The 385,911-nt window shown below is 71.7% G+C and carries 339 protein-coding genes, 4 tRNA genes, 1 rRNA gene, 6 pseudogenes and 2 riboswitches (1 of these 352 only partly in view); of the genes and pseudogenes, 188 read left to right on the plus strand and 162 right to left on the minus strand.

Features of this window, described 5'->3' with window-relative positions:
• A protein-coding gene (locus tag ACGFR9_RS13145; RefSeq protein WP_393206614.1) for a flavin reductase family protein crosses the window boundary here: on the minus strand, window positions 1-447 show its 5' portion. 135 nt of this gene lie to the left of the window's left edge; only the first 447 of its 582 coding nucleotides appear in the window; the start codon lies at window positions 445-447; its stop codon lies beyond the left edge, outside the window.
• A 316-nt stretch (window positions 448-763) separates the two neighbouring features.
• On the opposite strand from ACGFR9_RS13145, the gene cdgB reads away from it, so the two are divergent.
• Window positions 764-2,461: a diguanylate cyclase CdgB gene (cdgB, locus tag ACGFR9_RS13150; protein WP_393206617.1), complete on the plus strand. Its 1,698-nt coding sequence runs from the start codon at window positions 764-766 to the stop codon at window positions 2,459-2,461.
• A gap of 118 nt (window positions 2,462-2,579) precedes the next feature.
• Window positions 2,580-3,512, plus strand: a complete 933-nt coding sequence (locus tag ACGFR9_RS13155; protein WP_393206620.1) for a carbohydrate-binding protein — start codon at window positions 2,580-2,582, stop codon at window positions 3,510-3,512.
• A 6-nt stretch (window positions 3,513-3,518) separates the two neighbouring features.
• Here ACGFR9_RS13155 and ACGFR9_RS13160 read toward each other — a convergent pair whose 3' ends face one another.
• The 3 genes from ACGFR9_RS13160 to ACGFR9_RS13170 all read right to left on the minus strand — a co-directional run bounded on the left by ACGFR9_RS13160 (window position 3,519) and on the right by ACGFR9_RS13170 (window position 6,666).
• A complete protein-coding gene (locus ACGFR9_RS13160) occupies window positions 3,519-4,448 on the minus strand; it encodes a 1-phosphofructokinase family hexose kinase (RefSeq protein WP_393206624.1) in 930 nt (309 codons plus the stop codon).
• 119 nt (window positions 4,449-4,567) lie between these two features.
• Window positions 4,568-5,713, minus strand: coding sequence for an N-acetylglucosamine-6-phosphate deacetylase (nagA, locus tag ACGFR9_RS13165; protein ID WP_393206627.1), 1,146 nt, complete (start codon window positions 5,711-5,713; stop codon window positions 4,568-4,570).
• Window positions 5,713-6,666, minus strand: a complete 954-nt coding sequence (locus tag ACGFR9_RS13170) for an ROK family protein (RefSeq protein WP_393206630.1) — start codon at window positions 6,664-6,666, stop codon at window positions 5,713-5,715. Before ACGFR9_RS13170 ends, nagA begins: the two co-directional genes overlap by 1 nt.
• Window positions 6,667-6,818: 152 nt before the next feature.
• On the opposite strand from ACGFR9_RS13170, the gene ACGFR9_RS13175 reads away from it, so the two are divergent.
• Both ACGFR9_RS13175 and ACGFR9_RS13180 read left to right on the plus strand, forming a co-directional pair.
• The gene (locus ACGFR9_RS13175) at window positions 6,819-8,054 is read left to right on the plus strand and encodes an extracellular solute-binding protein (RefSeq protein WP_393206633.1); all 1,236 of its coding nucleotides are present in this window, start codon (window positions 6,819-6,821) and stop codon (window positions 8,052-8,054) included.
• A 10-nt stretch (window positions 8,055-8,064) separates the two neighbouring features.
• A complete protein-coding gene (locus tag ACGFR9_RS13180; protein ID WP_393206636.1) occupies window positions 8,065-8,304 on the plus strand; it encodes a DUF3263 domain-containing protein in 240 nt (79 codons plus the stop codon).
• 100 nt (window positions 8,305-8,404) lie between these two features.
• On the opposite strand, the gene otsB is transcribed toward ACGFR9_RS13180, so the two are convergent.
• The 3 genes from otsB to ACGFR9_RS13195 are packed head-to-tail and all read right to left on the minus strand — an operon-like array spanning window position 8,405 to window position 11,685.
• Window positions 8,405-9,244 carry a trehalose-phosphatase gene (gene otsB, locus ACGFR9_RS13185; protein WP_393206639.1) on the minus strand — a complete coding sequence of 280 codons (840 nt, stop codon included), beginning with the start codon at window positions 9,242-9,244 and terminating at the stop codon, window positions 8,405-8,407.
• A gap of 10 nt (window positions 9,245-9,254) precedes the next feature.
• Complete coding sequence (locus tag ACGFR9_RS13190) at window positions 9,255-10,655, minus strand: trehalose-6-phosphate synthase (protein WP_393206642.1); 1,401 nt, start codon at window positions 10,653-10,655, stop codon at window positions 9,255-9,257.
• Window positions 10,656-10,713: 58 nt separating this feature from the next.
• Complete coding sequence (locus tag ACGFR9_RS13195) at window positions 10,714-11,685, minus strand: glucosyl-3-phosphoglycerate synthase (RefSeq protein WP_393206645.1); 972 nt, start codon at window positions 11,683-11,685, stop codon at window positions 10,714-10,716.
• A 141-nt stretch (window positions 11,686-11,826) separates the two neighbouring features.
• A riboswitch (SAM riboswitch) is annotated at window positions 11,827-11,974 on the plus strand.
• Window positions 11,975-11,991: 17 nt separating this feature from the next.
• Between ACGFR9_RS13195 and thrC the strand changes: the two genes are divergently transcribed.
• From thrC to groL, 4 genes are all read left to right on the plus strand, one after another.
• Window positions 11,992-13,278 carry a threonine synthase gene (thrC, locus tag ACGFR9_RS13200; protein WP_393206648.1) on the plus strand — a complete coding sequence of 429 codons (1,287 nt, stop codon included), beginning with the start codon at window positions 11,992-11,994 and terminating at the stop codon, window positions 13,276-13,278.
• Between the two features lie 120 nt (window positions 13,279-13,398).
• Complete coding sequence (locus tag ACGFR9_RS13205) at window positions 13,399-13,674, plus strand: ubiquitin-like small modifier protein 1 (RefSeq protein WP_030864454.1); 276 nt, start codon at window positions 13,399-13,401, stop codon at window positions 13,672-13,674.
• Window positions 13,675-14,104: 430 nt separating this feature from the next.
• Window positions 14,105-14,308, plus strand: coding sequence for a cold-shock protein (locus ACGFR9_RS13210; RefSeq protein ID WP_004929928.1), 204 nt, complete (start codon window positions 14,105-14,107; stop codon window positions 14,306-14,308).
• A 392-nt stretch (window positions 14,309-14,700) separates the two neighbouring features.
• On the plus strand, window positions 14,701-16,323 hold the full coding sequence (gene groL / locus ACGFR9_RS13215; protein ID WP_311646408.1) for a chaperonin GroEL: 1,623 nt from the start codon (window positions 14,701-14,703) through the stop codon (window positions 16,321-16,323).
• An 89-nt stretch (window positions 16,324-16,412) separates the two neighbouring features.
• On the opposite strand, the gene ACGFR9_RS13220 is transcribed toward groL, so the two are convergent.
• Window positions 16,413-16,577, minus strand: coding sequence for a hypothetical protein (locus tag ACGFR9_RS13220; RefSeq protein ID WP_393206653.1), 165 nt, complete (start codon window positions 16,575-16,577; stop codon window positions 16,413-16,415).
• A gap of 16 nt (window positions 16,578-16,593) precedes the next feature.
• Window positions 16,594-16,779: pseudogene (locus ACGFR9_RS13225) on the minus strand (hypothetical protein); the annotation flags it as partial.
• A gap of 106 nt (window positions 16,780-16,885) precedes the next feature.
• Here ACGFR9_RS13225 and ACGFR9_RS13230 point away from each other — a divergent pair.
• Window positions 16,886-18,016, plus strand: coding sequence for an NADH:flavin oxidoreductase (locus ACGFR9_RS13230; protein ID WP_393206656.1), 1,131 nt, complete (start codon window positions 16,886-16,888; stop codon window positions 18,014-18,016).
• Window positions 18,017-18,155: 139 nt separating this feature from the next.
• Window positions 18,156-19,634 (plus strand): MFS transporter, encoded by a 1,479-nt coding sequence (locus ACGFR9_RS13235; RefSeq protein ID WP_393206659.1) that lies wholly within the window; start codon window positions 18,156-18,158, stop codon window positions 19,632-19,634.
• Window positions 19,635-19,753: 119 nt separating this feature from the next.
• Here ACGFR9_RS13235 and ACGFR9_RS13240 read toward each other — a convergent pair whose 3' ends face one another.
• From ACGFR9_RS13240 to ACGFR9_RS13250, 3 genes are all read right to left on the minus strand, one after another.
• On the minus strand, window positions 19,754-20,314 hold the full coding sequence (locus ACGFR9_RS13240; RefSeq protein WP_393206662.1) for a hypothetical protein: 561 nt from the start codon (window positions 20,312-20,314) through the stop codon (window positions 19,754-19,756).
• Window positions 20,315-20,363: 49 nt separating this feature from the next.
• Complete coding sequence (gene murQ / locus ACGFR9_RS13245) at window positions 20,364-21,293, minus strand: N-acetylmuramic acid 6-phosphate etherase (protein ID WP_393206665.1); 930 nt, start codon at window positions 21,291-21,293, stop codon at window positions 20,364-20,366.
• 125 nt (window positions 21,294-21,418) lie between these two features.
• Window positions 21,419-22,357 (minus strand): MurR/RpiR family transcriptional regulator, encoded by a 939-nt coding sequence (locus ACGFR9_RS13250; RefSeq protein ID WP_393206668.1) that lies wholly within the window; start codon window positions 22,355-22,357, stop codon window positions 21,419-21,421.
• A 56-nt stretch (window positions 22,358-22,413) separates the two neighbouring features.
• On the opposite strand from ACGFR9_RS13250, the gene ACGFR9_RS13255 reads away from it, so the two are divergent.
• Together ACGFR9_RS13255 and ACGFR9_RS13260 are read left to right on the plus strand one after the other, a co-directional pair.
• Window positions 22,414-22,818, plus strand: coding sequence for a hypothetical protein (locus ACGFR9_RS13255; protein ID WP_393206671.1), 405 nt, complete (start codon window positions 22,414-22,416; stop codon window positions 22,816-22,818).
• Window positions 22,815-23,093, plus strand: coding sequence for a DUF4031 domain-containing protein (locus tag ACGFR9_RS13260; RefSeq protein ID WP_393206675.1), 279 nt, complete (start codon window positions 22,815-22,817; stop codon window positions 23,091-23,093). Before ACGFR9_RS13255 ends, ACGFR9_RS13260 begins: the two co-directional genes overlap by 4 nt.
• Here ACGFR9_RS13260 and ACGFR9_RS13265 read toward each other — a convergent pair.
• On the minus strand, window positions 23,075-24,136 hold the full coding sequence (locus tag ACGFR9_RS13265) for a GNAT family N-acetyltransferase (RefSeq protein ID WP_393207512.1): 1,062 nt from the start codon (window positions 24,134-24,136) through the stop codon (window positions 23,075-23,077). The genes ACGFR9_RS13260 and ACGFR9_RS13265 overlap by 19 nt on opposite strands.
• Window positions 24,137-24,170: 34 nt before the next feature.
• Window positions 24,171-24,833, minus strand: coding sequence for a hypothetical protein (locus ACGFR9_RS13270; RefSeq protein WP_393206678.1), 663 nt, complete (start codon window positions 24,831-24,833; stop codon window positions 24,171-24,173).
• Window positions 24,834-24,880: 47 nt separating this feature from the next.
• On the opposite strand from ACGFR9_RS13270, the gene ACGFR9_RS13275 reads away from it, so the two are divergent.
• Together ACGFR9_RS13275 and ACGFR9_RS13280 are read left to right on the plus strand one after the other, a co-directional pair.
• Entirely contained in the window at window positions 24,881-25,561 is a 681-nt protein-coding gene (locus ACGFR9_RS13275) for a maleylpyruvate isomerase family mycothiol-dependent enzyme (protein ID WP_393206680.1), read from the plus strand.
• Window positions 25,562-25,677: 116 nt separating this feature from the next.
• Window positions 25,678-26,367 carry a copper homeostasis protein CutC gene (locus ACGFR9_RS13280; RefSeq protein WP_393206683.1) on the plus strand — a complete coding sequence of 230 codons (690 nt, stop codon included), beginning with the start codon at window positions 25,678-25,680 and terminating at the stop codon, window positions 26,365-26,367.
• A gap of 263 nt (window positions 26,368-26,630) precedes the next feature.
• On the opposite strand, the gene ACGFR9_RS13285 is transcribed toward ACGFR9_RS13280, so the two are convergent.
• Window positions 26,631-28,712: a HelD family protein gene (locus tag ACGFR9_RS13285; RefSeq protein WP_393206686.1), complete on the minus strand. Its 2,082-nt coding sequence runs from the start codon at window positions 28,710-28,712 to the stop codon at window positions 26,631-26,633.
• A gap of 448 nt (window positions 28,713-29,160) precedes the next feature.
• Between ACGFR9_RS13285 and ACGFR9_RS13290 the strand changes: the two genes are divergently transcribed.
• Window positions 29,161-29,343 carry a hypothetical protein gene (locus ACGFR9_RS13290; RefSeq protein ID WP_393206688.1) on the plus strand — a complete coding sequence of 61 codons (183 nt, stop codon included), beginning with the start codon at window positions 29,161-29,163 and terminating at the stop codon, window positions 29,341-29,343.
• 13 nt (window positions 29,344-29,356) lie between these two features.
• On the opposite strand, the gene ACGFR9_RS13295 is transcribed toward ACGFR9_RS13290, so the two are convergent.
• The gene (locus ACGFR9_RS13295; RefSeq protein WP_393207515.1) at window positions 29,357-30,103 is read right to left on the minus strand and encodes a helix-turn-helix domain-containing protein; all 747 of its coding nucleotides are present in this window, start codon (window positions 30,101-30,103) and stop codon (window positions 29,357-29,359) included.
• A gap of 223 nt (window positions 30,104-30,326) precedes the next feature.
• Between ACGFR9_RS13295 and ACGFR9_RS13300 the strand changes: the two genes are divergently transcribed.
• From ACGFR9_RS13300 to ACGFR9_RS13315, 4 genes are all read left to right on the plus strand, one after another.
• A complete protein-coding gene (locus ACGFR9_RS13300) occupies window positions 30,327-30,989 on the plus strand; it encodes a DUF4097 family beta strand repeat-containing protein (protein ID WP_393206691.1) in 663 nt (220 codons plus the stop codon).
• A gap of 20 nt (window positions 30,990-31,009) precedes the next feature.
• A complete protein-coding gene (locus tag ACGFR9_RS13305; RefSeq protein WP_393206694.1) occupies window positions 31,010-31,963 on the plus strand; it encodes an ATP-binding cassette domain-containing protein in 954 nt (317 codons plus the stop codon).
• Complete coding sequence (locus ACGFR9_RS13310; protein ID WP_393206697.1) at window positions 31,960-32,754, plus strand: ABC transporter permease; 795 nt, start codon at window positions 31,960-31,962, stop codon at window positions 32,752-32,754. Before ACGFR9_RS13305 ends, ACGFR9_RS13310 begins: the two co-directional genes overlap by 4 nt.
• Window positions 32,755-32,881: 127 nt before the next feature.
• Window positions 32,882-33,265, plus strand: coding sequence for a hypothetical protein (locus tag ACGFR9_RS13315; protein ID WP_393206700.1), 384 nt, complete (start codon window positions 32,882-32,884; stop codon window positions 33,263-33,265).
• Between the two features lie 7 nt (window positions 33,266-33,272).
• On the opposite strand, the gene ACGFR9_RS13320 is transcribed toward ACGFR9_RS13315, so the two are convergent.
• Both ACGFR9_RS13320 and ACGFR9_RS13325 read right to left on the minus strand, forming a co-directional pair.
• Window positions 33,273-34,916, minus strand: a complete 1,644-nt coding sequence (locus tag ACGFR9_RS13320; RefSeq protein ID WP_393206703.1) for a DNA repair helicase XPB — start codon at window positions 34,914-34,916, stop codon at window positions 33,273-33,275.
• Between the two features lie 151 nt (window positions 34,917-35,067).
• Window positions 35,068-37,593 (minus strand): helicase-associated domain-containing protein, encoded by a 2,526-nt coding sequence (locus ACGFR9_RS13325; protein ID WP_393206706.1) that lies wholly within the window; start codon window positions 37,591-37,593, stop codon window positions 35,068-35,070.
• A 96-nt stretch (window positions 37,594-37,689) separates the two neighbouring features.
• On the opposite strand from ACGFR9_RS13325, the gene ACGFR9_RS13330 reads away from it, so the two are divergent.
• Together ACGFR9_RS13330 and ACGFR9_RS13335 are read left to right on the plus strand one after the other, a co-directional pair.
• On the plus strand, window positions 37,690-38,586 hold the full coding sequence (locus tag ACGFR9_RS13330) for a hypothetical protein (protein ID WP_393206709.1): 897 nt from the start codon (window positions 37,690-37,692) through the stop codon (window positions 38,584-38,586).
• 277 nt (window positions 38,587-38,863) lie between these two features.
• Entirely contained in the window at window positions 38,864-39,487 is a 624-nt protein-coding gene (locus tag ACGFR9_RS13335; protein ID WP_393206712.1) for an HAD family hydrolase, read from the plus strand.
• On the opposite strand, the gene ACGFR9_RS13340 is transcribed toward ACGFR9_RS13335, so the two are convergent.
• Window positions 39,472-39,741: a hypothetical protein gene (locus tag ACGFR9_RS13340; protein WP_030223302.1), complete on the minus strand. Its 270-nt coding sequence runs from the start codon at window positions 39,739-39,741 to the stop codon at window positions 39,472-39,474. The two genes, ACGFR9_RS13335 and ACGFR9_RS13340, sit on opposite strands and share 16 nt — an antisense overlap.
• A gap of 164 nt (window positions 39,742-39,905) precedes the next feature.
• On the opposite strand from ACGFR9_RS13340, the gene ACGFR9_RS13345 reads away from it, so the two are divergent.
• Window positions 39,906-40,289 (plus strand): cold-shock protein, encoded by a 384-nt coding sequence (locus ACGFR9_RS13345; RefSeq protein ID WP_004929962.1) that lies wholly within the window; start codon window positions 39,906-39,908, stop codon window positions 40,287-40,289.
• Between the two features lie 4 nt (window positions 40,290-40,293).
• Here ACGFR9_RS13345 and ACGFR9_RS13350 read toward each other — a convergent pair whose 3' ends face one another.
• The 4 genes from ACGFR9_RS13350 to ACGFR9_RS13365 all read right to left on the minus strand — a co-directional run bounded on the left by ACGFR9_RS13350 (window position 40,294) and on the right by ACGFR9_RS13365 (window position 43,946).
• A complete protein-coding gene (locus tag ACGFR9_RS13350) occupies window positions 40,294-41,151 on the minus strand; it encodes a 1,4-dihydroxy-6-naphthoate synthase (RefSeq protein WP_393207518.1) in 858 nt (285 codons plus the stop codon).
• On the minus strand, window positions 41,138-41,848 hold the full coding sequence (locus ACGFR9_RS13355) for a futalosine hydrolase (RefSeq protein ID WP_393206716.1): 711 nt from the start codon (window positions 41,846-41,848) through the stop codon (window positions 41,138-41,140). Before ACGFR9_RS13355 ends, ACGFR9_RS13350 begins: the two co-directional genes overlap by 14 nt.
• A 23-nt stretch (window positions 41,849-41,871) precedes the next feature.
• A complete protein-coding gene (locus ACGFR9_RS13360; RefSeq protein WP_393206719.1) occupies window positions 41,872-42,372 on the minus strand; it encodes a DUF2771 domain-containing protein in 501 nt (166 codons plus the stop codon).
• Between the two features lie 137 nt (window positions 42,373-42,509).
• Window positions 42,510-43,946, minus strand: a complete 1,437-nt coding sequence (locus ACGFR9_RS13365) for an MFS transporter (RefSeq protein WP_393206722.1) — start codon at window positions 43,944-43,946, stop codon at window positions 42,510-42,512.
• A 354-nt stretch (window positions 43,947-44,300) separates the two neighbouring features.
• Between ACGFR9_RS13365 and ACGFR9_RS13370 the strand changes: the two genes are divergently transcribed.
• Both ACGFR9_RS13370 and ACGFR9_RS13375 read left to right on the plus strand, forming a co-directional pair.
• Entirely contained in the window at window positions 44,301-45,191 is an 891-nt protein-coding gene (locus tag ACGFR9_RS13370) for a DUF3027 domain-containing protein (RefSeq protein ID WP_393206725.1), read from the plus strand.
• A 66-nt stretch (window positions 45,192-45,257) separates the two neighbouring features.
• Window positions 45,258-45,509, plus strand: coding sequence for a hypothetical protein (locus ACGFR9_RS13375; RefSeq protein WP_393206728.1), 252 nt, complete (start codon window positions 45,258-45,260; stop codon window positions 45,507-45,509).
• A 15-nt stretch (window positions 45,510-45,524) separates the two neighbouring features.
• On the opposite strand, the gene ACGFR9_RS13380 is transcribed toward ACGFR9_RS13375, so the two are convergent.
• From ACGFR9_RS13380 to ACGFR9_RS13395, 4 genes are all read right to left on the minus strand, one after another.
• Window positions 45,525-46,091 (minus strand): hypothetical protein, encoded by a 567-nt coding sequence (locus ACGFR9_RS13380; protein WP_393206731.1) that lies wholly within the window; start codon window positions 46,089-46,091, stop codon window positions 45,525-45,527.
• Window positions 46,092-46,114: 23 nt separating this feature from the next.
• Window positions 46,115-46,561, minus strand: a complete 447-nt coding sequence (locus tag ACGFR9_RS13385; RefSeq protein WP_393206734.1) for a hypothetical protein — start codon at window positions 46,559-46,561, stop codon at window positions 46,115-46,117.
• Between the two features lie 90 nt (window positions 46,562-46,651).
• Window positions 46,652-47,533, minus strand: a complete 882-nt coding sequence (locus ACGFR9_RS13390; RefSeq protein ID WP_393206737.1) for a helix-turn-helix domain-containing protein — start codon at window positions 47,531-47,533, stop codon at window positions 46,652-46,654.
• 242 nt (window positions 47,534-47,775) lie between these two features.
• The gene (locus tag ACGFR9_RS13395; RefSeq protein ID WP_393207521.1) at window positions 47,776-48,216 is read right to left on the minus strand and encodes an ATP-binding protein; all 441 of its coding nucleotides are present in this window, start codon (window positions 48,214-48,216) and stop codon (window positions 47,776-47,778) included.
• Window positions 48,217-48,367: 151 nt separating this feature from the next.
• Between ACGFR9_RS13395 and ACGFR9_RS13400 the strand changes: the two genes are divergently transcribed.
• From ACGFR9_RS13400 to ACGFR9_RS13410, 3 genes are read left to right on the plus strand one after another with little or no spacing between them, the layout of a single operon-like run.
• Complete coding sequence (locus ACGFR9_RS13400; protein ID WP_311710275.1) at window positions 48,368-49,252, plus strand: helix-turn-helix transcriptional regulator; 885 nt, start codon at window positions 48,368-48,370, stop codon at window positions 49,250-49,252.
• Window positions 49,249-49,458 (plus strand): DUF397 domain-containing protein, encoded by a 210-nt coding sequence (locus tag ACGFR9_RS13405; protein ID WP_393206741.1) that lies wholly within the window; start codon window positions 49,249-49,251, stop codon window positions 49,456-49,458. Before ACGFR9_RS13400 ends, ACGFR9_RS13405 begins: the two co-directional genes overlap by 4 nt.
• Complete coding sequence (locus tag ACGFR9_RS13410) at window positions 49,455-49,664, plus strand: DUF397 domain-containing protein (protein ID WP_393206744.1); 210 nt, start codon at window positions 49,455-49,457, stop codon at window positions 49,662-49,664. The genes ACGFR9_RS13405 and ACGFR9_RS13410 overlap by 4 nt, the downstream gene beginning before the upstream one ends.
• Before the next feature lie 21 nt (window positions 49,665-49,685).
• Here the strand turns inward: ACGFR9_RS13410 and ACGFR9_RS13415 are convergent, their stop codons facing one another.
• The 5 genes from ACGFR9_RS13415 to ACGFR9_RS13435 form a co-directional block, all read right to left on the minus strand.
• Window positions 49,686-50,639 carry a fatty acid desaturase gene (locus tag ACGFR9_RS13415; protein WP_393206747.1) on the minus strand — a complete coding sequence of 318 codons (954 nt, stop codon included), beginning with the start codon at window positions 50,637-50,639 and terminating at the stop codon, window positions 49,686-49,688.
• A gap of 199 nt (window positions 50,640-50,838) precedes the next feature.
• Window positions 50,839-51,843 carry a diaminopimelate epimerase gene (gene dapF / locus ACGFR9_RS13420; RefSeq protein ID WP_393206750.1) on the minus strand — a complete coding sequence of 335 codons (1,005 nt, stop codon included), beginning with the start codon at window positions 51,841-51,843 and terminating at the stop codon, window positions 50,839-50,841.
• A 135-nt stretch (window positions 51,844-51,978) separates the two neighbouring features.
• On the minus strand, window positions 51,979-52,839 hold the full coding sequence (locus ACGFR9_RS13425) for a hypothetical protein (protein ID WP_393206753.1): 861 nt from the start codon (window positions 52,837-52,839) through the stop codon (window positions 51,979-51,981).
• 235 nt (window positions 52,840-53,074) lie between these two features.
• Complete coding sequence (locus tag ACGFR9_RS13430) at window positions 53,075-53,749, minus strand: M23 family metallopeptidase (protein WP_393206756.1); 675 nt, start codon at window positions 53,747-53,749, stop codon at window positions 53,075-53,077.
• 340 nt (window positions 53,750-54,089) lie between these two features.
• A complete protein-coding gene (locus ACGFR9_RS13435; protein WP_393207524.1) occupies window positions 54,090-55,352 on the minus strand; it encodes an SLC13 family permease in 1,263 nt (420 codons plus the stop codon).
• Window positions 55,353-55,450: 98 nt separating this feature from the next.
• Between ACGFR9_RS13435 and ACGFR9_RS13440 the strand changes: the two genes are divergently transcribed.
• On the plus strand, window positions 55,451-58,582 hold the full coding sequence (locus ACGFR9_RS13440) for a sacsin N-terminal ATP-binding-like domain-containing protein (RefSeq protein WP_393206759.1): 3,132 nt from the start codon (window positions 55,451-55,453) through the stop codon (window positions 58,580-58,582).
• A gap of 484 nt (window positions 58,583-59,066) precedes the next feature.
• On the opposite strand, the gene nhaA is transcribed toward ACGFR9_RS13440, so the two are convergent.
• The 3 genes from nhaA to ACGFR9_RS13455 form a co-directional block, all read right to left on the minus strand.
• Complete coding sequence (gene nhaA / locus ACGFR9_RS13445; protein ID WP_393206762.1) at window positions 59,067-60,875, minus strand: Na+/H+ antiporter NhaA; 1,809 nt, start codon at window positions 60,873-60,875, stop codon at window positions 59,067-59,069.
• Window positions 60,876-61,163: 288 nt separating this feature from the next.
• Window positions 61,164-63,572 (minus strand): HAD-IC family P-type ATPase, encoded by a 2,409-nt coding sequence (locus ACGFR9_RS13450; protein ID WP_393206765.1) that lies wholly within the window; start codon window positions 63,570-63,572, stop codon window positions 61,164-61,166.
• Window positions 63,573-63,759: 187 nt separating this feature from the next.
• Window positions 63,760-64,062, minus strand: a complete 303-nt coding sequence (locus ACGFR9_RS13455; RefSeq protein WP_393206768.1) for a DUF2530 domain-containing protein — start codon at window positions 64,060-64,062, stop codon at window positions 63,760-63,762.
• Window positions 64,063-64,253: 191 nt separating this feature from the next.
• Here ACGFR9_RS13455 and ACGFR9_RS13460 point away from each other — a divergent pair, with 191 nt between their 5' ends.
• Window positions 64,254-65,705 (plus strand): NCS2 family permease, encoded by a 1,452-nt coding sequence (locus tag ACGFR9_RS13460; RefSeq protein ID WP_393206771.1) that lies wholly within the window; start codon window positions 64,254-64,256, stop codon window positions 65,703-65,705.
• Window positions 65,706-65,720: 15 nt separating this feature from the next.
• Here ACGFR9_RS13460 and ACGFR9_RS13465 read toward each other — a convergent pair whose 3' ends face one another.
• On the minus strand, window positions 65,721-65,903 hold the full coding sequence (locus tag ACGFR9_RS13465; protein WP_037892877.1) for a ribbon-helix-helix protein, CopG family: 183 nt from the start codon (window positions 65,901-65,903) through the stop codon (window positions 65,721-65,723).
• Between the two features lie 155 nt (window positions 65,904-66,058).
• Between ACGFR9_RS13465 and ACGFR9_RS13470 the strand changes: the two genes are divergently transcribed.
• Together ACGFR9_RS13470 and ACGFR9_RS13475 are read left to right on the plus strand one after the other, a co-directional pair.
• Window positions 66,059-66,496, plus strand: coding sequence for a MarR family winged helix-turn-helix transcriptional regulator (locus tag ACGFR9_RS13470; protein WP_393206774.1), 438 nt, complete (start codon window positions 66,059-66,061; stop codon window positions 66,494-66,496).
• Between the two features lie 43 nt (window positions 66,497-66,539).
• Entirely contained in the window at window positions 66,540-67,904 is a 1,365-nt protein-coding gene (locus tag ACGFR9_RS13475) for an MFS transporter (protein WP_393206777.1), read from the plus strand.
• Here ACGFR9_RS13475 and ACGFR9_RS13480 read toward each other — a convergent pair.
• Window positions 67,877-68,434, minus strand: a complete 558-nt coding sequence (locus ACGFR9_RS13480) for a Uma2 family endonuclease (protein WP_393206780.1) — start codon at window positions 68,432-68,434, stop codon at window positions 67,877-67,879. The two genes, ACGFR9_RS13475 and ACGFR9_RS13480, sit on opposite strands and share 28 nt — an antisense overlap.
• Window positions 68,435-68,536: 102 nt before the next feature.
• On the opposite strand from ACGFR9_RS13480, the gene thpR reads away from it, so the two are divergent.
• Window positions 68,537-69,133: an RNA 2',3'-cyclic phosphodiesterase gene (gene thpR, locus ACGFR9_RS13485; protein ID WP_393206783.1), complete on the plus strand. Its 597-nt coding sequence runs from the start codon at window positions 68,537-68,539 to the stop codon at window positions 69,131-69,133.
• A 126-nt stretch (window positions 69,134-69,259) separates the two neighbouring features.
• On the opposite strand, the gene ACGFR9_RS13490 is transcribed toward thpR, so the two are convergent.
• From ACGFR9_RS13490 to ACGFR9_RS13500, 3 genes are all read right to left on the minus strand, one after another.
• Window positions 69,260-70,252, minus strand: coding sequence for an aldo/keto reductase (locus ACGFR9_RS13490; RefSeq protein WP_393206786.1), 993 nt, complete (start codon window positions 70,250-70,252; stop codon window positions 69,260-69,262).
• 30 nt (window positions 70,253-70,282) lie between these two features.
• On the minus strand, window positions 70,283-70,885 hold the full coding sequence (locus ACGFR9_RS13495) for a Uma2 family endonuclease (RefSeq protein WP_393206789.1): 603 nt from the start codon (window positions 70,883-70,885) through the stop codon (window positions 70,283-70,285).
• 111 nt (window positions 70,886-70,996) lie between these two features.
• The gene (locus ACGFR9_RS13500) at window positions 70,997-71,674 is read right to left on the minus strand and encodes a GDSL-type esterase/lipase family protein (protein ID WP_393206792.1); all 678 of its coding nucleotides are present in this window, start codon (window positions 71,672-71,674) and stop codon (window positions 70,997-70,999) included.
• An 88-nt stretch (window positions 71,675-71,762) separates the two neighbouring features.
• On the opposite strand from ACGFR9_RS13500, the gene ACGFR9_RS13505 reads away from it, so the two are divergent.
• Window positions 71,763-72,749, plus strand: coding sequence for a WD40 repeat domain-containing protein (locus ACGFR9_RS13505; RefSeq protein ID WP_393206795.1), 987 nt, complete (start codon window positions 71,763-71,765; stop codon window positions 72,747-72,749).
• Window positions 72,750-72,764: 15 nt separating this feature from the next.
• Here ACGFR9_RS13505 and ACGFR9_RS13510 read toward each other — a convergent pair whose 3' ends face one another.
• Window positions 72,765-73,535 (minus strand): TetR/AcrR family transcriptional regulator, encoded by a 771-nt coding sequence (locus ACGFR9_RS13510; RefSeq protein WP_393206798.1) that lies wholly within the window; start codon window positions 73,533-73,535, stop codon window positions 72,765-72,767.
• A gap of 87 nt (window positions 73,536-73,622) precedes the next feature.
• Between ACGFR9_RS13510 and ACGFR9_RS13515 the strand changes: the two genes are divergently transcribed.
• Together ACGFR9_RS13515 and ACGFR9_RS13520 are read left to right on the plus strand one after the other, a co-directional pair.
• Window positions 73,623-74,585, plus strand: coding sequence for an ATP-binding cassette domain-containing protein (locus tag ACGFR9_RS13515; protein ID WP_393206801.1), 963 nt, complete (start codon window positions 73,623-73,625; stop codon window positions 74,583-74,585).
• The gene (locus ACGFR9_RS13520; protein WP_393206804.1) at window positions 74,582-75,394 is read left to right on the plus strand and encodes an ABC transporter permease; all 813 of its coding nucleotides are present in this window, start codon (window positions 74,582-74,584) and stop codon (window positions 75,392-75,394) included. Before ACGFR9_RS13515 ends, ACGFR9_RS13520 begins: the two co-directional genes overlap by 4 nt.
• 466 nt (window positions 75,395-75,860) lie before the next feature.
• On the opposite strand, the gene serC is transcribed toward ACGFR9_RS13520, so the two are convergent.
• The 7 genes from serC to ACGFR9_RS13555 all read right to left on the minus strand — a co-directional run bounded on the left by serC (window position 75,861) and on the right by ACGFR9_RS13555 (window position 82,918).
• Complete coding sequence (serC, locus tag ACGFR9_RS13525) at window positions 75,861-76,979, minus strand: phosphoserine transaminase (RefSeq protein ID WP_393206807.1); 1,119 nt, start codon at window positions 76,977-76,979, stop codon at window positions 75,861-75,863.
• 149 nt (window positions 76,980-77,128) lie between these two features.
• On the minus strand, window positions 77,129-78,379 hold the full coding sequence (locus tag ACGFR9_RS13530; RefSeq protein ID WP_393206810.1) for a cytochrome P450: 1,251 nt from the start codon (window positions 78,377-78,379) through the stop codon (window positions 77,129-77,131).
• Window positions 78,376-79,611 (minus strand): cytochrome P450, encoded by a 1,236-nt coding sequence (locus ACGFR9_RS13535; protein ID WP_393206813.1) that lies wholly within the window; start codon window positions 79,609-79,611, stop codon window positions 78,376-78,378. Before ACGFR9_RS13535 ends, ACGFR9_RS13530 begins: the two co-directional genes overlap by 4 nt.
• On the minus strand, window positions 79,608-80,225 hold the full coding sequence (locus ACGFR9_RS13540; RefSeq protein ID WP_393206816.1) for an ATP/GTP-binding protein: 618 nt from the start codon (window positions 80,223-80,225) through the stop codon (window positions 79,608-79,610). Before ACGFR9_RS13540 ends, ACGFR9_RS13535 begins: the two co-directional genes overlap by 4 nt.
• The gene (locus ACGFR9_RS13545) at window positions 80,206-80,553 is read right to left on the minus strand and encodes a DUF742 domain-containing protein (RefSeq protein ID WP_393206819.1); all 348 of its coding nucleotides are present in this window, start codon (window positions 80,551-80,553) and stop codon (window positions 80,206-80,208) included. The genes ACGFR9_RS13540 and ACGFR9_RS13545 overlap by 20 nt, the downstream gene beginning before the upstream one ends.
• Window positions 80,550-80,957 (minus strand): roadblock/LC7 domain-containing protein, encoded by a 408-nt coding sequence (locus ACGFR9_RS13550; protein ID WP_030215939.1) that lies wholly within the window; start codon window positions 80,955-80,957, stop codon window positions 80,550-80,552. Before ACGFR9_RS13550 ends, ACGFR9_RS13545 begins: the two co-directional genes overlap by 4 nt.
• Window positions 80,954-82,918, minus strand: a complete 1,965-nt coding sequence (locus ACGFR9_RS13555) for an ATP-binding protein (protein WP_393206822.1) — start codon at window positions 82,916-82,918, stop codon at window positions 80,954-80,956. Before ACGFR9_RS13555 ends, ACGFR9_RS13550 begins: the two co-directional genes overlap by 4 nt.
• Before the next feature lie 307 nt (window positions 82,919-83,225).
• Here ACGFR9_RS13555 and ACGFR9_RS13560 point away from each other — a divergent pair, with 307 nt between their 5' ends.
• Window positions 83,226-86,099, plus strand: a complete 2,874-nt coding sequence (locus ACGFR9_RS13560; protein WP_393206825.1) for an FAD-binding and (Fe-S)-binding domain-containing protein — start codon at window positions 83,226-83,228, stop codon at window positions 86,097-86,099.
• A gap of 346 nt (window positions 86,100-86,445) precedes the next feature.
• Here ACGFR9_RS13560 and ACGFR9_RS13565 read toward each other — a convergent pair whose 3' ends face one another.
• On the minus strand, window positions 86,446-86,898 hold the full coding sequence (locus tag ACGFR9_RS13565; RefSeq protein ID WP_393206828.1) for an NUDIX hydrolase: 453 nt from the start codon (window positions 86,896-86,898) through the stop codon (window positions 86,446-86,448).
• A 162-nt stretch (window positions 86,899-87,060) separates the two neighbouring features.
• Between ACGFR9_RS13565 and ACGFR9_RS13570 the strand changes: the two genes are divergently transcribed.
• The 3 genes from ACGFR9_RS13570 to ACGFR9_RS13580 all read left to right on the plus strand — a co-directional run bounded on the left by ACGFR9_RS13570 (window position 87,061) and on the right by ACGFR9_RS13580 (window position 91,510).
• On the plus strand, window positions 87,061-88,047 hold the full coding sequence (locus ACGFR9_RS13570) for an STM4015 family protein (protein WP_393206831.1): 987 nt from the start codon (window positions 87,061-87,063) through the stop codon (window positions 88,045-88,047).
• Window positions 88,048-88,076: 29 nt separating this feature from the next.
• The gene (locus tag ACGFR9_RS13575; RefSeq protein WP_393206833.1) at window positions 88,077-90,413 is read left to right on the plus strand and encodes a hypothetical protein; all 2,337 of its coding nucleotides are present in this window, start codon (window positions 88,077-88,079) and stop codon (window positions 90,411-90,413) included.
• 164 nt (window positions 90,414-90,577) lie between these two features.
• Window positions 90,578-91,510 (plus strand): DMT family transporter, encoded by a 933-nt coding sequence (locus ACGFR9_RS13580; RefSeq protein ID WP_393206836.1) that lies wholly within the window; start codon window positions 90,578-90,580, stop codon window positions 91,508-91,510.
• A gap of 11 nt (window positions 91,511-91,521) precedes the next feature.
• Here ACGFR9_RS13580 and ACGFR9_RS13585 read toward each other — a convergent pair whose 3' ends face one another.
• Entirely contained in the window at window positions 91,522-91,812 is a 291-nt protein-coding gene (locus tag ACGFR9_RS13585) for a helix-turn-helix domain-containing protein (protein ID WP_393206839.1), read from the minus strand.
• 11 nt (window positions 91,813-91,823) lie between these two features.
• On the minus strand, window positions 91,824-92,222 hold the full coding sequence (locus ACGFR9_RS13590) for a type II toxin-antitoxin system RelE/ParE family toxin (RefSeq protein WP_393206842.1): 399 nt from the start codon (window positions 92,220-92,222) through the stop codon (window positions 91,824-91,826).
• Window positions 92,223-92,336: 114 nt separating this feature from the next.
• Here ACGFR9_RS13590 and ACGFR9_RS13595 point away from each other — a divergent pair, with 114 nt between their 5' ends.
• The 8 genes from ACGFR9_RS13595 (at window position 92,337) to ACGFR9_RS13630 (ending at window position 102,460) form a co-directional block, all read left to right on the plus strand.
• Window positions 92,337-93,131, plus strand: a complete 795-nt coding sequence (locus ACGFR9_RS13595; RefSeq protein WP_393206845.1) for a TIGR03084 family metal-binding protein — start codon at window positions 92,337-92,339, stop codon at window positions 93,129-93,131.
• On the plus strand, window positions 93,128-94,810 hold the full coding sequence (locus ACGFR9_RS13600) for an acyclic terpene utilization AtuA family protein (RefSeq protein WP_393206848.1): 1,683 nt from the start codon (window positions 93,128-93,130) through the stop codon (window positions 94,808-94,810). The genes ACGFR9_RS13595 and ACGFR9_RS13600 overlap by 4 nt, the downstream gene beginning before the upstream one ends.
• Window positions 94,807-96,405 carry an acyl-CoA carboxylase subunit beta gene (locus ACGFR9_RS13605; RefSeq protein ID WP_393206851.1) on the plus strand — a complete coding sequence of 533 codons (1,599 nt, stop codon included), beginning with the start codon at window positions 94,807-94,809 and terminating at the stop codon, window positions 96,403-96,405. The genes ACGFR9_RS13600 and ACGFR9_RS13605 overlap by 4 nt, the downstream gene beginning before the upstream one ends.
• Window positions 96,406-96,412: 7 nt before the next feature.
• Window positions 96,413-98,257: an acetyl/propionyl/methylcrotonyl-CoA carboxylase subunit alpha gene (locus tag ACGFR9_RS13610; RefSeq protein WP_393206854.1), complete on the plus strand. Its 1,845-nt coding sequence runs from the start codon at window positions 96,413-96,415 to the stop codon at window positions 98,255-98,257.
• A gap of 108 nt (window positions 98,258-98,365) precedes the next feature.
• The gene (locus ACGFR9_RS13615; RefSeq protein ID WP_393206857.1) at window positions 98,366-99,493 is read left to right on the plus strand and encodes an acyl-CoA dehydrogenase family protein; all 1,128 of its coding nucleotides are present in this window, start codon (window positions 98,366-98,368) and stop codon (window positions 99,491-99,493) included.
• A 35-nt stretch (window positions 99,494-99,528) separates the two neighbouring features.
• Window positions 99,529-101,109: a 4-coumarate--CoA ligase family protein gene (locus tag ACGFR9_RS13620; RefSeq protein ID WP_393206860.1), complete on the plus strand. Its 1,581-nt coding sequence runs from the start codon at window positions 99,529-99,531 to the stop codon at window positions 101,107-101,109.
• Window positions 101,106-101,840 (plus strand): enoyl-CoA hydratase family protein, encoded by a 735-nt coding sequence (locus ACGFR9_RS13625; protein ID WP_393206862.1) that lies wholly within the window; start codon window positions 101,106-101,108, stop codon window positions 101,838-101,840. Before ACGFR9_RS13620 ends, ACGFR9_RS13625 begins: the two co-directional genes overlap by 4 nt.
• A complete protein-coding gene (locus ACGFR9_RS13630) occupies window positions 101,828-102,460 on the plus strand; it encodes a TetR/AcrR family transcriptional regulator (RefSeq protein ID WP_393206865.1) in 633 nt (210 codons plus the stop codon). Before ACGFR9_RS13625 ends, ACGFR9_RS13630 begins: the two co-directional genes overlap by 13 nt.
• Here the strand turns inward: ACGFR9_RS13630 and ACGFR9_RS13635 are convergent.
• Genes ACGFR9_RS13635 through pdxH form a run of 3 tightly spaced genes read right to left on the minus strand, consistent with a single transcriptional unit; the run spans window position 102,453 to window position 103,800 of the window.
• On the minus strand, window positions 102,453-102,857 hold the full coding sequence (locus tag ACGFR9_RS13635) for a type II toxin-antitoxin system VapC family toxin (protein WP_393206868.1): 405 nt from the start codon (window positions 102,855-102,857) through the stop codon (window positions 102,453-102,455). The genes ACGFR9_RS13630 and ACGFR9_RS13635 overlap by 8 nt on opposite strands.
• Window positions 102,854-103,090 carry a hypothetical protein gene (locus ACGFR9_RS13640; protein WP_393206871.1) on the minus strand — a complete coding sequence of 79 codons (237 nt, stop codon included), beginning with the start codon at window positions 103,088-103,090 and terminating at the stop codon, window positions 102,854-102,856. The genes ACGFR9_RS13635 and ACGFR9_RS13640 overlap by 4 nt, the downstream gene beginning before the upstream one ends.
• 41 nt (window positions 103,091-103,131) lie before the next feature.
• Window positions 103,132-103,800, minus strand: a complete 669-nt coding sequence (pdxH, locus tag ACGFR9_RS13645; RefSeq protein WP_393206874.1) for a pyridoxamine 5'-phosphate oxidase — start codon at window positions 103,798-103,800, stop codon at window positions 103,132-103,134.
• A 290-nt stretch (window positions 103,801-104,090) separates the two neighbouring features.
• Between pdxH and ACGFR9_RS13650 the strand changes: the two genes are divergently transcribed.
• The 3 genes from ACGFR9_RS13650 (at window position 104,091) to ACGFR9_RS13660 (ending at window position 107,511) form a co-directional block, all read left to right on the plus strand.
• Window positions 104,091-105,191 carry a citrate synthase 2 gene (locus tag ACGFR9_RS13650; RefSeq protein ID WP_393206877.1) on the plus strand — a complete coding sequence of 367 codons (1,101 nt, stop codon included), beginning with the start codon at window positions 104,091-104,093 and terminating at the stop codon, window positions 105,189-105,191.
• A gap of 325 nt (window positions 105,192-105,516) precedes the next feature.
• Window positions 105,517-105,966, plus strand: a complete 450-nt coding sequence (locus tag ACGFR9_RS13655; RefSeq protein WP_393206880.1) for a GNAT family N-acetyltransferase — start codon at window positions 105,517-105,519, stop codon at window positions 105,964-105,966.
• Window positions 105,967-106,116: 150 nt separating this feature from the next.
• Window positions 106,117-107,511 carry a PAS domain-containing protein gene (locus ACGFR9_RS13660; RefSeq protein ID WP_393206883.1) on the plus strand — a complete coding sequence of 465 codons (1,395 nt, stop codon included), beginning with the start codon at window positions 106,117-106,119 and terminating at the stop codon, window positions 107,509-107,511.
• Between the two features lie 186 nt (window positions 107,512-107,697).
• Here the strand turns inward: ACGFR9_RS13660 and ACGFR9_RS13665 are convergent, their stop codons facing one another.
• Window positions 107,698-108,453 (minus strand): SIS domain-containing protein, encoded by a 756-nt coding sequence (locus ACGFR9_RS13665; RefSeq protein WP_393206886.1) that lies wholly within the window; start codon window positions 108,451-108,453, stop codon window positions 107,698-107,700.
• A 227-nt stretch (window positions 108,454-108,680) separates the two neighbouring features.
• On the opposite strand from ACGFR9_RS13665, the gene ACGFR9_RS13670 reads away from it, so the two are divergent.
• Complete coding sequence (locus tag ACGFR9_RS13670; protein ID WP_030215990.1) at window positions 108,681-109,373, plus strand: metal-dependent transcriptional regulator; 693 nt, start codon at window positions 108,681-108,683, stop codon at window positions 109,371-109,373.
• A gap of 516 nt (window positions 109,374-109,889) precedes the next feature.
• Complete coding sequence (locus ACGFR9_RS13675; protein WP_393206889.1) at window positions 109,890-110,768, plus strand: alpha/beta fold hydrolase; 879 nt, start codon at window positions 109,890-109,892, stop codon at window positions 110,766-110,768.
• 18 nt (window positions 110,769-110,786) lie between these two features.
• Here the strand turns inward: ACGFR9_RS13675 and ACGFR9_RS13680 are convergent, their stop codons facing one another.
• From ACGFR9_RS13680 to ACGFR9_RS13690, 3 genes are all read right to left on the minus strand, one after another.
• Window positions 110,787-112,388, minus strand: a complete 1,602-nt coding sequence (locus ACGFR9_RS13680; protein ID WP_393206892.1) for a transporter — start codon at window positions 112,386-112,388, stop codon at window positions 110,787-110,789.
• Window positions 112,385-113,158, minus strand: coding sequence for an ABC transporter ATP-binding protein (locus tag ACGFR9_RS13685; RefSeq protein WP_393206895.1), 774 nt, complete (start codon window positions 113,156-113,158; stop codon window positions 112,385-112,387). Before ACGFR9_RS13685 ends, ACGFR9_RS13680 begins: the two co-directional genes overlap by 4 nt.
• A 128-nt stretch (window positions 113,159-113,286) precedes the next feature.
• A complete protein-coding gene (locus ACGFR9_RS13690) occupies window positions 113,287-113,949 on the minus strand; it encodes a bifunctional DNA primase/polymerase (RefSeq protein ID WP_393207527.1) in 663 nt (220 codons plus the stop codon).
• A gap of 307 nt (window positions 113,950-114,256) precedes the next feature.
• Between ACGFR9_RS13690 and ACGFR9_RS13695 the strand changes: the two genes are divergently transcribed.
• Together ACGFR9_RS13695 and ACGFR9_RS13700 are read left to right on the plus strand one after the other, a co-directional pair.
• Window positions 114,257-115,642: a transcriptional regulator gene (locus ACGFR9_RS13695; protein WP_393206898.1), complete on the plus strand. Its 1,386-nt coding sequence runs from the start codon at window positions 114,257-114,259 to the stop codon at window positions 115,640-115,642.
• Between the two features lie 178 nt (window positions 115,643-115,820).
• Window positions 115,821-117,521 carry a hypothetical protein gene (locus ACGFR9_RS13700; protein WP_393206901.1) on the plus strand — a complete coding sequence of 567 codons (1,701 nt, stop codon included), beginning with the start codon at window positions 115,821-115,823 and terminating at the stop codon, window positions 117,519-117,521.
• 57 nt (window positions 117,522-117,578) lie between these two features.
• Here ACGFR9_RS13700 and ACGFR9_RS13705 read toward each other — a convergent pair whose 3' ends face one another.
• Entirely contained in the window at window positions 117,579-118,892 is a 1,314-nt protein-coding gene (locus tag ACGFR9_RS13705; RefSeq protein ID WP_393206904.1) for an ABC transporter substrate-binding protein, read from the minus strand.
• A gap of 172 nt (window positions 118,893-119,064) precedes the next feature.
• Here ACGFR9_RS13705 and ACGFR9_RS13710 point away from each other — a divergent pair, with 172 nt between their 5' ends.
• Window positions 119,065-119,511, plus strand: coding sequence for a hypothetical protein (locus ACGFR9_RS13710; RefSeq protein ID WP_393206907.1), 447 nt, complete (start codon window positions 119,065-119,067; stop codon window positions 119,509-119,511).
• Between the two features lie 46 nt (window positions 119,512-119,557).
• A complete protein-coding gene (gene purU, locus ACGFR9_RS13715; RefSeq protein ID WP_030216015.1) occupies window positions 119,558-120,439 on the plus strand; it encodes a formyltetrahydrofolate deformylase in 882 nt (293 codons plus the stop codon).
• Window positions 120,440-120,523: 84 nt separating this feature from the next.
• Here purU and ACGFR9_RS13720 read toward each other — a convergent pair whose 3' ends face one another.
• Both ACGFR9_RS13720 and ACGFR9_RS13725 read right to left on the minus strand, forming a co-directional pair.
• Window positions 120,524-121,687 (minus strand): maleylpyruvate isomerase N-terminal domain-containing protein, encoded by a 1,164-nt coding sequence (locus ACGFR9_RS13720; RefSeq protein ID WP_393206910.1) that lies wholly within the window; start codon window positions 121,685-121,687, stop codon window positions 120,524-120,526.
• Window positions 121,684-122,256 (minus strand): RNA polymerase sigma factor, encoded by a 573-nt coding sequence (locus ACGFR9_RS13725; RefSeq protein WP_393206913.1) that lies wholly within the window; start codon window positions 122,254-122,256, stop codon window positions 121,684-121,686. The genes ACGFR9_RS13720 and ACGFR9_RS13725 overlap by 4 nt, the downstream gene beginning before the upstream one ends.
• A gap of 358 nt (window positions 122,257-122,614) precedes the next feature.
• On the opposite strand from ACGFR9_RS13725, the gene ACGFR9_RS13730 reads away from it, so the two are divergent.
• From ACGFR9_RS13730 to ACGFR9_RS13740, 3 genes are all read left to right on the plus strand, one after another.
• Window positions 122,615-122,995, plus strand: a complete 381-nt coding sequence (locus ACGFR9_RS13730; protein ID WP_393206916.1) for an STAS domain-containing protein — start codon at window positions 122,615-122,617, stop codon at window positions 122,993-122,995.
• 147 nt (window positions 122,996-123,142) lie between these two features.
• Entirely contained in the window at window positions 123,143-123,655 is a 513-nt protein-coding gene (locus ACGFR9_RS13735; protein WP_030216027.1) for an EF-hand domain-containing protein, read from the plus strand.
• A 302-nt stretch (window positions 123,656-123,957) separates the two neighbouring features.
• The gene (locus ACGFR9_RS13740; protein WP_393207530.1) at window positions 123,958-124,443 is read left to right on the plus strand and encodes an ATP-binding protein; all 486 of its coding nucleotides are present in this window, start codon (window positions 123,958-123,960) and stop codon (window positions 124,441-124,443) included.
• 428 nt (window positions 124,444-124,871) lie between these two features.
• On the opposite strand, the gene ACGFR9_RS13745 is transcribed toward ACGFR9_RS13740, so the two are convergent.
• On the minus strand, window positions 124,872-125,894 hold the full coding sequence (locus tag ACGFR9_RS13745; RefSeq protein ID WP_393206919.1) for a GlxA family transcriptional regulator: 1,023 nt from the start codon (window positions 125,892-125,894) through the stop codon (window positions 124,872-124,874).
• A gap of 71 nt (window positions 125,895-125,965) precedes the next feature.
• On the opposite strand from ACGFR9_RS13745, the gene ACGFR9_RS13750 reads away from it, so the two are divergent.
• A complete protein-coding gene (locus ACGFR9_RS13750; protein ID WP_393206922.1) occupies window positions 125,966-127,288 on the plus strand; it encodes an MFS transporter in 1,323 nt (440 codons plus the stop codon).
• Between the two features lie 422 nt (window positions 127,289-127,710).
• Here the strand turns inward: ACGFR9_RS13750 and ACGFR9_RS13755 are convergent, their stop codons facing one another.
• The 4 genes from ACGFR9_RS13755 to ACGFR9_RS13770 all read right to left on the minus strand — a co-directional run bounded on the left by ACGFR9_RS13755 (window position 127,711) and on the right by ACGFR9_RS13770 (window position 130,917).
• Complete coding sequence (locus ACGFR9_RS13755; protein ID WP_393206925.1) at window positions 127,711-128,904, minus strand: flavin-containing monooxygenase; 1,194 nt, start codon at window positions 128,902-128,904, stop codon at window positions 127,711-127,713.
• A 103-nt stretch (window positions 128,905-129,007) separates the two neighbouring features.
• A complete protein-coding gene (locus ACGFR9_RS13760) occupies window positions 129,008-129,673 on the minus strand; it encodes a pyridoxal 5'-phosphate synthase (protein WP_393206928.1) in 666 nt (221 codons plus the stop codon).
• 27 nt (window positions 129,674-129,700) lie between these two features.
• Window positions 129,701-130,126: a pyridoxamine 5'-phosphate oxidase family protein gene (locus ACGFR9_RS13765; protein ID WP_393206931.1), complete on the minus strand. Its 426-nt coding sequence runs from the start codon at window positions 130,124-130,126 to the stop codon at window positions 129,701-129,703.
• Window positions 130,127-130,281: 155 nt separating this feature from the next.
• The gene (locus ACGFR9_RS13770; protein ID WP_393207532.1) at window positions 130,282-130,917 is read right to left on the minus strand and encodes a TetR family transcriptional regulator; all 636 of its coding nucleotides are present in this window, start codon (window positions 130,915-130,917) and stop codon (window positions 130,282-130,284) included.
• A 134-nt stretch (window positions 130,918-131,051) separates the two neighbouring features.
• Here ACGFR9_RS13770 and ACGFR9_RS13775 point away from each other — a divergent pair, with 134 nt between their 5' ends.
• From ACGFR9_RS13775 to ACGFR9_RS13785, 3 genes are all read left to right on the plus strand, one after another.
• Window positions 131,052-131,789 (plus strand): VOC family protein, encoded by a 738-nt coding sequence (locus ACGFR9_RS13775; protein ID WP_393206934.1) that lies wholly within the window; start codon window positions 131,052-131,054, stop codon window positions 131,787-131,789.
• 187 nt (window positions 131,790-131,976) lie between these two features.
• The gene (locus ACGFR9_RS13780; RefSeq protein WP_393206937.1) at window positions 131,977-134,352 is read left to right on the plus strand and encodes a PQQ-binding-like beta-propeller repeat protein; all 2,376 of its coding nucleotides are present in this window, start codon (window positions 131,977-131,979) and stop codon (window positions 134,350-134,352) included.
• A gap of 104 nt (window positions 134,353-134,456) precedes the next feature.
• On the plus strand, window positions 134,457-134,999 hold the full coding sequence (locus ACGFR9_RS13785) for a hypothetical protein (RefSeq protein WP_393206940.1): 543 nt from the start codon (window positions 134,457-134,459) through the stop codon (window positions 134,997-134,999).
• A 238-nt stretch (window positions 135,000-135,237) separates the two neighbouring features.
• Here the strand turns inward: ACGFR9_RS13785 and ACGFR9_RS13790 are convergent, their stop codons facing one another.
• The 3 genes from ACGFR9_RS13790 to ACGFR9_RS13800 all read right to left on the minus strand — a co-directional run bounded on the left by ACGFR9_RS13790 (window position 135,238) and on the right by ACGFR9_RS13800 (window position 139,099).
• Window positions 135,238-135,423, minus strand: a complete 186-nt coding sequence (locus ACGFR9_RS13790) for a hypothetical protein (protein WP_393206943.1) — start codon at window positions 135,421-135,423, stop codon at window positions 135,238-135,240.
• Window positions 135,424-135,611: 188 nt separating this feature from the next.
• The gene (locus ACGFR9_RS13795; RefSeq protein ID WP_393206946.1) at window positions 135,612-138,569 is read right to left on the minus strand and encodes a BTAD domain-containing putative transcriptional regulator; all 2,958 of its coding nucleotides are present in this window, start codon (window positions 138,567-138,569) and stop codon (window positions 135,612-135,614) included.
• 125 nt (window positions 138,570-138,694) lie between these two features.
• Complete coding sequence (locus ACGFR9_RS13800) at window positions 138,695-139,099, minus strand: nitroreductase/quinone reductase family protein (RefSeq protein WP_393206949.1); 405 nt, start codon at window positions 139,097-139,099, stop codon at window positions 138,695-138,697.
• Window positions 139,100-139,352: 253 nt separating this feature from the next.
• Here ACGFR9_RS13800 and ACGFR9_RS13805 point away from each other — a divergent pair, with 253 nt between their 5' ends.
• The 3 genes from ACGFR9_RS13805 to ACGFR9_RS13815 all read left to right on the plus strand — a co-directional run bounded on the left by ACGFR9_RS13805 (window position 139,353) and on the right by ACGFR9_RS13815 (window position 143,526).
• The gene (locus ACGFR9_RS13805) at window positions 139,353-140,213 is read left to right on the plus strand and encodes an LLM class F420-dependent oxidoreductase (RefSeq protein ID WP_393206952.1); all 861 of its coding nucleotides are present in this window, start codon (window positions 139,353-139,355) and stop codon (window positions 140,211-140,213) included.
• Window positions 140,214-140,259: 46 nt separating this feature from the next.
• Window positions 140,260-142,848, plus strand: a complete 2,589-nt coding sequence (locus ACGFR9_RS13810) for a bifunctional FO biosynthesis protein CofGH (RefSeq protein WP_393206955.1) — start codon at window positions 140,260-140,262, stop codon at window positions 142,846-142,848.
• 105 nt (window positions 142,849-142,953) lie between these two features.
• Window positions 142,954-143,526: a hypothetical protein gene (locus ACGFR9_RS13815; protein WP_311643650.1), complete on the plus strand. Its 573-nt coding sequence runs from the start codon at window positions 142,954-142,956 to the stop codon at window positions 143,524-143,526.
• 35 nt (window positions 143,527-143,561) lie between these two features.
• On the opposite strand, the gene ACGFR9_RS13820 is transcribed toward ACGFR9_RS13815, so the two are convergent.
• From ACGFR9_RS13820 to ACGFR9_RS13830, 3 genes are read right to left on the minus strand one after another with little or no spacing between them, the layout of a single operon-like run.
• A complete protein-coding gene (locus tag ACGFR9_RS13820; protein WP_393206959.1) occupies window positions 143,562-143,915 on the minus strand; it encodes a hypothetical protein in 354 nt (117 codons plus the stop codon).
• Entirely contained in the window at window positions 143,912-144,373 is a 462-nt protein-coding gene (locus ACGFR9_RS13825) for a prevent-host-death family protein (protein ID WP_393206962.1), read from the minus strand. The genes ACGFR9_RS13820 and ACGFR9_RS13825 overlap by 4 nt, the downstream gene beginning before the upstream one ends.
• 32 nt (window positions 144,374-144,405) lie before the next feature.
• Window positions 144,406-144,924, minus strand: a complete 519-nt coding sequence (locus tag ACGFR9_RS13830; protein WP_393206965.1) for a DUF2165 domain-containing protein — start codon at window positions 144,922-144,924, stop codon at window positions 144,406-144,408.
• An 86-nt stretch (window positions 144,925-145,010) separates the two neighbouring features.
• Here ACGFR9_RS13830 and ACGFR9_RS13835 point away from each other — a divergent pair, with 86 nt between their 5' ends.
• Window positions 145,011-147,527 carry a tetratricopeptide repeat protein gene (locus tag ACGFR9_RS13835; RefSeq protein WP_393206968.1) on the plus strand — a complete coding sequence of 839 codons (2,517 nt, stop codon included), beginning with the start codon at window positions 145,011-145,013 and terminating at the stop codon, window positions 147,525-147,527.
• Between the two features lie 140 nt (window positions 147,528-147,667).
• Entirely contained in the window at window positions 147,668-148,789 is a 1,122-nt protein-coding gene (locus ACGFR9_RS13840; RefSeq protein WP_393206971.1) for an ADP-ribosylglycohydrolase family protein, read from the plus strand.
• Window positions 148,790-148,896: 107 nt separating this feature from the next.
• Here the strand turns inward: ACGFR9_RS13840 and ACGFR9_RS13845 are convergent, their stop codons facing one another.
• The 3 genes from ACGFR9_RS13845 to ACGFR9_RS13855 form a co-directional block, all read right to left on the minus strand.
• Window positions 148,897-150,444, minus strand: a complete 1,548-nt coding sequence (locus ACGFR9_RS13845; protein ID WP_393206974.1) for a sodium:solute symporter family protein — start codon at window positions 150,442-150,444, stop codon at window positions 148,897-148,899.
• Between the two features lie 202 nt (window positions 150,445-150,646).
• Window positions 150,647-152,512 (minus strand): MFS transporter, encoded by a 1,866-nt coding sequence (locus ACGFR9_RS13850; RefSeq protein ID WP_393206977.1) that lies wholly within the window; start codon window positions 152,510-152,512, stop codon window positions 150,647-150,649.
• Between the two features lie 112 nt (window positions 152,513-152,624).
• Window positions 152,625-155,171, minus strand: a complete 2,547-nt coding sequence (locus ACGFR9_RS13855; RefSeq protein ID WP_393206980.1) for a D-alanyl-D-alanine carboxypeptidase — start codon at window positions 155,169-155,171, stop codon at window positions 152,625-152,627.
• Window positions 155,172-155,813: 642 nt separating this feature from the next.
• Between ACGFR9_RS13855 and ACGFR9_RS13860 the strand changes: the two genes are divergently transcribed.
• The 3 genes from ACGFR9_RS13860 to ACGFR9_RS13870 all read left to right on the plus strand — a co-directional run bounded on the left by ACGFR9_RS13860 (window position 155,814) and on the right by ACGFR9_RS13870 (window position 158,113).
• On the plus strand, window positions 155,814-156,569 hold the full coding sequence (locus ACGFR9_RS13860) for a GPP34 family phosphoprotein (RefSeq protein ID WP_030216080.1): 756 nt from the start codon (window positions 155,814-155,816) through the stop codon (window positions 156,567-156,569).
• Between the two features lie 269 nt (window positions 156,570-156,838).
• Complete coding sequence (locus ACGFR9_RS13865; protein WP_393206983.1) at window positions 156,839-157,696, plus strand: helix-turn-helix domain-containing protein; 858 nt, start codon at window positions 156,839-156,841, stop codon at window positions 157,694-157,696.
• Window positions 157,697-157,921: 225 nt separating this feature from the next.
• Window positions 157,922-158,113 carry a DUF397 domain-containing protein gene (locus tag ACGFR9_RS13870; RefSeq protein ID WP_030216084.1) on the plus strand — a complete coding sequence of 64 codons (192 nt, stop codon included), beginning with the start codon at window positions 157,922-157,924 and terminating at the stop codon, window positions 158,111-158,113.
• 128 nt (window positions 158,114-158,241) lie between these two features.
• On the opposite strand, the gene ACGFR9_RS13875 is transcribed toward ACGFR9_RS13870, so the two are convergent.
• The 9 genes and pseudogenes from ACGFR9_RS13875 to ACGFR9_RS13915 form a co-directional block, all read right to left on the minus strand.
• Window positions 158,242-159,105, minus strand: coding sequence for a MerR family transcriptional regulator (locus ACGFR9_RS13875; RefSeq protein WP_393206987.1), 864 nt, complete (start codon window positions 159,103-159,105; stop codon window positions 158,242-158,244).
• Between the two features lie 80 nt (window positions 159,106-159,185).
• Entirely contained in the window at window positions 159,186-159,695 is a 510-nt protein-coding gene (locus tag ACGFR9_RS13880; protein ID WP_393206990.1) for a glutathione peroxidase, read from the minus strand.
• A gap of 60 nt (window positions 159,696-159,755) precedes the next feature.
• Window positions 159,756-160,370: a nucleotidyl transferase AbiEii/AbiGii toxin family protein gene (locus ACGFR9_RS13885; protein WP_393206993.1), complete on the minus strand. Its 615-nt coding sequence runs from the start codon at window positions 160,368-160,370 to the stop codon at window positions 159,756-159,758.
• Window positions 160,318-161,952: an IS200/IS605 family accessory protein TnpB-related protein gene (locus ACGFR9_RS13890; RefSeq protein WP_393206996.1), complete on the minus strand. Its 1,635-nt coding sequence runs from the start codon at window positions 161,950-161,952 to the stop codon at window positions 160,318-160,320. The genes ACGFR9_RS13885 and ACGFR9_RS13890 overlap by 53 nt, the downstream gene beginning before the upstream one ends.
• Window positions 161,945-162,518, minus strand: a pseudogene (locus tag ACGFR9_RS13895) (IS607 family transposase). The gene ACGFR9_RS13890 and the pseudogene ACGFR9_RS13895 overlap by 8 nt, the downstream one beginning before the upstream one ends.
• 40 nt (window positions 162,519-162,558) lie before the next feature.
• Complete coding sequence (locus ACGFR9_RS13900; RefSeq protein WP_393206999.1) at window positions 162,559-162,735, minus strand: hypothetical protein; 177 nt, start codon at window positions 162,733-162,735, stop codon at window positions 162,559-162,561.
• Between the two features lie 33 nt (window positions 162,736-162,768).
• On the minus strand, window positions 162,769-164,145 hold the full coding sequence (locus tag ACGFR9_RS13905; RefSeq protein WP_393207002.1) for an MFS transporter: 1,377 nt from the start codon (window positions 164,143-164,145) through the stop codon (window positions 162,769-162,771).
• 2 nt (window positions 164,146-164,147) lie between these two features.
• A complete protein-coding gene (locus tag ACGFR9_RS13910; protein ID WP_393207005.1) occupies window positions 164,148-165,068 on the minus strand; it encodes an amidohydrolase family protein in 921 nt (306 codons plus the stop codon).
• Between the two features lie 52 nt (window positions 165,069-165,120).
• Window positions 165,121-166,146, minus strand: coding sequence for an amidohydrolase family protein (locus tag ACGFR9_RS13915; RefSeq protein ID WP_393207008.1), 1,026 nt, complete (start codon window positions 166,144-166,146; stop codon window positions 165,121-165,123).
• A gap of 208 nt (window positions 166,147-166,354) precedes the next feature.
• Here ACGFR9_RS13915 and ACGFR9_RS13920 point away from each other — a divergent pair, with 208 nt between their 5' ends.
• The 3 genes from ACGFR9_RS13920 to ACGFR9_RS13930 are packed head-to-tail and all read left to right on the plus strand — an operon-like array spanning window position 166,355 to window position 169,429.
• On the plus strand, window positions 166,355-167,017 hold the full coding sequence (locus tag ACGFR9_RS13920) for a response regulator transcription factor (protein WP_393207011.1): 663 nt from the start codon (window positions 166,355-166,357) through the stop codon (window positions 167,015-167,017).
• 10 nt (window positions 167,018-167,027) lie between these two features.
• Window positions 167,028-168,440: an ATP-binding protein gene (locus tag ACGFR9_RS13925; RefSeq protein WP_393207014.1), complete on the plus strand. Its 1,413-nt coding sequence runs from the start codon at window positions 167,028-167,030 to the stop codon at window positions 168,438-168,440.
• On the plus strand, window positions 168,437-169,429 hold the full coding sequence (locus tag ACGFR9_RS13930) for a TAXI family TRAP transporter solute-binding subunit (RefSeq protein ID WP_393207017.1): 993 nt from the start codon (window positions 168,437-168,439) through the stop codon (window positions 169,427-169,429). The genes ACGFR9_RS13925 and ACGFR9_RS13930 overlap by 4 nt, the downstream gene beginning before the upstream one ends.
• A 59-nt stretch (window positions 169,430-169,488) precedes the next feature.
• Here the strand turns inward: ACGFR9_RS13930 and ACGFR9_RS13935 are convergent, their stop codons facing one another.
• Together ACGFR9_RS13935 and ACGFR9_RS13940 are read right to left on the minus strand one after the other, a co-directional pair.
• A complete protein-coding gene (locus ACGFR9_RS13935; protein WP_393207020.1) occupies window positions 169,489-169,776 on the minus strand; it encodes a DUF4190 domain-containing protein in 288 nt (95 codons plus the stop codon).
• Window positions 169,777-169,898: 122 nt separating this feature from the next.
• Window positions 169,899-172,130, minus strand: a complete 2,232-nt coding sequence (locus tag ACGFR9_RS13940; protein ID WP_393207023.1) for an MMPL family transporter — start codon at window positions 172,128-172,130, stop codon at window positions 169,899-169,901.
• 227 nt (window positions 172,131-172,357) lie between these two features.
• Here ACGFR9_RS13940 and ACGFR9_RS13945 point away from each other — a divergent pair, with 227 nt between their 5' ends.
• From ACGFR9_RS13945 to ACGFR9_RS13960, 4 genes are all read left to right on the plus strand, one after another.
• Window positions 172,358-173,107 (plus strand): TetR/AcrR family transcriptional regulator, encoded by a 750-nt coding sequence (locus ACGFR9_RS13945; RefSeq protein ID WP_393207026.1) that lies wholly within the window; start codon window positions 172,358-172,360, stop codon window positions 173,105-173,107.
• A 4-nt stretch (window positions 173,108-173,111) separates the two neighbouring features.
• On the plus strand, window positions 173,112-173,462 hold the full coding sequence (locus ACGFR9_RS13950; protein WP_030216124.1) for a hypothetical protein: 351 nt from the start codon (window positions 173,112-173,114) through the stop codon (window positions 173,460-173,462).
• 166 nt (window positions 173,463-173,628) lie between these two features.
• On the plus strand, window positions 173,629-174,093 hold the full coding sequence (locus tag ACGFR9_RS13955) for a nuclear transport factor 2 family protein (protein ID WP_393207030.1): 465 nt from the start codon (window positions 173,629-173,631) through the stop codon (window positions 174,091-174,093).
• 504 nt (window positions 174,094-174,597) lie between these two features.
• Entirely contained in the window at window positions 174,598-174,936 is a 339-nt protein-coding gene (locus ACGFR9_RS13960; RefSeq protein ID WP_311643612.1) for a MerR family transcriptional regulator, read from the plus strand.
• A 181-nt stretch (window positions 174,937-175,117) separates the two neighbouring features.
• On the opposite strand, the gene ACGFR9_RS13965 is transcribed toward ACGFR9_RS13960, so the two are convergent.
• The 3 genes and pseudogenes from ACGFR9_RS13965 to ACGFR9_RS13975 all read right to left on the minus strand — a co-directional run.
• The gene (locus ACGFR9_RS13965; RefSeq protein ID WP_393207033.1) at window positions 175,118-176,605 is read right to left on the minus strand and encodes a DEAD/DEAH box helicase; all 1,488 of its coding nucleotides are present in this window, start codon (window positions 176,603-176,605) and stop codon (window positions 175,118-175,120) included.
• A 273-nt stretch (window positions 176,606-176,878) separates the two neighbouring features.
• Window positions 176,879-177,082 (minus strand): cold-shock protein, encoded by a 204-nt coding sequence (locus ACGFR9_RS13970; RefSeq protein WP_030342329.1) that lies wholly within the window; start codon window positions 177,080-177,082, stop codon window positions 176,879-176,881.
• A gap of 317 nt (window positions 177,083-177,399) precedes the next feature.
• Window positions 177,400-177,507, minus strand: a pseudogene (locus tag ACGFR9_RS13975) (DUF6584 family protein); the annotation flags it as partial.
• A gap of 155 nt (window positions 177,508-177,662) precedes the next feature.
• Between ACGFR9_RS13975 and ACGFR9_RS13980 the strand changes: the two are divergent.
• Window positions 177,663-178,472 carry a DUF1963 domain-containing protein gene (locus ACGFR9_RS13980; RefSeq protein ID WP_393207037.1) on the plus strand — a complete coding sequence of 270 codons (810 nt, stop codon included), beginning with the start codon at window positions 177,663-177,665 and terminating at the stop codon, window positions 178,470-178,472.
• Between the two features lie 346 nt (window positions 178,473-178,818).
• Here ACGFR9_RS13980 and ACGFR9_RS13985 read toward each other — a convergent pair whose 3' ends face one another.
• A complete protein-coding gene (locus tag ACGFR9_RS13985) occupies window positions 178,819-179,772 on the minus strand; it encodes an AraC family transcriptional regulator (protein WP_393207535.1) in 954 nt (317 codons plus the stop codon).
• 95 nt (window positions 179,773-179,867) lie between these two features.
• Between ACGFR9_RS13985 and ACGFR9_RS13990 the strand changes: the two genes are divergently transcribed.
• Together ACGFR9_RS13990 and ACGFR9_RS13995 are read left to right on the plus strand one after the other, a co-directional pair.
• Entirely contained in the window at window positions 179,868-180,800 is a 933-nt protein-coding gene (locus ACGFR9_RS13990) for an NAD(P)/FAD-dependent oxidoreductase (protein WP_393207040.1), read from the plus strand.
• Window positions 180,801-181,258: 458 nt separating this feature from the next.
• Window positions 181,259-181,921 carry a formylglycine-generating enzyme family protein gene (locus ACGFR9_RS13995; protein ID WP_393207043.1) on the plus strand — a complete coding sequence of 221 codons (663 nt, stop codon included), beginning with the start codon at window positions 181,259-181,261 and terminating at the stop codon, window positions 181,919-181,921.
• A gap of 64 nt (window positions 181,922-181,985) precedes the next feature.
• On the opposite strand, the gene ACGFR9_RS14000 is transcribed toward ACGFR9_RS13995, so the two are convergent.
• From ACGFR9_RS14000 to ACGFR9_RS14010, 3 genes are all read right to left on the minus strand, one after another.
• A tRNA-Arg gene (locus ACGFR9_RS14000) sits at window positions 181,986-182,061 on the minus strand.
• A gap of 69 nt (window positions 182,062-182,130) precedes the next feature.
• On the minus strand, window positions 182,131-182,262 hold the full coding sequence (locus tag ACGFR9_RS14005; protein ID WP_393207046.1) for a hypothetical protein: 132 nt from the start codon (window positions 182,260-182,262) through the stop codon (window positions 182,131-182,133).
• A 65-nt stretch (window positions 182,263-182,327) separates the two neighbouring features.
• The gene (locus ACGFR9_RS14010; protein ID WP_393207049.1) at window positions 182,328-183,602 is read right to left on the minus strand and encodes a M6 family metalloprotease domain-containing protein; all 1,275 of its coding nucleotides are present in this window, start codon (window positions 183,600-183,602) and stop codon (window positions 182,328-182,330) included.
• A 325-nt stretch (window positions 183,603-183,927) separates the two neighbouring features.
• Here ACGFR9_RS14010 and ACGFR9_RS14015 point away from each other — a divergent pair, with 325 nt between their 5' ends.
• Complete coding sequence (locus ACGFR9_RS14015) at window positions 183,928-184,569, plus strand: TetR/AcrR family transcriptional regulator (RefSeq protein ID WP_393207052.1); 642 nt, start codon at window positions 183,928-183,930, stop codon at window positions 184,567-184,569.
• Between the two features lie 157 nt (window positions 184,570-184,726).
• Entirely contained in the window at window positions 184,727-186,280 is a 1,554-nt protein-coding gene (locus ACGFR9_RS14020; RefSeq protein WP_393207055.1) for an MFS transporter, read from the plus strand.
• 87 nt (window positions 186,281-186,367) lie between these two features.
• Here ACGFR9_RS14020 and ACGFR9_RS14025 read toward each other — a convergent pair whose 3' ends face one another.
• Window positions 186,368-186,889, minus strand: coding sequence for a MarR family winged helix-turn-helix transcriptional regulator (locus ACGFR9_RS14025; protein WP_393207058.1), 522 nt, complete (start codon window positions 186,887-186,889; stop codon window positions 186,368-186,370).
• Window positions 186,890-187,021: 132 nt separating this feature from the next.
• On the opposite strand from ACGFR9_RS14025, the gene ACGFR9_RS14030 reads away from it, so the two are divergent.
• A complete protein-coding gene (locus tag ACGFR9_RS14030; protein WP_393207538.1) occupies window positions 187,022-187,783 on the plus strand; it encodes a dioxygenase in 762 nt (253 codons plus the stop codon).
• Between the two features lie 19 nt (window positions 187,784-187,802).
• Here ACGFR9_RS14030 and ACGFR9_RS14035 read toward each other — a convergent pair.
• Window positions 187,803-188,318, minus strand: a pseudogene (locus ACGFR9_RS14035) (GNAT family N-acetyltransferase); the annotation flags it as partial.
• A gap of 193 nt (window positions 188,319-188,511) precedes the next feature.
• Here ACGFR9_RS14035 and ACGFR9_RS14040 point away from each other — a divergent pair.
• Together ACGFR9_RS14040 and ACGFR9_RS14045 are read left to right on the plus strand one after the other, a co-directional pair.
• A complete protein-coding gene (locus ACGFR9_RS14040) occupies window positions 188,512-189,510 on the plus strand; it encodes an RNA polymerase sigma factor RpoD/SigA (protein WP_393207061.1) in 999 nt (332 codons plus the stop codon).
• A 564-nt stretch (window positions 189,511-190,074) separates the two neighbouring features.
• Window positions 190,075-190,770, plus strand: a complete 696-nt coding sequence (locus tag ACGFR9_RS14045) for a TetR/AcrR family transcriptional regulator (RefSeq protein ID WP_393207064.1) — start codon at window positions 190,075-190,077, stop codon at window positions 190,768-190,770.
• 76 nt (window positions 190,771-190,846) lie between these two features.
• Here ACGFR9_RS14045 and ACGFR9_RS14050 read toward each other — a convergent pair whose 3' ends face one another.
• Window positions 190,847-191,833, minus strand: a complete 987-nt coding sequence (locus tag ACGFR9_RS14050; RefSeq protein ID WP_393207067.1) for a helix-turn-helix transcriptional regulator — start codon at window positions 191,831-191,833, stop codon at window positions 190,847-190,849.
• 63 nt (window positions 191,834-191,896) lie between these two features.
• Between ACGFR9_RS14050 and ACGFR9_RS14055 the strand changes: the two genes are divergently transcribed.
• The 5 genes from ACGFR9_RS14055 (at window position 191,897) to ACGFR9_RS14075 (ending at window position 197,823) form a co-directional block, all read left to right on the plus strand.
• Window positions 191,897-193,411, plus strand: a complete 1,515-nt coding sequence (locus ACGFR9_RS14055; protein ID WP_393207070.1) for an MFS transporter — start codon at window positions 191,897-191,899, stop codon at window positions 193,409-193,411.
• A 201-nt stretch (window positions 193,412-193,612) separates the two neighbouring features.
• On the plus strand, window positions 193,613-194,374 hold the full coding sequence (locus ACGFR9_RS14060) for a DeoR/GlpR family DNA-binding transcription regulator (protein ID WP_393207073.1): 762 nt from the start codon (window positions 193,613-193,615) through the stop codon (window positions 194,372-194,374).
• On the plus strand, window positions 194,371-195,318 hold the full coding sequence (pfkB, locus tag ACGFR9_RS14065; RefSeq protein ID WP_393207076.1) for a 1-phosphofructokinase: 948 nt from the start codon (window positions 194,371-194,373) through the stop codon (window positions 195,316-195,318). The genes ACGFR9_RS14060 and pfkB overlap by 4 nt, the downstream gene beginning before the upstream one ends.
• An 82-nt stretch (window positions 195,319-195,400) precedes the next feature.
• Complete coding sequence (locus tag ACGFR9_RS14070) at window positions 195,401-197,425, plus strand: fructose-specific PTS transporter subunit EIIC (RefSeq protein WP_393207079.1); 2,025 nt, start codon at window positions 195,401-195,403, stop codon at window positions 197,423-197,425.
• 116 nt (window positions 197,426-197,541) lie between these two features.
• The gene (locus ACGFR9_RS14075; RefSeq protein WP_393207082.1) at window positions 197,542-197,823 is read left to right on the plus strand and encodes a hypothetical protein; all 282 of its coding nucleotides are present in this window, start codon (window positions 197,542-197,544) and stop codon (window positions 197,821-197,823) included.
• 16 nt (window positions 197,824-197,839) lie between these two features.
• Here the strand turns inward: ACGFR9_RS14075 and ACGFR9_RS14080 are convergent, their stop codons facing one another.
• Both ACGFR9_RS14080 and ACGFR9_RS14085 read right to left on the minus strand, forming a co-directional pair.
• Window positions 197,840-198,586, minus strand: a complete 747-nt coding sequence (locus ACGFR9_RS14080) for a DUF6227 family protein (RefSeq protein WP_393207085.1) — start codon at window positions 198,584-198,586, stop codon at window positions 197,840-197,842.
• A 207-nt stretch (window positions 198,587-198,793) separates the two neighbouring features.
• Window positions 198,794-199,822: a P1 family peptidase gene (locus ACGFR9_RS14085; RefSeq protein ID WP_393207088.1), complete on the minus strand. Its 1,029-nt coding sequence runs from the start codon at window positions 199,820-199,822 to the stop codon at window positions 198,794-198,796.
• A gap of 44 nt (window positions 199,823-199,866) precedes the next feature.
• On the opposite strand from ACGFR9_RS14085, the gene ACGFR9_RS14090 reads away from it, so the two are divergent.
• Window positions 199,867-200,043: a hypothetical protein gene (locus tag ACGFR9_RS14090; protein WP_311643556.1), complete on the plus strand. Its 177-nt coding sequence runs from the start codon at window positions 199,867-199,869 to the stop codon at window positions 200,041-200,043.
• A 22-nt stretch (window positions 200,044-200,065) separates the two neighbouring features.
• Here the strand turns inward: ACGFR9_RS14090 and mscL are convergent, their stop codons facing one another.
• From mscL to ACGFR9_RS14120, 6 genes are all read right to left on the minus strand, one after another.
• The gene (gene mscL / locus ACGFR9_RS14095) at window positions 200,066-200,536 is read right to left on the minus strand and encodes a large conductance mechanosensitive channel protein MscL (protein WP_393207092.1); all 471 of its coding nucleotides are present in this window, start codon (window positions 200,534-200,536) and stop codon (window positions 200,066-200,068) included.
• Window positions 200,537-200,665: 129 nt separating this feature from the next.
• A complete protein-coding gene (locus ACGFR9_RS14100) occupies window positions 200,666-201,238 on the minus strand; it encodes a hypothetical protein (RefSeq protein ID WP_393207095.1) in 573 nt (190 codons plus the stop codon).
• A gap of 144 nt (window positions 201,239-201,382) precedes the next feature.
• Window positions 201,383-202,225: an S-methyl-5'-thioadenosine phosphorylase gene (locus tag ACGFR9_RS14105; protein ID WP_393207098.1), complete on the minus strand. Its 843-nt coding sequence runs from the start codon at window positions 202,223-202,225 to the stop codon at window positions 201,383-201,385.
• A 77-nt stretch (window positions 202,226-202,302) separates the two neighbouring features.
• Complete coding sequence (locus tag ACGFR9_RS14110; RefSeq protein WP_393207101.1) at window positions 202,303-202,644, minus strand: FmdB family zinc ribbon protein; 342 nt, start codon at window positions 202,642-202,644, stop codon at window positions 202,303-202,305.
• Between the two features lie 67 nt (window positions 202,645-202,711).
• Window positions 202,712-203,998: an MFS transporter gene (locus ACGFR9_RS14115; protein ID WP_393207104.1), complete on the minus strand. Its 1,287-nt coding sequence runs from the start codon at window positions 203,996-203,998 to the stop codon at window positions 202,712-202,714.
• A gap of 219 nt (window positions 203,999-204,217) precedes the next feature.
• On the minus strand, window positions 204,218-205,750 hold the full coding sequence (locus ACGFR9_RS14120) for a potassium/proton antiporter (protein WP_393207107.1): 1,533 nt from the start codon (window positions 205,748-205,750) through the stop codon (window positions 204,218-204,220).
• A gap of 237 nt (window positions 205,751-205,987) precedes the next feature.
• Between ACGFR9_RS14120 and ACGFR9_RS14125 the strand changes: the two genes are divergently transcribed.
• Complete coding sequence (locus ACGFR9_RS14125; RefSeq protein ID WP_393207110.1) at window positions 205,988-208,816, plus strand: penicillin acylase family protein; 2,829 nt, start codon at window positions 205,988-205,990, stop codon at window positions 208,814-208,816.
• Window positions 208,817-208,904: 88 nt separating this feature from the next.
• Here ACGFR9_RS14125 and ACGFR9_RS14130 read toward each other — a convergent pair whose 3' ends face one another.
• On the minus strand, window positions 208,905-209,519 hold the full coding sequence (locus tag ACGFR9_RS14130) for a 5-formyltetrahydrofolate cyclo-ligase (protein ID WP_393207113.1): 615 nt from the start codon (window positions 209,517-209,519) through the stop codon (window positions 208,905-208,907).
• A gap of 92 nt (window positions 209,520-209,611) precedes the next feature.
• Here ACGFR9_RS14130 and galU point away from each other — a divergent pair, with 92 nt between their 5' ends.
• The 7 genes from galU to ACGFR9_RS14165 all read left to right on the plus strand — a co-directional run bounded on the left by galU (window position 209,612) and on the right by ACGFR9_RS14165 (window position 215,173).
• Window positions 209,612-210,523, plus strand: a complete 912-nt coding sequence (galU, locus tag ACGFR9_RS14135; protein ID WP_393207116.1) for a UTP--glucose-1-phosphate uridylyltransferase GalU — start codon at window positions 209,612-209,614, stop codon at window positions 210,521-210,523.
• Window positions 210,520-211,842, plus strand: coding sequence for a gephyrin-like molybdotransferase Glp (glp, locus tag ACGFR9_RS14140; protein WP_393207119.1), 1,323 nt, complete (start codon window positions 210,520-210,522; stop codon window positions 211,840-211,842). Before galU ends, glp begins: the two co-directional genes overlap by 4 nt.
• Window positions 211,843-211,928: 86 nt before the next feature.
• The gene (gene moaC, locus ACGFR9_RS14145; protein ID WP_393207122.1) at window positions 211,929-212,441 is read left to right on the plus strand and encodes a cyclic pyranopterin monophosphate synthase MoaC; all 513 of its coding nucleotides are present in this window, start codon (window positions 211,929-211,931) and stop codon (window positions 212,439-212,441) included.
• Window positions 212,438-212,980, plus strand: coding sequence for a molybdenum cofactor biosynthesis protein B (locus ACGFR9_RS14150; RefSeq protein ID WP_393207125.1), 543 nt, complete (start codon window positions 212,438-212,440; stop codon window positions 212,978-212,980). The genes moaC and ACGFR9_RS14150 overlap by 4 nt, the downstream gene beginning before the upstream one ends.
• A gap of 20 nt (window positions 212,981-213,000) precedes the next feature.
• Complete coding sequence (locus tag ACGFR9_RS14155; protein ID WP_393207128.1) at window positions 213,001-213,660, plus strand: GNAT family N-acetyltransferase; 660 nt, start codon at window positions 213,001-213,003, stop codon at window positions 213,658-213,660.
• Window positions 213,661-213,833: 173 nt separating this feature from the next.
• Entirely contained in the window at window positions 213,834-215,039 is a 1,206-nt protein-coding gene (gene glpR / locus ACGFR9_RS14160) for a gephyrin-like molybdotransferase receptor GlpR (RefSeq protein ID WP_393207131.1), read from the plus strand.
• A 60-nt stretch (window positions 215,040-215,099) separates the two neighbouring features.
• Window positions 215,100-215,173: transfer RNA gene (locus ACGFR9_RS14165), tRNA-Ala, on the plus strand.
• 128 nt (window positions 215,174-215,301) lie between these two features.
• On the opposite strand, the gene ACGFR9_RS14170 is transcribed toward ACGFR9_RS14165, so the two are convergent.
• From ACGFR9_RS14170 to ACGFR9_RS14180, 3 genes and pseudogenes are all read right to left on the minus strand, one after another.
• A complete protein-coding gene (locus ACGFR9_RS14170; RefSeq protein ID WP_393207134.1) occupies window positions 215,302-215,811 on the minus strand; it encodes a tetratricopeptide repeat protein in 510 nt (169 codons plus the stop codon).
• Between the two features lie 88 nt (window positions 215,812-215,899).
• A pseudogene (locus ACGFR9_RS14175) lies at window positions 215,900-216,043 on the minus strand (RICIN domain-containing protein); the annotation flags it as partial.
• Window positions 216,044-216,088: 45 nt separating this feature from the next.
• Complete coding sequence (locus ACGFR9_RS14180; RefSeq protein WP_393207137.1) at window positions 216,089-216,565, minus strand: GNAT family N-acetyltransferase; 477 nt, start codon at window positions 216,563-216,565, stop codon at window positions 216,089-216,091.
• Window positions 216,566-216,615: 50 nt separating this feature from the next.
• Between ACGFR9_RS14180 and ACGFR9_RS14185 the strand changes: the two genes are divergently transcribed.
• Together ACGFR9_RS14185 and ACGFR9_RS14190 are read left to right on the plus strand one after the other, a co-directional pair.
• Window positions 216,616-217,428, plus strand: coding sequence for an exodeoxyribonuclease III (locus ACGFR9_RS14185; RefSeq protein ID WP_393207140.1), 813 nt, complete (start codon window positions 216,616-216,618; stop codon window positions 217,426-217,428).
• Window positions 217,428-217,913: an NUDIX hydrolase gene (locus ACGFR9_RS14190; protein ID WP_393207143.1), complete on the plus strand. Its 486-nt coding sequence runs from the start codon at window positions 217,428-217,430 to the stop codon at window positions 217,911-217,913. The genes ACGFR9_RS14185 and ACGFR9_RS14190 overlap by 1 nt, the downstream gene beginning before the upstream one ends.
• Here ACGFR9_RS14190 and ACGFR9_RS14195 read toward each other — a convergent pair.
• Complete coding sequence (locus ACGFR9_RS14195) at window positions 217,910-218,530, minus strand: MerR family transcriptional regulator (RefSeq protein WP_393207541.1); 621 nt, start codon at window positions 218,528-218,530, stop codon at window positions 217,910-217,912. The genes ACGFR9_RS14190 and ACGFR9_RS14195 overlap by 4 nt on opposite strands.
• A 172-nt stretch (window positions 218,531-218,702) precedes the next feature.
• Between ACGFR9_RS14195 and ACGFR9_RS14200 the strand changes: the two genes are divergently transcribed.
• The 4 genes from ACGFR9_RS14200 (at window position 218,703) to ACGFR9_RS14215 (ending at window position 222,342) form a co-directional block, all read left to right on the plus strand.
• Window positions 218,703-220,280, plus strand: coding sequence for a flavin-containing monooxygenase (locus ACGFR9_RS14200; protein WP_393207146.1), 1,578 nt, complete (start codon window positions 218,703-218,705; stop codon window positions 220,278-220,280).
• On the plus strand, window positions 220,277-221,206 hold the full coding sequence (locus ACGFR9_RS14205; protein ID WP_393207149.1) for an alpha/beta fold hydrolase: 930 nt from the start codon (window positions 220,277-220,279) through the stop codon (window positions 221,204-221,206). The genes ACGFR9_RS14200 and ACGFR9_RS14205 overlap by 4 nt, the downstream gene beginning before the upstream one ends.
• Window positions 221,203-222,087: an SDR family oxidoreductase gene (locus ACGFR9_RS14210; RefSeq protein WP_393207152.1), complete on the plus strand. Its 885-nt coding sequence runs from the start codon at window positions 221,203-221,205 to the stop codon at window positions 222,085-222,087. Before ACGFR9_RS14205 ends, ACGFR9_RS14210 begins: the two co-directional genes overlap by 4 nt.
• A 78-nt stretch (window positions 222,088-222,165) precedes the next feature.
• Window positions 222,166-222,342: a hypothetical protein gene (locus tag ACGFR9_RS14215; RefSeq protein WP_199808968.1), complete on the plus strand. Its 177-nt coding sequence runs from the start codon at window positions 222,166-222,168 to the stop codon at window positions 222,340-222,342.
• A 99-nt stretch (window positions 222,343-222,441) separates the two neighbouring features.
• Here ACGFR9_RS14215 and ACGFR9_RS14220 read toward each other — a convergent pair whose 3' ends face one another.
• The gene (locus tag ACGFR9_RS14220) at window positions 222,442-225,747 is read right to left on the minus strand and encodes a S41 family peptidase (protein ID WP_393207155.1); all 3,306 of its coding nucleotides are present in this window, start codon (window positions 225,745-225,747) and stop codon (window positions 222,442-222,444) included.
• Window positions 225,748-225,918: 171 nt separating this feature from the next.
• On the opposite strand from ACGFR9_RS14220, the gene ACGFR9_RS14225 reads away from it, so the two are divergent.
• From ACGFR9_RS14225 to ACGFR9_RS14240, 4 genes are all read left to right on the plus strand, one after another.
• A complete protein-coding gene (locus tag ACGFR9_RS14225; protein WP_393207158.1) occupies window positions 225,919-226,518 on the plus strand; it encodes a TetR/AcrR family transcriptional regulator in 600 nt (199 codons plus the stop codon).
• Window positions 226,519-226,632: 114 nt separating this feature from the next.
• Window positions 226,633-228,840 carry an MMPL family transporter gene (locus ACGFR9_RS14230; protein WP_393207161.1) on the plus strand — a complete coding sequence of 736 codons (2,208 nt, stop codon included), beginning with the start codon at window positions 226,633-226,635 and terminating at the stop codon, window positions 228,838-228,840.
• Window positions 228,841-228,994: 154 nt separating this feature from the next.
• A complete protein-coding gene (locus ACGFR9_RS14235; RefSeq protein ID WP_393207164.1) occupies window positions 228,995-229,840 on the plus strand; it encodes an EamA family transporter in 846 nt (281 codons plus the stop codon).
• Between the two features lie 83 nt (window positions 229,841-229,923).
• Window positions 229,924-230,199 carry a DUF1876 domain-containing protein gene (locus tag ACGFR9_RS14240; RefSeq protein WP_393207167.1) on the plus strand — a complete coding sequence of 92 codons (276 nt, stop codon included), beginning with the start codon at window positions 229,924-229,926 and terminating at the stop codon, window positions 230,197-230,199.
• Between the two features lie 26 nt (window positions 230,200-230,225).
• On the opposite strand, the gene ACGFR9_RS14245 is transcribed toward ACGFR9_RS14240, so the two are convergent.
• The 4 genes from ACGFR9_RS14245 to ACGFR9_RS14260 all read right to left on the minus strand — a co-directional run bounded on the left by ACGFR9_RS14245 (window position 230,226) and on the right by ACGFR9_RS14260 (window position 234,129).
• The gene (locus ACGFR9_RS14245) at window positions 230,226-231,455 is read right to left on the minus strand and encodes a serine hydrolase domain-containing protein (protein WP_393207170.1); all 1,230 of its coding nucleotides are present in this window, start codon (window positions 231,453-231,455) and stop codon (window positions 230,226-230,228) included.
• A 94-nt stretch (window positions 231,456-231,549) separates the two neighbouring features.
• Window positions 231,550-232,311, minus strand: coding sequence for an energy-coupling factor ABC transporter ATP-binding protein (locus tag ACGFR9_RS14250; RefSeq protein WP_393207173.1), 762 nt, complete (start codon window positions 232,309-232,311; stop codon window positions 231,550-231,552).
• A complete protein-coding gene (gene cbiQ / locus ACGFR9_RS14255; protein ID WP_393207176.1) occupies window positions 232,299-233,060 on the minus strand; it encodes a cobalt ECF transporter T component CbiQ in 762 nt (253 codons plus the stop codon). The genes ACGFR9_RS14250 and cbiQ overlap by 13 nt, the downstream gene beginning before the upstream one ends.
• 1 nt (window position 233,061) lies before the next feature.
• Window positions 233,062-234,129, minus strand: a complete 1,068-nt coding sequence (locus ACGFR9_RS14260) for an energy-coupling factor ABC transporter permease (protein WP_393207179.1) — start codon at window positions 234,127-234,129, stop codon at window positions 233,062-233,064.
• Between the two features lie 189 nt (window positions 234,130-234,318).
• On the opposite strand from ACGFR9_RS14260, the gene ACGFR9_RS14265 reads away from it, so the two are divergent.
• Window positions 234,319-234,672, plus strand: coding sequence for an SsgA family sporulation/cell division regulator (locus tag ACGFR9_RS14265; RefSeq protein ID WP_393207182.1), 354 nt, complete (start codon window positions 234,319-234,321; stop codon window positions 234,670-234,672).
• A 4-nt stretch (window positions 234,673-234,676) separates the two neighbouring features.
• Here ACGFR9_RS14265 and ACGFR9_RS14270 read toward each other — a convergent pair whose 3' ends face one another.
• The 3 genes from ACGFR9_RS14270 to ACGFR9_RS14280 all read right to left on the minus strand — a co-directional run bounded on the left by ACGFR9_RS14270 (window position 234,677) and on the right by ACGFR9_RS14280 (window position 239,993).
• Entirely contained in the window at window positions 234,677-236,338 is a 1,662-nt protein-coding gene (locus ACGFR9_RS14270) for a penicillin-binding transpeptidase domain-containing protein (protein ID WP_393207185.1), read from the minus strand.
• 101 nt (window positions 236,339-236,439) lie between these two features.
• On the minus strand, window positions 236,440-238,077 hold the full coding sequence (locus ACGFR9_RS14275; RefSeq protein WP_393207188.1) for a penicillin-binding transpeptidase domain-containing protein: 1,638 nt from the start codon (window positions 238,075-238,077) through the stop codon (window positions 236,440-236,442).
• Between the two features lie 149 nt (window positions 238,078-238,226).
• Window positions 238,227-239,993 carry a dolichyl-phosphate-mannose--protein mannosyltransferase gene (locus ACGFR9_RS14280; protein WP_393207191.1) on the minus strand — a complete coding sequence of 589 codons (1,767 nt, stop codon included), beginning with the start codon at window positions 239,991-239,993 and terminating at the stop codon, window positions 238,227-238,229.
• An 85-nt stretch (window positions 239,994-240,078) separates the two neighbouring features.
• On the opposite strand from ACGFR9_RS14280, the gene rsmI reads away from it, so the two are divergent.
• From rsmI to ACGFR9_RS14305, 5 genes are all read left to right on the plus strand, one after another.
• Window positions 240,079-240,939, plus strand: a complete 861-nt coding sequence (gene rsmI / locus ACGFR9_RS14285; RefSeq protein ID WP_393207194.1) for a 16S rRNA (cytidine(1402)-2'-O)-methyltransferase — start codon at window positions 240,079-240,081, stop codon at window positions 240,937-240,939.
• 249 nt (window positions 240,940-241,188) lie between these two features.
• Window positions 241,189-241,542 carry a hypothetical protein gene (locus ACGFR9_RS14290; protein WP_393207197.1) on the plus strand — a complete coding sequence of 118 codons (354 nt, stop codon included), beginning with the start codon at window positions 241,189-241,191 and terminating at the stop codon, window positions 241,540-241,542.
• A gap of 10 nt (window positions 241,543-241,552) precedes the next feature.
• On the plus strand, window positions 241,553-242,443 hold the full coding sequence (locus tag ACGFR9_RS14295) for a TatD family hydrolase (RefSeq protein WP_393207200.1): 891 nt from the start codon (window positions 241,553-241,555) through the stop codon (window positions 242,441-242,443).
• Window positions 242,444-242,477: 34 nt separating this feature from the next.
• A complete protein-coding gene (rsmA, locus tag ACGFR9_RS14300) occupies window positions 242,478-243,359 on the plus strand; it encodes a 16S rRNA (adenine(1518)-N(6)/adenine(1519)-N(6))-dimethyltransferase RsmA (protein ID WP_393207203.1) in 882 nt (293 codons plus the stop codon).
• Window positions 243,356-244,249 carry a 4-(cytidine 5'-diphospho)-2-C-methyl-D-erythritol kinase gene (locus ACGFR9_RS14305; RefSeq protein WP_393207206.1) on the plus strand — a complete coding sequence of 298 codons (894 nt, stop codon included), beginning with the start codon at window positions 243,356-243,358 and terminating at the stop codon, window positions 244,247-244,249. Before rsmA ends, ACGFR9_RS14305 begins: the two co-directional genes overlap by 4 nt.
• Window positions 244,250-244,253: 4 nt before the next feature.
• Here the strand turns inward: ACGFR9_RS14305 and ACGFR9_RS14310 are convergent, their stop codons facing one another.
• A complete protein-coding gene (locus ACGFR9_RS14310; RefSeq protein WP_393207209.1) occupies window positions 244,254-244,850 on the minus strand; it encodes a Uma2 family endonuclease in 597 nt (198 codons plus the stop codon).
• A 157-nt stretch (window positions 244,851-245,007) separates the two neighbouring features.
• Here ACGFR9_RS14310 and ACGFR9_RS14315 point away from each other — a divergent pair, with 157 nt between their 5' ends.
• The 4 genes from ACGFR9_RS14315 to ACGFR9_RS14330 all read left to right on the plus strand — a co-directional run bounded on the left by ACGFR9_RS14315 (window position 245,008) and on the right by ACGFR9_RS14330 (window position 251,600).
• Window positions 245,008-246,822 (plus strand): ABC-F family ATP-binding cassette domain-containing protein, encoded by a 1,815-nt coding sequence (locus tag ACGFR9_RS14315; protein ID WP_393207212.1) that lies wholly within the window; start codon window positions 245,008-245,010, stop codon window positions 246,820-246,822.
• 232 nt (window positions 246,823-247,054) lie between these two features.
• On the plus strand, window positions 247,055-248,773 hold the full coding sequence (locus tag ACGFR9_RS14320) for a PQQ-binding-like beta-propeller repeat protein (protein WP_393207215.1): 1,719 nt from the start codon (window positions 247,055-247,057) through the stop codon (window positions 248,771-248,773).
• A gap of 83 nt (window positions 248,774-248,856) precedes the next feature.
• Complete coding sequence (locus ACGFR9_RS14325) at window positions 248,857-250,716, plus strand: PQQ-binding-like beta-propeller repeat protein (protein ID WP_393207218.1); 1,860 nt, start codon at window positions 248,857-248,859, stop codon at window positions 250,714-250,716.
• A 206-nt stretch (window positions 250,717-250,922) separates the two neighbouring features.
• Window positions 250,923-251,600, plus strand: a complete 678-nt coding sequence (locus ACGFR9_RS14330) for a LuxR C-terminal-related transcriptional regulator (protein ID WP_393207221.1) — start codon at window positions 250,923-250,925, stop codon at window positions 251,598-251,600.
• Window positions 251,601-251,974: 374 nt separating this feature from the next.
• On the opposite strand, the gene ACGFR9_RS14335 is transcribed toward ACGFR9_RS14330, so the two are convergent.
• Window positions 251,975-252,286 (minus strand): hypothetical protein, encoded by a 312-nt coding sequence (locus ACGFR9_RS14335; RefSeq protein ID WP_393207224.1) that lies wholly within the window; start codon window positions 252,284-252,286, stop codon window positions 251,975-251,977.
• A 21-nt stretch (window positions 252,287-252,307) separates the two neighbouring features.
• Window positions 252,308-253,987 carry a sodium:solute symporter family protein gene (locus tag ACGFR9_RS14340; RefSeq protein WP_393207227.1) on the minus strand — a complete coding sequence of 560 codons (1,680 nt, stop codon included), beginning with the start codon at window positions 253,985-253,987 and terminating at the stop codon, window positions 252,308-252,310.
• A gap of 176 nt (window positions 253,988-254,163) precedes the next feature.
• Between ACGFR9_RS14340 and galT the strand changes: the two genes are divergently transcribed.
• The 3 genes from galT to galK are packed head-to-tail and all read left to right on the plus strand — an operon-like array spanning window position 254,164 to window position 257,382.
• Complete coding sequence (gene galT, locus ACGFR9_RS14345; RefSeq protein ID WP_393207230.1) at window positions 254,164-255,225, plus strand: galactose-1-phosphate uridylyltransferase; 1,062 nt, start codon at window positions 254,164-254,166, stop codon at window positions 255,223-255,225.
• Window positions 255,222-256,193, plus strand: a complete 972-nt coding sequence (gene galE / locus ACGFR9_RS14350) for a UDP-glucose 4-epimerase GalE (RefSeq protein ID WP_393207233.1) — start codon at window positions 255,222-255,224, stop codon at window positions 256,191-256,193. The genes galT and galE overlap by 4 nt, the downstream gene beginning before the upstream one ends.
• Before the next feature lie 28 nt (window positions 256,194-256,221).
• Complete coding sequence (gene galK, locus ACGFR9_RS14355) at window positions 256,222-257,382, plus strand: galactokinase (RefSeq protein WP_393207236.1); 1,161 nt, start codon at window positions 256,222-256,224, stop codon at window positions 257,380-257,382.
• A 3-nt stretch (window positions 257,383-257,385) separates the two neighbouring features.
• Here the strand turns inward: galK and ACGFR9_RS14360 are convergent, their stop codons facing one another.
• Complete coding sequence (locus ACGFR9_RS14360) at window positions 257,386-257,841, minus strand: GNAT family N-acetyltransferase (RefSeq protein ID WP_393207544.1); 456 nt, start codon at window positions 257,839-257,841, stop codon at window positions 257,386-257,388.
• 277 nt (window positions 257,842-258,118) lie between these two features.
• Between ACGFR9_RS14360 and ACGFR9_RS14365 the strand changes: the two genes are divergently transcribed.
• On the plus strand, window positions 258,119-258,886 hold the full coding sequence (locus tag ACGFR9_RS14365; RefSeq protein ID WP_030216258.1) for a response regulator transcription factor: 768 nt from the start codon (window positions 258,119-258,121) through the stop codon (window positions 258,884-258,886).
• Here ACGFR9_RS14365 and ACGFR9_RS14370 read toward each other — a convergent pair.
• Window positions 258,845-259,342, minus strand: a complete 498-nt coding sequence (locus tag ACGFR9_RS14370) for a MarR family winged helix-turn-helix transcriptional regulator (protein WP_037933941.1) — start codon at window positions 259,340-259,342, stop codon at window positions 258,845-258,847. The genes ACGFR9_RS14365 and ACGFR9_RS14370 overlap by 42 nt on opposite strands.
• A 117-nt stretch (window positions 259,343-259,459) precedes the next feature.
• On the opposite strand from ACGFR9_RS14370, the gene ACGFR9_RS14375 reads away from it, so the two are divergent.
• The gene (locus tag ACGFR9_RS14375) at window positions 259,460-260,263 is read left to right on the plus strand and encodes a trans-aconitate 2-methyltransferase (RefSeq protein WP_393207240.1); all 804 of its coding nucleotides are present in this window, start codon (window positions 259,460-259,462) and stop codon (window positions 260,261-260,263) included.
• On the plus strand, window positions 260,263-260,622 hold the full coding sequence (locus tag ACGFR9_RS14380) for a VOC family protein (RefSeq protein WP_393207243.1): 360 nt from the start codon (window positions 260,263-260,265) through the stop codon (window positions 260,620-260,622). The genes ACGFR9_RS14375 and ACGFR9_RS14380 overlap by 1 nt, the downstream gene beginning before the upstream one ends.
• Here the strand turns inward: ACGFR9_RS14380 and ACGFR9_RS14385 are convergent.
• Window positions 260,619-261,296, minus strand: coding sequence for a TetR/AcrR family transcriptional regulator (locus ACGFR9_RS14385; RefSeq protein WP_393207246.1), 678 nt, complete (start codon window positions 261,294-261,296; stop codon window positions 260,619-260,621). The genes ACGFR9_RS14380 and ACGFR9_RS14385 overlap by 4 nt on opposite strands.
• Window positions 261,293-262,315 carry an acyl-CoA desaturase gene (locus tag ACGFR9_RS14390; protein WP_393207249.1) on the minus strand — a complete coding sequence of 341 codons (1,023 nt, stop codon included), beginning with the start codon at window positions 262,313-262,315 and terminating at the stop codon, window positions 261,293-261,295. The genes ACGFR9_RS14385 and ACGFR9_RS14390 overlap by 4 nt, the downstream gene beginning before the upstream one ends.
• A gap of 291 nt (window positions 262,316-262,606) precedes the next feature.
• Here ACGFR9_RS14390 and ppc point away from each other — a divergent pair, with 291 nt between their 5' ends.
• Entirely contained in the window at window positions 262,607-265,348 is a 2,742-nt protein-coding gene (ppc, locus tag ACGFR9_RS14395) for a phosphoenolpyruvate carboxylase (RefSeq protein WP_393207252.1), read from the plus strand.
• Between the two features lie 85 nt (window positions 265,349-265,433).
• On the opposite strand, the gene ACGFR9_RS14400 is transcribed toward ppc, so the two are convergent.
• The 6 genes from ACGFR9_RS14400 to ACGFR9_RS14425 all read right to left on the minus strand — a co-directional run bounded on the left by ACGFR9_RS14400 (window position 265,434) and on the right by ACGFR9_RS14425 (window position 270,238).
• Window positions 265,434-265,919 (minus strand): hypothetical protein, encoded by a 486-nt coding sequence (locus ACGFR9_RS14400; RefSeq protein WP_393207255.1) that lies wholly within the window; start codon window positions 265,917-265,919, stop codon window positions 265,434-265,436.
• 78 nt (window positions 265,920-265,997) lie between these two features.
• Window positions 265,998-266,612, minus strand: coding sequence for an aminoacyl-tRNA hydrolase (gene pth / locus ACGFR9_RS14405; RefSeq protein WP_030216269.1), 615 nt, complete (start codon window positions 266,610-266,612; stop codon window positions 265,998-266,000).
• 100 nt (window positions 266,613-266,712) lie between these two features.
• The gene (locus ACGFR9_RS14410; protein WP_393207259.1) at window positions 266,713-267,297 is read right to left on the minus strand and encodes a 50S ribosomal protein L25/general stress protein Ctc; all 585 of its coding nucleotides are present in this window, start codon (window positions 267,295-267,297) and stop codon (window positions 266,713-266,715) included.
• 222 nt (window positions 267,298-267,519) lie between these two features.
• The gene (locus ACGFR9_RS14415; RefSeq protein ID WP_030216271.1) at window positions 267,520-268,500 is read right to left on the minus strand and encodes a ribose-phosphate diphosphokinase; all 981 of its coding nucleotides are present in this window, start codon (window positions 268,498-268,500) and stop codon (window positions 267,520-267,522) included.
• Between the two features lie 88 nt (window positions 268,501-268,588).
• Window positions 268,589-270,034: a bifunctional UDP-N-acetylglucosamine diphosphorylase/glucosamine-1-phosphate N-acetyltransferase GlmU gene (gene glmU, locus ACGFR9_RS14420; RefSeq protein WP_393207262.1), complete on the minus strand. Its 1,446-nt coding sequence runs from the start codon at window positions 270,032-270,034 to the stop codon at window positions 268,589-268,591.
• A 131-nt stretch (window positions 270,035-270,165) separates the two neighbouring features.
• Window positions 270,166-270,238 (minus strand) — tRNA-Gln (locus ACGFR9_RS14425).
• A gap of 190 nt (window positions 270,239-270,428) precedes the next feature.
• Between ACGFR9_RS14425 and ACGFR9_RS14430 the strand changes: the two genes are divergently transcribed.
• On the plus strand, window positions 270,429-271,733 hold the full coding sequence (locus tag ACGFR9_RS14430; protein ID WP_393207265.1) for a sensor histidine kinase: 1,305 nt from the start codon (window positions 270,429-270,431) through the stop codon (window positions 271,731-271,733).
• Window positions 271,734-271,749: 16 nt separating this feature from the next.
• Here the strand turns inward: ACGFR9_RS14430 and ACGFR9_RS14435 are convergent, their stop codons facing one another.
• Complete coding sequence (locus ACGFR9_RS14435; RefSeq protein WP_393207268.1) at window positions 271,750-272,244, minus strand: SUKH-3 domain-containing protein; 495 nt, start codon at window positions 272,242-272,244, stop codon at window positions 271,750-271,752.
• Between the two features lie 41 nt (window positions 272,245-272,285).
• A complete protein-coding gene (locus ACGFR9_RS14440; protein WP_393207271.1) occupies window positions 272,286-272,810 on the minus strand; it encodes a YwqJ-related putative deaminase in 525 nt (174 codons plus the stop codon).
• Window positions 272,811-273,153: 343 nt separating this feature from the next.
• Between ACGFR9_RS14440 and ACGFR9_RS14445 the strand changes: the two genes are divergently transcribed.
• From ACGFR9_RS14445 to mfd, 6 genes are all read left to right on the plus strand, one after another.
• Window positions 273,154-274,137 (plus strand): SMI1/KNR4 family protein, encoded by a 984-nt coding sequence (locus ACGFR9_RS14445; RefSeq protein WP_393207274.1) that lies wholly within the window; start codon window positions 273,154-273,156, stop codon window positions 274,135-274,137.
• A gap of 9 nt (window positions 274,138-274,146) precedes the next feature.
• Window positions 274,147-276,624 (plus strand): SUKH-4 family immunity protein, encoded by a 2,478-nt coding sequence (locus ACGFR9_RS14450; protein ID WP_393207277.1) that lies wholly within the window; start codon window positions 274,147-274,149, stop codon window positions 276,622-276,624.
• Window positions 276,625-276,829: 205 nt separating this feature from the next.
• Window positions 276,830-277,714, plus strand: coding sequence for a cellulose-binding protein (locus ACGFR9_RS14455; RefSeq protein WP_393207280.1), 885 nt, complete (start codon window positions 276,830-276,832; stop codon window positions 277,712-277,714).
• 465 nt (window positions 277,715-278,179) lie between these two features.
• A complete protein-coding gene (locus ACGFR9_RS14460) occupies window positions 278,180-278,968 on the plus strand; it encodes an ABC transporter ATP-binding protein (RefSeq protein WP_030216281.1) in 789 nt (262 codons plus the stop codon).
• A complete protein-coding gene (locus tag ACGFR9_RS14465; protein ID WP_393207283.1) occupies window positions 278,965-281,544 on the plus strand; it encodes an ABC transporter permease in 2,580 nt (859 codons plus the stop codon). The genes ACGFR9_RS14460 and ACGFR9_RS14465 overlap by 4 nt, the downstream gene beginning before the upstream one ends.
• 420 nt (window positions 281,545-281,964) lie before the next feature.
• Complete coding sequence (mfd, locus tag ACGFR9_RS14470; protein ID WP_393207286.1) at window positions 281,965-285,498, plus strand: transcription-repair coupling factor; 3,534 nt, start codon at window positions 281,965-281,967, stop codon at window positions 285,496-285,498.
• A gap of 67 nt (window positions 285,499-285,565) precedes the next feature.
• On the opposite strand, the gene ACGFR9_RS14475 is transcribed toward mfd, so the two are convergent.
• A complete protein-coding gene (locus ACGFR9_RS14475) occupies window positions 285,566-285,751 on the minus strand; it encodes an antitoxin (RefSeq protein ID WP_393207289.1) in 186 nt (61 codons plus the stop codon).
• Between the two features lie 164 nt (window positions 285,752-285,915).
• Here ACGFR9_RS14475 and ACGFR9_RS14480 point away from each other — a divergent pair, with 164 nt between their 5' ends.
• On the plus strand, window positions 285,916-286,695 hold the full coding sequence (locus ACGFR9_RS14480; RefSeq protein WP_393207292.1) for an HNH endonuclease family protein: 780 nt from the start codon (window positions 285,916-285,918) through the stop codon (window positions 286,693-286,695).
• A 59-nt stretch (window positions 286,696-286,754) separates the two neighbouring features.
• Here the strand turns inward: ACGFR9_RS14480 and ACGFR9_RS14485 are convergent, their stop codons facing one another.
• Together ACGFR9_RS14485 and ACGFR9_RS14490 are read right to left on the minus strand one after the other, a co-directional pair.
• Window positions 286,755-287,555: a hypothetical protein gene (locus ACGFR9_RS14485; protein ID WP_393207295.1), complete on the minus strand. Its 801-nt coding sequence runs from the start codon at window positions 287,553-287,555 to the stop codon at window positions 286,755-286,757.
• A 33-nt stretch (window positions 287,556-287,588) separates the two neighbouring features.
• On the minus strand, window positions 287,589-288,068 hold the full coding sequence (locus tag ACGFR9_RS14490) for a hypothetical protein (RefSeq protein WP_393207298.1): 480 nt from the start codon (window positions 288,066-288,068) through the stop codon (window positions 287,589-287,591).
• Window positions 288,069-288,279: 211 nt separating this feature from the next.
• On the opposite strand from ACGFR9_RS14490, the gene ACGFR9_RS14495 reads away from it, so the two are divergent.
• From ACGFR9_RS14495 to ACGFR9_RS14560, 14 genes are all read left to right on the plus strand, one after another.
• The gene (locus ACGFR9_RS14495; protein ID WP_393207301.1) at window positions 288,280-290,463 is read left to right on the plus strand and encodes a class I SAM-dependent DNA methyltransferase; all 2,184 of its coding nucleotides are present in this window, start codon (window positions 288,280-288,282) and stop codon (window positions 290,461-290,463) included.
• A 200-nt stretch (window positions 290,464-290,663) separates the two neighbouring features.
• Window positions 290,664-291,287 carry a hypothetical protein gene (locus ACGFR9_RS14500; protein ID WP_393207304.1) on the plus strand — a complete coding sequence of 208 codons (624 nt, stop codon included), beginning with the start codon at window positions 290,664-290,666 and terminating at the stop codon, window positions 291,285-291,287.
• A gap of 38 nt (window positions 291,288-291,325) precedes the next feature.
• Complete coding sequence (locus ACGFR9_RS14505) at window positions 291,326-292,819, plus strand: protein kinase (RefSeq protein WP_393207546.1); 1,494 nt, start codon at window positions 291,326-291,328, stop codon at window positions 292,817-292,819.
• A 153-nt stretch (window positions 292,820-292,972) separates the two neighbouring features.
• On the plus strand, window positions 292,973-293,617 hold the full coding sequence (locus ACGFR9_RS14510) for a SurA N-terminal domain-containing protein (RefSeq protein WP_393207307.1): 645 nt from the start codon (window positions 292,973-292,975) through the stop codon (window positions 293,615-293,617).
• A 36-nt stretch (window positions 293,618-293,653) separates the two neighbouring features.
• Window positions 293,654-294,631, plus strand: a complete 978-nt coding sequence (locus ACGFR9_RS14515) for a nucleoside triphosphate pyrophosphohydrolase (protein ID WP_393207310.1) — start codon at window positions 293,654-293,656, stop codon at window positions 294,629-294,631.
• A gap of 117 nt (window positions 294,632-294,748) precedes the next feature.
• Window positions 294,749-296,011 (plus strand): cytochrome P450, encoded by a 1,263-nt coding sequence (locus tag ACGFR9_RS14520; protein ID WP_393207313.1) that lies wholly within the window; start codon window positions 294,749-294,751, stop codon window positions 296,009-296,011.
• A gap of 202 nt (window positions 296,012-296,213) precedes the next feature.
• On the plus strand, window positions 296,214-297,140 hold the full coding sequence (locus ACGFR9_RS14525; protein ID WP_393207316.1) for a transglycosylase family protein: 927 nt from the start codon (window positions 296,214-296,216) through the stop codon (window positions 297,138-297,140).
• 238 nt (window positions 297,141-297,378) lie between these two features.
• Window positions 297,379-297,548, plus strand: a riboswitch (cyclic di-AMP (ydaO/yuaA leader).
• A gap of 3 nt (window positions 297,549-297,551) precedes the next feature.
• The gene (locus ACGFR9_RS14530) at window positions 297,552-298,271 is read left to right on the plus strand and encodes a transglycosylase family protein (protein WP_393207319.1); all 720 of its coding nucleotides are present in this window, start codon (window positions 297,552-297,554) and stop codon (window positions 298,269-298,271) included.
• A 238-nt stretch (window positions 298,272-298,509) separates the two neighbouring features.
• Window positions 298,510-299,799, plus strand: coding sequence for a phosphopyruvate hydratase (eno, locus tag ACGFR9_RS14535; RefSeq protein ID WP_393207322.1), 1,290 nt, complete (start codon window positions 298,510-298,512; stop codon window positions 299,797-299,799).
• Between the two features lie 240 nt (window positions 299,800-300,039).
• Window positions 300,040-300,516 carry a septum formation initiator family protein gene (locus tag ACGFR9_RS14540; protein WP_393207325.1) on the plus strand — a complete coding sequence of 159 codons (477 nt, stop codon included), beginning with the start codon at window positions 300,040-300,042 and terminating at the stop codon, window positions 300,514-300,516.
• A 29-nt stretch (window positions 300,517-300,545) separates the two neighbouring features.
• Window positions 300,546-301,136, plus strand: a complete 591-nt coding sequence (locus tag ACGFR9_RS14545) for a DUF501 domain-containing protein (protein WP_393207328.1) — start codon at window positions 300,546-300,548, stop codon at window positions 301,134-301,136.
• Window positions 301,133-302,074, plus strand: coding sequence for an exopolyphosphatase (locus tag ACGFR9_RS14550; RefSeq protein ID WP_393207331.1), 942 nt, complete (start codon window positions 301,133-301,135; stop codon window positions 302,072-302,074). The genes ACGFR9_RS14545 and ACGFR9_RS14550 overlap by 4 nt, the downstream gene beginning before the upstream one ends.
• A 444-nt stretch (window positions 302,075-302,518) precedes the next feature.
• The gene (locus tag ACGFR9_RS14555) at window positions 302,519-303,910 is read left to right on the plus strand and encodes an NAD(P)/FAD-dependent oxidoreductase (RefSeq protein WP_393207334.1); all 1,392 of its coding nucleotides are present in this window, start codon (window positions 302,519-302,521) and stop codon (window positions 303,908-303,910) included.
• A gap of 376 nt (window positions 303,911-304,286) precedes the next feature.
• On the plus strand, window positions 304,287-305,585 hold the full coding sequence (locus ACGFR9_RS14560; RefSeq protein WP_393207337.1) for a class I SAM-dependent methyltransferase: 1,299 nt from the start codon (window positions 304,287-304,289) through the stop codon (window positions 305,583-305,585).
• Window positions 305,586-305,646: 61 nt separating this feature from the next.
• Here ACGFR9_RS14560 and ACGFR9_RS14565 read toward each other — a convergent pair whose 3' ends face one another.
• Together ACGFR9_RS14565 and ACGFR9_RS14570 are read right to left on the minus strand one after the other, a co-directional pair.
• Window positions 305,647-308,175, minus strand: a complete 2,529-nt coding sequence (locus ACGFR9_RS14565; RefSeq protein WP_393207340.1) for an ABC transporter permease — start codon at window positions 308,173-308,175, stop codon at window positions 305,647-305,649.
• Between the two features lie 84 nt (window positions 308,176-308,259).
• Entirely contained in the window at window positions 308,260-309,033 is a 774-nt protein-coding gene (locus ACGFR9_RS14570; protein ID WP_393207343.1) for an ABC transporter ATP-binding protein, read from the minus strand.
• Window positions 309,034-309,424: 391 nt separating this feature from the next.
• Here ACGFR9_RS14570 and ACGFR9_RS14575 point away from each other — a divergent pair.
• From ACGFR9_RS14575 to ACGFR9_RS14585, 3 genes are all read left to right on the plus strand, one after another.
• Window positions 309,425-309,511 (plus strand) — tRNA-Leu (locus ACGFR9_RS14575).
• Window positions 309,512-309,673: 162 nt separating this feature from the next.
• On the plus strand, window positions 309,674-310,855 hold the full coding sequence (locus ACGFR9_RS14580) for an RCC1 domain-containing protein (RefSeq protein ID WP_393207346.1): 1,182 nt from the start codon (window positions 309,674-309,676) through the stop codon (window positions 310,853-310,855).
• A gap of 198 nt (window positions 310,856-311,053) precedes the next feature.
• Window positions 311,054-311,947 carry a Bax inhibitor-1/YccA family protein gene (locus ACGFR9_RS14585; protein ID WP_030216324.1) on the plus strand — a complete coding sequence of 298 codons (894 nt, stop codon included), beginning with the start codon at window positions 311,054-311,056 and terminating at the stop codon, window positions 311,945-311,947.
• Between the two features lie 74 nt (window positions 311,948-312,021).
• On the opposite strand, the gene ACGFR9_RS14590 is transcribed toward ACGFR9_RS14585, so the two are convergent.
• Complete coding sequence (locus tag ACGFR9_RS14590; protein ID WP_085575247.1) at window positions 312,022-312,252, minus strand: DUF4287 domain-containing protein; 231 nt, start codon at window positions 312,250-312,252, stop codon at window positions 312,022-312,024.
• A 110-nt stretch (window positions 312,253-312,362) separates the two neighbouring features.
• On the opposite strand from ACGFR9_RS14590, the gene ACGFR9_RS14595 reads away from it, so the two are divergent.
• Window positions 312,363-312,674 (plus strand): hypothetical protein, encoded by a 312-nt coding sequence (locus ACGFR9_RS14595; protein WP_106982018.1) that lies wholly within the window; start codon window positions 312,363-312,365, stop codon window positions 312,672-312,674.
• A gap of 27 nt (window positions 312,675-312,701) precedes the next feature.
• Here the strand turns inward: ACGFR9_RS14595 and ACGFR9_RS14600 are convergent, their stop codons facing one another.
• The 3 genes from ACGFR9_RS14600 to ACGFR9_RS14610 all read right to left on the minus strand — a co-directional run bounded on the left by ACGFR9_RS14600 (window position 312,702) and on the right by ACGFR9_RS14610 (window position 316,336).
• Complete coding sequence (locus ACGFR9_RS14600) at window positions 312,702-313,481, minus strand: hypothetical protein (protein ID WP_393207351.1); 780 nt, start codon at window positions 313,479-313,481, stop codon at window positions 312,702-312,704.
• A 296-nt stretch (window positions 313,482-313,777) separates the two neighbouring features.
• On the minus strand, window positions 313,778-314,998 hold the full coding sequence (locus ACGFR9_RS14605; protein WP_030216329.1) for an acetyl-CoA C-acetyltransferase: 1,221 nt from the start codon (window positions 314,996-314,998) through the stop codon (window positions 313,778-313,780).
• A gap of 312 nt (window positions 314,999-315,310) precedes the next feature.
• Complete coding sequence (locus ACGFR9_RS14610; protein WP_393207355.1) at window positions 315,311-316,336, minus strand: SGNH/GDSL hydrolase family protein; 1,026 nt, start codon at window positions 316,334-316,336, stop codon at window positions 315,311-315,313.
• A 164-nt stretch (window positions 316,337-316,500) separates the two neighbouring features.
• Here ACGFR9_RS14610 and ACGFR9_RS14615 point away from each other — a divergent pair, with 164 nt between their 5' ends.
• On the plus strand, window positions 316,501-317,889 hold the full coding sequence (locus tag ACGFR9_RS14615; RefSeq protein ID WP_393207358.1) for a cystathionine beta-synthase: 1,389 nt from the start codon (window positions 316,501-316,503) through the stop codon (window positions 317,887-317,889).
• Window positions 317,890-318,209: 320 nt separating this feature from the next.
• Here the strand turns inward: ACGFR9_RS14615 and ACGFR9_RS14620 are convergent, their stop codons facing one another.
• Window positions 318,210-318,632 carry a hypothetical protein gene (locus ACGFR9_RS14620; protein ID WP_393207549.1) on the minus strand — a complete coding sequence of 141 codons (423 nt, stop codon included), beginning with the start codon at window positions 318,630-318,632 and terminating at the stop codon, window positions 318,210-318,212.
• A 100-nt stretch (window positions 318,633-318,732) separates the two neighbouring features.
• Window positions 318,733-320,415 carry an LCP family protein gene (locus ACGFR9_RS14625; RefSeq protein ID WP_393207361.1) on the minus strand — a complete coding sequence of 561 codons (1,683 nt, stop codon included), beginning with the start codon at window positions 320,413-320,415 and terminating at the stop codon, window positions 318,733-318,735.
• Between the two features lie 271 nt (window positions 320,416-320,686).
• Here ACGFR9_RS14625 and ACGFR9_RS14630 point away from each other — a divergent pair, with 271 nt between their 5' ends.
• Both ACGFR9_RS14630 and ACGFR9_RS14635 read left to right on the plus strand, forming a co-directional pair.
• Window positions 320,687-321,529, plus strand: a complete 843-nt coding sequence (locus tag ACGFR9_RS14630) for a MurR/RpiR family transcriptional regulator (RefSeq protein WP_393207364.1) — start codon at window positions 320,687-320,689, stop codon at window positions 321,527-321,529.
• A gap of 81 nt (window positions 321,530-321,610) precedes the next feature.
• Entirely contained in the window at window positions 321,611-322,195 is a 585-nt protein-coding gene (locus tag ACGFR9_RS14635; protein WP_393207367.1) for a hypothetical protein, read from the plus strand.
• Between the two features lie 11 nt (window positions 322,196-322,206).
• On the opposite strand, the gene ACGFR9_RS14640 is transcribed toward ACGFR9_RS14635, so the two are convergent.
• The gene (locus ACGFR9_RS14640) at window positions 322,207-323,619 is read right to left on the minus strand and encodes a diaminopimelate decarboxylase (protein ID WP_393207370.1); all 1,413 of its coding nucleotides are present in this window, start codon (window positions 323,617-323,619) and stop codon (window positions 322,207-322,209) included.
• A gap of 131 nt (window positions 323,620-323,750) precedes the next feature.
• On the opposite strand from ACGFR9_RS14640, the pseudogene hutU reads away from it, so the two are divergent.
• From hutU to hutI, 4 genes and pseudogenes are all read left to right on the plus strand, one after another.
• A pseudogene (gene hutU / locus ACGFR9_RS14645) lies at window positions 323,751-325,412 on the plus strand (urocanate hydratase); the annotation flags it as partial.
• A gap of 188 nt (window positions 325,413-325,600) precedes the next feature.
• Complete coding sequence (locus ACGFR9_RS14650) at window positions 325,601-326,803, plus strand: allantoate amidohydrolase (protein WP_393207552.1); 1,203 nt, start codon at window positions 325,601-325,603, stop codon at window positions 326,801-326,803.
• Window positions 326,800-328,182, plus strand: coding sequence for a formimidoylglutamate deiminase (locus ACGFR9_RS14655; RefSeq protein WP_393207373.1), 1,383 nt, complete (start codon window positions 326,800-326,802; stop codon window positions 328,180-328,182). Before ACGFR9_RS14650 ends, ACGFR9_RS14655 begins: the two co-directional genes overlap by 4 nt.
• Before the next feature lie 23 nt (window positions 328,183-328,205).
• Entirely contained in the window at window positions 328,206-329,375 is a 1,170-nt protein-coding gene (gene hutI, locus ACGFR9_RS14660) for an imidazolonepropionase (RefSeq protein ID WP_393207376.1), read from the plus strand.
• 121 nt (window positions 329,376-329,496) lie between these two features.
• Here hutI and ACGFR9_RS14665 read toward each other — a convergent pair whose 3' ends face one another.
• Window positions 329,497-330,411: an RNA polymerase sigma factor SigF gene (locus ACGFR9_RS14665; protein ID WP_030216349.1), complete on the minus strand. Its 915-nt coding sequence runs from the start codon at window positions 330,409-330,411 to the stop codon at window positions 329,497-329,499.
• Window positions 330,412-330,663: 252 nt separating this feature from the next.
• Between ACGFR9_RS14665 and ACGFR9_RS14670 the strand changes: the two genes are divergently transcribed.
• Both ACGFR9_RS14670 and ACGFR9_RS14675 read left to right on the plus strand, forming a co-directional pair.
• Window positions 330,664-331,041, plus strand: coding sequence for an STAS domain-containing protein (locus ACGFR9_RS14670; RefSeq protein ID WP_030216351.1), 378 nt, complete (start codon window positions 330,664-330,666; stop codon window positions 331,039-331,041).
• Between the two features lie 172 nt (window positions 331,042-331,213).
• Window positions 331,214-331,723 (plus strand): ATP-binding protein, encoded by a 510-nt coding sequence (locus tag ACGFR9_RS14675; protein ID WP_393207380.1) that lies wholly within the window; start codon window positions 331,214-331,216, stop codon window positions 331,721-331,723.
• Between the two features lie 169 nt (window positions 331,724-331,892).
• Here the strand turns inward: ACGFR9_RS14675 and ACGFR9_RS14680 are convergent, their stop codons facing one another.
• Window positions 331,893-333,389: an oligopeptide:H+ symporter gene (locus tag ACGFR9_RS14680; RefSeq protein ID WP_393207383.1), complete on the minus strand. Its 1,497-nt coding sequence runs from the start codon at window positions 333,387-333,389 to the stop codon at window positions 331,893-331,895.
• Window positions 333,390-333,914: 525 nt separating this feature from the next.
• On the opposite strand from ACGFR9_RS14680, the gene ACGFR9_RS14685 reads away from it, so the two are divergent.
• Window positions 333,915-334,592, plus strand: a complete 678-nt coding sequence (locus ACGFR9_RS14685; RefSeq protein WP_393207386.1) for a response regulator transcription factor — start codon at window positions 333,915-333,917, stop codon at window positions 334,590-334,592.
• Window positions 334,593-334,633: 41 nt separating this feature from the next.
• Entirely contained in the window at window positions 334,634-335,908 is a 1,275-nt protein-coding gene (locus tag ACGFR9_RS14690; RefSeq protein WP_393207389.1) for an ATP-binding protein, read from the plus strand.
• 3 nt (window positions 335,909-335,911) lie between these two features.
• Here ACGFR9_RS14690 and ACGFR9_RS14695 read toward each other — a convergent pair whose 3' ends face one another.
• Window positions 335,912-336,403 carry a GtrA family protein gene (locus ACGFR9_RS14695; protein WP_393207392.1) on the minus strand — a complete coding sequence of 164 codons (492 nt, stop codon included), beginning with the start codon at window positions 336,401-336,403 and terminating at the stop codon, window positions 335,912-335,914.
• Window positions 336,404-336,558: 155 nt separating this feature from the next.
• Between ACGFR9_RS14695 and ACGFR9_RS14700 the strand changes: the two genes are divergently transcribed.
• The 4 genes from ACGFR9_RS14700 (at window position 336,559) to ACGFR9_RS14715 (ending at window position 340,742) form a co-directional block, all read left to right on the plus strand.
• Entirely contained in the window at window positions 336,559-337,698 is a 1,140-nt protein-coding gene (locus tag ACGFR9_RS14700; RefSeq protein ID WP_393207395.1) for a 5-(carboxyamino)imidazole ribonucleotide synthase, read from the plus strand.
• Complete coding sequence (gene purE / locus ACGFR9_RS14705) at window positions 337,695-338,219, plus strand: 5-(carboxyamino)imidazole ribonucleotide mutase (RefSeq protein WP_393207398.1); 525 nt, start codon at window positions 337,695-337,697, stop codon at window positions 338,217-338,219. Before ACGFR9_RS14700 ends, purE begins: the two co-directional genes overlap by 4 nt.
• A 5-nt stretch (window positions 338,220-338,224) precedes the next feature.
• Complete coding sequence (locus tag ACGFR9_RS14710; RefSeq protein WP_393207401.1) at window positions 338,225-339,406, plus strand: dipeptidase; 1,182 nt, start codon at window positions 338,225-338,227, stop codon at window positions 339,404-339,406.
• A gap of 208 nt (window positions 339,407-339,614) precedes the next feature.
• The gene (locus ACGFR9_RS14715; RefSeq protein WP_393207404.1) at window positions 339,615-340,742 is read left to right on the plus strand and encodes a dipeptidase; all 1,128 of its coding nucleotides are present in this window, start codon (window positions 339,615-339,617) and stop codon (window positions 340,740-340,742) included.
• 155 nt (window positions 340,743-340,897) lie between these two features.
• On the opposite strand, the gene ACGFR9_RS14720 is transcribed toward ACGFR9_RS14715, so the two are convergent.
• Window positions 340,898-342,241 (minus strand): UDP-glucose dehydrogenase family protein, encoded by a 1,344-nt coding sequence (locus ACGFR9_RS14720; RefSeq protein WP_393207407.1) that lies wholly within the window; start codon window positions 342,239-342,241, stop codon window positions 340,898-340,900.
• 181 nt (window positions 342,242-342,422) lie between these two features.
• Here ACGFR9_RS14720 and ACGFR9_RS14725 point away from each other — a divergent pair, with 181 nt between their 5' ends.
• Complete coding sequence (locus tag ACGFR9_RS14725; RefSeq protein WP_030216376.1) at window positions 342,423-343,580, plus strand: acyl-CoA dehydrogenase; 1,158 nt, start codon at window positions 342,423-342,425, stop codon at window positions 343,578-343,580.
• Between the two features lie 64 nt (window positions 343,581-343,644).
• Here the strand turns inward: ACGFR9_RS14725 and ACGFR9_RS14730 are convergent, their stop codons facing one another.
• Window positions 343,645-344,808: a phosphatidylserine/phosphatidylglycerophosphate/cardiolipin synthase family protein gene (locus ACGFR9_RS14730; protein WP_393207410.1), complete on the minus strand. Its 1,164-nt coding sequence runs from the start codon at window positions 344,806-344,808 to the stop codon at window positions 343,645-343,647.
• Window positions 344,809-345,043: 235 nt separating this feature from the next.
• Here ACGFR9_RS14730 and ACGFR9_RS14735 point away from each other — a divergent pair, with 235 nt between their 5' ends.
• Window positions 345,044-345,412 (plus strand): four-helix bundle copper-binding protein, encoded by a 369-nt coding sequence (locus tag ACGFR9_RS14735; protein WP_393207413.1) that lies wholly within the window; start codon window positions 345,044-345,046, stop codon window positions 345,410-345,412.
• A 57-nt stretch (window positions 345,413-345,469) separates the two neighbouring features.
• On the opposite strand, the gene ACGFR9_RS14740 is transcribed toward ACGFR9_RS14735, so the two are convergent.
• Window positions 345,470-346,705: an LCP family protein gene (locus ACGFR9_RS14740; RefSeq protein ID WP_393207416.1), complete on the minus strand. Its 1,236-nt coding sequence runs from the start codon at window positions 346,703-346,705 to the stop codon at window positions 345,470-345,472.
• 119 nt (window positions 346,706-346,824) lie between these two features.
• Between ACGFR9_RS14740 and ACGFR9_RS14745 the strand changes: the two genes are divergently transcribed.
• On the plus strand, window positions 346,825-347,382 hold the full coding sequence (locus ACGFR9_RS14745) for an acyl-CoA thioesterase (protein WP_393207419.1): 558 nt from the start codon (window positions 346,825-346,827) through the stop codon (window positions 347,380-347,382).
• A gap of 162 nt (window positions 347,383-347,544) precedes the next feature.
• Here ACGFR9_RS14745 and ACGFR9_RS14750 read toward each other — a convergent pair whose 3' ends face one another.
• Complete coding sequence (locus tag ACGFR9_RS14750) at window positions 347,545-348,906, minus strand: LCP family protein (protein WP_393207422.1); 1,362 nt, start codon at window positions 348,904-348,906, stop codon at window positions 347,545-347,547.
• A 243-nt stretch (window positions 348,907-349,149) separates the two neighbouring features.
• On the opposite strand from ACGFR9_RS14750, the gene ACGFR9_RS14755 reads away from it, so the two are divergent.
• A complete protein-coding gene (locus ACGFR9_RS14755; RefSeq protein ID WP_393207425.1) occupies window positions 349,150-350,187 on the plus strand; it encodes a glycosyltransferase family 2 protein in 1,038 nt (345 codons plus the stop codon).
• Window positions 350,188-350,247: 60 nt separating this feature from the next.
• On the opposite strand, the gene ACGFR9_RS14760 is transcribed toward ACGFR9_RS14755, so the two are convergent.
• From ACGFR9_RS14760 to ACGFR9_RS14780, 5 genes are all read right to left on the minus strand, one after another.
• Entirely contained in the window at window positions 350,248-351,828 is a 1,581-nt protein-coding gene (locus tag ACGFR9_RS14760; protein WP_393207428.1) for an LCP family protein, read from the minus strand.
• A 152-nt stretch (window positions 351,829-351,980) separates the two neighbouring features.
• Window positions 351,981-353,621 carry an LCP family protein gene (locus tag ACGFR9_RS14765; RefSeq protein WP_393207555.1) on the minus strand — a complete coding sequence of 547 codons (1,641 nt, stop codon included), beginning with the start codon at window positions 353,619-353,621 and terminating at the stop codon, window positions 351,981-351,983.
• A gap of 74 nt (window positions 353,622-353,695) precedes the next feature.
• Complete coding sequence (locus ACGFR9_RS14770) at window positions 353,696-355,468, minus strand: LCP family protein (RefSeq protein ID WP_393207431.1); 1,773 nt, start codon at window positions 355,466-355,468, stop codon at window positions 353,696-353,698.
• Between the two features lie 244 nt (window positions 355,469-355,712).
• Entirely contained in the window at window positions 355,713-356,876 is a 1,164-nt protein-coding gene (locus ACGFR9_RS14775; RefSeq protein WP_393207434.1) for an LCP family protein, read from the minus strand.
• A 569-nt stretch (window positions 356,877-357,445) separates the two neighbouring features.
• Window positions 357,446-358,207, minus strand: coding sequence for a TIGR03089 family protein (locus tag ACGFR9_RS14780; RefSeq protein ID WP_393207437.1), 762 nt, complete (start codon window positions 358,205-358,207; stop codon window positions 357,446-357,448).
• A gap of 129 nt (window positions 358,208-358,336) precedes the next feature.
• Between ACGFR9_RS14780 and ACGFR9_RS14785 the strand changes: the two genes are divergently transcribed.
• The gene (locus ACGFR9_RS14785; protein ID WP_393207440.1) at window positions 358,337-359,707 is read left to right on the plus strand and encodes a peptidoglycan recognition protein; all 1,371 of its coding nucleotides are present in this window, start codon (window positions 358,337-358,339) and stop codon (window positions 359,705-359,707) included.
• Window positions 359,708-359,803: 96 nt separating this feature from the next.
• Window positions 359,804-360,886, plus strand: a complete 1,083-nt coding sequence (locus ACGFR9_RS14790) for a sugar phosphate nucleotidyltransferase (RefSeq protein ID WP_393207443.1) — start codon at window positions 359,804-359,806, stop codon at window positions 360,884-360,886.
• Window positions 360,887-361,322: 436 nt separating this feature from the next.
• Here the strand turns inward: ACGFR9_RS14790 and ACGFR9_RS14795 are convergent, their stop codons facing one another.
• The 4 genes from ACGFR9_RS14795 to ACGFR9_RS14810 form a co-directional block, all read right to left on the minus strand.
• Window positions 361,323-362,324: a DNA-3-methyladenine glycosylase family protein gene (locus ACGFR9_RS14795; protein ID WP_393207446.1), complete on the minus strand. Its 1,002-nt coding sequence runs from the start codon at window positions 362,322-362,324 to the stop codon at window positions 361,323-361,325.
• 70 nt (window positions 362,325-362,394) lie between these two features.
• Window positions 362,395-363,696, minus strand: coding sequence for a coenzyme F420-0:L-glutamate ligase (locus tag ACGFR9_RS14800; protein WP_393207449.1), 1,302 nt, complete (start codon window positions 363,694-363,696; stop codon window positions 362,395-362,397).
• Window positions 363,693-364,676, minus strand: a complete 984-nt coding sequence (gene cofD / locus ACGFR9_RS14805; RefSeq protein ID WP_393207452.1) for a 2-phospho-L-lactate transferase — start codon at window positions 364,674-364,676, stop codon at window positions 363,693-363,695. Before cofD ends, ACGFR9_RS14800 begins: the two co-directional genes overlap by 4 nt.
• Window positions 364,677-364,709: 33 nt before the next feature.
• Complete coding sequence (locus ACGFR9_RS14810) at window positions 364,710-365,252, minus strand: cysteine dioxygenase (RefSeq protein ID WP_393207455.1); 543 nt, start codon at window positions 365,250-365,252, stop codon at window positions 364,710-364,712.
• Between the two features lie 712 nt (window positions 365,253-365,964).
• Here ACGFR9_RS14810 and ACGFR9_RS14815 point away from each other — a divergent pair.
• From ACGFR9_RS14815 to ACGFR9_RS14825, 3 genes are all read left to right on the plus strand, one after another.
• The gene (locus ACGFR9_RS14815) at window positions 365,965-366,228 is read left to right on the plus strand and encodes a WhiB family transcriptional regulator (RefSeq protein WP_003975777.1); all 264 of its coding nucleotides are present in this window, start codon (window positions 365,965-365,967) and stop codon (window positions 366,226-366,228) included.
• 203 nt (window positions 366,229-366,431) lie between these two features.
• Window positions 366,432-370,091 (plus strand): glycosyltransferase, encoded by a 3,660-nt coding sequence (locus ACGFR9_RS14820; protein WP_393207457.1) that lies wholly within the window; start codon window positions 366,432-366,434, stop codon window positions 370,089-370,091.
• Window positions 370,088-371,596 (plus strand): DUF5719 family protein, encoded by a 1,509-nt coding sequence (locus ACGFR9_RS14825; protein WP_393207459.1) that lies wholly within the window; start codon window positions 370,088-370,090, stop codon window positions 371,594-371,596. The genes ACGFR9_RS14820 and ACGFR9_RS14825 overlap by 4 nt, the downstream gene beginning before the upstream one ends.
• A 241-nt stretch (window positions 371,597-371,837) precedes the next feature.
• Here ACGFR9_RS14825 and ACGFR9_RS14830 read toward each other — a convergent pair whose 3' ends face one another.
• Window positions 371,838-372,287, minus strand: coding sequence for a metallopeptidase family protein (locus tag ACGFR9_RS14830; RefSeq protein WP_393207462.1), 450 nt, complete (start codon window positions 372,285-372,287; stop codon window positions 371,838-371,840).
• Window positions 372,288-372,569: 282 nt separating this feature from the next.
• On the opposite strand from ACGFR9_RS14830, the gene ACGFR9_RS14835 reads away from it, so the two are divergent.
• The 9 genes from ACGFR9_RS14835 to ACGFR9_RS14875 all read left to right on the plus strand — a co-directional run bounded on the left by ACGFR9_RS14835 (window position 372,570) and on the right by ACGFR9_RS14875 (window position 383,029).
• A complete protein-coding gene (locus ACGFR9_RS14835) occupies window positions 372,570-372,992 on the plus strand; it encodes a DUF3499 domain-containing protein (protein ID WP_393207465.1) in 423 nt (140 codons plus the stop codon).
• Window positions 372,993-373,130: 138 nt separating this feature from the next.
• Window positions 373,131-374,747: an L-lactate permease gene (locus ACGFR9_RS14840; protein ID WP_393207468.1), complete on the plus strand. Its 1,617-nt coding sequence runs from the start codon at window positions 373,131-373,133 to the stop codon at window positions 374,745-374,747.
• Between the two features lie 72 nt (window positions 374,748-374,819).
• Window positions 374,820-376,199: a phosphomannomutase/phosphoglucomutase gene (locus ACGFR9_RS14845; protein WP_393207471.1), complete on the plus strand. Its 1,380-nt coding sequence runs from the start codon at window positions 374,820-374,822 to the stop codon at window positions 376,197-376,199.
• Window positions 376,200-376,691: 492 nt separating this feature from the next.
• Window positions 376,692-376,862: a Trm112 family protein gene (locus tag ACGFR9_RS14850; RefSeq protein ID WP_078620999.1), complete on the plus strand. Its 171-nt coding sequence runs from the start codon at window positions 376,692-376,694 to the stop codon at window positions 376,860-376,862.
• Window positions 376,863-376,951: 89 nt separating this feature from the next.
• Window positions 376,952-378,079, plus strand: coding sequence for an SIS domain-containing protein (locus ACGFR9_RS14855; RefSeq protein WP_393207475.1), 1,128 nt, complete (start codon window positions 376,952-376,954; stop codon window positions 378,077-378,079).
• Between the two features lie 138 nt (window positions 378,080-378,217).
• Complete coding sequence (gene manA / locus ACGFR9_RS14860; RefSeq protein WP_393207478.1) at window positions 378,218-379,369, plus strand: mannose-6-phosphate isomerase, class I; 1,152 nt, start codon at window positions 378,218-378,220, stop codon at window positions 379,367-379,369.
• A 144-nt stretch (window positions 379,370-379,513) separates the two neighbouring features.
• Window positions 379,514-380,494, plus strand: coding sequence for a cation diffusion facilitator family transporter (locus tag ACGFR9_RS14865; protein ID WP_393207481.1), 981 nt, complete (start codon window positions 379,514-379,516; stop codon window positions 380,492-380,494).
• Window positions 380,495-380,806: 312 nt separating this feature from the next.
• On the plus strand, window positions 380,807-382,264 hold the full coding sequence (ahcY, locus tag ACGFR9_RS14870; RefSeq protein ID WP_393207484.1) for an adenosylhomocysteinase: 1,458 nt from the start codon (window positions 380,807-380,809) through the stop codon (window positions 382,262-382,264).
• Window positions 382,265-382,414: 150 nt separating this feature from the next.
• Entirely contained in the window at window positions 382,415-383,029 is a 615-nt protein-coding gene (locus tag ACGFR9_RS14875; RefSeq protein ID WP_393207487.1) for a hypothetical protein, read from the plus strand.
• Window positions 383,030-383,051: 22 nt separating this feature from the next.
• On the opposite strand, the gene ACGFR9_RS14880 is transcribed toward ACGFR9_RS14875, so the two are convergent.
• Window positions 383,052-384,011 carry an RDD family protein gene (locus tag ACGFR9_RS14880; protein WP_393207558.1) on the minus strand — a complete coding sequence of 320 codons (960 nt, stop codon included), beginning with the start codon at window positions 384,009-384,011 and terminating at the stop codon, window positions 383,052-383,054.
• 149 nt (window positions 384,012-384,160) lie between these two features.
• Between ACGFR9_RS14880 and ACGFR9_RS14885 the strand changes: the two genes are divergently transcribed.
• Both ACGFR9_RS14885 and ACGFR9_RS14890 read left to right on the plus strand, forming a co-directional pair.
• A complete protein-coding gene (locus ACGFR9_RS14885) occupies window positions 384,161-385,168 on the plus strand; it encodes a stage II sporulation protein M (RefSeq protein WP_393207490.1) in 1,008 nt (335 codons plus the stop codon).
• Window positions 385,169-385,728: 560 nt separating this feature from the next.
• Window positions 385,729-385,911 (plus strand): 16S ribosomal RNA (locus ACGFR9_RS14890); the annotation flags it as partial.

Here is a 385,911-nt window from a genome sequence, read left to right on the forward strand (position 1 = left end):
CATCGTCGCCAGCGCCCCGCCGACCAGCGGTGAGCCGCTGTGTTCGCCGCGCCGGTACGGAATGTCCGCGAAGAGCAGCCGGTCGCTGACCCGCCCCTTCATCGCGAAACGACCCGCGACATGGCGCTGGCTCTCGGAGAGCACGGACACCGCCCACAGGGGCTGTTCGTCGAGGAGTTCGTCCATGCGGGAGCCGTTGCGCAGACTGACCAGCACCAGCGGCGGGTCCAGCGAGACCGACATGAACGCGGTGGCCGTCATGCCGACGTCCTCGCCGGCCGGCGCCGAGGGGTCGTCGGGGTCCAGCGGCGGCTCCTGCGCGGTCACCAGGACCACGCCGGCGGCCAGCCGGGACAGGGCGGCACGGAACTCGTCGTTGCTCACCCCCTCAGCATGACGGGCGGCGGGCACAACGGTGATCGTGGACGGGGCGGAAGTGTTCGGCACGCCGGAAACGCTAATGTCCGCTCCACAGGTTCCGCATCGGGCCCCGGCCCGAGACGGGACCTAGGACCAACGCCCGAGACGGGCACAGTCCATGCACAAGCACCACAAAAACTGCGTTCGGTAAGCACACCCGTAAAGCGCGGAAAGTCCACGCAACTGTTCACGTTTGGTTGTGACTTGAGTCACAAGGGGCAAGAATTGTTGACCCTGTGTACCGAGTGGGCAGCGCGCTGTGATTCAGTGGCGGGGAAACTGCTGGGACGATACGCCGAAGAGAACGCTTGATTCGCTGCGAGGTCTCGGGAGGAGGGCGAGGATGGAGACCGAGTCGGAACCCTACGTCCGCCTTGCGTCGCTGCGGCAACTCCACTCGGCCATGGCCGACATGAACACGGCCCGCAGCCTCGCGGACACCCTGCAGACCGTCGCCGACGGCGTCGTGGACGCCCTCAACTACGAACTCGCGTGTGTCAATCTCGTACGCCCCGACGGTGATCTCGTCGTCGCCGCCCTGGCCGGGAACTCCGCGGCCGAGGCCCTCATCACCGGCCGGACCGGCTCCCGCGAGTCCTGGGACCGCCGACTGCACATGGGCGAGCGCTGGGGCGACCTGGTGTTCATACCGCACACCGAGGGCTGGGTCCTCGACGACGACGACGTACCGCAGTGGTACACCGACGGGCCCGCGCCCCGCTTCGAGGACGAGTGGCACCCCTCGGACCGGCTCTTCGCGCCGATGTACGCCCCCGGCCCGCAGGGTGGCGGCACCTCCGGAGAGCTGGTCGGCATCCTGTCCGTGGACCGCCCGCGCAACGGCCGCCGGCCCGGCGCCTGGGGCCGCGAGGCCCTGCAGATGTACGCCTTCCAGGCCGCCATCGCGATCAGCAACGCGCGCCTGCGTGCCAACATGCAGCGCGCCCTGGTCCGTCTGGAGCGCGAGCAGCAGGCGCTGCGGGCCAGCGAGGAGAGCTTCCGGCAGGCCTTCGAGTACGCGCCCTCCGGCATGGCCATCGCCGAGATGGGCGGTGACCAGCACGGCCGCATCCTGCGCACCAACGACGCCCTGTGCCGCCTCCTCGGCCGCCCCGCCTCCGCGATGCGCCGCTACTCCTTCTCCGACCTGGTCCACCCCGAGGACATAGGCACCCTGCTCCGCACCTCCGCCGAGGGCGGCCGGGCCGAGCTGCGCCTGTGCCGCCGCGACAGCACCTACGTCTGGGTGTCCCTGCGCAACAGCGTGGTCGCCGACGCCGCCGACGGGCCGCGTTTCCTCCTCACCCACGTCGAGGACATAGAGGAGCGCAAGCGCCGCGAGCTCCAGCTCGCCCACCGCGCCTCCCACGACTCGCTCACCGGGCTGCCGAACTCCGCCGAGCTGCGCGCCCGGCTGTCGTCCCGGCTGTGCCGGCAGTCGCCGCAGCCCGTGCTGCCCGCCACCGTCGACTCCATGGAACCCTTCGAGTCCTTCGGCTCCGTGGACGGCTTCGACGCCGCCTACGGCCCGCCCGCCTTCGACCGGGGCCACGACTTCGACTTCCCGCCGGGCGCCGAGAAGTACGACGGCTTCGACCACCATGTGCACCTGGTCGCGCCCGCCGCCGAGTTCGACGACGGCGCCAAGGGTCTCGCGGTGCTCTTCTGCGACCTCGACGGCTTCAAGTCGATCAACGACCGGTTCGGGCACAACGCGGGCGACGCCGTGCTCATCGAGGTCGCCCGCCGGCTCGGCAACGGCGTACGGGACGGCGACACCGTCGCCCGGCTCGGCGGCGACGAGTTCGTGATCCTCGCCGACGGTCTCGGCCGGGCCGACGCCCAGGACCTCGCCGTGCGGCTGCGCAACGAGATCATCCAGCCCATCCGGGCCGAGGGACGGGCCGTCAGGGTCGGCGCCAGTTTCGGCATCGGGTGGGCGCACTGCGGGATGACGGCGGACGAAGTGTTGAAGTCCGCCGACGAGCGGATGTACGTCGAGAAACGATCTCGTCCCAAACAGCATCGCCGTGCCGGATGAATCGCAGGTCAGTCGAGCGATGCGGTCGGAGTCACCCGTTCGGGTCATGAGAAGCAGGTAGGCTCGCTAGCTCCACCCCCTCACTCTGCACCCGATCCGCAGCTAGGAGCACCAAGGGATGACGGCCGGCAACAACGGCGCGAGCACGCCGGAGGACGACGACCCGTTCGGCTACCTCTACGCCGACGGGCAGGCCAACGGCGCCCAGCCGCCGTCCGGGGGCTACGGCTACCCGAACTCGGTCAACCGGGTGCGGCCGGTCGGGACCCGCCAGTACGGCCAGCCGGGCGCCGCCCCGCAGGCTCCGCCGCCGCAGCAGGGTGTCTACGGCCAGCCGAGCGCCCACTACGCCGCTCCGGAGACGCTGCCCGGCGGGGCGCCCAGCGCCCATGCGTCGCACGGCGGCGGGGGCGGCCGGGGCCGCGGCCCGAACACCAAGGGCCTCCTGATCGGCGCGATCGCGGTCGTCGCCGCGGTCGTCATCGGCATCGGCATCGCCATGATCGGCGGCGATGACGACGACAAGGGTGACAACCAGGCGGACTCCACCCCGACCCAGTCCCAGGACACGGGCGAGCCGACACCGTCGGCGAGCAAGGGCGACGACGAGGAGACGGCGGAGCTGCCCACCATCGACGCGAAGGCGCTGCGGCTCGGCGGTACGGCCGCCACCGCGTCGGACGTCGCGGGCGCGCAGTCCGACGGCGGCGTCTACGTGGCCGGCCTCAACCAGCCGGGGAACTCGGTCACCTGGACCGTCGACGGCATCCCGGAGGACGGCGCCTACACCGTCTTCGTGCGCTACAGCACCGCCGACGAGGACCAGTCGATGACGCTCACCGTCAACGGCAAGGAGTTCGGCTCCAAGGTCAACATGGGCAACTTCGCCCACGCCAAGGACGGCGACTTCTCCAAGGGCTGGACCAAGACCTACTCCTGGCCCACCCTCAACAAGGGCACCAACACCATCTCGGTCTCCTGCGCCGACGGCGACAAGTGCAACGTCCTGCTGGACCAGATGTGGCTGAAGAAGGGCCAGGTCAAGGACTGACCTGGCCTAGGCCGCGCTGCTCTCCCGTGTCACCGTGACCCCCGTCAGCAGCTCCTCGTAGGCCGTCCGGTCGAAGTCGCCGGCCGTCGGGGACAGGACCGTCGCCGTCGACAGGGCTACCGCGCGGACCAGGCGGTCCGGCCAGGGGCGGTGTTCGACCAGGGCCGACAACAGGCCCGCGACCGCGGAGTCGCCGGCCCCCGTCGGGTTGCCGGCCAGCCGGGTCGGCGGGGTCGCGCGCCAGCGGCCCTCCGGGGTGACCGCGAGGAGGCCCTTCGGCCCCAGGGAGGCGACCACCGTGCCCGCGCCGCGCCGGCGGGCGTCCTGGATGGCGCGCAACGGCTCGTGGGAGCCGGTGAGTTCGGCCAGCTCGTCGGCGTTCGGCTTGAGGATGTCGGGACGGCCCGCCACCCCGCGCCGCAGCGCCGCACCGCTGGTGTCGAGCAGGGCCGGCACCCGCGCCGCGCGTGCCGTGCGGAGCAGGCCCGCGTACGCGCCCACGGGGACGCCCGGGGGCAGGCTGCCGCACAGGGCCACCGCCGAGGCGGAGGCGAGGAGATCCTCGTAGACCTCCTGGAAGGCGGCCCATTCGGCGTGGGTGATCGTCGGGCCGGGTTCGTTGAGCTGGGTGGTGTCGCCGGCGCGTCCGTCGACGACGGCGACGGTGCGGCGGGTCGTGCCGGAGACCGGGACGAGCGCGTCCGTCAGGCGCGGGACCTCGGTGAGCCGGTCGCGCAGGATCCGGCCCGTCGTGCCGCCCGAGAAGCCGGTGACCGTCACCTCGTGGCCGAGGGCGGCGAGCACCCTGGCGACGTTGACGCCCTTGCCGCCGGGGCTCTCCGTCACCTCGGAGACCCGGTGCGAGGCACCGGACCGCAGGGACGGTACGCGATAGGTGATGTCGAGAGCGGTGTTCAGCGTGACCGTGAGTATCACCGGGCCGACCTCCCCTTCCACCTGCGCACACTCGTAGCACTCGTGGTCACGATCATGCCAAAGGGACGGCGGTCGGCCCAGCCCCCGAACCGGCCGCCGTTCTCCGAGGGCGGGACGGATCAGCCCAGTTCGGGACGGACCACCCATGCGCCCCGGCGCATCACGCCCACCAGGTCGAACCCGGCGTCCAGCACCACCAGGTCGGCGTCCTTCCCGGGCTCCAGGGAGCCGATGCGGTCGTCCCGGCCGAGCAGCCGGGCCGGATTGGCGGAGATCGCCCGTACGACGTCCTCGACGGGCAGCCCGTCCACCGTGACCGCCCGCTTGAAGGCGCGGTCCAGGGTGAGCGTGGAGCCGGCGATCGAGCCGCCCTCCACCAGCCGGGCCACCCCGTCCGCGACCTCGACCTCCAGCGGGCCGAGCATGTAGCGGCCGTCGCCGAAGCCGGCCGCGTCCATCGCGTCGGTGATGAAGGCGACCCGGCCCGCGCCCGCGTGGTGGAAGGCCAACTGGAGGGCGGCGGGGTGCAGATGGGTGCCGTCGTTGATCAGCTCGACCGTGACCCGCTCGTCCTCCAGCAGCGCGGTGATCGGGCCGGGGGAGCGGTGGCCGAGCGGCGGCATCGCGTTGAACAGGTGCGTGGCGACCGTCGCCCCCGCGTCGATCGCCTGCAGCGTCTGCTCGTACGTGGCGTCCGTGTGCCCGACGGCGGCGATCACGCCGTGCTCCGCGAGCAGCCGTACGGAGTCCAGGCCGCCGGGCAGCTCGGTCGCCAGGGTCATCATCCGCGCGTGTCCGTGCGCCGCGTCGACCAGCTTGCGGACCTCGGCCGGGTCGGGGTCGCGCAGCAGACCCTCGTCGTGCGCGCCCTTGCGGCAGGGGGAGATGAACGGGCCCTCGAAGTGGATGCCGGCGATCTCGCCCTGCTGGGCCAGTTCGGCCAGCATCCCGGCATGCCGGGCGAGGAAGTCCAGGTCGCCGGTGACGGCGGAGGCGACCACCGTGGTGGTGCCGTGCAGACGGTGGGTGTGGACGCCCTTGAGGACGTCCTCGGCGGTGCCGCCGGCGAAGGAGGCGCCGCCGCCGCCGTGGTTGTGGAGGTCGACGAAGCCGGGGACCACCCAGTGGCCGCCGAGATCGACCGTCTCCGCACGCTCGGGCGCCGTGTCCGCGATCCGCGTGCCCTCGATGATCACGCGGCCGTCGTCCACGGTCCCGGTGGGAAGTACCACCCGGGCACCGGTCAGAACCTTGGTGGGGGCCATCAGGTGGTTACCTCCGAAGGAGACGAGGGGTCAGTGGTGTCGGCGAGCAGGTCCCAGGCGAGGAGCCCCGCGCCCAGGCATCCGGCGGTGTCCCCGAGGGCCGCGGGGACCAGGGACGGCAGCTTCTGGAAGGTGACCCGCCGCCGGACGGCCTCCCGCAGTGGTGTGAACAAGGTTTCCCCCGCCTCGGCGAGCCCGCCACCGATGATCAGCGTCCTGGGGTCCAGCAGGGTGAGCGCGGTGACCAGCCCGTCGGCGAGCGCGTCCACCGCGTCCTGCCACACCCGGCGGGCCTGTACGTCACCGGACTCGACGGCCTTGGCGCAGTCCGCGGCGTCCGCGCCCGGGTCGCCGCAGGCGGCGGCCCAGGCCTCTCCGACCGCGGCGGCGGACGCGTACCGCTCCAGACAGCCGCGCTGGCCGCAGGGACAGACGGCACCCTGCTGCCGTACGACGACATGGCCGATCTCGCCCGCGAAGCCGTGCGCGCCCGCCTCCACCCGGCCGTCGATGCCGATGGCGCCCGCGATGCCGGTGCCCAGCGGCACGAACAGGAACCGGTCCGCGCCCCGGCCCGCGCCGATCCGGCCCTCGGCGAGACCGCCGGTGCGGACGTCGTGGCCGAGGGCGACGGGGACGCCGAGCCGTTCGGTGAGCAGTGCGCGCAGCGGGACGTCGCGCCAGCCGAGGTTGGCCGCGTAGACGGCGACGCCTTCGGACTCGTCGACGATGCCGGGGACGGCGACGCCGGCGGCGGACGCGGGTTCGCCGTACCGCCGTACGCCGTCGGCGCGCAGGTCGGCGGCGAAGCCGAGGATGTCCGCGACGACCGCGTCCGGGCCGCGTTCGCGGCCGGTGGCCCGGCGGTCCTGGTGCAGCAGCTCGCCGTCCGCCCCGACCAGCGCGGCCTTCATCCCGGTGCCGCCCACATCGAGGGCGATGACGTGTCTCACGGGTGACAGTGTGGACCGGCTACCCTCAAGAGGTCTAGTCCACTCGCGTGGTGTAGACCTTATTCCGATTATCGAATGTTTTCCGATGGCGCGTCAGCGCCGGGGCAGGGGTAAGGCACGTGCAGCGGCGGGTCAGGACAAGGGTGATCGCGGTGGTGTCCGCACTGGGGCTGACGGGAGTCCTCGGCGGATGCGGTCTCGGTGGCGGATCATCCGACGTGACGCTGAAGCTGGTCGCCGCCGACTACGGCGACAGCGAGTCCAACAGCTCCGAGAAGTACTGGCAGGACCTGGCCGACCGGTACGAGTCCGAGCACCCCGATGTGAAGATCGACGTGGACGTCTACTCCTGGAACGACGTCGACCGCAAGGTCAAGGAGATGGTCGACGCGGGCGAGGCGCCCGACCTGGCGCAGATCGGCGCGTACGCCGACTACGCGGCCGAGGGGCGGCTCTACAAGGCCGGCGACCTGCTCTCCATCCCCGTCCAGGCGGACTTCCTCTCCCAGCTGACCACCGCGGGCGAGGTCAACAGCGTGCAGTACGGCATGCCGTTCGCCTCCTCCACGCGCGTGCTGTTCTACAACAAGACCCTGTTCGACGAGGCCGGCATCACCCCGCCGAAGACCTGGGACGAGCTCGCCGCGGACGCCGAGGCGCTCAAGGCGGACGGCGTGAAGTACCCGTACGCGCTGCCGCTCGGCCCGGAGGAGGCGCAGGCCGAGACCATGCAGTGGATGCTCGGCGGTGAAGGCGGCTACACCGACATCACGGGCACCTACAGCATCGACTCCGCGGCGAACGTCGAGACCTTCGGCTGGCTCAAGAGCGAACTGGTCGGCAAGGGCCTGACGGGCCCGGTCGCACCCGGCAAGCTCGACCGGGCCGACGCGTTCGAGGCGTTCGCCGCCGGGCAGGTCGGCATGCTCAACGGGCATCCCTCGCTGATGGAGACGGCGAAGGCGAAGGGCGTGAAGTTCGGCATGGTGCCGACGCCGGGCGCCGAGGGCGAGAGCAAGGCCACGCTCGGCGTCGCCGACTGGATGATGGCCTTCAAGGAGAACGGCCACCGCGACGAGATCGGCGACTTCCTCGACTTCGTCTACAGCGAGGACAACGTGCTCGCGTTCTCCCGCGAGTACAACCTGCTGCCGGTCACCGTCTCCGCGTCCCGGACGATGGCCGCGTCCGAGCAGGACAAGGACCTGAAGCCGTTCCTCGACCAGCTGGCGACCTCGGAGCTCTACCCGGTCGGCAACACCTCCTGGGCGGCGGTCAACGCGGCGGTGAAGAAGCAGATCGGCAAGGCGGTCACCCCGAACGGCAGCCCCGCGGGCGTCCTCGGCGGCCTCCAGGCGGCGGCGACGCGCGCGGAGGCGGCGGGGTAGCCTGCGGGGCATGGACACGGGAGACGGGGGACTCGCCCAGCGCGAGCAGGACATCCTGGCCCTGGAACGCCGGGGCTTCTCGGGCCCCGGCGTCAAGGAGCGCGCCATCCGAGAGGAACTGGGCCTGGCCCCCGTCCGCTACTACCAACTCCTCAACGCCCTCCTGGACAACCCCCGGGCCCTGGCCCACGACCCGATCACGGTCAACCGCCTCCGCCGAGTCCGCGAATCCCGCCGCGCCGAGCGCTGATCCGCCGCAAAACGCAGCCTCTCCGGCGTTTGAGGAGCGGGGGTCCGGGGGCAGCGCCCCCGGGGTCGGGAACGGGAAGGGGCGGCGGGGGCGAATCCCGTCAGGGCAGACGCCCCGCCAGCGCCCGCAGCAGCCCCACCACACCCGCCGGTCCGTCGACCACCAGGTCCGAGCGTTCCCTCAGTTCCGTGACCTCGTCGCTGCCGCTGCACACCAGCAGCCCTGGGACGCCGGAGGCACGGAGCCGCTCGACCGCCCCGTACGCCGGCAGGTCGCCCAGGTCGTCGCCCGCGTACAGCACCGACCCCGCGCCGATGGACCGCGCGTGGTCCAGAAGGGCGACGCCCTTGTCCATGCCGGGCGGGCGGAGTTCCAGGACCATGCGGCCGGGCTCGACGATCAGACCGTGCCGCGCCGCCAGCTCGGTGAGCGGCGGGCGCAGGGCGTCGAACGCGGCCTGCGGATCGGTGGCCCGGCGGGTGTGGACCGCCACCGCGCGGCCGCCCTTCTCCTCGACCCACGTGCCCCGCCACGCCCCGGCCCGGTCCAGCAGCTCCGCGCGGACCGCGGCGACCCCGGGGTGCGGGGCGGGCGCGGTGACGGTGTCCGTGACCGCGTCCCAGCGTTCGGCGCCGTAATGGCCGAGGACGACCAGGTGCTCCAGACCCGGCACGCCCGCGAAGCCGCCGTGACGGACCGCGACGTCCGCCGGCCGGCCGGTGACGACCGCGACCGAAGCCACCTTCGGCGCGAGCGCGGCGAGCGCCGGCACCGCGTCCGGGTGCGCGCGGGCCCGCTCCGGGTCGGCCACGATCGGCGCGAGCGTCCCGTCGAAGTCGAGCCCGATCAGCGCCTTGTCCGGCCGGGAGAGAAGTGCGTCCAGTCCGTCCCGTCCCGCCCGCGTGGCGGGCACCGGCGTGGAATCCGTAGGGCTGCCCATGCGTCCCAACCTATCCACGCCCGCCGGTCTCCCGCAGCGCCTCCAGCTGCTCCAGGAACCAGCGCGCCGGGGGCAGCGCGGTCGCCGCCGCCGTCAGGCGCTTGGCGCGCTCGGCCCGTTCCTCCGGGCCCATCGTCAGCGCCTCGTGCAGGGCGCCGGCGGTCTCGACGATGTCGTACGGATTGACCGTGAGCGCGTCCTCACCCAGCTCCTCGTGCGCGCCCGCCTCCCGTGACAGCACCAGCGCGCACCCCGCGTCGGAGACCACCGGGACCTCCTTGGCGACCAGGTTCATGCCGTCGCGCACGGGGTTGACCAGCGCCACGTCCGCCAGCCGGTACGCGGCCAGCGAGCGCGCGAAGTCGTCCTTGAGGTGCAGCAGGACCGGTCGCCAGCCCTCGGTGCCGTACCGCTCGTTGATCTCCTCCGCGACCCGTGCCACCTCCGCGGTGTAGTCGCGGTACACGGCAAGATCCTGCCGGGAGGGGTAGGCGAAGGCGATGTGCACCACACGTTCGCGCCACTCGGGGCGGTCGTCCAGAAGCTGCCGGTAGGCCAGCAGACCGCGCACGATGTTCTTCGAGAGCTCGGTCCGGTCGACCCGTACGATCGTCCGGCGCCCCTCGCCGATCTCCTCCCGGAGCGCCACGATCCGCTCCTCGACGTCCGCCTCGTGGGACCGGGCCCGCAGGAAGTCCGCGTCGGCGCCGAGGCCGTGCACCCCGATCCGGGTGTCCCCGAGCCCGCCCGCGAACTGCTCGCAGCACGCCGTGAACGCGTCCGCCCAGCGGTGGGTGAGGAAGCCGAGCCGGTCCGCGCCCAGCATGCCGCGCAGCAACTGCCCGGCGATGTCGTCGGGCAGCATGCGGAAGTACTCCGGCGGCGCCCACGGCGTGTGCGAGAAGTGCGCGATGCGCAGGTCCGGGCGGAGCTCACGGAGCATCCCGGGGACCAGCGTCAGGTGGTAGTCCTGGACCAGGACCGCCGCACCCGGCGCCGACTCCTCGGCCAGCGCCTCGGCGAACGCCCGGTTGTAGGCCTCGTACGACGCCCACTGCCTGCGGAACTCCGCGTCGAAGACCGGCTCCAGCGGCGTCTGGTACAGCATGTGGTGGACGAACCACAGCACCGAGTTCGCGATCCCGTTGTACGCGTCCGCGTGCACGTCCGCCGGGATGTCCAGCATCCGTACGCCGTCCTCGCCGGCCCCGCGCCGCACCGCCTCCCGGTCGCCGTCGGACAGCGCCGAGCACACCCACAGCGCCCCCGCGTCCGGCCCGATCGCCGAGAGCCCCGACACCAGCCCCCCGCCGCCCCGTTTGGCGCGCAGCGACCCGTCGTCCTCCACCGTGTACGAGACGGGCCCGCGATTCGACGCGACCAGCACCTGAGCACCCTGCGTGACAGCCATACGCCTCAACCTAGCCCGGCCCCAGGGGCCTCAAACGCACACTTCGGCCGTATACGGATCAGGCGACCCTGCGTGCCTGGTACTCCGCGACCTCCGTCATCGGCGGCCGTTCCTCCGTGTCGACCGAGTACGTACGGGGCTCGAAGTTGTCGCCCGCCCGCTCGAACTGGGTCAGGGACGGCCGGATCAGATGGCCGCGGGCCAGGCGCAGCTGGGCGGTGCGGTAGATCGCGGCGGCCATCCGGCCGAGGGCCTGGCCGTCCTGGTGGCGGTGCTTGCGGACGCCGACGTCGACCTGGGCCAGCGCGTCCAGGCCCACCAGGTGCAGCGCGTCGACCAGCATGCCCAGCTCGACGCCGTACCCGACCGGGAACGGCAGCTGCTCGAGGAGGCTCCGGCGGGCCGCGTACTCGCCGCCGAGCGGCTGGACGAAACCGGCCAGCTGGGGCCAGTGCATGTTCAGCAGCGGGCGCGCCATCAGCTCGGTGACCCGGCCGCCCTGACCGGCCGCCACCGTGCCGGAGGCGTGTCCGTCGGACACCGTGAGCGGACGGTCGTACATCGCCTTGACCAGGTGCACGTCGGGCTCGGTGAGCAGCGGGCCGACGATGCCGGAGACGAAGTCGGAGGAGAACTCCCGCAGGTCCGCGTCGACGAAGCACACGATGTCGCCCCGGGTGACGAGCAGCGACCGCCACAGCACCTCGCCCTTGCCGGGCACCGCGGGGATCCGGGGCAGGATCGCGTCCCGGTGCACCACGGTCGCGCCCGCCGCGGCCGCCGCCTCGGCCGTACGGTCCGTCGACCCCGAGTCGACCACCACGATCTCGTCGACCAGCGGAACCCGCAGTACCAGGTCGTGCCGGAGCACCGACACGATGTCGCCGACCGTCGCCTCCTCGTTGAGCGCGGGCAGCACCACGCTCACGGTCTGCCCCGTGGCGCGCTTCGCCGCCAGGATCCGGTGGAGCGGCCGGTCGCCCACGGACCAGGAGCGGTCGGTCAGCCAGCGTTCGACTTCTTCCAGCACGCTCCCGGGCTCCTCACTGGCCTGTGATCCGTCTCGCGGTTCGGACGGGCACTCTCCACCCCGCAGGCCGTCGGTTACAGTCTTGAACAACGCCCGTGACCACCGCATGCCGGGGTCACCGCGTGGACAACAACTGAACACCGCTCATCCAGAGGGGCAGAGGGATACGGCCCGATGAAGCCCCGGCAACCCTCCAGCCGGCTCTTGTCACACAGACGTGGCGAGGCTCCCGGCTAGGGAAGGTGCCAAATCCGTCTCACGGCGAGATGCGTCGTGAGGAAGATGAGGAGAAAGGGCCTCGCCTCCATGGCTGTGCAGACTGTTGCAAGCACCACCGATTCCGCGGTCGACCTCGGCCCCGCAGCGGCGCTCTCCTGCCGCGAGTGCGGCCACCGCGTCCCGCTCGGCCCCGTCTTCGCCTGCGAGGAGTGTTTCGGCCCGCTGGAGATCGCCTACGACTTCTCGGCCTACGACACCGAGGAACTGCGCAAGCGGATCGAAGCGGGACCCGCGAACATCTGGCGCTACGCGCCGCTGCTGCCCGTCCCGGCGGACGTGGCGGACAAGCCCAACATCAACCCCGGCTGGACCAAGCTCGTCCGGGCCGACAACCTCGCCCGTGAGCTGGGTGTCGACCCCGGCAAGCTGTTCGTCAAGGACGACTCCGGCAACCCGACGCACTCCTTCAAGGACCGCGTCGTCGCGCAGGCCATCGAGGCCGCCCGCGCCTTCGGCTTCACCACCCTGTCCTGCTCCTCCACCGGCAACCTCGCCGGCGCCGTCGGTGCCGCCGCGGCCCGCGCCGGCTTCCGGTCCTGTGTGTTCATCCCGCACGACCTGGAACAGGGCAAGGTCGTCATGGCCGCCGTCTACGGCGGTGAACTCGTCGGCATCGAGGGCAACTACGACGACGTGAACCGTTTCTGCTCCGAGCTGATCGGCGACCCGGCCGGCGAGGGCTGGGGGTTCGTCAACGTCAACCTGCGGCCGTACTACGCGGAGGGCTCCAAGACCCTCGCGTACGAGATCTGCGAGCAGCTGGGCTGGGAGCTGCCCGACCAGCTCGTCGTCCCGATCGCCTCCGGCTCGCAGCTCACGAAGATCGACAAGGGGCTGCAGGAGCTGATCAGGCTCGGTCTGGTCGAGGACAAGCCGTACCGGATCTTCGGCGCGCAGGCCGAGGGGTGCTCGCCGGTCTCCACCGCGTACAAGGCGGGGCACGACGTCGTACGTCCGCAGAAGCCGGACACGATCGCCAAGTCGCTGGCGATCGGCAACCCGGCGGACGGGCCGTACGTCCTGGACATCGCACGCCGTACCGGCGGGGCGGTGGAGGACGTCACGGACGAGCAGATCGTCGACGCGATCAAGTTGCTCGCCCGGAGCGAGGGGATCTTCGCGGAGACCGCGGGGGGTGTGACCGTGGGGGTCACCCGGAAGCTGCTGGAGAGCGGGGCGCTCGATCCTTCTCTGACCACCGTGGTGCTCAACACCGGCGATGGTCTGAAGACGCTGGACGCGGTCGCCGGCACGGGGATGACGGCGACGATTCGTCCCAGCCTCGAGTCGTTCCGTGAGGCCGGGCTGGCCTAGCGGCCGTTCTCTCGTCCTCGTCCGCGGGTCGGCGGGGGTTGATCGCGCCCACGCGGCGGCAGCCGCATGTCGATACAGCCCCGCGCCCCCTGGGTAAGTCACCTGACCGGAGGTTTTGTTGTGAGCGTTACCGTACGGATTCCTACCATTCTGCGTACCTACACCGGTGGGCAGGCCGAAGTGAGCGCCGAGGGGGCGACCCTCGGCGAGGTCATCTCGGATCTGGAGAAGAACCACACCGGGATCGCCGCCCGGGTACTGGACGACCAGGGCAAGCTGCGGCGGTTCGTGAACGTGTACGTCAACGACGACGACGTGCGGTTCGAGCAGGGGCTGGAGACGGCCACTCCGGACGGGGCCGGCGTCTCGATCATTCCGGCGGTGGCCGGAGGCTGATCATTACCGTCGGTAATGACGATGACCGAGCGTTTGGGACTTTGCCCCCTCCGTAAGAGAAGCGGAGGGGGCAATTCCATGGGATTGAGCGCGGTAGAGTTGGGGAACACGCCCCCGATCCACTGATCGGGAACCCTTGATTTCTGCCGCGAGCCCGACTGGATGTAGCCAAAGTGCGGGCCCCTTCCACGGCATTTGCGCTGATTGTCCGGTCCGGCTTGCCCTGAATTCAGGCGAATTCTCGCCACATTCCGGACCGGTGTCGTCCAGATTTCTCGTCCGATTGACCTGTTGCAGACGGCAGTTGGGCAGATACATTCAGCCGCGGTCGACGCGTTCCGGCGCACGCCCCCAACCGTTGGGGGGTGAGGTCTGACCCGGATCCGCGAAGTGCGGATCCGTGCAAGGGCCAGTAATAGGGGAGTTAGGCATGGCTCAGGGCACCGTCAAGTGGTTCAACGCGGAGAAGGGGTACGGCTTCATCGCGGTCGACGGTGGTGCGGATGTTTTCGTCCACTACAGCGCGATCCAGATGGACGGCTACCGCACCCTCGAAGAAGGCCAGCGGGTCGAGTTCGAGATCTCGCAGGGTCAGAAGGGCCCGCAGGCCGACATGGTTCGTCTCAGCGCCTGAACGCGCTATCAGCCGAAAGAATCTTCTGCCGGTGAAGGGCCCGCACCCCCCGGGGTGCGGGCCCTTCGCCGTGCCCGCGCCCTGCTCGCGCCGTGTCTGTGCCCTGCCCGCGGGGTGCCGCGCCGGGCCCGCCGCGTGCCCGCGCGGGGGGCGCGCCGTGTTCGCGGGCGGCTGAGCGCGTCCCTGTACTACCCATAGGCGCTTGCACTCGCATGGGTCGAGTGCTAATCATTGGCGTTAGCACTCTGAAGGTGAGAGTGACAACGTAAGGACCGGGTCGGTGAGGCCCGCAGGTCGTGTGGGGCAAGGAACCACAAGGCCGGCGAGCCGTCCGTCGCGGGCGCGGGCGCGGTCCGAAGGAATCACCCCCAGTCCTGGAGGGACCACTTCACATGGCCAAGATCATCGCGTTCGACGAGGAGGCGCGGCGCGGCCTCGAGCGCGGCATGAACCAGCTCGCGGACGCCGTCAAGGTGACGCTCGGCCCCAAGGGCCGCAACGTCGTCCTCGAGAAGAAGTGGGGCGCCCCCACGATCACCAACGATGGTGTGTCCATCGCCAAGGAGATCGAGCTCGAGGACCCGTACGAGAAGATCGGCGCCGAGCTGGTCAAGGAAGTCGCCAAGAAGACGGACGACGTCGCCGGTGACGGTACGACCACCGCGACCGTTCTCGCCCAGGCCCTGGTCAAGGAGGGCCTGCGCAACGTTGCCGCGGGTGCCAACCCGATGGCTCTGAAGCGCGGTATCGAGAAGGCCGTCGAGGCCGTCTCCGGTGCGCTCCTCGAGCAGGCGAAGGATGTCGAGACCAAGGAGCAGATCGCCTCCACGGCCTCCATCTCCGCCGCCGACACCCAGATCGGCGAGCTCATCGCCGAGGCCATGGACAAGGTCGGCAAGGAAGGCGTCATCACCGTCGAGGAGTCCCAGACCTTCGGTCTGGAGCTCGAGCTCACCGAGGGTATGCGCTTCGACAAGGGCTACATCTCGGCGTACTTCGCCACCGACATGGAGCGTATGGAGGCCGTCCTCGACGACCCGTACATCCTGATCGCGAACTCCAAGATCTCCAACGTCAAGGACCTGCTCCCGCTCCTGGAGAAGGTCATGCAGGGCGGCAAGCCGCTGCTGATCATCGCCGAGGACGTCGAGGGCGAGGCCCTGTCGACCCTGGTGGTCAACAAGATCCGCGGCACCTTCAAGTCCGTCGCCGTCAAGGCCCCGGGCTTCGGTGACCGCCGCAAGGCCATGCTCGGCGACATCGCCATCCTCACGGGCGGCGAGGTCATCTCCGAGGAGGTCGGCCTCAAGCTGGAGAACGCGACGCTCGACCTGCTGGGCAAGGCCCGCAAGGTCGTCATCACCAAGGACGAGACCACCATCGTCGACGGTGCCGGCTCGGCCGACCAGGTCCAGGGCCGCGTGAACCAGATTCGCGCCGAGATCGAGAACAGCGACTCGGACTACGACCGCGAGAAGCTGCAGGAGCGCCTGGCGAAGCTCGCCGGCGGTGTCGCGGTCATCAAGGCCGGTGCCGCCACCGAGGTGGAGCTCAAGGAGCGCAAGCACCGCATCGAGGACGCCGTGCGCAACGCCAAGGCGGCCGTCGAGGAGGGCATCGTCGCCGGTGGCGGCGTGGCCCTGCTGCAGGCCTCCCAGGTCTTCGAGAAGCTGGAGCTCGAGGGTGACGAGGCGACCGGCGCCCAGGCCGTGAAGCTGGCGCTCGAGGCCCCGCTGAAGCAGATCGCCGTGAACGCCGGCCTCGAGGGCGGTGTCGTGGTGGAGAAGGTGCGCAACCTGACCCCGGGCCACGGCCTGAACGCCGCGACCGGCGAGTACGTCGACCTGGTCAAGGAAGGCATCATCGACCCGGCGAAGGTGACCCGTTCCGCGCTGCAGAACGCCGCCTCCATCGCCGCGCTCTTCCTCACCACCGAGGCCGTCATCGCCGACAAGCCGGAGAAGTCCGCGGCCCCGGCCGGCGGCGGCATGCCGGGCGGTGACATGGACTTCTGATCCTCCCGAGGATCGGACCCGTCCGCCGTACGACCGAGGGCGGCACCCCCTGTTCCGACAGGGGGTGCCGCCCTCGGGCGTGGGCGGGGTCAGTCCGCGTACTCCTTGAGCTCCTCGGTGTCGAGGGTGATGTCCACGGGGGCAGGGAGTACGACGCCGGTCCCCCAGGGGTATGACGGCGACTGCTGATAGCGGCCGTTCTTGGGCTCGCTGTAGACCCTGACCGTGTAGTTGTCGCGGTCGACGTGTGCCACCGGCGGTCGCCCTCGCCGCCACGGTTTCCCGGCCGCGGCGCAAGTGGCCCGTGCGCTGACAGTTGTTGAGAGCGGTCCGCAGCGCGCACTGCCCGTACGGGAGCGTCCTGGCCAGCGTCTTCACGGAGATGTCGGCGCCGTCGGTGAGCCGGTCGATGAAGGCGGAGCCTCGGGCGCACGGTCGCTTCGTGAGCGGAGTCACGTCTGGGGAGTGAGGGAATGCCTCCCCCCGCCTTCCCGTTGGTGCCGTAGATGCATTTAATGCATGTACACATACTGACCGGTATTCGAAACAGAGGAGCCCCCACGTGACCGTCGCCTCCCCGGACGCCACCGCTCGAGCCGCCGGGATTCTGTCCCGGCCCGTCACCATCAACGGTCTGACCGTTCCCAACCGCATCGCCATGGCGCCGATGACCCGGATGTTCTCGCCGGGCGGGGTGCCCGGGGAGGACGTGGTGTCGTACTACGCGCGCCGGGCCGCCGCCGGTGTCGGGCTGATCGTCACCGAGGGCACGTACGTCGGACACGAGTCGGCCGGGCAGAGCGACCGGGTGCCGCGGTTCCACGGGGAGGAGCAGCTCGCGGGGTGGGTGAAGGTCGCCGAGGCGGTGCACGCGGCGGGCGGCAGGATCGTGCCGCAGCTCTGGCACATCGGCATGGTTCGCGAGCAGGGGCAGGAGCCGTACCCGCAGGCTCCGGCGGTCGGTCCGTCCGGGGTGCGCACGGACGGCACCGAGGGCAAGGGCCGGGTGATGACGCAGACCGACATCGACGATGTCATCGGCGCGTTCGCACAGGCCGCCGCCGACGCCGAGCGGATCGGCTTCGACGGCGTGGAGCTGCACGGCGCCCACGGCTACCTCGTCGACCAGTTCCTGTGGTCCGGCACCAACCGCCGTACCGACGCCTACGGCGGTGACCCGGTCGCGCGCGCCCGGTTCGCGGCGGAGATCGTGGCCGCGGTGCGCGACTCCGTGTCGCCGGAGTTCCCGGTCGTCCTCCGCTACTCGCAGTGGAAGCAGGACGCCTACGATGCCCGGCTCGCCGAGACGCCCCAGGAGCTGGAGGCCATCCTCGCCCCGCTCGCCGAGGCCGGTGTCGACGCCTTCCACGCGTCCACGCGCCGCTACTGGCTCCCGGAGTTCGAGGGCTCCGACCTCAACCTGGCCGGCTGGACGAAGAAGCTGACCGGGAGGCCGAGCATCACCGTCGGTTCCGTCGGACTGGACGGCGAGTTCCTCAAGGCCTTCCGGGGGGAGGGTGCCGCACTCGGCGGCATCGACAACCTGCTCGACCGGATGGAGCGCGACGAGTTCGACCTCGTCGCCGTGGGCCGTGCGCTGCTCCAGGACCCGAACTGGGCGGCCAAGGTGCTGGCCGGGCGCTTCGACGAACTGACGCCGTACGAGGGGTCGGCGCTCAAGACGCTGAGCTGAGCCGGCCAGTGGCGGGTGGCGCCTCCGGACGCGGGGGCGCCATCCGTTTGTCATCCCGTATTAATTTGCTTAAGTCAATCAATCGCCTTAAAGTTGCTTGAGTCAAGTATTGCCCCGAGTCCCGACGGAGACCTCCCTCATGCCCGACGCACTCGACCGTTCGCCCACGCCCGGCACCGCCGCGCCGCCCAGGACCGGCGCCGTGGTGCCCGTACTGGCCTTCGGCGGCATCGTCGTCTCGCTGATGCAGACCCTGGTCATCCCGATCGTGGGGCAACTGCCGCAGTATCTGAACGCCTCCGCCGCGGACGCCGCCTGGGCCATCACCGCCACCCTGCTCGCCGCCGCCGTCGCCACGCCCGTCATGGGCCGGCTCGGCGACATGTACGGCAAGCGCCGCATGCTGCTGGTCAGCATGAGCATGTTGGTCGTGGGCTCCGTCGTCGCCGGACTCAGCGACTCCCTCGTCCCGATGATCGTCGGGCGTGCCCTCCAGGGCCTGTCGTCCGGTGTGATCCCGCTCGGCATCAGCATCCTGCGCGACGAACTGCCCGCCGAGAAGCTGGGCTCCGCCACCGCGATGATCAGCGCCTCGCTCGGTGTCGGCGGAGCGCTCGGGCTGCCCATCGCCGCGCTCATCGCCGACAACTTCGACTGGCACATGCTGTTCTGGATCTCGGCCGGGCTGGGTGTCGTCGCGCTGGTCGCGGTGGCCTCCCTCGTCCCGGAGTCCAAGGTGCGGACCGGGGGGCGGTTCGATCTGCCCGGATCGGTGGGGATGGCGGCCGGGCTGATCTCTCTGCTGCTGGCGATCTCCAAGGGCGGTGACTGGGGGTGGTCCAGCGGGACCACGCTCGGTCTGTTCGCGGCGGCCGTCCTGATCCTGGTCGGCTGGGGCCTCTTCGAGCTGCGTACCGATCAGCCGCTGGTGGATCTGCGGACCACCGTCCGGCCGCAGGTGCTGATCACCAACCTCGCCTCGATCGCCATCGGGTTCGCGATGTTCTCCATGTCCCTGGTCATCCCGCAGGTGCTGCAGCTGCCGGAGGAGACCGGATACGGGCTGGGGCAGTCGCTGCTCATGGCGGGCCTCGTGATGGCGCCCTCCGGTCTGGTGATGATGGCGCTGGCGCCGGTGTCCGCGCTGGTGTCGCGGGCCAAGGGGCCCAAGGTGACGCTGATGATCGGCGCGCTGATCGTGGCCGCGGGGTACGGGCTGAACGTCGTGCTGATGAGCGAGGTCTGGCACTTCGTGCTGGCGTCGTGTGTCATCGGGGCGGGGATCGGGTTCACGTACGGGGCCATGCCTACGCTGATCATGGGGGCGGTGCCGGCGTCGGAGACGGGGGCGGCGAACGCGCTCAACACGCTGATGCGGTCCATCGGTACGTCTGTCGCCAGTGCGGTGGCCGGTGTGGTGCTGGCTCAGATGACCACCGCGTTCGGGGGCTTCGCGCTGCCGTCGGAGGATGCGTTCCGGACGGTGCTGGCGCTGGGGGCCGGGGCGGCGTTGCTCGGGTTTGTCATCGCCGCGTTCATTCCGCGGCGACGGGAGGAATCAGCGGCGGCCGCGGGTGCCGAGGGCGCGGGGGAGGCTGTGGGGGCGGTCAAGGCGTAAGGCGGCGGCGGGGTGGCGTGGATGGGTTCTTCGCCCCCGCCGCCCCTTCCCGTTCCCGTCCCTGGGGGCTGCGCCCCCAGACCCCTCTTTTTTGCGCAGTTCCCCGCGCCCCTCGGTGCTTACGGGGTTTCCAGGTCCGTGCTCATCGGGGTTCCCCAGACTCGTAGTACCTCGTAGTCCGTGAACTCGTGGACCAGGCGGTAGGCCATCGCCGCCCGGGGGGAGCGGCGTTGGGCCGCGATGAAGAGTTCCGCTTCCCGGCGGTCCCGGCGGGGGGTGCCGCAGAGCTGCCACGACTGGCCGTTCCAGAGTTCCGGGAGCCAGCGTTGCTGGGGCTGCGGGCGGTCCGCCCGTACTCCGTAGCGGGACGGGGCGGGGTCGGCCGGGCGGTGCTGCGGGGCGGGGCCGTTGAATTCGGCGCGGCGGGCCGTGCGGCGCCGGGTCTCGCAGAGCAGGCACAGGTCGGGGGCGCTCCTGTCGACCGGGCCCGTCGGGTGCTCGGCGCAACGCGTGGTGGGCGCCGCCGTGTTGACGCTCTCCTCCAGCAGGTCGAGCGCCCGCCGCAGATCGTCCTTCACCTCGTGCAGCCGGGCGTCCGGTGTATCGGGGGACAGCGCCTCGCCGTGCTCCCCGAGCACACGCAGGGCGCGGCCCAGGGCGGTGAGCTGCGCGTGGTTCATGGTTCGTCTCCGGGTCGGGTGCTCTCCAGTATCCGCCCACGGATCCCCTCTACTCCCGCGCCCTGGCGAGCGCCGCGCGCAGATGGCCGTCCGTCTCGGTGAGGAGGCGGGTGGCCGTGGGGCCGTCGACGTCCGCCAGGATGACCAGGATCGCGTGTTTGACCTCGCCGTCCGTCGCGGTCAGGGCCCGCTCGACGACGTCGTCGTCCGCGCCCGTCGCCTGGGCGACGATACGGCGGGAGCGGGCGCGCAGCTTCTCGTTGGAGGCCCGCACGTCGACCATGAGGTTCCCGTACGTCTTTCCCAGCCGGATCATCGTGATCGTCGACAGCATGTTCAGCACCAGCTTCTGTGCCGTACCGGCCTTCAGACGGGTGGAGCCGGTGAGGAACTCCGGCCCGACGACCACCTCGATGCCGTGCTCGGCCGCCGCCGCCAGCGCGCTGCCCCGGTTGCAGGCCAGGCCCACGGTGAGGGCGCCGCGCGCACGGGCGTACGAGACCGCGCCGACCGCGTACGGCGTACGGCCGGACGCCGAGACGCCGACCACCGTGTCGTCGGCGGTCAGCGCCAGCGCCGCCAGGTCGGACTCGGCCAGCTCCCGGGAGTCCTCGGCACCCTCCACCGACGTGACCATGGCGCTTGGGCCGCCCGCGATCAGCCCGACCACCCGCGCCGGGTCCGTGTTGAAGGTCGGCGGGCACTCCGAGGCGTCCAGCACCCCCAGCCGCCCGGCCGTTCCGGCACCGGCATAGATCAGCCGCCCGCCCCGCGCCATCCGTTCGGCCACGGCATCGACGGCGGCGGCGATCGCGGGTACCTGCTCGGCGACGGCCCCGGCCACCCCGGCGTCCTCGCCGTTCATCAGCCGGGCGATGTCGAGCGTGGGCAACCGGTCGACATCGGCCAGCTCGGGCCGGTACGCCTCGGTGGTCAGCGTCTCCAGCTGGGCGCGGAGGTCGTGGGGAGAAGTAGACATGAAGGTGACTTTCCAGCTCGGGGTGGGAAGGTGTCCCAGGGACGCGGGGGCTGTGGCACGTGCGGCTCCGCCGCGTGGGCGCGACCAGCCCCGGACCAGCCGCGGTCACAGCACGGGACCGAACCCTAGGGGCTTTTACGAGGCACGCGGTGCCTGTGCGCCAACGCCTCATAGGAGGCCGCGAGCGCCGGTGCCGCCGCCTCGTACGTCCTTTGCGCGACCCCCACGAACAGACAGTCCACCACCAGCAACTGCCCCGTACGGGACGACATCGCCGCCGGCCGCAGCTCGCTCTCGCGGGCCGTGGACGTGGTCAGCACATGGTCGGCGTACTGCGTGACGGGGCCGTCCGGGCGACCGGTGACCGCCACCGTCGTCGCCCCGCGCTCGAACGCCGCCCGGAGCGGTTCGATGACGTCGCCGGTCGAGCCGGAGTGCGTGATGGCGATCGCCACGTCACCCGGCCGCAGCTGCACCGCGTTGGTGACGGCGAGGTGCGGGTCGCTGTGTGCGTGCGCCAGCAGGCCTATCCGCAGCAGCTTCTGGGTGAGGTCCTGGGCGACCAGCCCGGACGCGCCGACGCCGTACACATCCGTGCGGCGGGCGCCGACCAGGGCCGTCACGGCCGCCGCGAGCTGCACGGTGTCCAGCCCGGCCGCCGTGTCCGCGAGGGTCTGCTGCTCGTCGTAGGCGAGCTTGGCCACCACGTCGGCTATGGGGTCGTCCACCGCGATGTCGGTGGTGATGGCGGGCGCGCGCCCCGACTGCTGCTGGGCGGCGAGCCCGGCCAGGGCCAGGCGCAGATCCCGGTAGCCGGGATAGCCGAGCAGCCGGGCGGTGCGTACGACGGTGGCCTCGCTGGTGCCGGTGAGCTCGGCGAGTCCGGTGACCGTGAGGGCCGCGCAGCCGGCCGGGTCGTCGGCGACGGCCTCGGCGACCCGCTGCATGGAACGGGTCATCGACGGAGCCAGCGTACGGACCTTGGCCGCCAGGGCGGCGGGCGCGGGAGGGGCGGGGGGCGCGGCCGGACCGCTCCCGAAAATTTCCTTCACATCACGGGTCACATCATGAAAGATATTTTCGTCACGGTCGTCCGGTCAAGAGTGCGCACAATAGGGGCATGGACCCCCACGGCGAACCCGGCGCCCCCGAATCTCACCCGGTCGGCCCCCTTGAACAGGCCTTGCACGCCGCGCGCGCCCTCGTGCTCGCGGATCTGGCCGCGCGCGAGGTCGTCGAGGCGGACGTGGTGTCCCTGGTCGAGGAATCCGTCACGCACCGGCGCTGGTGGGTGGAGCAGTGGCCGGACGGCGTGGCCTTCCTCGCCGGTCTGGTCGCCCAGGACGTACAGGACGCCCTGCTGGAGCGGTACGGGCGCTGGCCGCTGTGCCCGGTGTGCGGCACCGGCGACCCGCACGCACTGGAGGTCGAGCCGGAACTCGGCCCCGAGCCGCACTGGGCGTGCCACAAGGCGGGCGTGAAGGTCGCCGCCGTCGGCGGGCTGGGCGGGGCGGACGCCTCGTGACCGTGTACATCGACCCGCCCACCTGGCCGGGCCACGGACGGCTCTGGTCCCACCTCGTCAGCGACCTCTCCTACGACGAGCTGCACGCCTTCGCCGACCGCATGGGCGTCCCCCGCCGCGCCTTCGAACGCGACCACTACGACATCCCCCAGCTCCGCTACGCCGACGCGGTGAACGCCGGGGCGGTCGAGGTCAGCAGCCGCGAGGTGGTGCGGCTGCTGCACGGGGCGGGGCTGCGGCGCCGCAAGGGCGCGGCTCAGCCGCGGAGTTCGTAGGAGATCTGCCCCTCCTGCCGGGACACCTCGGTGAATCCGGCCCGGGTGACGACCTTCTGCGAGGGCACGTTCCCCTCGTCGACGACGGCGCCGACCTTCCGTACACCGTCCTGGGCGAGCGCCCACGCCGACAGGGTGCGCAGTGCCTCGGTGGCGTAGCCGTTGCCGCGGGCGTCCACGGAGAGGTCGTAGCCGATCTCCACGCCGCCGTCCCCGTCCGGGGCGCCGTGGAAGCCCATCGCGCCCACCGCGCGGTCGTCCTCGTGCCGGACCAGGACGTACATGGCCCACTCGGGGTCGAAGACGCCTTCCTCGTACTGCTTCACCAGCATCCCGGCGCCCTCGCGCGTCCCCTCGAACGGGCCCGAGTCCACCCAGTCGTGGCCGCCGTCGCCGGCGAGGGCCAGTTCGGCCGCGGCCGCGGGGGTGACGCCCTCCAGCAGGAGCCGCTCGGACCGCAGCACGGGGTTGTTGGTCCAGTGCCAGCGGGTGACGGGCTCCCGGCCCGGCAGCTCGCCGCGCCCGGTGGCCCACAGCAGGGTCTCCCACGGGGTGGGGCCCGGTTTGACCCGCGGGAAGATCCGGGTGAGCACGAAGGACGCCAGCTCGTCCCGGGGTGTGTGGGCGACGCCCATGCCCTCGGCGATGTCGTGCGTGTGCAGCAGCACCTCGGCGACGCCCATCGCGGCGAACCCCTCCCGGCTCGCGTGCCGGAAGGGGAACGGGTGGAAGGCGCGGACCGCGCGCGGGGTGGTGCGGACGGCGGCGGCGAGCAGGGCGCCGGTCGCGGTGACCACCTGGAGACAGCCGGCGTTGTCGGCGGGGTCCATGCCGCCCTCCCGGCCGTCGAGGTTGATCTCGAAGGGCGTGTACGCGTCCTGCGTGCGCCCGGCGATCTGTCCCGCGTACGCGATGAGATCGCTCGCGATGTGCGCCACCGTCCTGCGGCAGTCCCACTCCAGCCGCCCGGCCCTCACCTGCCTCCAGTCCCGGTCGGTGACCGCCCCCAGCACCGCCACGCAGTCCGCGACGGCTTCCTCCACCTGTACCGCTCCGAAGTCATGCATGCCCGGCAGGCTAGGCGGGCGGCACCGCCGGGGTCGACAGCATTTCCAGCTCGCCCCGCAGGTTGTGGCGGGCGGTGGCCTCCCAGTGCTCCCGCCCGTACGGCGTGCGGAACAGGCGGGGCAGGGCGAGGAGTTGGCGCAGAACGTCGGCGCGGCCCGCCCGGAACGCGTCGTTCGGCACGAAATGGTACTCCGCGCGGACGGCGGCGGTGTAGGCGGCGTACGACGACGGCGGCGCGGCGAGGACCGCCAGGTCGGCGTCGCACAGCACCTGACCGTCCCGGTCGTCGTCGGCCGGATCGTGCGTGACGGTGAGCCGCACCAGCCGGGCCACCTCGGCGGTCCGCTCCGCGGACACCCCGGCCTCGGGGAGGGCGCGCTCGGCGAGGCGGGCGGAGCGTTCCTCGTTCTCCGACCGGTCCGGCAGATACACGGCGTCGTGGAACCAGGCGGCCAGCCGTACGACGTCCGGGTCGTCCGCGTGTTCCGCGAGCGTGTCGACGTGGTCGAGGACGGCGGTGAGGTGGGTGAGCGTGTGGTAGTGGCGCTGGGGCTCCTGCCAGCGCCCGAGCAGGTCCCCGGCGTACGGCAGCGGATCCGGCCCGCCCCCGGGCCCGCGGGCCCCTTCCAGAGCACGGACGAAACGGGAACGCAGGGCGTCGGTGTCGGCCATGTTCCTATTCTCCTCACCCGGTGCCGTCCGCCACTAGCGTGGGCGGTATGACGACTCCTGCGGATGTGCGGAATGTACGAGACCCCGAGTTGCCCGGCCGGCTGCTGGCCGTGGAGCGGGACGCGCTGATCCCGCTGCTGCGGGGGAGGTCCGAGGCGGACTTCGGACTGCCGGTGGCGGCGTGTCCGGGGTGGAGCGTGCGGGATGTGCTGGCGCACTGCTCGGCGGCGTTCGCCCGGGTCCTGGAGCGGCGGTACGAGGACGGCGTGTTCTCGCCCGAGAGCAATGAGCGGGACATCGCCGAGCGCGCCGGGTGGACGAACGCCCGGGTCCTCGACGAGCTGGAGCACGGGATGACCGAGGCCGGGCCGCTGATCGCCGGGGCGGGCGGGGCGCTGGACGGGCTCGCGCTGGGTGAGTGGGTGCACGCCGGGGATGTACGGGACGCGCTCGGGGAGCCGGGGGCGTACGCGGGCGCGGGGCTGCCGTACGCGCTCGCCCTGCTGGGTCAGGTGACCGGCCGGAACGGGCGTCCGCCGCTGCACGCCGACCTCGACGACGCCGACGAACCGCTGCGGCTCGGCGACCACTCCGGGGAGCGGCCCCCGGCGCGCTACATCGGCGACGGGCCGACGCTCGTACGGCTGTACGCGGGCCGTTCGGTGGACGGAGCCGCGTACGAGCTGGCCGGGGTCGAGGCGGCGGAGCTGAACATCTTCGGGGGCTGACCGCGGGGTCGGGGAAGCCCCGGTGCGGTGGGCGGGCGTAGTCTGGGATTGGACTAGACCTGTAGTGGACAGACCTGTTCTGTCCGAAGCCGCCCGAGCCCGACGAATGGGGTCCCATGAGCAAGCGTGCAGTCCTGGAGGTGATCGCCCTCGACGTCGAGGACGCGGTCGCCGCCCAGGCCGGAGGTGCGGACCGCCTCGAGCTGGTCACCGACATGGCGGCGGACGGGCTGACGCCGGCCGTGTCCACGGTGGCGGGCATCCGAGCGGCCGTGGAGATTCCGGTACGGGTGATGCTGCGGCTGGCGGACGGGTTCGCGGCGGGCGACGTCGAACGGCTGGCCGGCGCGGCGCGCGCGATGCGTGAGGCCGGGGCGGAGGAGTTCGTGCTCGGGTTCCTCGGGCCGGACGGCGGGGTGGACCTGGGGGCGGTGGAGCGGGTCGTCTGGGAGCTTTCGGGGTGCCGGTGGACGTTCCACCGGGCGGTCGACCGGGCCGCCGACCGGGACGCCCTGCGCAAGCAGCTCGCGGACTTTCCGGGTCTTGACACGTATCTGACGGCCGGGGCGGCGGAGGGGGTGGACGCCGGGCTGCCGACGCTGCTTGCGGAGGCGGGGCGGCGGGGGGAGCCGGGGTATGAGCAGCAGCTGCTGGTGGGGGGTGGGCTGCGGTTGGAGCATGTGCCGGGGTTGTTGGGGGCGGGGATCGACGCGTTCCACATCGGTGGAGCGGCCCGGCCCGGGGGGTGGGGCGGGCCGGTGTCGGCGGACGCCGTCGCGCAGTGGCGGCGCGTGCTGGGGGGTTGAGCGGGGCTGCTGTTCTGGGCGGTGCTGGGGCTGGTCGGGGGGTGTTCGCGCGGCCCGGCGCTTGCGGGGTGCCGTCGCGCCCGCCCGTGCGGAGGGGGTCGGGCGGGTGCCCGGTGTCGGGGTGGTCGGGGGGTGTTCGCGCGGCCCGGCGCTTGCGGGGTGCCGTCGCGCCCACCCGTGCCGCCCTGCGGCACGATTGCCCGCGGATCGTGAGGGCGTCCGCGGATCGTGAGGGCGTCCGTGGAGCGTGAGGGTGGGCGTGGTTATGTCAGTTGCTCCGGCAGGGGCGCGTTGTGGGTGACGATCAGGCCGGAGACCGCTCGGGTCAGGGAGACGTAGAGGCGGCGTAGGCCGGTGTGTTCGTCGGGTTCGGCGTCGACCACGGCACGGGGTTCGTCCAGGACCACGTAGTCGTACTCCAGGCCCTTGGCCAGGGACGCCGGGACCAGGGTGAGGCGGTTCGCCAGGGTCGTCTCCTCGCCGGGGGCGATCCAGCCGATGCCCGCCGCCGTCAGCGCCTCCGACAGTTCCGGGACGCGGGCGTCCGCCGCGATCAGGCCCACCGAGCCCTCGTTGCGCAGGAGTTCCTCGCAGGCGGCGACCACGTCACCGGTCTCCGCGACGGGGCGGACCTCGAAGAAGCCCGGGTTCTCGCGGATCGACGCCACCGGCGTCAGGCCCGGCGCGATGTGCGGGAGGAGGCGGGAGGCGTACGTGATGACGTCCGTCGGAACGCGGAAACCGGCCGTCAACTCCTCGATCACCGCGTTCTGTTTGCCCAGGTGGGTCAGCGCTTCCTCCCAACTGCGGGTCGCCCACGGCGTGGTGCCCTGCGCCAGGTCGCCGAGGACGGTCGCCGAACCGGTCGTGCAGCGCCGGCCCACCGCCCGGTACTGCATGGGGGACAGGTCCTGCGCCTCGTCGAGCACCACATGCCCGAGGGAGTGCGTGCGCTGGATCAGGTCCGTCGCCTCGTCGATCAGCACCGCGTCCGCCGCCGACCACTTCACCGACTTCACCGAGCGGGCGGGCTTCGCCCACAGGATCGTCTTCTGCTCCTGCTCGTCGAGCAGCCCCTCCGCGTGCTCGGCCAGGAACTCCGGGTCGCCCAGCAGCCGCAGCACCAGTTTCGCCGGGTCGACGGCCGGCCAGACCGTCTTCACCGCCGCCTTCACCGCGCTGTTGCGGGCCACCGCGTCCTGCACCCGGTCGTCCGGCGCCTCCCCGGACCGCTCCATCTGCACCAGCACGGCATGCGCGACGCGCTGCGGGAGGGCCTCGCGGGCGGCGCCGTAGCGGATGCCCCGGTCGAGCAACTGGCGTACGAGTTCCTCGAGTTCGTACGCCGGGACGCGCCAGCGGCGTGATCCCCGTACGACGACGACCGGTTCGGCGGGCATCGTGACGTGGGAGTAGAGGGCCCGGCGCAGCACCTCCGCCATGCGGGCGTCGCCCTTGACGACCGCCGCCGGCGCGTCGTCCGTGCCGCGCACCTCCACGTGCGCCACCAGGTCGTCCACCGTGGCCTGCGCCACCGCCAGCTCGCCCAGCGCGGGCAGCACCTGCTCGATGTAGTGCAGGAACGAACGGTTCGGCCCGACGACCAGCGTGCCCGTGCGGGCCAGCCGGTCACGGTGGGCGTAGAGGAGGTAGGCGACCCGGTGCAGACCGACGGCCGTCTTCCCGGTCCCCGGACCTCCCTGCACGCACACGCTGCCGGACAGCCCGGACCGTACGATCTCGTCCTGCTCGGGCTGGATCGTGGCGACGATGTCCCGCATCGGGCCGACACGCGGACGCTCGATCTCCTGCTGGAGCAGCTTGCTCGTGGTCGCCGCCTCGGCCGGGTCGGAGAGGTGCTCGTCCTCGTACGCGGTGAGGTCGCCGCCCGTGTAGCCGAAGCGGCGGCGCAGCGCGATGTCCAGCGGGTCCTTCTTCGACGCCCGGTAGAACGGCTGCGACACCGGTGCACGCCAGTCGATCACCATCGGGTCGCCGTCCGCGTCGTGCACGTGCCGGCGCCCGATGTAGAAGCGTTCCCCTTCCGCACCCTCGGCCTGCTCGGCTCCCGGGGAGTGCAGGTAGTCGAGGCGGCCGAAGAACAGCGGGGTGTCGCTGAGGTCGGCCAGCGCCTTGATCCGCTCCTCGATCTGGTGCCCGAGTACGGCCGCGTTGACCCAGTTCGCGGTGACGTCGCTGATGTCGAGGGCTTCGACGTCCTCGCGCATGCCGCGCAGTGCGGAACGGGACGCGGCGAGGTGGGAGCGTTCGCGGGCCAGCGGGTCGTCCGCGAGGGTGTTCGCCGGACCGTCTACGGGCTCGTCTGCCGGGGTGGACGCGGACAAGGGGGTGCCTCCGGGGGAGCTGCGGCTGAGGATGCTGCGGACATACCGTCCGGTTTCCGTCCGGACGGCGGCGCTCCATGAGGGGAGGCGGGCAAGAGCGGAGATTCTAGGACGCGGGACCGGCGCGGTCCAAACGGTTTCCGCGCCGGACGGGATGGACCGGGCCCGTGGCCGGACCGGGCACGTCCGTGGCCGCGCCGCTCAGCCGCCGCGGGGGCGAACCGTCCGCCGTCCGCACGCCGGGCTCGTCGGCCGGCCGTCGCGCCGGTCCCGTGGTCGGCGAGGCGAGCAGGGCGAGCCGCTCGGCGTCCCCGGTCGGGCCGTTCCCCTAGGGGGCGGCCCGTCCTGCCTGAGGGCTACGGGTCGTTCCGGAGGCGTACCCGGGGGGACCGTGAATCGGTCCCCTGGACCGATGCCCGTACCGGGGCCGAAGCGCGACCATGGATACATGAGCGCAGCAACCATCCACCCCACACCGCGGGCCCGCCCGGCCGGCGCGACCCCGGTGCAGGGCAGCCATCCGCACCGCCTCGGTGACGCCCTGCGCGCCGTCAAGGTGTTCTTCGGCGCCGCCTTCGACGTGGTCCTGCTCGGCGAGTACGGCGAAGAGGCGGGCGTCCGCCGCAGGTAGGCGGCACCCCCCTCTAGAGCTGTTCCTGCTCCGGCTCGGCGTGCGGGGCCTCCGGCTTCGTGTACAGGACCTCGCGGGCCTGCTCGGCCGCGCGGGTGATCGCCTCCGAGATGAAGTCGAGGTAGCGGGCGACGTTCTCCAGCCGTGTCGCGGCCGGTGTGCCGCGCCCCATGACGTCGACGCCCTGCCGTGAGGTCTCGGCGACCTGGGCGGTGGACAGGGCGCTGGCCATCATCGACTGGTGCCAGATGTCGTCGTCGACGCCGTAGCGCTCACGGCGTCCTTCCTGGCGTTCCCGGCGGATGAGCCCCTGGCCCTCCAGGAACGCGACCGCCTTGGAGACCGACGCCGGGCTGACATCGAGGCGCTGGGCGAGTTCGGCGGCGGTGAGGCTCCCGCTGTCGGTGAGGGTCAGACAGGCCATGACCCTGGCCATCATCTTGGGCGTGCCCGACGCTATGAAGACGGTGGTGAGCGTCTCCTCGTACTCCCGCACGGCCTCCGGGTCACGTCCGTGCCGCTCCGCCGGCGCCTTCGCGCCACGGGGTGCCGCCTGCTTGCGCCGGTGCGCCCGGCGTTCGGTGGCGCGGTGGGCGAGGTCCGCCCGGTAGGCGGTGGGGCCGCCGTTGCGCATCACCTCCCGCGTGACCGTCGAGGTCGGGCGGTCGAGACGCCGGGCGATCTCCGCGTAGGCGAGCCCGTCGGCCAGCCCCAGGGCGATCTGCTGACGTTCCTGCTGAGTGAGCCTGCCTCCGGGCAACGCGGTCTCCTTCAGGGTGTGTGAGGCCGCCAGCATAGCGTTCATCTTCAATCCATTGCAACGGGCGTGAGATTCGCATTGCGTTGCCTTCTGAACCGTTGCAACGATATTGGCCCTATGAACTGCGGTAATGACTTTCCCATGCAATGAATGTGTTGCCGCAACCATGAACGCAACGTAGCGTTTCCGGTGTCAGAAACAACGGCACCCGAAGGAGCGCACCATGCGATTCGACACCCCCACCCCCGTCTCGGTCACCCTCGACATCCCCGCCGGCCGTATCCGCCTCATCGCCGCCGACCGGGCCGACACCGTCGTCGAGGTCCTGCCCGCGGACGCCACGAAGAGCCGCGACACCAAGGCGGCGGAGCGCATCAGGGTCGAGTACGGCGGAGGAGTCCTGCGGATCGGGGGGCCGCCCGCCAGGAACCAGATCCTCGGACCGTCCGGATCCGTCGAGATCACCGTCCGGCTGCCCACCGGCTCCCACGTCGAGGCGAAGACCGGCGGCGCCGAGTTCCGGGGCGTCGGCCGGCTCGGCGACATCGCCTTCGAGGGCGCGCTCGGCCCGGTCAAGGTCGACGAGGCGGCGAGCGCCCGCCTCACCGTCCTCGCCGGCGACGTCACGATCGGCCGGCTGGCCGGCCCGGCGGAGATCAGCACCCGGAAGGGCGACATCCGCGTCACCGAGGCCGTACGCGGCACGGTCACGCTGCGCACCGAGCACGGTGACATCTCCGTCGGCGCCGCCCGCGGAGTCTCCGCCGCCCTCGACACCGGCACCGGCCACGGCCGGGTCCACAACGCGCTCAAGAACGCCGGCACCGCCGACCTGACCGTCCACGCGACCACCGCCTACGGCGACATCACCGCCCGCAGCCTGTGACCCTCCGAAGGAGAACTCAAATGACCGGCTTGGCCATCGCGGCGAACGGGCTGCGCAAGTCCTACGGCGACAAGGCCGTGCTCGACGGCATCGACCTGGCCGTCCCCGAAGGCACGATCTTCTCCCTGCTCGGCCCGAACGGCGCGGGCAAGACCACCGTCGTCAAGATCCTCTCCACGCTCGTCACCGCGGACGCCGGTGAACTGCGGGTCGGCGGGCACGACCTCGCCGCCGACCCCCAGGCCGTACGCGCCACGATCGGCGTCACCGGCCAGTTCTCCGCCGTCGACGGACTGATCACCGGCGAGGAGAACATGCTCCTGATGGCGGACCTGCACCACCTCTCCCAGCGGGAGGGCAGGCGGGTGAGCGCCGAACTGCTGGAGCGGTTCGACCTGGCGGAGGCCGCGAGCAAGCCCGCCTCCACCTACTCCGGCGGTATGAAGCGCCGCCTCGACATCGCCATGACCCTGGTCGGCGGCCCGCGGATCATCTTCCTCGACGAGCCGACCACCGGCCTCGACCCCCGCTCCCGTCACACCATGTGGCAGATCATCCGGGAGCTGGTCACGGGCGGCGTCACCGTCTTCCTCACCACCCAGTACCTGGAGGAGGCCGACGAACTCGCCCACCGCATCGCCGTACTGCACGACGGCACGATCGCCGCCGAGGGCACCGCCGACGAGCTCAAGCGGATCGTCCCCGGCGGACACGTCCGGCTCCGCTTCACCGACCCGGCCGCGTACCGGAAGGCCGCCTCCGCCCTGCGCGAGGTCACGCGGGACGACGACGCCCTCACCCTGCGGATCCCCGGCGACGGCAGCCAGCGCGAACTGCGCGCCGTCCTCGACGCCCTCGACTCCGCCGGCGTGGAGGCGGACGAACTGACCGTGCACACCCCCGACCTCGACGACGTCTTCTTCGCCCTGACCGGCGCCGCCGTCCCCGCCCAGCCCAAGGAGGCCCTCCGATGAGCAACCTCGCCCTCGCCGTGCGCGACTCGTCCACGATGCTGCGCCGCAACCTCCTGCACGCCCGGCGCTACCCGTCGCTCACCCTGAACCTGCTGCTCACGCCGGTCATGCTGCTGCTGCTCTTCGTCTACATCTTCGGCGACGTGATGAGCGCCGGCCTCGGCGACGGGGCAGGCGGCCGGTCCGCGTACATCGCCTACATCGTGCCGGGCCTGCTGCTGATGACCATCGGCTCCACCACGATCGGCACCGCCGTCTCCGTCTCCATGGACATGAACGAGGGCATCATCGCCCGCTTCCGCACCATGGCGATCCACCGGGGCTCCGTGCTCGTCGGACACGTCATCGGCAGCGTGCTGCAGTCGGTCGCCAGTGTGGTCCTCGTCGGCGCCGTCGGCGTGGCCATCGGCTTCCGCTCCACGGACGCCACCGCCCTGGAGTGGCTCGCGGCGTTCGGACTGCTCGTCCTGTTCGCCCTGGCGCTCACCTGGATCGCCGTCGGCATGGGCCTGATCAGCCCGAACGCCGAGGCCGCCAGCAACAACGCGCTGCCGCTGATCCTGCTCCCGCTGCTGTCCAGCGCCTTCGTCCCGGTCGACGGGATGCCGGGCTGGTTCCGGCCCATCGCCGAGTACCAGCCCTTCACCCCGGCCATCGAGACCCTGCGCGGGCTGCTGCTCGGCACGGAGATCGGCCACAACGGCTGGCTGGCCGTGGCCTGGTGCGTGGGCCTCGCGGTCCTCGGCTACTTCTGGGCCACCGCCAGGTTCCAGCAGGACCCCAAGCGGTAACCCCCACGACGAGGGCGGCGCACTCCGACACGGAGTGCGCCGCCCTCATGTCTGAGTACCCGCACACGTCCCCGGTTGAGTACCCGCACCGGTGTGCCGGCCGCCGTCACACCGCTTCACTGACCGTATGAGCCATCACCACGTCACCGCCCCCGTGCCACCGGTCCGGCGGTACCGGGCCGACCGGGATCCCCGCGCCTGGGTGGCGCCGACCGTCGCCACCGCGCTGGGGGTGCTGCTCGCACCCGTGGCGTTCCTGCTCGGCGGGCTGTCCGTCATGGCGACCGACAGCTGCGGCCCCGACGACTGCTCGCAGGCGCTGACGACCACCCTGAGCGTGATCTTCGGGACCCTGTTCTTCGGCGGCATCCTCGCGGCGGGCGCCTGGCTCGCCTCCTGGCTGCTGCCCTGGACCCGCCGCTGGTCGGTGCCGCGGATCTGGCTCGCGGTCCTGTCCCTGCTGCCCTGGCTGTTCGTTCTGATGCTGGTGTTCACCCTGCCCGAGGGCTGAACGCGGATCAGCTGTCGGTCAGCAGCTCGTCCGCGTCCATGATCCGGTAGGCGTACCCCTGCTCCGCCAGGAACCGCTGGCGGTGCGCCGCGAAGTCCTGGTCGATGGTGTCCCGGGCGACCACGGAGTAGAAGTGGGCCTTGTGCCCGTCCGCCTTCGGCCGCAGCACCCGGCCGAGCCGCTGCGCCTCCTCCTGCCGGGACCCGAAGGTGCCCGACACCTGGACGGCCACCGTCGCCTCCGGCAGGTCGATGGAGAAGTTCGCGACCTTGGACACCACGAGCACGCTGATCTCGCCCTGCCGGAACGCGTCGAACAGCTTCTCCCGCTGGGCGTTCGACGTCTCGCCCTTGATCACCGGCGCGTCCAGATGCTCGCCCAGCTCGTCCAGCTGGTCGATGTACTGCCCGATGACGAGGATCTGCTGCCCCGCGAACCGCCGGACGATCGCCTCCGTCACCTTCTGCTTGGTCGCCGTCGTCGAACAGAACCGGTACTTCTCCTCCTGCTCGGCCGTCGCGTACGCCAGCCGCTCCGAGTCGGTGAGGCTGACCCGGACCTCCACACAGTCGGCCGGGGCGATATAGCCCTGCGCCTCGATCTCCTTCCACGGCGCGTCGAACCGCTTCGGGCCGATCAGCGAGAACACGTCCGACTCCCGCCCGTCCTCCCGTACGAGGGTCGCGGTCAGGCCGAGCCGCCGCCGGGCCTGGAGATCGGCGGTGAACTTGAAGACGGGCGCGGGCAGCAGATGCACCTCGTCGTAGAGGATCAGGCCCCAGTCCCGGGAGTCGAACAGCTCGAGGTGCGGGTAGACACCCTTCCGCTTCGTCGTCAGCACCTGGTAGGTGGCGATGGTGACGGGACGGATCTCCTTGCGCGTCCCGCTGTACTCGCCGATCTCGTCCTCGGTCAGCGACGTCCGCTTCACCAGCTCGTGCTTCCACTGCCGGGCCGAGACGGTGTTGGTGACCAGGATCAGCGTCGTCGACTTCGCCTGCGCCATCGAACCGGCGCCGACCAGCGTCTTGCCCGCGCCGCACGGCAGGACGACCACACCGGAGCCGCCGTGCCAGAAGTTCTCCACGGCCTGCTTCTGGTACGGGCGCAGTGCCCACCCGTCCTCGACCAGCTCGATGGGGTGCGCCTCACCGTCCACGTACCCGGCGAGGTCCTCGGCCGGCCAGCCCAGCTTCAGCAGCGTCTGCTTGATCTGCCCGCGCTCCGAGGGGTGCACGATCACCGTGTCCGGGTCGATCCGGGCGCCGACGAGCGGGGCGATCCGCTTGGAGCGCAGCACCTCCTCGAGGACGGGCCGGTCGGTGCTGGTGAGGACGAGTCCGTGGGCCGGGTGCTTGACCAGGCTGAGCCGGCCGTAGCGGTCCATGGTGTCGGCGATGTCGACGAGCAGCGCGTGCGGCACCGGGTAGCGGCTGTACTGCACCAGGGCGTCGACGACCTGCTCGGCGTCGTGTCCGGCCGCCCGCGCGTTCCACAGGCCGAGCGGGGTCACCCGGTAGGTGTGGATGTGCTCGGGCGCCCGCTCCAGCTCGGCGAACGGCGCGATGACACGACGGCAGTCGTCGGCCTGCTCGTGATCGACCTCAAGAAGCAGAGTTTTATCGGACTGGACGATGAGCGGACCATTCACGCGCGGCTGCCTTTCTGCGACGGGCTCGGCACGGCACTGCACGGCCAAACGTCCAGTTTGCCTGATCGCGCGCGCCGGCGGTCCCGAGCGGGCCGGACCGCTTCGGCGCGGGCGGCGTGAGGTTGTTCACCCGGCCGCCCGCCCGGACCGGTCAGCCCCCGTCGTCCGCCAGCTCCGCGACTCCCGTGATCCGGTGCAGCGGATACGTCCGTACCTCGTCCGCCGTGTGGTCGTACGCCGTGACGAAGCCGCCCTCGACCCGCACCGGGGCGATGACGCGCTGGCTGGCGCCGCCCTCGGCGTTGACATAGCCGATCCACAGCGCCTCGCCCGTGAGTACGGCGGCCTGCATGGTGGCCAGGGTCTCCGCCGCGGACGTACGGGGCAGCTCCCCGCCGGGGCCCTCCCCGCCGGACGGTTTGCGCGGCGCGGTCGAGGCGAGGTCACCGGCGCGGATGGCGCGCAGCGCCGCCGTGAGCAGGGTGTCGTCGGGCACCGGCGGCCCGTCCGGAACCGGCGCGGGAGGGGTGCGCGGCGGTGTGCGGTGGGCGTCGGCGCGGGCGATCACCACATCGCCCTCCGCCGACTCGGCGGCCGGCGCGAACCCCATCGCCCGCAGCCCCTCCAGCAGCCCCGCGGGATCGGCCCGCGCCGCCAGCACCGTCGGAGCCAGCCGCCGCAGCCCCAGCCCCGCCGCCCGCCTGTCGGCGAGGATCTCGCTGAGCACGGCGTCGTCGTCGCAGCGCACATACGTCGACGCGGCCCCCACCCGCAGATGCCCGTGCCTGCGGGCGACGTCGTCGATGAGATACGACAGCGGCTGCGGCACCGGCGTACGGGAGTGCGCGGCGAGGAAGGCATGCAGGTCGGAGGCGGTTTGGCCGGCGTCCAGGGCACGCCGTACCGAACCGGGCGTGAACCGGTAGACGGTCGCGCCACCCTTCGACTCCACATCCGCGAGAACCCCCAGCATGTCCGCGAGCGGCCGCTCCAGCGGGCCCGGCGCCACCGCCGTCAGATCGGCCTGCAGCAGCACATGGTCCAGCGGTTCGGGCAGCAGCGGCGCCAGCAGCCGGGCCGCGGCCGCACCGGCCGCGCCCCGCTCGGCGGGGGAGAGGACGTGCGCCGGTGGGGCCGGCCGGTGGTGCACGGGCAGCTTGTCGCCCGGCCCCTCGGGCGCCGCCTCCGTACGCCGGGCCGGGGGCGCCCCGATCAGCGCCCGCCCCTGCGCGGACAGCGCGCCCCGCCCGGTCACCCCGAGCATCTCCGCCTCGGTGAGCGTCCACCGCGCGATCCGCGCCCGCAGTTCGTCACCGTCCCTCGGCGGCCGTTCCCAGCGCAGCCGGGCCAGGACCGACCCGTCGGACGGGGCGGCCCCCTCCGGCAGCCCGGCCAGCAGCGTCAGCACCCGGTGCCGTACCTCCGGGGCCGCCGAACGGTCCAGGCCCGGACCCAGCGCCGACAGCGTGCGGTCCTTCGCGTCCCGCCCGCCCACCAGCCCCGCCGTCCGGGTCGCCGCCAGCCACGCCCCGGCCAGCCGCGCCCACCGCCCGGCCGCCGGCTCCTCGAGCCACTCGTCGTACGCCGGCGTCGCCGCGTACCGCTCGTCGGCCTCCCCGTCGGACGCCAGCAGCCCGGCCGCGTAGGCGAGTTCGACCCAGAACGCGGCCACCGGCTCCGACGTGTCCAGGGCGACCGCGGTCCGCTTCAGATCGCGCACGCTCAGCCCGCCCGCCCGCAGCACCGCCGGACCGCCCTCGTGCCAGTCCTTCAGCAGCTCCTCGATGGTCGCCAGCGCCGTGTACGCCTGCCCGGCCGCCGTCGCGTCCACCACCTGCGGACGGTGCGTGGCGGCGGCCTCCACCGGCGGCGGCGACGGCTCCGGCGTCCGGTGCGCCCGCCCCGCCCGCAGCCGCAGCGCCACCTCACGCGGCAGGACCACCGTCCCCGGTGCCGTCGGCAGCAGCAGCCCCCGGTCCAGCAGCCAGCGCAGCCGGGCCGCCGGTTCGGCCGTCACCTGCCCGTACGGCGGCCCCCACACCAGCCGCTCCAGCACCGCCACGGACTCGGCCGGCGCCTCGTCGAGCAGCGCGGACATCCGCTCCGGGTCACTGAACAGGGCGGACAGCGCCGTCACCGCGGACACCGAGTCGTGCGTGGAGGCCAGCCCCGCCGTCGCCACGAGCTCCTGGATCCGCCCCGGCGACATCCCCGCCGTAGCCTCCCGCACCGTCGGGCCCAGCCCGGTCGGCGACGGATGCTGCGGCGACGGCGACAGCAGCTCGCGGGCGGTGCGGACCAGTCGCAGCCGGTCGTCGCCGCCCCACACCAGCGCCTGCTCGCGCAGCACACCGAGCGCGTGCGGCAGCGCGGCGACGATCACCGGGTCGCCGTCGTCCCCCGCCAGCAGCCCGAGCAGCTCCTCGTACGACGCCGGCTCCCCGGCCACGGCCAGCGCCTGCGCCGTCTGCAGCGTGAACCGGTCCAGCCGCTCCAGCGCCCGGACGACCGAGGCGCGGGTGCCGGCGCGGGTGGCGAGCTGGGTGAGGTCGGTGGGCACGGGCGTGATGAGGTCCGGCCGGCTGCGCAGCAGCGCCGCCAGGGCCGCGTCGTCCCGCCCCCGGAGTGCCTCGGCGAGGGATCGGGGGGCCGCCGCTGGCTTCTCCTCGGTGCTCATCCGCCTCACGTTAGCGGGTGGATACGTCCGTGGCGTGCCGGGAGTTGGTAACGTCGGGCGACGGTGTCGAGGCGCATCCGTCCCGGAGGGGACTTCGTGGGAATCGAGAGCGACCAGGTCGTCTACGAGTATCTGGGCCGCGTCGGCGACGTGGCCCAGCAGCGGCAGTTGCCGTCGGCGGCGCGGATGCGGCTGGTCGCCGAACTGCGTGACGAGATCGACCGGCGCAGGGCGAAGGCGGTGGTCGACTCGCCCGCGGCGGTCCGCCGCATCATCACCCGCCTCGGCACGCCGACGGAGGTCGTGTCGGCGGTGGAGCCCACGCCGGGGGACGAGCCGGCGCCGCAGGCCGCCGCGGTGCCGGTGCAGCGGGAGAAGAGGGCGCCGCGCCCTCGCCCGGTCGACGTTCCGTCGTCGCCGCCGTCGCCGCCGCACCGGGCCGGGATGGACGAGCTCGGGGACAGTTCGGCACAGCCCGACTGGTGGCGGGTGGACAGCAGTCCGTTCGGGGCCGGCGACGAGGTGCCGGGTTTCGTCGGCGGTGTCGAGATCCCCGAACTCCTGAAACAGCCTCCGGCCGCGGAGCAGGAGTCGGCCCCTGCCGCCGAGGAGGAACCCACCGCCTCCCCACGCCGCCGCCTGCCGCGCCTCCCCTCCAGACGCTGGAGCAACCCGCTGCTGCTGCTCGCGGCCGTGCTGCTGATCGTCGGGATCGTGATCGACTGGCGGGCGCTGGTGCTGGGCTGGCTCATCGTCTACGCCTCCCGGCGCCTGACCCGGGCGGAGATCAAATGGGCGGTGGCCATCATCCCCGGTCTGGCCCTCGCGGGCGGCGGGGTGTGGCTCTGGGGACGGACACGGGGCCGCTGGGGCGCGGACATCCCCGAGGGCCAGATGAACGCGGCGATGGCGGAAACATGGCCGTGGGTCATCCGCGCGGCGGCCCTGGCGACGGCGGCATTCCTGATCTGGCGCTCCCAACGCGACCGCTGACCCCAGCCTCTTTCCCAGCCCGGCGGTCTTTCAGCCCCTCCGGTTTCTCAGCCCCTCCGGCGTTTGAGGAGCGGGGGTCCGGGGGCAGCGCCCCCGGGGGACGGGAACGGGAAGGGGCGGCGGGGGCGATCAACTCCCCGGGCCGGGCGAGCGCTCACGGCGCTGGCCAGGTGCCGCTGCGCCCACCCGTGCCGCCCCAGCGGCACGACTGCCCGCAGCTGCGGGGGAGGGGTCGGCTGCCCGCAGCTGCGGGAGGGGGTGGGTGACAATGGCCGGTATGGCCATCCGCACCCCGCCCACCGTCGGCTTCGACCTGGACATGACCCTCATCGACTCCCGCCCCGGCATCCGCGCCTGCTACCTCGCCCTGGCGGACCGCACCGGCGCGTACATCGACGCCGACCTCGCCGTCAGCCGCCTCGGCCCCCCGCTCGCGGACGAGCTGATCAACTGGTTCCCGGCCGAGCGGATCGACGAGATGGCGGACCTGTACCGGGAGCTCTACCCGGCGTACGCCATCACCCCCACCCCCGCCCTCCCCGGCGCCCGCGACGCGATAGCCGCCGTACGCGACGCCGGCGGGCGGGCGATCGTCGTCACCGCCAAGTACGAGCCCAACGCCAAACTGCACCTCGCCCACCTCGGTATCGAGCCGGACGCGGTCATCGGCGACCTGTGGGCCGAGCAGAAGGCGCTGGCGCTGCGCGAGCACGGCGCCACCGTCTACGTCGGCGACCACCTGGGCGACATCCGCGGCGCGCGGACCGCCGACGCGCTGTCCGTCGCCGTCGCGACGGGCCCGTACGGCACGGAAGCGCTCCGTGAGGCCGGCGCGGATGTGGTCCTCACCGGCCTGACGGAATTCCCGCAGTGGTTTTCGGCCCGTTACCGCGGCGACTGACCGGAAATCTGTCCCGCCCGGGCCCGCCGCCGTCCCTCCGCGACGGAACGCAGTACTCCCGCCCCCGCCACCACGAATCCGACGGCCATGAGCATGCTCAGTCCGAACATGTACGTCGGAAAGGGCGTCGTACCGAGGAACAACGGGGCCACTGTGACCAGTGTGGCCACGGCACCGACGAAGAAGACGATGGCACCCGCACGGACCAGACCGTCACCGGGCGCGCTGGAATTCACTTGGGTTTTGTCACGCACCGGACCAGGGTAGTTCCCTGCGCGAAGGAACAACCGGGTGACGTCTTGTCACCTGCCTGAAGACCATTAGCCTTGGTACCGGCGGGTCATCGGGCCCGCCCGAGTGCTATCACGAGCCGTTTTCCCGAGCAGTTTTCCCGACGAGTACGAGGACGAGGACAGACGTGCCCACCGGCAAGGTCAAGTGGTTCAACAGTGAGAAGGGCTTCGGCTTTCTCTCCCGTGACGACGGCGGCGACGTCTTCGTGCATTCCTCGGTCCTCCCCGCCGGAGTCGAGGCCCTCAAGCCGGGCCAGCGCGTCGAGTTCGGCGTGGTCGCCGGACAGCGCGGCGACCAGGCCCTCTCCCTGACCATCCTCGACCCGACCCCGTCGGTCGCGGCGGCCCAGCGCAAGAAGCCCGACGAGCTGGCCTCCATCGTCCAGGACCTGACGACCCTGCTGGAGAACATCACCCCGTCCCTGGAGCGGGGCCGCTACCCCGAGCGGGCGGCCGGCAAGAAGATCGCCGGCCTGCTCCGCGCGGTGGCCGACCAGCTGGACGTGTGAGAGGTCAGGGAAACCGCAGCGCGTCCGGGCCGAGGGCCGGCACCAGTCCCTCGGCCGCCGCACGGGTCAGCAGCCCCCGTACGGCCGCGTAGCCGTCCTCGCCGAGACCGGCCGTGAACTCGTTGACGTACAGCCCGATGTGCTGGTCGGCGACGGCCGGGTCCATCTCCTGGGCGTGCTCCATGACGTACGGACGCGACACCTCGGGCTCGTCCCACGCCATCCGTACCGATGTGCGGATGGCGTCGGCGAGCCCGGTCAGGGTCTTCTCGCCCAGCGACCGCTTCGCGATGATCGCGCCCAGCGGGATCGGCAGCCCCGTGGTCCGCTCCCAGTGCTCACCCATGTCGGCGAGCCTGTGCAGCCCGTACTCCCGGTAGGTGAAGCGCGCCTCGTGGATCACGAGCCCCGCGTCCACCTTGCCGTCCCGCACGGCGGGCATGATCTCGTGGAACGGCATCACCACGATCTCGCCCACCCCGCCGGGTACGACGTCGGCCGCCCACAGCCGGAACAGCAGATACGCCGTCGACCGCTCGCTCGGCACGGCGACCGTACGGCCGGTGAGGTCCACCCCGGCCTCGCGGGTCAGCACCAGCGGCCCGCAGCCCCGCCCCAGCGCGCCCCCGCAGGGCAGCAGCGCGTACTCGTCGAGGACGTACGGCAGCACCGCGTACGACACCTTCAGCACATCCAGCTCGCCGCGCTCGGCCATGCCGTTGGTGAGGTCGATGTCGGCGAAGGTGACGTCGACGGCGGGCGCGCCGGGGACGCGGCCGTGGGCGAGGGCGTCGAAGACGAAGGTGTCGTTCGGGCAGGGGGAGTAGGCGAGCCGCAGCCGCTGCTGCTCAGGCGTGGTCATCGGGGTGGTCATGCTGAATCCAACTCTCCAGGACGGGTGCGAGCTTCCCGAAGCCCGCGGTGAGGGCGCTCAGGGCGTCGCCGATGCGCCAGGCGGCGCGGTCGCGCGGGCCGACGGGGTTCGACACCGCCCGCACCTCCAGTACGGGAAGGCCCTGTGCGACGGCCGCCTCCGCCACACCGAAGCCCTCCATGCCCTCCGCGAGGGCGTCCGGGTGCCGGGCGCGCAGCTCGGCGGCGCGGGCGGCGGTGCCGGTCACGGTGGAGACGGTCAGGACGGTGCCCCGGCGGGCGCCCGTCACCCGGGCGGCCTCCCGCACGAGGGACTTCGGCGGGTGGTGTGCGACGTGCCCGAAGCCCAGCTCGGTGACCGGGAGGAAGCCGTCCGCCGTCTCGGCGCCGAGGTCGGCCACGGCGATCGTGCCGGAGACGACGAGCGAGCCGACCGGCGCCCCGGGAAGGAAGCCGCCGCCGATACCGGCGCAGACGACGAGACCGTAGGAGGTGCCGCCGAGCGCGGCGGCGGTCAGCGCGGCGGCGGTCGAGGCGGCGGCCGCGGCGGGGCCGACACCGGCGGCCAGCAGATCGCACCCGCCGTCCGTGCGGACCAGGATCGCCCCGGGAAGGCGCACCTGTTCGGTGTCCCCGGGGAACGCCTCGGCCACCGCGTCCCGCTCGACGGGGACCGCGGTGGCCACGAGAACGCGTGCCGGTGACGTGATCAGTCGTCCGACTTCTTCAGCCGGAAGGACCACAGACCGGTGGCGGACTCCTCGCCCTCCTTGATCGACACGAGGGTCGAGTCGCCCTGGGCGCCGTACTGGGCGTTGAAGAAGACGCTTCCCGGGATCTCCTGGTAGGTCTTCTTGCTGGACTCGACCAGCGGCTGACCGTTCATCAGGATGGTCCAGCCGTTGTCGGCGATGTCCGGGTCGACGCCGAAGCGGACGGTCTTGGTGGGGTCGACGCCGATCTCGTCGATGTCCTTGTCCTGCAGGCACTTGTTCAGCGACGCGGTGTTCAGGGCCTTGCCCTCGCCACCGCAGGTGGCCTCCGCGCTCACCGAGTCGCTGCCCACCGTGATGGTGGCGATCGGCGTCGGCTTGTCACAGGCGGCCAGGACGAGAAGTCCGGCGGATACGGCGCCGGCGACGGCGACGGCCCGGCGGCGTCGCACAGCTCGGTGACTCGAGGCGGCTGCGCCGCGGGGCAACGTGGTCATGGCGAAAGGTTATCGGGCAGCCCCGCCCCTCTCCCCACGTGGGGGTACGGCGTGGCCGGAGCGTTACGCCACTCGCGCCGGTTCCGCGCGCGAGGCCACGGCCCCGGCCCCACGCGGGTCACGGCCGTGGCAGGGGGCTACGCCACCCGCGCCCGCCCCGCGTTCCCCTGGCGGGCCGAGCGGATCAGGCCCCGCACCGTGGTCAGCCACCCCGTGGCCACGATCGCCGCGCCCACGGCCAGGCCCAGCGGGCCGATGAGGGGCATCGCGATGCCGACCGCGCCGCCCAGCACCCACGACATCTGCAGCAGCGTCTCCGAGCGCGCGAACGCCGACGTCCGGACCTGCTCGGGCACGTCCCGCTGGATCAGCGCGTCCAGCGACAGCTTGGCCAGCGCCTGCGCGAACCCGGCGATCGCGGCGAGACACGCCACCAGGACCGCCCCGAAGAACGCGGCGGCGATGATCGCCGCGCTCACGACACACGCCACCACCGTCACGATGATGATCTCCGGGGCGCGGGACCTCAGCCACGCCCCGACGGCCGTACCGAGCGCGTTGCCCGCGCCCGCCGCCACGCCCACTATGCCGAGCGACACCGCCGCGCTCTGACCGGTCATCGGGTGCTCGCGCAGCAGGAAGGCGAGGAAGAAGATCAGGAAGCCGGTGAGGCAGCGGATGGAGGCGTTGGCGCCGAGCGCGTGGGTGACGGCCGGGCCGACCGTACGCAGACCGGGGCGTTTGTCCTGGGACTTGCGGTGCGGGCCGTGCAGATGCCGTTCGTCGGCGGCGAGCAGGGCCACGTCCTCGCCCTTGGCGGAGTCCACCTTCGGCGGCAGCCGGAACGACAGCAGCATCCCCGCCACGAAGATCGTGAACGCCCCGTAGAGCGGCCAGCGCGGCCCGATCTGCTGTAGTCCCGCGCCGATCGGCGCGGCGATCCCGGTCGCCAGGAGCCCGCCGAGGGTGACCCGGGAGTTCGCCTTCACCAGGGAGAACGCGGGTGGCAGCAGCCGTGGCACGACCGCGCTGCGGACCACCCCGTACGCCTTCGACGCGACCAGTACGCCCAAGGCGGCCGGATACAGCTCCAGTCCGCCGGTGACGACCGCGCCGGACAGCACCAGCGCGAGCAGCGCCCGGGCCAGCATCGCGCCGGCCATGGCGGCGCGGCGGCCGTGCGGCAGGCGGTCGAGGAGCGGGCCGACGACCGGGGCGAGCAGGGTGAAGGGGGCCATCGTGATGGCGAGGTAGAGGGCGACACGGCCGCGCGCCTCGTCCGTCGGCACGGAGAAGAACACGGTGGACGCCAGCGCGACCGTGATCATGACATCGCCGGCGCCGTTCACGCCGTGCAGCTCGATCAGTTTGCCGAGCCCGGACTCCCCGGCGCCGTGCGCGTGCGTCGCCCGGCGGATGCCCCGCGCGGTGCCGGTCACCGGCAGGTGCAGGGCCCGCCCGAGCGCGCGGAAACGGCCGCGCGCCCGGTTCGTACCGAAGCGTCGGCCGCTGCCCCTGACCCCTTTCGGCCCACCGGTCCCGGTGGCGCCCTGGGGTGTCCTCGCGGTAGCCACGACGTCATAGTGCCCCGACAAGCCGGTGTGTAGTGCCGTATCGCCGGGGACGGTGCCGCGGTTCCCGCTGTACGGCGCAACGCCCCGGGGGTGTCGTCCGGATCGGGCCGGCTCCCGGACGGCGCCCCCGGAGGCCCCGAAACCGGCGCGCGGGAGCGGTGGAACAACCGTCGGTGTAGGCCCAGCGCACGGGAACAGGTAGCGTGCGTATCTCAGCCATCCCGCAGAATGGATGGAGGCGCGCCCGAGCACGTCGCGGCGCGGACGTCGACGCGGTCACACTGTCCGCTCCGTCCGCCCCCCGCGCTGGGGAGTGGCGCACTCGTGAGACGGCGTAGGAGAGAAGCGATACCTGTGAGCGCAGCGACAACGCGAAGCCGCACCCCCGACCGTCTGTGCGCCGAGGCAGTCGACCTCGCGCGCACCGCAGCCGAGGAGGCTGCCGCGCCCGGGGTCGTGGGCGAGCACGAGGGGCTGATCTCCGAGGGCGACCGCGTCGTCACCCACTTCTTCGGCTGCCGCGAGCCCGGCTACCGAGGCTGGCGCTGGGCCGTCACCGTCGCCCGCGCCTCCCGCGCCAAGATCGTCACGATCGACGAGGCGGTGCTGCTGCCCGGCCCGGACGCGGTCCTGGCACCCGAGTGGGTGCCGTGGAGCGAGCGGCTGCGCCCCGGCGACATGGGACCCGGAGACCTCCTGCCCACCGACGCCGAGGACCTGCGCCTGGAGCCCGGCTTCACCGGCGAGGAGGAGCCGCCGCCGAGCTCCGCCGTGTCCCACGAGATGGCCGACCTGGTGGAGGCGGAGGACGCCGAACTCACGCTCGGCACCCCGGCCCATCTGGCGATGGCCCCGGCCCGCGGCACGATCGCGGCGGTCGCCGAGGAACTCGGCATGCGCCGCGCCCGCGTCCTGTCCCGCTACGGCCTGCACACCGCCGCCGACCGCTGGGAGGACGACTTCGGCGCGAAGACCCCCATGGCGCAGGCGGCCCCCGCCTCCTGCGTGTCGTGCGGCTTCCTCACCCCGATCGGCGGCTCCCTGGGCCAGGCGTTCGGTGTGTGCGCCAACGAGTTCTCCCCGGCCGACGGCCGTGTCGTCTCCCTGGCGTACGGCTGCGGCGGCCACTCGGAGGCCGCGGTCATGCCGAAGCCCCCGCAGCCGTCCCCGCCGGTCGTCGACGAGACCCGCGTCGACCCCTTCCCCCTCCACCCGGCCTCCGACACGGCGCCGGGAGACTCGTAGCGCGGGGGCCGCACGGTGATACGGGACCTCCATAACGTCCGCCCGCTGCCCGCCGAGGAGCCGGGGGTGACGCCCCTGACCGACGAGGAGGAGCGGCGCTTCCGGGCGGTCCTGTTCAGCGAGCTCGGCAACGAGATCGCGGACCGGGGCCGGGCGCGCTACCCGGCGTACACCCCGGAGGACCGCCGGAGGCTGGTCGACGTCGCGAACCGGCTCACCGCGTACTGGGGCAGGCGGGTGCTGGTGGAGGCCGAGGACGAGTGCCGCCTCCGCCTCCGCCTCGCCGGCCACGGCGGGACGGACCACGTCACGCCGTGACGGGCGGGGCGGGGCTCAGCGGCGCTCTTCGACGTCCTTCACCGAGGTCGGGCCCATCTGCTCGGCGCCGGCGTACTCCGGCATCGTCATGGGCTTGTCGAAGAGGAAGAACGACTGGTTCGTGCCGACGGTGAACTCCATGTACGCGCCGGTTGTGGCGTCGAAGCCGTAGTACGCGTGGCACATGGAGCCCGCCGAGTACGTGCCGTCCATGCCGGGCTGCGGCAGGACCGCCACGCCGTTGGACGTGCTCTCCATCCGCTCGGTCGGGGTGAGCATCTTGCAGCGGGGCACGGGCAGGCCCTTCATGATGAAGTACCCGTACTCGCCCTTGGCGTTCTGGATGTAGACGTACGACAGTTTGCCGGGCTTGCCCCAGGTCTCGACCCACTGGTTGATGGCCTCACGGGTCGGCGAGTACTCCATGCGGCCGGCGGGCTGCCGCGCCACGAGCTGGTCGTAGCCGTCCTGCTTGGCCCGGTTCTCCTTGTCCTGGCTGGAGTCGCCGGTGCAGGAGGCCAGGCCGAGGCCCAGGGCGAGCACCGGGGCGGCCGTCAGACAGATGCGTGCGATCCTGCGCATGGTCGGTTGTCCCCTTCCCGGGATCAGTCGGTGCAGGTCGTCTTCTCGGCGGCGGCGTCGAGCCGGTACGGCAGGTCCTTGTCACGGAAGGGCGCGCGGTGCTCCTGGGCGGCCTTCGTGTTGTAGTCGTTGACGGATTCGATCCGTGTCGCCCTGAGCGCGGTGATCGACTCGTCGATCCGGTCCCTGCGGGCCTCCGACGCCGACCCCCGCTCCTGCTGGAGCACCTGGATCGTTCCTTCGGCGTTCTGTACGGCCTCGCAGAGGTCGAAGAACTCCTCGTAGGTCGTCAGCCGGAACGCGCCGGACGCGACGGTCCGCTCCCGCTCGTCGACCTCGCCCCGGAACGGCGCGGTGATCCACCCGGCGCCTCCGAAGGCGAACGCGCCGACCATGTACAGGACCGCCAGTCCGACGACCCCGCACACGAGCCATGTGCCGATTCGTGCCCCTTCGCGTAATTCCCCCATCACGTCTCCCCTCTCGGTAACGCGCCCTTTCTGTAGGATCGTTGAACAATCCTCGCAGAGTGGCAACCCCTCGCGCGACGTGAATTTCTGTCAGCCGGGCATCGTGAGGCGGGAGATGCCGGGTGAGCGGCAGGCGTGACAGTGGGTTTCGGTCTCGGGGGCGCGGAAGGCGCGGTCGCAGCCGTCGCAGTTGCGCAGAGGGTGGCGGATCGGCGGGGGTGAGGTCGGTGCGCGGTACGGCGGTGGGGGTGGGAGCTGGTCCGTGAGGCGGTGGGCGAGGAGGGCTGCGGGGCGGTGGAGGGGGGTGTCGGGGAGGTTGGTGGTGAGGGCGTGGCGTACGGCGGTGGGGGTGACCTCGCGTTCCAGCCAGGCGGCGACTCCCGGGGCCAGGTGTTCGGTGTCCGTCGCGGAGAGCAGGAGGCGGGGGTCGTGGCGGCGGAGGCCGGTGAGGAGGTCGGTGGCCTGCTGGAGGAGCGCGGGGGCGGCGTAGCCGGGCCGGGGGACGGCGGGCAGGGCCTTGCGGGGGCGTTCCGCCGTCGGCCGGGGGCGTGGGGCGGGGCAGTCGGCGGGGGTCGTCTCACGCCGGTGGCCGGGCTGGTTGCAGGAGGTGGTGCGGGTGATGATGCGGCCGGTGGGGGTGCGGACGCGTTCGCGGCGGAGGTAGCCGTGGGTCTCCAGCTCGCGCAGGGCGTCGCTGATGCGCTTGGTGCCTTCCTTGAAGCGGGCGGCGAGGCTCTTGATGTCCACGGGGGCGCCGGCGGGCAGCGACTGGATGTGGCAGCCGAGGCCGATCGCGAGCAGCGACAACTCGGTGTGCTGGGTGAGGTGGTTGCCGATCACGACGAAGCGGGTGGTGTGGCGCCTGTTCTCGTGGATGACGCCACCGGTGGTGGTGCGGTGACGCGATCGGGGCGGGTTGCCGCCGGGGGCTGACTGGGAGCGCGGGGGAGCGCTAGGGTTTTGGGTACCCATTTGGGAAGCTCCTCTTCCTGGGTGGTCAGGCCCTCGCACCGGGATGCCAGTCCCGGCGGGGGCCGAAGTCTTTTCGGGGGGTGTGCGCTGAGCGTAAGGGTGCTGGGGGATCGAAAATCCAGCTGAGCCGGTGATGTTCACCCGCCCGAGTGACGACACGCCTCGGGCGGGAAAGGGTGGGGCTTGGTGGGGTGCTTTCCCCCAGAGTTCTTGTTCTGGAAGGCGCCGACGGCACCGGAGCCTCAGAACTCGGGTTCCGGTGTCGTAAGCCGCAGTTCGGCCCAGACGGTCTTGCGCGGGAAGCGCCCCTCGGATACCCCCCAACGGTCCGCGAGCGCCTCCACCAGGAGCAGCCCACGCCCGGACTCGGAGTCGGTGGGGGCTTGTTGCGGCTGCGGCAGGAGCTCACCGAGCGTGTCGGTCACCTCGATACGGAGGGTGTCGGCCACGACGTAGAGCGTGAGCCGGAAGTCCCGCCCCGGCACGCGACCGTGCGTCACCGCGTTGACGGCCAGCTCCGCGATGACCTGACGGGCGGGATCCATCGGCAGCCCCCAGGAGCGGAGTTGTTCCGCCCCGAGCAGCCGGGCGAGACGAGCTCCGCGTGGTGTGGGGGAGAGCTGCACGGTGAAGTTGCGGATGGGGGTCGTGGGTTCGGCGATTTGCTGATTCACATCACCCAGCGTGGTGGCGTCTGCGTACCGTAGATAGTCACTCAGCGCGTACGTACGGTCACTGTCCGATGGTTGTCCGGTGCTGTCGTGGCTGTTCCGACGGTTGGTACGGGCAGGACGCCGGGTGCGTCACGAACCCACGACGAGGGAGAGGTGCGGCATGACGGCGGTCGAGACGGAGACGGAGACGGGGCAACTCAAGACCGAGGCGGACGAGCCGGGTTGGGAGGTCGACCCGGACGACGAGTGGGGCGTCGCGGTCATCACGACCGTCGGACGCCAGCTGAAACTTCGCCGTGAGGCGATGGGGATGCGGGCCGCCGAGTTCGGCCGGATCGTCGGCTACGGCGAGGACATGGTGTACAAGATCGAGGGCGGCAAGCGCATCCCCCGCGAGGAGTTCCTGGACAAGGCGGACGAGGTCCTGGACGCGGGCGGGCTGATCGCGGCGGCCTGGGAGGACGTGAAGAAGGTCCGGTACCCGAAGAGGGTGCGGGCGCTGGGGAAGTTGGAGGCGAGGGCGGTCGAGATCGGGCTGTACGAGTGCAACATCGTTGCCGGGCTGTTGCAGACGCCAGAACACGCGAGGGCGGTGATCGGGGCGGCACAGCCGCCGTACTCGCCCGACGACGTGGAGCGCATGGTGGCCGCACGTCTGGATCGGCAAGCGATCTTCGAGCGCGACCCGGCTCCGGCGCTCAGTTTCGTCCTGGAAGAGGGGGCTCTGCGCCGACCCATCGGGGGGAAAATGGTTCGGCGTCAGCAACTCGAACGTTTGTTGGAGGTGGGGCGGTTGCACAACGTCGTGCTCCAGGTGATGCCGATGAATTGCGAGACCCACTCCGGGATGGACGGCAGGATCGAGCTGCTGAAGTTCGCGGACGGCACGGCAGTGGGGCGTTCTGACGGTGCGTTCAACGGCCGGCCGACCTCCGATCCGAGACAACTGCGCGTTCTTGAGCTGCGGTATGGCACGATCCGGGCTCAGGCACTCTCTCCATGCGAGTCAATGGCCTTCGTCGAGCAACTGCTGGGAGAAACATGATCCGCAAGACCACCGTCGGGGACGCCTCTGAGCTGGCGTGGTTCAAGAGCAGCTACAGCGGTGGCAACGACGGCAACTCCTGCGTCGAACTCGCCCTCACCCTCGGCACCGTCCACGTCCGTGACTCCAAGACCCTCGACGGGCCGAGGCTGGCCCTCGCTCCCGGAGCCTGGACACAGTTCGTGGCGTTTGCCTCGGGCTCATGAGCCGCGGCGATGCGGTTGCGGCCGCCTCGGGGCTGGTGTGGTTCAAGAGCAGCTACAGCAGCGGCAATAACGGCGAGTCGTGCGTCGAACTCGCCGTTACCCCCGGCACCGTCCACGTCCGTGACTCCAAGGACACCGCGGGCCCCCGTCTCGCCTTCGCCCCCGGCACGTGGGCGCGTTTCGTCCCGTACGCCTGCGAAGGCTGAGCACACTGCGCGGTCTGCCCGCTACTTCGGCAGCGGGCGGACCAGCTGGCGGGCACGAGCGGCCCCGGAGACCGGGGCCAGCGCCCGGCGGTGACGGCGGAGCACCGCCGACTTGCCCAGGAGCAGGGCGTGCGGTCGGTATGCGGGGCCGCACAGGGCGCGCTCCAGCGCCGGGAGGTAGTTCCAGCGCACCGAAGGATGCGCGGAGTGCGCGAAGTGGTACAGGTCGCCGTAGGGCAGCCAGGTGCCGCGGGCCAGCAGGGCGAGGAGCGCGTTGCGCGGATACAGGCGCAGGCAGCGGCCCGCCTCCACGGCGACGGGCGGCCTGGTGACCGGCTCCGGGTCGAACCAGCGGTGTTCGACGAGCAGCGACATCCAGGCGAGCTGCGGATACAGCAGCAGCCGGGGCAGCGCGTAGGCGAACACCGCCGCCTCCCAGCCGAAGGCCACGGCGAGTGCCGCCGTCACCGCCATCGGACCGGCCGCCCGCAGCCGCCCGGCACCCGCTTCCCGCCACAGGCCGGTCAGGCTGCGCACGGTGCCGTGGACACCAGTCGGGGTGAGCGGGTGGATCAGGGCGAACGCGTACCGCACCGCCGTGGCTCCCGGGCGCAGTCCCGCCGCGTGAAGTTCGGCCAGGTTCGGATCGGCACCGGCGACCGTCGCGTTCGGATGGTGCTCGCGTACGTGCCGACGTCGGCGTACGGACACGGGGACGAAACCGAGCGGGATGTGCACGGCCACCTCGGCGAGCAGTGTGTTCAGCCGGCCCTCGCGTACCAGCACGCCGTGTACCGCGAAGTGGCTGACCTCCTGGAGGTGGCGAAATTTCACCGCTCCCGCGAGGGCCGCGACCACGCACCCCCAAGGGCCGCCGGGCACGGCCACCGCACACCATCCGGCGAACTCCAGCCAGTGACCCAGCAGCAGAAGCACGGGCGTGACGTCGTTCAGCCGCTCACGCTGGAGCCGCATCACCGGACGGAGCGAGTCCGGTGTGTGCCGTCCCCGCGCCGGACTGAACCACCACCGGTCCACTTGTCGCAGCGCGATCCCTACTGTGACGGCTACCAGGCCGATCGACAGCACCCCCAACGTCGTCCCCTCCCCTTTGTCCCCCCACTGGAAGCAGCACGGGGCGGGGCCGACCGTCGGGACAGAGCCGGGCCGGCGGTCAGACCTCGGTCGGGTGGACGCCCGCCTCGTGCAGCACCTTCATGTTTTCCCGGCTGAGCTCCGCGAACGCGCTGATTTCCGCCATGTGCGCGGCACCGTCGTAGGACACCGGACCGTCCCCCAGGAGCACCGCGGGGTCGAGTTCCGCGTCGTACACGAGGGTGGCGTTGCCCTCCAGCACCGGCTGCCACACGTCACCGACCGTTCGGAGGAAGCTGCGAGCGACACCGCCGGGGTTCCGCACGGTCACCGGCCGCTCCGGGTCGACCAGCCCGAGCCGGGACAGGGTGGCGCGGGAGGCCGCGATGCCGGAACCGCACGACGGGGTCAGTCCGGCGCCCCGCTCGTAGGTGTGGATGAACACCTCGTCGTCCGACAGCGGCAGCACGAAGGAGAGATTGGCGCCGATCGGGAACACCCCGGGTGAACCTGCGACGCGCTGCCCGGTCTCGATCAGCTCCGTCTCGTCGTACGCGTCGATCACCGTGATCAGGTGCGAGTTCGGGACCGCGACCGCCGTCACATGCCGCGACGGGTGGAAGGCCGGAAGGAGTCGGTCCACATACTCGCCGTGCGGTCCCGCCTCCGCCACGATCGGCTCGCCCGGCGCGAAATCGACGGCGGGCAGCTCCACCGACACCTGCCGTACACCGTGGGACGTGCGGCCCCGGTCGCGCACGGTGAAGGAGTACGGCCCCTGCTCCACGACGACCGAGTCCGCCTGGTGCCGGTCCAGCAGTATCCGGCCCGCGCACCGCATCCCGTTGCCGCAGAGCAGCGCCTCGGACCCGTCCGGGTTGTAGAACCAGGCCCGCGCGGTGCCGTCGCCGTGATCGGCCACGAAGTACACGCCGTCACCGCCCAGTCCCCGCTTGCGGTCGCACAGCAGCCCGACAGCCCGGGTCAGCTCGTCCGCCGTGGTGAAGTGGTCGAGCGGCGCACCGTCCACGACGAAGATGTCGTTCCGGGAGCCGTGGGCCTTGGTGAGCGAGAGAGTGGACATCACGTACTTTCCGTCGCGCTGCGAGTTCGCGCCGTCCCGCCAGGTCCGGACCGGCCGTCGTTCCATGCTAGCGAAGGCCGTTCGATATCACGGAACGTGATGGATCAGGGGGAGGGGCTGCGTGACGAGTGGGCCTCAGAGGCGGGCTGCCGCGTCACGGACGGCCGACTCGTCCCACGTCCCGGCGTCCAGCATGGGACGCACGGCCGACTCATAGGACTGGAGGACGAACGGCGCCGAGTCCGAGCCGTGTCCCCAGATCGACTCGAAACGCCCGGCCCAACGCTCGACGTGCTTGAAGTACACGGAGCTGCGGCCACGGCGGTAGTCGGCGTCTCCCTGCTCCTCTTCAAGGAGCACGGCGGCCTTCGACATCACGACGAAGTCCACGGCCTGGTCGGCCCGCAACCGGTCCCGCACGGCGAGTGCGCACTGCACGCCCAGTGAACGATGGTGATCGACGAGCGCGAGGAAGGAGCGGGCGAAGTCCTCCCTGACGAGATCCTCCTGCCAGCAGATGAAGAGCCGCTGAACGGTCCCACCCGCCTCGATCAGACGCCGGTTGACGGCCAGATACTCTCGCCGCTGCGTCAACAGGCTGGGGTTGGTGGTGAGGTCGGCCGCCAGGACTCGCTTGGGCTCGGTGCCGGAGTCGACGATGGCCTGGAAGAGCAGTACGGACAACCGGGGCACCTCGGACGCGTACACCTGGAGGTGTCCGTCGGCGATCTCGCCGAATCCGGCGATGAGTTCGCGTTCCAACTGCTCGCGTACCAGCGCGAAGTAGCGGGCGTCCGCCATGTGCCGGTCGTTGGCTCGGCGAAGCTGGATGTAGATACGGCGTAACCACATGTGGTTGGCGACCATGAGCAGCAGGAGTACGGTCTCCGCCGCCAGCAGAACGTTCTTGAGCGCGCTCTTCTCGGCAACCCAGGCTGCGACGGGGATGGCGATACCGGCGATGCCCACCAGCGCGTTCAGCACCTGAGAGGACAAGGCGTCCGCAACGCGAGTGCTGAAGTCCCGACGTGGCTGCGTAGTCGTTGTCATGCGGTCCATCCCCCTGACGAGTGCACTCGCCTCACATCTTCGGGGCTCTGATTACGGACAGGCAAGGGTGCTTTGCAGTCGGTGATGATGTTTCAGCCCCCTGAACGCGTGGCGCGACCCCGGGAGCGGCGCAGGGCCGCTCCCGGGGTCGCTCGGTGTTGCTGGGTGACCGGGCTCAGGGTCAGAGGTTGACGCCGTTGGCGCGCAGGAAGGTCGCCGGGTTGATGGCGGAGCCGTAGTTCGGGGTGGTGCGGATCTCGAAGTGCAGGTGGGGGCCGCTGGAGTTGCCGGTGTTGCCGGACAGGGCGATCTTCTGGCCGGTCTTGACGACCTGGCCGGCCTTCACGTCGACCTGCGACAGGTGGGCGTACTGGGAGTACTTGCCGTTGCTGTGCTTGATGACGACGGCGTTGCCGTACGCGGGGCCGTCACCGGCGCCGTTGCCGCCGGCCTTGACGACGGTGCCGCCGTGGGCGGCCATGACCTTCGTGCCGGTCGGGACGGCGTAGTCCTGGCCGGAGTGCTTGTGCGCCCACATGCCGCCGTTCGCGGCGTAGCTCGCGGACAGCTTGTAGCTCTTGACCGGGGAGACCCAGGACGCCTGCTTCTTGGCGGCGGCGGCCTTGGTGGCCTTGGCGGCCTGAGCCTTCGCGGCCTGCGTCTTCGCGGCCTCGGCCTGAGCGGCGGCCTGCGCCTGGACAGCGGTGGCGCTGCCGGACACGGCCGTGTTCTCGGCGGCGGCGACCGCGACCCCGGCTCCCAGGACGACCGTGGCGCCCATTCCGGCGGCCAGGACGGCGGCGCGGGTGCGGGTGTCGGTCGTACGGGGGAAACGGGACGTGACGCGCTCGAACATCGAAAACCTCTTGGGTGAGGGGGCGGGGGAAGCCGGCGGTGGAACGAGTCCGTGCCGCGCTGGCTGTTCCAGTGGTAACCGCCCCCGCCCAAAAGCCGCAAAGGTGTGACCTACGACGAAACGTCGTACATCGGGCATGAGATCCACGTCTCTTGACGGACGGGTCCGGTCGGGGCGAAAGCCCCATTTCACGCCGATCGATCAGCCCTGCGCACCAAATGTCCGGTTTGGGGTCCCTCGCTTCCCCACTATTCCGGGTAGTGGTCACCGTTCCGCCTGTGCCGCTTGTCACCGGGCGCCCCGCCCCGATGTGGCGTGGGTCTCCGAGATCCGGGTGGAATCAGCCGCCCAGCAACTCCAGTGACACCCACAGCGCCACCGTCGACACCACCAGTGCCGCCGGGACGGTGGCCAGGCCCAGCAGCGTGAAGCGCTTGAGGCTGACCTCGTGGGCGTGGTGGTGGGCGATACGGCGCCACAGGAGGGTGGCCAGGGAGCCCGCGTAGGTGAGGTTCGGGCCGATGTTGACGCCGAGCAGCACCGCGAGGACCGCGCCGGGGCCGGACGGCGCGGCCAGCGGGGCGAGGGCGAGGACCGCGGGCAGGTTGTTGATCAGGTTGGCGAGTACGGCGGCCAGGGCGGCGATGCCCAGCAGGGCGGGGAGGGTCGTGCCGTCGGGGAGGATCGCGCCGAGCGCGTCGTCCAGGCCGTGGTCCAGGACCGCCCGTACGACCACGCCCAGCGCGAGGACGAACGCGAGGAACGGCAGGTCGGCCGAGCGGAGGATCGCCGCCGGGGTGGTGTGACGGCGGGACAGGGCGCGTACGGCCATCACGGTCGCGCCGGCCGCCGCCGCCCACGCCGGGTCGACGCCGAGCGCGGACGCCACGGCGAACCCGGCGAGCGTGGCGGCCACCGTCACCAGGGCGAAGAGCGGCAGCTCGGGCGGCTGCTCCGGCACCTTCGGCGCGGTCGGCGGCGCGTCCAGGTCGGCGGCGAAGAAGCGACGGAAGACGGCGTACTCCACGGCGACGGCCGCCAGCCACGGCAGCAGCATCAGTGCCGCGAACCGGGTGAAGCTCAGCCCGGTGGCGGCGAACGCGAGCAGGTTCGTCAGGTTCGACACCGGCAGCAGCAGGGACGCCGTGTTCGACAGATGCGCGCCGGCGTAGACATGGGGCGCGGGGCGGGCTCCCATGCGGGTGGCGGTGGCGAACACCACCGGCGTCAGCAGCACGACGGTGGCGTCCAGGCTGAGCGCGGCGGTGATCAGCGAGGCGAGCGCGAAGACGGCGCCGAGGAGTCTGCGCGGCCGGTGGCGGGACCAGCGGGCCATCCAGATCCCGCAGGCGTGGAAGAGGCCCTCGTCGGCACAGAGCCTCGCCAGCACCAGTACGGCGGCGAGGAAGCCGATCACCGGCCCGAGCCGGGCGGCCTCCTCCCGTACCGCGTCCAGCGGGGCGGCGCCGGTGGCGACCACGAGGCCGGCGGCGGGCACGGCGAACGCCGCCTCCGGCCAGCGGAAGGGACGGACGACGGCACACACCAGCACCACGGCCAGGGCGGCGACGGACAGCGACTCGAGCAGCACAGTGCTGATCATCCACAGGGTGCGGCGGGACATGGACACCGCGTCCCCGGGGTGTCGCGGGGCGGTACCTTCGACCTCACGCCGATGAGGGCCGATGAGGAGAGATGAACGTGAGCAAGTTCGTGCGGCCCGCAGCCGAGGGAGCCGATCCGTTCGGTACGGCACGTCTGCGACGCGGAGTCCTGGACGCCTGGGCCACCAGTCCCGCCCGCTTCCGTGAGGACGCCAACGCGGAGGAGGACCTCGTCCTCGGCGGCTACCGGGACCGTCTCGTCGTCGAGCTGGCGCAGAACGCCGCCGACGCCGCCGCCCGGGCCGGTGTACCGGGCCGGCTGCGGCTCACCCTGCGCGAGGACGTCCTCGTCGCGGCGAACACCGGCGCGCCGCTGGACGCGGCCGGTGTCGAGTCGCTGTCCACGCTGCGGGCCTCCGCCAAGCGGGACGCCCCGGACCGGGCCGTGGGGCGGTTCGGCGTCGGCTTCGCCGCCGTCCTCGCCGTCACCGACGAGCCCGCCGTCGTCGGCCGGCACGGCGGGATCCGCTGGTCGCTGGCCGAGGCGCGGGAGCTCGCGGGCGACACCGCCCGGCACAGTCCCGGCCTGGGGGACGAGGTCCGCCGCCGGGACGGGCACGTACCGCTGTTGCGTCTCCCGTTCGCCGCCGAGGGCACCGCGCCCGGTCCGTACGACACCGCCGTCATCCTTCCCCTGCGGGACACCGCCGCCGCCGACCTCGCCGAGCGGCTGCTGAACGCCGTCGACGACGCCCTGCTGCTCGCCCTGCCCGGCCTGGAAGAGGTCGTCGTCGAGATCGGGGACACCGAGCCCCGTACGGTCAGCCGACGTGACGAGGACGGACTCACCGTCGTGGAGGACTCCCGGGACGGCACCACCCGCTGGCGCACCGCCGCCGAGCACGGCCCCCTCACCCCCGACCTGCTCGCCGGCCGGCCGGTCGAGGAGCGGCTGCGGCCGTTCTGGTCGGTCACCTGGGCCGTCCCCGTGGCCAGCGACGGCACCCCTGCCCGGCCCCGCACCGGCGCCGTCGTGCACGCGCCCACGCCGAGCGACGAGCCCCTCGGCGTGCCCGCCCTCCTCATCGCGTCCCTCCCGCTGGACTCCACCCGCCGGCACGCCGCGCCCGGCCCGCTCACCGACTTCCTCGTACAGCGCGCCGCCGACGCCTACACCGGGCTCCTCGCCGACTGGCGCCCGGTGACCGCGGGCCTCATCGACCTCGTGCCCGGCCCGCTCGGCAAGGGCGAACTGGACGGGGCCCTGCGCCGGGCGATCCTCGAACGGCTGCCGCGTACGTCCTTCCTGCCGCCCGCCGCGGAGCGGGCCGGGCGGCACGACGACTCCGAGCTGCCCGAGTCCCTGCGGCCCCGGGACGCCGAGGTCGTCGAGAGCGCGGGCGCCGACACCGTACGGGTACTGGCCGAGGTCCTGCCCACCCTGCTGCCCGCCGGGCTCGAACGCCGTGCCGAGCTGCGCACGCTGGGTGTCGCCCGGGTGCCGCTCACCGACGCGATCGACCGGCTGGCCGGTCTGGAGAAGTCCCCCGACTGGTGGCGGCGGCTGTACGACAGCCTCGCCGGGGTCGACCCGGACCGGCTGTCCGGGCTTCCCGTCCCCCTGGCCGACGGGCGTACGGCGATCGGGCCCCGGCAGGTGCTGCTGCCCGGCACGGAGGCCGCCCGGATCGACCCCGAGGTGCTGGCCCGGCTGGGGCTGAAGGTCGCGCACCCGGACGCCGCCCACCCCCTCCTGGAGAAGCTCGGCGCGCTCCCCGCCACCCCGCGCGCCGTCCTCACCACCCCCCAGGTGCGGGCCGCCGTCGCCGCCTCACTGGACGACGAGGGCGGGCTGAACTGGGAGGAGGACGCCCCGGACGCCGAGGAACTCGCCGACACCGTCCTCGCGCTGGTGCGCGACGCGGGTCTCGAACCCGGTGACGAGCCCTGGCTGGGCGCGCTCGCCCTCCCCGACGAGGACGGCGAACTCTCCCCGGCCTGCGAACTCGTCTTCCCCGGCGGGCCGTTCGCCCAGGTCATGCGCGAGGGCGAACTCGCCTCCGTGGACGGCGAACTGGCCGACAGATGGGGTGAACAGCCGCTCGCCGCCTGTGGGGTGATGGTCGGCTTCGCACTGATCCGGGCCACCGACGTGGTCCTCGACCCGGACGAACTGGAGCCCCGCGAAGGGGACTTCGCCGAGCCGGACGACGCGGGTCTGCTGGACGCCGTGGACGTGTGGAGCGAGGACGTCCTGGACCGCTTCCCGGACAGCCCCGTCCCGCCCGTCGCCACCGAGATCGTCGCCGTGCGCGACCTCGACCTCGTGGACGACGACCGGTGGCCCGAGGCCCTCGCCCTGCTGTCCCGGCCCCCGCTGCGCGACGCGCTCGTCCAGCCGGTCCGGATCCTGCTGCACGACGGCACGCACGAGGTCGTACGGCCATACACCGCGTGGTGGCTGCGCGGGCACCCGGTGATCGGTGGGCGGCGCCCCGCCGGACTCCGCGCGGCCGGCGGGGACCCGCTGCTGCGCGGCCTGTACGACGAGGCCGACGCGAGCGGGTTCGAGGACGAGCAGGTGCTGCGGGCGCTGGGCGTACGGACGTCGGTGGCCGCGCTGCTGGACGAACCGGGCGGTGCGGCGGAACTCCTGGACCGGCTCGCCGACGCCGGACGGCCGGTCACGGCGGCCCAGCTCCACGCGCTCTACGGCGCGCTGGCGGAGCTGGACCCGGAGCAGGTGACTCTGCCGGACGATCTGCGGGCCGTGGTCGACGGGCGGGTGGAGGTGGTGGACGCCGCGGACGCGGTGGTGGTCGACTCGCCCGACCTGCTGCCGTTCACCTCCGGTGTGCCGCTGCTGCCGGTCCGGCCGGCGCGGGCCGCGGAGCTGGCGGAGCTGTTCCAGGTGCGGCGGCTGAGCGAGTCCGTCACCGGGGAGGTGGACTCCGAGGGCGCGGAGCACGACGTACCGGAGCCGGTGCGGGTGCTGCTGGGGGCGCGGACCCCGGCCGTGTACGTCGAGCACGAGGAACTCGTCGTGGACGGCGTGGAGATCGACTGGCGGCTGACGGACGACGGGATCCTGCACGCGGCGACGCTGGAGGGGGTGGCGGCGGGGCTCGCCTGGGCGGCGGGCCAGTGGCCGCGGCGCTTCGAGGTGGCGGCGCTGCTGGAGGATCCGTCCCGCACGGACGAACTGTCCCGCGACCGCTGGTTCGACTGACCACCACCCCGCCGACCGGCCGCCGGCCCCTCACCCCCACTCTCGGCGGCCGGCCGCCGGTGCCCCGGGGCAGCGTGGGAGGGCAAACACGACAGCCCCCACTCCCCGCGGCCGGTCGTGCCGCGGGGCGGAGGGGGTAGCTATGGCGGCCGCCGTCCCGCCCCCGCCCCCGCTCTCCGCGGTCGGTCGTGCCGCGGGGCGGAGGGGGCAGCCGTGCCGTCCCGCCCCCGCCCCCGCTCTCCGCGGGCAGTCGTGCCGCGGGGCGGAGGGGGTAGCTATGGCGGCCGCCGTCCCGCCCCCGCTCCCCGCGGGCAGTCGTGCCGCAGGGCGGCACGGGTGGGCGCGACGGCACCCCGCAGGCGCCGGGCCGCGCAGACACCCCCGCCCGCCACCAACACCGGGCAGGCTCCGGGTGCCGGGTTGCCCAGGCTGCCAGGGCCACCCCGGCAGCGAGGGGCACCCCGGACAAGCCCGGGCCGCCCGGCTACTCCGTCGGCATCCGTGTCGCCCCCGACGGCTCCTCGACGTACGCCTCCAGTTCCCGCGCCAGCGTCTCCGCGTCGTACGGGCCCGTGTGTCTGCGGTTGCCGATGAAGAACGTCGGTGCGCCGCGGACTCCGCTGGCCTCGGCGCCGGCCGCGTCCGTGCGGACCCGTTCGGCCGTCGCGTCGGTGTCGAGATCACGGAGGAACTTCTCGACGTCGAGGCCGAGTTCGGACGCGTACCCCGCCGTGTCCTCGTACTCGAGTTCGTCCTGGTGCGCGTAGAGCAGGTCGTGCATCTCCCAGAAGCGCCCCTGGTTGTCGGCGGCGACAGCCGCCCGCGCCGCGAGTTCGGAGTGCGGATGCACGTCGGGCAGCGGCAGGTGCCGGAACACATAGCGGAACCGGTCGCCGAAACGCTGCCGCAGTTCCTTGGTGACGCCGGTGGCGCGGGCGCAGAAGGGGCACTCGAAGTCGCCGTACTCCACCAGGGTCAGGGGCGCGTCCACGGGACCGAGGATGTGGTCCCGCTCCGGGTCGACCGGCTGGTCCAGGTAGCGGGGAAGATCCGCGTCCGTCTGGCCCTTCAGCACGGCGGCCAGATGGAAGATCAGCCAGCCGGCGAGGGTGGCGAACACGGCCGCGAGCAGCACACCGACCGTCGCCTGCGCGCGGGCGACCGGATCCTGGAAGGCGAGCCCGACGATCAGCAGGGAGACGGTGAACCCGAGCCCGGACAGCGCGCCGCCGCCCAGGACGTGGCCCGGTGCCACCCCGGTCGGGAGCCTGCCGAGGCCGAACCGGGTACCGAGGGCGGCGCCGCCCCAGATGCCGATGACCTTTCCGGCGACGAGGCCCACGACCACGGCCCAGGTGAGGGCGGAGCCCAGGGCGTTGGTCAGGACCCCGTCGCGCAGGTCGACACCGGCGTTGGCCAGCGCGAACACGGGCACGATGACATAGCTGGACCAGGGGTGCAGGACCGTCTGCAGTCGCTCGTTGACCGAGACGGCCTGCTGCAGCCCCTTGCGGGCGGTCTTGCCGACGTCCGCGCGGGGCGACTGGCGGAAGGCGCGGAAGAGCCGCGCGGCCTGCTCCACCCCCTCGCGGGAGGGCTTGCGGGCCGGGATGAGCAGACCGCCGAGCATGCCGGCGATGGAGGCGTGGAGGCCGGCGTTGAGGGTGGCGAGCCACATCACGAGGACGATCAGCACGTACGGTGCGGACCGCCAGACCCCGAAGCGGGTCAGCACGGACAGGATAACGCCGAGGAGCAGCGCGGCGATCAGCTCCGGCACGTTGATGCTGCCGGAGTAGACCACGCCGATCACGGTGACGGCCACGATGTCGTCGATGACGGTGATGGCGAGCAGGAAGACCCGCAGCTGGGTGACGAACCGGGGGCCCACCACGGCGAGGGCGCCCAGCATGAACGCCGTGTCGGTGCCGATCACGACACCCCAGGCCTTGGCGGCCTCACCTCCGGGTGCGATCGCCAGGTACAGCACGATGGGCACGAGCATGCCGCCGATCCCGGCAAGGCCCGGGATCACGACCTTGCGGCGCTCTTTCAGCGAGCCCACCGAGAGCTCGTGGCGCACTTCGAGACCGATGACGAAGAAGAAGAGGGCCATCAGTCCGTCGTTGACCCAGTGACCCAGGTCCATCGACAGCCGGGCGTCGCCGAGTGTGACGGACGCCTCAGTGTGCCAAAGAGAGGTGTACGCCTCCGACCAGGGTGAATTCGCCCAAAAAAGAGCAATTGCCACGGCGATCAGCAGCAGTCCGGCACTGCCTGCCTCGGTCGCCATGAAGGCCCTCACGGGCGCGGACAATTGGGCCGCCAGTTCGCTTCTCCGCGACCGGGACTGCGAGTTGTCGGTCTTCTTTCCGCGCGGCTTCATCAGGTGTGTCGTCTCCGATCGCTTGGGTCGGGGACTCCATGGTCGCCTACATCGCGGGTGGGACGCCGAGCCGTCGGGGTGCCATCTTCACCACTTGATCACATTTCCGTACAATCATTCACCTGGGCTCGGGCGTCTGACCGGCCGGGTCGACACCCGGGCGAGGGTGGTGGACCGGGTGCCGCCCCGGCCCCGCTAGTCGGGGAGCCGCCGGTCCACCCGCCGCCACAGCAGCTCCAGCATCCCCGCCGCGACGACCGCGATACCGGCCGCCGTCCACGGCATGGTCATGCCCACCAGCTTCAGCGCGAAGAAGTGCTGGAGCCACGGCACCACCAGCACCACCACGAACGCCCCGCCCATCGCCGCCACCAGCCCGATCCGCCACCAGGTGTACGGCCGGGCGATGATCGCCAGCACCCAGATCGAGATCAGGAACAGCGTCAGCGTCGCCGCGCTCGTCTCCGCCTCCAGCGACCCCGCCCCCGTGTAGTACTCCCGTGCCAGCAGGTATGTCGCGAACGTCGCCAGCGCCGCCAGCACCCCGCCCGGGATCGCGTACCGCATCACCCGCCGTACGAAGTTCGGCCGCGCCCGCTCCTTGTTCGGCGCGAGGGCGAGGAAGAACGCCGGGACCCCGATGGTGAGCGTCGACAGCAGCGTCAGATGGCGCGGCAGGAACGGGTACTCCACCTGCGAGATCACCACCAGCACCGCCAGCAGCACCGAGTACACCGTCTTCACCAGGAACAGCGTCGCGACCCGGGTGATGTTGCCGATCACCCGCCGGCCCTCCGCCACCACCGACGGCAGCGTGGCGAAACTGTTGTTCAGCAGCACGATCTGCGCGACCGCGCGCGTGGCCTCCGAACCGGAGCCCATCGCCACGCCGATGTCCGCGTCCTTCAGCGCCAGTACGTCGTTCACGCCGTCCCCGGTCATCGCGACCGTACGGCCCTTCGACTGGAGCGCGCCCACCATGTTCCGCTTCTGCTGCGGGGTGACCCGCCCGAACACCGTGCCCTCGTCCATCGCCCCGGCCATGGCGTCCCGGTCCGCGGGCAGCCCGCGCGCGTCCACCGCCGTACCGGACAGGCCCAGCTTGGCGGCGACCGCGCCGACCGACACCGCGTTGTCCCCGGAGATCACCTTGGCCCTGACGTCCTGCTCGGCGAAGTAGCGCAGGGTGTCCGCCGCGTCCGGGCGCAGCCGCTGCTCCAGGACCACCAGCGCGGCCGGCCGTACGCCCTTCGGGGCCTCGGGGTCGTCGACGTCCACGCCCTCGCGGACCCGGGCGAGCAGCAGCACCCGCAGCCCCTGCTCGTTCATCCGGACGGTCTCGGCCAGCGCCGGGTCCCGCTGCTCCAGCAGCACGTCCGGCGCCCCCAGCAGCCAGGTCACGGTCTCCCCGCCCGCGCCCTCGTCGAACGTCGCGCCGCTGTACTTGCGGGCGGAGGAGAAGGGCAGGGTGTCGGTGAGGCGCCAGTCCGTGGTGTCCGGGTAGGCGTCGATGATCGCCTGCAGCGAGGCGTTCGGACGGGGGTCCGCCGAGCCGAGCTCGCCCAGCACCCTGCGTATGTACGCCTCGTCGCCGTCGCCGTCGCCGAACACCCGCAGCCCGGTGACGTCCATGCCGCCCTCGGTGAGCGTGCCCGTCTTGTCCAGGCACACCGTGTCCACGCGGGCCAGCCCCTCGATCGCGGGCAGCTCCTGCACCAGGCACTGCTTACGGCCCAGCCGGATCACGCCGATCGCGAAGGCGACGGACGTGAGCAGCACCAGTCCCTCGGGGACCATCGGCACGATCCCGCCGACCGTACGGGCGATCGAGTCCTTCAGCTCGTTGTCCTTGACCACCAGCTGGCTGATGATCAGACCGATCGCGGTCGGGACCATCATCCACGTCACGTACTTGAGGATCGTGGAGATCCCGGTCCGCAGCTCCGAGTGGACGAGGGTGAACCGGGACGCCTCCTCGGCGAGCTGCGCCGCGTACGCCTCGCGCCCCACGCGGGTCGCCTGGAAGGAGCCGCCGCCCGCGACGACGAAGCTGCCGGACATGATCCGGTCACCGGGCTGCTTCACCACCGGATCGGCCTCACCGGTGAGCAGCGACTCGTCGATCTCCAGACCGTCCGCCTCGACGCACACCCCGTCGACGACGGCCTTGTCGCCCGGCCCGATCTCGATCAGGTCGTCCAGCACGATCCCGGAGGTGGCGATCTCCGTTGCCTTCCCGTCCCGGCGCACCGTGGGCCGTACCTCGCCGATCACCGCGAGGGAGTCGAGGGTCTTCTTCGCCCGCCACTCCTGGACGATGCCGATCCCGGTGTTGGCGAGGATCACGAAGCCGAACAGGCTGTCCTGGATCGGCGCGACCGCCAGCATGATCACCCAGAGCACGCCGATGATCGCGTTGAACCGGGTGAACACGTTCGCCCGGACGATCTCGGCGAGGGACCGGCTGCTGCGCACCGGTACGTCGTTGATCTGCCCGCCCGCGACCCGCTGCGCCACTTCCGCCGAGGTCAGCCCGGTCACCGGTGAGGTGACCCTGGCGGGCTGCACGGCATCGATCCGGTCGCCCGCCTCGAGATGCGTCATGCATTCGACGTTACGTGCGGATTCGGCGCTTCACCCACCCGATGAACACAAGATCCGACCTGGGGAGGACGGCCGCCGGAGGGCCGTAGTGCCGTGGTCGTACGGCGTACGGCGGTGGTACAGAGGCCCGAGGCCGGCCGGGGCGTACGGAGGCCCGAGGCCGGCCGGGGCGGGGAAGCCGCCGCGGTCAGTCGGCCGACGGGGCCGCGGACTGCCCCGGCACCCGTGCCTCCGCCGCCGCCTCCGCCCGCTTGATCGCGGCGTCGCGCCTGCGGACGTACCAGATGCCGATGAAGCCGAGCCCGCCGCCGGCCAGGCAGGTCCACAGCCACCAGGTGTGGCCGTGGTCGTCGAACCAGCCGTAGAACGGCAGCTGCACCAGGAACAGCACGAACCAGATGATCGTGCCGCCGACGATGGTGGCGACCACGGGGCCCTCCAGGGGCTCCGGCGCCTCGTGCTCGGGGGATCCCGAAATAAGCCCGGCCATGCGGACAGCTTACGAGGCCGCGCACGCGACGGGCACGTGACGGGCACCGCACGCTGCCACGCGCGTCTACGCGCGGAGATAGCGGGAAGGGCGTTATATGTTCATACTGAATCCGTTTGTCTCTGGCCATTTATCTTCGTAGAAAACACCAAAGGGCTTCGGGGGAGGCCCGCCGGTGATGAGGTCCCCGTATGTCCCCGTCGGCCCCCACCAAGGCCCCCACCCCCGAGCAGCCGGGGTCCGGTGCCGCGTCCGGCGCCCTGGACCGCTACTTCCGGATCAGCGAGCGCGGCAGCACCCTGCCGCGTGAGATCCGCGGCGGCTTCGCCACCTTCTTCGCGATGGCGTACATCATCGTGCTGAACCCGATCATCCTGGGCAGCGCGAAGGACATGTACGGCCATCAGCTGGACAACGGCCAGCTGGTCACCGCGACCGCCCTGACCGCCGCGTTCACCACGCTGCTCATGGGCGTCATCGGCAACGTCCCGATCGCGCTCGCCGCCGGCCTCGGCGTGAACTCGGTCGTCGCGCTCCAGCTCGCGCCGCGCATGTCCTGGCCGGACGCCATGGGCATGGTGGTGCTGGCCGGTTTCGTCGTCATGCTGCTGGTCGCCACGGGCCTGCGGGAGCGCGTGATGAACGCCGTCCCGCACGGGCTGCGCAAGGCCATCGCCATCGGTATCGGCCTGTTCATCCTGCTGATCGGTCTGGTCGACTCCGGCTTCGTCACCCGTATCCCGGACGCCGCCCAGACCACCGTCCCGCTCCAGCTCGGCGTCGGCGGCCACCTCGACGGCTGGCCCGTCCTCGTCTTCATCCTCGGCGCGCTGCTCACACTGGCGCTGATCGTGCGCAAGGTGCCCGGCGCGATCCTCATCTCGATCGTGGCGATGACGGCCGTCGCGATGATCATCAACGCGGTGGCGGACATCCCCTCCTGGGGCCTGACGACGCCGACCTGGCCCGGCAACCCGGTCGCCACCCCCGACTTCGGGCTGATCGGCGAGGTCAGCCTGTTCGGCGGCTTCGGCAAGGTCGGTGTGCTGACCGGTGTCCTGTTCGTCTTCACCGTGCTGCTGTCGTGCTTCTTCGACGCGATGGGCACGATCATGGGCGTCTCCGACGAGGCCAAGCTGACCGACGCGCAGGGTCAGATGCCCGGCATCAACAAGGTCCTGTTCATCGACGGTGTCGCGGTCGCCGCCGGCGGGGCCAGCTCCTCCTCGGCCACCACCGCGTTCGTGGAGTCCACGGCCGGTGTCGGCGAGGGCGCGCGGACCGGCTTCGCCAACGTCGTCACCGGCGGACTGTTCACCCTGGCACTGTTCCTCACCCCCGTCGCCACCATGGTCCCGTCCCAGGCGGCGACCCCGGCGCTGGTCGCGGTGGGCTTCCTGATCATGGCGGGTTCGGTCAAGGAGATCGACTGGGCGGACTACACGATCGCCATCCCGGCGTTCGTGACGATGCTGATGATGCCGTTCACCTACTCGATCACCAACGGCATCGGCATGGGCTTCATCGCCTTCGCCGTGCTGCGGCTCGCCGCCGGCCGGGGCCGGGAGGTCCCGTCGGCGATGTACGTGGTGGCGGCGGTGTTCGCCTTCTACTACCTGATGCCGGCGCTGGGCCTGACCTGACCCGGCCGCGGGGGCTCAGGTGACCCCGTAGAACCTCTCCGTCTCCTCGACGGCGGTCTGGAACCGCTGGTCGAAGTCATCGCGCATGAGCGTCCGGACGACATAGTCCTGGACGCTCATGCCGCGTTTGGCGGCATGCTCCCGGAGCCGTTCGAGCAGTTCGTGATCTATCCGCAGGCTGAACACTTCTGTCCCCATGCGCATGAGGGTCGCTGCACAACCCGGTGTGGTGCGCCACGATGCGCGGATGGATCACTCATATGGGTGATACGGCGTGCCGGTGGCGGGAGTCACGGGCGGGACCGTGTGCTCCGAGTGGTCTTTAGCGAGAGTAATGAGTTACGCTAAAGAACATGCCGGACTTCAGCCATGGCGACGACGCAGCCGCCGTGAACGCCCTTCGATCCGCCGTGATGCGGCTGTCCCGTCGGCTCAAGCACCAGCGTGTCGACGAGTCGCTCAGCCCCACCGAGATGTCGGTGCTCGGCACCCTGGCCCGCTGCGGCAGCGCCACCCCGGGCGAGCTCGCCCGCAAGGAGCATGTCCAGCCGCCGTCGATGACCCGCATCGTGGCCCTGCTGGAGGCCAAGGGACTGGTCCGCCTCGAACCGCACCCCGACGACCGGCGCCAGAAGGTCGTCACGCAGACCGAGCGGGCCGAGGCGATGCTCGAGGAGAGCCGCCGCAGGCGGAACGCGTTCCTGGCATCACTGGTCGAGGGCCTCGACGAGGACGAGTGGGCGAAACTCCGCGCCGCCGCCCCCGTGCTGGAGAAACTCGCACACATCTGAGCACCGAGCACCGAGCACCGCAGCAGCCAGGAGGCGAGCCCTTTTGAGTACGGGATCCGGAGCAGCTTCCGCCCCCGCACCTGACCCCCACGACACCCTGCCCGCCCCCGGACCCTCCGCGCGTAAGAACTCGATGTTCTCCTCGCTGCGGATCAGGAACTACCGCCTGTTCTTCATCGGACAGGTCGTCTCCAACATCGGCACCTGGATGCAGCGCATCGCCCAGGACTGGCTGGTGCTCAGCCTCACCGGCTCCTCGGCCGCCGTCGGCATCACCACGGCCCTGCAGTTCCTGCCGATGCTCCTCTTCGGCCTCTACGGCGGTGTCCTCGTCGACCGCCTGCGCAAGCGGCCCACGCTGCTCGTCACGCAGGTCGCGATGGCCCTCACCGCCCTCGCGCTCGCCGTCCTCACCCTGACCGGACGGGTCGAGGTCTGGCACATCTACGTCGCCGCCTTCGCCCTCGGTCTCGCGACCGTCGTCGACAACCCGGCCCGCCAGTCCTTCGTCTCCGAACTCGTCGGCCCCGGCCAGCTGCAGAACGCGGTCAGCCTGAACTCCGCGAACTTCCAGTCCGCCCGCCTGGTCGGCCCCGCCGTCGCGGGTCTGCTGATCACCGGCGTCGGCACCGGCTGGGCGTTCCTCCTCAACGGGCTGTCCTTCGTCGCCCCGCTGACCGGCCTGCTGATGATGCGCGCCCGCGAGCTGCACGCCGTCGAGCGCGCCCCGCGCGGCAAGGGGCAGCTGCGGGAGGGATTGCGCTATGTCACCGGGCGGCCCGAGCTGATCTGGCCGATCGTCCTGGTCGGCTTCATCGGCACGTTCGCCTTCAACTTCCCCGTCTACCTCTCGGCCTTCGCCGACGACGTCTTCCACGGGGGCGCGGGCGTCTACAGCATGTTCAACACCCTGATGGCGGTCGGCTCCGTCTCCGGCGCCCTGCTCGCCGCCCGCCGCGGCACGGCCCGGCTGCGGCTGCTGATCCTGGCCGCGCTGGCCTTCGGCGGGCTGGAGATCCTCGCCTCCGCGTCACCGCGGCTGTGGATGTTCGCTCTGCTGATGATCCCGCTGGGCCTGTTCTCCATGACGGTCAACGTCACCACCAACACCAGCATCCAGATGTCCACCGATCCGGCGGTACGCGGCCGGGTGATGGCCCTCTACATGATGGTCTTCCTCGGCGGCTCCCCGGTCGGCGCCCCCGTCGTCGGCTGGATCACCGACACGTACGGCGCCCGCGTCGGCTTCGCGGCCGGCGGCGCGGTCGCGATGACCGCGGCGGCCGTCATCGGCCTGATCCTCGCCAGGGTCGGCGGCCTCCGCCTCTCCCTGGGCTGGCACCACGGCACCCCACGGGTCCGGTTCGTACCACGCGAGCGTCAGGAGGCGCTGGCGCCGGTGACGTAGCGAGGGAACCCGCCGGTCCCGATGACGAGGCCGACGTCCGTGCCGGTCAGATCGATCACCGTGCCGAAGCCGAAGCGGACGTAGCCGTGGTATGCGCCCCGGTGGGGCAGGGTATGCAGGTGCCACACACCGGTGTACGGATCGACGATCAGGTACACCGGGACGCCGGCAGCGGCGTACGCGTCCTTCTTGGGGCCGTAGTCGTTGCCGGACGTCTCCCGGGAGATCACCTCGGCGACGAACTCGGCGCGTCGGCCGGGCCCCTCGGCAAGGGCCACCACGTCGGAGGCGAAGCCGTTGAGATGGCCGGGGTAGTCCATACGGACGTCGGACAACAGGCGCTGGAGCGGATACCTGGGGCGCAGCTGCTCGAGAATGCCGATGGTGATGTCCCAGTGGGTGTCGCGCTGGGGCGTCAGGAAGATGTGCCCTCCTACGATCTCGGACTTGTACCCCTCGGGGACCATGCCCTCCAGCCACGCGAACATGGCGTCGAGTGTGAGGGATCCGCGGTCGGTCGTCCCGGTCATCACAACCCTCTCCGTTCATCCCGCTCATCGCTCCGGACGAGCGCGGTCGCGCGGTAGAACGACGTAGGGGGTGACGGGGGTGCGCCCAGGCAGACTGGACCCATGAGACTCTTCGCCGCCGTGCTGCCGCCCGAGGACGTGCTTCAGGAGCTCGCCGTCGAGGTGGGGCGGTTGCGGGGGCTGCCCGGCGCGGACGGGATGCGGTGGACCGGGCGGGGCGGGTCGCCCCGCGGCGGAGCCGCTGACTGGCACTTCACGCTCGCCTTCTACGGCGAGGTCGGCGACGACGTCGTACCGGAGCTGACCGCGCGGCTGGAGCGGGCCGCCGCGCGGACCGGGCCGTTCCGGCTGGCGGTGCGGGGCGGCGGCCAGTTCGGGCGGGGCCGGGTGCTGTGGGCCGGTGCGGAGGGCGAACTGGACACGATGCGGCTGCTGGCCAAACGGGCGGAGGCGGCCGCGCGGAAGGCGGGCGTGCCGATGGACGAGCACCGGCGCTACAAGGCGCACCTCACGGTGGCCCGGAGCCGGGACGCCGTCGACGTACGCCCGTACGTGGCGGCCCTGGACGCCTTCCGCGGCCGGACCTGGACCGTGGACGAGCTGGTGCTGGTACGCAGCGACCTGCCGACGTCCGGAGTGCCGGGCGAGCAGCCCCGTTACGAGGCGGTCGCCCGCCGGTCACTGGGCGCGGCCGGTTAGGCTCGAAGGCGTGGACCCGAAGACCCGTAACCGGATCATGGCCGGTGTGCTCGTACTGATGTTCCTCGTGGTGGCGCTGGCGGCGGCGCTGGGCAATTGACGCCGCCGCCGTCCCCGTACGCGCCGCTACCAGGCGAAGGCCTCCGGTGACGGGCCCGGGCCCGGGAAGATCTCGTCCAGCGCGGTCAGCAGCTCCTCGCTCAGCTCCAGCTCGACCGCCCGCAGCGCGGACGCGAGCTGCTCGGCCGTGCGCGGGCCGACGATCGGGCCGGTGACGCCCGGACGGGTGAGCAGCCAGGCCAGCGCGGCCTCGCCCGGCTCGACACCGTGCTTGTCCAGCAGGTCCTCGTACGCCTGGATCTGCGCGCGGGACGCCGGGTCGGCCAGTGTGTCGGCGGCCCGTCCGGAGGCGCGCCGGCCGCCCTGGACCTCCTTCTTGATCACACCGCCCAGCAGCCCGCCGTGCAGCGGCGACCACGGGATGACCCCGAGGCCGTACTCCCGCGCCGCCGGGACGACCTCCATCTCGGCGCGGCGCTCGGCGAGGTTGTAGAGGCACTGCTCGCTCACCAGGCCGATGGTGCCGCCGCGCCGGGCCGCGGTCTCGTTGGCCTGGGCGATCTTGTAGCCGGGGAAGTTCGAGGAGCCGACGTAGAGGATCTTGCCCTGCTGGATCAGGACGTCGATCGCCTGCCAGATCTCATCGAACGGCGTGTTCCGGTCGACGTGGTGGAACTGGTAGACGTCGATGTAGTCGGTTCCGAGCCGCTTCAGGCTGGCGTCGACGGCCCGCCGGATGTTCACGGCCGACAGCTTGTCGTGGTTGGGCCACGCCTCGCCGTCGGCGGCCATGTTGCCGTACACCTTGGTCGCGAGGATCACCTTGTCGCGGCGCTCCCCGCCCTTGGCGAACCAGCTGCCGATGATGCTCTCGGTGCGGCCCTTGTTCTCGCCCCAGCCGTAGACATTGGCGGTGTCGAAGAAATTCAGTCCCGCGTCCAGCGCGGCGTCCATGATGGCGTGGCTGTCGGCCTCGTCGGTCTGCGGACCGAAGTTCATCGTCCCGAGGACGAGCCGGCTGACCTTGAGTCCCGTGCGTCCGAGCTGCGTGTACCTCATGGTCACCAAGCCAACGGCTTGGAGTGCGCTCTATGCAAGAGGAGACCGGTCCCGGGGGAAGGCGGCGGTGCTCACGGTCAGGTCGGCCACGGTGCCCGTCAGGTCGATGTCGTCGCCGAAGTCCACCTTCGTGCGGGTGACGTAGTCGCCGTTCTTCGGGTCGGTGTAGACGTAGCAGCGGCCCTGGTAAGGGTCGGCGATGACGTAGAGGGGGACCTCGGCGGTCGCGTAGGCGGCCTTCTTCGGACCGTAGTCGTTGGTGGCCGTGCCCTCGGAGATGACCTCGAAGACGAACTCCACGTCCTGGTAGCGCCAGCGGCCCTCGCCGTCCTTCTCGGCGGAGGAGCGGAGCACGGCGACGTCGGGGCAGAGGCCGTTCTCATGGCCCGGGAAGTCGATGCGGACGTCCGAGAACACCCGGACATCCATGCCGAACCTGTCCTCCACGGCCCGCACGATCCGACGGATGATCTCCCAATGAGTGTCCCGCTGCGGTGTCATGTAGACGGTGCCCCCGACGATCTCGACCCTGATTCCTTCGGGGACGGGCATCCGCTCCAGTCGCTCGAACCAGTCGTCCAAGCGCTGAGTGTTCTCGTCGGCCATGGCGATCCTGTCGTCAAGGACGGTCATCGTCGCGCTCCTCCCCGGCTGCCCTCCGGACGAGTACAGCCGCGCGGTACAACGATACGCACGGCGTGCAGGACACGGGACGGGGCGCATATGCCAGAAGAACCCGAGGCGCTACCCCGCCCCGTACGGCCCGCCCAGGTCCCACTCCCGCCAGATCGCCTCCGCGAACGCGCCCGCGATCTTGTGTTCGCCGGTCTCGTTGGGGTGGGTGCCGTCGTAGGTGTCCGTGTGGAAGTCGTACGCCGGTGGGGGCGGGACCAGGAGGAGGGGGGAGGCGGGGTCGTCCAGGTCGGTGATCGTCTTCGCCAGGAGGTCGTTGAAGTCGGTGACCTGTTCGGCGAAGGCCGCATCCGCCTCCACCCGGATGTTCCGGATCACCGGCAGCACGGCCACGCGGATACGCGGCCTGGCCGCTCGCGCCTCGGTGACGAACGCGCGGACGTTCTCCGCCGTCTGCTCCGCGTTTGTGTAGAAGCCCAGGTCGATCAGGCCCAGCGACACCAGCAGCACATCCGCGCGGCAGGAGCGCACGGCGTCGCCGATCAGCGGGGTCATGTGCTGCCAGCCCTCGCCCCAGCCGGCCAGATGGGCGCGGGGGAAGTCCGGATCGGCGTACGCGTACGACGTGGGGGCGTCCGTCACCGGGTCGTGGAGCGTCTCACGCGGGCCGACCAGCGTGAACGGGCCGCCGTACGCCGTGCACAGGTGCTGCCACAGCCGGTGACGCCAGGTGTGTTCACCCGCGCTCCCGATCGTCATGGAGTCACCTACGGGCATGAACCTGAGCACGCGATCATCATGGACGATCGGCCGGACCACCGCGATGTGAGTCCGGACACCTGCCCTGAAGTGCCTTGATCAGTGGCACTCTTGGCACATGCGCCGACCCTTCGCCCTGATCGCCGCGACCCTCCTCGTGGGCGCGCTCGCCCTGCCCGCCGCGTCCGCCTCCGACGGAAACGACGGAAACGACGGGTTCACGATCGAGGACGCGCGCATCACCGAGTCCAGCGGACTCGCCGCGTCCCGCCTCCACCCCGGCGTCTACTGGACCCACAACGACAGCGACGACGGCCCCTACCTCTACGCCGTCGACAGCGCGACCGGCGAGACCGTCGCCCGCCTCACCCTCACCGGCATCGGCACCCCGCGCGACGTCGAGGCCATCTCCATCGGCCCCGGGAACAAGATCTTCGTCGGGGACATCGGCGACAACCTCGGCGGCACCTGGCCGTACGTGTGGATCTACGAACTGCCCGAGCCGAAGGAGCTCGAGGACGCGACCGTCCGGGCCACGCAGTACGTCGTGAAGTACTCCGACGGGCCCCGGGACGCCGAGTCGATGATCGTGCACCCGAAGACCGGCCGGGTCTACATCATCGACAAGAAGGAGGACGGCGGGCACCTGTACGAGGGGCCCGCCGAACTGTCGGCGTCCGGCGACAACATGTTCCGGCCGGTCGCCCCCATCGACCTGTGGGCCACCGACGCCGCGCTCTCCCCGGACGGCCGGCAGCTCGCCGTACGCGGCTACTTCGGCGGCATCCACTACTCCTGGAACGGCGGCGAGCCGAAACGAGAGGGCCGGCTGAGCGTCCCGCTCCAGGGGCAGGGCGAGTCCGTCACCTACTCCGCCGACGGCTCCCGCCTGATGTACGGCAGCGAGGGCACCGAAAGTCCGGTGGAGGCCCGGGACGTACCGGGCGGGGACGGCGGAGGCGGCGGCGAGGGCACCCGCGCGGACGACGGGAAGAGCACGGCGGCGGACGGCGAGGGCGGCACCGTCGAGGTCGGCGCCCTGGTCGCGGCGGGCGCCTTCGTGGCGCTCCTGTTCGGCCTGAGACGACTGCGCCGCCGCCGCTGAGCCCGCGGGCCTCCGTCACTCCGTGGCCCGCCGGGCGGCGACGAACACCTCCAGGCCGTCCAGGATCCGCCGCAGCCCGAACCCGAAGTGGTCGAAACCGGAGGCGAAGGTGTCCTCCGACAGCCCGGCCAGCACCGGATAGCGCCCGCTGAGCATGGCCTTCTCCAGGGCCGGCCGCTGCGCCTCCCAGAACTGCGCGTCCGTCAGCCCGGAGCCGCGCTCGGCCTGCTCCTGGTACAGCAGGGTCCGGGCGGCCCCGACCACATAGCCGTCGATCATGATGATCGCCGACAGCAGCTCGGGGTCCGACAGCCCCATCGGCTTGATCCGGGAGAGCACCTTCTCCATGCCTTCCAGCGCGCTCGGGCCGAGGATCGGGCGGGACTGGTTGACCTCCAGCAGCCACGGATGCCTGCGGTACAGCGCGAGGGTGGCGTGCCCCAGGGCCTCCAGCGCCGCGCGCCAGCCGCCGTCACCGGGCGCCGCCGCGTCCTGCGAGGGCCGCTGCACCCGGTCCAGCATCAGGTCGAGCAGCTCGCCCTTGCCGGGGACGTAGCGGTACAGGGACATCGTTCCGGTGCCGAGTTCGGTGGCGATGCGGCGCATCGAGAGCGCGCCGATCCCGTCCCGGTCGGCGACCTCGATCGCCGTCTCCACGATGCGGTCCAGCGTCAGCCCCGGCTTCGGGCCCCGGCTCGGCCGCGGACCGGTGTCCCACAGCAGGTCGAGGGTGCGGCCGATGTCGCCGCTCCCACTGGTCTCCGTACCGCCCGAACCGCTCGTCATGGGGGAATTCTAGATCCGCCTCCAAAAAACTGAGTACGGTGTACGCACAATCGGGTACGGTGTACCCAGTTATTGGAAGGGGGACCCATGAACGACGGTTACGCGGTCCGGGCCGAGGCCCTGGAGAAGCGCTACGGCGAGAAACGCGCCCTCGACGGCTTCGACCTCGCCGTCCGCGAGGGCACGGTGCACGGACTGCTCGGACCGAACGGCGCCGGCAAGACCACCGCCGTACGCATCCTGTCGACGCTGATCCGCCTCGACGGCGGCCGCGCCACGGTCGCCGGGCTCGACGTGTCCAAGAGGCCGCGCGAGGTGCGGGCACGGATCGGGCTCACCGGGCAGTACGCGGCCGTGGACGAGGTGCTCACCGGGCGCCAGAACCTGGAGATGTTCGGCAGGCTGTTCCACCTCGGCGGCAGGCGGACCGCGTCGCGGGCGGCCGGACTGCTGGAGCGGTTCGGCCTGACCGACGCCGCCGACAAGGGCGTCGGCGGCTACAGCGGCGGCATGCGCCGGCGCCTCGACCTCGCCGCCTCGATGATCCTCGCCCCGGCCGTGCTGTTCCTGGACGAGCCGACGACGGGACTCGACCCCCGCAGCCGCGGTGAGGTCTGGGACGCCGTACGGGCGTTGGTGGCGGATGGCACGACCGTGCTGCTGACCACGCAGTATCTGGAGGAGGCCGACCGGCTGGCCTCCCGGATCACCGTCATCGACCAGGGACGCGCCATCGCCGACGACAGCCCGGACGGGCTGAAGAACCTGATCGGCGGCGACCGCGTCGAGGTCGTCGTCGCCGAGCGCTCCGACATCCCTCACGTGGTGAAGGTGCTCGCCCGGGTCGCCGACGGCGAACCCGAGTCGGACGAAGCCGAGTTGCGGGTGCACGCCCCCGTGACCGACCGGGTGGCCGCGCTGACCGAGGTGGCGCGCACCCTCCAGGACGAGGGCGTACGGGTCGAGGACCTGGGGCTGCGCAGGCCCAGCCTCGACGACGTGTTCCTGCGCCTGACCGGACACCGTACGGAGAAGGAGACGGCGGCATGAGCGCCACCGCACCGGCCGCGCACGGCCCCGCCTACTGGGTGGTCGCGGACTGCTGGAACATCGTCCGCCGGGGCCTGACCCACTACCGGCGCCAGCCGGTCAACATCGCCTGGCAGCTGGGCTTCCCGATCCTCTCCGTCCTCCTCTACGGCTATGTCTTCGGCAGCGCGATGACGGTCCCCGGCGGAGGGGACTACAAGGACTTCCTGATGCCGGGCATGTTCGTGATGACGATGGCGTTCGGGTTCATCAACACCGCGACCGTCGTCGTGTACGACTCCACCAAGGGGGTCATCGACCGGTTCCGCTCCATGCCGATGGCGTCCTCGGCGGTGGTGGCGGGGCGCGGGGTGACCGATCTCGTCGTCGCCTGCGCGGAGTTGGCCATCCTGATGCTGACCGCGCTGGCCATGGGCTGGCGCCCGGACGGCGGCTGGGGCTTCCTCGCGGCCTTCGGGCTGCTGCTGTGGCTGCGGTTCTCGCTGATCTGGATCGGCGTGTGGCTGGGCCTGCTGGTGCCCAACCCGGAGGCGGCGGGCGGCCTGTTCGCGGTCGCGTTCCCGCTGACGATGATCTCCAGCATCTTCGTCGCCCCCCAGCTGATGCCGGACTGGCTCGGCTGGCTGGCCTCCTGGAACCCGATCTCCTCCACGGCCGCCGCGGCCCGGGACCTGTTCGGCACCCCGGTCGGCGGCGGCGACTCCTGGGTGGAGCGGCACGCGCTGCTGATGGCGGGGGTGTGGCCGCTCGTCCTGACGGCGGTCTTCCTGCCGCTGGCGGTACGCAGGTTCCAGCGGCTGAGCCGGTGAGGGACGGTCACGGGGGGGCCGCGACCGTCTCCGCCCACCCGCTGACCGGCTGACATACGGCCCCGTTCCGCCCGGCCGGCGGGACGGGCCGTACGCGCTCCTGGATCGCGCCGACGCAGCCGGTGGTCGGGCTCGACGCGACGATCGTCGACGTGGCCCCGCCCCGGGCCCAGAACGAACTGGGGCTGAGCGGCACCGAGCCGCGTCGCCGACTACTGGGGCCGCAAACGCAGCCACCTGGTCGGGATGCTCGGGTTCGGCGCCGCCTCCGTACGGGGCGGTCTCGCGCGGAGCGGGACCGAACTGATCGCGGCGCGCGGTCTGCAGGGCCTGTTCGCGGCACGGCGTTCGCGGTCCTCGGCACCGTCGCCGCCGAGGTACCGGCGCACGCCGGCTGACCCCACCGCGCGAAGGGCGCCCGGTGAACCATCCACCGGGCGCCCTTCGCGCATCGTGCGGGACGTGCTTACAGCTGTTCGATGACGTAGTCGACGCACTTCGTCAGGGCCTCGACGTCCGTCGGGTCGATCGCCGGGAACATGGCGACGCGGAGCTGGTTGCGGCCCAGCTTGCGGTACGGCTCGGTGTCCACGATGCCGTTGGCGCGCAGGGCCTTGGCGACGGCGGCGGCGTCGATCTCGTCCGAGAAGTCGATCGTGCCGATGACCTGGGAGCGCTTCGCCGGGTCCGTGACGAACGGGGTGGCGTACTTGGACTCGTCCGCCCAGGTGTACAGGCGGGACGAGGAGTCCTTCGTACGGGCCGTGGACCAGGCGAGACCGCCCTGGCCGTTGATCCACTCCAGCTGCTCGTTGAGGAGGAACAGGGTGGCCAGCGCCGGGGTGTTGTACGTCTGGTTCTTGCGGGAGTTGTCGATCGCCGTGGGCAGGCTGAAGAACTCCGGGACATGGCGGCCGGACGCGTGGATCCGCTCGGCGCGCTCGATCGCGGCCGGGGAGAACACGCCGATCCACAGGCCGCCGTCGGAGGCGAAGGACTTCTGCGGGGCGAAGTAGTAGACGTCCGTCTCGGCGATGTCGACCGGGAGGCCGCCCGCGCCGGAGGTGGCGTCCACCAGGACGAGGGAGCCCTCGTCGGCGCCGGCGACGCGCCGGATCGGCATGGCGACGCCGGTGGAGGTCTCGTTGTGGGTGAACGCGTAGACGTCCACGCCGGCTTCGGCGACCGCCTCCGGGTGCGTGCCCGGGTCGGAGGCGACGACGGTGGGCTCGGCGAGCCACGGGGCGAGCTTCGCGGCCTTGGCGAACTTGGAGCTGAACTCGCCGAAGTTGAGGTGCTGCGACTTGTTCTCGATCAGTCCGTGGGTCGCGACGTCCCAGAACGCGGTGGAGCCGCCGTTGCCGAGGACCACCTCGTAGCCGTCGGGGAGCCGGAACAGCTCACGGATGCCCTCGCGCACTGTGCCGACCAGGTTCTTCACCGGGGCCTGGCGGTGGGAGGTGCCGAGCAGGGACGTGCCGGTCGCGGCCAGGGCGTCCAGCGCCTCCGTCCGTACCTTGGAGGGACCCGCGCCGAAACGTCCGTCGGCGGGCTTGATGTCAGCGGGAATCTGGATATCAGCCACGAACGGAGCCTAGCGGCTGAGCGAAACCCCGGCGCAACATCGTCCGTCCGCTGAGACGGAAAAGGACAGGAAGAGGGAAGGGAGGGGGGACAGGAGGAGGGGCGGGTGGCGGACGGACCGGGGGGTGGTTCGTCCGCCACCCGCGTCGATCACCCGTCGAGCCGCACCGGCAGCTCGTACAGGTCGTTCTGGGTGACCACCGGCTTGTTGCGGAGTTCCGCCGGCGGGACCGCCAGGTCCAGCTTCGGGAAGCGGGCGTACAGGGCCGGCAGGGCCACACTCGCCTCCAGGCGGGACAGGGCCGCCCCCGGGCACACGTGCGGGCCGTGGCCGAAGGAGATGTGCCGGTTGGAGATCTCACGGGTGATGTCGAAGACGCCCGCCGACGGCCCGTGCGCCTGCTCGTCGCGGCCGATCGCGCCGTACGACACGATCAGCGCGTCCCCGGCCGGCAGGACCTTGTCGCCCACCGGTATGTCCTCCGTCGCGAACCGGATCAGCACATGCGAGGTCGGCGTGGCGTACCGCAGCGTCTCCTCGACCACCGCCGACCAGTCCGTCGCGCCGGACAGCACGAGGTCGCGCTGCTCGGGGTGGAGGGAGAGGTTGACCACCGCGTTGACGATGAGGGAGATCGTCGTCTCGTGGCCGGCCGCGACCATCAGCTGCAGCGTCGCGACGATCTCCTGGTCGGTCAGGCTGTCGCCGTCCTCCGACGCCTGGATCAGCGCCGAGGTCAGGTCGTCGCCCGGGTGCTCCCGCTTGTACGCGACCGTCTCGGCCATGATCCCGGCCAGCTCGGTCAGCGTCGCGATGACCTCCTCCGGCGGGGTCTGCGTCGAGAAGAACTTCTCGAACAGCTCCTTCAGCCGCGGCAGCCGCTCCTCCGCCAGCCCCATCAGGTCGGCGACGACGTACATCGGCAGCGGGTAGGCGAACAGCGCCTTCAGGTCGACCGTGTCGCCCGGCTCGGCGGCCACCTGGTCGAGCAGGCCCTCGGTCAGCTCCGTGATCCGCTCCCGCATCCGCTCCACCCGCCGCGGGGTGAGTGCCTGCGCGACCAGCGTGCGCAGCCGGCGGTGGTCGGAACCGTCCACGGTGAGCATGGAACGGGGCGGGTTGGCCAGCCCGATCAGCGGCCAGTCGGGGGCGATCTCCCCGCGCTGCCAGGCCGTCCACACGTTGATGTCCTTCACCACGCGTGGGTCGGTGAGCAGCTTCTTCGCCTCGGCGTGATGCGTGACCGCCCACACCGGCACGTCACCCGGCAGCGTCACCGCGGCCAGCGGCCCGGCCGCCCGCAGCGCGGCGCTCTCCGCTTCCAGGTCGGAGACGAAGGGGTCGAGCGGGATACGGGTCAGTTCGGTGTCGGTCGTCGTGGTGTCCGTACCAGCCGTCATGCGAGCGAGCCTCCAAGGGCGGGAGTGGGTGTGAACGTGACCGTGAGTTCGGACAGTCCGCGCAGCCACGGCGACGGGCGACGGGTCAGGTCCGCGGCCGGCACCGCGAGGTCGATGTCCGGCAGCCGGTCCAGTACGACCTCGATGCCGGTCCGGGCGATCACCTCGGCGATCTCCTGCGCCGGGAACGGGCAGCGGTGCTCCCCGTGGCCGAAGGAGAAGTGGGCGCCGTTGCCGCCGGTCAGCGCCGAACCGTCGGTACGCACCTGGGGGTCGGAGTTGGCGCCCTGCAGACCGAGCAGCAGCATGTCCCCGGCGCGGACCCTGCGCCCGCCGAGCTGGGTGTCGCGGGACGCCCAGCGCCCGGCGATGACCTGGGACGGCGTGTCCTCCCACAGCACCTCGTTCATCGCCTCGGCGATGCTGTTGCGGCCGCCGAACAGGGAGGCCGCGAACCGGCTGTCGGTGAGCATCAGATGCAGGGAGTTGCCGATCCAGTCGGCGGTCGGCTGGTGACCGGCCGCCAGCATCACCATCAGGTCCTGGACGATCTCCTCCTCGGTGAAGCCCGAGGTGTCGGCGAGCATCCTGGACGCCACGTCGTCGGCGGGCGCGCCCTTGCGGGAGGCCACCAGCTCCGTCATCGAGGTGAACAGATGGGTCTGGCCGGCGATCGCCCGCTCCCGGCCGTCGATCATGTCGTTGAGGGCGGTGACCAGGCCCGGCCCCTCCTCGTCGGAGAAGCCGAAGATGCGGGACAGCACCCGCACCGGCAGCAGCATCGCGAACTCGGCGATCAGATCGGCGCTGCCCTGGGGGCAGATCCCGTCGATCAGCTCGTCCGCGAACTTCTCGGCGTAGCCGCGCAGTTCGTACGGGTCGACGGCCTCCAGCGCGGTCACCAGCATTCCGGCCCGCTCGCGGTGCCGCTCACCGACGGTGTAGAGGATCGACGGCTGCTTACGGCCGATCATCGGCAGCAGCGGCCAGTCGTCGGGGATGCTGTCCCACTGGTTCCACAGGTCGGAGTCCCGGCTGAACAGCACCGGGTCGCCGGTGACCTGGTGCAGTTCGCGGTAGCCGAGCACCAGCCACGCCGGGGCGTCGCCGTCCAGCACCACCGGGACGACACTGCCGTGTTCGCGGCGCATCTCCCGGTACACGCGCGCGGGGTCGTCCTCGAGGACGAGTCCGCTGAGCGGGACGGCGTTGGGGACGGAGGCGGGACTCACACCAGCTCCTGACGGGGTGCTCGGGCCGGGTCGGCGTACAGGGCCTGGATGTGCTCCACCAGCGTGATCAGCACGATCTTGCTGGACTCCCGGGACCGCGCGTCACAGTTGACCAGCGGTACATGCGGATCGAGGTCGAGGGCCTCGCGGATCTGCTGGGGGGTGAAGGTGTTGCCGCCGAAGTCGTTGCACGCCACGATGAACGGCGTGCCGTGCTTCTCCAGCCGGTCGATGGCGTACCAGGAGTCGTCGATGCGCCGCGTGTCGACCAGTACGACCGCGCCGAGCGTGCCGGAGAACAGCCGGTCCCACAGGAACCAGAAGCGCTCCTGGCCGGGCGCCCCGAACAGGTACAGCACATTGCGCGTGTCGAGGGTGATGCGGCCGAAGTCGAAGGCGACGGTGGTCGCGGTCTTGCCGCTCACCCCACTGGTGTCGTCGACGGCCTCCCCGGCCTGGGTCATCGTCTCCTCGGTGTTGAGGGGACGGATCTCACTGACCGAGCGGACCATCGTCGTCTTGCCGGCGCCGAAGCCGCCCACGACCACGATCTTGAGGCCGTTGTCGGCCGACGCGCCCAGCGGCGTACGCGTCTCAGAGGTTGCGGAGTCCAACGAGCACCTGCTCCAGGATGTCGGGGTCGGGTACGGCGGCCTTGCGGGGGTGACGTGCACTGACCCGGCCCGCCGCCTGCAGGTCGGAGAGCAGGATCCGGGTGATGCTCACGGGCAGCTTCAGGACGGCGGCGATCTCCACGACCGCCGTCGGGCGTTCGGTCAGCCGCAGGATCGCCGCGTGCTCGGACTGCATGCCGGGCACCGGATCGCATTCGGCGACGACGAGCGTCACCAGGTCGAAGGGGTTGTCGGGGCCGGACCGGCTGCGCCCTCCGGTGAGGGTGTAGAGCCGGTCCGGGGAGTCGTCCCTGCCGGGCCTGCTCATGAGGTGCGCGGTTGCGCGGTCAGGTGCTCACCGATCTGCTCCACGAGCTCGCTCATGTTGTGCCCGATGAGTCCGGCGTCCGCGTCCTCGGCGGTGACGACGGCCAGGTGCGCGCCCTCGCCGGCCTCCACGATGAACAGCACACCGCCGTAGAACTCGGTCATCGCCGAGCGCACGCCGCCGCTGCCGTCGCCGAACTCGACGGACGCGCCGTGCGACAGCGACTGGATGCCGGCGGCGATCGCGGCGAGCTGGTCCGCCTGGTCGGCGGAGAGTTCCGGGGTCCGGCACAGTTTCAGGCCGTCCCTGGAGAGCACGAGCGCGTGCCGCGCGCCGGGCGTGCGCTCCAGCAGGCCCTCTATCAGCCAGGTCAGCTTCTCGTCGGCGGTCGTCGTGCCGGTCATGAGGTGGTGTCGCCTTCCGGGGTCGCGGGGGTGGGGTGTGTCTCGGGGGTCGGTTCGGGGGTGGTGCCGCTGTCCGGGTCGGCCGTGTCGTCGGGGGTCGGCGGACGGACGGCCTGGCGGAAGCTGCTGAAGCGGGCGGTGCGCGCCTTGGTCTCCTCGGCCGTCGGGGCGGGCCGGGGCGTGCCGGTACGGCCGCTGGGGCGCGTGCGCTCCGCCTCGGCGAGGGTCCGGCCCCGGCTGCGGCGGGGCAGTACGAGCGGGGGCGCGTCGGAGTCCCGGCCGGCGGACTCGTGGGTCGGCACCGGGTCGGGGTCGAGGTCGGCACCGGCGCGGGAGGCGGCGTACGAGAGGGCGCTCTCGGGGCGCGTCACCCGGTCCGCGGGGGCCTGGTCGGCGTCGCCGCGCGCGGTGACGTGGCCGGTCTCCGGCTCGGGACGGCCGGTCTGCGTGCGGCCGGTCTCCGTGCGGCCGTCGTCCCCGCGGCGGGGGAGTGCGGCGGCGGCCTCGGCTTCGACGAGGGCGGCGGGACTGGCCGGCACGGACGGCATGCCCGCGGAAGCAGGGGAGGGCGCCGGTGTCGGCGCGTCCGGCGTCACGAGGATGTCCTGCGGGACGAGCATCAGCACACCCGTGCCGCCGCGGGCCGAGGGCCGGTACGACACCCGGAGCCCGTACCTCCGGGCCAGCCGGCCGACCACGCCGAGGCCGAGCCGGGTGCCGGTGAGGCCGCCGAGTTCGGCGGACTCGCCGGAGACCGCGCGTTCGGCGCGGCGCAGCTGGGCCTCGCTCATGACGAGCCCGCTGTCCTCGACGGACACGATGACGCCGGCCGGTACCTCCTCCACGTACACATGGACCTCGGCGCTCGGCGGCGAGAAGTTCGCGGCGTTGTCGAGGAGCTCGGCGAGGGCGTGCATCACGCCCTCCGCGGCGTGCCCGGCGACCGCGGTGTCGCTGGCGGAGTGGACGCGGACCCGCTGGTAGCCGCTGATCCGGCCCATGGCGCCGCGCAGGATCGACTCCATGGCGATGGGCCGGGCCCAGCGGCGGCCGGAGCGGGCGCCGGTGAGGACGGCGACGGAGTCGGCGAGCCTGCCCGCCTGGGCGGTGCGGTGGTCGAGGTGGAGCAGGTCGGCGAGGACCTCCTCGTCGTGGTGCTTCTCCTCCATCGCGCGCAGGTCGGCGAGCATGCCGGTGGACAGGGCCTGCATCCGGCCGGCCGCGTTGGCGGTCGCCGCCAGCGCGCCGGCGCGGGCGCTGTCGGCCTCGCGGAGCCGGACGGTCAGCCGCGCGTTCTCCGCGCCGAGCCGTGCCTCCTCCTGTGCGAGGCGGGCGCGTTCGTCCTCCAGCCGGTCGTGTTCCGCGGTGTGCTGCAGTGTCAGCCGCGCGGTGTCGTCGGCGTGCTGGGCGGAGACGTGGTGGAGCTCCTCGGCGTGCCGCTCGGCGGCCCGGCTGAGTTCGGCGGTGTGCGCGTCGGTGAGCCGGGCGCACTCGTCGGCGTGCTCCTGCGTCAACCGGGAGACGGCGGACGCGTGTTCCGCGCTCAGCCGGTCGCGCTCGGCGGCCAGGGCCTCGGCGAGGTGGGCCCGCTCCCGGTCCAGCTCGGTGGACAACCGGGCGCGTTCCCGCGTGAGTTCACCCGTCAGCCGCTCGTGCTGACGGCGGGACTCCTCCGTCAGCCGTGACCGTTCCTGGAGCAGCCGGCCGACGTCCTGCGTGACGGATTCCAGCCGGGCCCGGGTCGCCCGCGCCGACAGTACGGCGTAGGTGGCAGCCGTGGCGGCGGCGCACAGCAGTACGGCGGCGGCCGCCCCGACCACGAGGACGGAGCCGATCGCCGCGTCCGGGACGAGAAGGAGGGCGGCGAGGACCCCGGCCGCGGAGACTGCCGCGGTGAGCAGGGGAACGGGCAACAGGCCGCGGGGGCTGGGTCGGTCGCCGGGGAGCAGGGGGGAGGTCATCAATCAGGGTCCTCGTCGGGTCCTCGGTCATCCTCGGTCGGTCCGGGGGCGCGCGCCGTCGTGTCCGCGCGGCCCTCGGCGGTTGCGCGGTGCTGCCGGACCTGCTGCGGGGGTCTGTTTTCGAGCGCTGTCCGACAACTGCGCGCAACTCGCGGTCACTATATGAGAGTTCGTGATCGACTTGGGAAGATTCCGCTTCCGAATTCGGTAATGAACGCATTCCGTGAGGGCGGCGGGAAGATTTCGGACGCACCGTGAGGGGTGCGCCGTCCGTTGTGTCCGGCGCTCCCGGAGGCATCCTGAGGGCATGACGGATCACCGGGAACTGCAGGCCGGACTGCGGGCGGCCGTGCGCGGCGAGGTCGACTTCGGCACGACCGCACGGGCCCTGACCACCATGGACGCCTCCAACTACCGGCGGGTGCCGATCGGCGTGGTCGCCCCGCGGGACGCCGACGACGTCGCCGCCGTGCTGGCGGTGTGCCGGACGCACGGTGTGCCCGTGGTGCCACGCGGCGGCGGCACGTCGATCGCGGGTCAGGCGACCGGTATCGGCGTCGTACTCGACTTCACCCGGCACATGAACCGCCTGCTGTCCCTCGACCCGCGGGCGCGCACGGCCGTCGTCCAGCCGGGCCTGGTCCTCGACCGTCTCCAGGAGGCCGCCGCCCCGCACGGCCTGCGCTTCGGACCCGACCCCTCCACCCACAGCCGCTGCACCCTCGGCGGCATGATCGGCAACAACTCCTGCGGTTCCCATTCGGTCGCCTGGGGCACGACGGCCGACAGCGTGCGCGAACTGGCGGTCCTGACCCCGCGCGGGGAACGGCTGCGTCCGGGACGTGCGTGGGCGGGCGCCCCGGCCGGGCTCCGCGACCTGGTCGACGGCGAACTCGCCCGCCTGCGCACGGGTTTCCCGGACCTGCCACGCCGTATCTCCGGCTACGCGGTGGACGCCCTGCTGCCCGAGAGGGGCGCGGACGTCGCCCGGAGCCTCTGCGGTTCGGAGGGCACGCTGGGCGTGCTCACGGAGGCGGTCGTCGAGCTCGTACGGGCACCACGCGCGCGTGCGCTCGCCGTGCTGGCGTACGCGGACGAGAGCGGGGCGGCTCAGGCGGCGGCGGGCTTGTTGCCGTACCGGCCGCTGACGGTGGAGGGCATGGCGGCGGACCTGGTGCCCGTGTCGTCCGCCGCGGATCTTCCGCGCGGCGGGGCCTGGCTGTTCGTGGAGACCGGCGGGGACACGGAGGCGGAGGCACGCGCGCGTGCGGAGACGATCGTCCGCGCGGCGGACGTCGTCGACTCCCTGGTGGTCACCGACCCGTCCCGGCAGCACGCGCTGTGGCGCGTCCGGGAGGACGCGAGCGGTACGGCGACCCGCATGCCGGACGGCACGGAGGCCTGGCCCGGCTGGGAGGACTGCGCGGTGCCGCCCGCCCGCCTCGGCGCGTATCTGCGCGACTTCCGGTCCCTGATGACGGACCACGGCCTGCGCGGCACCCCGTACGGGCACTTCGGGGACGGCTGCATCCACGTACGCGTCGACTTCGACCTGCTGACCGCTTCGGGCATCGCCCGCTTCCGGCGCTTCTCGGAGGACCTGGCCGACCTGGTCGTCTCCCACGGCGGCTCGCTCTCCGGGGAGCACGGCGACGGCCGGGCGCGCGCGGAACTGCTGCCGCGCATGTACGGCGCAGAGACGGTCGCCCTCTTCGAACGCGTGAAGGCCGTCTGGGACCCGGACGACCTCCTCAACCCCGGCATGCTGGTCCGCCCCGCCCCCCTGGACACGGACCTCCGCTTCTCCGTCCTCCCACGCGAACCGGTCGACGTCGCCTTCGGCTACCCCGCCGACGACGGCGACTTCACCGCGGCGGTACGCCGCTGCGTGGGCGTCGCCAAGTGCCGTACGACGACGGCCTCGGGGCCGTCGGTGATGTGCCCGTCGTTCCGCGCGACGGGGGAGGAGGAGCACTCCACGCGCGGGCGCGCCCGCCTGCTGCACGAGATGCTCGCGGGCGAGCTGATCACCGACGGCTGGCGGTCCACGGAGGTACGGGACGCCCTCGACCTGTGCCTGTCCTGCAAGGGCTGCCGCTCGGACTGCCCGGTCGGGGTCGACATGGCCACGTACAAGGCGGAGTTCCTCCACCACCACTACCAAGGCCGCCGCCGGCCGGCCGCGCACTACGCGATGGGCCGGCTGCCGGTGTGGCTGGGCTGGGTCGCGCGGACGCGGACCGCGGGGGCGGTGAACGCCCTCGCCTCGGTGGGCCCGCTCGCGCGGGCGGCGAAACGGCTCGGCGGGATCGCGGGGGAGCGGGAGATCCCCCGGGTGGCGGGGGAGACGTTCACGCGGTGGTGGCGACGGCGGGGAGGACGGCTGCCGGGCGACGGCAGGCTGGTGGTCCTCTGGCCGGACACCTTTACGGAGCACCTGTCGCCGTCGGTGGGCCGGGCGGCCGTACGGGTCCTGGAGGCGGCGGGTCTGCGGGTCGCGCTGCCTCCCACCCTGCGGCCGGGGAGCCGCCCCGTGGGTGACGCCCGCACCCGCTCGGCCTTCTCCCTGCTGACGGCCCGCAGGGGCCGGGTCTGCTGCGGCCTGACGTACATCTCCACGGGACAGCTCGACCGTGCCCGTACGGTCCTGCGCCGCACCCTCGACCTCCTGGAACCGGTGCTCGCCACGGACGCCCCCCTGGTCGTCCTCGAACCGAGCTGCGCCGCCGCCCTGCGCACGGACGCCCCGGAACTCCTCCACGACGACCCGCGCGCGGCCCGGCTCGCCGCCCGGGTCCTGACCTTCGCGGAGGTGCTGGAACGGCACGCCCCGGACTGGACCCCACCGCCCCTGAACCGTCCGGTCACCGGCCAGACCCACTGCCACCAGCACGCGGTCCTGGGCGACGCGCCCGATCGCGGACTCCGTACGGCGGCCGGCCTCACCGGCGAACTGGCGGGCGGCTGCTGCGGTCTGGCGGGCAACTTCGGCTTCGAGACCGGCCACTACGAGGTCTCGGCGGCCTGCGCGGAGGACCAGCTCCTCCCGGCGGTACGGCAGGCGCCGGAGCAGGCGATCGTCCTGGCCGACGGCTTCTCCTGCCGGACACAGCTGCAACAGCTGGCGGGCGTCCGGGGACGGCACCTGGCGGAGGTGCTGGCGACCGCCCTGGAGGAATAGGCGAGCGGTCACCGCCCTGCTGTCCTCGACGTGCTCAGCCGAGCTGCCCCCCACCTCCGGCCCCGACCCGGCTCCCCGCCACCCGCGACGCGTCGGCGAGGGCCCCGGTGAGGTAACGGAGTTCGCCGCGCGGTGCGTCCGGGAGGAGCTCCCGGGCGGGTGCGAGCAGCTCCCTGGCCATCCCGGGCCGCACGGCCTCGGTGGCGTCGGCCGGCCGGGAGACGGGCCCGCCGTGATCGTCTGTGATCGGACAGCGGGCCCTGCCCTCACCGCGCCCGTGTTCCCTCGGTCGTCGAGTTGCCGGCCGAGTTCGGAATCGCCGCGTCGACCGACGGGCCGACGCCCGTCAGGGCGCCGTCTCGCCCCGCACCAGCGGGTGGCACACCGGCTGGACGCCCTCGGGGAGGTCGTCCGGCCGGCACCAGCGGGCCTCCAGGATCTCGAAGGGGTCGAGGCGGAGGTCGCCGCCGAGCAGGCGGGCCTCGTAGGCCACCTCCATGCGGGTGCGCAGGCCGCTGTTCAGCATGACCAGGCGGCCCACCTCCACGTCGAGGTTCGTCTCCTCCTTGACCTCGCGCACCACCGTCGCCCGGAAGTCCTCGCCCTTGTGGGCGAAGCCGCTCGGCAGGCCCCACTGACGGCCGGGTGGCCACATCCGGTGCCGTAGGAGCAGGACCCGGCCCTGGTCGTCGCGGACCACACCGGTCACGCCCACCACGAACTTGGCGTGGAGCAACCACATGATGCGGCTCTGCACAGGGCGCAGGAGCCGCCAGAGACGGACCAGGAGTCGTCGCACGGGACCTCGGGGGGTGTGGTGGGGCGGGTAGGGGAGCTGCCCGAAAAACGGTACCCGCCGAGATGCCCGGGACACCGGCCGCCCGCGTCGCGCACCGCGCCGGTGTCACCGGCTGCTGCTAGAACGGTCGCACCTCAATCGTCGCAACACGCAAGGAATTCAATGGAGTTGCTGGCCGATGTGCCCCGCCATCCCCGTTCCGTCGACCATCTGGACCGTTTCCACGGGCTTCCCGTCCTGACCTTCCCGCAGGCGTCCTCGCCCCGCTCCCTGCCGGACGACCCCGCCTCCGTGGCATGGCGCGTCGGCGTCGGCCTGCGGGAGGACGACGAGCGCACGGACGTGTACTGGGACCGCTTCGTCGCGACCGTGCCGCTGGAGGAGGTGCGCGCGCTCGTCGTCGGCGCCCCGTGGTTCGGGTCGGACGGGATGGGCGAGACCCTGATCGAGGCGCTCGTCGAGCTGCGCGACCGGCTGCCCCGTCTCCAGGCGCTGTTCCTCGGTGACGTGCACTTCGAGGAGAGCGAGCTCTCCTGGATGGAGCAGTGCGACGTCGCCCCCGTCCTGGAGGCGTACCCCGGCCTGCGGGAACTCGGTGTGCGCGGCGGCAACGGCCTCGGGTTCCCCGTCATCCGCCACGAGGGTCTGCGCACCCTGCGCTTCGAGACCGGCGGGCTGCCCGCCTCGGTCACACGCAACGTGGCCGCGTCCGAGCTGCCGAACCTCGAGTATCTGGAGCTGTGGCTGGGCGACGAGTGGTACGGCTGCGACACCACGCTCGAGGACATCCAGCCGTTCCTCACCGGTGAGCGGCTGCCCTCACTGCTCCATCTGGGGCTGCAGAACAGCCAGTTCCAGGACGGGATAGCGGCCGCCGTGGCGCAGGCCCCGGTCGTGGCCCGGCTCGAATCCCTCCGGCTGTCCATGGGCGTGCTCGGTGACGAGGGCGCCGAGGCCCTGCTGGGCGGGCAGCCGCTCACCCATCTGCGCTTCCTCGACCTGCACCACCACTATCTGAGCGACGCCATGATGCTGCGGCTCTGGGACGCCCTCGAGCCGGCGGGCGTACGGGTCGACCTGACCGGACACGGCGACGAGGACGACGAGGACGAGGACGACGACACCCGCTACGTCGCCGTGTCCGAGTGAACCTCCCGATTCCCCACCGAAAGGCAACCGTGCCGAACGACCCCGCTTCCCTGAGCCACACCGACCGGCGCATCGTCAGCCGCGCACTGAACTACCAGGCCCCCTGGCTGGACCCCGCCGAACCCGTGACGCTGTGCCACCTCATACGCGCGGCGGGGCGAAGCGGCGACCGCGAGGAGATCGCCGCCCGGCTCACCGAGCTGGGGTACGTGGTTCCCCCGGCCGGGCAGCTGGCCTCCGTCACGGCCGACGACGCGATGATGATCAGCCGTGACGGCGACGGCCTCCAGCCCTGGATCACGCCCGAGGACCACAGCTTCAGGGGCCACGTCCTGTCGGTCGCCCGGCGCCTGGAGCTGCCGCCCGCCGTGATCGCCGCCCGGCTCGCCGAACTGGACTTCCCGGCCCCCGACCCCGGCAGCTTCCCGGACGAGATCACGGACGCCGACCGGGACCTGGTCCGACGCCGGGACGGAGGCGGCGGCGGGCGCTGGATCGCCGACGACGACCCCGTACCGCTCGTCCACGTCCTGGCGGCGCTCGAACGCGGGATGCCGAAGAAGCCCCAGGAGGTGGCGTCGGCGATCCTGGCGGCCTGCGAGCGACTCGGCCGGCTCGGCTACCGGGTCGACCCCGGGGCGGCGGACGTCACCGCCGACGACGTGGTGCTGGTCAGCCGGGAACTGGACGGGCAGGCACCCTGGCTGCCCGCCGGGGACGAGCCCGTACCGCTCCACCACGTCCTGCGCTTCGCCCAGGCCCACGACCGCGCCCCGGGCGAGGTCGCCGCGCGCCTCGGCCGGCTCGGCCACCACCGGCTGCCCGAGGGGCCGACGGTCGACTCGGTGACGGGTGAGGAGACCGAGCTCCTGGGGCACGGCTGGGGCGTCGGCGGACGGACCTGGCTCGCCCAGGACGACCCCGACCCGTTCCCCCACCTCGTCGCGGTCGGCGCGGCGACCGGGAAGGCGCCCGCCGAGATCGCGCGGCGTCTGCGGACACTCGGCTTCACCGTCCCCGAGGAGGAACTCCCCGCCCGGACGACGGAGAGCGACCGCCCGCTCATCAGCGGCCGGACCCTCGCCGGCGCCGGGACCTGGCTCTCCCGGACCCAGCCCGTGCCCGTCGGACACATCCTCCACAACGCGCATGCCCGGGGGGCGAGCACCGCGTCGGTCCTGGCCCGGCTGAAGGAACTCGGCTACGCCCGGCTGCCCGCGATACCCGACCTGCAGCTCACCGACGACGACCTCCTGCTCATCAGCGAACGCGGGGACGGGGCCACGCCCGTCCTCGGCGACACCGTCCCCTACGGCCGCCTCGTGCGGGCCGCGGCCGCCACGGGCACCGGCCCGCGGGAGGCCGCCGTCCGCTACCGCGAACTGGGCTACACCGACGTCGTCCTCCCGGACGGCCCGCTGCCGGACTCCGTCACCGAGGGCGACGCCGACCTGATCACGACCGACACCGGCTGGCTGGCACCGGACGAGGCCGTCCCGGTCCCGTTCGTGGTGCGGCGGGCCCACGCCGAGGGCATCGGTCCGGCCGGGATCGTACGACGGCTGCGCGCACTCGGATTCCACGACGTGCCGGACGCGCTGCCGGACACACCGCACCCCGCGGACCTCGTCATGATCAGCGAGGGTGCCAAGCCGGGCGGCGACCTCCTCCCCCTGACCGGTGTGCCCGCGCACCACATCCTGCGCGCCGCCCACACCGCGGACGTGAGCCCGTACGACATCTCGCGGCGGCTGATCGCCCTCGGCTACACGCCGGAGGTGGCACCGCACCCCGACGACGAGGTGATCTGCAGCGCGAACGGTGACGGCCGCGCGCCCTGGCCCTGGGGGTCGGAGGGCCTGGGACACGTACTGCTCCTCGCGAAGGTGCTCGGCCGTACCCCGCAGGACGTCAACGCCCGCCGCGCGGCCCTCGGGTACGGGGAACGGCAGCTGCCCGACGCGGGCGGTTTCGAGGACGGGGACATGGTCCTGCTCAGCGAGAACCTGGACGCCCGGGGGCCGTGGCTGCGCTGGGGGACGGACCCGTCGTGGAAGCACGTACTGCGTGCCGCGCGGATCACCGGCCGGGACCCGCGGCAGATCGTGGAACGGCTGCGGCTGCTCGGCCACGCCGCCGACGTGCCGTCCGCGCTCGGCGTGGACGACCTGGTTCTGCTGGAGGTCATGCCGGACGATCCGCGGTCCGTGGACACCGCCGGGATCCTCTCCGTGGCGACGCGCACGGGCCGCAGTCCGGCCGAGGTGGCCGCCCGGCTGAGGGAACTGGACATCGAGGTCCCGGACCTCGACTACCCGACCCGCCGGCCGGCTCCCCGTACCCCGCGAGCGGGACGGTCCGTATGACGGAAACGGTTTGACCCGGGCGGGGTGAGGGCCCATCGTCAGGCACATGGATGCGTTACGGTCCTGTCCTTCCCACCCTGAAGGCTAGTACTCTGGACTGGGCAGTGCATTGTGATGCACGATGCCAGGAGTCCCCGCCCCGCACCGAGTCCCCAGGAAGCCCCGTGACCACGCCCAGCGCCGCCACCGCCACCCCGTCCCCCACCGCACCCGGGACGGGGCACGTCGCCCCCGACGGGCGGGGCTCGCTGGGGCCGGTCGGGCTGGTGCTCGCCGGCGGGATCTCCGTGCAGTTCGGCGGGGCGCTGGCGGTGACCCTCATGCCGCGGGCCGGCGCGCTCGGGGTCGTGACACTGAGACTGCTGGTGGCCGCGCTCGTCCTGATGGTGCTGTGCCGGCCCCGGCTGCGCGGACACTCGCGCACCGACTGGGGCACGGTGGTCGTCTTCGGGATCACCATGGCCGCGATGAACGGCCTCTTCTACCAGTCCGTCGCCCGCATCCCGCTCGGCCTGGCCGTCACGCTGGAGGTCCTCGGCCCGCTCGTCCTGTCCGTCCTCGCCTCCCGGCGCGCGGTCAACCTGGTGTGGGCCGGACTCGCCCTCGCCGGAGTGTTCCTCCTCGGCGGCGGGAGCTTCAGCGGCCTCGATCCGCTGGGTGTGGTCTTCGCACTGGGGGCCGGCGCCATGTGGGCCGCCTACATAGTCTTCAGCGCCCGTACGGGGCGCCGCTTCCCGCAGGCGGACGGGCTCGCCCTCGCCATGGCCGTCTCGGCGGTCCTCTTCCTGCCGCTGGGAGTCGTGGAGGCCGGTACGAAACTCCTCGACCCGACGACCTTCGCCCTGGGCGCGGCGGTCGCGGTGCTGTCCTCCGTACTCCCGTACACCCTCGAACTCCTCGCCCTGCGCCGCCTGCCCGCCTCCACCTTCGCCGTCATGATGAGCCTGGAACCCGCCCTCGCGGCCGCGGCCGGCTTCCTCATCCTCGACCAGGCCCTCTCCGCCCTGCAGGCGGCGGCCATCGCCCTGGTCATCGGGGCGAGCATGGGAGCGGTGCGGACGCAGGTGGGGCGGGGGAAGGCCGGCGCCGGGCTGTGATCCGTCGCGCTCTACAGCCGGACCGAAAGGTTTCCCACAGTGGCCGTTATGGTCAGCTCGCCGCCGATCGCGTGCAGGTACGCCGCCATCGTTGATGTGTCCAGGCGAGCGGTCCCCCGCTCGATCTGACTGACCCGGCCCTGGGTGACGCCCATCGCCTTGGCGACCTGGACCTGGGTGAAGCCTTGAGCCTTGCGAAGCGCGGCCAGCTCGTGTCCGCGCTCCGCATCGACCATCTCCGCCTTGATGGCATCGATGCGTTCACGCTTCTCGGGGGTGATGTCGGCCGTCAGGTCGTCCATGGAGCCAAGGTTCATTTGCCCTGCCCTTTCCTCTTCTCCTGTTCCAGCGCCTCAAGGTATGCCGTGAACTTGTCGTCGGCCTCTTTGATCGCCCGGGGGTACCAGGCGGCCCACTGGCGCCCGGCGGCCTTGTTGCCCGCGACCAGGAAGATGGCCCGCCGCTCGGGGTCGAAGACGAACAGCATGCGGATGCTCACCGTCCCGCCGTTGCGGGGACGTAACTCCCGCATGTTCCGGTAGCGACTTTTCTCGATCGCCCCGACCGTCGGTCGCCGAAGCGCCGGGCCCACTTCCTGGAGCCGTTCCAGGGCGGCTATCACGTGGAGGTGGCTGTCCGGGTCCTCCTTGGCGAGCGTTTTGATCCAGTCCAGCACGTCTTCGAAGAAGCGCAGCTCATAGGGTTCGGCCACACCTGAAAAATTAGCACGACCTAATATTGTGGGCAAGTGGGCGAGTTGTCGCCCGTCGAAAAAAAGCCAGCAAGCATGCTTGATTGTTTTAGGGGTCACTGCCATGCTCCCCCCATGGCCGACCCGACGCGTGTCATCGACGACCTGTGTGCCGAGAGCGACGACCTCGACCGGCTGGTGGCCGGGTTGGGTACGGAGCAGTGGGAGCGGGCGACACCCGCCGTCGGCTGGACCCTGGCCCATCAGATCGGGCACCTCGCCTGGACCGACCGCTCCGCGCTGCTCGCCGTCACCGACGCCGACGCGTTCCGGGCGCTGGTGGAGCGGGCCCTCGCCGCTCCGCACAGGTTCGTCGACGAGGGAGCCGAGGAGTACGCGCGGGCCGCCCCCGCCGAGCTGCTCGCGCGGTGGCGGGAGGGGCGTGCGGCGCTGGAGAAGGCACTGCGGGAGGCTCCGGCCGGGGCGCGGTTCCCCTGGTACGGGCCGCCCATGTCCGCCGCCTCCATGGCCACTGCCCGTCTCATGGAGACCTGGGCCCATGGACAGGACGTGGCCGACGCGATGGGTGTGATGAGGCCACCCAGCGACCGGCTCAGGCATGTGGCCTGGCTCGGGGTGCGGACCCGGGACTTCGCCTACGGGGCGCACGGGCTCACACCACCGGCCGATCCCTTCCGGGTCGAGCTCGTCGGGCCGGGGGGTGAGACATGGGCGTACGGTCCCGAGGACGCGCCCCAGCGGGTCACCGGGCCCGCGCTCGACTTCTGCCTCCTCGTCACCCAGCGCGCCCACCGCGCGGACCTCGCCCTCACCGCCGACGGCCCCGACGCCGACCGCTGGCTGGACATCGCCCAGGCCTTCGCCGGGCCGCCCGGCGGTGGACGCCCCTCGGCGGGGGACGCCCGGTGACCCTGCGCATCGGGAACTTCTCCGGCTTCTACGGAGACCGCTTCGACGCCCTGCGCGAGATGCTCACCGGCGGCGAGACCGACGTCCTCACCGGCGACTACCTCGCCGAGCTGACCATGCTCATCCTCGCCCGCGACCGGCTGAAGGACCCGGCGGCCGGGTATGCCCGGACCTTCCTGCGGCAACTGGAGGAGACCCTCGGGCTCGCGCACGAGCGGGGCGTCAGGATCGTCACCAACGCCGGCGGGCTGAACCCCGCCGGGCTCGCCGACGCCGTACGCGCCCTCGCCGGACGGCTCGGCATCCCCGTACGGGTCGCCCATGTCGAGGGCGACGACCTCACCGCGCGGTACCCCGGCAGCCTCGCCGCCCACGCCTACCTCGGCGGCTTCGGCATCGCGGAGTGCCTGCGCGCGGGGGCCGACGTCGTCGTCACCGGGCGGGTCACCGACGCGGCCCTCGTCACCGGGCCCGCCGCCGCCCACTTCGGCTGGACGCCCGCCGACCACGACCGCCTCGCGGGAGCCGTCGTCGCCGGGCACCTGCTGGAGTGCGGGGCGCAGGCGACCGGCGGGAACTACGCGTTCTTCGGCGAGCGCCCTCCCGGCGACCTCCGCCGGCCCGGTTTCCCTCTCGCCGAGATCCACGCCGACGGCAGCAGCGTCATCACCAAGCACCCCGGCACCGGCGGCTTCGTCGACGTCGGCACCGTCACCGCGCAACTGCTGTACGAGACCGGCGGCGCCCGGTACGCGGGGCCGGACGTCACCGCACGGCTGGACACCGTACGGCTGCGGCAGGACGGGCCCGACCGGGTGCGTGTCGAAGGGGTGCGGGGAGAGGCCCCGCCGCCCACGCTCAAGGCGGGACTCAACCGGCTCGGCGGGTTCCGCAACGAGGTCGTGTTCGTGCTCACCGGGCTCGGCATCGAGGCCAAGGCCGGCCTCGTGAAGGAGCAGCTGGGCGAAGCGCTCGCCACGTCACCGCCCGCCGAGGTCCGTTGGGAACTCGCCCGCACCGACCGGCCCGACGCCGGCACCGAGGAGACCGCCAGCGCGCTGCTGCGGCTCGTCGTACGGGACCCGGACCGGGAGAAGGTCGGACGGGTGCTCAGCGGGGCCGCCGTCGAACTCGCCCTGGCGAGCTACCCCGGCTTCCATGTCATGGCGCCACCGGGCAAGGGCTCCCCCTATGGAGTCTTCGAGGATGTGTACGTCCCCCATGGTGACGTCGACCATGTGGCCGTCCTCCATGACGGACGCCGTGTCCCCGTGGCCGCACCCCATGACACCGCCGTACTCACCGACGTACCGGAACCCCCGCTCCCCGAGCCGCTGCCCACGGGACCCACGACGAGAGCCCCTCTCGGCCTCGTCGCCGGCGCCCGCAGCGGAGACAAGGGCGGGAACGCCAACGTCGGCGTCTGGGTCCGTTCCGACGACGCCTGGCGGTGGCTCGCGCACGAGCTGACCGTCGAGCGGTTCCGGGAGCTGATCCCGGAGGCCCGCGACCTGCCCGTCACCCGGCACGTACTGCCCCGCCTGCGCGCCCTCAACTTCCTGGTCGAGGGCATCCTCGGCGAGGGCGTCGCCGCGCAGGCCCGTTTCGATCCGCAGGCCAAGGCGCTCGGCGAATGGCTGCGCTCCCGGCACCTCGACATCCCGGAGGCCCTCCTGTGACGGTCCTCGCGTCCGCCCTGAACACGGCCGACCCGGAGTACCGGGCGCACCGTGACACCATGCTCGCCAAGCTCACCGCACTCGACGCCGAGCACGCCAAGGCCCTCGCGGGCGGCGGCGACAAGTACGTCGAACGGCACCGGGGGCGCGGCAAACTCCTCGCGCGTGAGCGCGTCGAGCTGCTCCTCGACCCCGACACGCCCTTCCTGGAGCTGTCCCCGCTCGCCGCCTGGGGCAGCGACTACACCGTGGGCGCCTCGCTCGTCACCGGCATCGGGGTCGTCGAGGGCGTGGAGTGCCTGATCACCGCCAACGACCCGACCGTACGCGGCGGCGCCAGCAACCCCTGGAGCCTGAGGAAGGCGCTGCGCGCCAACGACATCGCGCTCGCCAACCGGCTCCCCTGCATCAGCCTCGTCGAGTCAGGCGGCGCCGATCTGCCCTCCCAGAAGGAGATCTTCATCCCCGGCGGCGCGATCTTCCGGGACCTCACCCGGCTGTCGGCGGCCGGCATCCCCACCGTCGCCGTCGTCTTCGGAAACTCCACCGCCGGGGGCGCGTACATCCCCGGCATGTCCGACCACGTGATCATGGTCAAGGAGCGGGCGAAGGTGTTCCTCGGCGGGCCGCCGCTGGTGAAGATGGCCACCGGGGAGGAGAGCGACGACGAGTCCCTCGGCGGTGCCGAGATGCACGCGCGCGTGTCGGGCCTCGCCGACTACTTCGCCGTCGACGAACCGGACGCCCTGCGCCAGGCCCGCCGGGTTGTCGCCCGCCTCAACCACCGCAAGGCGTACGGCGATCCGGGTCCGGCCGCCCCGCCGAAGTACGACGCGGACGAGCTGCTCGGCATCGTCCCGGGCGACCTCAGGATCCCCTTCGACCCGCGCGAGGTCATCGCACGGATCGTCGACTCCTCCGACTTCGACGAGTTCAAACCGCTCTACGGCACCAGCCTCACCACCGGCTGGGCGGCTCTCCACGGCTATCCCGTCGGCATCCTCGCCAACGCCCGGGGGGTCCTCTTCAGCGAGGAGTCCCAGAAGGCCGCCCAGTTCATCCAGCTCGCCAACCAGCGGGACATCCCGCTGCTGTTCCTGCACAACACCACCGGCTACATGGTCGGCAAGGAGTACGAACAGGGCGGCATCATCAAGCACGGCGCGATGATGATCAACGCGGTCGGCAACTCGAGGGTCCCCCACCTGTCCGTCCTCATGGGCGCCTCCTACGGCGCCGGGCACTACGGCATGTGCGGCCGCGCCTACGACCCGCGCTTCCTCTTCGCCTGGCCCAGCGCCAAGTCCGCCGTCATGGGCCCGCAGCAGCTCGCCGGCGTGCTGTCCATCGTCGCCCGCCAGTCGGCGGCGGCGAAGGGACGGCCGTACGACGACGAGGCGGACGCGGCGCTGCGCGCCATGGTGGAACAGCAGATCGAGTCCGAGTCCCTGCCGATGTTCCTGTCCGGGCGGCTGTACGACGACGGCGTCATCGACCCGCGCGACACCCGCACCGTCCTCGGCCTGTGCCTGTCGGCCGTCCACACCGCGCCCTACGAGGGCGCGCGCGGTGGCTTCGGCGTCTTCCGGATGTGAGGGACCGATGATCACTTCCCTGCTGATCGCGAACCGGGGCGAGATCGCCTGCCGGATCGCCCGCACCTGCAGTGAGTTGGGAATCCGAACCGTCGCCGTGCACTCGGACGCCGACGAGAACGCCCTCCACACGCGGGTGGCCGACAGCGCCGTACGCCTGCCGGGGTCGGCGCCCGCCGACACCTATCTGCGCGGCGATCCGATCGTGAAGGCCGCCCTCGCGGCCGGCGCGGACGCCGTGCACCCCGGCTACGGCTTCCTCTCCGAGAACGCCGGCTTCGCGCGGGCCGTCCAGGACGCGGGCCTGGTGTGGATCGGGCCGCCCCCGGAGGCGATCGAGGCGATGGCGTCCAAGACGCGCGCCAAGGAACTGATGGGCGTCGAGCCCCTGCGCGACGTCACCGAGGCCGACCTGCCGGTGCTGGTGAAGGCGGCGGCGGGCGGCGGCGGACGCGGGATGCGCGTCGTACGGCGCCTCGCGGACCTGGACGCCGAACTGGCCGCCGCCCGCGCCGAGGCCGCGAGCGCCTTCGGCGACGGGGAGGTGTTCGCCGAGCCGTATGTCGAGGGCGGCCGGCATGTCGAGGTGCAGGTGCTCGCCGACACCCACGGCACGGTGTGGGCGCTCGGCACGCGTGACTGTTCCCTCCAGCGCCGGCACCAGAAGGTGATCGAGGAGGCCCCGGCGCCGGGGCTGACGGCGGGTCTCACCGAGGAACTGCACGCCCTCGCCGTACGCGCCGCGCGTGCCGTCGACTACGTCGGCGCCGGGACCGTCGAGTTCCTGGTAGCGGGGGAGCGGGCGCACTTCCTGGAGATGAACACCCGGCTCCAGGTGGAACACCCGGTGACGGAGGCCGTGTTCGGGGTCGATCTCGTCGCCGAGCAGATCCGGGTCGCCGAGGGGCACGCCCTCCCGGCCGGCCCTCCGCCCGCGCGTGGGCACGCCGTCGAGGCCCGCCTCTACGCGGAGGACCCCGCGCGGGAGTGGGCCCCGCAGACCGGCCGTCTGTACCGCCTGGCCGTGCCCGACGCCGTGCGCCTGGACACCGGTTACACCGACGGCGACGCCATCGGCGTCCACTACGACCCCATGCTCGCCAAGGTCGTCGCCCACGCGCCCACTCGCGCGGAGGCGGTCCGCAAGCTGGCGTCCGCCCTCGACCGCGCGGTGATCCACGGTCCCGTCACCAACCGGGACCTCCTCGTCCGCTCCCTGCGGCACGAGGAGTTCACACAAGCCCGTACGGACACCGGCTTCTACGACCGCCACCTGCCCGCCCTCACCACCCCGGCCCCGGACCCGCACGCCCCGCTCGCGGCCGCCCTGGCCGACGCGTACGGCCGCTCGCGCTTCGGCGGCTGGCGCAACCTGCCCTCACAGCCGCAGACGAAGCGGTACGCGATGGCGGGCGAGGAACACGAGGTCCGCTACCGCCACACACGCGAGGGCCTCGCGGCCGACGGTGTGCTGGTCGTGCACGCCGACGCGGGGCTGGTGATCCTGGACGTGGACGGCGTACGCCACCGCTACGAGGTCGGCCGCTACGGCGACCGCGTGTACGTGGGCGCCACGGCCCTCACCGCCCTCCCCCGCTTCCCCGCCCCCACCACCCAGCACGCCCCGGGGTCCCTCCTGGCCCCCATGCCGGGCACCGTCGTCCGTATCGCGGAGAACCTGGCCGAGGGAACGCCCGTGGAGGCCGGCCAGCCCCTGCTCTGGCTGGAGGCGATGAAGATGCAACACAAGATCACCGCCCCGGTCACGGGAACGCTGAGCGTCCTCCACGCCGTAACAGGACAGCAGGTGGAGGTCGGTGCCCTCTTGGCGGTCGTGGAGGCGACCCCTTAGGGGCGCGGGACTGTGCCGATATGCGGCTACCGCCGCGCGAGCGCGAGAAACCACATACAACCCGCACCCTTCCCGACGATCTGAAGCCCCTCCCCCTTAGGAGCGCTCATGCCGGTGATCGAATCAGAAGAACACAAGGCCCTCCGCGAGGCGGTCGCCACGTTCGCGAAGAGCACCCCCCACACCGACAACACCGAGTTCTGGAGGAACGCCGCCAAGCTGGGCTACATCGGCGTCAACCTGCCGGAGGCATACGGCGGCGGCGGCGCCGGCATCACCGAACTCTCCCTGATCCTCGAAGAGATGGGCGCCGCGGGGAACCCTCTTCTCATGATGATCGTCTCCCCGGCGATCTGCGGCACCGTCATCTCCCGCTTCGGCACCGAGACGCAGAAGCGGGCCTGGCTCCCCGCCCTCGCCGACGGCAGCCGCATGATGGCCTTCGGTATCACCGAACCCGACGCCGGCTCCAACAGCCACCGCATCACCACCACCGCCCGCAGGGACGGCACCGACTGGATCCTCACCGGCCGCAAGGTGTTCGTCAGCGGTGTCGACATCGCCGACGCCACCCTCGTCGTCGGCCGCACGGAGGACGCCCGCACCGGACGCCTCAAGCCCTGCCTGTTCATCGTCCCGCGCGACGCACCGGGGTTCGAGCGCCGGCGGATCGACATGGAACTCCACTCCGCCGAGAAGCAGTTCGAGCTCACCCTGGACGACGTACGGCTGCCCGCCGACGCGCTCGTCGGCGACGAGGACGCCGGACTGCTGCAACTGTTCGCCGGACTCAACCCCGAACGCGTCATGACGGCCGCGTTCGCGATCGGCATGGGCCGCTACGCGCTCGCCCGCGCCGTCGAGTACGCGCGTGAGCGCACGGTGTGGAAGGCCCCCATCGGCTCCCACCAGGCGATCGCCCACCCCCTCGCCCAGGCGCACATCGAACTCGAACTCGCCCGCCTGATGACGCAGAAGGCCGCCCACCTGTACGACGCCGGGGACGACGTGGGCGCGGGCGAGGCAGCCAACATGGCCAAGTACGCGGCCGGCGAGGCCTGTGTGAAGGCGGTCGACCAGGCCGTGCACACCCTCGGCGGAAACGGCCTCACACGCGAGTTCGGACTCGCCCGGCTGATAACGGCCGCGCGCGTGTCTCGTATCGCACCGGTCAGCAGGGAGATGATTCTCAACTACGTCTCCCACCAGACCCTGGGCCTGCCCAAGTCGTACTAGGCCCTCACGAGCCGCCCCGGCCGTTTGGAGGAACCATGTTCCGCAGCGAGTACGCAGACGTCCCGCCCCTCGAACTCCCCATCCACGAGGCCGTACTGGCCCGCGCCGCCGAGTACGGCGGCACCCCGGCGCTGATCGACGGCACCGACGGCACCACCCTCACCTACGAGCAGGTGGACCGGTTCCACCGGCGGGTCGCCGCCGCCCTCGCCGAGGCCGGTGTGCGCAAGGGGGACGTGCTCGCCCTGCACAGCCCCAACACGATCGCCTTCCCCACCGCCTTCTACGCAGCCACCCGCGCGGGTGCCTCCGTCACCACCGTGCACCCGCTCGCGACCGCCGAGGAGTTCGGCAAGCAGCTGAAGGACAGCGCGGCCCGCTGGATCGTCACCGTGTCACCGCTGCTGGAGACCGCGCGCAGGGCCGCCGAACTGGCGGGCGGGGTCGAGGAGATATTCGTCTGCGACAGCGCGCCCGGACACCGCTCCCTGATCGACATGCTGGCCTGTGCCGCGCCCGAGCCGGTGGTCGACATCGACCCCGTCGAGGACGTGGCCGCGCTGCCGTACTCCTCCGGTACGACCGGCATCCCCAAGGGGGTGATGCTCACCCACCGCCAGATCGCCACCAACCTCGCGCAGCTCGACCCGCTGATCACGGCGGGCCCCGGCGACCGCATCCTCGCGGTGCTGCCGTTCTTCCACATCTACGGTCTGACGGCCCTGATGAACGCCCCCCTGCGGAAGGGCGCGACCGTGGTCGTCCTGCCGCGCTTCGACCTGGAGACGTTCCTCGCGGCCATCCAGAACCACCGCATCACCGGCCTGTACGTCGCCCCGCCGATCGTCCTGGCCCTCGCCAAGCACCCGTTGGTCGCCCAGTACGACCTGTCGTCGCTGAAGTACATCGTCAGCGCCGCCGCACCCCTGGACGCGGCCCTCGCCGCCGCCTGCTCGCGTCGGCTCGGACTGCCGCCCGTCGGGCAGGCGTACGGCATGACGGAGCTGTCGCCCGGCACCCACGTCGTCCCCCTGGAGGCCATGGCACAGGCGCCCGCGGGGACCGTGGGCAAGCTGATCGCCGGTACCGAGATGCGTATCGTCTCCCTCGACGACCCCGGCCAGGACCTCGGCCCCGGCGCGTCCGGCGAGATCCTCATCCGCGGCCCCCAGGTCATGAAGGGCTACCTCGGCCGCCCCGACGCCACCGCCGCCATGATCGATGAGGCCGGCTGGCTGCACACCGGCGACATCGGCCACGTCGACGAGGCGGGCTGGCTCTTCGTCGTCGACCGCGTGAAGGAACTCATCAAGTACAAGGGCTTCCAGGTCGCCCCCGCCGAACTCGAGGCACTGCTCCTCACCCACCCCGGGGTCGCCGACGCCGCCGTCATCGGCGTCTACAACGAGGACGGCAACGAGGCCCCGCACGCGTACGTCGTCCGTCAGCCGTCCGCACCGGAGCTCTCCGCGGGCGAGATCATGATGTACGTCGCCGAGCACGTCGCCCCCTACAAGCGGGTCCGGAACGTCACCTTCATCGACGGCGTCCCGCGCGCCGCCTCCGGAAAGATCCTGCGCCGCGAACTCCGCGCGGCGCACAAGGAGCCCTCGTGACCCTGATCGGCCGCAGCCGCGCGCGGGGCGTCGAAACGCTCTCCCTCGACGCCCCGGAGCGCCGCAACGCCCTGTCCGCCGCCCTCGTCGGCGAACTCGCCGACGCGCTCACCGACGCCGGCAAGGACAGCGGCGTCCGCGCGGTGGTCCTCACCCACACCGGCAACACCTTCAGCGCGGGCGCGGACCTGCGCGACCCGCCCGCCCCCGAGGCGCTGGTGGGTCTGCTGCGGGGGATCGTGGAGCTGCCGAAACCGGTGGTCGCGCGGGTCACCGGACACGTCCGCGCGGGCGGCCTCGGCCTGCTCGCCGCCTGTGACATCGCCGTCGCCTCCCACGCGGCGACGTTCGCGTTCACCGAGGTACGGATCGGGGTCGCGCCCGCCGTCATCTCGCTGCCGCTGCTGCCCCGCACCGATCCGCGCGCACTGGCCCGCTACTACCTCACCGGGGAGCGTCTCGACTCGGCCGAGGCGGCTCGTATCGGGCTGCTCACCGCCGCCGGCGAGGACGTGGACGAGGTCCTCGCGCCGATCCTCGACGGGCTGCGCAGATCCGCCCCCGAAGCCCTGACCGAGACGAAACGGCTGCTCACGGCTATGGTGCTGGAGACCTTCGACCGGGACGCGGCCGACCTGACCGCGCTCTCGGCACGCCTCTTCGCCTCCGCGCACGCGCGCGAGGGAATGACGGCCTTCCTCGAACGACGGGATCCGGAATGGGTGGTGTGAGCACGGCCGACCGTGCCGAACGAGTCCCCAAGCAGGACCGCAGCCGGGCCACCCGGCAGCGGCTCCTGGAGGCCGCCGTGGCCTGCCTCGCCGAACACGGCTGGGCGGGCTCCACGGTCTCCGTCGTCGCCGAACACGCGGGAGTCTCCCGGGGAGCCGCCCAGCATCACTTCCCCACCCGCGAGGACCTGTTCACGGCCGCCGTCGAGTACGTCGCGGAGGAACGCTCCACCGCCCTGCGCGCCCTCTTCCCGGACGGCGCCGCGGCCGGCGACCGCCGCGCGGTGGTCGCCGCCCTCGTGGACCTCTACACCGGACCCCTCTTCCGCGCGGCGCTCCACCTCTGGGTCGCCGCCTCCGACGAGGAACAACTGCGCCCGCGCGTGACCGAACTGGAACTGCGCGTAGGCCGCGAGACCCACCGCATCGCCGTGGACCTCCTCGGCGCGGACGAGTCCCGCCCCGGCACCCGGGAAACCGTCCAGGGCCTCCTGGACATGGCCCGAGGCCTGGGCCTCGCCAACCTCCTCACGGACGACACGGCCCGCCGGGAACGGGTGGTGTCCCAGTGGGCGGCGCTGCTGGACGAGGCGCTGGGCCGAGGTCGCGGGGTCAGCTGAACCGGAGGTTGTTCACCCGGCAGCGGATGTGCGGTGTTCCGGCGAACTTGGCGTCCACGGTGACGAGTTCGGCGCCCAGTGTTTCAGCGAGCGCCACGTAGGAAGCGTCGTACGGCCACATGTTGTGGCGCAGGCCCCAGATGCGAGGGAGCAGCGGCGCATGGTCGTAGCGCCTGAGCTGCATACGGCGCAGGAGGTCGAGCGCGCGTTCCGCCTCGGGTCCGGGGAGCTTCCCTCCCCGGACGAGCCCACGCAGTACCGAGGCGCATTCCAGATCGACGGCGTGAGGTGCGGCCAGTCGTTGGTGCAGGGTGTAGGCCCGCACCCGGTCAGCGAGGGCGTCGCCGCCGACGAGGAACTCCACGACCGCGGAAGTGTCGAGGACGAGTACGCTCACCCGCGAGCCTGCCGCATCTCGTGAATGGCCTCGGAAATGTCATCCGCTGTGACGCCTCCGCGCGCCGCGATGGCGCGGGCTTCTCGCGCCGCCTCGGCCGGCGACAGCATGGCCGCCTCGCCGGTGAGCAACTGCAAGACGTAGTTCTGCAGTGACTGCCCGCTCTGCGCCGCTCTCGTCTTCAGCGTCCGAAGAGTGTCCTCCGGGACATCGCGTACGTGTATCGTCGCCATGCAAGCATTCTAGCCCCATTGCAAGCAGATTGATCCCGTCCTCAGGGGGCGAGTCGCTCCACCCGCCAGCCCGCGCCCGCCTCCGCCACGTACCGCAGGCGGTCGTGCAGGCGGTTCTCCCTGCCCTGCCAGAACTCCACCGTTTCCGGGGTGACGCGGAAGCCGCCCCAGTGCGGGGGGACCGGGACCTGTTCGCGTTCCGGGTAGCGGGAGGCCAGGGTGGCGTACGTCGCGTCGAGGGAGGCGCGGCCGGTGATCACCGTGGACTGGCCGCTGGCCCAGGCGCCCAGCTGGGAGCCGTGCGGGCGGGTGCGGAAGTACGCGGCCGTCTCGTCGCGGCCGGTGCGGCGCGCGGTGCCGGTGACGATGACCTGCCGGGCCATCGGATGCCAGGGGAAGAGGAGCGCGACGTGCGGGTTCCCGGCCAGGTCGCGGCCCTTGCGGGAGTCGTAGTTCGTGTAGAAGACGAACCCGTCGTCGTCGAAGTGCTTCAGCAGCACCGTGCGTGAACTGGGCCGGCCCTCCCCGTCCACCGTCGAGACGATCATGGCGTTCGGCTCGAACAGCCCGCCGTCCGTCGCGGCCTGTTCGAACCAGCGCGCGAACTGCTCCACGGGCGTGGCGGCCAGGTCGGCCTCGGACAGCCCCTCGCTGCGGTACTGCTTGCGCATCGAGGCGAGATCGAGGGGAACGGCGTCTCGGTCGGTCACGCCGTCATCCTGCCGTATGCGTCCGGACCACGGGCGGGCGGTGTCCTTCGTCACGTGGTGGCACTGAGTGCCGCGAACCCTCCCCAAAGATGGCACTCGGGGATATCGTGCTGCCACTGTTCCGGTTGGGTGACCGCCAGCCGGGCATCACAGGGGTGACGTCCAGGACCGCGAGCCCGTTCGAACGGACCGTGGATCCACCCGACGGGCGCCCAGCCGCGCCGGCCTCCGACACATGGTCGTCCCACCCCACAACACCATCTGTCACCCACCTCACAAGGAGCCGCCAGATGTCCGACTTCGTACCCGGGCTCGAAGGAGTCGTCGCGTTCGAGACGGAGATCGCCGAACCGGACAAGGAGGGCGGCGCCCTGCGGTACCGGGGCGTCGACATCGAGGACCTGGTCGGTCACGTCTCCTTCGGCAACGTCTGGGGACTGCTCGTCGACGGGGCGTTCAACCCCGGACTGCCGCCGGCCGAGCCCTTCCCGATCCCCGTCCACTCCGGTGACATCCGTGTCGACGTGCAGTCCGCGCTCGCCATGCTGGCGCCCGTCTGGGGCCTGAAACCGCTCCTCGACATCGATGCCGAGCAGGCCCGCGACGACCTCGCGCGCGCCGCCGTCATGGCCCTGTCCTACGTCGCGCAGTCCGCGCGCGGCCAGGGCGTGCCCATGGTGCCGCAGGGGGAGATCGACAAGGCCGAGTCCATCGTCGAACGCTTCATGATCCGCTGGCGCGGCGAGCCCGACCCCAGGCATGTCGCGGCCGTCGACGCCTACTGGACGTCGGCCGCCGAGCACGGCATGAACGCCTCGACGTTCACCGCGCGGGTCATCGCCTCGACCGGCGCGGACGTCGCCGCCGCCCTCTCCGGTGCCGTCGGCGCCATGTCCGGCCCGCTGCACGGCGGCGCCCCCTCGCGCGTGCTGCACATGATCGAGGAGATCGAGCGCACCGGGGACGCCGAGGCGTACGTCAGGCAGACCCTCGACAGGGGCGAGCGGCTGATGGGCTTCGGCCACCGCGTCTACCGCGCGGAGGACCCCCGCGCCCGCGTCCTGCGCCGCACCGCGCGCGAACTGGCCGCCCCACGCTTCGAGGTCGCCGAGGCCCTGGAGAAGGCCGCCCTGGCCGAGCTGCACGCCCGCCGCCCCGACCGGGTGCTCGCCACCAACGTCGAGTTCTGGGCGGCCATCGTGCTGGACTTCGCCGAGGTCCCGGCGCACATGTTCACGTCGATGTTCACCTGCGCCCGTACGGCCGGCTGGTCGGCGCACATCCTGGAGCAGAAGCGGACGGGCCGTCTGGTCCGCCCCTCGGCCCGCTATGTGGGTCCGGGCACGCGCGACCCGCGCGAGATCGAGGGGTACGCGGACATCGTCCGCTGAGCGGAAGGGGCCGAAGGCTTCGGAGCAGCAGACGACCCGCGAGTCGGGTTCCTCCCTCGGGAGGAGCCGGCCGGACGTACCGGCGACTCGCGGGTCGGGTGACTGCGTTGGACTGGGCCGGTTGCGTGTATCGCGCACACGCCGGTCCGGCGCCGAACCGAGTACGGCGGCGGGCTACCGGCCCGCAGCCACCTCTTCCGTCCGGTCTGCATACATCTGCCGAACCACCTCCTTTCCGAAGTACCGCCCACCTTAGGAACCGGCTCCCGTCGGATCAACCGCTTTTTTCGTTGACCCTCGCGCGGGGGCGCGATTGGCTGGCCGGATGAATGATCTTCGTATCGAAGCGGTGGCCGGGGACGCCATGCTCGAGCAGTGGCGGCACGTCCACAACGTGATCGTGCCGCCCGCCGCCATGACCCCCGACGACGTGCGCGAACGCCTCACGCGCGGATTCCGGCTGGACAACGCGTACGTCGGTGACGTGCTCGTCGGCTGCTCCACGGTGCGGCCCCCGGTGGGGGAGGAGGCCGTGGCGACGGTCATCGCACGCGTGCTGCCCGGGCACCGGGGCCAGGGGCACGGGAGGGCGCTCTACGAGGCCGGGCTGGCGCACGCGCGCGGGCTCGGCGCCGCGGAGATCGAGACCGTGGTGCTGGCGGCCAACGCGGAGGGACTGCGGTTCGCCGCCGCGCGGGGCTTCACCGAACGCGAACGGTATGTGCTGGACGGCGAGCGCGACGAGTGGGTCGAACTGCGGCTGGGCGCCGGGTGAGGGCGGCGGCACGGCAGGAAATCGGCCGCGTACAACGATTCTCCCAATCTTGCGGGAACTCGATGTGCGCTGAGTCACGTTCAAGTTGAATGATTGCAAGTGAGCGAACCGTCGTGCCGTACGTGCGGACGCAGCCTGCAGGGGGTCCAGGTGAGTGCTTCCAGGCGTAGTGGGACCACCGACGAGCTGGGGCCGGACGAGCCCGAGCCCGAGCGGGTGGGATCGGACGGCTCCGACCTCCTCGCCGCGCTGCTCGACGGCATGGACGCCGCCCTGTGCGCCTTCGGCGCGGACGGGACGGTCACGCACTGGAACCGTGAGGCCGAGCGCATCCTCGGCTGGACCGCGGCCGAGGCGGTGGGCCGGGCCGGGTTCGCCGGCTGGGCCGTGCGCAGCGCGGACGCCGACGAGGTCGAGGCGCGGCTGATGTCGGCCATGGACGCGCCGGGCCGGCAGGTCAACGAGTTCGCGCTGCTGACCAAGGACGGCGGCCGGGTGCTGGTGCGCACGCAGTCGGCCGCCGTGCGCGGCCCTGACGGGAAGCCGGCGGGCGTGTACTGCGCGTTCAGTGAGGTGCACGCGCAGATCGACCTGGAGCGGTCCATCGCGCTGAGTGAGGCGCTGCTGGAGGACGCGAGCTGGGGTGTCGTGCTGATCGACGCCGATCTGCGGCCCGCGGTGGTGAACGCGCACGCCGCGCGGGCGCTCGGCGCGGGGCGTACGTCCGTACTGGGCCGGCCGCTGGGCGAACTGCTGACACAGGGCGCGGAGGAACTGGAGAGCGCCCTCACCCATGTCCTCGCGGAGGGCGCGCCGCCCGCGCCGGCCGAGCTGTGGGTGAGTGTGCGGGCGCCGGAGGGCGAGCGGCGGCGGTGCTGGCGGAGCGGGTTCGTGCGGCTGGCGTCACCGCTCACGGAGGAGCCGGTGCCGCTCGGGGTGGGCTGGCTGTTCCAGGACGTGACCGAGTACCGGCAGGGCGAGCAGGAGGCCTCGCTGCTGCGCTTCCGCGCGCAGCAGCTGCACCGGGCGGCGCGTGCGGCGGCGGAGTGCGAGGACCCCGCGGAGGCGGCGACGGTCCATCTGGATTTCGCGCTCGCCGGATTCGCCGACCACGCGCTGATCGACCGGGTGGCCGAGGGCGCCAAGGACGACGACCGGGTGAGGCTCGTACGGATCGCCGCGACCCCGTCCGGCGCGCCGGGGCCCAGCCGGCTCGCGGGGCGGGCTGGGCTGCCGGTGCGGTACGGGGACGGTCATCCGGCCGTGCAGTGCGTGGAGCGGGCCGGGACGGTGCGGGCCGATGCGGGGTCCATGGGGGCGGAGGGGGCGCGCGAGTGGGCCGTGGACCGGCGGTGGCCGGGGGACGCGGTGCACGCGCTGTGCACGGTGCTGCGGAGCCGGGGGCGCACGGTCGGTGCCGTGACGTTTCTGCGGGGGGTGGGGCGGCATGCGTTCGAGCGGGCGGACGCGATGTACGCGGAGGATGTGGCGATCCACATCGCCGCCGCGCTGGACCTGGCGGGGGTGCTGGGGGAGCGGGCCTGACGGCCGGATTCTCTCTCGCCCCCGCCGCCCCTTCCCGTTCCCGTCCCCCGGGGGCGCTGCCCCCGGACCCCCGCTCCTCAAACGCCGGAGGGGCTGGCAATTAGCCCCTCCGGCGTTTGAGGAGCGGGGTCTGGGGCGGAGCCCCAGTTTCGGGACGGGAAGGGGCGGCGGGGGCGGAAGAACGTTCTACTGCCGATAATAGATACGGTCCGCGTACTCCTCGAACACGCGGGCGTTCCACTCGTGGCCCCCGTCGACGTTCCCGGACCGCAGCAGCGGCGGCTCGATGCCCCGATCGACCAGCACCGCCGCCGCCGTGGCCGTCACAGCCTGCAGCACCGCCGACGTCACCACCGTCGACGCGGGAGCGAACGGCACCGGCACCCCCTCCAGCGTCAGCTCCGCGTCACCGACCGCGATCCGCGAGTCCAGCACGACATCGCAGTGGTCCTTCAGAAACGTCCCCGACGAGTGCCGCGACGCCGTCCGCGTCGCGTACGCCACCGACGTCACCCCGATCACCTTCACCCCCCGTTCCCGCGCCTTCATCGCCATCTCCACCGGCAGCGCGTTGCGCCCCGACAGGGAGACGATGATCAGCGCGTCGCCCGCGCGCAGCGGCGAGGAGTCGAGCACGACCCCCGCGAGCCCGTCGACGCGCTCCAGCGCGGACCCCAGCGTCGCCGGCATCACGTCGACGCCGACGACCCCGGGGACGGCGAGCAGGTTCATGAGGGCCAGTCCGCCCGCCCGGTAGACGAGGTCCTGCGCGGCGAGCGAGGAGTGCCCGGCGCCGAAGGCGAAGAGCCGGCCGCCGTCCGCCACCGTGTCGGCGAGCAGCGTGCCGGCCGCGGCGACGGAGTCACCCTCCTCGTCCCGGATCCGCCGCAGCAGATCGATCGCGGCGTCGAGGAACTGACCGGCCGGCGTGCGGTCGCTCATGCGGCATCCCTTCGGGCAGGAGTGTTGCGGATCACCGTGCGGTCTGGACCAGTTCCGTGTCAATACGGGGTCCGATGGCGTGGAATCCCCCGCGTGGACCGGTCGTTTTCAGAGCGACGCCCGGTTGTCGGTCGTATGGGTCAGAATTGAGTCCTGGGCCAGCGCACACGCCGGTGAGCCGGCCGGCCTCCGGCAGAGCCATCCGCAGATCTCATCAAGGGGCATGTATGTCCGGACTGATCGACACCACGGAGATGTATCTCCGCACCATCCTCGAGCTGGAGGAGGAAGGTGTGGTCCCCATGCGCGCCCGGATCGCCGAGCGGCTCGACCAGAGCGGGCCGACGGTCAGCCAGACGGTGGCGCGGATGGAGCGCGACGGCCTGGTGTCCGTCGCCCCCGACCGGCACCTGGAGTTCACCGAGGAGGGCCGCCGGCTGGCGACGCGCGTGATGCGCAAGCACCGTCTCGCCGAGTGTCTCCTGGTCGACGTGATCGGCCTGGAGTGGGAGCAGGTGCACGCCGAGGCGTGTCGCTGGGAGCACGTGATGAGCGAGGCCGTGGAGCGCCGCGTGCTGGAGCTGCTGCGCCACCCCACGGAGTCGCCGTACGGCAACCCGATCCCGGGCCTGGAGGAGCTGGGCGAGAAGGACGGCGCCGACCCGTTCCTGGACGACAGCATGGTCTCGCTGGCCGACCTCGACCCGGGCGCCGGCGGCAAGACGGTCGTGGTGCGCCGGATCGGCGAGCCGATCCAGACCGACGCGCAGCTGATGTACACGCTGCGCCGGGCGGGCGTACAGCCCGGTTCGGTGGTCAGCGTGACGGAGTCGGCGGGCGGGGTGCTCGTGGGCAGCAGCGGCGAGGCGGCCGAGCTGGAGTCGGAGGTGGCGTCCCACGTGTTCGTCGCCAAGCCCTGACCGGGCGGGCCGGGAGGGGGTGCCGGTACGGGCGTGCGCGGCGCGTTCACTCCCGCGGGTGTGAACGCGCCGAATCCGAGATCCAGTGCGCGGAACGGCAGCGCCCGCCGGGCTCGCGTGCGAGGCTGTCGCGTGAGGCATATGACCTGAGGGACTCTGGCCGGGCCCGACAGCGATGTCACCCCGGCAGGGGAGGGGCGGGACGAATGTGCCGTGACCATGTGAGGAGCCCCGGCGCCGCATGGCGCCGGGGCCTGTCCTCCCCTGTGCTGACCCGGAGCCCCGAGCTCTCAGGGTCATTCCCCTCGGACCGGTTTCCCCGAGCGGTCCGCCTCCCGCTGAAGATCTCCCCTGGGCCACGGCGATCAATCCTCGAACAGGGTCACTCGAACGAGGGGTATTGCCGGCCGGGGAGCCATTTTCGAATGCTCTTTCGATAATCTGCGGGCAGTAGTGACAGGCAGGGCCAGCACAACAGGCAGCGGGCAGGCAGCGAGCTTGGGGGGTGCCAGGACCATGGCGCGACGCATCGACGTGACCGGGGCGGACGGCGTACGACTCGCCGCCTGGGAGTTCGGCGACCCGCCCAAGAACGGGGCGGAGCCGGCGGAGAGCGCCGCACAGCACGCGCCCGGTGTGCTGTTACTGCACGGTCTGATGGGCCGCGCCTCGCACTGGGCGTCCACCGCCCGGCGGCTCTCCGCGCGGTACCGGGCGATCGCTCTCGACCAGCGTGGCCACGGCCGCAGCGACAAGCCCCCGCAGGCCGCCTTCACGCGCGACGCCTACGTCGACGACGCCGAGGCCGCCCTGGAGCAGCTCGGCCTCGGTCCCACCGTTCTCGTCGGTCACGCGATGGGCGCGCTGACCGCCTGGCAGCTGGCCGCCAAGCGGCCCGATCTGGTGCGCGGCCTGATCATCTGCGATATGCGGGCCTCCGCCCTCGGGGCGGCCTCGCAGCGGGAGTGGGCGGAGTGGTTCAAGACCTGGCCGGTTCCGTTCGCCACCCTCGCCGATGTACGCAAGTGGTTCGGTGAGGACGATCCCTGGGTGGAGCGGCCCAACCCGGCCCGCGGCGCCTTCTACGCCGAGGTGATGGCCGAGTCCCCGGACGGCTGGCGCCCCGTCTTCGAACCCGAGCAGATGCTCCGCTCCCGCGAGACCTGGGTCTTCGACGCGCACTGGGAGGAGCTGGCCCAGGTGCGCTGCCCCGCCCTGGTGGTCCGCGGCCTCGACGGTGAACTCGGCCGCGCGGAAGCCCAGGAGATGGTCCGCGTCCTCCCGCACGGTCAGTACGCGGAGGTGGCCGACGCCGGCCACCTGGTCCACTACGACCAGCCCGAGACCTGGCTCACCGCGATCGAACCCTTCCTGGACTCACTGGGCGACCCCTGACCCGCTCCACGCGTCCGCTCACCCCTTGCTGACCGCCGCCAGGATCTCCGGCAGCCGGCGGGCCGTCCGCGGGGCCGCCAGGCGCAGGCCGAGGTAGGTCAGGGCGGCGCCGTATGCCGTGCCCGCCGGTAGCAGCAGCCACAGCCAGTCCTCGCCGCCCGCGCCGACATTCAGCCAGATCGTGAGCGCGATCACCGGGACGCACAGCACCGCCGCCGCGACCATCCCTCCGAAGAGGGAGATCCAGGCCAGCCCGACCTGCCCGGGCGCGACGTTCTTGTAGCCCTCCTGCGGGATGGAGTACGGGAAGCGCGCCGATGTCCACGCGCCCGTGGCCAGCATCGCGCCGAGCAGCGCGAACGACAGACCCAGCGCCTCCGCCAGCCGGTGCCAGTCGCCCAGCACCGCCGTCGTCAGCACGGTGACCAGAGCGACGTACGGCAGGGTGATCAGCAGCAGCGCCAGCGCGCGGGCGCGCAGTTCGACGTACGCGTCCCGGCCGGAGGAGATCGTCATCGCGACCATCCAGAACGCGGACGTGTCCTGCCCGAACTGGTTGTACATCTGGATGCCGAGCATCCCCGCGGCAAAGCAGGCGAAGTACACCGAGCCGGTGCCCTGCCAGGCGTTGAACAGCGGCACGATCAGCCCGATCGCCAGCGACGTCACCCACGCCGCCTTCGTCTTCGGATCGCGCCGGATGTAGCGCAGGCTGCGCTCCATGGCCGTACCCGTACGGCCCGGCGGCAGCAGCCGGGCGAGACCCGTCGACGTACGGTCGCGGACCGCCGCCGAGTCCCCGGCCGCCTGGAGGGTGGAACCGTCCGGCGACGTCATCAGCCGGGTCAGCAGCCTCGACCACCACGCCACCAGACCCGCCAACGCGCACGTGCTCAAGCCCAGTTGCGCCAGCGCGACACCGTACGCCCCCTCGCCCGCCGAGTGCACCGCCCCGACCGCCGACGCCGGCGGAATCCACCGCACCACGTCCGCCGCCGGGTCCAGCTGCGCCAGACCGGAGGAACCCAGCCGCTGCGCACCGAAGTTGACGAGCTGCGCCCCGACGGCGATCACCAGCCCGCTCAGTACGGCGAGATTCCGGCCCTTGCGGCTGGTCAGCAGCCGTACGTTGGCGGCGGCGACCGCCCGCGCGAGCGCCACGCACACCAACAGCGCCAGCGGGACGGCGAGCACGCCCACCGCGAACGCCGCCCCGCCGTGCGCGACCGCGATCACCGAACCGGCGAGCAGACACAGCGTGAACAGCGGCCCGATACCGACCAGCGAGGCCGCGAGCAGCGCCCGCACCAGCGGCCGCGGCCGCAGCGGCAGCATCACCAGCCGGGTCGGGTCGAGGGTCTCGTCGCCGCCGGGGAAGAACAGCGGCATCACCGCCCAGCCCAGCCCCAGCACCGCCACGAGCAGTACCACCAGCGACTCGACGTGATCCGAGCCGCGCAGCGCGATCAGCCCGAGCAGCTGCAACGCGGCGAACAGCAGGGCGACGACGGCGGAGGCGATGTACGCGGCCTTCCGCCCGCCGGACTGCCGCAGCCCGTTGCGCAACAGGGACAGTTTCAGCCGGACGAAGACGGGGGTGAGGGCGGCGGGGGCGCTCACCGGGAACCGCCGCCCAGCCAGTCAAGGTCCGAGCCGACGTCACGGCTGTCCGCGCCGACCAGCTCCAGGAACGCCCGCTGCAGCGAGGGCGCCTCGCCGCGCACCTCGGCGATCGGGCCGTGTGCGCGGATCCGGCCGGCGGCCATCACCGCCACCCAGTCGCACAGCGACTCGACCAGCTCCATGACATGGGAGGAGAACACGACCGTGGCGCCGGACGCCGTGTACCGCTCCAGCACACCCCGGATGGTCTGCGCGGAGACCGGGTCGACGCCCTCGAACGGCTCGTCCAGGAACAGCACTTCGGGATTGTGCAGCAGGGCGGCGGCGAGCCCGGTCTTCTTGCGCATACCGGTCGAGTAGTCGACGACGAGCTTGTGCTGGGCCCCGGCCAGATCGAGGACGTCGAGCAACTGCGTCGCCCGCTTGTCCACCTCGGCACCGGGCAGCCCCCGCAACCGGCCGGTGTACGCCAGCAGTTCACGCCCCGACAGCCGCTCGAACAGCCGCAGCCCCTCCGGCAGCACACCGATCCGGGCCTTCACCTCCACCGGATCCCGCCACACATCGTGCCCGACGACCTCGACGCTTCCCTGATCCGGTCGCAGCAGCCCGGTCACCATGGACAGCGTGGTGGTCTTCCCGGCCCCGTTGGGCCCGACCAGCCCGATGAACCGCCCCGCGGGCAACTCGAGATCGATCCCCCCGACAGCGACCTGCTCCCCGAACCGCTTCCAGAGCCCCCGCACACTCACGGCACTGCCACCCATGATGTCTCCCTCCGTCAGCTCGCAGACTAGGGGAGCGAGTCGCCCCGAAGGGGCGCGAGGAACCGGGCGACCAGCCACGACGAACCCGCGGTCGCGAAACAGCACAATCCCCGCGGAACAGACCGCGCCTAGCGGTCCCTTCCGCACGCATAGGCCAACGGCGACACCAACTCCCCCACATCCGGCAACCACCGATTCTCCGCGGTGGGCCGGCAGGCCCACTGCACGGCCCCGCGGCCCCCCACCCGCGTGGGAGGCCCGGCGACGAAGTCACCCTCCCCCCGCACCGTCAGGTCGAGCGACGCCACCGACCACCCCAGCCCGCGCAGCAGCCCCGGCACCTTCGCCGACGCCCCCGGCAGCACGAAGAACTCCATCCGCCGGTCCGGCGAAACGGTCACCGGCCCCAGCCGCAGACCCAGCCGCTCCATCCGCGCGAGGGCGAGAAAGCCCGCCGTCTCCGACACGGACACCGCGTCGAAGGTCCGCCCGGTGGGCAGCAGCACCGAGGCGGCCGGCTGCCGCTCCCACAGCCGGCGCGCGACGGTGGCGCTCCCGGTCGCCTGCGTCGCCCAGTCCGGGCCGGCCGGGTGTGCGCCGGGCACCGGGCACGCGGCGTCACCGCACGAGCAGCGCTGCGTCCCGTCCACGGACTCCAGCCAGGTGCCCGGGAACACGTCCCAGTGCCGGTCCTCGGCATACCGCACTGCGGTGTCCAGCAGCGATTCCCCGCGCTGCTTCGGGATCTGTACGGCGTCGGCGCCCGCGATCGTCTCTTCCACGATGAACACAACTACGGCCGTCACCAGGGGTTACGCCCGCCCGGATGCGCGGGGGAGGAGCATCGGGCCCGTGTCCGGGGCGCATGGGTGCATCCATGGGGGCGCGCGGGAGGATCCGCTCCGCTGCTGGGTAACCAGGAGGAGGGCCGGCAACCGCCGTTACCCCGGCAATCCTCACATGCCTCGCATTGTCGGCACGTCGACGGGGCATTGATCTTCCCGGCCGGATGTTCTCGCCGGGACGCGAGAAGCACGGCCGCGGAAGACACGTCAACTCGGTGCGTGGGCAGGGCACCGCAGCCTCAGGGGGTACGCCATGGCCGCAAGGCCTCTCGTCGCGCGGCAGCCGAACGAACGGCTGCAGGCGCTCATCCAGGAAGCCGGATGCTCCAACGCCGGGCTGGCCCGCAGGGTCAACATGTGCGGCGCGGAGCACGGCCTCGATCTGCGCTACGACAAGACGTCGGTGGCCCGCTGGCTGCGCGGCCAGCAGCCGCGGGGCCGGGCACCGGCGATCATCGCGGAGGCACTGGGCCGCAAGCTGGGCCGTACGGTCACGATCGACGAGATCGGCATGGCCAACGGCAAGAACCTCGCGTCCGGTGTCGGCCTCCAGTTCTCGCCGACGGTACTGGGGGCCATCGAGCAGGTCTGCGAGCTGTGGCGCAGCGACGTGGGCCGGCGGGACTTCCTGTCCGGCTCCTCCGTCGCCGCGTCCGCGCTCGTGGAGCCGAGCCGCGACTGGCTGATCACCGCGCCCGACGGCCAGGTGGCGCGCTCCGCCGGGCCGCGCGTGGGCCAGTCCGACGTGGGAGCCGTACGGTCCATGACGCAGGCGCTGGTGGACCTGGACCACCAGTACGGCAGCGGGCATGTGCGCCCGGTCGTGGTCCACTACCTCAACAGCGTCGTCTCGGGGCTGCTGGCGGGCTCGTACAGAGAGGCCGTGGGCCGCGACCTGTTCGCCGCGGTCGCGCGGCTGACCGAACTCGCCGGGTACATGGCCGTCGACACCGGCCAGCCGGGTCTCGCCCAGCGCTACTACATCCAGGCGCTGCGCCTCGCCCAGGCAGCCGGGGACCGCGGATACGGCGGATACGTGCTCGCCGCCTCCATGAGTCATCTGGCCGCCCAGCTCGGGAACCCGCGTGAGATCGCCCAGTTGGCGCGCGCGGCGCAGGAGGGCGCGCGGGGGCGCGTGACACCCCGCGCGGAGTCGATGTTCCTCGCGGCGGAGGCCCGCGGGCACGCCCTGATGGGCGACGTGCACGCGGCGCACACGGCGGCCGGGCGCGCGGTGACCGCCATGGACGCGGCCGAACCGGAGTCCGGTGACGACCCGGTGTGGATCGCGCACTTCGACGAGGCCTATCTGGCCGACGAGTTGGCGCACTGTCACCGGGACCTCGGGCAGGCCGAGGCCGCCGCGCGGTGCGCGCGGGAGTCGCTGGACGGGCATCCCCCCTCACGGGCACGGCGGCGGGCGATCGGCTATGTGCTGCTGGCCACCGCGCAGGTGCAGCAGCGCGAGATCGAACTGGCCTGCAGTACGGGCCTGAAGGCGGTCGAACTGCTCGACGGGCTGCGCTCCAACCGGGGCGCCGAGTATCTGGACGATCTCCAGCAGCGGCTCGAGCCGTACCAGGAGGAGTCCGTGGTAAGGGAGTTCGGGGCGCGGATGGAACTCCAGACGGCCGCGTGACACGGGCGGCGGGACGGGCGGGTGGGAAAGGGGCGACGTGATCAGCGTGCGGTGACCCGGTTTCTGTTACCGCGCTCACAGGGCGGGTGGTCAGGTCCTGTGCTGCGTGGCACCGGGCTCCGGGGACCCGGTAGCGTGAGCCGACGATTCACAAGGTCCCCCATTGGTAGGAGTCCCGGTGACGCAGAGTGGACAGGGCGAGGAGCCCTCGGCGCGCCCCGCGCGCGAAGGCATCGTGCTGCCCTCCGACGGTGGTGAACCCCTGTTGCCGGGCATGACGACCGGACCGGTCGCCCCCGGCGGCAGAGCGGACGGCCAGAACGCCGGCGGCGGCTACCCCGCCTCGGCCCCGTCCGGCGGCCAGACCTGGGGCACTCCGTGGGGCCCCGGGCAGCAGGACGCGGCCCCGCCGCCGTCCGGCCAGGGCGGCTGGCAGACCGAGCAGCCCTCGCAGCCCCCGTCCGACGGCCAGTGGGGCGCCCCCGAGACGCCCGCCTGGGGCGCGCAGAGCCAGGGAGGGCAGGGCCCCGGCCCACTGCCCCCGGAGGGCGCGCAGCAGGGCGCCGGATACGGCGGCGACGCGTACGGCACCGGCTATGGCGCGCACGGCGCCCCCGACCCGTACGGCGCCCCCGACGCGTACGGGTCGTACGGCGGTCGGACCGCCGGCGCCCCGCTGCCGCCCGCGCACGACGGCACCTACGGCGCCCAGAACGGCTACGGCGCCCCCCAGTACCCGCCGGCCGCCGCGCCCGACGGCACGGAGGGCCTCACCCAGTACATGCCCCCGGTGCCCGCCCCGGGCGGCGACGAGGGCGCCACCCAGTTCATACCCCCGGTGCCCGCCCCGGGCGGCGACGAGGGCGCGACCCAGCTCATACCCCCGGTGGGTCCGGGCGCGCTGCCGCCCGAGGTACCCGCCCACGGCTCCGACGCCGGCGGCTACCCGGGCGCGGCCCCGCACGGAGCGGGCCACCCCGACGCCGAGGCCACCCAGTTCATCGCCCCCGTCACAGACCAGCCTCCCGCGCAGTCGTACGGCGCCCCGGACGCGGGTGACGGCAACCGGCAGCCGCCCGCCGAGTTCGACAACCTCTTCCGCAACGACAACGGGGGCGCGGCAGGAACCCAGCAGCTCCCGCGCGTGGACTACGTCCCGCCCGGCCGGGCCGCGCGCACCCCGCCCGGTCCGCCCGCACCGCCCGCCGGCCCGACCGGCGGCCGTGGTGGCGGTCGCGGCGGTGGCCGTACCGGCTCTCGGGTGCCGCTGATCGCCGCGGTCGGCGTCGGGATCATCGTCTTCGGCGTCGGCGCGGGCGCCCTCATCGGCAGCGGGGGCGGCGACGACGAAGGCGGCGACAACCAGAACGTGTCCGCCACCGCGCCCGCGACCGAGGACGCGTCCGCCTCGCCGGCGGCCGACCCGGCCCGTGCGCAGGCCGTCGAGCTGGACAAGCTGCTGGCCGACAGCGGCGACAGCCGCACCACCGTGATCAACGCGGTCGCCGATGTGAAGAGCTGCAACAACCTCGGCCAGGCGGCCGCGGACCTGCGCGAGGCGGCCGGGCAGCGCACCCAGCTGGTGACCGACCTGTCCGGACTGTCCGTGGACAAGCTGCCGGACCACGAGGCGCTGACCACCGCGCTCACCAAGGCGTGGCAGGCGTCGGCCTCGGCCGACAACCACTACGCCGCCTGGGCCGACCAGACCGCCGGCAAGAAGGGCTGCAAAAAGGGCCAGGCCCGGTCCACCGGCCAGACCCAGGCCGGCAACCAGGCCAGCGGCACCGCGACCGTCCAGAAGCAGAAGGCCGCCCAGCTGTGGAACGCGATCGCCAAGCAGTACGGCCTGACCGAACGCCAGCCGACCCAGCTGTGACCGGGCACTGAGCGGATGCCGCCGTTCCGCCCGGGCGACCGGGCGGAACCGGACGGATCAGCCCAGTTCCGCGTCCCGCAGTGTCCTCGTCACATCGGTGAAGCCCTTGCGGGCCGCGACCAGCCGGCCGTCCTCGACCACCTGGAGCGTCACGTTCGCGTTGACCAGGCGGGGGAAGCCGACCGCGGCGAGCTCGGCCTGGAACTTCCACCGCAGGGTCGGGGTGAGCCCGCCGGTGGTCACCTTCAGCCCGCTGTCCAGCTCCTCGCTCACCGTGTCGGCGCTGATCTCGCCGTCCCCCAGCGACTCCACGACCTGCTTGAACACGGTGTAGGCGATCCAGGTGGTCTGCACCCCGGCGTCCGCGGGGTCGATCCGGTTGTCACCGAACGCCTCCTCCTTGATCACCTTCTTCATCGGATCCCAGCGGGCGTCGCTCGCCGCCGGGTACCAGCCGGTGACGTACGACCCCTCGTACGGCCCCGACGCCCCGCCCGACGCGTCGATCGTCGACTGGTCGACGCTGCCCAGCACGGTCGCCGTGCGCACCTCGGGGTAGTCGGCGCGGGCCCGCCGGAAGGAGTCCATGAAGGTGTTCGTACGGTCGCCCAGGGCCGGCACCACACAGCCCCGCTCGCCCGTCTTCGCCGTGGCGACCTCCAGGGCCTGTCCGGCCTGGCCGTCGTACGAGGTGGCGTCCTCGGCCGCCCGCTGGTCACCGGCCCGCTCGTGCTTGCCGGCCTTCAGGCCGGAGTTCAGCAGCGGCGGCAACTGGTCGCCCGCGATCGTGTCGGGCCGTATCAGGGTGACCGGGCCGCAGATGTCGGCGAGGGTGCGTCCCAGACCGGCCAGCAGCGTCGGCTGGCCGCCGTTCACCGGATAGGACAACGGGCTGGTGAACTCGTTGTTCGTGATGCCGTAGCCGCCGATGTAGGGGATGCCGGCGCCCTCCAGGGCGGGCATGAAGGAGTCGGCGTACTGGCTGTAGGAGCCGACGACCGCGACGGCGCCCTCCTTGACCGCGCGCCGGGCGCACCGGGCGGCGGTCACGGTGTCGTTCCTGTCGTTGCAGGTCAGTACGTTGAGCGGGCGGCCGTTGATACCGCCCTGGCCGTTCACCCAGCGGGCGTACGCTTCGGCGAACGCGGGCATTCCGGGTTTGTTGGAGGTCCTGGTGTCCTCGGGGGCCCAGGTCATCACCGTGATCGGACCGTCGTCCCCGGAGCCCCCCGTGGCACCGGGGACGACCCCGCACCCCGCGGCGAGCGACACGCAGGCCGCCAGCACGCCCGTGGCCAGAGCACCGGCTCTGGCCCGCCGGTCGAGGTGGCGGGGGAGGAACGTGCTGCGGATGCGTCGCCTGCCGGTCATGCTCACGCACGATTCCGCCACACGGCCAACCCCGGAGTGACCCTCGGTCAACGGACGGTGACGCCGAGGTGAATTACGGGGCCCCTTCGGTGGCGGGTGAGGCGGAAACGTACGATCGACGACCGTGCAAGGTTCGGAGAACTCTTCCCGTCGTGGCCGTCGCTCCTTCACCATGGGCGGCATGCCACTCAACGACATGCCGTGGTGGCGCTGGCGCAGCAATGTGCGCTCCGCGCTGCACATGCTCTCCGATCCCGCCTTCCAGCGGGACGTCTGGCTGGCCGGCGTCGACGGCTACGGGGACGTGACCGACGCCGTCTACCGGCTGGTCGAGGACACCTGGCTGGACAACTGGTCCGCCGAGAAGTACGTCGGCACGATCTTCCGCGACTCCCAGGAGGCGGCACTCGTCGACACGGCGGTGCTGCGGGTGCTGCGGATCATGCACCAGGTCGGCCCCGACGCGCCGGTGACCGCCTATCTCGAGAACGAGGGATGGCCGGACGCGGTGCGGGCCGCACGGGACGCCCACGTACGGATGGCGACGAGCGACGGCGAGGACCCCGACACCCGGCCGAGCACCCTCGAGGTGCTGCGGATCGTCACGCGGTCCGCTTAGCGGAACGCGGGCGGGCCGTAAGCGCACATGTGGGACCCTTTTCCCCATGAGCGAGCAGTCCACCCGAGCCGCGGCCCCCGCCGACCAGTACGTCCTCACGCTGTCCTGCCCCGACAAGCAGGGCATCGTCCACGCCGTGTCGAGCTACCTCTTCATGACCGGCTGCAACATCGAGGACAGCCAGCAGTTCGGCGACCACGACACGGGACTGTTCTTCATGCGCGTCCACTTCTCGGCGGACGCCCCGGTGACCGTGGAGAAGCTGCGGGCGAGCTTCACCGCGATCGGTGACGCGTTCCAGATGGACTGGCAGCTCAACCGGGCCGACCGGAAGATGCGCATCCTGCTCATGGTCAGCAGGTTCGGTCACTGTCTGAACGACCTGCTGTTCCGCGCGCGTACCGGGGCGCTGCCCGTGGAGATCGCCGGAGTGGTCTCCAATCACACCGACTTCGCCGAACTGGTGGCTTCGTACAACATTCCGTTCCACCACATTCCGGTGACGCGGGACACCAAGCCGGAGGCCGAGGCCCGGGTGCTGGAGATCGTGCGGGAGGACGACGTCGAGCTCGTCGTCCTCGCCCGTTACATGCAGGTCCTCTCGGACGACCTGTGCAAGCAGCTGTCCGGGCGGATCATCAACATCCACCACTCCTTCCTGCCGAGCTTCAAGGGCGCGAAGCCGTATCACCAGGCGCATGCGCGGGGTGTGAAGCTGATCGGCGCGACGGCGCACTATGTGACGGCCGATCTCGACGAGGGGCCGATCATCGAGCAGGAGGTCGAGCGGGTGGGGCACGATGTCACGCCCGAGGGGCTGGTGGCGATCGGCCGTGACGTGGAGTGCCGGGCGCTGGCGCGGGCGGTGAAGTGGCATGCGGAGCGGCGCATTCTGCCCAACGGGCGGCGGACGGTGGTATTCGCCTAGGCGGCGGTGCGGCTGGTCCGCCGGCGACCGCGGCCGCGTGGGGGCCGCCGGGCCGGGGTCGCCCGCGATACCGCGAGCCGCCCCCTACATCCTGCTCATGCTCGCCGCGGCGAACAGGACGTCCCTGATCGCCGCGCGGTCGCCGACCTGTCCCACCGCCGCCTCTCGCGGCGGGACATGTCCCGCCGCGAGCCTGCAGAACTCCGCGCCGTCCAGCGCCACGTGCGCCACCTCGTGCTCGGCGGAGCCCTTCGCCGCGGGGGAGTCCAGCGGGATCAGCCACTCGCCGCCGCCCGACCCCTCGATCTCCAGCCGCAGGCTGCGTCCCGGCTCCCCGGCGGCGACCAGGCGCCGCTCCCCGGGAGCGGCCAGCCCGTGCTCCCGGCGGTGTTCCAGCACGGCGGGGAGCATTCGGGCGGCCAGGTCGACGATGCGGTGCAGATGCCGTCCGGAGGGCGGCTCGTACGGGTAGTTCACCGCCTCGGCGATGTCCTCCGCGTGCACCCAGCACTCGAACGCCCGGTCCAGCATCGCGTCGTGCAGCGGCAGTTCGTAGTCGCCGTACGACACGGGCAGCCGGCCTGTGCCGCCGCCCGTGAACGACACCGTCCGCACGAGTGCGTGGCTCTGCTCCCGCCAGGGCGTCCGCACCGAACGGGTGGGCGGGAAGCGGGCCGCCCGCCAGTACGCCTCCGTGCGGTCCGACGGCGTACGTCCGGCGCGGGCGGCGTCGCCGAGCGGGTCGTCCATGCCGAGGGCGAGCGCGACCAGCCCGTCGACCGTCAGCAGATGCGCGATGACCCCGGCGACGGTCGTACGGCGGCTGCTCGCCTCGTCCGACTCGTACCAGCGCAGCCGCACCGGCGCGTGCCACTCGGAGTCGCCGAAGTCCTGGAGCAGCGCGTCCAGCCGCGCGGTCTCCGCGTCGTACGCGGCCGCCCACTCCGGTACCGGTATCCGAGGCGGACGCACCTCCAGGCACGATTCCAGCACGCGGGTGCGCAGTCCGGGGTCCAGGTCGAGGCTCTCGGGCCGCTGGAGCAGGCCGACCGCCTCACGCAGCCGCAGCGCCTCGTCCGCGCAGGCCCCGCAGCCGCCGAGGTGCTCCTCGACGGCGCCCGTCTCCGCCGGCGCGCAGGCGGCCAGCGCCCAGGCACCCAGCAACGACTTCAGCACATGGTGCTCCAGTACGAGCGGTCCGGTGTCTTCCTTGTGGTCGTCGTACGGACCGGCCTGCCGTTCGCTCACGCGGCACCCCCGAAACCGGGCGGGGCCCCGGTGTCGCCGGCGGTGGCCAGCAACTGCAGGCCCAGGCGGAGCCGGCGGCGCGCCTCGTCGTCGGTGACACCCAGGTCGAGGGCGGTCTGCCGGTAGTCCCGGCGCTGGAAGTACGCCAGCTCCAGGGCGGCGCGCAGCGGCGCCGGCATGGACTGGACGATGTAGTCCGCGCGGGCGGCCACCGAGGCGTGCCGCACCGTGCGCTCCAGGTCCTCCGGTGTGCCGGGGCCGCCGCGGGCGAGCGCCGCGGTCTCCGTGGTGCGCAGCCGCTGTACGGCCAGCCGGCTGGTCAGCGTGGCGAGCCAGGTACGCAGGGGCTCCTGCCTGGGGTCGTAGGAGTCCGGGTGCTCCCACACGTGCGCGAAGACGTCACGGGTGACGGCGTCGGCGGCGTGCTCGTCGCCGACCACGCGGTGGGCGAGGCCGTGCACCAGCGAGGCGAAACGGTCGTAGAGCTCGCCGAGCGCGGCAGCCTCCCCGCGCGCGAGCCGCTGCTGCATCCTGCGGTCCCAGCGGGGCGGTGTGTCCGATGTCGGCATGCGGCCCCTCACCCCCTGTTCCTCCTGGTCCCGGGCTGGTCGGTTCCCGGGGCCGGCGTTGTGGTCGGCGACCACAAGAATGTAGTCGGCACGTAGCAGGGCGCACGCCCCTTTATGGCAATGTGCGCCCCCGGAAGAGCCGCAGGTGGTAAAGGGCCGCCCGCCCATGTCGGACACCGCTCGCGCCGCATCTACCCACCCCGTATCGATCGGAACCGATCGAATAAGATCGAAGGCGACTAAAATAAGCCCTTTCTGTTCGGTATTCGTTTCTGGGCTCGCGTTTCGGGGAACGGCCGGTGGGCAGCCGCGCTGCAAGGAAGCGTAGGGACTTCTTCCGTTTCGGCGAGCGAGGGGCGTGGTGGTGACCTTCAAAGTGACCGACGGGGAGCACGGCGAATGGGCCGTGCTCCGGGTGTCGGGCGAGCTGGACCTGGTGACGTCCCCGGTGCTGCGCCAGCGGGTGCACGACGTGGTGGCCGAGGGCAGGCACAGCCTCGTCCTCGATCTGTCCGAGGTGTGGTTCTGCGACTCCAGCGGCGTCGGCGTGCTCATAGGCTCCCGCCGGCTGCTCCGCTCCTGCCAGGGCAGTCTGCGGCTGATCCTCCCCGCGCGGGGCGCCGCCGACGGCAGTCACGTCAACAAGGTGCTCGGCGCCCTCGGGGTCCGGCGCCTCTTCGAGATCCACCCGGACGTGCTCTCCGCGGTCGACGAGGATCCCCGCCCGCTGTCCGCCTGAGCCGTGTGCGGGCGCTCACACGTGTCACACGCGTGTCCCGTTATTCCCCCGGTCTTGGTCCGGGCGTCGTTTTCGCGCACCCCGGAGGCCCTCCACGACGTACGCTCCCAGCGAGACGACCCACCGACCTAAGGCGGCCTGAGAGACATGGTCACCAGCGAGAACGAGCGCAGGATCGCGGCCCGGTTCGCCGGCTTCGACCAGGACGGCAACGGCTACATCGACCGCGAGGACTTCAGCGCGGCGGCCAAGGCGCTGCTCGCCGAGTTCGCCGTCGCGGCCCGCTCCGACAGGGGCCAGGCCCTGTACATCGGTGCCGAGGCGTTCTGGCAGGGCATGGCGGGCATCGCGGACCGCGACGGCGACCAGCGCATCACGCGCGAGGAGTTCGTCAACGGAGCGGTCAAGCGGCTGCACGACAACCCGGACCGGTTCGCCGAGATCGCCCGCCCCTTCCTGCACGCGGCGCTGGCCGTCGCGGACACCGACGGCGACGGCGCGGCCACCGTCGAGGACGCCGCGCGGGTCCTGAGGGTGCTCGGCGTCCCCGAGGACCTCGCCCGTACATCCGCCGCCGCGCTGGACTCCGACGGCGACGGCAGGATCGGCGAGGACGAGACCGTACGGTCCTTCGCCCGGTACTTCACCGTTCCCGAGTAGGCCGTCTCCCGCGCGGATGTCACGGATCGTGGCATCGCCATGATCACGGAGCGTTGGCGCCGGCGCGCGGCTCGCGTCGCACAGTATGCCGCACGTGTGCTCCTTCGCGCTGGAATATGCCCGAAGCGCTTGTAGGCGTGACTGTGCGTCAACCATGCTGTCGTGCAAGGGAATCACGTTCCGTGACACCTGTCCCGGGCGTTGTTCCGGCCATGCAGAGAATGGCTACGATCGTGGCCCTCGTGAGGCGCGAGGCCAGGTGTCCGCCGGTTCGGATGGTGTGAGCGGTGCAGGTGCTTCAAGTGCAGCTGGAGATCCGGCCCGACCCCGCTGAGGTGGGACGGGCCCGGAGGTGGGCCCGCTCACGGCTGGCCGGTTCGGGCCTGGAGGCGGACGGGCCGCTCGCCGAGACGCTGATCCTGCTGGTGTCGGAGCTGGTCACCAACGCCGTGGTGCACACGGGGTGTGCGGCCGTGGTGCGGCTGTCCCTGCCGGGGGTGGGCCCGGACGCGGAGGCCTCGGGTCCGGCTTCGGGGACGGGCACGGGGGAGGAGGGCGTCGTGCGTCTGGAGGTCGCCGACCGTAGCGGGCGGGCGCCGGTGCCGCGGTGCGTGGACGGTGAGGCCACCGGGGGGCGGGGGCTCGCGCTCGTGGACGGGCTGGCCGATCGGTGGGGGTGGAGTGCGGAGGGGGCCGGGAAGCGGATCTGGTGCGAGCTGGATCGCCTGGGCGGGGGGTGCGAGCGGGGCACTGCCGTGCACGGCGCGGTGACGTATCAGGCGGTGTGAGGGCGCGGGAGAGCCCGGGGCGTCCGGTTGCGCGGCGGGTGCGGGCGCGTTGTGGTCTCTCGCGCAGCTCCCCGCCCTCGGGGAGTCGGCCGGGCCGTCTGTTCGCGTAGGCGCCCGTCCTCTTGGTCTGCGCAGTTCCCCGCGCCCCCGAGGGGCGCCGCGCCCCCCTGCGAGAGGTGGGGCGGAGTGGTGCGCCGGGTGTGCTTCTGTGCGCTGTGGCGGGGAAACGGGTGTATACGGCAAGTGGGGTATTTGCGAGCGAATCGGTGTTGACGTGTCGTGACCGTTTGATCACGCTGTTCGTCAGCGATTCGCCGCGAGGGGACGGCGAGGGCGGCGATGGGAGCCCTCGACGAGTGTGGGTCGTGACGAGGGGCGGTGCGGCGCTGACGTGCTCGGGGCGGACGGCGCCGCACCGCCACCGGCGGTCAGGGCGCCGCGGAGTTGTCCACAGACTGTGGACAACCGGCCGCCCCCGCCCGGAAGGTCCGCCGGTACGCCGTCGGTGTCACGCCCAGCGCCGCCTGGAGGTGCTGCCGCATCGACTGCGCCGTGCCGAAACCGGCGTCGCGCGCCACCTGGTCCATGGACAGCTCCGTGGACTCGAGCAGATGCCGCGCCCGCTCTACCCGCTGCTGCGTCAGCCACTGCCCCGGACTGACACCCGCCTCCTCCCGGAAACGGCGTGTGAAGGTGCGTACCGACATCGACTCCCGCGCGGCCAGGTCACGCAGCTGGATCGGCTCGTGCAGCCGGACCAGCGCCCACGCGCGTGCGCCGCTGGTGGAGGCCTGCTGCGGATCGGGCACCGGCCGCTGGATGTACTGCGCCTGCCCGCCGTCCCGGTGCGGCGGTACGACCGTACGGCGGGCCACGTCGTTGGCGACGACGGCGCCGTGATCGCGCCGCACCATGTGCAGGCACAGGTCGATCCCGGCCGCCACGCCCGCCGACGTCAGGATCGAGCCGTCGTCGACGAACAGCACGTCCGGGTCGACCTCGATTCGCGGGAACAGCCGCTGGAGACGCTCGGCGTCCGCCCAGTGCGTGGTCGCGGGCCGGCCGTCGAGATACCCGGCGGCGGCCAGGACGTACACGCCCGTGCAGATGGAGGCGAGCCGGGTGCCGGGGCGGATACGAGCGAGGGCGGCGGCCAGCTCGTCGGTCAGCTCCCCCCGCTCGAACACCGGTCCGAGCTCGTACGACGCCGGGACGATCACGGTGTCGGCGGTGGCGAGTGCCTCGGGGCCATGGGCGACGTGGATGGCGAAGTCGGCGTCGGTCTCCACCGGCCCGGGCGGCCGGATCGAGCAGGTGATCACCTCGTACAGATGCCGGCCCCGCTCGTCCTTCGGGCGGCCGAAGATGCGGTGCGGGATGCCCAGCTCGAACGGGAGCAGCCCGTCGAGGGCGAGGACGACGACACGGTGGGGCCGGAAGCCGGGAGCCATGGCCCGATCCTAGCGAATGCTGTCCCTCGGGCCACTCGTTGCCTTCTGCTCCGTCACGGAAGCTCTATGGCGTGACCCAGACAAGTCAGTCCGCCGCCGTCGTGGAGCCGACCGCGGGCGGGGGCCCGAAGCCGAGCCGTGTCCGTGTGCACCGCGCGTGGTTCGTCGCCGCCGTCACCTTCGTGACGATCATCGGCGCGGCCGCCTTCCGCTCCGTACCGGGCCTGTTCATCGACCCCCTGCACGACGAGTTCGGCTGGTCGCGCGGGACCATCGGCGCGGCGGTCTCCGTGAACCTCGCGCTGTACGGCCTCACCGCGCCGTTCGCCGCCGCGCTGATGGACCGCTACGGCATCCGGAAGGTCGTCGCGGTCGCCCTCGGCGTGATCGCGCTCGGCTCGGGACTGACGGTGTGGATGACGGCGGCCTGGCAACTGCTGCTCTGCTGGGGCCTGCTGGTGGGGCTCGGCTCGGGTTCCATGGCGCTGGCCTTCGCGGCGACCGTCACCAACCGCTGGTTCACCGAACGGCGGGGCCTGGTCAGTGGCATCCTCACCGCGGCGTCCGCCTCCGGGCAGCTGATCTTCCTGCCGCTGCTGTCGTGGATCGTCACCCGGTACGAGTGGCGCCCGGCGGCCGTCACCGTGGCGCTCGCCGCGCTCGCGGTGGTCCCGTTCGTCTGGCTGCTGCTGCACGACCATCCGGCGGACGTCGGCCAGAAGCCGTACGGCGCCGCGGAGTTCGTGCCGAAGCCGGCGCCCGTTCCGGGGGTCGCGCGGCGGGCGTTGACCGTGCTGTCCTCGGCGGTGCGCACGGGGCCGTTCTGGCTGCTCGCCGGGACCTTCGCGATCTGCGGCGCCTCCACCAACGGGCTGGTCCAGACCCACTTCGTGCCGGCCTCCCACGACCACGGCATGCCGGTCACCACGGCGGCTTCGCTGCTCGCGGTCATCGGTGTCTTCGACGTCGTCGGGACGGTGGCGTCCGGGTGGTTCACGGACCGCTTCGACTCGCGGCGGCTGCTCGCGGTGTACTACGCGCTGCGGGGGATCTCGCTGCTGTTCCTGCCGATCCTGCTGGCGCCGAGTGTGCATCCGCCGATGCTGTTCTTCATCGTCTTCTACGGGCTGGACTGGGTCGCCACCGTGCCGCCGACGCTGGCGCTGTGCCGGGAGCACTACGGGGACGACAGCCCGATCGTCTTCGGCTGGGTCCTCGCGTCGCACCAGGTGGGAGCGGCGGTCGTCGCCTTCGCGGGGGGTGCGGCACGGGACGCGTTCGGCTCGTACGACGTGGTCTGGTACGCGTCGGGAGCGCTGTGCGCGGCGGCGGCGCTGATGGCGCTGGTGATCCGCCGCCACCCGGAGCCGCCGCTCACACCGACGGCGGCCTGACGCCCCGCCGCAGCCGCGGCCGCCCCGCCGCCTCCGCGCTCCCGCGGGCAGGCGCGCCGCCGCCGATTTGCGGGCAGGCGAGCCCGCCCCTCCGCGGGCAGGCGTGCCCGCCCCTCCGCGGGCAGGCGTGCCCGCCCCTCCGCGGGCAGGCGTGCCCGCCCCTCCGCGGGCAGGCGTGCCGCAGGGCGGCACGGGTGGGCGCGACGGCACCCCGTCAGCGCCGGGCCGCGCGACTCCCCCCGTCCCGCACCCACACCGTTGACCGGTGCGACGCGGGGGTGGGTGCACTCGCCGGCGCTTGCCGGGTGCCTCCCCCACTCTCGGCTTCGCTCGAGCGGGAGGTACCCCCACCGCCCACCCGTGCCGCCCCAGCGGCACGACTGCCCGCAGCTGCGGCGGGGTGGTGGGGGGGTTGTCGGCGGCTACGTGGGGAGTTGGGAGGCCTTGGTCGACCGCGCGACCGCTCGGGCTATTCGTTGCGCGTCCAGGGCCAGTTCACGGAGGTTGCCGCTGATCGGGTTCGTGAAGCCGGTGAAGTAGAGGCCGGGGGCGGCATCGGGCGTGCGCCCGCCGTGTGCCACCGGCCGCCCCCGCGCGTCGAGTACGCCGAGCCCGCCCACCAGCCCCTCGAGCCCCCGGGCGTACCCCGTCGCCGCCACCACCGCGTCGGGGCCGATCCGGGACCCGTCCGCCAGCGCGACCTTCCCCTCCTCGAACCCCTCCACCGCCGCCACGATCTCCACCGTCCCCTTGCGCACCGCGTCGATCAGACCGACGTCCTGCACCGGGATGGCCCCCTCCAGCACCCGGCTGTACAGCCCGGAGCCGGGCAGCGGAAGCCCCCGGTCCGACAGATCCGGCAGCGCCACCCGCGCCTGTACCCGGCACAGCCGGTCGACGAGCCCCACCGGCAGCCGCCGCACCAGCACCCCCGAGTACTGCGCCGGCCAGCCCGCCGTGGAGCGGCGCACGATGTGCGGCGGCGTACGCACCGCCAGCCGCACCCGGGACGCGCCCCCCTCCACCAGGTCCACGGCGATCTCCGCCCCCGTGTTGCCGATGCCCACCACCAGCACGTCCCGGCCCGCGAAGGGCTTGGCGTTGCGGTACTCGGACGCGTGCAGCAACTCACCGCCGTACGCGTCCCGGCCCGGCCAGTCGGGCACGCGGGGCGTGTGGTTGAAGCCCGTGGCGACCACGACGGCCGCGCCGGTCAGCTCACGGCCCCCGGTGGCGTGCAGCAGCCAGCCCGTGCCGTCGGGCGTCCGCTCGACCCGGGAGACCTCCACACCGGTGACGATCTCGAGGCGGTGGTGCTCGGCGTACTTCTCCAGGTACCGGACCACGTCGTCCCGGGCCACCCACCGCCCGAACCGGCGCGGCATCGGCAGCCCCGGCAGCGCGGACAGCCGCCGGGTGGTGTGCAGACGCAGCCGGTCGTAGTGGCGCCGCCAGGAGTCGCCCACGCGCTCGGAGCGCTCCAGGACCACGGCCCGCACCCCCCGGGCACGCAGGGCGTACGCGACGGCGAGCCCGCCGGGGCCGCCGCCGATGACGTACACGGGTCGGTCCGCCCGGTTCGGCGCGGGTGTGGAGAAGTCGGAGGTGTCGGCCATGAGCGCGAGCGTAATCACGCACCAGGTTGATGGGTATCGGTCAAGACCGGAATTGGTTGCGGATTGATCACGTGTGCGGGGATCGCGGGTACGGATGTCCACCTCACGGCCACAGCAGCTCCCTGCTCCACCCCTCCGCGCCCCGGCGGTACCGCAGCCGTACATGCCGCCGCTGCGCGTCCCCCTGGAAGAACTCCACCTCGTCCGGCCGCAGCCGGTACAGCGTCCAGGACGGCACCGGGGCGTCCGGCGCCCGCCGCGCCTGCTCCCAGGCCGTCTCCGAGGCCCGTGCCAGTTCCTCCGCCGAGCCGAGGACCTCGCTCTGCCTGCCGGTCAGCGCCGCCGCCAGCGCCCCGGTGGAACGGGCGTGCAGATCCGCCTGCCCCTCCCGCACCGGAGCCGCCCCGACGGGCCCGCGCACCCGCACCTGGCGGCCCAGCACCGGCCAGTAGAAGGCCAGCGCGGCATACGGGCGCGCGGCGAGGTGGCCGCCCTTGCGGCTGTGCGCGTGCGTGGCGAAGGACCAGCCGTCGTCGTCCGCGCCGTGCAGCATCACGATCCGTACGTCCGCCAGCCCCTCCGCGTCGGCCGTGGCCAGGGACATGGTGTGCGGCTCGGTCTGCCCGGCCGCCACCGCCTCGGCGAACCAGCGCGTGAACAGCGGCAGCGGCGCGGCGGGCGCGGTGGCCGGATCGAACGGCGGCAGGGCGGTGACCTCCGGGTCCCACACCCGCAGCGACCTCAGCAGCTCATGGAGATCGGGTTCCATGCGCCGATTGTCGGGTGTCCGGCCCGCTCACAGCGACCCGAGGTCCGACGACACCCACCGCTCGGGCCGCATCCGTACGACGACCTGCTCGCCGTGGTTCTTCCAGGCGAAGTCGACGTACCCGTCGACCTTGTCGGCCGGCAGATAGCGCGCGGAGAGCTCCCGCAGCCGTTCGATCGTGGCGGGGGCGGTGTCGAGCACCGGCCCCTCGACGGAGACGTAGCGGATGGTGGGTTCGACGACGTCGACCAGCAGCGAGAACCGGCCCGCCGTGCCGATCAGCCGGTTCTTGCGCGAGTCACGGCCGGTCATGATCCATACGTCGGCGCCGGGCGCGTACTGGTACCAGATCGGGACGGTGAGCGGCGCGCGGCCGTCCTCCGCGTTGACCGCGAGTGCCGCGATGTGCGGCTGGGCCAGGAACTGTTCGCGCTCTTCGCGGGTCAGGGCCATGACGGGTTCCTCCTGCGGCATAGGGGTGCGGAACGGTTCGCTGCACTGCAACACCGCCCGTAGCGGCCGGTGTTCCCCCGGGAGAACGACAGGCGGCGGCCCACCGGGGTGAACCACCGCCTGCCTGACAGGACATGAGGGACGAGTCCGGCCTCCTACCTGGTCGGCTTCTTGCCCGTGACCCCCAGATGCACCAACAGCGCCAGGTTCGGTTTGAGTTCGGCCTGCTTGACGCCCCAGGAGGAGAAACCTTTCTGGTGGGAGGCGACAGCCGCCAGCATCGCCACCAGGGAGCCCGCGACCGCCGCGGGATTCACGTCCTTGTCGATCCGCCCCTTGGCCTGCAGTTCGGCGACGGAGTCCGCCAGCGAGCTGTTCACCGTGTTCAGGATCTTCATCCGGATCTTGTAGAAGCGCTTGTCGCCCTCGGCCGCGCCGAGGTCCACGACCCGCAGGATCGCGTCGTTGGTGCGCCAGAACTCCAGGAAACCGTCGACGAGTTCCTGTGCCGTCTGCCAGCCGGCCTTCCCCGCCCAGGAGCGGCCCTCCAGCAGTTCGCTCAGCCCGGCGCTCTCGGCGGCCATGTGCTCGGCGAGCTCCAGGACGGCGCCCTCGACGTCCGGGAAGTACTGGTAGAAGGTGGCGGGCGAGGTGCCCGCCTTCCGTGCGACATCGATGACTTTGACGTCCCGGTACGGGGAGGAGCTGAGCATCTCGCTGAGGCAGTCGAGCAGCTTCTGCCGGGTCGCCTGCCCACGCCGGCCGGCCACGCGGCCGTCGACGGTACGCACTTGTCCTGTCATGACGTCAGCTTACCGACGGGTGATCTGAGCGCTATTCGGCCGACTGCAAATGGGGTGTGGGGGATCGGCGGGTCCGGTGTGCCTGGTCTGCGGCCTGCGGGCGACACGGTTACGTTGGCGGCATGGCCGAAAACAGGGCATCAGGGCACAGCGCGCCGGCGTACCCGGAGGGCACCGCCTGCTGGGTGGACGCGCAGCTGCCCGACGTGGAGGCGGGCAGGCGGTTCTACGGCGAACTCTTCGGCTGGACCTTCGAGGACCAGCCCCAGGGGACCGTGCGTGCGCTGAAGAGCGGCGAACCCGTCGCCTCCCTCGTCCGCAAGACCGACGGCCGGCTGCCCACCGTATGGACGGTCTCCTTCGCCACCCCGGACGCGGCGGCGCTGTGCCGGCGCATCCTCACGGGCGGCGGGCAGGTCGTCGCCCCGCCGCGGCCCTTCGGCGACCTGGGTGTCACCGCCCTCGTCACCGACCCCGAGGGCGCGGTGTTCTCCCTCTGGCAGGGCACCGGGACCCCCGGCTTCGGGCGCCGGCACGAGCCGGGCACCTTCGCCTGGGTCCAGCTGTACACACGGGACACCGCGACGGCCAACACCTTCTACGGCGGCCTCTTCCACGACGCCCTGTTCGGTCCGGACGCCGCCCCCGACTTCGGGCGCGCACCGGTCTCCGACGTCTTCGCCGCCGAGATGCCGCCGCACTTCCTCGTCCACTTCGCCGCCGACGATCCCGCGGCCGCCATGGCGGAGGCGGTCCGGCTCGGCGGCCGGATCCAGGTCCCGCCCTTCGAGACGTCGTACGGCACCGCGGCCGTCGTCACGGACAATCAGGGGGCGTCCTTCGCACTGCTGCGCCGCTGACTCATGGGTCGGTCCGCCCCCTTGTGTCATATGTAAACCCTGACACCCTATTTGTCGGCCGGTTCGCAACCGCGGCTCCGGACAGGAACAATCGGGGTGCGTGCCGCCATGGCGGTGCGGTGGTGAGACGCTGCACTTCGGTCGTGCACAGGTGGTGGCGCGACTCGTACGGGGAGGTGGCAGGCAAGTGGTGGATCAGCTGACGCAGCACGATCCGCGGCGTATCGGGCCGTTCGAGGTGCTGGGACGGCTGGGAGCCGGCGGCATGGGGCTGGTCTATCTCGCGCGCTCGGCGTCGGGCCGGCGGGTGGCGATCAAGACGGTCCGGACGGAACTGGCCGAGGACCAGCTGTTCCGGGTCCGTTTCACGCGCGAGGTCGAGGCGGCCCGCGCGGTCTCCGGTTTCTACACGGCGGCCGTCGTGGACGCCGACCCGCGCGCCGCCGTGCCGTGGCTGGCCACCGCGTACGTTCCGGCGCCCTCCCTCGAGGAGATAGTGAACGAGTGCGGGCCGATGCCGGCCCAGGCGGTGCGCTGGCTCGCTGCGGGCGTCGCGGAGGCGCTCCAGTCGATCCACGGCGCCGGACTGGTGCACCGTGACCTGAAGCCCTCCAACGTCCTCGTCGTCGAGGACGGCCCCCGGGTGATCGACTTCGGCATCGCCTCCGGTGTCTCGAACACCCGTCTGACGATGACGAACGTCGCCGTGGGCACGCCCGCCTACATGTCCCCGGAGCAGGCGAAGGACTCCCGCAGCGTCACCGGCGCCAGCGACGTGTTCTCGCTCGGCTCGATGCTGGTCTTCGCCGCCACGGGACATCCGCCGTTCCACGGCGCCAACCCCGTCGAGACCGTCTTCATGCTGCTGCGCGAGGGCCCGGACCTCGAGGGACTCCCGGACGAGCTGCGTCCGCTCATCGAGGCCTGTATGCAGATGGAGGCCACGGGCCGGCCCAACCCGGCCGACCTCCAGGCCCAGCTCGCCCCGCACCTGTTCGGCTCCGGTTCCGACGACAGCGGTACGGCGTCGGCGTGGCTGCCCGAGCGGGCGGTGAGCCTGATCGAGTCCCGCCGGGGCGGCCGCCCCGCCCCGCGGCCCGCGCACGGATCCGGCCGCAGTGCCGGCGGTGCCCGGCCGCACGTGCCCCCGCCGCCCTCGCACGACCCGGTCGTCCCGGTGCCCCCGCCCCTGCCCGCCCCGGTCGGCGCACCCGCGGGCGCCCCCGACACCGGCCCCGTACGGCTCGCGGGCGCCGCCGTGCCCATCGGACCCGGCCCGCGCGTCGCCGACGCGCGCGCGGCCGCCGTCAAGGCACCCCCGCCGGAGGCCGCCCTGGCCGCCGTCTGGTCCAAGCCGCGCCCCGGTGTCAACGGCGCCGACCCCGCCGTACCGGCCCCGACCGCGCCCACCGCCGTACCGCCGGAGCAGCCCGGCGGCTGGCGGCCGTGGCGCTTCCGCATGTCCAACGACGTCTGGGGCACCCCCGCCGTCGACGGCGACCTCGTCTACGTCACCTCCTTCGAGGTGCACGCCCTCGACGTCGCCACCGGCCGGCGCCGCTTCAAGACCCGCGACGTCGCCTGGTCGATGGCGGTCGCCGACGGCCGTATCCACGCCTCCGACGGCCCCACCCTGTTCGCCCTCGACGCCCGTGAGGGCGGCGATCTGTGGCGGCAGTCCACGGACGCCTGGGTGTACGCCCTCAAGGCCGAGCGCGGCACCGTGGTCACCGGCACGCGCGGCGGCGGCGTCCAGGCGTGGGAGGCGTCCACCGGGCAGAAGCTGTGGGAGATCAGCGGCTGCCAGACCGACTTCGAGTCCCCGGAGGCCGGGCCGGCCCTGTACGAGGGCACGGTCTTCGTCTGGCAGGACGCCCGCCTGCGCGCCCTGGACGCCCGCACCGGTGAGGAGCGCTGGTCGTACCCCATCGGCGACGCGGCCTCCTGCGGCGGCGTACCGGTCCGGGTCACGCACGCGCCCGACGGCTACGCCTACGTCAGCGCCGGCACCCGCGTCCTCGCCCTGGAGGTGGCCTCCGGCCGTGTCCGCTGGCACTTCGAGGCCCCGGCGGTCTTCCTGGCCCCGCCCGCCTTCGTCACCGGACCCGCCGTCACCGGCGGCGGTGTCTACCTCGCCGACTACCTCGGCACGGTCTACGCCCTCGACGCCACCGACGGCCGCGACCGCTGGCGCATCGCCACCGAGTCCCGTGCCTCGGTCGAACCGGTCCTGGTGGCCGCCGGCCACGTCCATGTGGGCAGCGGCAAGGGGCTGTACACGCTGGACGCGGTCACGGGCACGCCCAAGTGGCGCTTCCAGTCCGGCGGCGAGATCGTGGGCGCGCCCGCGGTCGCCGAGGGCCGTATCCACTTCGGCTCCAGCGACCATCTGCTGTACACCCTGAAGGCCGACGACGGCCGCCTGAGATGGAAGCTGGCGACCGGCGGCGAGATCACCGGCTCCCCGGTGGTGCGGGACGGTGTGGTGTACGCGTGCAGCAAGGACCGCTGCGTGTACGCGCTGGACGCGGAGAAGGGGACGGGGACGGCGCGGACGGCGTGAGGCGTGTGGTGTGAGGGGGCGGCGGATCACCCCCTCACACCGGGTACGCGACGGTCGCCGGACGGTGACATGCTCGTGACACGAAGATCGATAGCCTGACGGCTATGAATTCTCGGGGGCACACACTCAAGCTCACGGCGGTCTCGGCACTCGTCGTCCTCACCCTCACCGGCTTCTCCACCGGCCGCGGCCACGGCGGCGGCCACGGCGACGGAGGCGGGGGCGGCTGCAGCAGTTCGAGTCAGAACCACGACTCGTCGACGTCGGGCGGGTCGCACCGCGACTACGACGACGATGACTACGGCGACGACGACTACGGCGACGACTACGGGTCCGGTGGTGGTACGGACAGCGGTGAGAGCGCTTCCTCGTCCGAACTGGACGCCAGTGTGGACCTGGTGGACTGTGCCTCGGAGGCGACCCCGTACGCCACGGTCCAGGTCACCAACCAGAACGCCGTGGACGGCGTCTTCACGGTCACCGTGAGGTTCGAGGACACGGCCGGCGCGGAGGTCGTCACCCGCTCCCAGGACGTCGCCGTCCCCGCGAACGAGACGGTACCGATCCGCGTGAACGTCGGCACCGACGTGGACGTGACCGAGGTGGCGGAATGCGACCCGGGGATGTACGCCCCGGTGGCCGGCTGACGCGACGGGGTCTGTCAGTGGGCGTGGGGCCGCCCGCTTCTTGGCAGTGTCGTGTGTGGTGCGAGCCGGACGGTACTCCTGTATGTGGGAGACCGGATCCGAGCGAGGAGTGACACGGAGGCGGTGCGCCGCCAGTCCGGAGATGCGCACGATTCGCGTCCACCACTGACCGGACACACGTCGGCCGCGACGGCTCCCCCTCCGCGCCGCCGCGGCCGATCCCCGTGCGGGAAGTGGTCTACTTGCCGTCCCCGTCCAGGTCCAGGGCCGGCGGGGCGGGCATGTTGGTGTCGAGCGTGCGGATGTCCGCGTTCTTCGGCGGGCTGGGCATGTTGGTGTCCATCGTCGTGATGGCCTCCGCCGGCTCGCTGGGCATGTTGGTGTCCTGCGGGGTGGCGTCCGAGTCCTTGCGCGAATCGCTCATGGTCTTGTTCCTCTGCTGTGGTGGCGAGTCAGGAACGCCCGTCCAGAAGCTCCCCCGAGGGCCACCGGACGGGCGTTTCGGAGCCGCACCCTAATGGGTTGGCGCCTTGTCATCCCGCCTGCCCCCCGACGCGGCGGTGTGACACGCAGGAGAATGCCGGAACGCGATAAACGAATGCTGAACGCCGCTCAGGCTGCCGATGCGTGGGTGAGCAGGGCACGCACGTCGTCGGCCTCCGCAGCCTCGTTCTCCTCGTAGAGGTGCAGGGCATCCCGCCAGCACGCCCTCGCCCGGTCCACCTGCCCCAGCGCGGACAGCGCCCGACCGAGCAGCGTCAGGACGTTGCCCCGCATCCGGTCGCCTCCGATGCAGCCGAAGACGAGCGCCTGCTCGGCGTGCTGCGCAGCCTGTGCGGGACGCCGCTCCCTGATGTGCGCTTCGGCCATCCTGAAGTGGGTGGTGCCTGCCCAGAGCCGCTGCCGGTGGTTGGCGAAGATTCCCAAGGCCTCGGAGAACTGGGCGAGGGCCTCCGTGCACCGGTCGGCCATGATCAGCGCCACCCCCAACGCGTAGTGGCCGTTGGCCAGCCGCATGGTGCTCCCCACCTCGATGTGGACGGCGAGACCGTACTTGGCGAACTCGACGGCCTTCTCGATGTTCCCCAGCCCCATGTGCGCCCGGGAGAGGTTGCACAGGGCGGTCGCCTCGCACAGCCCGTTACCGGCTGCCCTGAACCCCGCTATCGCCTGGTCGAAGAAGACCTTGCCATCCGCGTACCGACGCTGATGAAGGGCGATGACCCCGCGGTCCTGGGCCACCCAGCTCGTGGCGGTACGGTCGCCTGCCGCGGCCGCGCACTCCATCGCGAGCCGAGCCTCCTCGGCTGCCTGCTGGATGCGGCCGGAGACCAGTAGAACGCCGGTCAGTGCCGTCCGCGCCCTGGCTTCCGCGCGGACGTCGTGGACCGTTTGGGTCGCCTCGCCGATGGCCCTGGCCGCCATCTCGTACTGGTGGGAGTTCGCCCCCGACTCGGCCAGATCCCGGGCCGCCCACAGGAGATCCACCGCTCGCCGGAGCCTGTCGGTGCCGGCAGCCTGCCGTACGCAGGCCAGCAGGGGCGAGGCCTCGCTGTACAGCCAGTCGAGGGCGGCAGTCCCGTCGGTGAAGTGCAACCCTGGGTACTGCGTCGGCTCCAGGTTGTCGACCAGCCGGTCCCCCGGGCGTTCGATCGCGTACACGCCCGTTGCCGTGGCCAGGTAGAAGTCCAGCACCCGTGAGAGCGCCGCCTCCCGTTCGCTGGGCGGCTGTTCGTCGCGTTCCGCGCACGCACGCGCGTAGAGCCGCACCAGGTCGTGAAGGCGGTAGCGGCCCGGGGCTGCCGACTCCAGGAGGGACGTGTCCACCAGGGACTCCAGCAGGTCCTCCGTGTCCTCCGCGGGGAGGTCCAGGACCGCCGCTGCCGCCGCCAGGGAGATGTCCGGGCCGTCCGCCAGGCCCAGCAGCCGGAACGCGCGGGCCTGGGCCGGCTCCAGTTGGCCGTAGCCCAGCTCGAACGTCGCCTTGACCGCCAGGTCGCCCGCCTGGAGTTCGTCCAGGCGGCGGCGTTCGTCGGCGAGCTTGGCCGCCAGGACCGAGACCGTCCACGTGCGGCGGGCCGCCAACCGCGACGCCGCGATGCGAATCGCCAACGGCAGGAAACCGCACGCCGCCACCACGTCCAGGGCCGCGTCCCGTTCCGATCCCACCCGTTCCTCGCCCACGATCTTCGTGAAGAGGGCCAGCGCCTCCTCCGGGGACATCACGTCCAGGTCGACCAGGTGGGCGCCGGCCAGGTCGACCATCCGGACCCGGGAGGTCACCAGCGCCGCGCAGCCGGCCGTGCCCGGGAGCAGTGGCCGTACCTGCGCCGCGTCGCGGGCGTTGTCCAGCAGGACCAGGACCTTGCGGCCGTCCAGGACCGAGCGGTACAGCGCCGCCCGCTCCTCCAGGGAGTCCGGGATCGCCGAGTCCGCCGTGCCGAGGGCGCGCAGGAAGGAGCCGAGGACCGTCTCCGGTTCCGCGGACCGGGCGCCCGCGCCCTGGAGGTCGACGTAGAGCTGGCCGTCCGGGAAGGCGGCGCGGGCGGTGTGGGCGACGTGGACGGCGAGGGTCGTCTTGCCGACGCCGCCGATGCCGGCCAGCGCGGACACCGCCATCACCTGCGCCTCCGCGCCGGACGCCGACGCCAGTACGTCGCTGAGCTCGCGTACGAAGGACGAGCGCCCGGTGAAGTCGGGGACCGTGGCCGGGAGTTGGGCGGGGCGGACGGGGACCGGGACCGGTTCCGTCATGGGGGCCGACGGTTCCGCCAGCCCGGGGTCGGCCCGGAGGATGCGCTGCTGGAGTTCCTGCAGGCCGGGGCGCGGGTCGACGCCGAGTTCGTCGGCGAGAAGGCGGCGGGTGTCGGCGTACACCGCGAGGGCCTCCGCCTGGCGGCCGCTGCGGTAGAGGGCCAGCATCAGCAGTTCGCGCAGGCGTTCACGGAGCGGGTGGGCCGCAGTGAGGGCGGTCAGCTCGGAGACCGTCTCCGCGTGGCAGCCCTGGTCCAGGTCCATGTCGAGTCGGGTTTCGAGGAGTTGGAGCCGCCACTCCTCCAGGCGCACCCGCTGGGCCTCCGCGTACGGGCCCGGCACCCCGGCCAGCGTCTCGCCGGCCCACAGGGACAGGGCGCGGTTCAGCACGTCCCGTGCGAAGGACAGGTCCCCCGTGTTGCGGGCCTTCTCCGCCTCCGCCGCGAGTTCCTGGGCGGCCGCGAGGTCCAGCGCGCCCTCGCCGAGCCCGCGCACCGCGTATCCGCCGGACTCGCTGACCAGCACCCCGGGATCCAGCACCTTCCGCAGCCGGGAGGCGTAGGTGCGCACCGCCGCCAATGCCTGCGACGGGGGTTCCTCGCCCCACAGGGCGTCGATGAGTTCCGCCGCCGTGGCCGTACGGCCCTCGCGCAGCAACAGGGCCGCGAGCAGGGCGCGTTGTTGAGGGCTGCCGGTGGCGACGGGGTCGCCGCCGCGCCAGGCGCGCACCGGGCCGAGCACGCTGAAGCGCAGCGCGTCGTGCTCCGCCGAGGAGTCCGGACGCCGCTGCTCCGGTCCTCGCGGCACACCGTCCATGTATTCCCCCTATGTGTCCTGTGCGACTAGCCAGTTTGCCTTGTTCATGGCAGATGCGTCAGTCGTGGGAGACGGCGATCACACGGGGAGCGGCCGGCCATCACCGAGCCCACACACGTTCGTCCTCAGTCGTCCAGATCGACCCGTACCGTCAGCAGCCCCGCCCCGAAGGCGCGTACGGCGACGCCGTTGAAGCGCGGCAGGGTACGCAGCCTGGCCACCGGGTCGTCGTCCGGGAGCAGTTGGGCGGTGCCGGTGTGCCAGCGGCCCCGGACGCGCACCCGTACCCGGGGGTCCGCCTTGATGTTGCGGATGTACTGCGACCGTTCGCCGAACTCCGACACCAGCCAGAACGAGCCCCCGTCCAGCCGCCCGCCCACCGGTGTCCGGCGGGGCAGGCCGGAGACCCGGCCGGTGGTCTCCAGCAGGGTCTGGAACGGCAGCCGGCGCAGGACGGGGTTCCCGATGCGGCGCTGAAAGGCCGTGGCCGCCCGGTACTTGCGTTCGGCGCGAGAGGTCCGAGGAGTCATCGTGCGTCGAGCCTACCGGCGGCCGAGGAGGACCGGGTCGGTGAAACCGGCCAGGGCCCCCGGCGACGTCCGGCGGAGGTGTGGTGCCGCACCTCGGCGCGTACGTGGGCGCCGTACGACGGTGTGGTGCGCCCCTCCACCACGGAACCGGCGGCTTCGAGGGCGCGTCCGGCCGATGCCGACCGGTCGGTATGGACAGACCGGGTCCGCGCGGGTATTGATGGGGACGTCGTCCGCGTACGAAAGGCCGCTCATGCGCATCGCCGTCACGATCTTCCTCACCGACGAGACGATCACCCCGGTCCGGCTCGCCCGGGAGCTGGAGCAGCGCGGGTTCGCCGGGCTGTATCTGCCGGAGCACACGCACATCCCCGTCGACCGGACCACCCCGTACCCGGCGGGCGGGGAGCTGCCGCGCGAGTACGGCAGGACGCTGGACCCCTTCGTCGCGCTCGGCCAGGCCGCCGCCGTCACCGAGCGGCTGGGGCTCGGCACGGGCATCACGCTCGTCGCGCAGCACGACCCGATCGATCTGGCCAAGCAGGCCGCGACCCTGGACCACCTCTCCGGGGGCCGGCTCACCCTCGGCCTCGGCTACGGCTGGAACGTGGAGGAGGCCGCCGACCACGGCGTCGAGTGGCGCACCCGGCGCGATCTCGTACGGGACCGGATGGGGCTGATGCGGGCGCTGTGGGCGGAGGAACCGACGGCGTACGAGGGAGAGTTCGGGAGCGTACGGGCCAGCCTCGCCTACCCGAAGCCGGTGCGGAAGCCGCGCGGGCCGGTGGCCGGACCGCGCACCCTGGTCGGCGGGGCGGCGGGACCGAAGCTGTTCGCGCACATCTGCGAGTTCGCCGACGGCTGGCTGCCGATCGGCGGGCGCGGGCTCACGGAGGCGCTGCCCGTGCTGCGGGCGGCCTGGGCCGACGCGGGCCGTGAGCCCGGCGCCCTCCAGGTCGTGCCGTACGCCGTGCGTCCCAGCGCGGGCAAGCTGGCGCACTTCGCGGAGCTGGGCGTCGAGGAGGTCGTGGTGCAGCTGCCACCGGAGGGGGAGGCGGGGGTGCTGCGCGCGCTGGACGAGGTGCAGCCGTTCGTGGCGGCGGAGGGGGCCTGATGCGGACGCCCGAGGGCTCTGATCACCGCGAACGTATGCTCAGAGAATGACGACTTCCGTGACCACCGGAACCGGCGGCCCCACCGAGAACGCGCTGCGGCGCGCGCTCCGACGCGCCCGGGACGGCGTCTCCCTGGACGTCTCCGAGGCGGCGGTCCTCCTCCAGGCGCGCGGCGCGCACCTGGACGACCTCTCCGCGACGGCCGGCCGGGTGCGGGACGCGGGGCTCGAGGCGGCGGGGCGGCCCGGTGTCATCACGTACTCGAAGAGCGTCTTCATCCCGCTGACCCGGCTGTGCCGGGACAAGTGCCACTACTGCACGTTCGTCACCGTGCCCGGCAAGCTGCGCCGGGCCGGGCACGGGATGTTCATGTCGCCGGACGAGGTGCTGGACATCGCCCGCAAGGGCGCCGCCGCCGGCTGCAAGGAAGCCCTCATCACCCTCGGCGACAAGCCCGAGGACCGCTGGCCCGAGGCACGCGAGTGGCTCGACGCGCACGGCTACGACGACACGATCGCCTACGTACGGGCCGTCTCCATCCGGATCCTGGAGGAGACGGGCCTCCTCCCGCACCTCAACCCGGGCGTCATGACGTGGACGGACTTCCAGCGGCTCAAGCCCGTCGCACCGTCCATGGGCATGATGCTGGAGACCACGGCGACCCGCCTGTGGTCCGAGCCCGGCGGCCCGCACCACGGCTCCCCGGACAAGGAACCGGCCGTACGGCTGCGGGTGCTGGAGGACGCGGGCCGCTCCTCGGTCCCCTTCACCTCCGGGATCCTCATCGGCATCGGCGAGACGTACGAGGAGCGGGCCCAGTCCCTGTTCGCGCTGCGGAAGACCGCCCGCGCGCACCACGGCATCCAGGAACTGATCATCCAGAACTTCCGCGCCAAGCCGGACACCGCGATGCGCGGCATGCCGGACGCGGAACTGGACGAACTCGTCGCCACGGTCGCCGTCGCCCGGCTGGTCCTCGGCCCGTCCGCCTGCCTCCAGGCACCGCCGAACCTGGTCGACTCCGAGTACGGGCGGCTGATCGCGGCCGGCATCGACGACTGGGGCGGGGTCTCCCCGCTCACCATCGACCACGTCAACCCCGAGCGGCCCTGGCCGCGGATCGAGGAACTGGCCGCCCACTCCGAGGCCGTCGGCTTCACCCTGCGGGAACGTCTCTGCGTCTACCCGGAGTTCGTACGGCGCGGTGAGCCCTGGCTGGACCCGCGGCTGCGCCCGCACGTGGCCGCGCTCGCCGACCCGGAGACGGGTCTGGCCCGTCCCGGAGCGCTCCCGCAGGGGCTGCCGTGGCAGGAGCCGGACGAGGCGTTCACCGCGAGCGGCCGCACCGATCTGCACCGCACCATCGACACAGAGGGCCGTACGGCCGACCGCCGCGACGACTTCGACGAGGTGTACGGCGACTGGGACGCCCTGCGGGAGGCCGCCGCCCCCGGCATGGTGCCGGAGCGCATCGACACCGACGTGCGCGAGGCGCTGCGCACGGCCGCCGACGACCCGGTGAAGCTCACCGACGCCGAGGCGCTGGCACTGCTGCACGCGGACGGGCCCGCGCTGGACGCGCTGTGCCGGGTGGCGGACGATGTGCGGAAGTCCGCGGTCGGTGACGAGGTGACGTACATCGTCACCCGCAACATCAACTTCACCAACGTCTGCTACACCGGCTGCCGCTTCTGCGCCTTCGCCCAGCGCCGTACGGACGCGGACGCGTACACGCTCTCCCTCGACCAGGTCGCCGACCGGGCCGCGCAGGCGTGGGACGTGGGCGCGGTCGAGGTCTGCATGCAGGGCGGCATCCACCCGGACCTGCCGGGCACCGCCTACTTCGACATCGCGCGGGCGGTGAAGGACCGCGTCCCCGGCATGCATGTGCACGCCTTCTCCCCGATGGAGGTCGTCAACGGCGCGAGCCGCACCGGCCTGTCGATCCGGGAGTGGCTCACGGCGGCGAAGGAGGCCGGCCTCGACTCCATCCCCGGCACGGCGGCCGAGATCCTCGACGACGAGGTCCGCTGGATCCTCACCAAGGGCAAACTGCCGGCGGCGACCTGGATCGAGGTGATCGAGACGGCGCACGAACTGGGCCTGCGCTCCTCGTCCACCATGATGTACGGCCATGTCGACCAGCCCCGTCACTGGCTCGGCCATCTGCGCACCCTCGCCGGGATCCAGCGGCGCACGGGCGGGTTCACGGAGTTCGTGACGCTCCCCTTCATCCACACCAACGCGCCGGTCTACCTCGCCGGGATCGCCCGCCCCGGTCCCACTTCGCGGGACAACCGCGCGGTGACGGCGATGGCCCGCCTCCTCCTCCACCCGTACATCCCCAACATCCAGACGAGCTGGGTGAAACTCGGCTCGGAGGGGGCGGCGGAGATGCTCCGCTCCGGGGCCAACGACCTCGGCGGCACGCTCATGGAGGAGACGATCTCCCGGATGGCGGGTTCCTCCTACGGCTCCTACAAGTCGGTCCAGGACCTGATCGCGGTGGCGGAGTCCGCCGGACGCCCCGCCAGGCCCCGGACGACCCTGTACGGCGAGGTCCCGGAGGAGCGCCGCCGGGCGGCCCGGGCCTCGGACGGGCACCTGCCGGAGCTGCTGCCGGTACTGGACTGAATCGGGCGGGGGGCACCACCGGCGCGGCAGTAGGATGATCCGAACCGCGTTCGATCGGGTGCCGTGGCCTTCGGTCGGGACCTGTAGCTGAGGAGATGCGTACCGGTGCCTGCCCGTCTTCCTTCGTGGGCCTGGGTGACCGGGCTGACCACGGCGGCGATCGCCGCGGTCGTGGTCCTGGCCGTCCAGGCGGACCAGGGGACGAAACCCACCGCCGCCACGACCCCGCCCGGTGCCTCCGCGCCGGCGGACGCGAAGCCGTCCGCCAAACCGCCGGAGACGGAGAAGAAGCCGGTGGCCGTACCCGCCGACTCGGGCACGGGCCGCCGGATCGTCTACTCCCTCGGCGACAAGCGGGTCTGGCTGGTGGACGACAGCGACGCCGCCCGCCGCTCCTTCGTGGTGTGGCCGGGCACGGTCTCCCCGGACCCCGGCACGTACACGATCGGCAACCGCACCGAGGCCACCACCGGCAGCGACGGCGTCCCGGTCGAGCACATCATGTACTTCGCCCAGAAGTCCGGCGTCTGGGTCGCCTTCTCCAACGCGGTCGACGGCACCTCCCCCGCCCCCGCCGCCCCGGACACGCAGACGGGCGGCATACGCGTGGGCAAGCCCGACGGCCGCGCCCTGTGGACCTTCGGCTCGGCGGGCACGACGGTCCGGGTCGTCGAGTAGCGGCGTCGGGCGCGCGGTAGGACCGCCGTGATGTGCTACTCGGTGTCCTTCGGGTGACGAGTGGACGCGTACACGAAGTGCACGATGTGGCGTGCCTCGTCGACGAGGTAGCGGACACGGCCGCCCGCGGTCACCTCGTACTCCCACTGCGGGTACTCCTGCCCGCCGAGGGCTCCCGTGGCCAGCCGGCCACGGAGCCTGTGCTGACGGTCGGGGTCCGCCCGGGACAACGGGTCACGGCGCAGGGCTTCAAAGCAGCGGCGCGTGTTCCCCGGAGCGTCGGCACCCAGTTCGCCCCACCCTTTCGCTGCCTCGTTCGTCGAGAACCGCAGCCGCCATTCCCCGTCCACCGGCGGCGGGGCGACGTCGTCACCGCGTTTTGGGGTCACGGCGCCGTCACCTCGCCGTGGTCCTCGTCCGGCAGACGGCGGGTGAGGTGTGCCGTGAGTTCGGGATCGGCGAGGATACGGGCCGTGGCGCGCCATTCGACGATGATGCGGTGGAGGTTGCCGTGGACGTCCAGTTGGGCTGCGTCGTGAGTGGCGTCAATCAGTTCGACGACGAACTCCTTCAATTCCTCCGCCGACAAATGACGAACCCACGGGAAGACTGACGGCAGCGCGCGCAGTATGGCCCGCTCGCCGGCATCGCTGCGTACGAGGGCGGCGAGGAGGCGGGCGGTGATGTCCGCGGTCTCCTCGCGCTGCTGGTCATGGCGTGCGGTCGTCAGGTAGAGATCCTCGCCGTCGCGACGTGTGATGTGCACACGCTGAGCCCGGTCGAGTGTCGCGGCGACCTGCTTCGAATTCTTCGAAAGTTCGGAAAAGGCGACTGTGGGAGTGGGCACGTCTCGACGGTACTTCGGAACGTATTCCGAAGTCAATCGGTGAGGTGTCCGGACGGCCCGACCGGTCGATCCGGCAGGTGGTTGATCAGGAGGACCACTCCGCTGAGGACGAGGACACGGAGGGCCGCGTCCAGGCCGTTCCAGTTCTCCGACTGCCACATCGCGAACCATTCGCCGCCGATCGCCATGAAGCCGGCGCCGAACAGGAGCATGACCATCAGCAGGCCGTAGGTGGAGACGCGGCGGGCGTGGGCGTGGTCGGGGCGGGTCCAGAGCCAGGTGCCGTGGATCAGGAGCAGGGCGGAGGCGGTCTCCCAGATGATGATCACCACGTACGCGGTGTCCTGTAAGGCCTCGTTCGTGATCGCGCGCCACATCAGGTCGTCGTCCTTGAACGTGGTGTCCATCGCGAGGACATGGCGTACGAAGTCCCGGTTCGTCCCGAAGTCCGTGATGTTGCCGAAGGCGACCAGCGCCATGTAGAGGGCGACCGAGGCGGTGAGCAGCGTCGCGGCGAGGGACAGTGCGCCGCGTGAGGTTGTGGTGGGCATGGCGGTTCCATTCCCTGTACGACGGCCCCTACCCGGGGGAGTTGGGCCAGAATGAGGGCGTCGGGACTCGGTGAGGGGACGTACGCGTGGCGCAGGCACGGCTGTCGATGCAGCAGATCGTCCAGGCGCGCCGGCGCGCGGGACTGGTGGCCCGCAGTGCCGAACGCGAGGTGTTCCGGGGCAACTTCGACCTTCCGCCCGACGACGACCGGCATCGGTTCCTGTTCCATGTGCACGGCGACGCGGGCGTCGGGAAGACCTTCCTGGTCCGGGAGTTCGAGCAGATGGCGCGTGAGCGGGGCGCGTTGACGGCGTACGTCGACGAGAGCGCGGGCGGGGTGCCGGAGGCGCTGGCCGCGATCTGCCGTCAGGCCGCCGATCAGGGGCTGCGTTTCAAGGAGTTGGAGAAGCTGCTGGTCGCCCACCGCGAGCGGCGGCACGAGGCGGAACTGGCCGCGCTCGCCGCGCTCGACCCGGAGCCGGAGGGCGGGCCCTCGGCCGGAGGTCTGGCGCTCGCGCGGGCCGGGTTGGCCGGACTCGGGCTGATCCCGGGCGTCGGCGCGTTCACCACCGCCGTCGATCCCGCCCAACTCGCCCAGGGTGCCGACCGGTTGCGGGCCGGCCTCGGCGCACGCTTCCGCAGCCACGAGGACGTGCGGCTCGTGGTCTCCCCGGAGAGCGTCCTCACCCCGGCGCTGACGGAGGAACTCGCGGGCGCCGCCTCCTCCGTGCCGTGGATCGTCCTGTTCTTCGACACGTACGAGCGCACCGGCCCGTTCCTCGACCGCTGGCTGCACGACCTCATGACGACCGACCGCTACGGCGCCCTGCCCGCCAACGTCGTGATCGTGACCGCCGGCCAGCACCCCTTCGACACCGCCGTGTGGGGCGGCCTCTCCGACCTCGTGACCGTCGTACCGCTCGCCCCCTTCACCGACGCGGAGGCACGCAGCCTGCTCGCCGACCGGGGCGTCACCGCCGAGCCGGTCGTCACCGAGGTCCTGCGGCTCACCGGCGGCCTCCCGGTCCTGCTCTCCACCCTTGCCGGCACCCGGCCCACCGCACCCGACGACATCCCCGACCCGAGCGCGACCGCGCTGGACCGGTTCCTGAAGTGGGAGCGGGACCCCGCCCGCCGGGCCGCCGCCGTCTGGGGCGCGCTGCCGCGCTGGCTGGACGCGGACGTGTTCCGCGCGGCCGCCGACTGTCCGGAGGACCAGCGCGACGAACTGTACGACTGGCTGGGCGGACTGGCGTTCACCGACGGGCGCGCGGCGCGACTGCGCTACCACGACGTCGTCCGCGCCCCGATGCTGCGCTGGCAGCGCACCCGCTCACCGCGCGGCTGGGCCGAACGGCATCTGCGGCTGGCCGGGACGTTCCGCCGCTGGCGTGAGGAGAGCGAGGGCGGGCGGGACTCCGGTGAGCTGTGGGCGGACCGGGAGTGGCGGGAACTGCGGCTGGCCGAGTCGTACCACCTGCTGTGCGCCCGTGACACGCGGGCGCCGGGGACGGTGATCCGGGACCTGGCCGAGGCGTGCGAGCAGGGCGGGCCCGTGGCCGAGCGGTGGGTGCGGCTGCTCGGGGACGCGGGCCGGGACGCGGACTGGGCGATGGTGACCGGCTGGTGGCGGGAGCTGTCCGAGGCGCTCGCGCGGGGCGGCCCGGGAGCCGTACTGGACCGGATGCTGGACCAGGTGCCCGTACCGTCCGCCGGTCACCGGGCACCCGGTGGCCTCGCCTCCAGGGCCCGCCCCGGGCCGCGGGCGGTCAGCCACGACGACGCCGATCTGCTGGGGAGCCCGTGGCCGGGGGCCGTCACAGGCGTGGATCAGGGCGCCCACCCGGTCACGGCGGACGAGTGTGTCGCCCACGAGGAGCCGCCGGTCCCGGTGACCGGCGACATCGGCCTCGGCGCCGTGCTCTCCCCCTCGCTCGCGGCCCGGCTGCACCGGGACCGAGCCGTCCTCGCCGCCACCCGCGGCGACTACCGGGCCGCCGTCACCCACCTGCGGCAGGCGATCCGCCTGGCTCCCCGGAATGCCGGCTTCCGCGCCCTGAGCGGCGAGTACCACCGCGTCCTCGGGCTGCACTCGGCGGCGATCCGGGACCTGCGCGAGGCCGTCACCCTCACCCCCGGACACGCCTACGCCTGGGCCTCCCTCGGCGCCACCCGTCTCGCCCTCGGCGCCCCCGCCGCCGCGCTCATCGCCCTCGACCGCGCCCTGGAACTCGACCCCGACTACGGCTGGGCCCTCATCCGCCGCGCCCGGGTCTGGCGGGAACTCGGCGAGGCCGGACGCCGGCTCGCCGACCTGGACCGGGCCGTCGCCCTCCAGCCCGACTCGCCCTGGGCGCACTGCGAACGCGGCGACGCGCTCCGTGCCGCCGGACGCGACGAGGAGGCACTCGGCGCCTACGACCTCGCCCTCGCCCTCGATCCCGGGTACCGGTCGGCGTACGCGAGCCGGGGCGTGTCCCGCTTCAACCTCGGCCGCCCCGCCGACGCCCTGTCCGACCTGGACCGCGCCCTGGAGCTCGACCCCTCCTACACCTGGGCACGCACCCAGCGGGACATCGTCGTACGGCACCACCAGGGCTGAAATCCCACCGACCGGTTCTTTTCGGTCACCCGGTTCACATTCCTTACACTCCGCGTACCGAATCACCCCCTGAACCGACCGTCCCCGTTCGATTACAGTGCTGGGCGTCGTACGTGCGGACGGTGTGCCGGGAGGTCGTGGTGAGCGGTGGCGCCGGGGCCGTGTGGGGGCGCGGCGAGCAGCAGGACTTCCGCAGCCGGGTGCGCGGAACGCTGCTCGGGGCCGCCCTGGGGGACGCGCTGGGCGCGCCCGTCGACACCCTGACGACCGCAGCGATACGGGAGGCGCACGGCCAGGAGGGCCTCACCGGGCTCGCCACCGCCTACGGCCGGCGCGGCGCCGTCACCCACCACACCCAGCTCACCCTCTTCACCGTGGACGGTCTGATCCGCGCCCAGGTACGGCGCGACACCGGCGCCTGGCATCCGCCGACCGATCTGCACCGGGCGTATCTGCGCTGGGCCGCCACCCAGCGGGACTGGGGGCCGGACGAGCGGCGCAAGGACGACGGCTGGCTGGCCCGCGAGGAGTGGCTGTACGCCCGCCGGGAGCCCGTCCGCACCCTCCTGCTCGGGCTCGGCGACGACACCATGGGGACGCCTTCGGCGCCCAAGAACCCCGGTGAGGCCGGGCCGGAGGCCGCCGCCCGGTCCGCGCCGTTCGGGCTGCTCGTCGGCTGGGAGCCGCAGCTCGTCGTCCAGCTCGCCGTGGAGTGCGCGGCGCAGACGCACGGGCATCCGGTGGCGTACGGGGCGGCGGGCGCGTACGCGGTGATCGTGCACACGCTGGCGCGGGGCGAGACCCTGGACACGGCGGTGCAGCGGGCGCTCGCGCTGCTGGCCTCACGGCCGGGACACCAGCCGGTGTCGGACGCGCTCCAGCGTGCGCTGGGGGCGGTACGGCAGGGGATGCCGACACCGGAACGGGTCACGGAGCTGGTCGGGAACGCGACGGCGGAGGGAGTGCTCGCCGCCGCCGTGTACTGCGCGCTGGTGGGGGAGGACGTGCGGCAGGGGTTGTGTCTGGCGGTGAACCATGACGGGCCGAGTGCGGTGGCGGGGGCGTTGACCGGGGGGTTGCTGGGGGCGTTGCACGGGGAGACGGCTTTGCCGCCGGGGTGGCTGGCGGAGCTGGAGGGTCGTCCGACGGTGCTGGAGCTGGCCGACGACTTCGCGATGGAGATGACGCAGGGCGCCGCGCTGCACGGCCCCGCGGGTGCGTCGCCGGCATGGCTGGCGCGGTACCCGCGGGGCGGCGCGTGAGCGGTCCCACGCCGGAGGAGCTGAATTCAGCCCCTCCGGCGTTTGAGGAGCGGGGTCCGGGGCGGAGCCCCGGTTTCGGGACGGGAAGGGGCGGCGGGGGCGAAGAACTATCCCTGATCCCCCACCGGCGCGGCAGCCGGAACCGCCGCCGCGGACGAGTCGTCGTCCGTGTTCACCCGCTCGATGATCGCCATCCGCTCCGGCGTGTCCTCCGGCTTCACATACCCGATCACCACATACAGCACCAACGACACCGCCAGCGGAATCGACACCTGGTACTCCAGCGGCACCCCGCCGTCCACCGCCCAGTTGATCGGGTAGTTCACCAGCCAGAACGCCAGCAGCCCCAGCCCCCAGCTCGTCAGCGCCGCCGTGGGCCCGGAGCGGCGGAACGGCCGCAGCAGCCCCAGCATCATCGGGATCGCGATCGGCCCCATCAGCCCGGCCACCCACTTGATGACGACCGTGATGATGTCCTTGAAGGCGGGCGAGTTGACCTGCGTGGCCACCGCCATGGACAGGCCGAGGAAGACCACCGTCGTCACGCGCGCCGCGATCAGGCCCGACCGGTCGCCCCACAGCCGCGCCTTCTGCGACAGCACCGGCGCCACATCACGGGTGAAGACGGCCGCGATGGCGTTGGCGTCGGAGGAGCACATGGCCATCGTGTGGGAGAAGAAGCCGACGATGACGAGCCCCAGCAGACCGTGCGGCAGCAACTGCTCGGTCATCAGGGCGTAGGAGTCGGAGCCGTCCGGCTTCTGGGACTCCACCAGCAGGGGTGACATCCACATCGGGAAGAACAGGATCACCGGCCAGACCAGCCACAGCACCGCCGACAGCCGCGCCGAGCGCTCCGCCTCGCGGGCGTTGTGCGTGGCCATGTAGCGCTGGGCCTGGTTGAGCATGCCGCCGTTGTACTCGAACAGCTTGATGAACAGGAACGCCAGCAGGAAGATCGTGCCGTACGGCCCGACCAGCGGCTCCCCGTGGCCCTGGAGCTCGGGCTCGTCCCAGGCGCCGAAGAAGCCGCCGTGATCGCCGAGTTCGGCCACCACCGCAATGAACATCGCGATACCGGCCAGCAGTTGGATGATGAACTGGCCCAGCTCGGTCAGCGCGTCCGCCCACAGGCCGCCGATGGTGCAGTAGATCGCCGTGACGACACCGGTGATGAGGATGCCCTGGTTGAGGGAGACGCCGGTGAACACCGCCAGCAGGGTGGCGATGGCCGCCCACTTCGCGCCCACGTCCACGATCTTCAGCAGCATGCCGGACCAGGCCAGCGCCTGCTGTGTCTTCAGGTCGTAGCGGTTCTTCAGGTACTCCAGCGGTGAGGCCACATGGAGCCGGGAGCGCAGCCGGTTGATCCGCGGCGCGAACAGCTTCGACCCGATGGCGATGCCGAAGGCGATGGGGAACGACCAGGTGACGAAGGACGTCACGCCGTAGGTGTAGGCGATGCCGGCGTAGCCGGTGAACATCACCGCGCTGTACCCCGACATGTGGTGGGAGATGCCGGAGAGCCACCAGGGCATCTTGCCGCCGGCCGTGAAGAAGTCGCTGACGTTGTCCACCCGCTTGTGCGACCAGACACCGATGCCGACCATCACGGCGAAGTAGCCGATGAGCACCGCCCAGTCGAGACCGTTCATGGCCCCCCTTCCAGGGTCCGCCTTGTGAACTCCACTCAGCTGGTTGGCACTTCGCCTGAGCGGGGTAGGGACGAGGAAGTCCGCGAAGTGCCCGCTCATCGTGGGGGTGGTGGCGTGATCATGACAAGAAAGCGGAGGGTCAAGGGGAGGTAAAGATGTTCGACTAGCTGACCTCCGTTCATCGACATGAACGGCGGCGGGGTCAGCGCAGCTCGTCGGGGCAGGGAGTGCCCCGCTCCCCCCACTTGTACGGAGCCGCCAGGCGGTATGTCCCCGGCTCGGGCGCGAGCAGCGTCGTCCAGGTGTCGCCGTCCGCGTCCTCCTCCGTCTCCAGCAGGCAGCCGTGGACGTTCTCGTACGTCTTCGGCTCGCCCTCCGGCCGGTCCTCGGACTCCTGTGTCTCCTGCGGAGGGTCCAGCGGTGTGCCGTCGGCGTCGACGAGGCCCAGCCACGGCGAGTACGGGACCCGGATCAGGATCCGGCCCGCCTTCTCCACCCGCAGCGTCCACTCGCCCTGCTCGGCCCGCTCCACGACCGTGTTCGGCTCCGCCAGCGGCGCCGGGTCCTTCACCGCGAACAGCTGCCAGTTGGCGTCGCCCCAGATCTGCTCCAGATACGGCAGCCCGCGCTGCACCAGCTCCCGCTCCCGCTGGCCGCCGTCACCGTCCGGCTCGTCCTTCGGCAGCACGACGAAGTGCACGCCCCAGCGCTTCAGCCACTCGTTGTAGTTCGCCGAGTTGAGGGTGTCGTCGTAGAAGAGCGGGTTGCGCTGCATGTCGGCCTGCCGGTTCCAGCCCCGGGCGAGGTTGACGTACGGGGCGAGGGCGGAGGCCTCACGGTGCGAGGCGGCGGGGACGACCTCCACCCGGCCCCGCTCGGCGCCGACCTCCTGGAGCTCGTTCACCAGCGGCGCCAGTTCGCGCGCCCAGGACGCGCGGGGCGTGGTGTGCACGACGTCGTCGACCGACTTGAAGCCGATCCACCCGGTGAAGCCGACGATCGCGACGACGACCGCGTACCACTTGCGGGACTTCGGCACGGTGAACGGCAGCGCCGCCACCAGCGCCACCCCGCCGAACAGCATCGACAGCCGGGTCATGTTCGACCCGATCTGCGAGCTGATCAGCCAGACCAGCACGATCCCCAGCCCGTACACGGCGGACGTGATCCGTACGGTCTTCCAGTCCGCGGGGACCAGGACGTACACCAGGACCGAGTACAGCAGCGGCAGGATCACCGAGCCGATGCCCATCGGCTGGGTCCCCGAGAACGGGAAGAGCCACGCCGAGACCGCCACCACGGCGGTGGGCGCGAGCCCCAGCGCCCACGCGCCCGGCCGCCGCTTCTGCAGGAACAGGGCCACCGCGACCAGGCCCACGAACAGACCGGCGACCGGCGAGGCCATCGTGGCGAGCGCCGCCAGCGGGGCCGCGCACAGGGCCTTCGCCCAGCGCTTGTAGCGCCAGCGGTACGGCCAGCAGAAGACGACGGCGACCGCGCCCAGCGCGAACATCGTGCCGAGCCCGTACGTCACCCGGCCCGAGGCCGCGTTGCACAGCAGCGCGAAGACGCCCGCGAGGGCCGCCCACAGGGGGTTGCGCACCGACCGGCTGCGCATCAGCACCAGGGTCAGCAGGCCCGCCGACACGGTGCCCGCGATCATCATCGTGGTCCGCACCCCGAGGACCGACATCAGATACGGCGACACCACGCTGTACGACACCGGGTGCATACCGCCGTACCAGGCGAGGTTGTACGCGGAGTCCGGGTGCCGGCCGACGAACTCGGCCCACGCGTCCTGCGCGGCGAGATCGCCGCCACTGTTCGCGGACGTGAAGAACCAGACGATGTGCAGGACGCCGGAGAGCGCGGTCACGGACAGCACCGGATGCCGCAGCATGCGGGCGCGGACGGCGAGGACGGCGGTCATGAGGCGGCCGTGAACGCGGTCAGCGGCCTCGGGCGGCCGCGGCGTCCCGGACCGCCCGCTCGCGGGCGGCGGTATTCGCGGGCCGGAGCCCGGGTCCGGTTCGGCGTCGTCGGCGCGTGTCGGCTCCGCTGTGGCCACCTGAAGGCACTCCCCGTATCCCGTCTGCTTGCCCGTTTCGTGACGCTAGCACGCGGCCCGGCGGCCGTCGCCCGTGGTGGGCGGCGGCCGCCGGGTCCGTGCGGTGTCCGGATCAGGTCAGACGCGTCAGCCTGTCCCCGAAACCGGGCTCGACGAGGTCTTCCTGCAGTGCGACCGGCACCTTGACGGCACCGCTCGTGCCGTCGCCGACCGTGAGCGTGCCGACCTTCGTGCCGGCCTTCGCCGTGTGCGGCAGCTCCTCGCCGGTGAACGTCAGCTTCACCGACAGGCCCGCCCAGCCGACGGCCTTGACGTCCTCGGTGACGGCGACGGGCGTACGGCCGCCGAGACCGTCGTCCGCGTAACCGACGACGGTGCCCTTCTTCAGGATCGTCGCCGACTCCAGGACGTCCTGCGCGGCCCGGATCAGCTGGTCGCCCGCGGACAGCGCACCGGACAGGATGGTGTTGTCCACGCCGCCCTCGGGCTGGCGCACCACCGCGCCGATGATCCGGTGGGTCTCGCCGTCGACGTCCTTCTTCGCCGCGAAGGAGAGGTTGCCGAGCGCGGAGGTGGTCGTACCGGTCTTGATCCCGACCACGTTGTTGTGGCCGACCAGGCGGTTCCAGTTGCCGTGCTTCGTGCCCTTGTAGTCGATGTACTCCATCATCGCGGCGACCTCGCGGAAGGCGGGCTGCTTCATCGCGGCCTTGGCCAGCTTCACCTGGTCCACGGCGGTGCTCACGGTGGTGTTGTTCAGACCCGAGGGGTCCGTGTACGTCGTGTTCGTCATGCCAAGGTCCTTCGCGGCGGCGTTCATCTTCGCGACGAACGCCTTCTCCGAACCGGCGTCCCAGCGGGCCAGCAGCCGCGCCACGTTGTTCGCGGACGCGATCAGGATGGCCTCGAGCGCCTCCCGCTGGGAGATCTCGTCGCCCGCCGTGACGTTGACCGTCGACTCGTCACCGGCGTCGGACTGCTTCTCGGCGGTCGGGTCGACCTCGATCATCGGACCGTCGGCGCCGCTCTTCAGGTCGTGGTCGCGCAGGATCACGTACGCCGTCATGACCTTGGCGACACTGGCGATCGGCACGGGCTTCTGCTCGCCGGACGAACCGAAGGTGCCGATGCCGTCGACGTCCAGCGCGGCCTGCCCCTTCTCCGGCCACGGGATGTCGACCTTGCCGCCCTCGAAGGTGAAGCTGTCCTCGGCGGTCAGCTCCAGGGTGGGCGTCGGGAGCGGGCGGACGTTCTGTACGACGCCGAAGACGATCACCAGCAGCAGAACCAGTGGCGTCCAGATCTTGAGCCGCCGCACCGCCGTCCGCAGCGGGGTCTGCGGGGGCGGCGGGGTGTTGGTCAGCTCCGCCAGCAGATCCAGCGGCGGGCGGGGCGGCAGCGGCTGCTGTGTGGTCCGCTCGGGACCGACCTGGGGGAGCGAGGTGGTCGGGCCGGTGGGCGGTACGGGGGCAGCGGGCGGCTTACGGGCGCCGAGGTCCTCGTCCCGCTTCAGCGCCACGAACCTGCTGGTCCGCTCGGCCTCGGCGTCCGCCCGGCGGGCCGCGTCGCCCAGCTTGAGCGTGGTGGTGGGCTGATCCACGGCCGGCGCGGGGGCCCGTCCGGTCCGGAACACGGCGGTGGGCTGATCGACGGGCCCCTTGCCCTTCGGCCGGGCGCCCGCGTCATCGGACCCCCGGGCCCCGGGAACCCCGCCCCCCTCGCCGTCGGCGCGGGAAGCCGCGCCGCCCGCGCCGGCCTTGGCGGCGCCCCCGCGCTCGTCCTCGGCGCGGGACGCCCCGGCCGCGGGCTTCGGCGCGTCCGCGCCCGTGCCGGTTTGTACGGCGGGGCCCTTCGCGGCGCTCTTGGAGTCTGTGTCGGCCCGGGAGGCGGTGCCCTTGGGCGCGTCCGCGCCGGTCTGAGCGCCGCCGTGCCCGTCCTCGGCGCCGGACGCCCCGGCCTGCGGCGCGTCGGCACCGGTCTTCCGTACGGCGGGCACGTCCTCGGCGTGGGAGGCGTCGGCGGTGGCCGGGGCAGCGGACTGTGCGGCGCTCCCGCGCCGGCCCTCGGCACGGGACGCGTCGTCGTGCGCGGCGGTGTCGGGGCCGTCTTCGGTGCGGGACGCGTTGCCGGCGTCCGTCCCCGTGTCGGCCCCGGGGTTCTCCTGTTCGCCCTCGCTGCGGGACGCGCCGTCGGGGGAGTCCCCCGCGCTCTCCGACCTCGCGGTGGCAACCGCCCGCCCGGAGGCGTCCTCGCCCGCCGGGTCCGACCCGCGCTCGCCCTCGTCGCCGGAGGCACCCGTGGCCGTACCCGCCTCGGGCGTGCTCTCACGCTCCTCGCCGGGCTCCGCCTCCGCCGCACCCCGGTCGCCGAAGGCATCCCCCGCGGCCGAACCGGCCTCCCGCTCCCCGGCGCCGACCGCACCCTCCGAGGTGTCCCCGACGCCGGCGGAACCTCCCGAGGTGTCCTTGGTGCCGACCGCACCTCCGGGTGCGTCCCTGGTGTCGGCTGAACCCTCCGAGGTGTCCCCGGCGCCGGCGGAACCTCCCGAGGTGTCCTTGGTGCCGGCCGCACTTCCCGAAGCGTCCCCGGTGTCAGCCGAACCTCCGGAGGTGCCCTCGGTGTCGGCCGAACCTCCGGGTGCGTCCCTGGTGTCGGCCACACCTCCTGAAGCGTCCCTGGTGTCGGCTGAACCTCCCGAGGCGTCCCCGGTGTCGGCCGCACTTCCCGAGGCGTCCCCGGTGTCGGCCGAACCTCCCGAAGCGTCCCCGGCGTCAGCCGGGGCACCGGGGGCGTCAGCCGGGGCACCGGGGGCGTCAGCCGTCTCGTCGTCCGCCGGGCGGATCCACGTCGCCGCGGCCTCGCGCAGGCGGCCCGACTCCCCGTTCCCGCCGCCCGAGGGCGGCTCCTCGCGCACCGAGAGCACGCGGGTCGCCGTGTCGGGCGCCGCCTCGCGGCTCACTGCCAACCGGGGGTCCCGCTTCCCGGGAACCGGACCCGCGCTCCCCGACGTCGGTTCTGCCGACGACTCGCGCTGCTTCGACCTGTCGGGGGACTCGCCCGCCACCGATGCCTCCTCCATGCGCCGCACGCCCCGCGTGCGCCAACCGAACCGTGAACCGCCGCCCGTGACAACGCTCCGCAGCGCTGTCCGAACCATGTACCAGTGTCCTGTGTGCGGACTTCCCCCACGTGGTAGACGAGAACGACATACCTACTGGTTCCACTACGAAGTGGTCACGCACCCTCGACAGACCAATGTGAGAGGGGTCACCCTGTCAGACATCCACGCGGGGAGGCATGGATGGGCAGGAGCCGCAGAACACTTCCGGAAGAGCTTCTGCTGCTGGCATTGGACCCGACCACGGGTACCACTGCACAGCCGCAGTCGCTCGACCTCGGTCTGGCCGGAGCACAGCTAGTGGAGCTGGCGCTGGCCGGACGGATAGCCCCTGACGGGGATCGTATCGCCGTGGTGGTGCCACGGCCGACTGGAGACCCAACACTGGACTGCGCGTTGGAGTTGCTGCGAAGGCGCGGCGCTCCCGTACGGGCGGTCAACTGGATCGGCGGGCCGCGACTCGGGCTGCGCCAGACCTACCTCTCGCATCTGGAGCGGTGCGGCATGGTGCACGCCGTGGCCGGACAGATGTGCGGGGTGCTGCCGACGACTCGCTACCAGGCGACGGACACCGAGATCAGCCGGGAGATCAGGGCCCGGCTGGACTCCGCGATCCGCACCGGCGTCCCGCCGGACCCGCGGACCGCGGCGCTCGCCGCACTGGCGCACGCGGTGGGACTCGGCAAGCACCTGTACCCGGGGAACGAGGGACGCTCCTCGCGTTCCCGGTTGCGGGATCTGATCCGGCACGACCCGATGGGCGGACTCGTGGCGCACGCCGTGATGGACGTCCAGAACGGCGCCGCGGCCCAGCCGCGCCGCAGCCCCGCCCCGGCAGGCCGGCAGGCCCCCGCCGGCGGCCGGGGAGCACCGGAACCCGCCCGTGGTGTTCCGGCGCAACCGCACCGCGGATCCATGGCACGCGCCGCGGTGCACTAGCCGTACGGATCCAGGGCGGGCCAGACCCGGTCACGGGAGCCGCAGTCCGAGCGGGGCGGGGAGAACACACGGTTCTCCCCGCCCCGCTCGGCGCACCCGTGTCCGGCACCGGCACGCGTCAACACCCGTAAGTTCACCGGGACGTGGCGTGTGCTTGTCGTATATCCACCGTTTCCCAGCGGTAGGAAGCGCCTTGGTGGCAGTCTGCTCAACAGCAGACACGCAAAGTGGCAAGTAGTACTAGGCACGCAGCCGGAGGTGCACGTCCCGTGGCGTCCAATGTCAATCCCACCGTCAGGCGGCGCCGGCTGGGCCAGGAGCTGCGCCGGCTCCGCGAGGTCAAGGGCATGACCGCGGAGGAGGTGGCGGAGCGGCTGCTGGTGTCGCAGTCGAAGATCAGCCGCCTGGAGAACGGGCGGCGCAGCATCAGCCAGCGTGACGTCCGCGATCTGTGCGGGGTCTACGAGGTGGAGGACCAGCGGATCGTCGAGTCGCTGATGCAGATGGCCAAGGACTCGCGCCAGCAGGGCTGGTGGCACGCCTTCGGCGACATCCCGTACAGCGTCTACATCGGGCTGGAGACGGACGCGGAGTCGCTGCGCGTCTACGAGCCGCAGATCATCACCGGGCTGCTGCAGACCCGCGCGTACGCGGAGGCGATCGTGCAGGGCGGCTCGCCGGAGTCGTCGGAGCAGGACAACGACAAGCGGGTCGAGGTGCGGCTGCGCCGGCAGAGCCGGATCACCGCGGACCGGGAACCGCTGCGGCTGTGGGTGGTGCTGGACGAGGCGTCGCTGCACCGCGTCGTCGGGAGCCGGCAGGTGATGCGGGAACAGCTGGAGCACGTCATGGAGTTGTCCCAGCTGCCGCACATCACCGTGCAGGTGCTGCCGTTCGAGGTCGGCGCGCACGCCGGGATCAACGGGCAGTACTCCATCCTGGAGTTCGCCGACGCGGCCGACTCGAGCGTGGTCTACATCGAGGGCGTCACCAGCGACCTGTATCTGGAGAAGCCGCACGATGTGCAGAAGTACACGGTGATGTACGAGCATCTGCGGGCCCAGTCGCTGAACGTGGAGGCGTCCCGGCAGCGCGTGGAGCGCCTCGCGAAGGAGTACGCGCGCTGAACACCGCCCGTAGCGCGGCGGGATGATACACCGTTGGCAGGCAGGGCTGGAAGTATCCCCTGGTATATGCCACTCGGTCGAGTGAACGGCTCCTCCGAAAGAGGATGTTGGCGAGTAGCGTCGATCACGCCAACCACCAGTGAGGGTTGGCGAAATCCGGTCCCGGGCCCATGCCGGGGCACGCGGGCCGGTGACAGCGACTCAGCATCTGGCTACGGAGCGAACATGGCAATTCGTCTGGGCGCCACGGAAACGTGGACGACGTCCTCCTACACCAACAACAACGGCGCGTGCGTGATGGTCAGGTCGACCACCGAGGCGGCGCTGGAACTCGGGGACACCAAGGTCCCCGAGGGTCCGAAGCTGGCCTTCCCCGCGGACGCGTGGAACACCTTCGTGGCCTCGGTCAGGAACTGACCGGTCCGGCGAGCGCCCACCGGGCGTCACCGGACCCCGCAGGCGCACACCGACAGGGCCCTCTCGACCAGTCCGCCGTCCTAGCCGAGAGGGCTCGGCCGCGCCCTCTCGGCTCGGACCCGTTCTGCTCAGCCCGCCGCGCCGGTCACCGGGAAGGCCACGTCACACACCGGGTCCTCGGGGCCCGCGGCCTCCCAGTCGGCGAAGTACACCTCCCGGCAGGGGCCGGCCGGTGTCAGCCCCTTCGCCCTCACCCACTCCTCCACCGCCTCGAACGCGGCCAGGATCTGCGGATGCGCCACCTGCGCCTTGGTGATCCGGGTCCGGGCCAGCCGCTGGGCCGGCTCCACCCGTACGACCGTCCCCCTGGCCCGGCCCCGGCCCTCGGCCCAGGCACGCGCCGCCGCCTCGTCGGCGACCGGCACACAGGCCTCCGCGGGGCCGTCGCTCTCCATGGACACCTCCGCGTGATACGCCACGAACGGCGTTCCCGCAGCGCCCCCGCACTCCCCGGCAGCTTCCTCCAGCCGGCTCAGCGCGGCCCCGATCCACGGCGGCAACTCGTCCGCCAGCACATGCCGTGACTCGGTGATCAGCACCTGCGCCGGCACGTCCACCGTGTCGACCTCGAACTTCCCGTACATCTCGGAGTTCCTTCCCGACAGCCGTCCACGGAGGTACTCGGCGAGCGTCCGCTGCCCGGCGTGCCGCGTCTCGACGTCCGTCCAGTACGCGGCGAGCCGCTCGGCCGCCACGGCGCCGTCGGCCGTGTCGACGACCCCGGCGATCCGGGCCAGCGGCATGTCCAGCTGCCGCAGCAGCGCCACCAGCCGGGCCGCCTCCACCTGCCCGGCCCGGTAGTACCGGTAGCCGGTGGCCTCGTCGACCCGCGCCGGGGCCAGCAGCCCCAGCCGGTCGTACAGCCGCAGCGCCTTCGCCGACAGCCGTGCCCGTGCCGCGAACGCCCCGATGCCCAGCAGTTCCTCGTCCACGCCGACATCCTCCGTCGCCGGACGGCCTCTCCGCCCGACGACGGACACGCTCACCCCTGCCCCAGGGGCAAGGTCAACCGTCAGCCGACCGCCTTCTCCACCGCCGACACGACCTCCGCGGACTCCGGCTCGGTCTGCGGTGAGAACCGGGCCACGATCTCGCCGTCCCGCCCGATCAGGAACTTCTCGAAGTTCCAGCGGATGTCGCCGCTGTGCCCCTCGGCGTCCGCGAACCCGGTCAGCCGCTCGTACAGCGGGTGCCGTCCGTCCCCGTTCACCTCGACCTTCTCGGTCATCGGGAAGGTCACGCCGTACGTCGCCGAACAGAACTCGGCGATCTCCCCGGCGCTGCCCGGCTCCTGCCCGAGGAACTGGTTGCAGGGCACACCGAGCACGGTGAAGCCCTGCTCCGCGTACCGCTCGTGCAGCCGCTCCAGACCGGCGTACTGCGGGGTCAGGCCGCACTTGGAGGCCACGTTCACGACGAGCACGGCCCGCCCCGCGTACTGACCGAGCCCCGCGGGGCCACCGTTCAGCGCGTCGATCTCGACATCGAGGGGAGAGACACCGTTGTTCTTCGCAGTCGTCATGGGCGCGAGCCTAACCGCCGACCGGCCACGCGTACGAGAAGGACCCCGGCGGCCCCGGGATCAGTCCTCGTCGGGGTACTGCTCCGGGTCCTCCCCCTCCACCAGCCGTTCCGCGATGTCGTCGGCCCACGCCTGGGCCCAGCGGCGGAGCTCCGCGATCCCGGGGCCGTCCAGCCCGTGCGTCCGGAATCCGGCGTCGCCCAGCCACTCCGTGCCGGCCAGCCGGGACTGCAGCTCGGCGAGGTCGAAGGTGTCGGGGGCGTGACGGCGCCCGAGCTCCTCCAGCTCGGGGTGGCTCCAGCGGCGGGCGGCGGCGTGCACGTCGACCAGGTCACGGGGCAGTCCGCGATCGGCCAGCGCCCGTACCGTCGTACCGACGAGGTCCTCCAGGGACAGCACCGGACCGGCGTCCGTGCGCACCGCCGGACGCCACAGCGCCTCCTTACGCAGATCGACCCGCCACCGCGCGCCGGACACGGGATCCACGGCGACCAGCCGGGCGGCCAGCGGATCGGCGTCGACCCCGTCGACCGCCCACCCGCGTTCCGCGAGCCCTGCTTCCACCGCGCCGGCGATCTCCGCCATGGCCGCGGGATGCTCGGTGACCAGGTCCACACCGTTCCTAATCAGTGAGCAGGAGTGAGTCTTGGACCCGGGCCTGTGCACTGCGGACATCCCGAACGGTTCTGGATGTCCTGGTCTCCCGCTTTCGTTCTGTATCTGGCTGCACGGATCGTGTCCGTGGTCCGGGAATACGGGGGCGGGTTCCCTCACGCCTTGGGGTGCCCGGTCGGGCCTGGACGGTCCGATGCCCCGCACGATCACTCTGGTCGTGCGGGGGCGGTGCCGTCCGTCGCCGGATCGGGTGCCCTTGGGCGCGTCGTCCGATCGCGATGCTCGCGGCATCGTGACGGGTGGTCTTTCGGTTCTTGGTGGTGAGGGGCTTCTGCCAGTGCTGGGCGCCCCAGCGGCTGGTGTAGGCCGGGTCCACGGCGATGATCGCGATACCGGTCTGGTCGGCCATCGAGGTCAGGCGGGCGCGGAGCTTGCCGGTGGGGATGCCGGAGATGATCTGTCGGAAGCGGCGTCGGCGGCCGTGCTTCTCGCGGGTCTTCTCGGCGGTGAAGTCCAGGTCTTCGACGGCGATGGCCTTCACGCCACAAGTCTTGGCCCAGTTCAGCAGGCGTGTCAGGGCGTGGCGGACCTGGGCGTCGCGGTGGTCGGCGTTGCCGGACAGGTCGTAGGAGAAGCGGCGCGGTCGGCCGATCGGGTTGCCGTGGGCGTCGAGGCGCCAGGCGGCGAGGTGGTCGGCGTTGGTGTCGACACCGATGACCCCGTCGGTCAGGGCGGACTCGATCGGGATGGTCTTCGTCGGGGTGTACTGCCAGGACGCGGTGATGTACCAGCGGCCCCGGTCCACATCGAAGTGGATGCGGTACGCGACGGCCCGGTTGGCTTCGATGCGGTCGGCCCACTCGGGGCCGCGGTGCGGGAAGGAGACCTTGTACGCGAGGACGTACCGGCCACGGGGGGCGTTGGCCAGGTGAGCCAGCGGCGCGGGCAGCTTGATCGACACCTCCCCGTCCGGGGTGATACGGATCGTTTCGTTGCCGAATCGCTTCCCGCTCTCGCCGTCGGCGGCCAGGAACCAGCGCCCTGCCTCCCAGCGTTCCCGCCATTGTTCGGCGGTGAGCTGGGCGGCAGCCAGGTTGTGCCGGTTGCGGGCGAGTCGCCTGCCGCCCCGCACCACGTGCACGCGGCCGTGTCCACGGTCAGCGCGTTCGCGCTCCAGCCGGTCCTCCAGCACGCGCAGGCGGCGGGTCTTGTGGAACCACTCGCCCTCGGAACGGTAGCCGCCGGGTGCCTTCTTCGTGCCCTTCGCGCCGATCGGCTGCGACAGGCGGTGCGCGATCGTCTTGATCCCGGCTTCGAGATTCTGGATGTGCGCGAGCTGGCTGCGACGCGAGAGTGCCCACTGATCGTGAGTGGCTTTGGTGACAGCGCCGGCCCAGCGCGCCGACGACTGAGGCGTCAGCGAGCGTTTGCGTGCAGCCCACGTATCGGTGGAGTGTTCCAGACCATCCCGGCAGCGGGCCACGAGGTCCTTCGACGCGAGCGAACCCATGTGCACGCCGACCAGCCGAAGAACTTCCTCATCCACGGCCGTCAGGCGCTTGAGCCGGTCCCGGACCGCCACACCGGCGGGGCCGAGGGCCACGAACGACGGCACGATCTCGCGGAGTGCGGAGTCAGCCATGCTCGGCGGCCTCCAACGCCTTGCGGGCACGGTTCTTCGCCGACCGGCGGCCATACAGGCGGGCGCAGAACGACGTCAGCACCTCCACCATGTCCCGCACCAGGTCGTCTTCGACCTCGCCGTCATCCAGGACGACGAGACGGCGGTTGTGTGCGGACAGGGCAGCCTCGACGAGTTCGACGTATGCGGCCGAGCCGATCTTTGTGTTCCACGACCACGCAGGTCACGTCCGGATCGGCCAGCAGGCGACGGACCTTTGCGCGACTGCCGTTCATACCCGAGCCGATCTCGGACTCGACCCGGACGACCTTGCCACCCACCTTGGCCGCCCACGCGGCCAACCGGGCCAACTGCCGCTCCAGATCACCTTTCTGGTCATGTGAGGAGACACGGACATACAGCCCCAGGCCGCTTACCGCTTCCGGAGCGGTGCCGGCCTCGATGTTCACCAGGATCGTGCGCGACCCGACCCGCTGAGCCGGTACCGGCAACGTCCCCTCACGGAACCAGCGATACGCGGTCTGCGGATGCACGCCCTGCGTCTTCGCCCATTCCGTCAGATTCACACCCCGACAACGACACTCGCCCATGCATGGTTACGCTCACTTACTCGAACTCAAAGGCCAGCAGGTGAAGACCCCCGCTGCGCCGGGCCGCCACCAGCCCGTGCGCCCGTACGGCGTCACCCCCGGCCGGCATCAGGCCGTACGGCTCCCCGGCAAGGAGCAGCTCGGCCACCAGCCGCTCGTGTACGGCGTCCACGTCGACGGAGGGTGATCCCATGCCCCGATTATCGCGCCGGGAGCCGTTTGGAGGTCACCGCGCCGTCACCGCCTGCTGTTTCTCCTCCGAGAGGGCCGCGATCCGGGCCCGCCGGGTGCGCGGTCCGAAGACGGCCAGCACGATCGCCCCGGCCAGCCAGGTCCCGGCGATGAAGAAGAAGACACTGCGGTAGCCGTTGCTCTGGTAGAGCGCCGCGACGATCAGCGGACCGGCGGCGTTCGACAGCCGGCCCAGACCGTAGGAGACGCCGGTGCCCAGGGAGCGGGCACGGGTGTCGAACAGCTCGGGGGAGTAGGCGTAGGCGAGGGCCGTGTAGCCGCGCTCGAACATATTGACCAGGAAGCCGAACACGATGATCAGCACCGGGTTGAAGGTCAGCCCGTACAGCAGCCCGCACAGCGCGATGACCGTGCCGAACACGGCCAGGCTCCACTTGCGTTCGAAGCGGTCGGTGACCAGCGACGCGAGATACGAGCCCAGGGGCGCTCCGACGGTGGTGAGCGCCACGTAGAACACGGACTTCTCGACGCTGAAGCCCTCCTTGGCGAGCAGCGTGGGCGCCCAGCTGGAGTAGCCGAAGAAGCCGACGGTCTGCGTCACCCACAGCACCGTGAGCAGCAGCGTGGGGAGCAGGTACCTCTTCTGCAGCAGCAGGCGCACCGGCGTGCGGGTCGACGGGGTCTCCTCCACCGGGGGCGCCGGCTCGGGCAGCGGGCCCTTCTCCGCGGCGACGCTCGCCTCGATCTCCCGCAGCACCTCGTCGGCCTTGCCGTGCTCGCCCCGGCTCTCGTACCAGCGGGGCGACTCCTTCAGCCGCTTGGTGAAGAACACCAGCAGGATGCCGAGCGAGCCCCACAGGTAGACCAGCCGCCACGACCAGTCGCTCAGGGGCACGACCGCGCTGGCGATGAGGTTGGTGGCCGGGGTGCCGCAGATGCCGATGACGATGGCGTACGCCTGGAACTTGCCGCGCACGGCGGCCGGGTACATCTCGTTGACGTAGATGACGGCGACGACGGTCATCGCCGCCAGGCCCGCCGAGGTCAGTACGCGGAGCACGCCCAGCGACACGATGTCCCAGGCGAACACCGACGCGAACGAGAAGGCGCCGAACCACACGGTGGTCAGCATCAGCGTCCGTTTGCGGCCCCACCGGTCGGCCATCGCACCCGCGACGACCGAGCCGAGGAACATGCCGACGAACGACAGCGAGGTCACGTAGGCGACCTGGTCGATGGTGACGCCCCACAGTTTGATCAGCTTGGGCGCGGTCGTCGCAAACGTGTTGATGTCCGCGAACTCGAAGAAGTAGGCGAAGGACACGGCCACCAGGGTGACCTTGTGGAAGCGGCCGATCGGCAGTCGGTCGAGCCGGTTCAGCGCGTTGGCGTGGGTGAGTCGCTGCCCCATGTTCAGATCTCCTCGCCGGGCCAGTACAGCTTCATCGGGTTGTCGACCAGCAACCTGCGCCGCTGGTCCGCCGTGACCGCGATCCGCGGCACGTAGTCGACCAGGAGGCCGTCGTCGGGCATGTGGCCGGTGAGGTTGGGGTGGGGCCAGTCGGTGCCCCACAGCACCCGGTCGGGGAACTCCTCCACGACGCGGCGGCCGAAGGGGACGACGTCCGCGTACGGGTGCGGTTCGCCGTCCAGGGCGGCGGGCCCGGTCGCGCTGAGGCGTTCGGGGCACGTCACCTTGACCCAGACGTCACCGGTGCCGACGAAGCGCAGGAAGCGGGAGAACTCCGGGCCGTCCGCCGGACGGGTCACATCGGGGCGGCCCATGTGGTCCACCACCAGGGGGGTCGGCAGCGAGGCGAAGAAGTCCTCCAGGTCCGGCAGATCGGCGCTCTCGAAGTAGAGGACGACGTGCCAGCCCAGCGGGGCGACCTTGTCCGCGACGGCCCGCAGGTCGTCCCGGGGCGAGGCGTCCACCAGCCGCCGTACGAAGTTGAAACGCACCCCGCGCACACCCGCCGCGTGCAGATCGAGCAACTCGCCCTCGGTGACGTCCGGCCGGACGGAGGCGACACCGCGCGCCCGGCCGCCGGCCGCCCGTACGGCGTCCACCATCGCGGAGTTGTCGGTGCCGTGGCAGGTGGCCTGCACGATCACGGTGCGGGCGATGCCCAAGTGGTCGCGGAGCCGGAACAGTTGCTCCTTCCCGGCGTCGCAGGGCGTGTACTTGCGCTGCGGGGCGAAGGGGAACTCGGCCTGCGGGCCGAAGACATGGCAGTGGGCGTCGACGGCGCCGGGCGGGAGCCGGAAGGCGGGCTCGGACGGGCTGGGGTGCCAGTCGAGCCAGCCCGGCGTCTTGGGGGAGGCGGTGGGCATGGGTCTCCTCGGGGAAGGGGAAACGGGGGTGGGACGAGGGTTCTCGGGCCGCTCAGCGGCCCTGTCGCTTCAGCAGCGCGTCCAGGCGCGGGTACACGGCGCGGGCGTTGTGCTCCTGGACGGCGGCCAGGTCGGCGGCGGACAGCCTGGCCGCCTCGGTGTAGCGGCGGGTGTCGTCGAAGTGGTGGCCGCTGCACGGGTCGATGGCGCGGACGGCGCCGACCATCTCCGACGCGAAGAGGATGTTCCGGGCCGGCAGGACGTCGAACAGGAGGTCCGCGCCCGGCTGGTGGTACACGCAGGTGTCGAAGAAGACGTTGCCCAGGACGTGCTCCTCCAGCGGCGGCTTGCCGAGTGCCATCGCCAGGCCCCGGAACCGGCCCCAGTGGTAGGGCACCGCACCGCCGCCGTGCGGGATCACCAGGCGCAGGTCCGGGAAGTCGGCGAACAGATCACCCTGGACGAGCTGCATGAACGCCGTGGTGTCGGCGTTGAGGTAGTGCGCGCCGGTGGTGTGGAAGGCGGGGTTCACGCTGGTGCTGACGTGGATCATCGCCGGGATGCCGTACTCGGACATCTTCTCGTAGACCGGGTACCAGGAGCGGTCGGTGAGCGGCGGGGCGGTCCAGTGGCCGCCGGACGGATCGGGGTTCAGGTTGAGCGCGACGGCGCCGTACTCCTCGACACAGCGCACCAGTTCGGGGATACAGGTGGCGGGGTCGACGCCGGGCGACTGCGGGAGCATCGCGGCGGGGACGAAGCGCTCCGGGTACAACAGGCTGACGCGGTGACAGAGTTCGTTGCAGATCGCGGCCCACTCGGCGGAGGTCCGGAAGTCGCCGATGTGGTGCGCCATGAAGGAGGCGCGCGGCGAGAAGACCGTCAGGTCGATGCCGCGTTCGTCCATCAGCCTCAGCTGGTTCGCCTCGATGGTCTCGCGCAGCTCGTCGTCGCCGATCCGCAGGTCGGCGCGGGACGGAGCCAGGGCGGGATCGGCGAGCCCGGCGACCTGCCGGTCCCGCCAGGCGGCCAGGGCCGGCGGGGCGGTCGTGTAGTGGCCGTGACAGTCGATGATCATGGCTGGTTCCTCTGCTCCGGTACGTCGTCCTCGACCGCTGCAGCCTGGATCCGCCGGTCGGGGCGCGGGGAGACGACCGGGCACAGAACTAACCTCCCCTTAACATTCCGGCCCCGGGCGCCCCGGCCGCCCGCCGGGACCACCGCCGGGCGTGGTCTACATTCGGAAGCGGAGACTCCTCTACGAGGCCGGAGGGAGGTGAGCGGGGATGCAGATACTGCTGGCCGAGGACGACGACGGGGTGGCCGCGGCCCTCGTCGAGGTCCTCTACGACCACGGCCACGACACCCGCCGGGTCCGCCACGGCAGGGACGTCCTGACCTACCACCGCAGCGCCGACCTGCTCCTCCTCGACCTCGGCCTGCCCGACATCGACGGCCTGGACGTGCTGCGCGGACTGCGCGCGGTGAGCGACCTCTCCGTGCTGATCCTCACCGCGCGCGGTGACGAGCGCTCCGTGGTGCGGGGCCTGCGCCTCGGGGCCGACGACTACCTGGTCAAGCCGGTACGCCTGACCGAGCTGCTGGCCCGTATCGAGGCCGTCACCCGGCGCACCGCGCCCCGCCCCGCCGCCCCCGCCGCGCGCACGGTCCGCGCCGGTGACGTCGAGGTCGACCTCGACGCCCGCCGGGTCCGGGTGGACGGCGCCGAGGTCGATCTGACCGCGAAGGAGTTCGACGTCCTCGCCGCCCTGGCCGCACGGGCCGGTACGGCGGTCAGCCGGGAGCAGCTCCTGGACGAGGTGTGGGGCGACGCCCACCACGCCGTGTCCCGCTCCCTCGACGTCCACCTCACCCAGCTGCGCGCCAAGCTGGGCCGCCCCGGCCCGCTCACCACGATCCGCGGCTTCGGCTACCGCTTCGGGGACTGAGGGACGGCGCGTGCGTACCCGGGTCCAGACCGTGCTGCTGGTGTTCGGCATCCTCGTGGTCGCCGCGTTCGCGGTGCCGCTGCTGCTGTTCACCGCCTCCGACCGCACCCAGCAACTCGTCCTCGCCCGCAGCTCCGCCCTGGACCGCTTCGCCTCCCTCATGGACCAGGCCGCGGCGACCGGCGACACCTCCGCGGTCGTCGCCGAGGCCCGCCGCTACACCGAGCTCTACGGCGAACCGCTGGTCGTCACCGACGTCCGCCGGGTCCCCGTGGTCCAGACCGGCGGCATGCGGGCGGCGGACCCCGGCGTCGCCCCGCTGATCGACGCGGCCCTGCGCAACCAGACCGCCCATCCCCGGGGCCCCCTGCGCCCCTGGTCGCACGGCCACCGCACGTTCGCCGAGCCGGCCGGCACCGGCACCCGGGTCACCGGGGCCGTCGTCATGCGGGCGTCGGTGGAGACCGCCGCCCGGGACATCGCCCGCCGCTGGGCCGCCGTACTGGCCGGCACGGCCCTGGTCGCCCTCGCCTGCACGGCCCTCGCCCGGACCGCCACCCGCTGGGTGGTCAGCCCGCTGCGCCGGCTCGACCGGGCCGTGGGCCAGCTCGCCGCCGGGCTGCCGCCCGAGCAGACCAGCGCCGGGGGCCCGCCGGAGCTGCGCCAGCTGGCCACCGGCTTCAACCGGATGGCGAGCACCGTCACAGCGGCCCTGGAACAGCAGCGCCGGCTCGTCGCCGACACCTCCCATCAGATGCGCAACCCCATGGCCGCCCTCCGGCTCCGCGTCGACGCCCTGCACACCCATCTGCCCACCTCCGCCGACCGCACGTACAACGGCGTCACCGGCGAACTCGACCGTCTTGAGACCCTCCTCGACGACATGCTCGCCCTCGCCACCGCGGAGCACCGGGCCGGGGAGCTGACGGTGACCGACGGCACGGACGCCCGGTGCGACGCGGCCGAGGTCGCCCTCGCCCAGCACCGGCGGTGGCAGCCGGTCGCCCACCGTGCCGGACTCCGCCTCACCACCGACGCCCCCGCCGGCCCGCTCCCGGCCGCCTGCACCGGCCACGAACTCGCCCAGATCACGGACATCCTCCTGGACAACGCCATCAAGTACGCGCACGGCCCCGGCGGCAGCGTCACGCTCGACTGCGCCGTCGAGGGACCCTGCGTGGTGCTCACGGTCACGGACGACGGCCCCGGCCTGGACCCGGACGAGCTCGCCCAGGCCACCACCCGCTTCTGGCGCTCGACCCGGCGGACCGGTACGACGACCGGCACGGGACTGGGGCTGGCGATCGCCGAGCAACTCCTCACCGGACGCGGCGGCCGGCTGGAGCTCGGCCCCGCGCTCCCCCGGGGACTGCGGGCGAGGGCGGTCGTCCCACGCCCCTCGGACACCGGCGGCACGCCATGACCGGACTCCCCGGCCGCCGTACCGTACTGCGCACGGCCGCCGGCTCGGCGGCCGCCGTCGCCCTCGGCGGCGCACTCGCCGCCGACGCCTCCCGGCAGGACCCCGGACCGAGCGGCGTGCTGCGTCTGGCGACCGGTGAACCCACGGCGTTCTACGCGGCGTTCGGCCGGCTCCTCGCCGCCGAGATCGAACGCGCGCACCCCCGGCTGAGCTGCCGCGTCCGCACCACGGCGGGCAGCATCGCCAACATCGAACTGCTCCGGGACGGCCGGGCCGACCTCGCGCTCGTCCTCACCGACACCGCGCGTGCCGCCCGGGGCGACGGCCTCTTCGAGCGCCCGGTGCCGGTGCGGGCGCTCGGCAGGCTCTACGAGACCTACCTCCAGTTCGCCGTCCGCGCGGACTCCTCCGTGCGGACGGTCGCCGACCTCGCCGGGCACAAGGTGTCCCTCGGTGCCGTCGGATCGGGGGCGGCCCTCCTCGGCGAACGCGTCCTCGACGCCGCCGGCCTGTCGCCCGGCACCGACGTCCCCGTACTGCACCTGCGTCTCGCGGAGGCGGCCGAGGCGGTACGGACCGGCGCCGTCGAGGGGCTGCTGGTGGCCGGCGGTGTCCCCCTGACCACCCTCACCGGCCTCGACACCGACCCCGGACTGCGGTTCCTGCCGCTGGCCGGACTGCTGCCCCGGCTCGGCGGCCACGACGGACTGGCCGGCTCGGGACTGGAGGAGGTGCCGTTCCCGCAGGGCGCCTACCGGGGGGCGGGCGGTGTCGCCACCATCGGCGTGTCCAACCTGCTCGTGTGCCGTCCCGGCCTGGACCCCGCGGTCGCCGACGCGGTCACCCGCCTGCTGGTCCTGCGCGCGAGCGCCCTCGTCCCCGCCCGCGCCGTCGGCGCCCAGTTCCTCGACGTCCGCACCCTGATCGGCACCGGCAGCGTCCCCCTGCACCCCGGCGCGGTCTCGGCCTACCGCTCGCTGCACGGCTGAGCACGCCGAAGCGGGCCGGCCCCGTTCCGGAACCGGCCCGCTCGCGTGTCCACGGGGCTCTAACCGCCCACGTACCAGCTGAACCCGCCACTGCTGGCGGCGACGGCCAGGAGCACGAGCCACAGGACGATGGCGACGACGCCGAGGACGATGCCGGCCTTCGCCATCCCGTCGCCGCTCTTGACCGCCGCCTGGCGCCGGGCGACGGCGCCGAAGACGATCGCGAGGGGGCCGAGGACGATGTTCAGGAAGAACAGGCCGATGATGCCGCAGCACAGGCTCGCGATCGCCAGGCCGTTGGTGCGCGAGCCGGAGGACGCGGCGGATGAGCTGCCGTAACTCGTCATTGGATACTCCCGGTTGTCGGTTGCACGGAACGAACGGACCGCAGTTTCCCTACTCTTGCTTGCCTGCTCCGGGTGCCCCGATACCGCGCGCCCATGTCGGCCGGCCCCATGACGCGAGTGCGTCAGACCGTGGTCGGGTCCTTCTGGTACGTCGGTTCCGCCGCCGGCGCCGGGGTGCCCTCGGGGCCGCCCTCACCGAGCCCGAACCGGTCGTGGAACCTGCGGAGGAACGGCGGCGCGTACCAGGCCGACCGGCCCAGCACCCGCATCGCCGCCGGGACGAGGACCCCGCGTACGGCGAGGGCGTCGATGAGGATCGCCAGCCCGCTCCCCAGGCCGAACATCTGCATGAAGCTGATCCTCGAGGTGCCGAACGCGAAGAAGCTCACCGCGAGCAGGAAGGCCGCCGCGCTGACGATACGTCCGGTGTGGCCGAGGCCGTTGGCGACAGCGTCCTCGTTGCCCTGCCCCGCGTCGTGGAGTTCCTTGATACGGCTGGTGACGAACACCTCGTAGTCCATGGACAGTCCGAAGGCGATGCAGAACATCAGCACCGTCATCGCCACCTCCATCGGCTGCGCGGTGAAGCCGAGCAGGGAGGAGAGGTTGCCGTCCTGGAAGATCCACGTCATGACACCGAGGGTGGCGCCCAGACTGATCAGGTTGAGAACCAGCGCGCGCAGCGGCTGCACCACACTCCCGGTGAACAGGAACAGCAGCACGAAGGTGGTGAGCGCGACCAGCGCGACGGCGATCGGGAGCCGCCCGCCGATGGACTCCTTGGAGTCGACCAGCTGGGCGTCCACACCGCCCACCAGGGGACGCGTTCCCGTGGGCGGATCGACCGCCCTGATGTCCGCCACCAGCTCCTGTGCCGCGTCGGACTTCGGCACGAGGCCGCTCACCACGGTGATCCGCTGAGCGTCGTCGCGACCGAGCGAGGCGTTACCGGGACCGCCGGCCGTGGCCTGCCCGTCGGCGTACCCGCCCGTACCGGCCTCGACCCGCAACACGCCCTCGAGACGTGACAGTTCGGTGGCGTACGCCTCCAGCGGCGCCTTGTCCACCCGCGCGTCGATGACGATGTGCAGGGCCGCTTCCTCGCTGCCGTCGAAGTTCTCCCGCAGGGCGGTGGCGACCTGACGGCTCCCGGCGTCCTCGGGCAGCACCCGCTCGTCCGGCGTACCGAAGGTGATGCCCAGCAGCGGGCTCGCCGCCAGCACCAGGACCGCGAGCACGGGCAGCGCGGTGAGCGCGGGCCGCCGCATGACGGTCCGCGCCAGCCGCCCCCACATCGGCGCGCGCGTACCGGAACGCTCCGGCTTCGCCCACGGCAGCCGCCCGCTGTTGACCCGGTGACCCAGGACGGCCAGCAGCGCCGGCATGACGAGCAGGGTCGCGATCGCCGCGATCGCGACGACCCCCACCCCGGCGAAGCCGAACGAGCGCAGGAAGTACTGCGGGAACACCAGCAGCGCCCCGAGTGCCGCCGCCACGGTCGCGGCCGAGAAGGCGACCGTACGGCCCGCCGTGCTCACCGTGCGCCGTACGGCGTCGTCCACGCTCGCACCCGCCGCGAGCTGCTCCCGGAAGCGGCTGACCATCAGCAGGGCGTAGTCGATGCCCAGTCCGAGGCCGAGGGCGGTGGTGAGGTTCGTCGCGGTGTCGGCGACGTCGGTGACGCTCGCGAGCAGGGACAGCTGGGCGAACGAGCCGATGATGGCGATGAGCGCGATGACCAGCGGCAGCAGGGCCGCGACCACGCTGCCGAAGACGAACAGGAGCAGCAGGAGGGTGAGCGGGATGGCGATGGCCTCGGCCAGCACCAGATCCTCGACCACCTGTGTGGACAAGTCGCCGCCCACGGCGGCCCCGCCGCCCGCCCGCACCGTGAGGACGTCCTCGTACGGCCCCGTGTAGGCGTCGAGGAGCTCCGTGGCGCTCTTCCGCCGCTCGGTCTCGTCGCCCTTCACATGGGCGAGCACCATGGCCTCACGGCCGTCGCGCGAGCGGAGGTCTTCGCTGCCGGTCTCCCAGTACGAGACGACGTTGGTGAGCCGCTCGTCCGCCGAGAGCCTGTCGGTGAGGGCGTTCCCGCTGCGTTCGGCGGCGGGAGCGTCGATCCGGCCGTCGTCGGCCCGGACCAGCAGAACGAGGTTCGTCTCACCGCCGAACTTCTCGTCGATGACCTCCGCCGCCCGCGTGGACTCGGAGGAGGGGTCGTCGAAGCCGCCGCCGAGCAGTTTGCCGAAGGCGCCGGCGCCGAGCACGCCCATGAGGGCCACCGCCAGCACGGCGACGACGAGGACCAGTCTTGATCGCCGTATCGTGAATTCGGCCAGACGTTCGAACACGTGAGGTCTCCTCGGAAGCTGAAACAGGGTGAAGACGACGCGTGTCGGCCGGATGCGCGGGTGAACCGGCGTGGTGCCCCGCGCAGGTGTGTCCCCGTGTGCGGGCGGAGGCGGTGTCGCACTCCTCGTCGCCGCGAACGACGTTAGTGAGACGGCGACTTGTTGAGCAGAGGGAACTTTTTCTGACAGTGTCAGAATTTCCTGGCCCCGTGTCGTAAGGTCCGTCCATGCCCGCAGCCGCACCCCCGCCGCTCACCCTCCGCCAGCGCCGCAGGGCGGTCGCCACGCGCGAGATCGTGGAAGCCGCCGAACTCCACATAGCCGGGAACGGCCCCGCCGCCCTGTCCCTCCGGGCGGTCGCCCGCAGCCTCGGCATGACCGTCCAGGCGCTCTACCACTACTTCCCGAACCGGGACGCCCTCGTCACCGTGCTGATCACCAAGGCGTACGACGACCTGGCCGACGCCGTGCAGCGGGCGGCCGACACCGCCCCGGACGACCCGTCGATCCCGCCCTTCGTGACCGCGGCCGAGGCGTACCGCGGCTGGGCCATCGCCCACCCCGAACTCTTCCAGCTCCTCTACGGCACACCGCTGCGCGACTACGCGGCCCCCGCCGAGGGCCCCACCACCCACGCGATGCGCCGCATGAGCGCGGTCTTCCAGCGCCTGCTGTTCTCCGGCTTCACCGAGTCACAGCTCGCGGCCGCCGACACGCGCACCCTCTCGCCCGCGCTCCGGGCGCATCTGGAGGCCCTGTCCCCCAACGTCGCGTCGGCGCTGCCCGCCCCCGCGACGGTGCTGATGCTCAGCGGATGGGGCCATATGCACGGCCTCGTCGTCCTGGAGGTGTTCGGCCACACCTCCTTCATGGCCGGCCACCAGGCCGAGATCTTCCGCACCGCGATGCGCGACCTCCTCACGGACATCCACCGCCGCATCCCGGGTGCCCCGACCCCGGCCGGACGGGCAGGATGACCTCATGACGAAGCTGCCCTTACAGAAGAATTCCGGTTCGGTGCTGTCGCTGTGGTCCCAGGACTCGATCCTGTCCATCGGCTCGGTGGGCTCGGTGCTGTCCGTGGGCTCGGTCGGCTCGGCCCTCTCGGTCGCCTCGATCGGCAGCGCCCTGTCGGCCGGCTCGATCGGGTCGTCCCTGTCCCTGATCTCGGCGGGCTCATGGCTGAGCACGGGCTCACTGCTCTCGGCCCAGTCCCGCTGGTCGGTCCTGTCCTGGCGCTCCAACGGAGCGTTCCTGGCAGCCGGGGCGGTGGGCACGGTGGGCGCCGCCCTGCTCCTCACCCGGACGCTGCGCGCGTCGGCGGGCCGCTGACCGCGGTTCCGTCCCCTCCGGGACACGGCCCATGCCGGCCGCGTCCCGTGTCCCGCGGTCGGGCCCTCGCCCTACGTCAGGGGTAATGGCCTCAGCCCTTCGGCGTTGGCAGGCTGGGCGATCTCCCCGCGACGACGGGACGCGGGCCGGGAGGGAGAGGTCAGCCATGTCCAGCACCGCACCTACGGACACGCGCACCGTAGTCGAAGACCTGCTGCGCAGAATCGGTGAGGGCGATCCGGAGCGCATCGCCGAGCTGTATGCCGAGCGGGGCGACTGGAAGCTGGACTGGCCGGAGGCCGAGCACGGTCGTACCGCCACGCCGTGGATCCGTCACCGGTCCACCAGGGCCGACGCGGCCGCTCACTATCGCGAGCTCGCCGAGCACCACCTGCCGGAGCATGTGGCGACCGAGGTCGAGCGCGTTCTCATCGACGGGGACGACGCGGTCGTGCTCGGCGAGATCCGCCAGACCGCCCGGCCCACCGGACGTGCGTATCGCGCGCGGTTCGCCCTGCACCTCACCGTTGAGGACGGTCTTGTCACCCGGCACCACGTCTACGAGGACAGCCTCGCCGTCGCCCGGGCATTCGAGCCGGACGAGCGGTGGACGGCGACGCCGCCGGGATAAACCTTTCACTCGTACGGGCCGAAACCTGTCGTGGCTGCTGTAGACATGTGTGCGCGGTGAGGTTATCGTGTCTGCTGTAGCCAGGAAGTCAGAGAGGCGTGGCAGACACGAACTGCCCGCGTAGGACAGAGGTTCTGGCACGGCGGTGGAGTGGTGGAGCCGGAAGATTCGGGGCTCCCTCGCTGACCGCCGGGCCTGGTGGCCGCAGGAGGGCTGCCGGTAGTACGCAGGAGTGAGAAGTTCGCCGGAAAGAGCGAAGGAGGAGGACGCCATCAGGATCCCCCGGGCGAGAACGGTCCGCCTGGGTGCCGCAGGTCCCGGAACGGAAGGTGGTCCCACGGTCACGCATCCGCGATCCCCGCACTCTCCGCCCCCCGTCGGGGGCCGGTGCGGAAACAGAAGGCCGGCATCGCAGTAGCCGGTCGATGGTGTTACAAATCCCTCGGGGCCTTGGTGCCGTACGGCACCAAGGCCCCTCGACGCATTCCCCCATCAGAGGTGCAGATGACCACAGACACACCGCTCGACCGAATCGACGACGACGACTACCCCGCCTACACCATGGGACGGGCGGCGGAGATGCTCGGCACCACGCCGGCCTTCCTGCGGGCCCTTGGTGAGGCCCGGTTGATCACGCCCCTGCGCTCCGAGGGCGGCCACCGCCGCTACTCCCGCTATCAGCTGCGCATCGCCGCCCGCGCCCGGGAGATGGTCGACCAGGGCACCGCCATCGAGGCGGCCTGCCGCATCATCATCCTGGAAGACCAGCTGGAAGAGGCCCGGCGCATCAACGACGAGCTGCGACGCGGTGAGGCCGGGTCCAGCCACAAGGCGGACGCCTGACCCCCACGCGCACGACGGACGGCGGCCCACCCGGCCCGCGGCCGCAGCCGGTCAGGCCGGGCATCGCCCCCCGGCTTGCGTGGGCGGCTCGAGGAGACCTGGGTGATGGCCCCGTGGACGAGTCACCGCATCGCACCGTTCGGCCCGCACGCAGAATGCCGGGCGCGCAGGCCGCCCGGTTCTAGGCCGCGTCCGAGACGGACCGTCGTGCGGGTGCGCGCCGCGTCGCGGAGACGGAGCGGCGCCGACCGCGCGAGGTGGTGCCGCGCTTGGGGCGTTCGGCCACCGGTGCGGTGATGACGACCGGGATGCCGGAGGGAGCCTGGGCACCGGTGATGCGGTGCAGGTCCTCCGCGCCCGCGCGGACCTGGGTGGTCTGCGGGACGATGCCGGCCATCGCCATGAGACGGGTCATGGCACGGCGCTGGTTCGGGGTGACCAGGGTCACGACACTGCCGGACTCTCCGGCGCGGGCCGTGCGGCCACCGCGGTGGAGGTAGTCCTTGTGGTCGGTCGGAGGGTCGACGTTGACGACGAGGTCGAGACTGTCCACGTGAATGCCGCGGGCGGCGACATTGGTCGCCACCAGCACGTTGACGTGCCCGTTCTTGAACTGCGTCAGCGTACGGGTGCGCTGCGGCTGCGACTTGCCCCCGTGAAGGGAGGCGGCCCGCACCCCGCTGTTCAGGAGGTGCGTGGTGAGGCGGTCCACGGCGTGCTTGGTGTCCAGGAACATGATCACACGGCCGTCGCGAGCGGCGATCTCGGTGACCGCCTCGGGTTTGTCGGCGCCGTGGACGAGGAGCACATGGTGCTCCATCGTCGTGACCGCGCCGGCCGACGGATCGACGGAGTGCACGACGGGGTCGTTCAGGTAGCGGCGTACGAGCAGGTCGACGTTGCGGTCGAGAGTGGCGGAGAACAGCATGCGCTGACCGTCGGGGCGAACCTGGTCGAGCAGGGCGGTGACCTGCGGCATGAAGCCCATGTCGGCCATCTGGTCGGCCTCGTCGAGGACGGTGACCAGGACCTGGTCCAGTCGGCAGTCGCCGCGTTCGATGAGGTCCTTGAGACGTCCGGGGGTGGCGACGACGATCTCGACGCCGCGGCGCAGCGCGCCGGCCTGCTTGCTGATCGACATCCCTCCCACGACCGTCGCCAGGCGCAGCTTCACGGAGCGGGCGTACGGCGTGAGCGCGTCGGTGACCTGCTGCGCCAGCTCGCGCGTCGGTACGAGGATCAGCCCCAGGGGCTGCCGGGCCTCGGCGCGCTGCCCGGTCGTACGGGCCAGCAGGGCCAGCCCGAAGGCGAGGGTCTTGCCGGAACCGGTACGCCCCCGGCCCAGAACGTCCCGGCCGGCCAGGGAGTTCGGCAGTGTCGCGGCCTGGATCGGGAACGGAGCGGTCACGCCCTGTGCGCCGAGCGTGGCCAGCAGTTCCGAGGGCATGGCGAGATCCGCGAAGCTCTCCGCGGCGGGCAGCGCCGGGGTGATCGTCTTCGGGAGGGCGAACTCACCCTGCGGCGCGGGGCGGCGGCTTTGACCCTGGGAACGAACCGGTCCGCCGGAGCGGCTCGAGGACGACGAGCCGAACCGCTTGCCGTTCTTCCCGGTGGCGGTGCTGCCGTTCCGGGTGCGGGCGGAGCGGTCGTTCGTGCGTGTGCGGTTCATGCGGAACCTTCCTTGATGCGGCACATATCAAGGAATTCCCGAGCAGGTGCAGCATGGAGAATTGCAAGAACGGGCCGAGTGGGAAACAGAAATAAATCGTACGCAAAAATGTGAACGAGAGGATATGTTCTGGTGTCGCCGAAAGGGAATCCGTGTACATGATTCCGCGAACCCCTCGCAGTCGTCCCGCAGCCGAAACCGCTACGGGAAGTGCGCACGACTGAAGCCCGCACCCCGAAGGGTGCGGGCCCCAGCCGCAAGTGCGCGCCGACGTCAGGCGGGAACGATGTTCTCGGCCGTCGGGCCCTTCTGGCCCTGCGCGATGTCGAAGCTCACCTTCTGGCCTTCGAGCAGCTCGCGGAAGCCCTGGGCGGCGATGTTCGAGTAGTGGGCGAACACGTCGGGGCCGCCACCGTCCTGCTCGATGAAGCCGAAGCCCTTTTCCGCGTTGAACCACTTCACGGTGCCAGTAGCCATGTCTTTTTCTCCTTCGGGGCAGTGAGTCGGCATCCGCACTGCGCGGACGCCGTGTCGCCGCGATGATCACCCCGCCCGAAAGAAGACCGATGCCAAAAGGCGCTTCCAGCGGCGCTGAAGCCGACTGGGAAGAGCTCGGAATTCGGGAACCACAACTGCAACTGATGTCGACAGTAGCACGTTGCGGCGACCCGTGTGCATGGGATAATTCTGCTCCGATCGTTCCTGCAAGGAAACTGCCCGCACGGTTCCGTAGATTTCTCACCCGGCGGATGCAGATAAAATGCTGTCCCGACCCTGCTACCCGGGGATGGGGGGTCGGTGGGGCAGGAGGAGACCAGCCCGCGTAGACGTTGACGTGCCATGGGCACGCGACCGGCCGCCGGATCCGCGTCGACTCGGGCGAGGATGGCTGTCAGTGGCACAGCCGCATGATCGGCCAGGACGGTGGGACGTCTCGACTCCTTTTCGCAGGGCGATCGGTCCGTACTTCGCTGCTGTACCGCAGGTGGGCTTGTCGGTGGCACGTACTAACGTGCCCGCAGCGTTCCGTCGATGTGTGTACGCCTGAGGAGCCATGATGCCCAAAGACGCACCCGAGCTGCCCGCCAAGGATCTGCGCACCCTGATACCGGAGTACGCGGGCCTTGCCCGGGAGACCCTCCTCCTCAACCCGGAGCCCGGCGACCCTGGCGTGCGGGAGAGTTCGCTGGGAGGCAAGCTGCTGTGGCCCGCGGACGAGCCGTGGCCGTACTGCGCGCAGGAAGACCACTGGACGTTCGGCTCCGACCCGTCCAACAGGACCGAGATCGTCCCGGGCGCGGTGCCGATGGTGCCGATCCTCCAGCTGTTCGCCCGGGATGTGCCGGGGCTGGAGTTCCCGGAGGGCAAGGACCTGCTCCAGCTGGTGTGGTGCGCACTGATGCATGAGCAGGACCCCAGGCTGCTGGTGATGCCGCAACTGCACTGGCGCAACGAGGCCGAGACCGTGGCCGGAGGGCTGCTGTCCGAGGTCCCCGAGGTGAGCGAGGGGGAGTACGACGAGGACAACATGCCGGAACCGTCCACGTTGTCCCCGACCACCGCGGAGGACTATCCGAGGTGGCTTGATCTGCCCAAGGACATGCAGGAAACCTGGGAACCCCGTCTCCGGTCGCCGACGGGCCACACGGTGTGGCCACCCGACTCCAACCTCATCGGGACGAAGGCCGGCGGCTGGCCCGCCTGGACGCAGCCCGCCGACTGGCCGGACTGCGAGAGCGGACACGGCATGGAGCACCTTCTGACCATCACCGGCGACATACAGCTGGGCGACTGCGGCGGCGTCTACTTCTTTTATTGCCGCCGGTGTCCCGGCCTGCCGTGGGACTGGCGCTTCGACTGCCACTGACAGTCCGCCGACGGTTCTTGGGCTGGTGGAGGGGCTTCGAACCCGGCTCTCGCGGTGGGCAGGTGGATGGCCCGATCGCCGAGAGCCGTATCCGACCGCTGTTGTCCGTTCCCGCAGCAGATATGGAACGTCCTTCTTCTGTCTGCGGCGGTACAGGGCGCGAGAAGCGGCGTCGTACGTCCCGAGGGCGCATGAGTCCGAGGCCGAGCAGGAGCCCTCCCTCGACACGGACACGCGGGTACGACCCGATACGCTTCTTCACCTGGAGAGTGCATCCTGCATGCGACGACCTGGCCCCTAGACAAGTCCCGTCGCTGCAGGTCAGGAGTACTCTTCGCGTTCCTGATCACCCACCGGACACCTCTGTCGTGTGACTCCGCGTGACGCTTGTCGTCATCTCCAACCGGGCTGCTGATGGGGTGCCTTGTTCAGGGTGGCGGAACCGGCCCGGTGAGACGCCGTACTCGCGACGGAAAGCCCCTGCAAAAGCGAATTCCGTCGAGTAGCCGATCTGACGGGCTATCGCGGCCAATGATGCGTCAGTCTCTCGAAGCAGGCGCGCGGCACAACTGAGTCGCCAGTCCCTCAGATACGTCATGGGTGGCTTGCCGACCACTGACGTGAAGCGTCTCGTGAACGCCGTCCGGGACATGCCCACAGTCTCGCCGAGTTGCGAAACCGTCCACTGCGTCTGCGGACTGTTGTGGATCGTGTGCAGTACGGCAGCGATAGCCGGATCGGAAATCGTCGGCCGGCCCTTCGAGCTTTCATCCTCCAGCCATTGGCGCAGGACATGGACGAGCATCAGGTCGAGTACCGCCGACCGAGTCACTTCCGTATCCGTCCGCGCTTGAGACGCATCGTCGTCGAGCAGGCTGACGACCGATCGCAACGCCGGGAACCGCTCATAGTCGGGAGACACCACGAGCAGGTCCGGCATCGCCCCGAGGTACGGGTGCACCTGACCATGGTCCAACCGGTAGGCGCCGCAGAGGAACTCGAAGTCGGCGGGGCCGGAAACCGGCTGGTCCAGACTCAACACCACCTGCGGCAGCCCGCGAAGCGCACACGGAGCGTAGCTGAGCCCGTGGTCTGCTCCTGACGTGACCAGGACGACATCGCCCGGCCGGAGAGCGACGGGCGGCGCGTCAACGGCGATGAGCCAGCCGCTGCCCCGGAGGACCACGTGGAAACCGCTCCCGGTCAAGCCGGAGTACCGCATACCCCACGAACCCGATTGCCGGAATCGTCGGACGGTTCCACGTCCGACCCGGAGGCTGGTGATCGCCTGACTGATCATGTCCACCCACCCGATTCTATGGGCCGCACACGCTCGTATTCAGCCGCAGCAACTCGGTATGTCCGCGCACGCCGGCAGCTGGTTCGGTGAGTGTCATGAACGGAAACGACACCGGCATGAGGGATTGCATCGTGGTCGGCGCGGGAGCCGCCGGGATGAGTGCCGCGCTCACCCTCGCCCGGGCCCGGCGAAGCACCCTGGTCATCGACGCCGGTCAGCAGAGCAACCTCGCCGCCGCGGGCATCGGAGGCCTGCTCGGACACGATCGACGCCCTCCCGCTGAGTTCTATGCCGCAGGGCGCGCGGAACTCATGGCCTACCCGTCCGTCGAGCTGTGCCGGGGCGAGGTCGCCCATGGCGTGCGGGAGGACGACGGAAGCTTCACCGTGACCGCCGGCGATGGCCGTCGTGAGCGAGCCCGGAGCATGATCCTGGCCCCAGGAATGGAGTACCGCTACCCACAGCTGCCCGGCATGAACGACCGCTGGGGTCATTCGGTCTTCCACTGTCCGTTCTGCCACGGCTGGGAAGTCAGCGACCGCCCCATGGGTGTTCTCGCAAGCGGCGCGGTCGGCGTGCACGGAGCGCTGAACCTCCGTGCCTGGAGCGATCAGATCACGCTGCTGACCAACGGCAGCGAGCTGACCGACCAGCACCGCGAGCAATTGGCCGCCGGCGGAGTGGGCCTCGACGAGCGGCCGATCGCCGGCCTCGACGGGCCGGGGGCCGAGTTGCGGTCCGCCGTATTCGCCGACGGCGGAGAACTCCCCATCGGTGCGCTGCTGGTCAAGACGACTCTCTACCAGCGCTCCACGCTGGCCCGCGACCTCGGAGCGTCCCTGACCGAACCGGACGAGATGCTCAGCGTCGAGGCGATCAAGGTAGACGCCATGTCCCGGACCGGTGTCCCCGGACTGTACGCGACCGGGGATGCGGCCACCTCGGTCCCGCCGTCCATGGCGGCCGCCGTGGCGTCGGGCTACCTGGCCGGCGCCGCCGCCGCCGTGCAACTTGCCGCAGGCTACTGAAGCCCACGCTGCACAATGCACCAGACCGACGCCCGCAAGGCAGTCACGGCCCAGTGCGACCGCGAGTCGATCGGAGCCGTCGGTACTGATCCTCGTTAGGCGTCTTGGTCGCTGATGGGAGCTAACCCTCAGCTTGGGAAGCTGCGGTCATTCGAGGTTGAACCGGCACGCTGACCTGCGTTGATGGCTGACCTGCACTCTCACAGGTGCTGTCGGCTTTCACCGTGGTTCCCCGCTGTTCCCCGCTCGATCTGGTGCGGTAGTGGTGCGGAGCTGCGGCGTCCAAGAGGTGATCAGCTGACTTCACATTCCCTTCCCGGGCCTCCTTGCTCGTCCGGGATGCCCGGCTGCTAGCGTCCGGCACCATGTGGGTTCACGAGATAGTGGCCGGTCGACCGGCGTGGCGGCACACCCCTTCCGGAGTGGTCTTCCGGGCTGTCCCCGGTGGGACGTTCCTGATGGGTCTGTCCGACGCGGAACTGGACGCGGTTCGTGCCATTGAGCGGTCCGACGGCGCCGATGACGACCTCGAAGCGTTCTTCGCCGGTGCTGTCCATGCCCGGCCGGTACGAGAAGTACGGGTCGAACCGTTCTTGATCGCCCGCCATCCGCTGACGGTGGCGCAAGCACGGCACTGGCTGCCCGAGTACGAGGACAGCTTCACCGACTCGGATGCGAGCACGGCCCGCTTCGAGGACGGCTTGGACGACCTGCTCGGGGCGTTGCCCTTCCGGCTGCCCAGCGAGGCGGAGTGGGAGTACGCGGCCCGGGCAGGGACGACCACTCTGACCTTCCGAGGGGACGGAAAGCCGGACGAGGACCAGGTGCTGGACGACTTTGCCGACGAGGAGCGCACAGCCGCGGCTGAGAACGCCTTCGGCCTGGCGGCGATGGGGTCGGCGAACGAGATCTGCGCCGATGTGTGGATCCCGCATTTCACGGACGCGCCGGTGGACGCACGCCCCCGTACCGGCGACGGACCGCGGGTGGTGCGAGGAGGTGGCGGCGACCTCTCGCCCTGGCAGGGCTGCGACGAATGGCTGCTGTTGCTCTCCGCCACCCGCGACGAGTCCCAGGACTTCACTGCGGTCCGCCCGGTCGCACCCCTGCCAACCAGTTAGGGACAAGATCTGGATGCCAGAAGGGGGCTACTTCCGAAATTTCGGAGGTGGCCCCCTTCTGAACTGGTGCCCCCGGCAGGATTCGAACCTGCGACACCCGCTTTAGGAGAGCGGTGCTCTATCCCCTGAGCTACGAAGGCTGGGCTGGGCGTGGGTGTTTTCACGCCCGCTCGGTCCACAGGGTACCGGATCGGGGCTGGGGCCCGTGATCAGGAATCGGCTAGGAGGATCCAGAGGGCCAGGAGGGTGAGGAAGGCGGTCAGGGCCAGTGCCGGGAGGCCCAGGATCGCGGCGAGCACGCCCCAGCGGGTGCGGCCCGGCGAGGGGTGGGGGTTCGTCATCGGTCCGCCTTCGGTCGGGAACATGTGGGTGCAGTCTGTCAGTTGGGGACCGGGGGCCGCAGCGATCAGCTTCCCCGTGTCACCCGTACCCGGTGGGTGGGGAGGATCGTCACGCGGATTCCCGCTCGGCGGTCCGTGAAGGATTCGCCGGGGGTGAACGTGGCGTCGGAGAGTTCCGCGTGGACGTTGGGGGAGCGGCTGCAGCCGCCGCTGTCGCGGTGGGAGTCGTAGACGGTGATCGGGCCCATGCCGGTGTCGACCTTCGCGTCGACGCGGTAGACGAGGACACCGGGGCGGCACACGGCCTCGTCGTTGCCGGCGGGGGTGCGCAGTTCGAGGGCGTAGCCGGAGTGGCCGTTCAGGGGGATGAAGACGAGTTTCGGGCCGCCCGCGCGGGCCAGGGGGGTGAGGGGGTACTCCCGTGTGCCGGGGGCCGACGCGCAGCCGACCTGGGCCGCGTCCAGCCAGCCCAGTTTCCATTTGTGCCAGGCGAGGAAGTCGTTGTTGGCGCCCCAGTCCTCGCTCATGATGTCCCAGTGGCCGACCGCGCCGCCGCCCTCGGCGGTGTAGAGGTCGGGCAGGCCGAAGACGTGGCCGTTCTCGTGGGGGAGCACGCGGTAGCCGGTGCGGTCGTAGGAACCGGAGCCGTCGTCCTGGCGGGAGTAGACGAAGGACGCGTTGGAGACGGGGACGCCGTCCGCGCTCGGGGCCTCCTTGTTGCCGGCGAAGGTGACGGAGAGGACCGTGTCGAGGGCGGCGGGGCCCGCGTTGGGAGTCACCAGCACGTTCAGCAGGTCGTACGACTGGAAGTCCACGTCGGGATCGGCCTCGGCCACGATGTCGCGGACCAGTTCCCGGTAGCCGGGGTCGAAGGGGGCGCCGCGCTCTATGCCGTACGCGCGGAAGGACTTGGGCATCCGGAGCCAGTCGGGGACCGGGAGTTCGGGGCGGTAGTCGAGGCGGCCGTAGGAACTGGTGGCGAACCACTCGCGGGTCTTCGGGAAGAACTCCCGGTAGCGGTCCAGGGCGTCGCCCTCGCCGGGCGCGTCCGAGAAGTCGACCATCAGGGTGAGGGCGCGGACCGTGCCGGTGGAGCGGGTGTAGCCGGCGGAGGTCGGGATGCCCTCGGACATCTGGACGCCGTCGCCACCGGTGATCATGCAGGGGCCGTGCGCGGAGGTGCGGGACAGGGTGCCGGGGCCGGCGCCGGCGGTGGAGGTGCCCAGGGGGAGGCCGCCGTTGCCGGAGGAGGTGCTGACGGCGAGGGTCAGGGCGGTCACCGATGCCAGGGCGGCCAGTCGGCGCGGGGATATCCGGCGTCGGCGCGGCTGCGGCTGCATGCGGGGACCTCCGCTCCACACGGCAGTCGCCGGTCTTCGACTGCGCCTGGCAGCCGCCGGACTTCGACCGCACCTGGCAGCCGCCGGTCACCGGCTGCACCCTTGTGATCACCCTCTGTCGCCGGATGGGCGGACGCGCGCTGGGAGGGCCGATCGTGGGGCGCGCGCCCGCGCAGGGTGTGGTGTGGGTCACAGGAAATTGATGCCGGGGCGGGAAATAAGCGGGGAGCCTCTCCCCGTTTAGACCTGTGTCCGACCGAAACGGGGAAACGCTCCCCGGATCGCCAGGGCGCAACCTCAAGAGCCAAGACCCGAGGAGTACGCCGTGCAGACCGCCGACCCCGCAGTGCGCAAGGTGCCCCGGCCCCGCGCCGACGCTCTGCGCAACCGGGAGCGGATCGTCGCCGCCGCCCGGGAGATGTTCGTCGAGTTCGGGCCCGATGTGCCGCTCGACGACGTCGCCCGCCGGGCCGGTGTCGGCAATGCCACGGTGTACCGCAACTTCCCCGACCGCGACGCGCTGGTGCGCGAGGTCGTCTGCTCCGTGATGGACCGTACGGTACGGGCCGCCGAGCAGGCGCTCAGCGAGACCGGGGACGCCTTCGAGGCGCTGGAGCGCTTCGCGCACACGGCCGCCGACGAGCGGATCAGCGCGCTGTGTCCGATGGTCTCCAGCACCTTCGACCAGCATCACCCCGACCTGGAGGACGCACGCCGGCGCGCCGAGGGCCTCGTCGCGCAGTTGATGGACCGCGCCAAGGCGGCCGGTCGGCTCCGCGAGGACGTGGAGTACGGCGATCTGATGGTGGGCGTCGCCCAGCTGAGCCGGCCGCCGGCCGGTACCGGCTGTATGAGCGCCGACCGTTTCGTCCACCGCCATCTGCAGCTGTTCCTGGACGGGATGCGGGCCCCGGGCCCGACCGTACTGCCGGGCGCGGCCGTCACCGTGGAGGATCTGCGCTGCTGAGCGATCTCTGACGCGAGCGGGACCTCCGCGTCCGTACATCTCCTTTCCAGCGGCCGCCCACGGCGAGTCGTTCCCTCAAGACATCGTTTTTTCAGCCTTTTCGCAAACATTTCCGTCACGAACATTTCCGACACGAACTTTCGAAGTGGGTACCCCCATGTCTGAAACAGCCCCGAAGGCCGGCCCGGCCCGGAGCGCTCACGGTGTCCCGGACGCCAACCGCTGGAAAGCGCTCGTCTTCATCGCGCTCGCCCAGCTGATGGTCGTCCTGGACGCCACCATCGTGAACATCGCCCTGCCCTCCGCCCAGCAGGACCTCGGCATCTCGGACGGCAACCGCCAGTGGGTGGTCACCGCCTATGCCCTCGCCTTCGGCGGGCTCCTGCTGTTCGGCGGCCGGATAGCCGACCTGTGGGGGCGCAAGCGGGCCTTCGTGCTCGGTCTGGGCGGCTTCGCGCTGGCGTCCGCGCTCGGTGGCGCGGCCACCAACGAGGCCATGATGTTCGGCGCCCGCGCCCTCCAGGGTGCGTTCGGCGCGCTGCTGGCGCCCGCCGCGCTGTCCCTGCTCGCGGTGATGTTCACCGACGGCAAGGAGCGCGCCAAGGCGTTCGGCATCTACGGTGCGATCGCCGGTGGCGGTGGTGCCGTGGGTCTGATCCTCGGCGGGTTCCTCACCGAGTACCTGGACTGGCGCTGGACGTTCTTCGTCAACATTCCGTTCGCCGTGGTCGCCGCGGCCGGCGCGTACTTCGTCATCCGTGAGCCCGTCGGCGGCCGCAACCGCTCGCCGCTCGACATCCCCGGCGTGGTGCTGTCCACCCTGGGTCTGGTCGCGCTGGTCTACGGCTTCACCCGCGCGGAGTCCGAGGGCTGGAGCGACTCCGTGACGGTCGGCATGTTCGCCGCGTCCGTCGTGCTGCTGGCCGCCTTCGTGATCGTCGAGGCCAGGGTCAAGGCGCCGCTGCTGCCGCTGCGCGTGATCACCGAGCGCAACCGCGGCGGAATCTACCTGTCCCTGGGGCTGGCGATCATCGCGATGTTCGGCCTGTTCCTCTTCCTCACCTACTACCTGCAGGTCGTGAAGGGGTACTCGCCGGTCAAGACCGGCTTCGCCTTCCTGCCGATGATCGCGGGCATGATCACGGGTTCCACCCAGATCGGCACCCGGCTGATGACCCGCGTCGCGCCCCGGCTGCTGATGGGCCCCGGCTTCCTGGTCGCCGCGCTGGGCATGCTGTTCCTGACCCAGCTGGAGATCGACTCGTCGTACGCGGCCGTCCTGCTGCCCGGCATGCTGCTGCTCGGCCTCGGTATGGGTACGGCGTTCATGCCGGCCATGTCACTGGCCACGCTGGGTGTCGAGCCGCGTGACTCCGGTGTCGCCTCCGCGATGGTCAACACCTCGCAGCAGGTGGGCGGCGCCATCGGTACGGCCCTGCTGAACACGATCGCCGCCTCGGCCACCACGTCGTACATCGCCGACCACATCGGCGGTGCCTCGAGCCGGTCCCAGCAGCAGCTGGTCCAGCTCCAGGGGCAGGTGCAGGGCTACACCAGCGCGATCTGGTTCGCCGTCGGGATCCTGGTGGCGGCCTCGGCCATCGCCCTGACCCTGATCAACGCCGGACGGCCGGGCAGCGGCATCACGGTCGCCGGGTCCGCCGACGAGAGCGCCGTGGACGAGCCGGCCGTGCCGGTGGCCATGCACTGACGGCCGCCCGCCCCGTACCACCCGTACGGCAGGGGGAGGGGACGCCTCCTCCGTACGGCTCCCCGGACCTGCCCCGGCTCCGCCTCGTCAGCGGAGCCAGGGCAGGTCCGCACCCGCTTCGCGCGGCTGAAGTCCCTCGGCGACGATCCGCATGATCTCGCCGAGGGACTTCTGCTGTTCCGGGGTGAGCCGGTCGAAGACGGCCTGGCGTACGGCGCCGACATGGCCGGGCGCGTGCTTGCGCAGCACCTCCTGGCCCTCCTCGGTCAGTACGGCGAACTGGCCCCGCTTGTCGGAGGGGCAGTCCTCACGCCGTACCCAGCCGCTCTTCTCCAGGCGGGCGACGGCGTGCGAGAGGCGGGAGCGGGTGATCTTCGCGGACATCGCCAGCTCCGTCATCCGCAGCCGGTGCTGCGGGGCCTCGGCGAGCTTGACCAGCAGGCCGTAGTAGACGTGCGGCATGCCCGCGTCGCGCTGGAGCTGGCGGTCGAGGTGGTCCTCCAGGAGGGTGGCGGCCTCGATGTACGAGCGCCAGACGCGCTGTTCCTCGTCGGTGAGCCAGCGGGGTCCGCCGGCGGGCGCCGACGATGCTACGGGTGCCGTGTTCATGTACTCCACTGTACGGCCGCTCTCCTTGAATGTTAAACAAAGTCGGCGTACTGTCGATGGTGGAAGTTGAGAGTTCAAGCAGAATCGACCCGGAAGGGAGCCGACGCCATGACCGCCGCCACCCAGGAGCGCATGCCCGCTCTCTACCTCAGCCACGGTGCCCCGCCCCTGGCTGACGACCCCGTATGGCCCGGCGAGCTGGCCGCCTGGTCCGCCGGACTGCCCCGCCCGAAGGCGATCCTCGTCGTCTCCGCCCACTGGGAGGAGGCCCCGCTCGCCCTCGGCGCCACCGAGACCGTCCCCCTGGTCTACGACTTCTGGGGCTTCCCCGAGCACTACTACCAGGTCACCTACGGCGCCCCCGGCGCACCGGCGCTCGCCGACTCGGTGCGCAAGCTGCTGCGCGCCCCGGGCACGCCCGTACAGGACGTCCCGGACCGGGGCCTGGACCACGGTGCCTACGTTCCGCTGGTCGAGATGTACCCCGGCGCCGACATCCCGGTGCTGCAGATCTCCATGCCGACCCTCGACCCCGTGAAGCTGATGCAGATCGGGCGCAAGCTCGCGCCGCTGCGTGACGAGGGCGTGCTGATCATCGGCTCCGGCTTCTTCACCCACAACCTCGCCGCACTGCGCCAGGGCGGCATCCCCGCCTGGTCGGCCGAGTTCGACGCCTGGGGCCGCGAGGCGCTTCGGGCGCGGGACGTGGACGCGCTGCTGGACTTCACCCGCAAGTCCCCGGCCGGCCTGCTCGCCCACCCGCGCACCGAGCACTTCGCCCCGCTCTTCGTGACCATGGGTGCCGCGGACGCCGCCGGGGAGCTCGGGGAGCAGAGGTCCGTGATCGACGGGTTCTGGATGGGGCTGGCGAAGCGTTCGGTGCAGTTCGGCTGACCCCGGGGCGAGGGGGCTGCAGCTCCTTCTCGTACCAGGCCACGTCCCACCAGCGGCCGAACTTTCGGCCCACCTCCCGGTACGTGCCGACGTACCGGAAGCCGAAGCGCTCGTGCAGCCGCGTCGAGGCGTCGTTCGGCTGGGTGACGCCGGCGCAGGCGCGGTGCAGACCCTCCCCCGCCAGGGCCTCGAAGAGGGCCTTGTAGAGGAGGGTGCCGATACCGCGCCGGCCCGCGTCCGGGGCGACGTAGACCGTCGTCTCCACCGAGGTCGCGTACGCGGGCTTGGGGCGGAAGGGGCTGGAGGTGGCGTATCCGAGGATCCGCCGTGAACCCGTGTCCGTGGCAACCATCAGACGGTACGGGCCGTCTACAGGGTGGGAGAGCAGCCAGGGCAGACGTTCCTGAGGAGTGAAGGGCGCCGTGTCGAATGTGATCGCGGTCTCACGTACATAGTGGTTGTACAGATCGGTGAGGGCCGCCAGATCGCCCTCCACGCCCGGTCTGACCTGGATCTCCTCGGGTTCCGGCGGCATCGTGTCTGCTCGCATGGCCGCACAGGGTACTGCATGGTCAGAAAAATCGGGGGGCAGGTTGGGAATTCTGTCCGGATTCCAGTCGTTGTTTCCATCGGATGCAGGGCACTCGACCAGAGTCCGGAGGGACCTGGGAGGCGTGTCGGGCGTCCACAGGACCACCCGCTGACCTCATCATCGCAAGGGAGCACGCATGGCAACCCGCGCCGTCGCCCGTCGTCGGTCCGCCCATGGCGAGACGGCCGACTCGGCACGCAGTGTCCGCGCCCATGGCGGCGAGATCGCCGACCGCGACCTGGTCGGTATGTACCTGGACGAGATCGCGCGCACACCGCTGCTCGACGCCGCCAAGGAGGTCGAGCTGTCACAGATCATCGAAGCGGGTGTGTTCGCGCGGCAGATCCTCGACGGCATCGAGGAGAACAAGGCCGGGGCGAGCACCGAGGAGCTCGAAGCCCTGTACGACGCCAGTGAGCGGGCCAAGGACGTCTTCATCCGGTCCAACCTGCGTCTGGTCGTCGCCGTGGCCCGCCGGTATCCGAGGAGCGGTCTGCCGCTGCTCGACCTGATCCAGGAGGGCAACGCCGGCCTGGTCCGCGCGGTCGAGAAGTTCGACTACCGCAAGGGCTTCAAGTTCTCGACGTACGCGACCTGGTGGATCCGTCAGGCCATCACCCGGTCGATAGCCGACCAGTCGCGCACCATCCGCCTCCCCGTCCACCTGGTGGAGGAGCTGGGCCGGATCCGGCGCGTGCAGCGCGAGTTCAACCGCGAGCACGGCCGTGACCCCGAGCCCGCGGAGATCGCCGCCGAGCTCGGCTCCACACCGGAGCGCGTCACCGACGTGCTGGACTGGGCCCGCGACCCGGTCTCGCTGAACATGTCGGTGGACGACGAGGGCGAGACCCAGTTCGGCGACCTGCTGGAGGACACCTCGGCGGTGTCCCCGGAGCAGTCGGTGCTGACGCTGCTGCGCAGCGAGGAGCTGGACGACCTGATCGGCCGACTGGACCAGCGCACGGCCTCCATCATCAAGATGCGGTACGGCATCGACGACGGCCGCGAGCGCACGCTGACCGAGGTCGGCAAGGAGCACGGCCTGACCCGCGAGCGCATCCGCCAGATCGAGAAGCACGCGCTGCTGGAGCTGAAGAAGCTGGCCCGTGACACCGGGTTCGACGCGGCGGCGTGAGGATGCCCGGGGGAGGCGGCGGCGCGATGGCCGGTTTCCGGTCGGGGCGTGCGGCCGCCGGGCCCCGGTCCCGGGCGGGGCGGCGTGTCAACCGGCCCCGTCCCCGCGTGACCCCGTCGGCGCGGTAGCGTGACGGACGGGTCCCCGGAGGTGAACGGGGCGGTGTGACCGCCGGGTCCGGCGCGAGGGTGCGATGCCCGCGCGTGGAACCCGGGGCGTGACGGGGTCCGGGCAGGGCCTCGGCCGCGTACGCCGGGTGGCGAAAGGCCGCGCGAAACATGGCCGTTCCCCGCCGCTTCAACCCTGGGGGCCCAGGGAACAAGAATGCCAGGCCCGGGAGTTCGCATTCCGGGGCCTCTGAGATCCTTGAACCACAGAGCCACGTCCCGACGCACAACCCCCCCGGCGCCGGGACTTCCCAGAGCCGGGTTCGGCGCCCTCCCCCCGGGCGCCGGACCCGGCTTCCTCATGCGCGCCGTCCGGCCCGGCGGGTCACCCCGAACCTGAACCCCGGGGTGGCCCGCCAGATGGCAGATTGTGCCACATGGGCATAGCCTGCCGGGCGTGAGCAGCACCACCCCGACGCCGCCCCCTCCGCCCTCCGCGGTCTCGCTGACCGAACGGCGCAAGGCCGAGACCCGTATGCAGATCGCCCGCGCGGCGGCCGGTCTCTTCGTCCGGCAGGGCCTGCGGGCCACCCGTGCCGAGGACATCGCGCAGGCGGCCGGTGTCGCCCCGCGCACCTTCTACCGCTACTTCGCGAGCAAGGAAGAGGCCATCGGGCCCCTCTACGCGATGGGCGCGCAGCGGTGGGTGGAGGCGGTGCGCACCGCTCCCGCCGACGTACCGCTGTCGCGCGTGCTGGAGGACGCCGCACGCCACACGCTGACCCCCGGGCGCGGGGTGTCGGCGGCCTCCTGGAACTGGGTGCGCACCCTGATCCGGCTGGCCCAGGCGGACCCCGCGCTGCGCCGGGTGTGGGCGGAGACGTGCCAGGCGGCGGAACGCCGGCTGGCGGAAGCGCTGGCGCGGCGCCTGACGGCGGCTCACGTCCCGTACGACGGCGACAACGTTGCCGCCCGCACCCGGCTGGCCTTCGCCGCCGCCGTCGCGAGCGCGGCCGTACGCACGGCCATGGAGAACTGGGCGGCGGGGGAGGGGCCCTCCGAAGGGCCGGGGGGCCCGGTGGAGCTGACGGTCGCCAACCTCAGGGCGCTGCGGGACTTTCCGTGGGGGGAGGCGGCGTCGGGAGGGGACTGACGCCGGGCGTCTTCCGCCATGAGGGCCTCGACCCTCGTGCCGGCCCGGCCCCGGGCACGGCCCGTCGCGCGGACCGTCACACGGGTGCCGACGCCGTGGCCTCACCCGCCGCCCGGCTCAGCCTTGCCCCCAACTCCCTTACCGCCTCCACCAGTTCCGCGGGCTCCTGCACCGTGAAGTCGTAGCCGAGCATCCCCAGGCGTACCGCCATCCACTCCTTGGCGTCCGACACCGTCACGCGCAGGCGGCAGCTGGTGTCGGTCAGGGGCTCGGGCGGGCCCAGCCAGGCCGGGAGGCGGGACGCGACCGACTCCGCCGGTGCGGCGAAGGTGACGGTCATGTCGTACGACTCGTGTGCGCGGCGCATGGAGCGGCGCAGGAACTCCGCCGCGCTCCCCGTCGGCAGCTCCCTCGGGGTGAAGCGCGCGCCCGTCGCGAAGGGGTCGCTCACCCGGTCGACGCGGAACGTGCGCCAGTCCGCGCGGTCGAGGTCGTACGCCACGAGGTACCAGCGGCGACCGGTCGACACCAGCCGGTACGGCTCCGTCACACGCCGGGACCCGGTGCCGTCGGCCGCCCGGTAGGCGAACCGCAGCCGCTCCCGCCCGGCCACCGTGGAGGCCATCACGATGAGTGTCTCGGGCGCGATCGTCGCACCGTCGCCGCTGGTCAGCGGGGTGGTCGCGGCCTGGAGCGTGCTCACGCGGTGACGCAGCCTGCCGGGCAGCACCTGCTCCAGTTTCGCCAGCGCACGCACCGACGCCTCGTCCACGCCCTCCAGCGCGTGCCCGGCGCCGGCCCGCAGGCCGACCGCGATGGCCACCGCCTCCTCGTCGTCGAGCACCAGTGGAGGCATCGCCTTCCCGGCGACCAGCCGGTAGCCGCCGTCCGTGCCCAGCGTCGCCTGCACGGGATAGCCGAGTTCGCGCAGCCGGTCGATGTCCCGCCGGACCGTGCGCCGGGAGACGCCGAGCCGGTCGGCCAGTTCGCCGCCGGGCCATTCGCGGGGCGTCTGGAGGAGGGAGAGAAGAGTCAGGAGCCGTGCCGGAGTGTCCGTCGTCATGGAAACGAGGATGCCGCATAACTAGGACCTGATCCGTCCTAGATGGCTTCTAGCTTCGGCGACATGAACTCCACCGACACCCCGCACACAGCACGGCCCGAGGCGGGCGACCGTCGCCGCTGGTTCGCACTGGCGATCGTGATGACCGCGGCCTTCATGGACCTCGTCGACGTCACCATCGTCAACATCGCGATCCCGTCCATCCAGCGCGACGAGGGCGCCACCTTCAGCCAGATCCAGTGGATCACCGCCGGCTACGCGCTGGCCTTCGCCGCCGGGCTCGTCACCGGCGGGCGGCTCGGCGACATCCACGGCCGCAAGCGGATCTTCCTCGTCGGTATCGGCGGCTTCACCCTCGCCTCCGCGCTGTGCGGGTTCGCCGTGAACCCGGAGATGCTGGTCGCCTCCCGCATCCTCCAGGGGGCCATGGCGGCGCTGATGGTGCCGCAGGTGCTGTCGATCGTGCACGCGACCTTCCCGCCGCACGAGCGCGGCAAGGTGTTCGGGCTGTTCGGGGCCATCGTCGGCCTGGGCGCGGTGTCCGGACCGCTGCTGGGCGCGCTGCTGACCGAGTGGAACCTGTTCGGCCTCGAATGGCGGCCGATCTTCCTGATCAACCTGCCGGTCGGCATCGCGGGGCTGATCCTCGGCCGGCGCTTCATCAGTGAGTCGAAGGCGCCGCGCGCCCTGAGACTGGACCTGGTGGGCGTCGCGCTGGTGACGCTGGGCCTGCTGATGCTGCTCTACCCGCTGACCCGCGGCCGTGAGCTGGGCTGGCCGCTGTGGGGGTACATGTCGATGGCCGGCGCGCTGGTGGTCTTCGGGGCGCTGGTGGCGTACGAGCGGGTCAAGGGCGCGCGGGACGGCTCCCCGCTGATCGAGCTGTCGCTGTTCCGGGTGAAGAGCTTCGCGGCGGGCATCGCGGTGCAGACGGTGTTCGGGGTCGGACTCGGGATCTTCTTCCTGGTGTGGACGCTGTACATGCAGATCGGCCTGGGCTGGAGCGCGCTGCGGGCCGGACTGACCGGGGTGCCGTTCTCCCTCGCGGTCTCCGCCGCGGCCGGGATGTCGGTGCAGCTGCTGGTGCCGCGTTTCGGACGCAAGGTGCTCCAGGCGGGCGCGCTGGTGATGGCGGCGGGCGTTCTCCTCTACATAGGGGAGTCCGAGCGGTACGGCATGGACATCACGTCCTGGCAGATGGCGCTCCCGCTGGTGGTCATGGGCGCCGGCATGGGGCTGATCGTGGCGCCGCTGACGGACGCGGTGCTGTCCGGGGTGCCGCGCGAGCACGCCGGGTCGGCGTCGGGGCTGATCAACACCGTGCAGCAGATGGGGAACGCGCTGGGGCTCGGCCTGGTGTCGGTGGTGTTCTTCGGGGTGATCGACGAGCGGCTCGCCCCGGCCGAGGTGGGGCCGGCGTTCGCGGACGGCTTCCAGCACGCGCTGGGCTATGTGGCGGCGGTGCTGGGCGTGATCTTCCTGCTGATGTTCGCCCTGCCGAAGCGCCCGGCCCAGCATGTGGAGGGCGCGGGGGAGGCCCCGGCGGTGGTGGAGAAGGAGCGGGAGCTGGTGTCCTGAACGGCGCGGACGTGGGAAGGGCCTGGTACCTCGGAGGTGCCGGGCCCTTCCCGTTTTCGCCCCTTGAGGACATCCGGACACAAACGGAAGTCCGGTCATGCCTGTTTTCGGGCCTGCGTCTGTTTACTTTCCGGACATTCGGACGTACGGTGCCAGCGAAACCACACGTTCGGGCATGAACGGACTCGGAGGCAAACGGACATGTACGCACCGGAGCGCCAGCAGGAGATCCTGCGGCTCGCCCGTGACGGCGGCCGGGTGGACGTGGTCTCGCTGGCCGAGGAGTTCCAGGTGACCGCCGAGACCATCCGCCGGGACCTGAAGGCCATGGACCGCGCGGGCCTGGTCCGCAGGGTGCACGGCGGGGCCATCCCCGCCGGACGCCTCGACTTCGAGCCGGACCTCGCCGAGCGGGAGACGACCGCGGCCGACGAGAAGGACCGCATCGCCCGGGCCGCCCTCGCCGAACTCCCCGCCGACGGCACCCTGATCGTGGACGCCGGTTCGACGGTCGCGCGGCTCACCGGCATCCTGCCGGCGGGGGCCTCCCTCACCGTCGTCACCCACAGCCTGCCCATCGCGGCCCGGCTCGCCGACCACCCCGGCATCCAGCTCCACCTCGTCGGGGGGCGCGTACGGCACCGTACGCGCGCCGCCGTGGACGCCTGGGCGCTGCGGGCGTACGCCGAGATCCGCGCGGACGTCCTGTTCGTGGCCGCCAACGGGTTCTCCGCCGAACACGGACTCACCACCCCCGACCTCGCCGAGGCCGCCGTGAAGCGCGCCGCCATGGCCGCGGCCCGCCGTGTGGTGCTGCTGGCCGACTCCTCCAAGCACGGCCAGGAGCACTTCGCCCGCTTCGGCGGCCTCGCCGACGTGGACCTGCTGATCACCGACAGCGGGCTCGGCCCGGACGACGCCGCCGCGATCGAGCGCGGCGGCACGGAAGTAGTACGCGCATGATCCTCACCATCACCCCCAACCCGTCCCTGGACCGCACCTACGAGGTCCCCTCGCTGGACCGCGGCGAGGTCGTCCGGGCCACCGGCGAACGCGTCGACCCCGGAGGCAAGGGCGTCAACGTCTCCCGCGCCGTCGCCGCGGCCGGCCGCCGCACCGTCGCCGTGCTGCCCCTGGGCGGCGCACCCGGCGCCCTGGTCGCCGACCTGCTGGACGCGCAGGGCATCGAGGTCGCCCCGGTCCCGGTCGCCGGAGCCACCCGCTCCAACATCGCGCTCGCCGAGACCGACGGCGTACTGACGAAGATCAACGCACCCGGTCCGGAACTGACGGCGGACGAACGGGAACTGCTGCTGGACACCGTGCGCCGGCAGGCCCCGGGCGCCGACTGGATCGCCTGCTGCGGCAGCCTGCCGCGCGGACTGGCCCCGTCCTGGTACGCGGACCTCGTCGCCCGGGTGCACGCCGCCGGCGTACGCATCGCCCTGGACACCTCCGGACCCGCGCTCCTCGCGGCCCTGCGCGAGCGGCCCGACGTGGTGAAGCCGAACGCCGCCGAGCTCGCCGAAGCCGTCGGGCGGCCCCTGGTCACCGTCGGCGACGCGCTGAAGGCGGCCGAGGAACTGAGGGGGATGGGCGCCCGCGCCGTCCTCGCGAGCCTCGGCGCCGACGGGCAGCTGCTCGTGGACGACGACGGCGCCTGGTTCGGCACCGCTCCGGTGGACGCCGTCCGCAGCAACGTGGGCGCCGGTGACTCCTCGCTCGCCGGTTTCCTCGTCGCCGGCGGGCGCGGCCGTGAGGCCCTCGTCTCCGCCGTCGCCCACGGCGCGGCGGCCGTCCGGCTGCCCGGCAGCGTGATGCCGACGCCGGGCGACCTGGACCCGGCCGCGGTGACCGTCACGGCCGACGTACCGGGCGACCGCGTCCTGCGGGAGCCGGTGTCATGAACCACCCCTTCCCCTTCTCACCCCCGTCCCCCTCTCCCGCCCACCCCGCTGTACGGGCGCTATGCGTGCGAAGGAGCCCGCGATGAGTGACCTGATCACCGCGGAACTGGTCGACCTCGACCTGTCCGCCGACACCAAGGAGGCGGCGGCGCGTGCCCTCGCCGAGCGCATGGTGGCCCTGGGCCGGGTGACCGACCTGGACGGCTTCCTCGCCGACGTCGCCGCCCGCGAGGCGCAGATGCCGACCGGCCTCGACGGCGGCATCGGCATCCCGCACTGCCGCAGTGAGCACGTCACCGAGCCCACACTCGCCTTCGGACGCAGCGCCGCCGGGATCGACTTCGGGGCGGCGGACGGACCCGCCGACCTGATCTTCCTCATCGCCGCCCCGGCCGGCGCCGACGACGCCCATCTGACGATCCTGTCGTCGCTGGCCCGGCAGCTCATGAACACCGAGTTCACCGACGCGCTGCGGTCCGTGACCGGCGCGGACGCGGCGGCCGCGCTGATCCGGGGCGAAGAGGCCGGCTCCGAGGACTCCGTGACGGCGCCGGCGGCGGCCTCCGCCGGCGCCGCCACGGGCACCACCGCTCCCGAGACGGACCGCCCCTTCCGGGTCGTCGCCGTCACCTCCTGCCCCACCGGCATCGCCCACACCTACATGGCGGCCGAGTCGCTGGAGAACGCCGGCCGGGACGCCGGCATCGAGATCACCGTCGAGACCCAGGGCTCCGCCGGGTTCACCCGGCTCGACCCGGCCGTGATCGCGGCGGCCGACGGCGTGATCTTCGCTCACGACGTGCCCGTACGGGAGAAGGACCGCTTCGCGGGCAAGCCCACCGTCGACACCGGCGTCAAGGCGGCCATCAACCGTCCCGCCGAGCTGATCGGCGAGGTGCGCGGCAAGGCGGAGCGCGGCGAGGCCACCGCGGCCACGTCCGGCGGTACGCCCGTCGAGCAGACCGGCGACAGCGGCGAGGGCTACGGCACCAAGCTGCGCAAGTGGCTCATGTCCGGCGTCAGTTACATGGTGCCGTTCGTCGCGGCCGGCGGTCTGCTGATCGCCCTCGGCTTCGCGATCGGCGGCTACGACATCAACGAGGCGCCCTCGGTGATGGACCACTTCGTGTGGACCCAGGCCGCCAGCTGGGGCGCCCTGCTCTTCCAGATCGGCGGCGTCGCCTTCGGCTTCCTCGTCCCGGTCCTGGCCGGCTACATCGCCTACGGCATGGCCGACCGGCCCGGCCTCGTGCCCGGCTTCGTCGGCGGCGCGATCTCCCTCACCATCAACGCCGGCTTCCTCGGCGGCCTCGCGGCCGGTCTGATCGCCGGTGGTGTGGTGATCGCGATCCAGAAGGTGCGCATCCCGGCGGCACTGCGCGGCATCATGCCGGTGGTGGTGATCCCGCTGATCTCCGCCGCGGTCGTCGGGTTCCTGATGTTCGTCGTCATCGGCAAGCCCATCGCCGAGGCCCAGAAGGGCATGACGGACTGGCTGAACGGCCTCACCGGCACCAACGCCGTCCTCCTCGGCGCCCTCCTCGGCCTGATGATGTGCTTCGACCTCGGCGGCCCGGTCAACAAGGTCGCCTACACCTTCGCCACCGCCGGGATCGCCGTCGCGAGCCCCAGCGACTCCGCGATGAAGATCATGGCCGCGGTGATGGCGGCCGGCATGGTGCCGCCGCTGGCGATGGCCCTGGCCACCACGGTCCGCGGCAAGCTCTTCAACCGGACCGAGCGCGAGAACGGCAAGGCCGCCTGGGTGCTGGGCGCCTCCTTCATCTCCGAGGGCGCGATCCCGTTCGCCGCCGCCGACCCGCTGCGGGTGATTCCCGCGTCGATGGCGGGCGGCGCGGTCACCGGCGCCCTGTCGATGGCCTTCGGCGCCACCCTGCGCGCCCCGCACGGCGGCATCTTCGTGGTCCCGCTGATCGGCAACCCCTTCCTCTACCTGGTCGCCATCGCCGCGGGCGTCGGCGTCACCGCCGCCCTGGTCGTCGTCCTCAAGGGACTGCGCAAGCCGGCCGCCGGGGCCGGTGCGGGGGCGGCGGGAGCGGGTGCTCCGGCGCCGTCCGCCGAGGCCCGGGAGCCGGTGGCCGCGTGACGATACGGCGGTGCGTCCATTTGGGTAGGTGTGAGCATTTCATGCCTACTGCGATATAGATCACCATCATCACGATCCGGGGCCAAAGCCCCGGATCGTGGTGTGTACTGGGCCGCATGCCTGAGTACAAGACACACTCGCGGACGACGGGCGCCACCGTCCTCACGCTGGTGGCCGTGGCCTGCGCGGCGGGTCTGGCCGATGTCCTGCGACGTCGACGCGGGCGTCCGCGCGCACACCGGCCCGTCGAAACGGTCCCACGGCAACACACGCCCCACGGCGTCCCGGTGATCCCACGCCAGCGGCGGACGGGCCCCGACGGGGAGGCCGTACGGCTCACCCCGGCGGAGCGCGACGCCTTCGCCGTGCTGGTGCGGCACCTCAGCGAAGGGGACTGAGCCGGCCGCCGCCGCGTCAGGAGACCTGGGCCGCCCGGCGCTCCATCGCGTCCCGCGCCGCGTCCTCGCTGCCGTACACCTCGCACATGTGCCGTCCGTCGGGCGTGACCGTGTGCTCGACCTCCCACAGGGAGAGCTCGCCGCCGTCACCGAGCAGGAACGCGTGTTCGTAGAGCGAGAAGGACAGTCCCGGGCGGCCCGCGCGGGACGGGCGGCCGAAGGCCTGGGTGATCCGGTGGGCGCGCGCCGTGGCCAGCCGCGCGGCCGTCTCCCCGCCCGGCCGGTCCGTGTTCTCCGCCCGGCGCAGTAAGCGCCGCGCGTGATCCGCCGACCGGTCCGGTACATACACCGGCCGCAGGGCGGGCGGCGGCGACAGCCGTATCGTCACCGGCAGTTCGAAGTCCGGGGTGTCCGGCGGCAACGGCAGCCGCGCCGTGGCCGTACGCAGCTCCTCCTCGTCCACATACACCTCGTGCTGCGGCTCCGCCCCCGGGGCCGTGTTGTGCACGAGCTCCCAGAGCGTCAGCGCCGAACCGTCGGCGAGCAGCCAGGTGTGCCGGTACGTCTCCCGGTGCAGCCCCGCGCTGTGGTGCGCGGAGTGCAGCGAACCGTCGTGCGCCAGCGCGCAGTCCAGCCGGCCGATCGTCTCGTCGGGCAACTCGAAGGAGTTCAGCGCACGTCCGAGGAAACGCGCGAGGTGTTCCTCCGGAGTCTCGGGTGAGTCGGGTGGTTCGTACGCTGGAGTGTCGTACGGAACGCTCAAGGTTTCTCCCGGCGTTGCTGCATGTCACCTTGTGGGTGCATACCGTAGCCCCTCGGCCGGACATCGTGTCCGGGAACCTGGGAAACGTATGGCCGGAAAACGCTCGGGTGACGCGAGAAGTTCCCGGCCCGGCCCGGCAGGACGTCAATAGTTCCTGATCGGACGGCACTTCGGTAGCCGCTCGACGGTTCCTCCTCCGTTTCTCCTTCAGTGTTCGCCGTACAGCTCCCCGTACGACGGCCATGCCCCGCCCGGACCGTCCACCGGGGTGGCGGCACGGACCGCCCGGACGATCGCGCGGGTCACCAGGTCCGCGCCCGCCGCCAGGACCTCGTTCAGCGCGAGGGGGTTCGCCGCGTCCAGCGGGCGGGCGCCCGTGGCCAGGGTGAACACGGTGTCTCCGTCGCTGAGCAGATGCACCGGCCGTACCGCCCGCGCGATCCCGTCGTGCGCGGTGCCGGCCAGCTTCTGCGCCTGCGCCTTGGACAGGCCGGCGTCGGTGGCGACCACCGCGAGTGTGGTGTTCAGCGGCGGCGCCCCGTTGCGCTCCGCCGTCCGTGCCAGCCTCCGCAGCGCGGCCTCGTGCACCTCCGGCTCCGGATGGCGCACCCTTCCCTGGAACAACTCCCCGTACAGCACCCCCGTTTCCGGATCCATCACCGAGCCCGCCGCGTTGGCCACCACCAGCGCGGCCACCGTGATCCCCGACTCCAGCACCGTGCTCGCGGTGCCGATGCCGCCCTTCAGCTGCCCGGCCACCGCGCCCGTCCCGGCGCCCGCACAGCCCTGCGGCACCGGGTCGCCGGGCTCGCTCGCCGCCGCGGCCTCGACCGCGGCCCGGCCGGTGGCGGCGTCGGGCCTGGCCCGGAAGTCGCCGCCGCGGCCCAGGTCGAAGACACAGGCGGCCGGCACCACCGGCACCACATGGGCCGGATCCGGCCCGACCCGCACGCCGCGTCCGCGCTCCTCCAGCCAGGCCATCACCCCGGAGGCCGCGTCGAGCCCGTACGCGCTGCCCCCGGTCAGCACGATCGCCTCGGCCTTCTCCACCAGGTTGCGCGGATCGAGCGCGTCGGTCTCCTTCGTGCCGGGCCCGCCGCCGCGCACGTCCACCGCGGCCACGGCCCCGCCCTCGGGCGCGAGCACCACCGTGGTGCCGGTGAGCCATCCGCCGCCGGTACGCGTCGCGTGTCCCACACGCAGGCCGGCCACATCCGTCAGAGCGTCAGCTGTCATGGGGCCAGTACTGCCCGGTCGGGGGCGGCCGTACCCTGGACGGTATGAGCATCGCCCCCGATCCCCGCCCGCGTGAGACCGAGCCGGCGCTGGTCTTCGACGACCCGCTGGACCAGCAGTCCACGGACGACACGGACCGCGGGTGGGGCGACCGCCCGTCCGGCGACAGCGCCGCCGATCTGAAGCGCTTCCTCGACGAGAAGCCGCCCCACCACATCTGACCCGCCCGCGGGCGCGCCGCTTCTACCGCTCGCCCGGGCCCTGGCCGCGCTGGGCGACGAGGGTGTCGCGGATCTCCTTGAGCACTTCCAGCTCGCTGATCTCGACGACCTCCCGCGTGCCCTCCTTCGCCTTCCGGCGGGCCTCCACGCGGGCCAGGTACTTCGCCATGGGCAGCACCATCAGGAAGTAGACGACCGCCGCCGTGATCACGAACTGCAGCGTCGCCCCGAGGACCGAGCCCCACATGATCGTGACACCCGTCGCGGTGTCGCCGGTGCCCTCGCAGGGTCCCTTCAGACACGAGCTGTAGCTGTCCAGGTTCTTGGTGCCGAAGGCCCCCACCAGCGGATTGATGACACCCTTCACGACCGCGTTGACGATGTTCGTGAAGGCGGCGCCGATGACCACCGCAACAGCCAGATCGACGACGTTCCCGCGCATCAGGAAGGCCTTGAAGCCCTGCCACACGCTCGTCTTTCCGTTGTCGCTCACCGCGGACCCTCATTCCTTGTGCACAGGCTGTGGACGAAAACGTTCCGCAACATACGTCACCCCCCGGCGGACGTGTCCAGTCGGACCGGCCCGAGCGTGAGGCCGACGCCTGTGAGAAACGCGACACGGTCACCACATCGTCACCGCCAGCCGGGCCGTGGCACTCGCCCCCGCCAGGCCGGACGCGGCGCCGCGCGGCACCGACAGCACGACCAGCGCGCCGCCGTCACCCGCGCCCCGCGCCGGCTCCGGCACCCCGGTCACCCGAGCCCCGCGCGCGACCACCCGGGCCCCGCCCCCGGACACCGACTCCTCGGCGGCGATCACATCCACCCGGTCGCCCGGCCGCAGCAGCCGGACCGTGGCCGCGTCGGCGATCCGCACCGCCGCCGTGACCTGCGCACCCGGGCGCTCCCGGGCCGGGCGGTCCCCGGCAGGCAGCGGCGCGGTACGGGCCGCCGGAACCCCGCCGGGACGCCCGCGGGAGCGGTCCGCGTCCCGGGGCCCCGCCGCCACCAGCGCCGCCGCCGTGACCGCGAGACCGACCGCCACGGCCCGCCTCCGGTGCCGTACGAGCCGGCCCGGAAGCGGCAGACCGCCGCGCACCCGCACCGGGGCGAAATGCGGCACCTCGCACGGCGGAGGCACCTCGGCGCCCGGCGGGCGCGGGACGCGGGAGAGAGGGGAGGGAGGACGGGACACGGGTACCACCACCTGGGACGAGGGACCGGCTTGCGGCTCCCACGATGACGCCTCACGGCCCCGCCCGCCGGGCCCTGTGGACGCACCACGGCCCTGTGGAGAACTCCCCCGCCCGAACGGGACGTTCCGCCCCGCCGCCACCGGCTACGGCAGCGCGAACCCCGGGTCCGTCCCGCCCAGCGCCGACGCGCACGGGCAGTCCCGTTCCGCCGTCTCCGGCAGCCCGGCCACCGCGTCGAAGAGCACGTCCCGCAACCGGTCCACGTTGGCGGCGAACACCCGCAGCACCTCTTCGTGGGAGACCCCCTCACCGGTCTCCGCGCCCGCGTCCAGGTCGGTGACCAGGGTCAGGGAGGTGTAACAGAGCTCCATCTCACGGGCGAGCGCCGCCTCCGGATGCCCGGTCATGCCCACCACCGACCAGCCCTGCGCCTGATGCCAGAGCGATTCGGCGCGGGTGGAGAAGCGCGGCCCCTCGACCACGACCAGCGTGCCGCCGTCCACCGCCTCCCAGTCCCGACCCCGCGCCGCCTTCAGCGCGGCGGCCCGCCCGGTGGGGCAGTAGGGGTCGGCCAGCGACACATGCACCACGTTCGGCACCGTGCCGTCGGGCAGCGGCAGCCCGTCGAAGTAGGTGGCCGTCCTGGACTTCGTACGGTCCACGAACTGGTCCGGCACGAGCAGGGTGCCCGGCCCGTACTCCGGCCGCAGACCGCCGACCGCGCACGGTCCGAGGACCTGGCGCACGCCGACCGAACGGAGCGCCCACAGGTTGGCCCGGTAGTTGATCCGGTGCGGCGGCAGATGGTGGCCGCGCCCGTGCCGGGGGAGGAAGGCGACCCGCCGGCCGGCCACCTCGCCGAGGAACAGGGAGTCGCTGGGAGCCCCGTACGGGGTGTCCACCTGGACCTCGGTCACGTCGTCGAGGAAGGAGTAGAAACCGGAGCCGCCGATCACGCCGATCCGGGCGTTCGCCTTGTTCACCATGTCCCGCACCCTAACCGCACCCGGAAACGCCGAAGACCCCGTCGTCGTACGACGACAGGGTCCCGTAAGAAAGTGGCCTACGCGGCGGTGGTGCTGGTGGAGCTGCCCGAACCGGACGAGCCGGACGAAGAGCCCGAGCCGGACGAAGAGCTCGCGCCGGCCGAAGAGCCCGAGTCCGAGGAGGAGGACGTCGACGACGAGGTGCTCGACGACTTCGACGCCGGCGAGCTGCTCGACGAGGAGCCGCGGCTGTCGTTGCGGTAGAAGCCGGAGCCCTTGAAGACGATGCCGACCGCCGAGAACACCTTCTTCAGGCGGCCCTGGCAGTTGGGGCATTCGGTCAGGGCGTCGTCGGTGAACTTCTGCACCGCCTCGAGGCCCTCGCCGCACTCGGTGCACTGGTACTGGTACGTCGGCACTGTCTTCCTCCTGGCACTCTCACTCGATGAGTGCTAACGACGGTCCATAGTGACGTATTCCGTCGGATCAGTCCACTGCCACGGGATCGCGGTGACCGACGCCACGCGCGACGGTGCGCCCGCGCGGGTGCGCCGCCAGTCGCGAACGCAACGCCAGCAGGGTCACCAGGGCCAGCACGGTACCGGCCATCGGGACCAGGAAACCGGCGCCGCCCCACAGGCGGTCCTCCAACTGCCCGGCGACCGTGACGGCCGCCGCCTGCCCGAGCGCGACGGCACCGGTCAGCCAGGTGAACGCCTCGGTGCGGGCGCCCGCCGGCACCAGGTCCTCCACCAGCGTGTAGCTGGTGATCAGGGCCGGTGCGATGCACATGCCGACCAGGAGGCCGAGCGCGGCCAGCAGCAGGGCCGAATGGGCGGTCCACAGGGCGGACGCGGTCAGCGCGAGCGCCGCGTAACCGATCAGCATGCGCCGCTGCGGGGAGGCCTTCCAGGCGATGGCGCCGCAGACGATGCCGGAGATCATGTTTCCCGCGGCGAAGACGCCGTACAGGACGCCGTTCAGTCCGGGCTCGCCGATCGACTCGGTGAACGCGGCCAGCGAGACCTGCATGCCGCCGAAGACGGAACCGATGCCGAGGAACATCACGATCAGCACACGCACACCGGGGACGCGCAGTGCGGAAACGTGCTCCACGCGCGTGTGCCCGTCCCGGCCCGCCGCGGGCTGGGTGCCCTTCTGCGCGGCGAACAGCAGACCGCCGACCAGGGTCAGCGCGGCCTCGGTGAGCAGACCCGCGGCCGGGTCGACCGTCGTGCACAGGGCAGTGGCCAGCAGGGGACCGACGATGAACGTGAACTCGTCGGTGACGGACTCGAAGGCCGCCGCCGTGGTCAGCAGCGGGGAGCCCTTCAGCCGCACGCCCCAGCGGGCCCGCACCATGGGTCCGACCTGCGGCACCGAGGCACCCGTCGGCACGGCGGCGGCGAACAGCGCCCACAGCGGCGCGTCGGTCAGCGCCAGCGCGGTGAGGGCCAGTCCGGCCGCCGTGTGCACCAGGACGCCGGGCACGAGGACGGCACGCTGACCGTGCCGGTCGGCGAGACGGCCGCCGTACGGCGCGAACAGCGCCATGGAGACACCGGTGGCGGCGGCCACGGCGCCGGCCGCGCCGTACGAGCCGGTGGTGTGCTGCACCAGCAGCACGATGGAGAGCGTGAGCATCGCGAACGGCTGGCGTGCCGCGAAGCCGGGGAGGAGGAACGTCCACGCGCCGCGTGTGCGCAGCAGCCGGCCGTATCCCGGGCGGGAGGCGGCCGTCGAGTCCTTCGACGTGGTGACCGTGGATGCCACGGCCCGTGCCTTTCTGCCACCTGGTAGCAACCCGCGCGGGAGACACGGGGGCGCCGAGAGCTGTCCTCTTGCGCTGACTGCGGTAGATACCGGCGCCACAGCTCAGGGCGCTCCGGCCGCCATACGGTCGCGCCAGCTCTGCGTCAGGCAGAGTTGGTTCGATCTGGGGGTCGTCTGCATCATACAGGGATCACCGGCCGACCCGGTGTGAGCAGGCCCTCAGACGCCGTCGGGCGATCCGTCCGTGCCCAGCCAGCCCGCCAGCTTGCCGCCCTGGCCCACCGCGCGCAGACGCCGTTCGGCGGCGTCCCGCACCGGGTCGGTGGCGACGACGAGCAGTTCGTCCCCGCGGCGCAGCACCGTCGCCGGCTGCGGCACGAACGACGTGCCCTCGCGTACGACGAGGGTGACGGCGGCGCCCGCGGGCAGCCGCAGCTCGCCGACCTCCACGCCGTGCATCCGGGACCCGGCCGGGATGGCGACCGACAGCAGATGGCCGCGCAGCCGCTCCAGGGGCGCCGACTCGATGCCGAGGTCGGCGGCGGTGTCCCGGCCGAGGCGCAGCTTGCGGGCCAGCCAGGGCAGTGTCGGGCCCTGGATAAGGGTGTAGACGACGACCAGGACGAAGACGATGTTGAAGATCTTCTCGCTGCCGTCGACGCCCTGCACCATGGGGATCGTCGCGAGGATGATGGGCACGGCGCCGCGCAGCCCCGCCCAGGACATCAGTGTCTGTTCCTGCCAGGGCACCCGGAACGGCACCAGGCACACCACGACGCTGAGCGGGCGGGCCACCATGGTGAGCGCCAGCCCGATGACCAGGGCGGGCACGATGTCGTCGCCCAGTTCGTGCGGGGTGACGAGCAGGCCGAGCAGGACGAACATGCCGATCTGGGCGAGCCAGCCGAGCCCTTCGGCGAAGCCGCGCGTGGCGGGCCAGTGCGGCAGTTTGGCGTTGCCGAGCACCATGGAGGCCAGGTAGACGGCGAGGAAGCCGCTGCCGTGGGCGAGGGCGCCGGCGGCGTAGGCGGTGACGGCGATGGCCATGACGGCGATCGGGTAGAGGCCGGAGGCGGGCAGCGCCACGTGCCGCAGGCCCCAGGAGCCGAGCCAGCCGACGGCGAGCCCGATGGCGGCGCCGATGGCCAGCTCCAGGACTATCTCGCCGAACAGCACGTACCAGTGCTCGATCGGTCCGGCCGAGGAGAAGGCGACGACGAGGATGACGACGGGAGCGTCGTTGAAACCGGACTCCGCCTCCAGTGCGCCGGTCACCCGCGTGGGGAGCGGAATCCTCCGCAGCACCGAGAAGACGGCAGCCGCGTCCGTCGACGACACCACCGCGCCGATGATCAGCGCCTGCCGCCATTCCAGCCCGACCAGGAAGTGCGCGGCCGACGCCGTCACGCCGACGCTCACCGCGACACCGGTCAGCGCGAGCGCGGAGGCGGCCGGCAGGACCGGTCTCACCTCTTTCCACTTCGTGCCCAGACCGCCCTCGGCGAGGATCACGACCAGGGCCGCGTAGCCGATGACCTGGGTCAGTTCGGCGCTGTCGAACTGGATGTCGCCGATGCCGTCCTGGCCCATGGCGATGCCGATGCCCAGATAGACGAGCAGGCTGGGGAGCCCGCTGCGCGAGGAGATCCGGACCGCTGCGACGGCGACGAGCAGGACGATCGAGCAGACGAGCAGGAGCTGGTTGAGGTGGTGGACAGTCAGCGGCCGTTCCCTTCCCTGTCTCGGGCGCACTCGCGCGTGAGCTCACGTACCGCGCGTGCGATCCACCGCTTCCGCGGCAAACTACTTCGTTACCTTACCTAACTCTTGACGCGTTCTTGACGCTCGAGACGGCAAGATCGAACGTCCGTCCGGGCTGGTTCCCTACTCCGCGTCAAGTGCCGCGGGGTCCTGCGCCTATCGTTGCTCCAGCGCTCAGTTAAAAGCACAGCCCGACCTGCCGCTCGCGTTAGGACAGCAAGGACAGCGATGCCCACCGACACCACCGCCTCCACGGGTCAGCAGGCCGGCGCCTCCGCGGAGCAGCAGCCCGGCACGTCCGGCAGGAAGAAGGGGCGCAGAGCCAGGCTGTTTCTGATCGTCCTGGTGCTGGCCCTGATCGGCGGTCTCGCCTACGGGGGCTACTGGACGGTCAGTACCGTGCGCGCCTCCTTCCCGCAGACCAGCGGTTCGATCACCCTCGCGGGACTGGCCGGACCCGTCGACGTCAAACGGGACGGCTACGGCATCCCGCAGATCTACGCCTCCTCCGACGAGGACCTGTTCATGGCGCAGGGCTATGTCCAGGCGCAGGACCGGTTCTACGAGATGGACGTGCGCCGGCACATGACCTCCGGCCGGCTCTCGGAGATGTTCGGCGCGGGCCAGGTCGACAACGACGAGTTCCTGCGCACCCTGGGCTGGGACCGGGTCGCGAAGGAGGAGTACGACAAGAAGCTCTCCCCCGCCACGAAGAAGTACCTCCAGGCGTACGCCAAGGGGGTCAACTCCTATCTGGAGGGCAAGGAGGGCAAGGAGATCTCGCTGGAGTACGCGGCGCTGGGCTTCGAGAACGACTACAAGCCCGGCGCGTGGACCCCGGTCGACTCCGTGGCCTGGCTGAAGGCGATGGCCTGGGACCTGCGCGGCAACATGCAGGACGAGATCGACCGCGCGCTGATGACCAGCCGCCTCGGCCCGAAGCAGATCGCCGATCTGTACCCGGCCTACCCGTACAGCCGGAACAAGCCGGTGGTCCAGGAGGGCCAGTACGACCAGATCACCGGGGCGTACGGGCAGGGCGAGAGCACGGGCGGTACGGGCACAGGGACCGGAACCGGGACAGGGACAGGGACCGGGACCGGTACGGAGACGGGCACCGGGACGGGCACAGGAACCGGGACGGGTACCGGCACCGGGACCGGTCTGGAGAGCCAGCTCACCGGTCTCCAGCAGGTCCTCCAGGACCTCCCCACCGCCGTCGGCGTCAACGGCGACGGGATCGGCTCCAACTCCTGGGTGGTCGCCGGGGAGCACACCATCACCGGCAAGCCGCTGCTCGCCAACGACCCGCACCTGTCGGCCTCGCTGCCGTCCGTCTGGTACCAGATGGGCCTGCACTGCCGCGAGGTCTCCGCCGACTGCCAGTACGACGTCACCGGCTACACCTTCGCGGGCATGCCCGGCGTGATCATCGGCCACAACCAGGAGATCGCCTGGGGCCTGACCAACTCCGGCGTCGACGTCACCGACCTCTACCTGGAGAAGATCACCGGCGACGGGTACCAGTACGACGGCAAGGTGGTGCCGTTCAAGACGCGCGAGGAGACCATCGAGGTCGCCGGCGGCAAGGCGCGGAAGATCGTCGTACGGGAGACCAACAACGGTCCTCTGCTCTCCGACCGTTCCAGCGATCTCGTCAAGACCGGCAAGAAGGCCACCGTCGACAGCGCCGCCCCCGACCGGGGCGACGGTTACGGCGTGGCGCTGCGCTGGACCGCCCTGGACGCCGGCCGCACCATGGACTCCGTCTTCGCGATCAACCGCGCGAAGGACTGGGACGACTTCCGTGAGGCGGCCACCCTGTTCGAGGTGCCCTCGCAGAACCTGGTCTTCGCGGACACCGAGGGCGACATCGGCTACACCCTCCCCGGGAAGATCCCCACCCGCGCGGAGAACCACGACGGTTCCGTCCCGGCCCCCGGCTGGGACCCCGACTACGCGTGGACCGGCTGGATCGAGCAGGACGCCCTGCCCTACGAGCACAACCCGGACCGCGGCTACATCGTCACCGCCAACCAGGCCGTCGTCGGCGAGGACTATCCGTACACGCTGACCACCGACTGGGGTTACGGCGCCCGCAGCCAGCGGATCACCGACCTGATCAAATCGAAGATCAAGGACGGCGGCAAGATCTCCACCGACGACATGCGCCAGATGCAGCTGGACAACTTCAGCTCCATCGCGCAGACGCTGGTGCCCGAGCTGATCAAGATCGACACCGAGGACAAGGACGTCCGCGAGGCCCAGAAGCTGCTGGAGGGCTGGGACTACACCCAGGACGCCGACTCCGCGGCCGCCGCGTACTTCAACTCCGTGTGGCGCAACGTCCTCAAGCTCTCCTTCGGCCACAAGCTGCCCAAGGAGCTGCGGGTCAAGGGCCAGTGCCTGTGGGTCGACCCGGTCAACAACACCGGGCCCGCCGACCAGGCGGACAAGGTCCGCGAGTGCGGCCAGCGCGCCGCCGACCAGGCGCAGCCCGACGGCGGCGACCGCTGGTTCGAGGTGGTGCGCAAGCTGATGGACAAGGAGGACAGCTCCTGGTGGAAGACGCCCAAGGCGGGCACGCGTCCCGCCGCGGACAACCGTGACGAGCTGTTCAAGCGCGCCCTGATCGACGCCCGCTGGGAGCTGACCGCCAAGCTCGGCAAGGACATCGACACCTGGAGCTGGGGCCGGCTGCACCGCCTGTTCCTGAAGAACCAGACGCTCGGCACCGAGGGTCCGGGCTTCCTCCAGTACATGCTCAACCGCGGCCCGTGGAAGCTCGGCGGCGGCGAGGCCACCGTCAACGCGACGGGCTGGAACGCCGCCGGCGGCTACGGCGTCGTGTGGGTGCCGTCCATGCGGATGGTGGTCAACCTCGGCGACCTCGACAAGTCCCGCTGGATCAACCTCACCGGTGCCTCCGGGCACGCCTACAGCGCCCACTACGTCGACCAGACGGAGAAGTGGGCCGAGGGCGAGCTGCTGGAGTGGTCGTACTCGCAGAAGGCGGTCGAGGACAGCACCAGCGACACGCTGCAGCTGAAGCCCTGACCCCCGCCCCGCCTGCCGGAAGCGGCCTCCACGCACACGCGTGGGGGCCGCTTCCGCGTGTGTGGGGGCCGCCGCCCCGCGTGCGGGCTCAGCGGAAGCGTCGTACCCCCGACGGGGTCACCACCGCGTGCACCGGCCGGTCGTGGGGCTCCTCGGGAAGGCGCGCGACCACCTCGGTGTCGTACAGCAGCACCACCAGGGCCGGGTGTACGCCCGCGCGGTCGAGCCGGGCGAGGACACGGTCGTACGAGCCGCCGCCGCGGCCCAGGCGCACCCCGCGCGCGTCGACGGCGAGGCCCGGCAGCAGCACGACGTCCGCCTCCGTGACCGCGTCGGGCCCCAGACGCGGCCCCGCGGGCTCGAGGAGGGCCATTTTCCCGCCATGTCGCACGCGCGTGAGCGAGCCCTCGCCCTCGTACACGCCCCAGTCCAGGTCGTTGTCGGGCAGCAGCACGGGCAGCAGGACGCGTGTGCCCCGTGCGCGGAGCGTGTCGAGGAGCGCGAGGGTGCCGGGTTCACCGCCCACGGAGACATACGCCACGACCGTGCGCGCGTGCGCCAGTTCGGGCAGTGCGAGGGCCCGCCGGGCCAGCGCGGCCGCGGACTCCCGTACGTCATCGGCAGTCAGCCCGTTCCGCGCCGTGAGGATTCCCCGGCGCCGTACGCGCTTGTCGGGGTCGTTCGCGCGCTCGTCGTGTCTCAAGTCCGTCCCCGTACCGTTGCAATGTGCTCATATGAGCCGTTATTCATCGGAGCCTCAGATTCCCTGCAAAGGGGCCCGATATGGTGGCGGGCATGTCTCAGTCACACCCTCGGATCAGCAAGGCTGTCATCCCCGCAGCCGGCCTCGGCACCCGGTTCCTGCCGGCCACCAAGGCCACTCCCAAGGAGATGCTGCCGGTCGTCGACAAGCCGGCGATCCAGTACGTGGTCGAAGAAGCCGTTTCCGCCGGCCTGGACGACGTCCTCATGGTCACCGGCCGCAACAAGCGCCCCCTGGAGGACCATTTCGACCGCAATTATGAACTGGAGTCGGCCCTCCAGAAGAAGGGCGACGCCGGCCGTCTCGCCAAGGTCCAGGAGTCCAGCGACCTGGCCACCATGCACTACGTCCGCCAGGGCGACCCCAAGGGCCTCGGCCACGCCGTGCTGTGCGCCGCCCCGCACGTGGGCGACGAGCCCTTCGCCGTCCTCCTCGGCGACGACCTGATCGACCCGCGCGACCCCCTGCTCCAGCGCATGATCGACGTCCAGCAGCAGCACCGCGGCAGCGTCGTCGCGCTCATGGAGGTGGCCCCCGAGCAGATCCACCTCTACGGCTCCGCCGCCGTCGAGATCACCGAGGACTCCGACGTCGTCAAGGTCAGCGGCCTCGTCGAGAAGCCCGCCGCCGAGGACGCGCCGTCCAACTACGCCATCATCGGCCGCTACGTCCTCGACCCGGCCGTCTTCGGCATACTGCGCCGGACCGAGCCCGGCCGCGGCGGCGAGATCCAGCTCACCGACGCCCTCCAGCAGCTCGCGGACGACGAGAAGGTTGGCGGCCCGGTGCACGGAGTCGTCTTCAAGGGCCGCCGCTATGACACCGGCGACCGCGGGGACTACCTGCGTGCCATTGTCCGGCTCGCGTGCGAACGTGAGGACCTGGGCCCGGACTTCCGGACCTGGCTCCAGCGCTACGTCACCGAGGAGATGCAGGAACGTTGAGCACCGCCGCGCCCCGCACCGCAGGCCCGGACCACCTCTGGTCGGTCGACGAGCACCTGGACGACATCCTCGCGACCGTCCGGCCGCTCGAACCCATCGAGCTGAACCTTCTCGACGCCCAGGGCTGCGTCCTCGTCGAGGACATCACGGTGGCGGTCTCCCTGCCCCCGTTCGACAACAGCTCCATGGACGGGTACGCGGTGCGGGTCGCGGACGTCGCCGGCGCGAGCGAGCAGTACCCGGCGGCCCTCGAGGTCGTCGGGGACGTCGCCGCCGGCGCGGCCGACCTCCTCCACGTCGGCCCCGGCCAGGCCGCCCGCATCATGACCGGCGCCCCGCTCCCGCCCGGCGCCGAGGCCGTCGTCCCCGTCGAGTGGACCGACGGCGGGCTCGGTGAGGGCCCGGCCGCGGGGATGCGCGCCCGCAGTCTGGCCCCCGAGGGCGCGACCGGGCAGGTGAACGTGTACCGCCCGGCCGAGGCACGCGCACACGTGCGCGCGAAGGGCAGCGACGTCAGGGCCGGCGACCGCGCCCTGGACGCCGGCACCGTGCTCGGCCCGCCGCAGATCTCCCTGCTCGCCGCGATCGGCCGGGGCACCGTACGGGTGCGCCCGCGCCCGCGCGTGGTGGTGCTCTCCACCGGCAGCGAACTCGTCCAGCCCGACGAGGAACTGCGGTCCGGTCAGATCTACGACTCCAACAGCTTCGCCCTCACCGCCGCCGCGCGGGACGCCGGCGCGATCGCCTACCGCGTGGGCGCCGTCGCCGACGACGCGGCGACCCTGCGGGACACCATCGAGGACCAACTGGTGCGCGCCGACCTGATGGTCACCACCGGCGGTGTGAGCGTCGGGGCGTACGACGTCGTCAAGGAGGCGCTGTCGCACGCCGGGGACGAGGACGAGCCGGGCAGCGGCGTCGAGTTCCGCAAGCTCGCCATGCAGCCGGGCAAGCCCCAGGGCTTCGGCTCCATCGGCCCCGACCACACCCCGCTGCTGGCCCTTCCGGGCAATCCGGTCTCCAGCTACGTCTCCTTCGAGATGTTCGTCCGCCCCGCCATCCGCACCCTGATGGGGCTCACGGACATCCACCGGCCGAGGGTGCGCGCGCAGCTCACCGGGGACCGGGAACTGACCTCGCCGCGCGGCCGCCGCCAGTTCCTGCGCGGCCGGTACGCCGACGGCGCCGTGACCCCGGTCGGCGGTGCCGGCTCCCACCTCGTCGCCGCCCTCGCGCAGGCGAACGCCCTGATCGTCGTCCCCGAGGAGGCCGGGTCCGTCGCGCCCGGCGCGGAGGTCGACGTGGTCCTGCTCGGCTGAGCGCGGACGGTTGGCGGTACCGTGTCGCGCACAGCAGGCCCGCGCGCCGCACCGCGCCGGGCCAGGACCGGGAGCGCCACAAGATCATGACCGTGCCTTCCCGGGGGGACACCCCCGGACCCTCCGACCAGTCCCGCCTGACCCACATCGACGAGGCGGGCGCCGCCCGTATGGTCGACGTGTCCGGCAAGGACGTGACCGCGCGCACCGCGCGGGCGACCGGCCGCGTTCTCGTCTCCCCGCGCGTGATCGAGCTGCTGCGCGGCGAGGGCGTACCCAAGGGCGACGCCCTGGCCACCGCGCGCATCGCGGGCATCATGGGGGCCAAACGCACCCCCGATCTGATCCCGCTGTGTCACCCGCTGTCGGTGTCCGGTGTGAAACTGGACCTGTCGGTCGCGGACGACGCCGTGGAGATCGCGGCGACCGTGAGGACGACGGACCGTACGGGTGTCGAGATGGAGGCGCTCACCGCGGTCACCGTCGCCGCGCTCACCGTGATCGACATGGTCAAGGCGGTCGACAAGGAGGCGGTCATCACGGACGTACGGGTCGAGGCGAAGACGGGCGGCAGGTCGGGCGACTGGAGCCGGGCATGACACTCGACGCGACCGTCGGCGGCGCGTTGCTCGCGCCGTACAGCGCGCTGGTCGTCACCGCCTCCAACCGGGCCGCCGCGGGCGTCTACGAGGACAAGGGCGGCCCACTGGTCGCGGACGGGCTGCGGCGCTTCGGTTTCGCGGCCGACGGCCCCCAGGTGGTCCCCGACGGCGACCCCGTGGAGGCCGCCCTCCGCGCGGGCGTGGACGCCGGGTACGACGTGATCGTCACCACCGGCGGCACCGGCATCTCACCCACCGACCGCACTCCCGAGGCGACCCGCCGGGTCATCGACCACGAGGTCCCCGGCATCGCGGAGGCCATCCGCGCGTACGGCCGTGACAAGGTGCCCACCGCCGCCCTCTCCCGGGGCCTCGCGGGCGTCGCGAACGGCACGCTCATCGTCAACCTGCCCGGGTCCGGCGGCGGGGTGAAGGACGGACTGGCCGTTCTGGAGCCGCTGCTGAGGCACGCCGTCGACCAGCTGCGCGGCGGGGACCACCCGAGACCGGGTGCCACCGGTGGGGGTGCGAGCTGAACAGCCCACACTGGCCGGCCGTGCTGGTGGACGGCGACATCGTCCTCCGGCCGATAAGGCTGCGCGACCAGAAGGCCTGGCGCGAGGTCAACCGGCGCAACCGGGACTGGCTGCGGCCCTGGGAGGCGACGATCCCGCCGCCCACGCCCAGCGGCCCGGTCACCCACCGGCCGACCTACCGTCAGATGGTCCGCCATCTGCGCTCGGAGGCGAACGCGGGCCGGATGCTGCCGTTCGTCATCGAGTACCAGGGCCGTCTCGTCGGCCAGTTGACGGTCGCCGGGATCACCTGGGGCTCGATGTGCTCGGGCCACGTCGGCTACTGGGTGGACGAGGCGGTGGCCGGCCGGGGCGTGGTGCCGACGGCCGTGGCGATGGTCGTGGACCACTGTTTCCGCACGGTCGGACTGCACCGTATCGAGGTCTGTATTCGCCCCGAGAACGTGCCGAGCCGCCGGGTGGTGGAGAAACTCGGATTCCGCGAGGAGGGGCTGCGGCCCCGGTATCTCCACATCGACGGAGCCTGGCGAGACCATCTCGTCTTCGCGCTCACGGCGGAGGAAGCGGCCGACGGTTTGCTCGCCCGCTGGCACCGGGCACGCTCCCCGCAGCGTCCCGGCCACGAGCTGCCCGGACGCGAGCGACGCAACCCGGGAATCCCGCACGGACCAGGAAATTGAATAAACGTTCGAATTTTTTATGGGGATGACCGTCTTCGGACGCGCTATTTCCGGGTTCAAGCGGATGTCTGATCGCATCGATCACAAGAAAAGTTAGAAATATCAGCCAGATCGTGCGACACACCGGCCCAATTGGCGGATGGCCCCGTGCAAACCCCTCTACCGTGTGAGACGTGAGCAGCAGCGGCCTCATCTACGCAGTCATCGTCGGGGCCTGGGCCGCCTACTTGGTGCCGATGTGGCTCCGTAGGCAGGACGAGCTGAACGAGGCCCGTCCGACGGAACGCTTCAGCACCGCCATCCGATTGCTGTCCGGACGGGCGGGGATGGAGCGCCGGTACGCCAAGGACCTGCGGGCGCGCTCCACCGACGAGGGGGAGTACGACGTCCACGACCCGGACGCGGTCACCGACTCGGTGGACGTCCGGGCCTTCGCCGTGACCCGGACCCGTCCGCGGACCCAGGCACCGGTACCGCCGGCTCCCGCGGAGCGGTCCGAACCGGCGCCCGCGCGGCCCCCGCGCGAACGCACGGAACGGCGGGTGCCCGAACCGGCCCCCGCGCGCGAGCGCGTCCCGGCCGCCCGCGGCGGATCGGACGCCCAGCGGGCCCGGGCGGCGCAGGCCGCCGCCGCGCGCGCCCAGCGTTCCAAGGCGCTCGCCCGCCGTCGGCGCACCACCACGATGCTCTTCGCCGCGTTCACGCTCGGCGCGGTCGTCGCGGCGGTCGGCGGACTGGCCTTCCTGTGGGCGCCCGCCGTGCCGGCCGTACTGCTGAGCGCGTACATCGCCTACCTCCGCTCCCAGGAGCGCCGCCGCTTCGCCTACCAGATGGACCGCCGTCAGGCCGAGGTCGCGGCGCAGCGGCTGCGTGAGCGGGAGCGCCAGCCGCGCCGCCGTCCGTCCGTCGAGGACGCCGACGCGGACGAACCGGAGGGCCCGGAAGCCGGTGTCGTCACCGACCCGGACCTGACCGCGCTCGCCGCGGACCGGCGTGCGCTCGTCGAGCAGACGGACCACGCCGAGTGGGTCGACCAGCAGCGTGAGCGCCGCCGGCGCCCCGACCAGGGAGGCGACAGCTGGGACCCGGTCCCGGTGCCGCTGCCCACGTATGTGACGGCCCCGGTCGCCCCGCGCGCGACCGGCGACGTGGACCTGGGCGCCCCGGACGCCTGGAGCTCGGCCCGCTCCAGCGCCGTACCGGCGGACGAGGCGCAGCCCCCGGCGGACGAAGCGGAACCGGACCCGGCGGCCCCCGCCGACGGGACCCGCACCGACGCCCGGCGCGCGGCCTCCGCCCGCCGCTCCCGCGAACGCGGCCGCACCCCCCTCTTCGACCAGTACGAGGACGGCGACCGGCCGAAGGCGGCCAACGAGTAGCGCCAGGCCAACGGATTTCCGAGCACCCCGATCGGGATGCTAAAGTTTCACTCGTTGCAAGGGCCTGTGGCGCAGTCTGGTAGCGCACCTCGTTCGCATCGAGGGGGTCTGGGGTTCAAATCCCCACAGGTCCACGCACGACTGTTCCCGAGTCAGCTCGGGAGCGGTTGACAAAGATCCCGACCGATCTTCCTGATCGGTCGGGATCTTTGTCGTTTCCGGGGCTGTGGTCGATGGCGATGGCTGGTTCCGGTCCCGTTGCTCAGCTGTCCGGCGTCGGGTCCGCCATGGCCGCGGCGTAGTGGGCGAGGGATCTGCCGTAGCTGGGCAGGTGGCGGGAGAGCGCGCCGAGGGCCAGGGCCGCGGCCTCCCGTTCGCGGCCGAGGTCGACGAAGGTCAGGGCGAGGAACGCGGTGACCGCGTCGTCGAGATGGTCGGACGTCTTCCCGCGCTCCGCGAGGAGCAGGTCGGCGCCGGCCTGCGGGCGGCCGAGGGCGCGCAGCGTACTCGCGAGCTGGATGACCGCCTGCCGTCGGCGGTCGCCGTCCAGGCCGCCGTCCAGAGCCTGCCGGTAGAGGGGGACGGCTTGCTCGCCCAGGTCGGTCGCGTCACAGGCGGACGCGAGCTCGAACGCGGCGACGGCGTGCCCTTGCGGCAGTTCGCCGGTCAGCGTCCTCATCCTCGAGCGGAACTCCGCCGCGTCGAGGTCGTCGAAGGCGGCCCACAGGGCGGCACACCGTCGTTCCCATCCCGCCGTGATCTTCATGGTCATCGTCTCAGCCTCGCAGACGGGGCAGGCTTCTGGAGCGCGGTACAAAGCCCCGGCCGGAATCACCGGCCGGGGCATCTGTGAGTGGGGGTCAGGCGAGGGTCCACTTCCGGTTGGTGGCGCCTGTGCAGGTCCAGATCTGCAGGGGGGTGCCGTCGGTGGCGGAACGGCCCTTGGCGTCCAGGCACTTGTCCACGCCGACGTTGGTCAGGTCGCGGGCGGACGTGTGGACCCACAAGCAGGTGTCGCACCGGGTGTGCTCGTACGGCGGCGACCGGCCTCAGAGCGGCTTCGCGTAGCAGAGGCTGTCCTCGTGGAAGCGGTAGTAGCCGAATTTCCCGCAGGGGTCGTAGCCGCTGGAGGCGTACAGGGCTATGGCCTCCGGCTGCTTGGTGCCGGTCTCCAGGACCATACGGACGCGGCCTGCTGCGCGGGCGTCCTCCTCCAGCGCCGCCAGAATGCGGCGGGCCAGGCCGCGGCCCCGCATCTGTTCGATCACGTACATGCGCTTCAGCTCCGCGTCGCCGTCCTGGTTGCCCTCCTCGTTGGCGTCCTGGACGCGCCAGCCGCCGGAGGCCACGGGGACGCCGGCGTCGTCGTACGCGACGAGGTAGACGCCGTTCGGGGGGCGGAAGTCCGCCGGGTCCATGTGGGTGGCGTCGCCGCCGTCGCCGTAGCGGACCTCGTACTCGGCCTGGACTTCGGCGTCGAGCTTCACGGCGTCGGGGTGGTCGTAGGGGACCGGGCGGATTTCCATGCCGAATACCGTAAAACACGCCCGGAGGCGGAGTGTCGTATCGTGCCCTGATGCTCACTGTGACCTCCGTCAACGTCAATGGTCTGAGGGCCGCCGCCAAGAAGGGCTTCGTGGAGTGGCTGGCCGGGACCTGTGCCGATGTGATCTGTCTGCAGGAGGTGCGGGCGGAGGCGAAGCAGTTGCCGGAGGGCGTGCGGGAGCCCGAGGGGTGGCATGTGGTGCACGTGCCCGCCGCCGCAAAGGGGCGTGCGGGGGTGTCCCTGTACTCGCGGCGCGCGCCCGAGCGCACACGGATCGGGTTCGGGTCGGACGAGTTCGACGACAGCGGGCGGTATGTGGAGATCGACCTGCCCGGGGTGACCGTCGCCTCGCTGTATCTGCCCTCGGGGGAGGTCGGGACCGAGCGGCAGGACGAGAAGGTCCGGTTCATGGACGAGTTCCTCGCCCATCTCAAGGAGCTGCGGGTGCGGGCCGCCGCCGAGGGGCGCGAGGTCGTCGTGTGCGGGGACTGGAACATCGCCCATGAGAAGGCCGACCTGAAGAACTGGCGCGGCAACACCAAGAGCTCCGGGTTCCTGCCCGAGGAGCGGGAGTGGCTGTCCCGGGTTCTCGCCGCGGACGACGGCGGGTACGTCGATGTCGTACGGGCGCTGCATCCGGATGTGGAGGGGCCGTACTCCTGGTGGTCCTACCGGGGGCGGGCCTTCGACAACGACACCGGCTGGCGGATCGACCTCGCCGTCGCGACCCCCGGGCTCGCCGCCCGCGCGGTGAAGGCCTACGTCGAGCGGGCCGCCACGCACGCCGAGCGGTGGTCGGACCATGCGCCGGTGACGGTCGTCTTCGAGCAGGCGGCCGGCTGATGCGAACACCCAGGCGGGCCGCCCGGGTCGCCGTACTGGATCCGGACGGGGCCGTCTTCATGTTCCGGTACGACAACGACGAGGTCGGCGTCCACTGGGCGATGCCCGGCGGCGGCATGGAGCCCGGGGAGACGCCCGAGCAGGCCGCGCGGCGGGAGCTGCGCGAGGAGACCGGGTGGGGCGACATCGCGCTCGACGGCACCGTGCTCTGTCTGTGGGAGCACGACTTCACCCGGGCAGGTGTCCCGGTGCGGCAGAGCGAGCGCGTTTTCCTCGCCCACGGCCCCCGGCGCGACCTCGCGGGAGACCTCGCCGCCGCGCACGCCGCCGACCGGATTCTGCGGTGGCGCTGGTGGTCGCCGGAGGAACTGGCGGGGGACACGGAGCCGTTGTGGCCGCCGCAGTTGCCGGAGCTGCTGGCGGGTGTGCGGCGGGACGGGGCGCCGGTGGATCCCGTCGACCTCGGGTATGTGAAGAACCGCTAGTCCGGCCTGCTCAGCCGTCGGTCCAGTGCCAGGGAGAGTTCCGCGTCCACCACGCTGCGGGCCAGCGGGCGCAGGCGGTGCACGGCCTCATCCGGGGCGTGGCGGAGGATGAGGTCCGCGAAGAGGTCGGCCAGGGTGTCGGCGTGGGTGCGGACCTCCGCGCCGGTGCGGAGCACCTCCGCGAGCGGGATGCCCTCACGGACCAGCGCCGACGACACCTCCAGCAGCCGTCGGCTGATGTGGACGATCTCCTCGCCGTCGACACCGACATAGCCGAGGTCCAGCGCCGCCGCCAGGTTCTCCGGGGTGACCTCGCCCGAGAAGTGGTCGGCGAGTTCCTCGGGGGTGAGGCGGACCGGGGTCTCCTCGGTCGGGGTGTCCATGCCGAGCAGGTCGCCCACGTCCCGGCCGTGGTCGAAGGCCTCGGCGAGCTCGGCTATCCCGTTCAGGGTGTGGCCGCGTTCCAGCAGCGCCGTGATCGTGCGCAGCCGGGCCAGATGCCGGTCGTCGTACCAGGCGATACGGCCCTCACGGCGCGGTGGCGGGATCAGTTTGCGTTCGCGGTAGAACCGCAGGGTGCGCACCGTGATGCCGGCCAGCCGGGCCAGCTCGTCCATGCGGTACTCGCGTCCCGGTCCCGAAGTGTCCTCTGCCACGACTGCAGCCTAGGGCGTACCGTCGGTAACTTTCCTCGCGTCACCCCTACCCATCAGTACGACGCTGCTCTACTCTCCCCATTGCGCCAGTGTTCACTGGCGGAGTTCTGAGCGATGCGTGGAGGCTTTCGGGATGGCCGAGCACGAGCAGGCACAAGGGCACGAACACGTCCGGGTGGCGGTGGTCGGGTCGGGATTCGGCGGGCTCGGGGCCGCCGTACGGCTGCGGCGCGAGGGAATCACCGACTTCGTCGTCCTGGAACGGGCGAGCAGCGTCGGCGGCACCTGGCGCGACAACAGCTATCCCGGCTGCGCCTGCGACGTACCGTCGCACCTGTACTCCTTCTCCTTCGCGCCCAACCCCGACTGGCCCCGCTCCTTCTCCGGGCAGGAGCACATCCGCGCCTACCTGGAGCACGTCACCGACACCTTCGGTCTGCGCCCGCACCTGCGCTTCGACTCGGAGGTGAAGCGGATGGTGTGGGACACCGAGCGGCTGTGCTGGGACATCGAGACCACCAGCGGGAACCTCAGCGCGGACGTCGTCGTCTCCGCCACCGGCCCGCTCTCCGAGCCCAGACTGCCGGACATCCCCGGCCTGGACACCTTCCCCGGCAAGGTGTTCCACTCCGCCCGCTGGGACCACGACTACGACCTGCGGGGCAGGCGGGTCGCCATGGTCGGCACCGGCGCCTCCGCGATCCAGATCGTGCCGGCCGTCCAGCCCCTCGTCTCCCGGCTGACCCTCTTCCAGCGCACCCCCGCCTGGGTGCTGCCCCGTGTCGACCGGCCCATCAGCGGCGCCGAACGCGCCCTGCACCGCGCGCTGCCCCTCACCACCACGATGCGCCGCGGACTGCTCTGGGGCATCCGGGAGTTGCAGGTCCAGGCGTTCACCAAGCACCCCGGCGAACTCGGCTTCGTCGAGCAGCTGGCCAAGCGGAACATGGGCCGCGCGATCAAGGACCCGGCCCTGCGCGCCAGGCTCACCCCCGACTACCGCATCGGCTGCAAGCGGATCCTGCTGTCGAGCACCTACTACCCGGCGCTCGCTCAGCCCAATGTCGACGTCGTCGCGAGCGGGCTGAGCGAGGTGCGCGGGTCGACCGTCGTCGGCGCCGACGGGACCGAGGCCGAGGTCGACGCGATCGTGTTCGGCACCGGGTTCCATGTCACCGACATGCCCATCGCCGAGCGGGTCGTCGGCGCGGAGGGCAGGACGCTCGCCGAGGCGTGGGCGGGCGGGATGCAGGCGCTGCGCGGTGCGGCCGCCGCCGGGTTCCCCAACTGGATGACGGTCATCGGGCCCAACACCGGCCTGGGGAACTCCTCCATGATCCTGATGATCGAGTCCCAGCTGAACTACCTGGCCGACTACCTCCGCCAACTCGACGTGCTGGGCGGCCGGGTCGCCCTCGACGCCCGCCCCAGTGCCGTACGGGCCTGGAACCACCGGGTGCAGGAGCGGATGAAGCGCACGGTGTGGAACACCGGCGGCTGCACCAGCTGGTACCTCGACGCGAGCGGACGCAACACCACCATCTGGCCCGGTACGACGAGCGAGTTCCGGCGCGAGACACGGCGCGTGGACCTCGCCGAGTACGCCGTCGTCCGCGGAGTCCCGGCCGCCGCGCGGGGCAACCAGGAGAACGCCGGGGACAGTCAGGACAACGCCGGGGGCACTCCGGAGAACGCCGGGGTGACCGCATGAGCCGCCTCACCCACGTCACCTCCGGCCCGTACGCCCCGCCCGCCGCCGCCCGTGAGCCGAGCGTCCGCTCCGCCGACGGCGCCCGGCTGCACGTCGAGGTGCACGGCCCCGAGGGCGCCCCGGCGGTCGTCCTGGCCCACGGCTGGACCTGCTCCACCGCCTTCTGGGCGGCGCAGATACGCGAACTCGCCGTCGACCACCGGGTCGTCGCCTACGACCAGCGCGGCCACGGACGTACGCCCGCGAGCCCCGCGTGCGGCACCGACGTGCTCGCCGACGACCTCGAAGCCGTCCTCACCGCCACCCTCGCGCCCGGCGAACAGGCCGTGATCGCGGGGCACTCCATGGGCGGGATGACGGTGATGGCGGCAGCCGCCCGGCCCGCGTTCCGTGCCCACACGGCCGCCGTACTGCTGTGCAGCACCGGCAGTTCGCGGCTGGTCGCCGAGTCGACGGTGCTGCCGATCCGGCCGGGCCGGACGCGCACCCGGCTGACCGGGATGGTCCTCGGCTCCCGGGCCCCGCTCGGACCGGTCACGCCGCTCGCCCGCCGCATCCTCAAGTACGCGACGATGGGTCCCGCTTCCGCCCCGCACATGGTCGAGGCGTGCGCCCGCATCGTGCACGCCTGCCCGCGTGCGGTGCGCCACGCCTGGTCCCATGTGCTCGACGGACTCGAACTCGACCACCAGCTGCCCGAGTTGCGGGTGCCGGTCGAGATCGTCGCCGGCACCGCGGACCGGCTCACCCCGCCCGTGCACGCCCGCGCCCTCGCCGCCGCGCTGCCCGACTGCCTCGGCGTCACCGAACTGCCCGGCATCGGCCACATGACACCCGTCGAGGCACCCGGCCTCGTCACCGAGAAGATCCGGGCCCTGGCCGCCGCCCACATCCACTCCGTACCCGCCGTCGAGGAGAGCGCATGAGCAGGACCGGACTCGAGGGAAAGGTCGCCGTCGTCACCGGAGCGGCGCGCGGTGTGGGGGAGTTGCTCGCGCGCAAGCTCTCCGCGCGGGGCGTGAAGGTGGCGCTGGTCGGGCTGGAACCGGACGCGCTGAAGGACGTCTCCACGCGGCTGCACAGCGACAGCGACCACTGGTACGCCGACGTCACCGACCACGAGGCGATGGCCCGGGTCGCCGGTGAGGTCCGGGAGCGGTTCGGGCGGGTCGACATCGTGGTCGCCAACGCCGGTGTGGCGACAGGCGGTCCGTTCGCCGAGTCCGATCCGGAGTCCTGGCGGCGGGTGGTCGAGGTCAATCTGATCGGATCGGCCGTCACCGCCCGGGCGTTCCTGCCGCTGCTCACCGAGAGCCGCGGCTATCTGCTGCAGATCGCGTCCCTCGCGGCGATCACCCCGGCGCCGATGATGACGGCGTACTGCGCCTCCAAGTCCGGTGTGGAGGCATACGCGCACGCACTGCGGGGCGAGGTCGGGCACCGGGGCGTGAAGGTGGGCGTCGGGTATCTGTCGTGGACCGACACCGACATGGTGCGCGGGGCCGATCAGGACGACGTGATGCGGGAGTTGCGGCAGCGGCTGCCGTGGCCGGCCAACAAGACGTACCCGCTGGGCCCCGCCGTGGACCGGCTGGTGGACGGGATCGGGCGGCGCGCGAGCCATGTGTACGGGCAGTGGTGGCTGCGCGGGATGCAGGGTGTACGCGGATATCTCCCGGCGGTCGTCGGGACCGTGGGACAGCGGGAGATGCGCCGGTTCGGCGACCGGCTCACCGGTGTCCGCACGGGGTTGGTCGGAGCGGGCGGCAACGCCGATGAGCAGCACCGGAACACGGTGCGTGACTGATCGACATGCGCAGGGTGAGGGCCCGTGTGAATCTGATCGGGCAAGTTCCCCTCCACCCCACAACGGGAGTGAATCCACATGGGTATGAAGGATCAGTTCCAGGAGAAGTCCGAGCAGTTCCAGCAGCAGGCCAAGCAGCGCGCCCAGCAGGGCCGGGAGCAGATGCAGGGCCGTGGCCGCCGCCGGGACGAGGAGGACCCGCAGCGTCAGCAGCGGGAGTCGGAGGACCGCTTCGACCAGGACCACGACGCCTGACGTGGTGCGCTGAGAACGCCTGAACGCGTCATGCGCTGACGTGGAGGGGGTGCCCCATGGCGAAGGGGGCACCCCTTCCTCACGTCCGGCATCCCTTCCTCACGTCCGCGGCGGCAGCTTCGGCCGGGAGCGGTCGGGGACGTCGCGGTGGTCCGGGGGAGTGGCGGGCGGGTTGCTCTCCAGCAGCTCCAGCGCGAGCCGCACCGCGTCGTCGAGCACCGCGTACCGTCCCTCCGCCCAGTCGAGCGGGGTGCGCAGCGCCTCCAGGTCGGGTTCGACGCCCCTGTTCTCCACGGACCAGCCGTACGCCTCGAACCAGGCCGCGTTCATCGGCACCGTGATCACCGTGCCGTCGCCGAGCCGGTGCCGGCCGGTCATGCCGACCACACCGCCCCAGGTGCGCTGCCCCACCACCGGGCCGAGACCGAGCAGTCTGAACGCGGCGGTGATCATGTCGCCGTCGGAGCTGGTCGCCTCGTCCGCGAGCGCGACGAGCGGCCCGCGCGGGGCGTTGGAGGCGTACGACACCGGCTGGGCGTCGCGGGTGAGGTCCCAGCCGATGATGGTGCGGGTCAGCTTCTCCACGACGAGTTCGCTGATATGGCCGCCCGCGTTGCCGCGCACGTCCACGATCAGCGCGGGGCGGGACATCTCCATGCGGACATCGCGGTTGAACTGCGCCCAGCCGGAGCCGCCCATGTCGGGGATGTGCAGATAGCCGCACTGCCCGCCGCTCAACTCCCGCACCACCTGGCGGCGTTTGGCCACCCAGTCCTGGTAGCGCAGCGGGGTCTCGTCGACGAGGGGGACGACGGCCACCCGGCGGGGCGGGCCCGCGCCCTCCGGATCGGAGGGGCCCGAAGGGGCTTCCGCGGAAGGATGGTGGTGGGCGACGGGTGGGCGGAACGTCAGCTCCACCGTCGTACCGCCTGCTCCCGCGAGCAGCGGATACGGGCCGGTGACCGGGTCGACCGGGCGGCCGTCGACATGGGTGAGGACCGAGCCCTCGCGGATGCCGGTGCCGGCCAGCGGGGAGCGGGCCCGGGAGTCGGAGGAGTCACCGGGCAGGATGCGCCGCAGCGCCCAACCGCCCTCACGGGGTGCCAGGTTGGCCCCCAGGAGGCCCTGGCGGCGCTGGTAGTGCGGGGGGCCCTCGTTGCGGCGGGCCGCGGTGACGTAGGCGTGGGAGGTGCCGAGTTCGCCGAGGACCTCGCGCAGCAGATCGGCGAACTCGTCGGGGGAGGCCACCCGTTCGACCAGCGGCCGGTACTGCTCCAGGACCGCGTCCCAGTCGATGCCGCCCATGCCGGGTTCCCAGAAGTAGGCGCGGATCAGCCGCCCGGCCTCCGCGTACGCCTGACGCCACTCGGCGGCCGGGTCGGCCTCGTGCAGGATGCGGCGGGCGTCGATCCACACCGTGGAGTCGCCGTCGCCGGGCTCGGTGGCGGGGACGGCGCGCAGTTCGTCCTCGTCGACGACGACCAGCCGGGTGCCGTCGCCGCTGACCGCGAAGAAGTCGAGATGGTCGACGAGTTCGGACTTCTTCGCCTTGCCGACGCTGAAGTGCTCCAGGGTGGGCCGGCCGCTGAGGTCGCTGGGGTTGGCGAAGGTCTCGCCGAGCGCCCCGGAGATCGGCCAGCGCAGCCAGACAAGACCGCAGCCCGCGACCGGGTGCAGCCCCGAGTACTTGGACGCGGCGACCGGGAACGGTGCGACCCTGCTCTCCAGGCCCTCCGCCTCGACGGTCACCGCACCGGCCTCCCCGCCCTCCTCCGCGTCCTCGACCTCGACCGGGTCGAGCCCCCCGGCGGCCGGCCGCCCCTCGGGGTTCAGCGCGAACGGGGACGGCGTCGCCGACGACAGCGGTACGAGGTAGGGGCGGCAGCCCAGCGGGAAGGACAGATCGCCGGTGTGCACGTCGTACACCGGGTCGAAGCCGCGCCACGACAGGAAGGCGAGGTAGCGGCCGTCCCGGGTGAAGACCGGATTCTCGTCCTCGAACCGGCCGTTGGTGACGTCGATGACCGTACGGTCCTGGATCCGGGCGAGTTTGATCTGCCGCAGCGACCGCCCGATCCCGGGGTGGGACCAGGCCAGCCAGGCGCCGTCGGGGGAGAAGGCGAGGTCGCGCACCGGCCCGTTGGGGGAGCGGATCAGCTCGGTCACCTCCCCCTGGCTCTCCTCGTCGGTGCCGATCAGGAGCAGCCTGCCGTCGTGCGCGGCGACGGCCAGCCGCTGCCCCTCCGGATCGGCCGCCATCTCCAGCACCCGGCCCAGCCGGCCCTGGGCCAGCCTGCGGGGAGCGCGCTGGCCGGAGGCCCGGGGCAGGGAGGCGATCTCGACGGCGTCCTCGCCCTCCGCGTCCGTGACATACGCGACCTGGTCGCCCGCGCCGAGCATCTCCGGGAGCCGGACCCGTACGCCCGGGGTGTCGGTGAGGGTGCGGGCGGGGCCGTCGCGGTGGGTGAGCCAGTACAGGCTGCCGCGTACGACGACGGCGCTCGCCCGGCCGGTCTCGTCGACCGAGATGCCGTCGAGGTGCCGGGCGGCCGGCACCTGGTAGGCGCGCCGGCCGGAGCGCGGGCCGCTCAGGGTCACGTCGAGGCGGCGCGGGGCCGCGCCGGGGGAGAGGTCGTCCACCAGCCACAGGTCACCCGCGCACTGGTAGACGACCCGGGTGCCGTCACTGGACGCGTGCCGGGCGTAGAAGGCGTCGTGGTCGGTGTGCCGGCGCAGGTCGGAGCCGTCGTACGCGCAGGAGTAGAGGTTGCCGACGCCCTCGTGGTCGGAGAGGAAGGCGATCCGGCCGGCGACGAACATCGGGGAGTGCAGATGGCCGTCGAGCCCGTCCAGCAGCCGGTGCCCGTGCAGCCAGAGCCTGCCCATGGCGCCGCCCCGGTAGCGCTTCCAGGAGGCCGGTTCGTGCGGCGGCGTGCCGGTGAGCAGCAGCGACCTGCGCTCGCCGGCGATGTCGGCGGCCTGGATGTCGGAGACCGGGCCCCAGGGCAGTTTGCGGCCGGGGCTGCCGTCGCAGGCGAGTTTGTAGGCCCAGGTGAAGTAGGAGAAGGGCTCGCCGTGGGAGGCGACGGCGAGGATCTCGGCGTGGCCGTCGTCGTCGGGGGGTGCCCAGCCGCAGACCCGGGTGTCGGAGTTGCCCCAGTAGGTGAGGCGCCGGGCCGGTCCACCGTCCACCGGGACCAGGTGCACCTCGGGATCGAGGCTGCGCCAGCTCGTGTACGCGATGTGGCGGCCGTCGGGGGAGAAGCGGGGGTGGCCGAGCTTGGTGCGGTCGGCGGTGAGCCGCCAGGCGCGGCCCGGTGCGTCGAGCGGGGCGAGCCAGAGGTCGTCCTCGGCCACGAAGCACAGCAGGTCGTCCGTGAGGTGCGGCAGACGCAGATAGGTCACCTTTCCCATGCTTTGCCGGGGCGCGGGACGCAGCAACTTATAAGTAACCGACAACCGTGACGCAGGCCACGAACGAAACCGTTTCGTTTCGATAGAGGGGTGGAGTACTCTCGTGGTGTACGAAACCGTGTCGTTCGATGCGGTGGACACCGGAGCGGAAGGGTGAGCGGGATGGGCGAGACGGCGACCGTACGTCGCAGCCGGATCACCCCCGAGCGCGAGGCCGAGCTCTACGGCGCCGTGCTCGACCTGCTCCGGGAGGTCGGCTACGACGCCGTCACGATGGACGCCGTGGCCGCCCGCACCCGGTCCAGCAAGGCCACCCTCTACCGTCAGTGGGGCGGCAAGGCCGAGCTGGTGGTGAGAGCGATGCGCAGCCAGAAGCCCGGCGGCATCGCCGACATCGACACCGGGACCCTGCGCGGCGATCTGCACGCCATCGTCGGGCGTGAGGACGACTGTGTCATGGAGCAGAACGCCGCACTGATGCGGGCGCTCGCCATGGCCGCGCACATGAACGACGATCTCCGTCAGGCGTTCAAGGAACTCCTGGTCGAACCGGAGATGGAAGAGTTCCAGCGGATCGTGCGGCGCGCGGTGGACCGGGGCGAGATCCGCCCGGACAACCCCGCGCTGGAGTTCATGGTGCACATGCTCGTCGGCGCGTTCGCCACCAGGACGCTGATCGACGACCTGCCCCCCACGCAGGAGTTCCTCGCCTCCTACATCGACGCCGTGGTGCTCCCCGCCCTCGGTGTGCCCACCCACTGACCGTCCCCCAGGTCAGCCACCACCAGTCAGTTACCACCTGACGTCACCGCTCACGTCGTCGGGCTGATCGACCCTGCCCCGAAGCAACCACGACCTGACCGGGAGTACGCCCTCGTGGCCACTTTCCTCTATCGACTCGGCCGTTTCGCCTTCCGGCGACGGCATCTCGTAGCCCTGTTCTGGGTGGCGCTGCTGGCGCTCGCGGGCGTCGGCGCGGCCGGCGCCCCCGCGGCCGGCAACTCGTCCTTCTCGATCCCCGGCACCGAGGCCCAGAAGGCCTTCGACCTGCTGGATGAACGTTTCCCCGGCTCCAGTGCCGACGGGGCGACCGCACGCGTGGTCTTCAAGGCGCCGGCCGGCGAGAAGATGACCGACGCCGGCCACAAGGCGACCGTCGGGAAGACCGTCGGGGAGCTCTCCGACGGCTCCGAGGTCGCCCGCGTCACCGACCCGTACGAGGGCGGCGGCGTCAGCCAGGACGGCACCATCGCCTACGCCTCCGTGAGCTACAAGGTCTCCGGCATGGAGCTGGAGGACTCCTCCCGCGACGCCCTGGAAGGGGCCGCCGAGGACGCCCGCGACGCCGGACTGACCGTGGAGATCGGCGGTGACGCCCTCCAGGCCGTCCCGCACACCGGGTCCGCCGAGATCATCGGCATCGGTGTCGCCGCGGTGGTCCTCGTGATCACCTTCGGCTCGCTGCTCGCCGCCGGGCTGCCGCTGCTCACCGCGATCATCGGTGTCGGTATCGGCGTCTCCAGCATCACCGCCCTCGCCAGCACCCTGGACCTCGGCTCCACCACCTCCATCCTGGCCTCGATGATCGGCCTCGCCGTCGGCATCGACTACGCGCTCTTCGTCGTCTCCCGCTACCGCGGTGAACTCGCCGAGGGCCGTGAGCGCGAGGAGGCGGCCGGACGCGCCGTAGGCACGGCCGGCTCCGCCGTCGTCTTCGCCGGCCTCACCGTCGTGATCGCCCTGGTGGGTCTGTCGGTCGTCAACATCCCGATGCTGACGAAGATGGGCATCGCCGCCGCCGGCACCGTCGCCGTCGCGGTCCTGATCGCCCTCACCCTGATCCCCGCCCTGCTCGGCTACGCCGGCCGCCGGGTCCGCCCCGCCGGCGAGAAGAGCAGGCTGTTCGGCGGTGGCCGTACCGCGAAGAAGCCGGGGCGCCCGAACATGGGCACCCGCTGGGCGAGTTTCGTCGTACGCCGTCCGCTCGCCGTGCTGCTCCTCGGTGTCGTCGGCCTCGGTGCCGCGGCCGTCCCGGCGGCCTCGCTGGAACTGGGTCTGCCCGACGACGGCTCGCAGTCGACGTCCACCACCCAGCGCCGCGCCTACGACCTGCTCTCCGAGGGCTTCGGCCCCGGTTTCAACGGACCGCTGGTGGTCGTGGTCGACGCCAAGGACAGCGACGACCCGGACGCCGTCTTCAAGCAGGCCGGCGACGACATCAAGGGCCTCGACAACGTCGTGAACGTCGCTCCGGCCGCCCCCAACAAGGCCGGTGACACCGCGACGATCACCGTCGTCCCGGACTCCAAGCCCTCCTCGGTGACCACCGAGGACCTGGTGCACGACATCCGTGCCGCGGGTGCGGACATCAAGGCCGGCACCGACGCGGACGTCCTCGTCACCGGGGCCACGGCCATGAACATCGACGTCTCGCAGAAGCTCAACGACGCGCTGGTGCCGTATCTGGTCCTGGTGGTCGGACTGGCCTTCCTGCTGCTGATCGTCGTGTTCCGCTCGATCCTCGTCCCGCTGAAGGCCGCCCTCGGCTTCCTGCTCTCCGTCCTCGCGGCCCTCGGCGCGGTCGTCGCCGTCTACCAGTGGGGCTGGCTGTCCGGGCTGATGGGCGTCGAGGAGACCGGCCCGATCATGTCGATGATGCCGATCTTCATGGTCGGCGTGGTCTTCGGACTGGCCATGGACTACGAAGTGTTCCTCGTGACCCGGATCCGGGAGGCCTACGTCCACGGCGAGAAGCCGGGGCAGGCCGTCGTGACCGGCTTCAGGTACAGCGCCCGGGTGGTGACCGCGGCGGCGGTGATCATGATCGCCGTGTTCTCCGGCTTCATCGGCTCCAGCGAGGCGATGGTCAAGATGATCGGCTTCGGCCTCGCGATCGCCGTCCTTTTCGACGCGTTCGTGGTCCGCATGGCGATCGTCCCGGCGGTACTGGCCCTGCTCGGCAAGCGCGCCTGGTGGCTGCCGAAGTGGCTGGACCGCATCCTGCCCAACGTCGACGTCGAGGGCGAGGGCCTGCGCACGGAGAACGGCAGGAAGGACGAGGACAGGGAACTCGTACGGGCCTGACAGCCTGAGCGAGTACGCAGAGACCAGCCGGTGAGGGCTCCGTGGGGACGGGGCGCCCTCACCGGCTTCCTGCTTCCTACGGTGTGTCAGACGCCGTATACGGTGGAGCGATGCCCGACGTGAACGACGACCCATTTGCGCGCGAGCGCACCCCGTGACCCCCCTGGTCACCGCGGCCGTGCTGCTCGCCGCCGTCACCCACGCCAGCTGGAACGCCATCGCGCACCGGATCACCGACAAGCTCGTCGGGTTCACGCTGATCTCCGGCGGCGGGCTGCTGATCGGGCTGGCGATGGTGCCGTTCGTGCCGCTGCCGGCGGCCGGGGCGTGGCCGTATCTGTTCTGCTCGGCCGCGATCCACATCGCGTACTACGCGCTGCTGATGAAGTCCTTCCGGCTGGGCGACTTCGGCCAGGCGTACCCGATCGCCCGCGGGAGCGCGCCGCTGGCCGTCACCGTCCTCGCCGCCGTGTTCGCGCACGAGGTGCCCGACGGCTGGGCCGCCGCCGGGATCGCCCTGTCCTGTGTCGGCCTGACCGGCGTCGCCCTGTGGGGACTGCGCGGGCGCCGGCCCGACTGGGCGGCGATCGGGGCCGCCCTGGCGACCGGTCTGACCATCGCCGTCTACACCGTCGTCGACGGGCTCGGCGTCCGCGCCGCCGGTTCGTCGTTCGGCTACGTCGCCTGGCTGATGGCGGTCCAGGGCACGGTGATCCCGGCGTACGCCCTCTGGCGCTGGCGGCGCGGGACGGGAGCCCGGCTCCGCCCGCACGCCACTCTCGGGCTCCTCGGCGCCGCCCTGTCCGTCGCCGCGTACGCCCTCGTCCTGTGGGCCCAGACCCGCGCGGCACTCGCCCCCATCGCGGCGCTGCGGGAGTCGTCGATCATCGTCGGGGCCGCCATCGGGGCACTGTTCTTCAACGAACGGTTCGGTGCTCCGCGGATCGTCGCGGCCGGGCTGCTGGTCGTCGGGATCGGGCTGATGCTGCGCACGGGATAGCGCGGTTCCGGGTCGTACGGGCGGGTGCGTGGGCGCCGTGTGAGGGGCACCCTGGAATGAGAGGAATTCCGGAGGTGATCCTCATGACGCACACCACAGTGGGCTGGCATGTCGAGCTGGAGTTCATGGAGGACGAACAGCAGACACGCGCCGTCGCGATGGTCCGGCTGCCCGACGGGAGCGAGGTGCGGGCACGCGGTCACGCGAACCGGCACCACACCGACTCCAATCAGCCACGGGTCGGGGAGGAGATCGCCGGCGCACGGGCGCTGAACGAACTCGCCATGCAGATGCTGAGCAAGGCACACAGCGAGATCGACGACGCGTCGGGCCGGATCTCCCATCCGATCCACGTCTAGACACCCCCTGGGGGGTGTCGTACGGATCAGGCCGCAGGGGCCGGGGGGCCGGTGACCGACGACGACGCGGCCGGGGGCGCCACCACCCCTCGGTTCCGGTCGGCCAGCGCCTGTCGTACCGCTCGGATCAGGGACTGGGCCCTGGGGTCCGCCGTCACCGTTCTGCGGAAGCCGTTGGTGACGTAACCGAAGCCGATGGCCGACTCCGGGTCGGCGAAGCCGAGGGAGCCGCCGCGGCCCGGGTGGCCGAACGAGCCCGGGGCCAGGAAGGGGGAGGCGCCTCCGTGCAGCATGTAGCCGAGCCCGAAACGGGTGTTGACCACCAGCACCCGGTCGGGTCCGGCCGACTCCTCGGCGCGGGCGAGAGCGACGGTGGCCGGGTCGAGGAGGCGGACGCCGTCGAGCGGGCCGGTCAGTGAGGCGTAGAAGCGGGCCAGCCCGTCCGCCGTCGCGATCCCGTTGGCGGCGGGCAGGGCGGCCGCGTGGAACGCCGGGGCGTTCTGGTCGGGGAACGGGGTGATCGCCCCGAAGGCGCGGCGGGTGAGCGAGGCCGGGTCGGCGTAGGCGTCGGTGACCGAGCGCTTGGGGCGGGCACGGAGTGTCCCGGACGGCTCGGGCCCCTCGACCCGGCCGACCGTGCCGACGCGGTGGGCCTGCGCGTCCGGCAGCCCCACCCACAGGTCCAGGCCCAGCGGGGCGGCGAACTCCGACGCGATCCACTCTCCGGACCCCCGGCCGGTCAGCCGCCGTACCAGCTCGTCGACCAGCCAGCCGTAGGTCAGCGCGTGATAGCCGTGGTCGGTCCCCGGCTCCCACACGGGTGCCTGCGCGGCGACCGCCTCGGCCGACCGCACGGGGTCGGCGGCCTCGTCCAGGGTGAGGGGGCGGTCCAGGACGGGAAGGCCCGCGCGGTGGTTCAGTACGTGCCGGACCAGCAGCCGTTCCTTGCCGTGGGCCTTGAACTCCGGCCAGTAGTGGCCGACCGGCGCGTCCAGGTCCAGTTCGCCGCGCTGGTGCAGCAGCAGGAGTACGGTGGCGGCGACGCCCTTGGTCGCCGAGCGCACCACCTGCGCGGTGTTCCGCTCCCACGGCTCCGTGCCGTCGACGTCCTTCACCCCGGCCCACAGATCGACGACCTTGTGTCCGTCCCGGTACACGGCGACGGCCGCGCCCCGCTCCCCGAGCGTCTCGAAGTTCCGCGCGAACGCCTCCCGGACCGGCTCGAATCCCCCGGCCACCGTGCCGTGCACGTCCACGTCCCTCGGTCCTTCCCACTCGCCTGAGACACCCGTCTGTGACACCGCGTCCAACAGCGCCGCCCCGCCCGTGATTCCTGCCGGTCCGCGATCGTTACGGAGCGGCCGGCACCGACCGCGGATCGAAGCCGTACGGCAGCTCGAGCCGGTGCGCCCGCATCAGCGCTTCGTCGGCGAGCAGTTCCGCCGTGCCGCCGTCCGCCGCGATCACCCCGTCGCTGAGGATCAGCGAGCGCGGGCACAGCTCGAGGGCGTACGGCAGGTCGTGCGTGACCATCAGGACGGTGACGTCCAGGGAGCGCAGGATGTCGGCGAGTTCGCGGCGCGAGGCCGGGTCCAGATTGGAGGACGGCTCGTCCAGGACCAGGATCTCCGGCTCCATGGCGAGTACGGTCGCCACGGCCACCCGGCGCCGCTGCCCGAAGGAGAGATGGTGCGGCGGGCGGTCCTTGAACTCCGCCATGCCGACCAGGCCCAGCGCCCGGTCCACCCGCTCCTCCAGCTCGGGCCCCCGGAGCCCGGCCGCCGCCGGTCCGAACGCCACGTCCTCGCGCACCGTCGGCATGAAGAGCTGGTCGTCCGGGTCCTGGAAGACGATGCCGACCCGGCGCCGGATCTCGGCCATGTGCTTGCCGCCGACGGGCAGCCCGGCCACCGTCACCGTGCCCGTGCCGCCGGTCAGGATGCCGTTGAGATGCAGGACGAGGGTCGTCTTGCCGGCCCCGTTCGGGCCCAGCAGCGCCACCCGCTCACCGCGGGCGATCGAGAAGTCGACGCCGAAGAGGGCCTGATGGCCGTCGGGATAGGCGAAGGCGAGGCCGGAGACCTCCAGGGAAGCAGTACTCACAACGTCCATCCCAGCAGACACACGACGAGGGCGGCCGAGGGGAGGGCGAGGGCGTACGACCACTGCGCCCGGGACGCGGTCGCCTCGTCGATCACCGGCATCGAACCGGTGTAACCGCGGCTCACCATGGCCAGATGGACCCGCTCGCCGCGTTCGTAGGAGCGGATGAACAGCGCGCCCGCCGATTTGGCGAGCACATTCCAGTGCCGTATCCCGCGCGCCTCGAAGCCGCGGGACGCGCGGGCGATCCGCATGCGCCGCATCTCGTCCGTGATGACATCGCCGTAGCGGACCATGAAGGACGCGATCTGCACCAGCAGCGGCGGTAGCCGCAGCCGCTGGAGACCGAGGAGGAGTTCGCGCAGTTCGGTGGTGGAGGCGAGGAGGACCGAGGCGGCCACGCCGAGGGTGCCCTTGGCCAGCACGTTCCACGCGCCCCACAGCCCGTTCACGCTCAGCGACAGCCCGAGGACGTCCACCCGCTCGCCCTCCGCCACGAACGGCAGCAGGACGGCGAAGGCGACGAACGGCACCTCGATCAGCAGCCGCTTCAGCAGGAAGCCGGCCGGGACGCGGGCGGCGTACGCGACGAGGGCGAGCAGTCCGGCGTACACCGCGAACGCCCACATCGCCTCGCGCGGGGTGGACACCACGACCACCACGAAGGCGAAGACGGCCGCGAGCTTGGTGTGCGGCGGCAGGGCGTGCACGGGGGAGTGCCCGTGCCGGTACAGCCGGTGCGCGTGGCCCGCTCCCATGTCAGACGCTCGTGCCGCTCGGGGAGGTGGCGTCGTCGGTGTCCTCGCCGCGGCGCCTGCGGACCGCCCAGAACACACCCGTGCCCGCGACGACCGTCACGCCCACGCCGATCACACCGGCCAGACCGCCCGACAGACGGGCGTCGTCGACGTCCTCGACGCCGTAGTCGGCGAGCGGCGAGTCGGAGATCGCGTGCTCCTCGGCCTTCTCGTCCATGCCCTGGTCCGTGGCGACCTTCTCCAGGCCGTCCGGGTCCGCGGAGGCGTAGAAGCTGACGAACCCGGCAAGGACCAGCGAGGCGACCAGACCGGTGATCCACACCGTGCGATGCGAGCGCGCGGCGGCGGGCACCGGCTCGGGCGCGTCGGGCGCGTCGGGGGCGTCGACCAGTTCCCCGTTCACCCGCAGTCTGAGCTTCTGCCGAAGCCCGCGCGCCCCGTACACCAGGTCCGGGCGTACGGCGACGACCGCGCCGACCGTCAGGGCGGTGATCACGGCCTCGCCGGTGCCGATGAGGACGTGCACGCCCACCATGGCGGTGGCGACCTTGCCGATCGAGACGTCGGTGGTGCCGCCGATCGCGTAGAGCAGCGTGAAGACGACCGCGGAGGCCGGGACGGAGACCAGCGCGGCGACGAAGGACGCGGCGGTCACCGAGCGGCGGGTGCGCGGCAGCACCTTCACCAGGCCCCGGAAGAGCGCGTAGGCGACGACCGTGGTGACGATCGCCATGTCGGTGATGTTCACACCGAGCGCCGTCAGCCCGCCGTCGGCGAAGAGAACGGCCTGCATCAGCAGGACGACGGAGACACACAGGACGCCGGTGTACGGGCCGACGAGGATCGCGGCGAGGGCGCCGCCGAGCAGATGGCCGCTGGTCCCCGCCGCGACGGGGAAGTTCAGCATCTGCACGGCGAAGATGAACGCCGCCACCAGCCCGGCCAGGGGAGCGGTCCGCTCGTCGAGTTCGCGGCGCGCGCCGCGCAGGCTCACGGCGACGGCGCCGGCGGCGACAAGGCCGACCGCCGCGGACACCGGGGCGTCGATGAATCCGTCAGGTGCGTGCACGGACTCGATGATGTGGCCTGTTGCGAACGCTGCGCAAGAGCGAGCGACTTGTTTTACCTCACGCAGACCTCATCTGTGATATGCGCCGCTCGGACGCGCGAATTCCGGATCGGAGGCACGATTGAACGGGGGGCGGGTATACGGGTTGCACGCCTTGGATGCAGATTCACGCAGCGTAAGGGGCCACCGATGTCCGTAGTCGAGCAGTACGCGCGAGCCCACATCGTCACCGACGAAGCCGAGGAGGACCGGGGAGCGGTACCCGTCGTCCTGCGCTACGACCCCGACGAGGACCCCCTCTGCGTCCGCGTGGCCCTGCCGGGCGCCGCGCCCCGCGAGTGGATCGTCGACCGGGAACTCCTCGAGCGGGGCCTGCTCTCCCCCACGGGGCGGGGCGAGATACGGGTGTGGCCGTGCGGCCGGGTGCAGGCCGTGATCGAGTTCCACACCGCGCAGGGCGTGTCGGTGGTGCAGTTCGAGACCAAGACCCTGGCCCGGTTCCTGCGGCGGGCCCGCGCCGCCGCGGAACCCGTCCCGCACTGACCCCTCAGCCGCCGCTCTTCAGCAGCTCCGCCACGATCGGCCCGGCCGTCGAGCCGCCGTGGCCGCCCTTCTGGACCACACCGGCCGCCGCCAGGTCCCCGCGGTACGCGGTGAACCAGCCGTTGGGCTTCTTCTGCCCGTCGACCTCCGCCGACCCGGTCTTCGCGCCCTTCTGACCGCTCACCGAGGCCATCGCCTCCGCCGCCGTACCGTAGGACGCGGTGTACGACATCATCTCCCGCAGCTGCGCGAGCGTGTCCGCCGACAGGGTGCGCGACGCCGTCGCCAGCTTCCGCCCGTCGGCCTCCGGGGAGACCAGATACGGCTGGCGGAAGACGCCGGACTGGACCGTCGCCGACACCGACGCCATGTTCAGCGGGTTCATCCGCACCCCGCCCTGGCCGATCAGGGACGCCGCCATCGGGGCCGCCGACTGCACCGGCACCGAGCCGTCGAAGGTCGGCACACCGATCTGCCAGTCGTTCATCCCCAGCCCGAACACCTGCTGGGCCTGCTTGGTGAGATCGTCGTCCTTCAGCTCGGGCGCCTGGCTGATGAAGGCCGTGTTGCAGGAGCGGGCGAAGCTCGCCTTGAACGTGCCGTCCTTGATCTCGAACTTGTCGTCGTTCTGGAACTTCCAGCCGCCGTAACTGAAGTACTTCGGGCACGGATGCTTCTCGTCCATGCCGGCGAGGTCCTTCTCGATCAGCATCGAGGAGGTGATCACCTTCATGGTGGAGCCCGGCGCCAGCGAACCCTGGAACGCGGTGTTGAAGCCGTGCGAGGAGTTGGCCACGGCCAGTATCTCGCCGGTCGACGGGCGCAGCACCACCACCGACGCCCGCTCCTTCTTCGCCACCTGCGCCTCGGCGGCGGCCTGCAGGGAGGGGCTCAGCGTGGTCTCCACCGTTCCCGGCGTGCCCTCGCTCAGCTCCAGCACGGTCCGGTCGGACAGCTTCGCCTTCTCCGACTCCTTGCCGCGTACGATCCGCAGCTCGACGCCGGCCTCGCCGCCCGCCTTCTCGCCGTACTTCTCGCGCAGCCCGTCCAGCACCGTCGCCAGGGACGGGTACGTGTCCGTGGTCAGCTCGCCGCCGTCCCGGTCCAGCGCCTTGACGGGCGGGGTGCCGGCCTCGCCGGTGACCAGCCTGTCGCCGTCCTTCAGCTCGGGATGCACGACGGACGGCTGCCAGGCCACCACGGGTTCGCCGTCCTGGGCCCCGCGTACGACGGTCAGCTCGCCGTCGTAGGCCAGCTGCTTGCTGATCTCCTCGTACGACACCGTGCCCCTGACGGCGAAGGGGACCTTGCCGCCGGTGAGGGTGCCGGGGGTGAGGGTGACGTCCTTGACGCGGGCGTCCTCGGCGTACGCGGTGAGCAGGGCGGTCGCGGCCTCGGGGGCGTCGGTGAGGGCGGCGGCCTCGCTCACCTTTCCGGACTGCCAGGCGGTGAGGAAGCGTTCGGCCGTGCCGGTGACCTCGGCGGCGGACAGCGGGCCCGTCTTCACGTCCTCGGCCGTGGAGGCCGTCCGCGTACCGTCCTCCGCACCGCCCCCGAACAGCGCGTAGGCGCCGAACCCGGCACCGCCGACGACCACGGCGACCACGGTGCCGAGCACCGCGGGTCTCGTCCTGCGCCGCTCGGCGGCGTTCCTTCTGTTCCCCACTGCTTTCCTGTTCCTCCGCTGTCCGCCGCGGGCTCCCCCGGCCCTCATGTCCCACCTGTGCCAACGACCCACATTAGAGTCCCGCCGTTCACGCGGTGCGGTCAGCCGCCCGCTCGTAGCACGGCTGCGACAATCGGGCCGGCCGCGTCGCCGCCGTGGCCGCCCTGCTGGACCATGGCCGCCGCCGCGACGTCGCCGCGGAAACCGGTGAACCAGCTGTCGGAGGTGGCCTTTCCGTCGACCTCGGCGGAGCCCGTCTTCGCGCCGATGTCCCCGCCGAGCCCGGACATGGCCGGCTGGGCGGTGCCCTGGGTGGCGGTGAGCCGCATCATCTGCTTCAGCTGGGACGCGGTGCCAGCCGGGAGGCCCTTCGCCTGCGCCAGCTGACGTCCGTCGAGGTCGGGCGAGACCAGATACGGCTGACGGAACGTGCCGGTGATCGCGGTCGCCGTGACGGAGGCCATGTTCAGCGGGTTCATCTGCACCTGTCCCTGCCCGATGGCGTTCGCCGCGCGGTCCGGCCCTTCGACGGCGGGGACACTGCCGTCGAAGGAGGGGATACCGGTCTTCCAGTCGTCCCGGCCGAGCCCGAACCGCTCCCGTGCTTCCTGGGTGAGTGAGGAGTCGGTGAGCGGCTCCTCGTCGATGAGCTTGATGAAGGCCGTGTTGCAGGACCGCAGGAAGCTGTTGGCGAGGCTGGCGCCCTCGTCCGGCCGCATATTGGTGATGTTCTTGAAGGTCTGGCTGCGCATGACCGCGCTGTCCGGGCAGGGCGCCGGGCCGTTCATCGAGGTCACGCCGTTGTCGATGAGCATCGCGGCGGTGATGATCTTCATGGTGGAGCCGGGGGCGACCTGCCCCTGGAAGGCCGCGTTGAACCCGTCCTCGCGGTGGTTGGCCACCGCCAGCACCTCACCCGTGGTGGGTTCGACCGCCACCACCGAGGACTCCGGGTACCGCCGCACCGCCTTCTCCGCCGCCGCCTGCACCCCGGCGCTGAGGGTCGTGCGCAGCTTGCCCGCCCTGCCCTTCGTGAGGGTCAGCAGCGGGGTGTCGGCCGCCTCCTCGCCGGTGGCCGCCCCGGAGTGCCTGATCGCGAGTTCGACACCGGGGGTGCCGCCCGCCTGCTCGCCGTACTTCTGGCGCAGGGTGTCCAGGACCGGCCCGAGCGAGGGGTACTTCTCCTGCGTCAGTACCGACCCGTCGCGGCCCACCGCCTCGATGGGCGGCTGCGCGGACTCCGCGGTGACGAGGGTGTCGCCCTCCTTCAGCTCCGGATGGACGACCGACGGCTGCCAGTCGACCAACGGCCGCCCGGTGGTCTGCCCGCGCACCACGGACAGCACGCTCTGGTAGCTCAGCGGCTCGGACTTCCCGCCGAAGGTGACGGTCGCCTTCACCGAGAACGGCACGGTGGCGCCGGAGGCCTTCCCCGGCGTGATCTCGACATCACCGATGAACGCGTCATCGCCGTACGCCGTCAGCAGCGCCCCGGCCTTCTCGGCGTTGTTCGTGTACGACGCCGCCTGCGCGGCCTCCCCCTTCTCCCAGGCCGCGAAGAAGTTCTCGCTGGTCTCCTCGATCTCCCCCGCGTCCGGCGGTCCGGACTTCTTCGTCGTCGCGCCGCCCGTCCCGTCACCGCTCACGGCCGACACGATGTTGTAGGCGCCGTACCCCGCCCCGCCCAGCATCACCGCGAACACCCCGCCGATCACGGCGGCCTTGACCCCCTTGGCCATCGGACGTTCCCCCTCCGCCCGGACCCCCACGTCTCCTGAACGCGTTCAAAAAGCCCGGTGAGTGAGCACCCTATGCGCCGAGAGTGACCAACGGGCCGCCCGTATCCGTTTGTTGTCCGAAGAGAGACCCACCCACCGCGCAGAAGGTCTCAAACCCACGTATCCAGCCACATCCGCGCCCGCCAGTCCTCGATGGGGATGGGGGTGCCGGTGTAGATGGGCCAGAAGTAGATGAAGTTCCATGCGATCAGGAGGGTCAGGACGCCCGCCGCCGTCGCGCCCGCCACGCGGCGGGTGTCGGAGGAGCGGGGTGGGCCGATCAGGGCGCCCAGCAGCATCGCCACCGCGAGACAGAGGAAGGGGAGGAAGACGACGGCGTAGAAGAAGAAGATCGTCCGTTCCTGGTAGAGGAACCAGGGGGCGTAGCCGGCCGCGACGCCGCAGGCGATGGCGCCCGCCCGCCAGTCGCGGCGCAGCAGCCAGCGCCACAGGACGTAGAGCAGGGCGAAGCAGGCCGTCCACCACAGCAGCGGCGTGCCGAGCGCCAGCACCTCCTGCGCGCACTTCTCGCCCGCGTCGGCCGGACAGCCGTCCACGCCCGGTGCCGGGGACTCGTAGAAGTACGAGACCGGGCGGCCGGTGACGATCCAGCTCCACGGGTTGGACTCGTAGGTGTGCGGGGAGTGCAGGCCGACATGGAAGTCGTAGACCTGGGTCTCGTAGTGCCACAGGCTGCGCCACCAGTCGGGGAACAGCCACGACCAGTCGCTGTCCCGGCCGTCCTTCACCGCCCAGTCGCGGTAGTAGCCGCCGCTTCCGTCGGTCGCCGAGCGGAACCAGCCGATCCACGACGCGAAGTAGGTGACCACCGCCACCGGCACCGTCGACAGGAACGCCCAGCCCAGGTCGCGCTTCAGGACGGCGATACGGGGCCGGTACGCGCCGGCGACCCGGCGCGAGCCGACGTCCCACAGCACCGCCATCACACAGAACGCGGCCATGATGTACAGGCCGTTCCACTTGGTGCCGATCGCCAGACCCAGCATCACGCCCGCCGCCAGCCGCCACGGGCGCAGGCCCAGCCGGGTGTTCTCGGCGATGTCCGCGTCCGCGCGGGCCCGGCCGTCCGCGTCCACCGGCAGCGCGGCGGCGAGCCGCTCGCGCGCCCGGTCCCGGTCGACCACCAGACAGCCGAATGCCGCGAGCACGAAGAACATCAGCACACCGTCGAGCAGCGACGTCCGGCTCATCACGAAGTGCAGCCCGTCCACCGCCATCAGCGCACCCGCGAGACAGCCGAGGAACGTCGAGCGGAACAGCCGCCGGCCGATCCGGCACAGCATCAGCACGGAGAGTGTGCCGAGCAGCGCCGTCATGAACCGCCAGCCGACCGGGTCGAAGCCGAACATCAGCTCGCCGAGCCCGATCACGTACTTGCCGACCGGCGGATGGACCACGTACGCCGCGTCCGTCGGGATCGGGACGCTGCCGCCCGAGTTCAGGATCAGATCGTTGGCGTTCTTGTCCCAGTTGACCTCGAAGCCGCGGTGGACCAGCGCCCACGCGTCCTTGGCGTAGTACGTCTCGTCGAATATCACCGCCTTCGGGCTGCCCAGGTTCCAGAACCGGAGCACTCCCGCCAGCAGCGTCACCAGCAGCGGTCCGCCCCACCCCGACCAGCGGGTGAGGCGCCCCGCGAGCACCGGCGGGACGCCGAGCGTGTCCCACAGCCGCCCCGACGGCCGCGTGTACGGCGGCACCAGGCGGTCGCGGACATCGCCCCCGTGGACACCGCTTCTGGCCCTGCCCGGTGCCGGGTAGCCGAAGCGGTGCAGCCGCTGCTGCCACGACGGCCGCTCTTCGTGCGGCGGCCGGTCCTGCCGGATGTCCGTGGAGGAGGACGCGGTACTGGTCACCGCGCCATCGTAGGGAACAGGGCTGTGTGAGTCCCGCGCATGACCGGTATGCCCCGCCTCCTTCGCGTACTGGGAGGATGGGGGAGTGACCGGAATCCTCGTACTCGCAGGCACCCCCATCGGCGACATCTCCGACGCCCCGCCCCGGCTCGCCGAGGAACTCGCGGGCGCCGACGTCGTCGCCGCCGAGGACACACGGCGGCTGCGCCGGCTGACCCAGGCCCTCGGCGTCACCCCCAAGGGCCGGGTGGTCTCCTACTTCGAGGGCAACGAGACCGCCCGTACGCCCGAACTCGTCGAGGAGCTGGCGGGCGGCGCGCGCGTGCTGCTGGTGACGGACGCCGGGATGCCGTCCGTGTCCGACCCCGGGTACCGGCTGGTCGCCGCGGCCGTCGAGCGGGACGTCAAGGTCACCGCCGTGCCCGGCCCGTCCGCCGTACTCACCGCGCTCGCCCTGTCCGGGCTCCCCGTGGACCGCTTCTGCTTCGAGGGGTTCCTGCCCCGCAAGGCCGGCGAACGGCTGGGCCGGCTGCGGGAGGTCGCCCAGGAGCGGCGCACCCTGGTCTACTTCGAGGCCCCGCACCGCCTCGACGACGCCCTCGCCGCGATGGCCGAGGTCTTCGGCGGGGAGCGGCGGGCCGCCGTCTGCCGCGAGCTGACCAAGACGTACGAGGAGGTCAAGCGGGGTCCGCTGGCCGAGCTGGCCGCGTGGGCCGCGGAGGGGGTACGCGGGGAGATCACGGTGGTGGTCGAGGGGGCGCCGGAGAAGGGGGCCGAGGAGATCGACGACGCCGAGCTGGTGCGGCGGGTGCGGGTGCGGGAGGAGGCGGGGGAGCGGCGCAAGGAGGCCATCGCGGCGGTCGCCGTGGAGGCGGGGCTTCCCAAGAGGCAGGTGTTCGACGCGGTCGTGCGCGCGAAGCGCGAGGCGGGTGAGGGGTCCCGGTAACGCCGTTACGGGTGCGGTCGCGTCGCGGGCCGGTCGCGCCCACGCGCCGGAGCCGCGTGTCGATACGGCCCCGCCCCCTTCGGGGCGTATCACCCAGGGGGCGGTAAAGGGCTCGGGGCGTTTCGGCAAGGAACCGCCAAATCGGGGCCAATACTCGGCTGCCCCACCTGCGCTGTCGGCCGTGGAGGAGTCCACTGGAGCGAGGGGACGGATCCGATCCGTTCCGCCAGCGGACCGACGGGAGCCGGCATGACTGAGATCTCGGGGCGCAGCGGGCTGAGGGCGGGTGCCACCGCCGTGGTCAACGAGTCGTACTCCTTCGCCTGCATGCGCTGCGGGTACGGCTGGGAGCAGTCGTACGAGATAGAGCACCACACCGACGGGGACGGCCACGAGTTCGTGATGTACGTGGCGGACGGCCGGGTCGTGCCCTCCCCGCTGAACCGGCCGACGTGCCAGAACTGCGACGGCCACGTCGTACGGATCCTGCGCCCCGGACGGGTCGCCTCCGCCCGCGACGCCGCGCACCGCGACCGCCGTGTGCCGGCCGCCGGGCCGGTCGAGGCCCCGTGGGACCCCGAGGGGCAGGCGCCGCTTCCGTAGGATCGGGGGCATGCCTTCGAACGACCCCGGCAAGAACGCCGCCCCGCCGCTCCCGGAACCCCTGCGGATACCGGTCGCGGACTCGCACACCCACCTCGACATGCAGTCCGGCACCGTGGAGGAGGCCCTCGCGAAGGCCGCGTCGGTGGGTGTGACGACGGTGGTGCAGGTCGGCTGCGACCTCAAGGGGTCCCGGTGGGCGGCGGAGACGGCGGCGGCGTACGACGCCGTCCACGCGACGGTCGCCCTGCACCCGAACGAGGCGCCCCGCATCGTCCACGGGGACCCTGACGGCTGGTCCCGGCAGGGCGCGCGGCGGCCCGGCGGGGACGCGGCCCTGGACGAGGCGCTCGCCGAGATCGACCGGCTGGCCGCGCTGCCGCACGTCAAGGGCGTCGGCGAGACGGGACTCGACCACTTCCGCACGGGCCCGGAGGGCAAGGAGGCGCAGGAGCGGTCCTTCCGCGCCCACATCGAGATCGCCAAGCGCCACGGCAAGACCCTCGTCATCCACGACCGCGACGCCCACGCCGACGTCCTGCGCGTGCTCAAGGAGGAGGGCGCCCCCGAGCGCACCGTCTTCCACTGCTACTCCGGGGACGCCGAGATGGCGGAGATCTGCGCGGGCGCCGGGTACTACATGTCGTTCGCCGGGAACGTCACCTTCAAGAACGCCCAGAACCTGCGGGACGCGCTCGCCGTGGCCCCGCCGGAACTGGTCCTGGTGGAGACCGACGCGCCGTTCCTGACGCCGGTGCCGTACCGGGGACGGCCGAACGCCCCGTACCTGGTGCCGGTGACCGTGCGCGCCATGGCGGCCGTACGGGGCGTCGACGAGGACACCCTCGCCGCCGCGCTCGGCGCGAACACGGCCCGCGCCTTCGGTTATCCACAGGCGTGACCTGCGCGGTCCGGCTGGCCCGTACCCTTGTCCCGTGACCAGCCCCACCCCTGACGCCCTCCTGGGCCCCGCCGACATCCGTGAACTGGCGGCCGCCCTCGGCGTACGGCCCACCAAACAGCGCGGCCAGAACTTCGTCATCGACGCCAACACGGTCCGCCGTATCGTGCGCACCGCCGGGGTCCGGCCCGACGACGTGGTCGTCGAGGTCGGGCCGGGGCTCGGCTCGCTCACGCTGGCGCTGCTCGAGGCCGCCGACCGGGTCACCGCCGTCGAGATCGACGACGTCCTCGCGGCCGCGCTCCCCGCGACCGTCGCCGCCCGGATGCCGGAGCGCGCCGAGCGGTTCGCGCTGGTCCACTCCGACGCCATGCGGGTCACCGAGCTGCCCGGACCCGCCCCGACCGCCCTGGTCGCGAACCTGCCGTACAACGTGGCCGTGCCGGTGCTGCTGCACATGCTGGAGCACTTCCCGGGCATCGAGCGCACCCTCGTCATGGTCCAGGCGGAGGTCGCCGACCGGCTCGCAGCCGCACCCGGCTCGAAGGTGTACGGCGTGCCCTCGGTGAAGGCCAACTGGTACGCGGAGGTCAAGCGGGCCGGCGCGATCGGGCGGAACGTCTTCTGGCCGGCGCCGAACGTGGACAGCGGGCTCGTCTCCCTGGTGCGCCGCACGGAGCCGCTGAAGACCAGCGCCTCCCGGCGTGAGGTGTTCGCCGTCGTCGACGCGGCCTTCGCCCAGCGCCGCAAGACCCTGCGGGCCGCGCTCGCCGGCTGGGCCGGATCGGCCGCCGCCGCCGAGGCCGCCCTGGTCGCGGCGGGTGTCTCGCCGCAGGCGCGCGGGGAGTCCCTCACCGTCGAGGAGTTCGCGCGCATCGCCGAGCACGCCGGGAACAAGGAGTCGGATCAGCAGTGAGCGTCACCGTCCGCGTCCCCGCCAAGGTCAACGTCCAGCTCGCGGTCGGCGCGGCCCGCCCCGACGGCTTCCACGACCTGGCCAACGTCTTCCTCGCGGTGGGTCTGTACGACGAGGTCACCGTCACGGCGGCCGACGAGCTCCGGATCACCTGCGCCGGACCCGACGCGGCTCAGGTCCCCCTCGACCGTACGAACCTCGCCGCCCGCGCCGCCCTGGTGCTCGCCGGGCGGTACGGCCGGGACGCGGACGTGCACATCCACATCGCCAAGGACATCCCCGTCGCCGGGGGCATGGCGGGCGGCAGCGCGGACGGCGCGGGCGCGCTGCTGGCGTGCGACGCGTTGTGGGGGACGGAAGCCTCGCGCGAGGAACTCCTCGACATCTGCGCCGAGCTGGGCAGCGATGTGCCGTTCAGCCTGGTCGGCGGGGCGGCGCTCGGCACCGGGCGGGGCGAGCAGCTGACGGAACTGGAGGTCGGGGGAACCTTCCACTGGGTGTTCGCGATGGCCTCGCGGGGGCTGTCGACGCCGGCGGTGTTCCGTGAGTTCGACCGGCTGGGGGAGGGGCGGGACATTCCGGAGCCGGTGGCCTCGCAGGAACTGATCGACGCGCTCGCGAAGGGCGACGCCGACGCCCTCGCCGGCACCCTGGCCAACGACCTCCAGCCGGCGGCCCTGTCCCTGTTCCCCGAGCTGGCGGACACCCTGGCGGCGGGACGCGCGGCGGGGGCCCTGGCCACCCTGGTGTCGGGGTCGGGGCCGACCACGGCGTTCCTGACGCGGGACGCGGAGGGGGCGGAGGCCGTCGCGGGTGCGCTGCGGGCCTCGGGCACCTGTCGCACGGTGCGTACGGCGTCGGGTCCTGTGCCGGGGGCGACGGTCGTCTGAGGGTTTACGGCCGTCTTTCGACTGGGGTCAGCTCGATGGCGATGGGGCAGGGCTTGTCGGCCTTGATCCGGTCGCGTTGCTGACTCATGTGCAGATACGACCTGGTCACGGGGTCAAGTTCGTAGACGTGAACGAGGGGCTGCCCGGTGGTTGCCTCCTGCTCCACACGCCAGTAGTTCGGGATTCCAGCGACGGCGTACTTGTGCGGCTTGGTCATCCGGTCGCGGGCTGCGGACTCCGGGGAGACGACCTCCACGGCCAGCAGGACGTCCTTGGCATGGAAACTGGTCTGGTCGAGCCCCGAAACCGCGTCCGCCCGGACCACGCTGACGTCCGGCTCGGGGCCGTTGCGCTCGTCCAGAATGACGGTCATCTCCCGCTCGACACTGAACTCCGGGCCGAGCGAGTTACGCAGTCCGTTCACCAGTAGGTCGATCACAAGGTAATGAAAGCGACGCTGCGGACTCACGAAAACCAGACTCCCGTCGATCAACTCAGTGTGCGGCGGGAGATCCGGCAGGGTGAACAGGTCGTTCACGGTGTAGCCGTCCACGGGCGGCACCGGCCAGTGACGGCGGTGCTCTACGGACTCGGCGGTCATGGTTCCTCCCATGGACGGGATCCTGCTGCCTGTCCCCTACGGTAGCCGTCCGTTTCCGATCACGTCATCACAAAGAGTGACTGTCGCCTCGCGTCCCGACCGCCCCCCGGCAGGGCCTACGCTTGAAAACTGATCGATTCCACCGGGCAGGAGAGTAATGGCCGTCAATCTGGTCAATGTCGAGAACGTCAGCAAGGTGTACGGCACGCGGGCGTTGCTCGACGGGATTTCCCTCGGCGTATCCGAGGGGGACCGGATCGGGGTCGTGGGGCGCAACGGGGACGGCAAGACCACCCTCATCCGGATGCTGGCCCGGCTGGAGGAGGCCGACACCGGACGGGTGACACACTCCGGCGGGCTGCGGACCGGGGTGCTCACCCAGCACGACTCCCTCGACCCCGCCGCCACCGTCCGGCACGAGGTCATCGGCGACCTGGCCGACCATGAGTGGGCGGGGAACGCCAAGGTCAGGGACGTACTGACCGGGTTGTTCGGCGGTCTTGACCTGCCCGGGTTCCCCAAGGGGCTCGACACCGTCATCGGCCCGCTGTCCGGCGGTGAGCGGCGGCGGATCGCGCTCGCCAAGCTGCTCATCGAGGAGCAGGACCTGATCGTCCTCGACGAGCCCACGAACCACCTCGACGTCGAGGGCATCTCCTGGCTCGCCGAGCATCTGCGCAGCCGCCGGTCCGCGCTCGTCTGCGTCACCCACGACCGCTGGTTCCTCGACCAGGTCTGCACCCGCATGTGGGACGTGCAGCGCGGTGACGTGTACGAGTACGAGGGCGGCTACTCCGACTACGTCTTCGCCCGCGCGGAGCGTGAGCGGATCGCCGCGACCGAGGAGGTCAAGCGGCAGAACCTGGTCCGCAAGGAGCTGGCCTGGCTGCGGCGCGGCGCCCCCGCGCGGACGTCGAAGCCGCGCTTCCGCGTGGAGGCCGCCAACGAGCTGATCAAGGACGTACCGCCGCCGCGCGACAGCAGCGAGCTGATGAAGTTCGCCTCCTCACGGCTGGGCAAGACGGTGTTCGACCTGGAGGACGTCACCGTCCAGGCAGGGCCCAAGGTGCTGCTCCAGCACATCACCTGGCAGCTCGGGCCCGGCGACCGCATCGGCCTGGTCGGTGTCAACGGGGCCGGGAAGACGTCCCTGCTGCGGGCGCTGGCGGAGGCGGCCCGCAGCGACGGCGAGGTGCAGCCCGCGGCGGGCAGCGTCCGTGTGGGCAAGACGGTCAAGCTCGCCTATCTCTCCCAGGAGGTCGCCGAACTCGACCCGGCCTGGCGGGTGCTGCAGGCCGTACAGGCGGTGCGGGAGCGCGTCGACCTCGGCAAGGGGCGCGAGATGACCGCCGGACAGCTGTGCGAGACCTTCGGGTTCAACAAGGACAAGCAGTGGACGCCGGTCGGCGATCTGTCCGGCGGTGAGCGGCGGCGGCTGCAGCTGCTGCGGCTGCTGATGGACGAGCCCAACGTCCTCTTCCTCGACGAGCCCACCAACGACCTCGACATCGAGACCCTCACCCAGCTCGAGGACGTCCTCGACGGCTGGCCCGGCTCGATGATCGTCATCTCCCACGACCGCTTCTTCGTCGAGCGCACCACCGACCGGGTGTTCGCCCTCCTCGGCGACGGCACCCTGCGGATGCTGCCGCGCGGCATCGACGAGTACCTGGAGCGGCGCAAGCGGATGGAGGAGACCGCGGCCGCCGCGGCCTCCGTACCGGCCGCCTCGGCGCAGAGCGCGGCACCCGAGAGGAGCGCCGCCGACCAGCGCGCCGCCAAGAAGGAACTCCAGAGGATCGAGCGGCAGCTCGACAAGGTCTCCGAGAAGGAGACCAAGCTGCACGCCGCCATCGCCGAGCAGGCCACCGACTTCGCGAAGGTCGCCGAACTCGACGCCGAACTGCGGGAATTGGCCGGACAGCGCGACGAACTGGAACTGCGCTGGCTGGAACTGGCGGAGGACGCCTGACCGTCCCGCCCCGCGCGTACGGAGCGCGCGTGGTGTGAAGAGGGCGTGAGGGCGCGTAACAGGCGCATCACGGGCCGGTTCTCCCTTGGGAACAGGGGAGGACTCGGCCCCGTGGCATGTCAGGACCGGGTGATAGAAAGGGCCCAGTCTGAGAAACGTCTGAATACGACTCTGGGTTCATCGCATACCTCAGGGCGTGGCTAAAAATCAGTGAGTAAGGGGGAACGCGCTGATGACTCAGCCGCCCAACCAGCCGCCGCAGGGTGGTTTCGGAGCGCCGCAGGATCCACCGCCGGGGGGCGGTTTCGGGGCACCGCAGATGCCTCCCACACCCCCGTCGGGGTCGCCGCAGCCCGGATACGGCCATCCGCAGCAGCCGGGACCGTACGCCTCCGGACCGTACGGCGGGCCGCAGCAGCCGGGGCCGTACGGACAGCAGCCGGGGTACGGATACCCGCAGCCGCAGTTCCCGGGGGCGCCCGGCACGCCGCCGCCCGGCGGATCCGGCTCCCGCAACCCCTTCAAGGGCAAGCCCGCCATGGTCATCGGTGCGGCGGTGGCCGCGCTGCTGGTGATCGGCGGCACCGTGTACGCCGTCTCCGGTGACGACGGCAAGGACGACAAGGAGCCCGTCGCCCAGCAGACCGACGATCCGAAGCCGGGCAAGTCCTCCGGCGGCGCCCCGGTCAACCCCGGTGACGGCAGCGGGGACGGCGGCGAGGACCCGGAGGACCTCAACGAGGGCCGCAAGGCCGGTGAGTCCAAGGTGCTCTGGTACAAGGAGGCGCCCGACGCCCCCGGTTCCGGCGCCGAAGCCCCCGGCATGTGGGTCACCGACAAGACGGCCGTGAAGGCCGCCTACAAGCAGCTGCTCGCGTTCGACGTCGGCGACGGCAAGCCCACCTGGGACACCATCGAGTTCCCGCAGAAGATCTGCGCGGTCACCCAGGACAAGACGGCCGACGACAAGATCGTCGTCGCCCACATGAGCGGCAGCAGCGACCGAGCCAAGTGCAACCAGCTCCAGCTCGTCGATCTCAACACCGGCGAGAAGGGCTGGACGCAGGAGGTCGCCGAGGGCGCGCTGTTCGACTCCGTGCTCTCCATCGAGATGTCCCTCACCGGCAACACCCTGATGGTGGGCCGCTCGCAGTCCGGCACGGCGTACGACGTGACCAGCGGCAAGAAGCTCTTCGACTCCAAGAAGTACGGCGCACCCACCTGCTTCCCCTCCGCCTTCGCGGGCGGTGAGCGGCTGCTCCAGGTCGCGTCCTGCGGCGCCGGCGGCGACAACGAGCACGACGAGCTCCGGGAACTCGACCCGAGGACCGGCAAGGTGAAGTGGACCCGGAAGTTCGACAAGGGGTGGCGCATCGAGCGCGCCTACTCCGTCGACCCCGTGGTGGTCTACAGCACCAACGAGGACAAGAAGACCTGGAACATCTCCGCCTACACCGCCACCGGCGAGATGCGCTCCCAGGTCACCGTCGACGAGGACTTCGCCCCCGGCTGCGGCTGGGCCGTCCTGGCCCGCGACCTCCAGGGCTGCGAGGGCGTCGTCGTCGACCGGAACACCCTCTACCTGCCCACCGACGCGAAGACCGGCGCCAACGAGATCGTCGCCATCAGCCTCGACAACGGCAAGGAGCGGTGGCGGGTCAAGTCCCCCGTCGAGGAGGCCATGCAGCCGCTGAAGACCGAGGGCGGCAACCTCATCGCCTACGTCGAGCCGTCGTACGACGCGGGCGGGCGGATCGTGGCCGTCCCCGTCGCCGGTGGCGACCACAAGCCCACCACGCTGATGCAGAACCCGCAGGGTGTCGCGGACATCGAGAGCGGCTTCTTCAGCAGGTCGGTCGACTGGGCCGACGGGCGCTTCTACATCTCGACGACACGGTTGAACGGGAACGACGACGCGAAGGAGAAGTTGATGCTCGCCTACGGCAAGTGAGGGGCGGTCTCGCTTCGTCCCCCTTCTTTCCGTTCTCTGTCGCCCGTTGCCCGTCGTTTCCCCCCTCTTGAGGTACTCACGTCATGACTCAGCCTCCTCCGCCGCCCAATCAGCCCCCGCAGCAGCCCGGGTTCGGGCCTCCGCAGCCTCCGCAGGAGCCGCCGGCACAGCCGTCGGCCGCGCCCGGCGGGCCTGATCCCCACAAGGCCCCGGAGCCCGGGTACGGGTACCCGCAGGCCCCGTCCGCTCCGGCCACTCCGCCCGCCCCGCAGCCGCCGGTCGCTCCGCAGGGGCCCGGGTACGGGTATCCGCAGCAGCAGCAGCAGCCGGCCGCCGGGTACGGATATCCGGGACAGCCGCCGGCCGCGGGGTACGGGTATCCGGGACAGCCGCAGCAGCCGGGGCCGTACGGACAGCCCGGATACGGGTATCCGCAGCCGCCCACGATGCCGATGCAGCCGCAGCCGGGGGGTGGCGGGAAGAAGTTCAACGCCCAGATCGCCATCATCGTCTCGGCGGTCGTGGCCATCGCCCTGATCGTCGGCGGCGGTGTCTGGTACGCGTCCTCGTCCGGCAAGGACGACGACAAGAAGAACACCGCGGACGGCGGCGACGGCAAGAACAAGACGAACGGCGGCGACGGCGGAGGAACCGGCGGCGGCACCGCCGGGGCCAAGGAGAAGGCGCCGGCCGACACCGCCTCCAAGGTGCTGTTCCAGGTGCCCGCGCCCAAGGTCCCCAAGGACACGACGAGCATCTCCACCTCCGGTTCCTGGCTGACCGACACGGTGTACGCCAAGAGCGGGATCGCCGAGATCGTCGGCTACGACCGTGCCAAGGGCACCGAGAAGTGGACGATCGACCTCCCCGGACCGGTGTGCGAGGCCACCAACCACGTCACCGAGGACAACAAGACGGCGATCACCTTCAAGCCGGCCATGCCGACCAAGGAGAACCCGCAGTCCTGCACCCAGGTCGCGCTGATCGACCTCGCGGCGGGCCAGGAGGTGTGGACCAAGACGGCGAAGACCGGCACCATGCCGATCAGCTTCAGCAACGTGACGATCGGCGGCGGGACCGTCGCGGCCGGCAGCACCAGCGGCGGCGCCGCCTGGGAGGTGGCCACCGGCAAGCAGCTGTGGGCGCCCAAGACGTCCGACTCCTGCTACGACTCCGGGTACGGCGGCGGCGAGAAGCTCGTCGCGGTGCGCAAGTGCGGCTCGTACGAGCAGCGGCAGCTGCACATCCAGAACATCGACCCGAAGACCGGGAAGGTGATCACCGAGTACAAGATGGACGAGGGCATCGAGTACGCGGCCGTCGTCTCCAGCGACCCGCTGGTCGTCGCCGCCGACGTCGGTGACACCGCCGGTGACGGCAGCGGCATCTCGGACTTCTTCTCCATCGACAACAAGACCGGCAAGCTGCGTACGCGCATCTCCGCGCCGGGCGACGACTTCGCGGCCCGCTGCGACGCCATCTACAAGCTGGAGAAGTGCACCGGGCTCACCGTCGGCAACGACAGGCTGTACATCGCGACCGAGGAGCACGAGGGCAGCGGGGGCGCGCTCAGCGAGACCAACGAGGTCGTCGCCTTCGACCTCGCGACCGGCAAGCAGACCGGCCAGCGCGCCGACGCGGGCGAGGACTACACGATCGTCCCGCTGCGGATGGACGGCGACAACGTGATCGCCTACAAGCGTCCGCCGTACGACAAGGGCGGGCAGATCGTCAGCATCGACGGCAAGACGTTCAAGCAGACGACACTGCTGGAGAATCCGGCGACGGAGACCGTGCGGGATGTGGAGGCGCGGATGTCCCCCGAATACGCGGAGATCCTTTTCTCCGGCGGCGGTCTGTACATGTCCGACGTGTACGCCAGTGACTTCACGTCGGCTTCGGACGACAAGGAGTACCTGGTGATCGCTTTCGGTACGAGTTGATCGTTCGGATTGCTTCCATTCGCGGCCCCGTCCCTGGTCAGGGACGGGGCCGCGGGCTTTTCTCCGGTGTTCGGCCCATCGCCGCCGAATGCGAGAATTTCGGAGTTCCGGGGCGATTCTCGCCGGTAGGGGGAGCGCGATGTCGAACAAGCGTGTAGCTTCCGGGGGCATCCGGGGGTGCGTTGTTATGGGGGGTTGGTTGTTCGATGGGTGTGCGGCTGATGGTGGTCGACGACCACCGACTGCTCGCCGAGGCGCTGGCCTCGGCGTTGAAGCTGCGGGGGCACCGGGTGCTGGCGGCCGCGGCGCCGGCGTCCGGGGCGGCGGATCTGGTGATCAGCCGGGCGCCGGAGGTGTGTCTGCTGGGGACGGCGGCGCCGGCGGAGGCGGGGGTGTTCGATCCCGTGGTGAAGATCAAGCGGGAGCGGCCGCAGGTGGCGGTCGTGGTGCTGGGGCCTGTGCCGTCGCCTCGCGGGATCGCGGCGGCGTTCGCTGCGGGGGCGTCGGGGTACGTGCGGCACGACGAGCGCATCGAGGGGGTCGAGCGGGCGATCATGAAGGCGCGGGCGGGGGAGGCGGCCGTCGCGCCGGGGTTGCTGCAGGGGGCGTTCGGGGAGCTGCTGCATCCTACGGCGCAGCCGGATGACGAGGGCGCGCGGTTGCTGCGGATGCTGACGCCCCGGGAGGTGGAGGTGCTGGTGCGGGTGGCCGAGGGGGAGGACACCCGGCTGATCGCGGCGGGTATGGGCATCGCGCCGTCGACGGCGCGGACGCATGTGCAGCGGGTCCTGATGAAACTGGGCGTCGGCTCCCGCCTGGAAGCGGCGGCCCTGGCAGCCCGGACGGGCTTGCTGGACCGAGCGGGTCCGCTGCCCGGCGCGTAACGCCTGCGGCTTGGCTTCCAGCCGGGTGGGTGGGTGCCTGCGGCGCCACTGCCGCGCCCTCCGCCCTCCGCGGGCAGTCACTGCCGCGCCCTCCGCCCTCCGCGGGCAGTCGTGCCGCTGGGGCGGCACGGGTGGGCGCGACGGCACCTCGTAAGCGCCGGGTCGCGCGAACATCCCCCGGTCCACCGTGGCACGGGCGCCTCGCAGGGGCCGGGCAACCGCTCCCGCCCCCTGCCGACGCCGGGCACCCCGTGAGCGCCGGGTCGCGCGAACATCCCCCGGTCCACCGTGGCACGGGCGCCCCGCAAGGGCCGGCAACCGCTCCCGGCCCCTGCCGACGCGGGGCACCCCGTGAGCGCCGGGCCGCGGCCCGCCTACTCCTCCCGGTCCCCCGGAACAGCAGCCGGCGGCGGCGGAGCCGTCGGGCGGAGCCTCAGCCAGAGGAGGAACAGCAGGCCCAGGATCAGCATCCCCAGCCCGGTCCAGAGGTTGATGTTGACCCCCTCCGCCTTGTCGATGTCCGCGTCCGACGCGACGACACCCGCGATCGTGACGATCACGCCGTACAGAACGAACAGCCCGCCGATGATCCGCCGGATGTCGAACAGCCGCGCGGCCGTCGCGGACCTGGTCTCCAGCTCGGAGACCTCCTGCTGAAGATCACGCTCGGAAAAGTGCTCGGACATGGTCCCTCAATCCTCCCGCGTTCAGAACGAGAACGGGATGTAGCAGGCGGCAGCCAGAATCACCGCACCCCAGCCCAGCAGTGCCGGCTTCCGGTACCACGCGTCGTCGCCCTTCGCGGGCGGCTCCGCCATACCGGGGGAGCGCGTCCCGTAGACCAGGCCCTGGAGTTCCCGCGCGGGCTTGGGCGCGGTGAACAGGGACACCGCGACCATGACCACCGCACCGGCGACGAAGCCCGCGATCGCGGAGACGAAGTTGGCGCCCTGGTCGGAGGGGATCCCGATGATGCCCTGCTTGTAGATGACGAAGTAGTTGATCATCGCGGCGGTGGTGCCGGCGATCAGGCCCCAGAAGCCGGACTTCATGGACGCCCGCTTCCAGAACATGCCGATGATGAAGACCACGAACATCGGCACGTTGAAGAAGGAGAACAGCGTCTGGAGGTAGCTCATGATGTTGGAGAAGGAGCTGGCCAGGAACGCCGTACCGATGGAGGCGAGGACACCGATCGCGGTGATCAGCCGGCCGAAGCGGATGTAGTACTCGTCCTCGCGGTGCCTGACCACGTACTTCGCCCAGATGTCGGTGGTGAAGACGGTGTTGAAGGACGACACGTTGGCCGCCATGCCCGCCATGAACGCGGCCAGCAGTCCGGTCACGGCGATGCCGAGCACACCGTTGGGCAGGAACTGCTGCATCAGGTACGGGATCGCGTCGTTGTACTGGAGGTCGGAGTCGGCCGTGCCGATCGCGGGCACCAGCACGGCGGCGACCAGTCCCGGGATCATCACCAGGAACACGATGAAGATCTTCGGGAACGCGGCGATGAGCGGGGTGCGCTGGGCCGCCGAGAGGTTCCTGGCGGACAGGGCACGCTGCACCTCGGCGAAGTTCGTCGTCCAGTAGCCGAAGGAGAGGACGAAGCCGAGGCCGAGGACGATGGTCAGCCAGTTGGCGCCGAGCGGGTTGTCGCTGCCGATGCCGGTGCCGCCCCAGGCCGTCATGAAGTCGTCGCCGTGCGACCGGGAGAGGGTGTCGGACAGGCCGTCCCAGCCGCCGACGCTCTTCAGGCCGATCACGGTGATGGGGATGAGCGCGGCGAGGATGACGAAGAACTGCAGCACCTCGTTGTAGATCGCCGAGGACAGGCCGCCGAGCGTGATGTACGCCAGGACGAAGGCGCCGGCGACGACGATCGCCACCCACTGCGGCCAGCCCAGAAGCGCCTCGACGACGATCGCGAGGGCGTACAGGTTGACGCCGGCGATGAGGATCGCGGCGGCCGCGAAGAGGATCGAGCTGAGCAGATGGGCCGCCCTGTCGAAGCGCAGCAGCAGGAACTCGGGGACCGAGCGGACCTTGCTGCCGTAGTAGAACGGCATCATCACCAGGCCCAGGAAGACCATCGCGGGGATGGCGCCGATCCAGTACCAGTGGGTCGTGTAGACGCCGTACTGCGCGCTGTTGGCCGCCATGCCGAGGATCTCGGTGGCGCCGAGGTTGGCCGCGATGAAGGCGAGGCCGGTGACCCAGGCGGGCAGGGAGCGGCCGGAGAGGAAGAAGTCGAGGCTCGTCTTCACCGAGCGGCGGGCGGCGAGGCCGATGCCCAGCACGACGACGAAGTAGATCCCGAGGATCGTGTAGTCCAGCCAGTTGGTGGGGAGTCGAAGCTCAGCGGCCAGATATGTGGGGGTTTGCATACACACTCGCTTCGGTAGCGAACTGATCCGGTGCGGAACCCATTCCTCCGTGTTCAGTAAGTGAACACATCCGATGATGTTCTTTGTTTGATCGTGATCAGGGTGGGGTGCTGGTGGGTTGTGATGTGTTATGTTCGATTGTGTTGAGTGATTGGTGGGCGCAGAGGAGAGCGGCAGTGAAGAAGACGTCGACCCGGCTGGCCGACGGTCGCGAGCTCATCTACTACGACCTCGCCGACGACACCGTCCGCGACGCCGTCGACCGTCGTCCGCTGGACGCCACGGTCACCACGTCCGAGGTCCGCCACGACGTGCTGCTCGGTGACTCCGTCGCGATCGCCTCCCACCGGCAGGGGCGTACGTACCATCCGCCGGCCGACGAGTGCCCGCTCTGTCCGTCCGAGGGCGAGCGGCTCAGCGAGATCCCCGACTCGTCGTACGACGTGGTCGTCTTCGAGAACCGGTTCCCGTCGCTCGCGGGGGACTCGGGCCGCTGCGAGGTCGTCTGCTTCACCTCCGACCACCGCTCCTCCTTCGCCGGTCTGACCGAGCGCCAGGCACGACTGGTGCTCGACGCCTGGACCGACCGCACCTCCGAGCTGTCGCATCTGCCCTCCGTCGAACAGGTCTTCTGCTTCGAGAACCGGGGGGCCGAGATCGGCGTCACCCTCCAGCACCCGCACGGGCAGATCTACGCCTACCCCTTCACCACCCCCCGCACCGCCCTGATGCTGCGCCAAGTGGCCGCACACAAGGAGGCGACGGGCGGGGAGAACCTGTTCGACGCCGTGCTGGAGCGGGAACTGGCCGACGAGCGGATCGTCCTCGAGGGTGAACACTGGGTGGCCTTCGTGCCGTACGCGGCGCACTGGCCGTACGAGGTCCACCTGTACCCGAGGCGCCGGGTGCCCGACCTGCTCGGGCTGGACGAGGCGGCGCGCACAGAGTTTCCCCAGATGTATCTGGAACTCTTGAGGCGCTTCGACCGGATCTTCGGGGAGGGTGAGCCCGCGACGCCGTACATCGCGGCCTGGCACCAGGCCCCGTTCGGCACGCTGGAGGAGTTCGACGGCGTCACGCGTGACGACTTCGCACTCCATCTGGAGCTTTTCACCATCCGCCGTACGCCCGGCAAGCTGAAGTTCCTCGCGGGCTCCGAGTCCGGTATGAACGTGTTCATCAACGACGTGCCGCCGGAGCGCGCGGCCCAGCGACTGCGGGAGGTAGCGAGTTCATGAGCGGGAAGTACCTGGTCACCGGGGGTGCGGGATATGTCGGCAGTGTCGTCGCCCAGCATCTGATCGAGGCCGGCCACGAGGTCGTCGTACTCGACAACCTCTCCACCGGCTTCGGTGAGGGCGTGCCCGCGGACGCGCGGTTCATCGAGGGCGACATCCGCGACGCCGCCACATGGCTGGACCCCTCCTACGACGGCGTGCTCCACTTCGCCGCCTTCTCGCAGGTCGGCGAGTCGGTGACGAAGCCCGAGAAGTACTGGGACAACAACGTCGGCGGCACCATGGCGCTGCTCGGCGCGATGCGCGAGGCGGGAGTGCGCCGCCTCGTGTTCTCCTCCACGGCGGCGACGTACGGCGAACCCGAGCAGGTCCCGATCACGGAGACCGCGCCCACCCGGCCCACCAGCCCGTACGGCGCCTCCAAGCTCGCCGTCGACCACATGATCACCGGCGAGGCGACCGCCCACGGCCTCGGCGCGGTCTCCCTGCGCTACTTCAACGTGGCCGGCGCCTACGGGCGGTTCGGCGAGCGCCACGACCCCGAGTCGCACCTCATCCCCCTCGTCCTCCAGGTCGCCCAGGGGCGGCGCGAGGCGATCTCCGTCTACGGCGACGACTACCCGACGGCCGACGGCACCTGCGTACGCGACTACATCCACGTCGCCGACCTGGCCGACGCCCATCTGCTCGCGCTGAAGGCCGCCGTGCCCGGCGAGCACCTGATCTGCAACCTCGGCAACGGCGAGGGCTTCTCCGTCCGCGAGGTCGTCGAGACGGTCCGCCGGGTCACCGGCCACCCGATCCCCGAGGTCGTCGCCCCCCGCCGGGGCGGCGATCCGGCGGTCCTGGTGGCGTCGGCCGCCACCGCCCGCGAGAAGCTGGGCTGGAAGCCGTCGCGCGCCGACCTCGCGGGGATCGTCGCGGACGCGTGGGAGTTCGCGCGGCAGCGCGCCGAGCAGGCCAAGTAGAACGTCAGGAAGGGTCAGGGGTCAGGGCATGAGCGAGTCCAGCGAGGCCGTCGCCGAGCGGTTCGAGGAGTTGTACGGGGCCGCGCCGGACGGGGTGTGGGCGGCACCGGGCCGGGTCAACCTCATCGGCGAGCACACCGACTACAACGACGGCTTCGTCATGCCGTTCGCGCTGCCGCACACGGCGGTCGCGGCGGTCACCCGGCGCGACGACGGCGTCCTGCGGCTGCACTCCGCCGACGCCAAGGGCCCGGTCGTGGAGCTGGCCGTGGACGCCCTGGCCCCCGAGTCCGACAGGCGGTGGACCGCCTACCCGGCCGGTGTGGTGTGGGCGCTGCGCGAGGCCGGGCACGCCGTGACCGGCGCGGACATCCATCTCGCCTCCTCCGTGCCGACGGGCGCGGGCCTGTCCTCGTCGGCCGCCCTGGAGATCGTGGTCGCGCTCGCCCTGAACGACCTGTTCGGCCTCGGACTGCGCGGCTGGCAGCTGGCCCGGCTGTGCCAGCGCGCGGAGAACGTCTACGTCGGCGCCCCCGTCGGCATCATGGACCAGACGGCGTCCGCCTGCTGCGAGGCCGGCCACGCCCTGTTCCTCGACACCCGCGACCTCTCCCAGCGCCAGATCCCCTTCGACCTGGCCGCCGAGGGCATGCGTCTGCTCGTCGTCGACACCCAGGTCAAGCACAGCCACAGCGAGGGCGAGTACGGCAAGCGCCGCGCGGGCTGCGAGAAGGGCGCGTCCCTGCTGGGCGTGGACGCGCTGCGGGACGTGCCGTACGACGGACTCGACGCGGCGCTGGAGCGGCTGGGCGACGAGGAGGAGATCCGCCGTCTGGTCCGGCACGTGGTCACGGAGGACCGGCGCGTCGAACGGGTCGTCTCCCTGCTGGAGTCCGGTGACACCCGTGCCATCGGGCCGGTGCTGGTGGAGGGGCATGCCTCGCTGCGCGACGACTTCCAGGTCTCCTGCCCCGAACTCGACCTCGTGGTGGAGACCGCCGTCTCCGCCGGCGCCCTCGGTGCCCGGATGACCGGCGGCGGCTTCGGCGGCTCGGCCATCGTCCTGACGGAGGAGGCGGACGTCACCGCCGTCACCAAGGCCGTCGAAGAGGCCTTCGCGGCGGCCGGGTTCGCCGCCCCCCGCGTCTTCGGGGCGGTGCCCTCCGCGGGCGCGCGCCGGGTGCGCTGAGACTCACCCCAGTCGCTTGACCAGGGTGTACTCCGTGATCCCCGGCGGGTAGTCGGGGATCACGCACACCACCTCGTAGCCCCGGCGGCGGTAGAAGTCCGGGGCCTGGAAGTCCCATGTCTCCACGCGGGAGGCCGCGCAGGCGCGTTCGGCGGCGGCCAGGTGCTCCGCCTTTGCGAGGAGCCGGGAGCCGAGGCCCGCGCCCCGGTGGCGGTCGTCGACCCACAGATGGGTGACGTGCAGCCAGGTCGTCCAGGTGTGGCCGACCAGGCCACCGGCCAGTTCGCCGTTCGCATCCGACACCCACACGTGCAAAGGCGATTCGCGCGCCGGCGGGGTTCCGCGCAGGGCGCGCAGGACCGGCGAGGCCGCCGTGTTCGTGTCCCTCAGCCGCCTGCGGAGCAGATCACGTCGGGCGTTGTCGACTTCTGTCTCAAGACGAAACATGCGGCACACCATAAACGCGGAAGGCCGCAAGTTCTGCAAATAACCTTCCGCCGCCCGCCCCCGCCCGTAACCTGTTGGACAGCGCCGGTGGGGGCCGGCGCCGTTCAGGGGGCGAGTCAGTCGGGTACGACGTCCGAGGTGGGGTGGCGGTGGTCGCGCGGCGGCGACGGCCCGTCCCACATCCGGTCACAGAGGTGACCGGGGGCCTCGGCGTCGTACCCGCGCCGGTGTCGTCTTGTGACGATGGGGTAATCCCCTGCTCTGTGAGGAGCTTGGGGAAGGGGGTTTCGTGGTTCGCATTCGAGTCCTGGTCGTCGACGACCATCGCATCTTCGCCGAGTCGCTGGCCGCGGCCCTGGCGGCGGAGCCCGACGTCGACGTGTCCGCGGCGGGCAGCGGCCCGGCCGCGCTGCGCTGTCTGGAGCGGGCGGCCGTCGAGGGACGCCGGTTCGACGTGCTGCTCGTCGACGCCGATCTGGGCGGCAAGGTGCCGGGCGGCCGTCCGGCCGTGCCCGTGCAGGCCGGTGACGAGGACGGGCTCGTCGACGGGATATCGCTGGTCACCGGCGTGCGTTCGGTACAGCCGCAGGTACGGATCGTGGTGCTCGCCGAGAAGGACGACCCCGGCCGGGCCGCGCTCGCCCTGGGGGCCGGTGCCTCCGGGTGGGTGGCCAAGGACTGCTCGCTGAGCCGGCTGCTCACCGTCATCCGGGGAGTGCTCCGGGACGAGACGCATCTGCCGCCCGCGCTGCTGACGGGTGTGCTGCGGGAGCTGACCGCCGCCCGGCGGCACCGCACCGAGAGCGAGCGGCTCGTGGAGTCGCTGACCCCGCGCGAGCGGGAGGTGCTGCGGTGCATGGTCGCGGGACTGGGGCGCAAGGCGGTCGCCGAGCGCCTGTATCTGTCCCCGCACACCGTGCGGACCCATATGCAGAACGTTCTCGGGAAGCTGGGCGTGCACTCCACGCTCGCCGCGGTGGCCCTCGCCCGGCGGGCGGGTGTCGGCCCCGTCGACCTAACCGGGGACGTTGTCGAAAGGGGCGGTCAACTGGCGTAGCAGTCCGGCCAGTTCGCCACGCTGGGCGCGGGTGAGTTCCGCGAGGATCGCCCGCTCCTGCGCCAGCAGCCCGGCCAGTGCCTGGTCGGCGCGGTCGCGGCCCTCGTCCGTGAGCCGGACCAGCACACCGCGCCGGTCGCTGGGGTCGGGCAGCCGCTCCACCAGGCCCTTCTTGGTGAGGCGGTCGATGCGGTTGGTCATCGTGCCCGAGGTGACCAGCGTCTGCGTGAGCAACTGCCCCGGCGAGAGCTGGTACGGGGTGCCCGCGCGGCGCAGCGCGGTCAGGACGTCGAACTCCCAGGACTCCAGGCCGTGCTCCGTGAAGGCGAGCCGGCGTGCGCGGTCCAGGTGCCGGGCCAGTCTGCTCACCCGGCTGAGCACCTCGAGCGGTTCCACGTCGAGGTCCGGGCGCTCCCGGCGCCATGCTGCGACCAGCCGATCGACCTCGTCCTCCATGACGATCAGTGTAGTGGTTGTGTCGATGTGAAGTCTCTTGATGTCGAGTCTCTTGACGTCGAGATGAATGGGGGTGAGGGTGGGTACCCGTCCACCGTCCGCCATCGGGGAGGCCTCATGTCCACCGCGACCCCCGCGTGGGATCCCGCCCAGTACCTGCGCCACGCCGGGCACCGCGCCCGGCCCTTCACCGACCTGCTCGCCCGTGTCCCGGACCTCCCGGGGGACCCGCCCCGGATCGCCGACCTCGGCTGCGGCGCCGGCAACGTCACGGCCCTGCTCGCCGAGCGCTGGCCCGCCGCCCGCGTCACCGGCTACGACAACTCGCCCGAGATGCTCGACCGGGCCCGCGCCGACCACGGGGGCGGCGGGCTCGACTTCGCCCACGCCGACGTCCGTACCTGGGCGCCGGACGGGGCGTACGGCCTGATCGTCAGCAACGCCACGCTGCAATGGGTGCCGGGGCACGTGGAGCGGTTCCGTGACTGGGTGGACGGGCTCGCGCCCGGCGGTACGCTCGCCTTCCAGGTGCCCGGGAACTTCGGCGCCCCCAGCCATGTACTGATGCGTGAACTCGCCGGCTCCCCGCGCTGGCGGTCCCGGCTGGCCGGGGTCCTGCGCCACGACGACGCCGTACTCCGGCCGGAGGATTATCTGGAGCACCTGGCCGCCCTCGGCTGCACGGCCGACGCGTGGGAGACGACGTACATCCATCTGCTGACCGGTGAGGACCCGGTCCTGGACTGGGTCAGGGGCACGGGCCTGCGTCCCGTCCTCACCGCTCTCGCCGACGACCAGGAGGCCCGGGAAGCGTTCACCGCCGAATACCGCACGGCCCTGCGAGCCGCCTACCCGCCGGGCCCCCACGGCACCCCGTTCCCCTTCCGCCGCGTCTTCGCGGTCGCCGTGAAGGAGCGGTGATGCTCACCGCCGTCGACCATGTGCAGCTCGCCGCCCCGCCCGGCTCCGAGGAGCGGCTGCGCGCGTACTACGTGGACGTCCTCGGCATGGCCGAGACGCCGAAGCCGCCGGCCCTGGCGGAGCGCGGCGGCTGCTGGTTCGAGGCCGGAGACGTACGGCTCCACCTGGGTGTCGAGGCGGACTTCCGCCCCGCGGGAAAGGCCCACCCGGGCCTGCTGGTCACCGGCATCGAGGCCTACGCGGCCCGCCTGACCGCTCTGGGCGCCCCGGTCGCCTGGGACGACGACCTCCCCGGCCACAAACGCTTCTGCTCAAGGGACCCGGCGGGCAACCGGCTGGAGTTCCTGGAGGCCCGCTAGGACTTGCGGTGGCCTATCAGCCGGGGCTTCGGTTCCAGGCCGTCCAGGCCGTGCCAGGCCAGGTTGACCAGGTGGGCGGCCACCTCCGCCTTCTTCGGGCGGCGCACGTCCAGCCACCACTGGCCCGTCAGGGCCACCATGCCGACCAGGGCCTGCGCGTACAGCGGGGCCAGCTTCGGGTCGAAGCCACGGGACTTGAACTCGCGGCCCAGGATGTCCTCCACCTGGGTGGCGATGTCGGAGATCAGCGACGCGAAGCTACCCGTCGTCTGGGGGATCGGGGAGTCCCGGACCAGGATGCGGAAACCGTCCGTGTACTCCTCGATGTAGTCGAGCAGCGCGAACGCCGCCTGCTCGCACAGCTCACGCGGGTGACCGGCCGTCAGCGAGCTCGTCACCATGTCCAGGAGGCGCCGCATCTCACGGTCCACCACCACCGCGTACAGGCCCTCCTTGCCGCCGAAGTGCTCATACACCACCGGCTTGGAGACCCCCGCCTTCGCCGCGATCTCCTCCACCGACGTGGCCTCGAAACCCTTCGCCGCGAACAGCGTGCGGCCGATCTCCAGCAACTGCTGCCGGCGCTCCGCACCGGTCATCCGGGTACGGCGGGTGCGCCGCGGTTTCTCGTTGCTCGGGGTGCTGCTGGAGTCGGTCGCCACGGCAACCATCATGCCGCCTCGACACGTTCCTTCCCGCGCCGGGCGCCGCCTTCCGAGGTGTTACGGCGCGAATCGATACGCGAGCGTGACGGCCACCGCACGTCGTACGCCCAGCCCAGCTGCTCGAACCAGCGGATCAGCCGGGCCGAGGAGTCCAGCTGCCAGCGCTCCACACCGTGCCGCGCGGACGTCGGGTCGGCGTGGTGCAGGTTGTGCCAGGACTCACCGCACGACAGGACCGCCAGCCACCACACATTGCCCGAACGGTCCCGCGACCTGAACGGACGCTTGCCGACCGCGTGACAGATCGAGTTGATCGACCACGTCACATGGTGCAGCAACGCCACCCGGACGAGGGACCCCCAGAAGAACCCGGTGAACGCGCCCCACCAGGACAGGGTCACCAGACCGCCGATCAGCGCGGGCAGCGCCAGCGACAGCGCCGTCCACAGGACGAACTGCCGGGAGATAGCCCGCAGCGCCCCGTCCTTGATCAGATCCGGCGCGTACTTCTCCTGCGAGGTCTGCTCCTCGTCGAACATCCAGCCGATGTGCGCCCACCACAGGCCCTTCATCAGCGCCGGGACCGTCTCCCCGTAGCGCCACGGCGAATGCGGGTCGCCGTCCGCGTCGGAGAACTTGTGGTGCTTGCGGTGGTCCGCCACCCACCGCACCAGCGGCCCCTCGACCGCCATCGACCCGGCGACGGCCAGCGCGATCTTCAGCGGCCGCTTCGCCTTGAACGAGCCGTGCGTGAAGTGGCGGTGGAAGCCGATCGTGATGCCGTGGCAGCCGAGGTAGTAGAAGAACACCAGCAGCCCCAGGTCCAGCCAGCTCACCCCCCACCCCCAGACCAGTGGCACCGCCGCCACCAGCGCCAGGAACGGGACGATGATGAAGAGCAGCAGCGTGATCTGCTCGATGGAGCGCTTGCGCTCGCCGCCCAGCGTGGCGGAGGGCGCGGTGTCGTCGCTGTCGTCGGACCGGGGCTGCTTCGGGGCTTCGTCGAGCACATCGGAGCGTGAGGTCATGCGTGTCCCCTGTGGGGTATGTGGAATGAGGGTGGGTGCCGGGCCGCGGGAAACGCACTGTATACCTACGCTTCCGTAACCTACGGCAACGTAAGTATGACAGTGCGTCGCCCGGCGGCAAGAGCCCGTGAGCCTGCGCGTCCGGGTCGACACCTATCCTTGAAGTCGGTCGGACAGCGCGGTCCGCTCTGATTTCTTCCCGGACGTCCGGCCCGTATGCGGCGCACGCCGCGCGGACAGCCGTCCGGGTTCCCTCCCAGACGAGCTTCAACACCGCAAGGAGCCGCACCTGTGAGCAGTGCCGACGACCAGGCCGTATCCACGGCGACCACGAGCAGCGAGTTGCGTGCCGACATCCGCCGACTGGGTGACCTCCTGGGCGAGACCCTGGTACGGCAGGAGGGCCCGGAACTGCTCGACCTCGTCGAGAAGGTCCGCCGACTCACCCGAGAGGACGGCGAGGCCGCCGCCGAGCTGCTGCGGGGCACCGAACTGGAGACCGCGGCCAAGCTGGTCCGCGCCTTCTCCACCTACTTCCACCTCGCCAACGTCACCGAGCAGGTGCACCGCGGCCGTGAACTGCGCGCCCGCCGTGCCGCCGAGGGCGGACTGCTCTCCCGCACCGCCGACCGCCTCAAGGACGCCGACCCCGAGCATCTGCGCGAGACCGTCCGGAACCTCAACATCCGGCCCGTGTTCACCGCGCACCCCACCGAGGCGGCCCGCCGCTCCGTCCTCAACAAGCTCCGCCGGATCGCCGCCCTCCTCGACACCCCGGTCATCGCCTCCGACCGGCGCCGCCTCGACACCCGGCTCGCCGAGAACATCGACCTCGTCTGGCAGACCGACGAACTGCGCGTGGTCCGCCCCGAGCCCGCCGACGAGGCCCGCAACGCCATCTACTACCTCGACGAACTCCACGCCGGCGCCGTCGGCGACGTACTGGAGGACCTCACCGCCGAACTGGAGCGCGTCGGCGTCCACCTCCCCGACGACACCCGCCCCCTCACCTTCGGCACCTGGATCGGCGGCGACCGCGACGGCAACCCCAACGTCACCCCCCAGGTGACCTGGGACGTCCTCATCCTCCAGCACGAGCACGGCATCAACGACGCCCTGGAGATGATCGACGAACTGCGCGGCTTCCTCTCCAACTCCATCCGCTACGCGGGCGCCACCGACGAACTGCTCACCTCCCTGCGGGCCGACATCGAGGCCCTCCCCGAGATCAGCCCCCGCTACAAGCGCCTCAACGCCGAGGAGCCCTACCGGCTCAAGGCCACCTGCATCCGGCAGAAGCTGGAGAACACCAAGCTCCGCCTCGCCAAGGGCACCGCCCACGAGAGCGGCCGCGACTACCTCGGCACCGCGCAGCTCCTCGACGACCTGCGGATCGTCCAGGCCTCCCTGCGCGAACACCGCGGCGGCCTCTTCGCCGACGGCCGCCTCGCCCGTACGATCCGCACGCTCGCCGCCTTCGGCCTCCAGCTCGCCACCATGGACGTACGGGAACACGCCGACGCCCACCACCACGCCCTCGGCCAGCTGTTCGACCGGCTCGGCGAGGAGTCCTGGCGCTACACGGACATGCCGCGTGAGTACCGGGCCAAGCTGCTCGCCAAGGAGCTCAGGTCACGCCGTCCGCTCGCTCCCACCCCGGCGCCCGTGGACGCCGCCGGGGAGAAGACCCTCGGTGTGTTCCAGACCGTCAAGCGGGCCCTGGAGGTCTTCGGACCCGAGGTGATCGAGTCGTACATCATCTCCATGTGCCAGGGCGCCGACGACGTCTTCGCCGCCACCGTCCTCGCCCGTGAGGCCGGACTCGTCGATCTGCACGCCGGCTGGGCGAAGATCGGCATCGTGCCCCTCCTGGAGACCACGGACGAGCTCAAGGCCGCCGACACCATCCTCGAGGCCATGCTCGCCGACCCCTCCTACCGGCGCCTCGTCGCCCTGCGCGGTGACGTCCAGGAGGTCATGCTCGGCTACTCCGACTCCTCCAAGTTCGGCGGCATCACCACCAGCCAGTGGGAGATCCACCGCGCCCAGCGCCGGCTGCGCGACGTCGCCCACCGCTACGGCGTGAGGCTGCGGCTCTTCCACGGCCGCGGCGGCACCGTCGGCCGCGGCGGCGGCCCCACCCACGACGCCATCCTCGCCCAGCCCTGGGGCACCCTGGAAGGCGAGATCAAGGTCACCGAGCAGGGCGAGGTCATCTCCGACAAGTACCTCATCCCGGCGCTGGCCCGCGAGAACCTCGAACTGTCCGTCGCCGCCACCCTCCAGGCGTCCGCCCTGCACACGGCGCCCCGCCAGTCCGTCGAGGCCCTCGCCCGCTGGGACGCCGCCATGGACGTCGTCTCCGACGCCGCCCACACGGCCTACCGGAAGCTGGTCGAGGACCCGGACCTGCCGACGTACTTCCTGGCCTCCACCCCCGTCGACCAGCTCGCCGACCTGCACCTGGGCTCGCGGCCCTCCCGCCGCCCCGGCTCCGGCGTCTCGCTCGACGGACTGCGCGCCATCCCGTGGGTGTTCGGCTGGACCCAGTCCCGGCAGATCGTCCCCGGCTGGTACGGCGTCGGCTCCGGCCTCAAGGCGCTGCGCGAGGCCGGTCTCGACACCGTGCTCGACGAGATGCACCAGCAGTGGCACTTCTTCCGCAACTTCGTCTCCAACGTCGAGATGACCCTCGCCAAGACGGATCTGCGCATCGCCCAGCACTACGTCGACACCCTCGTCCCCGACAACCTCAAGCACGTCTTCGACGCCATCAAGGCCGAGCACGAGCTCACCGTCGCCGAGGTGCTGCGCGTCACCGGCGAGAGCGAACTCCTCGACGCCGACCCGGTGCTGAAGCAGACCTTCACCATCCGCGACGCCTACCTGGACCCGATCTCCTACCTCCAGGTGGCCCTCCTCAAGCGCCAGCGCGACGCCGCCGAGGCCGAGGAGCAGCCCGACCCGCTGCTCGCCCGTGCCCTGCTGCTCACCGTCAACGGAGTCGCGGCCGGTCTGCGCAACACCGGCTGACCCGCCGCCGACGACGAAGGGTGCCCCCGGCCTCGTACGGCCGGGGGCACCCTTCGTCATCTCGCACGGCCACTCGTACGGTCCCTCATACGGCCACGAAAGCCGCCGTCAGCAGCGCCGCACCCGCCACCGCCATCACCCACGCCATCCGGGTCCGCAGCAGCCCCCCGGCCACCACGACCGACGCCAGCAACAGCGCGCCGCCCAGCGGGACCCACGCGTACAGAATCCCGGCGGGACCCGAACGGACGGCGTCCGTACCGCCCGGTTTCAGCACCACCGTGTAGCTGCCGCCCTTCTCCACGGCCACCGAGTTCTCCAGCTCGACCTCCGGACGCGGCTGCGACCCCGGAGACAGCGGTGTGTACGGCCCCGTGCACGTCGTCGCGCCGCACGACGTCACCGCCACCGTGCCGCGCTCACGCCCCTTCGTCAGCATCGCGTGCTGCGCCGTACCCCACGACGCCCACACACCCGCGATCAGGATCAGCACGGCGACCGTGCCCATCGACGCGAACCTGCCGAACCGCAGGGCGGAGGAGCCACGGGAGGAGCGGGCAGCGCGAGACATGGCCGAGATCCTTGGCCATGACCTCGCGGTCGGTCAACTCCGGTGGGGCGGCACCGGACAAGCCCGCCCATCACCCCGTCACGAGTTGTACGTCCCCTGCGCCCGCTCCAGCCCCTCGATCACCAGACACTCCACCGCGTCCGCCGCCCGGTCCACGAGGTAGTCCAGCTCCTTGCGCTCCGCCGACGAGAAGTCCTTCAGCACGAAGTCCGCCACCTGCATCCGCCCCGGCGGCCGCCCGATTCCGAACCGCGCCCGGTGGTACTCCCGCCCGAACGCCTGCGTCAGCGACTTCAGCCCGTTGTGACCGTTGTCCCCGCCGCCCAGCTTCAGCCGCAGCGTCCCGTAGTCGATGTCCAGCTCGTCATGGACCGCCACCACGTTCGCCGCCGGCACCTTGTAGAACTCCCGCAGCGCGTTCACCGGACCACCCGACAGATTCATGTACGACATCGGCTTCGCCAGGATCACCCGCCGATTGGCCGGCCCCGGCGGACCGATCCGGCCCTCCACGACCTGCGCCTGCGCCCGGCCCGCCCGCTTGAACCGGCCCCCGATCCGCTCCGCCAGCAGATCCGCCACCATGAACCCCACATTGTGGCGGTTCATCGCGTACTCCGGCCCCGGATTCCCCAGCCCCACGATCAGCCAGGGACCCGCCGCACCGGCCGCCGCATCCGTCGTCACGTCCATGTCTCCTTTTCCCACGCGCCTACGTACGCGCCTTCATACACGTCGGCCGCTGCCCCCTACGGGAACAGCGGCCGACACGAAAGACGCCTCGGAACGAGGATCAGGCCTCGGCGGCCTCGTCCTCACCCTCGGGAGCCTCCTCCGCCTGCGCGGACAGCACCTGGAGGACCACCGTCTCCCCGTCGACGGCCAGCGTCGCACCGGAGGGAAGCGGGATGTCCTTGGCGAGGATGGTGGCACCGGCCGCCAGACCCTGGATGGACACCGTCACACCGTCGGGGATGTCCGTCGCCTGGGCCTCGATCGGCAGCGTCGGCAGGACGTGCTCCAGCAGGTTGCCGCCCGGGGCCAGCTCACCCTCGGTCTGCACGTAGATCTCGACCTGGACCTTCTCGCCACGCTTGACCTTCAGCAGGTCCACGTGCTCCAGGAAGCCCTTCAGCGGGTCACGCTGCACGGCCTTCGGAATCGCCAGCTGGCGCTCCTTGCCGTCGATGACCAGCTCGATCAGCACGTTCGGCGTACGCAGCGCCAGCAGCAGCTCGTGGCCCGGAAGGGTCACGTGCAGCGGCTCGAGACCGTGCTCGTACACCACACCGGGAACGTTGCTGTCACGACGGATACGGCGCGCGGCACCCTTGCCGAACTCGGTGCGCGTCGCGGCGGCGATCTTTACCTCGGACATGTCACTCCTCGAAGTCAGAAACGGACGTGGTCACCCGGCCACGAACGGCCTGCTACGAAGAGCGCGTCGATAACGGACCGCCGCATCCGCCTTCGTGAAAGCGGAACGGCCTCCCTCGCCGAGCAACTGCGTCAGTTTACCCGGACCAGGAGGCCGTACCCAAAACGATCACCGTCGGACCCGGTGCAGAACCCTTACTGCACGAAGCCCGCCGCCCGTCGCCTACTGCTCGTCGAACAGGCTCGTGACCGAGCCGTCCCGGAACACCTCACGCGCGGCACGCGCGATCGTCGGCGCGATCGACAGCACCTTGATCTTGTCCAGGGACTCGCTCAGCTCACTCGGCGTCGGCAGCGTGTTCGTGAACACGAACTCACTCACCCGCGAGTTCTTCAGCCGGTCCGCCGCCGGACCCGACAGCACACCGTGCGTCGCCGTCACGATGACGTCCTCCGCACCGTGCGCGAACAGCGCGTCCGCCGCGGCGCAGATCGTGCCACCCGTGTCGATCATGTCGTCGACCAGGACGCAGATACGGCCCTTCACATCACCGACGACCTCGTGCACCGTGACCTGGTTCGCCACGTCCTTGTCGCGCCGCTTGTGCACGATCGCCAGCGGCGCGCCCAGCCGGTCGCACCAGCGGTCCGCCACCCGCACACGGCCCGCGTCCGGGGACACCACCGTCAGCTTCGAACGGTCCACCTTCGCGCCCACGTAGTCCGCGAGCAGCGGCAGCGCGAAGAGGTGGTCGACGGGCCCGTCGAAGAAGCCCTGGATCTGGTCCGTGTGCAGATCCACCGCCAGCAGCCGGTCGGCGCCGGCCGTCTTCATCAGATCCGCGATCAGACGCGCCGAGATCGGTTCACGCCCCCGGTGCTTCTTGTCCTGCCGCGCGTAACCGTAGAACGGCACGATGACCGTGATGGACCGGGCCGACGCGCGCTTCAGCGCGTCGATCATGATCAGCTGCTCCATGATCCACTTGTTGATCGGAGCGGTGTGGCTCTGGATCAGGAAACAGTCGGCCCCACGAGCCGACTCCTGATACCGCACATAGATCTCACCGTTGGCGAAATCGAAGGCCTTCGTCGGGACGACCCCCACATCCAGCTGTTGGGCGACCTCCTCGGCAAGCTCTGGGTGGGCGCGGCCGGAGAAGAACATCATCTTCTTCTCGCCGGTCGTCTTGATCCCGGTCACAGCACAATCTCCTCGGAGGTGTCGCAACTGATGGCGGTGCGGAAGTGCACTTATCACGGTACGCCCTGTTCGAGAGGGCGGAATCCGGTCAGCCTTCGCCGGCCGGCTCCCGGGACGCCGCCTCCGCCGCCTTCGCGGCAGCACTCCCCGGACGCTTGCGCGCCACCCAACCCTCGATATTCCGCTGCTGGCCACGGGCCACGGCCAGCGATCCCGCCGGCACGTCCTTCGTGATCACCGATCCGGCGGCCGTGTAGGCGCCGTCCCCGATGGTGACAGGCGCCACAAACATGTTGTCCGAACCCGTCTTGCAGTGCGACCCGACCGTCGTGTGATGTTTGTCCTGCCCGTCGTAATTGACGAACACGCTCGCCGCACCGATGTTCGAGAACTCGCCGATCGTCGCGTCCCCCACATACGACAGATGCGGCACCTTCGTCCCCTCACCGATCGACGCGTTCTTCGTCTCGACGTACGTCCCGATCTTCGCCTTGCGCGCCAGCCGCGACCCCGGACGCAGATACGCGTACGGCCCCACACTCGCCTCGGGACCCACCTCCGAACCCACCGCGACCGTGTTGTCCACCCGCGCCCCCGCACCCACCCGGGTGTCCGTCAGCCGCGAGTTGGGGCCGACCTCGCACCCCTCACCGAGATGCGTCGCCCCGTGCAGCTGCGTCCCCGGATGAACGACGGCGTCCTGCTCGAACGTCACGGTGACATCGACCCACGTGGTCGCCGGATCGATCACGGTGACCCCGGACAGCATGGCGGCCGTCAGCAGCCGGTCGTTCAGGATCCGCCGCGCCTCGGAGAGCTGCACCCGGTTGTTGATCCCCGCGATCTCACGGTGATCCCCCGCCACCGACGCCCCCACCCGGTGCCCCGCCTCACGCAGGATCCCGAGCACGTCCGTCAGATACTCCTCGCCCTGACTGTTGTCCGTCCGCACCTTCTTGAGCGCGTCCGCCAGCAACTCCCCGTCGAACGCGAACACACCCGAGTTGATCTCCCGGATCGCCCGCTGCGTCTCGGACGCGTCCTTGTGCTCCACGATCGCCGTGACCGCACCGCTGTCGTCCCGCACGATCCGCCCGTACCCGGTCGCGTCCGGCACCTCGGCCGTCAGCACCGTCACCGCGTTGCCGTCGGCGGAGTGCGTGGCCGACAGCTGCCGCAGCGTCCCGCCGGTCAGCAGCGGGGTGTCACCGCACACGACGACGACGGTCCCGTCGACGCGGCCGCCCAGCTCCTCCAGGCCCATCCGTACGGCATGACCCGTGCCGTTCTGCTCCGCCTGCACGGCGGTGCGCACCTCGGGGGCGACCCCCGCGAGATGCTCGGTCACCTTCTCGCGGGCGTGACCCACGACGACGACCAGATTCTCCGGCTGGAGCTCACCGGCGGCGGCGAGTACATGACCCACCAGGGAACGGCCACAGATGTCGTGCAGGACCTTCGGTGTGGCCGACTTCATACGGGTGCCCTCACCCGCTGCGAGAACGACGACGGCTGCCGGGCGGCTGGTGCTCACGGGATGCCCTTCGGCTGTGATGGGGGAGGGGGTGACATCCGCAGGATACCGGGGCGGCCGTGGGCCGACATGAGAGCGGGTCCCGACCGGGGTGACCGGTCGGGACCCGACAGAGGCCGTGCAAGTCCGGGCTCCCCCGCAAGGATTCGAACCTTGTCCTGCTGGTACCAAAAACCAGTGTGCTGCCGGTTACACCACGGGGGATGAAGCTCGGCGGAACCGGACATCCGGTCGGGTCGCCGTGTGGGCACCCCACACTATGCCGTACCGAGAGCCTTCGACGCGACGGTGGAAGTCGGCGCCCCGGCGGGCGGAATGGGCGGTTCCGCACGCGAAGAGTGCGGTCGTGCGAAGTTGCCGGATAAGGGGTGGCGTGCGCCCGTAGGCTGGACGCATGACCGCGACGGGGGAAGAGCTGGTGGCGGCCCGGGGAGGGTCGTGGTGGTGGGAGCGGCGGCGCAGCGCCGTGTTCGATGTGGGGCTGGCGGTGGTGTCCGCGCTGGAGTGCGGGTTCGAGGGGGTCGCGTTCGCGCGGGAGGCGGGGGTCCCGCAGGCCGTCGGGGTCGTGTTCGGGGTGCTGGCCGGGTCCGTGCTGCTGGTGCGGCGGCAGTGGCCGATCGCGGTGGTGCTGGTCGCGATCGCGGTCACGCCGGCGGCGATGGGTTTCCTGATGGGGGTCGTCGGGCTGTACTCGCTGGCGGCGTCCGAGGTGCCGCGGCGGATCATCGCGTCGCTGGCCGGCATGCAGTCGGTGGGTGTGCTGATCGTGATGTTCGTGCGGATGCGGCAGAACCTGGCGCGCGGGGAACTGGACGTCGGGGACTGGATCGTGCCGTTCGCGTCGATCACGATGGCGATCGGGGTGACGGCGCCGCCGTTGCTGCTGGGCCTGTACGTGGGGGCGCGGCGGCGGTTGATGGAGAGTCTGCGGGAGCGCGCGGACAGTCTGGAGCGGGAGCTTCAGCTGCTCGCGGAGCGGGCCGAGGAGCGTGCGGAGTGGGCGCGGGGCGAGGAGCGGACGCGGATCGCGCGTGAGATGCACGACGTGGTGGCGCACCGGGTGAGTCTGATGGTGGTGCACGCGGCGGCGTTGCAGGCGGTGGCGCGGAAGGACCCCGAGAAGGCCGTGAAGAACGCCGCTCTGGTGGGGGACATGGGGCGGCAGGCGTTGACGGAGCTGCGGGAGATGCTCGGGGTGCTGCGCTCCGGTGGGGACGGGGCGGTGCGGCGGGAGCGGGCGTCGGTGCCGTTGGCGGCGGTGGGGGCCGCCGCGGCGGCCGCGGCGTCGCGGGCCGTGGAGGAGGCGGAGGGACCGTCGCTGGCGGAGATCGAGGAGCTGGTGGGGCAGTCGGCGGCCGCGGGGATGGTCGTCGATCTGTCGGTGGAGGGGGAGTCGCGGTCGTATGCGCGGGTGGTGGAGTCGACGGCGTTCCGGGTGGTGCAGGAGGCGCTGACGAACGTGCACAAGCACGCGGCGGGCGCGAAGACGTATGTGCGGCTGGCGCATCGGGTGTCGGAGATCGCGATGCAGGTGGAGAACGAGCCGGCGCCGGAGGCGGGGTCGTCGGCGGGGCTGCCGTCCGGGGGGAACGGGCTGGTGGGGATGAAGGAGCGGGTGTCGGCGCTGGGCGGGGTGTTCGTGTCGGGGCCGACGGACGCCGGGGGCTTTCGGGTGTCGGCGGTCATTCCGGCGTCGTAGCCCGCCTTCCGTGCGGTCAGCCGGCGGTGAGGCGTGCGGGCCGGATGCCGGAGACGAGGGTGGCGAGGGCGTGGTCGATGTCGGGGCCGAGGTACCAGTCGCCGGTGTGGTCGAGGGCGTAGGCGCGGCCCTGGGCGTCGATGGCGAGGAGTGCCCGGGTGTCGGTTTCGGCGCCGAGGGGGCAGACGTCGGTGTCGAGGGCGCGGCCGAGGTCGGCGAGGGTGCGGGCCATGTGGAGGCCGTGGAGGGGGTCGAGGTCGAAGGTGGCGGGGGCGATCTGCCGTCCGGGGCCCTTCGGGTGGATGCGGAGTCCGCCGAACTCGGCCCAGGCCTCGACGGCGGCGGGGAAGACCGAGTGGCGGTGGCCCGCGGGTGAGGTGTGGTCGCGCAGGGTGTCGGCCCAGATCTCCGCCTGCTTGATGTCCCAGCGTCCGGGTTGCCAGCCGGCGGTGCGCAGGGCGGCGTCCACGGGGACGGCGAAGCGGGTGGAGGAGGTGCGGTCGGTGTGCATCTGCCCTTCGTTCGTCGAGGTCGTGGGGGCGGGGCCGGGGGTCAGCCGTCGGTGGCGGGTTCGACCGTACGGACGCCGAAGTGGGCGGTGAGGGCGGTGCAGGCGCGGCAGGGGGCGGCGTAGGCGCCGTGGAGGGGGTCGCCGTCCTCGCGGATGCGGCGGGTGGTGAGTTTGGCCTGCTTGAGGGCTTTGCGTGCTTCGCCGTTGGTCATGGGTTTGCGCGCGGCGCGTTTGCTGCGGGCCTCGTCGGCGGTGGTGAGGTGCCGGGAGATGAGGATCGTCTCGGCGCAGCGGCCGGTGAAGCGGTCGCGCTGGTCGCTGGTCAGCGTGTCGAGGAAGTCCTGGACGAGCGGGTGGAGCGCTGGGGGTGTGTCGCCGCGGGCGGCGGTGCAGGTGAGGGTGGCGCCGCGCACGGAGAGGGCGGCGGCGATGGTGGGGAGGATGCCGTCGCGGCGATGGTGGAGGGCGGGGGCGTGGCCCTCGGCGTCGGTGGCGCTCCAGCCGACGCGGGGGTCGCCTGAGGGGCCGTTGTGCGGCCCTGTCTGCGTCACGTTCATGATCGTCATCCCCTCCCGAGCATCCCCCCGGAGGTCACAGAGTGCCAAATCGCGTGGCTGATGTGGTAGCTGGGGCGGGGCGACACGCCCGGGTTTGGGCGGGCTGTCACGGGAGGGTGACGGCTGGTCACGGAAGCGGAGGGCCGGATGACCGGTGCCGGTGACCGGTGGAGTCGTACCGCATAGGCTGTCGGCACCGCGATCCGTGCGGTGATCCGCGTGCCTGTGTGCGCGGGCGCCACAGGGGCCGGGGCGTCAAGAAGTCGAGACAGACGTGACAGTCGAACACGTTCCGTAACCGTCCGAAGGCGGGCGGTGGGGGACGTACAGAGTGCCGCAGGGGGCAACCGCCATGACGACAGGTCGGCTCGGGCAAGCCGCGCCGCCGAACGCGGCCTACGCCGGGCAGGTCGTGCACTTCCCGGATCCGGTGCGGGCGGCCCGTCACCCGAGAGGGGTACGGGTGGACGAGCGTGGTTACCCCGATTTCTCTCCCTACGCGCGTGCGGCGGCCGAGGTCGCCGAGCCGCCGGAGGGTTTCGGTGTCGACGAGCTGCGGCTGACGGACTATGTGTCGGCGAACGCGGCACTGTCGGCCAGTGGCCACGAACTGTGGGACACGGTGCCCGCGGTGGCGACGCCGCACGGCTGGACGTGGCATCACGTGGTGGGGTCGCGGCGGCTGGAGCTGGTGCCGGTCGAGGTGAAGGCGCTGCTGCGGCATCACGGCGGTGTGGCGACCTCGGTGGTGGACCACGACAAGCGGGGCACGCGGCCGCTGCAGGAGACGCGGCCGGCGCATTTCGGTCTGCCGAAGTCGGGTGCGGCGGTGACGGAGTCGCAGGTGCTGGGGGTCGAGGAGGATCTCGGCTACCGGCTGCCCGGCGCGTACCGCTCGTTCCTGAAGGCCGCGGGCGGCTGCGCCCCGGTGGGGACGGCGCTGGACGCGGAGCTGGGTCTGCTGGTGGATCAGCCGTTCTTCACGGTGCGGGACGAGGCGGCGGTCAATGACCTCGTGTACGTCAACAAGTGCCTGCGGGACCATCTGACCAAGGACTATCTGTGCGTGTCGTTCGTGCAGGGCGGTCTGCTGGCGGTGAAGGTGCGCGGCGAGCGGCAGGGTTCGGTGTGGTTCTGCGGGTACGACGACGCGCGGGACGCGGATCCGTCGTGGCCGCCGGCCGAGCGGGTGGAGCGGCTGCTGCTGTCGTGCGGCGACGACTTCGATGTGTTCCTGTCCCGGCTGGCGGGGTCTCCGCCGGAGCTGGAGACGGTGGCGAATCTGATGGTGGACGGTGGGTTCGCGCGTGCCGTTCCGGTTTCTTCCGGGGAGTGAGCTTCGGCGATGGTGACGTTCGCACAGGCGCAGGAGCGCGCTGAGGAGTGGGTCAACGGGGATGTTCCGTCGTACCAGCACCGTGAGGTGCGGGTACGGGAGTTCGGCCTCGGGTTCGTGGTGTGGGCGGAGGACCGTGCGGACGGTCCGCGTTCGGACGGGGGCGCCCAGCGGCTGGTGATCGCCCGCGACAGTGGTGAGGCGACGCTGTGGCCGGGGCTGCCGGTGGGTGAGGTGATCCGCCGGTACGAGGAGGAGTACGGCCGTGCCGACACGGCGCCCGAGCCGGCGGCGGCGCCCGCGGCGCGGGTGGATCTGAATCAGACGTCGTTCCTGTTGAGCCCGCCGGAGTGGCTGCAGGAGGCCGCGGACCGGCTGGGGATCCCGGATCGGCGGGGTGAGACGTCGGGGGCGGGTGTGCCGTCCGCGGCCTCCGGTCCGGGCGCGGACGGTGCGGCTTCGGCCCCGTCCGCGGCTACGGCGGGTTCCGGCGCGCCGGGGGCCGGGAGCGGTGCCGCGTGGCCCGCCGCCGGGGGTTCCCCGGCCGGTGCGCCGGTGGGGGCGACCCCGTGGGCGGGTACGGACACCAACGCCGACGCGGGTGAGGACCGTTCCGTTCCGCTGCCGCAGACGGTGTTCGCGCAGCAGCTGAGCGAGGCGGGGGACGATACTCCGCCGCCGCCCCCGCCTGCCGTTCCGGAGGCGAAGACGGCGCTGATCGCGGGCGGCAGCCAACTGCCGCCGACGGCACTCTCGCCGGCGATCGGCGCTCCGGGGGCGCCGCAGGGTGCGCCGGGTACGCCGCCGGCCGGTCCGGGTGCGCCGGAGCGGCCGCTCGCGGCCGACGCGGGGGACATCGCGGACGCCGCGACCAGCAAGGCGACGCCGCCGCCGAGGCGCGGCACGGGTGCGTCGACTCCGCCTCCGCCCGGTGCTCCCGGTGCTCCGGGGGCGCGTCCGGGCGGTACGCCGCCGCCGTCCGCTCCGGCGGGCGGGTATGCGCCGACGCAGATGGTGTCGTCGCTGGGTCCGGAGGGGCCGGGGGCTCCGACGCCTCCGCCGGGGGCTCCGACGCCGCCGCCCGGCGGGGTTCATCACGCGGCGACGATGTTCGCCGATCCGTCGGGTACGGGACCGGGTGCGCCCGGTGCGCCGCAGCCTCCCGGGCCGCCCGGGGTTCCCGGTGGTGCCCCGCAGCCCCCTGGGCCTCCTGGTGCGCCCGGCGCCCCGCTTCCTCCCGGTCCGCCCGGGGTTCCCGGTGCGCCGCAGCCCCCCGCTCCGCCCGCCGCGCCCGGTACGGCCGGCGGCCGTGGCCCCGTGCATCACGCGGAGACCGTGCTGGCCGCGCCCCCGGTGGGCGGTCCCGCCACGCCTCCGCCGCCGGCGCCGCCCGGCATGCCCGCCGGCGTTCCGCCGATGCCGCCCGGCGGGATGCCTCCGGGCACGCCCCCGCCCGGTATGCCGCTGCCGGGGCAGCCGCCGGCGTACGGTTATCCGCAGCCGCCCGCCGGTCAGCCGACCGTCGGTCCCGGCTACCAGGCCGTGCTGCGCTACCGCGCGCAGGACGGCAGCGAGCAGCAGCTGATCCGGCGTTCCGCGCCGGGCACGCCGCACCCGGAGTGGCAGATCTTCCACGAGCTGCGTGCCATGAACGTGCCGCCCGGCCAGGTGCTGGAGCTGCACACCGAACTGGAGTCGTGCGAGCTGCCGGGTGCCTACTGCGCGCGGATGATCCGCGAGCAGTGGCCGCAGGCACGGATCACGAGCATCGCCCCGTACGGCACGGATCATGCGAGCCGGCAGCAGGGGATGCGGCAACTCCTCGCCCATCAGGGTGAGTTGCACCAGGTCGCGGACGGTCCCGCGCGTCCGGCGCCGGTGCGTGCGCCGATTCCGCCGGTGCCGCCCGTACCGCCGGTGCCGCCGGAGGCGATCGCGCAGGAGCTGGCGGCGGCGTTCGGGCCGGGTGTGTTCCGGTTCGAGCAGGCGGCGGTGTCCCGGCAGGGTGTGCCTCCGGTGGTGGCGCACACGCTGGTGGCGGCCGGTCTGCCGATGGACATGGGCCCCTTCTTCTGGGCGCAGGCCCAGCCGGGCCGTCCGGTGCCGACGCTGGCGGAGCTGGCGGCCGAGCGCGGTGTGCAGCCGGCCCCGGACGCCGGGTCGTACCTGGTGATGGGCAGCGACTTCGGCAAGGCGATCTGTGTGCAGTACGGCACGGCGAACATCGTCGCGGTGCCGGTGGAGGCCGGGCCGGGCGGTGCGCCGGTGCCGCCGCAGTTCGTGAACACGGGGCTGCCGGAGTTCGCGCGCTGCCTCGCGCTGCTGGGCCGGATGTGGCGGCTGCGGTTCGGGCTGAACCAGGAGCAGGCGGGCCGCTGGACCGTCGACTTCCAGGCGCAGCTGGCGGCGCTGGACCCGGCGGCGCTGGGTTCGCCGGAGAGCTGGTGGTCGGTGCTGCTGGAGCAGATGTGGGACGGGCTGCTGTGACCCGCCGGCGCTGAGCGCCACCACCGCGGGAGGAGCCGGGCCCGGTCGTCATCACGACCGGGCCCGGCCTTTTGCGTGCCACCCGTGCGGAGTGTCGCGTTATGAACACGTCCGTGTGATCCACCAGGATGTGCGCGATTCATCCCATTTCGTGCTCGGTCGTTCGTGCTGGGCTTCGGGTCCGTCGGTGGAGAGGGGTTCCAGGGTGAGCAGCGCATCGGTGTCGTCGCAGGGCTTCGAGGTCGTACGGGGGCGTGGCTACCGTCCCTTGCAGGTGATCGCGTACGTCGAGGGCCTCTCGGGGCGTCGTGACGCCGCCTGGGAGCGGGCCGCGCGGCTCACCGTGCTCGCGCGGGAGATGGAGGAGGAACTGGAGCTGCTGCGGGTACGGGTGGCGGGGCTGGCGCCGCAGACGTACGAGTCGCTGGGGGAGAGCGCGCGGCGGCTGTTCGAGCTGGCCGGGGAGGAGGCCACGGCCGTACGGGATTCGGCGCGGCAGCACGCGCGGGACCTCGCGGACCTGGCGGGGGACGACGCGACCGGCATGCGGGAGGCCGCCCAGGCGCACGCGGCCGGGGTGCGCGCCGAGGCGGACGAGCACGCGCGGGAGCTGCTGGCGTCGGCCCGCGCGCGGGCCGACGAGATCCGCGTCGAGGCCCGACTCGAGGTCAAGGAGCTGCGCGGCCGGACGCTGGCGGCACTGCGGGAGATGCGGGAACGCACCTCGGGGCTGCTCGCCGAGGCGGCCGGGGCACAGGCGGAACGGCTGGACGAGGTGGCGAGGGAGGAGGCCGCGCGGGTGGCCGAGCTGGGCGCCCGGCAGGCGGCGGCGGAGGAGCGTGCCGAGCGGGTACTGGCCGAGGCGCGGCAGACGTTCGCCGACGCGGAGGAGGCGGCGCGGAGCCGTGCGGAGGAGGCGCGGGAGCGGGCGGCGGAACTCGTGGCGGAGGCGCACGCCCGCGCGGAGGGGGTCGCGCGGGAGACCGAACGGGTGGTGCGCGACCACGCCGACATGCGGGAGGACGTGCAGACCCACATGGACCACGTGTGCGCGAGCCTCAGCGCGCTGACGGGGCGCGTCGTGGAGTGAGGTGAGCCGGGGTTCCGGGTGCGGCGCGGGCTGTCGGGAACGGCCCGCGCCGCGGTGCTGTCCGAACCCCGTTGTGCGGCCGCGTACTTGCCCCTCACGCCGCGGGAGGGGCGAAGCCGGGTGGGCCGAGAGGCGGAGGAACCCTGAGACGGACTCGGCCCATCGGAGGAGAGCCCCTAGGGGTACCTCCGTACTACGGCTCGGGGAGGGTTCGTACCGACGGAGGACGAGACGGGGCGGGGTGCGTCCTTAACCTGGCTTTACGCCGCTGGGGGGCGGTAAAGCCCAGGGGCGGGGGTGGGGTTTTCCTCAGGAGAAGACTGCGCCGAGCACCAGGGCGCTCGACCCCTCGCTCCCGCGAGACTGAGACACATCGCACGAACACGCACCACGTGGCAGCCGGGGACGACGCGGCGGCCGCCCGGCACCGCTTTCTCATTTCCTGACCGACATAGGAGAATTACCGTGACATCGGCTGTGACCATTCCCAGGCACGGGGGCACTGGAGGGAGTACGGCCGTTGCCGCGCGGGCGCGGCAGGTCGTGAAGGCGTACGGGTCCGGGGAGACCCGTGTCGTCGCCCTCGACCATGTCGACGTGGACATCGCACGCGGTCGGTTCACCGCGATCATGGGACCCTCGGGGTCCGGCAAGTCCACCCTGATGCACTGCCTCGCCGGGCTCGACACCGTGACGTCCGGCCAGATCTATCTGGACGAGACCGAGATCACCGGTCTGAAGGACAAGAAGCTCACGCGGCTGCGCCGGGACCGGATCGGGTTCATCTTCCAGGCGTTCAACCTGCTGCCGACGCTGAACGCGCTCGAGAACATCACCCTGCCCATGGACATCGCCGGCCGTAAGCCCGACAAGGCGTGGCTGGACCGGGTGGTGGAGACCGTCGGTCTCGCGGAGCGGCTGAGGCACCGGCCCACCCAGCTGTCCGGCGGCCAGCAGCAGCGGGTCGCCGTGGCGCGGGCGCTCGCTGCCCGGCCGGAGATCATCTTCGGTGACGAGCCGACCGGAAACCTCGACTCCCGGGCCGGCGCCGAGGTGCTCGGCTTCCTGCGCCGCTCGGTGGACGAGCTGGGGCAGACCATCGTGATGGTCACCCACGACCCGGTGGCCGCCTCCTACGCCGACCGGGTGCTGTACCTCGCCGACGGCCGCATCGTCGACGAGATGCACCAGCCGACGGCCGATCAGGTCCTCGACCGCATGAAGGACTTCGACGCCCGGGGGCGTACGTCATGACCGTGCTGAAGACCTCGATGCGCAACTTCTTCGCGCACAAGGGGCGGATGGCGCTGTCCGCGGTGGCGGTGCTGCTGTCCGTGGCGTTCGTGTGCGGGACGCTGGTCTTCACGGACACCATGAACACGACGTTCGACAAGCTGTTCGCGGCGACCTCCTCGGATGTCACCGTGAGCGCCAAGGGTGCCTCCGACAGCGGCGAGACCACCTCCGACAACGGCAAGCCGCCGGTGATACCGGCCTCCGTGCTCGACCAGGTCAAGGGCGCGGACGGCGTGAAGTCGGCCGAGGGCACCGTGTTCTCCACCTCGGTGACCGTCGTCGACGCCGACAAGGACAGCCTGTCGCCCACCAGCGGCGCCCCGACCATCGTCGGCAGCTGGAACGGCAACGACGCCCGCACCATGGAGATCACCTCCGGTGCCGCTCCCCGGGGCGCGGACCAGATCATGGTCGACGCCGACACCGCCGACAAGCACGACCTGAAACTCGGTGACGAGATCGGCGTCATCAGCGTCGTCGGCACGCACACCGCGAAGATCTCCGGCATCGCCGACTTCACGGTCACCAACCCCGGTGCGGCGATCTTCTACCTGGACACCAGCACCGCCCAGCAGACCCTGGTCGGGGAGAGCGGCGTCTACACCAACGTCAACGTCACCGCCGCGGCCGGTGTCAGCGACGACCGGCTGAAGAAGAACGTCGTGGCCGGACTCGGCGGCGACTACAAGGTGCTGACCGCGCAGGAGACCGCCGAGGCCAACCAGGACAGCGTCGGCGACTTCATGAACGTCATGAAGTACGCGATGCTCGGCTTCGCCGGGATCGCCTTCCTCGTCGGCATCTTCCTGATCATCAACACCTTCTCCATGCTGGTCGCCCAGCGCACCCGGGAGATCGGCCTGATGCGGGCCATCGGCTCGTCCCGCAAGCAGGTCAACCGCTCGGTGCTGGTGGAGGCGCTGCTGCTCGGGGTGTTCGGCTCGGTCCTCGGGGTCGGCGCGGGCGTCGGTCTCGCGGTCGGCCTGATGAAGCTCATGGGCATGGCGGGCATGGACCTGTCCACGGACGACCTCACGGTGGCCTGGACGACCCCCGCGCTCGGACTGCTCCTCGGTGTGGTCGTCACGGTCCTCGCCGCCTACCTGCCCGCCCGCCGGGCCGGGAAGATCTCCCCGATGGCCGCGCTGCGCGACGCCGGTACGCCGGCGGACGCCAGGGCCGGCTGGATCCGCGGCGGGACCGGCCTGGTCCTCACCGCTGCCGGCGGCTTCGCCCTGTACCTCGCGGGCAGCGCGGACAAGGCCACGGACGGCTCGATGTGGCTGGGCCTGGGTGTGGTGCTCTCCCTGATCGGCTTCGTCGTCGTCGGCCCGGTGCTGGCGAGCGGTGTGGTGCGTGTTCTCGGCGCGATCCTGCTGCGGGCCTTCGGCCCGGTGGGCCGCATGGCCGAGCGCAACGCCCTGCGCAATCCGCGCCGGACCGGTGCGACGGGTGCCGCGCTGATGATCGGTCTGGCGCTGGTGGCGTGCCTGTCCGTGGTCGGCTCGTCGATGGTCGCCTCGGCGACGGAGGAGCTCGACAAGACGGTCGGTACGGACTTCATCATCCAGTCCGACACCGGTCAGGTGATCACCCCGCAGGCCGTCGAGGCCGTGAAGAACACGCCCGAGCTGGAGCGGGTCACCGAGTACAAGTGGACCAAGGCCGACTTCACCACGCCCGACGGCAGGACGTCCGAGGACACGGCGATCACCGCGGCCGACCCGACGTACGCGACCGACCTGCGGGTCGAGACGGTCGCGGGCAAGCTGGCCGACGCGTACGAGCCGGGTGCGATGTCCGTGCACGAGGACTACGCCAAGGACCACGGAGTCAAGCTCGGCTCGAAGATCGACGTCGCGTTCAAGGACGGTGAGACGGGCTCGCTGACGGTCCGGGCGATCACCAGCAGCGAGGGCGTCATCGACGCGGGCGCGATGTACACGTCCATCGAGACCCTCGCCATGCATGTGCCGGCCGACAGGATGCCGCTCGACACGCTGGTCTTCGCCTCGGCGAAGGACGGGCAGCAGGACGCCGCGTACAAGACGCTGAAGGAGTCGCTGCACGACTACCCGCAGTACACCGTGCGGGACCAGACGGACTACAAGGAGGCGCTGCAGGACCAGATCGGCCAGCTGCTGAACATGATCTACGGCCTGCTGGCCCTGGCGATCGTCGTCGCGATCCTCGGTGTGGTGAACACGCTGGCCCTGTCGGTGGTGGAGCGCACCCGGGAGATCGGACTGATGCGGGCCATCGGCCTCTCGCGCCGGCAGCTGCGCCGCATGATCCGCATGGAGTCGGTGGTGATCGCCCTCTTCGGCGCGCTGCTGGGGCTCGGGCTGGGAATGGGCTGGGGCGCCACGGCGCAGCAGCTGCTCGCGCTGGAGGGTCTGAAGGTGCTCGACATTCCGTGGCCGACGATCACGGGCGTGTTCATCGGCTCGGCCTTCGTGGGCCTGTTCGCGGCGCTGGTGCCGGCGTTCCGGGCGGGGCGGATGAACGTCCTGAACGCGATCGCCACGGATTAGCCACCGCATACGGGGGTTGCGGGGGAACACCCGGCGCCGGGGAGTCCTTGGGGACTTCCCGGCGCCGGGTGTCCGGCTGTGCGGCCGGCTGATGCGCGCGGCGCGTGTCTTCCGGCTGCGGCCGAGTGGGGGTTGGTCGCGCCCGCGCGGCGGAGCCGCAGACCGATACGGCCCCGCGCCTCGCACGTGGCTCGGGACCTCTCGGGTCACCGAGTCGGGTGGTGGGGTGGGCATAGGCCGGGGGTCCAGGGGGCGGAGCCCCCTGGGTGTCAGGGGTCAACGCCGTTGTCACCGTCAACCGGCGTTGTCCACAGCCCCCGGCGCCCGCCCGCGCAGCGACGTACGCTGGAGGCCCCCCCCCGGCCCGCGACGCGTGTCGGGCCCGTCGTGTTGCACACCCCCGGACGGAAAGCGCCCCGAATGAGCCTGCACGGTCTGCTCGACGCCGTAGTCAAGGACACCGCCCTCGCGGAGGCGGTCGCCGCCGCCGCGGACGGCAACCGTATGCACGTCGACCTCGTCGGCCCGCCCGCCGCCCGCCCCTTCGCGGTCGCCGCGCTCGCCCGTGACGCCGGCCGCCCCGTCCTCGCGGTCACGGCGACGGGTCGCGAGGCCGAGGACCTGGCCGCGGCCCTGCGTTCCCTGCTCCCGCCCGAGGGCGTCGTGGAGTACCCGTCCTGGGAGACACTCCCGCACGAGCGCCTCAGTCCCCGCAGCGACACCGTCGGCCGCCGTCTCGCCGTACTGCGCCGTCTCGCCCACCCGCGGCAGGACGACCCCGGGACCGGCCCGGTCTCCGTCGTCGTGGCGCCGGTACGTTCCGTGCTCCAGCCGCAGGTCAAGGGCCTGGGCGACCTGGAACCCGTAGCCCTGCGGACAGGGCGGAGCGCCGATCTGAACGAGATCGTCGAGGCCCTCGCCGCCGCCGCGTACGCACGCGTGGAGCTCGTGGAGAAGCGCGGCGAGTTCGCCGTACGCGGTGGCATCCTCGACGTGTTCCCGCCCACCGAGGAACACCCCCTGCGGGTGGAGTTCTGGGGCGACGACGTCGAGGAGATCCGCTACTTCAAGGTCGCCGACCAGCGCTCCCTGGAGGTCGCGGAGCACGGCCTGTGGGCCCCGCCCTGCCGCGAACTCCTGCTCACCGACGACGTGCGCGAGCGCGCGCGGGTCCTCGCCGAGCAGCACCCGGAGCTCGGCGAACTGCTCGGCAGGATCGCCGAGGGCATCGCCGTCGAGGGCATGGAATCCCTCGCCCCCGTCCTCGTGGACGACATGGAGCTGCTGCTCGACGTGCTGCCCGAGGGATCCATGGCCGTCGTCTGCGACCCGGAGCGGGTGCGGACCCGGGCCACCGACCTGGTGGCGACGAGCCAGGAGTTCCTCCAGGCGTCCTGGGCCGCCACGGCCGGCGGCGGGGAGGCGCCCATCGACGTCGGCGCCGCCTCCCTGTGGGCCCTCGCGGACGTCCGCGACCGGGCGCGTGAGCTGGACATGATGTGGTGGTCGGTGTCGCCGTTCGCGGCCGACGAGGACCTTGGTTCGGACACCCTCAAGCTCGGCATGCACGCCCCCGAGACCTACCGCGGCGACACCGCGCGGGCGCTCGCCGACACCAAGGGCTGGCTCGCCGACGGCTGGCGCACGGTGTTCGTCACCGAGGGTCACGGCCCGGCCTCCCGCACGGTCGAGGTGCTCGGCGGCGAGGGCATCGCCGCCCGGCTCGACACGGACCTCGGCGAGATCACCCCCTCCGTGGTGCATGTCTCCTGCGGCTGCATCGACCACGGCTTCATCGACCCGGCGCTGGGGCTCGCCGTCCTCACCGAGACCGACCTGACCGGCCAGAAGGCGTCCGGCCGCGAGGGCGCCCGGATGCCGGCCCGGCGCCGCAAGACCATCGACCCGCTCACCCTGGAGCCGGGCGACTACATCGTCCACGAGCAGCACGGCGTGGGCCGCTACGTCGAGATGGTGCAGCGCACCGTGCAGGGCGCCACCCGCGAGTACCTGGTCGTGGAGTACGCCCCCGCCAAGCGCGGCCAGCCCGGCGACCGGCTCTACATCCCCACCGACCAGCTGGAGCAGATCACCAAGTACGTCGGCGGCGAGGCCCCCACCCTGCACCGCCTGGGCGGCGCCGACTGGACCAAGACCAAGGCGCGCGCCAAGAAGGCCGTCAAGGAGATCGCCGCCGACCTGATCAAGCTCTACAGCGCGCGCATGGCGGCCCCCGGCCACACCTTCGGGCCCGACACACCGTGGCAGCGCGAGCTGGAGGACGCGTTCCCGTACGCGGAGACGCCCGACCAGCTCACCACCATCGCCGAGGTCAAGGAGGACATGGAGAAGTCGGTCCCCATGGACCGCCTGATCTGCGGTGACGTCGGCTACGGCAAGACGGAGATCGCGGTACGGGCCGCCTTCAAGGCCGTACAGGACGGCAAGCAGGTGGCCGTGCTCGTCCCCACCACGCTGCTGGTGCAGCAGCACTTCGGGACGTTCGGCGAGCGGTACGCGCAGTTCCCGGTGAAGGTGAGGGCGCTGTCCCGCTTCCAGACCGACACGGAGGCGAAGGCGACCCTGGAGGGGCTCCGCGAGGGTTCGGTGGACGTCGTCATCGGCACCCACCGCCTGTTCTCCTCGGAGACCAAGTTCAAGGACCTGGGCCTGGTCATCGTCGACGAGGAGCAGCGCTTCGGTGTCGAGCACAAGGAGCAGCTGAAGAAGCTGCGCGCCAACGTCGACGTACTGACGATGTCCGCCACCCCGATCCCGCGCACCCTGGAGATGGCGGTGACCGGCATCCGCGAGATGTCGACGATCACCACCCCGCCCGAGGAGCGCCACCCGGTGCTGACCTTCGTCGGCCCCTACGAGCAGAAGCAGATCGGCGCCGCGATCCGTCGCGAACTGCTGCGCGAGGGCCAGGTGTTCTACATTCACAACCGGGTCGAGTCGATCGACCGCGCGGCGGCCCGGCTGCGCGAGATCGTGCCCGAGGCGCGGATCGCGACCGCGCACGGGCAGATGTCGGAGTCGGCGCTGGAGCAGGTCGTCGTCGACTTCTGGGAGAAGAAGTTCGACGTACTGGTGTCGACGACGATCGTCGAGTCCGGCATCGACATCTCCAACGCCAACACCCTCATCGTGGAGCGCGGCGACAACTTCGGCCTCAGCCAGCTGCACCAGCTGCGCGGCCGGGTGGGGCGCGGCCGCGAGCGGGGGTACGCCTACTTCCTGTACCCGCCGGAGAAGCCGCTGACGGAGACGGCGCACGAGCGGCTCGCGACGATCGCCCAGCACACGGAGATGGGCGCGGGCATGTACGTGGCGATGAAGGACCTGGAGATCCGCGGCGCGGGCAACCTGCTCGGCGGCGAGCAGTCCGGCCATATCGCGGGCGTCGGCTTCGACCTGTACGTACGGATGGTGGGCGAGGCGGTCGCGGACTACCGGCGTCAGCTGGAGACCGGGGAGATCGAGGAGGAGCCGCCGCTCGAGGTGAAGATCGAGCTGCCCGTCGACGCGCACGTCCCGCACGACTACGCGCCCGGTGAGCGGCTGCGCCTCCAGGCGTACCGGGCGATCGCCTCCGCGAACAGCGAGGAGGACATCAAGGCCGTACGCGAGGAACTCGTCGACCGCTACGGCAAGCTGCCGGAGCCGGTGGAGAACCTGCTGCTGGTGGCGGGGCTGCGGATGCTGGCCCGCGCGTGCGGTGTCGGCGAGATCGTGCTCCAGGGCACCAACATCCGCTTCGCGCCGGTGGAGTTGCGCGAGTCGCAGGAACTGCGCCTGAAGCGCCTCTACCCCGGTACGGTCATCAAGGCGACCGCGCACCAGGTGCTGGTACCGCGCCCGAAGACCGCGAAGGTGGGCGGCAAGCCGCTGATCGGGCGGGAACTGCTGGGCTGGGTCGGGGAGTTCCTGACGTCGGTGCTGGGCTCCTGACCCGCACGTGAGAAGCCGCCCACGGCGTCGGCTCGCCGTGGACGGCACTCACGAGTGCCGCGAGGCCCTACGGCTGGTCCGGACGATCGCGGTCCATGCCCAGCCGGCGTTCGGCCTGCTGCTGACCGGTGTCGACCTGCTGCTCGTACTTGCCACCGGTCCTCTCGTTCATCTTCTTCTCCGCGGCGTCCGAGGCCTGCTTGGCCTTGTCGCGCGCCGCCTTGTTGCCCTTGAGCTTGTCGAGGATGCCCATGCAGGAGCTCCTTTTCGGAGGGGACTCACAAACGACCATACGCGCGCTTTGTCCCGAATGCCCATGGGGCTCCGAATTGGTCTGGACCTCTCACTCGTTACGGTGACTTCTGGATCGATGCGTTCATGCCAGGGCAGAAGACCTGAGAACAAGGGAGGGGCGCGGTGACGCGGAATAAGGGGTGGGGCGTGCGGGCGGGGCGTACGGCGCCGGCGGTGATCGCCGCGGTGGCCCTCCTCGCCGGCTGCGAGGGACTGGACGACCCGGGTGCCGGCTCGCCGGGCGGAGGTGCGAGCGCCGCCTCCGACGGGCACGCCGTCAGCCCGCTCGACAACCCGGACGGCACCGAGCCGGGCCTCGCCCCGGTGGCGAGCGACGCGGACCGGGACGCGGCCGTCGCGATCATCACCAAGGTGACCACCAAGGGCCGCGGCCCGAAGACCGGCTACGACCGCGACGAGTTCGGCTACGCCTGGATGGACACCGCCGACGGCGTCCCGCTCGCCCGGAACGGGTGCGACACCCGGAACGACCTGCTCCAGCGCGATGGGCAGGAGCTGCGGTTCCGGTCGGGTTCGGACTGTGTGGTGGTCGCCATGACGCTGGACGACCCGTACACCGGGACGACGATCGAGTGGCGCAAGCAGAAGGCCGCCGAGGTGCAGATAGACCACGTCGTGCCGCTCTCCTACAGCTGGCAGATGGGGTCCTCGCGCTGGCCGGAGGCGAAGCGGAAGCGGCTGGCGAACGACACCCTCAATCTGATCCCCGTGCAGGGGCGCGCCAACTCGGCCAAGAGCGACTCCGGTCCGGCGTCCTGGCTGCCGCCGGACAAGGGCATCCGGTGCGCGTACGCGGTCCGGTTCGCGCAGGTCGCCGTCAAGTACGAGATGCCGGTGACGACGGCCGACCGGCGGATGATGCTGGAGCAGTGCGGCGGCTGAGCGGACCGTGAACGGGTGCCCGGCCGTCCCGTCCGGCCCGTGGTGAGCGGCCGGGCGGATCAGCCCAGGGCGTCGAGGTCCAGGACGTCGCCGGCGGGCTTACGCACCGGGACGGGCTTGTCGTAGTCGGTGAAGGAGAGGGACCCCGGCTCGGCGGCGGACGTGCTGTCGAACCGCAGCAGATACGGCTTGCCCTCGGCGGCGACGTACAGCGTGTAGCGGTCGTCGCCGTCCTTCGAGTTCAGCGTGATCGCGGGGGTGCCGTCGACCGTGGTGGTCTTCCCGCGGGTGGCGTCCGCGTCGCCGCTGCGCGCGCCGGCGAAGACCTCGCCGAGGTCGCAGAAGCCCGCGAGATCCTCCGCGTCGGAGCCCTCGGCGGACATCCTGGTCCACTTGCCGGCCAGCAGTGCCACGGCCGCGTCCACGCTCTCCTTCGGCTCGCCCTCGCTCTGCGACCGCAGGAACTCGGCGTCGTACTTCATATAGACGGTGTCGCCGGTCCTGACCAGATCGGCCTCGCCCATGCCGTCCATACCGACCGTGCCGGCGCACTCGCCCCGCTTGTTCAGGGCCATGTCGATGCGGATGGTGCCGCCGCTGGGGCCGTCCGGGACGTCACCGGTCATCCGCAGGGACGACGCCCCGGTCGTGGCCTCGAAGGCCTGGTCGGCGATCTCGCCGCCGGTCAGTCCGGCGAAGGGCTCCTTCTCGGGTGCCGGGGTGGGCTTTCCCTCCTTCGCGGTGTTCCGCGCGGCCGAGCCGGGCGAGGTGCTGCTGTCGTTCTTGTCGTCGCCACAGCCGGTGAGGCCGGCGGTGGCCACGGCGGCGAGGCAGAGGGCGGCGAGTGTGGTGCGGCGCATGACGGGAGTCCCCCCGGGGTCTTGGAGAGTCGCTCAGAAGTTGCCGGTGCCGAGCAGTTCGCCGTCGGCGTCGTAGACGGTGACGAGACCGTTGTCGCTCTGCTTCCAGTCGGCGAACGCGGACGTGAGGAGCTTGGCGGGGCCCATGCCCTCGCCCATGATCCCGCCGGTGAAGTCGGTGTAGATGTCGGCGGCGTCGAGGATGTCGTTCTGCTCCTCCGCCCCCTGGACCTTGGTGACGTGCGAGACGGCGTCCTTCTCCTGCGGTGTGCCGTTCTTCTGCACGAACGCCTTGAACTGCTCGGCCTGGGACGCCTTCTCGGTGCCCTTGTCCTCGGCGGGCTTCGGGTCGGACTTCGTGTCCGCCTTCGTGCCGCCGGACTGCTGCTCCGCGGACGCCGAGGTGCCCGAGTCGCCGGAACCGCCGTCCGAGTCACCGGAGTTCGCCGACATGGCACCGATGACGACGATCCCCACGACGGCGCCCAGCGCGATCTTGGTCTTCATGCCCATGGCTGTGTCCCCTCCCCAATCGGCGGCCGTCCCCTGTCGGCGGCCGCTCGTTCGCGGGGCCAATGAGACCAGAGTCTGTAGATCCCGTCAACACGGTTCACTCGTGTATAGGGGCGCACAGGCGTGAACTCTTTGACCCCGTGCTCGTCTGTATGCTCGTCGTCACACGAGGAGTGCGGGGACCAGAGCGGAAACGGGGCGGGTGCCGGGCATGCAGGACAACGCGACAGAGGTGACCGCCGCCGGGATCGCACGGCTGGCCGGCGTCGGCCGCGCCGCCGTCAGCAACTGGCGCAGGCGGCACACCGACTTCCCCCGGCCCGTCGGCGGCACGGAGGCCAGCCCCGCCTTCGCGCTCCCCGAGGTGGAGGGCTGGCTGCGCCGGCACGGCAGACTCGCCGAGGTCCCGCTGAGGGAACGTGTCTGGCAGCAGCTCGCCGGCCATCCCGCCGGACCGGTCACCGCCCTCACCCACGCCGGCTGTGTCCTGCTCCTGATCCACGACCGCTCCCCCGTCTGGCTGGAGGTGAGCTCCGGCACCGACGAACGCCTCGCCGCGCTGCTGCCCGGAGCGCTGGAGCGGGTGCTCACGCCCCGGCTCGGCGACGCGTACGTCTCACCTGTGAACGCGCGGGAATCTGTGAACTCAAGGGGTTCTGTGAACCAGACCGGTCATGTGAACCCGTCAGGTCCTGTGAACTCCCCGAGTCCTGTGGACCCGCCGGTCTCCGTGCACGCCCCTGCCGTCCCCGCCCCCCGCCGGGTCCTCGAACCCCCCACCGCCCCCCGGCTCCTGCCCTCCGTCCCCCTTCTGCGCGCCGTCGCCGAACTCGCCGCCGAACTCGGTGCCCGGCACACCTTCGAGTTCCTGCTCGGCCGCCACCTCGACGCGGGCCCGCGCCGGTACCCGCCCACCCCCGCCGGCCTCGCCGCCCTCATGGCCGCCCTGGCCGGTCCGGCGGCCCGCACCGTCCTCGACCCGGCCTGCGGAACCGGCGCCCTCCTGCGCGCCGCCGGCCACGGCCCCGGCCGGCGCCTGTACGCCCAGGACGGCACCCCCGGACTCGCCGCCCTCACCGCACTCCGCCTCGCCCTGCACACCCGCGCCCCCGTGCACGCCGCCGCCGGCGACACCCTGCGCGCCGACGCCCACCCGGAGCTGCGGGCCGACGCCGTCCTGTGCCACCCGCCGTTCAACGAACGCGACTGGGGGCACGACGAACTCGCCTACGACCCGCGCTGGGAGTACGGCTTCCCGGCCCGCACCGAGTCCGAGCTGGCCTGGGTGCAGCACGCCCTCGCCCGGCTGCGCGACGGCGGCACCGCCGTCCTGCTGCTGCCGCCCGCCGCGGCCTCCCGCCGCTCCGGCCGCCGTATCAGGGCCGACCTGCTGCGGCGGGGCGCGCTGCGCGCCGTCGTCGCCCTGCCGGCCGGCGCGGCACCCCCGTACCACATCCCGCCGCATCTGTGGGTGCTGCGCCGGCCCGAACACGCCCCCGTACAGCCGGAGGTGCTGCTCGCCGACGCCGGACGGTTCGCGGGGGAGGGGCGCGGCGGGCCCGACTGGCCCGGTGTGCGGGAGAGCGTCCTCGACGCCTGGCGTACCTTCGACCGGGCCGGCCGACTCGACGAGCGGCCCGGACTCGCCCGCTCCGTGCCCGTCATCGAACTCCTCGACGACGACGTCGACCTGGCCCCGGCCCGCCACCTCCCGCCCCCGCCCGCCATGGACGGCACCGGCCGGCTCACCGACGTACGCGAACGCCTCGGCGAGACCCTGCGCCTGGCCACCGGCCTCACCCCGCCGCCCGTCGACCCCGCGCCGCCCGCCGCCGGGCGCCTGCCCCTCACCACTGTCGGGGAACTCGCCCGCGCGGGCGCCCTGACACTGCGTACCGGCGGACACGGCGGGCACACGCGCGGCCCCGTCCTCACCGACCACGACGTCCTCTCCGGAACCGGCCCCTCCGGCACGCTCCCGGAGAGCGACGGGGAAGCGGTGCTCACCGCGCCCGGTGACGTCGTCGTCCCCGTGCTCGGCGGCGGCGCCGTCGCGCGGGTCGTCGACGAGGCGACCGCGGGGGCCGCCCTCGGCCGCAACCTCGTCCTGCTGCGCCCCGATCCGGCGGCGCTCGACCCCTGGTTCGTCGCCGGGTTCCTGCGCGGCACCGCCAACAACCGCCGGGCGAGCAGCTACGCGTCCACCGCCACCCGGCTCGACGTACGCCGGCTGCGCCTGCCGCGCCTCGCGCTGCCCGAACAGCGGCGCTACGGCGCCCGGTTCAGGTCCCTGGACGAGTTCGAGCGGGCGCTCGGACGGGCGGCCCGGCTCGGCGAGCGGCTCGTCCGCGGGATGTACGACGGCCTGACCGACGGGACGGTCGCCCCCGACTGAACTCCGGCTGAGTCCCGGCCGGGCCCCGGCCGGGCCCCGATCGCGCTCCCGACCGGGCCTTCGACCGGGCCCGCGCGACGGGTCCGGGACGGCGTCCGACGACAACGGTTCGGTACATCCCGGGACCGGTTGTCGTCCTCGGCCTATACGCTCGGACCCTCAACCGAGTTTCCATCGGCTACACCTGTCCAGGAGCAGTCATGTACGGCCACGGCGCGGCGCCGCCCCCACCCAGCGCGGCATCGGTCATCACGCAGCGCGTGCTGTACGCCGCAGCCGGCGTCCTGTGCTGCGGGCTGCTGGCCTGTCTGCCGCTGTTCCGGGTCGCGTTCCTGCGCGGGCGGCCGCTCGACTGGGCGGCGGCCTGGGTGAGCATCCCGCTGTCGATAGCCTGCCTGGCCGTGGTCGGTTCGCTGCCCGAGACGGACGTCCGCACCGACATCGCCCTGGCCCTCGTACTGATCCTGGGCGCGAGCGCGTCCGCGTACTACCTGACCGTGGACATCCGCCTGCACCGGCGGCCTGGCGGCCCGTACGCGGCCCCGGTGCCGCCGTCGCCGCACGCCACGACGGTGCCCACGCCGGGCCCCCACTCGCCGTACGGCTACCAGCAGCCCGTCTCCCCGTACACGCCCACACCGGTGCCGGGGCATCCGGCGCCCCCCACCCCCGTACCGCCGCAGCCGCAGTCGCAGCCGCAGTCGCAGCACCCCGGGCCGGCCCGTATCGACCAGGTCCGCGCCGAACTCGACGAGCTCAGCGACTATCTGCGCCGCCAGGACGGCGATCCCGGACAGCACGGCAACCACGAGGGCGGACGGTGAGCGTGACGACGGGTCGTGTCGTCGCCGGCCGCTACGAACTGTCCACGCTCATCGGACAGGGCGGCATGGGCCAGGTCTGGACGGCCTACGACAAACGGCTGGACCGGCGCGTCGCGGTGAAGCTGCTGCGCCCCGACAAGGTGGCCGGCCAGGAGGCCGACGAACTGCGCCGCCGCTTCGTGCGCGAGTGCCGGGTGACCGCCCAGGTCGACCACCCCGGCCTCGTCACCGTGCACGACGCGGGCAGCGAGGGCGAGGAACTCTTCCTCGTCATGCAGTACGTCGACGGCGCCGACCTCGGCGACCACCTCGCCGAACACGACCCGTACCCCTGGCAGTGGACCGTCGCGGTGGCCGCGCAGCTGTGCGCCGTACTGAGCGCCGTGCACGCCGTGCCGATCGTCCACCGCGACCTCAAGCCGCGCAACGTGATGGTGAAGCAGGACGGCACCGTCACCGTGCTCGACCTCGGCGTCGCCTCCGTCATGGACGCCGACACCACCCGGCTGACCCACACCGGCACCCCCATCGGCTCGCCCGCCTACATGGCGCCCGAGCAGGCGATGGGCGGCGCGGTCGGCCCGTACACCGACCTGTACGCGCTCGGCGTGCTGATGCACGAACTCCTCAGCGGGGACGTGCCGTTCGCCGGCTCCACCGCCCTCGGAGTGCTGCACCGGCACCTGTACGAACCGCCCGTGCCCGTGCGCCGGATCCGCCCCGAGGTCCCCGAGGCCCTGGAGACCCTCGTCCTCCACCTGCTCGCCAAGGACCCCCAGCACCGCCCGGACTCCGCGCAGGAGGTCTACGAACACCTGGAGCGGCTGCTCCCCGCGCGGGGCACCCCCACCGGCGCGCCCCTCGACCCCACCCGCCCCTTCCTGCGCCCCCACGCCCCCTGGCCGGACCGCGCCCGCACCCCGGCGCCCCAGCCGGCCCCCGCCGCGCCGCCCGCGCCCGCGGCGGGCAAGGCCGACGTCGCCGCCGCCGTGGACGAGGTGAAGCGCCTCCTCGGCGAGGGCCGCATCACCCAGGCCGTCGACATCCTCGGCTCGATCCTGCCCGTCGCCGCCGACCAGCACGGCGAGCACTCCCCGGTTGTGCGCACCCTGCGCAAGCAGTACGCGGCCACCCTCCTCGACGACGGCCAGTACCGGCGCGCCCTGCCCGAACTGCGCCGCCTCGCCGACGAACGGGCCGCCGAGGCGGGCCAGGCCGACCCGCAGTCCCTGCGCTACCGCTACGAGGCCGCCCAGTGCCTGGAGCAGCTCGGCGAACCGGCGGCCGCGCTCGCCGAGTACCGGTCGCTGCTGGCGTACTACGAGAACCAGTACGTCGCCGCCGGCGACCCGCAGCTCGCCCACGACGTCCGCCGCCGCATCGGCCATCTGCTGCTCGCCCTCGGCGACCGGGCCGGGGCCCACGACACGCTGGTACGGCTCCTGCACGACGTGGAACGCGTCCACGGACCCGGTCACCCGCTCGCCGCCGACATCCGGCGGACCCTGCAGTGGCTCGGACAGGTGCGCTGACGGCGGGCCGCCGCACCGGACGGCGCGGGAGCCGGTGCCGGAACTCCTTGTGAATCGTTGGTCGAATGGGTTGGCCAGAGCTTGGCCGATGCCTACCATCGATCACCGCAAGACTTTGTGCACCGCCGCACAAGCTCTCCTCAGGAGGTCTCCTTGCACCGCCGTCGTCGCACCGCGCTCCTCCTCACCGCCGCGATCGCCGCAGCGCCCCTCCTCACCGCCTGCGGCAACGACGCCCACCCCGGTGCGGCAGCCGTCGTCGGCGGTGAGCGGATCACCGTGTCGCAGCTGGAGAACCGGGTCGGCGAGGTCCGCGCGGCCCAGCGGGCTGCCGTACCCGACGACGCCCAGTACCAGCAGGCCATCGCCCGCACCGGCAGCCTCACCCGCGACACCCTGCACGGCATGGTCCTCGACCGGGTGCTGGAACGCGCCGCGCGGGACGCGGGCGTGACCGTCTCGGACCGCGAGGTGCAGCAGATGCGGACCGGCCTCGAGCAGCAGGCCGGCGGCGCGAAGGCGCTGGAGGCCGCGTGGCTGCAGCAGTACGGCATCCCGCCGCAGCGCCTCGACGACAACTTCCGCATCCAGATCCAGGCCCAGAAGCTCGCCCAGCAGCTCGGCACCGACACCAGCCGGCCGGAGTTCTGGCAGGCACTGTCCGAGGCGAGCAGGAAGCTCGACGTCGACCTCAACCCGCGCTACGGCGACTGGGACGTCGAGAAGAGCAGCCGGGTCGACGCGAAGACGCCGTGGGTACGGGACGTCACGGCGGCGGGGGCGCCGCAGACGCTCTGACCGTGGGACGCCGGTGACGTGGGCTAGTTTCGGAGTGTGAACGCAATCAGCCCCGAGGCCGCCGTCGGCCGAGTCGTCCTGCTCACCACCAGCCACCGGGTCGCGCCCGGACTGCTGTCCTGGCCGGCCTGGCAGGTCCTGCACGAGGCCGACAGGGTGCTGTGCGCGGACGGCGCGCATCCGCAGCTGCCGTATCTGCGGGAGGCGGGGATACCGGTCGAGGAGACCGCGCCGACCGCCGAGGAGATCGTCGACGCCTGCGCCGGCGGGCGGACCGTGGTCGTCGTCGCGACGGGGGAGGGCGAGCCGGCCCTCACCGACGGGCTGGCGCGGCTGGCCGGGTCCGGCAGGGTGCGGATGCCCGAGCTGGAGCTGCTCCCCGCCTCCTACGATCTGCCCGGCGCGCGGCTGCTCGACCTCGTGCAGGTCATGGACCGTATCCGCGTGGAGTGCCCGTGGTCGTCCCGGCAGACCCATGCGGGCCTCGCGAAGTACGGCATCGAGGAGGCGTACGAGCTCGTCGAGGCGATCGAGGAGGGGGACCGGGGGGAGCTGCGGGAGGAGCTGGGGGACGTGCTGCTCCAGGTCGTGTTCCACGCGCGGATCGCGGAGGAGCACACGGAGGAGCCGTTCTCCGTCGATGACGTGGCGGGCGGGATCGTGGCGAAGCTGATCCATCGGCATCCGCATGTCTTCGGCGACGAGACGGCCGAGACCCCCGAGGACGTCAAGGAACACTGGCTGCGCACCAAGGCGATCGAGAAGCGGCGCGAGTCCGTGACCGACGGCGTCCCCCTCGGCCAGCCCGCCCTCGCCCTCGCCGCGAAACTGGCGTCCCGCGTCCGCACCGCCGGTCTCTCCGTCCCCCTCCCCACGGGCGAGGGCATCGGCTACGAGCTGCTGCGGCTGGCGGCGCGGGCGGAGGCGGAGGGGGTCGATCCGGAGGCGGCGCTGCGGGCGGCGGCCCGGGCCTACCGCGACACGATCCGCTCCGCGGAGGGGCTGAGGGGGTGAGCCGAGGGGGTTTCGCCCCCGCCGCCCCTTCCCGTCCCTGGGGGCTCCGCCCCCGGACCCCCTTCGCGCAGTTCCCCGCGCCCCTGAAGGGGGCCGAGCCCCTTATAGGGTCGCCGCATGTCCGAGCAGCCCCCCGCCCCCGAACTCTTCACCTGGGAGTTCGCCGCCGATCCCTACCCCGCCTACGCCTGGCTCCGTACGCACGCGCCCGTGCGGAAGACCCGGTTGCCCAGCGGGGTCGAGGCGTGGCTGGTGACGCGGTACGCCGATGCCAAGCAGGCCCTCGCCGACGGGCGGCTGTCCAAGAACCCCGCGCATCACGACGAGCCCGCGCACGCCAAGGGCAAGACCGGCATCCCCGGTGAGCGCCAGGCCGATCTGATGACGCATCTGCTCAACATCGACCCCCCGGACCACACCCGCCTGCGCCGGCTGGTGAGCAAGGCGTTCACCCCGCGCCGGGTCGCCGAGTTCGCCCCGCGAGTGCAGGAGCTCGCCGACGACCTCATCGACCGCTTCGCGGACAGCGGCTCCGCCGACCTGATCCACGACTTCGCCTTCCCCCTCCCCATCTACGCCATCTGCGACCTGCTCGGCGTCCCCCGCGAGGACCAGGACGACTTCCGGGACTGGGCCGGCATGATGATCCGTCACGGCGCGGGCCCGCGCGGCGGAGTCGCCCGGTCCGTGAAGAAGATGCGCGGCTATCTCGCCGAGCTAATCCACCGCAAGCGCGAGGCACTGCCCGCCGAGCCCGCCCCCGGCGAGGACCTGATCTCCGGCCTCATCCGCGCCTCCGACCACGGTGAGCACCTCACCGAGAACGAGGCCGCCGCCATGGCGTTCATCCTGCTGTTCGCCGGTTTCGAGACGACCGTCAACCTCATCGGCAACGGCACCTACGCCCTGCTCACCCACCCCGGCCAGCGCGAGCGCCTGCAACGGTCCCTCGACGCCGGGGAGCGCGGACTGCTGGAGACCGGGGTCGAGGAACTCCTGCGCTACGACGGTCCCGTGGAGCTCGCCACCTGGCGGTACACCACCGGGCCCGTCACCCTCGGCGGGCAGCGCATCGCGGCCGGCGACCCCGTCCTGGTCGTACTCGCCGCCGCCGACCGGGACCCGGAGCGGTTCGCCGACCCGGACGTGCTCGACCTCGGACGGCGCGACAACCAGCATCTGGGATACGGCCACGGCATCCATTACTGTCTGGGTGCCCCGCTGGCCCGCCTGGAGGGCCAGACCGCGCTCGCCACCCTGCTGACCCGGCTGCCGGACCTGCGGCTCGCGGCGCAACCCGCCGAACTGCGCTGGCGGGGCGGGCTCATCATGCGCGGACTGCGCACGCTCCCGGTGGAATTCACGCCTCCGCGAAAGTGACGGATCAAACGTCCTTTCCGTGCCCGGGGCGGGGTCAACTCAAACATGACACCCTCTCAACTCTGTGATCTTCACGTGATCTGTGCGGCATTAACTTGTGACAAGTGATCGAGTGCGGATACGTTCACCCATCAAGTGCGGTTGTCGGAGCTCCACTCCACACACCGCGCCGGTCATCGCTGTCTCGCGAAAGGTCATCCGTATGCTCTCCGGGAACGGTCGGCACCGCCGCCCCCGCCAGGCTCCGGCCCTCCTCGTCGCAGCCGGAGTGACCGGCTCCGCCATCGCCATCCCGCTCCTCGGCGCGGGCGCCGCCAGCGCGGCCGACGGCCTGAACTGGGACAAGGTGGCCGAGTGCGAGAGCGGCGGCTCCTGGAGCCAGAACTCGGGCAACGGCTATTACGGCGGCCTGCAGCTGACCCAGACGGACTGGGAGAAGTACGGCGGCCTGGACTACGCCTCCAGCCCCGACCAGGCCAGCCGCGGCCAGCAGATAGCCGTGGCCGAGAAGATCCTCGACGACCAGGGCGTCGGTGCCTGGCGCACCTGCGGGCTGCTCGCGGGCCTGGACAAGGACGCGCCGGCGGCCGACGTCGACACGGGCGTGGGCGACGACTCGGCATCGGGCGGGTCCGACTCGTCCGACTCCAGTGGATCGTCCTCTTCTTCCTCCCCTTCCCCTTCCTCCTCCCCGTCGTCGAGCGCGAGTACCGGGACGGGCCTCGACCTTCTGGGGGACGAGTCGGCTGATTCCGGCAAGTCAACCGAATCGGACAGCGGTAAGGGCAAGGAGACGGCCGGGACCCCCGACGCCTCCCCCTCCGCCTCGGCGGACGCCAAGGGCGGCAAGTCGGACAAGTCCCGGCAGAACGCCGACGCTTCGGCGAGCGACGGCACCGGCCGCCACCGCGGCGCCAGCGCCGACGAGGACAAGACGGAAGCGGAGCCGGCCGGCCGGCACGCCTCTGGCGGACTCAACGCCTGGGGCGGCACGGTCGCCGAGGCGCCCGCCGCGAGCGACGGGGGCGATTCCCCGTCCATCCCCGACTCCCTTGAGGTGGGCGGCGGATGGGGTGCGCTCTACGGGATGGACGACCATCTCGTCAGTGGCGTCGCATCAGGTCAGTAGCCTCCCGGTCGGGACGAACCGGCCGGAAAGCGACACCTGAAAACGCCTGGACGTGGCGGCAGTTGGCGTCACGGTTCGCGCCGAATGTCCGATTTAAAGGCTGTGAGAGATAGGTCTCAGAAGCCGTGATCGTCTTTGATATTCCGTGAATCCCGTGCCTACGGTCGTGACCGCTCGCCACCGCGGGCCCCGGCTGCCGCCACGCCGAATCCTGCCAGTGGCAGCACGGGAACAGTCGACGCGTCATGCGCCGTAGGCAGGAGCGGGGGACCCAAGGTAGGCGCCGGATCCGGGCAGTTGACGCCGGATACGGCTTGGGGTGAAGCCGCGTCCCGGGAGGGACGTGGCCGGGCAACTCAACCGGCCCGAACCCGACAGCTCACCTCGCAGGCGTCGGTGAGGGGATCCTCCATGCTGTTTACCGGTAAGGGCAAGCACCGCCGTCCGTCCAAGGCCACCCGCGCGATCGCCGTCGCCGGCATCGCCTCCGCCGCCGTCGCCGCCCCGCTGATGGCGGCCGGCAACGCCTCCGCCGCCACCGCCGCCGAGTGGGACACCGTCGCCCAGTGCGAGTCCGGCGGCAACTGGTCCATCAACACGGGCAACGGTTACTACGGCGGTCTGCAGTTCTCCGCCTCCACCTGGGCGGCCTACGGCGGCACGCAGTACGCGTCCACCGCCAACCAGGCGAGCAAGGCCCAGCAGATCGAGATCGCCGAGAAGGTCCTGGCGGGTCAGGGCAAGGGTGCCTGGCCGGTCTGCGGTGTGGGCCTGTCCAACGCCGGCTACTCCGGCGGCTCCTCCTCCAACGGCTCCTCGCAGGGCGGCGGCTCCACCGAGAGCCGTCAGACCGAGCAGAAGGCCTCCCGCTCCGCCGAGCGCCCGGCCGCCGAGAAGCAGGCCGAGCCCAAGGCCGCGCCGAAGGCCGAGAAGAAGACCGTCACCACCCCGACCGGCAAGAAGGTCGAGAAGGGCGACGGCGAGTACAAGGTCGTCAAGGGCGACAGCCTCAGCTCCATCGCCGCCGAGCACGACGTCAAGGGCGGCTGGGCCAAGCTCTTCGACCTGAACGACGACATCGTCGACGACGCCGACCTCATCTACCCGGGCCAGCAGCTGCACCTCAAGTAAGCGGCTCCCCCCATGGCTCCCCGCCCCGGTGCGTTCTCCCCCGTACGCACCGGGGCGGGGTCTTTTCGCGGCCGGTTTCCCGAAACCGCTTTGTTCCGTTCGGAAACAATTTACTCTCGGTTCTGTCCACGGGACGGGCGACCGGCTGGCCGATCGCCCGGAGCCGGTTAGGCTCGGTCTCGCAGGACCCCCTTGGGGGTCCCGCTCACCCGCGTCGCATTCATTGAAGGAGATGCTCGTGCCGTCCATCGACGTCGTCGTAGCCCGGGAAATCCTGGACTCCCGAGGCAACCCCACGGTCGAGGTCGAGGTAGGCCTCGACGACGGCAGCACGGGTCGTGCCGCCGTCCCGTCCGGTGCCTCCACCGGTGCCTTCGAGGCCATCGAACTGCGTGACGGTGACCCGAACCGCTACCTCGGCAAGGGTGTCGAGAAGGCCGTCCTCGCGGTCATCGAGCAGATCGGCCCGGAGCTCGTCGGCTACGACGCCACCGAGCAGCGGCTGATCGACCAGGCCATGTTCGACCTGGACGCCACCGACAACAAGGGCTCGCTCGGCGCCAACGCCATCCTCGGTGTCTCCCTCGCCGTCGCCCACGCCGCTTCCGAGGCCAGCGACCTGCCGCTCTTCCGCTACCTGGGCGGCCCCAACGCGCACCTGCTGCCGGTGCCGATGATGAACATCCTGAACGGCGGCTCGCACGCCGACTCCAACGTGGACATCCAGGAGTTCATGATCGCCCCGATCGGCGCGGAGTCCTTCTCCGAGGCCCTGCGCTGGGGCACCGAGGTCTACCACACCCTCAAGAAGGTGCTGAAGAGCAAGGGTCTGGCCACCGGCCTCGGCGATGAGGGCGGCTTCGCCCCCAACCTCGGCTCCAACCGTGAGGCCCTCGACCTCATCCTCGAGGCCGTCAAGGAGGCCGGCTACACCCCGGGCGAGCAGATCGCCCTGGCGCTCGACGTCGCCGCGTCCGAGTTCTACAAGGACGGCTCCTACACCTTCGAGGGCAAGGAGCGCTCCGCCGCCGAGATGACCGAGTACTACGCCGAGCTCGTCGAGGCGTACCCGCTCGTCTCCATCGAGGACCCGCTGTTCGAGGACGACTGGGACGGCTGGAAGGTCCTCACCGACAAGCTCGGTGACAAGGTCCAGATCGTCGGTGACGACCTGTTCGTCACCAACCCCGAGCGTCTCGCCCGCGGTATCGAGGAGGGCGCCGCCAACGCCCTGCTGGTCAAGGTCAACCAGATCGGCTCGCTGACCGAGACCCTGGACGCCGTGGAGCTGGCCCAGCGCAACGGCTTCAAGTGCATGATGTCGCACCGCTCCGGCGAGACCGAGGACGTCACCATCGCCGACCTGGCCGTCGCCACCAACTGCGGCCAGATCAAGACCGGCGCCCCGGCCCGCTCCGAGCGCGTCGCCAAGTACAACCAGCTGCTGCGCATCGAGGAGATCCTCGACGACGCGGCGGTGTACGCCGGCCGCTCGGCCTTCCCCCGGTTTCGCTCTGCGAACCAGTAGGCACAGCGCTCTGCGAACCAGTAGGCACAGCGCTCTGCGAACCAGTAGGCACAGCGCTCTGCGAACCAGTAGGCACAGCGTTCTGCGAACCAGTAGGCACAGCGTTCTGCGAACCAGTAGGCACAGCAGGGGCTGAGTCCGGGCCCCGTAAGAGGCAGCGTCGTACGTACGTCCCCGTACCCGGTCCCGTACCGTGTGCGGGGACGTACGCGCGTAGGACGGTGAACGAGAGGCGGGACCATGGCGGTCAAGGACCGGGACCGTTTCTCCACCGCGACCAGGATCCGGCTGATCGGTGAGCAGACCGCCGCCCGGGTCTACCGCTCGCAGACCAAACGCCAGGCCCGCCGCTCCCGGCTGACCGGCCGGGCGGCGCTGCTGGCCCTGGTGCTCTGCTCGCTGATCGTGGCCCTCGCCTATCCCATGCGGCAGTACGTCTCCCAGCGCGCGGACATCGCCGACCTCCGGCAGGAGCAGGACGAGGCCCGCCGACGGGTCGAACGGCTGCGGGACATGAAGGCGCGCTGGCAGGACGACGCCTACGCCGAGCAGGAGATCCGCCGCCGGCTGCACTACGTCCTGCCCGGCGAGACCGGCTACATCGTCATCGACCCGGGTACGGCGGAGCAGTCCCGCACCGATCTCGAGGCCGCCGACCGTCCCTGGTACGCGAACGTCTGGGACGGCGTCGACAAGGCCGACGCCGCCGCCCAGTGACCCTTGCAGAAAGCCGTAGAAAGACACGTATGGAAACTCCCGCCGGCCGCCCGGCCACCACCCCCCAAGGACAGCGCTCCGCGCTGACCTTGTTCGATCTGCCCACGACCCCCCGCACCGAGCCCACCGACGCGGACGTCGAGGCCTTCAAGCAGCAGCTCGGGCGGCCCCCGCGCGGGCTGCGCGCCATCGCGCACCGCTGCCCCTGCGGGCAGCCGGACGTCGTGGAGACCGCGCCGAGGCTGCCAGACGGCACCCCCTTCCCCACGCTGTACTACCTCACCTGCCCGAAGGCGAACTCCGCGATCGGGACGCTGGAGGCCAACGGCGTGATGAAGGAGATGACCGAGCGGCTGGCCGCCGACCCGGAACTGGCGGCCGCGTACCGTGCCGCGCACGAGGACTACATCCGGCGCCGCGACGAGATCGAGGAGCTGAAGAACTTCCCCAGCGCGGGCGGCATGCCGGACCGCGTGAAGTGCCTCCACGTCCTGGTCGCCCACTCGCTGGCCGCCGGACCCGGCGTCAACCCGCTGGGCGACGAGGCGCTGGCGATGCTGCCCGAGTGGTGGCGCAAGGGTGCCTGCGTGACACTGCCCGCGAAGGAGGAGGACCGATGACCCGGGTCGCCGCCGTCGACTGCGGTACGAACTCCATCCGGCTGCTGGTCGCCGACGCCGACCCGAGGACCGGTGAACTCACCGAGCTGGACCGCCGTATGACGATCGTACGGCTGGGTCAGGGCGTCGACCGGACGGGCCGGCTGGCGCCCGAGGCGCTGGAGCGGACCTTCGCCGCCTGCCGTGAGTACGCGGAGATCATCAAGGAGCACGGCGCGGAACGTCTGCGCTTCGTCGCCACCTCCGCCTCCCGCGACGCCGAGAACCGCGACGAGTTCGTGCGCGGGGTGCTGGACATCCTGGGCGTGGAGCCCGAGGTCATCACCGGTGACCAGGAGGCCGAGTTCTCGTTCACCGGCGCCACCAAGGAGCTGACCGGGCGGACCGATCTGCGCCGCCCCTTCCTCGTCGTGGACATCGGCGGCGGCTCGACCGAGTTCGTGGTGGGCGAGGACCGGGTGCGTGCCGCCCGCTCCGTGGACGTCGGATGCGTACGGATGACCGAGCGGCACCTGGTACGCGACGGGGCCGTGACGGACCCGCCCACCGAGGCGCAGATCGCGGCGATGCGCGCGGACATCGAGGCCGCCCTGGACCGGGCCGAGGAGACCGTCCCGCTGCGCGAGGCGCACACCCTGGTCGGCCTGGCCGGCTCGGTGACCACCGTGTCGGCGATCGCCCAGGACCTCCCCGCGTACGACTCCGAGGCCATCCACCACTCCCGCGTGAGCCGTACCCGCGTCCGGGACATCACCGACCACCTGCTGCGCTCCACCCACGCCGAACGCGCGACGATCCCCTCCATGCACCCGGGCCGCGTCGACGTGATCGGCGCGGGTGCCCTGGTCCTGCTGACGATCATGGAACGCGTCGGCGCGGAGGAGGTCGTGGTCTCGGAGCACGACATCCTCGACGGCATCGCCTGGTCGGTGGCGTAGCTCCCTTTTACTACTGGCGGGTAGCACTCCGCTGAGCAGTCGGGATAGCGTTTGAGCAGGGCCCCGGGGGGTCTTCTCGGCCCCTCGGCGGGGGCCCGCCGGGAAAGTTCGTGAAGTTCTTCACAAGGAAATGGGCCCGGGAGGGCGAAGAGCCCGGTTCGGTTGACCCATTCGGGCCCTCAACACCCCTTTGAACACGTTCAGAAGGTGATGGCGGGCACTCTGGCGGGGGTCGTCACGAGGGCTTCGGTGGTCGGCCTCACCGTGTGCCCGGAACGGCAGAGAGGCAGCTCACGCGCCATTGACAACGTCTGCCGCAGGGTGTCGGTTCCCCTTTTGCGACGTGATCTGGATCAAGAAATGCGGGATGGTAACACGAGCCCTGTCGAAGCTTGTGAAGGGGCGCACGAGGTACCCCCCTGAGACGGGTGGATACTCGATGGCATGAGCACCACGGAGCGTCCCAGGATCCTCGTAGTAGGCGGTGGGTACGTAGGCCTGTACGCAGCTCGGCGCATCCAGAAGAAGATGCGTTACGGCGAGGCGACCGTCACCGTCGTCGACCCGCGGTCGTACATGACCTACCAGCCCTTCCTCCCCGAAACCGCCGCCGGCAACATCTCCCCCCGGCATGTCGTCGTCCCGCTGCGACGCGTGCTGCCCAAGGCGGAGGTTCTCACCGGCCGGGTCACCACCATCGACCAGGACCGCAAGGTCGCGACGATCGCGCCGCTGGTCGGTGACGCGTACGACCTGCCCTTCGACTACCTGGTGATCGCGCTCGGCGCGGTCTCCCGGACCTTCCCGATCCCCGGTCTCGCGGAGCAGGGCATCGGCATGAAGGGCGTCGAGGAGGCCATCGGCCTGCGCAACCACGTCCTCGAGCAGCTCGACAAGGCGGACTCCACCACGGACGAGGAGATCCGGCGCAAGGCGCTCACGTTCGTCTTCATCGGCGGCGGCTTCGCCGGCGCGGAGACGATCGGCGAGGTCGAGGACATGGCCCGGGACGCGGCCAAGTACTACAAGACGGTCTCCCGCGAGGACATGCGCTTCGTCCTCGTCGACGCCGCCGACAAGATCCTCCCCGAGGTCGGCCCCAAGCTCGGCGCCTACGGCAAGGAGCACCTCGAGAGCCGCGGCGTCGAGGTCTACCTGTCCACGTCGATGGACTCCTGCGTCGACGGCCACGTGGTGCTGAAGAACGGCCTCGAGGTCGACTCCAACACCATCGTGTGGACGGCGGGCGTCAAGCCGAACCCGGCGCTGTCCCGCTTCGGCCTGCCGCTCGGTCCGCGCGGCCACGTCGACACCCAGCCCACCCTCCAGGTCACCGGCACCGACTACATCTGGGCCGCGGGCGACAACGCCCAGGTCCCGGACCTCGTGGGCCGCAAGGCCGGCAACGAGAACGCCTGGTGCCCGCCGAACGCCCAGCACGCGCTGCGCCAGGCCAAGGTCCTCGGCGACAACGTGGTCTCCGGCATGCGGGGCTTCCCGCAGAAGGAGTACAGCCACTCCAACAAGGGCGCGGTGGCGGGCCTCGGCCTGCACAAGGGCGTGGCGATGATCGTCGTCGGCAAGATGAAGATCAAGCTGAAGGGGCGGCTGGCCTGGTACATGCACCGGGCGTACCACGGCATGGCGATGCCGACCTTCAACCGCAAGATCCGCGTCTTCGCCGACTGGACCCTCGGCATGTTCCTCAAGCGCGAGGTCGTGTCGCTGGGCGCGATCCAGTCGCCGCGTGAGGAGTTCTACGAGGCGGCGAAGCCGGCGCCGGCGCCGGTGGCTGCCGCGTCGGAACCGAAGAAGACGGAAGCGAAGGCTTCCTGACCTACGGTCACTTGTGACTGCCCGAAGGGGCCGCCCGCCATCCGTGGTGCGGGCGGCCCCTTCGGCGTTGCCAAGGGGGCGTTTGCGGGTTGCCCCGGTGCAAGGGGAGCAGGGACGGCGCCCGAGGGGACGAAGCTCCCGGGAGGGCCGCCGAGCCGGGTGGGGGTATGGGACAACCGCAGGGGGCCCGCAGGGCCCGGGGCCGTCGGGGGCGTACCGCCCCGAAAGTGCGAGGCGGAGCCTCGAAGGGGGCTCCGGGCGCGTGCTATTGAGCGTTTTGCTCAGTCATGACGCGCGGCGGGGACTGCCAACGCCCGTCCCTGGTGTTTACGTGGGAAATGACATTCCGGGATTCCCCGTCACGGAGGTGTACACCATGCCGGACGTCGCCTCGCGGCTGAAAGGCCACGTCGAACAGTTGATCGGCGCCCCCCTCTCCGTCCGTGTCCGCGCCTGGGACGGATCACAGGCCGGCCCTCCGGACGCCCCCACCCTCGTCGTACGCAACCGCCGGGCCCTGCGCCACCTGCTCCGGAAGCCGGGCGAACTCGGTCTCGCGCGTGCCTGGGTGGCCGGCGACCTGACCGTCGAGGGCGACCTCTACGCCGCCCTCGACGCGCTCGCCGGCCTCGTCTGGGAGCGCGGTGAGGACGCCCGTACCCTCGCCCAGGCCGTGCGCGACCCGGCGTTCCGTTCCGCCGCCCGCGGACTCCTCGCCCTCGCCGGACCCCCGCTGCCGCCCGCCCCGCCCCCCGAGGAGGTCCGCCGCCCCCGCCGCGGACTGCACACCAAGCACAGCGACCGGCGTGCCATCAGCCACCACTACGACGTCGGCAACGACTTCTACGAGATCGTCCTCGGCCCGTCCATGGTGTACTCCTGCGCCTACTGGCCCGCCCCGCCCCCGCGGGGCACCCTCGAACAGGCCCAGCACGACAAGCTGGAACTCGTCGCCCGCAAGCTCGCCCTGCGGCCCGGTCAGCGCCTGCTGGATGTCGGCTGCGGCTGGGGCTCCATGGCCGTCCACGCCGCCCGCGACCACGGCGTGAGCGTCGTCGGCGTGACCCTCTCCCGGGAACAGGCCGCGTACGCCCGTAAGCGCGTCGCCGACGAGGGACTCACCGACCGCGTCGACATCCGCGTACAGGACTACCGGGACGTGTCCGACGGACCGTACGACGCCGTGTCCTCCATCGGCATGGCCGAACACGTCGGCTCCGAGCGCTATCTGGAGTACGCCACCGCCCTGCACCGGCTGCTCAAGCCCGGCGGACGGCTGCTGAACCATCAGATCGCGCGCCGCCCGCAGCGGGACGAGACGTCGTACCGGGTGGACTCCTTCATCGACGCCTACGTCTTCCCCGACGGTGAACTGTCCCCGCTGGGCACCACGGTGTCGCTGCTGGAACGTTCCGGTTTCGAGGTGCGCGACGTCGAGTCGATCCGCGAGCACTACGCGCTCACCCTGCGCCGCTGGGTCGAGAACCTGACGGACGACTGGGACCGCGCCGTGTCGCTCGCCGGTCCGGGAAGGGCCCGGGTCTGGCTGCTGTACATGGCCGCGTCCGCCCTCGCCTTCGAACGCAACCGCATCGGCGTCAACCAGGTCCTCGCCGTCAGAACCCCCGAGCCCGGCACCTCCGGCCTCCCCCTGCGGGCCCGCACCTGGAACTGACCCGTACACGGGGACGGGCCCCGCTCCACCCGGAGCGGGGCCCGCGCCATGAGCCGGGACGCTACTCCGCCTTGATCGCCTGCAGCATGTTCAGCCGGGCCGCCCGCCGGGCCGGCCACAGCGCCGCCAGCACACCGACCACCGCGGCCAGCAGCAGGAAGATCCCCATCCGCTGCCACGGCAGGACCAGTTCGTACGTCGCCATCCTCGCGCCGACGAGTTCACCGGCCGCCCAGCCGAAGAACACGCCCAGACCGAGGCCGAGCACCCCGCCGAACAGCGAGATCACCAGGGACTCCAGCCGGACCATCCGCTTGATGCCCTTGCGGTCCAGGCCGATCGCCCGCAGCATGCCGATCTCCTGGGAGCGCTCGAACACCGACATCGCCAGGGTGTTGATGACCCCGATGACCGCCACGATCACCGCCATCGCCAGCAGGCCGTAGACCATGTTCAGGATCAGGGTGAACATCTTCGCGACCTCGTTGGAGAGGTCCTGCTTGTCCTGGACCCTGATCGCGGGGTTGCTGCCGAGGGCCTTCTCCAGGGAGTCCTTCACCGCGTCCGACGTGCCGTCGGCGGTCTTCACCATGACCATCATGTCGGACGGTTCCGACTCGTGCGGGTCGAGGGTCGCGGTGTCGATCATGATGCCGCGCATCAGCTCGTTGGCCTCGTAGACCCCGGAGACCGTGAGCTTCTGCTTCTCCCCGTCACCGTAGGCGACGGTGAACGCCGAACCGGCCTTCCAGCCGTACGACTTCGCGACGTCCTCGTCCACGACGACCCGCGTGCCGCCGATCTCGAAGGAGCCCTGGACGACGGGGAAGTCGGTCAGGTCGCCGAACGTGGCGCCGTTCACACCGGTCAGATACTCGGTCTCGCCGTCGATCCGGGCGTCCGCGTTGCGCATCGGGCTGGTCGCGGTGACGTCGCCGGCCCCCTTCAGCCTCTTCTCGACGTCCGGCGACAGCGGGTGGCCGTTCGCCATGGACACCATGTAGTCCGCCTCGATCGCGGACGCCGCCATCTTGTCGATGGACTTCTGCAGACTGCCGGCCATCACCGTCATCCCGGTGATCAGGGTGAGCCCGATCATCAGCGCGGACGCGGTGGCGGCGGTACGGCGCGGATTGCGCACCGAGTTCTGCCGGGCGAGCTTGCCCGACACCCCGAAGACGCGCAGCACCGGGCCCGCGGCCGCGATCAGCGGACGGGACAGCAGCGGGGTCAGGATGAAGACACCGATGATCAGCAGTACGGCGCCGAGCCCCATCGGGGCCTGGCCGTCGGAGCCGTCCATCGTCGTGGCCGCGAGGACCACCGCGACACCGGCCGCCGAGAACAGCGCGCCCAGCGTGTTGCGCAGTACCAGCGACTTGGTGGTCGCCTGCGCGTGCAGCGCGCTCATCGCCGCAACCGGCGGGATCTTCGCGGCCCGGCGGCCGGGCAGCCACGCGGCGAGCATGGTCACCAGGATGCCGACCGCGAACGCGGAGCCGACCGTGCCCGAGCTGATCACCAGCGGCCCGTCGGGCATGGGCGCGTCCAGCGCCCCCATCAGCGAGCGAAGACCCGCGCCGATGCCGACACCGGCGACCAGTCCGGCGACGGCGGCGACCGCGCCGACCACGAACGCCTCGATCAGCACCGACCGCGTCACCTGACGCCGGGACGCGCCGACCGCGCGCATCAGGGCCAGTTCCCTGGTGCGCTGGGCGACCAGCATGGTGAAGGTGTTGGCGATGATGAACGTCCCGACGAACAGCGAGATCCCGGCGAAGACCAGCAGCCCCTGCTTCAGTCCGCTCATCGAGGCGGCGATCGCCTCCGCCTGGTCGTCGGCGAGCTCCGTGCCCGTCATGGTCTCCACGACGTCGGAGGGCAGCGCCTTCTCCAGCTGGGCCCGGAGCTCGGTGTCGCTGACGCCGGCCTTCGCCTGCACGGCGATCTCGTCGAAGGTGCCCGGCTTGCCGAACAGCTTCTGCGCGCTCGCCGTGTCGAACAGGGTGAGGCTGCCGCCTGCCGCGACATTGCCGTCGTCGGTGGTGAAGATGCCGGTGATCACCGGCTCCAGGACGGGACCGTCGACCGACATCCGCACGGTGTCGCCGACCTCGTAGCCGGCCCGCTTCGCGGTCTCGGAGTCGATGAGGATCTCGCCCTCGCCCTTCGGCGCGCGCCCGTCGGTCAGCGGGTAGCGGGGGTCGTCGTCGCCCCAGTAGTTGCCGCCCTGCGACTGGAAGCCGTCGCCGATCAGCTTGCCGTCCTTGCCGGCGATCGCGGTGAAGCCCTGGACGGTGCCGATGGCGCGGGCGGCGCCGGGGACGGCGGCGCTGTCGTCGACCAGTTCGCGGGTCAGCTCCGGGTACTCGCCGACCTTGTCGCCCTCGGCCTCCTTCCACTGGGCCGTGACGGCGACGTCGACGTGGTCGAAGCCCTTGGCGGACTGGTTCTGCAGGGCGCCGGAGAGGCTGTTGGTGAAGACCAGGGTCCCCGACACGAAGGCCACGCCGAGCATCACGGCGAGCACGGTCATCAGGAGCCGGGCCTTGTGCGCGGAGACGTTGCGCAAGGCGGTACGGAACATGGGAGTCTTCTCGAGTCCAGACGTATGGAGGAGGGGCGGGCGGAGGGCGCGGGCGTGTCAGTCGGTGCGGCCCTTGGCGTCGAACTAGGGGGTCCGGGGGTTCCCCCCGGGAAGATTCCGCATGCGGTCGAGCACCAGGTCGGCCGTCGGCCCGTACACCTCGTCGACGATGCGGCCGTCCGCGAGGAAGACCACACGGTCCGCGTAGGCGGCGGCGACCGGGTCGTGCGTCACCATGACCACCGTCTGCCCCAGCTCGCGCACGGAGTTGCGCAGGAAGCCCAGCACCTCGGCGCCGGAGCGGGAGTCGAGGTTTCCGGTGGGCTCGTCACCGAAGATGATGTCGGGCCGGGAGGCCAGCGCCCGCGCCACGGCGACGCGCTGCTGCTGACCGCCGGACAGCTGCGAGGGCCGGTGGCTCAGCCGGTCCGACAGCCCGACCATCCTGATCACGGTGTCCAGCCATTCCTTGTCCGGCTTACGGCCCGCGATGTCCATCGGGAGGGTGATGTTCTCCAGCGCCGACAGCGTCGGCAGCAGGTTGAACGCCTGGAAGATGAAGCCGATCTTGTCCCGGCGCAGCCTCGTCAGCTGCTTGTCCTTCAGCGAACCCAGTTCGGTCTCCCCGATGCGTACGGACCCGGAGGAGAAGGTGTCGAGGCCGGCCACGCAGTGCATCAGCGTGGACTTGCCGGAACCGGACGGGCCCATGATCGCGGTGAACTCGGCCTGCCGGAAGGCGATGGAGACCCGGTCCAGGGCGACCACCTGGGTCTCGCCCTGGCCGTAGATCTTGGAAAGCTCCGTGGCGCGCGCGGCCACGGCGGTGGTCCGGTCGGCGAGGGATGCGGTGGTCACGGGATGGCACTCCTGTCGGGACGACGTGTTCTCGGGGACAGTCACCATCGTTCCGTCCGCCCGCCGCCGTGTAGTCAGCCGCTGCTCCCGTTCCGGGGGGCGACCGGGGAGGGACGGCCGGGCGCGGTGTCATACCTCAGGAGGACTGCGGCCCCTGAGCCGAGGGCGCGCGAGAACGGGTGGAGCGCCCTTGTCCGGACGGTGAAATTCCGTCATTTCGCGTGCATGACGGATCGTCACACGAGAGGCTGGTGGCACGTGCTGACGGCGCGTTCCCGCGACTGATGCTCCCTCAGGCGCCAATAAAATAAGACAAGATCGGTCCATCCCGCCGCTGCTCGCGGGAGGGTCACCGATAGGCTCGGGACGCTCGAAGCGGAGCCCATGGCCTGCCCGGATGGTGGAAAGCAGACACGGCGAGCTTAAACCTCGCTGCCCCTGAGCGGGCGTGCCGGTTCAAGTCCGGCTCCGGGCACCACCACGTACTCGGCCCGACCTGCTGGAGGGGCGGCGCCCCTTCCTTCGGCCGTGTTCTGAGTGTGCGTACTCAGGGGCTGAGCAGGAGCGCGGACAGCGGGCTCGGTCCGTGGGCGGCACCGTTGGCGGGGTGAGAGGTTCGCTTCGTCGGCGGGGGTGCCGTATGGCCGGGGTCTTCTGGTTGCGGATGGCTGTCGCGGGGGCAGCCGTGGTGTCGCTGGCCGGGTGCGGCAAGGCGGATCTGGCCGTGCTCAAGGCGCCCGGGTGCCCCGAGGAGGGGTCCGCGCGGCCTGCGCGGGAGGAGGACCGGCCGGCGGGGACCGTGTGGGCCTGGGCGCCGCTCTTCCAGGCTCCCGAGGGCACGCCCGGGGAAGGCGCCGTGCCGGGGCTGACCGACGTCGTGTCCATCGCCGACGGCGGCCACACCCTGGTCGCCGTACGGAGCGACGGCACCGTGTGGTCGTACGGCACCAACGTCGACGGCTCCCTCGGCCACGGATCGCGTGAGCGCCACTACCTCGCCGAGCCCCGTCAGATCACCGGGACGGGGCCCGCCCACGCGGTGTACGGCAGCGGGCCCACCTTCTACGTGGTGCTGCGCGACGGCACCGTGACGGCGTGGGGCTCGGACCGGTTCCTGGTCAAGGGCGGGAAGCGCGAGGGGTACGACGGGGTGGCCACGCCGGAGCGGGTGCCGGGGGTGACGGGCGTCGCCGCCATGGGGCCCGGTTCCCTCAACGCGTTCGCGCTGCGCGGCGACGGCAGGGTCCTCGGCTGGGGCATCAACCTGACCGACGTCCTCGGCGACCGCGACGGCACCCGGCTCACCACGATCGACGGGGTGAAGGGCGTCGTCGACTTGGCGTCGGCCGGCGGGGCCGTGGTCGCCGCGACGGCGGACGGCCGGGTCTGCGCCTGGGGCGGCAACGCCCACGGACTCCTCGGCGTGGAGCCGCGCGGCGGCCAGTCGGGGCGCCCCGTGCTCGTACGGGGGCTGACGGACGTCGTCCAGGTGGCCGGCGGGTCGGACGTCGCCTACGCGCTCGACCGGAACGGCACCGTACGGGCCTGGGGGCGGGGCGCGAGCGGCGCCCTCGGCGACGGGGACCGCTCGGACCACACCTCCGCACGGCCGGTCCGGGTGGAGGGGCTGCCCGGGATCCGCCGGATCGCGGCCCACGGGCTCACCGGGTACGCCATCGACACCTCCGGCGGACTGTGGGCCTGGGGCTCGGGGCTGACGCTCGGCGACCACGCCCCGCGGACCGCCCGGCCGGTCCGCATCCCGCTCCCCGGGCCCGCTCTGGACGTCTCGGGCCACCACGCGATCGTCGGCGCGAGGTGAAAGGATGATCTCCGGCGGGTTCCGGGCAGGTACCGGGTCGGTCATGGTTCGGCGCCGCACGGCGAAGGGAATGACCCGGCCGCGTAGCGTGTTGGGCAGCACAACAAGGGAAAGATCCTTCCTAAGCAGTAGGGTCATTCCTTTGCCTACCTATTACTCTTGAGCCAAGGCCACGTCGTGTGGCCATGGAGGAGTGAAATGAGGAGCAGAAACCCGGTCTTCTCGCGACGGGGGTTCAGCCGCGACAACGGCTACGCGGGCTTCAACACCGCGCCGCAGGCCGGGGGTCCCGCTGTCGCCACGCAGGCCAACCCGTACGCGCAGCCGACGGGCAATCCGTACGCCCAGAACCCTTACGCGCAGCAGGACCTGCAGTACGGCACTCCGCCGCAGGCACCGGCCACCACCGGCCGGATGACCATCGACGACGTCATCATGCGCACCGGCACCACGCTCGGTGTGCTCATCGTCACGGCCGCGCTCTCCTGGGCGCTGCTGCCGGTCGACGACGCCAACATCAGCCGGTCCTACGGCATCGGCATCGGTGCCGCGCTGATCGGCATGGTCCTGGCGTTCGTGCAGTCCTTCAAGCGCAAGGCCTCGCCCGCGCTGATCCTGACGTACGCCGCGTTCGAGGGTGTCTTCCTCGGCGTGATCTCCAGCATCGTCGACAACCGCATCGCCGACGGTGCGGCCATGCAGGCGGTGATCGGCACGATGGCGGTCTTCGCCGGGGTGCTGGTGGCGTACAGGGCGGGCTGGATCCGCGTCAACCGCCGCTTCTACGGCTTCGTGATGGCGGCCGCGCTCGGCTTCATCCTGCTGATGGCCGTGAACCTGCTGTTCGCCGTGTTCGGCGGCGGTGACGGCCTCGGCTTCCGCAGCGGCCCGCTCGGCATCGTCTTCGGCGTCATCGGCATCATCCTCGGTGCCTGCTTCCTCGCCCTGGACTTCAAGCAGGTCGAGGACGGCATCGCCTACGGTGCCCCGCGCGAGGAGGCCTGGCTCGCCGCCTTCGGCCTCACGCTGACGCTGGTGTGGATCTACATGGAGTTCCTGCGGATCATCTCGATCCTCAACAGCAGCGACTGACCGCGGTAGTCACCGGCCGTACGGACGAAGGGCCCCGGGTTCCCACCCGGGGCCCTTCGTCGTGTCCGCACGCGTCACAGGAGTTTGCGTGCGGCCCGCCGCAGGTCGTACTCGTGCACGATCGCCTTGGCGTGGCCGTACGCCAGGTCGTACTCGTGCCGGAGCCAGCTGACCTTCTCCTCGAAGCGGAAGAGCGAGGGGCCTTCTTCGACGGTGCGCAGCCAGTCGGAGATCTCACGACCGGTGCAGTGGGGAATGCGGGCGAGCATGTTGCGATGGGTCTCCTCGGAGAGGACGTGGGACATCGGCGCCTCCGGACGCAGGGGGATGTAAGCCGTAAGCCGGTCCTTCAGGTCACCGTGCCTGACCGTTCGCCCGTTGGCAACAGTCCTGCCGTGCCGCGTACGCTCGCCGCGTGGTAGATACGACGCCCTTCACCCGTGCCGTGGATCATTTCGCCGACCGTCTGCGGGCCGCGCCGCAGAGCCGGCTCCAGCGGGGCGGGGCGGCCGAAGCGCTGGCCCTGGCCAGGGATTTGGCGCGGCGCACCCAGCTCGTCGAGGAACCGGGCACCGAACCCCGCGAGATGCCCGACGCGGGTATGTTCGCCGCCGCCGACCAGATCACCGTCGCCGGTCACGACCTGGCACTCGTACTGAAGAACGACGACGAGGTGCGGGAGGCCGTACGGCTGGTGGAGGAGGCACGCGAGCGTGCCGGGGTGTAGGCGCCGGGGTTGCGGACGCCGCGTCGGTCAGAGCGACGCGATGACGCGGTCCGCCAGGATGTAGACGTTCTCCTCGCCGCAGGAGAACGTCAGCGTGTAGGCGCCCGAGATGCCGGAACCGCCCAGCAGGAACGGGGTCTCGCCCGCGCGCAGGGCCGCGGCCAGGCGCTCCGCCGTCTCACGGTGGCCCGGCGTCATGCACAGTGTCGTCCCGTCGGCGAAGACATAGACGTCGAGGGTGCCCAGCGGGCCCGGACGGACGTCGGTCAGCTCGGTCCGGGCGGCGGCCAGCTCCTCCAGGGTGCTCACCGTGCGCTCGTGGTCGTTCACCACCGGCGAGGGGTTCGGTACGAAGTCGGGGTGCGAGGGGTGACGGCGGCGGGCCGCGGCCAGTTCCGGGGAGTCGCCGGAGTGCTCCTCGGTGTCCGCGCCCGGCTCGGTGACCGGCTCCAGACCCGCGAAATCGGCCTGCCGGGGCAGGAACAGCTCGCTGTCGGCCAGACCCAGCAGGGAAGGGTGGTCGGACGCGTCACGCGCCTCCTGGGCGGCCCAGAAGGCCCGCGCCTCCGCGAGCTCGCGCTCCCGCTCCTCGGCGAGCGCCTCCGCCACGGCGGCACGTATCTCCTCGGTGCCGGCCGTGCGGGCCGAGGGGACATGCGCGTACGGGGCCGCGGCGCGGTTCTCGTCCAGGGCGGCGTGCAGCGCCGCCACCTGCCGGCGCAGCACCAGGATGCTGCGCAGCACGGCGACGCCCACGGCTCCGGTGGCGGCCGTGGTGACCAGCAGGGCGATCGGCATGGCGCTCACTGACGTACTCCCGGTTCAAAGTCGACCCCCGACTTCCTACATCAGCTTGAAGGGTGGACTAACCATCTGTCAGTGCGTAACGTCACGAAACGGACAGGTCTTTGGGGATGTGCCCCGGAGGGGGTCGGTCCTGACCTGCGTGAATCCCCGCCGCGAGGGAGATAGGTCACATCCTGGGGGAGATTGGATCACGAATCGGCCCGGACCCCGGAAGTTCCGGAGGTCCGGGCCCCGGTATCACCGCCTGTGTCGCGGCGGCTACCGTACGGCGTTCGGTGCCGGCTTCGGGTACGGCGTCAGCTGAGGCGTTCGATGACCATCGCCATGCCCTGGCCGCCGCCGACGCACATCGTCTCCAGACCGAACTGCTTGTCGTGGAACTGGAGGGAGTTGATGAGCGTGCCGGTGATGCGGGCGCCGGTCATGCCGAAGGGGTGGCCGACCGCGATCGCGCCGCCGTTGACGTTCAGCTTCTCCAGCGGGATGCCGAGGTCGCGGTAGGAGGGGATCACCTGGGCGGCGAACGCCTCGTTGATCTCGACCAGGTCGATGTCGTCGATCGACAGACCGGCTCGGCCCAGCGCCTGCTTGCTCGCCTCGACCGGGCCGAGGCCCATGATCTCGGGGGAGAGGCCGGAGACGCCGGTGGAGACGATCCGGGCGAGCGGGGTGAGGCCCAGCTCGCGGGCCTTGGTGTCGCTCATGATGACCAGCGCGGCGGCGCCGTCGTTGAGCGGGCAGCAGTTGCCGGCGGTGACCAGGCCGTCCGGGCGGAAGACCGGCTTGAGGCCCTGGACGCCCTCCAGGGTGACGCCGGCGCGCGGGCCGTCGTCCTTGCTCACGACCGTGCCGTCGGGGAGCGTCACCGGGGTGATCTCGCGCTCCCAGAAGCCGTTCTTGATGGCCTCCTCCGCGAGGTTCTGCGAACGGACGCCGAACTCGTCCATGTCCTGGCGGGTGACGCCCTTGAGGCGGGCCAGGTTCTCCGCGGTCTGGCCCATCGCGATGTACGGGTCGGGGACGAGGCCGTCCTCGCGCGGGTCGTGCCAGGACGAGCCCGCCGACTCGGCGACGGCGGCGGTACGGGCCTCGGCCTCGGCGAACAGGGGGTTGCGGGTGTCCGGGAGGCTGTCGGAGTTGCCCTTGGTGAAACGGGAGACCGTCTCGACGCCGGCCGAGATGAACACGTCGCCCTCGCCGGCCTTGATGGCGTGCAGGGCCATGCGGGAGGTCTGCAGGGAGGACGAGCAGTAGCGGGTGATGGTGCAGCCGGGGAGGTGGTCCATGCCCATCTGCACGGCGACGACACGGCCGAGGTTGTTGCCCTGCTCGCCGCCGGGGAGGCCGCAGCCGAGCATCAGGTCGTCGATGTCCCTCGGGTCCAGCCCGGGGACCTTGGCGAGGGCGGCCTGGATGATCGTGGCGGTCAGGTCGTCCGGACGCAGGTCCTTGAGGGAGCCCTTGAAGGCACGGCCGATGGGGGAGCGGGCAGCGGAAACGATCACGGCTTCGGGCATCACGGCTCCAGGGGGAAGAGGTGGCGCGCAGCGCCTCGTCGAGGGGTGGTGGTCGGGCATACCGGTGGGTTGGTGCGGCTCCCTGGGAAGCTACCCCTACGTATGGGCGGGGTCACGGGTGACGCGATGTGACATGGACCGCAACTGTCTAAGCGCTTGCTTTCCGCTCCGCGTGCGCGGGGGGAGGCATCGCGCCCGCCGCGCACCGCACCTCCGCCGATCCCCGGGCAGGCGTGCCGCCCCGGCGGCACGCCTGCCCGCAGCGGGGGCGGCTGGGGCGGCTGTGTGCCGGGTGGTGGGGCGACCCGCCTGTCACGACGGCTGGGTCGACGGCTCCGGCTCCGTCTCCGGGACGCGCCGACGGCGGCGCCGCTTGAGGAGAGCCCACGCCCCCCGCGGACCGGACGGCATCGCCGCCGTGACCTCCGTGCCCGCCTCCGACGCCGCCTCCGCCGCCGCGCGGGCGACCGGCAGGAACCCCTCGCGGCGCGCGGCGTCCGGCCGCTCCTCCTCCGCCGGCCACAGCCCCAGCGCCGCGCACGCCGTCGGCAGTACCGCCATCGCGGCGGTGGCGTACCCCTCCACCGAGGGGTGATAGCTGTCCGGCCCGAACAGCTCGCGCGGATGCGCCGCGAACTCCGGCCCCAGCAGATCCCCCAGCGACACCGTGCGCCCGCCCTGCTCCACCGCCCCGATCGTCTGCGCCGCAGCCAGCTGCCGCGAGGCCCGCCGGGCCAGCCACCGCAACGGCTGCCATACCGGCTCGATCGTGCCCAGATCGGGGCACGTACCGACGACCACCTCCGCACCGGCCGTCCGCAGCCGTCGTACCGCCGACGCCAGATGACGTACGGAACGGGTGGCCGGCATGCGATGCGTGACGTCGTTGGCCCCGATCATGATCACGCAGACGTCCGGCACCCGGGACGGATCCGCCAGCGCCCGCGTCACCTGCCGGTCCAGATCGTCGGAACACGCCCCCGGCACCGCCACCGTGCTCAGCCCCACCGGCCGCTCCGCGATCGCCGCCACCCCCGACGCCAGCAGCGCGCCCGGCGTCTGCCCGGCCCGGTGCACGCCCTGCCCGGCCGCCGTCGAGTCGCCCAGCATCGTCAGCCGCAGCGCCGGCTCGCCCGGCACCGTGTAGGCGGCGCCGTACAGCCCGTCCGCGTTCGGTACGTGAGGCGTCGTGCCGTTGCCCACGCGACGCCGCGCCAGCTGGGCCTCGGCCACCAGCAGCCCCACCGTCGCCGCCCCGGCCAGTCCGATGCCCCCGCCGCCGTACGCCGCGCCGGCCGCGATCCGCCGGGCAACCCTCGCCCTCGACATGCCCGTCATGCTCCGCCGCCACCTCCCTCGAACCCGTACACCCAGTGCTTGCCCCGTACGGACCGTGCCCCAATCCCCACAGCGAGTGAACGACCCGCCCGAGTCCCGCCCGGACAGGGCCTAGGCTGGCATCACCACGACGACCACCTCTTTTGCAGCATCCGGAGACAACGGTGCAATTCCACGACTCGATGATCAGCCTCGTCGGCAACACCCCGCTGGTGCGGCTCAACAGCGTGACCAAGGGCATCAGGGCCACCGTCCTGGCCAAGGTGGAGTACTTCAACCCGGGCGGCTCCGTGAAGGACCGCATCGCCCTGCGCATGATCGAGGCGGCGGAGAAGAGCGGAGAGCTCCGGCCCGGCGGCACCATCGTCGAGCCGACCAGCGGCAACACCGGGGTCGGGCTCGCCATCGTGGCCCAGCAGAAGGGCTACAAGTGCATCTTCGTCTGCCCGGACAAGGTCTCCACGGACAAGATCAACGTGCTGCGGGCGTACGGCGCCGAGGTCGTCGTCTGCCCGACCGCCGTTGACCCCGAGCACCCCGACTCGTACTACAACGTCTCCGACCGGCTGGTCCGTGAGACCCCGGGGGCCTGGAAGCCGGACCAGTACTCCAACCCCCACAACCCGCTCTCCCACTACCACTCCACGGGCCCCGAGCTGTGGGAGCAGACCGAGGGGAAGATCACCCACTTCGTGGCCGGCGTCGGCACCGGCGGCACCATCTCCGGCACCGGGCGCTACCTCAAGGAGGCCAGTGACGGCGGGGTGAAGGTCATCGGCGCCGACCCCGAGGGCTCCGTCTACTCCGGCGGCTCCGGGCGGCCGTACCTGGTGGAGGGCGTCGGCGAGGACTTCTGGCCGACCGCCTACGACCGCGAGGTCGCGGACGAGATCGTCGCCGTCTCCGACAAGGACTCCTTCCAGATGACCCGCCGCCTCGCCAAGGAGGAGGGCCTGCTGGTCGGCGGCTCCTGCGGCATGGCGGTCGTGGCGGCCCTGGAGGTGGCCTCCCGGCTCGGCGAGGACGACGTGGTCGTCGTCCTGCTGCCGGACAGCGGCCGCGGCTACCTCAGCAAGATCTTCAACGACGAGTGGATGGCCGACTACGGCTTCCTGGAGGACACCGGCCCCAGCGCCCGCGTCGCCGACGTCCTGAACGACAAGGAGGGCGGCCACATCCCCTCCCTCGTCCACATGCACCCGGACGAGACGATCGGCCAGGCCATCGAGGTGCTGCGCGAGTACGGCGTATCGCAGATGCCGGTGGTCAAGCCGGGCGCCGGTCACCCGGACGTGATGGCCGCCGAGGTCGTCGGCTCGGTGGTGGAACGGGAGCTGCTGGACGCGCTGTTCAGCAAGAGCGCCTCGCTCGACGACCCGCTGGAGAAGCACATGTCCGCGCCGCTGCCGCAGGTCGGCTCCGGTGAGCCCGTCGCGGACCTGATGGCCGTACTCGGCAGGGCGGACGCGGCGATCGTCCTCGTCGAGGGCAGGCCGACCGGTGTGGTCAGCCGCCAGGACCTGCTGTCCTTCCTCGCCGGGACCGGGAAGTGACGGGACGTCGGACGAACGAACGGGCGGACGCCGGCGTGCGGGTGATCCTCGTGGACTTCGCGGAAGTGGTACGAGGGCGTCACGTGCGCGCAGCACTCGCTTAACACGGGTCCGGCAGCTTGGTGGATGTCGGCGGGACGGGAGCGGCTCCCCGTTCCGGCCGGCGGCCATACGGCGTCGAAAGGCCTCCGGAGCGGCTCCCGGACCTCCATGACGCCTCGGACGCGCGGCCCGCATCGACGGGCGCGCGTCCCCTGCGGGGACCGCCGTCGTCCCGACCCCCGGCGACGGGGGTGCGGCGGTCCCCGTGAGCGCTCTCCTCAGTCCTCCCAGTCGTCGTCCCGCGCGGACTCGCGGCGGCCGAACAGGCCCGGGTTGGTGCGTACCGCCTGGACGACGTTGACGCCGACGATGCCCAGCCAGGTGACCAGCAGGCCGGGGAGATGACCGACACCGCCGCCGATCGCGGACAGCGGCACGGCCAGGACCAGCGAGACGATCCCGAAGCCGAAGCGGTCGCCCCAGCTGTCCGTGACCCCCGGCGACCGCGCGTCACGGGCCACCGTCATCTGCCGCTCCGCCACCTGCCGGCGGACCCGGCGCTCCACCGCGCCGTCGATGCGCTGATCGACCTTCTCCAGGAACGAGTCGACCAGTGCGGACTCGTACTCCTCGCCCAGCTCCCTGCGGGCCTGCAGGGAGGCGTGGAGTTCCTTCTTCAGCTCGGTGTCCCGCGCGTCCATTCCCGTCATACGTCCCACGGTAGGCAGCCGGGGCGTCCCCGGCACTGGGGGTAACCCCCGACTCCGCCTCGGGTTCGCCGCCCCGCCGCCCCGGGCGGTGCTACGCCCTGCACATCTTCTCGTCGGCCCGCGACTGGGTGACGTCCACCTTCTTCGGCGCGGCGACGGGGACACCGGCCTTCTGGAAGTCGGGGCCGAGGGTGAGCGTCATCGGTTCCGTGTCCGCGGCGTCCGCCGTGCCCGGCTTCAGCGCCGAGGCGGGCAGACCCATCAGGTCGGCGAGCTTACGGGCCTGGTCCGCCTGGTTCGGCGCGTACTCCAGCCGCGTCTTGGCGACCGTCTTTGGGGCGTTGCCCTTGTTCGAGGACCTGGCGACGTCCTCGACGGTCTGCAGCCAGGTCAGGGTGTCCTGCGCCGCGCCCTGCGGGCCGCCGCCGTTGAAGACGTCGACGCGGACCGCGGACGCCTCGGCCCGGGGGCCCTCCAGCAGTTTCGCCTGCTCGTCCTTGGCGTCCTTCTCCTTCTTCTTCACCTCGGTGAAGGAGACGTCCTCCTGCAGCATGCCGAAGACCTGCGGGGCCTTGACCGGGTCCAGGACGACGGTGACGGGCGTGGGCTCGGCCGGGTTGTCCCGCACCGGCAGGGTCATCAGGGTGATGTTCTTCAGGTCGATCCTGCCGAGTTCCTTGGCGAGGGTGAGCAGCTTGCTCGGGCTGCCGATGCCCTTGTCGACGGTGAGGGACTTGGTGGCCGCGTCGGCCACATCGAGCATCTTCGACGGGCTGTCCAGCGTGTCCTCCTTCAGCTGGCGGATCATCGAGGCGACGAACTTCTGCTGCATCTCGATCCGGTCCAGGTCGCTCTCGTTCTTGAGACCGTGCCGGTTGCGCAGGAACGAGAGCGCCTCCTCGCCCTCGACGGTGCTCTCCCCGATCGGCAGATCGAGCCCGGAACCGCCGTCCAGGTCCTTGATGGGCTTCTCCAGGCACACCTCGACGCCGCCGACCGCCGTGGACAGCGTCTTGACCGCGTTGAAGTCGAACATCATGAAGTGGTCGACCTCGAGACCGGTGACCTCCTCGACCGTGAGCATGGTGCAGCCGGGATCGCGGCCGCCGACGCCGTAGGACTCGTTGAACCTGGTGGGGGTCGTCGAGCCGGGTATCTCCTTGGTGGAGCCGTCGGACTGCCTGGACTCGCAGTCCGGGATGTCGATCATGAGGTCCCGGGGGATGCTCATCACCGTCGCGTTGCTGCGGTCCCCGGCGACATGGAAGAGGAGCGTGGTGTCGGCGTGGCCGGTGACGTTGGTCCGGTTGCCGTAGTCCTCGTTGCCCTCGCCGGTGCGTACGTCGTTGCCGATGATCAGCAGGTTGACCGGCCCGTCCGCCAGCACCGTGTCACTGCCCACGTCGCCGATGTCGACGGTGTTGATGTTGCCGTAGAGGCGGTCGTACCAGTAGTAAGCGAACGCCGATCCCCCGACGAGGACCAGGCCCAGAACACCCCCCGTCCACATCAGCGCCCTCCTTCTGCCGCTCCGCCTCGGCCTGCGCTTGTGGTGGCCCGGAGTCTCCTCCTCGGCGGGCGCGGTACGGCGGCCGCGCTGGCCGGGGACGCGGGCGGGCGCGGGCGCCGCGGAGTCGGTGGCGGGCTCGCGGGGTGCCGTCGGCGGCTCCGCGGGACCGTTCAGCCGCAGCTCGTAGTCACCGGTCCGCGGATTGAGCACCCACTGGTCGGCGGGATCGGTTCCGTCCGCCCGTCCACGACTCTGTGCGTCCACGCCTCTACCCGTCCTCCGTCGGATGCCCCATGGGTCGCTCACACCTCAAGGCGCTCTGTTGTTCGATGAGTTACGCTAACCGGCCCGTTCGGGACGCGGGCGATTCCGTAGCAGAATCGTCAAGTTCCGGATCTGTCGCCGAAGCGGGCACAGAGTGTGATCCCCGCCCGTCGCGAGGTGCGGACGGAGCGGCTCCGCCGTCCCGCCTGTATAACGGTATGCAGGAGTTTTGCCGGATGAATGGGTTGAGGCGGCGAGGGGGATCCACGTCATGAGCGGCACCGAGAGCCCTGCCGCGCGCCTTCAGGCGCTCTTCGAGGGGCACCGGCTGACACCGACCCAGCGGCGGATCGCGCACAGCATGGTGCGCCGCGCGGCCGATGTGCCGTTCCTGTCCAGTGTGGAGCTGGCCGAGCTGGCCGGGGTCAGCCAGCCGTCGGTGACCCGGTTCGCCGTCGCCCTCGGCTTCGACGGCTATCCCGCGCTGCGCCGGCGGCTGCGCGAGGTCGCGCCCGCCGAACCCGCGCCGGAGACGGGCTCGTGCAACGAGTACCAGCAGGCCGTCGAGGCCGAGATCGAGAATCTGCGGCATCTCGCGGAGGTGCTGGCCGACCCCGCGCCGGTGCGGCGGGCCGGGCGGCTCCTGGCGGAGAGCCGGCCGCTGCCGGTGCTGGGGCTGCGGGCCGCGGCGGCCCAGGCACACGGGTTCGCCTACTTCGCCGCCAAGGTCCATCCGGACGTACGGCTGCTCAACGAGGGCGGCACGATGCTCCTCGACCGGATCGACGCCGCCGCGCGGGCCGGGGCGGGCGCCCTGCTGTGCTTCGCGCTGCCCCGGCACCCCCGCGAGGTCGTCGACGCCCTCGCCCACGCCAGACGGGCGGGGCTGACCGTGGTCACCGTCGCCGACTCCCCGTTCGCACCGGTCGCCAAGGTGTCCGACCTGCTGCTGCCCGCCGCCGTCGGCACCGGCCTCGCCTTCGACACGGCGTGCGCGCCGATGCTGCTGGGCCGGGTGCTGCTGGAGGCGATGTGCGACGGACTGCCCGACGCGCAGGCCCGCCTGGAGGAGTTCGACACGAAGGCGGCGGCACGCGGGCTGTTCGTGGACTGAGCCGGCCGCGCTCTCAGACTCGTCTCACCTTGCGGCGCTAACCTCCCGTCTCCGAATGCAGTGAGAGACGGGAGGCCGGACGTGACGCGTGGAGGACAGGGACTGGCCAGGGTGGCCGTCGTCGTACGGGCCGGGGCGGCGCCCCTGTGGTGGCTCGGGGTCGTCGCGGCGGGCGCCGGGGTGCTGCCGCCGGGACTGACCGGGCGCCGGATCGGTGTCCTCGCGGGCGCCGCGCTGTTCCTCGTGGCCGCGGCCGTGGTCGCGTACGCGCGGCGGGGACGGTATCGCGCGCCCGCCCGCTCGGCGGCCCGCGCGGGCAAGCACGACATCCTTCAGGACCGAGCGGTGACCGTCCGCAACTGGCGCCGGGGGCACCGCTGGTGGCTGCTCCTCGCCTTCCTCGCCGCGCTGGGCACGTCGTTCGCGGTACCCGCCGCGGGCGGACTGCTGCTCGCCGGGTGCGGGGCGGGCCTGTGGCTGAAGGCCGCCTGGATCGGCCGCCTGGAGCAGGCCGGCGAGGCGCTGCTGTGGGTGCGCGTCGACTGGCTGACACCGCGGGCGGGCCGGCCCGCCGGCAGGACGGTCAAGGGCTACCGCACGACCGGCGTCGCGGCCGGCGACGCCGCCCCGGGCGGCGCCCGCCGCCGGACGCCCGCCCTGGTCTGAGGCGCCGAGCTCTACCCGATCAGGGCGTCGGTGTGGGCGGCGCCCGACTCGGCGACGATCTCCTCGATCGTCTGCGGGGTGCGTACGGTCGCGAACGCGATGTCTCCCGTCCCCGTCGGGGTGAAGCCGTAGACGCCCGGGCGGGGGAGGGAGTTGTAGGCGTAGTGGTGGGCGAAGTAGTACGCGCCCGTGTCCAGCGCCGCCGCGTGGTCGCCCTGCTCCAGCAGCGGCAGTGACTGCGCGCGGGCGAGCAGGTCGCCCGCGAAGCAGGCCGGCCCCGCCACGTCCTGCACCACCGCCGGGCCCTCCTTGCGCCGCCCCTTCGCGTCGTACGCGGCGATCCTGAGCGGCCAGGACTGAGGCGCGTACACCGTCCGCGTCGCCACCTGCACGCCCGCGTGCGTCACCGCGACCGGGCGTCCGCCCGCGCTCTTGGCGTACTCCACGCGTGCGACCACCGTGCCGTGCTTCGCCAGCAGCGACCGGCCGAACTCCGTGACCAGCCCGTACCGCCCGTCGAACAGCCCCGGCACCGTCTCGCTCAGCAGCCGCGCGTACTGCCCGTACGTCGGGCTGCTCGCCTCCGAGGCGAAGTTCACCGGCAGCCCGCCGCCGATGTCGATCGTGTCGACCTGCCGCCGCCCCGCACGCCGGTTGATCTCCTCCGCCAGCGCGTACGTCTCCGCCGCCCCGCGCGCCATCATCGTCAGCGCGATGCCCTGGGAGCCGGTGTGCGCGTGCAGCCGGGTCAGCCACGGCCGGTCCAGATACGCCTGTACGACCCACTCCCGCGCGCCCTCGTCACGCAGCGCCACCCCGAACTTCGAGGTCGCCGTCGCCGTGGACAGCGCCTCGATGGAACCCCCGCCGACCTGCGGGTTCACCCGGATACCGAGAGGAGAGCGGGAGCCGCCCGCCGCCATCAGGGCGTCGAGACGGGCCAGCTCCTGCGGGTTGTCCGCGTTGACGGCGATGCCCAGCGCGAGCGCCTCCCGCAGCTCCGCGTGTGTCTTCGCCGGCGAGTCGAGGACCGTACGCTCCGGCTCCACCCCCGCCGCGCGCGCCAGCGCCAGCTCACCCGGGCTGGCCACCTCCGCGCCGATGCCCTCCGCGCGCAGCAGCCGCAGCACCGGCACCAGCGGGCTCGCCTTCACCGCGAAGGCGTGCAGCACGGGCGTGCCCGGTGCCGTCACCGCGTCGAACGCCGCCCGCAGCTCCGCCGCCGACTCGCGGATGCCCGTGACGTCCAGCAGACCCACGAGCGGGTTGCCGTCGTCGAGCAGCCCCTGCTCCACGGCGGCCCGCACCGCCTCGTCCCGCCGGGCGGCCCGCCCGTCGGCGTACGGGTCCACCTCGTCCGTCCTGCCGCCGTCGTGAGCCACCGCGTCCCCCGTCCCCTGGGCGTCGTCCATGTCCGTGCGCATGAACCCAGCCAAACACCCCTCGTACGGCGGCGCCGACCCGCCCCCTCCTTGACTAGGTCTATTCAGCTGACGAGGATGTGAATATCCGCAGTACTCGTCCGCAGCACCGTCCGCAGCACAGGAGGCAGACCATGTCCGGACCCCGCCCTGTCCGAGCGCCGCGCGGCACCGAACCGAGCGCCCTGGGATGGCAGCAGGAGGCCGCCCTGCGGATGCTGCAGAACAACCTCGACCCGGAGGTCGCCGAACACCCCGACAAGCTCGTCGTCTACGGCGGCACCGGGAAGGCGGCCCGTGACTGGCGCTCCTTCGACGCGATGGTGCGGACCCTGCGCACCCTCAAGCAGGACGAGACGATGCTCGTCCAGTCCGGCCGCCCCGTCGGTGTCATGCAGACCCACGAGTGGGCGCCGCGTGTCCTCATCGCCAACTCCAACCTCGTCGGCGACTGGGCCAACTGGGAGGAGTTCCGCCGCCTGGAGGCCCTCGGCCTGACCATGTACGGGCAGATGACCGCCGGCTCCTGGATCTACATCGGCACCCAGGGCATCCTCCAGGGCACCTACGAGACCTTCGCCGCCGTCGCCGCGAAGCGGTTCGGCGGCACCCTCGCCGGGACGATCACGCTCACCGCCGGGCTCGGCGGCATGGGCGGCGCCCAGCCGCTCGCCGTGACCATGAACGACGGCGTCGCGATCTGCGTCGACTGCGACCCGCGTGCGATCGAGCGCCGCATCGAGCACCGGTACCTGGACGTGAAGGCCGACTCGCTCGACCACGCCCTGCGGCTGGCCGTCGAGGCCCGGGACCGGCGCAGGCCACTGTCCATCGGGGTCCTCGGCAACGCCGCCGAACTGGTGCCGCGGCTGCTCGCCATGGGCGCGCCCATCGACATCGTCACCGACCAGACCTCCGCCCACGACCCGCTGGCGTACCTGCCGCTGGGCACGGCCTTCGAGGACATGGCGGACGCCGCAGTGAAGGACCCGGCCGGTTTCACCACCCGGGCCCGGGAGTCCATGGCCCGTCATGTCGAGGCGATGGTCGGCTTCCAGGATGCCGGTGCGGAGGTTTTCGACTACGGCAACTCGATTCGTGGGGAGGCGCAACTCGCCGGTTACGAGCGGGCGTTCGCCTTCCCCGGGTTCGTGCCGGCGTACATCCGGCCGCTGTTCTGCGAGGGGAAGGGCCCCTTCCGGTGGGCGGCGCTGTCGGGTGATCCGGCGGACATCGCGAAGACCGACAAGGCGATCCTCGAACTGTTCCCGGAGAACGAGTCCCTGGCGCGGTGGATCAGGCTGGCGGGGGAGCGGGTGCACTTCCAGGGGCTGCCGGCGCGGATCTGCTGGCTGGGGTACGGGGAGCGGGACAAGGCCGGGGAGCGGTTCAACGACATGGTGGCGAGCGGGGAGCTGGCCGCGCCGGTCGTGATCGGGCGGGACCATCTGGACTGCGGGTCCGTGGCCTCGCCGTACCGGGAGACCGAGGCGATGCTGGACGGGTCGGACGCGATCGCCGACTGGCCGCTGTTGAACGCGATGGTGAATGTGGCGTCGGGGGCGTCGTGGGTCTCCGTCCACCACGGTGGGGGTGTCGGCATGGGGCGGTCGATCCACGCGGGGCAGGTGACCGTCGCCGACGGGACGGCGCTGGCCGGGGAGAAGATCCGGCGGGTGCTGACGAACGATCCCGGGATGGGTGTCATCCGGCATGTCGATGCCGGATACGACATCGCGGAGTCGGTGGCGGGCTCGCGGGGCGTGCGGGTGCCCATGCGTGAGGGTGAGTCGGCGTGAGCGACAGCGGCTCTTCGGCGGGGGAGGGGGCATCGTCGCCGCCCGCGGGTTCGGCTGTGCCCACCCGTTCCGCCCTGCGGAACGACTGCCCACAGCCTGGGCGGGGGGACGGTTCGCAGGCTTGGCGGGGTGGTGGCCGGGGGGCTGGAGCTGGTTCGGGTCTCGGCGTGGCTTCCTTTCACGAGATGTGGGCTCAGTTGCGGCCCATCGGGCGCCATGCCGCCTCCGGCGGCTACCGGCGGTTCGCCTGGAGTGAGGCCGACGCCGACTGCCGGGGCTGGTTCGAGGAGCAGGCGCGCAGCCGCGGGCTGGCCTATGAGGTCGACCGGAACGGGAACCAGTGGGGGTGGGCCGGGGATCCGACCGCTGGGGACGCGGTCGTCACCGGGTCGCATCTTGACTCCGTTCCCGATGGCGGGGCCTTCGACGGGCCGCTCGGGGTGGTGTCCGCCTTTGCCGCGCTGGATGAACTGCGGCGGCGAGGTGCGCGGTTCGTCAAGCCCGTCGGGATCGTCAACTTCGGGGACGAGGAGGGTGCCCGGTTCGGGCTTGCCTGTGTCGGGTCCCGGCTCACCGCCGGCGCGTTGACGGTCGAGCGGGCCCACCGGCTCACCGACGCGGACGGCGTCACCCTCCCGCGGGCCATGGAGGCCGCCGGCCACGACCCCGACGCCCTCGGCCCCGACCCCGGACGGCTCGACCGCATCGGCGCCTTCGTCGAACTCCACGTCGAACAGGGCCGGGCCCTCGACCTGTCCGGCGACCGCGTCGGCATCGCGTCCGCCATCTGGCCGCACGGCCGCTGGCGGTTCGACTTCCGGGGCGAGGCCAACCACGCCGGCACCACCCGGCTCGCCGACCGGCGCGACCCGATGCTGCCGTACGCCGAGACCGTCCTCGCGGCCCGCCGCGAGGCCGAACTCGCCGGCGCCGTGGCCACCTTCGGCAAGATCGCCGTCGAGCCCAACGGTGTCAACGCCATCCCCTCCCTCGTACGCGGCTGGCTCGACTGCCGCGCCGCGGGCCAGGAGAGCCTGGACACCGTGGTCGAGGCCGTACGGGAGGCCGCCCGCGCCCACGCGCGGAAGCACGGCGTCACCCTCGACGTCGAACGCGAGTCCTTCACCCCAGTCGTCGAGTTCGACCACGCCCTGCGCGACGAACTCGCCCGCATCCTCGCCGGCGACACCGGCATCGAGGTGCCCGTCCTCGGCACCGGCGCCGGACACGACGCCGGAATCCTCTCCGGACGCGTCCCGACCGCCATGCTGTTCGTGCGCAACCCGACCGGCGTCTCGCACTCCCCGGCCGAGCACGCCACCGAGGACGACTGCGTGGCCGGAGTCCTCGCCCTCGCCGACGTACTGGAAGGACTGGCCTGCACGTGACTGCCAACCCGCGGACGTACTGGCTGGAGCACGCCTGGCTCGGCACCCTCCCCCAAGCTCTCGGCTCCGCTCGGGCAGGGGGGACCCCCATCGAGCCGGGCGTCGCCGTCGAGGTCCGGGACGGCCGCATCACCGTCGTCCGCGCCGACACCCCCGCCCCGCCGCCCGGCGCCGAGATCCTGCGCGGACTGACCCTCCCCGGACTGGCCAACGCCCACAGCCACGCCTTCCACCGCGCCCTGCGCTCCACCGTCCAGGTCGGCTCCGGCACCTTCTGGACCTGGCGCGAGACCATGTACGCCACGGCCGGCCGCCTCACCCCGGACACCTACCACGCCCTCGCCCGCGCGACCTACGCCGAGATGGCGCTGGCCGGCGTCACCGCCGTCGGCGAGTTCCACTACGTCCACCACGCCCCCGGCGGCACGCCCTACGCCGACCCCAACGCCATGGGCGAGGCGCTCATCGAGGCCGCCGCCGAAGCCGGAATCCGCATCACCCTCCTCGACACCGCCTATCTCTCCTCCGGCTTCGGACAGCCGCCCACCGTCCACCAGCTCCGCTTCTCCGACGGTGACACGGACGCCTGGGCCACACGCTGTTCCGTTCTCAAGGAACGGGATCACGCACGGATCGGAGCGGCGGTCCACTCCGTCCGGGCCGTGCCGGCGGAGCAGCTGGCCACCGTGGCCCGGTGGGCCGAGGAGCGGCGGGCCCCGCTCCATGTGCACCTGTCCGAGCAGACCGCCGAGAACGACGCCTGCCGCGAGGTCCACGGCTGCACCCCCGCGCAGCTCCTGGCCCTGCACGGCGTCCTCGGCCCGCGCACCACCGGCGTCCACAACACCCATCTCACCGCCGAGGACATCGCCCTGATCGGCGGCAGCGGCACCGGCACCTGCATGTGCCCGACGACCGAACGCGACCTCGCCGACGGCATCGGACCCGCCGCCGCGCTGCAGAACGAGGGCTCGCCGCTCTCCCTCGGGTCCGACAGCCACGCCGTGATCGACCTGTTCGAAGAGGCCCGCGCGATGGAGCTGGACGAGCGGCTGCGCACCCGCACCCGGGGGCACTGGACGGCCGCCGCGCTGCTGCGGGCCGCCACCGTCGACGGACACGCCGCCCTCGGCTGGGACGACACCGGCACCATCGAGGCCGGTGCGCGCGCCGACCTCGTCACGATCGCCCTCGACTCGGTCAGAACAGCGGGGCCACTGCCCGGACTCGGCGCCGAGACGGCCGTATTCGCCGCGACAGCGGCCGACGTACGGCACACGGTCGTGGGGGGCCGGCACGTCGTACGCGACGGGGCGCACACGCTCGTACCCGATGTGCCCGGAGCTCTCGCGCAGGCCGTCGAAGCACTGCGCGCCTGACGACCACCCATGAGGACGCCATCATGAGCAGCACCGTCATCAGCGACATCGCCACGCTGGTCACCAACGACCCCTCCCTCGACGGCTCTCCCCTTGGACTGGTCCGGAACGCGGCCGTCGTCATCGAGGGCGACCGCGTCGTGTGGACCGGTGAATCAAGCAAAGCACCCGCCACTGACAACCGGGTCGACGCGGGCGGCCGGACCGTCCTGCCGGGCTTCGTCGACTCCCACTCCCACCTGGTCTTCGCCGGTGACCGCACCGAGGAGTTCAACGCCCGTATGTCGGGCCGCGCCTACGGCGCCGGCGGCATCCGTACGACCGTCGCCGCCACCCGCGCCGCCGCCGACGCGGAACTGGAGGCGAACCTCGTCCGTTTCCTCGACGAGGCGCTCCGCCAGGGCACCACGACATTCGAGACCAAATCGGGCTACGGCCTGACGGTCGAGGACGAGGCCCGCGCCCTGCGCCTGGCCGCCCGCCACACCGACGAGGTCACCTACCTCGGCGCGCACATCGTGGCGCCCGAGTACGCCGAGGACCCGGCCGCCTATGTGGCCCTGGTCACCGGCGAGATGCTGGACGCCTGCGCGCCGCACGCCCGCTGGATCGACGTCTTCTGCGAGAAGGGCGCCTTCGACGGCGACCAGGCCCGCGCCGTCCTCACCGCGGGCAGGGCCAAGGGCCTGCACCCCCGTGTCCACGCCAACCAGCTGTCGTACGGCCCCGGGGTCCAGCTGGCCGTCGAGCTCGACGCTGCCAGTGCCGACCACTGCACCCACCTCACCGACGCCGACGTGGACGCCCTCGCGGCCGGGAGCACCGTCGCCACCCTGCTCCCCGGCGCCGAGTTCTCCACCCGTGCCGACTGGCCGGACGCCCGCAGGCTGCTGGACGCGGGGGTCACGGTCGCGCTGTCCACCGACTGCAACCCGGGCTCCTCGTTCACGTCCTCCGTCCCCTTCTGCGTCGCCCTCGCCGTACGGGACATGGGGATGACACCGGACGAGGCCGTCTGGTCGGCCACGGCGGGCGGTGCCGCGGCCCTGCGCCGCACCGACATCGGCCGGCTGACCCCGGGCGCGTACGCCGATCTCACGCTTCTCGACGCCCCGAGCCATGTCCACCTCGCCTACCGGCCCGGAGTGCCGCTGGTCGCGGGGGTGTGGCGGCGGGGCGTACGCGCGGTGTGAGCCGCGCGGCGGCCCGCGGACGGCCCGAAGGGGGCGGTCCGTCCGCGGACCGCCCCCTGGAGGACGAGCGTCACCCGGTGAGGAGGGAAACAACGACAAAGAGGGGAACAAACGGTGAGGATCACTCCTCGAGCGTGAGCCCCCTGCGCAGTTTCACCAGTGTGCGTGAGAGCAGGCGGGAGACATGCATCTGGGAGATGCCCAGTTCCTCGCCGATCTCCGACTGGGTCATGCCCGCGACGAACCGCAGGGACAGGATCTTGCGGTCGCGCGGCGGCAGTTCGGCGATCAGCGGCTTCAACGACTCGACGTACTCGATGCCCTCGAGCCCGTGGTCCTCGTAGCCGATCCGGTCCGCCAGCGCACCCTCGGCGTCGTCCTCCTCCGGCTGGGCGTCCAGCGAGGAGGCGGTGTAGGCGTTGGACGCCGCCATGCCCTCGACGACCTCGTCGTTGCTGATGCCCAGGCGCTCAGCCAGTTCGGCCACCGTCGGCGCGCGGTCGAGCTGCTGAGCCAGCTCGTCACCGGCCTTGGCCAGGTCGAGCCGCAGCTCCTGAAGCCGGCGCGGTACGCGCACGGACCAGGAGGTGTCGCGGAAGAAGCGCTTGATCTCGCCGATGATGGTGGGCATCGCGAAGGTGGGGAACTCCACACCGCGCGCCAGCTCGAAGCGGTCGATCGCCTTGATCAGGCCGACGGTGCCGACCTGGATGATGTCCTCCATCGGCTCGCTGCGCGAGCGGAACCGGGAGGCGGCGAACTTGACCAGGGCGAGGTTCAGTTCGACGAGCGTGTTGCGTACGTACGAGTACTCGTGGGTGCCTTCCTCCAGCGACTCGAGGCGCTCGAAGAGGGTCTTGGACAGAGCCCGCGCGTCGACCGGGCCCACCTCGTCGTACGGGGGAATCTCCGGGAGTCCGGCGAGTAGGTCGTCCGGGACGACACTCGTGTCGCCCTGTTCGATGGGATCCAGATGTTCCGGAGGGAGTGTCGACGTCGCTTTCGGGGTAGGCGATGCGTCGAGCCGGGGTGACATGATGTCCTCCATCGTTCTCGGCATATGGCTGCCGAAGCCGATACGTGCACTGCGGTGTGCGGCGCCTCCAAAGCCGGCCGTGGTCGGTTACGTGTTCTTACTAGCCCTACCCGCTTTCCTGAGCCGACCGCAAGTGCATTGTGTTCACATATGTCCGTTTGTGCGCGATTGTTCGGCTGTCGGAGCGTGGCAGGAAGGCGTAATGTTCGGGGACGTCAGCAGGCAGCCATCAGGTCGGGAGAGAGAGACGGCATGGACCGCGGGACGGTCGGCAGCGCACAGTCGGGCCGGCTTCTGGTCGAGGTGCGAGAAGAGGGCCCCAGTGCCGTCGTGACTCCGGCGGGTGAGTTGGATCACCACACCGCCGATCTGTTGCGCGAGCCGCTGGAGGACTGCCTCGCCAAGGGATTCAAGCGGCTTGTCATCGACTGCTCCCGGCTGGAGTTCTGTGACTCCACGGGGTTGAACGTGCTGCTCGGTGCCCGGCTGAAGGCCGAGGCGGCCGGAGGCGGGGTCCATCTCGTGGAGATGCAGCCCGTCGTCGCGCGCGTCTTCGAGATCACGGGAGCGGACGCGGTGTTCACCGTCCATGACACGCTCGAGGCGGCGCTGGCCGACGATTCCGCGTGACCCGCGCGGGCAGGCCCGTCCTTTCGTACGGATACGGATACGGGGGTGTCCCCACGGTCCGTCCGGGCAGGAGACATCCTGAACGTGCCGGACGGGCCGTGCGCGCGTGACGACGGGACGGGTACGGAGACTCTTGAATCGTGAACTGGTGACACGGTGAGGTGAAGCGCTGATGAGCACCACCCGGCCCTATTCGCCGGGCGACCGCGGTCCGGAACCCGGCGGCGCTTCCGAGACGTCCGGGGGAGACGCGCCGGCGGAGGCCACGAGTGGCGGGCAGGTACGCCGGCTGAGTTTCGACGGCCAGAGCGGGGTCGTGCCGCTCGCCCGGGACTTCACCCGCCAGGCGCTGTACGCGTGGGGGTGGCTGCCGGCCGCCACCGCGGACCAGCGGGCCGCCGCGGAGGATGTACTGCTGGTCGTCTCCGAGTTGGTCACCAACGCGTGTCTGCATGCGGAGGGGCCGGATCATCTGGCCATCACCTGTGACAGGAAGGTGATCCGGCTCGAGGTCACCGACCGGGGGTCGGGGCAGCCGGCCCCGCGCACGCCGCACCGGGCCGGGCGGCCGGGAGGACACGGCATGTTCATCGTGCAGCGGCTGTGCCTGGACTGGGGCGTCGTCCGTTCGCCGGACGTGGCGGGCAAGACGGTCTGGGCGGAACTCGGCGCACCGGCCTGAGGGTTTTCCTGGCCGAGACTCAGCCTCTCCGGCGTTTGAGGAGCGGGGTCTGGGGCGGAGCCCAGTTTCGGGACTGGACTGGACGGGGCGGCGGGGGCGAAAGACCACAACAACCGAAGGGCCCCGCATCCCATCCGGATGCGGGGCCCTTCGGCCAGAGCGCAAACGCTCAGCGCACGTCGCCCATCAGCGCCTTCACCCTGTTGCGGTACATCCACACCGCGATGCCCGCGAGTACCGCGAGGCTCGCCTCCATCACGACGATCCCCGTCTTGTCCAGATCGACGCCCGCGATGGACAGCAGCCCCGTGGTCGCGTCACCGGCGGTGACCGCGAGGAACCACACACCCATCATCTGCGAGGCGTACTTCGCCGGCGCCATCTTCGTCGTCACCGACAGGCCCACCGGCGACAGCAGCAGCTCACCCACGGTCTGCGTGAAGTAGATCGCCACCAGCCACAGCGCCGCCGCCTTGTGACCGCCCTCGGCGATCGACAGCGGGGCCAGGAAGAGGAAGAAGGAGACACCGACCAGCACCAGACCCGACGCGAACTTCACGATCGTGCTCGGCTCCTTGCCGCGCCGGTTCAGCGCCAGCCAGACCCACGCGAAGACCGGAGCCAGCGCCATGATCAGGACCGGGTTGACCGACTGGTACCAGGAGACCGGGAAGTCCCAGCCCAGAACGCTGTTCTCGGCAGACGAGTCGGCGAAGAGCGACAGGGTCGAGCCGCCCTGGTCGTAGATCATCCAGAAGATCGCGGCGGCGACGAAGAACCAGATGTACGCGGACATCTTCGACTGCTCGGCGCGGTCCAGGTCCTTGTCGCGCTTGATCCGGGCGATCACCATCACGGGGACGATCACACCGAGCAGCGTCAGCGGGACCAGGACCCAGTTCAGGGTGTAGTTGCCGGTGAGGCCGACGACGGCGTACGCGACGACCGCGATGCCCGCCCAGAACGCGGACTTGCGCAGCGTGGACGACTTCTCCGCGGCCGACAGCGGCTTCGGGACGACGCTGGAGCGCGCGTCCAGGTGACGGCTGCCCAGCAGGAACTGCGCCACACCGAGACCCATGCCCAGCGCGGCGAGCGCGAAGCCCAGGTGCCAGTTCACGTTCTCACCGATGGTGCCGATGATCAGCGGCGCGGCGAAGGCACCCAGGTTGATGCCCATGTAGAAGACGGTGAAGCCGCCGTCCCGGCGCGGGTCGTCCGGGCCCTGGTAGAGCTGGCCGACCATCGTGGAGATGTTGGCCTTCAGCAGACCGGAGCCGATGGCGACCAGGCCGAGGCCCGCGTAGAAGGTCCCGGAGGACGGCAGGGCCAGCGTCAGGTGGCCCAGCATGATGATGCCGCCCGCGATGGCGACGGTCTTGCGGGGACCCCAGACACGGTCGCCGAACCAGCCGCCCGGCATCGTCAGCAGGTACACCAGCGAGAGGTACACCGAGTAGATCGCGGTCGCGGTGCCCGCGCTCAGCCCCAGGCCGCCCGGAGCGACGAGGTACAGCGGGAGGAGGGCCCTCATGCCGTAGTAGGAGAAACGCTCCCACATCTCGGTCATGAAGAGAGTGGCCAGTCCGCGGGGGTGGCCGAAGAAGGTCTTCTCGGATCCGGGGGTGCCCGGAGTGACCGAGTCCTTCGTCAGGCTGGACGCCATGGTCGTTCCTTGCTGGTCGGGACGCGTCGCGCGAGCGTGTACGCGCCCGGTGGGGGGAGGCCGGCACCGGCAGGTCCGTACCGTCCACCCCACGCCCGAGGGGGGCCGCTCCCGGTCGGGGAGCGGTGGACGGCGACCACCGGGATCCACGCCTCTACGCGCGTCAGTGCGCGAGGAGGCCCGGCCACAGGTCATTCCTTCCGGGGCCGGCGAAGAAGCCGGCCCGCACACAAAGGAGACCCTCGGCGTCGACTGCGCCAAAGGTCCCCGTGGTGCAACAGGCGTTGATTCACCATACGGCAGGACAGTGCCGGATATGGAAGGACTTGAGACACGGATCACAGGCTTTGATGGAACCGTGATCACTCATTCGAAGGTCTGTCCCAGGATCGCACCCCACAGCCGCAGGTGCGCGCCAAGGGCACCGCAGACCGCCGCAGGGTGAGAAACGGGTATGCCGGAGGTAAGAGTCAACGCCCGCGATCACACCCCGGGCCCCTCGACGGCGGGTCTACCATCACTGACATGACCCGTGTACTGCTCGCCGAGGACGACGCGTCCATCTCGGAGCCGCTGGCCCGCGCCCTGCGCCGGGAGGGCTACGAAGTCGAGGTCCGTGAGGACGGACCCGCCGCGCTCGAGGCCGGAATGCAGGGCGGCGTCGACCTGGTGGTGCTGGATCTGGGGCTGCCCGGCATGGACGGCCTGGAGGTCGCCCGCCGGCTCCGCGCCGAGGGGCACACGGTTCCCCTGCTGATCCTGACCGCCCGCGCCGACGAGGTGGACACGGTCGTCGGCCTCGACGCGGGCGCCGACGACTACGTCACCAAGCCGTTCCGGCTCGCCGAACTGCTGGCCCGGGTCCGGGCCCTGCTGCGGCGCGGCGCCGCCGAGCCCCAGCAGCCGCCCGCCACCCACGGCGTGCGGATCGACGTCGAGTCGCACCGGGCCTGGATGGGCGAGGAGGAGCTCCAGCTCACCGCCAAGGAGTTCGACCTGCTGCGGGTCCTGGTACGGGACGCGGGCCGGGTCGTCACCCGCGACCAGCTGATGCGCGAGGTCTGGGACACCACCTGGTGGTCCTCCACCAAGACCCTCGACATGCACATCTCGTGGCTGCGCAAGAAGCTGGGCGACGACGCGGCCAACCCCCGCTACATCGCCACGGTGCGCGGCGTGGGCTTCCGCTTCGAGAAGAGCTAGCCGAATCCCCTCGGGGTTCCCGTCCGGACGATGAAGAGGACATGCGCCGCCGTCTGATCCAGTCCACGCTCGCCGTGGTGCTTGTCGTGATCGCCGTCTTCGGTGTCTCCCTGGTACTCGTCGAGACCCGCACCATCAGCGACAGCGCCCGCGAGCGGGTGGAGTCCGAGGCGGTACGGCTGGCCAGCATCGTCGACAGCAGGCTGCTGGTCGAGGACAAGGTCACCGCCGAGATCATCAGCGACCAGGTCACCGGGGACCGGTACGCCGTCATCCGGATCCCCGGCAAGCCGCCCATCGAGGTCGGCACCAAGCCGGACGGCGACGTCATCAGCGCGACGGCCCCCGGCGAGGAGGGCGAGACGGTCACCGTCCAGGAGCCGCGCTCCTCGGTGACCCGGGAGGTCGGCCGTACGCTGCTGATCATCGGCCTGGTGGCGCTGCTCGCGGTGATCGCGGCGGTGCTGCTGGCGATCCGCCAGGCCAGCAGGCTCGCCTCCCCGCTGACCGACCTCGCGGAGACCGCCGAGCGGCTGGGCTCCGGTGACCCCCGCCCCCGTCACCGCCGCTACGGCGTGCCCGAACTGGACCGGGTCGCGGACGTACTGGACCGCTCCGCCGAGCGCATCGCCCGCATGCTGACCGCCGAACGGCGCCTCGCCGCCGACGCCTCCCACCAGCTGCGCACCCCCCTCACCGCGCTGTCGATGCGCCTCGAGGAGATCACCCTCACCGACGACCCGGACACGGTGAAGGAGGAGGCGACGATCGCGCTGGCACAGGTGGAGCGGCTGACGGACGTGGTGGAGCGGCTGCTGACCAATTCCCGTGACCCGCGCACCGGCTCCGCGGTCACCTTCGACCTCGACGAGGTGATCCAGCAGCAGCTCGCCGAATGGCGCCCCGCCTACCGCAGCGCGGGCCGTGCCATCGTGACCTCGGGCAAGCGGCAGCTCAGGGCGGTGGGCACGCCGGGCGCGGTCGCCCAGGTGCTGGCGGCGCTGATCGAGAACTCGCTGATGCACGGCGGCGGCACGGTCGCCCTGCGCACCCGCGTCACCGGCAACCAGGTCGTCGTCGAGGTCACCGACGAGGGCTCGGGCGTCCCCGCCGAACTGGGCGCGAGGATCTTCGAACGGGCGATCAGCGGCCACAACTCCACCGGCATCGGCCTCGCCGTCGCCCGTGACCTGGCGGAGGCGGACGGCGGCCGCCTGGAGATGCTTCAGGCCAGTCCGGCCGTCTTCGGCCTGTTCCTGTCCCGCACCCCGCCGCAGAAGTCCCCGGACGACGAGTACCGCCGCACGGTGCGCTGACGCCTACGGCACGCGCTGTGCCGCGCGGGAGCCCTCGGTCGCCGCGTCCACCTGGTCCGGTTTGCGGGCCGACGGCAGCGCGCGGAAGACCCAGGTGCGGTACGACCAGAAGCGGAACAGGGTCGCCACCCCGATGCCGACGAACTTGAAGATGTTGCTCTGCAGCGGGGTGTCCCAGCCGAAACCGTACGTCGCCGTGTACAGCACGCCGTTCTCGATCACCAGGCCGACCGCGCTGAACAGCAGGAACAGCGTCATCTCCCGGGTGCGCCCGGACTTGTCGCGGTCCCGGTAGGCGAAGTAGCGGAAGCCGATGTAGTTGAAGACGATCGCCACGATGGTGGCGATGACGCTCGCCCGCACCACCTGGAGGTCGGTCCAGTGCCGGACCAGGTTGAACACGCCCAGGTTGACCAGTACCCCGGCTCCGCCCACGGCGCCGAACTTGGCCACTTCCCGGAAGAACCGTCGAAGCCCCGAGGAACCACGTTCCATCGTCTGCCGGCTCCTGTCCGTCGAATGCGTCAACCCAATCATGCTAACCACCCGCGCGCGCGATCTTCCTGCCGACGCCGTCGGCGGTGCGCGGTACTTCCCGCCCGGTGGGTGCGGAATCGGCCACCGTGGCGCGGGCCGATACCCTGGGGGACGTGACGTTCCCGGTAGTCGGCATGGTCGGCGGTGGCCAGCTCGCTCGTATGACACACGAGGCGGGCATCCCGCTCGGCATCAGATTCAAGCTTCTCAGTGACACTCCGCAGGATTCCGCGGCGCAGGTCGTCGGCGAGGTCGTCGTCGGCGACTACCGCGACCTGGAGACGCTGCGCGCGTTCGCGCGCGGCTGCGATGTGATCACCTTCGACCACGAGCATGTGCCCACCGAGCACCTGCGGGCCCTGGAGGCGGACGGCATCCCCGTCCGCCCGGGCCCGGACGCGCTGGTGCACGCCCAGGACAAGGGCGTGATGCGCGCGAAGCTCGACGCGATCGGTGTGCCCTGCCCGCGGCACCGCATCGTCGCCGACCCCGAGGACGTGGCCGCGTTCGCGGCCGAGGGGGAGGGCTTCCCCGTCGTCCTCAAGACGGTCCGCGGCGGCTACGACGGCAAGGGCGTGTGGGTCGTCGACTCGGTGAAGGAGGCCGCCGAGCCGTTCAAGGCGGGTGTCGCCGTCCTCGCCGAGGAGAAGGTCGACTTCGTGCGCGAGCTCGCCGCCAACGTGGTCCGCTCCCCGCACGGCCAGGCCGTCGCCTACCCGGTCGTGGAGTCGCAGCAGGTGAACGGCGTCTGCGACACGGTGATCGCGCCCGCCCCCGGCCTCGAGGAGGAGCTCGCGCTGCGGGCCGAGGAGATGGCGCTGAACATCGCCAAGGAACTCGGCGTCGTCGGACATCTCGCGGTGGAGCTGTTCCAGACCCGTGACGGCCGCATCCTCGTCAACGAACTCGCGATGCGCCCGCACAACTCCGGACACTGGTCCATGGACGGCGCGATCACCTCCCAGTTCGCCAACCACGTCCGCGCCGTCCTCGACCTCCCGCTCGGCGACCCCCGCCCACGCGCGAAGTGGACGGTCATGGTCAACGTCCTCGGCGGCGACTACCCGGACATGTACTCCGCGTACCTGCACTGCATGGCCCGCGACCCCCAGCTGAAGATCCACATGTACGGCAAGGACGTGAAGCCCGGCCGCAAGGTGGGCCATGTCAACACCTACGGCGACGACCTGGACGACGTGCTGGAGCGCGCCCGTCACGCAGCCGGCTACCTGAGAGGCACGATCACCGAATGAGCCCAGTTGTCGGCATCGTCATGGGGTCGGACTCCGACTGGCCCGTCATGGAAGCGGCGGCCAAGGCCCTCGACGAGTTCGAGATCGCCTACGAGGTCGACGTCGTCTCCGCGCACCGCATGCCCCGTGAGATGATCGCGTACGGCGAGCAGGCCGCTGACCGGGGCCTCAAGGCGATCATCGCCGGCGCGGGCGGCGCCGCCCATCTCCCCGGCATGCTCGCCTCGGTGACCCCGCTGCCGGTCATCGGCGTGCCCGTACCGCTGAAGTACCTCGACGGCATGGACTCGCTGCTCTCCATCGTGCAGATGCCGGCCGGTGTCCCGGTCGCCACCGTCTCCGTCGCCGGGGCGCGCAACGCGGGCCTCCTCGCGGTCCGGATGCTCGCCGCCCACGACGAGGAACTTCTCGGCCGGATGCGGGAGTTCCAGCAGGAACTGAACGACCAGGCCACGGAGAAGGGCAAGCGGCTGCGGGCCAAGGCCGAGGGTTCGGCCGCCGGCTTCGGCTTCGGGAAGTGACACGGATGACCTCCTCACTGGACCGGGCCCGGGAACTGCTGCGGGAGTTCCCCGTCGTCGACGGACACAACGACCTGCCGTGGGCCCTGCGCGAACAGGTCCGCTACGACCTCGGTTCCCGCGACATCGCCGGCGACCAGTCCGCCCATCTGCACACCGACATACCCCGGCTGCGGGCCGGCGGGGTCGGCGCGCAGTTCTGGTCGGTGTACGTCCGCGCGGATCTGCCCGACGCGGTGCCGTCCACGCTGGAACAGATCGACTGCGTACGGCAGTTGCTGGCCCGTCATCCGCAGGAGCTGGCGCCGGCGCTGACCGCCGCCGACATGGAGGCGGCGCGCGCCCAGGGCCGCATCGCCTCCCTCATGGGCGCCGAGGGAGGCCACTCCATAGCCAACTCCCTCGGCACACTGCGGGGGTTGTACGACCTCGGCGTCCGCTATCTGACCCTCACCCACAACTACAACGTGGCGTGGGCGGATTCGGCGACCGACGAGCCCGGTGTGGGCGGACTGTCGGCCTTCGGCCGTGAGGTGGTCCGGGAGATGAACCGGCTGGGCATGCTGGTCGACCTCTCCCATGTCGCCGCGACGACCATGCGGGACGCGCTGGACGCCACGTCCGCGCCGGTGATCTTCTCGCACTCCTCCGCCCGCGCGGTCTGCGACCACCCGCGCAACATCCCCGACGACGTGCTGGAGCGGCTGCCCGCCAACGGGGGCGTCGCGATGGTGACGTTCGTGCCGAAGTTCGTGCTGCAGGCGGCCGTCGACTGGACCGCCGCGGCGGACGAGAACATGCGCGCGCACGGCTTCCACCACCTCGACACCACCGCCGAGGGCATGGCGGTGCACCGCGCCTTCGAGGAGACCCACCCGCGCCCGGTCGCCACCGTCTCCACGGTCGCCGACCATCTGGACCACATGCGCGAGGCCGCCGGCGTCGACCACATAGGCATCGGCGGCGACTACGACGGTACGGCCTTCACCCCCGACGGCCTCGACGACGTCTCCGGCTACCCGAACCTCATAGCGGAACTCCTGGACCGAGGCTGGTCGAAGCCCGACCTGGCCAAGCTCACCTGGCGGAACGCGGTACGGGTCCTGTCCGCGGCGGAAGACGTGGCCAGGGACCTCCGGACCACTCGGGGCCCGTCCAACGCGACCCTGGAGTCCCTGGACGCCTGAAGAGCCCCTCCGGCACCCCCAGCCCCTCCGGCGTTCGAGGAGCGGGGTCCGGGGCGGAACCCCGGGACGGGACGGGAAGGGGCGGCGGGGGCGAGAACCAACCGTGGGACGCCCCCGTACCCCCGAACGCCCCATCCACCAGGAACCCCACCCCCGCTCCGTGCGAACGTGACCGTACCGCCGAGGTCACGACCGTACGGAGCCCGCCATGGCCGATCTCCAGGACGACCTGCACACCGCCGCCGAGATCGGCCGCGTAGACGTCCCGTACCCCGAGGAAGCCGTCCTCGTGGAGCCGGACACCTTCGAACCCGTCTCCGACCCGGACGCCGACCCCCTCACCCGCGCCCACGCCGTCCTGGCGGCCCACCCCGTGGCCGACGGCTACAACGGCCTGCCCCAGACACTCCGCCGCCTCTCCTGGTACGACCTCGCCCTCGGCGAGAGCGCGGTCGAGACGGACGTACCCCGCCTGCGCGCGGGCAAGGTGGGCGCGATGTTCTGGTCCCTCCACCTCCCCGACGGACTCGCCCCGGACAGGGCCGTGGCCGCCACCCTCGACCACCTCGACCTCGCCAAGACGGTCGTCGCCGCCCACGGCGAGGACCTGTACCCCGCCCGCACCGCCGGCGAGGTCGCCGACGCACGCAACCGCGGCCGGGTGGCCGTCCTGTTCGGCCCCGCGGGAGCCGCCGCCCTCGGTGACTCCCTCGGTGTGCTGCGCTCGCTGCACACCCTCGGCCTGCGCGTCCTCACCCTCACCGGCGTCTCCTGGGCGGGCCCGGCGGGACTGACCCGGTTCGGTGAGGAGACCGTCCGCGAGATGAACCGGCTCGGCATGATCGCCGACCTCTCGTACGCCTCGGAGCCGACGATCCGCCGTGTCCTCACCCTTTCCAAGGCGCCCGTGCTGTTCAGCCGCTCCGCCGCGCGTGCGCTGCGCCCGCACCCCGCCAACCTCCCCGACGATCTGCTCGCGGACATGGCGAGGACCGGGAGTCTGTGCATGGTGCCGTTGGCCGCGGAGCAGTCCGGTCCGACCGTCCGCGACGTCGCCGACCAGCTCGACCACATTCGTGGGGTCGCCGGGCCGGAGTGTGTCGGGCTGTCCGGCACATACGACACCGGCGGTGCGTGTACGCAGGAGTTGGCGGACCCCTCCTGCTATCCGAGGCTGATCGCGGAGCTGCTGCGGCGGGGCTGGGAGGAATCGGACGTGGCCCTGCTGACCTGGGGCAATGTTCAGCGGGTGCTGCGGGGGGCCGCGTTTGCCGCGCACGCGGTTCAGCAGCGCCGGGCTCCGTCGACGGCGACCGTCGAGGAACTGGACCGCTGAGGGCCCGAGCGCTGCTCGGAGTGCCCCTTCGGGGGTGCTTCCCGCCCGGCGTCTTTGGCCCGCCGGCCCACCGGGGTCCGGCCGGGTGGGGCAGAATGGGGCGGTGCGCCGGTTCGGCCGACTGAGCCTCGGCCGAACCGGCGCCACCCGTTCCGTCAGGCGGTGGGGCGGCCCATCGCGCGGTAGCGCCAGCCGGCCCGGCGCCACACCTCCGGGTCGAGCGCGTTGCGGCCGTCCAGGATCAGCCGGTCCGCGGCGACCTCGCCCAGCGCCGCCGCGTCCAGCTCGCGGAACTCCCGCCACTCCGTCAGATGCAGGACGACGTCCGCGCCCCGCACCGCCTCCAGCGCCGAGCCGGCGTACCCGAGGGTCGGGAAGAGGCGGCGGGCGTTGTCCATGCCCTTGGGGTCGTACACCGTGACCTGGCCGCCCTGCAGATGGATCTGCCCGGCCACGTTCAGCGCGGGGGAGTCCCGGACGTCGTCCGAGTCCGGCTTGAAGGTCGCGCCCAGTACCGCCACCCGCTTGCCGAGGAACGCCCCGCCGTCCAGCGCCTGCCGGGTGAGCTCCACCATCCGGCCCCGCTGGCGCATGTTGATCGAGTCGATCTCCCGCAGGAACGTCAGCGCCTGGTCCGCGCCCAGCTCACCGGCGCGCGCCATGAACGCCCGGATGTCCTTCGGCAGACAGCCGCCGCCGAAGCCGATCCCGGCCCGCAGGAACTTCGCGCCGATCCGGTCGTCGTAGCCGATGGCCTCCGCCAGCTTGGCGACGTCACCGTCCGCGGCCTCGCACACCTCGGCCATCGCGTTGATGAACGAGATCTTGGTGGCGAGGAAGGAGTTCGCCGAGGTCTTCACCAGCTCCGCGGTCGCGAAGTCGGTCACCACGAACGGCGAGCCCTCCTCGATCGGGGTGGCGTACACCTCCCGCAGCAACTTCTCCGCCCGCTCACTGCGCACGCCCACCACGAGCCGGTCCGGGTGCAGGGTGTCCTGCACGGCGAAGCCCTCGCGCAGGAACTCCGGGTTCCACGCCAGCTCCGCGTCCGCACCGGCCGGGGCGTGCTCGGCCAGATACGCGGCCAGCCGGTCCGCCGAGCCCACCGGCACCGTCGACTTGCCCACGACCAGCGCGGGACCCCTCAGATGCGGGGCGAGCGAGGCGATCGCGGAGTCGACGTACGACATGTCGCAGGCGTACTCGCCGTGCCGCTGCGGGGTGTTCACGCAGACGAAGTGGATGTCCCCGAACTCGCCGAGCTCGGCCCAGTCCATGGTGAAGCGCAGCCGCCCGCTGGACCCCTCGATCCCGGCGACATGCCTGCGCAGCAGCTCCTCCAGCCCCGGCTCGTACATGGGGACCTCACCGCGCCGGAGCTTGTCGATCTTCTCCGGTACGACATCGAGGCCCAGTACCTCGAACCCGAGCTCCGCCAGGGCCGCCGCGTGGGTCGCGCCGAGATAACCGGTCCCGATCACGGTGATCTTGAGGGCCATGGGTGCTCCAGAGGTATACGGCGAGCAGTGCGGGCCCGAGCATAACCGGGGGCCCGGGAACGCCCGCGCGGGGCTGTCGCCCAGCTCACCTATCCACAACCGTGGATGACGCTCTAAAATTTGAGTTACTTAACGGTAGTTAGCGTGATCAGCATCGCAGCGTTTTGGAGCGTGAGAGACCTTGGCCGGATCGGCTGACTTCGACCTGTACCGCCCGTCCGAAGAGCACGACATGCTTCGCGACGCCGTCCGCTCGCTGGCCGAGGCGAAGATCGCGCCGTACGCCGCAGCGGTGGACGAGGAGGCCCGCTTCCCGCAGGAGGCCCTGGACGCCCTCACCGCGAACGACCTGCACGCGGTGCACGTCCCCGAGGAGTACGGCGGCGCGGGTGCCGACGCGCTCGCCACGGTCATCGTGATCGAGGAGGTGGCCCGCGTCTGCGCGTCCTCCTCCCTCATCCCGGCCGTGAACAAGCTGGGCTCGCTGCCGGTGATCCTCTCCGGCTCCGAGGCGCTGAAGAAGAAGTACATGACCCCGCTCGCCAAGGGCGACGGCATGTTCTCGTACTGCCTCTCGGAGCCGGACGCCGGCTCCGACGCGGCCGGCATGAAGACGAAGGCCGTCCGCGACGGCGACTTCTGGGTGCTGAACGGCGTGAAGCGCTGGATCACCAACGCCGGCGAGTCCGAGTACTACACGGTGATGGCCGTCACGGACCCGGCGAAGCGCTCGAAGGGCATCTCCGCCTTCGTCGTCGAGAAGTCCGACGAGGGCGTCTCCTTCGGCGCCCCGGAGAAGAAGCTCGGCATCAAGGGCTCCCCGACCCGCGAGGTCTACCTCGACAACGTACGCATCCCCGCCGACCGCATGATCGGCGAGGAGGGCACCGGCTTCGCCACGGCGATGAAGACGCTGGACCACACCCGCATCACCATCGCCGCCCAGGCCCTCGGCATCGCCCAGGGCGCCCTCGACTACGCCAAGGGCTACGTCAAGGAGCGCAAGCAGTTCGGCAAGCCGATCGCCGACTTCCAGGGCGTCCAGTTCATGCTCGCCGACATGGCCATGAAGATCGAGGCCGCCCGCCAGCTCACGTACGCGGCCGCGGCCAAGTCCGAGCGCGGCGACAGCGACCTGACCTTCCAGGGCGCCGCCGCCAAGTGCTTCGCCTCCGACGTCGCCATGGAGGTCACCACGGACGCCGTCCAGCTCCTCGGCGGCTACGGCTACACCCGCGACTACCCGGTCGAGCGCATGATGCGCGACGCGAAGATCACCCAGATCTACGAGGGCACGAACCAGGTCCAGCGCATCGTGATGGCCCGCAACCTGCCGTAGGGGACGGCGGGGGAGGGCGTCCGTGAGCCGGGCGCCCTCCCCCGGTCCCGGCCGCCGCCCGCCGTCACAGGAAGCGGCGGATCGGCGTGACCGCGGCCTCGGCGAGGCGTGCGGACAGGGGGCGGCGCCGCCAGCGGGCGGGGTCGACGGTCTCGCTCAGCTTGCGGTCGGCGTCGAAGTCGCCGTCCAGTTCGGCGGTGAAGTCCTCGTCGAGGACGGCCAGCATGACCTCCTCGTCGTGCTCCAGGGAGCGGCGGTTGAAGTTGGTGGAGCCGATGAGGGAACAGACGCCGTCCACGGTGATGACCTTCGTGTGCAGCATGGTCGGCTGGTACTCCCGCACCTCCACGCCCGCGTCGACGAGGGTCTGGTAGTGCTGCCGTCCGGCCAGTCGGCACGCCCGCTGGTCGGTGTGCGGGCCGGGCAGCAGGATCTCGCCCCGCACTCCCCGGCGGGCGGCGTCGGCCAGCAGGCCGATGAAGTAGGGATCGGGTGCGAAGTAGGCGGTGGAGAGCCGGAAACGCTCCCGCGCCGAGGTGATCACCACCCGCAGCAGGGTCTGCATGTCCTGCCAGCCGAAGCTGGCCGAACCCCGCACCACCTGGACCGTGGCGTTCCCCGGCTGTTCCTGGTGGGTGAATCGGTCGTGCTCGTCGTACAGGTCGTCGTGGCACTCGGCCCAGTTCTGGGCGAAGGCCGCGGCGATGCCGTCCACGGCGGGCCCCCTGACCTTCACGTGGGTGTCGCGCCACTCGCCCGGGCCGCGGGCGTCACCGCACCACTCCTCGGCGATGCCGACGCCCCCCGTGAAGGCGGTGTGCTCGTCGGTCAGCAGGACCTTGCGGTGGCAGCGGTGGTTCTGCCGCAGCGGGGAGAGCCGGGTGGGCTTGCGGAACCAGGCCACCTGGACGCCGGCGTCGTCCATGGCGTCCAGCAGCTCCGGTTCGATCTCCTTGGCGCCGAAACCGTCCAGCAGCAGCCGTACGCGCACCCCCGAGCGCGCCCGCTCGGCCAGGGCGTCGGCGAACTTCCGCGCTATGTCGCCGCGCCAGTACACGAACGTCATCATGTCGACGGTGTGTTCCGCGGCGTGGATGGCCTCCAGCATCGCGGGGAAGATCCGGTCGCCGTTGCGCAGCGGAACGAGCTCGTTGCCCTCGGTCGCGGCGATGCCGATGAGCCGTTCCAGTCGTCTGCGCAGCCGCTGTCGCTCCTGCTGCGTTGTCACGTGTGCTTTCCCCTCCTGCTCGACCCGCCCCGTGGCACGGCCGCTGTCGTTCCGGCCGCCTCTCCTCTCTTTGCCGCTGCCGGAGGTTCCACGCGGGCGTCCCGTGTGTCCTGCCCGACAGAGGGCGGGTGGGCGTCCCGGCCCCTGTGGTGGTCATGGGGCCAAAGGCGTAGGACGGAGAGGGCGGGGGCCGGGCCCCGGCCCTCCTTCCGTCCCTGCTCCCCCGGGAGGAACCATGACGCAGCAGCAGCCGGCCACCATGGAACCGATGAGCCAGGACATGCGGGACTGCATCGACGCCTGTATGGCCTGCCACGGTGTGTGCGAGGAGACCATGAGCTCCTGTCTGCAGAAGGGCGACCGGGCCCGGATGCCGATCATGCGGGCGCTCATGGACTGCTCCGAGACGACCCGTACGGGCGCGGACATGATGATGCGCCGCTCGCCGCTGGCGAACGAGATGTGCATGATGTGCGCGCAGGCCTGCGACATGTGCGCCGAGGCGTGCATGTCGGTGCCGGACGACGAGCGGCTGGCGCGCTGCGCCGAGTCCTGTCGCCGCTGTTCCGAGATGTGCCGTGCGATGGCGGGCGCCGCCATGTGACGCCGGACATGGCTGTGGGCACCCCACCCGGGGTGCCCACAGCCGTTCTCAGGTCTCTCAGTTGCCCTTGACGGTGACCTTCTCGTCGTTGTTCAGCTCGTTCACCAGCTGCTTCACCTTGGCCTTGTCCCAGAGCAGGTTGCCGCCGGTGGAGCCCGCGATCGGCATGTTCATGGACGTGCCGTCGCCGCCACTGACACCCTTCATCGACCAGAACATGTCGGCCAGGTCGAACAGGCCCATGTCCTTGTCGACGATCAGGGAGTCCAGGCCGGCGCCCATCGTCGGGTAGAGCTTGAAGGGGTTGAGGATGGTGCCCGGCGTGGCCACCTGGTTGGCGAGGGCCGAGAGGAACTTCTGCTGGTTCTTCGTACGGTCCAGGTCGGAGCCCGCCAGCGCGTACCGGGTGCGGACGAAGGCGAGGGCCTCCTCGCCGTTCAGGGTCTGCTTGCCCTTCTTGAAGTCGGCGCCGGACTTGGTGTCCTTGATGTCCTGCGGGATGTCCATCTCCACGCCGCCGACCGCGTCCACGATGCTCGCGAAGCCGCCGAAGCCGATCTCCACGTAGTGGTCGATGTGCAGGCCGGTGTTGAACTCGACGGTGCGGACCAGCAGTTCGGGCCCGTCCTCGGCGTAGGCGGCGTTCAGCTTCACCTGGCGGCCGGTGCCGGGGTAGGTCTTGCCCGACTCGGAGCCCACGAACGACGGGATCTCCACGTTGGAGTCACGGGGCAGCGAGATCAGGGTGGGGGCGTTGTCGCCGGTGTGCAGGATCATCATCGAGTCCGTGCGCTTGCCGTCGGCGGACCCGGTGTGCAGCTTCTTCTTGTCCTCGGCGGTCATGCCCTCGCGGCTGTCGGAGCCGACGATGAGGTAGTTGGTGCCCTCGCCCTTCTCCGGCCGCTCGATCACCTTCGACAGGTCGACGTCCCGGTTGAGCTTGGAGTCGGCCCAGAAGTACGTGCCCACGGTCGTCACGACCAGCACCGTGACCAGGGTGATCGCCGTCCACTTGATACGGCGGCGCCAGTCCGGCGCGGGACGCCCCGGGCCGTGACCTCCGCCACCGCCCGCCCCGCCGTACACCTGGCCGGTGTTGTAGCCGCTGTCGTGTCCGTCCACGTACGACGGCTGCTGCGGGACACCGCCGTAGGCGCCCTGCCCGGGAGGGGCCGCCGGGCCGCGGCGGACCTGCCGCATGACACGGGCGCCCTCGGGCTGTGCGCTCGCGCTGCCGCGTCCGTAGCGTCCGCCGCGGTTGTCGTCGGGCCGTGCCTCGGGCCAATCAGTCATGGAAGACAGTGTGCAGGTCCCCGCCGTGCGCCATACAAGGGTCGTCGGAAAATCAGGGCACCGCTGTTGCGAAGCTGACACAAATTCCGCAGATCCGACCACGGCATAAGGTGGAGGCCATGACAGATCAGGCCCCCGCCGCAGCACCGGACGGTCCGGACATCCCGGGCAAGCCCACCTCGGCGTCCCGTACGACCCTCAGCCACATCATGACCCACAACGACACCAATCTGCTGGGCACGGTGCACGGCGGAGTGATCATGAAGCTGGTCGACGACGCGGCGGGCGCCGTCGCCGGACGGCACTCCGGAGGGCCTGCCGTCACCGCCTCCATGGACGAGATGGCCTTTCTGGAGCCGGTCAGGGTCGGCGACCTGGTCCATGTGAAGGCCCAGGTCAACTGGACCGGCCGGACCTCGATGGAAGTAGGCGTACGGGTCCTGGCCGAACGCTGGAACGAGTCCGCCCCGGCCACCCAGGTCGGCTCGGCCTACCTGGTCTTCGCAGCGGTGGACGCGGACGGCAAGCCCCGCAGGGTCCCCCCGGTCGTACCGGAGACAGAACGGGACGAACGCCGCTACCAGGAAGCCCAGATCCGCCGCACCCACCGCCTCTCGCGCCGCCGGGCGATCATGGAGCTCAGGGAGAAGCGAGCGGCGGAGGGCTTCGACGCATAGGGGCGCGGGGCAGTACCGAGGTGCGGCTCCGCCGCGTGGACGCGAACGGGGTCGGCCCTCCAGGGGCGCGGGGAACCGCGCGAAGGGGGGTCTGGGGGCAGCGCCCCCAGGGACGGGACGGGAAGGGGCGGCGGGGGCGAAAAACCCCACGCACCGTTCTCCTCACGAGCACCCCACCTCATCCCCCCGCACCACCCCGAACTCCCCCTGCCCAGGATCCTGCGCCCGCACCTTCCGCACCTTCTCGAAGTCCGCCCCCGCGATCACCTTCAGCGTGGCCCCCTGCCCCTTCACCACACGCAGCTCACTGCCGGGCAGAGCCGCCGCCAGCGACTTCGCGGACCGATCCCACCGCGGGTCGTAGGCGACGACCGTCCGCCGAACGTCCCGCTCCGCCGCGTTGACCGGCGCCCGGGTCGTACGGAACCCGGTAGCCGTCAGCGCGGCGTCCACCCGTCGCCCCAGCCCCGCCGTACGCGTCCCGTTCTCCACCCGCACCCGAATCTGCCGGGGGTCCACCGGAACCCGGACCGCCGCATCGGCCGTACGCCGCACGGACAGCGGCTCGTCCCGCCGCAACGCGTCGAAGATCCGCGCGGCCTTCTCGGCGTCCCACTTCAACGTCGAGCCGACCCCCTTCACCGCATACCCCATCCGCCCGATCGGCACGGTGGTGAACTCGGACGAGGCCGGCGAGAAGTTCCGCATCGCCCGCCCGAGATCGAGGAGTTCACCGGTACCGAAACCCTCGTCGGCCCGCACGGACCCGAGCACCGCCCGCGTCACGTCCCGGAACCTCATCGGGTTCAGCAGGATCCCGGAGGACGTGGCCCGCTCCACCAGTGCCGCCATGAAGTGCTGCTGGCGCCTCATCCTGCTCAGGTCGGAGGCGCCGTCGACATGCCGTGCGCGGACGTACTGCAGCGCCTGGCCGCCCTTGAGGGTGTGCCGGCCGGGGCGCAGGTCCAGGCCGGTGTGGTCGTCCTTGAGGGCCTTGTCGGTGCAGATCTCGACGCCGCCGACGACGTCCACGGTCTTCATGAAGCTGGTGAAGTCGACCTCCAGATAGTGGTCGATCTTCACCCGGGTCATCTTCTCGACCGTGCGCACGGTCAGCCGCGGCCCGCCCTCCGCGTACGCCGCGTTCAGCTTGACCGGGTGCCCCTTGTGCCGCTCCCCGCTCACCCGGTCGGTGTGCGGCGGCGTCATGGCGTACGAGTCACGGGGCAGGCTGACGACGCTGGCGTGGTCCCGGTCCGCCGAGATGTGCACGATCATGATCGTGTCGGTGCAGTTGCAGGGCGTCCCGCCGAGCCGGTACTCCTGCCGCTCCGCCTTGCCGATCTCCTCCCGGCCGTCGGTGCCGACGAGCAGGATGTTCATGCCGTGACCGGCCTCGGGGCGGTTCTTCATGTCGCGGAACGGGTCGACGCGGGCGATGTCGTCGTCGAGGCCGCTCATCACCGCGTGCCCGATCCCGGCCGAGGCCAGCACCACGACCGACAGTGAGGTGACGGTACGCATCACCCAGCGCGGCTTCCCGCGCGCCGGCGCCGGTGGCCGCGGGGTCCGGCGGGGCGGCCGCGGGCGGTGCTGGGGTGCGGTGCGGGGCCGGGGGGACCGCGGCGGCGTGGGCAAGGGGGGACACCTCCGGACGACGGCCGTACGTGGGATCGTGAGCACGGTAGGCCGATACGATCTGCGGCCCGCCGGATCGCCCCCGGCGCGCGCGGTGGTGTCCCCCGTTCGCGGTAACGTGAGCCCCCTATGAACGCCAATCCCGACGTGCGGCTCCCCGCCGTTTCCGTGATCATGCCCGTCCTCAACGAGGAGCGGCACCTGCGTGGTGCCGTACGCGCGATCCTCGCCCAGGAGTACGCCGGCGAGATGGAGGTCGTGATCGCCCTCGGTCCGTCCGCGGACCGCACGGACGAGATCGCCGCCGAGCTCGTGGCCGAGGACCCGCGGGTGCACACCGTGCCCAATCCGACCGGCCGCACCCCGGCCGCCCTCAACGCGGCGATCAAGGCCTCGCGCCATCCGGTCGTGGTCCGCGTCGACGGGCACGGGATGCTCTCCCCGAACTACATCGCGACCGCCGTACGGCTCCTGGAGGAGACCGGCGCGCAGAACGTCGGCGGCATCATGCACGCCGAGGGGGAGAACGACTGGGAGCACGCCGTCGCCGCCGCGATGACGTCGAGGATAGGCGTGGGCAACGCCGCCTTCCACACCGGTGGCGAGGCCGCGCCCGCCGAGACGGTGTATCTGGGCGTGTTCCGGCGGGAGGCGCTGGAGCGGCAGGGCGGTTACAACGTGGAGTTCATCCGCGCCCAGGACTGGGAGCTGAACTTCCGCATCCGTGAGGCCGGCGGGCTGATCTGGTTCTCGCCGGAGCTGAAGGTCTCGTACCGGCCCCGGCCGAGCGTGCGGGCACTGGCCAAGCAGTACAAGGACTACGGCCGTTGGCGGCACGTCGTGGCCCGCTACCACTCCGGTTCCATCAACCTGCGCTACCTCGCCCCGCCGACGGCGGTGTGCGCGATCGCGGCCGGGATCGTGGTGGGCGCGGCACTGACCCCGTGGGGCTTCGTGGTGCCCGGCGGCTATCTCGCGGCGATCGCCCTGGGGTCCGTACCGGCGGGCAAGGGTCTGCCGCTTAAGGCGCGGCTGCAGATACCGGTGGCGCTGGCGACCATGCACATGTCGTGGGGCTGGGGCTTCCTGACCAGCCCGAAGTCCCTGGCGAAGAAGGTCATCGCCTCGCGCCGCCCAGCCGTCACCGCGGACGCGCCGGCCACCTGACGTTCCCGTCGTGCGTGAGCCCCTTCCCGGACGCCGGGAAGGGGCTCACGTACGTTCGGTTCACCAGGTGAAGCCCGTACCGACGTGCATGCACGCCTTGTCGTCGGCGCCGTTGAGCGCCTGTGCCGACTCGGGGGTGGTGTTGTCCTCCTCCGGCGCCTTGTACGTCGTACCCTCGCGCCAGTCGGCGCCGACCACGAGCGTGACGCCGGACACCTCGGTGGAGCGCCTCACCTCGCTCGCCGGGATGCCGAGGGCGTCGGCGACGCGGCGGGCGTCGCCCTCCAGGTCGGCGCTCGGGTACCGCACCATCGTCCGCTTCTCGCTCAGGGCGCTGGTGGTGTCGGCGCTCGCCGTGGTGAAGCCCTTCTCCCGCAGTGCCGCCACGACCGTACTGGTGCGTCCGGATGCCGCGGCGAGGGTGTCCGTGCGGGTGCCGTTGCGGACCTGTACGGCGATGTCGGCGTCGTCGGCGGCCGGGTCCGACGGCGCCTTCTCCTCGGCCTTCACCGGCTCGGCGTCCTTGCCGTCGAGGGCGATGTCGTCCCGTACGAGACGGAACAGCTGCTCCGCGTCCTCGGTCGGTTCCACGCGGGCGCCCACGTACCGGTTGGGCATCGTCGTCATGGTGATGCGCTTCGGCTCCACCTTGCGCAGCTCGGTGCTCAGGTCGTACAGCTTCTTCACCGTGTCGAGCCCGGGGTCGACGGTGAGCGCCTCGGTGGCCTTCTCGGCCAGCCTGCGCAGCTTGTTGGGGTTGCTCAGCGTGGCGTTCTCACGCAGCTCGCGGACCAGTGAGTTCATGTACATGTGCTGCGCCTTGGCGCGGGCGAGGTCGCTGCCGTCCTCGAAGCCGTAGCGCGTACGCAGCCATTGCAGGGCCTGCTCGCCCTTCACCGGGTGGGTGCCCTTCTCCATCTTCAGACCGGATCCGTGGCCCTGGCTGTCGCGCGAGTGGATGTTGGCGTCGACGCACACCGGGACGCCGCCGACCGCGTCCGCCATGGAGACCACGCCCGCGAAGTCGACCATCACGAAGTGGTCGATGTGGATGCCGGTGAGCTCCTGCCAGGTGGCCACCGTGCAGCCGGGGCCGCCGTGCCCGAGGCTCTGGTTGGTCATCGTCCGCCCGTTGCTCGCCGGGTACACCGTTCCGTCGTCCGGGTCCGTGCACTTGGGAATCTCGAGCAGGGTGTCGCGTGGCATGCTGACCACGGACATGTTGGACCGGTCGGCGGACAGATGCACCAGCATCTGCACATCGGCGAGCGGGGTCGAGCCGAACGTCTCGCGGGCGCCGCCGAGTTGCTGGTTCTCCTCGGTGTCCCGCGCGTCGCTGCCGATGAGCAGGATGTTCAGCGGGGTCTGCCCGGCCGCGTTCGGCGTCGGCTGGGCGACCTTGGTGTCGCCCAGGTTCAGGGTGTCCTTCTTGATGTTGTGGTTCAGCTGCCGGTAGTAGAGGTAACCGGCCCCGGCCGTACCGACTATGAGCAGGGCGAGGACCGCCGCGAACCATTTGAGCAGCCGGCGCGCCCGCCGCGGGCGGGGGCCGCCTTCGTCCTCGCCCTCGGTCGGACTTTCGTCCGGGTCCACCTCACGCTCGCCGTCACCCAGTGTCTCCGGTGCGGCGTTCCGCGTCACTGCCGCCGTTCTCCCCACTCCTGGCAACCCCTCGCCTCGTGAAGCAGGCCCGTCCTGCGTCCTGTTAGACGCACGACGGGCCCGTCAGTTGCCCCGGTAATCCAACCGACTTCAACAAGTTACGCGGGAGCGCGGGAAGCTTCGGGAGGGCGCTACCAGCGGTAGGGCTTGTACACGTCCATGCACGTGCCCGTCTCCGCGCCGTTGAGGGCGTCGGCGTCGTCCGGCAGGTCACCGGCGGCGGGCGGAGCCTGCTGCGGATAGGCCGTCCCCTCACGCCAGTCCGCGCCGATCACGACCGTGACACCGGAGACGTCGGCGGACTGCCTGACGGAACTCGCCGGGATGCCGAGCGACTCGGCCACCCGCCTGGCGTCCCCCTGCGAGTCGGCCGCCGGATACCGTACGACGGTCCGCTCCTCGGCGAGCGCGCGGGAGGTGTCCGGCGCGGCGCGGGTGAAGCCCTTCGTCACCAGGGACTGGGCGATCGCGTTCGCCCTGCCGCTGACGGGGCCGAGGGTCGTGGAGCGGGTGGCGTTCCGCACGAGGACACCGATCTCGGCGTCGGGGGCGGCGGGGTCGGCGGAGGCCTTGTCCTTCTCGTCCTTGCCGCTCGCCGTGTCCTCGCCGTTTTTGCCGCCCTTGCCGTCCTTGCCGCCTTTGTCGTCGAAGGCCACGTCGTCGCGGAGCATGGTCCACACCCGTTCGGCGTCGGTGCCGGCCGCGAGCAGGTGGTTGCTGTTCTGCGGGTCCTCCACCGTGGGCAGCGTCGTCATGGTGATGCGGTCCGGCGGCACCGTCTTCAGCTGCATCCCCAGGTCGTACAGCTTCTTCACCGTGCCGATCTCCTCCGAGACCGTCAGCGAACTGGTCGCCGCCTCCGCCAGGTCCATCAGCCTGCCCGTGTCGGTGAACACGTTCTGGTCCCGCAGGGTGCGGATCATCGAGTTCATGTACATGTGCTGGGCCCGCGCCCGCAGCAGATCACTGCCCCAGGCGTGCCGGGTGCGCAGCCACTGCAGCGCCCGCTCACCCTCGACCTTCTCCGACCCGGCCCTCATCTTCAGGCCCGAACCGCCGGGCACGCCGGGCAGCGGACGGTCCCACACGTTCTGGTTGACGCACACCTCGACGCCGCCGATGGCGTCGGCCATCGACACGACGCCGGCGAAGTCGATCGTCATCCAGTGGTCGATGTAGACACCGGTGAGGTTCTCCCAGGTGGCCAGGGTGCAGCCGGGGCCGCCGCGGGCCAGCGAGGTGTTGATGATGTCGTTGGTCGCCGGATAGCCGTCCCCGGTCTTGGGGTCGGTGCACGCGGGGATGTCGACCCGGGTGTCGCGCGGGATGCTGACCACGGACGCGCTCTCGCGGTCGGCGGCGAGGTGGATCAGCATCTGCACATCGCCCAGCGGCGGATTGCCGCGGGTGTCCCGGCCGCCGCCGAGCGCGACGTTCTTGTCGGAGGCGCGGCTGTCGGAGCCGATCAGCAGGATGTTCAGCGGCGTCTGCCCGGCCGCGTTCGGCCCGGTCCTCTGCGCCTTGGAGTCACCGCTGCTGCGCTCACCCTTCTCAATGTTGCCGTTCAGATGCTCGTAGTACAGGTAACCGGCGCCGGCCGTCCCGAGTATCAGTACGGCCAGGGTCGTCGCCGACCAGCGCAGCGCGCGCCTGCCCCGCCCGGCGGACGGTCGCCGCCCGCCGGCCGGCGGGCCGTCGGTGCCGTCCGGGGCCTGCGGCCCGCCGTCCGGCAGGCCGGGGCCGGGCTCCTCCTGCACACCGCTCCGCGTCACGGTCACCGTCTCCCCCTCGCACCACGCAACGGGCCTGCCCCGCGCCCTGTAGGACGCGGAACAGGCCCGTCAGGTCACTTGGCGCACTCGACCTTGTCCGCCGTGGACTTCTCGATGTCGTCGGGCGCCTTGTCCGGGGTCGTGAGCGGGATGCCGGCACCCTTGAAGTCCTTGCCGAGGGTCAGCGTCATCGCGGGCACGCCCTGCGAGTTGGTGACGCTCTCACCGGGCTTCATCGCCGACCCGGACAGCCCCAGGATGGCGGCCAGACGGCGTGCCTGGGCGGCCTGGTCGGGGGCGTACTCCAGCGTCGTCCCGCTCAGTTCCTCGGGCGCGTTGCCGGCGTTCTCCGACTTCTCGACGCCCTGGTCCACCTGCAGCCAGCTGAGGGTCTCCTGCGCGCTGCCGGACTTGGCGCCGCCGTTGAGGATCTGCACCCGGACCTCGGAGGCCGGTGCCTTCTCGCCCTTCAGCCGGGCGGCGACGGCGGCCTTCTCCTTCTTCTTCTGCTGCTTGACCTCGGTGAAGGAGACGTCGTTCCTGATCAGGTCGAAGATCGCCGGGGCCTTCGCCTCGTTGAGGACGACGGTCGCCTTCACCTTCTCGGCGGGGTTGTCCAACACCGGAATCGTGGTGAAGGACAGGTTCTTGGTGTCGAGCTTGCCCAGCTCCAGTCCGAGGTCCTTGAGCTTGTTGATGCTGTCCAGCTGGGAGTCGACGGTGAGTGCCTTGGTGCCCGCCTCCGCCAGCTTGATCATCTTTGTCGGGCTGGTGAGCGTGTCGTTCGACTTCAGCTTCCGCATCAGCGAGCTCAGGAACTGCTGCTGCAGCTCGATCCGGCTCAGGTCGCCACCCAGACCGACGGAGTGCCGGGTCCGTACGAACGCCAGCGCCTCCTCGCCCTCGATGGTGTGCGTGCCCTTGGGCAGCTTCAGATGCGAGTCGGGGTCGTCGATGTCCTTGGCCAGGCACACCTCGACGCCGCCGACGGCCGACGTCAGCGTCTTCACCGCGTTGAAGTCGGCCACCATGAAGTTGTCCGGCGTGATGCCGGTCAGCTCCGTCACCGTCCGCATGGTGCAGCTGGGCGTACGGCCGTCCTGGCCGAGGCTGGTGTTGAAGCGGGCACCGGTGGAGCCCGGGATGATCTTCTCGCTGCCGTCCTCCTGCTGCGTCGGGCAGTCGGGGACGTCGACTATCAGGTCACGCGGAATGCTCAACGCGGTCGCGTTGGAGCGGTCCTTGGAGACGTGCAGCAGGAGCGTGGTGTCGGCGTGACCCTCGCTGCCCGCGTCCCCGTATCCGTCGTTGCCCGAGCCGGTGCGCTTGTCGGTGCCGATCAGCAGGATGTTGATCGCCTTGTCCTTGCTGAAGCCACCCGTACTGGCGCCGTCGTCGGAGACGGACTGGATGTTGTCGTTCAGATGCTCCAGATAGAGGTAACCGGCGGTACCGGCGGCGAGCACCACGAAGGCCATCGTGCCGCCGGTCCACAGCAGGACCTTCCTCGTCTTCGACTTCTTCTTGGCCGGCCGGCGCCCGCGCCGCCCCGGCGGCGGCTCCTCGGGCGCGCCCCGGCGTCTGCGCTGCGGCGGCACCTCACGGTCCGGGGACTCCCGGTCGGGTGCGTCCCGGTCCGGTGTCCCCCGCTCGCGTTCGGGCGCGCGGCCCGACGGTGCCGGCCGGCCGCGTCCCGCGCCCGGGGGGCGTGGATCACGGGGCCCCGGGACCGCTGATTGCGGTGCGGAAGGGCCCAGTCGCAGTTCGTATTCGCCGGTGTCCGGGTTGAGCACCCACTGGTCTGCGGGATCGATGTTCTCCGCCCGCCCACGGCCTTGCGCGTCCACGTCGCTTGAATCCTCCGTCGGGCCCACGCGGCGCCTTTCCCCTCCCAAGGCGCTCGGGTCTCGGTCACACAGTGCGGGATTCTCAGGACAGGCCTGAAGGAACGGACGCACCGGAGCGCTCACACTAACGGTCCTGATCGAGTGGAAGCGACGGCGGTGACGAATTCCACTTCCTCACAAGTGGGCAATCCACCCATTTCCTCGGACAAAGGTGCGGTGCCTTGGAGTTGACTTGGAGCAGGCTTTACGCACAGATGTCCTCGGCGGCCGTGTTTCCCGAGAACGTCGGTGCCGGAGAGGAGTTGCCGGACGGCTTCCCTGATTCCTTTTCCGTGGCCTTTCGGTCACCGTCCGTGTCGACGACCACGGGCGCGTCCTTGCGCAGCCGCTCGAACAGATTCTCCGCGGCGGGTTGCGCGAGCTGGTCCCGATTCACGTCCCCGGTGTACGGCTCCCGGGGAACGGTCAGGAATTGCACGCCTTCCGTGGGGATGTCACGCAGCCCGCGTACAAGGTCGTACAGACTTCGCAGACTGGCCAGTCCCGGGTCGGTGGTGAGGGACGAGGTGGCCGCGTCCAGAACGGGATAGAGCTTCACCGGATTCAGCAGTACGTCATTGCCGCTCACCTTGTTGACGAGCGCGCCGAGGAAGCGCTGCTGCCGTTCCATACGGCTGGTGTCGCTGCCGTCGCCGAGGGTCTTGCGGGCGCGGACGTAACCGAGCGCCTGCTCCCCGTTCAGCGTCACCCGGCCGGCCGGCAGCCTCAGCTCGGCGTCCTTGTCGTCGACGGGCTCGCGCAGGCACACCTCGACGCCGTCCACCGCGTCGACCATGTCCTTGAACCCGGCGAAGTCGACGACCACGTGATGGTCGACCCGGACATCGGTGAGCTTCTCCACCGTACGGATGGTGCATGCGGAACCACCCACGGAGAAAGCGGAGTTGAACATCGTGAACACCGGCGCGGAACGCGACCCGCCGGGTCGGCGGCAGCCGGGCACGTCCACCATCAGGTCGCGGGGGATGGACACCGCGGTGGCGCTGTGCCGGCCGGTCGACAGATGCAGCAGGATCACGGTGTCGGACCGTTCCGTCCCCGCGTCGTGCCCGTAGCGGGCGTTCTCCTGCCCGGAGCGCGTGTCCGAGCCGATCAGCAGGATGTTCCGGGCGTCCTCGGTGAGCGCGGCGGGCCGCTCCTTCTCGTACCGCGCGAGTTCGGCCGCCGCCGCCTCGTCCGGGGTGATGTTCCGCTCCAGCTTCATGTACACCACCCACCCGGCGCCCGCGGCACCGAGCAGGACGACGACGGCCGCGAGCCCGGCCCCGAACGCCCATCGCCGCCGCCGGCGCCGCGCCCGCCCACGTCCACTCGCCGAGGCCCCGTGCACGCCCGCGGACTCACTCATGCCAGCGCCATCCCTCACCACGTACGGTCCCGTACGACGATGCCCCGCACCTCCGCGCCAGACGGGGCGCTGCTGCGCCGAACGAGGGAAAACCCAACACGAACGGCCGACACACCCGGCTTCGCCCGGCAGCCGCCCCGCACGCTCCGCCGGCCGCGGGCGGTCGGCCCGCACGCTCCGCCATCCGCGGGCGGTCGGCCTGCGTCCTCCGCCATCCGCCCCGCACCCCCCCGCCATCCGCGGGCAGCCGCCCCGCACCCCCGCCATCCGCGGGCAGTCGTGCCGCTGGGGCGGCACGGGTGGGCGCGACGGCACCCCGTAAGCGCCGGGCTGCGTGATCACCCCCCGGGTCCACCCCACGCGCAGCACTCCACAACGCGCCCCGCACGACGGCACCCCGTAAGCGCCGGGCTGCGTGATCACCCCCGGGTCCACCCCATGCGCAGCACTCCACAACGCGCCCCGCGCGACGGCACCGCGTAAGCGCCGGGCCGCACTACCCACCCCCGACTCACGGCGGCCCTGGGTAGCTCGAACCACCCCGAACACCCCCCCGGTGGGGGCGGGCGTCAGCGCGCGATCACAGTCACCCGCTCACTCTCCACCCGCTTGTCCAACCCCTCACTCCCCAGCGCCCCCAGATGACGGCACAGCACCACAGACCCCCCGACCGCCAACGGCCCGTACAGCCCCGCACACAGCCCCTCCCACGTGTCGTAGGACAGCCCCGACAGCACCCGCGCCCCCGGCCCGGTGAGCCCCAGCCCCGACGCCTCCGCCCGAGCCCGCTCGACCACCTCCGCCCCGCTGAACTCCCGCCCCGCCACGATCAGCGCGGGCTCCTCCGGATCCACCCGCCCGTACGGCACGAACCGGTCCCCCTGCCCCGGCACCTCGACCGCGTAATCGGCGAAGCCCTCCGGCGGCTGCGGAAACCGCCCCCCGAGCGGCCTGAGCGCCAGCGCGACCCGCGGCCCCGAACAGCCCCGCGCCGCCGACAGCGACTCCGGATCCGGACCGCTCACCACCACGTCCGCCGCCGCCGGGTCCCCGGCCACGTCCGCGACCACTCCCACCGACGCGCACGCCAGCAGCCACACCGCCGTCTGCCAGTGCGCCGGCAGCAGCAGGGCCACCCGGTCGCCGGGTTCCACGGACAGCTCGTCCTGGAGCAGGTTGGCGGTCTTGGCCACCCAATTGGCGAAGGTGGCCACGGACAATTCGACACGTTCGCCCGTGGCATCGTCGTAGAAGGTCACGAGGGGACGTACCGGGTCCGCGGCGAGCGCGGAACCCAGCAGGTCGGCAGGGGTGCGGTCGGTGGCGTTCACCCGCGCAAGCGTACGCGGACCCGCCCGCCCCCACCCCGTCCGAGAGGCACCGGTTCGGAGGAACGGGACCCGACAGCCCGTCACATCCCGGATGGACAGATTTGTCTGACTCTGTCCAAGCTCAGGAGCATGCGTGGAATCCTTGCTTCCTCAATCGGTGTCACCTGCGCCGCCGCCCTCGCCCTCCCGCTCGCCCCGCCCGCCACCGCGGCGGACCCGGGACCGGTCCCGACGGCAGAAGCGGCCACGCGCGCAGCGGTGACGGCCCAGCGCGACGTACCCGGCAGCACCCAGTCGCTGCCCCTGAGACCCCTCACCCGTGACCGTGCCTCAGGCACCGCCGTCCTCGGCCTCGCCCCCCGGGCCGTACGGCACTTCTCCCTCCTCGGCGTGATCTGGGACGACCCCGCCGACGAGCTCCACGGCCGCGTCCAGGTCCGCACCCGGGCGGCCGGCACCGGCGGCTGGACCGGCTGGCAGGACGTCGAGACGCACTACAGCGACCACGGCGCCGATCCGGACAGCGCGGAGGGCTCCTCTGACGGGGTGCACGGCGCCACGGCGCCGCTGTGGGTGGGGGAGTCGGACGGAGTGGAGGTCCGGGTCCAGCCGGGACCCGGGGCGGAGGAGCCCGGAGCCGGGGAGCCCGAGGGAGGTGATCACTCGATCCTGCCCTCCGGGCTGCGGCTCGAACTCGTCGACCCCGGGGACGACACCCGGGAGAGCCCCCGCAACGGCCCGATGAGCGCCGAGGCGAGCGCCGCCTCCGCCGCCAACTCGGCCCTCGCCCCGCTCGGCGCCACGGAGATCCCCGCACTGGACGGCGAGCAGACCCGCGAGGAACTCCTCACCCTGCGCGGAGCCCGGCTCACCGAGCAGCAGCGGGCCAAGCCGTACATCGGACCGCGCCCCGCCATCGTCACCCGGCGAGGCTGGGGAGCCGACGAGAGCCTGCGGGAGACGCGGTTCGTGTACACCAGCAAGGTCAAGGCGGCCTTCGTGCACCACACCGCCTCCGGCAACAACTACTCGTGCTCGCAGGCGCCTTCGCTCATCCGCGGCTTCTACCGGTACCACGTGAGCAGCCTCGGCTGGCGGGACATCGGCTACAACTTCCTCGTCGACAAGTGCGGCCGGATCTACGAGGGCCGGGCCGGCGGAGTGGCGAAGGCCGTCAAGGGCGCGCACACACTCGGGTTCAACACCAACACCACGGGCATCGCGGTCATCGGCTCCTACGGCTCCAAGAAGCCGTCGGCCTCCGCCGTGAAGGCCGTCGCCCGGATCACCGCGTGGAAACTCGGGCTGTACGGGATGAATCCGCGGGGCAAGACATATCTGACGTCCGGCGGTGGCAATCTGTACCGAAAGGGCAAGAAGGTGCGACTGAACGTGATCTCCGGTCACCGGGACGGGTTCAACACCTCGTGCCCCGGGGGGAAGCTGTACAAGAAGCTCGGTACGGCGCGTACCACGGCGGCCCGCTACCAGGGCCGCTGAGACGGGCCGGGCGCTCCTTCCTGCCGGAGGCGGTCTGCATACACTGGCCGGCCGAAAGACAGTTCGGCCGGTCCCGGCAGGAAGCAGAGACGACAGGTGACAGAAGCGATTCTCCTGGTCGGCGGCAAGGGTACGCGGCTGCGACCGCTCACGGTGCACACGCCCAAGCCCATGGTCCCGGCGGCCGGGGTGCCCTTCCTCGCGCACCAGCTCGCGCGGGCGCGGGCGGCGGGCGTCGAGCACATCGTCCTGGCCACGTCGTATCTGGCCGAGGTCTTCGAGCCGTACTTCGGCGACGGGGCGGCGCTCGGGCTGCACATCGAGTACGTGACGGAGGAGGAGCCGCTCGGCACGGGCGGTGCGATCCGCAACGTCGCGGCGCGGCTCCGGTCGGGGCCGGACGAGCCGGTGCTGGTCTTCAACGGGGACATCCTGACGGGGCTGGACATCCGGGCGCTGGTGCGGACGCACGAGACGACCGGCGCGGACGTCTCGCTGCACCTGACGCGGGTGACCGATCCACGCGCGTACGGGCTGGTGCCGACGGACGCGTCGGGGAGGGTGCTCGCCTTCCTCGAGAAGCCGCAGACGCCGGAGGAGATCGTCACCGATCAGATCAACGCGGGGGCGTACGTCTTCCGCCGGTCGGTGATCGACACGATCCCGGCGGGGCGAGTGGTGTCGGTGGAACGGGAGACGTTCCCCGGGCTGCTGGCGGCGGGAGCGCATCTGCAGGGCATGGTCGACTCGACGTACTGGCTGGACCTCGGGACGCCGGCGGCGTTCGTACGGGGGTCGGCGGATCTGGTGCTGGGCCGCGCGCCGTCGCCGGCGGTGCCGGGGCGCTGCGGGGACCGGCTGGTGCTGCCCACGGCGACCGTGGCGCCCGACGCGAAGCTGGCGGGCGGGACGGTGGTGGGCGAGGGCGCGTTCGTGGCGGAGGGCGCGCGTGTCTTCGGCAGCACGATCCTGCCGGGGGCGGTCATCGAACCGGGCGCGGTCGTCACGGACTCGCTGATCGGTACGCGCGCCCGAGTGGGCGAACGCACGGTCCTCACCGGCACGGTGATAGGCGACGGCGCGACGATCGGCCCCCACAACGAACTCCGGGCCGGCGCCCGAGTCTGGTGCGACGCGACAATCCCCGCAGGAGCCGTCCGCTTCTCCTCGGACCAGTAACGCCCACGGCACCCGTGCGGCCGCCCCCACCCCAGCCCGGTCCGTTCCCGCGGGCAGTCGTGCCGCTGGGGCGGCAAACCCATCCCAGCCCCGCCAGCCGCGGGCAGTCGTGCCGCTGGGGCGGCAAACCACCCCAGCCCGGCCCCGTCCGTTCCCGCGGGCAGTCGTGCCGCTGGGGCGGCAAACCACCCCAGCCCGGCCCCGTCCGTTCCCGCGGGCAGTCGTGCCGCTGGGGCGGCACGGGTGGGCGCGACGGCACCCCGCAAGCGCCGGGCTGCGCGAACACCCCCGGCCCGCACCAACGCAGGGCACCTCACCGGCGTCAGCCCGTGCGGACCCCCGGTCCACCCCCAGCGCGCCGACCCGCGCACGCCACCCCCCGGCCGACCCCCACCAGGGACATCCCGGAGCACCCGCACCGGGCCCCGCCCGGAATTCACAGCCGCCCGATATCCCCGTACGCCATCCGCGGCCCCCGCCGCCCCGGCACCCTCCCGCTCAGCAGAATCAACCGCGCAGCCCGATGCCGCTGCCCCGCATACGGCTCCAGCAGCGACAGCATCACGTCATCGTCCGCATCCCGGTCCCCCCCAAGGGCCCACCCCACGATCCCCGGCAGATGCAGATCCCCCACGGTCACCGCGTCCACCGCCCCATGACTCCGCTGCACCGTCTCCGCCGACGTCCACGGCCCGATCCCCGACACCAGCTCCAACCGCGCCTGCGCCTCAGCGGCAGGCATCCCCACCGCCTCCTCCAGCCGCGCAGCGACCCGTACCGCCCGCAGGACCGTCGATGCCCGCTTGTCGTCGACCCCGGCCCGATGCCACTCCCAGGAGGGAATCAGCGCCCACGTCCGAGGCGCCGGCATCACCGACATCCGCTCGGGCGCGGGCCCGGGTGCCGGCTCGCCGTACTTCCGTACCAGCAGCCGCCACGCCCGGTACGCCTCACCCGTCGTGACCTTCTGCTCCAGCACCGACGGGATCAACGACTCCAGCACCAGCCCGGTCCGCGTCAGCCGCAGCCCCGGACGCCGATGGCTGGTCAGCGCCAGCAGCTTGTGCCGGGGCACGAAGGCGGACGGATCGTCCGAGGCCCCGAGCAGCTCGGGGAGCCCGTCCAGCAGCCATGCGGCGCCCGGCCCCCACGCCTCCCCCCGGATCTCCCCGCCGCGCGCCGTCACCCGCAGGGTCCCCGGCCCCGCCGGGGTCAGACTGGCCCGCCACACGGACCCGTCCGGCAGCGCCCGGAACGTGGGATCACCGGGCCCGCGTCGCAGCGGCCCGAGCACCAGCCCGAGGTCCAGCGGCCCCTCCGGCACCCACGTCCGTACGCGTGCCGGAGCCGGTGCCTGGCGGGGGACACCCGCGGGCACGGCGACATGGCCGCCGCGTACCGTCGTACGGGTCGGGCGCGGGGAGAAGCGTCCTGCCAAGAGGGATCCCAGGGGTGGAAGCGAATCGGGGGCCTCTACGAGGGTAGGCCCACCCCGCCGGGCCCTCGTCTCAGCGCACCTCGATGAAACCCGCCGCGTCCCGTTCCGGGCGCGGACGCGGTTCCTCGGCCGGGTGGCCGATCGCCACCGCGCCCATCGGGTCCCAGTCGCCGGGCAGGTCCAGGACCTCGCGGACCACCTCCCGGCAGAACATCGTCGACGACACCCACGCCGAGCCCAGCCGCTCCCCGGCCAGCGCGACCAGGAAGTTCTGCACACCGGCGCCCGTGGCGACCACGAACATCTCCCGCTCCGCGCCGTCCCGCCGCGCGTCCCCGTAGGTGTGCGAGCCGTTCATGACGAGGCAGGGCACGGCCAGATACGGCGCGTCGCGCAGCACGTCACCGCGGCGGACACGCTTGGCGATGGACTCCTCCGACTTGCCGTCACGGCGCAGGTCCGCGATCCAGGCCTCACGCATCGCGTCCAGCAGGCGTGTGCGGGACCCGGACGACTCCAGCAGCACGAAACGCCACGGTGTGGTGTGGTGCGGGGCCGGCGCCGTCACGGCCGCCGCCACCGCGCGGCGTACGGCGTCGGGGTCGACCGGCTCGTCGGTGAACGCCCGCACCGTACGGCGCTGGGTCACCGCCTGGCGTACCGCCTCGGACGTGCCCAGGCGGAACATGTCGTCACGCGCGCCGCGGACCATCGCCCGGGCGCCCTCGCCGTCCTCGGCCGCCACCAGCCGGGCCAGCCCGTGGACCACGGCCACCGGGACGCCGGACGTCTTGCCCTTGACCAGGTCGCCCGCCGCGGCGAGTTCGTCGGCCGTGGCGACGACGGTGGCGCCGAGCGGGTTGCCGTGCGTGTCGGTGCCGCCGCGCAGGTCGTCCAGCACGCGGACGCCGGCCGCGCCGATCGCCACGTCCGTCAGCCCCGCCCGCCACGGGCGGCCGAAGGTGTCGGTGACGATCACGCCGACCGTGACTCCGAGGGCGGCGCGCAGGCCCTCGCGGATCGCCCGCGCGGAGGCGTCCGGATCCTCGGGCAGCAGCAGGACCGTTCCGGCGGGGGTGTTGGAGGCGTCGACGCCGGCCGCGGCCATGACCAGGCCCTGCCGGTTCTCGACGATGCGCAGCGTGCCGCGCCGGGCCACCACACGGACGGTCTCCGCGTCGATCGCGGCCTCCCGGTCCGCCGCCTCGGCGATCCGGCCCTCCGCCTTGGAGACGATCTTCGAGGTGACGATGACGACGTCGCCGTCGGACAGATCCGGTACGGCGGCCGCGATCAGCTTGGCCAGATCGTCGCCCTCGCGGATCTCGGGCAGGCCCGCCACGGGGCGGACCCGGTAGCCCGTACCGCTCATACCGCGCGCACCTCCTCCGCCAGCGTCAGCGCCTCACGTGCCATCCGCGCGGCCGCGTCGACGTCCGTCATCATCAGCGGTACGGCACGGCAGCGGATCCCGGCTGCCTCGACGCGCTCCACACAGCCCGCGTCGACCGTGTCGACCAGCCAGCCGTCCAGCAGGCCCGAGCCGTAGTGCTCGGCCACCGCCGGGGCCGTGGACTCGACGCCGACCGCCGCGAGCACCTTGTCGGCCATTCCGCGCACGGGCGCGTCCCCGACGATCGGGGACAGGCCGATCACCGGCACGCCCGCGTCGGCGATCGCCTCCCGGACTCCGGGGACGGCGAGGATGGTGCCGACGGAGACCACGGGGTTGGACGGCGGGAAGAGGATCACGTCGGCCTCGGCGATCGCCTCCAGGACGCCCGGCGCCGGCTTCGCCTGCTCCGCGCCGACCGGTACGACCGCCTCGGCCGGGACGGAGGCCCGCAGCCGCACCCAGTACTCCTGGAAATGGATCGCCTTGCGCTCGCCGGAGCCCGCGGCGGAGCCGCTGTCGGGCAACGTGACGGCGACATGCGTCTCCACACGGTCGTCCGTCATCGGGATGAGGCGCACGCCCGGCTGCCAGCGGTCGCAGAGCGCCTCGGTGACCGCGCTGAGCGGGAACCCGGCGCCGAGCATCTGGGTCCGCACGATGTGCGTGGCGAAGTCCCGGTCGCCGAGGCCGAACCACTCCGGGCCGACGCCGTACGCCGCGAGTTCCTCCTTCAGGTGGAAGGTCTCGTCGGTCCGCCCCCAGCCCCGCTCCTCGTCGATACCGCCGCCGAGGGTGTACATCACCGTGTCGAGGTCCGGGCAGACCTTCAGCCCGAAGAGGTGGATGTCGTCCCCGGTGTTGCCGATGACCGTGATGTCCGCGTCCGGCACGGCCCGCTTCAGACCGCGCAGGAAACGGGCACCGCCGATGCCGCCTGCCAGAACCACAATGCGCATGGGGCCATCCTCGCAGGCCGCTACGACATCGCGTCAGGCAGTTACCGGACCGGCCGCCGCGGGGGCCTCGCAGTGCGGAGCGACGGGGGTCACCCCGGCCGTACGAAGCCGGGACTGGGGGAGCATGGGCATCTCGGTCAGGCCCGGGTAGTAGATGTGCAGGCTGACGGCCGGTTCGAGGGCGTCGTTGACGACGTCGTGCACATAACCGGGGGCGAACACGCGCTGGGCGCCGGCCGTCAGCGCGCGTGTGCCGCGTCCGGTGCGCTCGGTCAGGGCGCCGTCCAGGACGGTGAGCACGCCCGAGGAGCGGCCGTGGTCATGCCGCCCGCTGCCCTGTCCCGGCACCCAGGACAGCAGCCACACCTCGTAGCCGGGGCCGGTGCGCAGCCGGTGGTACCAGCGGCTGACGGCGTCGTACTCGACGAGGTGCTCCCACTGGGAGCGGTCGGCGGCGATGGAGCGGGCCAGGCCGGCGAACTCGGCGACGGTGGCCGGGTGCTCGCGCGGGGGCTGCAGCAGATGCGGGACTTCGAGGATGTCACCGGCGATCTGGAGGTCGCTGTCGCTGTTCATGGATGCGGAGGTCCTTGGCGGAGAAGCGGTGGGGGGTTTCGCGTCGCGTGCGCCCGGGTCGCGGGCGGCGGCGAGGGGTGCCCTGGTGGGAGCGAGGGAGACAGCGGCCGGGTCCTATGGGACTCGGCAAGGGCCGGAGCGCGTTGGGCTCAACAGCCGGAACAGCGACAGCTACAGCGAGCGCGGGCAGCACCGAGGAACCCGGCGGAGCGGGTCGGGGTGAGTGCCGAATTCGCGAGCATGCCCACTAGGACAGCGGTTCACTCCTCCACTGTCAACTCGGCACCCGGTATGTGGGACAGGGTTCACCCCATCCGGTTCATCTCGTAGACGAAAGGTTTGCTCACTCGTTTCCCGGGACACAAGGTGCCCACGGCCGGGCGCTCCGCGCACCGTTGCGATCCCGTGATCCGACTGTGATCCGGTTCGCTTCCGCGCGGGTGTCGGAACGAGAACGATCCCCTGGGCGTCCTCCTGGGAGAGGCCCCGTGGGGGACCGCGAACCCTCATGGGTCCGCATGCGTGTCAAGGTTTAGGGTGATTTGAACACTTTCCGCTCGGGCTTGGTTCCGCAGAGTGAATAAGGGGCTCAATAGCAGATCTCGGCTTGACTCGCCCGGAGCAGCACACTTGTAATTTCACTCGTGTCGTTCAGCCGGAAACGGTAACGGCTGGATCACACGGGGACGCGAAAGACGGACGAGGGGCGCACATGACCGAGCTGGTGCAGCAACTGCTGGTCGACGACGCGGACGAGGAGCTCGGCTGGCAGGAGCGCGCACTGTGCGCCCAGACCGACCCCGAGTCCTTCTTCCCCGAGAAGGGCGGCTCCACCCGGGAGGCCAAGAAGGTCTGCCTCGCGTGCGAGGTCCGCTCCGAGTGCCTCGAGTACGCCCTCGCCAACGACGAGCGCTTCGGCATCTGGGGCGGCCTGTCCGAGCGGGAGCGCCGCCGGTTGAAGAAGGCCGCCGTCTGACGAACCGGCAGATCACCGGCGTACGCGCAGAGTGCGTGCCACTTCGCACATTCGTCACTTAAGGCCCGTCGCAGGTGGTTGTCCACAGGCGGCGGGCCGCTGCGGTGCCCAGCCGATAGTGTGGTCGCTCGTCCGAGACGCCCCGCCGCCCCCACCGGGCACGGGCGTTCCCCACAGACCACCGAACCGGGGCCCGTACCTCGATGTCCGTGCACAGCCACACGGCAGCCCGGCAAGACCTCGCTGCCACCCCTGAGTTCCCGCGTCACGTGGTGACCGCGGTCCTCGTCTCCCACGACGGCGCCCGCTGGCTGCCCGACGCGCTCTCCGGGCTGCTCGGCCAGGAGCGCCCGGTCCAGTTCGCCATGGGCGCCGACACCGGCAGCGCGGACGACTCCGCCCGGCTGGTCGCCGAGGCCCTCGGCGACGAACGCGTGCTGCACCTCGCCCGGCGCACCGGCTTCGGCCAGGCCGTCGAGGAGTGCCACCGCGCCGCCCCGGACCTCACGCCCGACGATCTGCCGTACCTGAAGCGGCCGAGCGGCTGGGACCCGGTCACCCGCAGCTGGCGCGACGACGCCTACGACCTGCCGGACCTTCCGCACGGCGAGCCGGTGCAGTGGCTCTGGCTGCTGCACGACGACTGCGCGCCCGAACCCGACGCCCTGGCCCAGCTGCTGCGCGTCGTGGAGAACGAGTACGAGCTCGGCCGGGACGACGTCGCCGTCGTCGGACCCAAACTCCGCGGCTGGTACGACCGCAGGCAGCTGCTGGAGGTCGGCGTCTCCATCGCCAACTCCGGCCGCCGCTGGACCGGCCTGGACCGCCGCGAACAGGACCAGGGCCAGCACGACCATGTACGGCCCGTCCTGTCGGTGTCCACCGCCGGCATGCTGATCCGCCGTGACGTCTTCGACCGGCTCGGCGGCTTCGACCGGCATCTGCCCCTGATGCGCGACGACGTCGACCTGTGCTGGCGCGCGCACTCCGCCGGACACCGCGTCCTGGTCGCCCCCGAAGCCGTGGTCCGGCACGCGGAGGCCGCCTCCCGCGAGCGCCGCGCCGTCGACTGCGTCGGCCGCACCTCCGCCTCCCCGCACAAGGTGGACAAGGCGGGCGCCGTCTACACGCTGCTCGTCAACGCCCGTACGGCCGCCCTGCCGTGGGTGCTGCTCCGCGTCGTCCTCGGCACCCTGCTGCGCACCCTCGCCTACCTCGTCGGCAAGGTCCCCGGACAGGCCGTCGACGAGATCCGCGGCCTCGTCGGCACCCTGCTGCGACCCGAGCGGATCCTCGCCGGACGCCGCCACCGCGGCAGCCCGCAGACCGACAAGGGCGAGATGCGGCCGCTGTTCCCGCCGCCCGGCGCGACCGTCCGGGTCACGGTGGAACAGGTCGCGAGCGGCCTCGTCGGCCGCTCCGACCCCGAAGCCGCCTCCGGCGCGGGACGGCACGGCAGCGCCGTGGAGTCCGGACCCGGCGGCGACGACGCCGACTTCCTCGAGATCGAGCAGTTCGCCCGCCTCAAGCGCATCGCCCGCAAACCGGGCCCGGTGCTCTTCCTGGTGCTGCTGCTGGTCTCCCTCGCGGCCTGCCGCCAGCTCCTCGGCGGCGGCGCCCTCGCGGGCGGCGCGCTGCTCCCCGCACCCGCCGGCGCCGGCGACCTGTGGGCCCGCTACACCGACGCCTGGCACACCGTGGGCGCCGGGGGCACCGGGTCCGCACCGCCCTACCTGGCGATCGTCGCGGCCTTCTCCTCGCTGCTGCTCGGCTCCACCGGCCTCGCCGTCACGATCCTGCTGGTCTGCTCGGTGCCGCTGGCCGGCTTCACCGCGTACTTCGCCTCCCGCCCGCTCGTCGAGTCACGGCTGCTGCGCGCGTGGGCGGCCGTCGCCTACGCCTTCCTGCCCGCCGCGACCGGCGCCCTGGCCGGCGGCCGCATCGGCACCGCCGTACTCGCCATCCTGCTGCCGCTGATCGCCCGCGCGGGCGTCGCGGCGAGCGGCCTCACGAACGCCGAGGGCATCCGCGGCAGTTGGCGCGCCACCTGGGCGTACGCCCTGCTGCTCACCGTCACCACCGCGTTCACGCCGATCGTGTGGCCCATCGCCCTGGTCCTCGGCGTCGGCGTACTCGCCGTACGCAGAACGGACATTCCGGCCTACGGGCTGCGCTTCCTGGCCCAACTCGGCGCGCCCCTGCTCGTCCTGGCCCCGTGGTCGCTGACCCTGCTCCCCTTCGGCTTCTTCCGGGAAGCGGGCCTGGAGTACGGCGCCTCCGCCGCCTCCGCCCTCGACCTGCTCGGTGCGAGCCCGGGCGGCCCCGGCACCGTCGGCGGCCTGCTGCTCATCGGGCTGGTGCTCGCCGCGCTCGCGGCCCTGCTCCGCTCCGAGCGCCGCACACCGATCCTCACCGCGTGGGTGGCCGCCCTGGTGGGCCTCGTCTTCGCGGTCCTGTCCAACAACTCCACCTGGGCCGGCCCCGCGACCCTCGTCTACGGCCTCGCCGTCCTGGCCGCCGCCACCCTCGGCGCGGACGGGGCCCGTTCCCGGGTCGCCGAGCAGAGTTTCGGCTGGCGTCAGCCGGTCGCCGCGCTGATCGCCCTCGCCTGCGCCGTCGGCCCGCTGATCGCCGCCGCCGGCTGGATGATCCGCGGCGCCGACGACCCCGTGGCGCGGCGCGACCCCATTCAGGTGCCCGCGTTCGTCGCCGAGGAGAGCGGAACCCGCGACCAGGCCCGCACCCTCGTCCTCGACAGCGACTCCCCGGACCGGGTCGGTTACGTCCTGGTCCGCGGCTCCGGCGCCCGCATGGGCGACGCGGAGACCGCGTCGGTGGACGGGGAGAACGCGCCGCTCGGCAAGGTCGTCGCCAATCTCGTCGCCGGCTCCGGCGCCGACCAGGCGGACCAGCTCGGCGGCTTCGCCGTCCGCTACGTCCTCGTCCACCCGGGCGCGCCCCGCGAGGTCACCCGTGTCCTGGACGCCACCCCCGGCCTGTCCCGGCTCAGCCAGCAGGCGGGCGGCGCGCTGTGGCGGGTGGACCACCAGGTCTCCCGCGCGAGCATCGTTCCCGCCAAGGACGGCGACGGCGAGGCCGTACCCGTGGCGGCGGGCCCGGTCGAGATCCACACCAAGATCCCGAACGGCGCCGAGGGCCGCGTCCTGCGCCTCGCCGACACCGCCGCGGAGGGCTGGACCGCCACCCTCGACGGCAAGCCGCTGACCCGCACCACGGTCGACGACTGGGCCCAGGGCTTCGAACTCCCCGCAGCCGGCGGCACCCTGGACGTCACCTACGACGAACCGGTCACCCACACCGCCTGGCTGTGGGCCCAGGGTCTGCTCGCCGTCGTCCTCGTCGTCATGGCCCTGCCCGGCCGGCGCCGCGACGTCGACGACGACCTGCCCGAGGAACCGGACGTCCCCGCCGAGGCCCTGACCGGCGACGGCCGCCGCGCCCGCCGCCTGCGCGCCCAGGCCGAGGCGGAAGCGGAGGCGGAGGCCGTGGAGGCGGAGTCCACCGAAGAGCCGGCCGCCGAGGAGGACTTCCCCGAGCCGCCCTCCGCCCCGGTGCCGCAGCAGGCCGACTACGGCGACTGGGACACATCGGGGCAGTACCCGAACGCGTACCCGGACGAGCGGTACCAGCAGCAGTACGCCACGGACGCCTACGGCCGGCCCTACCCGGCGGAGGGCTACCCGCAGGGCGGCGAGTACGACCCGTACGCGTACGGCAACCAGCAGGCGCCGTACGACCAGGGCTACACACAGGGCTACGACCAGACCTACACGCAGGGCTACGACACGTCGTACGACCCCAACGGCACGGGCAGTGAGCGTCCCGACGGGAGCCAGCAGTGAACCGCACCACCCTGTCCCTGATCGCGGGCGTGACCGCGCTCGCCGCCGTCACCGGCTTCGCCGTGGTGTCCACACCGGACGCCAAGGCCACGGACGGGACGGCACAGGCGGCGGCCCACCTACCGGTGGAGCGCACCAGCCTGGTCTGCCCCCAGCCCAGCACCTCCGACCTGGCCGAGACGACGTACACGTCCTTCACGCCGGTCACCAAGGGCACGGAGAACGAGGGCCGGGCCGAACTCCGGCCGGCCACCGCGCAGCAGCAGGGCGACGAGAAGGCCGAGGACGGCGAGGGCGACGAGGAGAAGTCCGAGAAGCCCGTGCTGGAGCCGAAGGAGCCCGGCAAGCCGGTCACCGGGGACGCGACCGGCGGCGATTCGCCCGCCCTCCTCGGCACCGCGGAGGGCCGCTTCGCCCCCGGCTGGACCGTGCAGCAGACGACCACGGTCGCCGCGGGCACGGGCCGGGGCATGCAGGGCGTCGCCTGCACGGCACCGGACACGGAGTTCTGGTTCCCCGGCACCAGCACCGGCGACGGCCGCACCGACTACGTCCATCTGACCAACCCCGACGACTCGGCGGCGGTCGTGGACATCGAGCTCTACGGCAAGGACGGCGCCCTCGAGACAACGGTGGGGGAGGGCATCACGGTCCAGCCGCACTCCGCGGAGCCGGTCCTCCTTTCGACGCTCACCGACGAGAAGCAGACCGACGTGACCGCGCACGTGGTGGTGCGCAGCGGCAGGGTCGGCGCCGCCGTCCAGGCCCTGGACGACCAGTTGGGCGGCGACTGGCTGACCGCGTCGGCCGACCCGTCGGGCAACCTGGTCCTGCCCGGCATCCCGAAGGACGCCACCGCCGTACGCCTGGTCGCCTTCACCCCCGATGACGCGGACGTCGACCTGAAGGTGCGCCTCGCCTCCCCGTCCGGCCTGATCACGCCGGCCGGTCACGACACCCTTCATGTGAAGGGCGGCATGACGACGGCCGTCGACCTGGAGGACATCACGCGCGGCGAGGCGGGTTCCCTGGTCCTGACGGCGGGGGACGCCTCCGTTCCGGTCGTGGCGGCGGCACGGGTGCTGCGCGGCAAGGACGGCGGCCAGGAGTCGGCGTTCGTCCCGGCGGCACGGCCGGTCGGTACGCGGGCGACGTCCGTCGACAACACGGCCAAGGGCACGACGCTCGCGGTGACGGCGCCCGAGGGCACGGCGAAGATCAAGGTCACGGCGTCGGCGGGCACGGAGGGCGGTACGCCGGCCTCGAAGACGTACACGATCAAGGCGGGCACGACCCAGCACATCGAGCCCCCGGCCCCGGCGGGCGCGAAGGGCACCTGCGCCCTCACGGTGGAACCCGAGTCCTCCACCCCGGTCTACGCCTCCCGCACCCTGTCCACGACGGATTCCGGCGTCCCGTTCTTCACGGTCCAGCCCCTGCCGGACGACCGAGGAATGGTCGCGGTCCCCCACTCGAACGAGGACCTGTCCATCCTCCAAAAATAACCGCACCCCCAAGCCCCGCCGACCGCGGGCAGTCGTGCCTCCCCCCGTGCCTTGAGGGCCTGGGAGGTACCCCCAGGGCGGCACGGGTGGGCGCGACGGCACCCCGCGAGCGCCGGGCCGCGCGAACACCCCGCGCCCCACCCAGCGGCCGGGAGCACCCGCATGCGCCGGCATCGAGACCCCCACCCCCGCCGCCGGGGGCACGCCGCAAGCGAAGCCACGCGGACGGACAACCCCCGGCTCAGTCCTCCCCGTACCGCGGATCCACGGTCTCCGGCGTAAGCCCCAACAACTCCGCCACCTGCTCGACGACCACCTCATGCACCAGCGCCGCCCGCTCGTCCCGCCCCTTCGTACGAATCTCCACCGGCCGCCGATACACCACCACCCGAGCCACCCGCCCCTCACGAGCGGCCACGGTCCCCCCCAGCGGCACGGCCTCGTCACTCCACGCCGACCCGTCCAGCCGCGGCACATCCAGCACCAGGAAATCGATGTCCGCCAACTGCGGCCACCGCCGCTCCAACCGCTCCACGGAGTCCTGCACAAGATCCGCGAACGTCTCCGCCCTGCTCGCCGCCAACGGGACCTGAGGCGGGGCGACAGGGCCACGCATGCCCCGGCCATGGCGGTCACGACGTCGGGGCCCGGGGCCGGAACCGGCGGCACGGGGCGTCACAGGGCTGTCCATCACCGCGAAGCGTAGTCGTCGCGCCGCCACCCCGCCCGATCCCCACACCCCTTCCGGCCGACCCGCACGGCATGTCACAACATGACCATTCCAGCCAAGGTTGGGCTCGATTATGTATCCCCGCAGGATCGACGATCTCAAGGCAATTGACGGTGTTTGTGCCAACTGGTGACCGAAATCAGAACCGGTCAGCCGCCCGACGGTCGCGTCGAGGCAGGTCGGCAAGGTGCTCACACGCGGGCATGTGGGGCGTTTCGCCCCGCGACACGGTGGAGTGACGTGGTGGGGAGTCGTCGCGGCCCGCTCAAGAGTGCGGTACCGTCCAACATCGTGAGCCCTGTACGTCGCTGTTCGCGCACCGCCTGCGGCCGTCCCGCCGTCGCGACGCTGACGTACGTCTACGCCGACTCGACCGCGGTCCTCGGCCCGCTCGCCACCTACGCCGAACCCCACTGCTACGACCTGTGCGCGGAGCATTCCGAGCGCCTCACCGCCCCGCGCGGCTGGGAGGTCGTCCGCCTGCTCGACGGCTCGGCCCCGGCCCAGCCCAGCGGTGACGACCTGGAAGCGCTTGCGAACGCGGTGCGCGAGGCCGCCCGCCCCCAGGAGCGCGCGGCCGGAGCCGGCGGCGGTTCCCGCACGGCGGACCCCATGGAGGTCGCCCGCCGCGGCCACCTGCGCGTACTCCGCTCCCCGGACAACTGAGCCAGGGCGAGCCCTCCTCACAGCTCAAGCGCCACATAAACCCCCGCACACCCATTGACGCCCGCTTGTCGCGGACACGACCATTCCCTGGAACGCGGCGAGAAATCGCTTTCGCATGGCGGAATCCGGGAGGCGCCCGTGTACGTCCAGGAACTGGAACCCGTCGCCGGCTCGCTCGGCCTCTCCGCCCTGGTGGCGGCCCTTCCCCTGCTGATCGTCCTGGTCCTGCTCGGCGGCGTCCGGATGAAGGCGCACCTCGCGGGCCTGACCGGGCTGCTGACGGCCGTCCTGGTGGCCTGTCTGGCGTACGGGATGCCGCTGGACCAGACGCTCTCCAGCGGCGTCCAGGGCGCCGTCTTCGGCGTCTTCCCCATCATGTGGATCGTCATCAACGCCCTGTGGGTCTACCGCATGACCGTCCGCACCCGGCACTTCGACATCCTCCGCCGCTCCTTCGGCCGGCTCTCCGACGACCCCCGCATCCAGGCCCTCGTCATCGCCTTCTGCTTCGGCGCCCTGCTGGAGGCCCTCGCCGGATTCGGCGCCCCCGTCGCCATCTCCGCCGTCATGCTGGTCGCCCTCGGCTTCGACCCGGTACGCGCCGCCGTCGTCGCGCTGGTCGCCAACACCGCCCCGGTCGCGTTCGGTGCGATGGGCACCCCGGTCGTCACCCTCGCCCAGGTCACCGGACTGCCGCTGGACTCCGTGGCGTCGGTGGTCGGCCGCCAGACCCCGCTGCTCGCCCTCGTCGTACCGCTCGTACTCGTCTGGCTGGTGGACGGACGCCGGGGCCTGCGCGAGACCTGGATCCCCGCCCTGGTCTGCGGAGTCGCCTTCGCGGTGGCCCAGTTCGCCGCCTCCAACTACGTCTCCGCGCAGCTCGCCGACATCGGCGCCGCCCTGGCCGGAGCGGGCGCCCTGGTCGCCGTACCGCACGCGCGTGTGCCCGCCACCGAGGCCGTACGGACCTCCGTCCTGACCGGCGCACGCAGCGAGGAACTGGACGAGGAGGACCCGCGCGGAGAGGTGGTACGCGCCTACGCCCCGTACGCGCTGATCGTGGTGATCTTCTCCGTCGCGCAGATCCCGGCGGTGAAGGACTGGCTGGCCGGTGCCACCCGGACGTTCGACTGGCCCTTCCTGGACGTCGCGAACCCGGACGGCGACCCCGTCGGCGGCAATGTGTTCAGCTGGCCGATCGTCTCCACCGGCGGCACCCTCGTCCTGATCGCCGGAGTCTTCACGGCGGCCGTGATCGGGGTGCACGCGCGCGTGGCGGTCAAGGAGTGGCTGGCGACCGTGCACGAACTGCGGTTCGCGATCCTCACGGTGACGTCCGTCCTGGCCCTCGCCTACGTCATGAACCTCTCCGGTCAGGCGGCGACGATCGGCCACTTCGTCGCCGCCGCCGGAGCCGGACTCGCCTTCCTCTCACCCGTGCTGGGCTGGTTCGGCGTCGCCGTCTCCGGCTCGGACACCTCCTCCAACGCCCTCTTCGGCGCCCTCCAGGTCACCGCCGCCCAGCAGTCCGGGCTCTCGCCCGAACTGCTCGCCGCCGCCAACAGCTCCGGCGGCGTCCTCGGCAAGATGATCTCGCCGCAGAACCTCACCATCGCCTGCGCGGCCGTCGGCCTGGCCGGCCGCGAGGGCGACCTCTTGCGCAAGGTGCTGCCCTGGAGCCTCGGTCTGCTGCTCGTGATGTGCCTGATCGTGGTGGGCCAGAGCACGGCGGCGCTCGGCTGGATGCTGCCCTGAGCCTCCCGACGTCCGCGCCGGCCGCTACGGGTAGTTTTGTGGCGACCGACGGGACTTCTGGAAAGGCTGGCCGTGGCTGCTGATCTGTCGCAGATCGTGAAGGCGTACGACGTGCGCGGAGTCGTCCCCGACCAGTGGGACGAGCCCCTGGCCGAGCTGTTCGGCGCCGCCTTCGTCCGGGTGACCGGCGCGGACGCCGTCGTCACCGGCCACGACATGCGGCCGTCGTCCCCCGGCCTGTCCCGCGCCTTCGCACGCGGGGCGGCGGCCCAGGGCGCCGACGTCACCGAGATCGGGCTGTGCTCCACCGACCAGCTCTACTACGCCTCCGGCGCGCTGGGCCTCCCCGGCGCGATGTTCACCGCCTCGCACAACCCCGCGCGGTACAACGGCATCAAGCTCTGCCGCGCGGGCGCCGCACCGGTCGGCCAGGACACGGGCCTCGCGGAGATCCGGGAACTCGTCGAGCGGTGGAGCGAGTCGGGCGCCCCCGAGCCGACGGCCGACGCGCCGGGAACGCTCACTCGGCGCGACACGTTGGAGGACTACGCGGCATACCTGCGCTCGCTCGTCGACCTGACCTCCGTCCGCGCCCTGAAGGTCGTCGTCGACGCGGGCAACGGCATGGGCGGGCACACCGTCCCGACGGTCTTCGACGGTCTGCCGCTCACCCTCGTCCCGATGTACTTCGAGCTCGACGGCACCTTCCCCAACCACGAGGCCAACCCCCTCGACCCGGCCAATCTCGTCGATCTGCAGAAGCGGGTCCGCGAGGAGGGCGCCGACCTCGGCCTCGCCTTCGACGGCGACGCCGACCGCTGCTTCGTCGTCGACGAGCGGGGCGAACCGGTCTCCCCGTCCGCGATCACCGCCCTGGTCGCCTCGCGCGAGCTCGCCCGCAACGGCGGCAAGGGCACGATCATCCACAACCTGATCACGTCCTGGTCGGTCCCCGAGGTCGTACGGGAGCACGGCGGCACCCCCGAGCGCACCCGCGTCGGCCACTCCTTCATCAAGGCCGAGATGGCCAGGACCGGCGCGATCTTCGGCGGCGAGCACTCCGCGCACTACTACTTCCGCGACTTCTGGAACGCCGACACGGGCATGCTGGCCGCCCTGCACGTCCTCGCCGCCCTCGGCGGGCAGCAGGGCACACTGTCCGCGCTGGTCGCCCAGTACGACCGTTACACCGGCTCCGGCGAGATCAACTCCACCGTCGACGACCAGACCGCCCGCCTCGCCGCGATCAGGGCCGCGTACGAGGGCCGCGACGGCATCACCCTCGACGACCTGGACGGTCTCACGGTCACCTCCGCCGACTGGTGGTTCAACGTCCGCCCGTCCAACACGGAACCCCTCCTCCGCCTGAACGCCGAGGCCCGTGACACCGCGACCATGACCAAGATCCGAGACGAGGCCCTAACCCTCATCAGATCCCGCCCCACCCCCTAAAGCCAGTTCCCCCACGCCGCACGCCCCACAGGCATCAGTGCCGCACTCCGCGGGCGGCGGCGCGGCCGGGGCGGCGAGACCGGCCCCGGTCCCTCGGTTCCCGCGGGCGGTGGTGCTGCTGGGGGGCGGGACGCGTCCCGGTTCCTCGGTTCCCGCGGGCGGTGGTGTGGCTGGTGTGGTGGACCCGCCCTCGCACCGTCCGTTCCCGCGGGCGGTGGTGTGGCTGGGGTGGTGGACCCGCCCTCGCACCGTCCGTTCCCGCGGGCAGTCGTGCCGCTGGGGCGGCACGGGTGGGCGCGACGGCACCCCGCAAGCGCCGGGCTGCGTAACCCGCCCCCGCCCCACGCGATCGCACCCCGTCAGCCCCGACCCACGCGAACCCCCCCGGCCGACTCCAGCGCGGCGTACCCGCAAACACAGCCGACCCGCACGGCCCACCCCACCGGCGGTACCCTGACCAGCACATCCACCCAGCGAAGGGATCCCACCCCCATGCCTCTCGAAGCCGGCCTCCTGGAGATCCTCGCCTGCCCGGCCTGCCACTCCCCCCTCAAGGAGCAGGACACGGAACTGACCTGCACCAACCAGACCTGCGGCCTGGCCTACCCCGTCCGCGACGGCATCCCGGTACTCCTCGTCGACGAGGCCCGCCGCCCGGCGTAACCACGCAGCCGCGCAACCGCGTACCCCCCGCCCACGCACCGCGACGCCGCCCCGCCGATCGCAGAATCGGAGATCGGAGCCTGCCGCCCATGCTCGACGAATCGCTGCTCGACTCACCGGACGGCCTCGCCCGGGCCGACCGCCGAGCCCTCCTCCGAGGCGCTGCCGAAGCCGGCGCCCGCGTCCGCACCGCCGCACGGCACGCCGCCGAGGCCGGCGTCAACGGCCTCAAGCCCGACGGCCGCCCGCGTGCCGTACTCATCGCGGGCCCCGGCGCCGCCGCCACCCAGACCGCCGACCTCCTCGGCACCCTGGCCGGCGCCGGCAGCCCCGTCACCCGCCTCGCCCCCACCGGCGTCGCCCCCGCCGCAGGCGCCCTGCGCTGGGAACTCCCCGGCTGGGCCGGCTCCGTGGACCTGCTCCTCATCGCCACCCCCGACGGCACCGAACCGGGCCTGTCCCTGCTCTCCGAGCAGGCGTACCGCCGTGGCTGCAGCGTCGTCGCCGTGGCCCCCGCCCGCACACCGCTCGCCGACGCGGTCGCCGGCTCCCACGGCCTGTTCGTCCCCATGGCCACCGCGCCCTACGACCAGGACGAACCCCTCGCCGCCTCCGCGCCCGGCGTCCTGTGGGCACTGCTCACCCCGCTGCTCGCCCTCCTGGATCGCACCGGCCTGCTCACCGCCCCGCCGGACGCGCTGCAGAAGGTCGCCGACCGCCTCGACACGATCGCCGAACGGTGCGGGCCCGCCATCGCGGCGTACAGCAACCCCGCCAAGACCCTGGCCGCCGAACTCGCCGACGCGCTGCCCGTCGTATGGACCGAGGGCGTCTCCGCGGGCCCGGCCGGCCGCCGGTTCGCCGCCGCGCTCGCCGAACTGTCCGGCACCCCCGCCGTCGTCGCCGAACTCCCCGAGGCGCTCGCCGCACACAGCGCCCTGCTGGCCGGCCGGCTCGCCGCAGGCGCGGACCCGGACGACTTCTTCCGCGACCGCGTCGCCGAGAAACCCGCGATGCACGCGCGCGTGGTGCTGCTCCGCGACCGTCCCCTCGGCGGCCTCACCGCGGCCACCGCCGCCCGCGAGCTCGCCCTCACCCACGACACACCGATCAGCGAGCTGGAGCCGGAGGCGGGCGGCGAACTGGAGACCCTCGCGGAACTGATCGCCGTCACGGATTTCGCCGCCGTTTACCTGGCGCTCGCCTCGGGAGCCTGATCATGCACGGGACCCCCTGACCCACCCTCCCCACAGACGCACGACGCACGCACGGCACGCAGCACGCGTACGACCGACCCGCACCGCACGACACCGCCGCGCCCGCACGAGAACCGGCAGAAGGACGCAGAGAACCCCATGGACCGCCTCGACAACACCATCCGCCCCTACGCCTGGGGTTCCACCGCCGCCATCCCGCGGCTGCTCGGCACCGAGCCGACCGGCGAGCCGCAGGCGGAGATGTGGATGGGCGCCCACCCCGGCGCACCCTCACGCACCGGCCGGGGCACGCTCGTCGAGGTCATCGACGCCGACCCCGAGACGGAACTCGGCGCGGACTCGGTCGCCAAGTTCGGCCCCCGCCTGCCCTTCCTCCTCAAACTCCTCGCCGCCGGAGCCCCGCTCTCCCTCCAGGTCCACCCCGACCTGACGCAGGCCAGGGAGGGCTACGAGGACGAGGAGCGCCGCGGCGTCCCGGTGACGGCCCCGCACCGCAACTACAAGGACGCCAACCACAAGCCCGAACTGGTCTGCGCCCTCACCGAGTTCGACGGCCTGTGCGGCTTCCGCGACCCGCTGCGCGCCGCCGAACTCCTCGACGGCCTCGGCGTCGACTCCCTGAAGCCGTACGTCGACCTGCTGCACGCCCACCCCGAAGAGGCGGCCCTGCGCGAGGTCCTCACCGCGATCCTCACCGCCGACCCCGACGAGATGGCCCGCACCGTCACGGAGACGGCCGCCGCCTGCGACCGCCTGGGCGGCGCCTACGCCCCGTACGCCGACATCGCCCACCACTACCCGGGCGACCCCGGCGTCATCGCCGCGATGCTCCTCAACCACGTACGGCTCCAGCCCGGCGAGGCGCTCTTCCTCGGCGCCGGTGTCCCGCACGCCTACCTCGACGGCCTCGGCGTCGAGATCATGGCCAACTCGGACAACGTCCTGCGCTGCGGCCTGACCCCCAAGCACGTCGACGTCCCCGAACTCCTGCGCATCGTCCGCTTCGAGTCCCGCGACGCCGGCGTACTGCGCCCGGAGGCCGGACCGGACGGCGAGGAGGTCTACGAGACCCCCATCGACGAGTTCCGGCTCTCCCGCTACGTCCTCCCCGAGGGCGGCGCCACCCGTGATCTCACCCTGGCCACCCCGCAGATCCTGCTCTGCACCGCCGGTTCCGTACGCGCGGGTGAGCACGAACTGACCCCGGGGACGTCCGTGTTCGTCCGCGCGGGCGAGAAGGCCGAAGTGTCGGGTACCGGAACGCTGTTCAGGTCCACCGTCGTCGCCTGACCACCCGGTGACAGCCACCTGACACGCCGTCGCCGAACGGGGCTGCAACAATGTCCCACCGTCAAAGGACGGGCAAAGTCCCGGACGGCGCACACACGCGCCTGCCCGGGCCCCACACGGCGTACGAAGGGACAACGCGAACACATGAGCGCGTCAGGCGGCACCAAGGCGATCGTGGCGGCACTGGGCGCCAATCTCGCGATCGCGGTAGCGAAGTTCGTGGCGTTCCTCTTCAGCGGCTCCTCGTCGATGCTCGCCGAGTCCGTCCACTCGCTCGCCGACTCCGGCAACCAGGCCCTGCTGCTGGTCGGCGGCAAGAGGGCGCAGCGCCAGGCCACCCCGCAGCACCCCTTCGGCTACGGGCGTGAGCGCTACATCTACGCCTTCCTCGTCTCCATCGTGCTGTTCTCCGTCGGTGGCATGTTCGCCATCTACGAGGGCTACGAGAAGATCAAGAACCCGCACGAGCTGGAGCACTGGTACTGGCCGGTCGGCGTCCTCATCTTCGCGATCATCGCCGAGAGCTTCTCCTTCCGCACCGCCATCAAGGAGTCCAACCCCCTGCGCGGGCAGCACTCCTGGAAGGAGTTCGTGCGCCGTTCCAAGGCGCCCGAGCTGCCGGTCGTCCTCCTCGAGGACCTCGGCGCGCTCGTCGGTCTGGTCCTCGCCCTCGGCGGTGTCGGCCTCGCCCTGGCCACCGGCGACAGCGTCTGGGACGGAATCGGCACCCTCTGCATCGGTGTCCTCCTCATCCTGATCGCGCTGATCCTCGCCGTCGAGACGAAGTCGCTGCTCCTCGGCGAGGCCGCGGGCCCGGAGGAGACCCGGAAGATCGAGGCCGCCGTCGTCGACGGCGACACCGTCCCCCGCATCATCCACATGCGCACGCTCCACATCGGCCCCGAGGAACTGCTGGTCGCCGCGAAGATCGCCGTCCGGCACGACGACACGGCCACCGAGATCGCCACCGCCATCGACGCCGCGGAGGCCCGCATCCGCGAGGCCGTGCCGATCGCCCGGGTGATCTACCTCGAGCCCGACATCTACAGCGAGACCGAGGCCGCCAAGGGCGCAGACTCCGAGGCGACCCCCGGCGGCCCCACCACGCAGGACGCCGGCCACTGAGCCCCTCCGGTCACCGGGCCCCGCCGAACGACCGGCGGGGCCCTTCGCCGTCACCGGCCCAGAACGGCCTGATGTGTACGCGGCCGGACTGGGGACGGCCGGGCCCGGCGGTGTAGCTTGGGACGGAGCCAGACGTCGCTGCTGATGGCGGTCGGGCGGTCCCACGGGGACCGGCCGAGGGAGAGAGGGCCTCCGACGGACTGCGCTGCGCGCACGCGGGCATGCCTGTGTCCTCCTCAGGGCACCCCTGTGTCCGACGCCGCGCAGACCAGCCGTACCCACCTCGACCCACACCCCGAGGAGCAGCTCGCAATGACGACTGTCGACACCCGACAGGACTTCAAGGTCGCCGACCTCTCCCTGGCCGCGTTCGGCCGCAAGGAGATCACCCTCGCCGAGCACGAGATGCCCGGCCTGATGACGATCCGCAAGGAGTACTCCGAGGCCCAGCCGCTGGCCGGCGCCCGGGTCACCGGCTCCCTGCACATGACCGTGCAGACCGCCGTCCTCATCGAGACCCTGGTCGCCCTGGGCGCCGAGGTCCGCTGGGCGTCCTGCAACATCTTCTCCACCCAGGACCACGCGGCCGCCGCCATCGCCGTCGGCCCGAACGGCACCCCGGACGACCCCCAGGGCGTCCCGGTCTTCGCCTGGAAGGGCGAGACCCTCGAGGAGTACTGGTGGTGCACGGAGCAGGCGCTGACCTGGCCGAACACCCCCACCGGCGGCCCGAACATGATCCTGGACGACGGTGGTGACGCCACCCTCCTCGTCCACAAGGGCGTCGAGTACGAGAAGGACGGCAAGGTCCCCTCCGTCGACACCGCCGAGTCCGACGAGCACCGCGTCATCCTCGAACTCCTCACCCGCACGGTCGGCGAGAGCCCGCAGAAGTGGACCCAGCTGGCGTCCGAGATCCGCGGCGTGACCGAGGAGACCACGACCGGCGTCCACCGCCTGTACGAGATGCACCGCGACGGCACCCTCCTGTTCCCGGCGATCAACGTCAACGACGCGGTCACCAAGTCGAAGTTCGACAACAAGTACGGCTGCCGCCACTCCCTGATCGACGGCATCAACCGCGCCACCGACGTCCTCATCGGCGGCAAGACCGCCGTCGTCTGCGGCTACGGCGATGTGGGCAAGGGCTGCGCGGAGTCCCTGCGCGGCCAGGGCGCCCGCGTGATCATCACCGAGATCGACCCGATCTGCGCCCTGCAGGCGGCCATGGACGGCTACCAGGTCACGACGCTGGACGAGGTCGTCGACAAGGCCGACATCTTCGTCACCACGACCGGCAACAAGGACATCATCATGGCCTCGGACATGGCCAAGATGAAGCACCAGGCCATCGTCGGCAACATCGGCCACTTCGACAACGAGATCGACATGGCCGGCCTCGCCAAGACCCCCGGCATCGTCAAGGACGAGGTCAAGCCGCAGGTTCACACCTGGACGTACCCCGACGGCAAGGTGCTCATCGTCCTCTCCGAGGGCCGCCTGCTGAACCTGGGCAACGCCACCGGCCACCCGTCGTTCGTGATGTCCAACTCCTTCGCGGACCAGACCCTGGCCCAGATCGAGCTGTACACCAAGCCCGACGAGTACCCGACCGGCGTCTATGTGCTGCCCAAGCACCTCGACGAGAAGGTCGCCCGCCTCCACCTCGACGCGCTCGGCGTGAAGCTGACGACGCTCCGCCCCGAGCAGGCCGACTACATCGGCGTACAGGTCGAGGGCCCGTTCAAGTCGGACCACTACCGCTACTGAGCCCCGCTCCCGCCGCGGGAAGCGCGCCCGAGCAGCGGACGCGCTCCCCGGCAGCAGGTCCACCGAGGCAGGCCCCCGCACCCCCGTGCCGGGGGCCTGCCCCATTGATGGACCGGAGACCGGCCCAGCCCGTCACGACCCAGGACCCCCATGCCCCGCGGCCGCTATTCGCTCCACGATCCGCACGATCACACCCCCCTCGCCGAAGAACACTTCCACTGCGCCCCCGGACCCTCCGGCTGGCGCTACGTCTCCCAGCTCACCGCCCCGTCCGGCGATCACCTGGGCTCGGTCGACCTGGCTCTCGACGAACTCGGCCGCCCCATCCGCCTCGAACTCCACGCCGCGAGCTGGCAGGTCCGCGGCGCCGCCCTCGACGGCGTCACCTGGGTCCGCACGGACCCCACCGGGGCCCACGCCACCGAAGGCAATGTGCACGCCCACGCCTTCACCGGCTCGTCCCCCGCCTTCCTCGTCGCCACCGCCCGGCTCCTGCGCCTCACCCCCTCCGCCGCGGCCACCCGTGTACGCCTCGTCGCCTTCACGGACCCGGTCCTCGCCCCGCGCACCCTGGACCAGTCCTGGGCGCTGGTGAGAAGGGAAGCACACCCCACTGACAACGGCCCCCTGACCGTGGACGAATACCAGGTCACAGCCCTGGACACGGGCGAGCAGCACTCCGTGCACCTCGCCGGCGACGTGGTCCTCGCGGCCCCCGGCATCGAGCTGGAGGACCTCGAATCACCCCCGTCGCCCCTCGACTGACGGGCATGCCGCCCGAAGCCGGTCACGCCGGTGGCGCGAACCCCGTCGAGGGCCGGCCACCCGGCCCGTCCTGTGGCGGGGAAGCCTGCTCCCCGCCCGCGCCGGCGACCGGATGGACAACAGGCCGCACATCGGGCGCGACGGCGGCAGCGGGGTACACCGGCGGCACGTGGCCCACCGGCGACCCGGCCGTACCGCCGGCACCGGCCACCGGCCCGCCGCTCCCGGCCTGCGCATGACCGAACGCCCGCCGCGCCTCCCGGACCTGCCGTTCCTGCAGCACCGCGGCGAGATACGCCGCGGGCGGCACCCCCGGCGGCACCGGGGCCCCCGTGCGATCCGCCAGATCCGCGGCCAGCCGCCCGGCCATCGACCAGGCGACCCGCGGATCCAGCTGTCCCATCCGTGTCAGGTACTGCCGGACGGCAAGCCACAGCGCATCGGGCACCGGTGACAGATCCAGCGTCGAAAAGCGCCCGGACAGCCACGGCGGAGGCGGCGGAACGAACCCCGCCTGCCCGGCCGGCACCCGCTCCCGCACGACCAGGGTCCCCGCGAACACATCACCGAGCCGCCGCCCGCGCGCCGACACCAGAGAGGCGATGCAGGCCACCACCCCGAACGTCATCAGGATCTCGATCACCGCGATCAGGCCACGCACCAGCGCGTGCCGGAACCGGATCGGCCCTCCGTCGTCCCGCACCACCCGCAACCCGCACGCCATCTTCCCGAGTGACCGCCCATGGCTGAGCGTCTCCACCAGGATCGGCCCACCCACCAGCACGAGAACGAACAACGCGATCGAGATCGCGGTCTGCGCCGCCTCGTCCAGCGAGGCCGTGGCGGCCACCAGAGCGATGGTCACCGCGACATAGACGGCCACGGCGGCCGCCAGATCGAGCAGCACCGCCAGTGCCCTGCTGGGCAGCCTCGCGGGGCGCAGCTCCAACGCCACCGCCTCGCCCGTCACCAGCTCACTCACGCCCGCCGCCCTTCCCTGGCCTGCCCCGAACACCGCCAGTCTGCCAAGCTGATGGCACATCGCACCGCAGTAGGACCAGCAGATCAAGCCGATCATCATTTCACCGGTCCGGCCGACCGCCGACGAGCAGCCGAGGAGCAGGCACCCCGATGGACCTCGACGTCTTCGTCTCCGCCCACCGCGCGGAGTGGGACCGCCTCGACGCCCTCCTCCGCCGCCGGCGCCGGCTCACCGGCGCGGAGACCGACGAACTCGTCGTCCTCTACCAGCGCACCGCCACCCACCTCTCCCTGATCCGGTCGGCCGCCCCCGACCCGCAGCTGACCGGCCGGCTCAGCCAGCTGGTGGCCCGCGCGCGCGGCGCCGTGACGGGCGCCCGCCGCGCCTCCTGGCGTGACGTCACCCGTTTCCTGACCCACGGCTTCCCGGCCGCCGTCTACCGGTCCCGCCACTGGTGGGTGCCGACCGCGCTCCTCTCCACGGCGGTGGCGGCCCTGCTCGGCTGGTGGATAGGCACCCACCCGGACGTTCAGGCGTCCATAGCGGCCCCCGCCGAACTGCGCGAGCTCACCCGCCCCGGTGGCCAGTACGAGACGTACTACTCGAGCAACCCCGCGGCCTCCTTCGCCGCCCAGGTGTGGACGAACAACGCGTGGGCCGCGGCCCTCTGCCTGATCCTTGGCGTCTTCCTGGGCCTGCCGGTTCTCTGGATCCTCTTCCAGAACATGCTCAACCTGGGTGTCGGTTTCGGCCTGATGTCCTCCGCCGGCCGTCTCGACACCTTCCTCGGCCTGGTCCTGCCGCACGGCCTCCTGGAACTCACCGCCGTCTTCGTCGCGGCCGGCACCGGCCTGCGTCTCGGCTGGACCGTCATCGACCCGGGTCCCCGCACCCGCCGCGCGGCCCTGGCCGCCGAAGGCCGGGCGGCCCTCGCCATGGCGATCGGCCTCGCCCTGGTCCTCTTCGTCTCCGGCGCCATCGAAGGCTTCGTCACCCCGTCGGGCCTGCCCACCTGGTCCCGCATCACCATCGGGGTCGTCGCGGAGCTGGCCTTCCTGGCCTACGTCTATGTCGTGGGCGGGCGTGCGGCGCGTGACGGCGAAACCGGTGACCTGGAGGCAGCCGAACGAAGCGCCGACGTACCCATGGCCGCCTGATGTGCGTGTGCGCCGACTGAGCTGCTAGTCTCCTCTTTGCCCCGCCGGAGCCGTTGACACGGACGAAGCGGGGAGGTAGATTCGAACAGTTGCCTGGAGGCGGGTTCTCACCCGCAAGGCGACAGTGAGTGTCTGTCAGCTTCTGATCGAGACGCAGATTTCGAAGAAGCACCCTCCCGATGAATCGGAAAACGAAGGCCGGTCAATCCGCCCTGAAACTTCTGATAAAGTCGGAACCGCCGGAAAGGGAAACGCGAAAGCGAGAACCTGGAAAGCACCGAGGAAATCGGATCGGAAAGATCTGATAGAGTCGGAAACGCAAGACCGAAGGGAAGCGCCCGGAGGAAAGCCCGAGAGGGTGAGTACAAAGGAAGCGTCCGTTCCTTGAGAACTCAACAGCGTGCCAAAAGTCAACGCCAGATATGTTGATACCCCGTCCATCCGGTTTCGGATGGTCGAGGTTCCTTTGAAGAAAAACACAGCGAGGATGCTGTGTGCGAGGGGACTATTCCTCCTCTCGCACCGCTCTCGTGCGTGTTGATCCCGATTACGGGAAAACATTCACGGAGAGTTTGATCCTGGCTCAGGACGAACGCTGGCGGCGTGCTTAACACATGCAAGTCGAACGATGAACCACTTCGGTGGGGATTAGTGGCGAACGGGTGAGTAACACGTGGGCAATCTGCCCTGCACTCTGGGACAAGCCCTGGAAACGGGGTCTAATACCGGATACTGACCCTCGC

Source organism: Streptomyces sp. NPDC048584, from assembly GCF_043199595.1.
Lineage (GTDB): Bacteria > Actinomycetota > Actinomycetes > Streptomycetales > Streptomycetaceae > Streptomyces > Streptomyces edwardsiae.

What these genes read in the sequence shown, in the direction of transcription:
- ACGFR9_RS13805 (WP_393206952.1), top strand. Translation starts at nt 139,353, where the DNA reads ATGCGCATCGCCGTCACGATCTTCCTCACCGACGAGACGATCACCCCG.
- ACGFR9_RS13490 (WP_393206786.1), bottom strand. Translation starts at nt 70,252, where the DNA reads ATGAGGTACACGCAGCTCGGACGCACGGGACTCAAGGTCAGCCGGCTC.
- ACGFR9_RS14490 (WP_393207298.1), bottom strand. Translation starts at nt 288,068, where the DNA reads ATGGGCATGAAGACCAAGATCGCGCTGGGCGCCGTCGTGGGGATCGTC.
- ACGFR9_RS14885 (WP_393207490.1), top strand. Translation starts at nt 384,161, where the DNA reads ATGGACCTCGACGTCTTCGTCTCCGCCCACCGCGCGGAGTGGGACCGC.
- pth (WP_030216269.1), bottom strand. Translation starts at nt 266,612, where the DNA reads ATGGACGTGACGACGGATGCGGCGGCCGGTGCGGCGGGTCCCTGGCTG.
- ACGFR9_RS14800 (WP_393207449.1), bottom strand. Translation starts at nt 363,696, where the DNA reads ATGAGCGGTACGGGCTACCGGGTCCGCCCCGTGGCGGGCCTGCCCGAG.
- ACGFR9_RS13315 (WP_393206700.1), top strand. Translation starts at nt 32,882, where the DNA reads ATGAGCCATCACCACGTCACCGCCCCCGTGCCACCGGTCCGGCGGTAC.
- hutI (WP_393207376.1), top strand. Translation starts at nt 328,206, where the DNA reads ATGAGCAGCACCGTCATCAGCGACATCGCCACGCTGGTCACCAACGAC.
- ACGFR9_RS13735 (WP_030216027.1), top strand. Translation starts at nt 123,143, where the DNA reads ATGGTCACCAGCGAGAACGAGCGCAGGATCGCGGCCCGGTTCGCCGGC.
- ACGFR9_RS14200 (WP_393207146.1), top strand. Translation starts at nt 218,703, where the DNA reads ATGGCCGAGCACGAGCAGGCACAAGGGCACGAACACGTCCGGGTGGCG.
- manA (WP_393207478.1), top strand. Translation starts at nt 378,218, where the DNA reads ATGGACCGCCTCGACAACACCATCCGCCCCTACGCCTGGGGTTCCACC.
- ACGFR9_RS14670 (WP_030216351.1), top strand. Translation starts at nt 330,664, where the DNA reads ATGGACCGCGGGACGGTCGGCAGCGCACAGTCGGGCCGGCTTCTGGTC.
- ACGFR9_RS13900 (WP_393206999.1), bottom strand. Translation starts at nt 162,735, where the DNA reads ATGGGATCACCCTCCGTCGACGTGGACGCCGTACACGAGCGGCTGGTG.
- ACGFR9_RS14675 (WP_393207380.1), top strand. Translation starts at nt 331,214, where the DNA reads ATGAGCACCACCCGGCCCTATTCGCCGGGCGACCGCGGTCCGGAACCC.
- ACGFR9_RS13640 (WP_393206871.1), bottom strand. Translation starts at nt 103,090, where the DNA reads ATGGCGACGATACACGTACGCGATGTCCCGGAGGACACTCTTCGGACG.
- mfd (WP_393207286.1), top strand. Translation starts at nt 281,965, where the DNA reads ATGAGCCTGCACGGTCTGCTCGACGCCGTAGTCAAGGACACCGCCCTC.
- ACGFR9_RS14520 (WP_393207313.1), top strand. Translation starts at nt 294,749, where the DNA reads ATGTCCGAGCAGCCCCCCGCCCCCGAACTCTTCACCTGGGAGTTCGCC.
- dapF (WP_393206750.1), bottom strand. Translation starts at nt 51,843, where the DNA reads ATGTCCACTCTCTCGCTCACCAAGGCCCACGGCTCCCGGAACGACATC.
- ACGFR9_RS14485 (WP_393207295.1), bottom strand. Translation starts at nt 287,555, where the DNA reads ATGCGCCGCACCACACTCGCCGCCCTCTGCCTCGCCGCCGTGGCCACC.
- ACGFR9_RS13380 (WP_393206731.1), bottom strand. Translation starts at nt 46,091, where the DNA reads ATGCGCAGGATCGCACGCATCTGTCTGACGGCCGCCCCGGTGCTCGCC.
- cofD (WP_393207452.1), bottom strand. Translation starts at nt 364,676, where the DNA reads ATGCGCATTGTGGTTCTGGCAGGCGGCATCGGCGGTGCCCGTTTCCTG.
- ACGFR9_RS14325 (WP_393207218.1), top strand. Translation starts at nt 248,857, where the DNA reads ATGACTCAGCCTCCTCCGCCGCCCAATCAGCCCCCGCAGCAGCCCGGG.
- ACGFR9_RS14565 (WP_393207340.1), bottom strand. Translation starts at nt 308,175, where the DNA reads ATGTTCCGTACCGCCTTGCGCAACGTCTCCGCGCACAAGGCCCGGCTC.
- ACGFR9_RS13155 (WP_393206620.1), top strand. Translation starts at nt 2,580, where the DNA reads ATGACGGCCGGCAACAACGGCGCGAGCACGCCGGAGGACGACGACCCG.
- ACGFR9_RS13810 (WP_393206955.1), top strand. Translation starts at nt 140,260, where the DNA reads ATGACGACTTCCGTGACCACCGGAACCGGCGGCCCCACCGAGAACGCG.
- ACGFR9_RS14540 (WP_393207325.1), top strand. Translation starts at nt 300,040, where the DNA reads ATGGCGGTCAAGGACCGGGACCGTTTCTCCACCGCGACCAGGATCCGG.
- ACGFR9_RS13180 (WP_393206636.1), top strand. Translation starts at nt 8,065, where the DNA reads ATGGACACGGGAGACGGGGGACTCGCCCAGCGCGAGCAGGACATCCTG.
- ACGFR9_RS14650 (WP_393207552.1), top strand. Translation starts at nt 325,601, where the DNA reads ATGTGGGCTCAGTTGCGGCCCATCGGGCGCCATGCCGCCTCCGGCGGC.
- nhaA (WP_393206762.1), bottom strand. Translation starts at nt 60,875, where the DNA reads ATGGCGACCGAGGCAGGCAGTGCCGGACTGCTGCTGATCGCCGTGGCA.
- ACGFR9_RS13670 (WP_030215990.1), top strand. Translation starts at nt 108,681, where the DNA reads ATGTCCGGACTGATCGACACCACGGAGATGTATCTCCGCACCATCCTC.
- ACGFR9_RS13415 (WP_393206747.1), bottom strand. Translation starts at nt 50,639, where the DNA reads ATGCGGCTCCAGCGTGAGCGGCTGAACGACGTCACGCCCGTGCTTCTG.
- ACGFR9_RS14330 (WP_393207221.1), top strand. Translation starts at nt 250,923, where the DNA reads ATGGGTGTGCGGCTGATGGTGGTCGACGACCACCGACTGCTCGCCGAG.
- ACGFR9_RS14385 (WP_393207246.1), bottom strand. Translation starts at nt 261,296, where the DNA reads ATGATGGTTGCCGTGGCGACCGACTCCAGCAGCACCCCGAGCAACGAG.
- ACGFR9_RS14450 (WP_393207277.1), top strand. Translation starts at nt 274,147, where the DNA reads ATGGTGACGTTCGCACAGGCGCAGGAGCGCGCTGAGGAGTGGGTCAAC.
- ACGFR9_RS14495 (WP_393207301.1), top strand. Translation starts at nt 288,280, where the DNA reads ATGCAGGACAACGCGACAGAGGTGACCGCCGCCGGGATCGCACGGCTG.
- ACGFR9_RS14090 (WP_311643556.1), top strand. Translation starts at nt 199,867, where the DNA reads ATGAGCATCGCCCCCGATCCCCGCCCGCGTGAGACCGAGCCGGCGCTG.
- ACGFR9_RS13350 (WP_393207518.1), bottom strand. Translation starts at nt 41,151, where the DNA reads ATGACCACGCCTGAGCAGCAGCGGCTGCGGCTCGCCTACTCCCCCTGC.
- ACGFR9_RS13910 (WP_393207005.1), bottom strand. Translation starts at nt 165,068, where the DNA reads ATGCCCACCGCCTCCCCCAAGACGCCGGGCTGGCTCGACTGGCACCCC.
- ACGFR9_RS14500 (WP_393207304.1), top strand. Translation starts at nt 290,664, where the DNA reads ATGTACGGCCACGGCGCGGCGCCGCCCCCACCCAGCGCGGCATCGGTC.
- ACGFR9_RS13480 (WP_393206780.1), bottom strand. Translation starts at nt 68,434, where the DNA reads ATGACCGGGACGACCGACCGCGGATCCCTCACACTCGACGCCATGTTC.
- ACGFR9_RS14310 (WP_393207209.1), bottom strand. Translation starts at nt 244,850, where the DNA reads ATGACCGCCGAGTCCGTAGAGCACCGCCGTCACTGGCCGGTGCCGCCC.
- ACGFR9_RS14610 (WP_393207355.1), bottom strand. Translation starts at nt 316,336, where the DNA reads ATGACGGGCATGTCGAGGGCGAGGGTTGCCCGGCGGATCGCGGCCGGC.
- ACGFR9_RS13950 (WP_030216124.1), top strand. Translation starts at nt 173,112, where the DNA reads ATGACGAAGCTGCCCTTACAGAAGAATTCCGGTTCGGTGCTGTCGCTG.
- ACGFR9_RS13885 (WP_393206993.1), bottom strand. Translation starts at nt 160,370, where the DNA reads ATGTCCGCAGTGCACAGGCCCGGGTCCAAGACTCACTCCTGCTCACTG.
- ACGFR9_RS13785 (WP_393206940.1), top strand. Translation starts at nt 134,457, where the DNA reads ATGAATTCTCGGGGGCACACACTCAAGCTCACGGCGGTCTCGGCACTC.
- pfkB (WP_393207076.1), top strand. Translation starts at nt 194,371, where the DNA reads ATGATCCTCACCATCACCCCCAACCCGTCCCTGGACCGCACCTACGAG.
- ACGFR9_RS13685 (WP_393206895.1), bottom strand. Translation starts at nt 113,158, where the DNA reads ATGGGTGGCAGTGCCGTGAGTGTGCGGGGGCTCTGGAAGCGGTTCGGG.
- groL (WP_311646408.1), top strand. Translation starts at nt 14,701, where the DNA reads ATGGCCAAGATCATCGCGTTCGACGAGGAGGCGCGGCGCGGCCTCGAG.
- ACGFR9_RS13830 (WP_393206965.1), bottom strand. Translation starts at nt 144,924, where the DNA reads ATGCCCACCACAACCTCACGCGGCGCACTGTCCCTCGCCGCGACGCTG.
- ACGFR9_RS14320 (WP_393207215.1), top strand. Translation starts at nt 247,055, where the DNA reads ATGACTCAGCCGCCCAACCAGCCGCCGCAGGGTGGTTTCGGAGCGCCG.
- thpR (WP_393206783.1), top strand. Translation starts at nt 68,537, where the DNA reads ATGAGACTCTTCGCCGCCGTGCTGCCGCCCGAGGACGTGCTTCAGGAG.
- ACGFR9_RS13710 (WP_393206907.1), top strand. Translation starts at nt 119,065, where the DNA reads ATGGGCGGCATGCCACTCAACGACATGCCGTGGTGGCGCTGGCGCAGC.
- ACGFR9_RS13335 (WP_393206712.1), top strand. Translation starts at nt 38,864, where the DNA reads ATGGCCATCCGCACCCCGCCCACCGTCGGCTTCGACCTGGACATGACC.
- ACGFR9_RS13955 (WP_393207030.1), top strand. Translation starts at nt 173,629, where the DNA reads ATGTCCAGCACCGCACCTACGGACACGCGCACCGTAGTCGAAGACCTG.
- ACGFR9_RS14380 (WP_393207243.1), top strand. Translation starts at nt 260,263, where the DNA reads ATGCTCACCGCCGTCGACCATGTGCAGCTCGCCGCCCCGCCCGGCTCC.
- ACGFR9_RS14225 (WP_393207158.1), top strand. Translation starts at nt 225,919, where the DNA reads ATGGGCGAGACGGCGACCGTACGTCGCAGCCGGATCACCCCCGAGCGC.
- purU (WP_030216015.1), top strand. Translation starts at nt 119,558, where the DNA reads ATGAGCGAGCAGTCCACCCGAGCCGCGGCCCCCGCCGACCAGTACGTC.
- ACGFR9_RS13630 (WP_393206865.1), top strand. Translation starts at nt 101,828, where the DNA reads ATGGGTGGTGTGAGCACGGCCGACCGTGCCGAACGAGTCCCCAAGCAG.
- ACGFR9_RS14390 (WP_393207249.1), bottom strand. Translation starts at nt 262,315, where the DNA reads ATGACCTCACGCTCCGATGTGCTCGACGAAGCCCCGAAGCAGCCCCGG.
- ACGFR9_RS13705 (WP_393206904.1), bottom strand. Translation starts at nt 118,892, where the DNA reads ATGACCGGCAGGCGACGCATCCGCAGCACGTTCCTCCCCCGCCACCTC.
- ACGFR9_RS13610 (WP_393206854.1), top strand. Translation starts at nt 96,413, where the DNA reads ATGATCACTTCCCTGCTGATCGCGAACCGGGGCGAGATCGCCTGCCGG.
- ACGFR9_RS14030 (WP_393207538.1), top strand. Translation starts at nt 187,022, where the DNA reads ATGCCCGCTCTCTACCTCAGCCACGGTGCCCCGCCCCTGGCTGACGAC.
- ACGFR9_RS14830 (WP_393207462.1), bottom strand. Translation starts at nt 372,287, where the DNA reads ATGGACAGCCCTGTGACGCCCCGTGCCGCCGGTTCCGGCCCCGGGCCC.
- ACGFR9_RS13290 (WP_393206688.1), top strand. Translation starts at nt 29,161, where the DNA reads ATGAGCGCAGCAACCATCCACCCCACACCGCGGGCCCGCCCGGCCGGC.
- ACGFR9_RS14410 (WP_393207259.1), bottom strand. Translation starts at nt 267,297, where the DNA reads ATGTCCGAGGTAAAGATCGCCGCCGCGACGCGCACCGAGTTCGGCAAG.
- ACGFR9_RS14785 (WP_393207440.1), top strand. Translation starts at nt 358,337, where the DNA reads ATGCGTGGAATCCTTGCTTCCTCAATCGGTGTCACCTGCGCCGCCGCC.
- ACGFR9_RS13790 (WP_393206943.1), bottom strand. Translation starts at nt 135,423, where the DNA reads ATGAGCGATTCGCGCAAGGACTCGGACGCCACCCCGCAGGACACCAAC.
- ACGFR9_RS13995 (WP_393207043.1), top strand. Translation starts at nt 181,259, where the DNA reads ATGGGTCTGTCCGACGCGGAACTGGACGCGGTTCGTGCCATTGAGCGG.
- ACGFR9_RS13390 (WP_393206737.1), bottom strand. Translation starts at nt 47,533, where the DNA reads ATGGGTACCCAAAACCCTAGCGCTCCCCCGCGCTCCCAGTCAGCCCCC.
- ACGFR9_RS14680 (WP_393207383.1), bottom strand. Translation starts at nt 333,389, where the DNA reads ATGGCGTCCAGCCTGACGAAGGACTCGGTCACTCCGGGCACCCCCGGA.
- ACGFR9_RS13620 (WP_393206860.1), top strand. Translation starts at nt 99,529, where the DNA reads ATGTTCCGCAGCGAGTACGCAGACGTCCCGCCCCTCGAACTCCCCATC.
- ACGFR9_RS13530 (WP_393206810.1), bottom strand. Translation starts at nt 78,379, where the DNA reads ATGACGGCTGGTACGGACACCACGACGACCGACACCGAACTGACCCGT.
- murQ (WP_393206665.1), bottom strand. Translation starts at nt 21,293, where the DNA reads ATGTCTACTTCTCCCCACGACCTCCGCGCCCAGCTGGAGACGCTGACC.
- ACGFR9_RS13570 (WP_393206831.1), top strand. Translation starts at nt 87,061, where the DNA reads ATGGAGTTGCTGGCCGATGTGCCCCGCCATCCCCGTTCCGTCGACCAT.
- ACGFR9_RS13400 (WP_311710275.1), top strand. Translation starts at nt 48,368, where the DNA reads ATGACGGCGGTCGAGACGGAGACGGAGACGGGGCAACTCAAGACCGAG.
- ACGFR9_RS14710 (WP_393207401.1), top strand. Translation starts at nt 338,225, where the DNA reads ATGACCTCCTCACTGGACCGGGCCCGGGAACTGCTGCGGGAGTTCCCC.
- ACGFR9_RS13755 (WP_393206925.1), bottom strand. Translation starts at nt 128,904, where the DNA reads ATGGCCGACACCTCCGACTTCTCCACACCCGCGCCGAACCGGGCGGAC.
- ACGFR9_RS14735 (WP_393207413.1), top strand. Translation starts at nt 345,044, where the DNA reads ATGACGCAGCAGCAGCCGGCCACCATGGAACCGATGAGCCAGGACATG.
- ACGFR9_RS13775 (WP_393206934.1), top strand. Translation starts at nt 131,052, where the DNA reads ATGGCCGAAAACAGGGCATCAGGGCACAGCGCGCCGGCGTACCCGGAG.
- ACGFR9_RS14545 (WP_393207328.1), top strand. Translation starts at nt 300,546, where the DNA reads ATGGAAACTCCCGCCGGCCGCCCGGCCACCACCCCCCAAGGACAGCGC.
- ACGFR9_RS14465 (WP_393207283.1), top strand. Translation starts at nt 278,965, where the DNA reads ATGACCGTGCTGAAGACCTCGATGCGCAACTTCTTCGCGCACAAGGGG.
- ACGFR9_RS14290 (WP_393207197.1), top strand. Translation starts at nt 241,189, where the DNA reads ATGACTGAGATCTCGGGGCGCAGCGGGCTGAGGGCGGGTGCCACCGCC.
- ACGFR9_RS13360 (WP_393206719.1), bottom strand. Translation starts at nt 42,372, where the DNA reads ATGACCACGTTGCCCCGCGGCGCAGCCGCCTCGAGTCACCGAGCTGTG.
- cbiQ (WP_393207176.1), bottom strand. Translation starts at nt 233,060, where the DNA reads ATGGGAGCGGGCCACGCGCACCGGCTGTACCGGCACGGGCACTCCCCC.
- ACGFR9_RS13765 (WP_393206931.1), bottom strand. Translation starts at nt 130,126, where the DNA reads ATGGCCCTGACCCGCGAAGAGCGCGAACAGTTCCTGGCCCAGCCGCAC.
- galU (WP_393207116.1), top strand. Translation starts at nt 209,612, where the DNA reads ATGTCTCAGTCACACCCTCGGATCAGCAAGGCTGTCATCCCCGCAGCC.
- ACGFR9_RS13795 (WP_393206946.1), bottom strand. Translation starts at nt 138,569, where the DNA reads ATGGACGGTGTGCCGCGAGGACCGGAGCAGCGGCGTCCGGACTCCTCG.
- ACGFR9_RS13450 (WP_393206765.1), bottom strand. Translation starts at nt 63,572, where the DNA reads ATGACGCATCTCGAGGCGGGCGACCGGATCGATGCCGTGCAGCCCGCC.
- ACGFR9_RS14555 (WP_393207334.1), top strand. Translation starts at nt 302,519, where the DNA reads ATGAGCACCACGGAGCGTCCCAGGATCCTCGTAGTAGGCGGTGGGTAC.
- ACGFR9_RS14435 (WP_393207268.1), bottom strand. Translation starts at nt 272,244, where the DNA reads ATGCACACCGACCGCACCTCCTCCACCCGCTTCGCCGTCCCCGTGGAC.
- ACGFR9_RS14265 (WP_393207182.1), top strand. Translation starts at nt 234,319, where the DNA reads ATGTCCGTAGTCGAGCAGTACGCGCGAGCCCACATCGTCACCGACGAA.
- ACGFR9_RS13560 (WP_393206825.1), top strand. Translation starts at nt 83,226, where the DNA reads ATGACGGATCACCGGGAACTGCAGGCCGGACTGCGGGCGGCCGTGCGC.
- ACGFR9_RS13870 (WP_030216084.1), top strand. Translation starts at nt 157,922, where the DNA reads ATGGCAATTCGTCTGGGCGCCACGGAAACGTGGACGACGTCCTCCTAC.
- ACGFR9_RS13585 (WP_393206839.1), bottom strand. Translation starts at nt 91,812, where the DNA reads ATGGACGACCTGACGGCCGACATCACCCCCGAGAAGCGTGAACGCATC.
- ACGFR9_RS14815 (WP_003975777.1), top strand. Translation starts at nt 365,965, where the DNA reads ATGACCGAGCTGGTGCAGCAACTGCTGGTCGACGACGCGGACGAGGAG.
- ACGFR9_RS13965 (WP_393207033.1), bottom strand. Translation starts at nt 176,605, where the DNA reads ATGAACCGCACACGCACGAACGACCGCTCCGCCCGCACCCGGAACGGC.
- ACGFR9_RS13860 (WP_030216080.1), top strand. Translation starts at nt 155,814, where the DNA reads ATGGGCAGGAGCCGCAGAACACTTCCGGAAGAGCTTCTGCTGCTGGCA.
- ACGFR9_RS14295 (WP_393207200.1), top strand. Translation starts at nt 241,553, where the DNA reads ATGCCTTCGAACGACCCCGGCAAGAACGCCGCCCCGCCGCTCCCGGAA.
- ACGFR9_RS13800 (WP_393206949.1), bottom strand. Translation starts at nt 139,099, where the DNA reads ATGACTCCTCGGACCTCTCGCGCCGAACGCAAGTACCGGGCGGCCACG.
- ACGFR9_RS14850 (WP_078620999.1), top strand. Translation starts at nt 376,692, where the DNA reads ATGCCTCTCGAAGCCGGCCTCCTGGAGATCCTCGCCTGCCCGGCCTGC.
- ACGFR9_RS14010 (WP_393207049.1), bottom strand. Translation starts at nt 183,602, where the DNA reads ATGCAGCCGCAGCCGCGCCGACGCCGGATATCCCCGCGCCGACTGGCC.
- galK (WP_393207236.1), top strand. Translation starts at nt 256,222, where the DNA reads ATGAGCGAGTCCAGCGAGGCCGTCGCCGAGCGGTTCGAGGAGTTGTAC.
- ACGFR9_RS13470 (WP_393206774.1), top strand. Translation starts at nt 66,059, where the DNA reads ATGCCGGACTTCAGCCATGGCGACGACGCAGCCGCCGTGAACGCCCTT.
- ACGFR9_RS14070 (WP_393207079.1), top strand. Translation starts at nt 195,401, where the DNA reads ATGAGTGACCTGATCACCGCGGAACTGGTCGACCTCGACCTGTCCGCC.
- ACGFR9_RS13760 (WP_393206928.1), bottom strand. Translation starts at nt 129,673, where the DNA reads ATGGAACCCGATCTCCATGAGCTGCTGAGGTCGCTGCGGGTGTGGGAC.
- ACGFR9_RS14250 (WP_393207173.1), bottom strand. Translation starts at nt 232,311, where the DNA reads ATGGACGTTGTGAGTACTGCTTCCCTGGAGGTCTCCGGCCTCGCCTTC.
- ACGFR9_RS13505 (WP_393206795.1), top strand. Translation starts at nt 71,763, where the DNA reads ATGCGCCGACCCTTCGCCCTGATCGCCGCGACCCTCCTCGTGGGCGCG.
- ACGFR9_RS14025 (WP_393207058.1), bottom strand. Translation starts at nt 186,889, where the DNA reads ATGAACACGGCACCCGTAGCATCGTCGGCGCCCGCCGGCGGACCCCGC.
- ACGFR9_RS13845 (WP_393206974.1), bottom strand. Translation starts at nt 150,444, where the DNA reads ATGAACGGTCTCGACTGGGCGGTGCTCATCGGCTACTTCGCCGTGATG.
- ACGFR9_RS13960 (WP_311643612.1), top strand. Translation starts at nt 174,598, where the DNA reads ATGACCACAGACACACCGCTCGACCGAATCGACGACGACGACTACCCC.
- ACGFR9_RS14170 (WP_393207134.1), bottom strand. Translation starts at nt 215,811, where the DNA reads ATGACCATGAAGATCACGGCGGGATGGGAACGACGGTGTGCCGCCCTG.
- ACGFR9_RS13945 (WP_393207026.1), top strand. Translation starts at nt 172,358, where the DNA reads ATGCCCGCAGCCGCACCCCCGCCGCTCACCCTCCGCCAGCGCCGCAGG.
- ACGFR9_RS13325 (WP_393206706.1), bottom strand. Translation starts at nt 37,593, where the DNA reads ATGAGCACCGAGGAGAAGCCAGCGGCGGCCCCCCGATCCCTCGCCGAG.
- thrC (WP_393206648.1), top strand. Translation starts at nt 11,992, where the DNA reads ATGGCTGTGCAGACTGTTGCAAGCACCACCGATTCCGCGGTCGACCTC.
- ACGFR9_RS14820 (WP_393207457.1), top strand. Translation starts at nt 366,432, where the DNA reads ATGTCCGTGCACAGCCACACGGCAGCCCGGCAAGACCTCGCTGCCACC.
- ACGFR9_RS13270 (WP_393206678.1), bottom strand. Translation starts at nt 24,833, where the DNA reads ATGGCCGACACCGACGCCCTGCGTTCCCGTTTCGTCCGTGCTCTGGAA.
- ACGFR9_RS14215 (WP_199808968.1), top strand. Translation starts at nt 222,166, where the DNA reads ATGGGTATGAAGGATCAGTTCCAGGAGAAGTCCGAGCAGTTCCAGCAG.
- ACGFR9_RS14370 (WP_037933941.1), bottom strand. Translation starts at nt 259,342, where the DNA reads ATGGAGGACGAGGTCGATCGGCTGGTCGCAGCATGGCGCCGGGAGCGC.
- ACGFR9_RS14055 (WP_393207070.1), top strand. Translation starts at nt 191,897, where the DNA reads ATGAACTCCACCGACACCCCGCACACAGCACGGCCCGAGGCGGGCGAC.
- ACGFR9_RS13235 (WP_393206659.1), top strand. Translation starts at nt 18,156, where the DNA reads ATGCCCGACGCACTCGACCGTTCGCCCACGCCCGGCACCGCCGCGCCG.
- ACGFR9_RS13310 (WP_393206697.1), top strand. Translation starts at nt 31,960, where the DNA reads ATGAGCAACCTCGCCCTCGCCGTGCGCGACTCGTCCACGATGCTGCGC.
- ACGFR9_RS13210 (WP_004929928.1), top strand. Translation starts at nt 14,105, where the DNA reads ATGGCTCAGGGCACCGTCAAGTGGTTCAACGCGGAGAAGGGGTACGGC.
- ACGFR9_RS13655 (WP_393206880.1), top strand. Translation starts at nt 105,517, where the DNA reads ATGAATGATCTTCGTATCGAAGCGGTGGCCGGGGACGCCATGCTCGAG.
- ACGFR9_RS14640 (WP_393207370.1), bottom strand. Translation starts at nt 323,619, where the DNA reads ATGCGCACGGACATGGACGACGCCCAGGGGACGGGGGACGCGGTGGCT.
- ACGFR9_RS13665 (WP_393206886.1), bottom strand. Translation starts at nt 108,453, where the DNA reads ATGAGCGACCGCACGCCGGCCGGTCAGTTCCTCGACGCCGCGATCGAT.
- ACGFR9_RS13555 (WP_393206822.1), bottom strand. Translation starts at nt 82,918, where the DNA reads ATGACCTCCCCCCTGCTCCCCGGCGACCGACCCAGCCCCCGCGGCCTG.
- ACGFR9_RS13280 (WP_393206683.1), top strand. Translation starts at nt 25,678, where the DNA reads ATGAGCAAGCGTGCAGTCCTGGAGGTGATCGCCCTCGACGTCGAGGAC.
- ACGFR9_RS14620 (WP_393207549.1), bottom strand. Translation starts at nt 318,632, where the DNA reads ATGGACGCGCGGGACACCGAGCTGAAGAAGGAACTCCACGCCTCCCTG.
- ACGFR9_RS14085 (WP_393207088.1), bottom strand. Translation starts at nt 199,822, where the DNA reads ATGACAGCTGACGCTCTGACGGATGTGGCCGGCCTGCGTGTGGGACAC.
- ACGFR9_RS14560 (WP_393207337.1), top strand. Translation starts at nt 304,287, where the DNA reads ATGCCGGACGTCGCCTCGCGGCTGAAAGGCCACGTCGAACAGTTGATC.
- ACGFR9_RS14375 (WP_393207240.1), top strand. Translation starts at nt 259,460, where the DNA reads ATGTCCACCGCGACCCCCGCGTGGGATCCCGCCCAGTACCTGCGCCAC.
- ACGFR9_RS14810 (WP_393207455.1), bottom strand. Translation starts at nt 365,252, where the DNA reads ATGAACAGCGACAGCGACCTCCAGATCGCCGGTGACATCCTCGAAGTC.
- ACGFR9_RS13880 (WP_393206990.1), bottom strand. Translation starts at nt 159,695, where the DNA reads ATGACGACTGCGAAGAACAACGGTGTCTCTCCCCTCGATGTCGAGATC.
- ACGFR9_RS14695 (WP_393207392.1), bottom strand. Translation starts at nt 336,403, where the DNA reads ATGGAACGTGGTTCCTCGGGGCTTCGACGGTTCTTCCGGGAAGTGGCC.
- ACGFR9_RS13980 (WP_393207037.1), top strand. Translation starts at nt 177,663, where the DNA reads ATGCCCAAAGACGCACCCGAGCTGCCCGCCAAGGATCTGCGCACCCTG.
- ACGFR9_RS14585 (WP_030216324.1), top strand. Translation starts at nt 311,054, where the DNA reads ATGAGGAGCAGAAACCCGGTCTTCTCGCGACGGGGGTTCAGCCGCGAC.
- ACGFR9_RS14475 (WP_393207289.1), bottom strand. Translation starts at nt 285,751, where the DNA reads ATGGGCATCCTCGACAAGCTCAAGGGCAACAAGGCGGCGCGCGACAAG.
- ACGFR9_RS14190 (WP_393207143.1), top strand. Translation starts at nt 217,428, where the DNA reads ATGCGAACACCCAGGCGGGCCGCCCGGGTCGCCGTACTGGATCCGGAC.
- ACGFR9_RS14715 (WP_393207404.1), top strand. Translation starts at nt 339,615, where the DNA reads ATGGCCGATCTCCAGGACGACCTGCACACCGCCGCCGAGATCGGCCGC.
- ACGFR9_RS13990 (WP_393207040.1), top strand. Translation starts at nt 179,868, where the DNA reads ATGAACGGAAACGACACCGGCATGAGGGATTGCATCGTGGTCGGCGCG.
- ahcY (WP_393207484.1), top strand. Translation starts at nt 380,807, where the DNA reads ATGACGACTGTCGACACCCGACAGGACTTCAAGGTCGCCGACCTCTCC.
- ACGFR9_RS13495 (WP_393206789.1), bottom strand. Translation starts at nt 70,885, where the DNA reads ATGACCGTCCTTGACGACAGGATCGCCATGGCCGACGAGAACACTCAG.
- ACGFR9_RS14530 (WP_393207319.1), top strand. Translation starts at nt 297,552, where the DNA reads ATGCTGTTTACCGGTAAGGGCAAGCACCGCCGTCCGTCCAAGGCCACC.
- ACGFR9_RS14630 (WP_393207364.1), top strand. Translation starts at nt 320,687, where the DNA reads ATGAGCGGCACCGAGAGCCCTGCCGCGCGCCTTCAGGCGCTCTTCGAG.
- ACGFR9_RS13435 (WP_393207524.1), bottom strand. Translation starts at nt 55,352, where the DNA reads ATGATCAGCACTGTGCTGCTCGAGTCGCTGTCCGTCGCCGCCCTGGCC.
- ACGFR9_RS13920 (WP_393207011.1), top strand. Translation starts at nt 166,355, where the DNA reads ATGCAGATACTGCTGGCCGAGGACGACGACGGGGTGGCCGCGGCCCTC.
- ACGFR9_RS14040 (WP_393207061.1), top strand. Translation starts at nt 188,512, where the DNA reads ATGGCAACCCGCGCCGTCGCCCGTCGTCGGTCCGCCCATGGCGAGACG.
- ACGFR9_RS13410 (WP_393206744.1), top strand. Translation starts at nt 49,455, where the DNA reads ATGAGCCGCGGCGATGCGGTTGCGGCCGCCTCGGGGCTGGTGTGGTTC.
- ACGFR9_RS13725 (WP_393206913.1), bottom strand. Translation starts at nt 122,256, where the DNA reads ATGCCGACATCGGACACACCGCCCCGCTGGGACCGCAGGATGCAGCAG.
- ACGFR9_RS14075 (WP_393207082.1), top strand. Translation starts at nt 197,542, where the DNA reads ATGCCTGAGTACAAGACACACTCGCGGACGACGGGCGCCACCGTCCTC.
- ACGFR9_RS13890 (WP_393206996.1), bottom strand. Translation starts at nt 161,952, where the DNA reads ATGGCTGACTCCGCACTCCGCGAGATCGTGCCGTCGTTCGTGGCCCTC.
- ACGFR9_RS14430 (WP_393207265.1), top strand. Translation starts at nt 270,429, where the DNA reads ATGACCGCGACGGGGGAAGAGCTGGTGGCGGCCCGGGGAGGGTCGTGG.
- ACGFR9_RS14150 (WP_393207125.1), top strand. Translation starts at nt 212,438, where the DNA reads ATGACACTCGACGCGACCGTCGGCGGCGCGTTGCTCGCGCCGTACAGC.
- ACGFR9_RS13985 (WP_393207535.1), bottom strand. Translation starts at nt 179,772, where the DNA reads ATGATCAGTCAGGCGATCACCAGCCTCCGGGTCGGACGTGGAACCGTC.
- ACGFR9_RS14745 (WP_393207419.1), top strand. Translation starts at nt 346,825, where the DNA reads ATGACAGATCAGGCCCCCGCCGCAGCACCGGACGGTCCGGACATCCCG.
- ACGFR9_RS14195 (WP_393207541.1), bottom strand. Translation starts at nt 218,530, where the DNA reads ATGGACGAGCTGGCCCGGCTGGCCGGCATCACGGTGCGCACCCTGCGG.
- ACGFR9_RS13465 (WP_037892877.1), bottom strand. Translation starts at nt 65,903, where the DNA reads ATGGGGACAGAAGTGTTCAGCCTGCGGATAGATCACGAACTGCTCGAA.
- ACGFR9_RS13510 (WP_393206798.1), bottom strand. Translation starts at nt 73,535, where the DNA reads ATGACGAGCGGTTCGGGCGGTACGGAGACCAGTGGGAGCGGCGACATC.
- ACGFR9_RS13970 (WP_030342329.1), bottom strand. Translation starts at nt 177,082, where the DNA reads ATGGCTACTGGCACCGTGAAGTGGTTCAACGCGGAAAAGGGCTTCGGC.
- ACGFR9_RS14020 (WP_393207055.1), top strand. Translation starts at nt 184,727, where the DNA reads ATGTCTGAAACAGCCCCGAAGGCCGGCCCGGCCCGGAGCGCTCACGGT.
- ACGFR9_RS13240 (WP_393206662.1), bottom strand. Translation starts at nt 20,314, where the DNA reads ATGAACCACGCGCAGCTCACCGCCCTGGGCCGCGCCCTGCGTGTGCTC.
- ACGFR9_RS13455 (WP_393206768.1), bottom strand. Translation starts at nt 64,062, where the DNA reads ATGGCCGGGCTTATTTCGGGATCCCCCGAGCACGAGGCGCCGGAGCCC.
- ACGFR9_RS13190 (WP_393206642.1), bottom strand. Translation starts at nt 10,655, where the DNA reads ATGGCTGTCACGCAGGGTGCTCAGGTGCTGGTCGCGTCGAATCGCGGG.
- ACGFR9_RS13385 (WP_393206734.1), bottom strand. Translation starts at nt 46,561, where the DNA reads ATGGGGGAATTACGCGAAGGGGCACGAATCGGCACATGGCTCGTGTGC.
- ACGFR9_RS13745 (WP_393206919.1), bottom strand. Translation starts at nt 125,894, where the DNA reads ATGGCTCCCGGCTTCCGGCCCCACCGTGTCGTCGTCCTCGCCCTCGAC.
- ACGFR9_RS14180 (WP_393207137.1), bottom strand. Translation starts at nt 216,565, where the DNA reads ATGGAAATCCGCCCGGTCCCCTACGACCACCCCGACGCCGTGAAGCTC.
- ACGFR9_RS14775 (WP_393207434.1), bottom strand. Translation starts at nt 356,876, where the DNA reads ATGAGTGAGTCCGCGGGCGTGCACGGGGCCTCGGCGAGTGGACGTGGG.
- ACGFR9_RS14580 (WP_393207346.1), top strand. Translation starts at nt 309,674, where the DNA reads ATGGCCGGGGTCTTCTGGTTGCGGATGGCTGTCGCGGGGGCAGCCGTG.
- ACGFR9_RS13915 (WP_393207008.1), bottom strand. Translation starts at nt 166,146, where the DNA reads ATGATCATCGACTGTCACGGCCACTACACGACCGCCCCGCCGGCCCTG.
- ACGFR9_RS14440 (WP_393207271.1), bottom strand. Translation starts at nt 272,810, where the DNA reads ATGACGATCATGAACGTGACGCAGACAGGGCCGCACAACGGCCCCTCA.
- ACGFR9_RS14685 (WP_393207386.1), top strand. Translation starts at nt 333,915, where the DNA reads ATGACCCGTGTACTGCTCGCCGAGGACGACGCGTCCATCTCGGAGCCG.
- ACGFR9_RS14755 (WP_393207425.1), top strand. Translation starts at nt 349,150, where the DNA reads ATGAACGCCAATCCCGACGTGCGGCTCCCCGCCGTTTCCGTGATCATG.
- ACGFR9_RS14750 (WP_393207422.1), bottom strand. Translation starts at nt 348,906, where the DNA reads ATGCGTACCGTCACCTCACTGTCGGTCGTGGTGCTGGCCTCGGCCGGG.
- ACGFR9_RS14125 (WP_393207110.1), top strand. Translation starts at nt 205,988, where the DNA reads ATGCCCACCGACACCACCGCCTCCACGGGTCAGCAGGCCGGCGCCTCC.
- ACGFR9_RS14205 (WP_393207149.1), top strand. Translation starts at nt 220,277, where the DNA reads ATGAGCCGCCTCACCCACGTCACCTCCGGCCCGTACGCCCCGCCCGCC.
- ACGFR9_RS13930 (WP_393207017.1), top strand. Translation starts at nt 168,437, where the DNA reads ATGACCGGACTCCCCGGCCGCCGTACCGTACTGCGCACGGCCGCCGGC.
- ACGFR9_RS13650 (WP_393206877.1), top strand. Translation starts at nt 104,091, where the DNA reads ATGTCCGACTTCGTACCCGGGCTCGAAGGAGTCGTCGCGTTCGAGACG.
- ACGFR9_RS14360 (WP_393207544.1), bottom strand. Translation starts at nt 257,841, where the DNA reads ATGGTGTGCCGCATGTTTCGTCTTGAGACAGAAGTCGACAACGCCCGA.
- purE (WP_393207398.1), top strand. Translation starts at nt 337,695, where the DNA reads ATGAGCCCAGTTGTCGGCATCGTCATGGGGTCGGACTCCGACTGGCCC.
- ACGFR9_RS14590 (WP_085575247.1), bottom strand. Translation starts at nt 312,252, where the DNA reads ATGTCCCACGTCCTCTCCGAGGAGACCCATCGCAACATGCTCGCCCGC.
- ACGFR9_RS13255 (WP_393206671.1), top strand. Translation starts at nt 22,414, where the DNA reads ATGGACCCCCACGGCGAACCCGGCGCCCCCGAATCTCACCCGGTCGGC.
- nagA (WP_393206627.1), bottom strand. Translation starts at nt 5,713, where the DNA reads ATGGCCCCCACCAAGGTTCTGACCGGTGCCCGGGTGGTACTTCCCACC.
- ACGFR9_RS13305 (WP_393206694.1), top strand. Translation starts at nt 31,010, where the DNA reads ATGACCGGCTTGGCCATCGCGGCGAACGGGCTGCGCAAGTCCTACGGC.
- ACGFR9_RS13515 (WP_393206801.1), top strand. Translation starts at nt 73,623, where the DNA reads ATGAACGACGGTTACGCGGTCCGGGCCGAGGCCCTGGAGAAGCGCTAC.
- ACGFR9_RS14315 (WP_393207212.1), top strand. Translation starts at nt 245,008, where the DNA reads ATGGCCGTCAATCTGGTCAATGTCGAGAACGTCAGCAAGGTGTACGGC.
- ACGFR9_RS13275 (WP_393206680.1), top strand. Translation starts at nt 24,881, where the DNA reads ATGACGACTCCTGCGGATGTGCGGAATGTACGAGACCCCGAGTTGCCC.
- ACGFR9_RS14740 (WP_393207416.1), bottom strand. Translation starts at nt 346,705, where the DNA reads ATGACTGATTGGCCCGAGGCACGGCCCGACGACAACCGCGGCGGACGC.
- moaC (WP_393207122.1), top strand. Translation starts at nt 211,929, where the DNA reads ATGACCGTGCCTTCCCGGGGGGACACCCCCGGACCCTCCGACCAGTCC.
- ACGFR9_RS14720 (WP_393207407.1), bottom strand. Translation starts at nt 342,241, where the DNA reads ATGGCCCTCAAGATCACCGTGATCGGGACCGGTTATCTCGGCGCGACC.
- ACGFR9_RS13520 (WP_393206804.1), top strand. Translation starts at nt 74,582, where the DNA reads ATGAGCGCCACCGCACCGGCCGCGCACGGCCCCGCCTACTGGGTGGTC.
- ACGFR9_RS14005 (WP_393207046.1), bottom strand. Translation starts at nt 182,262, where the DNA reads ATGACGAACCCCCACCCCTCGCCGGGCCGCACCCGCTGGGGCGTGCTC.
- ACGFR9_RS13550 (WP_030215939.1), bottom strand. Translation starts at nt 80,957, where the DNA reads ATGACCGGCACGACGACCGCCGACGAGAAGCTGACCTGGCTGATAGAG.
- ACGFR9_RS13935 (WP_393207020.1), bottom strand. Translation starts at nt 169,776, where the DNA reads ATGACGAGTTACGGCAGCTCATCCGCCGCGTCCTCCGGCTCGCGCACC.
- ACGFR9_RS14240 (WP_393207167.1), top strand. Translation starts at nt 229,924, where the DNA reads ATGACGCACACCACAGTGGGCTGGCATGTCGAGCTGGAGTTCATGGAG.
- ACGFR9_RS14105 (WP_393207098.1), bottom strand. Translation starts at nt 202,225, where the DNA reads ATGGTGAACAAGGCGAACGCCCGGATCGGCGTGATCGGCGGCTCCGGT.
- ACGFR9_RS13615 (WP_393206857.1), top strand. Translation starts at nt 98,366, where the DNA reads ATGCCGGTGATCGAATCAGAAGAACACAAGGCCCTCCGCGAGGCGGTC.
- ACGFR9_RS14605 (WP_030216329.1), bottom strand. Translation starts at nt 314,998, where the DNA reads ATGCCCGAAGCCGTGATCGTTTCCGCTGCCCGCTCCCCCATCGGCCGT.
- ACGFR9_RS14550 (WP_393207331.1), top strand. Translation starts at nt 301,133, where the DNA reads ATGACCCGGGTCGCCGCCGTCGACTGCGGTACGAACTCCATCCGGCTG.
- ACGFR9_RS14865 (WP_393207481.1), top strand. Translation starts at nt 379,514, where the DNA reads ATGAGCGCGTCAGGCGGCACCAAGGCGATCGTGGCGGCACTGGGCGCC.
- ACGFR9_RS14665 (WP_030216349.1), bottom strand. Translation starts at nt 330,411, where the DNA reads ATGTCACCCCGGCTCGACGCATCGCCTACCCCGAAAGCGACGTCGACA.
- ACGFR9_RS14050 (WP_393207067.1), bottom strand. Translation starts at nt 191,833, where the DNA reads ATGACGACGGACACTCCGGCACGGCTCCTGACTCTTCTCTCCCTCCTC.
- ACGFR9_RS13545 (WP_393206819.1), bottom strand. Translation starts at nt 80,553, where the DNA reads ATGAGCAGGCCCGGCAGGGACGACTCCCCGGACCGGCTCTACACCCTC.
- galE (WP_393207233.1), top strand. Translation starts at nt 255,222, where the DNA reads ATGAGCGGGAAGTACCTGGTCACCGGGGGTGCGGGATATGTCGGCAGT.
- ACGFR9_RS13405 (WP_393206741.1), top strand. Translation starts at nt 49,249, where the DNA reads ATGATCCGCAAGACCACCGTCGGGGACGCCTCTGAGCTGGCGTGGTTC.
- cdgB (WP_393206617.1), top strand. Translation starts at nt 764, where the DNA reads ATGGAGACCGAGTCGGAACCCTACGTCCGCCTTGCGTCGCTGCGGCAA.
- ACGFR9_RS14210 (WP_393207152.1), top strand. Translation starts at nt 221,203, where the DNA reads ATGAGCAGGACCGGACTCGAGGGAAAGGTCGCCGTCGTCACCGGAGCG.
- ACGFR9_RS13595 (WP_393206845.1), top strand. Translation starts at nt 92,337, where the DNA reads ATGGCCGACCCGACGCGTGTCATCGACGACCTGTGTGCCGAGAGCGAC.
- ACGFR9_RS13430 (WP_393206756.1), bottom strand. Translation starts at nt 53,749, where the DNA reads ATGTTCGAGCGCGTCACGTCCCGTTTCCCCCGTACGACCGACACCCGC.
- ACGFR9_RS13695 (WP_393206898.1), top strand. Translation starts at nt 114,257, where the DNA reads ATGGCCGCAAGGCCTCTCGTCGCGCGGCAGCCGAACGAACGGCTGCAG.
- ACGFR9_RS13905 (WP_393207002.1), bottom strand. Translation starts at nt 164,145, where the DNA reads ATGGGGCAGCGACTCACCCACGCCAACGCGCTGAACCGGCTCGACCGA.
- ACGFR9_RS14525 (WP_393207316.1), top strand. Translation starts at nt 296,214, where the DNA reads ATGCTCTCCGGGAACGGTCGGCACCGCCGCCCCCGCCAGGCTCCGGCC.
- ACGFR9_RS14060 (WP_393207073.1), top strand. Translation starts at nt 193,613, where the DNA reads ATGTACGCACCGGAGCGCCAGCAGGAGATCCTGCGGCTCGCCCGTGAC.
- ACGFR9_RS14340 (WP_393207227.1), bottom strand. Translation starts at nt 253,987, where the DNA reads ATGCAAACCCCCACATATCTGGCCGCTGAGCTTCGACTCCCCACCAAC.
- ACGFR9_RS14400 (WP_393207255.1), bottom strand. Translation starts at nt 265,919, where the DNA reads ATGTCTCGCGCTGCCCGCTCCTCCCGTGGCTCCTCCGCCCTGCGGTTC.
- ACGFR9_RS14445 (WP_393207274.1), top strand. Translation starts at nt 273,154, where the DNA reads ATGACGACAGGTCGGCTCGGGCAAGCCGCGCCGCCGAACGCGGCCTAC.
- ACGFR9_RS13460 (WP_393206771.1), top strand. Translation starts at nt 64,254, where the DNA reads ATGTCCCCGTCGGCCCCCACCAAGGCCCCCACCCCCGAGCAGCCGGGG.
- ACGFR9_RS13300 (WP_393206691.1), top strand. Translation starts at nt 30,327, where the DNA reads ATGCGATTCGACACCCCCACCCCCGTCTCGGTCACCCTCGACATCCCC.
- otsB (WP_393206639.1), bottom strand. Translation starts at nt 9,244, where the DNA reads ATGGGCAGCCCTACGGATTCCACGCCGGTGCCCGCCACGCGGGCGGGA.
- ACGFR9_RS14875 (WP_393207487.1), top strand. Translation starts at nt 382,415, where the DNA reads ATGCCCCGCGGCCGCTATTCGCTCCACGATCCGCACGATCACACCCCC.
- ACGFR9_RS14335 (WP_393207224.1), bottom strand. Translation starts at nt 252,286, where the DNA reads ATGTCCGAGCACTTTTCCGAGCGTGATCTTCAGCAGGAGGTCTCCGAG.
- ACGFR9_RS14855 (WP_393207475.1), top strand. Translation starts at nt 376,952, where the DNA reads ATGCTCGACGAATCGCTGCTCGACTCACCGGACGGCCTCGCCCGGGCC.
- ACGFR9_RS14690 (WP_393207389.1), top strand. Translation starts at nt 334,634, where the DNA reads ATGCGCCGCCGTCTGATCCAGTCCACGCTCGCCGTGGTGCTTGTCGTG.
- ACGFR9_RS14185 (WP_393207140.1), top strand. Translation starts at nt 216,616, where the DNA reads ATGCTCACTGTGACCTCCGTCAACGTCAATGGTCTGAGGGCCGCCGCC.
- ACGFR9_RS14275 (WP_393207188.1), bottom strand. Translation starts at nt 238,077, where the DNA reads ATGGCCAAGGGGGTCAAGGCCGCCGTGATCGGCGGGGTGTTCGCGGTG.
- ACGFR9_RS13675 (WP_393206889.1), top strand. Translation starts at nt 109,890, where the DNA reads ATGGCGCGACGCATCGACGTGACCGGGGCGGACGGCGTACGACTCGCC.